This is a genomic window from Acinetobacter sp. CIP 64.2 (assembly GCF_000369645.1).
Lineage (GTDB): Bacteria > Pseudomonadota > Gammaproteobacteria > Pseudomonadales > Moraxellaceae > Acinetobacter.
In genome coordinates this window covers 95,331-441,347 of sequence record NZ_KB850120.1, presented here as the reverse complement: position 1 = coordinate 441,347, position 346,017 = coordinate 95,331, and the positions used below count along the sequence as shown (strand labels likewise).

Below are 346,017 nucleotides of genomic sequence, written 5' to 3'. Positions count from 1 at the left end.
ATATTATCGGTGGTATCACAGGTGGCATTAGTGGTGGTGCTGGCGGTCATTTAGGCTCAGTTACCGATATCATTGGCGGTATCACTGGCGGTATTACAGGTGGTGGTAGCAATCATCTTGGCTCAATTACAGATATTCTGGGTACGCTTAACCATGGTGTAAATAGCGCAGATGTGATTTCAGGTATTGCTCAACCGATCCAAACCGTCATTAGTAATGGTAATATCGCGATTGATGCGCTTCAAAATCATGTAGGCCACTTAGCCAGCGATGGATCACTAGATAGTCTTAATAATCTAATCAATATTAGTGTTGGACATGGCGATTACAATGCACATGGAAGCATAGATGGAATTTTAGATGCGTTGACAGGAACAGTGGCTTCAGGCATTGCTGTTGGCGAACCACATCCAAATGGTGGTTCTTTAACAGATCTTGTGTCACTTCAATCACCATTAAATTCACTTACAGATCATCTATTAAGTTCAGTGAATCATTTCTAAATCAATTCATAAAAAAAGCCGCTGATGACAGCGGCTTTTTTATATTTATGCGATTACTCACATGCGGTTCACAAATATCAGGCACAAAAAAACCGCAATTAAGCGGTTTCTTTTATTAAGTTGGTGCGCTCAGAGAGATTCGAACTCCCGACCCCTTAGTTCGTAGCCAAGTGCTCTATCCAGCTGAGCTATGAGCGCATTACTTATGTTGCCAATGAGGCATGTGTTACTTTAAATCTTTACTTGGTGCGCTCAGAGAGATTCGAACTCCCGACCCCTTAGTTCGTAGCCAAGTGCTCTATCCAGCTGAGCTATGAGCGCTTTAAGTAAAGTGGCGGTGAGAGAGGGATTCGAACCCTCGATACAGTTACCCGTATGCATCCTTAGCAGGGATGTGGTTTCAGCCACTCACCCATCTCACCGTAACACGAGCGCAATAATACAAACTAAAACCACATTACACAAGGGATGTTCCTGTTTTTTTCTTCTTTTTCAGTTCAATCAAATACTTTTTAATCAATTTTCGCATTTTTTCAGCATTTTTTAGCGCCGTGCTTGTTAATATAGGCTTATCTCCTTTATTTGGATCGGGGCAATAAACAGAATCTTGCAATCTTTGACGTGCAGTTAGAGTTTGAATGACTTATGCTAAACCGATCTGCCAGATGTGAAATGAAACGATATGACTAAAAATTGGGCCGATCCCGAAGCAAAAGCAGAAGCGCAACGTTACGATAATCCTATTCCTAGCCGAACTCTTATTTTAACTACATTAGAACAACTAAAAACTGCACAGTCTCATGCAGAGCTTGTCGACCACTTTAATATCCCCGATCAAAAAAGTATCGATGCCTTGAATCATCGTTTAAGTGCGATGGTCCGTGACGGACAATTGATGAAGGATGGATTTAAATACCAGCCTGCAACCGATTTACCAAGCCACGAAGCAACGGTCTATATTAATAGTAAAGGTTTGGGGACTGCCAACATTGCGGGACAGAATGATGTACTGCTGCCTGAACGTGAGTTACGTTTGGTCTTTAATGGCGATCGAGTTAAGGTCCGTCAGACCTCAGTTGACCGTAAAGGTAAAGCATGGGGCTTTATTACCGAAGTGGTGCAACGTCGCGTCAAACAAATTATTGGTAAAGTGTCTGAGCATGAAGGTGAATACTTTATTCAACCAAGTAATCCGAATCAGCATCAACCGATTACCCTTGAAAAAGAATTGATTCAACACGCCAATGCCAAAGTGGGTGATATGCTGCGTGTCGCGATTGATGACTACCCGACCCGTGAAGAGCTGGCGACAGGTCACATTGTTCAATCGATGTCAGATAAAGCCGATACCGAGATTATTATTCCGCAAACCATTCTAGAGTTTGGTCTACCTTATGAATTCCCGGAAGCGGTGATTAAAGAAGCAGAGAGTTTTAAAGAACCTTCGGCAAAAGATCTTAAAGGTCGTGTTGATTTACGAGATCTACCACTGGTCACCATTGATGGCGAAGATGCACGCGACTTTGACGATGCCGTTTTTGCAGAAAAACGTGCAGGTGGTGGTTACCGAGTTGTGGTTGCGATTGCAGATGTCAGTCACTATGTTCGTTTAGACTCACCTTTAAATGAAGAAGCTGAAGAACGTGGAACCTCTGTTTATTTCCCACATTTCGTGCTGCCGATGCTGCCAGAAGCATTATCCAATGGCCTCTGTTCTTTAAATCCACATGTTGACCGTTTATGTATGGTCTGCGATTTAAAACTGTCTCGTGCAGGTAAAGTCACAGGTTATGAGTTCTACCCTGCAGTAATGCATTCCAAAGCCCGTTTGACCTATACCCAAGTTGGTCAATATTTTGAAGGGGCAACAGATGCAATTCCTGAAGACAAGACCATTCATAAATCACTAAATACCTTATTCCAGCTCTATCAAACATTGAAAGAGTTACGGGCCAAACGTCATGCAATGGAATTTGAAACCGTTGAAACCTACATGACCTTTGATGAGTTAGGTGGAATCAAAGAAATCTTGCCACGTACCCGTAATGATGCGCATAAACTGATTGAAGAATGTATGTTGTTGGCCAACGTTGCTGCAGCTGAATACTCGTTAGAACATGATATTCCAATGTTATATCGTGTGCATGAGGCACCTGAATTCTCACGTATTCAAAAAGTACGTGATTTTGTCAAATTGCTCGGTTTGCCATTCCCAGAACAACCTACTCAAGCCGATTATCAAGCGGTGATTGAAGCGACCAAAGATCGTTTAGATGCGCCAAGTATCCATGCGGTGCTGTTACGTTCAATGATGCAAGCCTATTATGGTGCAAACAATGCCGGACATTACGGTCTTGCTTATGAAGCCTATACGCATTTCACTTCACCAATTCGTCGTTACCCAGATTTATTGTTACACCGTGCCATTAAAGCCTATCTCGCTAAGAAACCTTACCCATTGTCTGGTGCTGCTTTAGATGATGCGGGCGAGCATTTCTCACAAACTGAACGTCGTGCCGATGAAGCTTCACGCAGCGTGACGACTTGGTTGAAGTGCCATTATATGCAACAGCATTTAGGTGATGAGTTTGTTGGTATCATTAGTGCGGTGACAGAATTTGGTCTATTCGTAACGCTCAAAGATTTATATGTCGATGGCATGATTCATGTCAGCCAATTGGGTGAAGACTTCTTCCTGTATGATCAGGCCAGCCAAAGCTTAATCGGTCAGAATCGAGGTCAATCGTTTAGCCTCGGCGATGAAGTCAAGATTCAAGTGGCGGGTGTAAATCTGGAAGAACGTAAAATTGACTTCCAACTAGTCCAGCAGCTGACGCATTTAGGCCGTGTAATTCGTCAGAAAGCACCACGTACTGCGAATCCTTCTAGCTCAAATCGTGCTTCAACAACTGAACAAGTATTTGGCAAACCGGCATCTACGAAGTCTAAAGTCAGTGAAGATGGTGAGAAGCCTGTACGTAAGAAAAAGGATAAGAACAAACCAAGTTCTTATAGCAAAAAGCCAGCTAAAAAAGCGTCTGCTAAACCAGAAATCAAAGAAAAGGCCAAAAAGAAAGTGAAAAAGAAAAAGTCGAACGCGAAAACAAAGGCTGAATAATTTTGAAAAGACAAGGGAGCTTCGGCTCTCTTATTTTTTGTTATAGAATGAAGAGATAGACTATTTCTGAATATAAATAAAATCCTAATGCCTTCTTACCGCATCACCAAATATTATTATCATTATTACATTTATATACTCTTTTTCTTTTTCACAATCTCTGCCGCTATATCTATATTTTGGGGTAATTTTTCACCTCGTTCTACAGTAGAAATTGTCGCCTTGATCATTTCTTGTTTTCTCTATGCTTTACTCCTCATTTATTTTCTCTACTTGAAAAAGAAACAGGAATGGGTGATTCCTAGACAATGGGAGAAAGTACAAAAACAACCTAAACGCTATGCTTTATTTATTTTCCCTTTATTCATTATTCCCGTACTCTGGCTCAACTTAGCCGGTACGCTTCCAATGATCTGGACGTATATCACTGGAGATTTGCAAATAATAGAGGCGTCAGCGATTGTCGAAAAAAAGCACACCAGACAGGGAACTATCTATTTTTTTAAAACAGCTTATTCCAACATACCGATCTTTAGAATGACCTCGACTGAATATCAGGTGTATAAAAACCATCAACTCAAACTGGAGTTATCGACACGTCAAAGTTATTTTGGTACCTATGTGCTATCGATTGATAAAATTCAGGTCGCAACGCAAAACCCAACGAATAAATAATCAATCAACCTTGATTTCCTCCCCACTAAGCCCTACATCTATAACTATGTTTAAAGATGAATATGGCAAAATACAATGACACTCCAACAAGCAACGCTTCCCGTTCCTCAATTTAATCAAATTCAACTTGCCGATTTAAAACAACAGATTGAACAGACCATTCAAAACGGTCAAAACTTCTTAAACCAACTCAATGAAGTTCCGCAAAGCCCTGAAGCCCAACTGGCAACCTTGGCAGAAGTCGACCAACTTGAAAATAACATGAGTGAATCGTGGGGCATTTTGTCGCATCTGAATGCGGTCATGAACAATGCTGAAACCCGTGAAGTGTATCAAGCGCTGTTACCGAGTTTAAGTGAGTACTATACGCAGCTTGGACAACATACGGCGTTGTATCAAACCTATCAACAGATCCATGACAGCGCCGTATTTCAAACGCTGAGCGAAGCACAACAAAGCGCGATCAAACTCGCGTTACGTGACTTTAAACTGTCAGGTGTTGCACTCCAAGGTGAAGCCAAAAAGCGTTATGCTGAAATCTCGGCACGTTTATCCCAACTGTCTTCAGACTTTTCCAATCATGTCCTCGATGCAACCCAAGCCTACTTCAAGCCTTTGACCGAAGCACAACTCAAAGGTCTGCCGCAAAGCAGTGTTGAATTGTTAAAACAATACGGACAACAACGTGAGCTTGAACAAGCCGTTGCCACACTCGACTTCCCCGCTTATTTTGCGATTATGACCTATGCTGATGATCGTGAATTAAGAGAAGAGCTGTATAAGGCCTATGTTACCCGTGCCTCAGAACAATCTGATAAGACTGAATTTGATAATACCCCGGTGATGGAAGAAATCCTGAGCTTACGTCAAGAAATGGCGCAACTGCTTGGCTTTAACAACTTTGCTGAATATTCCCTTGCCAGCAAAATGGCACCTGATGTGGAAACGGTGAATCAATTCTTGGTGGATCTGGCAGAACATGCGCGTACCCCAGCGCTTGCCGAAATTGCAGAACTGAAAGCGATTGCACAACAAGATGGCATTGCAGAGTTAAAACCGTGGGATGCAACCTACTATTCTGAGAAGCTGAAACAACAACAGTTCAATCTTTCACAAGAAGCATTGAAACCCTATTTCCCTGCACCCAAAGTGGTACAAGGTTTATTCCAGATCGTACAACGCCTTTACGGCATCCAGATCGTTGAGCGCCAAGCCCCTGTCTGGCAAGATGATGTCCGTTATTTCGAAATTGAAGATCAAGGCCAAGTGGTCGGCGGTTTCTACTTCGATTTATATGCCCGTAACGGAAAACGTGGTGGTGCATGGATGAGCGGTTTCCGTTCTCGTGTACAAACCGCCAAGGGTCTACAAAAACCGATTTGCTACATGGTGTGTAACTTTACTCCACCGATTGGCGATCAACCTGCGCTCCTCACCCATGATGAAGTGATTACCTTATTTCATGAGTTTGGTCATGGCTTACATCACATGCTGACTGAAGTAGATAATATCTCGGTAGCCGGTACCCACGGCGTGGCGTGGGATGCAGTGGAATTACCAAGCCAGTTTATGGAATTCTGGGCATGGGACAATGAAAGTTTAGATGTACTCAGCGAACACACTGAAACCAAACAGACTTTACCGCAAGAATTGCTATCTGCCTTACTCAACGCACGTTTCTTCCAGTCTGGCATGCAAACCTTGCGTCAGATTGAATTTGCATTGTTTGATCTCAGCATTCACCGCCAAGCACCAGCCTTAAACAGTCAGCAAATCCAAACGACATTGGACGATATCCGTGATCAATTTGCCGTGGTTCCCGCGGTAGCTTATAACCGTTTCCAGCACAGCTTTAGTCATATTTTTGCAGGTGGTTATGCGGCAGGTTACTACTCTTATAAATGGGCAGAAGTTTTAGCCAGTGATGCCTTCGATCGTTTCGAAAGCGAAGGTATTTTTAATACCGAGACTGGAAAAGAGTTTAGAAAGTTTATTCTAGCAGTTGGCGGAAAAGATACAGCACTTGATGCGTTTCGCAATTTCCGAAAAAGAGAACCGAAAATAGATGCATTATTACGCCATCAAGGTTGGACGAACACCGATAAAACCGCTTAAACTACGTCATTATTGTTCACAGGGTGTAATTAACTGACATGAAAAGACAGTTCATCGCGGGCGCAATATGCCCAAAATGTGGAGCCTTAGATCGTGTGGTTAAGATCATCACTGTGGATGACGAGTGGATTGAATGTATCGAATGTGCTTATAGCGAAAAGCGCCCGACCCACGTGGAACCGGCGCAATCCGCTGAGCCAGATGAAATTGGGGTGATACAGTTCAAACCTCGTCATTTTGACTAGAAGGTTTAAAGTGATGTCCGCATACCAAACAGAAAATTCCAAATTATTATGGATAATAATTGGTGGAATGAGTGTTGTTGTGGTGCTGTTCCTTGCTGTCCAATGGTTTCTAGCACAAAAAGACCAGCAATCAACCGCGTCCACATCTGCACAGCCTGTTGCAGAAAAAACCGTTGCTCCTGCGCAAGCAGAAGCTGCCACGTCTGATGAGGTGAGCACCGCAACAGGTGATGTTGCTGCTCCAATCCAATTGGTTGAAGAATCGATTGTGAAAGACCCCTTGCCTGTAAATGATAGTTTGGCAAAAGAAGAAATTGCCAAACTGGATGATATTCATCAACAATTGCAAGACCAGCAGCATGAATTAAAGCAGCAACATAACGATGTTGATACTCTGCTGAAATTGAAAGAAGATCAAATCAAACTGCTAGAAGCCCAAATTGCGGCACAAAGTAAATCTTGATAAATAAAAGCATTAACAGCAGTTAATGCTTTTTCATATCATCTCCCTTTAATCTAAAATTTGCTTGGTACCCTGTTTAAACTGAATTGGCTTTTGAATCGTCTGTGCAATTAGAATGCCCAGCAAAGTTAAACCACCGCCAATGTAGTGGAACATCTGTAAATGTTCACCCAACAAGGCCACCGCAATCAACGCAGTAAATAAAGGCAATAGATTCATGAAAATACTGTTTCGATTTGGCCCTAAATGTCTTACTCCTTCGATCCATAAATACGACAACAATACTGACGAAAAAATACTGGCATAGACAATTAAGGGAATAGTCTTTTGGTTCAATTGCATCTGCGAAGCAGGCAAGAAGATAAAGAAAGGCAATACATAGATAATCGCAAAACAGGATTGTACAAAATTCGATTGCCATGCAGGAATTGGCATTTTCCAACGCTTTAATAGCACCCCATATAAGGCATAACCAGCCGCAGCAATCAGCATCAAACCATCACCCAAATGCACTCCTTGCTTCCAGATATCTGTAATTGAACCATGACTCAGCAAATACAAGATGCCATAAAAAGATAAGGCACCGCCAAACAACATGCCGTAACTCAGCCGATCTTTCAGCATCACACTACTTAAAATCATGGTCAGCAAAGGAATCAATGCCGTCACAATCGCCATATTGGTCGCCGTCGTGGTCGATGCCGCCTGATAAGACAAAAACTGGAAGAGAGACACGGACAGAAAGCCACCTAATGCCAATTGTTTCCAGTACTGCTGAATGGTTTTGCGATTTCTCCAGACTGGAATCAGCACAAAGGTACTCATCACGGCGAGTGCCAGCACCAGACGATAAAACGTAATCGCCACAGGCGAAATAGCATGGCTGGCCATTTTCGACACCACCACATTGCCCGCCCAAAACAAAATGGCCAATAAGGGATAAAAATACGCTTTCTGAAACATGATCTAGACACCTATACATTGCAGTACCAGTCATGCTAAAAAATAATCAATGCACTGTTCCTCGATAATAAGACGACTGCTATCGAAAAACAGACAATCTATTCAGGATATCTGCCAAGATGGGAAAAAATTTTCAACATGGATTTATGGATTATCCCGTTTATGCTTTTTCGGAAAACTATCCGCATGGGCATATCGAGGATTGGCATAGTCATGACCGAATTCAATTGATTCATACTCTTTCTGGCGTGATTCGGGTACAAACGCATGAGGGGATTTGGATTACCCCGCCTGGACGTGGGGTCTGGATTCCAGCGCATAAACCACATGCCCTACTCAGTAGCGGTGATGTCAAAGCCCGAGGGATTTTTATAGAAACCTCAGCACAAACGCATCTGAATTCAGAATGCCGTGTGGTTGCCATTCCTGCTTTACTACGAGAGCTAATGAGTAGCGCAATGCAGATCAAAACAGCCATCCAGCCGAATAGTCGTGATGAAAGACTGTTACAGTTAATCTTAGACGAAGTTCGGATATTGCCAGCCCTTGCCTTTAATTTGCCAGATCCTCAAAGCCCCAAGCTTTTGCAACTGTGCCAAAGAATTAAAGACAATTTGGCCTTGGACTGGGGGCTCGAAGAGACAGCACAGCAACTGCACATCAGCAGTAAAACTCTGGCACGGCATTTCCAGAATGAAACTGGTCTGCATTTTTCTCACTGGGTACGCCAGGCCAAACTGATGCAAGCCATGATTGATTTGTCTCTGAACAAACCCGTTTTAAATGTTGCCTTGGACTTGGGCTATGACAGTCCAAGTGCCTTTAGTGCCATGTTTAAGCGTGAAACCAGCATGACACCCAGTGATTATCTGAAACAATTTTCTGACACATTGAGTTAAGTGTCCTGAGCATAGATTGGGTGAAGAATCTCATTCCTTTCATCCTTACAGCAGCATAAAATAAGCGCAATCTTCCAATACCCGAATCGCTATGGATGCTCAACACACCAATCGCAACCTAATGATGGCGATTGGTTGCCTTACCCTTTCTGCGCTGCTTTTTTCTGTAATGGGCATTTGTATTCGTTATGCTTCACATAGCGTCGATAACTACACCATTGTATTTTTCCGCAATGTGGTTGGGTTGATCCTGTTTTTGCCTTTTATATTTAAACAAGGAACCAGTTTTGTAAAAACAGAAAAACTGTGGATGCATACTTGGCGTAGCATTGTCGGGCTTGCTGCCATGTATGGCTTTTTCTATGCGATTGCGCATTTAAAACTTTCCAATGCCATGGTGTTTACCTACTCATCTCCGATTTTTATTCCGCTGATTGCTTGGCTGTTTCTCAAAGAAAAAGTCACGACGGCGATGCTAGTTGCTGCAACACTCGGCTTTATCGGGGTGTTCTGTGTCGCCAAGCCTGATCAAGGCTTATTCAACTGGATTTCTGTTGTCGGGATCAGCTCCAGCCTGTTGGCCTCGATGGCCTTTGTCACAGTACGTGCCCTGACTCAAACCGAACCGCCTGAACGTATTGTGTTTTATTTCTGCTTGATTGGTTCTTTATTGTCTGTCATTCCGATGTTTTGGGTATGGCGCCCTTATCATTTACAAGAATTATTGTTTTTGATTGGTGCAGGTGTACTGGCCAATGTCAGCCAGATATTTATGTCACATGCCTACCGTCTGGCCCCTGCTGGGCAGATTGCACCCGTCAACTATATTGCAATTATCTTTGCAGGACTTTGGGGCTTTTTACTGTGGAATGAAGTGCCTGATTTATATAGCGTGATTGGTTTTGGCATTATTCTCTCAGCGATTTTGTTATGTAGCCCTTTAATACAAAAGTCAAAAAAGTCAGTATTGTAAGTTCATGACTTTGGATCAGGGTGTAAATCCAGTACATAGTGACCTAGAATTTCCCGTTTCGGCTTATCAACAACGACCACAAGATAGGTATTATCTAAGGGTACTGGGATATTAATATGCTGGAATTGCCCATCTTGAGTTTCATAAATATGTTTCACATACCATTCCCAAGCCGTACAGGAATGATACCACTGTTCAATCACAAGATCAGCATAGCCCCATAAATCTACAATTTCCTCGGCACTCTCCGTAACATCTAACATGGGAGGGAAAAGGGTTGCCTGATATTCTTTCTGGCTCAATGCTTTCATAGATTAACCTATTCAATAAAATAACAATAAAAAAGCACCCGAAGGTGCTTTTTAGGTTCAACGCTTAATGTTTATACCAACCAAACATCTGGAAGACATATGGTGCATAAGTCACCAATACCAAAGATGAGAACAAGACAATAATCGGCAATAACCAACGCTCATAACGGAAGTAGAAACTGGTGTATTTTTCTTTTGCCTCCCGATCGGCAGCCGAGACCTCTTCATCCCCGACGGAAAGTCGCGTCAGCAAGTGGTTCAAGGCAACAGGCGGTGTTACATAACCAAATTCGAATGCCACCAATACGATCATCCAGAAGTGAATCGGATGGATACCATTTTCGTAGGCTACCGGCGCAACCGTCGCAGCCACCAGAATCACCGCACCAAATGGATCGGTGGTCATCCCAATAATCGCAAGTAACAACGCAATGAAGGCAAGTGAAATATAGATATTGCCCAAGTGTGTCGGTAATAATTCAACCACTTCAGCCCGTTCGATTAAACCACCCACGCTCGCAGACAAAGCCATCAGCAAGATTAAAGCGCCGATATGCCCCACCGTTTCTGAAGTTGCAAAACGTAGTGCTCCACCAAAACCAAGGCTTTTGCTGCCATGTGGATCATGTGATTTCAGGAACTCAGATTTTTTCTCGTGTTCACGAACCAAGGCTTCATGCTGAACATCAACCACTGGAGCAGGTGCAAGTTTCGATGCAAATAACTTGTCAAACAAGATCATGGCAATCAACACCAATGGCAAAATCATTGGTGCGGTAAATTCATTGATTGAGGTATCTAAAGCTAGCTTGTAGAACATCACCACCGCAAAACCAATGACCACATAAGGAATCACGGGTACGCAGGCACGCAACATGCCAGGAACCGCAATTTTAGGCGAGTTCACACGGAATTTTTCTTCAGCAAGAATCAGAGAAACTCCGAGGAAGATGAATGCAGTTAACCAGAAGACATAGATACCATGATCAAATAATTCAGTCGATGTGACATGACGGCTATCCAGCATTGAAATCAGGATGACCAATAAACATGGACGAATCACCACCCCCAAAGAACCTGACATTGCGGAGACCGCTAAGGCATATTGACGACGTGCACCCGAGTTCCACACTTCTTTATAAATGATCGCACCCGCTGCAATAACGAAAATCCCTGAAGCCCCTGTATAGGCTGTCGGAATCGCGGCTGCAATCAAGATCAACCAAGTTAAGGTCTCTGGTGCCAAGTTCCAAGGACGCAAGATGTTTAAGAATAAATCCATGACACGGGTTTGGGTCAGCAACATACCAGCCCAGATGAACAATGCCAGATTTAAGAAAATACCCGAGAACTCAACCAGAATACCTAAGTAGATCCCTTGCCCCATTGGATAATCCATGAAGAAGGTAAATACAATCCCTGTTACCAGAGACATGAAGGCATACAGCGGAACACTCAATACTGCCAAACCAAAGTTTCCATTCGGTTGGGCAGACTTGGGAATAAAAATGAACTGGAAGATACTAATGATGGTGAGAGATACAAATAAGGTGATCCACAAGCAGTACAATACCGTCGTTTTGCCTGCAACCTCTACACCCGAGTTTAATACTGAATGATATTGACTCAATACTGAATAACTGAGCAATGCATTACCCGCAACCATCAACGCAGAATAGACACGGAAATCAATCTTGGTTTTAGGTGCACGTAAACTAATATGGTGATAACGTAAAGATGCCGTAATAGAAGCAAACAACACCATAATCAATAAAATAACTGTTTGATTTTCAGTACCGTATTTAAAGATACCGAAGAAAGTCGTTTCAACCTTACGATAAGTACGAATACTTGGATGCTCTTCCAAGTGCTTCATCGCTTTATCATAGAACTGATATTTTTCTTCACATTGTTGTTGTGCCGCTAATAGCGAGGCACGAACGTCAGATTCAGAGGCAGCCCCAAACATACTCGCAAACTCATCAGCAGCATTCGCTTTCATCTGCGCTTGAACTTGTGCATCAATGTTTGGATGCCGATCACAAGATGGTTTTTCAGGTTCCGCACGTAAAAACGAATATTGCATCCCCGTTGTTTGATCACCATAAAGACGCTCCCCCATACGAAGCATCTGACCGTGAATCATTTCGCCTGTACCAATAAGCAAAGTCATTAGCAACAAGGCAAGAATAATGAAGGTTGATATCCAATCATTCCAGATAGTGCCTAACCGGGCTAATCCAGACTTATTCTCTTGATCATTTTGCATGTCTATTCCAATTTATTGTTATCAACATCCATCCGAAGATGTTGAATCATGCGATGTCCATGGTTGATGGATAAATGCATTTACCCATCGAATCACCAGTCCTTTTTTAACAGCTTAAATTTGCAGCAAACTTCTAGAAAAAAGAATGACTGCAATCACTTTTTTATTGGTTGTTTTTATCAATTTATATGTACTCTCTCGACTACCCTCGCATTTCATCCTTATTTTGATTACAAATTTAACAGCCTAAATAAACTTTTACCGTTGTTCAAACGGTCAGAGCGTTTAACCCTAAAGCAAGCTATTCAATCTTTTCCGTCTATTTATAACATAACTGTATCGATCTTTAATCACATAATAATTGTCATAAGTTTCAACCTAGCTCTTATGACTCTCTGCTCCTTAATCACCCACTATACCGATCAACAAATCGCTTGTTTGATTTTTAGCAGCGATTCGATCAATCAGGTCAAGGTTTAGGAAACGAGATTGCAGGGACGCCAGATATTGAGAAACAAATCGACAATCCACATCTGTTTTAACAACATCCCCACCCAGATAAACAAGGTTAGATTCAGGAAAATACTTCAAATTTCAACCAACTGGCCCAGATCGGTTGCTTGCCTCATCGGATAAACCATAAAGAAAGTAAAAGCACCTCCTATAATAATCACCATATAGAAGCTCCCCCTTCCGTAATAACTGGCCATGGATCATCTCTCCAGTACCAATAATCCAGCGAATAAGCAATAAAAAAAGGAAAATAAAAGTTGATATCCACTCGGTCCAAATATTACTTAATAGACCTAACCCAGATTTTTTCTGTTCATCATCTTGCATATCTATTCCAGTTTATTGTGATCAACATCCCTCCGAAGATGCTGAGTTTTCAATGTACATGGTCAATAGAGAATAGATTTATTCTCTTTATAACCAATCCCTCTATACACCCACTGAAATATTATTAAGTTTATTTATCAAATGATTATTACATTCTCATTTTTATATTTTTTATCAATAAATAAGCCATACCACAGAGCAGACCACCAATTGCGCCAATCAAATGTGCTTCGGTCAGCACAGGACTCCCGATCAACTGTGCTGTCCCTGTTTGTCCAAAGGTATTTTCCCAAATGAGTTTGGCAGCAATTAATGCCAGCACCAAGATTGCAAATTTTCGTTCATTCTTATATTGCAAATACACTACACCGACTGCGGTATAGAGACCATGCAAGACTCCAGAAAGTCCAGCATAAGCATCAACATAAGGTAAATAAAAATAAAAAATCAGACTAATGAATGGTGGCAAAATCAACAATAATGCACCTAGATGCCAATTGCGCACATGCGGAAAAATAAAAGGCAAACAAGCAAAGGCCATCATATTGAGCAGAAAATGAATCCAACCGACATGTACCCAGTGTGCAGTCCAGATGCGCCAAAATTCGTCAAGCAAGGTGGGTCGCCAATAAATAAAATGATCAGAAAAAACTTGCAGACAAGCCGATATGGAAATACATATCGCGATCAAAATGATTTTGCTTATCCATATTTGATCTTTCATTTATCGCTCACCTTTTGAAAAAACCGACCTTCTATAAGTTTAGATGCTTCACCTATAAAAGGTCGTTTAATTCAGGTTACTCAGCTGGTGTTTCTTGTGCTGGTGCGGCTTGATCTTGTACTGGAGCGACTTGATCTTGCGCAGGAGCCCCCTCACCACCATCAAACAGCGAGTCTAATTCTGCCGAACTTTCTTGTTTATCATCCCAGAAAGTAGTTAAGCCTTCATCACCCGCTCTAACACCGGTATGCTCAGTCCAGTAACGATCTGCAATACCACGCACCATTAAACCCGCCATTCTATCAATTAAACGGAACTGTGGATTAGCAGGCTTATCATCACTTGTCGCCTTCGCATAAGAACGGAATGCATCGCGTAACTTAGCATCATCACCGCTCGCCTGGGCTGCAACAGCATATAAAGCATGTGCCAGACGTACCCCTTTTTTCTCGCCAATTTGCATCGATTGTTTCATGGTTGCATAAGGTTCAGGCTTACCATCACCCGCTCCTGGCAATAAAGTCCAGATCACTGCACGGGTCGCCATTGGCGCGCCCCAGAATTTTTCGTTGTCCAAGCAGGTCATACCACGTTCAACAATTCCGGCAATATCTTTAGGCACGTTAACTGCACCACCCGAGTTAATATCATTGGTCATAGCTTGTAAGCCACTCACCATTCCAAGTAAATACACGGTTTGATCAAGATCATTGCGCATGGTTGGACATGAGTCACCTAGTTTATATTTGTATTTAGTTTCCCAACGGTTGGCAAATAACTGATAACCCGCATATTGCCGCTCTGCCGCAATCGCAGCCCAACGTTTTTGTTCAATACGCGCATCTTGTGCCTCAGAAACCTGACCTGATTTGGATGCACGTAAATAGCGCAACTCTGCTTCCAGGGCCTGATTTTCCGCACAAACACCCGATGCCGTATAAAGTAAAACAGCCATACGGGTTGGATCAGCACCCATATCTTTGGTTGACATCACCGCTGGAGTTAAGGCATTACCTGAATTACACACCATTTCAGCATCATCCATTGCCAAAATCGGTGGAACAATATGTTTCTCACCAAAACCAAGTGCCACATTGGCGCCCGTTTTAATCACATATGAACATCCTGATAGCATTGATGTTGCCAAAACGGTAACCGCCACACCTTGTCCAATTTTATGGAGTTTAGACATACTTCCTGTCCCTCTAATAATTTGTTTTTTCCTTTTAGCTGTACATTATCAGATGCAAAACTTGAATTAAAGAGTAATTGCTCTAATTTTAACTTGGACATTTTGACACAATTCACAGACGAAAGAATTGACAATTGGGCACATCAACAGAAATTTCAGGCAAAAAAAAGTAGCATTGCGACGGTTCAGCACATGCTACTTATTAACTGGTAAAATCGTGAAACTCTTTATATTTTAGTTTTTTTGAAAATAATCCTTGAGTAATGTCCCAGCTCTTCCTACTACGATCGCCATAACGATTGCAATTACTAGAAACATCCACATTGAAATCTCCATAGAGACCTCCTACACTTGTGTATCTATTTTTGATAGATACTAGATTGGCGTTCATCATCGATATTCACGGGAGAGTGATATATTGACGACACTTTCAATCTCTTTCTCTTGATCACTGCAACATGTTGCGATTGACGTGATTCAAGATATTCCCTGAGTAAAGTTCCTGCTCTTCCTACTACAATCGCAAAAATAATTGCGATCACCAGAAACGACCATGTTGGAATTTCCATTTAGAACCTCCACCACCCTTTACGTTGGTATTTGTACTTTAACGAAAATAAATCGGGCTTGATGGTCAGATTGTCTGACAATCATTACTTTTATGATTTTTTAGAGTATTTAATCTAACAATTTAATCAAAATAGCAAAAAAAACAATTTAAGACTTTGAAATTTATATTATTTTAAATTATGCACAGTTGTATAATTGTCAAACAATCAGCTGAGTTTTGCTCGTATTTTTAACTTTTTCCATTGTGCGTATGACAATTGATCCCACCAAACGATGCAAGGTTTATGCTTTTTATGAGAAAAATAGAGCGCAATATAGAGTTGATGATCCAATATTTTAACAATCTGTCGACGCTGAATTTTCAATGTCGGATCCGAAAATTCGAATGAACAGTCCTGATGATCCAAGTATTCAAACCGTCTGATCTGAGGCTGTCTCAAAAAAACAAACCAAGAAATCGTCATTCCTAGAAGACTAAGTAGCCACCATCCAATGCTGACTAACGCATAGAGTAAACTCAGGAGAAAGATTAACAGCAAGAGTTGCAACACAAACGCAAACCTGCTGTATTGCAACTCAAAAACATGCTTAGCCATGTACATAATGTTTGAGTTTGAGAATAAAGTCTTTTAATTCTGTACGAGGTGGTTCCCCAACTTCCATAAACCAGTCCAATAAATCAGGGTCTTCTTGATCGACAAGCTCTGCAAATAAGGCTTTTTCAGCCGTATCGGCAGTTAAATAGTAGTTTTTAACATACGGGTCAAAATACACATCAATTTCTTTTAAACCACGACGTGCACGATACACGACCTTACGCTCTTCCAGTGTCATTTCATCAGACATGATGGGCTCCGCAATGTAACAATTTTTCCATAGTGTACCTGATCTCGCCAATGAAGTTCTTAGAGATTTTTCTCAAGTGACCAAATACATCAATCAAATTGAGCATTGATCACATTGTTCAGTATTTTCGATTTCTTGTATGGTGATCATGATGATTTAAATCCAACACACTAGGGAAAAATAACAAATGCAATCAGGTGCTATTCGTCCAGTTCCAAACATGCTTCCACGCAAACTGTTTACTTCAGATCATGAAGCCTTCCGCGAGACCGTGCGCAAATTCTATGAAAAAGAAGTAGTTCCAAATATTGAGAAATATGAGAAGCAACAACATGTGGACCGTGACTTATGGAATAAGGCAGGTGAACTTGGCTTGCTTTGTACGACCATGCCAGAACAATATGGTGGTTCAGGAGTCGACCGCCTTTACAGCATGATTCTGATTGAAGAACAAGCCTATGCCATGGATTCCAGTACTGGTTTCTCTTTGCATTCCGACATTGTTGCCAATTATATCAACAACTTTGGTAATGAAACACAGAAGCAATACTGGTTACCAAAGATGGCCACTGGTGAAGCAGTCACGGCCATTGCCATGACTGAGCCTGGAACAGGTTCAGACCTTCAAGCAGTACGGACGACTGCGGTACTGGATGGCGATGAATATGTCATCAATGGTTCAAAGATCTTTATTACCAATGGTTATCTCTGTGACATGGCAATCGTGGTCTGTAAGACTGGCAACAATGAAAAAGGTTCAGCTAATTTATCTTTGCTGATTGTGGAAGCAGATCGTGCGGGCTTTAGCAAAGGCAAACCTTTGAATAAAATCGGCATGAAAGGCCAAGATACCTGTGAATTGTTCTTTGATAATGTCCGTGTCCCGAAAGAAAACTTGTTGGGAATGGAAGGCATGGGCTTTATCATGTTAATGAAAGAATTGGCTTGGGAGCGCATGCTGGTCGCGATTATCTGCCAAGCAGGTGCAGAAGCAGCCTTTGCGCATACCGTGCAATACACTAAAGATCGTAAAGCCTTTGGCAAAGCGATTAGTACCTTCCAGAATACCCGCTTTAAGCTGGCAGAATTACGTACTGAAATTGATTTTTGCCGTACCTATCTGGATCGATGTATGGAACTCCAACTTGAAGAAAGCTTGGGGGTTGATGCCGCTGCCGCAGCCAAATACAAGATCTCAGATATGTTCTCAAAAGTCGTGGATGATTGTTTACAACTACATGGTGGTTATGGCTATATGCTGGAATATCCAATTGCTCGCGCTTATATCGATAATCGTGCCAATCGTATCTATGCAGGTACCAATGAAATCATGAAAGAACTGATTTCTCGTACACTTTAATCCATCAAATCAACTGGATACCCAATGGGATCATGCTGAATGCATGATCCCATTTTTATTTATTTTTCACAGTCTTTTCAGTGGCTTGTGCTGACTGTGGATTCATGCGTGCCGAGAGCTGCTTAATGGAAGGATTATCCATATATTGCTGCATGGTGGTATTTAATGCGGTACGGGCATTCTGAGTGGTGAAATGTGCAACTTCAGCACCGACATCACTGGCCTTTTTTGCCCAAGTCTTGCCTTCAGCAGACTGATAGAAATTCAAAGCCGCCTGTAATTCCTTTTCGCTAAAACTCTCGACATAACGCTGTACAATAAATTGCTTACGCTGTTCACTATTCAGGTTCTTGCTTAAATCCGTATAAAAGCTTTCAGGTAGATCCTTTGGCAAACGCATACGAATTTGCTCGACAATCATTTTATCGGTATTTTGCAAGCCCTGCTCTGTTCCATCTACAGATACCAACTTTTGTGCAATCACTTGCTTTTGTTTTAGATCATCTGCAAAGGCGAGTGTACTGAGTAATAATGTCCCCAAGATGAAGATGTGCTTCATTGAATTATCCTTAATCTAAATGTTTCAATCTGCTCAATATACGCGATATTACTTAGCTTTAAAGCCTCATTACAAATAAAAAAACCCTATGCAAGCGCATAGGGTTTTTTATGAACGAAATAAATGAGTTATGACACTAACTTTGGTTTACGCTCAACTTGCTCACCACGTTTATGGAAGTGTAAGACTTCATCACTGAATGATGCATCTTTCAATTCTTTACGGTCGGCTAGATAGTTATTGGTAATTTTCCACGGTGCCTTTTTCCCTTGCTTCGGCATCACATTGGCCGCACGTGCGATATAGCCCGAAGACATTTTGCCCATAATTGTATCGTGTTCACGTAATGCCGGATCAGCATGAGCAATCACTTCGTCATAGCCATTTTTATCCATGTGATTCAGCAAGCGACAGATATAATCCGCTGCAATATCAACTTTCAATGTCCAAGAAGCATTGATATAGCCAATAATCATTGCCATATTGGGTATATCACTGACCATCACACCTTGATAGAGCATGTGTTGAGAGGTGTCCATTGGCTTGCCATCAATCGTACCTTTTATCCCACCCAAAATCTGAATTTCCAAGCCTGTTGCAGAAATAATGATATCGGCCTCTAGGTGTTTCCCCGATTTTAACTGGATGCCATTGGTAGTGAATTTTTCAATTTGATCTGTTTCAACATCAGCATGGCCTTCACGTAATGCCTTGAATAAATCACCATCTGGTACGACACAAAGACGCTGATCCCATGGATTATAGCTCGGGGTAAAGTGTTTCATATCCACCTTACCTTTCAACTGCAATTCAATGCCTTTTAACAGTAAGCGACGAACAGTTTTCGGATATTTCTGTGCCAGGGCATAGATACCTCGTTGCATACCGATATTACGTGCACGGGTAAATTTATACGCGGTTTCTTCAGACATAAATTTACGGGTTTTTTCATAAATAAAGTCAATTGAAGGAATCGTGGCAATATACGAAGGCGAACGCTGTAACATGGTGACATGTCCTGCCCCACCTTTCACCATTGAAGGAACAAGGGTAATTGCAGTAGCACCACTCCCAATGATCACCACTTTCTTACCTGTGTAATCTAAATTCTCAGGCCAGTGTTGTGGATGAATCAATTGACCTTTGAAATCTTCTTGTTTCGGGAATTTCGGTGCATAGCCTTGATCATAGTTATAATAACCGGTACAGCCCATCACAAAATTTGCTGACCAGATTTGCTTTTTCTTATTGCTGTCTTCGATTTCAACCGACCATTTTTTCTTGCTTGAATCGTAGTTTGCAGACAATACACGATGGCCAAAATGAATTTTCTCTTTTAACTGATTTTCGCTGATCACATCGCTTAAATAACCCTTGATCTCCGCACCACTGGCCAAGACTTTGTCTTTTGCCCATGGTTTAAAATTAAAACCAAAGGTTGACATATCCGAGTCAGAGCGAATCCCAGGGTAACGGAATAAATCCCAAGTTCCACCAAAGCTATCACGACGTTCCAAGATTTCGAATTTACGTTGTGGGCAGTTCTTAGACAGATGCACAGCTAACCCGATCCCAGAGATACCTGCACCAATAATTAATACATCGACTTGCTTTTCCATTTTTTTTATACCCTGTATAAACCATGACTTTATTAAAGCACAAATTTGACAATACGCAATGTCAAGTTTGGTCATTCATCGGTTTTTTCATATCACTTCGGGACATTTTAAAGAAATTGATGGGTAAAAAATCCTGAGTTTTTTGATCGGATCTCTTTAAACAAAGAGATGAATGAAAGGGTGAAATTTGTAGCGATGGACAAGTTAGCAATTTGAAAGAATAGATCCAAAAACTCATCAGCTGCAAATAAATGCTAGCGCAAGAAAAGCTTCATTAACAGTTCATCTGTATATTCTGCCTTATTTTTCAATGCCTTTGATTCTACACCATAAACTTGAAAGCCTCGTTTCTGATAGAAATCAATGGCTGGCTGATTATCATCGGCAACACTCAGTAAAATTTGTTCGACATCGTCTTTGCTATATTCAATGACAGCATCCAGTAATTGACTGGCGATCCCTTGTCTTTGAAATTCTGGTTCAATAAATACGCTGGATAAATAGGCTTTATGACAAAGCTTTACCCCAAGCTCTCGTGTCAAAGCTGCTAAACCGATAATACTATTGTGGTGATAAACACCAAAGATAGTTGAATTTGATAAGCAGCTTTCAAAAAACGTCAATGGTTTCAGCACTTCTACGGCATAAGTAGAACCAAACATTTCTGGGGTGTTCACTAAAGCGGAGAGTCTAATCGCCCTAAAATCATTGAGCTCATTCACAGTTAGAATTTTAATTTCAACATCGAACATATTTATCTATATTTAATTTTTTATAGTGACACGGCTTAATTTAGCACATCGGCCTGATCTACGAACGACAATTGATCAGCAAATTATGATTTAAAAGTTTTCTATTTCAAATGCTGATGAAAACCAGACAATAAAAAAGACCGGTTATTACACCGGTCTTTTTTGGAACAACTGACTGTTCTACACGTAGAAGTATTATTTTACTTCACGGTCAACGAGTTCAACGTAAGCCATCGGTGCAGCATCACCTGCACGGAAGCCCGCTTTAAGAACACGAAGATAACCGCCGTTACGTTCTTTGTAACGAGGGCCAAGAACGGTAAATAATTTACCAACAGTTGCTGCAGAACGAGTACGAGCAAACGCTAAACGACGGTTTGCTACTGTATCGTTTTTAGCTAAAGTGATTAAAGGCTCAGCAACGCGGCGAAGTTCTTTCGCTTTAGGCAAAGTTGTTTTAATTAACTCGTGCTCTACTAAAGCATTTGTTAAATTTTGGAACAACGCCTTACGATGGCTGCTTGTACGGCCTAATTTCACACCACTATTACGATGACGCATGGTGATAGTCCTACTTAATTAACGGCTACGATAGGCAAAACGGTCATCCATACGGAGACTAGCGGGTGGCCAGTTCTCTAAACGCATGCCGAGTTGTAAACCTTTCGATGCCAAAACATCTTTGATCTCTGTTAACGATTTTTTACCTAGGTTAGGAGTTTTTAACAACTCAACTTCAGTACGTTGAACAAGATCACCAATGTAGTAAATATTTTCTGCCTTCAAACAGTTAGCAGAACGAACAGTAAGCTCGAGATCATCTACTGGACGAAGCAAGATCGGGTCAACTTCTTCGCGAGGTTCTTGAGCAACAGGCGTTTGATCTTTCTGAAGATCAACAAAAATTGCAATTTGTTGTTGCAAGATTGTTGCCGCTTTGCGGATTGCTTCTTCTGGATCAACAGTTCCGTTAGTCTCAAGATCGATCACTAACTTATCAAGATCGGTACGTTGTTCAACACGAGCATTTTCTACTGTGTATGAAACACGCTTGATTGGGCTATAAGAAGCATCTAACTGTAAACGACCTACTGGACGTGTTTCACCTTCAGGGAAACGTGAGTCAGATGTTTCATAACCACGACCTTGAGCAACTTTCAGGCGCATTTTTAATGAACCTGTAGAACTCAAAGTACCGATTAAATGATCAGGGTTAACCACTTCAACATTATGAGGTAAACGAAGGTCAGCTGCAGTTACATCACCTGCCCCTTGTTTCTCTAATGTTAAATATGCTTCATTTTGATCGAACAGCTTAATAGACAATCCTTTTAGGTTCAGCAAGAGCTCGACGATGTCCTGCTGCAAGCCTTCTAAAGTACTGTACTCGTGCTCGACACCTTCTATTTCCACTTCAACCACAGCAGCGCCAGGTAAAGAAGACAATAGAATGCGACGTAAAGCATTACCTAGAGTATGACCAAAGCCACGCTCTAAAGGTTCCAGAATCACTTTTGCCGAGGTCCCGCTCACCGCTTCGACCTTGATCGCTTGCGGAGTTAGAAACTCGTTTGCAGTACGCGTCATTTATTGCTACCTCAAGGATTATTTAGAATACAATTCTACAATCAAGCTTTCGTTGATTTCAGCAGGTAAATCAGAACGATCTGGCGCAGCTTTGAATGTACCTTCTAACTTAGAATGGTCAACTTCCATCCAAGCAGGGATACCACGTTGAGCAGCTAATTCAATTGCGTTTTTAATACGTAATTGTTGTTTAGCGCCTTCATGTACTGCAATTACATCACCAGCTTTAACTTGGATAGATGCAATGTTAACACGACGACCATTCAAAGTGATGCTACGGTGAGATACTAACTGACGAGCTTCTGCACGTGTAGAACCAAAACCCATGCGATAAACAACGTTATCAAGACGGCTTTCAAGCAATTTCAACAAGTTTTCACCTGTTGCGCCTTTCACACGAGCAGCTTCTTTGTAGTAGTTACTAAATTGACGCTCTAACACACCGTACATACGACGTACTTTTTGTTTTTCACGTAATTGTAGTGAGTACTCTGATTGTTTGCTACCACGAGCCCCGCCATGTTGGCCAGGAGCTTTAGCATGTTTTTTAGTCTTAACGTCAAACGGTTTAACGCCAGATTTTAATTGCAGGTCTGTCCCTTCGCGGCGAGAGAGTTTGCATTTTGGACCAATATAACGAGCCATGAATGTTTCTCCTTACACGCGACGTTTTTTAGGTGGACGGCAACCGTTGTGCGGAATTGGAGTCACATCGGTAATGCTGTTAATTTTATAACCCACTGCACCTAATGCACGAACCGCAGATTCACGACCAGGACCAGGACCTTTTACAAGGACGTCCAAGTTTTTCAAACCGTAATCTAAAGCAGCTTTACCAGCAACTTCAGCAGCTACCTGAGCAGCAAACGGAGTTGATTTACGTGATCCACGGAAGCCTTGTCCACCTGAGGTAGCCCAAGCCAATGCATTACCTTGACGATCGGTAATCGTAACAATGGTGTTATTAAAAGAAGCGTGAATGTGTGCGACACCTTCAGAGACGGTACGAGTGACCTTCTTGCGTGCGCGAGTATCTTTAGCCATCTTTTAGCTTCCAGAAATCTTATTTCTTAATAGGTTTGCGCGGACCTTTACGGGTACGTGCGTTAGTTTTGGTGCGTTGTCCGCGAACAGGCAAGCTGCGACGATGACGAAGACCGCGGTAGCAGCCTAAATCCATTAAACGTTTAATGTTCATGGAAATTTCGCGACGTAAATCACCTTCGGTCGGAACCTTAGCAACTTCTGCACGAATCGCATCAAGCTGAGCATCATCTAATTCACGGATCTTTGTAGTTTCAGTGATACCTACAGCAGCCAAGATGTTCTTAGCAGTGTGGCGACCTACACCAAAAATATACGTGAGAGAGATAACAGCATGCTTGTTATCCGGAATGTTTACACCGGCAATACGAGCCATTCAATTTTCTCCAAAAAGGCAGTCAAGATAATCAACCGCCCCACAAAAATCTTGAGGGGCGGATAATAACCTAATTAGCCTACTGAAATCAACAGGTCTTAATTAAATTAACCTTGACGCTGCTTATGACGAGGTTCTGCGCTACAAATTACGCGAATAACCCCATTACGACGGATAACTTTACAGCTACCACAAATTTTCTTTACAGAAGCTTGTACTTTCATGATGAAACCTTCTAAGTGCGCTTATCCCTTAGGATGAGCAGTCGTTTTTCTCATTAACGTTTGATTATCATATTGATGCGAAGTAAGGTGCGCTTGGAGTTGCGCCATAAAGTCCATTACCACTACCACTACAATCAGTAACGATGTCCCACCCAAATGGAATGGAATACCGAACGAGCTTTGTAGCACCATAGGCATTAAACACACTACGGTAATGTAGATTGCACCAATGAAGGTCAAACGGTTAAGAATATGATCTAAATAACGAGCCGTTTGCTCACCTGGGCGGATACCAGGCACATATGCCCCGCTACGCTTTAAATTCTCTGATACTTCTTTCGGGCTAAATACTAGCGCAGTATAGAAATAACAGAAGAAGATAATTAATGCGCCAAAGAGCATTAGATACAACGGCTGTCCAGGCGATAACACCAATGCCAGATCTTGTAGACTACGTTTTACAATCCCTGCATTTGGATCAGCACTTCCTAACCATTGCCCCAAGCTCGCTGGAAATAATAACAATGAGCTTGCAAAAATCGCTGGAATTACACCTGCCATATTAATTTTTAATGGCAAATGTGTCTGCTGTGCAGTAAATACACGACGACCTTGTTGCTTTTGTGCGTAATTCACTGGAATACGACGTTGTGCTTTTTCAATAAACACGATCGCAGCTAAAACGGCTAATGAGAGTAAGCCGAATACCACTAATCCAATTAAACTACCCTGACCATTTTGAACAGACGTAAACGACTGAATCACAAGATTCGGCAAACCTGCCACAATACCTGCGAAAATGATCATCGAGATACCATTACCAACACCACGTTCGGTAATTTGCTCGCCCAACCACATCAAGAACATTGTTCCCGCAACTAACGAAGTTACTGCTGGAACATAGAATGCCAAACCTGATGTTAAGGTAATACCTTGACTAATCAAGCCAGCACACATCCCTATACCTTGCACCAGTGCAAGAAATAAGGTGCCATAACGTGTGTATTGATTGATTTTACGTTTGCCTTGCTCGCCTTCTTTTTTCAAAGCTTCCAGCGAAGGGACTACCGTAGACATTAACTGCACGATAATAGATGCAGAAATATACGGCATGATTCCCAACGCTAGAATCGACATGCGTTCTAATGCACCGCCAGAGAACATATTAAATAAACCTAAGAAGGTACCTTCATTAGCTTTAAAGAAATGCGCTAGCGCTACATTATCAATCCCCGGCAACGGAATATGCGCTCCTAGTCGAAAGACCAACAACGCGCCAATCAAGAACATTAATCGACGAATAATTTCACGGTATTTCACATGAAATGGTTGGCCTTTCATCATGTTGACATGACCTGAAGAACTAGGAGTCATAGACACTCGAGATTACTCCTCGACTTTACCGCCAGCAGCTTCAACAGCAGCTTTAGCGCCTTTAGTCAACACAACACCTTGAACAGTGAATGCGCGAGTGATTTCACCAGAAAGAACGATGCGAGCACGAATTTGGTCACGACGAACAACATTCGCAGCTTTTAAAGTTTCAAGGCTAACAACATCACCTTCAACTTTATTCAGCTCAGACAAACGTACTTCAGCAGTTTTCAAAGCGATTTGGCTAGTGAAGCCGAATTTTGGTAAACGACGATATAACGCTGTTTGACCGCCTTCAAAGCCTGGACGAGTACCACCACTTTTACGTGAATTTTGACCTTTGACACCACGGCCACCAGTCTTACCAACGCCAGAACCAATACCACGGCCTAAACGACGGTTATCACGCTTAGCACCTTCTGCAGGTGCAAGTTCATTTAAACGCAGAGTCATGGCTTATTCCTCTACACTAACCATATAGTAAACTTTGTTGATCATACCACGGTTAGAAGGCGTATCTTGCACTTCTACAGTATGACCAATACGACGCAGACCTAAACCTTGAAGGCAAAGTTTATGATTTTTTAAACGATGCGAAGAAGATTTAGTCTGGGTAACTTTAATCGTTTTCATGATTGATTACCCTTGAATTTGTTCTACTGAAAGACCACGTTTCGCAGCGACTTTCTCAGGAGAAGTCATATCACGCAAACCTTTGAAAGTTGCGTTTACTACGTTAGCAGCATTTGTAGAACCATAACATTTAGCAAGTACGTTATGTACACCTGCAGCTTCAAGAACAGCACGCATAGCGCCACCAGCAATTACGCCAGTACCTTCTGAAGCAGGTTGCATGTATACACGGCTTGCGCCATGACGAGCATTCACAGGGTGTTGTAAAGTCGTACCCGCGAGGTCTACAGTAATCATGTTACGACGAGCAGCTTCAAGTGCTTTAGAAATAGCAGCTGGAACTTCACGTGCTTTACCACGACCAAAACCTACACGACCATTACCATCGCCCACAACAGTTAATGCTGTGAAAGAGAAGATACGACCACCTTTAACAACCTTGGCTACACGATCAACGGCAACCAGCTTTTCAACGAGACCTTCGTTTTGTTCAACTTTCGCCATGATTAGAACTCCAAGCCGCCTTCACGAGCAGCATCAGCCAAGGCTTTGATACGACCATGATATTTAAAACCAGAACGGTCAAATGCAACTTTGGTAACACCAGCTGCTTTAGCACGTTCTGCGATCAAAGCACCAACTTTTGTAGCTGCATCTACATTACCTGTAGAACCGCTACGCAAAGATGCATCTAAAGTTGAAGCTTGCGCTAAAACTTTTCCACCATCTGCTGAAATAACTTGCGCATAGATGTGACGCGGCGTGCGGTTTACACACAAACGAGTCGCACCCAATGCACGAATGTGCAAGCGTGTGCTTTTCGCACGACGCAAACGGGTTTGTTTCTTTTCGTTCATAAGAACCTCGCGCCTTATTTCTTCTTAGCTTCTTTACGAAGAATAACTTCATCCGAATAACGAACACCTTTACCTTTATATGGTTCAGGAGCACGATATGCACGGATTTCCGCTGCCACTTGACCTAACATCTGCTTGTTTGCTGATTTCAAAATGATTTCAGTCGCAGTTGGAGTTTCCGCTGTTACCCCTTCAGGTAAAGCGTAGTCAATCGGGTGTGAGTAACCAAGGTTAAGGTTTACAACAGTACCTTTAACCGCAGCTTTATAACCAACACCAACAAGCTGTAACTTACGTTCGAAGCCTTCGCTAACACCTTTTACAAGGTTGTTCAATACAGCGCGAGCAGTACCAGCTTGCATCCAAGCGTCTTTCGACTCTTTAGCCGGAGCAAGTTGAAGTTTACCTTCTTCCTGTTTTAGCTCGACCAGCGCATGCAGGTTGAAAGACAATGTACCTTTGCTGCCTTTCACTTCGACCTGCCGGCCGTTCTGAGTAACTGTTACACCATTAGGTACAGTTACTGGGGCTTTAGCCACACGAGACATGAGGAATCACCTATTAAGAAACAAAAGCAATAACTTCACCACCGATGCCCGCAGCACGTGCAGCGCGATCAGTCATGATGCCTTTGCTTGTAGAAACAATTGCAATACCTAAACCTTGCTTAACGCTAGGAATTTTATCTTTACCGCGGTATTGGCGAAGACCTGGACGGCTTACGCGCTTAACGGTTTCGATAACTGGTTTGCCTTCGAAATATTTTAAAGTAATTGTCAGCGTAGCTTTTGTCTCTTCTTGAGCAACTGCTACATCTGAAATATAACCTTCTTGTTGAAGTACGTTTGCAATTGCAACTTTCAACTTAGAAGAAGGCATAGAAACAGTTTGTTTCTTTGCCATTTGTGCGTTACGAACACGTGTTAGCATGTCGGCAACGGTATCTTGCATACTCATTTAGTCGCTCCTTACCAGCTTGCCTTAACAACGCCTGGTACATCACCCTGCATTACTGTGTCACGTAATTTGTTACGGCTTAAACCGAACTTACGGAAGTAACCATGAGGACGACCAGTTAAACCACAACGGTTACGAAGACGTACTGGAGATGCGTTACGCGGCAGTGCCTGTAACTTTAATGTCGCTTCGAAACGTTCTTCGTCACTTGCATTTACATTTGCAATCGTTGCTTTTAATTCAGCACGTTTTGCAGCGTATTTAGCAACTGTCTTTTCGCGTTTCAATTCGCGATTAATCATACCTTTCTTAGCCATATCGACCTCTTATTTGAACGGGAAGCCGAATGCACGCATAAGCGCACGGCCTTCGTCATCGCTACGAGCAGTTGTCGTAATAGTGATGTCTAAACCACGGATACGATCAATCTTGTCAAAATCGATTTCAGGGAAAACGATTTGCTCTTTTAAACCCATAGAGTAGTTACCACGACCATCAAATGATTTCGCAGAGAAACCACGGAAGTCACGGATACGAGGGATTGCGATCGAGATCAAACGATCCAAGAATTCGTACATTTGGTCGCCGCGTAAAGTAACTTTACAACCGATCGGCCAACCGTCACGGATTTTGAAACCAGCGATTGATTTACGCGCAAGCGTCACAACTGGTTTTTGACCAGCAATGAGTTGCATATCAGCAACAGCGCCATCTAATAATTTCTTATCAGTTGCAGCTGCGCCTACACCCATGTTAAGGGTGATTTTCGTGATGCGAGGAATATCCATCACGTTCTTAACGCTAAGTTCTTCTTGTAACTTCGCTTTAAGTTCGTCGTTGTAACGTGCTTTAAGTCTGGCCATTGCCTTTTCAACCTATTACTTCGCTACCGCCACTGATTCACCATTTGATTTATAAACACGAGTTTTCGCGCCATCAATCACTTGGTAACCAATACGGTCAGCCTTTTGGGTTGTAGCATTAAAAATTGCCACGTTTGAAATATGAAGCGTAGCCTCTTGAGTAACGATGCCGCCTTCAGCGCCAGTTACACGGTTTGGCTTTTGATGCTTCTTCACTAAGTTAAGACCTTCGACCTTAACTCGATCTTCAGAAACAGACAAAACAACACCTTGTTTGCCTTTTTCTTTACCTGCGATCACAATTACTTGATCGCCTTTTTTAATCTTAGCCATGATTGCCTCTTATAGAACTTCAGGAGCCAATGAAATGATTTTCATGAACTGTTCAGTACGAAGTTCACGAGTCACTGGTCCGAAGATACGAGTAGCAATCGGAGCTTTGTTGTTGTTCAAAATAACAGCTGCGTTATCGTCGAAACGAATAACTGAACCGTCTGGACGACGGATGCCGAATTTTGTACGAACAACTACAGCATTCATCACGTCACCTTTTTTAACACGTGCGCGTGGGATTGCTTCTTTTACAGTAACTTTAATAATATCGCCAACTGAAGCATAACGACGGTGTGAACCACCAAGTACTTTAATACATTGTACGCGGCGTGCACCACTGTTGTCTGCTACGTCGAGCATACTTTCGGTTTGAATCATTGCCCTACTCCAAAACCGAGCATCACCGGTCGCAATTTCGAAAGGCTCAAAGAGTACTCGAAATTGTCCGATGATGCAACAAGAACGTCTAATTACTCAGCAGCAGCTTCAACTACTTCCACTAAAGTCCAAGCTTTAGTTTTAGAAATTGGGCGGCTTTCTTTGATGGTTACCAAGTCGCCTAATTTAGCAACATTGTTCTCATCATGAGCGTGTAATTTAGTTGAACGGCGGATTGATTTGCCATACAACGGGTGTTGAACGCGGCGTTCAATAAGCACAACAATAGACTTGTCCATTTTGTCGCTTACGACTTTGCCGGTTAACGTGCGGACTGTTTTTTCACTCATTGTCCGTTCCCCTGTTTTTCGGTAAGGAGTGTCTTGATACGAGCAATTGTCTTACGAGCAATTTGCACTTCATGCGATTTGCCTAGTTGACCAGTTGCTTTCGCCATACGAAGACGGAATTGGTTAAGCTGTTGCTCATCAAGCAAAGCTTTCAACTCTTCTACCGACTTTTCACGTAGATCTTTAGTTTTCATTACATCACCGTCCGAGTCACGATAGTGGTTTTAAACGGGAGTTTAGCAGCAGCTAAAGCAAAAGCTTCACGCGCTAACTCATCGCTAACACCTTCAATTTCGTACAGGATCTTACCTGGCTGGATCTGACAAACCCAGTATTCCACGCTACCCTTACCTTTACCCATACGAACTTCTAATGGCTTTTCGGTAATTGGTTTGTCTGGGAATACGCGGATGAAGATTTTACCACCACGTTTGATACGACGGCTAATGGTACGACGTGCAGCTTCAATCTGACGCGCAGTCATACGACCACGTTCAGTTGCTTTAATTGCAATCGAACCAAATGATACTGTACTACCACGATGCGCTAGACCAGTGTTACGGCCTTTGTGCACTTTACGGAATTTGGTACGTTTAGGTTGCAACATGGATTATTCTCCCTTGTCAGCAGCACGGTCACCGCGACGACCACGACGCTCTTGACCTTCACCACGACCACGACCGCGTTTAGCTGGACGCTCTTCAGCAGGAGCAGGGTTCATGACTTGTTTCATGCCACCTAAGATCTCGCCACGGAAAATCCAAACTTTAACACCGATCGTACCGTATGTTGTTTCTGCACGCATAGTAGCATAGTCGATGTCAGCACGAAGTGTATGCAAAGGTACACGACCTTCACGATACCATTCAGTACGAGCAATCTCTGCACCACCTAAACGGCCAGAAACTTCAACTTTGATACCTTTAGCGCCAGCACGCATCGTATTTTGAACCGCACGCTTCATAGCACGACGGAACATAACACGCTTTTCTAATTGAGAAGCAATCGCTTCAGCAACTAAACGTGCGTCCAAGTCTGGGCGATCAATTTCATTGATGCTAACTTGAGCTGGAACACCCATAATGTTGGTGAGTTCGCGCTGTAATTTCTCAATATCTTCGCCTTTTTTACCGATAACGATACCAGGACGAGCAGTGCTAATTGTTACTTTAGCAGCGCCAGTAGGACGTTCGATAAGAATGTTGCTGATCATCGCGTTTTTAAGTTTTTTGATTAAAAACTCACGAACTTGAAGATCTTTAAGCAAGTATTCAGCGTATTGTTTCGGATTCGCATACCAGTTAGCGTTATGGCGTTTCACAACACCTAGGCGGATACCGATTGGATGAACCTTCTGACCCATATCAAACCCCTACCTTAACGGTGATGTGACAAGTACGCTTAGTAATACGATCTGCACGGCCTTTAGCGCGTGGCATGATACGTTTAAGGCTCATGCCTTCATCAACGTAAATCGTACTTACTTTAAGGTCATCAACATCTAAGCTGTTGTTGTGTTCAGCATTCGCGATTGCAGATTCAAGTGCTTTTTTAACGAGCACAGCTGCTTTCTTGTTGCTGAAGTTTAAAATGTCTAGCGCTCGCGCAACCGACTTACCACGGATCAAATCAGCAACTAAACGTGCTTTTTGTGCCGAGATAGCGGCACCGCGTAATTTAGCAGTAACTTCCATCATAGCACCTATTAACGTTTAGACTTCTTATCAACACCGTGACCACGATAGGTACGAGTTGGCGCGAATTCACCCAATTTATGACCAACCATGTGTTCAGTAACAATTACTGGAACGTGGTTACGGCCATTGTGAACAGAAATTGTTAAACCAACAAAGTCTGGAAGGATCATTGAACGACGTGACCAAGTTTTGATCGGCTTACGGTTGTTAGCAGCTACAGCAGCTTCAACCTTAGCGAACAAATGCGCGTCGACGAATGGACCTTTTTTTAATGAACGAGGCATTATTCAGATTCCCTTACTTGACGCGACGGTCGCGAATAATCATCTTAGTCGTACGCTTATTGGTACGTGTCTTGTACCCTTTAGCTTTTTGACCCCATGGGCTTACAGGTTGAATACCTTTGCTACGCCCTTCACCACCACCATGCGGGTGATCTACTGGGTTCATCGCCATACCACGAACGGTAGGACGAACACCGCGCCAGCGCGCAGCACCAGCTTTACCCAATGAACGAAGGTTGCTTTCTTGGTTAGAAACTTCACCAATAACAGCGCGACATTCAACATGGACTTTACGCATTTCACCAGAACGTAAACGAACGATAGCGTAAGAACCATCACGACCCAACAATTGAACTGAAGTACCAGCAGAACGTGCTAATTGAGCACCTTTACCGATTTTAAGTTCAAGGTTATGAAGGGTAGAACCGATTGGCATGTTGCGAAGTGGCAAGCAGTTACCTGGACGAATTGGAGCATCGTTACCAGATTGAACTTTATCACCAGCACGTAAGCCTTTAGGTGCAATGATGTAACGACGTTCACCGTCAGCATATTTCAACAAAGCAATATGAGCTGTACGGTTAGGATCGTATTCGATGCGCTCTACAGTCGCTGGAATACCATCTTTGTTACGTTTAAAGTCAACAATACGGTAGTTTTGCTTATGACCACCACCCACGTGACGTGTAGTGATGTGACCATTGTTATTACGACCACCAGTACGTTTTTTAGCTTCTACCAACGGTGCATAAGGCGCGCCTTTGTGAAGATGGTCATGAACCACTTTCTCTACAAAGCGACGTCCTGGAGACGTTGGCTTACATTTTTGAATTGGCATAATTCTCGTCCTTATTCCGCTGCGTTTTCAGCGGTATCGCCCAAGTCAGCCATTTCTACATCTTGGCCAGCTTTCAGGGTGACGTATGCTTTTTTCACATCAGAACGACGTCCTAATGTTTTACCAAAGCGTTTTGTTTTACCTTTAGTGATCGTTGTATTGATTTTTACAACTTCAACACCGAAGAGTTGCTCAACTGCTTTTTTGATTTCAAGTTTGTTTGCATTTAATGCAACTTTGAACACCTGAACACCAGCAGTATCACCTAAAACTTGTGCTTTTTCTGAGAATACTGGTCCTAATAGGACTTGATAGATACGTTCGTTGTTCATCCGAGTTCTACCTCAATTTTCTTAGCAGCAGCTACAGACATTACAACTTTATCAAATGCGATCAAGCTAACAGGATCAATAGCAGTAGCATCAACCACATCAACGTGTGGAAGGTTGCGAGCTGCGAGATACAAGTTCTCATCTACAGCATCTGTAATGATCAATGCGCGAGTTGCATTCAAGTCTGTAAGTTTTGCAAGCAAGTCTTTAGTTTTTGGAGCTGCAACAGCAAACTCTTCAACTAATACAAGACGATCTTGGCGAACAAGTTCAGCTAAGATACATTGCATTGCACCGCGATACATCTTACGGTTTACTTTTTGAGACCAATCTTGTGGGCGAGCAGCAAAAGTTTTACCACCACCTACCCAGATCGGGCTACGAATAGAACCCGCACGAGCGCGACCAGTACCTTTTTGACGGAATGGCTTTTTACCACCGCCAGAAACATCTGCACGTGATTTGTGAGCACGAGTACCTTGACGACCACCAGCTAAGTAAGCTGTAACAACTTGGTGTACAAGAGCTTCGTTAAATTCACGTCCGAAAGCAACTTCAGACAATTCAACAGCAGAGCCGGAAACAGTTTTTAAATTCACAGTATTTCCCCTCAGGCCTTGATGGTAGGACGTACGATAACGTCACCGCCAGTTGAACCAGGAATAGCACCCTTAACAACTAAAACAGAACGTTCAGCGTCAATAGATACGATTTCAAGACCTTGAACTGTTACGCGTTCGTCACCTAAGTGACCAGCCATTTTCTTGCCTTTGAACACGCGACCAGGTGTCTGGTTTTGACCTGTAGAACCTAATACACGGTGAGATACAGAGTTACCATGAGTAGCATCTTGCGTACGGAAATTCCAACGCTTAACACCACCTTGGAAACCTTTACCTTTTGATTGACCAGTTACGTCAACAATTTGACCAACTGTGAACAAATCAACACCGATAGAAGCACCCACTTCACGGCCTTCAAGCTCAGCTTCAGTAACACGGAACTCTTTAACTAAACGACCAGCAGCAACACCCGCTTTCGCGAAGTGACCTTTCTGAGCGTTAGTTACGCGCGATTCGCGACGTTCACCAGTAGTTACTTGAATTGCTTGATAACCATCAGTTTCAAGTGTTTTGATTTGCGTAATGCGGTTTGGATCGACTTCGATAACTGTAACAGGTACAGATACACCAGCATCTGTAAAGACGCGAGTCATACCACATTTGCGACCGACTAAACCAATAGCCATGTGCATAAACCTCTAATAAAGCGGCCTAATTAACTTAAAAGTTAATCAACCGAAAGCCTTAACCCAAAGCGATCTGAACATCTACACCAGCAGCAAGATCTAACTTCATCAATGCATCAACAGTTTTATCTGTTGGTTGAACGATGTCGATCAAACGTTTATAAGTGCGGATTTCATACTGGTCACGAGCGTCTTTGTTGACGTGTGGTGAAGTAAGAACGTTGAAGCGTTCGATGCGAGTAGGCATCGGGATTGGACCACACACTTGTGCGCCAGTACGCTTAGCGGTTTCTACGATCTCTTGAGCAGATTGATCAATCAGACGATGATCAAAAGACTTCAAACGGATACGAATTCTCTGGTTAGACATACCAGTAAACTCCAAGCCAAATATATAAAGAATCACCCATGACGCACCTCACCTTTTGGTAAGTGTCAAGGGCAGTGAAAATCACTATGGTCGTGATCGATGCCACGACTGTAATGCGTTGACTACTTTCTTCGTAGTGAACGCCCTCCATTTGAGGGTCGCCCATTATAACGATTGTTTAAGTCTTATGCAATTCCTCTTTTCATTTTTTAAGCATTTTCTCCGTTCAAGCACTCACGACATAATCAATTGCCTGATTCAACAAACGATTGCCTTGCTCAAATTTATTTTTCAAAGTTCTTTTTAATTCAGACATCGGCTGCACATATGCGCCATTAAAAACAGCCATCTCTTCTTCATTTTCAATTAACAAGGCCAATGCATGGGGCGTCATTTCCGGATGAAACTGAAATCCCAATACATTCCGTCCAATTTGATACATTTGATTGCGGCATACTTTATTCTCCGCCAGACGAATTCCACCTTTCGGGATTTCAAAGGTCTCACTATGCCATTGTAAAATATTCAACCGTTCCGGAATCTGAAAATAGTCGTCTGGTACGTGTGAAGCACGTCCAACATCCATCCAGCCCAATTCCTGATGAGGGTTACGACCCACTGCCGCTCCCAACGCATTTGCGATCAACTGCGCACCCAAACACAGGCCAATCGCAGGTTTGCCTGCTGCCAAATATCGGCGCAGCCATCTCTTTTCCAATCTCAACCAAGGATAATTTACCTCATCATTCACACTCATGGTTCCCCCCATAATAATCAGTAGATCAACCTCATCTACACGTGGCAGGGCTTCCAGTTCCAATGGCAAATCAACGGGTAAGGCAAAAAATTCAGTTGCGGTAATTTTTGCTTGATGTGCTTTCAAATAGTCATAACAACTGCCAAAACCTTCGCCAGCAATGTGCTGAAAATAATGTACTCTTAAATGCGACTTCATTCGCTAAAACCTATTATCGTTAGAATGATGATTAGTCTTAGCAAAAATAAAGCCAGTTTTTAACGATTGCTTTAATCTGTAACGATTCAGCACAAAAGCAGCAAAGTACTAGTCGCCTGTCCAATTTTCTCTTAACCTAACTCATTATCTTGACTTGATTCTGCCCTATGACAACACACAATAAAGTACAAACCCAGTTGATTCATGCACCTAGACAAGCTCCTCAATACATTGAAACCATTCAACCTCCCCTATTTCGTGCATCGACGATTATTTTTAAAAGCACAGCGCACCTTTTTGATCGTCATTGGACTGATGCTTATGACTATAGTTATGGTACCCATGGCACACCAACCACCTTTACTTTAGGGGACAATATTGCCCAAATTGAAGGCGGGCGTTATTGCCTGCTTGCACCGAGTGGTTTATCCGCGATTAATCTCGTGAATAGTGCAATTTTAAATTCGGGTGATGAGGTCTGGGTGGCAGACAACATCTATGGCCCCAATCTGGAACATTTAAACAACTTGCAAGACCGTTATGGCATCACGGTTAAAATATACAACCCTGTTGACGCTGACAGTTTTCAACCGACCGAAAAAGCCAAACTGATCTGGCTCGAAGCAGCAGGATCGGTCACACTCGAATTTCCCGATTTAAAAAACTTGGTAAAAAAAGCCCAACAAGCCAAGGTACTCACCGCACTGGACAATACCTGGGGCGCTGGGCTGGCATTTAATGCCTTTGATTTTTCAGATGAGCATCTGTCCGTAGACATCACCGTGCATGCACTGACCAAATACCCAAGTGGCGGGGGGGATATCCTGATGGGCTCAGTCGTGACCCGTGACCAAGCACTCCATCACAGACTGTTTCGCATGCATGCGATTCAAGGCATTGCAATTTCAGGGGATGATGCTGCACAGATTCAGCGCAGTCTGGCACATATGTCTTTACGTTATGAGCAACAAGCTCAGAATGCGCAGCTCCTGCTTGATTGGCTCAAGCAACAACCTCAGTTCAGTCAGGTTTTACATCCGAGCTCAGCAGATGCAGCAGGCCATTCATTCTGGAGCGAGATTTGTACCACAGGCAAAAGTGCAGGTTTGGTCAGTGTCATTTTCAAAGCTGAATATGATCTTGCTGCAATTCGAAAATTCTGTGACAACTTAAGACTATTTAAACTTGGGTTTAGTTGGGGCGGCCCCGTTAGTCTAGTCATGCTGTATGACCTCAAACAGATACGCACATTAGAGAATACACATTTACAACAAGGTTTATTGGTTCGCTTCTGTATAGGACTAGAACATCCAGAAGATTTAATTCAAGATATCCAAAACGCACTAAAACAGCTCGAATGAAATTAGAAACAGGTGAAGAATGAGTACACCAATCGTTATTGCTAAAAAAACCACAGATACGACACAAGATATTGTTTTGCATTCTAAATTTGCAAACCGACACGGCCTGATTGCGGGTGCCACAGGAACGGGTAAAACCGTCACACTCAAAGTCATGGCCGAAAGTTTTTCTCGTCTCGGTGTCCCTGTTTTTCTTGCTGACGCCAAAGGCGATGTCTCCAGCCTTGCCAAAGCAGGTAGCAGCAATCCCAAGTTTGATGAGCGCTTAAAAAGCCTGCAGATAGAATCCATTCCTTTTGCCGCTGCGCCTGTCATTTTTTGGGATTTATTTGGTCAGCAAGGTCATCCGATTCGCACCACCATTTCAGAAATCGGCCCTCTTCTTTTGGCACAAATGCTGAATCTGAATGACACCCAAGAAGGTGTGCTTTCAGCTGTATTTCGAATTGCCGATGATCAAGGTCTACTGCTGATTGACTTCAAAGACCTTAAATCCATGCTGAGCTACGTCAGTGAAAACGCCTCTGAGCTTAAAGCAGAATATGGCAACCTCTCTCCTGCCAGTTTGGGTGCAATCCAACGTAATTTACTGGCTTTAGGCGATCAAGGTGGTGAACAGTTCTTTGGCGAGCCAAGCCTGAATATCCTCGATTTCATTCAAACCGATAGCAATGGTCATGGCTATATCAACATTCTCGCTGCTGATAAGTTGATGAACACCCCGAAGCTGTATGCCACCTTCCTATTGTGGATGATGTCGGAACTGTTTGAGCAACTCCCTGAAGTCGGCGATATGGACAAACCGAAGTTAGTGTTCTTCTTTGATGAAGCCCACCTATTGTTTGATAATGCCAGCCCAGCCTTACAGCAAAAGATTGAACAAGTGGTCCGCCTGATCCGTTCTAAAGGTGTAGGGATTTATTTTATTACCCAGAACCCACTGGATCTGCCAGAAAGCGTTTTAGGACAATTGGGGAATCGCATACAACACGCCTTACGCGCCTTCACCCCCAAAGATCAAAAAGCAGTCAAAACTGCAGCCGATACTTTCCGCGCCAATCCTGAGTTTAAAGTCGATCAAGCGATTACCGAACTCGCAGTCGGTGAAGCCTTGATTAGCTGCCTTGATGAACAAGGAACACCACAAATCGTGGAACGCGGCTGGGTGATGCCCCCTTACTCTTCATTTACGCCAATTACTCCAGAAGAGCGCCAAGTGATTATTGGACAAAGTATTGTCGCAGGGGTCTATGATCAAGCAGTAGATCGAGACAGTGCCTATGAAATGCTGCAAAAGAAAGTACTGCAACAGTCTCAACAACAAGAGGCCGACGCATTAGCCAAACAGCAAAGTAAAGAACAGGATGCTTTGGCCAAGCAACAAGCCAAAGAACAAGAACGTTTTGCGCGCGAGCAACAAAAAGCTGCTGAAAAATCCCAACGTGATCGGGACAAGCTCACTCAAGATATCGTCGGAACTTTTGCCAAAAGCGCTGCACGCAGCCTAGGTGGCACTACAGGACAGAAAATTGTACGTGGTTTACTGGGTTCACTATTTGGTAAATAAAAACCTTATCTTTCTAAAAATTAAGGGATATTTTAATATCCCTTAATTTTTTTATGGCTTTTATTTAAATATGCATTGCAAATACACCTTATAAGATGTATTTTAAATACATCTTATAAGCAATCGCCAAGAGAGATCAAACATGACTCCGCAGCAAATTGACCTAGTAAAAGCCACTGTTCCTGTTCTGCGTGAAAATGGTGTTGCGCTGACTGGATACTTTTATAACCGTATGTTAGGCAATCATCCCGAATTAAAAGAAACCTTTAATATGGGTCATCAGCGTAGCGGTGCTCAAGCACAGGCATTGGCTGGCGCTGTGTTGGCTTATGCTGAAAATATCGAAGACCCTTCGGTACTATTGCCTGTGGTTGAAATGATTGCACATAAACATGTGAGCTTGAATATTCAAGCTCCTGATTACGGTATTGTCGGTGAAAACCTGCTGCATTCAATCAGTGAGGTACTCAGCATCTCGATGGAAGATCCATTGATCGCAGCTTGGGCTGCCGCTTATGGCCAATTGGCAGATTTATTTATCAGCACTGAAAAAGCGATTTATGATCAACACCAACAAGCGAAAGGCAGTTGGTTAGGCTGGCGTAATTTCAAGATTGCCAAAAAAGTCGTAGAAAGCAATGAAATCACCTCTTTCTATTTAGCACCTGTCGATGGCGGCGCATTACCGCACTACGAAGCAGGCCAATATATTTCAGTTCGCGTGTTTGTCCCTGAATTAAACTTAAGACAACCGCGTCAGTACACGCTATCAACCAGCCCACAAGCGGATTATTTACGTATCTCGGTGAAACGTGAAGATGAAAAAGGTGAGCTTGCAGGGGGCTGGGTATCTAGCACTTTACACAGTTTAGCTGAAGGTTCAGAGATTGAAGTATCGGCACCCACAGGTAACTTCTATCTGATTGACAGTACTAAACGCAATGTCTTTATCAGTGGCGGTGTGGGCCTTACTCCAATGATTGCCATGCTGAATCAGTTGGTGACTCTGGATCTACCACAACCCGTTAACTTCATTCACGCCTGTCGTAGCAGCCAAGTGCATGCCATGAAGAAACACATTGAAGAGGTTAAAGCCAAATACCCTCGTTTAAGTACCTTCACGGCCTATGAATTCCCACATGCAGAAGATGTATTGGGTCAAGATTATGATGCTGCTGGCCGGCTTGATTTAAGCACGATGGATGCAGCCTTATTACCAAGCAATGCCGACTATTATTTATGTGGCCCAATGCCATTTATGGCAGCACAACATCAGGCACTGGTTGCACGAGGTATTCCTGCGGCCAATATTCACAGTGAAGCCTTTGGTACCGGTGGTGTGAAGCTCAGCTAATTCACGCGACGTTTTGCAGAGGGCCCGTCTATGTTAGACTGGCCCTTTCTATTTTAAGCAATCAATTGAGTGAAATCCCATGCAACTCAATAAATTTACTGATTATGCACTCAGAATTCTGATGTATGTCGCTCGCCCGAGTGATGTACCGTACACGATTGCAGATATTGCTGAAGATTTGCATGTGTCGCAAAATCACTTGGTGAAAGTGGTGCACTTCATGGGGAAACAACACTGGATTGTCACCATCCGTGGTAAAGGCGGTGGTTTAAGGTTAAATCCAGAAGCCAAGAATTTGAAACTCGGTGAAATTGTCCGAACCTTACAAGGTAACCATCAAATTGTTGAGTGCAATACCCCTCCCTGTGTCCTTCGAGCCAACTGTGGACTGAAAGGTATTTTAGATCAGGCACTCGAATGTTTTTATCAGAGTCTGGATCAATATACGCTCGGCGAAGTGGTACAACACGGTATTCTACCCTCTTCAACCCGCTCAAATATCGACTTTTTAGAACTGATTCAAAAAGCTTAAACCGTCTATGCAGATGAGGGTTCGCACGAATGCCCCACATCCTTTATAATGGTCGTTGCTATTTCTATTCAAAAGTAAGCTTCTATGCGTCGCAGTGAAAAATCGAAAGACACCAAAGCCAAACTCGCACCTAAACAAAAAATCAGTTATGAAAAAAAGGCTGATCCTGCGTTAACTGAATATGCAGTTCAGTCTTTAACGTGGTTACGCCAAGCTGAATTTTTGATGAGTGCGCCGAAACTGGCTTTATGCGTAGAAGATACAGGTTATGAAATCGCCTTCGCTGGTCGTTCCAATGCAGGTAAATCAAGTGCGATCAATACTTTAACCAATCAAAAGCAATTGGCACGTGCCTCTAAAAAACCTGGTCGTACCCAAATGATCAACTTTTTTAGTTTAGGCAATCCTGATCAGCGCTTGGTCGACTTACCGGGTTATGGCTATGCCGCAGTTCCTGAGGCCATGAAAATTGTTTGGCAGAAAGAGCTGGAAAATTATTTAATTCATCGTAAGAGCTTACAAGGCTTGGTGTTATTAATGGATATCCGTCATCCATTACAGCACTTTGACTTGATGATGCTGGAATGGGCACATTCACGTCATTTATTTGTGCATATCCTGCTCACCAAAGCGGATAAGCTGAACCGTGGCCCAGCCAATAAAGTCTTGTTAGAAGTGAAACAGCAGTTGAAAAAGATGAAACTTGATTTCTCTATTCAACTGTTCTCTTCGCTCAATCGTATCGGGCTAGAAGAGTTGGCAAGTGTGATGGCTGGTCGCTTGAACTTCACTCTTGATCAACCGGCTGAATTTAACCTTGATCAGATTGCTGAAGCTTCAGAAACTGATCTAGAAGAGTAAAAAATGCATTTTATGCAACTTGATGCACAAAATAATTTTTAATTGTCCCGAATTGCTAAACACAAACACTAGGTAGTTTTCATATACTGCTTAGTGTTGGTTTATTGCACTATCGATTAGGACTAAATAACAATGAAATTACTATCATTTGTGAAGAACAAAGTTCTTGGTTCTTCGATTGACTATAAAATCCTCCCACGCAAAGTAAAATTTGACTGGGAAAACACACCAGTGGATTGGATTCCTCACCAGCCTTTTGCCAGCTATTTTATTAATGAAATTAACAATATCTTACCTGCTGGTGAATTTTGGTTTTGTCGTTTATATAACAAAGTCCTCCCTGAAATTACTGATGAAAAATTAAAGCAAGATGTCCAAGCCTTTATTCGTCAGGAAGCGATGCATGCAGTTGCACATACTTCAGCCAATAAAGAATATCTCAGTAAACGTAATATCGATATTCAGCGTAATCTCGACATCATGGATTTTCTGTTTACCAAAGTCTTAGCTGACAAGCCCTTTGATAAAGAGATTCCAAAAGCACTGGAGCATCAATGGGATTTATTCCGTCTGGGTGTGATTGCAACCGTTGAGCATATGACCTGTGTACTGGGTAAATATGCGCTGTACAACAAACGCTGGCAAGAACTGGGGGCTGACCCTGAAATGCTTGATCTAATCAAGTGGCATGGTTCTGAAGAGATCGAACACCGTACCGTTGCATTTGACCTTTACCGTCATTTAGGTGGTGGTTATATCGCCCGTTATTACCTGAGTGTTGCTGTGATTATTGGTGTACTTGGCCTCTGGGTCGATGGTGCAGCACATATCATGAGCCAAGATCCACGCTTTGCAGCGAAAAAACCAAGTGTGTTTAAGCCTTGGATCTGGATTGAGTGGTCAAAGATCGCTTTGCAAGACGCCAAGATTTTACCCGGCCCGGCATGGTTGGTGGCACAACAGTTAGACTACCTGATGCCATGGTATGACCCGGTCAAAGAAGGCAATACGCAGGATGCTGTGAATTATCTCAACAATTCACCTGCTGCAAAACGCGCTTTACAGCAAGCCGCTTAAGTCTTAAATATAAAAAAGCAGGAGTGATTTCCTGCTTTTTTTTATTGCATCCAATCAACTGGATTCTGCTTCAGCTTTCTTGGCATAACGATCAACCACAACACTAATCATCATATCGCCTTGTACATTGACCACGGTGCGTACCGTATCAAGCACACGATCAATCGGCAGTAAAATTGCAATCGCTTCCGCAGGTAGACCCACCGACTGTAGCACCATGATCATGGTGACCATTCCCGCACTTGGAATCCCCGGTGCGCCTAAGGATGCAATCATGGCGGTTAAACAGACAATCAGTTGTTGGGTCAGGCTTAAGTCCAAACCCATTAAATTGGCAATAAATAACGCTGCTGCTGCCTCATACAATGCTGTTCCATCCATATTTAGCTGCGTGCCTAAGGGAATGACAAAGCCCGCAGTTTGTGGACGCACGCCCAAATTTTCCTGCGCGCACTTCATACTCAACGGCATGGTGGCAGAACTGGAACTGGTGGCAAAAGCCGTGACCAAGGCGGCTCTCGCCCCTCTAAAAAAAGTAAGGGGATTCATGCGCCCAAAAATCCACAACAAGGCTGGCAACACCACGACGCCATGAAAAATGGTTGTACCTGTCACCACCGCAGCAAATTCAACCAAGCGGCTCAACACCGACAAATCTTCAGTGGCAATCAACTTTGCCAGTAAAGCAAAAATACCAATCGGCGCAAGTTTCATCACCCAGCCGACCAGCATCATCATGATGTCAAAGAATTGTTGGCTGATGTTACGTACCAGAACAAAACGCTCGCCGCCTTTGACCAAAGCTACACCCACAAACAAGGCAAATACTACCACCGCCAGCACATTGCCATCACTAAAGGCCTTAAACGGATTAATTAAGGTATTCTGGATAAAGGTGGTGAAGAAACTCGACGGTGTTAGCGTGTCAGGGGTTTGATGACTGTCCATCGCGGCTTGGAATAATTGAATATCCACACCCTTGCCCACTTCAAACAGATGCGCACAACTAATTCCCAGAATTAAAGCCAAGGTCGTGGTGGTAAAACAACTTAATGCGGTAATCTTCCAGACTCGGCCGAATTGCCCACCCGCCTGTAAGTTGGAAACGCCAACCACAATCGAGCTAAAAATCAGGGGAACCAGCAGCATTTTCAACAAGCCAATGAAAATGCTACTTAAAATACCCAAGCCATAGAGACTGTGATCAACAAATGCAGTCTGGGGATAGGCCAACAATAGAAAACCAAAGGCCACGCCAAGTATAGCTGCAATTAAAATTTGCGTATTTAAATTCATTTTATGCGATAAAGCGTTGTAACTTAGCCGTACTATGGCATGCTCATGTTGAAGAATCGAGCAATTTTTTGTCACATCCTTATGATAAAAAAAGCCATCAGAATGATGGCTTTAGTGTTGATTCATTTTTTCACTGGGTTTCAATTTCTCTAAGCCGAATCAAACCTTCTTGTACGGTACTACACACCAACTGCCCATTTTGCCACATCCGCCCAAAGTTCAAGCCACGGGAACTGGCACTGATGGTTGCCTCCATATCGTAAAGCATCCATTCATCGGCACGTAGTGGACGATGGAAATAAATGGTGTGATCAATGCTGGCACATTGTAAATTCGGTGAAATCCAAGATAGTCCATGTGGACGCAATGCCGTGGTCATCAAGGTAAAATCAGAGTAGAAAGCAACAATAGCTTGATGCAGAGAGATCTCATCCAGATCCTGCGGAATCGCGTCATGAGTCCGAATGTAATGCGCATAAAACGGTGCTTCAGGCTGTGGCTGAAACGGATTAATCAACTGCGTCGGCCTAATTTCTACATGACGTTCACGCATAAAACTGGCACGCACATTTTCAGGCACGAAATTGATCAGACTTTCTTTCAGCTCTTTTTCAGACTTCAATGCTTCAGGTGCAGGATATTCTGGCTCTTTATGCTGGTAGTTCAGCCCTTCTTCCTGATTGGCAAAAGATACCATTGCAGAAAAAATGGTTCGGCCATGTTGAATCGCACGAACTTGTCGACTGGCAAAACTCTTTCCATCACGAAGCGGATCAACTTCATAAATAATCGGTGCATTGACATCGCCGCCATACAAAAAATAGGCATGTAAAGAGTGTGCAGGACGATCTGTAGTATATGACGCTGCTCTCAAGGCCTGTCCAAGCACCTGTCCACCGAATACTCGCTTGCCTACCAAATTGCGGCTATTGCCTCGAAAAATATGCTCTTCCAGCTTTTCCAGAGTCAACAGTTCTACCAATTCTTGAGTTAACGCATTCATGTAATAGTCTTCCAACATCAATGAGGAGAGATCAACCAATTCCTTTCAGGGTTGATAATTTTGATTGTGCCACAAATTCAAAGCACAATGATCAGGATAAAATGATTGATGCGTCACGTTAATGATGCATTCACAATCCCAATCTTTATTTATAACCGCTAAAAATACGATTTTTAACGATAAAATCTACCAAATACGCTATATTTTGTCAGAAAATAACATACCGTTTCATGTAAGAATATCGCAGAATGTCGTGTTCATCATGACTTGCTGTCAGGATTATTATTTAGGAGTTTGTAATGTCCAAGACTGGATTTGGTCAAATGTATCGCCAACTTTCGAGTAAGTTACTTGACCTTGTGGTAACCCCACATGTTCTTGGTGAAGTTCCTGCAGAATCCACCTCAACAGAGCAAAACACAACCGATTCAAATAAACTCGTTTGCTATGTTTTACAAAATTATTCACGCAGTAATGCCTTGGTGGTGGATGGTGAAACCCGTCGGCTGCATTTAAAACCTGCGCTAGACCCCTTAAGTTTTGGCAGCTATCAGGAAAAAAACTCAGTTCTTTTTTTACATCATAACGAAAATAATTTTTTTAATACCCAAACCTTTCCTCCCCGTTTATTGCAACTGGTTGAAGCACTTGAGCAAAACCCTGAGATTGATATTGAACTGGTTCCCGTCACCGTACTGTGGGGACGCTCTCCAGATAAGGAAGATTCTTGGTTCAAATTACTTTTCTCCGATACTTGGGCAACACCAGGCACAGTCAAACAACTCATGAACATCGGCCTGCATGGTCGCCAGTCTTATTTAGAGTTTCATGAAGCACAATCTTTACGTGAGTTGGTAGATTATGCCAAGACCAATCATCCAAATGTTTCACCAGCAACCTACATTGCAAGCTCTTTAGACACCTATTTAGATCAACAACGTGAAGTCGTGCTTGGTCCGGACTTGTCAGACCGCCGTAACGTGATGCAATCGGTAGTGAAGTCACCTGAGGTACAAGATGCCATTCGCCGTGAAAGCATTCAGCATAAAATTAGCATGCTTGAAGCTGAACGCCGTGCCATTGGTTATGTCAATGAAATTGTATCGGACTACTCTGCGTCCGCTGTCCGTTTTGCCGATATGGCCTTAACCCGTTTATGGACGCAACTCTATGACGGCGTTGAAGTACATAACTTCAGTACCATTCGTGAATTAGCCAAAGACTACGAAATTGTCTACACCCCTTGCCATCGTAGCCATATCGACTATTTATTATTGTCCTATGTTATTTATAAACGCGGTTTGATGATTCCATACATTGCTGCGGGTGATAACCTGAATCTACCCTTTGTAGGTCAGTTATTGCGTGGTGGCGGTGCCTTCTTTATTCGCCGTTCTTTCCGTGGCAATGCACTTTATACTTCTGTATTCAAAGAATATTTATACAGCATTTTATCTCGCAACACCCCTATTGAGTACTTTATTGAAGGGGGACGTTCACGTACAGGTCGCTTATTGCCACCCAAAACAGGCATGTTGGCCATGACCATCCAAGGTCATTTACGTGGCCCAGCCAAACCAATCGTATTTGTTCCTACCTATATTGGTTACGAGCGTCTCATGGAAGGGTCGACTTATGTCGGTGAAATGCAAGGTAAACCGAAAGAAGCCGAATCGATTTTTGGTATCGTGAAAACCTTACGTAAAATTGAGCGTATCTTTGGTAAAGTCCATGTCAACTTTGGTGAGCCCGTCTTCCTGAATGACATCTTAAAGCAGAATAATGCTGAACATCTTGTCAATGAGACGCCAAGCACAACAGAAATTTCCAATGTTGTAGCAAATTCAGCCAACCTGATTTTAGAAAATATTAACCGTGCTGTGGTAATTAATCCGGTGTCATTGTTGTCTCTCATTTTATTGGCAACACCAAAACACACCCTTGATGAAGAGATTTGTGCCAAGCAACTGGATATCTATCGCGATTTAGCCACTCAACAACCCTACGATGAACGGACTCAAGTCACTTCATTATCGGGCAAAGAAATCGTGGCCTATGGTCTAAAACTCAAGCTGATTAAACGTGTTCAACATGTGCTCGGCGATATTATTGCGATTGAAGATAATCAGGCAGTTCTGCTCACCTATTTCCGTAATAATATTTTACATGCCTTTGTATTGCCGTCATTGGTGGCTTCTCTGGTTGAACATAACGGTAAAATCCACAAGAACGATTTAAGTAACGTGATTCGTACCTTATATCCGTTCTTAAAAGCTGAATTGTTCATGAAATGGCAAGCGAGCGAGTTACAGCAGCAAATTGATAGCTATATCGATGCGTTAGTTAAAATCGGTCTGATTTTCCAAGATCATGAAGACAATTTATTTAGCCCAACGCCAAATAGTGAAGAACATCAAAAACTCGTGACCTTGGCGATGCCAGTGAAGCAGAGTTTAGAGCGTTACTACATGACTTTGGCACTGATCACACAACGTGGTTCGGGCAATATTTCCACCAAGCAAGTGGAAGAGCTGAGTCATTTATTGGGTCAACGTCTATCTGTACTGTATGAGTTCAACTCACCTGAATTCTTCGATAAAGCCTTATTCCAAAGCTTTATTAAAGTCCTCACACAACAAAATTATATTCGCAACAATGAACAAGGCTTTATTGAGTACGAAGATAACTTCAGTGAGATGGCGGCTGGTGCTCAACTGGTGTTGGATGAAACCACCTTACAAATGCTGCAACACATCACTACTTTCAGCGATGAAGAACTGGCAGAAGCCTTAGAAGCCATGGCGTCACAACAAGCCAAACGTCGTTTAAAACGCAAAAAATCTTAAACATAAAAAAGGCAACTTCGGTTGCCTTTTTCTTTAATGACTATTTATTGCGGCATTCCAGATATTTGGGATCATCCAAACAACGTAATCGTCTAATCAGTTCAACAAAATAGGCATCGTAATAGCCCGAATCGACATAACGCTTGCTAATCTTGACCACCATGGCATCATAGCCCTGCTTTTCATAGCTTGAAATATCAGCCCAATAATAAGCAGGTAAATGGTTTTCCCATTGAATGGCTTGCGCAGCCAGTATACTGCTATTGCGTACAAACCAGGACCGTACCAGTCGACCAAAGCCCTTTGGGTAGGCTTGTGGTCGAATCACGATATTCATCGCAAAGTAAGCGACTGGGAAATTGACCACTTGAGTTGATTCACCGAATTCTTTTTTCAAGTTATACGGCAATATCCCATACGCAGGTGCAGCCAAAATATCAATTTTTTTCTGCTTAAAGGAATCTACCGCATTAGAAAAATCAACATAGACAGGTTTGGCGCCAACACTCTGTACCAGTGCCTGCTGTGGTGGATTATTCTCCAGAATCCCAATGGTTTTATTCTTTAGCTGAGACACTTTATTAATCTGTTGCGTATTCATGATCATATAGGCTGTACCAATCGGGATCATGCCAAGCACTTCATAGTTCGTGCCCACCATACGCTTTTCAACATTTTTATTATTTAATAACTGCAGGAATACACGAGCAACACGATTATTCGGAATCAGTCCAATCCCCCCGGTTGTCCCCATAAACTGATTATAGCGATAGGTATTAAAGTTCGACGCGACCAGACCTGAACATTTACCCTGATCAAAGGCCTGTATCGCCTCTTTTTCATCCTTAAAGGTTTGAAATTTCAGTTGAACTTGATTTTGGAGTGCATACAGACGAATATCTTGTAAGCGACGACTAATATCACCCTGTGTATTTAAAGGATCAAAGACACACCATGACTGCTCTGTCGCCCAACTACTGGTTGTGATCCATCCAAATAGGATCATGCAAATTATTTTTCTCATGTATTACCTCTACGCCTCGCCGCAAACCATGTGCTCAATTCAGGCAGTTCCTTTACGGAATGTGTTAGTATTTAATATTCAAAATACATCGCAACTCTTTAAATGTTCTTTACAGTCTAATCGAATTATTCTTCATTACTATGTGCCAATAACGCCGCTGCATAGTCATTAAAGCAAATCAAATGGTCAAATCGGAATCCTGTTTCAACTAATCGGGTTGCATAAATCCGTTTGCCTGTAGGTTGTTGTGACAAGAGTTTTAAAGCAGGTAAATTTAACTGTTGCTGAAACCATAACAGAATTTCATGCATGGCTAATGGCTGATTGTTACTGACAATATAGCTCTTTTCAACTTTAGACAAATTAATCAATAAAGCTAAGAACTTGGCCAAATCATCAATATGAATTCGATTACTAAAATGCACAGCTGGGTAGGTCTGGCTCTGTTCAGCCATTTTTTTTAATCGGACAATTGAACTGCCATAAATTCCAGTGGGGCGAACAATAATGCTTTGCTGTGGATAATGCGCTTGCCACAGTAACTCCATCTTACGAAGCACATGCCCTTGTGCATCCGCAGGTCGAATCTCGGATTCATCATCTATCCGCTCCCCCGCATTTTCGCCATAGACCCGAGTTGAGGAGACAATCACAATACGCTGTACAGGATGGGTTTTGAGCGCTTCAACCATCGGTACGATAGTCTCAACATAAGTCTGCTGATAAGCCTCAATCCCACTTTGTGCAGGTGCAAGCAGTACATAGACCACATCAATAGGCGGTAGCCTGGTTAAATCAAGTTGGTGAATATCCTGAAGATAATGCGTCGCGTAACAATCTGTTTTTTCACTGCGACTAATTGTGCTAATGTGGTGACCTTGCTCAAATAAGTGTTTAGCAACACGCTGAGATGTTTTACCATAACCAATAAATAAAATATGCATACACACCTTTGACCAGAGATGACATCAGTTCAGCAATTACAAGGCGTTGGTGCTGCCGCAGCGACCCTCTTAGAAAAGCTTCATATTTTTAGCACGGATGATCTATTGTTTCATCTGCCCCGTGACTATGAAGATCGTAGCACTATTATTCCAATGAATCAGCTGGTCGTTGGGCGCAGCTATTTGCTTGAAGGTGAAGTTCGCTCGGTCGATTTCCCGCCAGGGAAAAAGAAATCCCTCGCCGCATTGCTACAGGATGATTTTGGCAAGGTCACCTTACGCTTTTATCATATTTATAAAGGTCTCACTGATCGTATCCAGATGGGACAACGGTTACGAATTTTTGGTGAAGTCCGTGTTGGTGCACGGGGTCTAGAGTTATATCATCCTGAAATTCAGGTGATCCAGCAGCATAGCGCTTTACCGAAGACCCAACTGACCGCAATTTATCCTAGTACTGAAGGACTCACACAACCCAAACTGCGTGAATATGTGCGCCAAGCGCTCAAACATCATAGTGATCACCTGCCAGAATTATTGCCAAGTCAATACAGCAACGGCTATGAACTGAAACAGGCCTTACACTATATTCATGAACCACCGATTGATGCCAATATGCTGCAACTCAATCAGGGTTCACATCCGGCACAGCAGCGTCTGATTTTTGAAGAACTGGTTGCCCATCAAATCAGCCTACTGACACGGCGTGCCTATATTCGCCAGATTGCAGCGCCACGCTTTAGTAGCAGCAAAATACTCGCCAAGAAGTTATTGGAAGCACTCCCCTTTCAAATGACCAATGCGCAAAAGCGAGTGTCAAAGGAAATCTTGCAGGACCTAAAACAGGATCAACCAATGTTGCGTCTGGTCCAAGGCGATGTTGGTGCAGGTAAAACACTGGTCGCAGCTGTTGCAGCCTGTCATGCGCTCGAAGCCGATTGGCAAGTGGCTTTAATGGCACCCACCGAAATTTTAGCTGAACAACATTATTTAAACTTCAAGCGCTGGTTTGAACCTTTGGGTATTCAAGTCGCCTGGCTATCAGGCAAACAAAAAGGTAAAGCCCGCACCCTCGCTGAACAACAAATTAAAGAAGGTCACGCCCAACTGATTGTCGGAACCCATGCCTTGTTCCAAGATACGGTTGGATTCTCCAAACTTGGCTTGGTGATTATTGACGAACAACATCGTTTTGGTGTTGACCAACGGCTTGCTTTACGCAATAAAGGTGCTGACCAGTTTACACCACATCAACTGGTGATGACTGCAACTCCAATCCCTCGGACACTGGCCATGAGTGCCTATGGTGACCTCGACACCTCGATTATTGATGAACTGCCACCCGGCCGCACCCCGATCCAAACCCTAACCATTCCATTAGAACGTCGTGAACAGGTATTACAGCGCATCGCGACAAATTGTCGTGAAGGTAAACAGGCCTATTGGGTCTGTACCTTGGTCGAACAATCCGAAACGCTCGATGCTCAAGCCGCGGAAGCAACATACCAAGAGATTAAAGAACGTTTTCCTGACATCAATATTGGACTGGTACACGGCAAAATGAAAGCCGATGAAAAGCAAACGGTGATGCAAGCCTTTAAGGAAAACCAATTACGACTATTAATTGCCACCACAGTGATTGAAGTGGGTGTCGATGTGCCGAATGCTTCAATTATGGTGATTGAGAATGCAGAACGTTTAGGCCTTTCGCAACTGCATCAATTAAGAGGTCGAGTAGGACGTGGTGCCACGGCTAGCTTCTGCGCGCTGCTCTATAAAACCCCCTTATCTCAGAATGGTCAGGAACGGCTTTCAATATTACGTGAAAGTAATGATGGCTTTGTGATTGCAGAAAAAGATTTGGAGATTCGAGGTCCGGGGGAATTACTCGGTACCAAACAAACCGGAGATATGGGCTTTCGGGTCGCCCGCTTAGAACGGGACGACCACTTACTCACACAAGCACATTATGTGGCTGAACAGGTCCTGAAAGACTACCCACAACATGCCGATGGCCTGCTCAAACGCTGGCTGCCTGAAGCACCAAGATATGCTTATGTTTAAACGCCTCAGGACATCCACCCAACAGTTGTTGGATTATTTCACCCCATGCAGTTTGTGTGATATTGGAATAAAACGGCACTTTGGCGTTTGTCAAAGCTGTTGGCAACAGCTACCGTGGTTAAAACAATCAATTGAACGGCATCAGCAACAGGTCTTCGTTGCCTGTCATTATGGCTATCCAATTGACAGGATGATTCAACAATTCAAATACGAGCAGAAACTACAGCATCAACGCTTATTGAGCGGGTTATTGCTGCAACTGCAACTGCCCAAGATTCATGCCATTGTGCCGATGCCCATTTCAACCGATCGCTTAGCAGAGCGCGGCTTTAATCAAGCCCTTTTACTCGCCCAAGCCATAAGCAAACACTTGAATGTACCAATCTGGCAACCCGTACAACGCTTAGCCCAACACTCACAAAAAGGCTTGTCACGGTTAGAGCGACTGGAAAACATCGAACAGCAATTTCTTGCAGCAGCATCGAATCAGATTCGTTATCGTCGCGTCCTGATTGTCGATGACGTCGTCACGACAGGTAGTTCAATCAGTGCGTTATCTGATGTTTTAAAACAACTCGGCTGCCAACACATTTACAGTGCCTGCGTAGCAGCCGCCCAAATCAAACATACACATTCATTTGTTGCTGCAAACACCACGGAATCACAACTTCTTTAGTCAGTGGCGCCAACACGGTAGATCGGTCACTCAACTCAATCCATTTCATTTCTGCAATTTCAGCGGCAATTTTTGGTGTCTGTTTTAATTCAACCGCATATACATAACTCACCAATACATGATCAGGTTCATTAGCCGCAGCGGTTTCAAACTTTCCAATAAACTGCTGGATCTCAGATTCGCAACCAATTTCTTCCAGAATCTCACGTTGCAGCGTGATCTCCGGTGCTTCATCCGCTTCAAGCTTTCCGCCGACTTGCATAAAAGCATAGGTATTTCGTTTACGGACCAAGAGCAATTGATTTTGTTCATTCAAAATAACGGCTGCTGCCACAGTTATGATTTTCACAAATTGCTCCTTAGGCCTGAATTTCAGTCGTTGACATCCATTTGGGGGTCACAGGCTGGTAATTCGAAAATGCAGCAAGAATCGCTTCAATCTGCTCCGCCAAAATCAAGCTATCCACAAAACGGGCCTGACTAAAACCACGAGCTACAGAGCCTTGGATCATTTTGATCAAGTCGTCGTAAAAGCCATCAACATTTAAAAATGCACAAGGTTTTTGATGAATTCCCAACTGACTCCACGTCCATTGTTCAAAAATTTCTTCCAATGTTCCTGCGCCTCCAGGCAATGCGACAAAAGCATCAGACAATTCAGCCATTTTGGTTTTACGCTCATGCATATTATTGACGATATGCAACTCGGTTAAACCTTGGTGAGCTAGCTCACGGTCAACCAGTGCATCGGGAATTACACCAATGACGCGACCACCAGCCTGCAAAGCGCTATCGGCCACCACACCCATCAGACCAGAACGAGCACCACCATAAACCAAGGTTTTTCCTTGTGCTGCAATAGCCTGACCCGTTGCTTGCGCCATGTGTTGATAAATTGGATCATTACCAAGAGAAGAACCACAGAAAATACAGATTGAATTCATACCATTAAAACCGTTTTATATAACTGTCATGCTGATAAAGTAGGCTATGTAACAAAATTTTTGTGAAATTAACGTTTAGGCAAGTGTTTTTCATCTCATCCTTGTCTAAAATACATGCTTTCGGTAACAGACTGAAACTTTACCTGGACTGCGCAAGGAAAAAAGACATGCTTGAAGCCTTTTATGCCACAGAGCGCGGTAGTCTTGAGGACGCAACCATCAACGGAAGTTTCGACCTCCACCCTGATTTGGTTTGGATCGATCTTATTGCTCCATCACAAGAAGAACAACAATGGATCTTTGATGCTTATGAGCGGAACCTCCCCACATTAAAGTCACTAGAAGACATCTCCTCATCCGCACGATTTTACCGTGATGATGATGGAATTTTGCATATCAGCACATATTTTTTAACAAAGAATAAAAATTTACAATCTGACCGTGAACAGGATGATCTGGAGAATACTCTCGCAGCAACTGTGCACACCGTCGCTTTTTTACTCGACAAAAAACAACTCATCACCTTGCGTGGTGAAAAACTCGTGGCCTTTCGCGCCTTTCGAGCTAGAGCAAGGCGCAACGACTACAGTATCGATTATAAAGAACCAGTCTGGATTTTATTAGGCCTACTTGAGTCCAAACTCGATGAGCTTTCAGATATTCTGGAAGATACGCATAAATATCTAGAAGAATATTCTGCCGAAGTTCTAAACGATCATCATCGTGAACAAATTCTAGATTTAGACGATATGATTACACGACTGGCGCATCAAGAAGATATGTTAGGGAAAGCACAGCTCTGCCTTACCGATCTGCGCCGTGTCTTATCTTTCTTATCCCGGCCACGTGCTTTAGGCAGTCATATTTACGATGCTGATATCCGAGAAATGAGTGAGGATGTTCGTTCCCTGCTAGAGCACAACACCTTCTTGTTTCAAAAACTCAAATTCTTACTGGATATTACCACTGGTTTTGCCAATACCGAGATGAATGAAACTTTTAAACGTTTCTCGATCTTACCCAGTATGCTTGCACCGCCCATGCTGATCGCCAGTATCTATGGTATGAACACTGAAGTATTGCCTTTTGCCCATGGAGCTACCAGTTTTGGAATTGTTATTACTTTAGTACTGACTTTCCTAATTGGGCCCACCATTTATTTCCGTTGGAAAAAGTGGATTTAATAAAAAAAGCACCGAATGGTGCTTTTTTTAGATCTACAAAATTGTGATTAAATAAGCTTCAAATCATCTTGTAAATGGCAAGCCTGAATGATATTCAGCATTTTCTCAGACACATTTTTAAAATGCAGCCCTTTATTGTCTGGTGTTTGACGCAACCATTGCACCAATACCGCCAAAGATAAAGTATTACCCTGTTCTAACTGAGACAAATCAACCACTAAAGGAAAATTCTTATGTTGTTGAATATGCTTTAAGCCAGCCTGATAAATCTGTTCTGCATTGGCAAAATTAATCGTTTTCGAAACGATAAGTTGCTGATCAATATACTGAATCACCCGTCACCTCCTTACTTTTTGCTAACCGCAGCATCTGCATCTGGTTTAAATGTTGCAATCGCTTTATTGATATCACCGCCACTACGTTGCACTGTTGCAGCAAACTGGTTGCGGAATTGCAAACCTAAATCAATACCAGACACATTGATATTGCGTACTTTCCACTGACTACCGTTGTCGGTTAACTGGAACGATACAGGAATTTTCTCGCCGTTATGCAAGAAGTCTAAAGTTACCACAGGATTCTTACTGTTGGTCGATTTAAACGGACGCATGGTGTAGCTTTCATTGGTATATTTCGCAAAAGCACCGCCATAGTTTTCGATAATTACTTCACGGAAATTCTTCTCAAACTGTGCACGTTGTGCCGCAGTTGTATATTGGTTATTCGCATATGTACCCAATACAATACGTGTAAACGCTTGTGAATCTACATACGGATCAAGATTTTGACGGATAATCGATCTTACCAACGTCGGGTTGTTCTGTAATTTGGCATTATCTGCTTTTAGACGTGTAATCAAGCCATCAGCCACACGCTTCACGAAATCAGGTGGGGTCTCTGTTGGTGCTGCAAATGCTGCACTTGCAAGCATAGTAGATAATACGCTTGCTGTTAGCGTTTGTTTCAATAATGTTTTCACTTCAATCTCCTAACCTGAATTACTCAACGAAAGATGGTTCTGTACCAACAGCAGCTGGTTGTGAAGCTGAACCTTCGGGAGCTGTTGAGCTAGATGTGGCTTTACCAACGCCACCAGTAATAAATTTACTGATTAAATCTTCTAAATCCATTGTACCTTGGGTATTTGAAACCACATCACCACGTTTCAAGTAATGCACACCACCACCTGGGACAACTTTCAAATATTTTTCACCTAAAAGACCATTGGTTGCAATCATTATATAAGCATCTTCATCCAAACTGGTGATGGAGGTCATGTTGCTGATAAGTTGCTGTTCCATTTCTTTTTGTTTCGCCGCATCAGCTTGTTGATAATCAGAGCTGTAATGCAATTCTTCAAGTGCATTTTTCTGAACTTCTTTCAACTGTTCCGGGTTAAAGCTGGTCAACTTGCCATCCAGATCAAATTTCACTGTTGCCAAACGTGTTACAGGATCCAATGTAATCGATTCAACGCGACCAATGGTCACACCGCTCATCGTCACTTTTGCACGTGGTTTTAAACCATTTACGTTATCAAACTGTGCTGTCATGCTATAGCTATCACGTAAATTAGTACCCACTAAGCCACTGACTTTCATCGCAAGAAAAAAAAGAGCGATACCGAAGATAATGACAAAAATACCTACGGCCAGCTCACTAGTACGTGATTTCATTAAATCCCTCCGAACATGACCGCAGTCAACACGAAATCAAAACCTAATACACAAAGAGAAGAATAGACCACCGTTCTCGTCATCGCAGTCGCAATCCCTTCTGGCGTCGGGTCACAAGCATAACCTTGATAGACCGCTACCCATGTACAAATTAAAGCAAAGACAATGCTTTTGATGATGGTACCATTGAAAATGTCATGCCAGAATTGCACACTGTTTTGCATTCCACTCCAAAACGACCCTTCATCCGCACCTAAAAAATCAACACCCACCAGCTTGCCACCAACAATACCAATGGTTGCAAAAATCACGGTGAGCATCGGTAAACTGATGATCCCCGCCCATAATCGTGGTGATACGATTTGTCGAAGTGGATCAACCCCAATCATTTCCATACTGGCAAGTTGTTCACTCTGTTTCATGGAACCAATTTCAGCTGTTAAAGCAGAGCCTGCCCGACCCGCAAACAATAAGGCCGCAACAACCGAAGCCAATTCACGCAAAAGTGTTAATGAAATTGCAGTACCTAGCATTGCCTCACTACCAAATGTAACAAGAATGCTATACATCTGTAAGCCAAGAACAGCGCCGATAAATAAGCCTGAAACAGCAATAATCAGCAGCGACATGACCCCAACACGATACATCTGATAGATAAAACGCTGAAAACCACCTTTCGATGGCATAGAAAATAAAACTTGCAGGAGCATCAATGCCGCAGCACCAATCCCCTTTATCCGCTCAATAACGAGTCTACCTAACCAGGCAATCGCATTCATGGACGAACCTCGTTATCTAAATATGCTTGGTGAGTAAATTGATATTCAACAGGACCCTCAGCCGAACCTGTCAAAAATTGCCGAACAAAAGGTGAGGCATGATTTTTTAATTGTTCAGGCGAACCTTCTCCCTGAATTTTCCCTTCTGCAACCACATAAATATAATCGGCAATTGAAAGCGTCTCTGCGACATCATGTGAAACAATAATGGTCGTCAAATCCAGAGCTTCGCGTAAAGAACGAATTAAACGCGTTAAGACCCCCATTACAATCGGGTCTTGGCCCGCAAAAGGCTCATCATACATAATCAATTCAGGATCAAGTGCGATTGCACGCGCCAATGCGACACGACGATTCATACCGCCTGATAGCTCCGATGGCATCAATTGCTCAGCCCCTCGCAAGCCAACAGACTCCAGTTTTAAGCCAACCAGCTCAGCTATCAGATGTTCAGGCAATTGGGTATGTGCACGAATCGGAAAAGCGACATTTTCGTAAGCGGACATATCGGTAAATAATGCCCCACTCTGAAATAGCATCCCCATACGCGCACGGGCAGCAAATAACTCATGACGAGACATGGTGGCAATATTTTTACCATCAAGCAGAATTTCACCTTGGTCAGGACTGAGCTGCCCACCAATTAAACGTAATAAAGTTGTCTTGCCTGTACCTGATGGGCCCATAATGGCAGTAATTTGACCACGTCTAATTTTAAGGCTGATATCGTCATAAATGACGCGTTCTCCTCGATTAAAGCTCAAGTTTTTAACTTCAATTAAGGCTTCGCTATCGAGAGGAGATTTGTTATTCATAATGGCATTCTTTCCTGCACTTTTTATGCACGCATACTATACACTGAAACATTAAACGCTTGTTTTTATTTTGATAAACGATGTATCAAGATTATTTAATTTATGTAGTTATTCTTTGAATCAGTTTGCTTCATCGTATGTTGAGAACTCACCTTATACGTGTCTGAATGATTCCTATCAAAAAGCGCATAAGCGAAAAATAAACCATTACAGAGCATCAAGATCACAAATAGACATGGTAATCCTTCACTACACATGAAAGACCACAATTGACTCAAAAGACTGTTATTTTGCTCAATCTTATTCATTTCTTATATAAAGTTTGAATTAGTACACATTTTTTAGATTTTACATGACTAAGACAAAATAAAAAAGCCAGTTTTTCAACTGGCTTCTTGTTTTTATCGGTTTTTAACGATTAAAAATCGTTTTTGCGACGACGGTCGCCACCGAAAGTTTCTTCACGTGAACCACGTGCTGGGCGGTCATCGCTACCAAACTTACGTTTTGGACGATCATCACCACCGAAACTACGTTTTGGACGGTCATCACCAAAGCTACGCTTTGGACGATCGCCGAAGCCACCTTCACGTTGTGGACGATCACCAAAATCACGTTTTGGACGGTCACCGAAGCTACCTTCACGACGTGGTTTGTAGTCTACACGGTTGCCACGGTTGTCATCATTCGAATCAAAACGTGGTTTATCATTGAAGCCACCTTCACGACGTGGACGGTCAGAGTTGAACTCGCGACGTGGACGGTCTTCACCACCGAAGCTACGCTTTGGACGATCATCAAAACCACCTTCACGACGTGGGCGATCTGAATTGAACTCACGGCGTGGACGGTCTTCAAAACCACCTTCACGGCGTGGACGATCAGAGTTGAACTCGCGACGTGGACGGTCTTCGAAACCACCTTCACGGCGTGGACGATCTGAATTAAATTCGCGACGTGGACGATCTTCACCACCAAATGATGGACGTTCGCCACGAGGTTTGTCATCGAAGCTACGACGTGGACGATCATCACCGCCTTCACGACGTTTGAAGTTACCTTCACCTTCAAAACGACGACCACCGCCGAAACCGCCTCGACCACGACCGCCGCCATCACGACCACCGCGACCACGACCACCGCCATCACGGCCTGAACGTGCAGGAGGTGGAGATGGCTCTAAACCTTCGATTTCAGATACATTTAAACGTGCATCTAAGTAATCTTCTAAAGCACGGATTTTACCACGCTCACGATAGGTTGCTAAAGTCACAGCTTGACCTGTACGACCCGCACGACCTGTACGACCAATACGGTGTACATAGTCTTCGTTTTTCATCGGTAAACCGAAGTTAATGACGTGTGAAATTGTTGGTACGTCTAAACCACGTGCTGCTACGTCAGTTGCAACCAAGATTTTTGCACGACCTTCACGGATGCTGCGTAAACGACGGTTACGCACTGTTTGTGGCATCGCACCATGCAACGCAACAACAGAGTGACCTGCTTCAGCCAACTCTTCAGCCAGCATATCAGTATCTTCTTGGGTACTTGCAAACACAACAGCTTGGTCTACTGACTCATCAGACAACCAATGTGTTAATAATTTTTTCTTGTGTTCAAAACCATCCGTCCAATGTAATGTTTGCGTTACATCAGTGTTGGTGCTGTGACCCGTTTCAATCGCAATACGTTGTGGATCATTCATCATGCGTTCAGCAAGACGGATAATACGATCTGCAAAAGTTGCAGAGAACATCAACGTTTGGTTACGGTTAGCAGCTAATTCACCAATCGCTTCTAAATCTTCAGCAAAGCCAAGATCAAGCATACGGTCAGCTTCGTCAACGATTAAAGATTCAACTTTATCAAGCTTTAATTGACGACGGTTTACAAGGTCAAGTAAACGACCTGGAGTCGCAACAACTACTTGTGCACCTTTAAGCTGTTGGATTTGTTTACCAAAAGGCATACCCCCCATAATTGCAGCAATACGAACACCTTTCATGTGACGTACAAATGCAATCGCGTCTTGGCTAACTTGTTGAGCCAATTCACGTGTAGGAGAGATAACTAAAATTGTCGGCTGGGTGACAGCTTTCATGCGCTCTTTAAATGGCACGAAAGTTTCCTGACCCGCTAACGCGTTTAATGTAGGAAGTAAGAATGCTGCTGTTTTACCAGAACCAGTCTGGCTTGAAACCAATAAATCTTTTCCTTCTAACGCAGCTGGAATCGCTTGTTCTTGCACAGGAGTTGGCGTAGTAAAACCCAAACCTTCTAGGGCTTGTTGTAAAGTTTCGTGCAAAGAAAATTCGGCAAAAGTTTTGCTCATAGAGAGTTTCACCCTAAAGGGTGCTCCATTTTAATAAATACAAAAAATAGACATCGGCAACAAGCGGCAAAGCGACTCAAGCTGAAAATAGATGAAATTCAGCGGCGATCCGAATAACGACGATGTGGACTAAACGCACGCTTGATTACTGCCTCAACCTGAAGAATCGCTAAGCGATTTGGGCGCAAGATGTGGTCCTCTCTATGGACAGCGTGCGCTAATATGAATAGAACTGAATGTTCAGGTAATGAACTGGAATTTAAGTGCGTTGGCGGATTATAGCAGAATAATTTTAAAAGTCACGTTTTTTAGTTGGTTTTTCTATGCGGTAAGTTTTTTATTGGCCTTCCAACTTCGATCACACCAATAAATACACCCACATTCTTCAATAGGTTTTTAACTCTTTAATTCAAAATATCAGTAAGTTAAAACTCAAAGACCCATCCATTAGATCTTGTTTTCGTTCTCAAATAATTTTCAGAATTTTAACCACAATTCATGTCAATAAAGCTCACTCTGAATCTGCAAAAATTTCTCCAAAATAAAAAGCCCTCAAATATTGAGAGCTTTTTTGACATCTACAAATTATTTTGCAGCATCACCCCAAGCTGGGACAACGGCTTGCATCAATGGTTTTAACATTTTAAGCGAACATGCAAGCACTTGACCATTGTCAAATGATTCACTACCGCCACGCGCATCAACCACAACACCACCTGCTTCTTTCACAATTAACTCACCCGCAGCGATATCCCACGGTTTTAAGCCTAATTCAAAGAAACCATCAAAACGACCAGCAGCAACATAAGCCAAATCTAATGCAGCAGAACCACCGCGACGGATTTGTGCGCCTGCTTTAGTTACAGCCAATAATGAAGCGAAATGCTGTTCTGCATAAGAAACGATTTCACCATTGCGCTTTGCACGGTACGGATGACCGACAGCAAGGAAAGTATTTTCCAAGCTATCTTTTACATTGACACGAATACGGCGTTGATTCATGACTGCACCGCGACCACGGCTAGCAGAGAATAATTCATCACGGACTGGATCATAAATCACACCGTGTTGAGTCACACCTTTATGTTGTACAGCAATCGAAATACAGAAATGCGGAAAGCCGTTGATAAAGTTTTGCGTACCATCTAAAGGATCAATCACCCAGCACCAATCTGCATCGTGACCTTTACCTTCTTGCATACCAAACTCTTCACCAAGGAAGCTGTGGTTTTTATAACTTTTACGAAGCGTTTCAATTGTCAATTCTTCCAGGTAACGATCAACACGCGTTACTGGACCATCAATGCCTTTTTCTTCAACTTGTAAATCGAGTTTATGACGATTCTGATGTGCCTTTAAAAGCTCTTGACCAACTGTTTGAGCCGCACGCGCAGCCATAACCACCATAGGTTCCATTGAACACCCACTACAAATTTGAAGATTTTGACAAAGAATAATGCATAAAAGCGCGTATATTCTAGCAAATATAAGCGCTTTTAGGGGAAAAATGTTGCGAAAAATTATTTTCGCTTTTACATGAACTTATACATTAAAACCAAACTTGTTCAATTGAAGCCAGAATTCCTTGTCCATCTAAGCCACAATCATGCAACATTTGTTGATGCGTCGCTTGATGTAAGAAGCTATCTGGTAAACCCAGGTTCAAAATCGGCTTAAGAATACGTGCTTGTGCCAGAAATTCATTCACCGCACTGCCCGCACCAGCCATCACCGCATGCTCTTCAACCGTCACAAACAATTGGGTACTTTCAGCAAGATCACGAATAATTTGCTCGTCTAGTGGTTTCACAAAACGCATATTTACCACACGCACACCAATCGCATGTTTATGAGCAAACTGTTCAGCAGCATCAATAGACGCTGCAACACGGCTACCAAAGGCAAGGACACTAATCTGTTGTTCAGCATCTGGATTGAATTCAGCCACGATTTCAGCTTTACCAATGTCTAAAGCAGTCATCTGCTGTTGAATTTCAACACCTGTACCTGCACCACGCGGATAACGTACCGCCGTTGGACCTTTATACAGATACGCGGTATGTAGCATTTGACGACATTCATTTTCATCTTTCGGTGCCATAATGACCATGTTTGGTACAGTACGCATATACGCATAGTCATATGCCCCTGCATGGGTTGGACCATCTTCACCCACCAAACCTGCACGATCAATACCAAAAGTGACATCAAGATTCTGCAAGGCAACATCGTGAATCAACTGATCGTAACCACGTTGCAAGAAGGTTGAATAAATCGCAACAACCGGTTTTAACCCTTCACACGCCATACCCGCCGCTAAAGTCACTGCATGTTGTTCAGCAATCGCAACATCAAAGAAACGTTCAGGATATTGCTGTGCAAATTTAACCATGCCTGAGCCTTCGCACATCGCCGGTGTAATCGCAAGCAGACGTTCATCTTGAGCAGCCTCATCACATAGCCATTGCCCAAATACATCTGAGTATTTAGGTGGTGATTTTTTTACGGGTGCTGCTGAAGCGGGTGCAATTTTAGTAATGGCATGATAGGTAATCGGATCTGCTTCCGCAGGCGCAAAACCTTTACCTTTTTTGGTATAAATATGAACTAGGCGTGGACCTTTACGTTTTTTAAGTGCATGGAAAACCTGTGACAGTTGTTCCACATCATGTCCGTCAAATGGGCCGAAATAATCAAAACCGATTGCTTTAAATAAATTATCAGCGGCATCTGTCGCAGATTGATGCAAACGTGAATTATAGGTCCACTTTGGATGAGGTTGAACATAGGCTTCACCCTGTTCATTCACATTGACCAGTTGCCCTGTTTCCCAAATGGCTGCCAGATGTTTGGCAAAACCACCAGTACTACAAGAGATCGACATATCATTGTCATTCAGCACGACGATGAGATCGGCATTATGGGCAACTGCATCATTCATGGCTTCAAAGGCCATTCCCGCAGTCATTGCACCATCTCCCACAATCGCCACTACATCACATGGATCTTTTTGATAACGACGTGCCAATGCCATGCCCAGACCTGCTGAGATAGCAGTCGATGAGTGACCGACACCAAACGTATCAAACTCAGATTCATCACGTGCAGGGAATGCAGCCAAGCCATTCTTGCTGCGAATGGTGCTAATACGTTCACGGCGTCCTGTCAGTACTTTATGTGGATAAGCTTGATGGCCCACATCCCACACCAAACGATCATCAGGCGTGTTAAAACAATAATGCAAGGCAACCGTCAGTTCGATCACCCCTAAATTAGCACCAAAGTGTCCACCACTTTGTCCTGCTGCATACAAAATATATTGACGTAACTCATCCGCCACCTGTTCGAGCTGACTTTGTTCGAGCTGACGTAATTGTTGTGGATGATCAATTCCATCTAACAATGGCGTAACAGGACGTTGAGTTGGAATTTCGGTATACAACATAATGTGGCAAAGCCTTTTTAAGCCTGGCAAATCCGAAGCTGGGTTAAATGGGGGCAATCATACAATTAAATATGATCTACCTTCAATCAGCCACATGTGCAAATGACGCAGTGCTGAACATTTGCATGTCAATCTTAATGACTGGCTCGCAGATTATCCTGAATTATGTCACTGTTTATCAACCATTATTGTGTGCTTTATATGAAAAAGAAAAACTTATGTGAAAAATCAGAAATTCCAATTCACGCAATCTTCATACATTGAGCTATACTCAGACTGTTTTTATTATCATAGTGAGTTCTCTGTGCCGATTGAATTTATTGCAACATCAAAGCTACCAACCGCTTTTGGTGACTTCAATATTTCCGTGTTTCAAGACCCTGAAACGGGTGAAGAACATGTGGCGCTTTCTAAAGGTTTAGAAACTGCTCCAGATAAGCCCGTACTGGTGCGTATCCACTCTGAATGTTTGACGGGTGATGCCTTTGCTTCGCTTAAATGCGATTGCGGACCACAATTACAGGCGACTCAACGTTTGATTAATGACGCAGGTCAAGGCGTGATTTTATATTTACGTCAGGAAGGTCGAGGCATTGGCTTAACCAATAAAATCCGTGCCTATGCCTTGCAAGATCAAGGTCATGACACCGTTGATGCCAACCTGCTATTGAACTTGCCTGCTGATGCACGTCGCTATGATATGTGCAGCATTATGCTCGATCATCTGCAAGTAAAAGAAGTGAAATTAATCACCAATAATCCTTTGAAATTAAAGGCTCTGACTGATTTAGGCATCAATGTAGTTGATCGAGTTCCTTTAACCGTGGGCCGCAATCCATTCAATGAACAATATTTAAAGACCAAGCGTGAGCGTATGGATCATCTTTATAAAAAAGATGACTTCTAATTCACTTTATAGAACGTTTAAAAATAAGTCAGTTAAGGGATTTTTATTGTAAAAAACAAAAATCCCTTACTTTTTTTATGGGTTTTATGTTTTGATATAGCCTATTCCTAGATCACTTTACGAGGATCATCATGCAGCACCCAACTTCAGCTGATATTCAACGTGTTCGTGAGTTTTTACTCGATCTACAGGCACGGATTTGTGCAGGACTAGAGCAACAGGAACGTGCAGGCGGTGGCGCCGCTGAGTTTATCATTGATGATTGGCAACGAACCGAAGGTGGCGGTGGCCGCTCTCGTGTTTTGCAAAATGGTGAAGTGATTGAAAAAGGTGGGGTGATGTTTTCCCACATCAACATCAGTAAACTGCCCGCTTCTGCGACTGAACGTCATCCACAAATTGCGGGCGCAAAGGCACAAGCGTTGGGCGTATCGCTGGTGATTCACCCGAAAAATCCACATATCCCAACTTCGCATGCCAATGTTCGCTTATTTGTCGCTGAGCCTGAAGGTCAAGATCCAGTGTGGTGGTTTGGTGGTGGTTTTGATTTAACCCCTTTCTATCCTGACGAGCAAGATGTTCTTAACTGGCACCAAACTGCGTATGACCTGTGTCAGCCCTTTGGCGACACGGTTTATGCGGAACATAAGCAATGGTGTGATGACTATTTCTATCTAAAGCATCGTGATGAACAGCGTGGCGTGGGTGGTCTATTCTTTGATGATTTAAATCAATGGGATTTCGAAACCTGCTTTAAATACATTCAAGCCGTGGGTAATGGTTATTTAGCAGCGATCTTGCCAATTTTTGAAAAGCACCGTGAGCAGCCGTATACCGAAGCACAACGTGAGTTCCAGCTGTATCGTCGTGGTCGTTATGTCGAATATAATTTGGTTTATGACCGTGGTACCTTGTTTGGCTTACAAACAGGTGGGCGTATTGAATCAATTTTGGTCAGCTTACCTAATCTGGCAGGTTGGTCGTATCGCCCTGAGTGGGATGCGGACTCAGCAGAAAAACGTCTTACCGATTATTATCTAAAACCAAGAGATTGGTTGAGTTTGCAGAAGTAAAAAGCGGCAATCCCTAATATTTCTATTAGGGATTTTTTTGATTATTGAAATAGACATTTCCACCCTTAAAAATGTACAATAAAAATGTACAATAAAAAGGATTAAAAATGTCTAATATCTCATTTACACATGCCCGAGCGAATCTCGCTAAATTAATTCAGCAAAGCCAACAGGGTCAAAGAACCTTTATTGCCCAACATGGGCATACTTCGGCTGTTCTTATTTCTTATTCTGAATATAAAAAATTACAAGGTGAGCCAGAAAACTTCATGCAGGCTTGGGAAAACTGGCATCAACAAGCACTTCAAGAATTAAATACTGAGAATACTGACTTTCAAACTGAACGAGACACTAGCCAAGGACGTGAGTTTTCATGGTAAGCCAAATCAGTTATTTACTTGATACCAATATCATTTCTGAATTGGCTAAACCTCAACCGAACTCAGCCGTTTTACAACAATTTTATGTCGCGCAACATGAAATTTCGATTTCAAGTATCGTCTGGCATGAATTACGCTTTGGCTGGTTGAGAATGCCTGATGGACAACGCAAGCAGCTCATCACAAAATTTTTACATGATGTGGTGAGTCTGATTCCGATTTTGGATTATGATGCGCAAGCTGCAAAAATCCATGCAGAAATTAGAATACAAACTCAGAAAATGGGAATTAATATTCCTTTTGTTGATGGACAGATTGCAGCTATTGCGATGGCTCAGGGCTTAATTCTAGTCACTCGGAATACCAAAGATTTTCAAGCCATAGAAGGATTACGGCAAATCAATTGGTTTACCGACACTATAGATCGCTAAACAACTCAACATATTCCTTGATCATTCTCATGATATTGGTGAATCACTCATGACCAAACAATTTGCTGTTATTGGAAATCCGATTGAACAATCCCGCTCACCTGAGCTTCATCATGCGTTTGCAGCAAAAACTGGGATCGATCTACACTATAAAAAAATTCTTGCAGCCTTAGATGGTTTCGAAAGTGCTGTAAAAGATTTCTTTGCACACAACGGCATCGGCATGAATGTCACCGTACCTTTTAAAGAACAAGCCTTTTCCCTTTGCGACCAACTGACTGAACGTGCCAAGATTGCCAAAGCCGTCAATACCTTGTGGATGCAGGACGGCAAACTGTATGGTGATAATACTGATGGTCAAGGCTTGGTTGCAGCGATTCAGGCTTTAAGTTGGGAACTTAAAGAGAGTCGTATTTTAATTTTAGGTGCAGGTGGTGCAACCCGTGGTGTCATTTATCCGCTGGTGCAGGCAGGTGCAAAACAGATTGTGATTGCCAACCGTACCCTCGCCCGTGCTGAACAACTGGTTGACGATTTAAAAGATGCTGTTCCACAAACTCAGCTTAAAGCGATTGGCTTAGATCAGTTAACGGGCGAGTTTGATTTTGTCATTAATGCAACCTCTGCAAGTTTAACTGGTGATCCGCTTCAACTCCCTGAAAATTTAGTATTTCATCATGCTTATGAAATGGCTTATGGCAAACCCTCGAGCTTTCTAGATCAGGCCAAACAACGCCAAGTCCCCTCTACTGATGGTTTTGGGATGCTGGTGGGGCAAGCGATTGAAGCATTTTCGATCTGGAACGGAGTAAAACCAGAGTTAAATGACTTTTTATAATCATCAAAATACAAAAATAAAAAACCTGCACTTTGCAGGTTTTTTATTGGGGGGATAAAGAAATTATTTCACGGTCAGCATCTTCTGATATACCTGTTTAAAAATCTCATAATCAATAAATTCGTTATGTTCGATTTTTAAAGACTGTATTGATTTTTCAGACAGTTTATTCTTACGTGCATCCACGTACACTTGTCCCAAGATGTTAGCCGTTTGTCCAAGCAAGACTTTTTCCTCATTTGAAGCACCATTTTGCTGTTCGAACTGGATTTGATATTGCTTGGCAAATAACTGTTGCGGCTGTTTATATTGCGACTGAAGTTTTTTCCACGCCTGACGGTCTTTATCGCCATGCATCGCATCCACTACAATACGATTCACCGCTTGACCTAATTTGTCATCGAACTGGCCTTCATTTTCAAGATGATGCTTCTTCTGTAAAGCCTCTATATTTTGCAGGGCCTTACCTTCTGGATTATAGTCGTCTTCACTGGCATACCAATATGTGTACACGCTGGCAATTTCTTGCAGCTCTTGGCTTGAATAACGCTGTACAAGTTGTGGTGTGCTTTCCGTTAATTTCGCAATGAATACGGCTTTATAAGTTGCTTCATAGGCGTGCGTTGCATCATAACGTTGCTCAGCAATCACTTTGAGTTGATCTTCCAAAGACAGGCTATACGGCTCTGCTGAACGCTCTTGGACACCCGTCTGACCTAATTTCTCAGAGAAGCTATTTACAGCTTGTTCCAGCATTGATCCCTTGCTTGTTTCAGCCCAAGTCTTCGCACGTTTCAATTGCACCTGATCAATTGGTGTCGCTTTGCCATAATTTGAAATCAACATATCAGCTTTGACACTAAAACGTGACTTCAATTCAGATAAGCCATAGTTCAAATCATAGTCTAATTTAACCGCGCGGCCTTGAGCATCCAAGCCAACATCCATAATAAATGGATTTCGTTTTTCAACTGGTGGTAAGGCTTTGACAATATCCGCTTGATGCTTAACCCAAAGTGCCTTAAATGCCTGATCATCAATAAATTGATTTTGATCATATGCAGCAAACTGTTTTTCTACCGTTTGCAGTTTGGCAATATAATCCAAGAAACCTGATTCTGCTTTCTGCCCACCAAAAACATCAATGTCATACACACTTTGGCAATACTGTGCATCGCCATAGGTCGCTTTTGTTACGCTTTGCAATGCTGTACATTGCTCTTTGCTTAAACCCACTTCCTCATCATCTGCCATTGCAACTGAAGCCTCAGCATCAGTCACCTGAGCTGCTTGTGTTGCGTCTTCCGCCGCATCTGTACTCCCATCAACCGTATCCTCTTCGGTATCCTCCACACCAAAATGCTGATTCACCAGACGATACAGTTCCTGACTCACAACACTGGCATCATCCGCTGAATTTTTCTTATCCAACAATGAAGCTGTTTTTGCTGATTTAGATGGGCTCGCAGCATCCACCTCACTGGCAATCAACTTTTCCAGGTTCTGTTCTTTGATATTGAGAACACTTTGCATAAAGTATTTTTCATTGACTTTACTATACAAATTCGCTTGTAAAATCAGTTCTTCAATCGAACTTTTTAAGCGGATTTTCTCTACAACTCCTGCAGCCTGATCAGCAGAAGAAACCGATAAAGCCTGAATATTATGTGGATCTGCAAGGCGATAATACACGGCACTGGAAGCTTTCACGTATTCAGCAAATTTTTTGTAATCCACTTGCTTGAACAAATGCTGGTATTTAGAAAAATCCAAATAGGCAAGATTATTTTGATTTTCTTTATTGACCAAATATGGCATCAAAGCAAAGTAATTGATGTAAAACTTATAATTGTTCAAATCAAGCACCATCGGTACTTTCGCCTGAACTAACAGGGTTGGCTTCTCATAACGTGCGGTTAAATTAAATGATCCAACTTTCTGACGATAATGTACTGAACCATCATATTCAAACTGCATATCATTCAGCACATTGGCCATAATTTCGGTGAATTTATCAGCTTTAGATCGGCCATAACCTTTTTGCTCTTGTGCCAACGCCACATACAAAGCCTGTTTCTGCCGGTTGTTTAAATTGACCTTCTGATCTCTTAAGTATTGATCTATTTTTTGCTTCACTGCTGCATCTAAAGCTGAATTGTCTTCTTTTGCCTTACTTTTAGTCTGGTCAGACTCTATCTGGATTTTAAATTTTCCACGATAATCATAACTCGGATATTCATATATCGCATTGATGCTATTGATGGCCTTTTGTTCCAGACCTGCCGAAGCTGTATTGGTTTTAATGACATGTTGAGAACATGCTGAGAGACTCAGCCCCATTAAACATAAAGTTAAATATTTTAGACGCATAGCTTTACCAAACACCTTTATATCATTATATTTTCAATTCTAAAATTGAGTAATTTTCACATTTCATTTCAGTTTTCACCGCAACAGAAATGTGGTTTTTCTAAGAACTAGCCTTCAAGGAAATTCGCTTTTCTGACATTCTTTTCCCTAGTGATTATCAATGTATTTTTATCAGCATTGTGAATAATCAAAGTATCGAAACAGATAATCCAAAATGATTCAAATACAGGATTAAGATTATGCCAGCTTATAAAGCCCCGCTCCGTGATATTCGTTTCTTAATGAACGAAATGTTAGATTATCCAGCACATTACCAAACTTTGACAAGTGGTCAAAATGCGGATGCTGAAACAGTGGATATGATTCTTGAAGGTGCGGCAGATTATTGCGAAAACGTACTTTCTCCACTCAATCAATCAGGTGATGAAGAAGGCTGTACCTTTAACAATGGCGAAGTGACAACACCAAAAGGTTTTAAAGAAGCGTATGACCAATTCGTCATGGGTGGGTGGCAAGGTCTTTCTTATCCAGAAGAGTTTGGTGGTCAAGGCTTGCCGATGTCTTTAAACCTGATCAAATCTGAAATGATGGGAACGGCTAACTGGTCATTCACCATGTATCCAGGTTTGAGCACAGGCTGTATGAATACCATCATGCAGTTCGGTACAGACGAGCAAAAAAATACCTATATGCCTAAACTGGTTGAAGGGACTTGGTCAGGCACCATGTGCTTAACTGAACCGCAATGTGGTACAGACTTAGGCCAAGTAAAAACCAAAGCAGAACCTGCTGCTGATGGTACATACAAAATCTCTGGGACTAAAATCTTCATCTCTGCCGGTGAGCATGATTTAACTGAGAACATCATCCACATCGTATTAGCTCGTCTTCCAGATGCGCCAGCAGGTACACGTGGTATTTCTCTATTCATCGTACCTAAATTCATCCCGACTGCGGATGGCGGTGTAGGTGAACGCAATACCGTTTCTTGTGGATCAATCGAACACAAGATGGGGATCAAAGCATCTGCAACAGCCGTGCTGAACTTTGACAATGCTACAGGTTATCTGATCGGTGAAATCAACAAAGGTTTACACGCGATGTTTACCTTTATGAACACTGCACGTATCGGTACCGCAGTTCAAGGGATTGCGCACGCTGAACTTTCATTCCAAGGCGCTTTACCGTATGCGAAAGACCGTATGTCTATGCGTGCCCTTTCTGGCAAGAAAGAACCTGAGCGTGTAGGTGATGCAATCATTCACCATGCTGACGTTCGTCGTATGTTATTGACGCAAAAAGCGATTGCTGAAGGTGGTCGTTCAATGATCTATCATGCAGCAAAACTTGCAGACAAAATGACAGATGCTCTGGTGAGTGGTGATCAAGCAGCGTATGAAGCTTATGATGACAAACTCGGTTTCTACACCCCAATCTTAAAAGGTTTCCTGACTGAGCTTGGCTTAGAAGCAGCCAACCACGGTATGCAAGTATACGGCGGTCATGGCTATATCCGTGAATGGGGTATGGAACAAATCGCACGTGATGCACGTATCTCTACTTTGTATGAAGGGACGACGGGGATTCAGGCACTGGACTTGATTGGCCGTAAAGTGCTACTCAGCTCGAAAGGTAAAGTGGTTCGTGACTACACTGCTGAAATCTTGAAGTTCTGTGCAACGCACGCACGTAATAAGTACCTTCGCCGTTTTGCTTGGGACTTAACTAAGCTTTGCGCACAATGGAATACTTTAACCGTTCGTATCATGCTTGCTGCACGTAAAGACCGTGACATCGTTTCTTCAGCTTCGGTTGATTTCTTGATGTTCTCAGGCTATGTGATGATGGCTTACTTCTGGGCACAACAAGCAGTGGTTGCTTCTGAGAAATTAGAAGCAGGTAACGGCAGCGAAACCCCTGAATTCTATAAAGCAAAAATCAAAGTCGCCGATTTCTACTTTGACCGTTTATTGCCACGTGCACAAGGTCATGCAGAAGCAATGGTGACGACATCTCGTACTTTGACATCGCTTGCACCTGAACACTTCAGCTTCGATTACTAATTGCAGCTGCAATAAAAAAGAGCGCTTAATGCGCTCTTTTTTATTGGGGAAATATTATTCCGCTTTCTTAAAAACATAAGCCTGCTGTGGAAATGGGTAGTCTTTAAAGAACTTACGGTTACGCCCGTTGTCGCCATTCCAGATTTTATCCAGATCTAAAACCAGATCCTGATTCGGATTAATCTGATAATACAAATTAACATCCGCAGCATCACAACGAATCATAATTTCATTCAATTCTTTATGCACATGCCACTGTACCTGCTTACAGGTCTGCTCGATCTTGGCAGTGTTGCGTGACGGATCTGAACCTAGACGGCTAAAACTGGTATTGGTCCAGAATACAGAGCCATCATCCATTAAATTCAGAATATATTCTGCTTCTTTCTCATTATTCACACAACCCGCAAAAGCATCACTACATGGAATACGTGCATGATAACGCCCCGCATAAATGAGGTCTGCTTCAGAAGGTTGACTCAAGTTATGTTTACGATCGGCAGAATACGGTAATGTCGCTTGTCCTGCCACTTGAGTGAGTGACACGCCCTGCGCATCAGATTCACTTTGTCCCTGTTCATCTGCAAGCACTTCACTTGCATTACGACTTGGTTGCGTCTGGGCTTGTTGCTTTACTGGATCTGGATGACGACTATCACACGCAATCAAGCCAAAACTCAATAAAACTCCTACACTAACAAGCTGTAAGAATAACCTGAACTGCATATCCTAAATCTCTAACATCAACATCATTATCGCGTACATTTCACAAACATCTTCCAGACTGTGGAAAAATATAAGGATCATTCAAATATTCGTCTATTCCCCAAAAGGGGAATAACAAATTCGATAAGACTGAAATAGCAAATTGAAAAAGCAGTATGCTTTAATTCGGTGCATTTTAGGTGATGCTGTTGATTTTTCCATCACAGATTTACACAACTTAACTAATCTCCCATCTGTTTAAACTTTAAAAAAAACTGTTCGCCCTTATCTCTTAATTAACAGCAACTCATATTGAAACAATTTATTTTTTGCTGCTGTTTCATAAATTTAAGGAGAAGAACTCGATGGCCAATTCTGGTTTATATCGCTCAAACCAACAAAGCATGATCGCTGGTGTAATGGGCGGTATTGCGGAACGATTTGGTTGGAACGCAAATTTATTACGCCTGATCTTTGTTGTGATCTCACTCATGAGCGCAGCTTTTCCAGGTATTTTAGTCTATTTGATTTTATGGTTGGTGATTCCAAAACAGCAGCAAACGCGTGTGGATCATGTACAAGGCTATCAACAACCAGTGAAAACCATTTATGAAGACCAAAGCATAAAACGTTAATTCTCTGTTCCCTTTTTGGTCGCTACGGTTGAAATTACCCCTAATCCAGCCGTAGCTTTTTTTTATCTAAAATTCAGGCTTGACGACTAAGCTGCTGTTGTAAGGCTGCAATCATATCCGCTCGACTCACAATTCCAATCAGGCGTTGTTCGTCTACGACAGGAATGTAGTTAAACGACTTTTCTACAAAGTAAGGGACTAGAGCCTGAATCGGCTGCATAGGGCTTACCGTCACGACTTTATGGTTCATGATTTGTCGAACGTAATGCTGCCATGAATTTCGTGGATCTGTTGCACTTTTAAACCATTCCACCACTTGGTATAAAGCCAAAGTCCCAACCAAGTGATCTTCGGCATTGACCACAGGCAAACTCATTAAATTCACTGCCTTAAACTTGTCTAGCGCCTGATGAATATCATCCTGCTCATGCAGTTTAATCACATCACGACTCATGATGTCCTGACAGACGAATGAGTTAATCAAGCGCTCGTTGGCATGTGATTGTGCTTCTAAAATAATTTTTTCCAAATCGTACTGACTAATATCCAACAGTTCTGTATGACGCTCTAAGGCGTATTCAATATCTTTGGGTTGAATTGAGACTTTCTGGGTCGGTGTCGGATCTTTAGAACGTTCATTGACATGTGCCGTAATCGGATAATGGCGTCCAATCAAACGATTAAAAAACACCGCAAACAGTAATAATAAAATTGAGTTCAGCAATACTGGGTACAAGATGAAGTGAAAACCCAACCGATGGACAGCTTCTCCGCCAAGCACTGCGGTAATTGCGACAGCCCCACTTGGTGGATGCAGAGAATCAGTTGTCATCATCACAAAAATCGCCAAGCCCACAGCCACACTAAAGGCACTGGTGAGATCGGGTAAATATTGCGTACAGGCAACACCGATGAATCCAGCAAGGGTATTTCCGACGATCACATTCCAAGGCTGCGCCAAAGGACTGTTGGGTAGTGCAAATAACAACACAGAAGAAGCGCCCATCGGCGCGATATACCATGCATTCATGCCCCCTAGGACATACCAGCTAATCAGTGATGAAATTGCCAATCCACATAAAGCACCAACACCTGAGAGCACCCTCTCTTTTAAGGGCATAACCTTATAATTGGGTTTGAGAAAATTTAGCCAGTCTGATTGGATCAAGCTCACAATGCACCTTGCTGGAATCGTGTTGTTTTATTCGATGCAGCAGTATACGCCTACTCAAGCTTAAGGTGTATTTAAATTACAGTTTTAAGTCATGACTAAAACGATTAAATAATAAAGCTGATCAATTTAAATATTCTCTCAGTTGCTCCAATCGCTCAGCATATTTTTGCATCGGACAAAATTCATACATCGGCGAACCGATATAAGCACCCGCATTACGGCATTCCTGATCCACAAAATTTTTCCAAAGTTGCTGCGATTTCATAATGTCGTTATAACGTTCAGGCTGCTTGTATTCCTGACTCTGTTTCTTAATTTGATCCAATAACTGTACGATCTGTTTGGCATATAAGATTTTAGTTCTGGTACTGCAGATTTCCACCACTGCATTGTTGATGTTACCCAACTTTAATTCTTGAATGGTGTTATCAACACATTGGCTATAGGGATCTGTTACTTTATCCTGCGCTTTAGCCAATACATTACCACTCAAACAGGTCATGATCAGTAATGCGACTTTAAACATTAATTTTGTCATTGATTGGCTCTTTTGTTTTTTGTCATCTTTTCAAATCATAATCAAGAATTATGCCGATGCTGATTTTTTTATTCTTCCACATACGGCTGGTCATGGTTGTGAAGCAATCTATTTTGCAAGGATCCAACTAGGCTAAACATATTTTTCATTCAGATAACGCCAATAACGTTTCGGCAGATATTGCACATGCAATTTAATATTCTGCCGTTCTTTAATATTGATACTCTGAAAATAATCCTTCCAAAGCTGATCATATAAGATCTCTTGTTCATCCAACTCTAACTGAAAACTTTGGCTACCGCCTTTTTGCAGATTGCGATCAATCTGATCAGCATCCATAACGACCTCATGAATTTGCTTGAGATCGTAATAAAGACCATAGTTACGTTGTTCATCATAAATCAGCCAGCGCTGATCCTGATAGCGCCGTTTAAAATGTGGCTGAATCAAAGGCAACACATTAAAATCGGGACGGACTAAACTCAGAAACAACCCATCTGTGCTTTTCTTAAAACGGATAAAAGCCTCCATCCGATGCTTTTCGCGCCCGACTTTTTTGGTCCACTGTGAAATCGCTAGCACACTTGGATGTAAATAGTCTTTTTCAATCGAATAAGACTGCTGAAACACATAGATGCAATAATTAAAAAGATGCTGATAGGCCTCTAGTGACTCAGACAAGGAGGCAAAATAAATCTGCTTTAGCGCAGCTGGGGAAAGCTTTTGTTGTAAGGCAGACCACACCCGTTGAGCATGTTGCTCATGATTGGACACATCAATAACCTCGGAAAATAAGCCATGTTGTGTCTCACCCAGTAAACAAAGTTGCACATCAAACTCTTTGAACTGAAATGCGCGAAATACACAACTCAGCAACCCCAGCATTGAGCCATCAAAACAATAATTGAGTTTCTGAGTCAACATTACTAAAACCCCAAACTCAGCTGTGGAGACAGTGGCTTGATATATTTAGATGAACCTTGGGTCAAAATTTGCTGACGGATAAAACCAGAAGAAAGTTCCTTCTGGAAACGTGGACTGTCTTCACAACGAATAAAATATTGCGCACGGGAATAAGCTACACCTAATTGCTTTAACAAGTCGATATGGATTTTGCCAAAACGACGGGCATGCACAATTTTCTTAGCGGATTTCACCCCGATGCCGGGCACGCGCAAAATCATAAAGTAATCAGCACGATTTAAATCTACCGGAAACTGCTCAGGATGACGTAAGGCCCAACTCAGTTTCGGGTCAACATCTAAGTCCAGATGCGGGAAGCGCTCATTCACGATTTCATTGACCTGAAAACCATAAAAACGCATCAACCAATCACTCTGATACAGTCGATTTTCTCGTAGCAACGGCGGTGCAGAACCCACCGCAGGTAGATAATTATTCTCGGTATTAATCGGGATATAGCCTGAGAAATAGACCCGTTTTAACTTAAATTCTTTGTAGTGCCGATCTGCCATAAACAGTACATCCTGATCGGTTTCCTGATGTGCACCTACCACCATCTGCGTAGTTTGCCCTGCTGGGACATATTTCGGCACATGCTTGATAATTTGACGCTCATCTTTAAGCTGAATCAAGCGATCCCGAACCAGCCCCAAATCTTTTTGTACTTCTTGATGTGATTTTTCAGGTGCAAAGGCTTTTAAACCAACCTCGGTAGGCATTTCTAAATTAATACTCATCCGATCTGCATATAGACCTGCTTCATGAATCAATTCAGGGGAAGCACCTGGAATGGTTTTAAGATGAATATAGCCATTAAAGTTTTCTTCTAGGCGTAGTTTCTTCACCACTTGCAGCATCCGTTCCATGGTATGGTCGGCGGATTTGAAAATGCCTGAACTGAGAAATAATCCTTCAATATAATTTCGTCGATAGAAGTTAATGGTCAAGTCAACCACTTCCTGCACCGTAAAGGCCGCACGTTTCACATCATTGGAACGGCGTGACACACAATAGGCACAGTCAAAAATACAGACATTGCTGAACAGGATTTTTAGCAGAGAAACACAGCGTCCATCTTCAGTATAGCTGTGACAAATCCCTGCCCGACTGGCGTCACCCAGACCTTTATCTTTATTTTTACGGTCACTGCCACTGGATGAACAGGACACATCATATTTGGCAGCGTCCGCTAAAATTTGCAGCTTTTCACGAATGCGATCAGACATTTCAAACGACCTGAAGAAAACAGAGGATATCGTTTAAAAATTAACATTTCAAAGTTGTGAAATTAAGAGCATGTGAGATGCTACACGTCATGAGCTGACGTGAGGATTTTCCTCTTCAGTACAGATTGTTGATTTGAAGGGAATATAATCTATCTATAATAAAATGAAGAAAACTTTATTTCTTCCATCTCATGTACAATTTTTTATCTTTATTGCCGAGCTTATTTTTAACCTTCCTACTAGCCGCCTGTAGCTCTAAAAATGAGCCCGAATTCATCGAAGTAAAGACTTTTCAATCCACTCAAAGCCCATATTTTATAAAAGCATTTACTTTAATTAAATATGACAGAACATGTTTTTTACAGACATCAGCAATTCTTGAAGATGGAAATGAAATCAATAAAAACTGGGGGTTCATGGAGGGTAAGGCATTTTTAGTCGATGATAATACACCGAGAAATCCATCCATAACCCCCTCTCAAAGTTCAACTGCCGATCAACAGATAGAAGAATACATTCAACAAATGAAAATTAACCAAGAAATTACCTATATGAAAGGTTTGCTCTCTGCCAAAAGTAGAAATGAATGCGGAATAAAATAACTTTTTTTATTTCTGATCAGAACTTGCTGGCGAAGTGCTAGAAGCCTTTGCCACTCCTCTACAAAATCCTTATACTTAAGCACAATTTTTGTTTGATTCCAGTGGATGCACCATGAGTCGTGCTATATCGCATATTGATACCTTTCAGGGCTTAATTCTTGCCCTACAAAACTATTGGGCGGAGCAAGGCTGCGTCGTATTACAACCATATGATATGGAAATGGGCGCAGGTACTTTCCACACTGCAACCTTCTTACGTGCATTGGGGCCAGAAACCTGGAACGCGGCTTATGTTCAACCATCACGTCGTCCGAAAGACGGTCGTTATGGCGAGAACCCGAACCGTTTACAACACTACTATCAGTTCCAAGTGGTACTTAAGCCAAACCCAGACAATATCCAGCAGCTTTATCTTGATTCATTAAAAGCCATCGGAATTGATACCCTCACTCACGATATTCGTTTCGTTGAAGACAACTGGGAATCTCCAACCCTTGGCGCATGGGGCTTAGGTTGGGAAGTTTGGTTAAATGGTATGGAAGTGACACAGTTCACTTACTTCCAGCAAGTTGGTGGTATTGAATGTTACCCAGTTACGGGTGAAATCACTTACGGCCTAGAACGTCTGGCGATGTACCTGCAAGGTGTAGACTCAGTTTACGATCTGGTTTGGACCAAAGGTCAATTCGGTACCGTAACTTATGGTGATGTATTCCATCAAAACGAAGTTGAGCAATCAACCTATAACTTCGAATACGCGCCAGTCGATAAAATGTTTGAATTGTTTGACTTCTATGAAGCTGAAGCGTCTCGTTTAATCGAGGCTGAACTGCCGCTTCCTGCTTACGAGCAAGTGATCAAAGCATCGCATTGCTTTAACTTGTTGGATGCCCGTGGTGCGATTTCGGTAACTGAACGTCAACGTTATATTTTACGTGTCCGTACTTTGGCGCGTTCAATTGCTCAAAGTTATGTGGCGGCCCGCGCGAAACTTGGTTTCCCAATGGCAGAACCACATTTGCGCGATGAAGTATTGGCTCAACTTAAAGCACAAGTTGAAGCAGAAGCTTCATTAAAAGCAAAAGACTAAAGTTGTTTTTCTGATGCAAAATCCTCACTCTATTGTCCATTATGGTATTGACGATCAGCAGCAAAGTATTGCCAATGCCGTTAAAAATGGTCAATGGGTGAGTGCTGCCAACAATACCAAGTGGTCTGAGCTGATCACATTTATGCAAAATGACGACTGGAGTCCTAGTTATCGTTATTGCTGGATCAGTAATAAATTTATCAGCAATTGGGATGTTGAGTGGTTTGGTCATTTACCCTATCCATTCGCAGGGGTGTTATGGCTAGACTTAAGTACATTAGAGCATCAGATTGAAAAGCCTTGGGGACATAAAAAAATCATTGACCACTCGGCTCGATTTAAAAATTTATTGGTAAAGATTGGTTTAGAGTTTGAACAACGTGAAGATGTCATTCGGATTTGGGGATACCTACCCAAAGATGAAACGGATTTTCCACCCCAAACCAACTTTGTACAGCCACACCATATTTTTTCGGATACATGGAAATGACACATACCGTACTATTTGAATTGGGTTGTGAAGAACTTCCACCCAAAAGCTTAAAGACTTTGCGTGACGCACTTAAAGCAGAAACTGAAAAAGGCTTAAAAGAGGCAGGCTTAAACTTTGCCTCTATCGAAGCCTATGCTGCACCACGTCGTTTAGCATTGAAAATTGTTGATATCGATGCAGCTCAGGCAGATACACAAAAACGTTTTGATGGCCCTGCGGTACAAGCGGCTTATGATGCTGAAGGCAAACCGACCAAAGCACTTGAAGGCTTTATGCGCGGTCAAGGCATCACGGCTGACCAACTTTCGACGTTCCAAGCTGGTAAAGTTGAAAAAGTGTGCTTCTTGAAAGATGTCAAAGGTCAAAGCCTTGATGTTTTACTGCCACAAATTTTACAGACTGCATTGGATAACTTACCTATCGCAAAACGTATGCGTTCAGCAGCAAGCCGCACTGAATTCGTTCGTCCAGTAAAATGGGTGGTATTGCTCAAAGATGATCAAGTGGTTGAAGCAACCATTCAAGATCACAAAGCAGGTAATGTGACTTATGGTCATCGTTTCCATGCACCTGAAGCCGTGACTTTGGCACATGCAAATGACTACTTGGTGACTTTAGAACAAGCATATGTAGTTGCAAACTTTGAAAAGCGTCAAGCGACGATTCAAGCACAAGTCAAAACATTGGCAGATGAAGTCAATGCGACTGCTATTGTGCCAGCAGACTTGCTTGATGAAGTCACCAGTCTGGTTGAATGGCCTGTAGCTTTACGTGCAACTTTCGAAGAACGTTATTTAGCGGTTCCACAAGAAGCCTTGATTACCACCATGCAGGATAACCAAAAGTATTTCTGCTTAATCAACGCCGAAGGTAAATTACAGCCTTACTTCATTACCATTTCAAATATTGAGTCTAAAGATCCGACTCAAATCATTGAAGGCAATGAGAAAGTTGTACGCCCTCGTTTGTCTGATGCGGAATTCTTCTTCTTGCAAGATCAAAAGCAACCGCTTGCCTCTCGTAAAGAAAAATTAGCCAACATGGTCTTTCAGGCGCAATTGGGTACGCTGTGGGACAAATCACAACGTATTGCGAAATTGGCTGTGGCATTGTCTCCAATTACCGGCGCTAATGTGGCTGATGCTGAGAAAGCAGCATTACTGGCGAAATGTGACTTAACCTCTGAACTTGTCGGTGAATTCCCAGAACTTCAAGGGATTGCAGGCACCTACTATGCACGCCTTGAAGGTGAAAATGTTGAGGTCGCCGAAGCTTTAGGTGAGCAGTATTTACCGAAATTTGCGGGCGATGTATTGCCGCAAACCAAGACAGGTACCACCATTGCCCTTGCGGATCGTTTAGATACATTGGTCGGTATTTTCGGTATCGGTCAAGCACCAACAGGTTCGAAAGATCCATTTGCATTACGTCGTTCTGCAATCGGTATCTTGCGTTTAATCATCGAAAATGAACTCGATGTGACGATTGAAGAGTTAGTGAACTTTGCCTTGCAAGGTTATGGCGATGTGGTTAAAGATCATGATAAAACCCGTGCGGATGCCGTGGCATTCCTGGAAGGTCGTTACCGTGCCAAGTATGAAGATCAAGGCGTTGCGGTTGATGTGATTCAAGCGGTTCAAGCGCTTGCACCAAAATCTCCTCTTGATTTTGACAAGCGTGTCACTGCAGTCAACCATTTCCGTACTTTGCCAGAAGCGGCGGCATTGGCTGCGGCAAATAAGCGTGTTGCCAATATTCTTGCTAAAGAGGCAACTCCTGAAGGTGCTGTGGTTGAAGCCAATCTGGTTGAAGCTGCTGAAAAAGCACTTTATGCAGAATTGTCTGCCCTTACGTCTGTGGTTCAGCCTTTACTTGCTGCGCGTAACTACACTGAAGCGTTGTCTAAGCTGGCTGCGCTTCGTGCGCCAATCGATGCTTTCTTTGAAGGTGTAATGGTGATGGCAGATGATGCAGAATTAAAAGCCAACCGTTTACGTTTATTGGCTCAGTTGCGTCATTTATTCACGGCAATTGCAGATGTAAGTGTATTGCAGGGTTAAGCCTGTATTTATTTGAATGCTTAAAGAAACCTGCTAGTAATAGCAGGTTTTTTATGAACTTTGATTAATAAAAATGATTCAATCTAAAAATTACTATCGTATCGATCTCATTCTTACCGTTATACATGCCGCTTTACTCTTAATCAGTTGGGCAGCCTACCAACACTATCCATTCATTCGAACCAAACCCGATATGAGTGGCCTGTTTTTTATGATCATTTCGATTTTGGGTGGAATGATTGCACTGATTATTTTGGCAGTTGTCTTACCCCGTTTAGATCAATCTGTCAGTCAATTAGCGCTCAAGAAATTTTTATTTTCCTCGCTCTACTGGATCAGCAGCAGCATCATTTTTATTTTATTTGGCAATACAGTATTGCTCTTTAATCAGCCACTCCCTTGTATCCTGACTTTCTCATCTATCTTTTTAGGCTCAATCTACTTATCCGTTATACGATTTGCAAATATACGTAAACAAGATTACTTCATTTTTTTAGGCATTTTTGGCGTTTTATTTCTCTTCTTTTTCTGCATAAGTTTTAGTTAAAGGTTACGTACCGTATCAATTTCATATCATCCCCACTCTTTTCTTCGCTCCAACGATAAGATATAAAATCTCGATTGCGACCCTATCGCGGAAAGGACAGAAAAGATGATGAATAAAGTACAACTATTATGTTTAACCACTGCATTGGCGGCATCGTCTTCTCTATGGGCAGCAGACACAACCAACACCACAAGCACTGCTTCTAATGCTGTGCCTGAAAAAGCCATGCCCTATGGCGACAACCCAAGTCTAGGGCGCATCCTGCTCTATAAAACAGGTAAAGGCATGCAGAATTTGGGCGATTCAATCCAAGGTGCATCGGATAACACCTCGCAAAAGATGAGTGAAAAATGGAAAAGCACCAAAGAATACTCAACTGAACAAGCTGAAATCGTGCAAGAGCAAACCAAGAAAGCGACACAATACACGGCTAAGAAATGGCAAGACACCAAAGATGCTGTCGTGGGGACCAATGAGGGTAATGTCCCGATTGAACGTGCTGAACTTAGTCAGTCCTCAAAAAACTAAATGCCAAGGCCTCGATAACGTAGAGGCTTTTTTATTTCTTCAAATTTAATCCAACATCAACAAACTTGAGCCCTGCCGAATACCACTACATAAAAACGGCACAATATGGTTTTTAAAAATAAGCCTTAAATTTACAGTGCTTACTCAAAACATTCATTGAATTTCACCGACTTTGCCGACACACTCAAACGCATAAATTCATAGGATCGGAATTTTTGCATATGACCCAACACCCTATCAAAACCAGTCTACTTTGCTGCGTCAGTGCAATCAGTTTTACTGCTTGTTCGACACTTTCCACCCAGAGCAACATCACACAGCCCTTACAACAAGTGAAAAATATTGGTGCGACACCCTCAACGCAAGGTAATATTGCAAAATTAATCAAACATGATCATCACTGCCTGATTGAGTTTACTGGCTATTTCGAGGGTGGTCAGGCAGTTGAACGTTGGGTCTTTAATCAACATGGGTTAATTTCAGCAAACTCTACAACGCAATACTATAAAGATAAAATGCTTGGTCAACCGGCAATCGCAACCGCCTTTGATGTACAAGATGCGACTGCTCAAGCCAATTTTCAAAAACTACAAAGTAATTTTAGCGCCAGTAACCTAGCACAGTGCCATTAACTAAAAAAACGCGTTGCATCTATCTCTAGCTGCAACGCGTTATGGCTTTTAAACTATTTTAGATCAATCTTTTAATTACACAATCACCTTAATTTGAACTAAGCCCACTGGTTGCAGCAAGTAAATCAATACGTGGGAACACTAAACCTGTGCGTGTATCGGTAATGGGTTTACCCGTCACTCTTAAACGATTTACGGTTTGATCGATAGTCTCTGATGGTGTTACGCCATTGGCGCGTAATAAGGCAATTGCCCCTGCCACATGAGGTGCTGCCTGTGAAGTACCGCCTTGAGTTTCACCGCCTGCAGTAATCATCGCGCCTGGTGCCAATAAAGTCACTAATGAGCCGCCATTACTAAAGCAGGTAATTTTATCCGCGGCTGTGGTTGGATCAGAACACTTCAACGGATTGCCCCACGATACACCGCCAATATTGCTATCATAGACTGCACCTACGCGTACTGCACCTGCTACACAAGCAGGAGAAGAAATCCCATCAGCAAAGGCATCATTACCCGAAGCCACTACAGGCACGACCCCTACTGCACGTGCATTGGCAAATGCAGTGCCATAACTACTGTTACTGCATTCAGAGGTATATTTCACCCCGGGTGTCCCTAAACTTAAATTAATCGCTTTAATATTATAAGTTTGTGCATTATTCACAGCCCAATTGATCCCCGCCAGAATATCGCTGTCATAAGCCGTGCTCACTAATTGTCCCTGTGATCTCACCTTTCTAAAAGCATCAATTCCGATAATTTTGGTTTTAGTCGCAACTTTGGCAACAATAGCTGAAACGTTACTACCATGTCCATCATCATCTAAGGTGTTATCGTCAGGTGCACTATCAAAAGCATAGACCACGCGACAGCTTGAAGCTGGGGTATTGACTGCGGTACAGCCAAAGTCAGCATGTTTATAATTTACCCCTGTATCAATCACCACCACACTGGTGCCTTCTCCAGTAAAGCCATTACTCACCGCTTGTGGCTGATTGATTAAGGGCAAACTTTGCATGGTCGTTGGCACATTTTTACGATTTGGATAAACACCTTTGACATTCGGATCATTTAAAACCTGTGCCAGCGTTTCGCGATTCTGAATACGATATAAACCCAAAGGTAAGCCATTAAACTCTCTTAAGGTTTCAAAGCCGGCTGCTTTGCCAAATTTATTTTTAAACTGGTTTTTACCCTCTGCAATCAGGCTACGTTTTTCTCGCCCTAAAGTAGTGCGGGTTGCACTGTTCTCATATTCGATCAATAAATCATTTGAATCATTATCGAGCAAGGCAGCAAGATTAATTTTACCTTTCTCGACCTTGTTTAATGCTGCCGAGCTGAGACTTTGTTTGAGTTGCACCGCATTCAGTGTCACGGCGGAAGTGGTCGTGGTGATAAAAGTACATAAGCTTAAAAGTAATAAAGTTTTATTGTTCACTATTCATCTCCATCGTTCTTGGATAAAGAACTGTTTTATTACCTGTTTTTCTTGGGTAAAGAAATCCAGATCATTTAAAGTGTTTTAATTTCATTTGCTGGATCAGTTTCAGGATCAATCGGTTGTATCGAAGGATCGCTTTTGGTGTCATAAAATTGGTCATCTTTTTGAGTTTTATCCAATTTATTTAACATGGTTGAGGTAGTATGTTCTGTGGCTTTGTTCTCCTGTGGATGTAAAACGGTTGCACTTACCCCTGTTTGTTCAGGGTGAATTTGATAAATCGCAGCATCAGCTGCTGAACTGTTCGATTCTGCTGGTTCAAAATAAAAAACCACCACACCGAGCCCGATTAAGACAAGTAGGAATGCTGCAATCTGTTTCATTTATATTCTCCAGCGCTCTTTATTGGCCATGACTTGGTTTTCAGTTTTTTCTATGCACAATGCGAATAAATTTTAATATTCACTTTATATTTCACCTATATCTTCAAATAAAATACGATTTAAATCGTCGTGTTATCTAAAAATACCGCAAGCTTCTGCTTTAGTTTTATACGTTTAAAAGTACAATTAACACCCTAAAGATCGATCTTATGACAAAAAATATTAGCTAAAAAAGCCAAATCATGAGTTCACATCGATATACCAAGCAATAAAAATGCCATTTTTTTAATCAATTTGAAATGAGTTTAAATCAATTTAGATATTCTTAATTTTCATATTCATTTAGCTAAAAAATAAGAAAGAAAGTCAATAATAATTGTCTTAAAAACAATCTAAAATTTATTTTTTACAGCAACTTATATTTATTAAAAAACATTACTTTTCACGTGCTTAACAAAAAAACATATCTCCACAATTTCTCGCCAGATTGTTTTCAAGCTGTAATCTGGTTGTAACGTTTGATGAAAATCACACATTTCTGTTTTTTTGCTCGCTATGATGCAATGGCGTTGATGAAGTACCTCAATACGGTACATCGCTTAAGGAAATCGCAATGAAAAAAATGATCAAAACAGCTATCGTCACAACTAGTATCCTCACCTCTGTTTCTGTTTTTGCACAGAATGTTGATGCAAATGCCAGTGGCTCAGCTCAAGTCAATGTACAATCTGGTGGACTGCTTAAAGGCGTCACAGGTGCAGTCAAAGGTACAGCACAAGGCGTTGGTCAAGTCGCACAAGGCGTTGGCCAAACTGCACATAATGTGGGACATGCTGCGGTAAATACAGGTGTTTCAGCCACACAAAAAACTGTGAGCGCAGCAAGCAATGTTGGCTCAACCGTTGTCAATAAAACTGGTGAAGCAGTAAAAACCACGACAAACTATGCAGTAGATAAAGCTGTAGATGGCAAAGAGTTGGCCGCAGATACTACTGCAAATGTAAAACAACGTATTGCAGAGAAGAAGAATGCAACTCAATCTAAATCGCTCAATGTTGGCGCTCAAACCAACGCGCAAGCACAAGTCAATGGTAAAACCTCATCTGTAAATGCCCAAACAGGCTTGAATGCAGATAAGAAGAACCTACAAACCGGTGCGAATGTCGGTGTAAAAGTGCTTGGTGTTAATGCGAACGTCAATACCAATGCCAAAATTGGCAGAAACTAATTAAAATCTAATCTAAAAAGCCCTTTGCTGCGTCAAAGGGCTTTTTTATACACATGATTTCACTCAGCAAAGTTGCAGCTTGCTTTGCTCATCCGTGTTATTTTCAATAAAATGAGTTAGACCGTGTGCATCACAACATAGGCTCAGCTGTTTATAGCTCAGACTATAGAAATCTGCGTAGTGTTTAAACACCAACGGCGATTGATCCAGCGCAAAAGGTTCACCCTCTTTGACCAATTTATGAATACCTCGATCATTCATCGTGAGGAAATAATATTCATCATTCAATCTCAGTTTGACCAAGCTATTGGCCGTCAGGTTTAAAGGCAAGAGATAGGCTGGATTGGCTGCAATGATGTCAGCGCTGTAGCTCTCTAATTTCAAGCTTGCCAGATTAAACACCAGAAACTGATTCTGCGCATTGATCACATTGGCGGGTAATGTCTCGCTGTGTTGTACAAAATGCAGATGAACTCCTAGCTTATGCAGATTCTGTTCTGTCCCCTGTTTCAAATTAAACAGCTGTTGTACCAGTTTTTGTTTAAGGATCGCATCAAAATAACGCTCATCTAAAGCCATTTCATTCTGCTCTAGAATTTTTAATAAGGCATGATGATGGCGTGGCAATAAGGCATCGAGTACGTGACGATAATAGAACTTGCTCTGCTTCTTAACCTCCCGAACGCGTTGATAGAAATACGTGATTTCAAATGGTTTAACCACAAAATCATTCAACAGCTGGGAACTTGCCAACACGGAAAGTGCTTCATGACCTGTAAAAGGTAGATGAATCACATGCATTTTAGGCAATAAAGGCTGAATCTTTAAGAAATGCTCTTTATCTTCTGCAAAGTACGGATCATAGACGATGATGTATTCACGCGATGCATCCACTTCATCGGCCTGAATCTGCATATCTTGATGGATAGAAGTATCAAAGAACTCAGCATAACGGCGATCCTGTACCACATCAGGATCAATCGAAAATTGTGGTACAAAAGCCACGATCTTTTGCATATTCAATAAGTTTGAATACTTGATTGCAGCATAGCCACCCATTGAGCCGCCATAACCCACAATGTCCTTGAATTGATGCAAAATCGGCTGGATCTGTTGCTGCATCTGCAACATGCTCGTTTTCGGAAACCATGATTTTTGCTTCGGCATAATACCGATCACATTGTACTGATATTTGATTAAGGATTTTTCAGCATTAATTGACATGCCTTTCGCGCGACTAATCAAATCACCAAACGAAATCACTAAAGTGTCACTTGCACCTTTTAAAAAAATAACGCGAATATGCTCATCTTCAAATATTATTTGCTTATCCATGCTCACACTGAAAAATTGATCCTAGGCTTGTAGCAAAAAGTCACCAAATGATCGCTTTGCCAAACCATAATTGCGGAGTATCTTATTTTATAGAGTTAAGACAGATTAAAAAGCGCAAAAAATGACACAATCCTTACATCCTGCTGCTGAAAAAGGCTTTAGTTTAGGGGCCGAACTATACCAACAGGTGCGCCCTAGTTACCCGCAAGAAATAGTAGTTTGGCTGCAAGATCGGCTCCAAATAGGTAAAAGCTCCACGGTTGTTGACCTCGGTGCTGGGACTGGCAAATTCTTACCCTCCCTGATTCAGACGCAGGCCAAAGTGATTGCCGTCGAGCCTGTCACGGAAATGTTACAGCAGCTTCAACAGACCTATCCAACTGTCGACTGCCTGCAAGCATTCAGTAGCGAGCTACCATTCGTCAATGCGTCAATTGATGCCATTCTGTGTGCTCAATCGTTCCACTGGTTTGCCAATATTGAAACTTTAACTGAAATCCATCGGGTCCTCACCGCATCTGGACACTTGGGGCTGATCTGGAATCAGCGTGATATCCGTGTCGATTGGGTCAAAGCCTTGGCCGATGCAATTGCCCCCTTGGAAGGTAACACCCCTCGTTATCATAGTGAATTATGGAAACAGGTCTTTGAGAACCAAACGCTATTTAAATTAGATGGATTACAGACCTTCCAGCAGTCACATCAGGGGACTGTCGAACAAGTGGTCAGTAAACGCTTGCTATCCACCAGTTTTATCGCAGCAATGCCGACCGTTGAACAGCAACAACTCAAAGCAAAGTTTGAACAAATTGTATTTGATTTTACAGGTTTAACTGCACAAGATCAGATTAGTTTCCCCTATACCACCTTTGCCTACCATTTTCAGAAAATATCAAATTAATTATTGAACGAGTTGAACTATGTCTAAGCTTAAAACCACCTTTGCCATCACCTGCCTACTCAGTTCAGTGCTGCTGCTCAGCGCTTGTAATAAGGACAAAGAACCAGCGGCAAATAAGGAGCAGCAAAGCAGCTCGGCCAAAGATGCGATTGGTCAACTCAATCAAACCCCGATTAAACATTTCCCAGCCACAGCAGATGATGGGCATGATATTGCCATCTTGGATGACTATGACCGTCGCTTTACCGATATGAGTGATAGCATGGAAATGGAACTGGCCAAGATGAAAGAGGCCAATAGCTTAACCCCAGAATTCGAGCAGCAGCGCCAAAAAGATAACGTGAACTCCGCGTTGAAAATGCTCAAAGAACTGGAACTCAAAACTGAGCAAGGACGCTATATTCAAGGTTTACTCTATGATTATTGGGATCATCAGGCCAAGGTTCTAGAACAGGCAAATCGCAGTACTAGCCCTCAAAAGACAGATACCAGCCAACAGGTCAATCATCTCAATGAATATCTACATGCCCAAAGCCAGTTACACTACTGGAGAAATGCGCAACCAGCTGAAACTAAAATGCAAGCTGAGTAACTGAAATAAATAAAAAAGGGACTAATGCCCCTTTTTTTTATTGCAAATTCATTATTAAATATTCTGTTTCTCAATCCAGTGAATTGAGCTCACACGGAACAGTTCACACGCACCATCGCCGACACCACCTGGAGTTAATGACGATTTCCACACCAAGTCCTTATCTCGGATCTCGACCAGCTCGCCCTTTAACTGCACCAAGTCACCTCGTTTCACTTGTTTGATTTGTTTCGCAATCTCTGGATTGGCCGGAATAATATGCATATTAGACACCATTTTGATCGCTTGATCTGGTGGTACGGGTAATTTTGTCATTTTCCAGTTTAGATAACGGTCATACTGACGCACATCGATGGTTCTTGCAATTGCTGGATCAGCAAAAAGTCCCAGACTCACCGCATAGTCAATCGGAGAAAATTTGGCTTGCTCGTCATCCTGATAGACTTTTGAACCGAGAATACGGAAATTTCCATCAAAAGGTTTGAGGACTGAAATCGATTGATAGGCCACCGTAGGCGCTAAGCCATTGGCAATATTATATTCTGCCTGACCCGTTGATGCATGTGTCTGCCCAATTGCAGCAACCATGCATAAACTCATCCATAGACGTTTTTTCATGGCTCAATCATCCTCAAACTATAACCAAAAACTTAGAAAATCATTTCTCTTCATAGTATGCTTAGATGGTGAAAAAAAGTGCTTTTTTTGGTAACAATCAAACCCACTTTGGTCATGTTTTTGTGGTGTAAATTTTGTATTGCTCATTTGAATCAACACATGGATCACTATGATTTACCAATTTTATCAACGTCGCGTATTTCCGCATTTACTGAACCAAGTCATGCAAAGTGCCAGTTTGATGGATCGACGGCGCGAACTCCTGCTGCCGATTGAAGGCGACGTACTCGAGATCGGCTTTGGGACAGGTCTGAATATTGCTTTTTATGGTAATGTTGATACGCTTTATGCGGTGGAACCTAATCCTGATATTTATCATCTGGCACTTGAACGGGTTCAACATGCCCCATTCTTCGTCAAGCATGTGCAAGCCAGTGCCGAGAAGCTTCCTTTTGCCGATGCCTCGCTCGATCATGTCGTTTCAACATGGACACTGTGTAGTATTGAACAACTGGATCAAGCGTTGGCTGAAATTTATCGGGTATTAAAGCCGACTGGCAGTTTTCATTTGGTTGAGCATGTCAAACATCCAAACTCAGCCAAAATACAATCTTTACAAACACTCTTGACGCCAATTCAAAAACGTATTGCCGACGGCTGCCACCTGAATCGGGATATGGAGCGCCATCTCCTACAGGCCAAATTCAGATTTATCGAAAAAGAATATTTTGATGCTGCAGGAATTCCAGTGCTGGCCCAAAAAATGTTACTGGCCCGAGTACAAAAATTACAACTTGTAGCTTAATCTTCAAAATCAATTCGAAGCGTTTCAAATCGAATACGTCCTTCATTAACGGCTTGGGCAATGGCCTGCTGCCCTTTGCTTAAGCGCGCGCCACCACTTTTAATATCCAGTAAAATCACTTCTATGTCTTCTGCGCTACCATCGCCATCGCGGAAGTCGGTATAACCATCAAAAACAACATAGTCGACGGGATCTCCCAAGAATTTGGCATCACTGGGTAAATACTGGAATTGAGGCAGGATTGGTGCAAACTGCTCCGCCATTTTACCTTTTAATACTGCGCGACTGGTATTGACGCTGCGCTTCTGGGCATCAAGCAAGGCTTGTTTATGCTCAAGTTCAAGTTCGGCGATATATTTTTCATATTCAGCCTGAATCCGCCCATTACGGGTGCTGGATAAAATAATTGTGGTGATCACGACACCTATACAACCACCAATCAGCATCGCCAACCAAACCGACATATCGACCTTCCTGTTCTTCCGTGCTGCTATTTAACTGCAACATTAAACTTTTGTCATGTGTAACACACTTGTTCTAAAAAGATGCTAAGGTATAGATGAATACGAGAGCCTGCTAAATAAATCTAAGTACATGAAGACAATATTAATCGCAAATCAAAAAGGTGGCTGTGGCAAGACTATGACCGCTATTACACTCGCTACCGCTTTATCCCAAAAAGGATATAAAGTTGCGCTGGCAGATGCTGACAACCAAAAATCATCTTTGCAATGGTTAAAGCAACGTCCTGAAACAGTTACAGGTATTCAGAGCCTGGATTGGCGACATGAAAAATCCATTGGTGAAGCACCCAAAAATTTAGATTATTTAATTATCGATGCGCCAGGTGCACTCTCAGGTGAACATGCCGAGCAATTGGTCAGTGAAGCGCACGCCATTGTGACACCACTACAACCCTCGTTTTTCGATATCGACAGTACTCGCCGCTTCCTGAAGCATTTACAAGACATCAAACGTATTCGTAAAGGTAAAGTACAAATTCTGTTGATTGCCAATCGGGTCAAGCCGAATAGTGCCAGTTCCAAAGACATTCAAGACTTCTTTAGCAAAATTGATCAAGATCCTGTGGCGTGGATTTCCGAACGCAGTGCTTATGGCTCTTTAGCCATGCAAGGTCTCAGCATATTTGATAAAACCCAGAAAAACTTTGTCAGCATTCAGAGTCAATGGCAGCCCATTTTAAACCAGTTGGTTGATGATCCAAGCGAGTGGTTTTAGGCTTTGCAAAGAAACGTAATCTTTTGATCACAAATCTTAAAATCGGGAAATGAAAATTTCCCTCAATTGCTTTTTCAGTTAAGATGGTTTCATTCAATTTCCAGCACTAGAGACATACTATGGTGCAACAATACGCTCCCATATTACAACGCGTTTTGCTGTTTGGACTATTCTTTGTCCTGCTCTTTTTGGGATTTAGTATTCTCAAATATTTTATTGTTCCCGTCCTTTGGGCTGCTATTATTGCCTATATGACCTGGCCCGCTTACTTATGGGTACAACGTCGTTTTTTTGGAGAAAACCGTCCAACACTGAATGCCAGCATCATGATCAGTCTGGTGATTTTAGTGATTGGAATTCCTTTTGTTTGTGCCATTTTCATGCTGCAACTAGAAGGTCGTAACTTATATCTTAATTTACAAAGACAATTATTTTCAGGGCACATTCAAGTACCTGAGTTTATCAAAAACCTGCCGATTATTGGTCAAGACATCAGTCGTACAGTCAATGAACTGAGTAATGATCCTAATAGTATTACTAAAAATATCGGCGAATGGATACAAAGCCATTTGAGTTATGGCCGTTTTGTACTGAGTGAAATTAGCCGTAATCTGGTCAAACTCACTTTTGCCATCATGACGCTGTTCTTTTTTTATCGTGACGGGCAAATGATTTTATCGCAGGTCAGTCGAGCCATGGAAATGGTGATTGGTCCGCGTGTACATCATTATCTAGATACCATTTCTGAAACAACCCGTGCCGTCGTTTATGGTGTTGGCTTAACTGCGGTTGCCCAAGCAATTTTGGCGGGCCTCAGCTACTTTGTCGCGGGTGTTCCGAATCCGATGCTCTTGACCATCGTGACCTTTATCTTAGCGCTGATTCCATTTGGAACCCCGGTATCCTATTTAGGAGTGGGCTTATGGCTATTTGCTCAAGGCCAAACCGTAGAAGCCATTGGTGTTATTGTATGGGGCATCTGTATTGTGAGTACCTCGGATAATGTGATTCGCCCATTGGTAATTTCTGGCGCAACTCAAATCCCGTTCCTACTGATTATGTTTGGCGTACTGGGTGGGATTGCCAGTTTTGGCTTGGTCGGTTTATTCGTTGGCCCTGTCATTCTAGCCATTTTATTGGCTATCTGGCGGGAATGGCTGCATGAAAATGTCGAGGAAGCTGTTGCCGTCTTGGAAGCACCACCAGACAACAAGTAAGTTTATTTTGTTTAATCTTTTGTCATCAATTGATTAACTTGGCTTGTGGGATATCCTAGACTTTGTTTGAATCGTCAGATAAAGATAATTTATAAGGATATCTTCGCCATGACTTCAATGCTTCAAAAAATTTCTCTACTGGGCTGTCTCAGCTTAAGTGTCGCAGCCTGCTCGTCAGTTACTTTAGATGATAATGCAGCTAAAATTCAGACCAAAACGCATAGCGATCAGAAACAGTTAATCCAAGTCTATCAAGTCGATGCCAATGGTGTAGGTGCTTCAATTGGAACGGTTGCATTTCAACAAACACCGAAAGGTTTATTGATCACCCCTGCACTTTGGAAACTTTCACCAGGCGAACACGGTTTTCACATCCATGAAAATCCATCCTGTGAAGCCGCGTTAAAAGATGGCAAAATGGGAGCCGCCTTGGCAGCAGGCAGCCACTTAAATCCTGAAAAAGTGGCACATCATGGCACACCTGAAAATGGGCACTTAGGCGATTTACCTGTATTGGTCGTGAATGAAAAAGGCTTTGCAACCACACCTGTGATTGCACCCCGTTTAAAACTAGCGGATATTCAGAACCGTGCCATTATGATCCATGTCGGTGGAGATAATTATTCAGATACGCCCAAACCTTTAGGTGGCGGCGGTGACCGCATTGCCTGCGGTGTGATTAAGTAATTTCAATACTGTGGGTATCTTCCGAGTTATCCACAGTTGCTCTGTTTTTGGCCAGTTTTAGTTCTTTGCTCATCTCATAACAACAAAATATAACTGAGCATGAATTTTGCATCTTATCTCTTATGTGAAAGATCATCTCCATATTGATGCTAAAAAATAGTGCCTGTTGCGGGGGAACAATGCTTTCCTTTGGGAAATTTATTCGTATGATGAAACCAGAACATTTCAAAGAATAACAATCGTGAAAAATTTATCTGTCCTCTTCAATCGCTTTCGCTCCAACTCGATTCTGCTTTATTGCGTACAGATTTTTATAGTCCTGTCTGGTACAACACTCGGTTTACATCATTTCGGATTTGGGTCGTTAATTGTGCCTGTGACCTTAGGTGCAATTGCGGCCGCACTGACCGATTTTGATGATCGTCTCAGCATTCGTTTACGTAACCTGATCTATGTCTGCGTACTGTTTTTTACGGTCAGTACCATTTTAGAGTTTCTCGCCCCGTATAAATTCTGGTTTATTGTCTATCTCAGCCTCTCCAGTGCAGCCTTGATTTTGATGGGTGCACTAGGACAGCGCTATGCCACGATTTCCTTTGGCACAATTCTATTGTCGATCTATACCATGTTTGGCTTGGGGGAGTATCCACATTGGTATCAGCAACCGAGTTATTTTGTTTTGGGTGCTTTATGGTATGGATTCAGCTCCATTTTATTTTTTTTGATTCGTCCCACCTTGCCCCTGCAAGAGAAGATTGCAACGATTTTTCAGGAGCTTGCTGAATTACTACACACCAAAGCACGTTTATTCGACCCTGATAATCTTGATAATGTCGAAACGTTGCTGTTCGAGCTTTCGCAGAAAAATAGCCAAGTGGTCAGCAGCCTGAATCAAGCGAAAACCTCCTTACTGACCCGTTTAAAGGCCTCTCGGGTTAATAGCACCAGCATTTATTGGCTGAATTTATATTATTTTGCTCAAGACATGCATGAACAGGTCACCTCCAGCTATCTGCATTATGAAAAAATTCACCAGAACTTTAGCCGCAGTGATCTGATTTTTCGCATTCAAAAAAATATGCAGCTGCAAGCCTTGGCCTGCCACGATTTAAGCCAAGCAATTTTACAGCATCAGAGCTATCAGCCGCGTGAGTCTGCCAGTAAAGCATTAGGCAATTTAGAATTGTCGATGCGTGACTGGGTGCAACAACATCCCCACAATCTCGAAGTTAAAAATCTGGAACTGATCTTCAACAATTTAAACAGTGTGCATGAACAGTTTGCCCAGCTACAACTTAATCAAAATATGGAACAACGCTCTCCACAGCAACATCACGACCATCTCAATTTACTTGATGATGATATTCAGGGTGCGCAGGATCTGCTTTTAAAAATCAAACAGCAACTCAGTCCGCAATCCGCCCTGTTCCGCCATGCGGTCCGTTTAGCAGTGATCTTTGCAATTGGTTATGCCATTTCCTTATTACCTTTTGCCCAGAATGGCTACTGGATTTTACTCACCAGCTTATTTGTCTGCCAGATTACCTACTTTGCCACCAAAAGCCGTCTTAAACTGAGAACTATCGGTACCTTACTCGGAGTACTATTGGGGATTCCAATTCTTTATTTTGTACCGAGTATTGAAGGTCAGTTAGTCCTGACCGTGCTGTGTGGGGTCTCCTTTTTCTATTTAAGACAGAAGAAATATGCACTCGCCACCGTCATGGCCACCTTGATGGTGTTATTGATTTTTAATTTAAAAGGGGCTGGTTTTAGTATTATCCTGCCACGTATTATCGATACCTTGATTGGCTGCGCCATTGCATGGCTCTCCGTTAATTTTATCTGGCCAGACTGGAATTTCCGCAATATCTCTAGCAACATCAAGAAAAATAATCAAACCACACTCGATTATCTGCATGTGGTAGTACAACAATATCACCAAGGACGCCAACTCGATCTGGAATACCGAAGCACGCGGCGTGCCGCACATAATGCGCAAATCGAACTCTCCAATATGATCTCCAGTCTAAGTACCGAACCTCAGCCCAATCAAGAACTCATTCAACATGCATTTCGCTATTTGGTCTATAGCCATAGCCAACTCAGCTATGTTTCTGCCTTGGGACATCAACGGGAAAAAATCGAAGATCAGAAACTGCTCCAATTGCTAGATAAAATTGAGGAACTACTCAAGCAAAGCTTGATCGAACAAGCGCCCGTTCCACAGCATCAGGTGGAGCAATTGCTGAAAGAAATTGAAGTGTTGAATCTGCAAGAGCAGATCTCTAAACAGCACCCCTTGTTGTTAAAACAAATGAGCCTTTTACTCGAAACTTTGCCTGAATTCGTGCTATTAAAAAATAAACTGCTCAGCTTAGAAATTAAGTGAGCGTAATGAGTGCAAGTAAAACTAAAATCAGCTAAAAATATGATACTCGGAAGTGTCATCTGCAACCTGCGGAATATCTATAAAATACTGTTTTTGCAATACTATTCTTCAGATGAAAGAAGTGAATAGGTTTTGCAGATGAGCAGCGCTAAAGCTGCGCAAGATGGTTACCCTTGCGCAGCTACGCTCCTCATCCCGAAAGAAAAGTAGGTCGAACCTGAACGAGGTTGAAATATATTTCAGCTGAAGAGCAAGACGCAGTGGTTTATCCTAAACTAAGGTGAGAGCTCGGGACGACACCGTTAGGATTACTCTCATCGCAAATGTTGGAAATGAATTTCATTAAACTCAAGCTAAATAAGCCCTATAAACCTAAGCTTAATTCAACCCGTCTTGCTGACGTGCCAGCATATGCTGTTTCAAGGCATGGCGTGGCGAGCTAAACCAGAATACGATCAAAACCAGACTGGCTAAAGCAAACGCCCAGATATGGAAATGGGTATACAGTACCCGAACCAATTCAATCACCACAAAATAACTGACCATCATCAACATCGAGACTGCCGCTGCGACTGTTCCTTTGGACACTTCAGACGACATCAAGGCAAAGCGGTACATCACCGAGAAACTAATCCCCTCGCCCAAGCTCACTAAAGTCATGCCAATCAACAGACAAGGCACCAGATAAGCCTGCCAAATCACGCCCAACAGCAAGAAGACCGTACCCAATAACATAATCGGCAAACCAAGCAGAATGGTTTTACCAAGAGGGAAACGATCAATGATCTTGATCAGGATGATATTACCTGCAATCAGGCCAAAGAACACAGGGAACTGCGCCAAGCCATATTGCACGCTACTGAGCTTCAGCTCATCGACCAAAATGATCGGTGATAAGGCAATCCATAACATCAACGGCATTCCCACCAAAGGTAAGGCAATGCTTAAGCCCAAGAAACGGCTATTGCTAAATACCTTTTTAAAGTCATCAAAAATATGACTAAAAGGCTGTTTGGGTTGCTTTCGGCTTTCCTGCATTGATGGCATAAATTTCTTTAAACCAAACCAACTGATAAAGGATACGGCAGCAATGGCAACAAAGCCCCAATGCCATGACACATAATCAATCAGAAATGCACCCAATACAGGGCCAAGTAAAGGTGCCAACAAGGAAATATTTGCCATCAGTGCCATAACCTTAATGGCATCACGTTCTTCAAAGCTTTCTTGAATTGCGGCATAACCCACCGCAGAAATAACGCTCAGCCCCATCCCTTGCAAGAAACGCAGTGTCAGGAACTGTTCAATATTATGGGTCAGTAAAATCAGTAGGCAGCAAAGGGTAAAAAATGCCACACCGGCCAAGAGTACTTTTTTACGCCCAAGACGATCTGAAAGCGGTCCAAGTAGCCATGCCACGCTGGCACCACCTAATAAATAAAATGACATTGACGAGGGTGCCCAGGTTGCACTTACAGAAAATTGTTCTGTAATCGACAACATCGCAGGCTGAATCAAGTCATTACCGATATAAACTGAAAATTCGAATAGCACCAAAGCTAAAGGAAACATGAGCGTTATACGGTTTAACGTCATGTTCTGATTATTCGTCATCATGTTTTATTCACAAAAATAACCAACTCAGGTTCGTCCCATGTTTCAACAAGAAAAATAGGCCCATCACCACAAGATGTTATGGTTTAGATTTAAATTAAATTTTGATTCCATGCTGTGAGCCAGCATGTGATAAATGTGAAAACACCGTATTCACTGGGTGTATATAAGGAAAAACAATTTATTTACGTGAGATTGGTAAATATTTTACCGTTTGGCTAAATTGCCACGCGCAACTGTAGCACTTTTTCAAAATGACTGCAATTTAAACAACCCATCACGCCAATTCAGCAATGTGTATAACCGAAAAGTTATCCACAATTTTGCTGAACTTTTATCCACTGTTTAATCATGCACAAAATTATGGGCATAACTCAAATTGGAAAGTTTGAGTATTCTGCCCTCTGGCACATTGATAACTCTGCTTCTTATTTACCACTTTCCAGCTATCTTGATCGCGTTTTAGCTGATATTCAGTCCGTATTGCTCTAACAGAATCGTCGAGCTGTGTTTGCTCAATCATAATTTGTGCATTGGTTGGATTTTCTGCACGATTAAACTGTTGATCAATTTTTAAATTGCTGTCTTGATGAAACAGATTGGGCTGATCCAATAACACGGCATGCATGGCTGTACTTTTTTGTAGTTCCGCTTGTTGCTGGGACTGTACCGCAGGTTGATTACATGCAGCCAAAAATAAGCTGCAACCTAAAACCATGCAAACTTTATACATTTTGTACCCATCCAATCCATTTAGCTCATTTATGCTACTATGCAAAACAGACTTGCCACGCAACAAAATGTATATGGCGTGCATTAAATTTGTTGTCATTATCAAAGATAATGATCATAACAAATGATTAAAAAAACACAGTTTATAACATCAAAATCACCTTAGTTTGGACATGCCGATATGTCAGATTTAGCAAAGAAATTAACGATTATTTTAATCCTCGGGAGCACCGCCTTAGGTTGCTCGAAAAAACCTGAAGACCCTGCTAGTGAAGCCGCGATGGCAACTGAAACTGCCGCGGCAGACAGTCAAGCTGTTCACGACAATGCCGTTCAAAATCCAGAGCAACTGGCCAGTAACCAACAAAGTGCTCTGGAACAGAATCGTCAATTGGTCAAAAGCGCACAATTGCAATTTGAAGTGAAGGATGTGCTAAAAACCACATCGGCACTGGAACAGCAGTTATTGCAATACAATGGTTATATCGAAGAGAAGCAGATTAATTATCAAGTCAGTGACCGATCTGAACGTGATCGTATTGATGGCAGTGTCGACATCTATGAAAAGATCACCCCTACTGTGCAACTGACAGTCCGTATTCCCAATGCAGAAGTAACAGCATTCTTAAATAACTTATTGCCACTCATGCTGAACTTTAATACCCAAAGCTATGAAGCCAAGCGTTATGAATTAAAATTGCTCGAAGAAAAACTCAATACCGCCAATCAAAGTAATAGCGGATCCAATGCGGTAAACAATCAGCTACAGCAACTGACCAATTTAGAAGTCAAAGACCGTTTGGCTTATAGCACCATTCGACTGGAATTCTTCCAACAGTCACAAGTGCGTAAATCCCATGATCTGAATATCAATCGCATTGCCACCTTGGACAGTGATCCGTTATTCAGCCGAATTTGGGAAGCGATTAAAGTGGGTTTATATGGCTTCAGAGAAACCCTCATTTGGCTCGTGATGTTATGGCCATTGTATCTTGCGATTGCAATTTTATGGGGCATTCGTCGTTGGTATAAAGCTAAAAAATCCAAAACTGAATAATTCAATTATTGATTTTTGATCAAGAGTCTTTTGCTCATTTATGCATTTTTACTCATGAATAGATTTCCTAAAATGCGTTCCAGTTTTTAGAGATTTATTTTTGAGTAATCGCATGAGCAATATTTTAATTATTAATGGTGCCAAACAGTTTGCACATTCGAATGGTGAATTGAATGACACCCTGACCGAGTTTTCTCAGGCACATTTAACTGCCTTAGGTCATCAGGTACAAGTGACACGTACCGACAGTGACTATGACATCCAAGCCGAAATAGGCAAATACTTGTGGGCAGATGTGGTGATTTACCAAATGCCAGGTTGGTGGATGGGCGCACCGTGGACCATGAAAAAATACATCGATGATATCTTCACCATTGGTCATGGTTCACTGTATGCCAGCGATGGCCGTAGTCGTTCAGATGCATCGAAAAAGTATGGTTCAGGCGGCCTAATCCAAGGTAAAAAATATATGTTGTCTTTAACTTGGAATGCACCGATGGAAGCCTTTACCGATCCAGATCAGTTCTTCCACGGCGTTGGCGTAGATGGCGTTTATTTACCTTTCCATAAAGCCAATCAATTCTTGGGCATGGACTCACTGCCGACCTTTATCGTCAATGATGTGATCAAGGCGCCCAATGTGCCAAGTTATATCGAAGCGTACAAAGCACATTTAGATCAGTTGTTTGCCACAAGCCATTAAGTGAGAAAATATCATGCTAACCATTATTGCTGAAATTCATACCCATGCAGGTGTTGAACATCGCCAAGCAGTTTTAGATGCTTTTCAAAAAATTATTCCAACCGTGCTTGCAGAAGACGGCTGTCATGGCTATGAGCCATTGATTGATCATCTTCCTGCGATTGAGATGCAGACCACTGATGAGAATAAGATTATCATGTTAGAGAAATGGCAAAGCACCACTCATTTAGCCGCCCATATGCAAACTGCCCATATGCAGCAGCATTTTGAAGCAACCAAAGACCATGTAGCCGATGTAAAAATTCGTATTTTAGAAAGCGGGATTTAACAGATAAAATGATTAACCTGAGTTCGACAAGAAATATAATTTTCAGGAATGAGTCCATTGAATATTTAAGTCGACTCAGGTGTTAAGTAAGCGCATTGTTTTACTGATAGTAATGCTGTTTTAAATGACGGCTATAATCGGTTAAATAGGCTTCCAAACTGGCACGCCGATCTGCCTTCTGCATCGACTTGGTGGCCAACTGCTCAATCTTATTTTCCAATAAATTAAGAATCGCGGCTTGTTCTGCTTCAGGCAATTGCGCCTTCTCTTTCTGCTGCTTTTTAATTTCCAGATAATCTTCTGCCCAATGCCGTAATGGGTCATTTGCATCAACTTGTGCAAACAGATCAGTAATCAGTAATTCAGGCATCTGTTCTTGAGTTGCCAACTCAGCCGACATCAAACCACGAATCGAATAAAACACTTTCTTATAAGTAAAGTTATCTGCGCTTTGCATCACTTTCATCCCGCCTTTTGCCAATGATAAATAGTGGTGATACAAGGCGCTATAGTCGATTCGCTCCAGCAATCCATCACGAAAATTCTGCCATTCAGGAAAGGCATTAAAATACACAATATGTGCTCTGACCCACTCCAAAACGGTGGGGTTACTTTTTGCCAATAACCCAAACATTTTATCCAAGTCATAAGAAACAAAGTCAAAGTCCCCATCCATAATCTCAATCAGATCACGATATTTTTTATAATCAAAATATTGGTCTTTACTCGGGAGGTGAAAACCACGCACATCATAGTCACTATCTGGACTGGCCATGCCCCATAAACGGCTACCACTTTCGATATAAAATAATGGGATGTCTTGACGTTGTTGGAACAGTTTTTCGATTTCTTGATGTATATTCATATTTTTCTCTAAGATTCGCTCAAGATGAGGATTTCATTATCTGTACCCACATCCATTTGATTTTTAGCCTTAATTTATGCAACCAAAAAATAATTTTTAAGAGATTAAACCTATTATCCTATAAAAAACTACTAAAATAGATGAGGCCTATTCGTTCACTTTTTAAATTATAGAGCTCATAATTCTTGAATAAATTTAAGTCTCCATCATAACAAAGGAAGTTTACCTCACAATGAATAAGCTCACCCAATATCCAGGAGGAGAAGTCTGCAAATACTAAGGAACAGGAATAAAATAGATCCGAAATTTTTACTCTAAGCATAATACACATACACTTTATATTATGCTGATTATAATAATGATCAATATAGTCTCCATATACTTGATCACTCTCTAGATAGATATAAGCTTGAGTTTTCATATTAGTTTTATAAAAAAGCGCATCTTACGATACGCTTTTAGCAGAACTTCTTTTATTTAATCAAGTATTAAAGATCAAATAATTTACCTGGGTTCATAATCCCATTCGGGTCAAATGCCAACTTCAATGCTTTCATATATTCAATTTCTTCAGGCGAGCGAGAGTAGCCTAAATACGGTTTTTTGGTCATGCCCACACCGTGCTCGGCAGAGATCGAACCATCATATTTTTTCACGGTCTCAAACACATATTTATTCACCACCTGACACTTGGCAAAGAACTCATCTTTGGTCAGATTTTCAGGTTTGAGAATATTTAAGTGCAAGTTACCGTCACCAATATGACCAAACCAGCAGATTTCAAAGTCAGGATAGTTATCTTGAACAATCGCATCAATTTCACGAATAAATGCAGGCACATGGGTAATTAATACAGAAATATCGTTTTTGTATGGAATAAACGGCGCAATTGATTCAGAAATATCTTCGCGTAAACGCCATAAGCTTTCCACTTGATCAAGGCTCTGGCTCATGACACCATCAAGCACCCAACCTTGCTCCATACAATGCTCAAAAATCTGCATTGCCTTGTCGACAATCGGCTCATACGGTGCTTCAAACTCAAGCAATACATAGAATGGGCATTGCGTTTCGAATGGGCGTTGTACATGACCACGATCGAGTACTTTTTGCATTGCAAGCTCACCAAAGAACTCAAATGCAGTTAAATCGATATCTTTCTGGAACGCATGCAGTACAGGCATCACCGCATCAAAATCAGGCACACCTAGAACTAGAACCTGTAGGTTCTGCGGCTGACGCTCAAGCTTGATTTCAGCTTCAGTCACGAGACCCAATGTGCCTTCACCACCAATAAACAAGTGCTGAAGCGAATAACCAGTCGCATTCTTGATCATGCCTTTGTTTAAACGCAGTACGTCACCTTTGCCCGTCACCACGGTTAAACCAAGCACCCAGTTACGGGTCATACCGTACTTGATCACTTTAATCCCGCCCGCATTGGTACCAATATTGCCGCCAATCTGGCTAGAACCTGCTGAAGCAAAATCGACTGGATAGTACATGCCCTGTTGTTCGGCATAATTCTGTAATTGCTCAGTCACCACGCCTGCTTGCACACGTACCATACGATCTGCGGGGAAGAACTCAAGAATCTGGTTCATCTTGTCAAAGCTAATCACGATCTCGCCATTAGCAGCTACTGCACCCGCTGAAAGACCAGTACGACCGCCCGATGGGGTAATCGCGACATGAAATTGATTGGCAAGTTTAACAATGGCCTGCACTTGTTCAGTGCTTGAAGGGAAAACGATGACTGATGGGTTCGGATCAAAATGTTTAGTATGATCTCGTCCCCAATTTTCTAAACTGTCGGCATCGGTTTTAATTCGGTTTTCACCCACAATTGCCGTTAATTGGGTCAATAACTCAGGTGTTAAAGCGACTGAAGCATTCATCGTTTACAGGCCTAGCAAGAAGTAAAGATAGAGCATTTGAATAACAACATAATATTTTTCAATATCTTAAAATGCTGTATTCAACATATAGAAACTCGGCAGAACAGCGCAAACCTGATGTTTTCAGATTTGACTATCAGATCTCTGCATTTTACATAGAAGCAGGCATGGGATAAAGCTTAGGATAAAGATACTGTAATAACAAAATGTGTTTAACCAGTAAAATTCAGCACTCACTGAAAAATTCTCAGCAATTCTGCTGCGGGAATTTTAAACCAAATATTTATATCTCAAAGCTCTATGCTATAGTACTGCAACTAAATTTTGGCCTTTGTAGCGGAGCCGTAATGAGCCAACATCTATCACTACCTAAAGACAAAATCCGTTTCCTTCTGTTAGAAGGTGTGCATCAAAATGCCATCGATACTTTAAATGCAGCGGGTTATACCAACATCGACTACCACAAAACTGCGCTTGAAGGCGACGCTTTGAAAGAAGCGGTTAAAGACGCGCACTTCATCGGTATTCGTTCCCGTACTCAATTGACTGAAGAAATCTTTGCAGCTGCGAACAAATTGATCGCGGTTGGCTGTTTCTGTATTGGTACCAACCAAGTCGATTTAAAAGCGGCAATGTCTCGTGGTATCCCTGTTTTCAACGCACCGTATTCAAATACACGTTCGGTTGCAGAATTGGTTCTTGCTGAAACCATTTTGTTACTTCGTCGTGTGCCTGAAAAATCGAAAGATACTCATGCGGGCGGTTGGAATAAAGCTGCGGTGGGTTCGTTTGAAACTCGTGGTAAGACTTTAGGTATCGTCGGTTACGGCTCGATCGGTTCACAACTTTCTGTATTGGCAGAAAGTTTGGGTATGAAAGTCATCTATTTTGATGCTGTGACTAAATTGCCATTGGGTAATGCACGTCAAGTGGGCTCTTTAGATGAACTATTAGAAACTGCGGATGTGGTGACTCTACACGTTCCAGACGTACCATCTACGCGCAACTTCTTCAAGAAAGAACAATTCGCGAAAATGAAAAAAGGCTCAATCTTCTTGAACGCAGCACGTGGTACTTGTGTGGTGATCGAAGATTTAGCTGATGCGATCAAATCTGGTCACATCGCAGGTGCCGCAGTTGACGTATTCCCGAAAGAACCAAAAGCCAATGGTGAAGAATTCTTGTCTCCACTTCGTGGTTTAGACAACGTGATCTTAACCCCACACGTGGGTGGTTCGACCATGGAAGCGCAAGCGAACATCGGTTTGGAAGTGGCTGAAAAATTCGTTGCTTATTCAGACAAAGGGATGACCCTTTCTGCGGTGAACTTCCCAGAAATCGCATTACCACTTTCTGATGGTCAGCATCGTTTACTTCACATCCACAAAAACGTGCCAGGTGTATTATCGAAAATCAACACCTTGTTCGCTGAACAAGGCATCAATATCTCTGGTCAGTCGTTAATGACTAAAGGTGATATCGGTTACTTGGTAATGGATGTTGACGCATCTGCTTCTCAAGAAGCGCTAGATACCTTGAACCACGTTGAAGGCACGATCCGCGTTCGCGTATTGTTCTAAACAACATTTAGAACAATGCTAAAAAAGCCACAGCATTCGCTGTGGCTTTTTTATAGGCGTTTGACTTATTATGTGAATATTATACTGAATGTTAAAAAAATAAGATGTCTAGCCCTGTACTAAAAACACCACTCCATGCTTTATTGCTGTTGATGATTGCCATGTTGTGTGTGCAAGGCAGTGGTTCTTTGGCCAAAATTCTATTTCAAAGCTTTCCTGTATTAACCGTTTCCGCTATGCGCCTGTTTTTTGGTGCACTGATTCTGGCTGTGATTTTTAAAATCTGGACCATCAACTTCAAAGTGGTACGCTGGAAAGCCATTCTGACTTATGGGGTTGCCCTTGCAGGGATGAATGCTCTGTTCTATTTATCACTTGAGCGTTTACCACTAGGCCTTGCCGTTGCCTTTGAATTTATCGGCCCTTTAAGTGTCGCGCTATATCATGCTCGGCAGAAATACGACTTTATTTGGGTCGGCTGTGCCATTTTAGGCTTAATCCTGCTGTTTCCTTTGCAACAGGCACAACAAGGCCTAGATTTAGTCGGTGTAATGTTTGCGGTGAGTGCAGGTGCATGTTGGGCGCTGTATATTATTGCAGGGCAAAAACCTTCGGGTATCTCTGGCAATCATACCGTTTGCTTAGGTATGTCAATTGGTATGCTCTGCTTGCTGCCTTTCGCACTCTTTTCAGGGGCGATTGATCGGGTCTTTGAACTACCTAATTTATATTATTTTATCGGTCTTGCGATATTAGCCAGCGCCTTACCCTTTACTCTAGAAATGATTGCGCTACGGAGTTTAACCCCACTGAGTTTTGGTACCTTGATGAGTCTAGAACCCGCAGTGGCTGCTCTCTCAGGCTTTATCTTTCTGGGAGAAATGTTACTTTGGAATCAGTGGCTTGCCTTAGGTACGATTATCATTGCTTCGATTGGTTGTACCTTTACCACGCAACAAGCGCGACAGCAAAAAGAGGCTGGATAATCAGAGTATTCATTAAATGCATATGGAAGAATATTTAGAACTCACGTTGATGACCTTAAACACCTTGTCTGAGCAAGCAGGTAAACCCATCAACCGATCAGCTTATCTGGCCTCTTTAATGCAGGCCTCAACTCAAGGCTATCTATTCGAATATCGAAACCATCAGCAATTACTGGGTTACTTCACTGTTGAACACATGCAACAGCAGAGATGGTTTATTCCAATTTTAGTGGTTCACCCAAAGCACCGAACACGGAAGGTATTTGCTTCATTACTTGCGCAATTTATTCAATTTATTGAAGCTAAACAGGCTACAACGATCGTCAGCCACGCATTCAAAAGTAATACCTTATATATAAAATTCCATAAACGGTTAGGTTTTAAAGTCATTCGAGAAAATCAAATTGCTTTTGAATTTCAACTCGATATCACTGAAGCCATCAAAAAGACCTGGTGTTGTTTTTATTCACAAGGAATACATTCTCATGGCTAAACACCTTATCGTCATTCTATGTATGGAGTGGCTATACACATGAAAAATATTCAGTTGGTCGCAGTACTGTACATGGTTTTATCCATGCTGTCTTATCAAATCAGTGCGTCCTTTGCCAAGCAGTTAATTGCGACACTGGATCCGCTCACTGTAACGATTTTAAGACTGTGTTTTGCTACCCTTCTGGTCGCAATCATGTTCCGCTCATGGAAAATCATTTCCAAATTGAAGGAACTAAAATGGCGAGATTTACTTTGCTATAGTGCTGCACTGGGCTGTATGAACATCTTGTTTTACACCTCTTTAGGCAAGTTACCTCAAGGCATTGCGGTGGGTTTAGAGTTTATTGGCCCACTGGGTTTGGCTCTACTCTCAATTAAACAGCGCAGCGACTATATTTGGGTGGCCTTTGCGATTTTGGGCATTGCCTTAATGGTGCCGTGGCACGATGCTCAAGCACAGCATTTTTCCTATATCGGTGCAGCATGCGCATTAGGTGCAGGGTTCTTTTGGGCCTTATATATCTATTACGGGCATCGCGTAGTGCAACAGAATATTGGCATGCATGCACTGACCATTGCCATCGGTTTATCCGCACTAACCTTATTTCCTTTTGGTCTATGGAATAATGCGCCTGTACTGCTAGATACTCAATATTGGGGCAAAGCGCTGGTGATTGCCCTACTCGCAACTGCGATTCCTTATGCCTTGGATTTAATGGCACTGAAACGCTTAAGTAAATTGAGTTATGGAACGCTGTCCAGTCTTGCGCCGGCATTAGCGGCATTAGCAGGTTTGGTGCTGCTACATGAGCGCATTAGCTTGATTCAATGGGTGGCATTGGCCTGTATTATGGTGGCTTCAATTGGTGTTACTTTACGCGGTGGAAAAGCTTAGTCCATGTCTAAGCTTCTAACCAGTAATGATTTGATAAGCCAATCGACAAATCAAGATACTGACCAAAATCAGGAATAAAATACGGATAAAGCCACTGCCGTATTTTAAAGCCAAACGCACACCCAATAATGAGCCCGCAATATTGGCAACCGCCATCATCAAGCCCAGTGCAAATAGCACATGTCCTGTCGGAATAAAGAAACTCAATGCCGCCAGATTGGTCATGAAATTGCCAATTTTCGACAAGGCTGAAGCATGTAGAAAATCCACCTGTAAAAAGCGGATAAAAAAGAAAATAAAGAAACTGCCTGTCCCTGGGCCAAAAATACCATCATAGAAACCAATCGCTAAGCTACCCATCGCAGCCAGTAGCAGTAACTTAGGTGTGACCTGTTGATCGACATGGACTTGCCCGAATTGCTTTTTCATAAAGGTATAAATCGCAATCACAATCAGCATGATCAAGACAATCGGTCTTAAAATATGCGTCGGCACCAATGATACACAGGCCGCCCCAATAAAAGCGCTAATAAAGGCGAATAGTGCAATCACACCTAGTAATGACCATTGCAATTTGACCCGACGTACAAATGAAAATGCAGCCGAACCTGTGCCGCAAATGGAGGCTAACTTATTGGTACCAAATAAGGTCGCAGGTGCAGTTTGTGGTAAAGCTCCCATCAATGCAGGAATCTGAATCAACCCGCCACCACCGACGGCCGCATCAATGGTTCCCGCACAAAACGCAAAGAACACCAGTGTTAGAATCAGTTCCCATTCCATTGAAGATACTCTTATAAATTTAACAAGCGTTTTGGCACCAAACGTTTTTTATCAGTAATTTCAGCCAGTCCTAGACAACGTTCGCCGTCAAACACCAGCACTTCCGCCGCAGCTTCATGCTCGATATTACTTTCCTGACCATTGCCGAAATATTTTTCACGCCCTTCAGGCAATTGCACACGTGGAAAATGCTCAATAGGTGCATAGACTGGCAGCAATAACGCATCGCGTTCTTCCAGTGAAAGATCCTCTAAATATTCAATGGTATAGCTTGGATTAATTTCAAAGTGACCTGTTTGAGTACGATGCAATTGGGTTAGATGCCCACCACAGCCCAAAGCCTCACCAATGTCTTCACCTAAGACACGAATATAGGTCCCTTTTGAGCACGTCACATCCAGCGTTAAGCTATCTTCTGTAAAATCAACCAAGCTTAAATCATAGATGGTGACTGGACGTGCTTCGCGCTCAATCTCAATGCCTTTACGCGCCAATTCATAGAGTGGACGACCATCACGTTTTAACGCTGAATACATCGGCGGTACTTGCTGAATATCACCACGGAATTGCTCAAGTATTTGTTCAATCCGTTCTTGCGTCAATGCAGGCACTTCTCTCTGTTGCAGAATTTCACCTTCAACATCACCGGTTGCTGTGGTTTGTCCCAATTTCACCGTAGTTTGATAACGTTTGCTTGAATCCAGTAAATAATGTGAGAACTTGGTGGCTTCGCCCAAACAGATTGGCAATAACCCTGTTGCCAACGGATCCAAGGCACCCGTATGCCCTGCTTTTTGTGCATTAAACAGACGACGGACTTTTTGAAGTGCAGAATTAGAGCTCAAACCTAAAGGTTTATTTAATAGGAAAACACCGCTCAAATGGCGATAAGAACTTTTTTTCATAAAAGAAAAGTCAACGTATAAAGACCTATTTTAGCAAAATCAGGTCTGAGATGATTAAAAAAGAAAGTGCTTGTCGACGCAAACAGGCATAAAAAAATGCGCCAAAGGCGCATTTTTTCGCTTTAAAACAAAGTTAAAATTAACCTTGTTTACGAGCTGGTAACTTTTCACGAATACGTGCAGCTTTACCAGACAACTCGCGTAGGTAGTAAAGTTTAGCACGACGAACGTCACCACGACGTTTCACTTCGATCTTAGCAACGATTGGAGAGTGAGTTTGGAAAACACGCTCAACACCAACACCGCTAGAGATTTTACGAACTGTGAAAGCAGAGTTTAAACCACGGTTTTTCTTCGCGATTACAACACCTTCAAATGCTTGAAGACGCTCACGGTCACCCTCTTTTACTTTAACTTGAACGATAACTGTATCGCCCGGTGCAAAAGCAGGGATGTCTGATTTTAACTGTGCATTTTCAACAGCTTGAACTAAAGGATGTTTACCACTCATGTGGAATCTCCAATATGTGCGGGAGAGAAGAGGTCTCTGACACCGCTGGGAATAGAGGCTAAAGCGCATATCTCCCGTTTAACTTTCCCCTTAAGACAAAGATCTTAAAGAGCCTATTTTTAACTTAAACCAGGTTTAAGTAGAACTCGAAGCAAAGCTTCTCGTTGGATACAAAAGAAAAACTGATAGCAGTTTAACCTTTAGAATTTTTTAACCATTTAATTTGCTGTTTGGTCAACTCTACTTTTTCCACCAATTCTGGTCGACGCTCTAAAGTTCGTTGATAACGCTGCAAAAAACGCCATTTCTCAATATTGGCATGATGTCCTGATTTAAGTACCTCAGGCACATCCAGCCCTTCAAAATGATCTGGCTTGGTATATTGTGGACAGTCCAGTAAACCATCTACAAAAGAATCTTGTATCGCAGATTGCTCGTCAGACATGACATTTGGCAATCGACGAATAATACTATCCAGCAACACCATGGCAGGAAGTTCACCACCCGATAAGACGTAATCCCCGATTGACCATTCTTGATCAACATAATGCTGGATTAAACGCTCATCGACCCCTTCATAACGCCCACACAATACAATCAAACCATCATAATCAACGAATTGTTGTACTGCCTGCTCATTGAGGGTCTTGCCTTGCGGTGACATATACACCACTGGGGCATGAACACAACCGACTTGCATTGCAAGTTGTTTGGCATGGCTAATTGCTTGTGCCAAAGGCTCAGCCATCATCACCATACCTGGGCCACCACCGAAAGGACGTTCATCCACTCGTTTGTAATTGCCCTCAGCAAAATCTCGTGGGTTAATGCAAGTCACTTGCACGATGTCACGCTTTGCCGCACGTCCGCTAATCCCGTACGCTGTAATCGCTTCAAACATTTCAGGAAACAATGTGATGACTGCAAAAAACACCGCAGACTCCTCTATTTTCCTGCTGCGCTACTGTCCCCGAAAGGATTAGTAGTCTACGCCCCAATTGACGTAAATACGACCAGCTTCAAGATCAACACGCTGTACCACATCTTTATGCCAAGGAATCATTCGCTCTTCAGCATCAATACTGTCAGGCGTCGCTTTTACGACCATGACATCATTGGCACCTGTTTCAAACAGCTCGTAGATTTGACCAAGATTGACTTCCTGCTCATCCTCTCCAAGACCTAACACGGTCAAGCCTTTAAGATCAGACCAGTAATACTCGTCTACATCTGCTTTTGGAAGCTGTGATTTGGCAATCCAGATATTTGCGCCAACCAAGTTCTCTGCACCAGTGCGATCATTCACGCCTTTTAATGCAACAACCAAGCCTTTGCCATGTGGTTTCCAACGTTTCACATCAATTGTTTGCCAACCTGCCTTGGTCTCAATGTACCAAGGAAGGTAGTCAAACATATTGCTCATAGGTTCTGTATTAGAGTAAACCCAGAGCCACCCATTCAATCCATAAGCTGAACGTAACTGTCCAATCTGAATACGATCTTCTGGCACATTCTGTGTCGATGTCATGGGCTACCTACTACTATTACGCAGCAGTTGCAGCTTTCTTAGCTTGAGCAGCTAAAGAAGCAACACGTTCTGAAGGTTGAGCACCTTGAGCAACCCAGTGTGCAAAACGGTCAGCGTCTAAACGAACTTTTTCAGCTTTACCTTGTGCAGTTGGGTTAAAGAAACCAATACGCTCGATGAAACGACCGTCACGTGCGTTACGGCTATCAGTCACAACGATTTGATAGAATGGACGTTTTTTTGCACCACCGCGCGCTAAACGAATAACAACCATGAGAACAACCTTATAATTTTTACGGATTATCCCTGCGCCGACCATCGGCGACACTTCAAACCCCTTTCATAGAGGGCGATATTCTACGTTAAATTGACTTTGAAATAAAGATTATTTTTCGAGTTATCCACAGTTATGAATTTAATCTATAAAATCTGATAAGTTACCAGTCTTCAGCAGCATTGCCACAACTTGATGTTGTCATATTGGCTGCCGTTTTCGTCTTACATTTGAATCCTGTACTGGTCATCAGTAAGGAATAATTTCTCGGACTTTGACTGATTGCATTTAAAGACCATGCCTGAGCATTTGCTGTTAAGGTTAATGTAAATTTCTGATCACCTAGACTCGCACTCAAAGGTACAAGCAAGCTGGTGTTCGTTGCATTTGGAACAGTGTAATACGCACCCTGATTCGCGGCCGTGCCTTTAAGCACAAAACCATCATAGCTAAAATTGCGAGCCCGATGTTTTTCCAATAGCGCCGCAATTTTAAGCATTTCTTGCTGTGCTGTGGCTAAATCTGCACGGCGAATATAGACGTCATAACTGGGAATCGCGATCGCTGCAATAATTGCCACGATCGCCATCGTAATCATCAGCTCAATCAAGGTGAAACCTGAACTACGCACAATAAAACAAACATTCATTCTGAGCGTAAATTGCCGGCTCAACTTATTGTTATTCATTACGTTCATACCATGTCAGTGGAACTAATTGACGACGCATGGTATTTACCGACAGTTTGCTATTGCCAATTTTGTCTTTTGCATTTGGATTGAGCAGTTGACGCGTCAAACCATTTTTATCACCTAGACCAATGCCCGCACCGACCATCGAATCAACGATACCATGTCCAGCACCAAAGCTCATGGTCACATCCTTAACGTCTTGCTCACAGACACCAAATGGCAAACAGAACCGCTGAACAGTGGTTGCCCCATTGGCCTGAATTTTACATCCATTTCCAGCACTGGTATTTGGATTATAAACACTGGCGTAAAGACTCTTATTCATGACCACCATTTCGTTCAACACTTTGCTGCTGACCTGATTCGTCAAGCTAATTTCATTGCCTTGTGCATCCAGCTCTTTTCCAACCACTGTATTTGCCAGCACATACCAGCCGTTTGGCATCATCGCTTTGGCTTGGACCAAATTTTTCCCTTTTACATCGCCCGCAGTCAGCATGGCTTTAAGATCTGTCACCAATAGTTTTGGTGTGCTGCTATTGACATTGCCTGTGGTGACAAAATTAGGACTGACCACCTCCTGATCAAACAGGTTATAGATCGTACTGCTTGAATTTTTATCGCTATAAGGCAGGCTACGATTGCCTGAGGCAATGCTCAGCACAGCCAATGGTTGTTCATAGCCATAGACACTAAAATTAGGGGCTTCATAAAAACGGCTATTGCTGTCTTTAAATAGCATGCTATAACGACCACATCCTCCACCTTTTAAGCCAAGATCCTTACCTAAATCGATGCGCCAAACCTGCCCCCCTAAATCGCCAAAATATAGATGATCTGTGATGCCATCGCCATCACGGTCCACAGCATTGATGCGACTCACCACGCTATATAAGTCTTTCATTCTTAAGCCGAGATTACTATCTCCCTGATCACATGAAGTGCTTGCACTATCTCCGCCGGCGTACCAGAGCAAATCTCCATTATCCGCATCAAACATATAAATCATGCGGCCTCTGGTGGTATTGCTAATGCTTGGCGTGACTTTTTCATATTCCATATCATAGCCTCCCCCTACTAGCATCACGCGTTTCGCAGCACCTTTATACATTACCGTCGTAATGGTTGGCTTAGACCAACTCTGCCCCATGCTAGCTAAAACCGTATTGGTGGTGGTTTTATAGCTCCCATCTGCTTGTAGACTAATAATGCGATTATTATCCGGATCGATATGGAACTTCAATTTTGGACGAGTCAGATCACTCAGATCCAAGGCATAATAACTACGCCCCCCCATACGCAAACCACCGTAGGCAATTTGCTTTCCTTTGGCGAGGACCTGATCACCTTGTTTAATTTCGCCAACGGTTGCAACCACTGCACTACTGCTACTGCCGCTGCTCAGCGCCTTCATTCCATAGACGTATTCGCTATAGATTGTCCATGCGCCATCAATCCCGTAAGCCATATTTGCTTTAACGCCTGTCGCTTTATCCAAGAATGCCTTGCTCTGTTGAGTATTTTCCAACATTTCATTGGGTACAAAAGCAAAACTTTCTTCACCCGTTTTAGCATCAACGACATGCAATAAACCTTGCGTTGTACCAAACAGCATATAATCTTTGCGCTCTTTGATACTATTATCCGCATTAAAAGTTGCTTCTTGGGTAAGTTTGACTGGAATTGAATGCAAGTTCATGCCTACCTGCCAGTTGGTTCGATTCGTTTCAGTCAGATCTGCCGTGCTAGCCGCATTTCCGACGTTATAACCCAACAAATTCATTAACAAATAGCCTTTAGCATCTGTAACAGCAGAAGTCCCTGAACCACATTTCACATCCAGATATTTATTATTCACGGTTTTTAATGCGCCAACCTCCGTAAATTGATAAGTAGAGGTATTGGCAATTTGCTGGCAATCCCTATTCGTCAGAACCAGACGTTCTGTAATGACCGGTTTGTTCGGATCAGAATTATCCGTTTTATTTTTTAAATTTTTAAGCTTGGCTAGTACGCCACCTTTATTCCAATCTTGCACATCGTAGCTTGTTGACGTTGCATCCCAGGCATCTTTCAGTTTATTAATCGAATTATCGGTTTCGACATAGTATTTTTTAAAGTTACCAAACCAACTGGCTTTTTCTGTTGGTTCAAACATACTTTTATACACTTCGTTGCTCATACGATATGGTGTTAACGGGTCTTCAGGTAATGTTTGCAAACCAATAGGATCACCATCCGTCACCCCCAAATTATCGTGAAAATCCCGAATACTTTGTGCAATATTCTGGCTGTTGGCAGCGTTATACCAACCACCGCCACCAATGACCCCCCAACGTGCCATATTTTTGATGTCCTCTGGATTACGAGGTAATAATCGATCCAATAGACTGGTAATTCCTGTGGTTAAGCCACTCCCGATCAAGCTATTTGGCAACAGGCCATCCAGCAGTGAACCTGTTACGCCCAATAAGTCGCGAACAGCCTTCGGCACAATCCCAGTTAGCAATTGATCTTGCGCCACATTGGTACTTGAAATTTGAGTCAAGCCTTTAATATCGGAACTACTTTCTTGTCCTGCAATATAATTGGGAAGCTGTAAAAACGACCGATCCAGTCCAATGACAGCGGTTTTAATCGGGTTGGCTTTTAATGCCCGAATATCTCGGGCATAGGCACCGATACACTGCCAGGTTGCAAAATCAGTATTATCATTTGAGTTTTTATTATTTCCCAAAGTGGTCGCTTTTAAATCGGTAGAATTACATCTAAATCCCCAATTATCATTCAAGCGCCCATCTTTATATTGAATATTGAGGGTTTGACTGTTATCCAATGAGCGGGCCATTAAACGCTCCATGGCAACTTTGGTCGCATCGGATTGGCTGCCTTGCGGTTGCAATAACGAGTCCGTTAATGTCGGTGCTATCGTTGGCACCCCACCCGCAATCACCATTAAACCATTGGCATCACATTGTGGGGCTGTCGATGGTGCCTGATAGAAGCTGCCATTGCTTTTAATCAGCGGATTAATGGTACTGTTATTTTTCTGGCTATCAGTAAAACCACTATATTTTGCATCAACATCGGCACGGTATTCATAAAAGATTTCCTGTTTTCCGACCTGTAGAATACCCAGTAAATTTAACAGGTTGCCATCGACTTTTTTATATCCATTAGTGTTTACACCAAATAGCCCGGCATATTTCCAGTCATCGCAGGTCATGCCATCTGCTTTCCATGCCTTACATTCATAATCTGTCCATAACAGGGATATGCCACCAAGTCCCAATAACGCGTTCCGCTTGGCATATTGTCTGGCACCCGTTCCCTTGGTGGTGTTGCCTAACAAGTATGCACCTGTTTCCGCATAGGTACTGGCCATTGGGTTATTGCCGCCCAGACCTAACATGGTCAGCACATCATTCAGGGCATTATTGGTATTTTCCAGATTCAATAACTCACTCACGGCATCCAGCGGATTACTTAAAATTTTGCCCAGTGTTGCAACCACATCATTGAGTAATCCTCCCACCAGCTTAGGTACGATCATGAGTAAACTTTGCAGGCTAAACTCACCTTTGGAGTCCATATTGGCACTGGCAATATAGTCAATCATATGCTGACGATGGGTTTGAGTTTTACCGTTATAAAGATAGACATCACTGAGCAACTTAGGTTCAAAAACAATCGCACCAGCACGATCATTCAGCGTTTGGTTATAAGGTGAAATGGATAGCCCGACCATTGTACTATCTGGGATTTGATCAATATCCGGCAGCCCCCCGCTACCTTTTTTCCCTTTTAAAACATCGGTCAATGCCATACGAACGCGTGAATTTTTATCATAACAACGATAAATCCCGACCGTAGAAGAATTGGTAATGGACTTAAGCAGGCTAATATCAATTAATGGGTCACAGGTTTCACGGATATATTGTTCGGCAGATAATCCTGTTTTCACCCCCAACAACCCACTGAGCAAGTTATCCAATAAACGTACCGTTGCATCTGTAGTAACCACCGTACAGGATTGACGCGGAAATGGATAAGCCGCATTCGGCTGTTCTGTTTTAATTTCGGCAATCGAATCAAGTAGTCCCTGACCTTGGCCATTGCCGAGTAAGCCTTTTAAAATGGCTTTATTGATCAGATCAGAGGCTTCTTTGGTGACATTAATCAAATCGGTTTGACCCGCGATCTTGATTCCCAAATTCAAGCCATTTTTACCCAATACATCAGTAACCCCCTGATCAATACATAATGGATAATCTTTAACCAAATCTAAAAGACCGGCGCCCCCCATACTCCGAGATTGATCCACCATCAGCATCAGGCGTTTCTTATTCCCTGCCGCAGGTTGATAAATTTCAATATCGCTCGCAGATGCAACAGAAGAAAGTACAAGCAGGCTGGATAGGACGCTAGAGCCCAACCACAAACACTTCATTTTGTTTTTTTGTTGATTACACTGCGTCAATTTTTTTATCTTATTATTATTCATGACATTTCTCCCTTATGAACTCGAAGGTTCAAAGTCAGACAAGAAACGATATTCTGCGACTTGTATGTTATATAACGGTTTTTCTATATTTTGTTTTAAGCAAGTAGCAACATCATTGGCACCGTTATTGTCGATACTTTTAGTTAAACAACCTTTGTTAATATCACGATCTGCTTTAAATAAAGCATCCGAAGTTAATAAGCCTTGCATCACGGACACCACATAGACCCTTAAGCGAATATTGTTTTCCGTTTTTGCCCCAAATACCTCCGTTCCACGAGATAAATCTGCAAAGGGTGCTGTAGGGTTGATTTCTCTTTTAATATAAACCTGTGTCACCACTTGTTTACGACCACTGGATTGAGAGGCTGTGTCATTGGCTGCGTTACTCGAATCAACTTTACACATCCCAGCATTGCTTGCCATCGGTTCAAAGTTGGCACTATTTAAGCGATATGCAGCTTTGGTTAGGGCAAATGGATCCGTTCCTGAAAAGCAGAAGACCAGTTCGGCATTTTTATTATTTTCATTTTTAAAGAAACCAACCACACCATTGGCAGAAGCTAAGTTTTGCTGGGTATTGGGATCCTGAAAATACATCAGTGCAGTATCCGCATTTTGTGCCAGTAGCGTCTGTATCTGATGATTACTGACCAATTTAAGCGAACTGATACTTTGCCGAATTGCCAGTGTGCCGACAATGGTAATCATCAGCACAATCATTAAAACAATAATCAGTGTTGAACCACGTTGTGCGTTTATCATGTTCCAGCCCCCCCCATTTGTACAACTTGAGCTTTTACTGCTATCACAGCCCTCTGAAACCCAACCCATTGCATTTCTCAATGAGATCGTTTGATCCACCACTTGTCTTAAATAAGTATCTTGTGATGCAGGGGTGAGATTGACCTTGGTACCGAGGACTTGGAATGGTTCTTTATTTCTTTGCTTAATGACCGACTGGTCTCCGGTCTTATCATCCGAACGTACTAACACACCGATTTGAATGGCATGTACATAAGGACGAACGGTCTGTGTAATGCCATCAATATTTTTTTTAGCTGCAGTTAAAGCCATATAATTTTTAACATCTGTATAGGCGATCATGCTATTCGCACTATTGAGCTCACCATCCATATACCCTAACCGAATCTGAAAAAGATCGACATTGGGTAAAATGACCTGACTCTCCCCCCAAACCAGTTTGAGTCGGTCTGTTGTGGTCTTTGCATCAAGCATCGCTTGTGTATATTGGGCAGCTTGACAACGTAAAGATTGACGCAAGTCCGTAGAAGTAGAACCAACAAAGTAACGCTGGATCACAAAAGTCCCATTTGCTACATTTTGACCAGAACAATCCAGCCCCCCTTGTGGTGCCTGATAACGAATCATTAACTGATCATTGGTCAATCCAGCCACATTGGCATTGCCAAAACTGGCAATCTGGTTATTCGAGAAACAATCTGTACAATTCAGGTCAATTTTCCCTCCGACATTATTCGAACTCAGTAGAATTCCAGCATAGCTGGTCTGATCATTAATTGCCGGGACGGGCGAGCTGAGATTGGCTTTACGAATATCGTCCACAATAAAGTTCAAGCCGAGACTGGCATTGTCTTGAATATGTGCCATGGCTTTTTGCAACTTATAACTGGTGATTCCTGTAATAAATAACTGGATAGCGGCAGCAACGATCAGCAACCCTAAAGTCAGGGAAATCATCAGCTCAATCAGGGTAAACCCAGCTTGAGCTTGACCAGATTTTGAATAGAAGAGGCCTGTTTCCATTTCAGTATGCCTCCAAAAACAAACAGTGCGATCCTGAAACATAACTACCATCTTTGATACATGCGGCGATACCTTGGTCACCTGCTAAATTGGTTCCATCCCAAGCCACATAAATACATTGCCGGTTATTGCCTGCCGGACATTGGTCGACCGCCAGATTCATCCCGTTGTTTTGGGCCTCAAGCGCAGCCTTCTGTAAGTCTTGTAATGCAACCTTTTCAGGTTTATCCGCGATGGTCGGGACTTCTGCTTTAGGAGTCTCCACCGCTTGCACTCTATATTTCCCTGCACGTGTTGCTTGTGGATTAGCTCGCATCCGTTCTGCCAAATCACGCGCAATGGTAAGTGCCAGCACCTGTTTATTGGCTTCGAAACTGGAATCAATCGCTTTTATTTGCAAAGCAGCAAAGCCCAGCACACTAATTGCCAAAAGAACAAGGGCTACCAAAACCTCTACTAGCCCGACACCTTTTTGTTTTTGAATATTCACGTGCAAGCTCCTTCTTTGATTGTGGTATCTCCAATCACCCCTACCCGAATACAATAAGAAAGATTTTGGTGCTGTAAAATAAAGTCCTTTTGCGCTGCAAGACTGCCATTTTTTCTAAAGCTGAGATTGGTTGATGAAAGACTTGCACTGCTTACGCCATTGTCTAAACGGACGACAAAAATACGTTGTGCCTCTGTCTTCGGAATGGCAATTGCAGTCGCACAATCATCTTCAGACAAAGAAGACAGGCAGAGCCCTGTAGTTTGACGGAGTAAAACGGCTTGACTCCGTGCTTCCGAAACTTTCATGATCAGTTCACGTGCACAAGATTCTAATTTTTGGCGGCTATACATCGTTGCAAATGACGGCGCCGCCATCACAGTAATAATGGCTAAAACAGCGATCGTGACAATCAATTCAACCAAGGTAAATCCTGAGCGAAGATGCACTAAGCTCTGCTTTGTCTGAGTGCAAGACGGAGAGCTACGCTCGAAGTTGAACGGATGATGTTGGGCAACACTCGGCCCTATCGCAAGACCAGAAACTGCAGAGCGAGGCTGTAAGTCAGAATATGCTTGTTGCATACAGTCCTCCATATGCACAAATCTTTTTGTTTTAACGAGCATCTCAATTAATTTTTATTCAATTCACCTTACAAATTATTTCATCTTGACTTTATAAGTGAAAAAATTTTAAGGCTGTAAAATCAAATTGTTATATGAATGAAATGAACGTTATTTTTCGTGATTGTTTTCATGTTTCATATCAATTTCTATCGAAAATGCACTTAAATCCACCCTTAAGAGATAAAAGGTAGATAACAGCAGATAAATGATAAATAGATCACATTCATTAATTATTGTTATTAAAAATGTTAAATAATACACATAAAAAAGCAAACCAGATGTAGGTTTGCTTTTGTAAAACATTTAAATGTTGTGAAACGTTAACGACCGTCCCAGTTTGTTGTTGCAGATGGCGTACATGCCGTACCACTATTTTTATCACTGCCTTTCACCCAACAACGCTCTCCTCGATAATTTAAAACAATATGGCCATCACCTGTTTGTGCCCCCGTTGGAGTTGCTATTAATGTCCAAGTCCCTGCTGTTACATTCGATAAAGCCAGAGTATATAACGCAGCACCTCCTGATTGTGGCAATATACCATTATGACCAACATCCGCTATCGCGATCGGTGTACTGCCATCGGATTTTAAGAAGGTAAAATTAGCTATCTTATAGCGTTGCAATCGTCCAGCAAGCTCAATCATGTCAGCTTGTGCATCAGTACGTTTCGTTCTGCGAACGTATTCCTGATATGAAGGATAAGCAATGGCAGCCAGGATTCCAATGATCGCCACTACAATCATCAATTCAATTAACGTAAAACCTCGGTCTTGTTTTACCATGTTTGCTCGACTCCAGATCCTGAACAATCAAATGCAATCGTCGTATCCTGTCTTTTACAGCGCATACCATTACTATTCAGAACAAAACTCCAATTTTTTGCATTAGCAGCTTGTGCCGTTATCACCCAACTTTTCCCATTTACGCCATTAGCAAAGAGCGTTTTTGTTGGATCATCACCATCTCTAACCGTGATTGTATATTGTATTCCTGCACCTGTTGCTCCAGTAGGTAAAGTTACAACATCGCTTTTGGGTGATGCATTCGCTATGGTCGAAAAATCAACATAATTGAAATTGCGGCTCTTATGTTTTTCAAGTTCTGTTGCCAATCGCTGTATTTCTTGCTGAGCCTGTGAAGCCTGTGCACGACGGGCATAGACCTGATAGCTCGGTATCGCTATTGCCGCAAAAATAGCAATAATCACCACAACAATCAGCAGCTCAATCAAGGTGAATCCCTGCGAAGGAGTAAGTCTTCTGCTTAACATAACTTACTCCTACCTTGAACGCTCATACCAGCGTTGCGGTACCAAACAAATTTGACTACTACCTGCGGAAATAATGCCACCAATACTCGTCGCCCCACGATTCCCAGTAGACAGGCAATAATTTTTATTATTGGTTCCATCTCCAGATGAAGGTGGTGGGTTCGAGCTACCATTGCATTTTTGCGTTGCTGGATCACATTTTTGTTCATCATCTACAATAGCTGTATATTGAATTCCTGCTCCTAACGAACAACCATCTCCTGTACTACATGGGATCCCGGAACCCGTTGCAATGGTCTTATTACATTGGCCATATGGCATACAGAACTGATTTAAGAAGCTTTCTCCTTTTACACCAGCACCACAGTCACCAGATAAACCTGGTTTACTACTATCAAATGTTGATACAAATAAACGGTTATTTAATGCAATTGGTGTAGCAAAAACCTTCGCACTTTGTAACTTATTGGACTGGAAACGATAGAACCATCCCTTTTGACTATAAGGTGCAACCAAGGTGGTGTTGTCATTTCTATTGGTTGCATTCACCTCGCCAAGGTTTCCATTCGCCAAGTCAGCTGGTGTTACTGTTGTGTTAACATAATTATAGCCAGAGTTATAAAGATTTCGGGCAGCAACATCTTTATCATAAACATTATAGACTGCATCATAATCGTAGCCTGAAGTGCCCACGGTATAATCTTTTAAAGGCACACTACGATTACCGCTACCAATCGAAATTACGGCAAAAGTATTTCCAGCATAATCATAAATTGAAAACGCAGGCATTTCATAAAAACGTGGACTTGTTCCAATAGAGCCAGAAACCTTGTGTAAATTCATCAATAGACGAGGCGCTTTTGCAAATGTTGCTGTTGACGATGCATTGTTATCTAAATCGATACGGAATAATTGTCCCCCTAAGTCCCCGAAATATAAATGATCAGTTAAACCATCACCATCACGATCTTCAGCACGAATCTGGCTCACCACACTGTATTTAAGATCATCTGCTTGCAGACCGATTACGCCAGTAGTTGTATTTGTGGCGTTGGCACTTGCCCACCAAAGCAGATCGCCATTATCAGCATCAAACATATAAACCCCACCACCCTTTTTGTTGGTTTGCTCATATGTATCACTTTCATATCCACCATTATTTGCTTTACCGTCAGCCCCTCCTGCATCATAACCACCACCAACAAACATCACCCGTTTACGCGAACCATTCCATTTAACCCACGCAATCGTAGGTTTTGACCAACTCTCTCCCATATACTGCAACTGACTAAATGATTTGCTGCTGCCATTACTAAAGACACTTTGATCATCAGGAGAAATTTGAAATAACAGTTTCGGATTATCGATATTTTGAAGATCCAAGGCATAGTAGCTACGCCCCCCCATACGTAAACCACCATACGCAATTTGTTTGCCTTTCTGTGAATTACGTCCATTACCTACCGTTAAATTCCCAGAACTATCAGCCACATACTCTGTATATGTTGCCCATGCACCATCTATACCATAATAGAGGTTCGACATTCCCATTGTCGTCGTATCATACTTCTGGAAAGCTTTAGGCTGCCTATCGATCATCTCATTTGGTACAAATGCAAATTTTTCTTGCCCTGTTTTTGCATCCACGATATGCAATAAACCCTGAGTTGTACCAAATAAGACATAGTCCTCGCGATTGGATGAGCTTAAAGTGCCGTTACTATAATTTATTGTCCCTTTATTGGTAATTAATAAAGGTGACGAATGCATGACTGCACCAATTTGACGAAGCTCTGGTGATGCACTTAATGATGCTGTCGTAATCGCATTTGGATTAGCTGGATCAACCCCATAACCCAAAAGTAACATTAAATAGCCACGATTAGGATCATTCTGATACAGCGTATCACTTAAGTCTGCGCTAGTTACGCGGCGCAACGTTGAACTACTTCCAAAAACTGCAGAAGTTCCCGTTCCGCTGCCTAAGCGATTAGTCAATAATTTTCTATTCTCCGTTGTAGCGCCTGCATCCATTTTTAATTTAAGCTGTGACCAAGCTCCACCCTTTAAAGCAAATAGGTTACTTCCAAAAGTACTTTCATCTGCAGCTTTAATAGCAGCATCAGTACTCACAGCCGTTGACCATAGATCATAATTATTTACGATGCGCCCATTACTATCTAATATTTTATTTCCGCCTTTATCCTTAAGCACACCAGCAACAACATCATATTTCTTTAGATTACCAGCCCAAAGCTGATAAGATTTATCAGGAGTTGGCTGGAATTGAGGGAAATACGCCTCTTTCTGTAAAACAGATGGATTCAAACTGTCTTTGGGAACAGTAGGTGATCCTGTTGTCACGGCTGGAATCGTGGTTCCTAGATTACCCAAGAACGCATTTACACTATCAACAATATCCTGTGAACTATTGCCCCGATACCAGCCACCTTCACCAATAATTCCCCAATATGCTGCGTTTTTCTGGTCTGAATCAATCGCACCTAATGCATCAATATTCTGCTGTTGGGTTTTATTTTTATCATAAGACGGCATATCGGAAAAAAGATTACCAAAGCCAACCACAGCGGTTTTAAATTTCAAATTCGCTGGGTTCTTTGCTGGATCCAGAAGATTCTGAACGAACTGATGCATACAGCCCCAGCCTGAATCTGTATTGGTACAACTGAATGTTGAACTCTTTGACGCCAAGGATGCTTGCATCATCGCTTGAGCATTACTATTACTATTCGGCGCACCATCGGTTAATACATAAATCCCCTGACCACTACATTTTTTCACATCATCCGTCTGCTGTAATGAGCTAGGCATTTGATAGAGTGTTTTAGCCGAATTCTTAGTCTCATCATACGAGTATGCAAATCCACTCGCCGTTGAATTTGCCATATTATTTCTATAAAAATAGTAATAACCTGATGATGTCCTATATGAATCATATGCAGGCAGACCATTGGTATAACTTACTGAATAAGCATCACACCCTCCTGTCGCAGTGGGTGCAGTACAACTATAAAATCGATAGGGATTGGTATATCCCGTTGGCGCACGCCCGATGATACCTGGCTCTGTTCCCCCGGTGGTAGTTCCAAATAGATAAGCAGAAGCTTCAGCATAGGCATTTGCAGTCGGCGTACCGCCTCGTGCACCGAGTTTAGCGACTTCATTCAAAAGAATTTGCCGCTGGGTTACACCATTCACCAGAGTACTGAGTTTTCTAGCAGGAATGCGCACTTGACCAGTTAAGTTATCTGCACTTAAGGGCTGACCATTTGAATCAAAACTCGTTGGTCGTGAGAACGTACTCAGACCAATCACTTTGTCATCACTCAATCTGACAATACCTTTTGAGGTATTACCATACAAGAGGTCAAACATTCCATCTTTTAATCGTGTGATCCGGTCATAATAAGGACGTGTCATCCCGACATAATAATAGGTATAAGTTCCAGATCCATCTGTATAACTAGGTAGGTCACTTGGTACGGTTGTAGATGCTCCACCCCATGTACACGCAGAACTGCTCTCAGCCTCGTTCGTACATTTTTGATAATAAGTCCGTCTACTTTGTACATAGCTTCTATATTTATAGGTTTTGGTTTCAATGGCATTACAATAATATCTTTGATAGGTCGGCGACCCGTTTGTAGATGCAACTGAGCCAGAACTATCAATGGTGATATTAGATGGAACATCACATGCATCTCTGTCTCCCAAAGATTGTGGTGCTCCCATACTCCCTGAGATATCCAGCATAAACATTAGGGTAATTTCACCAGACTTTGCTTCTTGATAGATATCAATATCGCTGGCTTGGGCCACACTATTCGCGATTATTGCTGTACAAAAAGCAGTCACGCTTACAGTAAGCAACTGTTGACGATATGATGCAAAAGTATTTTTCATTTTCATTGCATTCACCCCAATTATGAAAAGTTCTGAGTAATCGTGTATTCACTAATTTGTGTAGTGAATGGAACATTGAGACTTGTTAAACATTCGGTGACTGTCTTGAGTGGATTATCTTTATCTAACGTTGTATTTGGTATATTGGGAACAGCTGTATCGCTTGGTATCGAGAGTTCACTCATGTGTTTCTGTAAGCAGTTATCCAGATCTTCTGTTTTGACATTTGTTAAAGTTGGCATAAGAGATACCGCAAAAATCCTGACCCTTTTTGCTTCTTCAATTTGTCCTTGTTTTGTGTCTGTACCGCGTTGGCGATCATAAAAAGGGTCTTGATTCTGATTTGTTGAAAACTTAACTGCAACCTGTGTCATAACCGCTTTACGCCCGCTGGTAAACCAGTTTCCAGAAGAAGCCGAAGTACTGCAATAACCATCTGTTCCTAATATATTATTCGTTGGCAGAGCCTTTCCTGACTCCCATTGCATTAGGCTAGCATTGCTGATATCAAAAAATTTAGCTTGATCCCCTCTAAAACAGAAAACCAGTTCCTTATTTTTGTCATTAGGACCACTAATATAGCCAAACATGCCACTCACACTAAGGCTTTGAATTAAATTATCGCGATCTTCAACATTAAAAAATACAGCATCAGAGTTTTGCATCACTAATTGCGAGACTTGGCTATTCGTTGCAATGTTTAATCCCACCAGACTTTGGCGAATTGCAACTGTGCCAATGACTGTAATCGCTACTAAAAAAATCAAGACCACAATTAAAGTGGCACCCGTTTGATTCTGCCTCATGCGCCACGCTCCCCAATCACATTACGTAAAGCAATCGTTTGTGATACCACTTGTCTGATATATTTTGGACTTCCAGCCTTAGGTGTCTTCACTGTCACTGATTGATCCAGCAAGGTAAAACTCTGGTCATCTTTAATGCTACTCTCAGCGCCAACAGACTGAGAAGAACGTGCCAACACACCAATTTGTACTGCGACAATTCTCGGTCGTGGTGCTGTCAAAGCCATATAGTCATCAATTGAAATATAACGGCGACTTGCAGCTGGAGGCTGAATCTTATCGTCTTGAATATTCAGCAACACTCTAAAATGATCGACTCGTTTCATGATAATCTCACCTGCATCACCATATCCTGTAATCGTCATTGCCGGTGGAGTCGTTGCTGGTGGTACTGCTTTTACAGGATCGACTGGATAGTGCCCAGCATCACAAGCCAAAGCTAGACTCTGATTTGGTTCCTGACCATTTTTATTATTATCTGCTCGTAAAAAATAGCGCTGCACAACCACTTGGCGACCAAATTCTCCACCTTTGGCAGGCTGTGTTACAGGAAAGTTTAAGGCATTACCCTCACAGTCATATCCACCATTCCAAGTCGTCCCCGTACTGTCCAATAAATATTGCGGCACAAATTGAATCACTAACTGATCGCTTGATACATCCGCCCCAGCAATCTGTACATTGGAAGGTCCCACATTACTGCGGGATAAAAAATTAACGGCAACGTTACTTCCCGTAACCTGTTGAAAAATATTGCTGAGTAAAGTACCAGATGCATCTTTAGCTGCATTTGCAGAGGAAGTTAGTACAATTCCACCATAAGTCGTTTGATCATTAATAATTGCGAGTGGATTATTTAGATTTGCCAACCGAATATCTTGTGTTATGTAATTTAAACCAAAATTAGCATTATCTTGTATATCTGATACGCCTTGCTGCATCGACAAACTCTTCTGTCCGGCAAAGAACAAAAGTATTGCCGCTGCCGAAATAATCAATCCCAGGGTAAGCGATAACATCAACTCGATTAATGTAAAACCCTTTTGTTTTATTATCATTTAATAGGCCTCCATAATCACACAGGTCGACGTCGGGTTATAGGCATTTCCATTAGTACAATCCCCTGTTCCTGTTCCATTTGTGGCACTCGATTCCCCCCATGCCACATAGATACATTGGCGATTATTGGTATTTTGGCAATTCATAATGTTCATGGTCATACCAAAACTGGCTGCTCTCGTTGTTACTTGAGCAACATCAAAATCGGCCAACTCTGCATCTGTACAAACAACTGATCCAATACATTTTTTTGTGGAGGTTTGTTGCTTTGAAGCAGTTGATAGCTCAGTTTGATAAGTATCAAAAGAGTTGCGATTAACCCTAATTCGTTCAGCCAAATCTCGGGCCAATGTAATCGCTTGTACACGAGAGGTACTCTCCGCACTTGCCTCCAAGGAGCGATATTGCAGCGCAACGAAACCCAATACACCAATTGCGAGCACCAACAGTGCAACCAAGATTTCAATAAGACCAACACCACGTTGACGATTCAGGGTATTCATTAACATGTTCCTTCAGTAGTCTGTTGAATCGTGCCCATTCTTGAAATACTCACAATTTTTGATTTTTTATTACTACTAGTAGCCGTATTACAGATTTCAATATTGGTATCATTATTAGCAGAGATACATTTTGGGGGAGTGCCTCCATCTAAAAAACAGACACCTCCCGTCAAATTAAAATAAATGGAAGTTGTTAAGTTTGTCTTTAATATCGACTGACCACTGGGTACCCAAACAAGCTGATTATCAGTATTTGTGCTTGGCGCTGGAGTCGAATTAGGCTGCAATATAACCTGTACCTGTCTACGTTCAAGTACAGCTTTTGATCTTGCCTGATTCAATGTAAGAATAAGTTCTTGTGTGCTTTTACTGAAGTTCTGAGCAACCATCATGTCTTTAAATAATGGCATTGCCATCATCGTAATAATTGCCAAAACTGCAATCGTCACCATCAGCTCAATTAAGGTGAACCCCCGAGTTTTCCCCATTTCCCCAGCACCCAATTTTTAAAATTCACTACTCTATATTAAATTTTATTTTTACAGAACCAATACAAAGCAGATAAGCACCAAAAAAAAACGGATAGAGTGTCATCCATCCGTTTCCAGTTCACATTTTTCTAATAAAATTAGGCTTGTATCACCTGGATACGCAACTCTTTTGGTAGACTAAAAGTAATATTTTCTTCTCGTCCTTGCAGTTCTTTGGGTGGGGTTGCTCCCCAATCTTGCAAGCGCTGAATCACCTGTTTAATCAAAATTTCAGGCGCAGAAGCACCTGCTGTCACACCAATTTTAGTGTCCGCTTTAAACCAGTCTTTTTCAAGCTGATCCGCATTGTCGACCAGATAGGCAGATTTCCCCATACGTTCAGCCAATTCTCGTAAACGATTGGAGTTCGACGAATTCGGTGAACCAACAACCAAGACCACATCGCACTGCTCGGCAAGATCACGCACTGCATCTTGACGATTTTGAGTGGCGTAGCAGATATCATCTTTACGCGGGCCTTGAATGAGAGGGAATTTCGTACGTAATGCATCAATCACCTTTGCCGTATCATCAATCGAAAGCGTAGTCTGGGTAACAAACGCGACTTTTTCAGGATGTTTAACCATGAGCGCCTCTACATCTTGCTCATCTTCAACCAGATAAATCTCACCACCTCGAGACTTATCATATTGCCCCATGGTGCCTTCAACTTCTGGATGGCCTTCATGCCCGATCAAAATTGCTTCTGTTCCTTCACGCGCGTATTTAGTCACTTCGATATGTACTTTGGTGACGAGAGGACAAGTTGCATCAAAGACTTTTAAACCCCGACGATCGGCTTCTTGCTGTACCGCTTTAGATACGCCATGCGCACTAAAGATCACAATCGAATCATCAGGCACCTGATCCAGCTCATCGACAAAAACAGCACCACGCTGACGTAAATCATCGACCACAAACTTGTTATGTACCACTTCATGGCGTACATAAATTGGTGGATTAAAACATTCCAGTGCCCGATTGACGATTGCTATAGCACGGTCAACACCAGCACAAAAGCCTCGTGGATTGGCCAACACGATTTCCATAACATCCTCTCTCATCATCTGAATTTTTACACCAAACTATTTCGTTTAATGGCACGCTACACTACAATAGCCAAGATATTTTATCATATTCAGGAAAAATATCATGTCGGGTCTCTTGTTTGTCGTTTCTGCAGCTTCAGGAACAGGCAAAACATCTTTGGTCAAAGCCCTACTCGATCGAGTCAGCAACCTGCACGTTTCTGTCTCACATACTACACGTGGTCAACGTCCTGGTGAACTCGATGGCGTTCACTATCATTTTACCAGCAAAGAAAGCTTTTTAGCACAAGTCAATGAAGGTGGCTTTATCGAATACGCAGAAGTATTTGGCAATTACTATGGCACCTCCCAAGCCAAAGTGAAAGAGCAATTGCAACAAGGTCATGATGTTTTGCTTGAAATCGATTGGCAAGGTGCAGAACAAGTTCGTCGACTCTTTCCTGAATCTAAACAAATTTTTATTCTGCCACCAACACAATATGATTTAAGACAGCGTCTCTCGAACCGTGGTACAGACTCAGTCGACGTAATTGAGCATCGTCTCAGCTGTGCGGTTGAAGATATGCGTCATTTTGCCAGTTTTGACTATGTCATTATCAATGATGATTTCAATAAAGCCGTGCATGATTTGGAAGCCATTATCAGCGCAAACCGCTTAGTGACCTCGCAACAAAGTGCACGTCATCAACAATTAATCGAAAACTTGATTACCCTTAATCGCGAATGACTTGAGTCTGGCAGAAAAGCCTTTTATACTACTCAGTCTTTCCAAATGTAATGTTCAAACGAGACAACTTATGGCACGTGTAACCGTTGAAGATTGTTTAGACCATGTAGATAACCGCTTCGAGTTGGTACTGGTAGCGAGTAAACGTGCACGTCAATTGGCACGTCAAGGCATGGAACCTACTGTAGAATGGGACAATGACAAACCAACAGTGGTTGCATTACGCGAAATTGCAGTCGGTCATGTCACCAAAGAAATTTTAAAACAACGCGATCAAGACTACCAGACATCAAACCTTGATATGGTACTGTCTACAAATTCATTAAACTTAGAAGGTTTCACTTTCTAAACCGAATTTGTTGTGCGAAAAGCCCATTGTGAATACTCTGGGCTTTTTTCTTTCTTGCAAAATTTGATACATATTGATAAAAGCAATATCCGTCATTGAAAAAATTTACGAGTTTTTCTAATGAACAAATTGACAAGTTTCACAATTTGCTTTTCATTAGAAGAAAGGCGTAATGTTTGCGAATACTTGCATCAAACGTACGTTTTCAATGGTATCCAATATGGTTGAGCACATGAAGACCGCACTAAGTCAAAAATTCATCCATGTAATACATCATTAAATTATCAACAGACAGATCATTACTGAATTCAAGTTATTAAAGGTGTTATATGCCAGGCGAAGAAGTCAGCCAAGCGAAGCAGCAGCTCAAAGCAATTATTGAAGCCTATCTCAAAGATAGTGATGTTCAACGTGTGCTTGCTGCCTGCGATTTTGCTGATTTAGCGCATAGCGGTATTACCCGTAAAAGTGGTGAGCCCTATGTACTGCACCCAATAGCAGTAAGTTGCATTTTGGCACATATGCGTCTTGATGCAGAAACCTTAATGGCAGCACTTTTACATGATGTAATTGAAGATACTGAATTTACCAAAGATGAAATTGGGCAGAAATATGGAGTCGTCGTCGCAGAACTGGTCGATGGCGTCACCAAACTCAGCCATTCCAGCGACAAAGAATATAACAAAGCCGCATCATTCCGAAAAATTCTACAGGCGACTTTACAAGATCCTCGTGTCATTATTATTAAACTGGCTGACCGCTATCACAACATGACCACCTTGGGTGCGCTGCGTCCGGATAAGCGTGCGCGTATCGCACAAGAGACCCTCGATATTTTTGTACCCATGTCACGTCTGGTGGGTATGAATGAGATGGCGGATAACCTTGAACATCTCTGCTATCAAAATCTTGATTTAGACATGTTTAATGATGTGCAAACGGCCTTACTGGAAACCAAACCAAAACGCTGTGAGTACCAAGCCGTTTGGGAACAAAAGCTTTCTGAACTGTTAAAAGCCTATGACCTCAAGGGTCGAATTAAAAAGAAAAACAACAATATCGAATTACTGCGTCATTTTATTAAAAATGAAATTGATTTGAATGAACTCAGCCACAGCCATGCCTTTGAAATTATTTTACAAAGTATTGCTGACTGCGACCGTCTAGTTGATGCGCTGAAAGATAATTTTCAGGTATTACAATACCGAGATCATATTCGCCGTCCTTTACCAGGCGGCAACCAATCGCTCATGATCCAGCTCAAAGGCGAAAAAACCACACTTTCATTGACCATTCAGACTGAACTGATGCGTAAAGCAGCTCGTTTTGGTGTGGTGCTGGGTGAAAATGCACCACAAGCCTGTCGTTCAGCGATTCAGGCTTCTATGCAAAACTTGAATACCCTGATTGACAGCGGCTGTGCGAAAACCACCTTTAGTGATTTACTCGACTATTTGCACCAAGAAAAAATCTGGGTCTACACCCCACATGGACAATTACATGAATTACCACAAGGTGCCACTGTGGTTGATTTCGCCTATTCAGCCAGTTTGTTCTTAGGCAACCACGCTGTAGGTGCCAAAGTCGATGGCGAAATTCGTCCATTGTCCACCCCGTTACACAGTGGGCAAGTGGTTGAGATTATTACGGATGTATTAGCAACTCCAAATCCAGACTGGCTCAGTTTCATCAATACCCAAAAAGCGCGTCGCGCATTACAGAATATTCTGAGAGAACAAGATATTGACGAACAACGCCTAGTCGGACAACAAGCCTTAAATCGTGCCTTAAAACTGTTCCAGCGTTCAATTAACGATCTCTCTCCAACCGACTGGATCAATGTACTTGAATGGCGACACTTAGGTAGTAAAGACACGCTATTTGAACAGATTGCGGTGGGTGATCTATTACCACAATTGGTCGCAAATCATCTATTTGCGCAAGACTATCATTCACAGTATCAAGATGCATCTGACCGCTTGATCGTCGGCACAGAAGGCGTCGATGTCAAATATGCGCATTGCTGTAACCCAGTATTAGGTGATCCAATTCAAGGACATTTATCTCGACGCGGTCTTATTGTACACCGTTCCCGTTGTCGGAACTTATTACACGAACAGCATTTGCATCCAGAAAACATCATGCCGCTACACTGGCAATCTGAAGAAATCGACGATGTTCGCTTCAGTGCTTATCTTTGTATTCACATGGCCATGAATGATGAACAAATTTCCGATCTGATTTATCAATGCCGTAAAGCCAAAACGGGCGTAGAAATGGTTCATTCACAAGACCAGAAAACTTATGTCAATATCGTGGTCAGCAACCGGAATCAAATTGCTCAGATTATTCGCGATCTCCGTATGCACTTTGGCTTTCCACGTATTGAACGCTTAAATATGCCAATTGTTCAGCCTGAAGTCACAAAAGCAACCAGTGTTCCTTCAGCTTAAAAAATATATTGCCCTAAAGTAGGCACATGCTGCAAAGATAAAAATCTGGATAATCAGTTGGTTCAAGGCGACTATTCAGTACTCTGCCCTTTCGTCAATCTGGTTTTGTGTTAAAGTCGCATGGTTTAAGATAGAAAAAACGACATAGGAGAGCTTAATGTCACGTCAAGTTATTCATACTGAACACGCCCCTGCTGCGATCGGAACATATTCTCAAGCAATCCTAGTTGGCAACACACTCTACCTTTCTGGTCAAATTGGTTTAGATCCGTACAGTATGGAACTTGTGGAAGGCATTGAAGCCCAGATTCGTCGCGTATTTGATAACTTAAAAGCGGTCTGTACTGCTGCAGGCGGTAGTCTGGCGGATATCGCGAAATTGAATATTTTTCTGACTGATCTCTCTCACTTCCAATTGGTGAATCAGATTATGGGCGAATACTTTGCTCAGCCTTACCCAGCTCGTGCAGCCCTAGGTGTTGCAAGCCTGCCAAAAGGTGCATTAGTCGAAATGGATGGAATCGTAATCATTCCATAATTTTTTAAATTTAGATTTATCAAAAAGATATAAATCATTAAAAAATATCGCCGATCAGGCGGTATTTTTTTATTCAAATTCCCAATAAGAATATACTCATTGTTAGAATGAAATTCATTGACAAACGATAATAATTATCAATAATATCAATTATCGCATTTATATTTGTGGCTTACTCCCATGTATGTTTGTTTATGTCGTGGAATTACGGATCAGGATATTAAAGAGGCTGTTGCAAACGGCGCTGAAAGCTATCGTGAAATCCGTGAGCTTCTCGATTTAGGCACATGTTGTGGTCGTTGTGCACCTGAAGCGCGTGCCATTATCAGTGACGAACTTGCAGAAATCGCCGCGCGTATTTCTATAGCTGCTTGATCTAGCTTCAAAACTATTCATCAGATTCAACTCGTGCTTTACGACTCCGCCGCTTCTTGCTGAACTTTAAATAGTACTCATATAAGCGGTTTTTTTATAAAAATCATAATCCTATCAGGATGTTTTTGATTGTGATTTTCATTTGCCGTTCTATAAATTACTCGCCAGAACATTATTTGTTGATTAAGATAAGATAAATTGCCTTAGCCACTAGGGCATCACTTGGTGTTTTGGAGTAAACGCAATGAAAGGCAATCGTGAAGTTATCAATCAGCTGAATCAGGTGCTTTACCACCATTTAACAGCAATTAATCAATATTTTTTACACTCTCGCATGTTTAATGACTGGGGAATTGAACAACTTGGTTCTGCCGAGTACAAAGAATCTATTCGCCAGATGAAACATGCAGATAAAGTCATCGAACGCATCTTATTTTTAGAAGGCTTACCCAACCTACAACATTTAGGCAAGCTCTATATTGGTCAGCATACGGAAGAAGTCCTGAACTGCGATATTCGCAAGGTTAAAGAGAATATTGCAGCACTCAAGCAAGCGGTTGAGCTTGCCGAGTCAGAACAGGACTATGTCACCCGAGATTTAGTCCAAGAAATTCTAGAGAAAGAAGAAGAATATTGGGACTGGCTAGATACGCAACTTGATTTGGTTGAAAATGTTGGTATTGAAAACTATATTCAAAGCCAAATTTAAGAAACTCAAACAACGCTTGAGTTTCATCCAAAAATAAAGCCCTGATCAAGGGCTTTATTTTTTTACATTGCTCGCTTATTCATTTCTACAACTTCAGGCAGGCTCAGCTGTTGCCCATACAACTGCTGTAAAATAAATAGCTGCTGTTCCGCTTGTTCAAGTTTTTGATTATAAGCAAGTAACTGCGCATACTTCTTCAAGTTATACGGCGTTGCTTTATTCTTAACCAGCTTTCCAAATTGCTCTAAATCAGCTTCAGCCATGATTGTTTGTGGTTTTAAACGAATCCAGTCCATACGTTGCTGAAATTGAGTCAATAACAGAATTTTCGAGCTGCCCAATATTTCAACTGTCGGTTGCTGCTTTTTAAAGATTAAACGGCTATTTTCTTGAAAAAGCTTATAATCACGCCAAATTAACAACATGACCACAATCGCGATCAACCAAATACAGCGAATCACATTCTTATATAAATAAATTCCTTTTAACTCAGGGGTTTGTGCTTGAATCAGGCCAAGAAGAAAACCCATCGGAAGCAAGAAATAAGCATAACGCTGTGGAAACTCCAACAAGGCATGAATCAGAATGGCAGAGACCATCAAAATCGCAATAATCGAGGTTGTATCTTTAGCATTTTTATCCAGCCAAAAAAACCACAACGCCATATACACAATAATGAACAGACCAAGTGGTAATCCATTCCAGACCAAAATATCCAGCAATACATTATGAGCACTCACAACCCACTCATGGTTTGGATGCAAATGAAAAACAGTTATTTGCGCAACACTGGTCTGGTTCCATCCATAGCCAAACCAAGGCTGCTCCTTCAATGCCAATAGCATTTGCGTCCAGATTTCAAAACGTAAATATCCTGAGCTGGCACGCTCAGCCACACTACTGGTTTGGACCACTGCTGAGTTTGAGAAAGTATCGATGAGATGAGTAAGCAATGGCAGTCCCCATACTGCAATCACAAAAAAGCCAATACTCCAGACCCAAAGCTGGGCAAAGTTAAAACGTGGTTGCTGCTTGTACTGCTTATACATCCAATAAAACAGAATGAATAAACATACCACCCATGATGTTCGGGATTGAGTTAAGGCAACTGTAAATAAAATAATCACGCTTGGAGGAACCAAGCACCATGATGGCAGTGCTCTTTTCTCATAAAGGTATAAGGCACCCATCAGCCCCATAATTAGAAAGGTGGCTAAATGATTAGGCTGCCCAAAATTAGCATAAGGTCGATCGCCTTTGAACTGCATGACACCATTGATCACGCCACCTAAACCACACCATTGCGCAATCGCGATTCCACTACAGACTATCGCAATACCGAACAGGAGTTTAGAGATCTCTTCCATTAAGGCATCACGCTTCTTGGCCTGCACAGAAAGGTTAAAGCCAAGTACAATCATCAACCAAAAGGCAAAGACATAGAGCGAACTTAACAGCGCTGTACTAAAGTCATATACCAGTCCAAAACTCCACTGAATGAGAGGGACCAGAATAATGGGTGCAATCAACAGTTGTGCTCGAGGCACAAGCATTTTTTTATTAAGGAACACCGCCAGTAGCGTCAGTCCGGCACCAAAACTCGCCAATTCACCTGAGAAGGTGACCCATGGATAAGTATGAAATGGGGAGAGCCAGGCAAAACTGATGAGAACACTGGCAAGAAAAAAGCATATAAATTGCATACTTTGTACATGTTAAAAAGGCTTAGCGGAATTATATCGCTAAGCTTTGATCTACCAATCAAATATAAGATAAAAACTACAATTTACTTCCAAGGACGTAGGTCTACAATTTTAACCACTTCACCTTTTTCTTTGTTTATGAGAACGGTCATATCAACAGCATTTGCTTCCCAAAGAACAAAAGCTATGACTTTAGGATAACACACTAGACGAAATACTAACCACGCTAAATCGCATGGAGAAACCATTCAAAACCTAAAGAATCATATTCAAATAAAAAAGAATTCCTTTTTGCATCCACACTAATAAATTTAGTAATAGTTAATAAATAAAATCATTCTTATAATTTTTATTTTTCCAGTAAGTCATTATATGAAACATCAATCCCATACAGAATATTTAAAATTTTTAATTGTCTATCTGCCTCATCCTTGTAGCCATTAAATGCTAGTAATTGTGCGTATTTATGAATATCATAGGGTTTGAGGTAAGTTTTTACCATCTTTTCTCCTAACATTAGTTTCTCTGGAGAAACTTTCATTTTAGGGTATAATGCTAGCCATTTAGCACGATCATCAAAAAAATCAAAAAAGTATAAATGATAGGGTAATTTAACCTCATCTCTTAAATCACCCATAGCATGTAAACGGCCTGAAAATAAATTATCTTCTATTTTTAAATATTCCCTAAAAATTACAGCCCCTAAAAAAAAACCACTAAAAAATATAAATACGATTAAAATTTGATTTAAAAATATAAATTTATTTTCACTTTTTAATAAAACACCAAAAATCAAACCAATTGGCATTAAAAAATATGAAAAATACAGAGGGAATTCTAAAAAACTATGGATCAACACTGATGACACAACCAAAAATAAAAAAATATCTCCAACACCTTCTATACTAGAATAAGCCCTAACATATAAATAGACAAAATAACTAGAAATTAAAAAACCTAATGGTATACCACACCAAACCAATATATCTAATATTAAGTTATGCGAGCTTGTCGCCCACTCTTTTCCAGGAAATTGATCAATAACTTCAAATTGTGCAGCTGTCGTCTGATTCCATCCATATCCAAACCAAGGTTTCTGTAAAATTGCATGAAAAATTTGATTCCAAATTTTAAACCGTTCATAACCACTGGATACTCTTTCCACTATTGAACCAGTATCTATTATATTAAAATATTGGGCCATAAATCCGTTTATTAAGGGAAAAATAAAAACACATAAAACAAAAAAGGCACCTCCTGCCAATAGATTTATTTTCGAAATTCTCATATTATATTTTTTGTTTATGAGAAACACAAAAAATGAAGAAAACAAAATAATTAACCATGCCGTTCTTGACTGTGTTAATGCAATTGAAAAATACAAAATAGAACATAGAACATAAAATAGACTCTTACCGATCTTCTTATTTTCAAAAAAATACCAACAAGAAAAAAGCCCCATGCATAAAAAAGTTGATAAGTGGTTAGGTTGAGCCATATTTGCATAGGGTCTAGAACCTACCAAGTTCAGAATAAATGCAGAATCCTTAGATAGTCCTAACCACTGTATAATTGCAAAAAAACTTGAAACGATGCTGACACTTAAGAAAAATATAGCTAAAAAAAATTTAATATCTACTACATTACTTTTTTTTAAATTATATCCTAGTAAAATCATTAATAAAAAGAATAATAAGTATACAAAAGAAAAAAAAGCATTAAAAAAGAAAAAAACATAACCCAAAGAAAATTGAATTAATGGAATAAGTAAAATTAAAAATAATGGAAGAATAATTCTAGGAACTTCTATTTTTATTTTAAATAAAAATGGAAGCAAAGTCAGGCAACCTATAAAACAAAAAAATTCTGAAAAAAAGCCCACCAAAGGTAAAGCATGTACAGGATTTAAGATCGACAAGGTAAAAAATAAGAATGAACTTGCAATCAATGGGCGATATGATATATACATTCTATTAAAATTCCATTTTTCAAAAACTAACATAAAAAAGTTATATTTAAATCTATGCTTATTATATCTAAAAATTTAAAATTAATTACGACAATTTGCAGGTACGTATCTAGCATTATTTGTAAGATCATCAACCGAACAAACCCAAGTTATTTGATTCTGTGCAACTGTTCCAGCTGATATAGGTATACTATTTTCTGCTCCATCATATGGTGTTAACTTTAGTTTTATATTTTTCACCTTTGCAGTATAAGTAATCACTATTTCTCCATTATTAATATTAGGTGTAATACTTGTAACATTTGTAGTTGCCGTAAAGAAACTAGGAATCCCTAATGTTAAATTAGATGCACCATTGCTCGCATTTTCTACAACTATTGTTTTATAAGGAAACGCTAAATTCAGCCCTTCTGTTACTTTAGCACGTATCATATAGTCCTGATATGCTGGAATTGCTATAATAGCCAAGATACCAATAATCGCAACTACTATAATTAATTCAATTAGTGTAAAACCTTTTGCAGCTTCCATTTGTTCATTCTCCCATTTATCATTACTTTAATAAACAAGAATCATGCCAAATTACAAATATATGTTTTTTATAATTTTTATATATTAAAAAATACTTCCAAGGCACAAAAAGACCTTTTTCGTCACTTTATGAACTTAATATTACTTATAAAAATGCCAGCTATAAAAGCTGGCATTTTCATTCTAAAAATAAATTAGATACGGCAATTTGCAGGAACGTATTTAGAATTAGCCGCACTATCTACTGCACAAACCCAAGTAATTTGATTTACAGGAACTTTGTTATTAGCAATTGCGTTACCATTTTCTGCACCATCTTTTGGTGTTAAAGTAATTACTACATCTTTTACCGTAGGTTGATAAGTAATTGTAATAACACCAGTTGTTGCCGCTGCCGCAATAGATTTTACATTTTTCGTTGCAACAAAGTTAGGAACACCAAGAGTTAAATCAGATGCAGCATTACCCGCATTTTCAGCAATCACTGTTTTGTAAGAAGATGCCAAGTTTAAACCTTCCGTTACTTTAGAACGAACGATGTAATCCTGATACGCAGGAATCGCAATTGCAGCCAAGATACCAATGATCGCGACAACGATCATCAATTCGATAAGAGTAAAACCCTTTTGCATTGATTTCATAACATTTCTCCAATGGATATTTTTTTATAAGCTTTTTTCAGCTACTTAGTATTTAGCATGTTTTATGCCAGTCCTTAGCTTAGCCAATTTTACCCTAAAAAAACAGGGACTTAAAAAAAAATCATATTGAATAAAATGAGAGCAAATTAGACATTTAACGAGAAAAAATGACAAATAACGTCAACTTTACTGCTTTATTATTCATTTTTTCAGCTATTGAATTTGACTACTTTCTAATTGTACTTAAATTGAGCGACCTATTTCACAGAAAATTTATTGTAATTTATTCAAATTTTTTTTACCGTTTATCGGAAGCTTATCTAAAAGCTTGCTATAAAGAAATTCAAGATATACAGAATCGTCTGCACATTAGTTTATTTTTCCTAAAATAACAAGTACTAATTTTGAGAAAAATTTAAAGGCTAGTTCAAAATAATCGGTTCGTTTGGCAATTCGTTTTGATCATTTGAATCCGATTTCACATAGTACTGGTCCAGTACCTGTCCAATTTCAGCAACACCATTACTTACTGCTTGTAAATATTGTTTTTGCGCCAATAACAGCACAATACTCTGGCAAATCGCATTCCATGTTTCAGTAGGTGTGGCATCTTTTAAACCACGGTCGATCACGATCTCAACTTTGCGCTCACACAGGTTTAAATACAGGAGTACACCACTATTAAGCTCGGTATCCCAAACCCCAAGTTCAGCAAACAATTGTTGCGCACGTAAACGGGTATTTTGATGGTAAGCTTGTGAACAGGGAATATGTCCCTCAATCACCACCTGAATTTCCCCGATATGACCTTTCTCTGCCCGTTGTACTGCTTCAGCGATCTCTAGCCGATCTTGTTTATTAAAATAACGATGTGCAGAAGACACGTAAAGAAAATGCTTAAACCAACGTTTTAGACTCGGCTGCACGTGCTCATTCAATTTCGGTTGCGTAATAATCTGCGTTGTATCCGTTTTTGTTACCATGAGCCTGATGCTCCTCCCCCGCCAAAACTACCACCGCCACCGCTATAACCACCGCCGCTGCCGCCGCCAAAACCACCGCCTCCGCCACCACGACCTCCACCAGAAAGGAAAGCCTGAAAAATCAGCTGTGCCAGTGAGGTAATCAATAAAAAGAAAATCCCAAAACCGAGTAACAGGCTCATCACTAAACCTGCACCATTCAGTAATCCTGCCGCAGCAGCGGTGACCCCCGCTGTGGCAGCACTTAAACGATTACCAACAATGAATGATCCCACTACACCGGCAATCAGGATAAATAATGCCATAGTCAAGGTATTGTCTTTGGCCTGTTGTGCTTGAATCGCTTGTTCATGCCGATCTTTCAGCTCTTGCGCGGCTTGCTGCGCAATTTCAGGGTCCAGATTGACAATGCGGCTAATTTCATCCAAGCCAGCGGAAATACCTTGTGCGTATTGGCCCTGTTTAAAATACGGGGTAATTTGATTGCGGATAATCCGACTTAGCACGACATCGGGCAGAACACCCTCTAGACCATAACCGGTCAAGATCTGGATATTACGGTCATTCACCGCAATCGCCATCAACAAACCATTGTCACGTTTGGCTGAACCCAATTGCCATTTTTCGCCCGTACGCAAAGCAAAATCAAAAATAGCTTCCTGCCCTGTAGTCGGTACGATAATGACTCCAATTTGGGCTTTACCTTGTTGATACAGGTTAAGAATTTTCTGATTAAGCTGCTGCATCTCAGCAACACTCAAGATTTTGGCCTGATCAATCACTGGTTGATTTAAGGTCGGTAAACCACGGATGGATTCACCTTCGGCCATATCATTGGTCACTTGCGGCAAGGCAGGCGTTTCAGTATTTTGAGTGGTTGATGTAGTCGTCTTATTCTTTTGCTGTTCTTGAATAATCTTAGCTGCAACCACAACATCACTTTGATCTGTTGCAGTCGCCACTTCAGCCCAAACCGTATGCTGGAAAAATAGTGCGGCAAAGACGAGGGTTAAAACAGCAAATATTTTCTGTTTCAAGTTTTGCTTAAGCACGCTCAACATACGGTTGCTCCTTACAGTTCAGAATCATTTCAACAATTAATTAAATGAAACTGTAGGTGCTTGCTGTGCAGACTGTTCCGCCTTAAAGTTTTCTTTGGTTTTCATGCCAATCACTTTTGCGGTCAGGGCTTGCGGGAACTGACGTACATAGCCATTGTAGTCCTGAACCGTGGTGATATAGCGGTTACGCGCAACTGCGATACGGTTTTCAGTACCTTCAAGCTGTGCCTGTAAATCACGGAACTGCTCATTGGCTTTTAAATCTGGATAATTTTCTGAAACCGCGATCAAGCGAGATAGCGCACCCGTCAATTGGCTTTGTGCCTGTTGGTATTTCTCGAAAAGTGCCGGATCTTCGAGCACTTCTTTATCAACTTTCAAGCCTGCGACATTCGAACGTGCCTGAGTGACCTCGACCAAGACTTGTTCTTCATGTTTGGCGTAGCCTTTCACCACATTCACCAAGTTTGGAACAAGGTCTGCACGGCGTTGGTATTGGTTCTGCACCTCAGACCAAGAAGCATTTACCGCTTCGTCTTTGACCTGCAAGGTATTATAGCCACAACCAGTAAATAGCAAGCTGCTGGCCAATACGGTTGCGAGTGCAGTCTGTTTGATAATTTTCATAAAAATTTATCCTCAAGTTTTTCTTTATATTTTTGCGATAATTTATTGTAATGAGATTTTTTGTCAGCTGTGTAACATTTATTAAAGTTGCTTTATGGGTATTTAAATAAAAAAGGCATCACTCAAGCAAGCTTGAAGTAATGCCGCGCTAAGCACAAACTTTATGATTTGAATTGAAATTAACTATAAATTTTAGATGCAGTTTCCTCTTGAAAACTCGCCATGCCATATTCATCGGCCATACGTGCTTTCCAGTAATTCACCAATGCACTGTAGTCATGTTTGGCAGGATGAAAATCGGCCTGATAATAAGATAAATATTCAGGAATCAATTGCAGCAACATTTTACTGAGTAAATACATGCCAAATAGATTACCGCCCAATTTCGGTAGGCTCTTCCATTTATCCTGCCAGATCAGTCGTGTGGTGGCATACAACGTCAGGCTAGCAAAACCCGTCGTCACACTGCGCATCAGTAAACGGCGAATACGGTCATCACCATACACCGCCTGATAGACATCAAAGGCCACCGAACGATGCTCAATTTCCTCAATCGCATGCCAGACCCATAGTTTCATGGCATCCTCATCCAAGGTACTGAGAATTTCAGGATGCTTAAGAATATAAGCACCGAGCATTGCAGTAAAATGCTCAAACGCACAGGTCAAAGCCAACTGCAGTTTCGGATGAATATTTCGCAGCACATCATCACGTTTTGCCAGCCACGCCTGAAAACGATCAAGATTATAATCATCGCGTCGCCAAGCATCATTAAACTCAGTATGCGCTTTGGAGTGCATCGCCTCCTGCCCAATAAATGCTGCAATCTGTGCTTGTAATTGTGGGTCTTGCACTTTGTCTCGGACATTGCGCACACTATTGACAAAATACTGCTCTCCAATCGGGAAAGTTGACGACAGTGCCGTGAGTAAGTGTGACATCACCGGAGAATTGGCAAAATAATGACGTTTGATTTTGTTTGGGTTAAATTGCAAACGTCGTACCGTAATCCCCAAAGCTCTGGGGCGATTTAAATAAGTTTTTTCCACATTCGCATTTGCAAGAGCCATCTCGATTGCCTGCATCATTTTCTAGACTGTGTTCGAGTATCACGCTGTAAAAAATGCATGCACAGGGCAAAAAAGCTTACAAAATTTGCCAAAACTACCAAAATGATGACTGGTCTAGGTCGATGAGATCGGTGCGACACACTCTTGTTGTTTAATTTTTCTTAAGCTCCACATCGCTACAAGGAATAGTCCGCCCATGATCGCCACCACCACATGAAATGCCAATAGCTGTGCCTGTACCATCGGATAATGCAAGCTTGTCACCGCCCATTTGATCATAAACGCAGTCAGCGTGCCAAATACCGCAATGCCAAAAGTCAGCCCAAGCTGTCTCAGCATATTCAAGATTGCTGCGGCAAAACTCGCATCAGCCTGCGATACCGTATGTAAGCTCAAAGTACTGGAACTCGGTACAATCAATCCAATGCCTGCACCCATCATGCCGCTTAAACCAATAAACAGCAGATAGGAAGAATTGCTCTGGAAACTGATCATTGCGATCAATGCAGTCCCCGAAATGAGCAAACCGATTCGAAGTAATGACAAAGCACCATAACTTTGCTGTAAGCGACCAAACCCGATGGAAACCAATGCCTGCATCAGGAATTGTGGGGCGATCAACCAACCTGCTTGGGCCGCACTTAAATGAACCTGTTCCTGATAAAACAAGGCAAACACAAATAAGGAGCTATAGCCTGCAAATCCCAGTAGAAATGAAATCAGATTAAAGCGCACAAAAATGCGGTTATGGAATAAATGCCGTGGGATCAATGGATGCAAAGCATGTTTTTGATGTCGAATAAAAATCAGAGCAAAAACTATTGAAATCAAGAAACTAAAAGCAATCAAATAACCCAAATGCGCTTGCTGAACCATGATAATGCTATAGGTTAAGGTGGCAATCGCAATCACGCTATAAATCAGCCCTAAATAATCGAAACTGATTTTTTGCTGATTCGCATCTTCAGCAATACCTTTCCAGCCCAAAAATAAGGCCAATAATCCAACCGGCAGATTCAGCCAGAAAATACTCTGCCAGCCCAAATAATGCACCATCAATCCCCCCATCAAGGGCCCAATAATTAAGGCAAAGGCACTGAATGAGCTCCAGTTACCAATTTCCCGTGCTTTGCGATTGGCTTGGGTAAAATGATGTACGATGATGGCCAAAGTCAGTGGAATCAGCATCGCTCCCGCAATGCCCTGAATCACCCGCCCAATAATCAATATGCCAAAATCAGGTGCAGCAGCACAAATCACCGAGCCCAGAATAAAGATGATGACACCGACTAACCACAAGCGTTTACGCCCCAACCATTGGCTTAAAGCACCCACTGCTAACATCAAACTCGACATACTCAACGCATAACTATCAATCACCCATTGTAAATCGGCAAGATGGCTATTGAATTGGGCTTGAATTGCCGTTAAAGCCAGATTAACACTGCTCAAATCCACCAAGCAGAGAAAGGTGCTGGTATACAGTGCCGCAATTAACAGCCGATCATTGAGTTTTGATGTCATTATTTTATCCACTCAGTAAAAATTAAAATGAGAATTATTATCATTAATAGCATAACAAGTTATTGAACACTTGTTAAAGTTTTTATTTACTTTGGCCACAACAGATAGATTGCAGATCATCAACCCTATAAAAAAAGCCCAAGCACGAGGCTTGGGCTTTTTAACAACTTAAATATGCACAATAGGTTTATACGCCAAGATAATCCAAGATACCTTCAGCAGCTTGACGACCTTCCCAGATCGCGGTGACCACCAAGTCAGAACCACGAACCATATCTCCACCTGCGAAGATTTTTGGATTCGAAGTCTGGAATTTAAATTCTTGCTGTTCAGCCGCGACCACACGACCTGAACCATCTAAACTCACATTCGCACCACCGAACCAGTCTGCTGGACTTGGACGGAAACCAAAGGCCAATAATACGGCATCCGCGGGTAGAATTTCTTCAGAACCCGGAATTGGTTCAGGGCTGCGACGACCACGGCTGTCTGCTTCACCCATTTGTGTGGTTACAACCTTAACACCCGTTACTTTACCATTTTCACCGACAATCTCGATTGGCTGGCGGTTGAACAGGAATTTAACCCCTTCTTCATAGGCATTCTTCACTTCACGTGCAGAACCCGGCATGTTGCTTTCATCACGGCGATAAGCACAAGTTACATCATGCGCACCTTGACGTAATGAAGTACGGTTACAGTCCATCGCCGTATCACCACCACCTAGAACGATCACCTTTTTACCATCGACACTGATGTATTCGCTTGGATCTTTTTCCCAACCTTGACAACGGTTCACGTTGGCAATTAAGAAATCCAAGGCATCATAAACACCGTCAAGATCTTCACCAGGGAAACCACCTTTCATATAGGTATATGTTCCCATGCCCATGAACACGGCATCGTACTCAGCAAGTAATTGCTCAATGGTGACATCAACACCAATTTCAGTATTTAAACGGAATTCGATGCCCATCCCCGTGAAGATTTCACGGCGGCGTTTCATCACATCTTTTTCCATTTTAAATTCTGGAATACCGAAGGTTAATAGACCACCAATTTCAGGACGTTTATCAAATACAACAGGTTTAACCCCACCACGTGCCAAAATATCTGCACAACCTAGACCCGCAGGACCTGCACCAATTATGGCAACTTTTTTATTGGTCCATTTAACGCCAGACATATCTGGACGCCAGCCTAAAGCGAACGCAGTGTCATTGATGTATTTTTCTGCATTACCGATGGTGACAGCACCGAAACCATCATTCAGGGTACACGCCCCTTCGCACAGGCGGTCTTGTGGGCATACGCGACCACAAACTTCTGGCAAGGTATTGGTTTGGTGGCAAAGTTCAGCGGCTTGAAAAATTTGACCTTCCGCAATCAACTTTAACCAGTTTGGAATGTAATTATGTACTGGACATTTCCACTCACAATACGGGTTACCACAGCCTAAACAACGGTGGGTCTGATTCGCCGCCACTTCCGCAGTAAAAGGTTTATAAATTTCCACAAACTCTGCCTTGCGGACAGTAATATCTTTTTTCTCTGGATCTTGGCGTGCTACATCCAGAAATTGAAAGTCATTATTAAGGCGCTCTGCCATGTCTCTCTCCGTGGGTAGGCACAGTGATGTCCTTCACCGCTGCACCTGCCTATGTCTTTGCAGTCGTGGAATTATTGTGGATCAGCTTGAGTGGTTTTCAAAAGCGATTGTAAGTTAGCAGCTTTCGGTTTTACCAGCCAGAATTTACGACTATAGAAGTCGAACTCATTACGGATTTTGTAGGCCCAAGCGCTACCTGTTTCCTTGATGTGCTCATCGAGAATACGTAGTAAGTTCTCTTTATGATCTTCCATCGCTTCTGTAGAAATACGATTCAAATCAATCAACTCATGGTTGTAGTAATCGACAAAGTCATTATCAAGGTCAAGCACATAGGCGAAACCACCGGTCATGCCTGCCCCAAAGTTATGACCCACTTTACCCAATACTGTCACGACACCACCTGTCATATATTCACAACAGTGGTCGCCCGCACCTTCAATCACCGCAAATGCACCTGAGTTACGCACTGCGAAACGCTCGCCCGCAGTCCCTGCAGCAAAGACTTTACCGCCCGTTGCACCGTATAAACAGGTATTCCCAATGATCGCTGTGTTTTGGGTCTGGAACGGTGAACCTTTTGGTGGGAAAATCGACACACGACCGCCCGCCATCCCTTTACCGACATAGTCGTTGGCATCACCTTCCAGTTTGATATGCAAACCACCCGCATTCCAGACACCAAGTGATTGGCCTGCAGTACCAACAAGGTTCATCACCACTGGGCTGCCTTCCATCCCCAAGTTGCCATAGCGACGCGCAATCTCACCCGAGATACGTGCACCAATCGAACGATCACAGTTCCCTACGGTGAAGTTAAATGAGCCGCCTGAACCTGCTTCAATTGCTGGTAACATCTCTGCCACCATTTTCTCCGCCAAGATACCTTTATCAAATGGTGCATTGCCTTGAACTTGGCAATATTGTGCCTTACCTTCAGCAGCAGGATGCGACGTCAATAACGCACTGAGATCAAGATGCGCGTGTTTTTCTGTTTCACCTGGTAAAACTTCAAGTAAATCGACACGACCGATCAAATCTTTCAGCGATGCAACACCCAATGCAGCTAACCATTCACGTGTTTCTTCTGCAATAAACTTGAAGAAGTTGATCAGCATTTGTGGCTCGCCAATATAATGTTCTTGGCGCAAGTGATCCTGTTGTGTTGCCACACCCGTTGCACAGTTGTTTAAGTGACAGATCCGCAGGTATTTACAACCGAGCGCAATCATTGGGGTTGAACCGAAACCAAAGCTTTCAGCACCTAAAATCGCGGCTTTGATCACGTCTAGACCGGTTTTCAAACCACCATCGGTTTGTACTCGTACCTTGCCACGCAAGTCATTCACACGTAACGCTTGATGCGCTTCGCTGAGACCCAACTCCCATGGCGAACCCGCATGATGAATCGATGACAGTGGTGATGCAGCTGTACCACCGTCATAACCAGAAATGGTAATGAAATCGGCATAGGCTTTTGCCACACCCGCCGCAATGGTACCAACGCCCGGCTCAGATACCAGTTTTACTGAGACCATCGCTTGAGGATTAACTTGTTTCAAGTCAAAAATCAATTGCGATAAATCTTCAATCGAGTAAATATCGTGGTGCGGTGGTGGGGAAATCAAGGTCACACCCGGCACTGAGTAACGTAAACGTGCAATTAAGCCATTCACTTTACCACCTGGTAACTGACCACCTTCCCCTGGTTTTGCACCTTGCGCCACTTTAATCTGCAATACTTCAGCAGAGGTTAAATACGCAGGAGTAACACCGAAACGGCCTGATGCAATCTGTTTGATCTTCGAGTTACGGATGGTGCCATAACGCGCAGGATCTTCACCACCCTCACCCGAGTTCGAACGACCACCAATGGTGTTCATGGCAATGGCAATGGCTTCATGTGCTTCTGGTGACAATGCACCTAAAGACATGCCTGCTGAGTCAAAGCGTGGCAGAATTTCTTCAATCGTTTCAACCTGATCAATTGCAATTGAATTCGTGGTTTTTAACTTAAATAAATCACGAATAGTGGCAACTGGACGGTTATTCACTAATTCTGCATATTCTTTAAAGTCCTGGTATTGACCTGAACGTACCGCTTTATGCAATGAGTTAATCACGTCTGGATTGAACGCGTGATACTCTTTACCAAATACGAATTTAAGCAAGCCACCTTGATCAATCGGTTTACGATTTTGCCAAGCCGTGCTTGCCAATTTCTTCTGATCACTTTCCAGATCAGCAAAAGTCGCACCTTGGATACGACTTGGTACACCAAGGAAGCATTTATCCACTACTTCTGAAGATAATCCCACCGCTTCAAACAATTGACCACCGCGATAAGAAGCAACTGTCGAAATCCCCATCTTAGAGAGAACTTTGAGTAAGCCTTTCTCAATCCCTTTACGGAAGTTAGCCTGTGCATGGATTGGGTCACCCAAAAGTTCGCCTTTTGCAACCAAGTCATTGATTACGTCATAAGCCAAGTATGGATAAACCGCGGTTGCACCAAAACCAAGTAACACAGCAAATTGATGTGGGTCACGTGCAAAACCTGTTTCGACTAAAATATTTGCATCGGTACGCAAACCGGTTTTAATTAAATGATGGTGCACAGCACCGGTTGCCAATGCAGAGTTCGCAGGTAAATAACCTTCACGCAGGTTCTTATCCGTGAGCACAATTAACGTTTTACCGTCACGAACCGCTTGAGCTGACTCTTCACAAATCCGTGCAATTGCCGCTTGCAAGCCTTCAGCTTCTGCATAGTTCAAATTGATATCAACAACGCCATAGCCTTCACGTTCTTTTTCAACATCACGAAGCTGCTGCATTTTCGAATTCGATAAGACAGGGCTTGAAATGATGATCCGATCCGCATGTTCCGGGCCTTGCTCAAACACGTTCTGTTCACGGCCTAAGCAAGTTTCCAACGACATCACGATTGATTCACGTAATGGGTCAATTGGTGGGTTAGTCACTTGCGCAAACTGCTGGCGGAAGTAGTCAGACACGTGGCGTACTTGACGAGACAATACTGCCATTGGCGTATCGTCACCCATCGAACCCACTGCTTCCTGACCACTTTCTGCGATTGGACGCAATAACTGGTCGCGCTCTTCAAATGTCACCATAAACATTTTTTGCGCTACTTTTAAGGCATCACCCGTTAAACCTTGATCAAGTAACTGCTCTTCAAGCTGAGGGTTGGCTTGTAATCGGATCGCATGGTCACGTAACCATTCACGATAAGGACGCATATTTTTAAGATGGTTGCTGACATCTTTGGTATCCAGCACTTTGCCCGTCAAGGTATCAACCACCAGAATTTGCCCTGGACCAACACGGCCTTTAGATACCACATCTTCAGGCTCATAGCCCCATACACCAATTTCTGATGCCAGTGTAATGTAATCATTCTTGGTGATCACCCAACGCGCTGGACGCAAGCCATTACGGTCCAGCATACAGATGGCATGACGGCCATCTTGAATCACCAGACCTGCTGGGCCGTCCCATGCTTCCATATGCTTCGAGTTAAACTCATAAAAAGCACGTAGGTCTGCATCTAGAGTTTCCACGTTTTGCCATGCAGGTGGAACCAGCATTCGTAGCGCACGGAACAGGTCCATACCACCGCCCACCAAGATTTCAAGCATGTTGTCCAAGCTTGAAGAATCCGAGCCAGTACGGTTCACAATTGGATTTAACTCAGTTAAACCTGGAAGTAATGGATTTTCAAATTTTGGTGTACGTGCCAATGCCCAATTACGGTTTGCAGTAATAGTGTTGATTTCACCATTGTGCGCCAAATAACGGAACGGCTGTGCCAACGGCCAACGTGGTAAGGTATTGGTCGAAAAACGTTGGTGGAATACCACAATATGTGAGGTTAAACGTGCATCAGCCAAGTCAGTATAGAAGTCAGCAATCGCAGCTGGCATCATCAAACCTTTATAGCTGATCACTGTTGTGGCTAATGTGGTCACATAGAAAAGTGGGTCATTTTGTAATTGTTGTTCTGCACGACGGCGCGCCAAGAAGAGTTTACGGTTAAACTCAACCTCAGTTAAGCCCATTGGACAGTTCACTAGAATTTGTTCAAATGCAGGCAATGATTGTAATGCAATCTCACCCAAGGCGTCATTATTTGTCGGTACAACACGCCATGCTGCAACAGTTAAGCCTTCGGCAGCAATTTCTTTATTCAAAATGTTTTTGGCATTTTGCGCTAAAGCAGGATCGATGTTTAGGAATACAGTTCCTGCAGCAAAAATCTCTGTCAGGTTACTCCCGAGTTTCTGCGCTTCTTCACGGAAAAACTGTTTCGGCATCGCCAATAACAATCCGCAACCATCTCCTGTCTTACCATCCGCGGCAATACCTCCACGGTGCGTCATGCAACTTAAACTGTGAATCGCAGTTTCGACCAGATGATGGCTTGATTCACCCTTCATATGGGCAATCAGACCAAAACCACAGTTATCCTTAAACTCGTCAGGCTGATATAAACCTTGAGCGGGAGCTACAGTATTAGGCGATGGCATGTGCATAGCGTACCCTTCTTTAACATGGCTCTTTCGAGCAACAAACAATCAATTCATTTTCTGCGATATTGCCGAGCAACTCATATAAAGTTCAATGCTTCGCGAAAACATTTTTCATGGCGGATTTGCAATATACGCCTTTCTTGTCCCAGACGCAGCGCAATTCGCCATATAAAGTGTTTTCAGTTATTACACCCTCACAAATGTTTGTAAAGCACAAAAACTTTCCATTTCACTAAACTAATGAATCATTTAGTACCAAAAGGAGTAATGAGCAGACAAATTAGCACCACAAAAAAGCAAAAAACATGCCATATAGGCATGTTTTTACTAAATCATTAAAAAAGTTAAAATAACATCAGAGTATTTAGCACTAAGGGCTCATTTTTGCGCACAAAAATGCACCAAAAGATCTCATGATGCTATAAAAGGAAACATCTTTGAACCATAATGGTGCAATTTTTAATTAAATGGATCACTCACTTCTCTTTTTGGAGCATCTGAATTTTCTTTTATTTTCTCAGTAGTTGCAGGGGGTTTAGGCGCCGATTGGCTTTGCTTGACATTCACCACATTGCCCTGTGCATCACGCTGAGTCACTGTCGTTTTTACTGTGGAGGATGTGTCTGTTGTCCGCGGCGTACTTGTAGATTGTGAACCATTGCCGATCAGCAGACTTTCATCTACACGTGGCAATGCTGCAGGTCTTAACTGTACCGCATATAGCTGATTGGTCGCCGACTTCATTTCATCAGAACCCAAGTCATTTACCAAAGCTGCATAGCTTGATAATTGATGTGCTGTAGGGTGAATTGATTCAGGTAGTGCTAAATTCAACTGCGACAATTGACGGTTAGCGTCTTCCGCACTGGCAAATACTCCATAAGCTAAAACGTATTGTTCAGCCTGATCTTCGCCACTTAAACGGAAATATACAAATTTTCTGCGGTCTTCACGATTGAGCAAAAAGTTTTTCACAATCGCCTCATCCGAACTACGGAAAATTTCCATCGTCCATTGGCGTTGATTTTCTTTGATAAACTTAGTTCCACGAAATTCAGGTGCATGCTCACTAGACACCACAACACGCGTGGTTAAGTCCAATGGTTTTACTTCATCGGAAAGTGCACCAAGATGCGTGGTTGCCGCTACTTTTTCTGGCTGAATTTGAATTTGTGCATCCGTTTCAACTGGCTGCGCCTCTTTGACCAGCGCATTACTATCTGTAACACCCCAGAATATCAATGCAGCAATTAAACACGCTAGCGCAAAAACGAGCCAGCTATACTGTTGAATATTTTGCCAAATTGATCGTGATACAGCCATGCTTTTCCCAAATGATTAATTATGCAGTTTGATTTGCAAGAATAGATTGTTTCATCAGCTCAATATCAAAGTCTTTGGTAATCGTCGCTTGCCCCAACTCCTTCAACAGAACCAGACGTAATTGACCATTTAAAACTTTTTTATCGTGCGACATATAAGCCAAGAATTCATCTAATGGAATTTGCGGACATGATATCGGTAAATGAGCGCGTTGAATGATATTTTTTGTACGTTGTAATGCTTCAACTGAAATCCAGCCCAAACGCTGTGACAAATCTGCAGCCATCACCATTCCTGTGGCAACAGCCTCTCCATGTAACCATGTCCCATAACCGAGGTAAGATTCAATCGCATGCCCAAAAGTATGTCCAAGATTAAGCAACGCGCGCTCACCTTGTTCTTTCTCGTCATTCGCAACAATACGTGCTTTGTGCGCACATGAACGATAAACCGCTTCCGCCAACAAATCTGGATTACGAGCAATTAAAGCATCCATGTTTTGCTCTAACCATTCAAGAAAATCAATATCTCCAAGTAAGGCATATTTAATCACTTCAGCCAAACCTGCGGAAAGCTCACGATCTGGCAAAGTATCCAGTTGAGCCATATCCGCAAGCACCACTTGCGGTTGCTGAAAAGCACCCAGCATATTTTTACCCAAGGGGTGATTAATGCCCGTCTTCCCCCCGACACTCGAATCTACTTGCGATAATAAAGTCGTCGGCACTTGTACAAAATATACACCTCGCTGGAAACAGGCAGAGGCAAAGCCTGCCATATCACCAATAACACCGCCTCCCAATGCGAGTACGGTACAATCGCGATTAAACCCAGCTTCCAGTAACGCATCAAAAATGAGATTCAGATGCTGAATGTCTTTATATTTTTCGCCATCTGGCAAAATGCACTGTGCAACTTGTTTATCCAACTGAGCCAAAGCATCGGCATAATGCTGTAGGTATAAAGGCGCTACCGTTGTATTCGAAACCAGCATCACCTGACGTCCATGCAGATAGGGTTCAAGTAATGTTTTTGGATCTAAATGACTACCAATAAAAATCGGATAACGACGATCACCTAACTCAACATGTAACGTTTGCATAAACTTAGACCAACCAAAGACTATTTAACTTGTTTCGATAAAATAACGTGCAAAATACGTTGTGCCAGATCTCGCGCTGCCCCTTGATTTGTTTCAATGACATGATGCGCAACTTCACGATACAAAGGATCGCGTATGGCCAGTAAATCACGTAATTTTTGCTCTGGATTTTCGACTTGTAATAATGGGCGATTCTTATCGCGATAGGTCCGCTGTAATTGCAGTTCTACAGGTGTATAGAGATAAACAACGATACCACGCTGTTTTAAGAATTCACGATTTTTGGATTGTGTAATCGCACCACCACCTGTCGCCAATACCAACAAAGAACGGGAGGTGAGATCATTTAATACATTGGTTTCACGTAAACGAAATCCAACTTCCCCTTCTTTTTCAAAAATCCATGGAATGGTCGCACCGGTTTTGCGCTCAATTTCGTGATCACTATCGATAAAATCACGACCTAACAATTCTGCTAAATGCCGACCTACTGTTGTTTTTCCTGCCCCCATTGGCCCTACCAAATAGATATTTGGCAGGGTTTCAAACGCTTTGCTTGGCAACGCGCCACCTATATTCATTGCGATTATTGAAAATATATTAATGATTTCTGGTCAAAGTGTCATTAACAATTCTCGGTGTCACAAAAATAAGTAACTCTCGTTTATTATCCGTTTTAAGGTCACGACGGAATAAGCGCCCCACGTATGGCAGATCACCCAGGAAAGGCACTTTCACCTGTGAACTGACATTTTCCTGTTCAAAAATACCACCTAGAACTACTGTTTCTCCATTATCCACCAGAACATTGGTATCAATCTGGTTTTTATTAATTGTCAACTGGCCCGTTGGTGTTGGTGTACTTTGTGAATCTTTGGTAATGTTCAGCTTCATCATTACCTTACCATCTGGGGTAATACTTGGTGTGACATCAAGGCTGAGTGTTGCATCAATAAATTCGGTTTTAGGTACAGCATTGGCACCGCCGCCCGTAGAAGAGGTATAAGGAATTTTCTTACCTGATTCAATTTTTGCTGGTTGCTTATCCGCAGTCATCACTTTTGGCGTCGAAATCACTTCCCCATAACCATCTGCTTGCACAGCAGACAACTCAAGGTCCAACATAAAATCAGACAAGCTAATTAAACCGAAAGCAATACGGCTTGCACCAGGAGTTACCGCACCCAAATCGACATTCAGGTTATCCGGACGTTCAATTTCATATTTCCAGCCCCCCGTATCGCTATCTTTCTCAGGCTTTCTTAAGTTCCATAAAGTTGTATCACTACCACCCACCAACAGGTCATTATTTTTGGTAATCCCTTGAGACAGAATCCCCCACTTCACTCCCATTTCTTTGGTGAAATCTGTACTGGCGCTGACAATGCGTGCCTCAATCATCACCTGTTTAACCGACACATCGAGCAAATCAACCATTTTGCGGATTTGATCAATTTTTTGAGAAGTATCGTTCACAATAAGCGTATTGGTTCGAGGATCAACGGAAATGGTTCCTCGTGGACTCAGCAATCCACCTGTCAAAGTATCGTTACTGACAGAGCCTGAAGAAGGACTACTACTGTTATTATTTACATTTTTTCCTTGTGTAATCAGTTTTTCAAGATCCGTCGCTTTGGCATAATTTAATTTAATATATTCGGTTTGTAACGGTGCCAATTTTACACTCTGTGCAACGGCTTTGGCTTCTTCCTCTTCTGCTTTAATCAGTTCAGAAACAGGCGCAATCCAGATCACATTACCATTACGGCGCTTATCCAGATTTTTGGTCTTTAATACAATATCAAGTGCCTGATCCCAAGGTACATCTTTGAGGCGTAAGGTAATATTACCCTGTACCGTATCGGCTGCCACCATATTGATGCCGGTAAAGTCGGCCAATAACTGCAATACTCGACGCACTTCAATATCTTGGAAATCCAGAGAAATCTTATTCCCCGTATAGGTTTGTGCCTTGGCTTTGGTTGGAGAGTTGTCTACAGGACGTTTCAAACTAATAGTCAATTTATTCTCTGCCTGATAAGCCATATATTCATAGCTCCCTGCAGATTGAATGGTAATCACACCATTGCCCTTGTCGTTATAAGCATCCACACTCGCGACCGGAGTGGCAAAATCATTGGTATTTAAACGACGAGCCAAATGGGTTGGGATCTTATTCCCCATGGTTCGGACGACAATTTTACTCCCTTGCTGCTGTACATCGACAGGCGTATTATTTCCCAACAAATCAATGACGACCAAACCTTCACCTTGGCTTCCTCGCTGGAAACCAATATTTGAAACCCCCTGTTGTAGCTGACGTGTAACAACCGATGCTGCATTCACAGTAGGCTTTGCAGAATTAATTTTGAGAACAAAGGTATTTCCCTCAACACGGGTCGTAAATGCACCTGCATCTTTTAAATTCACAATCACACGAGAACGTTGGTCATCTGATGCAACTTCCACTGAACTGGCTTCAGCTGTTGATACGGGAATTGAATTTTGTTTTAAACTCTGTTGCGCTTTATCAAAATCCAGAATCAAACGAGCAGGCTGCTCGAGTTGATAAGCTTGCGGCTGTGGAGGTAGACCATCAAACATCACACGAATTTCTGTGCCTTGATCGGCCAAGCTCATTGGTACGATATTGGTCATGCTGACTTGTGCTGATGCCACTTGCATCACCGCAATCGCAACAGCAGCCATAGAAAATTGACGGAATGCATGATTCATGGTCTTCGCTTCCCCAAATAAAGAATCTTTAAACTGTTTTTTCATTGTTATTCCCTTAATCTTACGGCGCTGGCCCAATTAGAACGAGTGTGCGAGGTCTTTCGACATAACCTTCTCGTCCATCAGGTACAATTTCCACCAAATCAATTTGGGTTGGACTAATTTTAATAATACGTCCTTGATTCATCCCCAAATAACTGCCGACTTGTACACGTTCAATCTGACCATCTGGTGTTTGGATCAGCGCAATGGTGTCATTGCTTTTACCACGCATACTGCCTTTCATATTCAGCGACTCCAGTGCATAAGCTTCGAGTGGCTGTGGCTGGCGGTTAAAGTTCGGATAAACACGTTTACCGGCCATAATCTTTAATTCAGCAGCCAGCGAGCTCGGCATAAATGGGCTTTTCAACTGATGGGCTGAATAATTAAATAAAGGCACAGGCGTAAATACCGGTGCAGGCTCAATCGGCAGCGGCGGCTGATTACGAATTTCTGCCATCTTTTGATTGACTGCATCAATACGAGAATCACAACCGACAAGGCTTACCCCAATTAAAAAGCCAAGTAATAATTTATAGTTATTCACTACTATTTTCCTCCTTGTGCAGGTGGAGTAGTTGCTGTTTGAGCGGCTGGTGTCCCCGCAGCATTATTAGCTTGATCATCCGTGCCAACATAACGATAGGTTTTTGCCTTAACCGTATAATTCACCACAGGAATATCAGATTTTTTCTGTGTATCTTCTTTTGCTTCAACAGTAAAGTCATGCAAAGTTACAATACGCGGTAAAGCGGCAATACCCGTTACAAATGAGCCAAAAGCATGATAATCCCCTGTCGCATCAATACTGATTGGCTGCTCAATAAAGAACTCTTGCTTGACCTCATTCTCTAAACGGATATTTTTAAATTTCAGTCCAGAGTTCACCCCTGTCAAGTTAATATCTTCAACCAGACTTGGAATTTCCGTTTCTTTTGGCAGCTGTTCTAACTGTTGATTAAAATTGGCTTCCATTTCCTGAAGCTGTACTTGGTATTGCTGCAAGTTACGTAGCTTTGAGTCTTTTTCTTTAAACTCATTTAATAAACTTTGCTCTTTGGCTTGTTCATTATCAATCGACTCCAACTGAGACTTAATCACCAAAAAATAACCCAGCGCAGCAACAGCCAAGAAAATAAAAATCCAGCAAGTAATTTTGACGGATAATGGCCAACTACCATAATTATTCATATCCAGCGTATTGAATTTCTGGAAAAATTGATCTACCGTCATTTTCTTTTTCTTGGTAACAACGGTATCTTGATTCAGATCCTCTGATTTATCTAGGCTCATTTTGCTACCCCGACTACCCCTGATGCCGCTGGTTCTGAGGTTGGTGCAGCCTCAGCCGTTGTACCAAGCTCACCCAAATCTACAGTGACGACAAAACTGCCATAATTCTCCTCAACCCGAGGCACCAAAGAACTGGCTGTTTTATCTTTATTCTTGTTTTCATCCACAGCGAGGAATGAGTTCATGAAGGCATTTCGGTACCACGGAGAAGCTTCCAGATTACGCAACAGTTCCGCCACGGTATTTGGACTTTCCGCTTTTCCTTCAATGCTAAACTTATCACCAGTACGGCTAAACTTGGTCAAATACATGGTGGGTGGCGTGACACGTACCAACTCATCCACCAAACGCACCGTAACTGGACGTTGACCTTGTAAGCCTTGAATCAACTTCATCCTTTCAATAATGGCATTACGGCGTTCCTGCAAGCCATCCAATGCTTTCAATTGCGTATCCAAATTCTGATTGGTACTCACAATCAACTGATTGGCTTGCTCTTGATCACTCAATTTATGATCAAAATACACCCATCCTGAAAAAACCGATGCGACCCCCAATGCAGCAACCCCAACACAAAAGACAATAAACTGTTTCTTTTTTTGTTCTCTTAGCTCGTCACGCCAAGGGAGTAAGTTAATCTTTGCCATTAATCAAAACTCCTCAATGCCAAACCACATGCGACCATCAAAGAAGACGCATCGTTTTCAATTTTTTTAATATCAATTTGGGGAGAGAAACCCATTTGTAGAAATGGATTGGCAATCGTGACGCGGTAACCGAGTTTTTGCTGTAATAGCTTGGCTAGACCTGGAATATTGGCATTTCCACCCGCCAACAGGATATGATCAATTTCATTAAATTGAGACGATGAAAAGAAGAATTGCAGTGAACGTGCTGCTTGTTGAACCACAGCATCCAAGAACGGTTCAAGCACTTCGGTATCATAATCATCAGGCAAAGTGCGCTCTTTCTTGGCACGACCTGCCTCTTCAAAAGAAAGGCCATAACGGGTCTGAACATCCTGTGTCAGCTGACGACCACCAAACACTTGCTCACGGGTATAGATAATCTTGCCTTTTTGCATCACAGACAACGTGGTCATGGTATGGCCAATATCTAAAATACCGACAGTATTCGCCCCCATTGGCAACGTATCTGCAAATACACTAAACGCTCGCTCCATCGCGTAGCTTTCAACTTCAGCAATTTTGGCAGTTAAACCGGCAAGTTCAAGTACTTCTACGCGTGTATCCACATTCTCGGTACGAGTCGCGACCAAGAGTACATTGACCCGATTCTGATTCGCCAGACGATCAGATAAAACCTCAAAATCAAGACTGACTTCATCTAATGGAAACGGGATATATTGCTCAGCATCCATCCGAATCTGAACTTCTCGTTCTTCATCAGACATATCCGCATCCATTTCAATGATCTTGTTGATCACCATAGATGTCGGGACGGCTATAGCGACATTGGTGGTGTGAGGATTTGCAAGGTTAACTACTCTCTCAAGCGCATCCCCTACCGCCTCTGGATTCAATATGCTTTTTTCCACGACACTGCTTTCAGGCAATGGCATCACTGCATAGCTTTCAACCCAATATCTACCGTTCTTTACAGAGAGCTCCAATAACTTAACAGTTGTCGAACTAATATCGACACCCACTAACCCCTTATTTGGTTTACGATATAACCTGAGCACAGTACTTTCCTATTATTTTTTTATCCCCAAAAAATACAACATACTAATTTAGTTTTGGTCTTTAATTGATACGGATACAATAACTCATCTAACAATCCGCATGTCTAAAGGATATACTGACCACAATTAGTTTGCCATTCGCTCTTATTAAAACTTACTTATTATGAAAAAGCTATCCAGTTCTGGTATTGTTCGCCCATTTTTTTTGATCGTTATTATTATCTTAGTCTCACTTCCAATGGGATTTTATGGCATGTATCTCTATCTTGCACCTTCGCTGCCAGATATGAGTTCACTCAAAAAGGCGCCGTTATTAAAACCATTGCAAGTCTATACGACGGATAACCAGCTGATTGCAGAATATGGTGGGAAATTATCCATTCCTGTTAAGTATGAACAGATCCCGCCAACCTTTATTCATGGTTTTCTCGCAGCCGAGGATTCTTCTTTTTTTGAACATAATGGGATTAGTTTTAAAGGGCTTGGGCGAGCACTTACTGAATCTGTTACTGGGTCTGATGTCCAAACTGGGGGCTCGACCATTACCATGCAGGTGGCGAAAAACTATTATTTAAGTCCAGACCGAACCCTTCGACGCAAACTAACCGAAGTGTTTCTAGCACGTAAAATCGAGCAAAACTTAACAAAACAGGAAATTCTGACCGCTTACGTCAATAAAATTTTCTTAGGTAAAAATGCCTATGGAATTGCGGCAGCTGCACGGGTCTATTACAACAAAAACCTGAATGAACTGACCACCGCACAAATGGCCATGATCGCGGGCCTTCCTAAAGCACCTTCAAAATATAATCCTGTGGTTAATCCAGAGCGAGCGCTAGAACGCCGAAACTGGATTTTAGGTCGCATGCTACAGCTGGGCTATATCAACCAAAACCAATACCAGCAAGCAGTCGCAGAACCGATCAATTTAAATATGGTTGATCGTTCCGTCAGTAATGTCTTCCCCTATGTCGGTGAAATGGTCCGTTCAGAACTGGTCGAACATTTTGGCGAACAAGCCGTCGATTCAGGTTACAAGGTTTACACTACCATTGACAGCAAACGCCAGCGTTATGCTGAGCAAGCAATTCAAGATGGTTTGGAAGCCTACGATCGTCGTCATGGCTGGCGTGGTCCTGAGGCTCATGATAAACCGTTGAAGCAATTTATTGCTTATGCCAATACCTATCCTGCACAAGTGATCAAGGTCAATAACAATTCTTTTGATGCCTTAATGCAAGATGGCTCAACCGTGACGGTGAACTGGTCAGGGATGTCATGGGTGCGCCCTTACCGCAATGCAAATAGTGTCGGCGGTGCGCCATCGAATGCCTCTCAGATTGTTAAAGTCAAAGATATCATTCGCCTACGTCCAAATGAAGGCAAAACCGTTTGGTCACTGGTTCAGGTTCCTAAAGTCCAGGGGCAGCTCATTGCCATCAACCCAAATGATGGCGCGATTGAAGCAGTGGTCGGTGGATATAACTTTTATCAATCTAAATTCAACCGCGCAATACAGGGCTGGAGACAGCCTGGTTCAACCATTAAACCCTTTGTTTATGCATTGGCACTAGAGCGTGGCATGACCCCGTATAGTATGGTCAATGACAGCCCGATTACCATTGGTAAATGGTCTCCAAGAAACTCGGATGGCCGCTACCTTGGCATGATTCCTCTGCGTCGTGCGCTTTATTTATCTCGAAATACGGTGTCTGTGCGTTTATTACAAAATGTCGGCATCGAACGTACGCGTCAATTGTTTATGGATTTTGGTTTACAAGAAGACCAAATCCCGCGTAACTATACCATTGCTTTGGGAACACCTCAGGTACTCCCTGTACAAATGGCAACAGGCTATGCCACTTTTGCGAATGGTGGTTATCGTATTCAGCCACACTTTATTAAACGTATTGAAGATGCTTCAGGCAAAGTGATTTATGAAGCGAAGCCTGAATATGCATGTATTCCATGTATTAGCAATCCAAATACCAATACAGAACAGCAAACTGCAGAAACAGACAAAGATAAAAATAAATCCAAAGATCAGGTCACAGACATCACCAATCAAAGCCTAGATCAAGACAGTGCTGCTTCTGAGGCACAACTGGTGGCAGCGGATACAACACAGGCAACCAAAACCAATAGCGATTACCGTCAAGCACAACGCATTTTAAAATCAAGCTCAGCCTATGACATGGCCAACATCTTGCGTGATGTAATCCAGCATGGTACGGGTCGGGCAGCATTGAAAATTGGCCGTGATGACTTAGGCGGTAAGACAGGAACCACCAATGATGCCAAAGATGCATGGTTCGCAGGCTTTAATGGTAACTTAGTTGCGATTGCTTGGGTCGGTTTTGATCAACCACGTACCTTGGGCCGTCGTGAATATGGTGGCGTTGCTGCACTTCCAATCTGGACCAACTTTATGGGTCAGTCTTTAAAAGACACACCATCCGCATGGGTTCGTCTGGATAAAGATGCCAAAGATCCAATCTCTCGTGATAAGTTGCAAATCCAGCAAAGCGAAGATAAAAAGGAATATCGCGCCTCTCCGCCATTGGCTCGTCCACTTTATCGCCCTGCACCACCAGCACCAACACGTTCTGTACAAAATGACTTTTCAGACTTACCTGGAACACCAGCAACGCCTGACGAACAACCAATTGAGCCTGCTAAAAAACAACCACCAGCAATGGGGTCAAACTCAAAAACTCAGACCCCACCGCCACCTAAAGAAAAGGACGGTATTGAGCATTTGATTAATCAGATCCAGTAAATAAAAAACAAGCCATCAAATTGATGGCTTGTTTTTTTTCTGAAACAGATAAATTTGAAAAGCAGCAGTCACCTCAAAGGTCTGTGCTTGCTCCAGTGCTTTACGTCGCTCAGGATTCGCTTTATATGCATAAGGGGTCATCGCGATTAAGTTCTTTAAAGCCTGTTGTTCCAATTGCATTGGCGCTTCAACAATTTGAGCCTGTTTTAATTCAAACTGAGCCTCCAACTGCTGCACAAACTTCTGCGGCTCATGTAAATTGACTTGTTCAAACAGGGCTTCACGTAAATCGAAAAGATGCCTTGGTGCAGGTGTGACTACGATTAGGTGGCCATCATCAGCTAAGACTCTAACGATTTCATCTTGTGGAATGGGACTAAATAAGCTGGTACAGAGATCCATCGAGTGATCCTGAACGGGCAATGTTGCCCCTGTTCCCACAACCCAAGTCACTTTTGTATTTAATTTCGCAGCGCGTTGTACCGCAGTTTTGGCAATATCCACACCTATACACTGCTGAGTATGTGCTTGCATGGCACTGGTATAATATCCCTCACCACAACCAATATCTAAAACAGCGCGTGGTTGGAGCTGCTGCAATAATGCAACAACGGCTTGTTGTAACGGCTGATAAAAGCCAGCTTGCAGGAACTCACGGCGTGCCAATACCGACTCAGCTGTATCTCCTGGGTTCTTGCTATGCTTGTGTTGCACCACATGCAAATTGACATAGCCTTGTTTGGCAACATCATAATGATGCCCTGTTTCGCATTGCCAAGAATTCGCGACCAAATTCAAGGCTTGGCGACAAACAGGACACATCAATAAACTCATCTATTTTCTCCAAACATAAAAAAAGCTGGTCATCACCAGCTTCTTTCTTGAATCATGGTTTAACGTAATTTTAGCGTCATTAGACCCAATACAACGAGGAAAATGGTAATAATCCAGAAACGGATAACCACTTGCGTCTCTTTCCAGCCTTGCTTTTCATAGTGGTGGTGTAAAGGTGCCATCAAGAATACGCGCTTATTGCGCATCCGTAATGAACCGATTTGCAAGAAGACCGAAATTGCTTCCATCACAAAAACACCGCCCATAATGGCAAATACGATTTCCTGGCGAACCATTACCGCAATCGTGCCAAGCATGGCTCCAAGCGCCAATGCACCCACATCCCCCATAAATACTTGGGCTGGATGTGCATTGTACCAGAGGAAGGCTAAACCAGCACCGACCATAGCAGAGCAGATTACCACCAGTTCCGAGGTATATTTTACATAAGGAATATGCAGATATTCAGCAAAACGAATGTCGCCTGATAAATAAGCAAATACCCCTAAACCGGCTGCCACCATCACAATCGGCATAATCGCCAAACCATCCAGACCATCGGTCAAGTTGACCGCATTGGAGGCACCATTAATAACAAGATAAGTGAAGCCAATAAAAGCTAAACCGAATGGCACAGCCGAAAGCGGAATGGACAGATTCTTAAAGAACGGGATCAGTAGATCCAGCATATCTGCCGTATGCTGAAGACTATCTTGTTGTTTCGCAATTAGATATAAGGCAATGCCAGCACCCAAAGATGCCACTGAAGTCCAGAAAAATTTCTTACGCGCTGGCAAACCTGCATTGTCTTTATAACGGACTTTAATCCAGTCATCCGCCCAACCCACTGCACCAAATACCACCATCACACCGAGCACAATCCAGACATAAGGATTGGATAGATCAGCCCACAACAAGGTACTGATCCCAATCGAAAGCAGGATTAAAATCCCGCCCATGGTTGGTGTCCCCATTTTCTTGGCATGGTTTTCAGGTGCAAACGAGCTCACCGCCTGACCATATTTTAATGCTTGTAATTTACGAATCATCACTGGCCCTAAAACCAGCCCGATCGTCAAGGCAGTCAGTAAACTCAACAAAGAGCGCAATGTTAAATAACGAACAACCTGAAACGAACTGTTATAGCCCGCCAATTGCTCAAATAACCATAACAACATTTAAATTTTCTCCATCAAGTCAGTCATCAACGTTTCCATATGGGTATAACGAGACCCCTTGAACAGGAAACTCATTGACTGGGGTTGATGTGTTTGGACTAAATTAATTAAAAACGGCAATGCATCTGCTTGAGAAGCAAAAGCATGTAACTTTTCCGCATGGCTGGAACCCTGTTCAGCAGCTGCAGCAAACTCACCGACGACAATCAATTGATCTAAAGGCAAAGCGGTTAAGTCTTTCCCCAGATCATGGTGTTCTTGCCAACTACTTTCACCTAACTCCCCGATATCTCCCATCACCATGACTTTTAAGCCTTGCTGTTGCAGCAAAACCTGTGCCGCTGCACGCATAGACGTTGGATTGGCATTATAAGTATCATCAATAAATAGATGATTTTGGTGTTGAATAAAGTTCAAACGACCTTTTGCCCCTTGTGCCTGTTCCAAACCTTGCACAATATCATCCAGTGCAATGCCGATTGCCAAGGCAAATGCGGTCGCTGCTGCTGCATTCTGTACATTATGGGCACCTGCAAAAGGTAAATTCACCACGCGTACGCCTTGTGGCGTATGCAGTTTAAATTGGGCGGATTGAGGATGAAGTTGAACATCGCTCGCAAAGATATCTCCGCCTTCGCCAAAACTGAGGATTGGATGTGCTTGCGCACTGTCACGAATCGTTGCGGTGAAATCATCATCGGCAGGAACAATCGCAGTCCCTTCAGGTAAGATATGCGTATAAATCTCGGACTTGGCACGACAAATGCCATCACGACCACCAAACTCACCGAGATGTGCTGTGCCAATATTTAAAATGCCTGCCACATGCGGTTGAACCAGATCCGAAGTATAATCAATTTCGCCTTGATGACTGGCACCCAGTTCCATTACCGCATATTGATGCTCTGGACGTAACTCAAGTAGCATCATCGGTACACCCAAATCATTATTGAGGTTGCCGCGGGTAATTAAGGTCGGGGCCAGACGGGATAATATGCTACCAAGCATTTCCTTGGTGGTGGTTTTACCACTACTGCCTGTCAGAGCAATCACTTTCAGTTGCGGATTCTGTTGACGGCGATAAGCACCAAGCTGCCCCAAAGCCAAGCGGGTATCTTTTACGATTAACTGTGCAATATTTGCATCGATCGGGCGCTCTACGATCGCAATTTGACACCCTTGCGTTGCCACTTGCGCCACAAAATTATGCGCATCAAAACGCTCACCTTTTAAGGCAAGAAAAGCATCACCAGCTTCTGCATGACGTGAGTCGGTTAAAATACGCTTAATTTCACCCTGAGGCAGATTTTGCTTGTACCACTCACCTTGAGTCGCCTGCTGTAATTGTTCTGCTGTCCAAGGTTGTAATGGAACGGTACTGGTGGTTGAAGTATGCATACGCTTTTTTACCTTTTAAACCTATTGCGCAGAATAAGCTGAATCGACAGCATGAAGCTGTGTTGCAATGGCAGACTGCACCTCCACCACATCATCAAACCAATGACGGACCCCATCAATTTCTTGATAGTTCTCATGCCCTTTACCTGCAATCACGACAATATCTCCCGCTTGCGCCTGAGCCACCACAAATTTAATCGCTTCACGACGATCATGAATTTCATGCATCACATGTTGTACAAAGTTGATGCCTTGTTTCATATCTGCAAAAATCTGTTCAGGATTTTCAGTTCGTGGATTGTCTGATGTGAGAATCACAGGATTGGCATGATCAAGCGCAGCCTGCGTCATCAAAGGACGTTTACCCCGATCACGATCACCACCACAACCAAAGACAGCCCAAAGCTGACCCGTAACGTGGCGCTTTAGCGTGGTCAGCACTTGGATCAAGGCATCTGGGGTGTGTGCATAATCCACTACAAACAAACGCGATGTATATTGGATCACCTGCATGCGGCCTGGAGCACCTTTAAGCTGAGGCACAAACTGAATCAGATCAGCCAAGGCAAAACCTGCATACTCAGCCGCAATCAAACTTGCCAGTAAGTTCTCAACATTAAACTGTCCAAGTAATGGACTTTGTACTACATACGAACCGCTTGGGCTGATCAGGCTAAAACTTGCTCCACTCAGACGATACTGTAAGTCCGCAATATGATAATCCGCTGTCGCTTGCGTTAAGGAATACGTCAAAATTTTAGGTTGTGCTGGATTGGCTCTCGCCGCCGCCAACATCAGAGCCCCATGTTCATCATCCAGATTAATGACCACAGCTTTTAAAGTCGTAAACTTGAATAACAAAGCTTTGGCTTCAGCATAGGCGTCTAAAGTGCCATGATAATCCAGATGGTCGCGACTTAAATTGCTATATACTGCAATTTCGAGTTCACAGCCATTCAGGCGGCCTTGCTCCAAACCATGTGAGCTGGCTTCCAATGCAACAAAACTCGCCCCTTGTTTGGCATAGTCATGTAGTGCCTGTTGCAATTGCAATGCATCTAAGGTGGTATGCGTTGATGGGGTTAAATCTGGCAAAATACCATTGCCCGTTGTTCCCATTACAGCGCAACCTTGCCCTTGTGAGCTGACCAATTCCGCAATTAAACGAGAAATGGTGGTTTTACCATTGGTTCCTGTCACTGCAATGCCTCGCAATGGCACGACAGGATCAAGCGCTTGCAAATATTGCTTTTGCCATTCACCCATTCGATAACGAACATCTGAACAGACCCATTCCCTATCTAGCCCCAATTCAACTTCACTAATAATCGCCAATGCACCTGCATTTAAGGCATTTTGTGCAAACTGACGAGTTTTTTCAGGTTGGCTATAACTACTTAGGGCAATAAAAATTTGCCCTGTGCTGACTTTGCGACTATCCAGACAAAACCCTGTAAAAGGTTGCGTATACCAAGCCGCATCGATATTGATCGGATGTATCTGTTGAAAACTAATCGACATAATCTACCTACGGATTGGATTTTATAGAAGTATCAAGTGGCTTATCTAAAGGCACATTCAGCAGACGCAATGATTCTTGCATGATTCTTGCAAAGACTGGAGCAGCAACAAGACCACCGTAATAACGTCCTTGCGGATTTTCCACCACTACAATCATGGCCAGACGCGGATCACTGATCGGGGCAACCCCAGCAAACAAAGCACGATATTCATTGTTTGAATACCCTTTACGGTCTGCACGCAATTTATGTGCAGTTCCTGTTTTACCCCCGACACGATAACCTGGAATCACTGCTTGCTTTGCGGTTCCGCCTGGCATAGTCACTTGCTCAAGCATCGTTAAGACTTGATCCGCTATTTTAGGTGCAAGAACCTGCTTGCCCTCAGGGGCTTTATCTAATTTACGCAGACTCAATGGCATTTGCACACCATGATTGGCCAGCATGGCATAGCCTTGTGCAACCTGCAAAATAGTCGCATTCAAACCATAGCCATAGGCCATCGTACCCAATTGAGAAGGATTCAGCTTGTCACCCGAGTACAATAAACCTGCACTTTCACCCGGGAATTTGACCGCCGAACGTTGACCAAAGCCTGCACGTCTAAAGAAGGACGGCACCGTGTCTTTGGGCAGAGATAGCGCAATTTTAGCCGAGCCTACGTTCGAAGATTTAATGATTACCCCTGAAACCGTTAATGCACCATAGTTATGTGTATCACGGATAGTATGCCAGCCTAAACGCATTGAGCCGGGTGAAGTATTAACAATAGTGTTCGGCGTATATTTACCACTTTCCAACGCTGCTGCAACTGTAAATGGCTTCATGGTCGAACCTGGTTCAAACATGTCAATCGCACCACGGTTACGCATGGCGTCTTTATTATTGAGACCATTTTTGTCGTTCGGGTTGTACGATGGCCAGCTGGTCATTGCCAAAATCTCACCCGTTTTCACATCAACCGCAATCGCAGTCGCCGAACGTGCATTATTGGCGACACCTGCTGCAGTCAATTCACGATACATGATATATTGCAGACGTGAATCGATGCTCAGGGTGACATTTTCGCCTGATTCTACTTCTTTAATTACTTCTGAGACTTTAAGGCGGTTGCCTTTTTTATCACGAATGATTTTCTGCTCGCCATCCACTCCAGACAACTGTTTATTCAGTTGCATTTCCAAGCCTTCGATCCCCACCCCTTCACTATTGGTCAAACCAATAATCTGTGCATTTGGTTGCGGTTGCGGGTAATAGCGCTTGTAACTTTTCTCGGCATATACCCCTTGGAAATTACGCTTGGTAATTAAATCTGCTTGCTGCGGTGGAATTTCTTTTTGTAGCACCAAATAACGTGAGCGTGGACGTGCCTGCATTTGTTTTTTCAAATCCGCACGGTCTACACCAACAGCATCTGCCAACTCATCTAGATTTAAATTTTTATCGGGCAATTGACGTTTTAATTTACGGTTATGTGGATCTTTTTTTAGCTCAGCAGTAATTTCATCAAATTGCTGCTTAGTTTCCCAATAGTCTCTTGGATCAATCACAATTTTCATGATTGGCGTGCTAATCGCCAAAGGAACACCATGACGGTCACTGATCACACCACGCATCGCTTCTAAGCGTTCGGTACGTAAAATATTGGCATTGGCTTTATTTTGCAGAAAGTCTTTATTCACCACTTGCACATAGAATGCACGCGCAACCAGTACCACAAAGCACAGCAGCACTGCGCCCCAAAGCAAGTAAAATCGCCACATATCCAAAGCAAGGGTCGGTCTTTCAGAAATGGACTGCTGTTTTTTTCGTATTGGTTTACTTCGCTTATCTGCCATACAGCATGCCTTATTTATCTTGCTTTGAAGTCATAGGTAAAGAAATCACGACCGTCTGCGTCGCTGGTGGTGAAAACATAAGGAGTTGCGTCACTGCGCGTGAACCGATCTGGGCAGTTGCCCCGAAGGTCTGTTGCTCAATCAGCAAACGCCCCCATTCAGCGTTTAAATCATCTCTTTCACGCATATAGGCACTCAAGTCACGATAATCATGCCGATATTCAAACACTTGAAACACCACCATCATCGCACTGATAAATACCAATGCAACGAGTACAGCATAAACAGCAACCTTTTTCAGTCCCTTTCTGCTGCTTGATCTAAGGTCTTCGTCATTGTTGTTGTTCATTCTCAGCCTTTTTGCTCTAAGCGCTCTGCAACACGTAGCCATGCACTACGCGAACGAGGATTTGCTTTTACTTCTGCTTCACTCGCACGAATACGAGAAACTTTCTTTAAACGTCGAGTATCCACCTGTGCTTGAGGCATGCCCCAACCCGAATCTTCAGGTAAGCTCGATTCTTTTTGAATAAACTGCTTGATTAAACGATCTTCCAAAGAGTGAAAGCTAATCACTGCCAACTGCCCTGTTGCTTTTAACAAGCTTACAGCTTGCGGCAAAAAGCTCTCGATATCATCAAGTTCTTTGTTAATTGCAATACGAATCGCCTGGAAAGTCCGCGTTGCAGGGTGTTTATGCTTTTCCCACTTTGGATGTGCTGTTTTAACCACTTCTGCCAGTTGTGCGGTAGTGCTCATTTCACCAGCCAGTTTAATCGCTTTGGCGATACGGCGGCTATAACGTTCTTCACCATATTGGTAAATAATGTTTGCGAGTTTTTCTTCTTCAATTTCAAGTAACCATTCTGCTGCGGTTGGACCCTGTGAATTGTCCATACGCATATCCAGTGGGCCATTTTGCATAAAGCTAAAACCACGTTCTGCTTGATCCAGCTGTGGCGATGAAACCCCAAGGTCCGCCATAATCCCGTCAACTTCGGTAATCCCGATATGAGCGAGCTGCGCTTGAATATCAGCAAAACTGGCATGAATAATTTTAAAGCGCGGATCTTCTTGTTCTAATTGTGCTGCAACCTCAAGGGCTTGTGGATCTTTATCAAAAGCATAGACGCGTGCATTGGCATCTAGTTTTGACAGTAATAGCTTGGTATGCCCCCCCCGTCCAAAGGTTGCATCAACGAAAATACCAGTATCGCGGCCTGCCAATACGCCATCAACGGTTTCATGAAGTAAGACAGAAATATGCGACATAAGAAATGAATCAACAGCTAAAAATGTAACTGCACATTATCACCTTGTTTTATGCCAGTACCAAACGACTTTTTGTAGAGAATTCTTAACTTTTCATAGATAAAACCGTTTTCTTATCATTTTTCAGTCAATAAAAAAGCAAATACTGCCTGTATTTGCTTTTTTAAATTAAGACACACACAAAATAGCAGCCTGGCCTATGGTTTTTCTGCATAAATTTGATCGAAGATTGCTCCGTTCACAAAATGGGTTTTCTGCGCTTTTGCCCACCCGCCAAATACGTCATTAATTTTGAAAAGTTTAATTTTAGGGAATTGTTGTGCATATTTGGCAGCCACTTGAGGATTACGTGGACGGAAATAATATTTTGCAGCCAGATCTTGCCCCAAAGGTGAATAAAGGAAGTTCAAATAACCTCGTGCTAATTGACGGTTACCATTTTTATCGACGGTTTTATCCACGATTGCCACTGAAGGCTCTGCCAGAATGGAAATGGATGGATATACAATTTCAAATTTATCCTTGCCCAAACCTTGGGTCGCCAATAATGCTTCATTTTCCCAAGACAGTAGCACATCGCCAATACCGCGCTCAGCAAACGTGGTTAAGGAGCCGCGTGCACCCGAGTCGAGAACTTTGACATTCTGATAGAGTTTTTTTACCAGTTCACGCGCTTTGGCATCATTTCCGCCTGGCTGCTTCAGTGCATATCCCCAAGCTGCCAGATAAATCCAGCGAGGCGCCCCCCCTGTTTTCGGATTCGGGGTAATGATTTCCACTCCGGACTTGGTCAAATCGTTCCAATCACGGATATTTTTGGGATTGCCTTTGCGTACCAAAAATACAACCGTTGAAGTGTAAGGAGCTGAATTGTCTTTAAATTGTTTTTGCCAGTCTTTACGGATTAGACCTGCATTGGCAATTTCATCAATATCATTGGCTAGCGCCAAGGTCACCACATCCGCTTGCAGACCATCAATTACTGAACGTGCCTGCTTGCCAGACCCACCATGGGACTGTTTAAAATCCACATCCTGCCCGGTTCTTTTCTTCCAATATTGGCCAAATGCCTGATTATATTCTTGATAAAATTCACGCGTTGGATCATAAGATACATTTAAAAAAGTGGTTGCTGCTTGCGCAACACCATTCAGACCCAACGCCAATAACGCTGCTGCAATAACTGTTTTCATTTTATTCTTCGCTCCTATCACCCCGTTTGTGTTCACTATATTTATTTAAAAATATTTTACAATCATGTAGTTATATCAATAAATCAATTACTATTCTGTTTTTTAGATATGTCTGTTGATTGTGATCTTATGTATTTTTAATTAAAATGAGAAAAATTATCATTCTCCACTTTTTCTACACATTTGCTTGCTAAATTCAACTTGTATAGAAAGTAGACAATTTGCTATAAATACCTATCAGAATGTGTCAATTTTTTATATTTTTTGTAAAAAGTGTGACTTAGTTCTACTTTTTTATTAAGATTTATGTTTGAATCGTATTATTAAAGCAATACTATAGTAGTTTGGTTAGTCTTGTAGACTCAAAGTCATAAAGGGGTGTGAGCAATGCGAGCATTAGAATTGAAAAAAACACTATGCTTCAGCTTGTTTTTAGCATGTTCTGTTCAACTGGGGCATGCGGCAGCAATTAAAGAAAGCAGTAACATAAGAACGATTGATAAATCGTCTTCTAGCCTGATTGTTAAAGCGCTTGATCAGCAAAAACGCAATACCAGTATGTTACCGTCATCAGATGACGAGTTAAAAATGCTGAATACGATTCGCACAACGCCAACACAAACATTCTTTGCTAGTCAGCATGAACGTTTTTCCCGTTTCGTTCAGACCATATTCCAACCCCATACTTCTTAATCGTTAAATATGTGCCCCTTCACATATTTAAATCAAGCCTAGTCATGCCGTGACTAGGCTTTTTCGTTATAATCATTTTAATTTAAATTTTAGCTCCGATCATTTATGAAAGTTCGTACCCGTATTGCGCCTTCTCCTACTGGTTTTCCACATGTAGGCACAGCTTATATTGCGTTATTTAATCTATGTTTTGCCAAACAGCACGGCGGTGAGTTTATTTTACGTATTGAAGATACGGATCAACTTCGCTCAACACCTGAATCTGAAAAGATGATTTTAGATTCTTTACGTTGGTTGGGATTAAATTGGTCAGAAGGTCCAGATGTGGGGGGCCCACATGCGCCTTATCGCCAATCGGAACGTATGGGCATTTATAAGCAATACGCTTTGGAACTAGTTGAAAAAGGCCATGCTTTTTATTGCTTCGCAACCGCAGAAGAACTTGATCAAATGCGTGCAGAACAACAGGCACGTGGCGAAACACCAAAATATGATGGTCGTGGTTTAAAACTCTCACAAGAAGAAGTACAACGTCGCCTCTCTGCGGGTGAACCGCATGTGATTCGCATGAAAGTACCTGAAGAAGGGATTTGTAAAATTAACGACCTGCTGCGTGGCGAAGTGGAAATTCCATGGGCACAAGTAGATATGCAAGTATTGTTAAAAACAGATGGCTTGCCTACCTACCACCTTGCCAATGTGGTCGATGACCATTTAATGGAAATCACCCATGTATTACGTGGCGAAGAATGGTTACCCTCTGCACCAAAACACCAGTTGCTGTATCAATACTTCGGTTGGGACATGCCAACCTTATGTCACATGCCACTCTTACGTAACCCGGACAAGTCAAAACTGTCTAAACGTAAAAATCCGACCTCAATCAACTACTATCGTGATATCGGCGTCCTGCCTGAAGCCTTGTTGAATTACCTCGGTCGTATGGGTTGGTCAATGCCGGATGAACGTGAAGTGTTTACCTTAAATGACATGATTGAACACTTTGACGTACAACGTGTTTCACTCGGCGGACCGATCTTTGATGTTGAGAAACTCAACTGGCTCAATGGTCAGTGGATCAAAGGGTTGACACCAGGTCAATTGCTGGATCGTTTATTGGCATGGAAAAGTGACCGCCAAACGCTTGAAGATATTGCTGCTGCGATTCAGCCACGTATCAACTTACTCTCTGAAGCCGTGAATTGGGCAGGTTTCTACTTCAACCATATGCCGCAAATCAGCAAAGAACAGTTTGAAAGCAAGAAGTTGACGGAAGAACAAGTGCGTCAAAGCTTACAGTTTGCAATCTGGCGTTTAGAAAGCCAGTTCACGTGGAACAATGAAACTGTCAGTCAAACCTTGATGGATCTGTCCAACCAGATGGAAATCAAATTACGTGATTTCATGCCTGCTTTCTTTATTGCGATTGCTGGATCAACCAGCTCCACCCCAGTAATGCAATCCATGGTAACGCTGGGTCCAGATTTGACCTTTGCACGTCTCCGTCATGCCTTAGAACTGGTGGGTGCACCAAGCAAGAAAGAACTGAAAGTTTGGGAAAAGCTCAATGAATCACTAAAACTGCCGAAAAATGATGCAAATAGTGAGACTTAATTCAGTTTAATGATTGACGTGTGAGCGCATTCCCCCTAATATTGCGCTCACACATTCTGGGGTCATAGCTCAGTTGGTAGAGCGCTACAATGGCATTGTAGAGGTCAGCAGTTCGATCCTGCTTGGCTCCACCAGAATCTCGAAATCGTAATACGTTATCGAGATAAACGCTATATTTCGCTCATTCGTGTGTTGCCTCATCTGTCCCTATCGTCTAGAGGCCTAGGACATCGCCCTTTCACGGCGGTAACCGGGGTTCGAATCCCCGTAGGGACGCCATATTCTTTACGCTAATAATTATATTTTTATCACAATCTTCTTCAATCAGATTGCACATTTCCGAATTTTCCATAAAATAGCCGCTTCTCTATGCTTGGACAAATTGTCGTATGCAATCTTCCAACTCGAATACGCATTCAGAATCAAAAACTTTAAAACGTGCAATGAGCACTCGCCATTTAGTGATGCTTTCTTTAGGCGGTGCAATTGGTACAGGTTTATTTTTAGGTTCTGGTGAAGTTATCGCTCAAACTGGCCCTGTGGGTGCAATTATTGCCTATATCCTAGGTGGTTTAATTGCTTACATGGTCATGCTCTGTTTAGGTGAACTTGCAGTACATATGCCTGTTGCTGGATCTTTTGGTGCATACGCTCAAAAATATATTGGTCCAGGCACAGGTTATATGATTTCCTGGGTCTACTGGCTCACGTGGACCGCGACCTTAGGCACCGAATTTACTGCTGCAGCCCTGTTGATGCAGGAATGGTTCCCTGATATTTCAATGTGGGTTTGGACCATCATCTTTGCCGTGACCATCTTAGGCTTAAATCTGACCTCGACCCGAATGTTTGCTGAGTCGGAATTCTGGCTAGCCTTAGTTAAAGTCGTCACCGTCATAGCCTTCATTATTTTAGGCTTATTGGCGATTTTTGGTTTGATCTCATTTAATGGTTACGAGTCAGCCCCGCTGTTCCACAATCTGACCGCGCACGGTTGGTTCCCGCAAGGCCTGATCCCCATCTTTACCACCATGCTGATTGTCAACTTTGCTTTCTCGGGCACAGAATTGATTGGGGTTGCTGCAGGTGAAACCAAAGACCCTGCTGAAAACGTGCCTAAAGCCATCAATGCAGCGATCTGGCGTCTATTAATTTTCTTTGTCGGTACCATCATTGTGATCAGTGCCCTACTGCCGTTCCAAGTTGCAGGCTTAGGTGGTGAAGGCGTGAGTAGCAGTCCTTTTGTGACGGTATTTAACTACATTGGTATTCCTTATGCCGATGACATTATCCGTTTCGTGATTATTACCGCACTTCTTTCGGCTGCAAACTCAGGACTGTATGCGGCATCACGTATGATGTGGTCTTTGTCCGATCAACGCCAGCTACCAAGTGTATTCTCCCGTTTATCAAAACGTGGTACGCCTGTGATTGCACTGGTCGTCACGATGTTTGGTGCGATTCCCGGCCTGTTATCCGAACACTTTGCGCCTGAAACAATTTTCAAAAATCTATTAGGTGTTGCAGCCTTCACAATGGTCATTGTGTGGATGAGTATCTGCTGGAGTCAGTTTAACTTTAGACGTCAGTGGTATAAGGCCGGTCATTCAGCAAAAGATTTAAAATTTGCTGCACCGCTTTACCCGATTGTGCCAATTTTAGGCTTTGTCTTCTGTTTCATTACCGGTTTGAGTATGGCTGCAGACCCTGAAATGCAGGCGGGCTTTATTGGCTGCTTGCTGTTTATCGCAGCCTGCTATTTAAGCCATTATGTTTTTTATCGTGATCGTAAATAAACAACCCTCAAAAAATGCAGCTTTAGCTGCATTTTTTTTTTACCTTTTAAACACATTATTTTCTCAACATTTTTACTTAACTGCTTATTTTTGATTATTTATTCCACAAGATGTTTTATTTTTAAACACTTATCCACTTTTTTTAGATTTTCTTGAGAAAAGTGTTTGACACCCCACCCGATTCACCCTAATATACGCCCACCTCTGAAACGTCCCTATCGTCTAGAGGCCTAGGACATCGCCCTTTCACGGCGGTAACCGGGGTTCGAATCCCCGTAGGGACGCCACTAAATTCGAGGAAAAGCAAAGAATTAAATCTTTGCCAAGAATTTAGGCCTAGCGATCAGTATGTATTACATATACCGCTCAGGTAAACTTCCTCAGATATGTCCCTATCGTCTAGAGGCCTAGGACATCGCCCTTTCACGGCGGTAACCGGGGTTCGAATCCCCGTAGGGACGCCAAATTCTGAAAAAGCCACTGCATTGACAGTGGCTTTTTTATTGCCTATTCAGTTCCAATCCCGACCTGAACTTCCAATCGTCCAGACTGTACACGCAGCCCACGGATCTCGAATTGATCCACCAGTTGCTGGACCAGCTCACGGCTTTCTTGCAAGATATTTAAGCCCGGTAAAATACTAAAATCAGTCAGGTTTAATAACTTATCCACCATCCATGAGCGGTTATTAATGAAATCAATAAAGCCTGCTTCTTCCAGATCAATATACCATAAGCGATGCCCTTCTTTTTGAATGCCAGGCACATCACGGATCAGATGATTAATCAAAAACGGAATTGGTAAGGAGTTAATTAATTCAAAACTGACATTGCCAACACGACGTGCTGCCCAATTGGTCAGGGTTCCGCCATGACGGATTTGCAAATCAAGATGCTCATCAACCTGTCGTAAACGTAAATATTTTTCTTGTCCGATACGACATTCCAAGACATTAAATTCAAGTGAAAGACGATATAGAAAACGGCGATAATGCCCATCCAATTCAATATGGAAACGGTCATTCCCACATTCAATTTTAATGTCATCAATTTCGCTACGATCCATTCGCTTGCGAATTTGATTATTGAGCAACATTTCGGGTAGATACAAGGTCAGACTACTTTTGCCCAAAGAGGCTCTTGCCATGGCCAAAGCCACCTGACGTGCTGCTTCACTGGTCTCCGATACCATATCTCGTACGGTATTGCGCACTCCTTCGACACCACGCTTGGTATGATGTGTGACATGATCCAGGGCATCGAGTGCTGCATCTGCCACACCCGCAATATTGCGCGACGTATCACTGGCAAATTCCACCGCATCCTGTGCATGCTGCAATGTTTTATTAATCAGTCGACGTGATAATGATGGTTTCTCGGCAGAAACTTCCGCATCAGCCGGCATTATATCGAACATCGCCTTTTTATCATCTTGTCGATTCAAGATGCTCTCCCTCTTCCCTTTCTTACAGACTCATTTCTTATGAGCATCAATCTGCTTTCTGAACTTATTAGATATTTTTCTGTAGATTAGCATGCTCTGCGCTGTGATTTGCGTATTTTTGTTGCATCGCTTCAAATTATTTGCCACATCAGACCAACAGCAGTTTTAGATAAAATTCTATGGTTCATCAACCTGAATAGATGCTTGTCTATCGTCAGAGCCAAGCATCTGAATTTGCTCTAAACGCAGCACTTTATACTGTTCTAAAATCGATCCCAACTGCCGTACTTGCTCTTGCCCAACACCGAAATTCGATAATTCACGTAAAGCCACCCATGCGGCTTGCATTTGCTCAAACTGACTACCTTTAACCAGTTTTAGCATCATCCAGTCAGCGAGATCGTGCACACGTTTATGCATTTCAAACTGCAATGCAAATAAATGACTGATTAAAGCAGATGCATCCAATTGTCTCAACAATCCTTGAACCTGGCGAAGCTGTTGAGTCTGTTGTTGCAGATGAGGACTTAAAACCTCCTGATTAAACCAGAATGCCAAAGCAATCATATCTTGAACAACCACATCTCGTTGCATATAAAGTGCATTCCGTTCAGGATGCCGTTTATTCAAACGAATATCACCTAAATAGCTCATCAAACCTTGTTCCAAGATGATCTGAATATGACCTAAATCAAAATCTCGCTTTGGTTCCGAATCAGTCTGGCTCAGTTGATCAAGCAATACCGCATATTGAACAGGGTGCTGTAATAAGCACAAAATCTCTGCATTCTGTTGGATGGCTTGCCATAAACAAGTTAGCGGTAGATCGGCTTGCCCTGTACTGCTCATACCTTGCGCCAGCAGATGCTGCCATGCGGCTTGCATCGTATTTTGCTGATGCAAGCTCGTAAACACACTCTGCCCGGTTAAAAGCTGTGGTGCAGTTGCAATCACCTCCTGACTAAAAGGAAGATGCACTTGCTTAACACCCAAAATGCTATTTAAGGATTTTCCCAGTGAATTTAGACCACGCCCCAAATCGGCCAGCAGAGGGGGATTTGATGTCCGTGTTTGCAGAATGGACTTGGGTAATAATAAGCTGACTGCACGTTGTAATCGTTGGTTCTGATTTTTTTGGTCAATCGGCTTCAGATGATGCAACAACAAATACAGCGCATATTCAACATCACTCAGTTGGGGCTGGTATTCAGGCTGATTGCGACTTAATAAACAATCAATATAAGCATAAAAAGCGCTTTCATTGCGTTGTTGCGATTGTTGTGCTGCCCATTCATAGTATTCAATCGCTTGCGTGTATTGCGTCGCCCCGGCATAAGCTTTGGCCAGTGCAATCGCATGTTGTGCACTCGGATAATGTTGTTGGAAATAATGCAAGAGATCAATTTTCGGTTGTTGATCCAGACAGCGATCCAACTGACGCAGATAGCCATTGATGTGTTGCTGATTCGGCTGTTTCACAATGAAATTCAGTCTATAGACCAAACACTGCTCATACCATGCATATTTACGCGCATGCGACTCATAAGCACTCATTAACTCATCTTCAATCAGCTGAATCAATTGGTCAGCATAGAGCATGTCTTCCGCATTCTCATGCCTGAATTGCCATTGTTTGGGTAAAACCACTTTAAATAAACGTAACAGAAAATGCGCACTGAGGTCAGGACTTTGCATCGTCACCAGCATGAGCTTCTCTTGAGCTGACAGATGTTCTTTTCCCTTCTGAATACGCGCTAAACGCAATTTGAGAATCTTGGTGGGTAACATGCGCTTCCTTTCGCATTCTTCAGCCTGCTCAAGTTGCAACTTAGCAGACTGCCCCTGCTTTTGCGAATGGCTTTAGACGAGCTGTCGCAGCGCTTGTAAAGCCAATACGATGCTTGACGCTGGAGTACGATAAACAATAAAAATAAGTAAATTTATGTATTTGAAAGGCTCAGGATTTTTGCTTTCACATAATTTTCGTTAAAATGAACAAAACCGAATAGGAATTCTCTATGCAATATCGTTGCCCCAAATGTCAAAGCGCAAAAATCATGCCTGTCAGTCAAGGGATGAACAGCCCCCGTCCGAATGTACCTAAAAGTTTGGTGCTTTTAGTTCCAGCAATTTTTATTTTATTGCTCTTGGTGCTGATCAGCGTTGGCATGTGGATTTTTGGCAATGGTGCGGGACAAGGCCTGCAAATTGCGACGGTTGTCGTCTTTGCAATCTGTGTCATTGCAGGTGTTCTGTTCTGGCGTGATCTACCTGATTTTAAAATTTCAATGCAAGCATTTATGCAGGCACAGAAATATTGGAAATGCCGTGACTGCAATCATGAATGGCAGAACTAATAAATATTTAGATAGAGATTCACATCAGCTTAATGCTGATGTGAAAGATCTTGTTCAGCTTTTTCAGCATGTTGATGGGTATGCTGACAGTTGATTTCTGCATCATCTTCAATCTGTAAAGTCACCTCAGCAATGCCATGCTCATGCGATAACATTTCGGTTGCAGCACGATGTAACTGATTACGATCAGCATTTGGTGCGAACAGATGAACAGTCAAATGAATATTCTTTGAGGTAATTGCCCAGACCTTCAACTGATGGATACTTTCAACACCCTCTAACGCCAGTAAATCATTTCTGAGCTTTTCAATATCCACTTCTTCAGGCACGCCTTCCAATAAAATATTGATGCTTTGCTTGAGCAGAATCCATGTTCTCGGTAAGACCCAAAAACCAATCGCGACCGCAAGAATGGTATCAACCCAGTACCAGTTGGTGTAATAGATAATCACCGCACCCACGATGACAGCGACTGAACCCAGTGCATCACTCAACACTTCCAGATATGCACCTTTCATATTCAGGCTTTCTGCCGCGCTGGACATTAACAGCTTCATGGAAATGAGATTAATAATCAGACCCAAGCTCGCCACAATCAACATACCAACACTTTGAATTTCAGGCGGTTGCGTAAAGCGCTGATACGCTTCGTACAGGATATACATGGCCACAAAGAACAACATCGACGCATTAAACAATGCTGCCAGAATCTCAAAACGCTGATAGCCAAATGTGCGCTTGTTATCCGCTGGACGTTTGGCAATTTTAATCGCCACCAACGCAATTGCCAACGCAGCGGCATCGGTAAACATATGCGCTGCATCGGACAGTAAGGCTAAACTTTGCGTTATTAAACCTGCGACCACTTCAACCACCAAGAAGGTTGAAGTCAGTATCAGCGCAATGGTGAGTTTTTTGATATTACCTTCTGTGACTGCTGCATGACTATGGTCATGCCCTTGATGTCCACTCATGTAGGACTCCTTTTATCATTATCAAAGCAAGACCTGTTGCAGTCTTACCGTCAGCCAAAGCGAAAATCGCTTTGGCTGGTTCAGATTCTTCTTAATCAAGTGCTTCATTAAGAAGATAACATAAACGGATTAAATTGCACTTTCCTGATGTTTGCTCTGTTTCGCTTCATTCATCCAACGATATACCACGGGCAGGATCAGTAAGGTCAGCAAGGTGGATGAAATAATCCCACCAATCACCACGGTTGCCAGTGGACGCTGTACTTCTGCACCCGTACCTGTAGCGATCGCCATCGGAATAAAACCAAGCGATGCAACAAAAGCAGTCATCAGAACGGGACGTAAACGCAATATCGCGCCATGCCAGGTAGCATAATGAACATCATATTGTGCCCGCAGCTCTTTAATAAAGCTGAGCATCACCAAACCATTTAATACTGCAACACCCGAAAGGGCAATAAACCCCACCCCTGCGGACATGGACAATGGGATATCACGTAGCCACAGCGCCACCAATCCACCCGACAGCGCAAACGGTACACCACTAAACACCAACAAACTTTCTTTAAAATTGTTAAACACAGCCATCAACAGAATAAAGATCATCAACAAGGCCAATGGCACCACAATCTGCATTCTGGCTTTAGCCGAGGCAAGATTTTCAAATTGCCCACCATAACCCAGCCAATAACCGCTTGGTAATTTTTGCTGTGATAACTTCTGTTGCATCTCACCCACAAACGAGCCTAAATCGCGATCTCGAACGTTGGTGGTCACCACGACACGGCGTTTCCCATTCTCACGACTGACCTGAGCCAAGCCTAAAATGTTTTCCACTTTTGCAACGTCTTGCAATTTGATTAATCCGCCATTCGGGAGTTGGATCGGTAACATGGCCAATTGTTGTGGCGTACGCATCACATCATCTAAACGTACGACAAAATCGAAACGGCGGTCGCCCTGTAAAATCTGCCCGACACTTTGACCACCAATACTTGCAGCAACCAAATCTTGGATCGATTTCACCGACAAGCCATATTGCGCCGCCAGTGCATGGTCAATATCGACATTCAGTAACGGTAAACCGTCCGTCTGCTCGACTTTAACTTCGCTCGAACCCGTGATGGTTCTCAGGGTTTGAGCAACTTTTTCAGCCTCTTGATTCAAGACCTGCATATCATCACCAAACACCTTCACCCCAATATCACTGCGCACACCTGAAATTAATTCATTAAAACGTAGTTCAATCGGTTGTGAAAACTCACTGTTATTGCCCGGGATTTTCTCCACATAAGCCAACATTCGAGTCCGAAGGTCATCGATGGTTTCCGACTTGTCTGGCCACTGATCACGCGGCTTTAACAGCACCACAGCATCGGAAATGTTTGGTGGCATCACATCCGTTGCCACCTCTGCGGTCCCTGTCCGTGCAAAAATCGCTTTGATTTCAGGAAATTCTGCGAGTAATTGCTTCTCAACGCTTTCCTGAATTTTGAGTGACTCTTCAATCCCGGTACTCGGCGCACGCATCAACTGCAAGGCAAAGTCACCCTCACTCAGTTGTGGTGCAAACTCGCTGCCGACGCGCGAGCCGATTGCAGCAGTTAAGACTAAAATCGTGACTGCTCCTGCTATCACGACATAACGGAAAGCATAGGCTTTATCCAATAAGGCCTCATAATTGCGCTTTAATGCCGCCATCCAGCGACTTTCTTTCTCTTTCACTTCACCAGTAACAAATAAAGCCACTGCCGCAGGGACAAAGGTCACTGATAAAATAATGGCACCGATCAAGGCCAACACCACCGTCATTGCCATAGGATGGAACATTTTTGCTTCCACACCAGCCAACGCAAAGATCGGTAAATACACCACCATAATAATGATTTGTCCAAAAATCAGTGGACGTCGCGCTTGTTTCGCTGCCAAGAAAACTTCGGTGAAACGTTCAGAACGGGTCAGCAATCGCCCCTTATGATGTTGTGCTTCGGCTAGCCGTCGAATACAGTTTTCAACAATCACCACCGCACCATCGACGATAATCCCGAAATCCAGTGCCCCGAGACTCATCAGGTTGGCACTGATTTTCTGTTCCGCCATCCCCGTCAGGGTAAACAACATCGACAAAGGAATAATACAGGCGGTAATTAATGCGGCACGGAAGTTCCCCAAGAACACAAACAGAATCACAATCACCAGGATTGCACCTTCAATCAGGTTTTTGGCTACCGTTTTAATGGCCTTATCCACTAAATTACTACGGTTGTAAACAGTTTCAATCACCACCCCTTCAGGCAATGAGCGTTTGATTTCCTGCACTTTGCTGTCGAGTGCCTGAGCGATCGATTTACTGTTCTCGCCCATCATCATCATGGCAATGCCCAGTACCGTTTCTTCACCGTTATAGGTCGCACCGCCAGTTCTCAAATCATGGCCAATCGAAACGGTTGCGACATCAGCAACACGGATCGGCAAACCATTTTTGGTACTAACCGTCACGTTTTCAATATCTTGTACGGTTTTCAGCATACCTGGAATACGCACGGTGAGCTGTTGACCATTTTCTTCAATAAAACCCGCACCGCGGTTTTCATTATTTTCGGTCAGCACCGTTTGCAAATCGGATAACGGAATTTGCAGTTGTTGCAAACGTTTTAAATCAGGAGAAACCACATAGGTCTTGTTATATCCCCCGATGGTATTAATTTCTGCAACACCTGGCACTCGCTGTAATTGAGGACGAATAATCCAGTCCTGAATTTCACGCAAATCCATGGCTTGATACGGCGTCCCATCTGCTTTTTTCGCATTCGGTTCCGCCTTGACTACCCATTGATAAATCTCCCCCAGACCGGTTGAAATCGGTGACATTTGCGGGTCAATATCATCTGGCAAAGCACTCTTGGCTTCCTGCAAGCGCTGATTAATCAGCTGACGCGCCCAATAAATATCGGTCCCATCTTTAAAAATCACCGTGACTTGCGATAAGCCATAGCGTGAGATTGAGCGGGTCTGTTCCAGATTTGGAATACCAGACATGGCATTTTCAATCGGATAGGTAATCCGTTGCTCAACTTCAGGCGCAGTAAAGCCACCAGCCTGACTATTAATTTGTACCTGAACATTGGTAATGTCAGGGACGGCATCAATCGAAAGCTTCTGATAGCTATAAATCCCAACCCCGATCCATGCCACCACAAACAGCATGACCCAGATCGCATTGCGGATTGAAAACTGAATAATCCGATCAAATAGGCCTTCCGCAGGCGGAAGCCCCAAATTATCCTTAGTGTCCATGCTCGGCCTCTCCTTTCTCGATCTCAGATTTCAAAAGGAAACTGCCTTGACTAACATACTGTTGCTTTTCAGTCAGGCCAGATTGAATTTCCACCCATTGCCCATCACTTGAATAACTGCCGAGCTGAACAGGTGTTGGCGTGAAATGCATTTGGTCTTTTTCTTGCTTGGCCACAAAAACCGTGGCTTTGCCGTCGATCTGCTGAATCGCGGCTTTGGCAACCCGCAACACAGGTTTTTTATCGGTGCCATCTAGCAGCACATTCACCATTAAGTTTGGTCGTAATTCTTTGGCAGGCGTTAACACTTTGGCACGTACCTGCAAACGACCCGTTTGCGTATCTGCTGCTGTGGTTAAGGTCTGAATTTGTGCTTTAAAGCTATTATTGGTTTGCAGTGATTTAAACTCGATCTGCTGATCGGGTTGGACATTGATGTTATTCACGCTCGGTAAAATAAATTCAATCCAGAGTTGATCCAGCTGATCAATCACAAAGAGCTGCTTATCTGCAGTAATTTGCTCACCAACCACAATATCTTTCAGGCTCACCACCCCACTTAACGGTGCGGTCAAGACATAGCGCCCCTGACTGCCACTGGATGCACCCAAGGCAGATAGACGGCTTCGTGCAGCCTGTACCTGAATCTGCGCCTGACGATAGGCATTGTAGGCACGTTGATAATCCTGACGTGCCGAAACACCTTGTTCCCAGAGTTGTTTTTCACGCTGATAGTCTTGTTGGGCAAGCGTTAACGCTTGCTGCGCAATACTTAAATTGGCTTGTTGATCGACTAAATCCGGAATGAATAAGGTGGCTAACACCTGCCCTTTCTTGACCTGTTGACCCAACACTGCATTGACGCTTTCTACACGTCCAGCAAAGGTTGCTGAAACATGCGCTTGTTGATCGGTATTGGTTACCAATTTCGCAGGATAGGCAAATTGCTGACCCACCTCGCCAACACCCACCTGAGCCAGTTTAACGCCATATTCAGTCATCTGTTTAGGGCTTAGATTTAAACTGCCTTCCTCACTTGTCTTGCCATTGCCTGCCTCACCTTCTGCATGCCCTTCCTCACCCTCTGCATGACTATCGCCCGCACTAGCGGCATCACCACCAGCTTTGTTCTTGCCAGTAAAAAATAGTAATGCGCTGAGGACTAAGCCAACAATGACAACCAGAATGACCCAAAACCACTGTTTTTTAGCTTTATTTGTCGACATTATTCTGCTCCTACTACAGTGGGAAGGTTATTGGTATCTTTCCAAAGGGTTTGATTAATCTGGTTTAAAGCATCTGTTGAGCTCACAACACTTGGCTCAATACCGAGTGCTAAACTCTCCGCTTCAATTTGTTTTTGCCATGCACTTTTCAGCAATTGCACTTTATTTAAACGCTGATCTTGCAATTGCATGGTGGCTTGCTGCACATCGGTAATGGCATATTTACCCACTTTAAAACCCAGCAACATTTTTTCTTGTACGCTTTCAGACAGTGGAATTTGCCGTTGGTTGACCAAATCAAACTGTTGTTTCAAACCCATCAATTCAGCGGTAAGTGTCTGAATGGCATTTAAGTTTTGCTGTTTGTAAAACTGCTGCTGTTTGACCAGCAAATCTTGTTTGGCGTTGGCAATCCGCAGAGAATATTGCTGACGGTTAAAAATATTCAAAGGAATCTCGACACCCACTCTGAACTTGTTATCCGTGGAGTTTGTATCTGCACTTTTACTTTGCACCATGCCCAGATTGATCGTTGGATTCGGGCGGTTGGATGCTTTTAAATAATCAATATTGGCTTTTTGTCGCACAATATCGAGCTGAATTGCACGCTCAAATAAATTGTCCTGCAAATAGCTTTGCAAATCTTGTTGCTGCGGCCAAGCATTGGCCATTTCAGCGGAGTAGCGATTGTCGGTACTGCCCCACAAATTTGCCAACTGACGCTTTGCTGTGGCTAAAGCCAGTTCGGTTTGCTGAAATAAACGCTGATTCTCAATATGTGCCATTAACGTACGGTCTAAATCGACCTGTGCGATACTGCCTGCTTTCAGTCTTAAACGTGTCGCATCTAAAGTCGCCTGACTGGTTTTTAACTGTGCCTGTACCACATCATGCTCAAGCTCTAAAATCACCACTTGTGACCAAAGATATTTGACAGCGAGCTCTAGCTGCGCGTCGTAAAGCGCCTGATTAAGCCCCACTTGGGTCGCTTGCACATCGGCGAGTTTGACCGCAGCACGGCGTTGGCCAAAAACATCCAGTTTTTGCGACACACCAAATTCAAGCTCTTTATCCTTACCAGACCTGAAATCCGTTTGCTGGATAGAGACACTTGGGTTTGCCCATAAAGCGGCTTGTTTGACATTGGCCTCGGCAATCCCCTGCTGGGTTTGCCATACCCCCATGCTTGCCTGATGTTGTTTAACATCTTGCAACACTTGCTCAAAGCTCAGGTTACGTTGTACCACCTTGCTTGGTGGTTGATTGGCATCAAGCAACGTCTCTGCTGCAATGGATGGACTCAAAACGGCAGTGCTTAAGGCAATCGCGATGACTGACCACTGCAATGACAATTGAATACGATTTTTCTGCGTATGCTGCTCAATCGCATGGATACGCTGATTTAAACGAAAAGACATATAAAGCCCCGCAAAATAATAAGATTACGGTGGGCTATTTTTCGGCTACCCCACCTATAGCGGGGTCAATACAGGGGGCGGATTTAATCCGATTAAATGTGGGGACTGATATGAATTAGACCAGTAATATTTTTGTTCTGCTTTATGCATCCGCAACATGGGTTCATTCAGTTGCTGTTGAACTTCAGCCACCACCACATGGAAGCAGGAAGGTAAATGATCATGGTGATCTTGCAGACTGAGCGGCATCGGTAAGTCAGAGACATCCTGATCTACCACGACTTGCTTTTTCTCTGGTACATGATGCCCGAAATGGTTTAGGCTGCTGTACTCACTTGAGGTTTCATGCGCGCAAAACGCTGCCGCCACATTCCAGAAACTTTGGAACATGAACAGACTCAGCAAGACGGTCACGAAAACAGTTGAGCGTTGCAACAGCACACCCTTACAGTAAATTGCACAAAGGCACTATAGCAGGCTATCGCGATGTAATAAAATTACAAAACAATTTTTAGTCAATTTCTCACTGATTTAAAAAGTTTTTTCGTCGACTTTGATCACTATAATTTTTCTTTGACAGGTATTTTATGTCTAAAATCTTTCCTATTTTGCTGTTGGCTATGGGGCTCAGCCTCAGCGGATGTGCCACCACCCTTCTTTCAACAGCACTTCCCAATGAGACCAGCCGCATTCAAACCGATACTATAAAAACCGACCAGATTATTGCACTGGGGCAAGCCATTCAAAACCAGCAAAGCCAAGGACTGGTGTTTATTGGTCAGGATTTTAATTATTTAATGACGGATGGGAGTGCTGAGCTACTTAAGCTTCTGCATGCAATTCCAGCGCAACAGCGATCTTTCAGCGGCGCATCTCCTTTGCTTCTCACGATGGAAGATCCAAATCATTTTCGTGGCGTCTTACAAATTCAATATAATACCCGCATGGTTGATCTCAATCAGAAGCAAAAGGATTTATTAAAGTCTTTAGGCTTTAGACAAAATTTTGACTTGATTCAAAATCAGCAAACCGCTCCTTATCCTTATATTAATGTTTTTTTCAAAGGCCAGTTGTATCAGCGCTTGGATAGCCAAAAAATTCAGCAAAAATTAGCAGTACCATATCCTGTTCAGCTACAGCAAGAAACAACCATTACCACCAAACATCCAGTGAAACGAGCAACTCGTACGGTGTTATATCCTTTAGCCATGGTTTTTGATGTTGTAACCATTACGCCGCTATTAATCTGGTCAGATCTGCGTGGCGATTTTAATAAATAGCTGGAGGTTAATGCTAACGCTCACTTTTGAATGGTTAGCATTATCAGCTCATTCTTTAAAATACAATCATGAGCTTTATTTATTATAACTAAAAAGTCTCATTGATTTAAATCAATAAAGACCTTCTATATGAAGAAAAAGTGGATCATACTCCCTGTTCATTCTTTTTTAATATAACGGCTTAAATAAACGTGACCGTGTTTACATTTTAATCTCATTATATACATAAATAAATTAACACAAACTAATAAAAAAGATTTATATTCAAATCACAATAATGAAAAAGCTTGAACTAAAGGAGACTGCCATGAATCTAAATATCGTAAAACAACAATTGCGCTCATGTTTCCTTAGCTTTAAGGAGAATGATGCTGTTCCTGAATCAGAGCGAGAAATTAATAAAGCACAATTCTTCGAAAGTTTAGCAATCAGTGATCACTATAAAGAAGATCACTATACCATTTCCTCTAATGATCGAAATGCAATGTGGTACTTTTTACGTGCCGCACTAAGAGGTAATTCGAATGCCGCATTTAAATTAGGTGAAAGTTACTTACACGGTGAACTCGGTTTAGATAAGGACTATAAAAAAGCCCAATATTGGCTAGAAAGAGCAATGAACCAAGGCCATCCTCAGGCAAAAGATTACCTTTATACTGCATTTAGTGAACTGGCTTTTTCATAAGCTAAAAAAAACCAGCTTAAAAGCTGGTTTTTTGTTTCAGGTCTTAGCCTGTGATTTTTTTGTACTTGGTCCGTTTTTGAGCGGCATCATCACCTAAACGAGATTGGCGGTAAGCCTCATATTCTGCATAGTTACCTGTGTAGAATTCTGGCTGTTCATTCTCAAATGACAAGATATGCGTTGCAATACGGTCAAGGAACCAACGGTCATGCGATACCACCATCACAGTGCCTGGGAAGACCAGAATTGCATCCTCAAGCGCACGTAAGGTTTCGATATCCAAGTCGTTCGATGGCTCATCCAGCAAGATCACGTTTGCGCCCATCTGCAAGATCTTTGCCAGTTGTAAACGGTTACGTTCACCACCAGACAATTCACCTACACGTTTTTGCTGATCTTGACCTTTAAAGTTAAAGCGACCGATATAAGCACGTGATGCGATTTCATAATCACCAATTTTCAGGATATCTAAACCGCCAGAAACTTCTTCCCAAACCGTTTTGTTGTTATCCAAGGTGTCACGAATCTGACCGACATAAGCCACTTTAACTGACTCACCTAAAGTCACAGTCCCCGTATCCGGTTGCTGTTCGCCAGTCATCATACGGAATAAAGTGGTTTTACCCGCACCATTTGGACCAACGATACCCACAATCGCTGTAGGAGGGACAGTGAAAGTCAGGTTTTCATAAAGTAAGCGACCATCGAATGATTTACTGATCCCTTCCACTTCCACAACTTTGTTACCCAAACGTGGGCCAGGTGGAATGTAGATTTCAGATGTTTCATTACGTTGTTGGAATTCTTTAGAGTTAAGCTCTTCAAAACGTTCCATACGCGCTTTGTTTTTCTTTTGCTGACCTTTGGCATTTGAACGAACCCATTCAAGTTCTTTTTTCAATGCTTTAGCAAAAGATTCTTCTTGTTTCTGTTCCTGCTCTAAACGGGCATTTTTCTGTTCCAACCAAGAAGAATAGTTACCTTGGTAAGGAATACCATGTCCACGGTCAAGTTCAAGAATCCACTCAGCCACGTTATCCAGGAAATAACGGTCATGCGTAATCGCCACGATCGTACCTGGGAAGTCTTTCAAGAAACGCTCTAACCAAGACACGGATTCAGCATCTAAATGGTTGGTCGGTTCGTCAAGAAGTAACATGTCTGGCTTAGACAACAATAAACGGCACAATGCAACACGACGACGTTCACCACCTGAAAGCAAGGATACATCAGCGTCCCAAGCGGGTAGGTTCAATGCATCCGCAGCAATTTCAAGCTGATTGTTCAGGTTGTGGGCATCCCATGCATGGATGATCGATTCCAATTTTTCTTGCTCTTTCGCAAGTGCATCGAAATCTGCATCTGGTTCAGCATATTCAGCAAAAACCTGGTCAAGACGCGCCAAAGCATCCAGTGCTTCACGTACGCCATCTTCAACGTTACCACGAACGTCTTTGCTTGGATCAAGTGGCGGTTCTTGTTCTAAGTAGCCGATTTTGATTCCTGGTTGTGCACGTGCTTCACCTGAGAAATCTTTATCTACGCCAGCCATAATACGGAGTAAGGTTGATTTACCTGCACCGTTCAAACCAAGCACACCAATTTTTGCGCCCGGGAAAAATGATAAAGAGATGTCTTTTAAGATTTCGCGCTTCGGCGGAACCATTTTCGACACTCGGTTCATCGTATAAATATATTGGGCCACGCAGGACTCCTCAATTGAAAAACCAATACATCGCAAATAAAGCGAATAAATAATCGGGCGTATTATACGCTGAAAACCCAATCGACTTGAAGTTAAGTTAGGATTTGTTTATCTCGAACGGCAGATTTTATTTTTCAAGACATTACAGGATCGAATGATTTCACTTTTATCAAAAGATTTTCCATGAGCAGAGCACTGGCTATATCAGGAAAAACGCTATACAGCGCAAAATTTATGCACCATTTTGGATAAAATATGCGCTAGACTCGGTCAGTATTTAACTCACGTAGATGATGTAATCATGACCTATAAAGATGAAACTTTAGCCATTCATGCGGGATATTCACCAGAAGCGACCACCAAAGCCGTGGCCGTGCCGATTTATCAAACGACCTCTTATGCCTTTGATAATACGCAACATGGTGCAGATTTATTTGATCTCAAAGTACAGGGCAATATCTATACCCGAATCATGAATCCGACCACAGCCGTGCTGGAACAGCGTATTGCAGCACTGGAAGGCGGGATTGGTGCCTTGGCTTTAGCCTCTGGCATGGCTGCGATTACATATGCGATTCAAACCATTGCCGAAGCGGGTGACAATATTGCATCGGTATCGACCTTATATGGTGGTACTTATAACCTGTTTGCTCACACCTTGCCAAAGCAAGGCATTGAAGTCCGTTTCTTCGACTATCAAAACCCAGAGGCATTGCGTCAGATTATTGATGATAAAACCAAACTGGTCTTCGTTGAGTCGATCGGTAACCCACTCGGCAATATCATCGACTTAGACGTGATTGCCAAAATTGCACATGAATACGGCGTACCTGTGATTGTAGATAATACGGTGGCCACACCTGCGTTGCTCAAACCTTTTGAATTTGGTGCAGATATTGTGATTCATTCACTGACCAAATATATCGGTGGTCATGGCAACAGTATTGGTGGCGTGATTGTCGATAGTGGGAAATTCCCTTGGGGCAAATATCCTGAACGCTTTAAAGCCCTGAATACGCCAGACCCAAGCTATCACGGTGTGAATTATGTCGAAGTATTGGGTGAAGCGGCTTATATTGCACGTGCGCGCGTGGTGCCATTGCGCAATACAGGCGCCGCGATTAGCCCTCTCAGCGTATTTTTGATTCTACAAGGCCTGGAAACTTTGAACTTACGCATGGAGCGCCATACTGAAAATGCCATCAAGGTTGCTGAATATTTAAAACAGCACCCGAAAGTAAAATGGGTGAATTATGCAGGCCTCTCAGATCACCCACAGCATCATTTGGCCCAAAAATATGTGAAAGGTAAACCTTCCGCCATCCTGTCTTTCGGCGTCCAAGATGGATTGGCTGGGGGGACACGTTTTATTGATGCATTACAGCTATTTACCCGCTTAGTAAACATTGGCGATGCCAAAAGTCTGGCTTGCCATCCTGCGACGACCACCCATCGTCAACTCAATGCCGAAGAGCTAAAGTCAGCTGGGGTCAGTGAAGACCTCGTCCGCTTGTCTATTGGGATTGAGCATGTAGATGACCTGATTGCGGATCTTGAACAGGCCCTTGCACACGTTTAATTTGAATGAAATCGATTAGCCCCGGATACGGGGCTTATTTTTTATACAAATACTCAAAAATATTATTTCTTTTTCAACTATTACAACATCTTACTTTAGAGCTTTTACTCTAAAAAAACTATTATTTTTCAGATATTTACACTAGACAAACAAAAAATATCGACTATTATTAGACCAAAATAAATTGCAATGTTAATCGCAATAAGAAAGCATTGCATACAACAGCGTGATTAATGTAGGACACTTACATGAATGCAAAACTCAAAAAACTTTTTCAGCAAAAAGTCGACGGTAAAACAATCATTGTCACTGGTGCATCAAGTGGCATTGGTTTAACGGTTTCAAAATATCTTGCTCAGGCAGGTGCCCATGTCTTATTGCTCGCTCGTACGAAAGAGAAGTTAGATGAGGTCAAAGCAGAAATCGAAGCTGAAGGAGGTAAAGCCTCTGTTTTTCCATGTGATCTAAATGAAATGGAATCGATTGATGCCGTTTCAAAAGAAATTTTGGCGGCGGTAGATCATATCGATATTCTGGTCAACAACGCAGGTCGATCAATTCGTCGTGCCGTACACGAGTCAGTGGACCGCTTCCATGACTTCGAACGAACCATGCAGCTCAATTATTTCGGTGCAGTTCGTCTAGTGCTGAATATCTTACCGCATATGATGCAACGTAAAGATGGTCAGATCATTAACATCAGCTCGATTGGTGTATTGGCCAATGCAACCCGTTTCTCGGCGTATGTGGCTTCTAAAGCAGCGCTGGATGCATTTAGCCGTTGTTTGTCTGCAGAAGTTCATTCACACAAAATTGCGATCACCTCTATTTATATGCCGTTGGTCCGTACGCCAATGATCGCACCGACCAAGATTTATAAATATGTCCCGACGCTTTCTCCAGAAGAAGCAGCAGACTTGATTGCTTATGCCATCGTGAAACGTCCAAAGAAAATTGCCACCAACCTCGGCCGCCTTGCGTCAATTACATACGCCATCGCGCCTGACATCAACAATATTTTAATGTCCATTGGTTATAACTTGTTCCCAAGCTCTACCGCCTCTGTGGGTAAACAAGAGAAATTAAACCTGATCCAACGCGCCTATGCACGTTTATTTCCAGGTGAGCATTGGTAGTCTTTTGTCACCAGATTCAATAAAAAACAGCCAATCTTTTGATTGGCTGTTTTTTATTTGCAAAAGACTTTAGCTTACTTGGTTGATCCAGTCCGTAGTTTTACGGATCGCCACCTCTACATTACCGGTTGAGATCTGCCAACGCTGTTTGAACTGCTGTAAATCGGCTTGTTCTAAAGGCTCAGTTCTTAGGAAATCTAACATTTCCGTAGACATTTCTAGTTTCTTCGCCAACCATTGCCACTTTAAAATTAGTTTCAATAAACCGATCGGAACCTGCCGTGTGGGAGCCTTGACTTGCAACTGAGCAGCAATCATGCCTGTCAATTGAGGCAGGCTGAGCTGATGCTCGCTGACCACCAACATCGATTGATTCACTAAATCCTGATCCATCGATGCCTTCACCATGATCTGACACAAATCATCGACACGGATCAGAGGTAGATAATGTTGGGCTGTTGCAGGGATGGCGCTCATTTTTCCCCGCTTTAACAAATCAATCATTTGAGCGATCGGCTGATTTGTGGGTATTTCACCGGACTCCTCATCGCCAACAACTGTTGCTGGATGGATGATGGTCCAGTCAACAGATAATTGTTGCGCCTGCTGTATCCATGCAAAATGAGCTTCTACTTTCGATGCCTCATAGGCACCTAAATGCTGGTAAACTGCGAGCCAATTGGTCTTGTCAGGCCGATCAAGGCAAACTCCCGCTTGTTCTAAATGATTTTGAATCGTCAACATATAACCCGAAACATGGACAGCGCGTTTTAAATCACAATGCTGATGCACACAATCTAATAAATTCAATGCACCTTTAACATTGACAGTCCTTGCCTGCTGCATACTGAGATTCCATGCAAATAATCCACTGCTATTATATAAAGTGTTGACGGACTTTAATTTGTCCCAATCCTCGCGGCTGATGGCCAAATCCACCTGCGTTATATCACCTTGAATAAAAATCAGTTGATCCAAGGAAATACCCTTTTGACTAAGCCAATGCATAAGTATTGTTTGCTGTTTCGCCTGATTCCGAACCAAGGCAAAGACCGAGTGGCCCTGTTTCAAGAGTTCCAAAATTAAGTAACGACCAATAAATCCTGTTGCACCTGCAACCAAAGCGACTGGTTTATCTTGCTGTATTCTGAAGTTGTTATGATCCATCTCTCACGCTCTTTTGATTGAATATAGGCATAGGCTAAAGGATGGAGTACACTCAATGGTCAAGGGATTTATGCAATTACTTTTTAAAATAACAAAGGATATTCATTATGTTGATTGGACAGTTGGCAAAACAGGCCGATCTTAGTCGAGATACCATTCGCTTTTATGAAAAAATGCAGTTGATCCAGTCGATGACCTGCAATAATGGCTATAAAGATTACCCTGAACAAACCCTACAACAACTCCAATTGATTCGTACTGCTAAAAATCTAGGCTTTGCGCTGAGTGAAATTAAACAGATCTTGGCAATGACGGTACAAGATGAAATTCCTGCCGCACAGCTCCAAACAATCCTTCAGGAAAAGCTCAGCCGGATCGATGAAAAAATTGCCCAACTTGATCAAATCAAAGCAATGCTGCATAAACTGACACAAGGAGAACCATGTCCATTAAGAGCAGACTGTGCTGTTCCAGGACTCAATTAATGACCATAAAAACATGCTTGCATCTCAATAATAGCGATGTGTATAAATCAAAACTTATCCACAGCTTTGCTGCATTAAGCAGCAACTCCCCCTACTGCTTTATCCATAAGCCTATTTTCTAAATCATTCGTTTGCAGTCTGATCATCAAATCCAGCTACACTCATCCTCATGCACGGGCTTAAAGCGGAATCATAAAATTAAACTCATCTACATGCTTTCATGACAATCGACGTACATGACACCATATGCTTTACTGAAAAGAATCCCCCTCCCATAACTCAATTAATTGCTTTTTAAAAACATTAAATTCTCAATATTGACTATTTTGACATTCTTCCCCTGTTAAAGAGTCAGTAAAAAATCGTGCCTATTCTCCACATATAAAAATGTTTTCATAAAAAACATACAAAATAGTGCCATTTTCATGCTTTTTTAGCGGTATATAACATTCTGTAAAGATTCAGTTACAGAATCTTGCTTGGTTGAAAAGGAACGTATATGAGTCAGACATATAGCAAGGAAGAAAGAACAAGCCGTATCAAGGGTATTGTCGGTGCGGCATCAGGGAATCTAGTTGAATGGTTTGATTTCTATATTTATGCAGTTTTTGCGGCTTATTTTACCCATGCCTTAACTGCACCAGATATGGAACCAACCACCAAAGCCATTTATGTTTGGGGGGTGTTTGGTGCCAGCTTCTTTATGCGACCAATTGGGAGCTGGTTGTTCGGACGGATTGCTGACCGTCAGGGCCGTAAGCAGTCGATGGTCATTTCGATTTGCTTGATGGCACTCAGCTCATTCCTCTTTGCCGCTTTACCGACCTATGATCAAGTCGGAATGTGGGCACCGTTTTTACTGCTTATGGTGCGTTTATTACAGGGTCTCTCTGTCGGTGGAGAGTACGGTGCTGTGGCGACCTATATGAGTGAACTGGGTTTAAAAGGACAACGCGGCTTCTTTGCTTCCTTCCAGTATGTCACCTTGTCAGGGGGGCAATTACTGGCCAGCTTGCTGGGAGTAATCTTGCTTGGTTTCATGACTGAGCAGCAATTGAATGATGGTGGCTGGCGTATTCCATTTGTTATTGGTGGTATGGCGGCATTGCTTTCGTTAGTTGCACGAAGCCGCTTAGAAGAAACTTTATCGCATGAAGATGCTGAGCGTGAAGAATCGGGCAGCTTAATCGCTTTGCTGAAGCAGCACTGGAAAACCTTCTTATTAGTGGTGGGCTATACTTCTGCAGGTTCACTGACCTTCTATGTGGTCACCGTGTACTCAAAAACCTATCTCACCAATATCGGCATGGATGGCAAAACCGTTGGTTTCATCATGACCACTGCCTTGTTTGTGTTTATGTTGGCTCAACCGCTATTTGGTATGCTTTCTGACCGTATTGGCCGTCGTGCATCCATGCTGGCCTTCAGCTTACTCAGCGCCATCTTTATCTATCCAGTGATGGTGACGGGCATGCGTAGCTTTGCCGATTCGCCAGTCATGATCACCTTATTGTTGATTTTCCTGATGATGTTACTGAGCTTCTATACCTCGATCAGTGGTCTGGTCAAAGCTGAAATGTTTCCACCACATGTTCGTGCTTTGGGCGTTGGTTTTTCTTATGCGGTCGGTAATGCCTTGTTTGGCGGTTCTGCTCCCTCGGTGGCCTTATTGTTCAAAGATGCAGGCATAGAAAATACCTTCTTCGTCTACGTGATTATTATGCTGTTGATCTGTTTCTTCTGTAGTTGGGCAATACCGAAAAAACCTGAATATCTGGAACATGATCATTAACTCAAGCTCCAACCACTTTTGCTGTAGCAAAGGTGGTTTTTTTATATGCGGTATTCATCATGCATAAGGGTTTAACTTCACCAAGTGTTTTAAACCACTATTTACCAACATTGCGGTCCGAGATTTTGGACGTCTTTGTCCTTCCTGCTGGGTAAATTCAATCATGTTTTGACTGAAATCCAGGCGCGGATACTGCTGCTGTAATTGTTGTCTGAACAGGCTGGAAAATTCAAAACCGCGACTGCCAATCACATCACAACTGGCAGCCTGTTGCAGTAAATGTGCCTCGACCCCTTCATCCAATGCGACATAAGGATTCATATGCAGGCTGATTGCGTCAAACAATTGATCTGCGCGTAAGTCTTGCCAGCCTCGTTGAATTGACCAGTCTTTTGCAGCATATGCCCCTTGCCCGGCAAAACAGCGACAGTTTGCATGATACTGATCATATTGCTTCGTCATACCCAAATCATGCAATAAACACGAAACTGCCAATAATTCATCATCGCGTTTTAATTGTTGCATCTTGGCAAATGCAACGGCATAACACCATGTGCGCAGACAATGATTTTGCAAAGCCTCTGCGCTGCAAGATTGCATTAACTCCAATGCCTGTTGTACCTCTAAGCTATCAGGTAACTTTAGATCGTCCAGATTCAATTGAAACTGTGATGCAGGCCTTATACGGTGCGACAAGCTATACATGTTTATGCTCTGTTTGAGCACAGGCAGCAGACTATGGCGTAGTAGCGCCATGCGATCTTTTAAGGATAAATCACCCGAACTTTGCACCATCCAGGCTTGTCGGCCAATCCGCATGTTCATCTCACTGGATAAATTAGAGTATTTACTCTAATTTATCCAGTCCTCAAAAGTCAAAGTTTTAATCGCTTTTATCCTGAGCACATGTATGAGGTCGTTCATCTTGATGAAGACTATTCTTTAGCTGCCCTATTGCCTTAGGGTGATTTTATGCAAGAGTCCAAAATAGAATTAATATTTCTTTATTTATCAAGTATTTTTAAATTTCACCTACCACTATTATTTATTAAAATTTAAATGATCTGGCGATTTATTCGCCTTTTCGTTTAATTTTCCTGCTTAAATTTAAGTTTAAATTAAGTTTTTATGCATAATGGACGGCGCTTCATTTTTTTATTTTTGGTGTATTTTTAACACTTTTTTATGGCAAGAGGTTACAACTTAAGGGAGTAAATAATGCTTACGCTGATAGGTATTCTAATTATTGTGACGATTGTCGTGCTGCTCATGTCTGGTAAAACCAGTCCTATTGTAGCCATGTCGATTGTTCCACTGATTGGCGCTTTAATTGCAGGCTTTTCGATTAGCGATATTTCCGGCTTCTTTGAAGCAGGGCTATTAAAAGTCAGCAAAGTGGCCACCATGTTTTTATTTGCCATTTTGTTTTTTAGTATTTTAAAAGAGTTACATGTCTTTGATCCAATGATTCGAAGCATGGTGCGTATGACACGCGGTAATGTGGTGATTGTTGCCGTCATGACCACTTTAATTGCGGCTGTTGTGCATCTGGATGGTTCAGGTGCAGCCACTTTTCTCATCATTATTCCCGCATTACTTCCACTTTACCGCAAATTAGGGATGAGTCCTTACCTGATGCTATTGCTAATGGCAGGCAGCATGGGGGTGATGAACATGGTTCCGTGGGGTGGTCCTTTAGGACGTGCCTCAGCCGTTACAGGAATTGAAGCAGCAGAACTCTGGCGTAGCCTGATCCCGGTTCAGGTGGTTGGGGTACTCGGTATGATGGGCTTTGCTGTTCTGATGGGGCTTCGTGAAAAAAAACGGATCTTGGCCGCCCAAGCTTTCGGCACCACGCCATTTGAACAAGATTGTATGGCCGCAGATCTTGCAGAAGATACACAAGAACAAGTAAAGCCTAAAAAGTTCTGGTTTAACATTGCCTTGGTTATTCTTGCCGTGATCTGTCTTGCATTTGGTCTGTTCTCAGCCCCTTATGTCTTTATGATTGCCTTATCGCTGGTTTTACTGGTGAATTTCCCCAAACCTAGAGAGCAAATGGCTGTTATTAGCCGCCACGCGCCACAAGCACTTAGCATGGTTGCCATTATTTTTGCTGCTGGTGCCTTTTTAGGGATTCTCTCCGAATCTGGTATGTTGCAATCGATTGCACTGGATCTGATCAAGATTTTGCCAAGTACATGGGTAGGTAGTCTACATATTCTGGTGGGTATGCTCGGCGTTCCAATGGACTTATTTACCAGTACCGATGCCTACTATTTTGCTTTGCTCCCGATCGTACATGAAGTCACCTCAACAGCTGGAGTTTCTGCTCACTCGGTGGTTTATGCCATGGCTATTGGCAATAATGCGGGAACCTTCGTCAGCCCATTCTCACCCGCCACTTGGCTGGCTATGGGGCTGGCAGGAACGGATATGGGACGTCACTTACGCTATTCCTTTGGCTGGATCTGGTTATTTAGCTTTTTCACCTTGGGTGTGGGCTTCTTGCTTGGCCTGTACTAATCGTTGTAACCGTCAAAAAGCATACTCAGGTATGCTTTTTTTATGTCCGACTAAAGTTGGGCTTTTAATAATCCATCGAGCCAATCAATAAAATCTTGAAGATATTTGGGACGATATTGGCGATCCGTCAGTAAAATATTGACGGGCAACTGCAAGCTTGGAATATCCATAAATAAGCGCTGTAATTGACCTTGCTGAACATAGGCAGCTGCATCAAATTCAGGAATTTGAATGATGCCAATACCGGCTAAACCCGCTTGAATATAAGCTTCAGTATTTTCAATCAACAAGCGATACGGCAGCTTGATCCGCTGGTCCTGAAAGACCAGTTCACTGAATTCACGATAATGCTTGGCAACATGATAATCCACAGCGAAATGCTGCTGAAGCTCATCCACATGCTTTGGTTCACTAAACTCTGCCAGATATTGCGGCGAAGCCACCGTCCAGATCTGAGTGTGGGTAATGGGCCGAATCAATAAATACTCATCCTGCACCTGCCCCACACGTACCACACAATCAAGCTGTTGCTCGATCAAATTGGAGAAATCATCACTACCGTTGATCAGCACTTTGACCTTGGGATAACGCTGATAAAAAGAAAATAAATGAGGAAGGAGAATCTGGGTAACCATTCGTTTTGGCATCCCGATACTGATCGTGCCCTCTTGGCTACGTGCCTGACGTTTAAAACGATTCAACTCTTTTAACTGCGTGACCAGACGTAATGCCTCGTCATAAAATAAACTTCCTTCATGCGTTAATGCCACCTTACGGGTGGTTCGATAAAACAATAGCACTTCATATTCTTTTTCCAATGCCTGTATGGCATAGGTTACGTTCGAACGCGGCAATCCGAGTTGTACTGCAGCTTGTGCAAAAGACTGTTTCTCTGCAACCAGACAGAAAATTTTTAAACGATCAATCTTGTCCATTTTATTATTCAACTTTCTTGCACAATCAGTTCCATACTAACAACTATTTCAAACAAATAAATTTGATTAGGATGATTTTCATGCCAAAACAACATGAGAACAATCCTATGTCACAACATCAATTAAATGGAAAAACCGTCTTGATCACCGGTGGTGCTAAAAACCTTGGTGGACTAATCTCACGTAAATTTGCCGAACAAGGCGCAAATTTATTGATTCATTACAATAGTGCTGCCACGCAAGCCGACGCGGAACAAACCTTAAAAGACGTACAAGCATTTGGGGCAAAAGCGATTTTGGTCCAAGCCGATTTAGCTGACATTCAAAATATCGAACAACTCTTTATTACCGCCAAAGCCGAATTTGGTGGCATCGATATTGCTATTAATACTGTAGGGCGGGTGCTGAAAAAACCATATCTGGACACTACCGAACAAGAATTTGATGGCATGAATGACATCAACAACAAAATTGCCTATTTCTTTATTCAATCGGCTGGCCGTCATCTCAATGCGAACGGCAAAATCTGTAGTATCGTGACCAGTCTGCTTGCCGCCTATACAGGTCTTTATTCAACCTATGAAGGTCTAAAAGCACCCGTCGAGCACTATACCCGTGCTGCATCGAAAGAGTTTGGCGCGCGTGGTATCTCGGTAACCGCCGTTGCACCTGGGCCTATGGATACGCCGTTTTTCTATGGTCAGGAAGCACCTGAAGCCGTGGCTTACCATAAATCGGCGTCCGCCTTGGGTGGACTGACCAAAATCGAAGATATTGAACCTTTAGTTCGCTTTCTAGTCACAGATGGCTGGTGGATTACAGGCCAAACCATTTTCGCCAATGGCGGTTATACCACACGCTAATTTTGAGGCTCACTTCTGCTTGGGCATGGATTGCCACTGCCCAAGTCGACTAAGGCAGCCAAAAGACCAAGGCATAAAAACAGGCCAGACTGAGGAAAATTGTCAGCAAGGTATGCTTGACCTTATAAGCAATCGCAATGGTTAGAATCGTAGCCAGAAAATACGGGTTCAATAAAGTCTCACGAAAGCTACCTTGCTCATCCATAAACACAATCGGGGTCGCAATCGCGGTCAACAAACACGGTGCAGAATATTGCAACGATTGCTGAAACCATTTCGGTAGCCGTAAAGGGATATTCGGTTCCAGCAGCATATAGCGATTCATAAACACCACGATTGCCAGAACAATCAGAAGAGACCAACTCATGCTGTACGCTCCCGAAAATTCTGTAAACAGGTGGCCGTCAACATTCCAATCACGCCCGCCAAGATCGCAGCACTTTTGATGCCCAAGCTCAGGAAAACCAAGGTTAAACCCACAGAGACCAACACACCCACCAAGGTATTCAGGTTTTTAATAAAAGGAATCACAATCGCAATAAAGGTGGCAACAATAGAAAAATCCAGATGGTATTGATGCAGATTGGGCACAGAGGCCGCCAACAGGATCCCGCAAACACTAAACAGTACCCAACACAGATAGAAGCAACTGCCTGCTCCCAATAAATAGTAAATATAATGCGGCTGCTTTTTAATACTGACCGCGAACAGCTCATCCGTCAGTAAAAAGCCCAACAGTAAACGATGCTTTAATGGCTGTTTGGCAATGTCTTCACGTAAATACAGCGCATATAAATAATGCTGGGTGGTGATCAGAAATACGGAAATGATAATCGTGAGCGCGGGCGTTCCGGCCATGACCAAACCTAGCGTCATTAATTGCGCTGCACCTGCAAAAACCAAAGCGGACATGCCAATCGCTTGTGCCGTGGTGAGTTCCGCCTGTATCGCCATGGAACCCGCAAGCAAACCCCAAGGTAGAACTGCAAAGCATAGAGGCAGTATTTTAATCACACCGTTTAAAAATGCCCGAGAGGCGGTCATTGGCGTGTTATCTGTTATGGTCTCACTTAACATCAACATCACAATTTTTCATACAAGATCAGCAAACTATGCCAAAATTCGATCAATCAAAATTGTATAAAATTGCTGTTTTATTTGAGATACGCGATATATCCCCCGGGGGTAATGCCAAAAGTTTGACGAAAATGTCGGCTAAAATGACTTTGATCCGAAAAACCACATTGCTGCGACACTTCGGACAAATTCAGCCCTTGCCTTAATAGTCTTTGTGATTTCTGCAAACGTGCCTGTATCAGCCATGCATGTGGAGATAAACCCACATGTTTTTTAAATTGACGTAGAAAATGCCACTGGCTGAGATTGGCCATCGCCGCAAGTTCAGCCAAGGAAAATTCTTGTTCAGGCATACTCGCCATCAACTCTTTGATATTAAGAATGCGCTGCTTGGCGTTACTCAAATCCACGATTTGCGGTTTGACTTGGCTATACTTCGACACCAGCCATGCAATCGTAGACAAGAATAAGGTCTGCTTTAATAAGGTATTATTCTGTTGTTCCAGTAAATCAAACAGTAAACGAAATTGTTGCGCTAAACCTTCATCATGCAATACCGCTTCTCTAAACCAAGGTGCTGTGCCGTGCACGGTAGTTAAATCACGTGTCAGCTCATAAAAGACTTCAGGGGTTGGATAGATTGCGCGATAACGCCAGCCTGTTTCTACCGCCGAAGATCCGGTATGCACTTCATCGGCATTGACCAGAATAATATCGCCCTGTGGTGCCACATGATTGCCCCCTGTGCGGTAGAAGCGTTGTGCACCCTCTTCAATTACACCGATGCAAAATCCTTCATGAACATGCCGTGAAAATTCCTGCTGATAGTAGCTAGCTTTCAGCATTTCCAGACCACCCAGTTCCTCTAGGTGTAAATAATCGACTTGTTCACGAGGTCTACGCGACATCACGACCTCCTTTAAATTTTTGCATCAAATCAGGTTAACCCAATTGAATCAGATTTATAGAATAAAATTGCTGTTTGTATCTTGAGTTATATAAAACAATTTAGTAGTAATTTATGTTCAAAAAAATTTAAGTGATAAGAGGTAAAAAAATATTTTTCAGCTTTTGTTCACGTTAGATTACTAGGTACAATATGATCAATCTAATTTATATAACTTGTCTTAAGATTGTGAACACTGCAGAGAGAGAAATTGCCAAACTTTTTACAAGCAACAGTTTAAAAGCCATTGCTTCTGGTAACCTTTCATCTCTTGAAAAAGTAATAAATAACAGTACATTAAGCTCAAATATAAATATAAACAGTATCTATGATATCTATTCATCAGCATTTGACTTCTTGAGTCAGAATTATCGAAATGAATATGTCTATAAAAATTTTATTGCTCGCAAAATTTTAAGAGGCAAACACTCACTCCAGACATCCGTTTTACTTTCAGAATTCAGAGTAGGACAGAACAAAGCTGATTTAGTCTTACTAAATGGCTGCTCAACCTGTTATGAAATCAAAACAGAATATGATTCATTGCTCAGATTAGAAGACCAGCTACAGTCATATATCCAATTATTTGAAAAAGTTTACGTCGTTTGCCCTAAATCCCTACAAACAGATGTAGAAGCGATCATACCTCATAATATTGGCATCATTATTTTGAATGATAACAATACTTTACGCACTATAAAAGAAGCTATATCTAATAATATCTTTGATATTAGCCTTATGATGAAATCATTAAGAAAAGAAGAATACTTAGATATTGCTGAAAGTATATATGGTTTAAAAATTGATGTTCCTAACACTCAAGTTTTTGACCTATGCTTTAAAATTTTAAATAAATCTGATAAAGATTTTGTAAACAAGTTATTTTTAAAAACTTTAAAAAAACACAGAAAGAATAATATTGAAGCAATAAATATTCTTCCAACCCCTTTGACTAATGCTTTGATTAGCTTTAAATTCAATAAAAATGATATTAAAACCTTAATTAGCTTTTTCTCGGAGAAAGACCTCAATGTATTATCCAATTTTAAGAGGGAAACTTAATGAACTTTTAGCTATTCGGGAGCTTTCTGAACTAGGACTTAAGAACTTTGTCCCTGTTATAGAACCCGTAAAAAAAGATATCAAAGCCTTGTGTAAAACAATTGAAGTTCTAAATAAAAATGGAATCATTCCCTTTATAATTATTAATCCTATAATAGGAGACTTCAAAAAAACTCAAACAGAGTTCAATGAGCTCATAACTAAAATAGAGAATATAGAATATATACCACTCTACTCAATCAACGAAAAAACTAACTCATACAGTGATTTTTTAGGATTAAACTCTTTTGGCTTATTTATCCAAAAAGGCATTGATCAAGAACTTATAAATTTTACAAACTTATCTAAAATCAACTTTATACAGAATGATAACGGTCCACAAGTTAAAAGGCTCATACACAACAAAGTTGTATATGAAGATTTTTTTAAAAGACAATTAAGAAATGCAGACTATCCCCAAGAATCCTCATTCTCAGCCTTACATAGCTATTATAAAGACGAAAAAAATATAGGTTTTGGTGACTATACCATTACAGGCAATGATTTTGTTGAAGGTGGTGGCCCAGCTTACGTTGTAACAGTCCACGCATCTTATATTGATTCTCAAAGATTCGATGAGCTATTTATTCGCCACTATTCATCAGAAGATGATGGAACACCAACTAATCCTGGTGCTAAATTTAAGCAAGCATTAACCAAACTTATTTCTGATTTTGAGTCAAAAAGAATACTCTTCGAAGAGACCAAAGGACTACAAGAGTTTATTTTCTTACATAAAATAGGACATTTCCCAGGATTAGGCCAAGTTAAAAAAACATCAATAATGCATCATATTGAAACAATAAATATATATTTAGAATCGAAGGATTGAAGCTAGTGGTTCGAAAGTGTTGTAGTAACTGTTTTTTTGATAAAGCATTAAAATTGCAAATAAATTCAATCGGTAGAATTTCAAGGTGTCATTATTGTGGAACAAATGATGCTAGTACCATAAATATAGATCAATTATATATCCTAATTTCACCTCTTCTTGAAGTTATTGATAATTTATTCGAAGAAGATAACGATGGTTATAGTCTATTCCAGATATTATCAAATGAGTTCAAACTATTTAACATTAATACTCATGAGGAAATAATTGAGCATGCTCTACAACATAGACAAGATTTAACCCATAAAAAATATAAAAGCTTCCCAACTGATACACAGAATCAATGGGAAGCTTTTAAATATGAACTAAAACACAACAATCGTTTCTTCCCACAAATAGAAATATATAGAGATGCTTTTCTTGAAAGTGGAAATTTATTTGAGAAATTTACTGAAGTAATTGAACAGCTAAATTATGATATTACTACTTCCGACACGCTTTTTCGGGCCAGAATATCAGATAACGCACTTCATCATCCAGATATGAAGAAACCACCACTGGATAAGGTGACTATTGGACGTGCAAACCCTGATGGTATTTCTTATCTCTATACAGCAGAAAAACTTGAAACGGCTCTTACAGAAGTCCGCCCCAGTAACGGACAAACTGTTTATATTGCGTGTTTAAAAGTAAAACAAGATATCAATGTTATTAATTTATGTGATCCTAAAAAAGATATTTCGTTCATCTCTTTAAGCTCAACTGACGATTTCCATAAGATATTGAAATTAGTTAACTTATTAGATGCTTTTGCTAAAGAACTATCCTTACCAGTTTTACCTAATCGATCACATCTTGACTATATACCAACTCAATTTATTACTGAATTTTTTAAAAATTTAGGTGGAATTGATGGATTGATGTTTAATAGCTCTTTTGGTAATGGTTACAATTTAGTGATATTTGATCAAGATAAAATAGATATTCCACATGATGTGCCTATAAAGCAATTGAAAATTATGGGTATGCAACCTAATTTCACTGAATTATAAAAATGCTATGACTTAAAATAAATAAAAGCCTCCGAAGAGGCTTTTATTTATTGGATCAATTACTTAGAACCTTTAATCCCTGCTTGTAATAACAAGGCACCTAAACCACCAATTTTTTGCTCTTGTGGTTTTTCAGCTTTTGGCTTGTGCTGTTGCGGACGTTTATCCCCATCTTTACGTGGCGGACGTTGACCTTGTGGCTTACGCTCTGAACGTTCAGTACGATCTTGCGGTGGACGCTGCGAGCGAGCCGCCTTGGCTGGTGCAGCACCTTCGGCACGCATACTCAAATTCACGCGGTTACGTTCCACATCGACCTGCATGACACGGACTTGTACGATTTGACCTGGTTTGACCACTTTATGTGGATCAGCTACAAATTCATTTGCCAATTCAGAAATATGCACCAAACCATCTTGATGTACGCCCACATCGACGAATGCACCGAAGTTGGTGACATTGGTCACTACACCTTCAAGCTGTAGGCCTTCAGTCAACTGCGCAACTTCGGTAATGTCTTCACGGAATTTTGCAGTACGGAATTCTGGACGTGGATCACGACCCGGCTTTTCCAATTCAGCTAGAACATCTTGAATGGTTGGTAAACCAAATTTGTCATCGACAAATTCATCGGCTTTGACTTGGCGAATGATCTCAGTATTACCAATAATGTCTTTCACCGTTGTCGCTTTTGCTGCAACAATTTTTTCGACCAAACCATAACTTTCAGGATGAACGGCTGAAGCATCTAATGGCTCTGAACCATTTTGAACACGCAAGAAGCCCGCAGATTGTTCAAAAGTACGCTCACCTAAACGGGGTACTTTTTTCAATGCCTGACGGTTATCAAAACGACCATTTTCTTTACGGTATTCAACAATTTGCTGAGCAATCGACTTATTCAGACCCGCAATATAGGCCAAGATCGCAGGTGAGGCAGTATTCACGTCCACCCCCACGGCATTCACACAGTCTTCAACCACCGCATCCAATGTTTTTGCGAGACCAGTTTGGTTGACGTCATGTTGATATTGACCCACACCAATTGATTTTGGATCGATTTTTACCAGTTCTGCCAACGGATCTTGTAAACGGCGTGCAATTGACACTGCACCACGAATCGATACATCCAGTTCAGGAAGCTCTTGTGAGGCCAGTTCACTTGCCGAATAAACCGATGCACCCGCTTCACTTACGGTAATACGCGTCAATTTGAGATCAGGATTGGCTGCCATCATTTCTGCAACCAATGCTTCGGTTTCACGACTTGCCGTTCCGTTACCAATCGCAATAAGTTCCACGTGGAACTCTCTGCATAAACGTGCAAGTTCCGCAAGTGAACCTTCTTTATCTTCTTTTGGTGCAAATGGATAGATGGTGCTATGTGCCAAGACATCGCCAGCATCGCTCACCACAGCAAGCTTTACACCTGTACGAATACCAGGGTCCACACCTAAGGTAGTACGGCTACCCGCAGGTGCGGAAAGTAATAAATGACGTAGGTTTTCAGCAAACACATCCATGGCTTCAGCTTCAGCAGCCAAACGTTTGTCGGTTAATAATGAATGTTCGATTTGTGGACGAATCTTACCCAACCAGAATAGTTTTGCGGTCTGTTTTAAATAATCCTGACGGCTTTGGGGTTGAGTTTGTTCAAGATTATATTCAGTCTCAATGCGAGCTAAAGGCGCTTCATCTTCGCCATCCACTTTCAAGCCCAAGACATTTTCTTGACGACCACGCAACATCGCCAACAAACGATGTGATGGCACTTTGTTCAGGTTTTCTGAAAACTCGAAATAATCACGGAACTTTTTGCCGACTTCTTTTTTCTCATCAGAAGCCACTGTACTTTTCAATACCGCAGTTTTAGCAAAAGTTTGTTTTAATTCAGTAGTTAAAGCAATATTTTGTGCCCAGTCATCAATCAGGATATGCTGAATTGCATCAAGCTGGCTTTCAACATCTGGATACTCTTCGTGGCTAAAGCCAGCCAAAGCTTCAGTTGGATCAACTTGCTCGCTAATAATTTTCTCAGCAATCGCACCCAGCCCTGCTTCTTTCGCTTTAAATGATTTACTGGTGCGTTTTGGACGGTATGGCGCATAAATTTCTTCTAATGCATTTTTGGTTTCTGCTGCATTCACACGCGCTAATAAATCATCGTTTAATTTATCTTGTTCTTGTAAAGATTGGATTACCTTCTCACGACGCTCATATAAATCACGTAAATAAGTTAAACGTGTATCGAGTTGACGTAATTGCGTATCGTCTAAGCCTTGCGTGACTTCTTTACGGTAACGTGCAATAAAAGGAACGCTGGCACCTTCATCAATTAAACGAATAGCAGCTTCTACTTGGTTTGGACGTACGGCAAGTTCATTTGCCAACTGCTGAACTAAGTCAGTCATCGTGATTGATTCCACAAGGGTTAAGTCTAAAAGCACTGATTATAAAGTTCATGGCTATAAAATCCACCATTGTTTTTTTGAATATTGTGTTTTAATCCTGTTTAACTTTTATTCAGCCCAGCAGAATTGTCGATTCAGTACCCAGCGCACGCAAAAATCTCAGTCCTCAATCTTTTATGCAAATCTTTGAATGTTTCTAAAATACCAAGTTTTTTTCGCCTAAATATTGATAAATAGGTTGATTGTCATCATTTTGCCTGTATATATTTGGTATCTATCTCTTGATTTTATTGGCAATATTTGTTGCTTTATAACATAGCCAAAACTGTGCAATGAATCGTATACTTCTTTGCATTGCTGAAAGACGATGACAATAAACGATAAAGGAGCACATCATGAGTTTAGTTGTACCTGCTGAATCGACGGAAACCGTACACCATGAGACAGACCGAGTCGAACGCATTTTAGTGGTCGATGACGATGTGCGCTTGCGTACGCTTTTACAACGCTTCCTCGAAGATAAAGGTTTCGTAGTAAAAACTGCTCATGATGCAACACAAATGGACCGTTTACTGCAACGTGAACTGTTCTCGCTTATTGTGCTTGATTTCATGCTTCCCGTCGAAGATGGTTTAAGCATTTGCCGCCGTCTACGCCAATCCAATATCGATACACCAATCATTATGCTCACCGCTCGCGGTAGCGACTCTGACCGTATTGCAGGTTTAGAGGCAGGTGCTGACGATTACTTACCAAAACCGTTTAATCCGAACGAATTGCTGGCTCGTATCCGTGCAGTATTACGTCGTCAAGTTCGTGAAGTTCCAGGTGCACCAAGCCAACAAGTTGAAGTGGTCAGCTTTGGCCCCTGGTCTTTAGATCTATCCACGCGTACATTGACCCGTGAAGGTCAGGTGGTTACGCTAACAACAGGCGAGTTTGCCGTTCTGAAAGCTCTGGTTCAACATCCACGTGAACCGTTAACACGTGACAAACTGATGAATTTGGCACGTGGCCGTGAATGGGGTGCAATGGAGCGTTCAATTGACGTCCAAGTCTCTCGTTTACGTCGTTTAATTGAAGATAACCCTGCTCGTGCGCGCTATATCCAGACCGTTTGGGGTGTAGGCTACGTTTTTGTTCCAGATGGCGCAGAATAAGCTTAGGAAATTAAACGTTGAAACTTGAACCCATTGATCCACAAGAATTTACTGACTTCGCGGCTTATTCAGAAAGGCCTCGAACCCAATGGGAACGTTTTTTAGATAAAATCAAACCACGTTCCGCAGCCATGCGTACCACCATTTTGGTACTGTTCATGGTGTTCTTTAGTCTTTTTATGTCCTTGTGGTTCTTTTGGCGAACCCTCTATCTTCCAGAACTGCAGCAACATGCCCGTTATCTGGCGATTGAATTAGAACTGGTCAATAATCCAGACATCCGTATCCTGCATCGTGATAATGAAGTGGATGTCGACACGTGGCTCAAAAATCGGATTGGTATTGAATATATTACCGATCCAGCCGAATTCCCAAAAGTTGAAGACAAATTCCTCGCAGAACTGTTTACCAATCAGATTGAACAGAAGCTAGCTAACGAACTTGGTGTCAAAGACGTTACTGTTTATTTTAAATTTAAACCGATTCCTCGAATCTGGATTCAAACCCCGGAAATGAATGGTAACTGGGTACGAGAACCATTAAAAACCTATACCAACTATAGTGTTGAGCTGATCGCAGGTTGGCTCTTTGGTGTCCCAATTGTCTCTTCCATTATTATTTTAATTTTGGTTCGTCAAATGAACCGACCTTTGCGTCGCTTACAAAATACGGCCAATAATTACAGTAAGACAGGTAAAGCGCCTTATTTAGATACCAATCATGGTCCACTCGAAATCCGTCAGGTGAACCAAGCCTTTAACCACATGGTCTATACGCTAGAGCAAACCGAACGTGATCGTCAGATTATGCTGGCAGGGATCTCGCATGACTTACGCACGCCACTTACGCGGATTCGTTTAACTGCTGAAATGCTCCCCGATGAGTTTTTCCGTGAAGGGCTGATTTACGATGTGGATGATATGGATGCAATTCTGAATCAGTTCATTTCCTATATGCGTGATGGTTCAGATGAAGAACTCACAGAGACCAATCTGAATACCCTATTGCAAGAACTGGTGGTGCAATTCAAACCACTGGATATTCGTTTTGAAGCACAAGAGTTACCGATCATTCCTGCACGTAGCTTGTCTTTAAAACGCCTGATTGCCAATCTGGTCAATAATGCCAAACGTTATGGTGCAGAACCGATTGAATTATCGGCCAGTCATGTCGACGACCATATTCTGATTACGGTAGCCGATCATGGCGAAGGGATTCCACCCGATCAGGTAGAAGAGTTAATGCAACCTTTTGTTCGTGGCAACTCAGCACGAACAATTCAAGGCAGTGGCCTGGGCCTAGCCATCGTGAAACGTATTGTAGATATTCATCAGGGGCAGATCAGCATCCGTAACCGTGATCAAGGTGGCCTAGAGGTGGTAATTTCTCTACCGATTCATGCTGCGACGCCTAGCGATGAACCACAAAATAATGCGATTGATAAGATCAAGCAAACCCTAACGGGGCATTTTTAAAGTTAGCTGATCAGCCGCGTCTGTCATGCCTGTTCGACTAAAGTCTGCAATCCAATGAATGCCGGATTGATAGCTTTGATTCGGTTTGCTGCTGATTCAAATCAAACAAACGCCCTGCCCTAAAGTGTCTTTCCTGTATAAATTCAAGCAAATATCACACAGAAAATAAGCAACTGAAAAGCAGGTGAATAAAGCGTATGCAGCTGTATTAGACCTTAGCCTTATTTCAATTCACTTTTCATGTTTTAGCGCTAAAATCCATAGCCAATGAAAAGCAATATTGAGAATGGATGATGTCTTTAAGTCGTATTCGTCTTGCAGCACTGCATGACAAAGTGATGAGTGCAGAGCAGGCAGCTCAGTTTATTAAAAATGATATGACGGTCGGTATGAGCGGTTTTACCCGTGCGGGCGAAGCCAAAGCAGTCCCACAAGCCTTGGTTGAACAAGCTAAAAAAAATCCGTTAAAAATCACATTAATTACCGGTGCAAGCCTCGGCAACGACTTAGACAAACAATTGACGGAAGCAGGTGTGCTTGCGCGTCGTATGCCATTCCAAGTCGACAATACCTTACGTCGTGCCATTAACAACGGCGAAGTAATGTTTATTGACCAGCATTTGTCCGAGACCGTTGAACAAATGCGTAATCAACAATTGAAACGCCCAGATGTGGCCGTGATTGAAGCAGTTGCGATTACTGAAGACGGTCACATCGTCCCAACTACCTCTGTTGGTAACTCAGCGAGTTTTGCCATTTTTGCCGAAAAAGTCATTGTTGAAATCAATACCTCACTCAGCGAAAACTTTGAAGGCTTACACGATATTTACATCCCCACTTATCGCCCAACCCGTACCCCGTTGCCTTTAACGCAAGTAGATGATCGTATTGGCTCAACAGCGATTCCAATTGATCCAGCAAAAATCGTGGGTATCGTCTTTAACGATACAGCTGATTCACCTTCAACCGTAACGGCACCTGATGCCGAGACTCAGGGTATTGCCAACCACCTGATCAAGTTCTTTGAACAGGAAGTCGCTGCAGGTCGTTTAGCGAAAAACCTTGGCCCATTACAAGCAGGAATTGGCTCAATTGCCAATGCAGTGCTTACTGGCCTGAAAGATTCAAATTTTGAAGATCTGGTCATGTATTCAGAAGTTCTTCAAGACTGTACCTTTGAATTGATTGACGCAGGTAAGATGAAATTCGCTTCTGGTAGCTCTATTACTTTATCGGCTCAATGTGGCGAACGTGTTTTTGGCAATCTTGAAAATTACAAAGACAAATTGGTGTTACGCCCGCAAGAAATTTCAAACCATCCTGAAATTGTGCGTCGTCTAGGCATTATCGGCATTAATACTGCACTTGAGTTTGACATCTATGGCAACGTGAACTCAACCCACGTTTGCGGTAACAAAATGATGAATGGTATCGGGGGGTCAGGTGACTTTGCCCGTAATGCACATCTTGCGATCTTCGTGACCAAATCCATTGCCAAAGGTGGTGATATCTCATCAATCGTGCCAATGGTGAGCCATGTTGACCACAATGAGCATGATGTTGACATTTTAGTGACTGAAGTCGGGCTTGCTGACTTACGTGGCCTAGCACCACGTGAACGCGCACGCGTGATTATCGATAACTGTGTGCATCCACTGTATCAAGGCGCACTCAACGATTACTTTGACCGTGCGTGTGAACGTGGCGGGCATACCCCACACATTCTACGTGAAGCACTGTCTTGGCATGCCAACTTTGAAGAAACAGGTCATATGTTAGCACGTGTGGATATTGCTAAATCGGCATAATCCCCTCTCTTCATAAAAAGCATGCTTCGGCATGCTTTTTTATTTTCCTATCCTGAAGTAGTTAGGCGCCCGACTCTGAGCAAAATTGGAAAGGTGACTCCAATGGGTTGCTGTTGCTGTAACAGCCCCTGTAAGCTCAGCAATGGGCTCTCATGCTGTTGATCTTGGTAATGCTTTACCGCAGACCAGGTATTTAAATAATCCCACAACTGCTGTCCTGTCCAGCGTAATTCAATCTGAAACGCCGGCATTGAAACTTCCTCAAAAGGAAATGGAATCGATTGATAATGCTCATCAATATAGCGCCGCTCTGTATCCCAGAAGCCGTTTAAGGTCTGATAATAAAGTTGTCGTATCCGATCATTCAAAAGCGCGTCATCAAGCGCTAATAAGCCATAACCAATCACTGCAATCACGCCTTCTGGTTTGAGCGTTCGTTTCACTTGTGCGTAGAATTTTTCAAAGTCAAACCAGTGAATCGCCTGCGCAACGGTAATCAAGTCAAAATAATGGTCTGGAAAAGTGCACTGCTCCGCCGCTTGCTGTAAATAGCTAACATTACTTAAGGCAGGCGCTTGATCGAGCTGGTTCTGGCTCAGGTCAGTTGCAATCACCTGTTGAAAATAGGGTGCGATCAGTTGGGTTAACTGGCCCGAGCCTGCACCGCAATCCCACGCTCGTGCCCGTGTTTTCACCTGCAGTAGCACCGCCTCAATCATCGATTGCGGATAACTTGGTCGTGCCTGTTGATAAAGTTCACTCTGCTCAGAAAATAAGTCTTTCATGATGATTTATTCTTAAGTGTTGACTTTAATTCACTATAGCAAATTTTTTTTGACATAAAAAAAGCCCCAAACTTTCGTTTGAGGCTTTTTGAATATGGTGGCGAGACCCAGGATCGAACTGGGGACACACGGATTTTCAATCCGTTGCTCTACCTACTGAGCTATCACGCCAATGGGGTGTATTAAGCCGTATCTCAGGGCAATAGTCAATAATTATCATGAGCTTTTGATTTGAATGCACATTTTTCACGCAATCAATTTTAAGGCAAAAAAAATCCCTGATGGGATCAGGGATTGAAAATACAAATTTATGGTGGCGAGACCCAGGATCGAACTGGGGACACACGGATTTTCAATCCGTTGCTCTACCTACTGAGCTATCACGCCAAAGTGGGCGTATTAAACAATGTTTGCCTAAGCCCGTCAAGCAAATTTGTGGATTTTTCTCTTAAGCGCTTATTTTTACTCCAAAGAGCAGGCTAAACAGCGTTTAGATTTTCCCAATATGCGATAAACAGCGATGGATGGCCCCACACCCTGGTTCAAACTGTTTAACCCCTTGCTCTTCTTCCATACGGCATACTTCTTCAACCAAGCGTTCTGCCACCCCACGCCCGCGATTGGCAGGATGTACCACAATATATTCCAAAACACGGCTTTCACCTTGTCCTGTTGCCCAAATTGCACCTATAATTTTGGTGTTAAATTCAGCGGTATAAACTGTGGTATATTGCTGTAGATTTTGTTCAAGTTGTTCCATTGCATCTTGCCCATCGCCAAACTCTGGGCTGGTATCGTAAAGTCGCTCGAGCTGAGTACGAATCCCTGAATCTTCCAGAGAACTGTAAGCATGTACGGTAATAGGCATTGATTAACCCTCCTGAGCAAACTATGATGCTGTCACTTTTTCGTCACAGCGAAACTATCGGTTTTTAATTCAATCATTTTTGACGTTTTTTGAGGAACGTGTCCATGACGCAACGTATCAGTGAAGTGGTAAGAAATACCAACGAAACAAAAATTCGAGTTCGTCTCAATCTCGATGGTACTGGTCAAGGCACACTCAACACTGGAGTTCCATTTTTAGACCATATGATTGATCAAATCAAGCGCCATGGTCTATTTGATATTGATATTCATTGTGATGGCGATCTGGAAATCGATGACCATCACACCGTTGAAGATTGCGGAATTACCTTGGGACAAGCCTTTGCACAAGCTTTGGGCGATAAAAAAGGCTTACGTCGCTATGGTCATTTCTATGCACCGCTAGATGAAGCATTGTCTCGTGTGGTGGTGGATCTGTCTGGTCGTCCAGGCTTATTCATGGATATTCCATTTACCCGTGCCCGGATCGGTACGTTTGATGTCGATTTATTTTCAGAGTTCTTCCAAGGTTTTGTCAATCACGCACTGATGACATTGCATATTGATAACCTAAAAGGCAAAAACAGTCACCACCAGATTGAAAGTGTATTTAAAGCCTTGGCACGTGCATTGCGTATGGCCTGTGAAATTGATCCACGAGCAGAAAACACCATTGCTTCAACCAAAGGTAGTTTGTAATGACCCGGATTGCTTTACTTGATTATGGCATGGGTAACCTGCACTCTGCGGCAAAAGCGCTAGAGCATGTCGGGGCGACAGTAGACGTGACCAATGATCCTAAACTCATTGCCAAAGCTGATAAGATTGTGTTTCCAGGTGTAGGCGCAATGCGTGACTGCATGCAAGGTATGCGTGAAGCAGGTATTGATGAGGTGGTGCGTCAGGCAGCCTTCAACAAGCCTGTTCTGGCAATTTGTGTAGGTATGCAAGCCCTCCTGCAAAGCTCGGAAGAAAATGGCGGTGTTGATGCGCTTGGTATTTTCGATGGTGTGGTTAAACATTTCCCTGAAATTCCGAATTTAAAAGTGCCACACATGGGCTGGAACCAAGTGCATCAACTTGATCCAAGTCATCCGATGTGGAATAACATTGAGCAAGATGCGCGTTTCTATTTTGTGCACAGCTATTATGTCGAACCAAAAGATACAGCCGTCACTGCAGCAACCTGTGATTATGGCCTGAACTTCTGTACGGCGATTCATAAAGACAATTTGTTCGCAACACAATTCCACCCAGAGAAAAGTCATACCGCTGGCTTACAGTTGTTAAAGAACTTTGTGGAATGGAAAATTTAACTTTCTACTAGAACCCAAAACCACCGATCCAAAATCAAGCCAATCAATATTGGCTTGATTTTTTTAATTGTTCTTTTCTATTTATTTTCAATACTATTTTGCTTATCATGCAAGCGATTTGAATAAAAACCAAACAGCGTATCCTTAAAAAATTAATCAATATAGGAACTTAAAATGACCGCTAATTTTCAAGCCAATGATTCAGGTTTTAGCGCAAATGGGCGTTTTGGCAGACTCTCTTATTTAGGCTGGAATATGCTCCTTGGACTTTCCATGTTGGTCCTTGGTATTATTGCTGCGATCTTCATACCAGCGTTTAGTAATTCTTCTACAGGTATTTTGGTCTACCTCTTAGGTGGCGTTTTTATCATTATTTATATCGCTGTCCTCTACTACAGTTTTATTTTCTCTATCCGTCGCCTACATGATCGAAATCAAACAGGATGGTTATCACTTTTAATGCTGATTCCACTGGTGAATTTCTTGTTTTTTATTTATTTAAGTTGCGCAAAAGGAGATGAGAATACAAATAATTATGGCGCTCCCCGTATTACACAGGGCTGGGAAAAAGTTTTAGCCTGGATCTACATCATCCTGATCCCAATTAGTATGTTAATTCTCGCGGCGACTGCCATTCCTGCATACCAAAGTTACATCCAGAAAAGTCAGCAACTGCAATTTGAACAACAACATCCTTATGCCGAATAAATATTTCGCAGGACAACAAGCCAAGTGAAAAACTTGGCTTTTGCATTTCCATAAAACCGTTTAAGCTCAGATAAATGACTTGGTTTTTAATGCAGATGGATACCCCCAAACACCTCCCCGTAACCAAAGAATACATCCGTAGTTTGCCTGTATTTGCAAACCTCGCCACTGAAAACATTCTGGTCATCCAAACCCTTGAGCAATGTCTAGCACTGCAAGCTGAACTCGATGCCATCCGGATCTTTGGTTTCGACACCGAGTCTAAACCCACCTTTAAAGTCGGTGAACAATCGACAGGCCCTCACCTGATCCAGCTTGCCACAACGCAGAAAGCTTATCTCTTCCAAGTCAGCGCTGAAATTTTGGATTTTCTTCGTCCCATTCTCGAAAATGAACAACAACTCAAAGTCGGTTTTGGGTTAAAAAATGATGCCCATATCTTTCGTCGTAAAGGCATTCATCCCAATGCCATGATTGATCTGTCCAAAAGCTTTGGCAGTTTTGGTTATCGTAGCCAAGTCGGAATTCAAACAGCGATCGCTCTGCTTTTCCAGCGCTATTTCGCCAAGAGTAAAAAAATCAGTACATCTAACTGGTCGGTTAAACATCTGAGCCCGCAACAAATCCATTATGCCGCCGCAGATGCCTATGCTGCGCGGCTGTGCTTTGAGCAACTGTATCAGCAACAATTGCTGACGCCTCAATTACAACAACAAATCATGCAAATACTGGCAGGTTCAGCAGACAAGGCTTAGCGATTGATCAATACTTTGCTAATATGTAGCCAATTTAAACTCTATGATGATGCAAGGAGCGAAAGCATGCTAATCATCCCAGCAATTGACCTGAAAGATGGTAAATGTGTCCGTTTGAAGCAAGGACGTATGGAGGACGATACTGTTTTCTCTGAAGACCCTGTAGCAACTGCACAGCATTGGGTGGATGAAGGCGCACGTCGTTTACATTTAGTCGATTTAAATGGTGCTTTCGCAGGTACGCCAATTCACAAACCCGTGGTCGAAGCAATTGCACGTGCACAACCTGAACTTCCAATTCAGATTGGGGGTGGTATCCGTTCGCTTGAAACCATCGAACACTATTTGGAAGCGGGCGTTTCTTTCGTGATTATCGGCACCAAAGCGGTGAAAGAGCCTGAGTTTGTTGAAGAAGCATGTAAACGCTTCGCAGGCCATATCATTGTTGGTATTGATGCCATCAATGGCATGGTGGCAACCGATGGTTGGGCCAATGTTACTGATGTAAAAGCCACTGACCTTGCCAAACGTTTTGCAGATGCAGGTGTCTCCAGCATCGTGTATACCGATATTGCACGTGACGGCATGATGCAAGGTGTGAACGTGGAACAAACCGTGAACCTGGCCAACTATTCAGGTCTGCCTGTGATTGCTTCTGGCGGCGTCACCAATCTAGATGATGTACGTCATTTAAAAGGCAAAAAAGGTATTTTAGGTGCCATTACTGGTCGTGCTATCTATGAAGGCACATTGAACCTACGTGAAGCACAATTATTGCTAGATGAAGACCGCCTCTAAGCAGTTTGGTCTATGAAGTTACCTACACGGGTAACTTCTTTGCCTTAATACAGTACATTGCGAATAAATTTTAAAGGCTGTTTCGAACGGTTGGCATAACAATACTGAATAGAGCTCTCAAATAAAGTCGACTCGCCGGCCTGAAGCACACGAATTTCATGTTCAAACGAAATCGTCAACTCTCCCTCCACCACATAAATCAACTCTTGCCAGCCTATTTGATCTGGCTCAGCCTGATAGACCTCACCCACAGCCAAAGACCATGTCCATAATTCGACTTGTGTTTGGGTCGGTACTGCAGCCAACAGCGTGGCATGGCTTTCAGCCTGTTGACCTTGCCACGCCAAGGTATTGACGATGGCAGATTCACTCAGCTCAGATGGGCTGACCAGCTTTTTAAAATCGACGGCTAATGCAATCGCAATTGCATCAAGCTTAGCCAGACTAATATTGACTTGACCGGTTTCCAGAGCGGCTATGGTACGGCGACTCACACCCGCTCGATCTGCTAAATCTTGCTGGCTGAGCTGACGTTCCGTACGAAAAAGACGAATATTCTGCCCAACATATTGCAATACGGTCTCTGAATGACTCATTCATTCCCACAAAGAAAATAAAAAACATGAGCAATATATTGCACAAAACCAATAAGCAATGCAATATGTGCAGTATATTGCACTTTACTCACAAGGATGGCTACATTGACCGCTTTATCTCAATCTCCTAAAGCCGCACAACTCGCACTTATTTTGATTACCATGATTTGGGGGGGTACCTTTTTAGCGGTGCAATATGCGCTGAATTTTAGTAGCCCAATGTTTTTTGTCGGCTGTCGTTTTGCAGTCGCGGCCTTAGCCATTTTCTTGATTTCAATCAAATCCATGCGTGGCCTAACCCTAAAAGAGAGCTTGGCAGGTACAGCCATCGGGATTGTAATTGCGATTGGCTATGGCACTCAAACCATTGGCTTACAAAGCATTCTGAGTAGTGAGTCGGCTTTTTTAACTGCGCTGTACGTGCCCCTTGTCCCCATTCTGATGTGGGTGATCTTCCAAAAGATGCCGTCTATGATGACTTGGGTCGGCACGGCACTGGCCTTTACCGGTTTAATCTTGTTAACAGGTAATGGCTTTTCCAGTATTAACTTTAGTTATGGTCAAGTACTGACACTGATTTGTGCTTTTGTGATTGCACTCGAAATTATCCTGATTGGTTATTTCGCGGGGAAAGTCAATCTAAGACGGGTCACGGTGATTCAGTTGGCCGTGGCCTCATTGCTTTCATTTGCCAGTATGCCTTTGGTCGGTGAACACCGTATCCCTGATTTTTCATGGGAATTGCTGATTATTGCCGTGGCATTAGGCTTAGCCAGTGCGTTAATTCAGTTTGTGATGAACTGGGCACAGCGTATGGTCGATCCAACCCGTGCTGCGATTATTTATGCGGGTGAACCGGTTTGGGCAGGTGTCATCGGGCGTATTGCGGGGGAACGTTTACCCTTATTGGCCTTATTTGGAGGATTGTTGGTGGTACTGGGCGTATTCGTCAGCGAATTAAAATTTAAATTCTTTGCGAAGCAACAACTGCCAGAAAATAAATAAATATCGGAAAACGCACAATAGTTTTCATTCAATACCACTACTGTGCGCTGATCACTAAACCGGGACTTGTTTTTGATTCGCCGCAACAGGACTATTGCCAATCTGCCAGACATAAGGCAAAGGTGCCTGATTCACTTCCCAGTCTCCAATCACTTTCTGTTTATACACCAATGGATTGTGTGAAGCGATCACACGCGCATTGCGCCAAAAACGGTCTAATTGCTTGTCGGTGCTACTGGCCGATGCCCCCAAGGCATTAAACAGCTCAGTGCTCAAATTGAGTACCAATTCCGCAATCACCACCTGACCTTGCGCCGATACTAATTCAGCATGCTCATTGGCCGCTAACTCCAGCTGTTGATCATTCTGAAAATGCTGTAAATACGCTGCATCTAAGGCTTCCGCAGTGTTAAGTGCAATAGTTTGCGCCGCATAAGCCTGTGCAGAAGCTTTACCAATCACTTGCAGGATTTGTGCATCGTCACGGACCAGACTGGCATTGCCATGACTATAGATTCGGGTTCGTTGACGCACTTCCTGCTTAAAGTTCTGTACTGCACTTTGCGCAATACCCGCCAGAGTGGCTAGATGAACCACTTGATAAAAGGCAGTTTGGTATTTAAAGCGGTTTTCAAACACCAGAATATGATCTCGAGCAATCTCTACATTGTTTAAGCTCAGTGTACCGCTGCCCGTAGTTTTTTGCCCAAAGCCATCCCAATCATCCACAACATCAATGCCTTCAGCTTGAGTAGATACCGCCGCAATCACATGCTGATGAGTGGTTTCATCCAAAGCGAACAGGTCAATCCAGTCCGCGAATATCGTACCTGTAGAATAATACTTCTGACCATTGATACGGAGTTTTCCATCCTGTGCTGCTGTCACTCGGGTCACGACATCGCCGATTTCGACTTGACCAATTTCGGTCCACGCATTCCCCACAATCTCACCACGGACAAAGCGCTCAAACCATTGCGTCTGTACTTCAGTTTTTTGTGCATTTAAACGGTCTTCGACAAAGGCAAAGTGCCCCCTTAAGGCCTGAACCACGTTGGAATCTGCCTGAGCAAGTTCAATCAATAACTGAAATAACTGCTTTTGCGAAACCCCATCACCACCAAAAGCCACAGGCACCCGTACCGCGCCAAAGCCCGCCTGTTTTAACCATTGAATTGCTTCATAGGGCAGGATTCGATTTTTTTCCCGTGCTAAAGCGCCTGCTGCAATGCGCTGAAAAATCGGACGGAACTTCGCCGCCACCTGCTCATAATGTGCACCCAAGGCAAGATTTTGATTACTTTGACTGGTCATAATACTGCCCTCTTAGCTCCAGGCATGACGTGGCAGTGCCACACCATTCAGATAATAATTACCCACCAGATTAAACTTCCAACGTACGGGGTCATGTAAGGTATGGGTTCGTGCATTACGCCAATGCCGATCCAGATTCAACTCCGATAAGGTTGAGCGCGTACCCGATAACTCAAATAATTTATTGGCCGCCAACAATGCAATTTCAGTGGTCAGCACTTTCGATTCAGCCGTCAGTAAGGTCGCTTCGGCTACGGTGTCTTCGGTCGGATCTGCTAAAGCACGATCAATGGCTTCGCCTGCCAAGGCTAAAACCGCCTCGGCTGCACGCAGTTTAATTTTCAGTTCACCGATATTGCTAATGGTATAAGGGTCTTGGCTGGCATGTTCCACACCTGAGTCAATCCAAGGGCGGGCATGCTCGCGCACATAGCGAATGGTTTCTTCAATGGCCCCGCGTGCAATCCCCGCATCCACAGCAGATTGAATAATTTGCGAAATGGCACCTGCTGCGGTGGGGCGTTCAAACGCCTGATGAATTGGAACAACGTATTTCAAATCGACTCGCACCTGATCCAGCTGCACGCTGCCACTGGCGGTGGTGCGCTGCCCGAAACTGCTCCAGTCATTCACGATGGTCAATCCAGACGTATGTTGCGGCACCAGTGCAGCAAATACTTTGCCATCATCACTGACCGCAACCACAGGAACCCAATGGGCCAACAAAGCCCCCGTGGCAAAGAATTTCTGACCATTAATCACCGCATAATCATCATGAAATTCAATTTTGGTGGTCAGATCTGCCACGGTTTTCGAGTTTTTCTCAGAAAATGCATTGCCTAAGCGCTTACCTTGCAGCACTTGTGTAAAGAAGAATTGCTGCTGTTCCAGTGAGGCATCCAAACGGATATGTTCTAAGAAGGCCCAATGATTTTGGGCAATTTGCCCTAAAGATGAATCTGCACTGGAAATAATGGTCACCACCTCAGCAAGAGTTTTATAACTCACCCCTGCACCCCCGAACTGTTTCGGAATATTGATGCCCCACAGACCAGAGGCTGAATATTGCTGGATTTCTTGCAAGGGCAGCTTGCGTTCATGATCACGCTGGGCGGCGCCTTTGGCAAAAGCAGCCGCTACGCGATGCGCCACAGCAATGGCTTCTTGATCTGAAGCAATCACATGTGCTGAAGTATTATTCAGATAAAAATCGGGTGGAATACTCTGTGCATCTTCCAGTTTTATTTCTATTTTTGAGGTCATTATAAATACTCATTTTTCAGTTATAAAAATAAACTAGCACTATTTTTATTGCCTATTTATAAGTTAAATTTAGAAACAAATCTTTTTATTTTAAATAACCTTCAGCTGCCACTTATTTTTTAAAAATATTCATTTAAAATCAATGGATAAATAAATTTTATAGAATCCCCCTCCACCAGAGCACCCTCACTTTTATACAAAAACAACCTTTTGAATTTAATTGGAAATAACCACAAAAATAAAAGATCGGCATGCAATCCAAAATATTCATGATAAACATTGATTTTTTTATGATTAATCAATTCGATCTTTTTTAATTAACATCAATAAAAAGATTTAATTTAGTAAAGACCAATGACCAAGAAAATTAGATTTAATGCCTTTGAAATGAACTGTATTGCGCATCAATCACCTGGATTGTGGCGTCACCCTTTGGATCGCTCAACTGAATATAAAGATCTTGCGTATTGGACCGATTTGGCCAAAATCTTAGAGCGTGGCAAGTTTGATGGTGTGTTTATAGCCGATGTTTTAGGCATTTATGATGTTTACCATCAATCCGCTGAACATGCGCTCACAGGTGCTGTGCAAGTTCCGGTCAATGATCCTTTGCAAATCGTGCCTGCTATGGCAGCCGTGACCCAACATTTGGGCTTCGGCCTCACCACCTCGATTTCTTTTGAACACCCATATCCTTTTGCACGGCGCATGAGTACCTTGGATCATCTGACCAAAGGTCGTATCGGCTGGAATATTGTCACTTCCTACCTTGAAAGTGGTTCAAAAAACTTAGGTCTTAAAACCCAAGTCAGCCATGATCAACGTTATGACATCGCCGATGAATATTTAGAGGTTCTCTATAAGCTTTGGGAAGGCTCTTGGGAACAAGATGCGGTGTTGCGTGATAAAGAGCGCGGTATTTTTGCAGACCATCGTAAAGTCCATCCGATCAATCATCAAGGTCAGTATTTTAGCGTTCCCGGCATTCATATTTGCGAACCGTCACCGCAACGCACCCCTGTACTCTATCAAGCAGGTGCCTCTAGTCGCGGCCAGTTATTTGCCAGTCAAAATGCCGAATGTGTGTTTATTTCTGCCCCCACTAAAGCTGCCGTGAAAAAACTGGTACAAGGCATTCGGTCCAACCTAGTTGAACAAGGCAAAGATCCCCATTCGGTTTTAATCTACACCATGCTGTCGATTGTGGTGGATGAAAGCGATGCCAAGGCCCAAGCAAAATTTAAAGACTATCAGAGCTATGCCAGTTATCACGGTGGACTCACTTTAGCCTCGGGCTGGTCGGGTGTCGATTTTTCGCAATTCCATGCCGAAGACAAAGTTGAATATATTCATACCGATGCGATTCAATCGATGCTCGATTCTTATGTCAAAGCCGACCCCAATCGAGTTTGGACCATTGAAGAGATCGCCAAATTTATTAGTATCGGTGGCAATGGTCCGATACTGGTCGGCTCGGCTGCAACTGTGGCCGATCAACTGCAAGCATGGGCGGAAGAAACCGATATTGATGGCTTTAACTTGGCCTATATTTTGGCGCATCAAAGCTTTGAAGATGTGGTGGAATATTTGGTGCCTGAGTTGCAACAACGCGGTGTCTATGCAACTGAGTATGCTGCAGGAACACTACGTGAGAAACTGTTTGGTCAAGGTCCGCTACTGACAGAACCACACCGTGGGGCAGGCTATCACTCTCTTTCAACAACGAAAGCCGTCAATCATCCAGAACTCGCTTAGTGCTTTACTGCCCCAAGCGAGTGCTGATCGATGTTAGTCTTGATACATCGGTTTATTGTCATTTAAGGCAATCAAGCCACGGATGGCACGATACACAATCCATACCCATGCCCCAAAAATCACGGCAAAGGCGAAAGTGGTTGCAGAAATCGCCACACCAGCAAAGGCAGTCTCATTGTCCCCTGTCAAGAACAGGAACGAGAACGGAATAAAGGCAATGATATTCCAAGCCAAATACCACCAGAAGGTGCGGATTTGCCAAGTAAAGTGACTTTCAAAAATTGAACCTTGTACGTCACTGCGTTTGACATAGTTGATGATCAAGGCAATGATCGCCAATAGACCACCGGTAAAAATCGCAATGATATAAAGCACATACAACACTAACGTTAACGTACGGTTTGGATCTTGATCAACGGAATAATTCATTTTTATTTATCTCCAAACTCCGTCAATAGAACACATTGAGCGGAGAAATTAGCCAACATATCAACAATATATGGAAGACTATGGTACAGAAATAAATCTTACCAAACGGTTGTTTTTGTGTTTTATGTCTCAGTTTTTGCTGCGCAAGCCAACCCCCACACCATCCTCCCAAAGAATCCACGATATGCAAAGTTTGCTCAGGAATACGCCGATTGCCCAATTGTGCCGCCTCTTTGTCTTGGGCATACAGCCAATAGCTCAACACATTCATCAAGCTGACAAACAATAAGGTATACGGCGGCAGTAATTTGCTAAAGCTGGCAATCACCATAAAGACGATATAAATCACAATCGCAATCTGCATCGCTGACCAAGGTTTAGAAGCCGTAGGCTTTACAGCTTTGGCTTTATGTTCGAACACTTGCGATGCTTTAAGATAAGTCGCCTGCTGAGCACGATAACGACCACGCTCGTCCAGAATAACCACATACTCCACAGCACAGCCCACAAGCGGTCGTGGCCCCGTACGAGCAAAGTCTTTAATATGAATAAAAACACGGTCTTTATGCGCATCATTCGGTTGAATAAAACCATAACCTTTGTCATCAAACCATTCAACTAAGCGACCTTGATCTCGCATCTCTGTTTCCTAAACTGTGATTCGTTGTAAACGGTCTTGCAACATCATACGCATTTGCAGCGGATCTTTTTGCAAAATGTCATCGCCAGTACGGCCCTGCTCGGCATTTTTCTGTGCCACTTGTAAACGCATGCTCCAGAAACGGCACGCCGCCATCGCCAAGAAAATGTTTAAACAGGCCAGCTCATCAGCGGTGAGCTGACGAATGCGTTGATAAGCCGAGAGAAAAGCATCTGCCTTGGCTTGATCTAAATGGGCTTGCGGATAAGCCGTACAGAAGTCATTGATACTGATCGCAATATCAAACAACCATTCATCCTGATTTAATTCATAAAAATCAAGAATACCTTGCAATTGATCGCCTTCAAACAGCGTGTTATCCCGAAATAGATCCGAATGAATAAAACCCGTCGGACGATCAGGATGCTGTTGCGTGATCTGTGCAAACTGCTGGAACACCTGTGCCAATAGCGCCTGATCTTGCGCATTCATTTGCGGCTTGAGCTGTGTTGCAACCTCTGACCAGTACTGGTGATTACGATTAAAATCACGTTCTAAAGGAAAGTCCTGCAAAGCCAAATGCAATTTTGCCTGCGCCTGTGCAATCGCCTGAATTTGAACAAGGCTGGCATCTTCAGGATGCTCACCCATCAAGCGTGGTGCAATTTGCGCAGGCTTATCGGCAATAGTATGAATGGCCTGAGCACTATGCTTTAACGGCACCGCCACAGGCACACCTGCCTGACCCAAACAATCCAGTACAGGTACCAGTTCACCCGCACCTTCAGCATCTAATTCTTCAAAAACCGTTAAAACATAGTGTTTCTGTGATTGATCCACCAAAAAATAATTGGTGTTTTGAATACCGCCTTGGATTGGAATCAGGTCAATCACCGCTAAACCATACGGCTCAGCAAAGGCTTGAACTTCTTCTAAACTCAACGGGGTATAAACCGACATGGAAAACCTGCAAAAAATAGCTGTGAAGTTTGATAGAATACCTGTTCCCTCCATGAAGGTGTAGCACCCCTTTCTTTATTGGCGATTTTTTGGAAAATTTTATGCTCGCAAAACGTATTATCCCTTGCTTAGATGTTGATAATGGTCGAGTCGTCAAAGGCGTTCAATTCCTTGATATTCGTGACGCAGGCGACCCTGTCGAAGTGGCGCGTCGATATAACGAACAAGGTGCCGATGAAATTACCTTTTTAGATATTACTGCTACCCATCATGGACGCGACACCACATATCGCACAGTAGAACGTATGGCAGAAAGCGTTTTCGTGCCATTAACCGTCGGTGGTGGTGTCCGTAAAGTTGAAGATATCCGTTTGTTACTCAATGCTGGTGCCGATAAAGTCAGTATCAACTCGGCAGCGGTGTTTACCCCAGAGTTTGTGCAGGAAGCTTCACAACGTTTTGGTGCACAATGTATCGTCGTGGCGATTGATGCCAAAAAAACGGGCGAAGACAAGTGGGAAATTTTTACCCACGGCGGTCGTAAGCCAACAGGCATCGATGCGATTGAATGGGCAGTAAAAATGGCCGACTTCGGTGCAGGTGAGTTGCTGATTACCAGTATGGATGCCGATGGTACCAAAGCGGGCTATGACCTTGCCTTAATGCGTCAGATCAACGATCGCGTCAATATTCCAACTATTGCCTCAGGCGGTGTCGGAAATTTACAGCATTTGGCGGACGGCATCTTAAAAGGTGGCGCAGATGCGGTATTGGCAGCATCTATTTTCCACTTTGGTCAACATACCATTCCAGAAGCAAAACAATATCTGGCTGCACAAGGCATTGAAATGCGTCTTTAATAAAATGAACCATCAAAAGCCTCTCACTGGAGAGGTTTTTTTATTCGAACATCGCTTTATGCAGACAAAAAAATACCTTGCTAAGCAAGGTATGGAAACTGCGTTATACAACGCTAGAGGGTAAACATCACACGGTCAATTTGAACAAATTCTGAGCATTTAAAATGCTTGAGCTAAATTAGCGAGAAAATGCACAAAGATATTGACATCAAAAACCAATTTTATTGACAATTTACGACATGAGCTTTTTTTTGCCACGAGGATGCGTCAATAAAAACAAGGCTTCCCTCGATTATTGCTCTTTAAATTCAGGCGACTGATTCTTGTGCTTCCTTCGGCGGTGTTGCCACGCTCGGCGCCTCGACCAATTTTGGCTTTTGTTCTACCCATTTTACCGGAAAAACGGCTTCCACCGCTTGGGCCAGTGCTTTAGACAACACTGCTGGCAGTGGGATACCCAGTGGATTGGCCTCTTTGAGATCTGCAGAAGATACCACACGCGTCCCCATCACATAATCAAACCATGGACGGGTTACACACCAGTTGGCATCCTGATTGGAGTTCATATGATGGTCATAATGCCAAGGAATCATGCGTTTGGCCCAATCAGGTTCTAAATGCGCACGACGATGTACATAATAATAATTGCCTGCACTATACAGCGCCGCCAAGGACATGCCTTTTGAGATTGGATAAAACGCGACACTAGCAATCCCTGCCACCACCGCCAAGGACATGATTTCATTACGGGTCCGCCAATGCTCGACCCCTTCCACATAGCAATCATCCGAAAACTGCTGTTTACGTACTTCCCGATGATGCGCCCAATGCGACTCCATGCTCTTTGGCACAGGGCTATAACGCGGCTGCCCAGAGCGATGTACCCCGTGCAAAATATATTTATGTGCAAACCATTCAAATGCATTGGCAACTGCCAAACCTGCAATAAAACCCTTGATCATGGTTTTCTCCCAATGTTTCCTTATTTTTATTCAAGATATAAATTTTTGTAGGCGAAGTATTGACGATACGATATATTTATATTGACAAAACACGACAATATCAGGAGTGGACAGGATGTCTCAACTCAAGAACTATACTGGCTCTGTTTTTGGGGGTTTGGGGCATTTATTAAAAGCCTATTGCGAGGCAAAAAACATTGCGATTCCTGAACAATTACAACAGGTTCAGAATCAGGAACGCTTTGATTACGTGATCTGGCGTGACCTGCTCGAAAACCTGAACCAGCACCATCCAAAAGTTGGTTTAGGCCTAGAAATCGCAGAATATGTACAACCCAAACATTTGGGGATCATTGCCTATCTGGCCCTGTCCTGTGAAAATCTAGGCGAAGCTTTGGCGCGTTATCATGATTTTCATCGCCTGATTTATGATGGCAGCCCGCTGGTGGTCGAGTTTAATCCACCCTATGGCTCTATCCGCTGGGAAGCACCTGAACCACATCCGACCCAATTGACCGATGAAATTGCAATTGCACTAATGGTGCAGTTTCTTAAACTGTTTATGTCAGGTGACCGAATTCATCTACATGAAGTCCATTTTGTGAATGCCGCGCCTAAAAACATGAGCGTCTATGAACAATATTTCCACTGTAAAGTCCGTTTTGAACAGCCGAAAACCCAATTATTGATCCCCATCAGTGAGGCGTTTAAACCCTTACGTACAGGCGATCATACCTTACAACAACTGCTCTTACAGCAAGCCCAGGCCTTACTAGACAAGCTGCCGAATTCCACCCAACTAGATCAACGCCTGCAACATGCGATTTTGACTGGACTACAAAAAAACCAATATCAACTCGATTTTATCGCTGAAAAACTCGGCCTGTCCGTGCGCCAGTTACAGCGTCATTTACAGCAACAACACAGCACCTTTCAGGAACGGGTACAGCAAGTACGTTTTATGCTGGCAACTGAATATTTGAAAGATCCTCATCTGAGTTTACAAGAAATTGCACTACTGCTCTGCTATTCTGAACAGAGTGCTTTTCAACGTGCTTTTAAGATTTGGACGGGACAAACCCCGCAACAGTGGCGAAACAACAACACAACTTACAATTCTTAATAAAACAACTTAAGAACTAACGGTTTCGCAACTGATCGATTTGATTGCACGTTTTATATAAGAGCCTATATACCTATGTGAATTAGTTCACAATTTTTTCACAAGGGTTAAACATATCCATAATAAATTTTGGATGCTTGCTTTTTTATTTTTTAGAACTTGTGTGGTGATAACAATGAACAAATATTTAGCAGAATTTCTCGGAACCTTTTGGCTTGTTTTCGGTGGTTGTGGTAGTGCTGTGCTTGCAGCTGCATTTCCAGAACTTGGGATTGGTTTCTTAGGTGTTGCATTTGCGTTTGGTTTAACTGTTTTAACCGGTGCTTATGCATTCGGTCATATTTCTGGAGCACATTTTAACCCAGCCGTCAGTGTCGGTTTATGGGTCGGTGGGCGTTTAGATGCCAAAGACTTGGTTCCATATATTATTTCTCAAGTCATTGGTGCAACTTTTGCAGCATTCGTGCTGTACATTATTGTACAAGGTCAGGCTGGCTTCGCAGGCACAGGAGGTTTTGCAACCAACGGTTATGGCGAACTCTCTCCAAACCATTTCTCTATTGCATCTGCGTTCCTGATTGAAGTGGTACTGACCGCGGTATTCTTAATCATTATCTTATTATCTACGCATAAAAATGCACCTGCTGGCTTTGCCCCAATCGCGATTGGTTTGACGCTCACGGTGATCCATTTGATCAGTATTCCAGTGACCAATACTTCGGTCAACCCAGCGCGTAGTACAGGTGTGGCTTTCTTTGCTGAAACCGCTGCTCTCGGTCAACTTTGGTTGTTCTGGGTTGCGCCAATTATCGGTGCCATCATTGGTGCAGTGATCTATAAAGTGGTAAGTAGCGAGAAAGACTAAGCTCGAAACCTCCCATAAAAAAACAGCCTGCAACGGCTGTTTTTTTATTTATAGAAAAGGATTTTCAATATCCTGTTCAGGCTGACGTTCAATCTGTTCAGGTAAATCTTGCTGCTCTAATGCAGCGACCACATCATTGATAAAATTTTGCAGTGCCTTCGCAGTTTTTAGACCGGCCTGATCTTTGGTAATCTGCAAATTACCATAGAGACTGACACAATCGACCTGATTTTCTAAGGTCAGATCATAGATCGCAGACGACTCATCGCCCTGTTCAAACGGTTTAAACATGTTTTTCTCTCATTGTTCTTGTCTATCCCACAACATGAGCCAAGCACGCGGACATTGCAAGATGTTCTACATTATCTCAACATTTGTAAAAAATACTGCACCAAGGCATTCACCAGCTGGTTGATCAAGGCTTGTTTGGTCTCTTCATCAATTTGCGGGAATTTACTGTCAGGTGCCTCGGTTGGCTGTGAGCTAAATTCACGCTGCTGCGCTTGAATGGCATCGGTCTTGGCTTCTTCCGCACATTGACTTCGCCCATCCCAATGCAAATAGCTAATGTCTTTGTTCGGCTTCACTTGCTGCGCAGATACTGGCAGCTGGTACACATTACGCTTTTGCTGCTCAGTCAGTTGTGGAAATAGGTTGATGCCCAGTTTTTCTTCGAGATAGCAAACACTGACCACTTCGACCTTTAAAGAATTATTGTTTGGCGCGTAATAGGCACCAATAATGCCCTGCTTGGGTAAATATACCGCTTTATAGACCGCTGTCGGGACAATCACCCCTTGACCAATGGTTTTCAGGCGTTTGCCTTCAAATACAGGACCTGTCAGGACGTAAGCATCTTTATGCTGTTTGGTCACCATCGAACGCACCGCTTCTTCTAATTTGCGCCAGACTTCCTGATTGTTTTTCGGTGCTTGTGGCACCATATTGGCTAAAGAAAAGCTGTCATATTGTGATGCGGTATTACTCATATCGCCATTCGGTGCCATATGACCACGGTCGTAGCCCGAACCACGATAATCCGATAATAAAGCACGGTGTTGCAGCTTCACCCGGGTTTCTTCATGGAAATTGTCTTCACGTTTAATTTTGACACTAAGACGTTCAGGGGTCAGATACTCTGCTGACCATAATGGTGTTTTGGAAAGACCAGAATACATCACACTAAAATCATTAAAACACAGTGCATAGCTGTCTTTTTTCAGGCTGTCTCTGCTCAATAACGGTGGAACGTCACGATAAAACTGTTTTAAACATGCGCTATTACTAGATTGAAATGGCATCAACTTCGAAATTTTTTCACTGCCAAATGCGATCGCAAAACTGCCTGTTGCGACCAATGCCAACATCATCTTTCCAACATGTTGGCTCAAAAATGCAAATGGGCTTTTACTCTTTCGGGTTGGTTTCTTTGCCATAACTACATCAAAATCAATATGAACGCGCAGCTTAACAACTCAAAAGCCCTGTGTACATTGAGTTTCAGCCCAGAGCGACATTTTATGTCGCAAATCTGTACACTCAGGCAACAGACAATAAAAAAGGCACCCGAAAGTGCCTTTTGATCTGTTTTTATTTAAATTTCAATCTGGCTACCCAGTTCCACCACACGGTTGGTCGGAATCTGATAAAAGTCACTGACTGGGCTGGTATTACGCTGCATCGAGATAAACAGTTTTTCACGCCACGGCGACATGCCATCCCCCACGGTATGCACGATACGGTCACGCGAAATAAAGAAACTCATTTGCATCATGTCAAACTCAAAATCCATTGCTTGATAGGCTTGCGCCAAAGCAACTGGAATATTCGGCTGATCTTTAAAACCATAATACACATAGATGCGATAAAAATGCTCGTCCAGTTTTTCAACTTTCAGGCGATCTTCATCAGTCACATACGGAATATCTTGAGTATAGACCGTCACCATCACATTACGCTCATGCAGCACCTTATTATGTTTGATGTTATGCAACATCGCATGCGGCACAATGTTTGGCGTACCCGTCAGGAAAATCGCCTCACCCGGTACAAAATGGGTTTCTTTGCTCATCCCAATACTCTGAATAAATAATTCAATCGGTAAGGCATTGGTTTCCATGCGGTTGTAGACAATTTCACGACCACGTTTCCATGTCATCAAGATGGTAAACACGGCCACACCGATCAAGATTGGCACCCAACCGCCTGACAGGATTTTTAATGAGGTTGAAGCAACGAAAACTAAATCGATTGCAAGGAACGGCACCGCAAATAATGCCACTTTCCATACTGGCCAACGCCAAACCCCATAAGCCAAAGTCGAGATCAAAATCGTACCGCAGAGCATGGTCATGGTCACGGCTACACCATAAGCACTGGCCAATTCCGCACTGCTTTCAAACAGTAAAATCAGGATCACAACCGAGATGAAGAGCACCCAGTTGATGAAAGGCAAATAGATCTGACCTTGTTCCACATCTGAAGTGTGGTGTACGGTTAGGCGCGGTAAATAACGTAACTGAATAGCTTGGTTTGCCATCGAGAATACGCCCGTAATCACCGCTTGAGATGCAATCACGGCTGCGGCTGTTGCCAAGCCAATCATTGGGAATAAAGCCCAATCAGGAACCAGTAAATAGAACGGGTTTTCAATGGCTTTGGCATCACGTAACAGTAATGCCCCTTGCCCTGCATAATTCAGTAATAAGCAAGGAAGAACCACACAGAACCAGGCCAGTTTAATCGGCACGCGCCCAAAATGGCCCATATCGGCATACAGTGCCTCACCACCAGTCATGGTCAGAATCACCGCCCCCATGGTAATAAAGGCAACTGTTGGTTGATCAAAGACAAAATGGAATGCCCAATAAGGGTTAATCATCATCAACACATATGGGGTTTGAATGATGCTCCATAGTCCAATCAGACCAATGGACGCAAACCATAACAAGGTAATTGGCCCAAAGAATTTGCCCATGGTGGCGGTACCATGCCGTTGTACCATAAATAGTGCAGTCAGGATGCCCAAGGCTATCGGCACCAGCCAACGATCTAAAGCAGGCGTCACCAGACTCAAGCCTTCAATCGCAGACAGTACGGAAATGGCAGGCGTAATGATCCCGTCACCGAAGAATAGGGATGCCCCGATAAAACCCAACGCAATCAGGAAGATTTTATTTTTGTTGCTAAAAACGGTCGAGCGCAGGTTCAGTGCAAGCAAGGACATGATCCCGCCTTCACCGTTGTTGTCTGCGCGCATGATCATCGACACATATTTAAAACTGATGGTCAGGTTCATACACCAGAAGATCAGGGAAAGAATACCTAAGATCGATCCTTCGCTGATATCAACATGTCCTGTGACAAAGCATTGCCGTATCGCATAGAGGGGACTGGTTCCAATGTCTCCAAATACCACCCCTAATGCTGCCAGCGTCATCGCGGGCAAAGCGGCTTTTTTTGCAGTACTTTGCATATTATGTCGTCTTCAAAATAGAACGTTATATGCCGCAATATTATCACTAGCCAAAAAGTTTTTCTGCAAATCTGTTCGACTACAACTTGGCAGCGTTCATTTTTTTCGTTACTATCGCACACCTTGGTGAGGTGTCCGAGTGGCTGAAGGAGCACGCCTGGAAAGTGTGTATACGTTTGCGCGTATCGAGGGTTCGAATCCCTCTCTCACCGCCAAGTTTACTTTCTATGATATCTCATAGAGTCTTAAAAGCTTAAATCTAAAGGATTTAGGCTTTTTTTATTGCCTTATGTTTTCCAATTTACCCTATTGAATCCTGATATAGTTGGGGGTATAACTGGGGGTATAATAAATTACCCCCATTTTTATACCCCCAAATTTCTACGGGAAACGTTGCAATGCTTACAGATGCTCAGGTCAGAAAGATCAAACCTACTGAAAAGAAAACCAAATATTCTGATGAAAAAGGCATGTATCTGGAAGTCACACCGTCAGGTGGTATGCATTGGCGTATGAAATTTCGCTTTCAGGGCAAAGAAAATATTTTTAGTATTGGTACATATCCAGACACCACTCTTGCCCAAGCAAGAAGAATCCGTGATGAAGCGCGCTTAAACTTAAAAGATGGAATTAATCCAAACGAAGCGAAGAAACAAAAAAAATTGCTGGTCGATGAAAGTACTCTTTTCAGAGCACTTGCAATGGAATGGATGCAAGATCGTAAAGTAGTTATTAAAGAATCCACTTACTTACGTGATTTGTCAGTATTTGAAAAAGACCTATTCCCCGCTCTAGGTGATATGCCAATTGATCAAATTAAGGGGAAAGACGTATTAGCTTGTGCCAAAAAAATTGAAGAACGTGGCGCATTAGAGATGGCTAAACGCTCAATCCCTTTAACTGGGCGTATTTTCCGTTTTGCGATTCGTAAAGGCATTATTGAGAATGACCCTACCCCACACTTAGGCGAAGCTCTTAAACCACGCAAAGTCAAGAATATGGCACGTTTAGATATTTCTGAATTTCCTGCCTTTCTTGAGCGTATGGATCGCTACCATGGCAACCTTATTATTCGATCCGCCTTACAGCTCATGACTCTGACTTTTGTTAGAACGGCAGAGCTGAGAATGATGGAATGGAATGAGATTGATTATGAGAATTGTTTATGGCGTATTCCAGCACACAAAATGAAAATGTCTATGCCTCATCTTGTGCCTTTATCAAAACAAGCTTTAGATATACTAGAAAGGATTCAACCAATCACAGGCATAAAACAGTACGTTTTCTATAATTACAGTACAGCTAAGCCAATCAGTAGCAATGCACTTCTGTGTGCAATCCGTACAATGGGCTATAACGGTAAAATGACTGGTCATGGATTCCGTGGGCTTGCATCTACGACCTTACATGAGCAAGGTTATATGCACGATGCCATTGAAATTCAACTTGCACATAGAGTTGGTAATGCTGTGTCTCAGGCTTATAACCATGCACAACATTTAGACTATCGGGTTAAGATGATGCAGGAATGGTCTGATTTTATTGATGGATTGAGATGCTTCACTATTAACTAAGACTACGTAGAAAAGAGCTTAGCATCTACCATTATTAGTTTTTACATAAATTATTTAATCCTTTCAAGATTAAATAAATAATTTCATCAATAAACTGACTATTAATAAGCCTATAGTATTCATCTACATTTAAACCACTTTTATTAGCTAAACTCTCAATTGTTACACTTTGGATAATCTGATGTAACTCATCATAATTAAAGTTATATGATTTCCCATAAAGATAAGCCATAAAATCCTTATAATCAGAATCATTTTCTTCTTGCCATTCTTGAGTTAAAACTTCAGATACTCTATTTAAAACAATTGAATTACAAATTTCTTTTACCACCCCGCCAAAGCCACCAATCAAAAAAATAGGCTTACTGAGCTTGGCTGCGATATAGAACTCCTCTAAAACACCTGGCATGAATCCTTTATAGTTTTGTATTTTCCCCCCTGCAAAGATTCTAATATCAGAGCCCTTGATAGATTCCATTCTCATAGCTCTTAAACACTTAGAGAAAATATATCTGTCTTGAGAGGTTTTCACTTCTAACCAAGAGCTTGAATCAACTTCTTCACTAAATTCATCAGGCAAAGCATAGTTTATTTGATTTAGTACTTCATGATAATCCGCCTGATAATCCAACGACTCTGGTAGGAGGTGTAAAGGCCATGCTAAATGATTTTCAACACTGAATGATTTTTTTGGAAGCCTGTTCTTTAGGATACTAGCTTCCTCTAAAATAAACTCTGTAAAACCATTTGCTCTCAAGTCTCCGCCATAAATAAGAATATTTTTATTTACTAATAAGTGCCTTGCAAGTTCTTGAGACAGCCTTTTAAGTTCATCTGGATGAATATGTAATTGATTAAAATCAATTTCTCCATAATCAGAAATAGAAATACCTACTCTAAAATTTTGTTCCTGCTTTTGTGTATTAGACCACAATGGAGTAAATACATTGACGTTCAGATAGTTAACCCAATCCATTTCCTCTGCATAAATAGGAGGTTCAGGATAACAAATAGTCAATTCATCAACTTGCATTTTTTCTTTTAAATATACTATTTGTTGGATTTCAGGTGGTCTTGATAATACTATCGCAGACTTATCTATCCAATCCTGATCTTTATAATATTCTAACAATACTTGTGAGTGGCTTTGTTGCACAAAGATTTGAAAGGCAAAGCGCCCCTAATTGAGCCAAATTTAAGGCGTAACTTGGGTAAGTGGTCGACCTAATTCCGTAAATCTGTTGAGGACTGCTACACGTGCATGAACCTCATTGACTTGGCTATCAAAGCTCCTTGCACTGAGTTTATCTCTTAATAATTTGATGCAGTGCATTTTAGTCTCAACCAAACTTCGGCGATGATAGCCTGACCATTTTTTCCATAGTGTCCTACCTAAACGTTTAATTGTTCGAAGTAATTCATTTCGCTCTAGCGAGCTACTCTTTGTATCTTTCCATGGTTTCGCATTTTTTCTAGGTGGAATCACCGCATGTGCTTGCCGATCTGCAATGACCTGACGGCATTGCTTGGTGTCATAAGCTCCATCGGTATAAACAGAGTCAATCTGCTCATCTTGTGGAATCTGATTAAGTAAATCACCAAGCACCTGTGAATCACAGACATTATTGGTTGTGAGCTGAATAGCGCGTATTTGTAGGGTTTTGGCATCTATACCAATATGTAGTTTACGCCATTGGCGACGATATTCAGCTCCATGTTTCTTGCGTTTCCATTCGCCCTCACCTAGAAACTTCATCCCTGTAGAGTCTACGAGTAGATGCAGCCCATCGCTACTTTTTTGGTAGCTGATTGCAATATCAATATGCTTTTGTCTTCTACAAAGCGTACTGTAATCTGGTGCGGTCCAATTTAATCCGCAAAGTTTAATCAGACTTTGCACAAAGCCAGTGACCATACGTAAAGATAGACGGAATAAGGATTTAATCATTAAGCAGCATTGGATGGCTGCGTCGGAGTAGGTTTGATTTCGCCCTTGTTTGCCTTTTGATGGAGCATACCATTGCGTAGCAGGATCAAACCAAAGGGCAATATTTCCGCGATTAATGAGTGCTCGGTTATATGCGGGCCAATTGGTTGTGCGGTAGATTTTGTGTGTAGGCTTCTTCATTTGAAAATTATATCGCTGAAAAAGCCTTTACAGATAGGTTTGTGCAACAAAGCCGTTTTCAATTACTAGACCAGTTCTTGAGTCTAAGAATGAAATCTTAATATTTTTTACACATTCAATATCAACACTCGATAAAATAGGAAGAATATTTTTTCCCGCTTCAAAATAATTTAATTTATCAAATGGAATAGGCTCTCCATAGCTATCTATTGCCGATGATATAAATTTCTTTAGATCAATTTGTGAAGAAGGAATCTGATATCGTCTCTCAAGATTATTTTTAAGATTAATCTTGGCAGCAGAGAGAATATCTTCTTCTTTATGGTCAACAATGTCCTCGGTATCACTTCTAGCCTTTCCAGTTATTACAATAGCATCTTCACTTTTTCCTTGTGCCTTCAAACTAGAAGCAATCTCCTGTATTTTCCGATTCAAATTCATTAAATCATTTTTTATTTTTCTAGTTAATTCATTCTCGACAAAATTAGTTCGATCAGAGTTAAAATCTAAATCCTTATTAGAACTATAGACTCTTACGTAACCTATCATTTGAGGCATAGATTCTGCCGAACGTTTAGCCCTATTTATATTAGAATCAAAAATGGTAAAATTATTAAATAAATTATCATTTATAAACAATAGCGGCGACAATGCTTCATCAGGTTCTCTATAAAACAGTTCTGAAATTTTCTTCTTTCCACCTGAGTTAAAATGATAGATATTAAGATCCAAATCAACACTATAATTCCTTGAAGATATCTTAAAATCACACGTCTTTACTAGACTTCCAAGTCTGTATATAAGGATCTTTGAAGAGCTAGAAGAGTATCTAACCGCACAAAACTGAAGATCCTCTGCTTCATCTAAATGTTCATTAAAATCGGTTGTTTTATAACAACCTGAATTTGTTTCTAAACTTATTTCTAATGTCTTATCGTAAAATGCATTTACTGTTTTTGCTGTATTTTTTTTCTCTTGAAAATAACTATTTAAAGCCTCCAGATCATTTTCATTCATGTCAATACTAATGGTTGTACCAATCCCTGGCTCATCCGTAACTTCTGGTAAAAATTTAAAACCTACTTACATTATTTTTTGATATTACATCTTGTTTATCAACAGAGAATTGTATCTTTTTCCCTTTGTTATAGGTTTTCCATGTTACGTTATCACCAAATTTAAAAACTGATAAAAAGCCTAAACCCTTTGCACCCTGTACATATCTTTCCATTCCGTTAAAGCTGACTTTACTCCCATACTTCTTCTTACTAAAAGCAATATGAAAAAGTTTATTAATATCCTCTTCATTCATTCCTACACCATCATCAGAAATAATAAGTCTAGAGTTATTAATATCTATAGTTATCGACACATTCTTTGCAAAGGCATCATAAGAATTCTTAGTTAACTCATTCAATGCAAAAATGTTAGATGGAATCTTAGTGGATAACTCTTCAATTACTTGACCATCAAATTTTAAACTAATAGGTTTCATTATTTACCCCCTAAGGTTTCTTTCTCTTCGTCATGGAGCAGCTAAAAAAATTAAAAATTAATTCTCCCAAAATAAAAAGAAAATTACTCCTTACTTTTAGGAATATCTTCTAAAGAATAATCTTATATTTTTTTCATTAAACTGTACATATACCATTGAGAACATCTAAGACATCATTACACCAGCGAAAAATCACCCAAAAATTGCGAAATAAAAATTTTAGAATGTATTAATATTTTTATACAAACTCCGCAATTAATGTCACCTCTATATTAATAGTTGTGCCCAGAGAGTTTCTATTAGGCATTCTTTTACCTGGTAACTGACGACTAACTGAAGCAATATGCTTGCCTCCTAAATAAAGTACCATATCAAGTAATATTTGATCGAATGGTACAGGAATACCAGCAACAGTGCGATTACCAGTTGTGAAAACCCAATGTGCGGTTTTTGATGAAGCTCTTAAGTGCACCAAACTCTCATATAAATCATACATAAAGGCCGATACTTTGCGTACTTTCTTTAACTTGTCTTGTCTCTCCGCTTCTGCCAGATACTGACATAAAGTAGGAGAAATCTTTTTTATCTGTTCTTGCTTTTCAGAAATATTATTTAGATTTCCCCCTAAACTTTCTGTATCTAGCTTATGGCTATTCTGTAGTAAATATTCTTTTGAGCCTTCAGGTAATTCTGAAAATGGTATCCACTTAAGTGATAAATATGAGAACTGACCATATGGTATTGTTGTTTGATTATCTCCATATGGAGGGGATGTTACTAAAATTTGATGACGATCATCCTCAGGGAGTTTCACACTACGTATATCCCCTAATAGTAGATTAATGGTAGAGGAGGAAAATCTTTTTTGTTGGGATTTGGCTTTTAAGTATTCTTCTATCTTTAACAAAGTATCATCTAAATGATTCTTAAATATCTTAAAAATATTCTCAAAGGGCACATAGTTTTCTGGCTTCCTAATATGCAATTTATATGTACTTGTTCTGCTGTTCGATGTTTGTCGAAGAGTTTCAGCAAAGACAACCCATAAGAGTTTTCGAGTATTAATATCATCAATAGACAAAATTGATCGTCTCAATTTTGAGATAACAATACTACTTTCATTGCTAAACCACTTTTCTCTTCTTGGAAATTCTACATCTATTTCCGAACTACAATCATTTTCATAGTTAGATATTACATTCGTAACAAATTTATTAAATGGATAATCTTCATCGATTAATCTTTTTACTTCACAAACCAAAATAGCTAAGGGATTTATATCTGTTCCTAAGAAATCTAAACCTCTTAATGATGCTTCTGTTAAAATTGTCCCAGAACCTACAAAAGGGTCAAAAATATAACAATCATTAGTCGAATATTGTAAAAGATGATCTAATATCTGTCCTTGCATACGAGGAACCATCATAGCAGGGTAACGCAAAAGGCTATGAATATTAGGTCTGGATCCTGCACCAATTTTATTCCAATGGGCAGATTGATTTTTAGAAAGCTCTAAAAGCTGCTCACCAAGTAAAGTAGTCGATTCATTTTTTCTTATTTCTTTAAATTGCATTTATTTTTCACACCTAAAATCTGTCCCATTTTATTCATGTAATATACTATATATTTGTATTTTCATAAATAAAATCCTGGCTAAATTTATTTTTTAGGTTTTTATAAAATAACTTATTCTCATAAAGAAATTCTGGCTCACATATCTACCAAAAAAATAAGGGAGCAAAAGCTCCCATTACTCTCGCTCTTCCATCTTAGACTCAATCCACTGGTGGATTTCCCAAGCAGACCAACCGATACGCATCTCTGTTAACCTTATAGGCTGAGGAAATGTAGGATCGTAATATTTAGAATCCTTATTAATCATCTCATAGATTTTCGATCGGCTAAGAGCAGTAAACTCAACAACATGCTTGATATTAATAATTTGGTTCATCTGAAAAGTTTGACCTGTGATCGACGCATTCATGATGTTTTCTCCTAATCATTGATGCGAGCGCGTATTCGCTCAGATGATAGGTCAGTCCAGTAAAATTTTACGCAGTCCAATGTTGTCCAAGCTCACCTAATTCAAAGCCTGAACTGACTGTTGCAATCCCTTCTGAATATCCTGAACATGAGTGAGATCATGAAATTGCTGATGCTGCTCTGGCTTCAGTTCATTCACGTAGAACTCCTCAACAATATCCAGTCCCTCTTCCCCTCCCACCTCAAAGCTAGCATTGCCATAGCCCTGCCGTGCCACATGATCTAAAGTCTCCTGATAAAACCCTGCTGCCTTACTCTGTTCATCTATATGTTTGGCTGAAGTAATTGCTTCCTGCAAATTCACACCATCACGTAAAGTTAAGTCCACATAGTAGATTGGGGTACGGTAGCTTTGGGTGGTGCTTTTGCCGCGTAAAGTGAGTTGCAATGGCAGACAGGACAGCAAGTCACCTGATGCAGCATGATAGTAACGAAGCCGTGCTGCCAAAGTGCGGATGCTATTAAAACCTGTAGTTCTAAAAATGAAGGTTCCAAATTCATCTGATTCATCTAGGTTTGCATAGAGTCGTCCATAAGGTTTACATAAGCCTCCTTGTGCCAAGGGACATAAATCAGGTGATGGACATGGATGTTGCTCAACTCCGTTTTGACCAATTCGCTGACAAGTTTCGCCATTGCCTGTACAGATAGGTCGTCCTGTTTGACGGTCAAATAAAGTGTATTCCGCTCTTAAATTAATATCTGGCTCATTAAAGAGCATTCGGACTGGAATGGCTCTAAGTTTCTGGTTTTGGTTAGGGGCTTTGGCACGAAGTTGTTCATCCAGTGGATGTTTAACCCAGCCATCCTTATTTTGGATTTGGCTAGTAATGGTAAATTGGTCATCCTTTTCAGGGAGTCGTTTGCCATTCTTTTCTACAATCTTGCCGATACTGATACGTCCCAGTACGGGCGGTGTGATTGCTAGGCCTTTAATCATGGAGAATTACCTCTATTTTGCTATTTGATAATTTTAAAGCTATAAAAAAATCTCGTAGCGTTTTCTGCTGCGAGATTAAAAAAAAGAATATGTTAAATTTTGTACAAAAGTTTATCTCTTCTTAAGTACTCCTTTATGTTAATTTCAAACTACCCTTTTGATCAGCTAGAAAGGAAATAGCATGAAAATTGACTTCAACCTAATTGAAAAACTAAGAGAAATAATTACACCTTCGTATAACCAAGCACTTAATGCCAAACGTTCTGACCGCCTGAATAAATTCTTTACGGAACGTAGAAGAATTCAAAATCTAGATGAACCAGATAACATTAAACTCATACTTTTAAACAGTGCAGCAGCAGAACTCAGTGGAGTTAAAAATGCTAAGTTTGAAGAACTAGAATACTTTCTGGAGACATCAAATGCAGATGACTTTGAAATGAAGTATTGGACATTTGCGTGGAACAGAGCAGGATTCATTGTTTCCCGCGATGAATCAGGCAAGATTATTGATATCAGCTCAACATTGAGTAAGAGAATAAAAATAAGGATACTTAATATATTTCTCATACTAGCAATGAGTATTTGGCCATTTCTCTTCCTAATGAAAAAGGATCCATTTATTAATCTAGGCTTTAACGAGAGTGCTTGGCATTTATTTATCTTTGGTGTAAGTACATTCTGTTTGGTGACTGTTGTGAAAATACTCTATGATTGGTCACATTGGCAGAGCCTCAATATGACTCTTGCTGGACTAAAACAACCACTAAAATAATCTCCATTCTGCATGCAAGTGAAATGACACTTGCATGCATGAGATTTAATTCATGACATATAAAGGGAGCTTTCGCTCCCATTACCGACACTCGCCTCACACTGATGAATTTCCCAAGCTCGACTAACCATAGGCTGAGCAAATCTCGGATCATAAGACTTTAATTTCTTATTAATCATTACGAATCAGTTAAATAAATTTAAGACCATGAAAGGTAAAACCTAAAACTCAGCACAACTGTTCCATAATTTTTGCGATGGAAAAAATTGTACTTCGGTGCACATTCTTATCATCATAACTTGCAGCATGATCGAGCCCGCGCATGACAAAAACCTGTTTTAAACCTCTTTTTTCAACGTCGGCTCCAGATTCACTACAAACCGTTCCATCGCCCGCGGAAGTCGGCAGAATTCGAATATTAAAAGTAACTATATTGCCTTCGGTATCTTCAATGGTTCTAAAACTATCCTGATCAAATAACCGTTTAAAACCGTCATGCTTTTGTGCGGTAACAACAATAGGTTCCAAAGTGACCGTTCTTGCGATTTCTTCTTCTGTAAGAGGGGGTGATTTATCAGCAGTTTCTTCTGGCGTTTCTGCTTGTTCCGCGCCATGCTTAGCATATCCACGGTATTCGATTAAATCGTCTTCAGTATCAATAGGCAAAACTTGCTCCGTACTCCAGAGCACTTCATTATAAGCCAAATGCTTTTCGTCCCGCCCATAATGAGCATAAGTATTCGGATGATAACTATCGGCTATTTTTGAGTGAAAATCTTGTACTTTTTTAACATTTCTTAAGTAAAAATCAACAATACCTAGCCCACTCTCTTGATCTAATTGAGCCTCCAAAATACCTGCTGGATCAATAAAACCTTCATTGATCATGCTCCACCAAGTATCAGTACGTGTATAAATATCAGAATAAGGGTCATCTTTAGGCAATCTTGCCGTAACGATCTCGCCACTTCTATTCCTTGCTCGCAACGTTAACCAGGTTTTCGTCTGACTACCATCCTGAGCTTTATGCTGTAAAAAATTGCCAAATGGTAATAATTGCAATGCTCCGGGTGAATTCGCCAAAACAGGCATCAGCCGTTCGGAGGTCGCTCCAAAAACCTGAGCACTCTTATTCGCTTTTATTTTGGCTATCCAGCCATCAACAACTTCTCCACCTTCCCAGCCGCGACAAATACGTTGATAAACGGTTGGAGCACCACTCGCAGGCATGACACCATGCATTACACCTAAAATATCATCTTTAACAGAACTTTCTTGTATTAAGGCTCTTGTCACTAACCCACCCATGGAATGGGTTACAATAATAAACTTCTTAAACTCTTGTTTTGGAAATTCCTTTTTAATTTGAGCTTTGACATAATTTTGCATCATGTGAGCAACATATTTAGCAGAATCATCATTTGATTGTAGCCAGTTATAACCTATGGCAAAAACAGGAAAGCTATAATTGGCGAGCTTCCCGTGTAACTCTTTGGTCAATAATTCAATTTCTTGATTTATCGGCCCCCAGTCTTCTTTTATATCTTCTAATTTAGATTCATCACTTGAACCCATCCCAAGAAAAGATTTAGAACCAGTTGCTACGATTTTCTTCCATTCTTTCGTACCCGCAAAATGATCTGGATCATTTAGATCTTTTGTGGTTGTCTTTTGCTTTACCAACTCATGGTTTAAGTATCGTTCTAGATAAATAAGGATCTTAGAATATCCTTCCCACCACACAGATCCCCAACCTCTACGGATTGCTTTTGCGCGATCAAAATGATCAATGTCCTCAATCGCATCTTCATCAATATAACCATCCTGCCCAACGATCGTGGTTTCAGGGTTTAATTCCATTTGTCTGGTTCTAGCATCCCGTTGTTCACCTGCACTGGCGGCTGCCAACCCCTCCCTAGTCCCATTAGGCGGATACCAAACATGTCGACCATCGCCTTTATTTTTCAAATTAGACCCCATAATCCCGGGAATAAAAATAATCGGCACGACATATTTAGCAGGTAAGGTTACCTTACATAAGGTTTCAGTTTTCGTGGGTGTTGTCTGAGAAACAAATTTGGCATTATCTTCAGTATTATAAGGTTGATGTTCAAAGCCCATTTTTATTATCCTAGAATTTCTTTAATGAATTTAAGATAGCTTCATATATCTGAAGTCCATGATTATTGGAAATGCTTGAGGTTCTGACATAATTTTCAGTTCTGGCGGTGTCGACCGTCATGGAAACGAATGGATCTAGAGCTGAATTCACGGTCCCTGCATGCTCCCATGTGGCGATGATCCCTGTCCCCCCTTCCATTGGGACTTGTGTGACTAACTCAAGCCCGCTCAAAGGTGAGCTCTGGTTCACTGTTTTTTCACCCTTTCTTAAATCTTTGGTCTGATTTTTAGTTGTTATATAGTTGGGACTTTTTTGAAGATTTTTTTCCGTCCTCACCAATAAATTATCTTCTGCTTTATAAATCGCTTCTGTTTCAGCTGTAATCACAACTGAAGGGGCATTTGCAAAATTAAACCCTACTCGTTGTTTTGTAAATTTATAGTCTTTTCCATTGTCTTTAATAAATCCATTTTTAAGACAAACTCCCTGCTCTGTAGGAATTTTATTATTATCTCGAGCTCTTAAATTTTTAACGAGATATTTAATTCCATTAATGCTTTTATCCTCATTTTTTTTTGAATAAGAACCTGTAATTTTAAAAAGAGTTCTTAACGATTGATCATATACAAATGCATAAACCTCAACAGGTAATCTACCATTTGCAAATGTTGAATGTCCCCAAATAATTTTAGTTACTATGTTACCTTGCGTTTCTATAGAAGTCTTATCCTTTATAAAATCTTCTTTTGTATTGTATTTTTTCTCCACCTCAATAATAGAATTATTAAAGTCCTCTCTCGTGGCTTTGGTTTTACTCTCTATTTTAAAAGTATCATAATTTATGGTTTCATCAATTATTTTTGCCTCTTTCGGCAATTTAAAGGTATAACGGCCAATACACCAGTCTTGCATATTATTTAAATTAATCATCGTTTTCCCTGCTTCTGAGTCTTTATTATTTGCGGCATACCCACATCCTGACATACTTAGGAATATCGAACTTATCAATACAACAGCGAATCGTTTTTTCATCATTGCTTCCTATTTCTTTAATGAATTTAAGATGGTTTCATACATCTGAAGTCCATGATTATTGGAGATGCTTGAGCTACTCACATAATTTTCAGTTCTGGCGGTATCGACCGTCATAGAAACGAATGGATCTAGAGCTGAATTCACAGTCCCAGCATGCTCCCATGTGGCGATGATCCCTGTCCCCCCTTCCATTGGGACTTGTGTGACTAACTCAAGCCCGCTCAAAGGTGAGCTCTGGTTCACTGTTTTTTCACCCTTTCTTAAATCTTTGCTCTGATTTTTGGTTATTATGTAGTTTGGACTTTTTTGCAGGTTTTTCTCAGTCCTCACCAATAAATTATCTTCTGCTTTATAGATCGCCTCTGTTTCAGCGGTAATCACAACAGAAGGGGCATTTGCAAAATTAAACCCTACTCGTTGTTTTGTAAATTTATAGTCTTTTGCATTGTCTTTAATAAATCCATTTTTAAGACAAATTCCCTGCTCTGTAGGAATTTTATTATTATTCCGCGCATATAAGTTTTCTACGAGATATTGAACTCCATCTCTACTTTTTTGCTTATACTTTTCTGAATAATTCCCTTTAATCAGAAACAGTGTCCCACGATCTAGAACAAATGCAAAAACTTGAGTCGTGCCCAGATCGGGTCTTTTTTTACTTAACTTACCCCAAAATATTTTTATAATTTTATTATCTATAGTTTTAACTGGAGTTTGGTCTGTAACAATACTATAACCATCATTATATTCAGCAAGTTTAGCAGATATTTCTTGATCAAAATCTACCCTACTAGCTTTCGTTCTACTCTCTATTTTAAAAGTATCATAATTTATGATTTCATCAATTATTTTTGCCTCTTTAGGCAATTGAAAGCGATAACGACCAACACACCAGTCTTGCATACTATTTAAATGAATCATCGTTTGTCTTTCCTCTGCCTTTTGGTTATTCGCTGTACATCCAGAACTAGTTGATATACAAACAACCAATAAAACGATGAATAACAATCTGCTAGTCATCATGACTTCCCAGTATGGTAAGTTCTGCTTTAACCATAGCAAGCGATGACACTTTTTCAGTTTTACCTTCAGCATCAGTTATGCCAGTAATTGTTTTGCCATCTTCCGTCACAATTTTATATTTCACATTTGGCTGAATCATTCCAGCTCGATTTCTGACAATAAACTGTTCGTCGTATGATGCTTGGGCTTGTGGCATCTGTGCTAAGTCGCTACTCAGACGACTTCCTGACATTGTACAAATCTGACCTGCTTTAAGGTTAATTTTGCCAGGGCAGACAATATCGATATTGCCGCCTTCAATTTTGATATATCCACCACCAGACGCAATTAAGATGCCCTTGCCACTTTCAATTTTTACTAAATCATTTAAGGCATATACATGCATCAATTTTTGAGAGGAAAATGTCATTTCACCGCTTTGCGCTTGTATATTCACGTTTCCATGCCCAGCTTTGACATCGATATCTTGTTGTTGAGCAAATAAGCTAATACTACCTAAGGCATTGGTTAATACATTATTTCCAGTATAGGTTTGGACATTTCGATTCGTTGAAATCTCAATATGATCAGATGACTGAATCAAAGTTCCTTTTAAACTATTTACAATGAAATGATCATTTGAATGAAGCACTATAAATGGAGTTTCGTCACGACTATCCCATTTAGGCATATCCTGATTAATTTTTTTCTGTATTTCTAAATCAGGTACTTGAGCCTTATGCGACTTCGCTAATTCTTGAATATTTTCATTATTGCTTTGTGCAGCCAATAATGCGTTTTCTAACTCGGTTCGAATCATTTGATGATTATCTGCGTCATCATCCCCTTCCGTTGTAATCAAAATCCCTTTAGGGGCGCGTATTCCTCCCCACGAATCCGTCCGTAACTCAAAACCTTCGCCACGACCTTCACTTTCGGCTTTCTCTTTTGGATGGCTTAAATTGCCTAGATTCAGTTGAGTTGCACCATGACTACTATGTAACTGGGCACTGATTTGTCCTGTGGTATCGTCAAACCTCAATTGGTTATAGCCTTCGCCACCAACTTCTTTGGAACGAATGCCACTGAGTTTTTTGGTATCGGGAAGTTGGCCTTTAAGATCAAATTTGGTTGGTGAACGTTGTGCTTCATGAATACGGCCAGTCACAAAGGGACGATCAATATTGCCATCAAAGAAGTCAATCACCACAATTTCATCCTTACGTGGTAAGAAGCGCGCACCATAGCCTTCACCCGCCCACGGTGTCAGCACATCGACCCATGCCGAATCCGTATCACTATCATTTGAACCTGCACCACCATCATGCGCATGATCTTCTGTACGGGTAAATAGAAAACGAACCTTGATTCGGCCCCATTCATCGACATGGATTTCTTCACCATCACTCACCACTTTGGCACGTTGTACATGTGCAGTAGGACGGTGAGTCAATGGATCATATTCAGGCACAATGGCAATCGTTCGACGTACCAACATCAATTCATTGGCTTGGCGTTCTTGTTCACTGTCTTTACTCATTGTCCAATGACTGAGACTTAATAGTTTTTCAACTTGCTCTTTAATCTCTTTGGGAAGGTTATTCTGGTTATAAAAATGCTTGCTTAGAATTAAGAATGCTTTATCTTCTGGGTGATTTTTTTCAAGTTCAGGATGCTCATTTAACTGAAACCAATAACCGACCTGTGTATCCCGCACACTACTATGTGCAGTAAAGTATTTTGCTTGTAAAGCCTGATATTGGTTCAGCTGTTTATTGAGTTTATCTAATTGGTTATTTCCTGATGCCGTGGCCTGATCGTCGCCTTTGAGATCAGCAATCCAAGCGGGTGAAAGACTCCACGCTTGTTCCAGACTCAAACTTTCATTATCACGCTGAGCACTGTGCTGATGTGAACTGATCACTGAACCACTAGCATCTTCTTGGCTCAAACTATCCGCCTGCCAGCGCTGTACATGAATCGCGGTGGGTTGTAATTGGCGTTGTGCAATAAAGCTGGTAATACTATCCGCTTGCTCTGTGGCATGAGAACGATGATAGCGAATGCTTCGACGCTCAAGCGCCTTAAATTGTGCATTATCATCAATTAAGCGTAATTTTTGTGGCTCGATACTCTGGCTATTACTAGAGACAATATAGCTGGATTCATCAATTAAAAAGTTAATCGACTCTTCACGTAACAACCGCGTTAAATAGGCATAATCACTTTCATTCGACTGCATCGAGAAAGGACGGATATCATAGTCCTTGCTTAAACCACTGCTATCTAATTTTAAGCTTGAAGCAAATAACGGCGATTTAGACTGCCATTCTTTAAAGATCACTTCAAAAATTTCAGGAACACTCTTATTCATAAATACACGGCTATTGCGTCGCTTATGCCATAAGCTAGTGGCGTCCTGCAGTGTCAATCGATAGAGGCTCAATGCACCATCACTTTGCCCTTGGCTTGCCCCTGTGATAATGCCTGTGGTTCTAAACAGTTGGCCTGAATCTGTCACTTGATCTACAGCAACTTGGCATCCAATAAACTGTTTGAGTTCGATATAAGGATTGGTTGATAAGCAAATTAACTCTACAGATAGCCCATCATTAATGCCATGATAGCCCTCTAGGCGTTGCAGCATGATTTGAGTATTAAGCGCTGCATTTGAAAACTGAATACTCATTGCACGTTTTTGAGTACCAACGCCTAATTTATCCAAGACGCTAAAGATATTATTCAACATTATTATTGCCTTATTCTTGATCAAAAAAAATTACCAGAATGATTTATCTGATTCAATTATGAACAGGTTTCGTTTTGTGTCATTGTAACTAAAAGTCTTCGATAACCTTGCACTACATAGCGACCCAACTGATATTTTTCTTGTATTTTTGAAATACTGAGTTGCTCCAAATCCTGTTGGTGTTGTTTTACCCAAGCCCTCTTTTGATCCTCAATGGTAATATTTAAAAATTTTCTTAAGACCATACGATTTTTAATAATATATTTTTCACTTCGTTTTAATCTTTTCGCAACTTCAGTCACGCTTAAATGCAAGTCCAATAGAATCTCCTGATTTTCTAAACGCCATGCTTGAACTCGATCCTTATGCTTTGCCAGACCTAAACGTTGTCTTAATTCATCTTTCTTCCGAAAAATCTGTTCAAGGCTCAAACCAAGCTTTTTGACTAAATCTTCATTACTTAACTCAGGATTAAGGAGATCTTCTTGATGTAGCGCAAACCAAGCCTCTTTTTGTACTTTCATTTTAGGGATATCTAGGATTTCTCTTAATTTTGCTTTTGCTCTTAAAATTTCTCCTGGCATTTTTTGGAATTGATCAGCTAAGACGGCAACCGTTTTTCCTGAGTTTAATAATTCCTCCTGATGATCCAATAACCATTGCCGCTTTTCTTGCTTATCATTTTGAAATTTTTCAGAAAAACTGAATTCATCTAGCTCTTGTTGAATACGGTTATAAAATTTTTTAGCGATGAATACACTGACATCAAATTTTTCTACGATTTCCTGAACAGTTAAGCCATTCAGCTGCTGTTTATTGGCTTGAAACCACTGTTCTTGAATCACCTCAGATTGCTTTTTTCTAAGTTTCTTCCGCACAGGAATATCGACAAGTTCAGCCAACCAGATTTTATGTTGATAAACTTGAGGTCGCGTTAATCCATACTTAGCTTTTAATGTCTCTAAACTGTCGTACAACAATTCATCTTGATGTGCCAGAATCCATGGATCATTTCGATAGATAAAATTTCTTTGAATACCCAATAACCGTCTGAATTTACCAACCATACTTAAAGAGAGTTCAAGTTGTTTCGCAACTTCAAAGACTTTGTATTCTTTTACCAGATCAGCCATTTCTGACGTTAAAATCACTGAAAAACTTGGACTAACGCCCTCATCTTTAGCGGTAAACCCGTAAGGCCAGCCACGATAGACCCTAATCCCAGTATGTGTTTTTCGCTCTTCGTAAGCATCCCAATACTCGCCCTCCCAATCCTTGATGGTTTTAATTTTAAAATGTTTATATTTTCCCATTATTTTAGTTCACTACTCACCATAAAATAGAAAGTCATATCCATTAGACTTTTTACTGAGCTTAATACTAGCGAATACTCATTTCAGAGATCAAGAATCGACCTAACATGGATATTAAACTGACCTATTTTATGCCTATGCTTTAAATCACAACATTCTGCGTATTATGATTAAAATAGAAGATAAAAAATTAAACATCTACATTCATATCAAAAGACAACAGTTCACCTAAAAAAGCAGAATTCTTTTTATTCTCACAGATATTCGCGCTTACCCTTTTTTGCTACGCTATTCCTTTCACTTCCCTACCTTTCACTATGCTCAATTTATTTGTTTACGGGACTCTAGGGCCCAACCGCCCCAATGCCCATATCATGGAAAATATTGGTGGTACATGGGCAGACGCACATGTATTTGGCACACTCAAACAACAAGGCTGGGGCGCTGAACTGGGCTTTCCAGGCATCGTGCTCGATCAAACAGATCAAAAGGTCTCTGGCTTTGTGTTTTTCTCAGATAACCTAGAACAACACTGGCAAGCACTGGATGAATTCGAAGGTGCAGGCTATCAACGTGTGCCTGTGAAAGCACACTTAAGCACGGGTGAAGTGATTGATTCCTTTGTTTATGCGCTCAACATATAAATCAGAATTGGCGAAAATTTGCTGATTCAATTAAATTTATCTGTTTGCTTATTTTTTCGCTTGTTTTTTTAATTAGATTCTGTAGAATTCTCGCCACGTTGCCGGCATAGCTCAGTTGGTAGAGCAACTGACTTGTAATCAGTAGGTCCACAGTTCGAATCCGTGTGCCGGCACCATTTCTCGCTTTACTCTCGTTTTTTCCCGATCATTTTTTCAAAATGCGAAATATTCGGATTTAATAAATCCCATTCATTTGCATGACTCACAAAACATTCTGCTTGCGGTTGATACAGATTTGGATCATCCAGTGTTCCTGCACGGATTGAAATCATTTCGGGCACTAGTTCGGGTAGGCCAAACATTTGCGATCCACAATTAGGGCAAAATGCACGGCGTATCGGCTTACCAGATAACCCCAAAGACTCAAAATACTTGAGTTCACCATTAATTTTTAGTTCAGAGTGATGAAAGAAAGCAATCGGCGCATAAGCACTACCCGTGGCTTTTTGGCAATCACGACAATGACAATTAAAACGATAACGTGGCGCAACCTGCGCCTGATAGCTCACTGCCCCACATAGACATGAACCTTTATATTCACTTGGCATCTTGTTCTCACTTTTTTACTGCACTGATTTGAATATAACGTACGAATCCATCTTGGTAGAGTTTTCGGCACAACTTGGCAGTCATGTTTATTTTGAGTTGGGCCAAATCAAAGGCGGTTTTTTTAGATTTTCGTGTTTCGATATATTCCGCAAAACCATTCAATACAGGTTCGGAAAAATCCTGAATTTGAATTTCACCAAAACCATGTTGCGCTAAAGTCTGCGCAAGCTGCTGCCGATCCATCAGATACTGCCAATTCACATCCGCACTTTTTAATAGATAGCGATATTTTTGTTTTTGTAGAGCAGAACAGTGTAGCCAATTATCTGACCACATCAGGGTGTGAAACGCGATCCGACCTTTTGAATTCAAAACTACGGATGTCGAATCAAGAAATGAATTCAAATCACTGTGATAAGCCGCATCTATACACAGCACCAGATCAAATGAATTCAAAAGTCCGAGTGTTTTTAAATTCAAAAAAGATCCACAATGAATTTGCACTTGCGGTAATTGTTTTTGAATTCGTTTTACGCATTCGGGCTGTAACTCAACAGCACTGAGTTGTTGAATGTGATAATGCTGAAGCCAGTGCAACAGACTGGCGCCTTGTCCACAGCCGAGATCTAAAACACGATCTGTGGATTTCAGTTGAATCGATTGCGCAATTTGATCGGCCAGACTTCGACAGGCCTGTGGGTAACTCTCATGTTGGCCTTGCCAAAAGCCTAAATTACTCCAAGCAAGCAGCGCATCATCACCAAGCCGTTTGGCATCAATCGCATATTTGTGCCCAATGACTTTTTCGATCAGCGCTTGCTTGAAGGAACTCATACTTAATAACCGAGTTCAGGCGCTACTTTGACTTTTGGTTTTAATCCAACAAAAGGTATGGCTGCACCTAGGATTTCAGAAATATGCATGGCCGAGGTCACAGCAGATTCTAAAATTGGCAAGCCATCGCATGACCATGAACCGCAATAAAATACTTTACGGTTTAAATCCAGATGACGCTGCTGAATTTGTTTATTCAAGGCCACGGTTTCCGAATCGACCACTGCACGGGTGAGTTTAACTTTGGAAATCACTTTCTTTGGATCGATATCAATCACCGGACACCAGGTTTGGAACACGGCATTTTTACCGACCAAACTCGGCTCAATCGCATTAATCCACACGGTAAATTGCTGGCGAGTAAATTTACGATCCATCATATAGCTCAATACCGCCCAATCTTTGCGGCGTTGCGGCATCACAATCGGATCGGTATGAATAACTAAATCGCCTTGTTCGAAACGGAACTTTTTCAATAAGGCAATATCTTCAGCAAATTGTGGTTGTTTCAGAAAATCTTCAATCACTGGGGTTGGCGTGGCAATCACTACACGGTCAAATAACTGGCTTTCGCCTTGTGCATTTTCCACCAACACTTTTTCACCCCGTTCTTCGACTTTTTGAACAGCTGAACCACTATGAATGTCGATACCTTCAATCAAGCGATTGACCAACGCAGGCGTTCCACCTTTCATCCGTAATAAGGCTTCACCTTCTGTCAACTGTCGGATAAATTCCAGTAAAGGTTTCGCAGGCCATTCACCAATGGTTTTGGGATGGCAAGTACAAATGGTATACAGCACTGGCATCACGGTACCATGCCAGAACACTTCCTCAATATGATACTGATTCATGAACTCGGCCAAGGTAATGTCTTGATTGTCTGATTTAAAAAATTGATGTACCGCGGTTTTCAGTTGCAGCATACCTTTGACCAGACGCCAGCCATATTGCTGAATCCCTTTACGGTTATTGATAATCGGGAAATTGCCGATACGACTGCGTGAGGTGGTCAGCCATGTATCGGTTTTATCATCAAATAACCAACTGCAAGCCATAAAGGTACGGACAGGAAAAGTTTCGATGCCTAAATAGCTGGCTAAACTTAGGGTATTCTGCCAAAGTTTTGGATTCATGACCCTTAACGGTGCATCAATAATGCCACCATCAAAATCAATACTATGACTATCCATGCCTCGGCCTGCGAGTGCTTCGAATATGGTTACTTTATGCCCGGCATCATGTAGGATTCTGGCTGAGGCAAGTCCTGCCATTCCACTGCCAATAATTGCAATATCCAAAATTATGTCCCATCAGTTGATGATTTTTCTTGATTATGACTGATACTTCCGCGAAATACGGTATTAAAAAATACCAGATTCAAGCCTTCTGCCAGACTTTTGTCGTAATATCGTTGTTACTTTCTTGTTACATTTTATCACAATTTGAATTTTAAACGTAACATAATGAAAAAAATGGACTTATTACATTTTAGGCCAAAAAAACATACAGAACATTCTATATTTTACCATTTTCTGTACTTTATTCGCTTTGCAAGGTGCTAAATCAGTGCTATGTTTATTGCATAACAACGAGAACAAAGTCACATAACAAGCTGAATAATTATAAGTGACATAATATTAAAAAAATCAATAGAGGACCCTTACAGCTAAAGCCTATCACTCCAAAGGAGTGATAGGCTTTCTTATATAGACTGCTGATTTAATTCGATACTTAAGCATGCATCGAACCAAATTTACCGCTATTGAAATCACGAACTGCCTCGACGATTTCAGCTTTGCTGTTCATGACAAACGGCCCATAACCTTCAATCGGCTCATTCAACGGTTGACCCGTCAAAATCAGGAATTTGCTGTCTTGCTCAGCCTGAATACTAAAGTCAATTTCCTCTCGGCTAAGGACCACCAAACTTGGTGCTTCTATGCTTTGGTGATCATTTAAGATGACCTGACCAGAGAGTAATACCAACAACGTGGTCTGCCCTTCAGGTACATAAAACGTATGCGCTTGACCTTGAACAATTTTGCCATCCCAGACATTGACTGGACTAAAGGTGGTTGCTGCACCTGCAGTGTCTTGGTATTGACCTGCAATGACCCGCATTTCGCTACCGGCATCATCCAGTGCAATATGCTGAATTTGATTCGCTTCAATGGCTTGGTATTTTGCTGGCGTCATTTTTGAATGCGCGGGCAAATTAACCCAAAGCTGTACCATTTCAAACAAACCACCGTGATGGGCAAATTCAGGAGAATGGAATTCCTGATGCAGGATTCCACCACCTGCAGTCATCCATTGCACATCACCCGCTTTAATGGTTCCACCACCGCCACTCGAGTCTTTATGGGTGACTTCACCCTGATAGGCAATGGTCACTGTTTCAAAACCACGATGCGGATGTGAACCCACGCCATGCTGTGCTGTGGTTGGGTCAAAACGGTATGGTGCCGCATAGTCCAACAATAAAAAAGGACTAATGCTTTGGCCTAAACGGTCATAGGAAAACAAGTTATAGACTGGGAACCCATCACCTACCCAGTGCATGTGCTTGTTTTGATACACACCAAGAATTTTTTTCATTTGGTTTCTCCCTGAGGGTAGAAGTTCTGTTCTTGATGCTTATTTTACCCCTCCGTTCTCAATGCTTATAGCACCAGTTTGGCAACACATTATTCTACAGATAGGACAATCTCATCTTAAAAATAAAATTAATAGCAAGATATCAACAATCATCCTATTTTTGACATTGTTTATCTCATTTTTCAGACTTCATCCCACACTAAAATTTAATTAGCATCCTTTCAGGCAAGAGGAAAAATCTCGATCTTTTAAACTTCTTTCACAAAAACATGAGGATAAAATTATGGCTAACAACTACGCTCGCCTAGACAAAGACAATGCTGCGGTGCTTTTAGTCGACCATCAAACAGGTCTACTTTCCTTGGTTCGGGATATTGATCCAGACAAATTTAAAAATAATGTTTTGGCGTTGGCAAATGCCGCAAAGTATTTCAATTTACCCACGATTCTGACCACCAGTTTTGAAAATGGCCCGAATGGCCCACTGGTACCTGAACTGAAAGAGATGTTTCCCGATGCTCCTTATATTGCCCGTCCCGGTCAAATCAATGCTTGGGACAATGAAGACTTTGTCAAAGCCATCAAAGCCACAGGCAAAAAGCAATTGATTATTGCGGGTGTGGTTACAGAAGTCTGTGTGGCTTTTCCTGCCTTATCTGCCTTGGCAGAGGACTTCGAGGTGTTTGTGATTACGGATGCTTCTGGAACGTTTAATGCCTTAACCCGTGATGCAGCATGGGATCGGATGTCACAAGCCGGCGCACAACTAATGACCTGGTTTGGGATGGCTTGTGAATTGCATCGTGACTGGCGTAATGACATTGAAGGTTTAGGTACTTTATTCTCGAATCACATTCCTGATTATCGCAACCTGATGAACAGTTACGCACAAAATACCACGCAAAAATAAATGCGCATATTAAGATTAGGATTGTTAATGCTATCCTAATCTTTTCATCTTTATCGGATTCGATTGGCCTTGATCAACTCATTTGATGACTTTCATTATTTTTACTTGGTGGTGAAACATGGCGGATTCAGTGCCGCCAGCGAAGCTGAAAATATCAGTAAATCCAAACTCAGCCGCCGTATCATTGAGCTAGAACATAAATTCAATGTCAGCCTGATCCAGCGTACCACCCGTCATTTTAAAGTCACGGATTTGGGCCAAGAATTTTATGAAGAGTGCTGTAAAGTGATTGCACAGGTCGAATGTGCCGAAAATATCTTGCTCAAACAAAAAAATGAACCACAAGGTGTGGTTAAAATCAGTTGCCCGCCCTTGATGATGCATTTCCAGATTCGGAAATTACTCAATCAATTTTTAAAAGCCTACCCCAAAGTTGAAATTTCCTTAGAGCTCACCAGTCGACGGGTCGATGTACTGCATGATGATATTGATATCGCCATCCGCACCAGTTTTGAACCCAATCAGGATTCCAGCTTAATTGTGCGCGATGTGATTCGCACCGAGCACTGTCTAGTCGCTGCGCCCGAATTATTAGAAGGCAGAAGCATTCGCCATTATTCAGAGCTACAGCACTACCCAAGCGTCGCCTTGGGTATTCAGAAACATCAATATTATTGGCATTTATGTCATATCCACAGTGATGAAACTGTCGATGTGCCTTATCAACCGCGGGTCAAAAGCAATGATTTGGCTGGAGTCTATTATGCGGTCCATGATGGACTTGGCATTGCCGATCTCCCCTATCTGACAGTACAAAGTGATATTGAAAAAGGCAAACTGATTCACCTCTTACCTGAATGGAAATCCAATCGGGGTACCGTGCAATTGGTCTATGCCTCACGCAAAGGCCAACGCTTGGTGGTGGAGAAACTGATAGAGACCCTCATGGCGGGCCTGAGGGAATTGGCAAAAACTGACAGTGGCTATTCCTTATAGCCCCGTTTTTTTAATAGAGTACCGAATTCTGTTGCTTCAGCTCAGCAAATTTCTTGACCAAAAAATCGATCAATAATTTCATCGACGCTAATAAGCCTCGTCTAGAAGTGTAGACCAAGTGGATCAGTTATAGATCAAAGCGATAGTTAAGTCCAAAAAATAGTGACTCACCACGAGGCGTTGAGCTCAATTCGATAACAAACGAGTCCGACAAAAAAGGCATAAAACTGAGTTTTATGCCTTTTTTCATGCTGGGCGCAAAAGTTTAGAACGGTAAGTCGTCATCTAAATCCGCAGGTGCCGCTGCAGCCGGTTGCGGTGCTGCTTTTGGTGAATTAAAACCATTGCCCGCTTGTGGACTGCCTGCATAATTACCTTGCTGGTTGCCGCCATTAAAGCCACCAGTTTGACCATAACCACCTTGATTGTTGTTATTGTTATAGCCCGTATTTTGGTAACCACCACCTTGGTTATTATTGTTGTTAAAACGAGGTTGATTAAAGTCACCACCGCTCTGCTCACCTTGTTGACGGCTATCGAGCATTTGCATTTGATCACCACGGATTTCCGTGCTGTAACGCTCTTGACCATTTTGGTCTGTCCATTGACGGGTACGCAATGAACCTTCGATATACACTTTCGAACCTTTACGCAGATACTGCTGTGCAATTTCACCTAAACGGTTGTGCAACACGATACGGTGCCATTCTGTTTGCTCTTTACGCTCACCCGTACTTTTATCCATCCACGATTCACTGGTTGCAATCGAGAATTGAGTCAATGATCCACCATTTGGAAAGGTTTTCGTTTCTGGATCCTTACCTAAAGTACCGACTAAAATAACTTTATTCACACCACGCATTAGCTGTCTTCATCCTATATATTTCTATGTTTTACTTTATAAGAGTTATGATTAAATGGCTACCTCTTTGCCAATCAAGTGCGTTAAATCTTGTCGCCCAGTATCATCAATGCTCTGTTTATCGACTTTAATATACGCAACTTGCTGTTCAGGCATCACCACGACTTCTTCAATACCACGAATTGCCAACAGTTTTGAAGTCCATTCATCTGTTTGTATTGCCTGAGGTAAAGGCAACACGATGGAAGATAAATATCTTGGCTGAGCCAGACCAAAACTAATCAGCAGCCATATTATAGCAATCCCCGTCAGTACACTCCACCCAAGCGCAGTATTCTGTAACATCAAAAGCTGTCCACCTAAAGTACCACCAAAGAAAGCCCCTAAAAACTGGCTACTGGCATTGACGCCCATTGCCGTGGCTTTAGATTGAATCGGTGCGGCTTTAGACAGCCATGAAGGCAATAATGCCTCCATCACATTAAAAGCAATAAAGAATAAACCCAGGCCTGCCAGCAATACATATTTAGACTCATAGCCAAAAATCAGAATCAGCAACCCGCCAATAATCCCCGCAATTGCAGTGAGAAAAATGCCGCGCATTTTACGATATTTTTCCGCAATGATAATGCTGGGAAAAGCAAAAAACAGACTGATCACCAACAGCGGTAAATAGACTAAACCATGCTTGGCCAATGGAATTTGCGCATACTCAATCAACTGCGAGGGTACATAGATAAACATTGCCGTGAGGAGTAAATGCAAAGCAAATACCGACACATGCAGTCGGTTCAACTCACCCATCTGAATCACTTGTTTGAGTTGGGTCAAATAACCTTGCTGATAATTGCGGTGATGTCGCGTGACTTTTGGCACCAGAAGCAACATCAAAATCGCAGCCAAGCCCATAATGGTGGTGACAAAGAATAAGCCAGAAATACCGACCAGACTGGTGAGCCAAGGTCCCAAACTAAAAGCGACAACGAAGGATAAACCGATACTCATGCCCATCGCCGCCATGGCTTTGGTACGCTGTTCTTCACGAGTGACATCGGCCAGTAATGCCATCACCACAGCAGAGACCGCGCCTGCACCGGCAATGGCACGCCCAATAATCACGCCATAAATGGTATCGGATAAGCCTGCGATTGCACCGCCGATTGCAAACAATAATAACCCCAGGACGACCAAAGGCTTACGGCTAAAACGATCGGCCAACAAACTAAAGGGGATCTGTAAAATCGCCTGAGTTAAACCATAGACTCCAACCGCGAGACCAATCAAGGCGGGTGTAGCATATTGGTAAGATTGTCCTGCAACTGAAAACACAGGAATAATCATGAACAGGCCCAACATGCGTAAGGCAAAAATGCTACTTAAGGCAAAGGTTGAACGACGTTCTAAAGCATTCATTGTTGATAAGACACTATAACTGGCTCAGCGAATTATAAGCCATTCGCCTACAAAGGTTGTAAGAGATTATGAAAAACACAATCTTTCTGCAGAGAAAAAATAAAGGAGCGACTATCGCTCCTGTATTTAAAATAGCTAACCAAGCTGAAAGCAAGCTTAAGAGGCTTGCTGTTCCCGCTTGCTATATTGAATCGAGGCAATTACCGCCCAGACAATAAAGGCCACACCGATTAAGCCGGTCACCACTTCAGGTACATGCAGCCCCGTACCGCTGGCGATCATAATAAATGCCAAGGCACCAATTGCATAATGTGCACCATGCTCTAGGAAAATATAGGCATCCAGCGTACCTTTCTCTACCAGATAAATGGTCATTGAACGGACAAAAATCGCACCAATCGCCAAGCCAAGCATGATGATCACCACATCGCTGGTAATCGCAAAGGCACCAATCACCCCATCAAAACTGAACGATGCATCTAATACTTCAAGGTAAAGGAAGCCGCCAAAACCTGCTTTTACGACGCCAGAAGCGGCACCATTTGAGTCATGCGTCACCGCATTGCCATCTTCATCAATCTCAGGCTCTCCTCCCAGTAAATGACTCAAAACCTGCACCCCGATATACACCACAATGCCCCAAATCCCCGCCATGGTCACCGCTAGGCGAGCAGATTCATCTACATTAGCCGCCATGATAAGCATTGCAATCAAGGCGAGGAAAACCGACATCGCGGGCACACTGGCCAAATGTGCCAGTTTTGCTTCTAGCCATCTAAACCAGTGGGTTTCTTTACCATCATCAAAGAAGAAATTCAGGAATACCAGCAACAGGAAGGTTCCACCAAATGCTGCAATTTCAGCATGATGTGCCATTAAGCGTTCAGAATAGGTCTTCGGATCATTGAGAGCCAATTTTGCTACTTCAATCATGCCCATGTCAGCGGTCACCGCAACAATCACCACAGGGAAGATTAAGCGCATCCCAAATACAGCAACCAGAATCCCAACGGTTAAGAAAATCATTTTCCAGAAATGATCCCAACCACGAAGTACAGATGCATTGACCACGGCATTATCAAAAGATAAAGAAACTTCCATCACTGCCAGAATTGCTGTAATGGTCAATGCTTTCAGCATTGTCGTAACCCCTGCTTCAGGGCCATGCGTATAGCCCCAGTAAGCAGACAATGCCAAACACACTACCGTAAAGAAAATTGAAAAACGAAAATGCTTCATGAGCAGCCTTTTATTCAAATCGTTGAGTTATAAAAATATGTCTATTGTAGGCGAGTTTTCAGTAAAAGTTAGAAAAGATTGTTGCTCTTGTTTTGAAGAAAAAAATATCCGAATCAGACTCTGTTATAGTTCAGCAAGATTTATTTTTTCGTATTTTAACAGGTTCAAATCGATGACGTTTTCTCAAGATGTTTGGCAACGCAATCAAGACTTATACCAAAAAATACTAGCGCTGCCGTTTAATCAGGAACTGGCCGCAGGTACATTAGATCGCGATGTCTTTTGTCATTATGTGATTCAGGATGCCCATTATTTATTGGCGTACGGTCGTGCGCTTGCGGTTGCTGCAGCAAAAGCCTATGCAGCAGATGACGTGATCCAATTTTCTGAAGCGGCTAAAATTGCCATTATTGTAGAACGCAGTTTACACAATGACTTCATGCAGGAATTTGATGTCAGCAAAATCGAGTTTGAAAACACTCCACTGACGCTGGCGTGTCATCATTACACCTCTTTCCTGACGGCAACCGCATGGTCAGAAAGCTATCCGGTGATTTTAGCAGCCTTATTGCCCTGCTTCTGGATTTATGCAGAAGTGGGGAAAGATATCGTCAGCCAGTCGGTTGCCAACAACCCTTATCAGGCATGGATCGATACCTACGCAGGTGAAGAATTTAATAGGGCAGTGCGTAATGTAATTGCAACCGTGGATAAAGTCGCGGCCCGTTGTGATGAAGACACCTTAGCCAAAATGCATGCGGCCTATACCATGGGGGCAAAACTGGAATGGTTGTTCTGGGACAGCGCTTATCAGCAACGTCAATGGTTAGGTTTGGATTAGTTTAATGCGACGACCTCGAATAGAAGGAAGGTTGGGGCTTCCTTCTATGTCAAGCAATACCATCTAATTTCTGCGCCATTTTCCCCAGTTCAGAAAAATGGTAGCAGCCAGAATGGTCAGAAAAATCAGAAATTTAGTTTCAAACTGAGCAAAGCGAAATTCATGACTACGGCTGGTGTTGCGAAAAGATTGCTCAACCTGTTCCACGTCTGCTTTTTGATGAATATCCAACGCTAATAATTGTGGTGTTTTATCAGCCTCACCAACAACCAAATAAGCCGCTTTAATATCAAAGTCTTGACTATTGATCACCCCAAAACTAAGTTTTGCAGGCTTCTGCAAATTATATTCTGGAATCCAATCGATAATCTGTCCATACACACGAACATTTTCTGTTGTGCTTATCGTAGGATCTAGTACCTTTTGACCTGTTTGATCTTCAATTTCTTCAACTAAATCATCAAATGCTTTAAGAGAATAATTTTGCCGTATCGGTAAATGATTGGCAACCAAGCTAATAACATCCGTTGAATTGCTTGGATGTGCCTTATTGATGATGCCCTCGCCTTTAACCGCAAAATCAGCTTGAGTGGTCATTGCACCAGACTTAGGTACTCCGATCAAATAAAAAGCCGTCCATAGTTGTGAACTTGGTGCTAGATTTTTCAGCTCGACTTGATAAAACTCATCATGATTTAAATTAAATACTTGATCAAATCCAATAATTTTTGTTTCCTGTGCCAGTACCCCAAAGCTTAAGCACACGCCCCATCCAAATAATATGATTTTTCTTAGCATTATTATTGCTCAATGTCTGCATGCGATTTATTTTAATCCAGAAAAAATTAAAATATAAATAAATATTTGATTTTATTGTATTTGAATGACAAAAAACGGCAGCTTTTTGCATTTCTGTATCACTAGTTCCCAATAATTCCCGATCAAAATACGCCTCTTGCTATACAGGAAATAGTGTGTGTTTTCACAGGTATAAAAAAGCCCCAATAAAGGGGCTTAGTCGTATATCGTATCGTCCGATATACTGCATGAGGCTCATCTCAAACTAGGCGCATTAAAGCATAAATCAGATCAAATGCCTACTTTTATTGCTGGGTTAAAAAACATTCACCACAATTAAAGCCACCAAGGCAGGGATTGCCTGAATATAAATAATCTTTTTGCTTGCTGTCAGTCCGCCGTATATACCCGCGATCAGCACACAGCCTAAAAAGAAATTGGCAATTGCCGTGGCATAGTTTGCAGGCGCCAGTAATGCCCAGAATAGTCCAGCAGCCAGAAAGCCATTATACAACCCCTGATTTTGTGCCAGAACCTTGGTGAGCTGTGCTTTTTCCAGACTATTGCCAAAGGCTTTTAAACCATAGGGCTTATCCCACAACAACATTTCCAGCACCAAAATATAAACGTGTAAAACCCCAAGCAATGCAATCAGTATCTTTCCTAACATTTTTTTATTTTCCCTATCTGTTCGCTTGTGCGTTATTTCAATCTATCACCAATCTATTGCAATTGCTGCATAGGCAATTGGATTTGTGTGACTTTCCAGCTCAACCCCTGTCTTTGCATGATTACATTCATCTTCGAGCGCTGTTCAGCCTGTTGAATTTCCACCACAAACTGATTCAAGGACTGATAGTGACTCCGATAGTTAACCTGTTCTTGTGGTGACTGTTTCTGGGTTTCAGCCTGCACAGGTTGCGGTTCAGAGTATGCCGAGTAAGGCAAACCTTCTTTTAACTTTTTGCCTTGCAACAACATCGAAACCCCTTGTGGGCTCACCATCATATCGACCATTTTATCCACCATGGATGAAGCCAACAACGTACCTAGTGCAGCAAACCCCCCTTCACGGCCTTGCTCATCTTCTGGGAATTTTTTTAATAAGGCTGCATTGAATTGATCTTTAAGACCCTGGCGTACACTTGGAAAGTCTACATAATGGGCTAAAGCGGTCGTGTCCTCATTTTTCAACGCTTGACGGATTTGAAAAATCGTCAAATAAGGCGATGCATAAACATAAGCCACAACCAGCAAAAGCAGCGCAACTATGGAGATTTTCAGTTTTTTTGACATGTAGCCCTCAATTTTAGCCCTTTATTTTTTAATCAATGCTTGGAACAGTTCACAGATAAACTGTGATTTCACATGAAAATTTATGTTAAAAACAGTGTTGAAATCATTAATCCGACACAATCTGACGTTTAAAATCGTTTTGTTACAGCTTGAACAATTTTAAATCGTTATTATATAGAAGGTCTGGAGAAACTTCTCGGCAACACGCTGGATAGAAGCATCAACAGACCTTAATTTTTCATATTCAGCTTATTGAGATGTATTTATGAGTCAAAGTCATATCCGTATTCGAGGCGCACGTACCCATAATTTAAAAAATGTGTCACTCGATATTCCACGTGACAAGTTTGTGGTGATTACGGGACTTTCTGGCTCAGGTAAATCCTCCTTGGCCTTTGATACCTTATATGCCGAAGGTCAACGCCGTTATGTTGAATCGCTTTCGGCTTATGCGCGTCAATTCCTGTCACAAATGGAAAAACCGGAAGTCGATTCGATTGAAGGTTTATCTCCTGCAATTGCGATTGAACAAAAATCAACCAGCCACAACCCTCGCTCGACCGTGGGTACCATTACCGAAATTTATGACTATTTGCGTTTGCTCTATGCACGCGTGGGTACGCCATACTGCCCAGAACATGACCTCCCTATGGTGGCGCAAACCATTTCGGAAATGGTCGATGCAGTAAAAAGTCTTGAAGAAGGTACTGCACTGATGTTGCTCGCCCCTGTGGTACGTGAGCGTAAAGGTGAATACACCCAACTGTTTGAACAGCTCCAAGGTCAGGGCTTTGTGCGTGCCCGTGTCGATGGTGAAATCATTGATATCGATACCCCACCAGAACTGGATAAAAAGAAAAAACATACCATTGAAGTGGTGGTCGATCGTTTTAAAGTGCGTGATGATCTGGGGAACCGTATTGCAGAATCCTTTGAAACCGCATTACGTCTAGGCGGCGATATTGCAGTGTTATCGTGGATGAATGGTGAACATCCTGAACGTGTGTTTTCAGCTAAACACTCTTGCCCAGAATGTGATCGCGCCGTAGCTGAACTCGAACCACGCCTGTTCTCCTTCAACAACCCATTTGGAGCCTGCCCTGTCTGTGATGGTTTGGGAACCCGTAGTCATTTCAGTGCGGACAAACTCATTCCAAATCCAGAGGTTTCGATCAGCCAAGGGGCAATTCGGGGGTGGGACAGACAACGTCCGTATTACTATACCATGCTGCAAAAAGTGGCTGATCATTTCAGCATTGACCTCGATCAACCATGGAATCAGCTGGATAAAGACACGCAAAAGAAATTCTTACAAGGTACAGGCAAAGAGAAAATCGACCTCAGTTATATTGATGAACGTGGTCGTAAACACAGTCGGGTACAGGCATTTGAAGGAATTTTGCCGCATCTGGAACGTCGCTATCGTGAAACCGAATCGAATTATGTACGTGATGATTTGGCACAATATCTGTCGAATGCAGCCTGCGATGCCTGTGGTGGTTCACGTCTGAATGAAATTTCACGTCATGTTCGGGTCAAAGACAAGACCATTGCCCAAATTACCAAGATGTCGATAGGCGATGCTGAAAACTATTATCAAGACCTGAACCTAGAAGGGGCTAAAGGTGAAATTGCCGATAAAATCTTTAAAGAGATTCGTGAACGCTTACACTTTCTGGTCAGCGTTGGCCTAAATTATCTTAGCTTGGCACGTTCAGCGGAAACTCTTTCGGGGGGGGAAGCACAACGTATTCGTCTGGCATCACAGATCGGTGCAGGTCTCATGGGTGTGATGTATGTGTTGGATGAGCCGTCGATAGGTCTGCATCAACGTGATAATGACCGCTTGCTACAAACCCTGATTCGTTTACGTGATTTGGGTAATACCGTGCTGGTGGTTGAGCATGATGAAGATGCGATTCGTGCCGCTGACCATATTATTGATATCGGCCCCGGTGCAGGAATTCATGGTGGTGCGGTGATTGCTGAAGGTACCTACGATGAGTTGGCCAATCATGCCGACTCACTGACAGGTCAATATCTGTCAGGTAAGCTGAAAATTGAAGTACCGAAACAACGCACCCTGTCCCCTCGTCCAGATGAAGTGATCAAACTGTCTGGCGCCAGCGGGCATAACTTGCAGAATGTGGATTTGACCATCCCATTGGGCATCATGACCTGTGTCACAGGGGTTTCAGGTTCAGGTAAATCAACGCTGATTAACCGTACTTTATTACCTTTGGCTGCGACTCAACTGAATGGTGCGACGACCCTGACTGCGGAAAAGTTTGATTCAATTGATGGCTTACAGCATTTGGATAAAGTGGTTGATATTGACCAAAGCCCAATTGGACGTACCCCTCGTTCCAACCCTGCAACCTATACGGGTTTATTCACCCCGATTCGTGAGTTATTCGCGCAAACCCCAGAAGCCAAAGCGCGTGGATATAGTGCGGGCCGTTTCTCGTTTAACGTGAAAGGTGGCCGCTGTGAAGCCTGTGAAGGCGATGGCATGATTAAAGTGGCAATGCACTTCCTGCCAGATATGTATGTGCCTTGTGATGCCTGTCATGGCAAGCGTTATAACCGTGAAACCTTGGAAGTCGGCTATAAAGGCAAAAACATTTCTGATGTATTAGAAATGACCGTGGAAGATGCAGCGGAGTTCTTTAATGCGATTCCGGTGATTCATCGTCGTTTAGATACCTTGACCCAAGTGGGTCTGGGTTATATCCGTTTGGGTCAAGCGGCAACCACCCTTTCTGGTGGTGAAGCGCAACGGGTCAAACTGGCACGCGAGTTGGCCAAACGCGATACAGGCCGCACCTTATATATCTTGGATGAACCGACCACAGGTCTGCATTTCCATGACATTGCCAAGTTACTCGACATCCTGTATGAGCTACGCAATAAGGGCAATACCATTGTAGTGATTGAGCATAATCTGGATGTGATCAAGACTGCTGATTGGGTGATTGATCTAGGTCCTGAAGGCGGTTCTGGTGGTGGTCAAATCATTGCCGAAGGGACACCAGAGCAAATTGCTGAGGTTGCAATTTCACATACTGGTCGATTCTTGAAACCGATGTTGAAAGCAGTTTAATACTATGCCAATACGAGGGTAAATTTAAGCTGGCTTCATCTCTCTAGCTTGGATTTACCCCGTCTTTGAAGACAGGCACTTTTCACTGTTCTAATCTATTTAACAGTGAAAATGTCGATAAAAGTTCCACATACAGTTTCTCTATTTTACAATCTATAAAACTTAAAATAATTATAGGCAATTTAATCCTGCATAGAAAAATACGGTCTCTTTCTCAGCTATACCATGTTTACAACTTAAAGGAATATCGATCAACGATGGAACTACTAAACGGATAAATTAAACAGAAATAAAGAAGAACTTGAAGTGAACGTAAATAACCAAAGGGCGAACATCAAAACTGTACAATATTCTTCCCTTTTGCCTTCGCTTTAAGCAACGACTGATCCGCTTTTTCTAATAACTCTAACCAGCTATTTGCCCCAATTGCGACACCGATACTGACCGAAACATGAATCGATGCCGCTACATTCGGTACGACAATCGTTTCTTTTAAAATAGCTGCGCGGATACTTTCTGCGACCACTTTAGCAGCGCCCATTTGAATATGTTCAATCACCACCAAAAACTCATCGCCACCATAACGCACAATTAAATCCGACGCGCGAACATTATGTTTCAGCTGATCAGCAATCATGCTAATCACCTGATCTCCCACAATATGTCCATATTGATCATTCACAAACTTAAAATTATCAATATCAATGGCAATCACACAGGTCTGTGACAATGACTCAGGCCGGGATTCAAGCATTTGAATATACTCATCCAGAGCCAAACGGTTAGCAACGCCTGTTAATACATCGGTATTGGCAATTTTCTTCAGTTGCAACTCCATCGTATCACGCTGCTTTAACATGCCTTTTAATTTATCAATCGCTTCAAATAGCGAGAAAAACTCTTCCTTATTCTTGTTATGTGCAGGAAGCACATCCGAAGTCCCCGAGAGGCCTAAAATCATATTACGGGCATGAATCAAAGGACTAAATACTCTTCTCTTGGCATAGATCATAGTGAAAATTGCAATCAGCAAAGATAAGCTTGAAATGCACAAGGTAAAAATAAACTGTCGTTTGGCTAACTTATTCTGCTCATCGGCCACCGCAATACTGTAATCCAGAATATAATTTTGCAGCTCCATGACTGGGGTGAACTTCCCCACCATCCGTTCAGTCAGTTCAGTCCCCGAGAGAAAGTAAGCTCTGTTGTTTTTACTTTCATCAAGTAAGCGCGCAATAATAGGCAATCCCAGATCTAAAAACTCCGTTTTCACATGTCGATATAAACTTACATATTCTGGCGTTTTCGACTGTTCTGGCTGAATGGTATCAATTAACTCCCAAAGATAAACAGCTTGATGTTGTGTTTGTAATGCTCTTGCTCGGTTTTCATCTGGAATTTTCTCATCAAACGTCACAGGTGCCATAATATTCGAGGCAATCCGTCCTGCCTGATCGCGCATATCGGTCAGTATCAAGATTGAGGTAAAGTAATTCGACATGCTGCTGTTCTTGCTATTTGAACGCACCAATAACCAAGTTAAAAACTCACGACTTTCATCCCAAACACGAAACATCGATAAAATCGCATGATCATATTGTTTTGAAGTACGCTTATTCTGAGGTGTAGTGGCATAAGCATCGACAATACGACGCGCTGTAGCTAACTTAACTTTTAAGTCAGTTTCCAACTCATGAGCAATCAACTTAAAACCATTTTGTTGTAACACATCAATGGTGTCATCAATTTGCGCATCAACACTTTTTCGATATTCTTCTAATTCCTTTTGATTTTTCAATAAGACATCTGCTTGGCTTGACATCACTTTATTTGAAGGTGCCCGCTCTCTGGAAAGCTTATTCGCTGTTTTGACCAATGCCCGAAGGCTGGTAATTTCTGTCAGGGTTTGTTCCGATTTTATATATTCTTGATAGCTATTGATAATTAAAGGAATGGAGAGATAAAAAATTGAAAAGATAATGGCAATCATACAAAAAAAGAGACGACGGCTAATCTGCTCAGAACGTAATTTTGAGCTTTTTAATTTACGCCCCATTCATACACCTTGCACTTTTCAAAAACGATCTCAATGGATTTTTAAACAGAACTCAATTTTACCTGAATTCTAAATCACACTGGCTTTGTTGCACAAATAGACGAAAGGTAGAGTTGTTCTAATCTTCAGATATTTATGCAACAGCCACCGTTTTAGCTGTACCAAGTTGAGTAAATTTATTCAAAATATCGACTCTTATTTGCAAGTCAACCACCTGACGATTAAAGCATCGACTAGATACACCATGTCCAAGTCGTTTCAAGGCAAACATTTTAGCCTCTATTCTGGATCGTCGATGATAACCAATATCTCGTTTCCACTGCTTTTGACCCTTGTCCCAACAGCCTTGTACTGCATGATTCCTTGCTTTACCAATTTCATTTTCTACCCATAAAGCAGCATTGGAACGAGGAGGGATAATTACATTTGCTTGCCGTTTCAAAATCGCATCATAACAATTCACTGTGTCATAAGCACCATCAGTCGTGACAGATGCAATGGGTTCATCAATTTGATCTAAAAGAGGTGGGAGCATTTCAGCATCACCATATTGGCAGGTCGTGACTTCAACCGCTTGTATTTCTCCACTGTTTGCATCTGTCGCAAGATGTAATTTCAGCCATTGACGATGTTGGTTTACGCCATGTTTTTTACGCACCCATTCCCCATCGCCTGTAACTTTGATCCCTGTGCTATCAACTAAAATATGCAAGTCTTCCTGTGGATTTTTTGCTGATTTATGTAGAAGTGGCTGGAGCTTATCTGCTCGCCGACTCAATGTTGAGAAGTCTGGAACATTCCAGTCGAGGTGAGCCATTTGAAAAAGGCTTTGAATGAAACCTTGTGTTTGGCGTAAAGCCAGTTGGAACAGGTTTCGTATCGTCAGGGCAAATTGAATTGCTATATCAGTGTAGGTAGGTTGACGTCCTTTTTTTCCACTAGGTGTTGCAGACCATTGCATTTGGGGATCAAACCAAATGGTGAAAGCACCCCGTTGACGTAAAGCCTGATTGTACTCAGACCAGTTCGTTGTTTTATATCGGCTTTTTGATTCTGTATTCATCTAACATGTATGGGGATGAAATTTATTTATGCAACAAAGCCAATCACACTACCACGCTTAAACCGAGGTTTTTGGTTACAGGCGTCCAAACTGATTATATTTAATCGCTGTTTCAAGTTCTAAATTATTACTCAAGATTATTTTTGAGAATGGTTTTCATTTAAATAAATTCACCTAAGCAACTAATCTTATTGTAATAAATAGTTTTAAATTTGGATAAGGCGTTTAATTCAAGATAAAAATAAGAGTGCTTTTTTTTGAATAACTTGATCTAGAATGATCTTAGCATTAATACTCATAATGCCGTTCATCTTATTCAATTTATTAATAATGAATTGTGAAAATGCATTCAAGTCCTTAGCGGTAACATGAATCCATAACCTTCGACTCATGTGTAATCACATTTGCAAGAAATTTAGAATTTTTAGATCAACTACATCAATATTCATTTTCGAATATTATTCTAAATTTTTATTTCATCTATTAATTTTATTGGATAAAAAACAAAAATGCTGAGATAAAATTTAACAGTGCTCTTCAATAATGGTAAAGATGAGATTCAATATGCTTCCCCATGAATAATGTCTTGACTAGGATCAACCGAAAGAGTCCAGAACATGAGTTCATATTACCTAACAAGGGAATGAGTCTCGATCGGAATGCTTTAACTGCAAGTCCACAACTCATTAATTAATCCCTTACTTATCACTCAACAGAAATGGAAGGAAGATCTCATGAACAGTTGTAATATGGCAGATGAGTAGGGTTCGCCAATTCATTACTGATATCGGCTAGCTTATCGAAGTGAACACATCATTGTCGAACTACAATCCAATATAGATCGAAACTAGCAATCAAAAGTCCAATGCTATTTTCTGACATGCCAAAAAGCATGATGAATGAATAGATCTGACAAAGCCTGTCTTATTTTCATCCAAGGCAAAATAGACCACAGCCACATCTTTTTGCCAGCAACCCAAAAAGACTTGCCCATACAGTTTTTTAGATAAAATTCACACAAACCATTGAATTAAAGTATAAAAATATTAAGCTCGGTATAGGTTGATTTTAACCCAATCTTTTTATCGCCCAACATCTTTGAATCGAAAAATTCTATTTAAAAAATAAAAATTATCAATTTTACAAATTATCTTTCAAGGCAGATAATTTAAACATAGACAGATTTCAGAATTTAAAACCCTAACCCTCTAGGATGTTTTTCTCCCCAAGCTAAACATCCTTTCTCAACCCAGCTTTCCCCAAAAGCTGGGTCTTTTTTTTGAATATTTAATTCGCTAACAATCCCAATTCTTGCAATGCTTGATAAACAATCACTTTACGCGCATTTGCATGCTCAGGCTGACTCATTTGCATATTCAGTGAAAATGCAATGGTTTTGCCATTTGGCTGTTCAATCCAGCCGGTCCACCATCCAACCTGTGGGCTAACGTCCATGCCCCAACCGCTCTTGGCATAAATCTTGGTCCCCTGACGCTCATCTGCCAATAACATACCTTTCACTTGTTGTTGAGTTGACTGGTCAAATGGTAGTTTTTGCTTTGCTAATGCATAAACGAATCGAACTTCTTCTACAGGTGTAATTTGCAAAGGCCCGACCAACCAAAAATTATCGACTTGGGTGCCAATATTTTTATTGCCATAGCCCACACGCTTCACCTCACGGGTCATAAGTTCTAGACCAATCCGTCGTGCTAGCTCCTGATAGACAGGTACAGCCGATGCCTGCATGGCTTCAGCTAGGCTTAAATCTTTTTCCCAGCTGCTGAAAGTCCGCTTTTTACCATCCCATTTAAACACTTCATTTGGTGTGGTCTTATGATACTGTATGCCAATCAAGGCGTTTAAGATTTTAAAGGTCGAAGCAGGAATATAACGTTGCTCTGCACGATTAAGATCATTGCCATAACTTTGAATTTTCTTGCCATCATAAATCACCAAAACTCCCTTGGTTTGGGCACTTTGAAATAAGCTTGAAATCTGTTGCTGTTCATTTGTTTGTGTCGAAAGCTGTTGCTTTTGCTGGCTAACACTTTGACAAGCAGTCAATTGAAGAATCAATATGCAGGGTGTAAGAAGCGCTAGACATTTTAATTTTTTCGACATCATCATAAAACAGGAAAAGTGCAATAAAATTGTCACTATAAAGCTTTTAACTGACTTATTCTGTAGTGTTATCTGATCGATAGTTTAAAAAAGAAGATAAAAAAAAGCTCAGCCTTGGGGAAAGCCGAGCTAGTAAAACTGTGATGTACAAACATCAAAATACTTAAAAGAAAATGTTATGAGATATTTAAATGCAAATTAGATATCCCTTGCTTTGTATTATGTGAATCAGCTCTCAAAAAGTAAAGTTGATTAAATAGATCGGATTTGTTATTACAATCGTTTTTGTTAATTGATCATTAAAAATCCGATTTTCTCGTGATTTTTAGTTTATATTAATTGAGAATAAGTATCATAAAATTGTAAATCTTGTCGCAAAAAAAGCGAGAATAGATTTTGCTCTCACATTTTCTACTGCAGACTTATGACATTAAGAAGAATTAATTGAATGAAAAAAACGATTAATATTATCGTTTAAACCAATTAAAAATAGCGAGATATGACATTATTATTTCATCCATTATCTTGTAAAAAAATAAACTTATCTATTTGTTAGATATATATTTTATAATCGGTTGACAACACTACTTCCAATTGATTAATTTTCAACCACAGCCCGTTTCGGATTTGTTCATTGGTCGCAAACCCAAATTTATTACATTGACTTCATACTTTGTTACAATACAATGGCTCCAACTTTACCCTTTAATTGTTTTAAAGCTGGAAATCATTATGAAAAAACTCGGTTTAGCCACTGCTCTAGTTTTAGCCATGACCGGCGCTCATGCATATCAATACGAAGTTCAAGGTCAATCTGAATTCATCGAAGCGAAAGCTTTAAATGATCAAGACTACACTGGTGCTGCTAAAGGTACTTACTACTTCAAAAATGTAGATGCTTCTAAAGGTCCTTTAGCTGAAGCTGCATTCTTAAACCAAGCTTCTAATGTTTCTGCTGCTTATAGCTATGCAAAATTAAGCGGTGATGAAGTACAAACGATTAAGAACAACTCATTTGGCGTGAAAGGTGAAGCTTACCTTCCAACTCCATATGTACCAGCTTATGTAAGCGCTGCATACAACCACTCTCAAACTAAGTTTGAAGGCGAAAAAGACAATGGCGACCGCTACTCTGTAGAACTTGGTGCGATGGTTGTACCTAACTTCTTGGTTGCTGTAGGTTATGCTCGCGTTGCTGACCAAATTGCTTTAGATTCTAACAAAGTTCTTGAAAATGGCGTATTCAGCGCTGTTGCTGATGCAGCGACTATTGGTGACAAACAAGACGTTGTTACTGCACGTACTAAATACGTTGGTAACATCGACGGTACAAACATGGCTGTAGGTTTTGAAACTGGCCTTGTATACGGCGAAAACCAAGCTTACGGTTTAAAAACTGATCTTTATGTAACACCACAGTTAAGCGTTGGTGCTTCTTATGCCGAAGCTAACTTCAGCAAGAACCCAGCTAACGATAACTTCTCTCCAATCAAATCTGCTTGGGGTGCAAACGTAAACTACTTCATTACTCCAGCAGTAGCAGTTGGTGCTAGCTATGTAAATGCGAATGCAGTACATGCAAACGTAGATACGCAAACTGTTGGCTTAAACGCGAAGTTCCGTTTCTAATATTGGATTAAAGTTCTCACTTGAGAAGATTTAATTCATAATAAAAAACCAGTTCATTAGAACTGGTTTTTTATTATCTGAAGATTCATAACATATGAGATTTAAAAGTATTACATCTTCTTCTCTTCGATATTCAATGCACTGATCGCCAAAACCGCCTGAGTACGGTTCTGTACGCCCAATTTACGGAAGATTGCAGTTACATGTGCTTTAATGGTTGCCTCAGATACCTCTAGTTCATAGGCTATTTGCTTATTCAGCAGGCCTTCCGCCACCATCATCAATACACGGAACTGCTGTGGAGTCAGCGATTGTAAACGTTCGGCCAAAGCGGTTTCATCTGCTGCACGAGGATCAAAGCTGGCGTGGCTTGGTAAATTCGGCGGTAACCAAATCTCCCCCTCCAAGACATGTTTAATTGCCTCACCTATATGACTTGGATGTGACGATTTGGGAATATAGCCCATAGCCCCATGTGCTATGGCACGTTGAATTATCGAAACTTCCTCATGAGCTGAAACAATAATAATCGGAATCGCAGGGTATTGCGCGCGTACATAGACCAAAGCAGAAAAACCTGATGCACCAGGAAGGTTCAAATCCAGCAAGACCAGATCAGGCTCTGCACCATGTTCTAAGCGCGCATAGAACTCATCAACATCGGCTGTTTCCTGGATCTGCGCTTGTGGCAAACTATAACGAACCGCTTGAATCAAAGCATGTCTAAAGAGTGGATGGTCGTCTACAATTAAAATATTCATAAGCGCTTAAGCTGTCTGCAAGTACGTCACTGTACGATGTTTATTTAAATTCAATCCGTCTAAGCCTATTTTTAATTACAGCTGAGGTCAAGCACAAGCACTGATTTATTTCCTTTTCGCGCAAAATAAATCAAATATTCATATAAACCACACCAATATCATTACAAATAAAAAACATCGATAAATACCCAGTAGAAACAGTGAATTAAATCTTCACGCTTATAAATCTACAGCGAATTATAGATATATCTATAAAAAAGATAAGCTTGCAGCATTTCCTTATTTTACAGCCAAGGCCGAGCTATAGATAAATAAATAGCAATTCAAAATGATCTTTTAGGCCGTTATTATGTCGAATTACAATACTCCCTCAACCCCACTCAATATTGTTGCTGTATCTGGCGGTTTAAACAGTCCATCAAAAACAGAAAGTCTGGTTCAGGCGATTCTGGATGAGCTTTCAGAAGCAATTAATATCAAAGTACATTTTGTTAAACTCAGCGAAATTGGGCCTTTGCTCGGTGGCGCAATTTACCGCAATCAATTACCGCAACGGGTACAAGATGATCTTGCCGCGGTTGAAGCAGCAGATGCCCTAATTGTTGGCACCCCTGTTTATCGCGCATCTTTTACAGGTTTATTTAAACATTTCTTTGATTTTGTTGAACAGACAGCGTTGGTCGATGTCCCTGTATTACTGGCAGCCTCGGGTGGAAGTGACCGTCATGCACTCGTGTTAGAGCATCAATTACGCCCACTCTTTAGCTTCTTTCAAGCACAGACATTGCCAATTGGGGTCTATGCAACAGATCGTGATTTCACCCCTGAATACACCGTGAAAAGCGAGCAGTTATCCGATCGTGTCACCCTGGCAGTGGCACGTGCCTTACCGATACTGGAATGGGCGCCAGCCAAAGGACAGCGTGCCGCAGCCATTAAAGCCAAAACTGAACAGGCCAATCAGAATCTCGGGATTAATAAACAGATTGAGCAGGCAGAAGTACTCCCCTCTGCGGCAGTGCCTGATCTGGATGCAGCTGAGTCTCGTCTACATCCCAAGTCAGCCAAGAATTTAACCCACGTCGCATAAACCTTATAAAGTGGAGGATACAACGATGACGACAACAGCATCCGCAATTAAATTTGCCTACTGGGTTCCCAATGTGAGTGGTGGTCTCGTTGTAAGCAACATTGAACAACGTACAGACTGGAGCTATGACTATAATGTGCGTCTCGCACAGGCGGCAGAACGAAGCGGTTTTGAATATGCTCTGACCCAGATCCGCTTTACCGCTGGATATGGTGCAGAAAACCAGCATGAATCGGTGAGTTTTAGTCATGCGTTACTGGCAAAAACGGAAAAACTGCGTGTGATTGCTGCCATCCTGCCTGGCCCCTGGAAGCCCGCATTGGCTGCCAAACAGCTGGCGACCATTGACTATCTTAGCCAAGGGCGTATTGCCATTAACGTGGTCAGTGGCTGGTTTCGTGGCGAATTTGATGCCATTGGTGAGCCTTGGCCTGAACATGATGAACGTTATGTACGTTCAGAGGAATTTATCCGCACCTTGAAAGGGGTCTGGAGCACTGATCATTACAGCTTTGATGGTAAGTATTACCAGTTTCAGAATTACACCCTCAAGCCGAAACCACTGCAACAACCTTCGATCGAAGTGTTTCAGGGCGGTAGTTCCCGTGCTGCACGAGATATGGCTGCACGGGTATCCGATTGGTATTTTACCAATGGCAACAGTGTTGAAGAAATTAAAAAACAGGTTGATGATGTACGCAGCAAAGCCAAACAGGCCAATCGACAAGTCAAGATTGGGGTCAATGCTTTTATCATTGCCCGTGATACGGAAGAGGAAGCCAGAGCAGTTCTGAATGAAATCATTGCACAAGCCAATGTTGAAGCAGTGAATGCCTTTGGTGATGCCACCCGTGAAGCTGGCGCAGCAGCACCCGAACGTGAAGGCAACTGGGCAAAATCAACCTTTGATGATTTGGTGCAATATAACGATGGCTTTAAAACCAACCTGATTGGCACACCGCAGCAAATTGCAGAGCGGATTGTGGCCTTAAAAAATGTGGGGGTGGATCTTGTTCTTTCTGGCTTTCTACATTTCATCGAGGAAGTGGAATATTTTGGAGAAAAAGTTCTACCGCTGGTCCGTCAACTCGAACAACAACAGGAGCATCATCTCGCAGCGAAATCAGCTTAGTTTTCAGCGTTAAATAAGAAGAAAAACAAAAGAAATACACATCCTCCCCAAGGCTCGGCTTGGGGCTTTTTTATTTTAAGTCGTGTCAATTTCTCGCATGACTGTTTCAACTGAATAACGACACCATCTCGACAGCTGTTCAATAAATTCATTTAATTGCGATGGATTAAAATGGCTGACAATCATATAACAGGCATTACCAAGAATTTTAAAACACTCATCCACCTCTTGGTATTGTTTGACCAGACGTTCAACCTCGATAAAAGCTTGCTGATCATTCATAAACAGTTGAATGAATTGTTTATGCTCGTATTTTATCGCGATGGTGTAATTTTTAATCACACCCACATCCATCAATTGAGCAATTCGCGCCCCAACAGCCTGCCCTGTACGATGTACGCGCCGTCCAATTTCTTTATGGCTCAGGCGAGAATCCTGTTTTAAAAGTTCAATAATTTTTAAGTCGATCGGATCAAGTTCAATATTCATTTTTCAGTACGAAAGAAAACCAGTAACAATGCTTTCACCTGAATATAGCCGATTTCTCTGTTTCACCCTATGCTTGTTTTATCTTAGTCTTGGACGTAACCCTAATGAAACAGGCCTTACTGATTATTGATGTGCAAAACGATTATTTTAAAAATGGCAAAATGGAACTGGTCAATCCAGAACGTGCCTTGCAATATACCAACCAGTTAGAAAATCATTTTATCCGAAACAATTTACCGATTATTTATATCCAGCATATTAATCCTGCCTCAGCCAGTTTCTTTCAGGAAAATACCATCGGTGTTGAATTGCATCCTCAGCTTAAAGCTACTGACAGTTCAATCATTATCGAAAAGCATTTTCCAAATAGTTTCTTAGACACCGATCTTGAAAAAGTACTGGAACAACATCAGGTAGAACAACTGGTGATTACCGGCATGATGACCCATGTCTGTATTGATTCGGGGACACGTGCCGCCAAAGAACTCGGTTATCAGCCGATTGTGATCGCCGATGCCACCGCAACCCGTGACCTTGAGTATAATGGCAACACGGTTAAAGCTGCTGATGTGCAAACTGCTTTTCTATCGGCATTAGGCTTCTTTGCGACAGTACAAAATACCGAAGATTTTTTAGCCACACATAAATGATCCATATAAAATAGAAAGAGCGCTTCATCGAGCGCTCTTGTTCATTTGAATTGATTTATCGGTTTGGATAGACCGTGGCAATTAAAGCCTCTACGACAGCAGGCTCAGCCAGCGTTGAAGTATCCCCCAAACTATCCAGTTCATTGGCCGCAATCTTTCTTAAGATACGACGCATAATTTTACCTGAGCGGGTTTTAGGTAAAGCCGGTGCCCAATGCAATGCATCTGGGGTTGCCACAGGACCAAGCACTTTACGTACCCAATTCACCAACTCCTTACGTAGCTCTTCAGATTCCGCCACATCGGCCTGTAAAGTCACAAAGGTGCAAATGCCCTGACCCTTAATTTCATGTGGCATCCCGACCACTGCAGCCTCAGCTACCGCCTCATGTGCCACCAAAGCACTCTCGATCTCGGCAGTACCCAAACGATGCCCTGAAACGTTGAGGACATCATCGACACGTCCCGTGATCCAGAAATAACCATCCTCATCCCGACGGGCACCATCGCCAGTGAAATAATAGCCTTTAAAAGTCGAGAAATACGCTTCAATAAAGCGTTCTGGGTCGCCCCAAATGGTTCGCATCTGTCCTGGCCAAGAATCTTTAATCACCAGATTGCCTTCAGTTGCGCCTTGCAGCTCATTGCCCTCACCATCCACCAGTGCGGGTTGCACACCAAAAAATGGACGGGTTGCCGAACCAGGTTTGAGTGCGGTTGCACCTGGCAGTGGTGAAATTAAAATCCCGCCTGTTTCGGTTTGCCACCAGGTATCGACAATTGGACAACGCCCTTCACCGACCACTTCGTGATACCAGTTCCATGCTTCTGGGTTGATTGGCTCACCAACTGAACCTAGCAAACGTAGGCTACTCCGATTACTTTCACGGACATAGGCATCGCCCTCACGCATCATGGCACGAATCGCAGTCGGTGCCGTGTACAGAATCGTAATGTTATGCTTATCAATCACATGACCGATACGTGCCCATGTCGGATACTGTGGAATCCCTTCAAACATCACCGTGGTAGTGGCATTACTCAATGGACCATAAAGCAAATAACTATGCCCTGTAATCCAGCCCACATCTGCGGTACACCAATATACATCATCTTCTTTCAGGTCAAAGACTTCTCTAAAGGTCGTATTCACATACACCAGATAACCGCCTGTAGTATGTAATACTCCCTTCGGTTTTCCTGTTGAGCCTGAGGTATATAGAATAAATAGCGGATCCTCTGCTTTCATCGGCTCAGGTGGGCAATGCTCATCCACCTCCATAATCGCAAGGTGATACCAGATATCACGGTTCGAATTGAACTGAATCGGATTACCTGTTCGATGTACCACAATCACATTTTGGACACTGTCCGTTCCAGCAATCGCTAAAGCTGCATCCACATTTTCTTTGAGTGGCAGCAACTTACCACCCCGCATCCCTGCATCGGCGGTAATGACCAATTTCGCCTGACTGTCTTCAATACGGCTTGCCAATGAATCTGGCGAGAAGCCACCAAAAACCACACAATGCACTGCACCAATCCGTGCACAAGCCAGCATGGCAATGGCAGCTTCGGGCACCATTGGCATATACAGCACCACACGATCGCCCTTGCCAATGCCTTGTTTTTTAAGCACATTAGCAAAACGACAGACTTCATCATGCAATTCAACAAAAGAAATAATTTTATGGCGCGATGGATGATCACCTTCCCAAATAATGGCAGGTTTTAATGGATTATCTTTTAAATGACGATCTAAACAATTTGCAGAGACATTCAACTCGCCATCTGCAAACCATTCGATTTTAAAGTTATCTTGCTGAAAACTGGTATTTTTCACCTGCGTAAAAGGCTTGATCCAGTCAATTTGTTTTGCTTGTTCCGCCCAAAAAACTTCAGGCTGTTCAATGGATTCCTGATAACGTTTGAAATAGTCTGCTTCCGAGATTCTTGCCGTTTCTTTGAATTTATCAGGCACTGGGTAGATGTCTTTCATAGCTTACTTCCTTGGTCTTTATCTCATATCCTAGATGTTCTCACCTATTCTTTTGGATATGTTTTGTTCTCTCTTGCAGTATGGGCACCATTCACAAAGGCAAACAATGCGGCTTTGGTCGTAGAAGTTTTATACTGTCCCGACGGACTTATTTTCAAAAATTTACTCAAAATAATTTAAATTTGAACTGCTTGTCTATGCTTTTTGTTTTTAAAATAAGTGATTATTTTGATCATTGCCTAGATCTTAAAAGATTTAATAATCAGAAAAACAGGAATCGCTCATGTTTAATCCCGAATCACCAGCCCCGACCCTGATCTCTACAGATCAGCCACTTTCACCAAATGGGCGTTTCAACCGCCTCAGTTATATCGGTTGGTATGGTTTACTCAGCCTAATTTGTATGGCGGCTTTTCTCGGTATCTTTGCCTTTGCGGGGATCTTTACGACCAGCAACATCGATGAGGCTGTATTTTCGGCCTTCTCCGGCATCACCTTCTTTGCCTTTATTGCCCTTTGGCTCATCACACTTTATTTTCAAATTGTATTCTTAATTCGCCGTTTGCACGATCTAAATAAAACGGGCTGGTTGAGCTTACTGTTATTGGTTCCAGTCCTCCAGTTCTTATTTACTTTATATGTCTTATTCGCACCAGGAACACCTCATCGCAACGACTATGGCGATGTACGTCCATCGCGTGCCTGGGAAAAATTACTGGCATGGATCATGATTCTGGTCAGCTTGTTGATGATGTTCGGTATCTTCACCTTTGCTTATTATTTTGCCAGCCCAGATCTGTGGGATGCCCCAACACAAATCCTTCAAAATACGACCGGATATTTCTAACCCGCGCTATTCTGTCTGATGATGAGTGGAAGTCAAAACTTAATTTTGCATGCGTATCAGCCATAAATTCTTTATGATGGCTTCCCTCATTTACTCCCTCCTTTGCGAAATAGAGATCTTGCTGTGGCAAACCAACAAACAACCTTGACTGAAGTGGCAAAAGATACTGGTGAACTGATCCAGCAAGCTGGTGCCAAGACGACTCAAACGGTGCTCGCACATACTGAAAAGTATCATGATGCCTATACCACGATTGATAAAATCATCGATAATTTCTGGGAACGCATCCCCTATATCGGTATCGCGATTACGGTTTTCATTATTTTTTGGTTACTCACTAAATTATTTAAATTTTTTATTCGCAAGACTTTAGAAAATCGTAGCTATACCCGTCAGAATCTGGTGTTGGTGCTTAATCGCGTCGGTAGTACCTTTATTATCTTCTTTGGTTTCTTGATCGCACTGGTGATTGCTATTCCGGGCTTTACCCCTAGTCAGTTGATTGGCGCTTTAGGAATTGGTTCGGTTGCAATTGGTTTTGCCTTTAAAGACATCTTCCAGAACTTACTATCCGGGATTTTGATTCTGATCAGTGAACCCTTCCGTATTGGCGATGATATTGTGGTGAATGGTTTAGAAGGCAATGTTGAAGATATTCAAATTCGTGCCACTTTCTTACGTTCACCTGATGGCCGACGTATCGTGATTCCAAATGCCACCGTCTATACCAGCGCGGTCACTGTGAATAATGCCTATCAGCGTCGTCGCTGTGAATTTGTAGTCGGTATTGGCTATGAAGATGATATGCAGAAAGCCAAGAAAATTATTCTGGATATTCTGGATCGTAACCTGAATGTACTGAGTCAACCAGGCTTCTCGGTCAATGTCACCGCGCTAGCAGATTTCTCAATTAATTTAACGGTACGCTGGTGGGTCAATACCACAGAAACCAGCACCTCAGCCTCTATCAGTGAAATCCAGGAATTGGTGGTGACTGCTTTTGATGAAAAAGGAATTTCGATTCCTTATCCAGTACAGGAAGTGAAAGTCTATCGTGGCGATCAAATTGAATCGGGCGACAACTCAGACAAATAAACGTCCTATAATATTCGATACCGCAGTTTCTGTTCGCAAAATCCGGTTGCCTAAGCACATGGCTTGGCAACCATTTTTTTGCAACAAATCAACTTCATAAGGAATAAATCCGCCTTCTGGGCCAATGATCAGACTACACGCATGTGGAATCGCATATGGCATTTTCTGCTCGGCATAGGGATGCGCCACATAGGCAGGCTGTTCTGCACGAATCAACGTTGGTAAAACATCTTCAACAAAAGGTTTAAAGCGTTTATACATCTGAATGTCTGGTGCAATGGTATCACCAGCCTGTTCTAGCCCCAGAGTCACATAATCATTCAGCTGCTGTAAAAACGGCGTTTGCCAATAACTCTTATCCACTCGATAACTATGAATCAGGCTAATCCGTTCCACCCCTAAAGTCACTGCATCCATGATGATACGGCGCAATACTTTGGGGCGGGGTAAAGCAAGAATCAAATGTACGGGTAGCTTTGCAGGAACTGCTTCTGTTTGAATTGGACGAACCGTAATAGCTTGTTCGCTGATACAGACAACCTCGGTAAGGTAGCGCTGCCCCGCTCGAATGCCAACTTTCAGGGTATCACCAACATTGAGCTGTAAGTGCTGACGTAAATGCTGTAATTGTCTGGACTGGTTAATCTGCCATGCGTCCATCGAGCTGCATTGTTCGGCTTCAAGTAACACAATATTCATGATGCAGCTGTGTGTTGTAAGTAATGATCAAGACACTGGATATGCTGTTGTAAAGAACCTTTATTCGCCTGCAAAACCTGCCCTGCCTGTTGAACCAATTGCTGAGCCTGAACAGTATCTTCAAGGCAAGCCAATAATTGCTGTGCCACCTGCTCCGCATCCACTCCAATCAAAATACCCTGTTGCGCCACAAACTCATCCACAATAGTTTGAAAATTAAAATAACGAGGACCAATCACTGTAGGTACATTCAACACCATCGGTTCCAAAATATTATGCCCACCGCCCGGCTCATTCAATGAACCACCGACAAAACAGGCTTGGCTGAGGGCATACCAGAGCCACATTTCACCCATACTATCAGCAAGATACACCTGTGTATCCACGTGAATAGGCTGTTGCAAACTTCGGCGTTGGGTTTTTAAATTTAAACTTTGGCACGCCTTAAATACTTCATTAAAACGTTCTGGATGTCGTGGCACCACAATACAGAGTAAATTTGGATTTGAATTTAAATGTGGCTGTAACTGTTTAAGTAAACTTTCTTCTTCAGGGGCATGGGTACTCGCCAAGGTGATGATTTGACGATCGGCCAGTTGCCAATCCTGCTTGAGTTGCTGGGCTTGCGCGACACAATGTTCTGGTGCAGTGATATCAAATTTAATATTGCCAACTACCTGACTTTTGGCTGGATTGAGGCCTAAATCGACATAACGCTGTTGCGTTGCGACATCTTGTGCCAATAGCCAAGTGAGTTGTTGTAGCATCGGTTGAGTTAAACGACGAACCTTGCCATAACCTTTGGCCGATTTCTCTGACAGACGTGCATTCAGTAAAATACAGGGAATCTGTTGCTGTTGTGCTGTGGCAATTAAATTTGGCCAGATCTCTGTTTCAACCAATGCCAATAGTTTGGGCTGATACAGATTAAAAAATTGTTTTAATAATACTTTTTGATCGACAGGCAAATACACCGCCTGAAATAAATCCAGATAAGGCGCTTTTAAAAACAGGGATTTTGCCCGTGCTTGTCCAGTCTTGGTGGTATTGGTCACCAAAACGGGATGGCCTAATTTTAAATAATGTTCAATAAGAGGCTGTGCAGCGTTGGTTTCACCGACTGAGACCGCATGAAACCAGATGCTTGCTAAGTTTTTTGGTGGTTGGAATGGACCAAAACGCTCGATGCATTCTTGTTGAAACAGCGCATCACTTTCTGCCCGTTGTTTGATTTTCCAACGGTATAAGGGCTTGAGACAAGCCAATAGAACGTTATACCAAAACGGTGTTTGCTGTGCTGCTGTGTTCTGCGCCATCCGGGACCATAATAGACAATGTGATTCCCGTTCATTATGCGGAACTTTATAATATTTTGACAATTTTTAATTGTGATTGCAAAAAATTTCTTGTTCTTAAAGCTAAAGCATTTTAACCAGTACCAATCGATGTTCAACCAAATAAAATGACGCTAAACATTGATTATCAGACCAAGACCGCAGCTCATTTTACCGCTGAATAATAGATATCACATGCGACCGAATGCTCTTCTAAAACCTTACAAGAAAAACGCTAATTAAAAACTTAATAGGCCAAAATATTATAATTATTTCAAAAACTTAAAATGATTTGCTATTGTTGTCTGGATTCATCTGGATGAATTAATATTACAAATTAAAACTGCTGTTTTTTTAGGCAAATTACCGAAAAAAGCCCCCCAATCTTTTGGTTTTTACAGCATCATTTACATCCTCACTGGAACATTGAAACAATGCAAAAAATATATATCAAGAACACATTATCCTCAATCGTAATAGCGCTAATGCTTTCTGCTTGTGGAGGCGGTGGTAATGACTCGCCTGTCACTGAAAATAAGCCAACATCTCCTACAACCACGAATAGCATAAGCTTTCCTGCAAGCCAGTTTACACTTGATGTAGATGAAGATAAGCAGTTTTTTATCGTTGAAACGCAATTGTCGAACCGCAATAATAGTCTTACAACTCAATCAAACGTTATTTTTCAGCAACAAAGTAGCCACCCCCAAATAGACCGTGGGGATTATCAATATATTCTTACCAAAGATAAGCTCTACTATAATCAAGATGGAAATCACGCCATTAATTTAGTGGAAAATAAAAACAATTCGATAACAATAGGTTATGAAAATAATGGACAAGGTTTAACAACAACCATCAATTATAAAATCATTCCTTTGGCCAACCAAGCTGTAACAAGTGCGGCGGTTACTCATCAGTTATTCGATCAATCTGATGCTATAGACAGCAATTACCTCAACCTCAAAACAGCATTCCAAAAATCGTCGACAACTTTCAACAAAAATGCTGAATGTTATCAATATCTCAATTCCAAGAATAATCAGGAAACCATTTCTTTTGATGACAATTTTACCGTCAACCAAACACTAGAACAGTGGATTGCAGATAAACAAAGTAATAATTTCACCGTAAAACAAGAAACATGGGCTGGCTATCGCGTTGCTTTCGTAATGGAACAAGATGATCCTAAAAATGCTCATGACCATCTTGTTGTAGAAATAAATCATCAATTATATTTTGCTTACTACGATGGTACTCAAGTAAATGACCACTCAATCTCAGATAGTGACCCACAAATCTTCAAAGATGGTATCTGTGATCTCTATAATGCATCGGCAACGGATCTATTAAAAACGGTGATTCAAGGACTGCCACGTCTTTAAGCAATATCATATCATTATAAAAAAAATGCTCGTCCTGTGAGGATGAGCATTTTTTTATTTTTAAGCTTCTAACTGTTCAAAGACAGGATAATCGGTATATCCCTCAGCACCATCACCATACAAGGTTTGAGGTTGAAGTGGATTTAAAGGCAAATCATGCTGTAAACGGTCCAATAAATCCGGATTGGCAATGTATTGTTTACCAAATGCAACCGCATCTGCTTGGCCTGTCGCCAAAATACGTTTCGCAGAATCCGCCGTTAAACCTTCATTGGCAATCCACACCCCTTTAAATTTAGGACGTAATTTAGGTAATAAGCTATCTGCAGCTTCATATTCACGCGTGAAAATAAAACCCACTTTACGCTGATCTAATTGCTCGACCACATAGCCAAACGTTGCCAACGGATTCTCATCACCCATATCGTGTGAATCACCGCGTGGTGCAAGATGTACGCCCACTCGGCCAGCGCCCCACACCTCGATGAAAGTATCTACCACTTGCAGTAATAAACGCGCACGGTTTTCAATTGAACCACCGTACTCATCATCACGCTGGTTGGTGCTACTTTGTAGAAATTGATCGATCAGATAGCCGTTCGCAGCATGCAGTTCCACACCATCAAACCCAGCGGCTTTGGCCTGTTCAGCTGCATTTCTATACTGCGCAACGATTTCTTGAATTTCCTCATGCGATAAGGCACGTGGTGTCACAAAAGGACGCTTTGGACGAAGTAAACTTACTTCACCCGCAGGTTGAATCGCACTAGGTGCCACAGGTGTATCACCATCCAATAGGTCTGGATGTGAAATACGACCGACATGCCAGAGCTGAACCACAATTTTTGAACCTTGTGCGTGTACGGCTTCAACAATTTTATGCCATGCCTGCGCTTGTTCTTGCGACCACAAACCTGGTGTATTGGCATACCCTGCTGCTTTTGGGCTAATCACCGTTGCTTCGGTAATGATCAGGCCAGCATTGGCACGTTGTTGGTAATATTCCACCATCAAATCGTTTGGAATACGCTGTGCACCGCTACGCGCTCTGGTTAAAGGAGCTAAAACCAGACGGTTTTTAATCGTGAAATCACCTACTTGCAAAGTAGAATTTAGTTCAGCCATGATCGCCTCAACTTACACTTCTTCGATTTAAAGTGCTTGTTTTAAATGTTCGATATATTGCTGAATCAAAGCTTCATTACGTGTGAAATAAGACCACTGTCCATATTTCTCGACCTTGATCAAACCTGCCTGTTGCAATACAGACAAATGATTCGACATGGTCGATTGCGCAACTTTACCTAAACGTTCGATGTGCCCTGCACATACGCCCCGTTCAAAACTACCACCACATTGCTCAACGGGTAGAAATTGCTCAGGCTCTTTCAACCATTGCAAGATCTGTCGACGTAATGGATTGGCTAAGGCTTTGCTTATAACATCAATATCCATAGACTCACCACGTTTCTCAAGCGGCAACGCTTTGTTCAGCACCTGAATCTAGTATATCGAACTTTTTAAATATTAATATCCATTTTTTTCGATATTAATATCATATTTTTTCGATTAACCAGCCGATGCTGAACGAGATTGCCGTTTTAATTGGATTAAAACTTATAAACCTTGCTTCAAACTTGCTTCAATGAACTTATCCAAGTCACCATCTAACACGGCTTTAGTATTGGAATTTTCCACCCCGGTACGCAAGTCCTTAATACGTGAGTCATCTAATACATACGAACGAATCTGACTGCCCCAACCGATATCTGACTTCGAGTCTTCCAAGGCTTGAGCAGCTTCATTACGCTTGCTCATTTCGAGCTCATAAAGTTTGGCACGTAATTGCTTCCACGCGTGGTCACGGTTGGCATGCTGTGAACGCTGATTCTGACAAGCCACTACGATACCTGTCGGTGCGTGCGTTAAACGAACGGCAGAATCGGTTTTGTTAATGTGCTGACCACCTGCCCCCGAAGCACGGTAAGTATCGGTACGAACATCGGATGGATTGATATCAATCTCGATATTGTCATCAATCTCAGGGGAAATAAAGACAGCCGAGAATGAGGTATGACGGTTGTTGTTACTGTCAAATGGTGACTTACGAACTAAACGGTGCACACCACTTTCGGTGCGCAACCAACCATAGGCAAACTCACCATCAACACGGATGGTGGCTGATTTAATTCCCGCTACATCACCGTCAGAGACTTCCATCAACTCAGCTTTAAAGCCATGACGTTCGATCCAACGCAAATACATCCGCAATAACATCGACGCCCAGTCTTGCGCCTCAGTCCCCCCCGAACCAGATTGGATCTCAAGGAAGCATGGATTTGGATCCATTGGATTGCTAAACATACGGCGGAATTCAAGATTGCCCAGAGCTTCTTCAGCACTGTCCAACTCAGCCTGAACATCCAATAATAAACTTTCATCATCTGCTTCAACTGCAAGGTCAAGCATAGCCTTAGCATCATCTAACTGTTCAGCAAGACGATCAAACACACCAATGGTATTTTCTAAACTGCCCTTTTCTTTGGCGATGGTTTGAGCACGGTTTTGATCATTCCAAATCGCAGGGTCTTCTAATTCTCTTAAAACTTCTTCTAAACGCTCAACCTTTAGATCGTAGTCAAAGATACCCCCGTAGTGTTTGGCTACGATCAGCTAAATCTTTCAATTGAATTAAATACGGATTAATTTCCACGCGTGTTTTCTCACAATTTTTTCACTTAATTCGCTATTTTAACATAACTGTTTTAGCCGACACAGCCATGTGTTTTTGAATAATGTGCTTTCTTAAAATCAGCTTTATAAATGAATTTATTTTTGTTTGAAATATTTTCCAACCTCAATTTAGACTGGCTCAATGTATAAAAATCAGACTAAATTCACGAAAACACACAATATCTCCTAAGTTTTAATAAATCAAAACAAACCATATTTATTAATAAATATCAATTAGATAAAATGTCAAAATTACAAGTTAATTACATTTGTACAGTTCGATTACCTTATCAAGATTGACGATCATGAAAATTACTCTAGACTCGAGTTGTAACAAAACATGTACCCGTATTTAACACTTGGTTTAAATCTTAACGAGGAAACAACCATGAAAAAATTAGCAATTGCATCAGCACTTTTATCTGCAATCGCAGTAACTGGCACTGCTCATGCTTATCAAGCTGAGGTCGGTGGTTCTTATACCTATAAAGACCAAGATCGTTTTGGTGACAGTGATCGTTTCAGCGTAGATGGTAAGTATTATTTCAATCCAGTGCAAACACGTAATGCACCACTTGCAGAAGCAGCGTTCCTTGACCGTGCAAGCAATGTAAGTGCACAGTACGCTTATGAAAAAGATGATGCCATTAAAAACAACCAGTATGGCGCAGGAATTGAATACTTCGTTCCAAACTCTGATTTCTACTTAAGCGGTACTATTGGTCGTGAAGAAATCAAACCAAATAGCAACTACCTTGATGGCAAAGTAAAAATTAACCACTATGCGGGTGAAGTGGGTTATTTACCAGCACCTGGTTTATTAATTGCTGCGGGTGCAAAAACTGTTGACGTTAAAGATGGTGATCGTGAAACCAGTCCAACACTTCGTGCCAAGTATGTGACTAAAGTGGGTCAGAATGACGTCAATCTAGAAGCTTATAGTGCTTTTGGTGACAACAAAGAAGTGAAATTAAAAGGTGATTACTTCATCGACAAAACATTAAGTGTTGGTGTAGATTATCAAAAACTTAAATATGATGACACTATCGTTAATTCGAATGAATGGGGTATTTCTGCGAAGAAATTCTTCAATCAACAAGTAAGCCTAGAAGGCCGTGTAGGTTTCGGTAACGACAAGTCATATATTGACAACGATTACACCTCTTTCGGTCTTCGTGCTGCATATCGTTTCTAATTTTGAAATCGAAATTGCAAACATAAAAAACGCCCTGAGTCATTCAGGGCGTTTTTTTTTCAACCAGCCTTTCATCCATTCTCCCCCTTATTCCTGTGCTGTCTTTTAATATTTTATGCGTTAAAGAATTGACGGCTATATATTTTTGACTACACTAGCGCCTGTAACAAAATATGTATTATTTTTAAACGGGGAAAATAACAAATGAAAAATTTAAATCTTCTTGCAGTACTTGTGAGTGCTTGCTTTGCAATCAATGCCCATGCTTATCAAACTGAAGCCAACGGTGCATATGAACATATCAATATGGATGATGGCAAAGGCAATAGTGCCGTGATCAGCGCTAAATATTATTTTAATCCGGTACACACCCGAAATGTGCCTTGGGCAGAAGCGGCGTTCTTAGATAAAGCTTCAAATCTTGGCGGTGGCTATGCTTATAGCAAACTTAAAGATGACCAAGATTTCGGTGATTTACAGTTTAATATGCTAGGACTACAAGGTGAGTTCTACGTTCCAAATACACAGTTCTATCTTTCTGGTGCCCTACATCGTACCAATGTTAAAGCGACAATCAATGGGATCGGCTCAGATTCTAAAAAGAGTGATGGCTATAACTTAGAAGCAGGTTTCCTGCCAATCTCTGGATTACTCCTTGCTGTCGGCGTTGCAGATTTATCGGATAGCTTAAATCCAGTACAGGTTGCTCAATATGGCTTTAGCAGTACTCTCTCAAATACAGCAATCGTGTCGGGGGAAAATGACGATACTGCTGTTTCTTTACGTGCTAAATATGTCGCACAAATTGGTGGCTACTATACCAACTTTGAAGCACTCAGTTATATTGGTGATGAAACAACCTACCGTTTAGGCGCAGATCTTTATCTTGATCCAACGCTTAATGTTGGTGTCTCATTTGCTGACTCTACCGCAAAAGACTCAGACAGTATTTTTAATATTCATGCTCAGAAATTCTTCACACCACAATTTGCTTTAGGTGTGGGTTATACCACTACAGATGGTATGGATGCTTTTGCACTCAACGGAACGGTGCGTTTCTGATACAGACCGAAGTACAAATGGCAAAAAATCCGCTCGTATGAGCGGATTTTTTATTGTTTTAAATAAGCAACTTGCAATTGCAGGCTGGTGTTGCCATTAAAGACATTACGTTCCAAGGTATAAACCAAGTCCACATAACCCAGCATCGGGTTGAATTCAAACCGATCCATGGCATTAAATGCAATCGCATCAACCGAATGTGAGCCTACTGCAAGTTTTAGTTTGAGATGCTGATCTTTGAGCCAGCGATAATCAATTACCTTAAAGTGCCCCTCAAATTGAGGAAGGGGAAATTTTTGCCCCCAAGGTCCAAGCTGTTCAATCCAGTCTAAGGTTCCAAGATGCAAAGCTGAATCGCCCAATTCTCCATCGGTCCATAAGGTCGCTTGAAACAACTCCTCATCCATTGCAGCAATAGACTGAATAAATACCGCTTTGAATTCATCAAAGTGCTCTTTTTTTAGCGTCAAACCTGCCGCCGCCGCGTGGCCACCAAAATGGCTGACCAGATGCGGATATTGCTCTGCAACCTGCTCAATGGTATCCCGAATATGAATCCCATCAATCGAACGTGCTGAACCTTTAATATGGATACCATCTTCATCAGGCGCAAACACCAGACTTGGCCGGTGGAACTGTTCTTTTAAACGTCCCGCCACAATCCCAATCACGCCTTGATGCCATTGTTGATCAAACATCACCAAGGCGGCAGGTAAATGCGCTGTCTCAAGTTGTACATGTTGCAGTGCTTGCAACGCTTGCTGCTTCATTTCTGATTCAACTTGACGGCGCTCCATATTCAGTTGATTCAATTGCTGTGCAATCGGATAGGCTGTTTGCATATCGGCAGCCAGTAAACACTCAATTCCGATGCGCATACTTTCCATCCGACCCGCCGCATTAATACGCGGGCCCAGTACGAAACCTAAATCCTGCGCACGTAAACTAGCGGCGTCACGCCCCGCAATATCCAATAAAGCTAAAATGCCTGCACGACACTGATGTTGCTGAATACGTTTTAGCCCTGCATCAATCAAGATACGATTGTTGTAATCCAGTGTCGCCACATCAGCATAGGTACCCAAAGCCACCAGATCAAGGTATTGCGTTACTTTGCTGCTACTTTTACCCTGCTGACTACGCGTACTGGCCAGTCGTGCCAACACATAAAACGCAACCCCCACCCCAGCCAGGGCTTTGCTGGAAAAGTCACAACCCAGCTGATTCGGATTAACCACCGCTTCGGCACTCGGTGTCGGCTTGGTGGTTAAGTGGTGGTCGGTGATAATCACCTGCATCCCTAATGCCTGTGCCGTTTGCACCCCAGCATGGCTAGAAATGCCATTATCCACGGTAATCAACAAATCGGGATGGTAGCTGTGCTTGGCCAGCTCTGCAATTGCCGGCGTGAGCCCATAACCATATTTAAAACGGTCAGGTACCAAATACTCCACTCTGGCGCCCATGTCTTGCAACACGAGAACCATCAAAGCGGTACTGGTTGCACCATCTGCATCATAATCCCCGACAATCACGATCTGCTTTTGTTGATCAATAGCTTGATCAATCAAGGCAACCGCCTGCTCCAAACCTTTTAAATCGGGCGGAAGTAGATACTTCAGTTTCAACTCTAGTTCTTGTTCTGACTGAACACCGCGTCTTGCTAAAATTTCAGCGATAAAAGCAGGCACGCCCTGAAACTGTTCAGGGCGTGTCAGCAAGGGTCTTTTTTGAATTTGAATCTGGGTCATTTATGGCATCAAACGTCGTATAGTCCAAACACCGTTCTGTTTTTCATAACTTAAACGGTCATGTAGGCGATTTGGTCGGCCCTGCCAAAACTCATAATAATCCGCTTCTAAGCGATAACCGCCCCAGAATTCAGGTTTATCCAGTTCATGTTGAGCTTGGCTTTGCAGCGCTTGAAAGCGCTGTTGCAATAATTCACGGCTTTCAATCACGCCACTTTGCGGGGTACTGATATGCGCCGCAATCTGACTGTCACGCGGACGTTTATGGTAATAATCCGTTGACTCCTGTTCAGAAATCTTGATGACTTTGCCCCCGATACGCACCTGACGCTCTAGACTTGGCCAGTAAAACAGCAATTCAGCATAGGGATTTTCAGCTAAATCTAAACCTTTTTGGCTATCATAATTGGTATAGAAGTCATAACCTGCTTCTGTCGCGCCACGCAACAACACCGTACGCACATGCGCACGACCTTGTCGATTGGCGGTTGCCAAAGACATCGCATAAGGCTCATGTAAATGAGCAGTCAGCGCATGATTAAACCAATTGAGAAACTGCAAATGAGGTTGGCCACTCACCTGGTCTTCGTGTAACTCACCTTGCTCGTAGCTCAAACGCAACTCGCTCAAGTCTTTAATGACATCACTCATAAATGCACCCCTTTAAGCAGCCTGAGCGTGAGCACGTACCGCATCAGCCAGATGATGAGCCAAAGCTTCAACTTCTTGTTGCTGGTCACCTTCAACCATGACACGAATCATAGGCTCGGTACCTGACTTACGAATCAACAATCGGCCACGACCTTTCAGTTGCTGTTCAGCCTTTTCAAACTCGGCAACCAACGCTGGGATGGAATAGGGATCAATCATGTGTTGCAGACGAACATTGACCAACACCTGAGGGAAGAGTACAAAACCTTCAACCAATTCATGTAACGCTTTACCCTGCTCAACCATCACCGTGAGCACTTGTAAAGCCGCAATAATTGCATCACCGGTGGTGCTCTTATCTAGGGTCAAGATATGTCCTGAAGGCTCAGCACCCGTTACCCAAGCATTTTCTTCCAGTGCTTGTAACACATAGCGGTCACCCACTTTGGCGCGGACAAAACCCACCTCTGCTTTTTGCAAAGCCAGTTCCAATGCCATATTGCTCATCACCGTCCCCACAACACCTTCTGGCTTATTTTGTGCCTGCGTTGCAAGGATATACAGGATATGGTCACCATCAATCAACTGACCATTTTTGGCCACCATCACCACGCGATCCGCATCACCATCAAAGGCAATACCGAGATCTGCCTCATGTTCAAACACAGCCTTTCTTAACTGCTCTGGATGGGTTGAACCACAATTTTCATTAATATTTAAACCATCTGGTTCATTAAATAATGGAATAACTTTGGCACCTAACTCACGGAATACCGATGGCCCTACGCTATAAGCTGCACCATTGGCACAATCCACCACGATTTTTAAATTACGTAAGTCAAAATGATAAGGAAAGGTCGATTTACAAAACTCAATATAACGGCCATTGGCATCTTTAACACGAACACTCTTACCTAGATGGGCCGTATCATCAATCACGATCTCTCGCTCAAGTTCTTGATTAATTTCATCTTGTAAAGCATTTGGTAATTTTTTGCCTTCACTAGAGAAAAATTTAATCCCATTATCAAAATAAGGATTATGGGATGCTGAAATGACGATTCCAGCATGTGCATGCAGTGCACGAGTTAAATGCGCAATTGCAGGGGTTGGCAATGGACCCAATAAATGCACATACACACCTGCTGCATTCAGTCCTGCCTGTAAAGCCGCTTCCAAAATATAGCCAGATAAACGCGTGTCTTTTCCCAGCACCACAATCGGTTTATTTTTAGGGCTATTTCTTTTTAATACTGTTCCTGCAGCAAAGCCTAGTTTTAATGCGAATTCTGGCGTAATTGGCATTTGCCCAAATTTACCGCGAATTCCATCAGTACCAAAATAACTCATCTTTTACTCACTTTCTTATCTTTTATATGGTGTCTAACCATAATCTTTCCTCATCTTGTTCACTTTACACCAAAACGAAAAAACCGTCAGCGAACTGACGGTTTATCTGTCAACAAAATTACTAAAAGTTAACCGACACGGTAATTTGGTGCTTCTTTGGTAATCGTAACGTCATGGACATGTGATTCTGACATTCCGGCTGAAGTAATTTTCACAAATTTTGCATTTTGACGAAGATCTTCAATCACAGATGAACCGGTATAACCCATTGATGAACGTAAGCCACCCATCATTTGATGGACGATATTGCCCATTGGTCCTTTGTATGGCACTCGGCCTTCGATGCCTTCTGGTACTAACTTTTCCGCACCCGCTTTAGCGTCTTGGAAATAACGGTCAGCAGAACCCGATGCACCTGCCATTGCACCCAATGAACCCATACCACGATAAGCTTTATAGTAACGGCCTTGGAAGAACTCAACTTCACCTGGTGCTTCTTCAGTTCCTGCAAGCAGTGAACCGACCATAATCGTGCTCGCACCTGCACCAATCGCTTTCGCCATATCACCAGAAAAACGAATGCCGCCATCTGCAATCAACGGGATTTGATCTTTCAGTGCATTGGCGACGCTATCAATCGCAGAGATCTGCGGCATACCGATACCTGCCACAATACGCGTGGTACAGATCGAACCAGGGCCAATACCCACTTTAACCGCATCTGCACCTGCATCAAGTAATGCCAAAGCTGCATCGCCTGTTGCAATGTTTCCGCCAATCACTTGTACTTGCGGGAAGTTTTGTTTCACCCAGCGGACACGTTCGATCACACCAGCAGAGTGACCATGTGCAGTATCGACCACAATCGCATCAACACCTGCTTCCACTAAAGCTTCTACGCGGCTTGGTGTTTCAGCACCAGTACCCACTGCAGCACCCACACGTAAACGGCCCAAATCATCTTTGCAGCTGTTTGGGTAACTTTCAGCTTTACGGAAGTCAGTGACCGTAATCAAGCCTTTCAGCTCATGGTTTTCACCAACCACCAATACTTTTTCAATACGGTGTTTTTGCAATAATGCTTGGATATTTTCTTTCGACTCGCCTTCACGCACAGTCACGAGGCGATCCTGACCTGTCATGATATTACTTACAGGCTGCTCAAGATTCGTTTCAAAGCGTGTATCACGACCTGTCACGATTCCGACCACTTTGCCATCTTTTACAACTGGTACACCGCTAATATTATTCGCTTGGGTAATCGCAATTAGCTCACGAACTGTGGTTTCAGGGGTGACCGTAATTGGATCTTTCACCATACCCGCTTCGAATTTTTTCACACGACGGACTTCAGCGGCTTGTGCTGCGATATCCATGTTTTTGTGCAAAATACCAATACCACCATTTTGTGCCATTGCAATTGCCATGCGTGACTCAGTCACGGTATCCATTGCAGCAGAGACGAGAGGGATATTAAGTTGAATTCCGCGAGTTAAACGTGTCTTTAGGGAGACATCTTTTGGGAGAACAGTTGAGTAGGCAGGAAGTAATAAGACATCATCGAAGGTTAACGCTTCTTGAACGATGGTCAGCATAACAATCTCACTGGTAATTTCCGTGAGCTATTATAAACAAATTTCGATGTGATTTTCATTTTCTATGATGAAAATAATTTTAACTGCATGTTGATCTAGGGTCTACACCCTCACTTTTCGCTTCAAATCCTAAAAATCAACCTGCCTTTTTGCTCATCATTATTTTTTATTTTCAGTAGCCTATTACTAAATATCGAAAACATTGAGTGGAGCAGCGACTTGGCTGCTTCACGCCCCAACAAAACGTTATATTTCACTCATCATCACTTAACTCATCGCAGTGGGCAAACTAAAAACATATTCATTCATCAAGTCCACACCACATTCCAATGTTTCAATCCAATCTAAAAATTGATTGATCATGTCCTTCCCGACAAAAGCCGTACCATGCTGCGGTACAATCATCTCCACATCCATTTGTCGCACCATATTGACCCATAAACGAATCACCTTATTGGAACACATATAGCGCTGGTGGAAGCCTTTCATCTTTTGAATATGTGCTTCAAAATCAGTCATCGGCACACTGGCATCTTCGACGATCGAAGCCCCCATATCCCCCGAAAACAGAATTTTTGCGGTCGGATCATAAAACTGAAAGTTTCCTACCGAATGCAGGAAATGTGCAGGGACAGCCACAATACTGGATTCGCCCAAAGCAATAATCTGTCCTGTATCTGATAATTCAATCAAGCGCTCTTCCCAATCGCCCTTCATACGGTCACTCATAAAAGCTGAATTCAAATGAGGAAGAAAACGCGCCCACAACTTGGATGCCACCACTTTGGCATCGGTATACACCAACCAGCGCGGCATTGAGGTAATGATGTCAGGATCTTGATGCGAGGCCATCACATAATCCAGATTTTTTAGTTTGGTGTAGCGATTGAGTTCCATAGTTAAAGGCACATAGGTGAGATCACCACCTGGATCCAGAACAGCAGCACGCTCATGATCAATAATTAAAAATTGATTGGCCTGGATACCTTCCCCTTTCACCAAACTGGTAAAACTAATGCATTTATGTGTCCCATTATCAAATAATATTTGCGATGTTGTCCGCTCAAAACTCATAATTACCCCAGAAAAATTCTTTAAATATGAAATATTTTTAATTCCATAATAAAATAATGGGATTTAGTTGATGTTTCAATCAGAGATTTGACTTTTATCCTAAATTGATAAGAAAAAAACCCATCTCTTCTGGATGGGTCTTGATGGCTTTAAAATTCAATCCGTTTAAAGGAAATAGTGTTGTACCAAAGCTGAAACACCAACGATCAAGAAAATTGCAGCCCCAATTTTATGAATCAATGAAATCGGTAATTTATCAGCTAATTTATCACCAATAAACACGGCAGGGGCATTGGCAAGCATCATACCGAAGGTAGTGCCCAACATCACCCAAAACACACTGTCGAAACGTGCTGCTAAAGCGACGGTCGCAATCTGGGTTTTATCACCAATTTCAGCCAGAAAAAACAGAATAAAGGTGGCGCCAAAGACCCCAAATTTCTGCCATTTATTGATGTTTTCCGTTTCATCACCCAACTCATCTGGAATCAGCATCCAGATCGCCATCCCAATGAAACCAAGTGCCAAAATCCATAACAAAACTTCAGGACTGAGTACTGTGGTAATCCATTGCCCTAAAACAGCAGAAATACCATGGTTGATCGTGGTGGCCAGTAAGATGGCAATTAAAATCGGAATCGGTTTACGGAAACGTGCTGCAAGCAAGAGTGCAAGTAATTGCGTTTTATCGCCCATTTCAGCGAGGGCAACAATTGAAGTCGAGATGAGAAATTCATACATGATTGAATGCTCTGGCTAGCAAAATATACCGATGACCTACCCCTCCTGCTAGCCAAAATCAAATAGATTGATGCAGAGTGGTAAATCAAAGGTCTTGCCAACAAAAGCACAGCTGAAAAGCTGTTCTTGGTTCTTTGCTATGATGACCATGTTCAGTTGAACAATTATGTTGATCATCACCTCTTTACTTTGCGTAAAGAGCGGCTACTCCCCAATGAAGTGAGTTCATTCTATCAAACAATAAAATCGTTTTGAATCTTTATGAGCAAAATTTTTGGTAACTCCAGAGCAACACGCGGGCAAGCCCCAAAAAGAAAGCCAAATAGGCACTTAAACCTAAAAAACCAAAACTGCCCCAGCCACTGGCACCTCCAATATGTTGCGCCTGATATTCCATCATCATCACGATGGTCGCCACAAAGACTTCTAAGCCCATAACAACATACATGACCCACTCCCAAGGGAAATGCAGAAAGCTCACCCATGCACCCATCAAGACAAAAACAATGAGCAATAGCGGCAACATCACCCGATAAATCACCAACATCCGTGCTCCTGCAATCAATGAAAATCTATTTTCCATCCAACATAACATAAATAAAGTCGTATATTTTCAGCCTAAAAATAGAAAACCCCGCGTATGCGAGGTTTTCTAGATTCAAATACGATTAGAGCAATAAGCTACGAATATCTTTTAATAACTTGGTTAGCTTATTGGTAAAACGCGCAGCATCCGCACCATTAATCACACGATGGTCATAAGACAAGGATAATGGCAACATCAGGCGTGGATCAAAGTCTTTGCCATTCCAAACCGGTTGCATGGTTGCAGGTGAAATACCTAAAATCGCGACTTGCGGCCAATTCACCAATGGCGTAAATGCGGTACCACCAATACTGCCCAAGCTGGTAATGGTAAAGTTAGCACCCTGTAGATCTTTCGGTGACAATTTACGATCACGCGCTTTCTGGCTGAGTTCCGCCAATTCAGCTGCAATTTGCTTAATTGATTTCTGGTCAGGATTACGCAGTACTGGAACCGTTAAACCATCTGGCGTTGCAACCGCAATCCCCATATGAATTTCGTTACGCAACAATACTGACTTCTGATCATCAGCCAAATGGCCAGCGAAATACGGTTCTTCTTTCAACAAGTGCGCGACTGCTTTAGCGATAAAGGCCAAAATGGTTAAGCTAAGACCCTGCTTTTTAAAGCCATCTTTCAGTTCGCCACGCCATGCTTCGAGTTCGGTAATATCTGCTAAATCAAACTGTGTCACTTGTGGAATGAAATTGTTCAACGACAATTGCGGTACAGACACTTGCTGTAAACGCGTCATCGCTTTCACTTCACCGCCACCAAATGCATTAAAGTCTGGCAACTTCGGTAAGCCCGAAGCCACTGGCGCAGCTTGAGAGGTCGATGCAGGCTGTGGTGCAGTCAAACGCGTTTTCACATAGGCAAAAACATCGTCCTTCATCACACGACCATGTTCACCCGAGGCTTTGACCTGTCCAAGAACCACACCTAACTCGCGTGCCAGTTTACGTACCGCTGGGCCAGCATAGACTTTGGCATTGTCGGCTTCTTGCTCTTTGGTCAGCTTCTCAGCTTGCGCTGGGGCACTCGGTGCTGCTGTCGGTACTACCTGTGGTTTTGCTGGTGCAGCTTGAGTAGCAGGCGTCGCGGCTGGTTGAGCTTTTGGCACTGCTGCTGGTGCAGCAGCCTGACCACCACTCACCTCAATTGTTGCCAAAGCCATGCCTTGACGAACTTCTTGATTGGCAGAGACATGAATTGCTTTCACAATTCCTGCTACTGAGCTTGGCACTTCAACCGAAGCCTTATCTGACTCAACCACGCATAAGCTTTGTTGGGCTTCAACGCGATCACCAACATTGACCAGAATTTCTGAAACAAGTGCTTTTTCTACACCCAGGTCAGGTACTTCAATTTCAACATTACCTGTTGAGGTATTCGTTGCAGCTGGTACTTCTGTTGTTGCGACTGGCGCTTCTGTTTGAGCAGGTGCCGCTTGTGGTTCCGGTGCAGCAGCCGAACTCGCAGTCTTGACCTGAATCAACACCACGCCTTCTTTAATGCTATCACCTTCTTTGATTTGAATGGCTTCCACAATTCCCGCAACCGAGCTTGGTACTTCTACAGTTGCCTTGTCAGATTCAACCACAACAATACTTTGTTCAGGTTCAATCTGATCACCCACTTTGACCAACACTTCTGCAACCAACGCTTTTTCTACGCCAATATCTGGAACTTTTACATCCACAATCTGGCTTGAAGTCGCTGCTGAAGCAGCAACTGGTTGCGCTTTTGTTTCAGCTGCCACAGGTTTTGCTTCGGCTTTTGGCGCTTCCGCTTTCGGTGCTTCGTTCACAGGTGATTCAGCAGCAGACTCAGACTCTAATTCAATCAATGCGACGCCTTCAGTGACTTCATCGCCCTGTTGAACCAGAATACTTTTCACGATACCGGCTGCCGTGCTTGGCACCTCTACCGTTGCCTTATCGGATTCTAAAACCAAAAGGCTATCATCAACCGCAACATGGTCGCCGACTTTGACCAAGATTTCTGCAACCAGTGCTTTCTCAACGCCAATATCAGGTGCTTGGATTTGCATGATTATTTCCCCTCACCTGTTTGCGTTTCATTGTATTCAGCAACGGCCTGAACTTCTGGATGCGCTTGTGGTGCCCACGCCACTGGACGGTCCGTATCTAACTCAAAGTTAGAAATTGCATCTTTGACTAAACGTGCGTCTACTTCGCCTTCATCCGCTAGTTTTTTCAATGTCGCAACCACGATATGCGCAGCATCAACACCAAAGAAACTACGTAAGTTAGCACGCGTATCTGAACGACCGTAACCATCTGTACCTAATGCAACAAATGGACGACCATCTGGAAGATATGCACGGATCTGTTCACTGTAGGCACGCATATGGTCAGTCGCAGAAACGACAATACCTTCCGTACCACGTAATTGCTTAGATACCCAGGATTCTTTCACTTCTTCAGCAAGTGGGTGTAAGCGGTTATATTCTTCACATGCCATACCATCACGTGACAACTCATTGAAGCTGGTTACACTCCAAACGTTTGAATGGATTTGGTATTCATCACGCAAGATTTTCGCAGCCTTGATCACTTCACGAAGAATGACACCTGAGCCCAGTAATTGAACCGTTGCTTTTTCATCTTTTTCGAACAAGTACATACCACGTTTAATGCCTTCCTCAGCGCCTTCTGGCATTGCAGGATGCTCGTAGTTTTCATTCATTACGGTTAAGTAATAGAACACTCGCTCTTGGTTCACATACATCCGTTGTAAACCGTCATGTACGATCACCGCCAACTCATAACCAAAACATGGATCATAAGATACACAGTTTGGAATAGTATTTGCCAAGATATGTGAATGGCCATCTTGGTGCTGTAAACCTTCACCGTTCAATGTGGTACGGCCAGCCGTTGCACCGAGCAAGAAACCTTGTGCCTGTGCATCACCCGCAGCCCATGCAATGTCACCAATCCGTTGGAAACCGAACATAGAGTAGTACATGTACATTGGAATCATCGGCAAGTTATTGGTTGAATAACTGGTTGCCAACGCAGCCCATGCACTCATTGCACCCGCTTCGTTAATGCCTTCTTGCAGCATGTGGCCATCACTTGCTTCACGATAATGCATTAACTGTTCTTGGTCTTCTGGGGTATATTTTTGACCGTGAGCGGCATAAATACCGAGTTGACGGAACATCCCTTCTAAACCAAAGGTACGTGCTTCGTCTGGAACGATCGGTACGACACGGTCTTTAATGGCTTTTTCTTTCAGTAAAGCAGCAATTAAACGCACCATCAGCATCGTGGTCGATTGTTCTTTACCACCAGAACCATTTAAGACAGCATCAAAGACTGATAATTCAGGAATCGCTAAAGTTTCACTCTCACGACGGCGTGCAGGTAGGTAACCCCCTAATGCTTCACGACGCGCCTTCATATACTTCATTTCTGGAGAGTTTTCACTTGGGCGGTAGAATGGGAGCTCTTCTAACTTATCATCTGTAAATGGCAGGTTAAAACGGTCACGTACATATTTCAAAGAGTCGATCTGCATTTTTTTGATTTGGTGAGTCTTGTTCACCGCCTCAATTTCTTCAGACAAACCATAACCTTTAACCGTTTTTGCAAGAATAACGGTAGGTTGACCTTTGGCTTTCATTGCTTCTGCATAGGCAGCAAAAACTTTGTACGGGTCATGACCACCGCGGTTAAGATTATCGATGTCTTCATCGCTTAAATCTTTGACCAGTTCCGCAGCTTCTGGGTATTTGCCAAAGAATTTCTCACGGGTATAGGCACCACCTTTTACCTGATAGCGCTGATACTCACCATCAACCGTTTCTTCCATGACTGCTTTTAAAGCACCAGAAGTATCTTGCGCAAGCAGTGGATCCCAATGACGGCCCCACACCACTTTAATGACACGCCAGCCCGCACCACGGAATAACGATTCTAATTCTTGAATAATTTTACCGTTACCACGTACAGGGCCATCGAGGCGCTGTAAGTTACAGTTCACCACCCAAATCAGGTTATCCAGCTTTTCACGGCCAGCCAGTGAAATTGCACCTGTACTTTCTGGCTCATCCATCTCACCATCGCCCAGATAAGCCCAGACTTTACGATCTTCTTCTTTGATCAAGCCACGATTCATCAAATATTTTTGAATGTGTGCCTGATAAATCGACATGATTGGACCCAGACCCATGGATACGGTTGGGAATTGCCAATAGTCCGGCATTAAATAGGGATGTGGGTAGCTTGGTAAACCATTACCGCCCACTTCACGGCGGAAATTACTTAACTGTTCTTCATTTAAACGTCCTTCAAGGAAAGAACGTGCATAGATACCTGGTGCACAGTGACCTTGGTAATAAATCATGTCGCCGCCGAAATTATTTGAGGCAGCACGGAAGAAATGGTTAAAGCCTACATCGTACAAAGTTGCAGACGAGGCAAAACTTGCAAGATGCCCCCCAAGATCGTCCCCGGTCTTGTTCGCACGTAATACCATCGCCAGAGCGTTCCAGCGAATCAAGGCACGAATACGGCGTTCCATATCCTGATCACCAGGCATCGCGGGTTGTTCTGCAACTGAAATGGTATTGAGGTAAGGTGTATTTAAGCGCTGGATTGGCACATGTTTCGCAATTGCCCGTTGATAGAGTTTTTCTAGTAAGAAAGCAGCGCGTTCCGTGCCCATGTGTTGTAATACAGAATCAAATGCTTCTTGCCATTCTTGGGTTTCTTGCGCGTCAGAGTCGCCATAAAACGCCATACAATTCACCTTTTCCCTTAAGTTATTTGTCGACCCTATTTTTATCATGTTTTGCTTTACGAGGGGTATTGCCCTAGCTGAATGCAAAACGCCTTATTATTTTCTGAAAAAATAGTCATTGACCGAAATAACACAAAACACATAAAAAATCGCCAATAAAGGCGATTCTTTCTTCACATTAATATACAACTGTTAATAAATTACATTAAGGCAACATTGCTAAGTACGTTGATGGATTTTTACGTTGACCATCTTTCACGACTTCAAAATGTAAATGTGGACCCGTACAACGACCCGTACAGCCAACATTTGCAATATGCTCACCGGCACTGACACGATCACCCGCGTTCACGATCAAACGGGAGGCATGCGCATAACGGGTGATATAACCATTGCCATGATCAATTTCAACATATTGACCATAACCTGTCCCCCAACCTGATTTAGTGACTACACCAGGGCCTGTTGCATAAATTGGCGTACCTGATGGCGCAGCGAGATCAACACCTGAATGATGACGCGTTGAACCAAGTAGTGTGCGGTTCCCCCAAGAAGAACTCACACGCCCTTCTTGTAATGGATGACTCACCAACCAAGAATAACCTGTATTGGCAGAGAATGAAGCTGCATTATCTGGAGAAGAAATCGCTGAACGACCATATTTCTTTTCGATCGAGGCGTTATTCAATTCAATGGTTTTTTCACGTAATTTAACTGACACATTCGATACAGCTGGCAAATCCATATCAGCAGAATGAGTATAAGAACCTTGAGCTAAGGTTTTAGAGAGTTGCTCTAAGCGATCATCGCCTGTAGCTTGACCGATGTTCTGGTAATCTGCGAAAGCAACCGAAGCAGCTGAAGCAGCCAACGAAAATGCGAGTAAAATACGACGCGTATGATGCATAAAAAACCTCTTGAAACCGTCCTTCAAACGTTCCTTTATCATCTCTTCCTTGATAACAGCTGAACCAAACGCTTAAGATGGACACATCACCTCCGAGGAAGTTCCATGTCTGAACCTAACAACGTTTTCCAACAGAAAGGACAACACATAAAAACTGGAAACTTAACGTTTCTGACGACGCAAGTCACACAATGGAAACAACTTACGAAAATTATTCAACCCTTGCTGCCCCAACCAGAGCAATGGCAGGTTGTTTGTTATCAACATGGTGTTTTGATCATCACTGGTGAAAATCAGGCCATGATTAGTCAACTCAGCTATTTACAAAGACACTATGTTGCGCAGTTAGCTCAGCTCGAAGGACTCAAGGAATTACGAAAAATCCAAGTTCGTTTAAGAAACAAAACAACTGCCTCTCGTGAACCCTCTCCCCCAACAAAAGCACTTACATCAGAGACCCAAGAGCTATTGCGCAGCGCCGCTGAATATGTGAGCGACCCTAAGCTTAGCCAAGCTTTGCTACGTTTGGCAAGCAATAAAAAGTAAACTACATATATTAAGTACTGGAATAAACACTCTTTTTATGTGACGAAAATCTCACATTCAATTGTTATAATATAACATAGGCAATAAAAGACAATGACTTATGTCACACTTACATAAGGAATTGGACAATCACTCTCGTTATTAAATGTTACAATTTCATAGCTGCTTGGATCATTTTGAACATTGCGCAACAACTGATTGTTCAATGCATGACCAGACTTATAGCCATCAAACTTGGCAATAATTTGATGCCCAAGTAAATATAAGTCACCGACTGCATCTAAAATTTTGTGACGAACAAACTCATCGGCAAAGCGCAAACCTTCCTCATTCACCACGCCAGTATCATCAACACCAATGGCGTTTTCCAAGCTTGCCCCTAGCGCCAAATTATTGGCCTTGAGATAATCCAAATCTTTCATAAAACCAAAAGTTCTCGCCTCACTCACTTCATAAACAAAGGTTTCGGTCGAAAAATCAATTGTGGCTGACTGATATTCTTTGGCAAAGGCAGGATGGTCGAAGTCGATGGTGAAATTCAGTTGAAAACCTAAATGCGGAGAAAAAATAGCTTTTTTATCATCAATTAAAGCCTCAACTGGCTTTAAAATGCGAATGAACTTCTTTGGCGCATCTTGCTCCGCCAACTCACCCTGCATCAGCAAATAAATAAAAGGCCCTGCACTGCCATCCATAATCGGAACTTCAGAAGCAGAAACCTCTACAATCAGATTATCAATCCCCAGTCCTGCAATAGCACTCATCACATGTTCAATGGTACCGACTTTGATATCTTCACGAACCAGATTCGAACACATGAAGGCTTCTTGAATGAGTAAAGCATTCGCAGGAATCTCTACAGAGGGATTTAAGTCGATACGGCGAAAGACAATACCTCCATCAATATGGTGTGGAACAAAATTAATCAGCACCTTTTGACCACTATGCAGACCAATCCCGCTCGCTTTCACCACACGCTTGAGAGTACGTTGTTTCAACATGCCATACCAACTTCATTTGCAAAAACCGATATAACTTAGCATATTTTGCCATTTTAAAAAAATAAAAAAGGGGGTAATTACTTACCCCCTTTCTCTAAATACATGATTTTATTATTTACGCTGTTGATTTTTCAGATAGTCTTGAATGCTCATTGGCGATGAACGTGGCGTAGAACTTGCTGTCGCAGTTGCTGGTACATCTGTATTTGCACGTTTACTGATCGCTGGCACATCATCTTCATCAACCGACTGATGTGCGGCGTGAGCAGAAGGTGCATGGGAAACCGTAGCACGTCTTTTCTGATCAACTTCACTGGCATTACGGGTTAAACCTGTTGCAATCACAGTAACACGCAACTCATCACGCGCGTCTGGATCAAATACCGTACCGTAGAAGATTTCACCCTCATCCAAATCAACGATCTGGTTGACGACATCAGTAATAATTTCTGTTTCACGCAGGGTAATATCATCACCGCCCGTGATATTAATCAATACGCCTTTTGCATTGATAATATTCACATTATCAAGCAATGGGCTACGGATTGCCTGCTCAGCAGCTTGGCGAGCACGATCTTCACCACGGCCCAAACCAGCCCCCATCATGGCATAACCACGGGTACTCATGGCGGTTTTCAAGTCAGCAAAGTCAAGGTTAATATGACCACGATTAACCACCAGGTCAAAGATACTGCGAACAGCATTCAGCAATACATCATCTGCCTTTTTATAGGCATCTTTCATTGAAATATCACCATAAACGCTGAGTAAACGCTGGTTTGGAATGATAATCAATGAATCCACATGTGCTTCTAAAGCATCAATGCCTTTTTCAGCAGACTTCTGGCGACGACGACCTTCAAAGTTGAATGGTGTAGTGACTACACCCACCGTCAAGATGCCCATTTCTTTGGCAACTTCAGCAACCACGGGTGCTGCACCGGTACCTGTACCGCCGCCCATACCTGCGGTTACGAAGACCATGTCAGTCCCTTCAAGGTGCTGACGAATCACTTCACGGCTTTCTTCCGCTGCGATTTGACCCACCTCTGGATTTGCACCCGCACCTAAACCACGCGTACTTTGTTCACCCAATTGAATTTTGAATGGGGCATTCATGCTATCCAGTGCTTGTTTATCTGTATTTGCACAAACAAACTTTACACCTTGAATATCTGATTGCGCCATGTGTTGCACGGCATTACCACCGCCACCACCAACACCAAATACTGTGAAACGGGCTTGACCGTTGCCATTGTCTAGTTCATCTTCTATAAATTCAAATGAGGCCATGACCTTTAGATTTCCTAATATTAATGGCAGTTACTTCAGCCCGTTACTGCCCTGATTTTTAAACAACTGATGTTTAGGATGCTGTTCAATAATCGCTAGCTTGTCAAGTACAGTGGCAGATTTCGAACAACTTCCTAACAAATTTTCCCAAAAATAACTACAACTTAAAAGATGGCCTTTAACTTGCTATTTAATGCATTCCAACCATTGGCAACACGATCAACAAAACTACGATCGCTTGTCTCTTCTGGTTCTTCTACCGTATCTTGCAAATCACTCTGACTAAACATCAACAAACCCGCTGCAGTTGCATACATCGAGCGACGCAAAGCCGGTAAATGTTGATCATCTGCATAGACTTGTAGCGGTGGATTACCCAAGTGTGCAGACACCCCCAACATACGACGTGCCAGATTCACCATGCCTTCAATTTGACAGGCATCTCCAGTGAGTACCACGCCATGATAGAGACCATGAATTGCACCGCTATGCTCCAACTCTTCACGAATCAGGCTAAAGATTTCTTCATAACGTGCAATGATGATTTCTGCAAGTTCAATACGACTGATGGTTTGTGTGCCATCAATCCCTTGCACTTGAATCATATGATCAGGCTTAACTACGCTCATATCCACGCAGCCATGTAAAATCTTGATGCGTTCAGCTTCTTCCGTGGTAGTCTGCAAAACAGCGGCAATATCACGGGTGACATTCTCACCACCACGCGGAAGGGTACGAGCCAAAGCCAAACGCCCATCCAGATACACAGCAATATTGGTAATACCCGCACCAATATCCACCAAGCAAACACCATATTCTTTTTCGTCTTTCAGCAGGCTGGCTTCTGCCGTTGCCAAGCAAGACACCACCATTTTCTCTACCCCGATATTGGCCCCTTTCATGGCACGATCAAGGTTTTGCATGGTGCTGATTGGCATCATCATTAGCTGATAATGCCCCGTCATGCTATGCGCAGACATATTGACTGGGTTTTGCACCCATTCAGCCGAATCACCCAACTCAAATCCTAGCGGTACGGCACTGGCCAAATAATAATCTGGCGAGACATGGCTGGCTTTAGCCAATTCTAAAGCTCTGACCACTTCATTGGTGCTAATAATATGATCGTGGTTGGCAACTGGCGTACGGCCTGAAGCATAAAAACTTTGCAATTCAGTACTTGGAATCGACACCCAAGCGCTATGAATACGGCATTCAGCCATATCCTCCGCTTCGGATACCGCATTTTTAATGGCCGCAATCACTTTGTCCAAGCTAACAATCTTGCCCTTAACCATACCTCGGTTGCGAGCAGTTGCCATGCCAATGACTTGAATCTTATCCGGTGCATGGACCTTACCAATCAAAACTGTGACTTTATGAGTCCCAATATCAATCGCAACAACTGAGGGAACAGTTTCACTCATTACTTCAATACCATATCTTTAGTGTTGTTTAGGACCACTGCCCTTTATTTTAAGCCACGTATTATGGCTTTGCCTGAATTGCCCCTGCAAGGCTTGTGTCATCAATCGTTACAACTAACTGACCGTTGACAATCTTTGGCGGAGCTGCGTTTTTCCACTGAATGGCAAGACCATTCCGGTAACGCAGATCAATTGCCGTGATTTTTGACCATACAGGTTTTAAATCCGTTTGTGCCAAATGGCTCAAGCGCTGCAGCTTGTTCATGGTTTGATCCTGATCCACAATAATCCGCAGGCCTGAATCAAACTGCATAAACCAGGTCATACGCTCGGTTAAATACAATTCTTTTAATCTCAAATTCGCTGGATGAAACAATTGATTAATTTCATTATAGCGACGCATCATCATTTTGGATTGGCTGGCTGGCCCATGTAAAAGTGGCAGATTTGGATGTGCTGTTGGCACCGCCTCACTAAATACATCACCATTGTCACTGAGCAAGCGCCCTGTTCCCCAACGTGCAATCGCATGGCGCGGCATCACCCGCACCCGAATTGCATTTGGCCATGCTCGTGACACCACCACACGATCAACCCATGACACTTTTAAGGCTTGATCACGAATTTGTTCTAAATCTGAAGTGAAGTAGTTATCTTTAATAATTGGATTCAGATACTGAACCAGCTGCTGATTCTCGACATCAGAATTGGTCCCAACCACTTGCAACTGTGCTGCGCGAGCATCAGTCATAACTTTATATAAGCCAAACAGCCCCAGTGCCAGTACTGCAAAAGCAATGACCAGTAGCACCCAACCACCCGCATTCACCATCTTTTGTCGAGGCGAAGGCGGCTTCTCGTGAATCGAGCTAATGGCTGGCCGTGTTTTACGGCGCATCGAGGCAGGTAGTTGAGCCATAATATAGTTAAGCCGACTTTGCTAAGGTTTGCTCTAAAATCGCAACACAGAGCTGATCAAAGTTATAGCCCACTGCTTGTGCCGCTTTTGGCACCAACGAGTGACTGGTCATACCTGGAACTGTATTTACCTCTAATAACCAGAAGTTACCTTGCTCATCCTGCATTGCATCAATACGACCCCAGCCTTCTGCACCGACCGCTTGGAAAGCGCGTAAGCAAAGTGCCTGTAAGCTTTTTTCTTCTGCTTCGCTCAGACCACAAGGAATGCCATATTCCACATCATTGCGTTGATATTTGGCTTCATAGTCATAGAACGCAACATCAGCAGGTGGCTGTAAACGAATCACGGGCAAAGGCTGACCATTCAGGAATGAAATGGTGAATTCACGACCAGTGATCCATTTTTCTGCCATCACCACGGCATCGTGCTGAGTGGCTTTTTCAATCGCAGCAGCAAAATCTTCAGCTTTTTCAACTTTACTCATGCCAACGCTTGAACCTTCATGCACCGGCTTGATAATCACAGGCAAGCCCAATTCTGCAATCACAGGTTCAAGGTCCGTGTCTTTGGTAATGATACGGTAGGGTGCAGTTGGTAGATCACTGCCCTGCCAGATTTGCTTGGTTTTGACTTTGTCCATGCCAATCGCAGAACCTTGTACACCCGTACCGGTATATGGCAGGTTTAACCATTCCAATACGCCTTGGATCTGGCCATCTTCACCGCCACGACCATGCAATACGATAAAAGCACGATCATAGCCCACCAGTTCAGTCACACTACGATCTTGTGGGTCAAATGCTTCTGCCTGTACGCCCGAACGCAATAACGCCTCTAAAACGGCTTGACCACTGTCCAACGACACAGCACGCTCAGCCGACTTCCCACCAAACAACACAGCAACTTTGCCGAATTTTGCAGCATTTGACACGTTTATATCCTTAAAAAAACTTCATATATTCTATTAAATCCCTCCCCGCTTCCCTTTTCAAAGGGAGGCGTTCCCCCTTTAACAAAGGGGGTTAGGGGGATTTGGCATACAAGCGATGCTGAGCCAATTCTACCGAAATTGCACCGACGTTACCCGCGCCTTGTGTTAATAACAGGTCATTTGCTTGTAACACTTTTTGTAAAACGTTCGGTAAATTGCCTTCGACTGGATCGAGCAGAATCGGCTCAACCTCACCACGTAGACGAATACTGCGTGCTAATGCACGACTGTCAGCGCCTACGATCGGCTTTTCGCCTGCTGGATAAACCTCAAGCAATAATAATTGATCCACTTGCGATAGCACATCGACAAAGTCATCAAAACAGTCACGGGTACGGCTAAAACGGTGCGGTTGGAATAACATCACCAAACGGCGGTCTGGATGGCTGGCACGTGCCGCTTTAATAGTGGCTTCAACTTCTTTTGGATGATGGCCGTAGTCATCCACCAACTTCACCAAGCCTTCGCCCACTTCAAATTCACCCTGAACCTGAAAGCGACGCCCCACACCACTAAAGCCTTCTAAGGCACGGCAAATCGCACCATCAGAAACGCCTTCATCGGTTGCTACACCAATCGCAGCCAATGCATTCAGGACATTATGCAAGCCCGGTTGATTGATGGTGACACGCAATGGTTCACGGTCTTTACGCAATACAGTAAAATGTGATCGCATGCCTTCTTGCTCAACATCGACCGCACGAATATCGTTGTCTTCATCAAAACCATAGGTCAAGACTGGACGACCGACACGTGGCAGAATCTCACGGATATTGGCATCATCACCACAGACCACAGCCAAACCATAGAATGGCAGGTTATGTAAGAATTGAATAAAGGTATCTTTTAACTTATCGAAGCTGCCTTCATAGGTGTCCATATGATCTGCATCGATATTGGTCACGATCGCAGCCATTGGTTGCAAATACAAGAAAGAGGCATCTGACTCATCGGCTTCCGCCACGATGAAACGGCTTTCACCGAGTGCAGCATTCACACCCGTACTATTCAGCAAACCGCCAATCACATAGGTCGGATCAAGGTTTTCTTCTGCCAGCATGGTGGTCAACAAACTGGTGGTGGTGGTTTTGCCATGTGTGCCTGCAACCGCAATCCCGTGGCGATAACGCATCAATTCACCCAGCATTTCCGCACGACGGACAATCGGAGTCCGCTGTTCAATCGCTGCTTTAATCTCTGGATTTTCTGGATCAATTGCTGTCGACACTACCAATACATTAGCATTTTTAATGTTGTCAGCCGAGTGACCAATAAATACTTTTATCCCATTGGCTTCGAGTTGAGCTGTGGTTTTCGACGCTTTAATGTCTGAGCCTGAAATTTTATAACCTTGGTTACTCAATACTTCGGCAATACCGCACATCCCCGCACCACCAATACCAACAAAGTGGATATTTTTAATACGGCGCATTTCTGGCACTTTAATCAGCTTTTTGGCTTGGTTTGGACTTGTAGGAGACATAAATAAACTCGAATTACAATTTTTTAATCAGATCAACCACATGCTGTGTTGCATTCGGTTGTGCTTGTTGACGTGCTTTTACAGCCATTTCAGAGAGTAGCTGACGATTTAATAAGGTTGCTAATAACTCGTCTAAAACAGCAGGTGTCATGTCTGCTTGCTGGCAAATCTTGGCTGCGCCAGCATTAGCCAAGAATTTCGCATTTGCGGTTTGGTGATCATCCACCGCAATCGGTAAAGGCACAAAAATCGCGGCCAAACCTGCGGTTGCCACTTCGGTCACCGTTAAAGCACCGGCGCGGCAAATAATCAAGTCTGCTTCACTATAGGCTTTTGCCATATCGTGAATAAAAGGCTCCACTTGAATATCTAAACTGGCAGGTGCACCTTGATACAGTGCCCGCGTGGCATCTTGCTTGTTTTGACCACACTGATGGAATACTTTGAGCGGAACATTGACCTTTTTCAAAGCTTCAGGCAAACGCTCATTCAGCGCCTGTGCACCAAGCGACCCCCCCACAATCAAAATATTCAGTGGCAGTTGTTCTTGTTCACGGGTTTGATAGCGCCAAGAAGGATTTAAAATCGCAGTGATTTCGGCACGCACCGGATTGCCGGTGGTCACGACTTTATCACTGTTTGCAAAGGTATTTGGAAATGCCTGACATACGGTCTTGGCAATCCGCGCCAATTGGGTATTGGTAAACCCTGCAATGGCGTTTTGCTCATGAATCACGACAGGAATACCGAGTAAACGTGCAGCCAAACCACCCGGGCCTGCCACATAACCACCGAAACCAGCCACAGCATCAATCTTGAGCTGTTTCATATAGCGCATAGCGCTTAAAGTCGCTTTTAAAATTTTAAACGGTGCACTGATTTTACGTAACAGGCCATTACCGCGCACACCTTGAATATCAATCTGATAAATCGGAATATTTTGATCTTTGAGTAACCGATTTTCCATTCCTGTCGGAGTTGCCAGCCAAGAGACCTGACAGCCCTCTTGTTGCAGTTGTTTGGCAACAGCAAGTGCAGGAAAAACATGTCCACCTGTACCAGCGGCCATCATCATGACATGTTTAGGTTTGTTGTGTGGGGAATTGGTCACAGTCTAATTCTTCAACTCAAAAAAAGAAGGTTATCGTCTATTGTTTTCGGAAGTTATTTTAATCCTAAAGCTTCATTCACGAAAAGCGAATTTCACCTGTTTACAACAGAAAGCTCGGCTTTTTTCGATTCTTTGTTAAAAACAAGGTTCTGTCGATAGAGAAAAGCCCATTTACCTTCCAATTTCAGTGAAATGCAAATGGGCAATTTGGTCAAAAATACAACTTTTTTAGTTTTTACGACCTGCTTCGAGCACCGTGAAAAGATCATCGGCAATTGACGTCCCGAATTGTGCATCAATCTCACGGATACAGGTTGGACTGGTTACGTTAATTTCAGTCACATAATTGCCAATCACATCCAAACCCACAAAGACCAGCCCTTTTTCACGCAGGAATGGACCGACTTTTGCGGCAATCAATTTATCATTTTCAGTCAGTGGACGGGCCTGACCTAAGCCACCTGCCGCCAAGTTCCCCCGCACTTCACCATTTTGCGGAATACGTGCCAAGCAATATGGAATCGGCTCACCATTGACCATCAAGATGCGCTTATCACCTTCCACAATTTCAGGGATATAACGTTGCGCCATGATTGGACGTGTGCCCATTTCTGTCAGCATTTCCAAAGTCGAACCAATGTTCACCCCATCTTGGTATAGGCGGAAAATCCCCATGCCGCCCATGCCATCCAAAGGCTTTACAATCACATCGCCATGTTCTTTGATAAATTCACGAATCAGACTTTGTTGTGAGGTCACCAAAGTAGGTACTTGTAATTCAGGGAACTGCGTGGCAAATAATTTTTCATTACAGTCACGTAGCGATTGTGGTTTGTTGATGATCCACACGCCTTCACGCTCGGCCTGTTCCAAAATATAGGTGGTATAGACAAAGTTCATGTCGAAGGGTGGGTCTTTACGCATCAACACCACATCGTAATCGGCCAACGATTCTTTGCGCTGCTCGCCCAACTCATAATAATGGTTATAGTCTTCAAATACTTTTAAAGGTGAGATCAGGCCAAAGGCTTTGCCTTGGTCGATATATAAATCGTGTTGTAATGCATAACCCAATTCATGTCCGCGACGGCTGGCCGCCCATAACATTGCCATGGTTGAATCTTTTTTGAGATTCACAGTTTCAATCGGGTCCATCACCACCAGTACACGCATATTCTGACGCTCGTATTTTTAATCTTGGCAAAAAGTATAGCGAAGTTTGCGGTCAATCGTGAAACAACTTGTATAAATCTTAAAGATTAAAAAATCTATTTTGTTCAATTAATTACAACATATTAAAAATATTCAGCTTTATGATTTAATTTGTTTCGGAAGAGGAAATCACCAGTGGATGCATCGTAGACCAGTCATTTCCATTTTCCTCATTTTCCAGGCTATTTATCGCAAAAGCTTTTGAATATCTTTGGCAATTTTTTCAGGTTTGGTGATTGGGGCATAGCGTTTGACCACTTCACCGTTTTGATTGATCAGAAATTTGGTGAAGTTCCATTTAATGCTGCTGCCTAACAGACCTTTGGCTTCAGAAGTGAGATATTGATATAAGGGATGTGCGGTTGGGCCATTCACATCGACCTTGGCAAACATCGGGAAAGATACGCCATAGTTACGTTGACAGAAACTGCCAATTTCTTCATTGCTGGATGGATCTTGATTGGCAAATTGGTTACATGGAAAACCCAGAATCACCAGCCCTTGTTGTTGATAGCCCTGATATAGCTTTTCCAAGCCTTCAAATTGTGGCGTTAGACCGCACTGGCTTGCTGTATTCACCACCAATAAAACTTTGCCTTGGTAATCTGCAAGGTTCTTTTGTTCGCCTTCTAACAGTTCAGCCTGAAAATCATAAATCTTGCTCATAGGTGCTCTCTCTTCTATCTATCCAATGGTGGATGTACTCAAAATCGTTTACTGAATAATTCAGCTTGTTTACTTAATATTGCACACAATTATCTTGTGCACAAGTTTATTATGCACAATGTACTTTTTGAGCAATCCAATTTATACTGAATGTTCAACAACCGAGTCGAGGACAGATCATCATGGCTGACGTTTCATTTTTGGATAACCAAGTGTGTTTTGCCATGTATTCCGCGACCAATGCGATGATTCGCCAGTATCGCCCTTTGCTGCAGGAATATGATCTGACCTATCCGCAATTTATTGTATTGCTGGCTTTGTATGAGCAAGACAATGTGATGTTGTCTGAGATTGGACAAAAGACTTTTTTTGATTCTGGAACGCTGACACCAATTATTAAAAAACTCGAAGAAAAGCAGTTTTTAAAGCGTGTTGCGGTCAAAGAAGATGAGCGGATGAAAAAAGTGATCTTGCTGGAAAAAGCGCTGGCGTCAAAAGATGACATTACCCTGATCCCGTTTAAACTCGCCTGCTCATTGGATATGGACCCGAATGATCTGCTGGCGATTCTTAACTTATGCCATCGTTTTTTAAAGGGTTTGGAACAATCTAAACTCGAGTCTCTTGAAAATTAAATGCAGCAAGCCATTGTCGGTTTTCATCTCGATGAGGAAGGACATTGGGTTGCTGATCTCGCCTGTGGGCATGGGCAACATGTGCGTCATAGCCCGCCTTGGCAGAATCGCCCTTGGGTGTTAACCGAGCAAGGGCGGAATGAGAAATTAGGGGTGATGTTGGAATGTAAGAAGTGTGAGGAAGCTTTCAACACCCCAAATTAATTACAATAAATAAAACAATAACATAGTTAAAAATATCAAAGAATGATGGATAGGTGCAGGGCTCGAACCTGCGTCCATTCGGATAAGAGAGCCGAACGTTCTACCACTGAACTAACCTACCCTTTACCTGAAAAAAATTTATTTCTTTTTAATATACTAGCTAAAAATGGACTACTAATTTCTACACCATGGACCAATTCAGGTGTTGTCTTAAACTGTACAGTAGAATGTGATTTAGGTGCAATCCAACCAGATTTTTCTGGATCTAAATTAACTTTTAAGCACTGAACTATAATATCATCTTTTGTACAAACAACACGTCCCTGCAAAACCTCCCATGGTAAAGGAAGTTCATTCCAAACATAGGTATCAGGGTCCAGAGTCCCTTTTGACTCTAAATGCCATGCCGCTATATCTCCAGCCATTAACCGTAATACCTTACCTATACATATATTTTCTAATATTATTTCCAAACCTAAAGCATATATAAGATGCATCCATTGATCACGAGCTTTATTCCAAGCCCCAGCTGCATGGTTCCATGTTGAAGAATCATTTCCTTTTTTCACAATCATAGTTTGCCTATTAATATTATTTTTCAACCATAGATCATGTAAAAAATTAGAAATTTCCTCAAGGATACATGTCCAACGCCCTAGAAGTAACCCTTTCTGCTCTTCAGTTAGATGACTTGTAACAAAGTCAGAAATATAAACATGAGAAATGGCCCACCAATTGGTAGTAATTGGACAATTTAAACGACACCTAGTTAAAAGCATTTCACAAATTTCATCAAATGGATGTTCCTGGGACGTATTAGTGAATACACTACGTAAATTACAACGTGCTGTATAATAAGCAATAAAACATGCGCTATCAGCATCCTGAGCAAACTCACTATAAGAAAGGTGATGGGCTAATCCATGCTTTGCAATTTTTTCAAACTCCAGTTTATGTAATTCTTTCTGAAGTTTTTTTTGCTTCTCTTCGATACGTTTTAACAATCTCCATCGTTTATTATATTGCCGCTTTGAAAGCTGTATATTCGATTTCTTCCTTTCATTTTTATTTAATCTATCGCGAATAAAATTATTACTCCCAATTTCTTTTTTTACCAGCATCTCTATTTCTTCTAGAGCAGATTGGATCTCTCCAACATCACAATAATCAAAATTTGTATATAACGACACATCAAAAAGCTCACTAGCTTTTAAAAGCTGTTTTTCTGCTCCCACTATTTTTCTAAAATCTTCCGGCATTGATGTATAGGGAATATGTCTACGTACTAAAGCATGCTGTGCGGCTTTTTCTAAAATTATACGTTCTCGAACGCTATAGTGATCTGACATATAGTTTTTGATCACTTCTGCAATATCTTCTGGACGCTTTCTCTCACTTAAAGATTGATATAAATTTTTAATATAATCCATACTTTTATTGTCCATCAAACAGCTTCTTTCAAAACATTAAGAAGTGAAAGTAATTTAGGTTAAATCTAAAAATTTAAAATCTTCCAGAATCTAACATACTACAACCCAACTGTTTAAACACCTTTGAGTCACGCCATACAAATAACTCTATTGACCTCAAGCCAACTTGAGCTTTTATAGTTACTTTTTTAATCCAAAAAGTACGGATAGATGGATGGATAACTCAAATAAAACGTTTCTCATATACGGCGTCAGTAAAGGTCTAGGCAAAGCCATTGTTCAAGCTGTACCAAAGCCAACAGATACCATCTATGGCGTATCTCGCACCCAACCACAAGAAATTCCGAACGTAAACTGGATTCGTGCTGATCTGTCCAAACCAGAGCAGGCTGTAAGCGATGTAAAAACAACAATTGGACAGCAAAAAATTGATGTACTGATTTATAACGTTGGTATTTGGGAACAACAGGCTTTTAGCAACAACTATAATTTTGAAAATGTTTCTGCTGCTGAAATCAACCAAATCATTCATACCAATATCAGCACCTGTATCCTGTCGATTCAATCTCTTATTGAAAATCTAAAACTCTCCGATAATGCCAAAATTATTCTGATCGGTTCCACTTGGGGTGTTGATAATCATAACGGTAAAGAACTTGTTTTCTCCGCTACCAAATTTGCTCTAAGGGGCATTGCACAATCACTACGAGAAATCTTACGTGAACACCTGATTGGGGTCAGTGTACTGAACTTGGGCTATCTGGCCAGTGAATATGAGATTGATAAACCTACTCAAGATGTTTTAGAAGAAACTAAATTCTCTCTTATTCCATTATCCGATGTGATTCAGGCGATTCATTTTATTCTTTCAACCACGAAGGCAAGCTGTGTTAAAGAAATCTTGATGCCTGCGATGTTGGATCAGAATGTTTAAGTTTAAATTTCACATTATTAATCACAAAAAATCAGCAAAAACTTTGACACTCCATACAAAAACATATTAATCAATTATTCTCAACAAAAAATGCCAAAATAAATAAATATTAATTTTTTTATTTTTTAACAAAAAGAAAATATAATATATTGTTATTCATGAAAAATAAAAATTAAATTTTTCAAAAAAAGACCCAAAATGACAACAAAAAAAGATTTATGTGTAAAAAAACAAATAGAAAAACCAACCACTTGATAAAATAAATTTTACATATCCATTAAAATATATAATATTGAAACGAATTAACAACCAGCCAAAAAAGCAAGAAAAATAATGCTATCAATTGAATCAACAGAAAAAGAGAAAGTTATTAATGAAATAAAAGAATTTGGCTTTTCTAATGTAACAGGAAAATCATTTTCACTTTCAGGAGGTTTTTTTGAGTTCATTGAATTTAGTCAAAGTTGGGAAAATATGCCAGAGGATATCTATTTTGGGCAAAAAGATTCAGGACGACGATTCAGAAGATATAGTGACTTTGACTATAACCCTGTCACAAAACAAATTAGCCAACTTGAGCATAGGCCATACCATCAATCTACAGAATTAAATAAATATGTAGGGGGAAAAGATAGACATTTTGGAGATTTCGAGACCGAAATAATACAACATCCTATTTTAAAGCAACTAATTGATATTAATTTTGAAATTTTCTCTGGCTTATTAGATGAAAACCTAAAGAAAGAAATTTGGCAATGCCAAATCCATCAAATAAGAATTGAAATATATAAAAACAAAACTTTAGAAATCACACCAGAAGGTATCCATTCAGATGGCTATCCCTACAGTGGTGTACATTTCTGGGGAAGAGAAAACGTTAATGGTGCGGAAAGTCAACTGTTTGACAAGGATAAAAATCAATTAGCAGCAACCACTTATAGTCAAATATTAGATACGAATTTTTTCCTAGATAAAGAAATGCTTCACTACGTAACACCAACAACTGCTACACAGGAAAATGCATATCGCCAAATTATTGCTGTTTCATTTTCTCGACCGGGGACCGATTATGCCACCAAAATCTAAGGAAGATAATTTTAAATATCATTTAGGAAAAACAATGCCTCCCCAAGATATTGTAAATTTTTTTAGTCATCATTCAGAAGTATCGTTTGTATCCCAAAGTTCTATAGATGAATTTAAAAAAATTATACAAGAGCCTAATACTATTATTGTTACAGCAAGTAATGAGTTTAATCAAATAGTAGCTATCCTAATCGGTGGAACTTTGGGAACCCGAGCTAGAATAAATCATGTCGCTATCAATAATGCTTATCGAAGATATGGTATAGGAACAGTATTAGTCAATAAATTTGAGATAGAGCTTCGAAATAGAGGTATAGCACGTTACTTTCTGTTTGTAGAAAAGAATAATGCTATTGCAAATAAGTTTTGGGAAAAAATGAACTTTTACACAACTTCTAACGCAGAAGTAACTTACGAAAAAAATTTGTTCTAGATGAATATTAAAAGCTTTATCGAAGATTTTTCAGTTTCCGCGTTTGCAGCTGGTTTCACTACAGTCCTTGTGGGTGTGACCAGCTCGATTATTATCGTCTTTCAAGCAGCTACTGCTTTAGGAGCGAATTCAGCAGAAATTGCATCATGGATTTGGGCACTTGGTTTAACACTCGGATTATCAAGTATAGTTCTATCCCTTTATTATAAGATTCCACTCATTGCCGCTTGGTCTACACCTGGTGCAGCATATTTAGCAATTAATGGCCATCAGGTCACCCTAAATGAAGCTGTCGGAGCATTTATAATAAGTGGCCTACTAATTACAATAGCTGGATTTTCATCATTATTTAAAAAAATAATTAGCCACATCCCTACTACAATTACATCAGCTATGCTAGCTGGAATATTACTTCCTTTCTGTTTAAAAATAATTGAAATGTATTCAAAAAATACCAGTTTAATCATAGCAATGACTATTTCATACTTTTTAAGCAAAGTATTCGTTCCAAGATATAGCATATTAACAACATTAACTATAGGCGTTTTTTTTACCCTTTACCAAGGAGGTCTAAACAATATACCAATATCATTTGAATTAGCACAGCCTATATTTATTAATCCAATTTTCAACCTTCATTCTATTTGGAATATCGCTATTCCACTTTTCATTATCACAATGGTTTCTCAAAATCTAGTTGGAGTCTCCATAATCAAATCATTTGGTTATCCTTGCCCTACAAATCAAGCCGTTGGAATAACTGGTTTTTTCAATACCATTTTTGCACCGTTTGGGGCATTTTCAACAAATTTAGCTGCTATAAGTGCTGCATTATGCTTAAGCCCTGATGTACATGAAGATAAAAGTAAACGCTACATCGCTTCTGTTATTGCAGGCTTTTTTTACGTCTTGGTTGGTATTTTAGGTGCTACCATAACATCATTGTTATTTTTATTTCCTAAAGAGTTCGTGATCACATTAGCTGGTTTAGCGTTATTATCAACACTTATAAATAGTTTCTTAGATGCTTTTAGTGTAAAAGGCGAACAAGAACCAGCAATACTCACTTTTCTAATTACAATAGACTTCCGTCATAAATCAAAAAACGTACAATTTATTTGATCTTAAATTAATCAGCAAAATTATTTAATTCAAGAGATAATCCTTGGATGAAATTCAAAGATATTCAAAAATTATCAAACGTTAAGTTTCGTAGGCTTACCGGTGTTAGTTGGGCTACATTTAACCTCATGTTGGCCGAGCTAAATAAGCATTTACCTCGTCATATTGGTAAAGGACGACCGCATAAATTACCGTTGGAAGATCGTTTGCTCTTATGTATAGAATATTGGAGAGAATATCGAACATTTTTCCATCTTGGTATGAGTTACGGTGTATCTGAAACGAGTGCAATTCGTATCACACGTGTTATTGAAGATACCTTAATCCGTTCTGGAAAATTCAACTTGCCAAAACAACTTCCTAATCGAGATGAAGTGGATTGGGAAGTTGTTGTGATTGATGCCACTGAAATATTAGTTCAACGTCCAAAAAAAACAGAAGAAATGGTATAGCGGTAAAAAAAAGCGACATACCTTTAAATTTCAGCTATCTATGCACTATATAACAGGTGAAATACTGAGTGTATGTGGAAGTCATGGAAGCATGCATGATTTTAAAATATTTAAAAAAAGCATGAGGAAATTAAAATTTAAGCCCTTTTTTATCGTTGATAAGGGTTATTTAGGGATAAAGAAATTGGGTTTTGGATGCCTCATGCCATCTAAAGCAAAGAAAACTGAAAAACTAGATTCTGAATTAAAAAAGTTAAATAAAGAGATTGGTCGTAGACGAATTCAAGTAGAGCATGTATTTGGAAGGATGAAATGTTTTAAGATTTTATCTTGTGTATATAGAAATCGTCGTAAAAGATTAAACCTGCGGTTTAATTTACTTGCTGGCATATACAATTTAGATTGGGTGAAAGATAAACAATTAAATTGATTGAAAAATGATTTATGAAGGAAGTCTAATATCTGATATAAAAATTTTTGGAATAAATTCAATTATATTAGGGCTGCTTTTTGGAATGGTCTTATATTTTATTTTAAGAAAAAAAGCAGCAATTTATAAAAAAATTAAACTTAGGCCCTTATAATAAAAAAGGAAGCCTCAGCTTCCTTTTCGTTCACATCTAAAACTTAGATGCCATATTTTTCACGATACGCCTGCATATTGGCTAAAACATCTTTTTCGCCTTTCGCATCCAGATAATCCATCAAATCTTTCATGGTAATCAATGCATGCACAGGAATTTCGAGTTCTTTTTGTACTTCCTGAATCGCAGAAAGCTGACCTTGACCGCGTTCCTGACGATCTAGCGCAACCAATACCCCAGCAATTTCAGCACCTGCATTTTTTAAGATGGTCACGACTTCACGAATTGCCGTTCCCGCAGTGATCACATCATCAATGATCCAGACCTTTTGACCTGCAACCGATGCACCCACCAACACACCGCCTTCACCATGATCTTTGGCTTCTTTACGGTTAAAGCCCCACGGTACGCTTTTGCCATGCACTTGAGACAACGCCACAGCCGTTGCTGCAACAAAAGGAATCCCTTTATAGGCTGGGCCAAAAATCACACCGACATTGTCACACTGCACCAGTTTGTCGGCATAGCCTTGCGCTAACAAAGACAGTGCTTCACCATCGTTTAACAAACCTGCGTTAAAGAAATAAGGACTGACACGGCCTGATTTTAAGGTAAACTCACCAAATTTAAGCACTCCACGTGATAATGCGAGTTCGATAAAAGCTTGCGGATGAAATGACACAGGCGTTGTCATATAAAGTGCTCCAAATTCTTCAATTGAGGTTAAACAGACGTATGATACCAAAGGATAGCTATCCAAGTGATGTAAAAATTCTTCGAGTCGTTTCAATTAACGTAAATGGCTTGCGCTCATCAGTCACCAAAGGCCTGCTCGAATGGTTAGAACAGTCAGATGCCGATGTGGTGTGTATGCAGGAAAGCCGCATCACCCATGAGCAATGGACCGATAAATTTAAACCTGAAGGCTGGTATACCCACCTGTTCCCTGCTGAACGTGCAGGCTACGCAGGTACGGCGATTTATAGCCGTCTGCCATTCGTATCGGTAAAAGATGGTTTAGGCTTCGAACTCGCTGACTCTCAGGGCCGTTTTATCACCGCTGAATTTGATTTAGGCTTGTCACAAACTGTTCATATTGCCTCGTTATACTTGCCATCAGGATCAAGCGGTGACGAAGCGCAAGCACGCAAAGACGTGTTTTTACAAGAATACGCCAAAATACTCAAACAGTGGCGAGATGAAAATAAATCAATCATTGTCTGCGGGGACTACAATATCGTGCATAAACGCATCGATATTAAAAACTGGTCAGGTAACCAGAAATCATCTGGCGTATTGCCACATGAACGTGCTTGGCTCGATCATATCTATGATGAGTTGGGTTATGTGGATACCTTCCGCGAAGTTCGCCCTGAAGCAGAATTGTATTCATGGTGGTCAAATCGCGGTCAAGCGCGTGCAAAAAATGTTGGGTGGCGTATCGACTACCAAGCCTGCTCTCCAGACTGGAAAGCACGCACAACAAATGCGTGGGTGTATAAAGAACAATGGTTTAGCGACCATGCACCGGTGATTATTGACTATAAAATACTCGAATAAGTGAACAATCGTTCACTTAGGTCGCTTCTTTAGCTTACATAACTTGTCGCTTTTGTATATTTTTATTTCACAGCTAGAACGGCATTATAGCTTCACGGCACAAGGAAGCGGTCAGGATGACCAAAAAGGGATAGGAAGCCGTAGGAAGATAAAATAAACTTAGATTAAGTTTATTTGCATGGATGAGACAATGGACGTTGAAATGAGACCCGCATAATCAGGAAGATTATATGCGGGTTTTCTCTTTTCTAGAACTTCGTTTTCTTTGTTTGAGCTGTCTGAAGCATGTGTAATCAAAGCATATTATCATTTCTATTTCATAATCAGGGCCGATCAACCTAATCAAAAATTTCAACTGGTACACTCCCCTACTTTTACGTTAGGCTTTGAGCCATCTCTTTTATTGTTTTCTATGGTTTTTCACATGTTTAAAATTTATGGCATTAAAAATTGTAATTCGATGAAGAAAGCCTTTGATGCATTACAAGCCAAAGGTATCAATTACGAATTTCATGATTACAAAAAACAAGGTATTGATGCAGAAACTTTGGCGATTTGGCTGAAAGAGATCGGTGCAGACAAAGTACTGAATAAAAAAGGCACTACTTGGCGCAAATTAAGCGCAGATCAGCAAACACATGCGACCAGTAATGAGCAGAACCTGATTGAAAACCTGATCGCGCAGCCTAGCCTGATTAAGCGCCCAGTGCTGCAAACACCACAAGGTTTTGTGATTGGCTTTGATGAAGTCGTCTATCAGGATTTATCTGCCTAAACACCATCACACCATCTTACAGCGATAAAAAAACCGAGTCTCACGACTCGGTTTTTTATTATTCAATCTTGCTTAGTTGGTGCGAATCCAGGTTTGGTTACGCCCTAAAGCAGCAACACCAATATAGCCACGTAATTTCAGCTTCTTGCCACCTTCTAAGATTTCAGCCTTTAATCGATAGGTTTTACCGTTTTTAGGATCAATAATCGAACCATTGTCATAGCTTGTCCCGCCGACATTTTTAAGACCATGTACAATGGTTAAACCTTTCAATGGCTTATTGTGATAGGTTCCTTCACATTTAGAGCAGGCATTTTCCTGATCTGCAACTAAATATTTTTGAATAGATGCAGTCAGTGTTCCATCCTTTTGTTCCGTAAATTTCACGATTGCCTTTGGCTGCTTTGTTTCATCATCAATCGTCTGCCAAACACTGCCGTTCAGCGCATCTGCCGCATTGGCAAAAGTTGTTAAACCAAGCAATCCAAATGCTAAAGCAATTTTCTTCATTTTTGTAATATCCTTAAGGGGTCTTTCAAACTCAGAGTATTGAGAACTTCGATCAATATTGCAATTCTTGATTATGACTATTTGGTATAACCTGAGTAAGGGTGACGTAGCGCACAATTTTTTCAGTTTTTATCGTAACGCTTAGGCATCGCTTATCTTCAAGAATATTCTTATTCCGATACTGATCTAACAATATGGAAAAATTATGAAATTTGCTACTGTTTGGAAATATTATTTTACTGAATCTCTACTTAAAGCGGCAATCCGGACACCAAGTCAATTTAACTTGGCTCCCAATGCTTTACGTCCTCTTCTGGATCAACTGTGTCGCGTATTTCCACACGATCCGACGGTACAAATCCGTTCAATACGTCTGGCAGGTGTACGCGGTGAGGAAATTAAGGCGCAAGCTACGGCAACTCAGCTGATTTTCCATATCCATGGCGGCGCGTTCTTCTTAGGGAGTTTAAATACCCATCGTGCCTTGATGACCGATATCGCCGCACGTACCCAGATGCAAGTCATTCATGTTGATTATCCTCTTGCGCCCGAGCATCCCTTTCCTGAAGCCATTGATGCGATTTTTGATGTTTATCAAGCCTTGCTGGTACAAGGCATTAAACCAAAAGATATTATTATTTCAGGTGATTCTTGTGGTGCCAATCTGGCTTTGGCCTTATGTTTACGTCTCAAACAGCAGCCAGGGTTGATGCCAAGTGGCCTGATTCTAATGTCACCTTATCTTGATCTGACCTTGACCAGCGAATCGCTACGTTTTAACCAGAAACATGATGCACTGCTGTCAATCGAAGCCTTGCAAGCCGGCATCAATCATTATCTGACGGATAGTATCCAAGCCGATGATCCACGTGTTTCACCACTATTTGATGATTTAACAGGACTGCCGCCCACTTTGGTGCAAGTCGGCTCTAAAGAAATCCTATTAGATGATTCAAAACGCTTTAGAGAAAAAGCCGTGCAAGCCGATGTCGATGTCAGCTTCAAACTGTATACGGGCATGTGGCATAACTTCCAGATGTTTAATGCATGGTTCCCTGAAGCAAAACAGGCTCTGGCTGATATTGCTGAATTTGCTCATGCACTCGATCGGGATTGATTAAAATAAAATCGTGTGAAAAATGGTCAGCTATGTCTGACCATTGTCACTGTTAATTCAATTTTGTCATTAGAAAATAAAAATGATTGGATATTTAGATCATAGCCTATTTTTCGAGGCATTTTTCCCGTCCTGATTTGCACTAAAACCTGACCACCCGACTTTTTTCTCATTCTAAAGATGCTATTGTTATTTCAATAATCATTGTTCGATATTTTGAGGACAAATCTACAGTTGCTGGGAATCTCATTGCATAAAAGGATGCATGCCAATGGTCAAGATTCGTTTTAATCGGTCAACTGACACAAAAAGATGGGGCTTTCGGCTTTCTTGGGAACATCATATTGTCGTCAATTGGACCATACTCAAAAAAAGTATTTTATTACTAATACTTGCCGCATTTATGAATCTGTTCTGGATCAGCTGGGACATTTTTGTCTTGCTCAATCCACAGTATTCAGAATGGGTACATTTGAATCTGGTGCGTTCGCAATTATGGACCAGTTTGATCATGCTGGGTATTCTGTTGTTGCTGATCATCCCTTGCCATATTTTTAGAGAACAACTTTGGGCGCAAAGCTTTTTACCGATTCTCAGCGTACAGATTTTTACTGCGATGCTCTGCCATAACAGCTATTTAGTCGGAAGCTTTAGTCCGGCAACAATGGTGGGTTATGTCAGTGTTGTGGGTGTGGGCTTAGTACTGTTTGACCGTAGAATGGTGTATTGTGCGCTCATTCCAGCAACACTGGCGCTACTGTTCTGTAATTATTTAAGCATGATTGGGGTTCTAAGCTACGCACCGCTGTTTAACATGCAACATCTTAATCAAGTTCCCATGCACCCGTTTTGGGTCGGTAGCATGATGTTTTTCTTATTGCCGATCATGTTGGCCTGTTTGTTTCTGTTTGAAATTTTGCTGACACAATGGCGAAAACGGGAAATGACCATTCAGATCCTCAGCCGTCTGGATCCGTTAACCAATGTGTTCAATCGACGCAGTATCGACAGCTATTTAGAGAAATTACATCAGCAGCCTGATCCCTTATATTCAATTATCCTGCTCGATCTGGATCATTTTAAAAGTATTAATGATCACTTCGGCCACAGCATGGGGGATCAAGTCTTGGTGCAAGTGGCCAGATGTCTCACCCATAATCTGCGTGATCAAGATGTAATTGGTCGTTTTGGCGGAGAAGAATTCATTCTGATACTGCCCAACACCACCACGGCACAAGCACACAATGTGGCAGAACGTTGTCGTCTTGCAATAACACAGCTAGATTTTATCACCGAGCAAAAACAGCAATTTGTCATCAGCGCCAGTTTTGGCATCAGCAGTTCACTCAGTGCCGATGCACCTCACCTGATTATCAGCCAAGCCGATCAGGCGCTGTATGCGGTCAAAGCCGCTGGCCGCAATCAGGTGAGAATTTTTACGGATCTGATCAGCAGTTAACAGCATGAAGGCTTTGCTACGCCTTTATGGTCCAAGCGCTATTCACCTTTCAAAAATTCTTCACGGTGTTGACGATAGGGCTCATCAAAAGGCACGAACATCTGTTCTTGTTTGGCTTCTGCAATCCATTGCTGTACTGATGCCAAAGACAAGATTTTTTGCGCATAGGCTTGGCTAGATGCGGAAAGTGGCAGTTGATAACATTCAAAACGCATCACCACAGGTGCATAAAAGGCATCTGCGATACTAAATGCATCACCACATAAAAAACCGTCTGCATTCGGACGTTGTGACCAGAGCTGGTCAATTCGCGCCACATCGGCGCGCAACTGCGCATGTTCTGCCCAAAGCTGTTTGCCGATATGCGTCAGATCAGCTTCTACATTCATCGGACACAAATTGCGTAAGCTTTGAAAGCTACTATGCATTTCTGCACTGATACAACGCGCCCGTGCACGTAAGGCTTTTTCTTGTGGCCACAGGTCAAGTTCAGGATGCTGCTCGGCAATATATTCACAAATCGCCAGACTGTCCCACACCATAAGCTCACCATTCAGCAATGCAGGAACTTTGCCTGTCGGGTTCAGCTTTAAAATCTCTGTTTTAAATTGACTATCTGCTTCAAAGCTATCGAACTGAATCACATGCTCCTGAAAGGAAATCCCCGCTTGTGTGAATAAAATCCACGGACGCATCGACCAGGTTGAATAGTTTTTATTACTAATAAAGAGCTGATACATTGTTATTGTTTCCCTTTAAAGAAAGCCAGTTGCTGTAATAGCTCAGCTTTCTGGAATGCACCAGTTAAGCGTAGCGAGCGAATTTCTTGTTGTTGCTGATCTAAAAATAAATAAGTGGGTGGTCCTAAAATATCCCACTGTGCCAACAAGGCTTGATGTGATGCATCGTAGTGGCTTAAATCCAGTTTAACCAGATAATAGCCCGATAACGCTTGTTGTACCTCTGCATCTTTTAAAATGCGGTGCTCAATCGGCTGACATGCCACACACCAGTCCGCATAGACATCGATCACAATGCCACGATCTTTAGGCGCATGAGCAAGGATTTGCTGAAATTCAGTTGCCGTCTGTGCTACATGCCAATCCGCCAATTTATCTGCCTGAACCGAGCTGAGATTTTGAATATGTTGGTATTGGTTAAACGCCAATGCTGGAATCGCTAAAATCAGCAACAGTGCATACAGCCATTGCAATTTAGATTTCTGTCCAAATAGACGATACGCCGCATAAACAATAAAGGCCAAACCGAGCAACAGGCTCAGAACCTGAATCGCCAGTTCGGGCAATAAGGGACGAATAAAATAAATGCTCAATGCCAACATCAAAAAGGCAAAAATCACCTTGATTTGATTCATCCAGTCGCCAGCTTTGGGTAAGGCTTTTGCCCCCAATACACTGGCGAGCAGCAATGGAATTCCCATACCAAAACCCAGTGTAAACAGCAACAGCGCGCCTTGCCATTGGTTCTGCGTTTGCGAGATAAACAGTAACACTCCTGCCAAAGGTGCAGTCATACAGGGCCCCACCAACAGGGCTGAAATCATGCCCATGACACTGGCACCCACCAAGGTGCCACCTTTTTGGTTGGATTGCATCTGATCGAGTCGATTGACCCAGTTCTGTGGCAGTTTTAACTCAAACAAGCCAAATAAATTAAGCGCAAATACCACGAACAATAAGCTAAACGCAATCAAGGTGGCAGGTTGTTGTAACCAACGCTGAAAATTTAGTCCTGCTGCCGATGCAATCAAGCCCAATACGGCGTAGACCAAAGCCATACTCACCACAAAAGTGAGTGCAATCGACCATGCTTTCACCCCTTTATTGTCTCGTACAATCAAGGAGGTCAAAATGGGTAACATTGGTAAGGAACATGGGGTAAAAGCCAATAAAATCCCTAAGCCCAAGAACAGTAAAAGACTATAGGCCAAGGAGTGCTGTTCAAGTGCACTGGACCATTTTTGGTCTTGTGCCATACCAGCCGAATGATTTGAATTTGAGCTTTGTGCAGTTGGCTCGGCTTGCATGTCATCATTGCTTGCTGCTTGAACAGTTAAGGCGCTCGATGAGCGAGCCGCATCTAAAAAGCTTTTTTTAGTATTTGCACTGACATTCTGAACACTAACCAGGCCATCGGCATCGGTCTGGAATTCAATATTTTGCGGAGGATAACAAATCCGGTCTTTGGCACAGCCTTGCCAAGTCACCCGATAATGCTGTGATGCCTGAGTCGGAATGCTAAATTCAGCTTGTTGATAATAGACTTGGCTATGACCATAGTTCTCATCATACTGTTCGACCGCTTTAGGCAATGTTAATACAAGTGGCTGATTGCCTTGTTGTACTTCAAATTTATGCTGATACAGATAATAGTTGGGCTGAATAGACCAATGTAAACGGGCCTGATTCGACTGCGTCGATTCAACTGTAAATGCAAATGCCTGTTCAGGGCTCAGCAAAGCTGTTGATGAATTCGCTTGCGCGTAAGTCAAAGCCCCGCATAACAGCAAAATGGTTCCTATGAACCAACGTATCAGTGGGAAACGATGCCCACCTTGAACAGACATTTTCATGATGATCTCACTGTTATTCTCCTGAGTCTCCCTGCCACTTATGCAGAAGTGAATTTAAGAGAATTCAGGAGTATTATGGTTAGAATAAAACCGATACGCCGAAGCCACCGTTATAGCCTTTTCGATCTCCATTGAGATCCACTCCAACACTGGCATCCAATTGCATACGGTTATTCAAGGCATAAATCAGGCCTGTACCTAGACCATATTCATAGTCTTGGCTCTCTGCTTTGTGGTAAACGAACTCAGAATAGCCCGATAATTTCCCGGCAATTTTATAGCCAATGGTTGGAATTGCAGTCACCGCCCAATTACTGTTCTGCGCTTCATAACGCATAGTAATCGAGGTATCAATTAAATCACTGAACTTATATGACACAGCTGAAGTCAAGCTATAGATATCATCATGGGCTGTGAATTCATCATTGCCCGTTGCAATAATCGCCTTAGCCAATAATGCCATCGATAAACGATCATCTTTTAAATCAATCGCTTTTTTCAAACCAATGCTGACGTCGCCTAAACCATTGCTTTCTTTAGTCGTCCCTGCACGTTTGTATTGCTGCCAAACAGGCCCTTGCCAACCGAGTTGCAATTCCAGGCCATCTGCTAAACCAGTACGCAATAACATGTCACCATTCAAGGTTAAGGTCTTGTCTTTGACCCCATTGGTACTCCCCTCATGATAGCTGACGGTTGGCAAACCCTGCTCCCAAGCTAACTGCCCTACAGGGGTAATCCCCGTACTGATCCCCGAACCAGTACGATCAAAAGAAAAGTCAGCCGCAAAAGCCGTACTTGCCAGCATCGATGCTGTAACCAAGCTCAATGTTTGAAATGTTTTCATCATATTCCTCTTTGTATTTTGCTGGCTTAGCTTATGCGCTGAGCTCTTTTGACATTTTTGCACCATGTTGACGTAGCAACTCCAATGTTGCACGCTCTTCCTGCAATGATTCAGACCAATCAATTTCATCAAATTCGCAATCAAAAAATAATTGACTGATCGATGATAAAACGGTGAGACCTTCTTCATCACGGGTATTCGGATCTACTTTTTCATCAAGTAAACGTTGGACCACAGGTACGCAGGCAGAACTGGCTGCATCCCAAAGCGGACCATAAAATTCTTCTGCGTCCCATAAATGTAAATTGGCTTTGGCTTGAATGAGCGCGTCTAAAATGTCTAAATAAACTTGTAGCTGTTGTTGCTTTTCTTTTTCGCTCAATGGTTTTCCAGCTTCATAGGCCTCACAGATTTGTTCCCACCACACAAATAGACCATCACAAATGATGGAAACCGGAGGGCCTTGTTCGGGGTCAATAAAGTTCGGATCAAGTCCTTCAGCAAGTAAAGCTCGCACTTGGTCTAAATCGAGTTGTTGTATGGCTTGCACCAAGGCCTGCTGCTGCTTATTTAACATGACCATTTCTCACAATATTTTTTAATGGGTCTATTATGCCGAATATCCTGACAGGATTTTATAAAAGCATCTAAAAAATCATGTATAAATTTGATACACGCATAAAAAAAGCCCCACACAGGGCTTTTTTTATGCGTTGCCTCTTAGGCCTCATCATCTACTTTTATATCATCATCGACATCAACATATTCGGGTAAACCACCACGGTGATGCTCTTTTTTCTCATAGAGATGCTCCAAACTACGTTTCAGTTTATCAATCGCACCATGAATCGAATTATCAATATTTGCTGCTTTATGTGTCACTGCAACAGGTTTCATTCCTGCTGGACGGGCCTCAATCATACAACGCTTGTCATGATCGCCCGTTTTCTCCCCGTTCTCATCACTAATATGAACCGAAAAATGTGTAATACGCTCGCTATAGCGCTGAAATTCTTGTGTAAGTTCTGCACGAACATAACTGATTAAGCGTTCACTACCTTGAATGTTTTTATCTGTACGGATTTCAATATTCATAAATATCTTCCTCTCTTATCTGTGAGACGGTGCTACAAAACTTTCTTATTTGGCACGCTTTGAGCATGCGATCATTCAGTGCAGTTGTATATTTTGATTATGTAAATACCTGTTGTCTCCTCGCTTGCATCTGTTGCTTTTCAGTATGTAAGAAGATCTTCTATAACTTCAATATCTGTCTTTCCTCACAAATATGCAAGCTGATTTTTGACATTTTGATGAAATCTTCAGCAAAAAGAGCGTTATTTTTACCACCTGAATTACCCGCTTTTGCCATATACAATTCTTTTGTTCATTTGGTCAAATTTGACTTTATTTTTGCTTAATACCTTGTATGCTTTACACGCCTTTTTGGGGGGAGATTTTTTAAATGCAATTGAAGCAACTTACAGCGGTATGTTTATTAGGATCAACAGCAACTTTTGCGCAGGCAAAGCCGATTTGGCAAGACTTTAGCTTGACTGGACTATATGGTGAAAACTATGAAGTTGTTGATAAAAAACAAACAACGTTGACCATTGAGTATGCGGCAAAAGTCAAATATGCCGATGTATTTTTCTTTATGGATCGTATGCGCGGCAGCGATGATCATAAAAGCACGTATTTCGAGCTTTCTCCTCGTTTAAGCCTAGGTGAAATTTCAGGTCAGAAACTTGCGTTTGGCCCAATTAAAGATGTATTGATCTCTACCACCTGGGAAAGCAATAACGATGATTTCTCTAGTTTTGATAACTTCTTGTATGGTGTCGGCTTCGATCTTGCAGTGCCATATTTTCAATATATGAATGTCAACTTCTATCGCGCCAACAATGAAAAAACTGCTGATGACTATCAAATGACCATCGCTTATGCTTTGCCATTTAAAGTATCAAATGAAGATTTTCTGGTTGATGGCTTCCTCGACTGGTCGACTGGCGAAAAAGATCACGCCAGCGAATTGAACTGGACCACGCAATACAAATGGAATCTGGGTAAACATATTTCACCAGATACACGTCTCTACTTAGGTGTAGAGCACTCGGTCTGGAATAACAAATTCGGTATGAAAAACCGTGACGAAAACAACGTCAGCGCTTTAATTAAATACCACTTCTAAACGCTTTAAAATGTTAAAAAACAGCAAGGAATTCCTTGCTGTTTTTATGTGTATCACCGAATATTAAGCATCGTTGATTTTGGTTCTATCAACGCTGTATCTATTGATTGATGTGATGACCTTTACCTATGTCCATAAATGCCACGCTTGCCCCATCATGTGTAGCTGCACCCTTCAAGATTCGTTTTGCCACCGTTGATGACCTTGAGACAATCCTTGCCATCTATAATGCAGAGATTCTCAATGGCACGGCGAACTGGAATGATCAAGCTGTTTCACTTGCGGATTATCAACAACGCTTCCAGAACATGCAGCAACAGCATTTCCCCATGATTGTGGTAGAAGACCTGAATAGGCATCAAGTGGCAGCTTATGCCTATTACACTGCCTTTCGGACCATCAGTGGTTATCGCCAAAGCATTGAACATTCTGTTTTTGTTGACCCCAGCTATGCACGCCAAGGTCTGGGCAAGGCCCTGATGCAACAACTGATTCATCTGGCAAAACAGCAAAACATGCATATCATGGTGGCTGCCATTGATAGTGAAAATAAGGGCTCGATTGTGCTACATCAACAGCTTGGTTTTGTCCAAACAGGTTATATGCCGCAGGTAGGACAAAAGTTTGGGACATGGCGGGATTTGGTCTGGATGCAACTGCAACTCACAGAATCTCCATAAAAACCTTACTTTTACCGTACTGTCAGGCAACTCAATTATGGCTTAAAATGAAAACAAGACTTCATTTCAAAAATAGCCAAAATGATTAAAACATCCCAACTCGGTCTGTGCCTCGTCATGGCAATCAGTTCAAGCGTCAGCTTTGCCGAATTTTCTTTTGAGCAGGAATTACAGCAAGGTTGTGCCAAAGTAAAACAATATGCACAAGCAGGTAAAAAGTTTTACGATCAAAAGCAATATCTCAAAGCCGCCAAACAATTTGAAGACCAAGCCGCATGGGCACATTTCTGTCAGGCCAATGCAGATGAAAGCGGTATTCAGGTCAGTGACCGAGATATTGAAATCGCCAACAATAATGTCGGCTTGAGTTATGCCAAATTAGGCAAACCGCAATGGGCAAGCGTTTGGTTTCTCAGAGATAAAGACTCGAAAACCAGTCAATACAACTTAAAACAATTGCCTAAACCTAAAATATCCTCTGATCTACAAGGGACTTATGTCCGTGCCAATGGTTTTGGACAATGGGATTATCTCAAGGTCAGCAAAAAACAGAATCAATATCAGATCGCCTTCGATGGCTACTACTTCGGGCTGCGCGGTTTGATCTATGGTCCGAATATGGGGCAATTCGAAACGACCATGCCACTCAAGTCAAAGCAAGCCAGCTATCGCTATGAAGACTGTCAGATCAAACTTCAATTTGCCAATGATGCAAAGCTTGGACAAAAAATTGAAGTTGAACAAAACAGTGGTGAGTCCTCATGTGGCTTTGGACACAATGTCTATGCTGGCGGCACGTTTTATAAAGTGGAAAACAAATGAATGATCTTTACACCCAAACTCAACAAAAAATTTAAGAAAAAGTATGAGACTCGGAAACGTCATTCACAACCTGCGTGATCTTTGAAAGATATTGTTTCTGCGAAACAATAGAAAAAATCCAAGAATTGAACAGGTTTTGTGAATGACAATGCCTTTGGTTACTTTGGGCAAAACCAAAGTAACTCCAGCCGAAGGCTTATTTAGAAATTAGAAAACGACTTGGTATAACTCCGTAAAGATAATCATTTTTTTAATATCTACTTTTCTAAATAGTAATATGTAGAGATTGATACTAAATCGCCACCAGTTCCCGAATCCCCTTCTCAGGCATCTCCTCCCCCCGCCCTTGCGCAATCACCTGCCCACGCGCCATCACGGTATACGCATCTGCCAACTCCTCGGCAAAGTCATAAAACTGCTCTACCAGAATAATCGCCATTTCGCCCTGATCGGCCAGCTTACGAATCACCCGGCCAATATCTTTAATAATCGAGGGCTGAATCCCTTCGGTCGGTTCATCCAAAATCAAAACACTCGGCTCAGAAGCCAAAGCACGGGCTATGGCAAGCTGTTGTTGTTGCCCACCGGATAAATCACCACCACGGCGATGTTTCATTTCATCCAGCACAGGGAAAATCTCATATAAATGGCTTGGCACTTTACGGGTCTTAGCTCCTGAAAATTTCGCCATGCCAATTAAAATATTTTCTTCTACCGTTAAAGTTGAAAAGATATCGCGACCTTGCGGCACATAGGCCAAACCTGCTCGCACCCGTTGCTCAGGCGACATTTTGGCGATGTCTTTGCCATCTAGCAAAATTTGCCCTGACTTAATCGGCAGAATTCCCATGAGGCACTTCAGCAAGGTGGTTTTGCCCACGCCATTGCGCCCCAAGACCACACTGCACTCCCCCACAGGCGCGTTAAAAGACACATCACGCAGAATATGACTGCCACCATAGAATTGATTGATTTGTTTCACTTCTAGCATGTGTCTCTCCTAGCGTCCTAAATATTTTTCAATCACATCTTCATTGGCCTGAACCTCTGCCAATGTACCCTCGGCCAAGATTGTCCCTTGCGCCAACACCGTGACTTTCTCACTGATGGTGTCAATAAAGCTCATGTCATGCTCGACTACCACAAGGGTATGATTTTTCTTCAGCTCCAGACACAGTTCAGCGGTGCGCTCAGTTTCAGCATCGGTCATACCAGCAACAGGCTCATCCAGTAAAATTAACTGCGGTCGTTGCATCAGCAACATGCCAATTTCCAGCCACTGTTTTTGTCCATGTGAAAGTAACCCTGCTGGCTTTTGCACAAATTCCTGTAAGCGGATCTGTTCCAGACTTTCATCCAAAGCCAATTGCGCTTCTGGATCTAAACGGGAAAATAAACTTTTTTTCACCCGTTTATCTCGTGGTGCAGCCAATAGCAGGTTTTCCATGACGGTAAAATTTTCAAATACGGTTGGTTTTTGGAATTTTCGACCAATGCCCGCTTCGGCAATTTGCTCGGTACTCATTTTGGCAAGATCATAGTTTTGCCCAAAAAATGCCGTGCCTGTGGTCGGACGGGTTTTACCAGTAATCACATCCATCAAGGTGGTTTTACCCGCCCCATTTGGCCCGATAATACAGCGTAATTCGCCCTCAGCAATGTACAGCGACAGATCATTCAAGGCTCGGAATGAGTCAAACCAGACACTGACTTTTTCCAGATACAAGGCAATGCCGTGGCTAAAATCCGCACCTTGTGGCTTGGCACGACCATAGCCCTCACCCAGTTGACCGCCATGTTGAGCTGAGTCTATTAATACATCACTCATTTAGTCACGCTCCTTTTTAAAACGGTCAAATAAACCAATCACACCTTTAGGTAAGAATAAGGTCACCACAATGAACAGCGCACCCAAGATCAATAACCATGCTTCTGGTGCAGCCACCGTGAAGTAGGTTTTTACTGCATTGATTAAACCAGCCCCTAAAATTGGGCCAATCAAGGTTCCGCGTCCACCCGCAGCCACCCACACCGCCATTTCGATTGAATTGACTGGGTTCATTTCACTGGGATTGATGATGCCCGCCTGCGGCACATATAACGCTCCAGCGATACCGGCAATCACCGCCGACAACACCCAAGCCGACAGCTTGTACCACAGCGTGCGATAACCAAGATATTGCAAGCGATTTTCACTGTCACGAATTGCGCCCAAGACCCGTCCATAAGGACGATTCATCAGTTGGCGCAGACCAAGGAAGCACAACATCAACATCAATGCAGTCACAAAGCATAGCGTGGCACGCATCGGTGCAGAGGTAATATCAAAACCAAGAATGGTCTTAAAACCCGTAAAACCATTATTGCCGCCAAAGCCTGTTTCATTACGGAAGAACAATAACGCTGCGGCAAAGGTCATGGCTTGAGTAATAATCGAAAAATACACACCTTTGATTTTGGAGCGAAAGGCAAAGAAACCAAAAATAAATGCGATCAGACCAGGGACAAGAATGACTAGAGCCAAGGCCCAGGCAATATGCTCGGTACCGACCCAATACCATGGCAACTCCGTCCAACTGAGAAAGCGCATAAAATCAGGCAGCCCATCGCCTGCGGATTGACGCATCAGGTACATGCCAAAGGCATAACCGCCCAAAGCAAAATACAAACCATGCCCCAAGCTCAAAATGCCAGCATAGCCCCAGACCAAATCCAGTGCCAAAGCCACCAAGGCCAAACACATGATTTTACCAATCAAGGTGATCCAATAAGCGGATAGATAAAAGGCCGAATCAGGCGACAATAGATGCAACCACGGCAACAATAAGAGCACACCGAAACAAACTGCAATCGCCACGGCGCTATACGGTTTGTCGGCAAATAAAGAAGTGATTTTCATGGGCTTACTCCACAAAACGGCCTTTGATGGCGAACAAACCTTGTGGACGCTTTTGGATAAACAAAATCACAAGAACCAAGAGAATAATTTTTGCCAGCACTGCACCTAAACCAATTTCCAGCACCGTGCCACTAATGCCCAATCCGAGGGCTGCCAATACCGCGCCCCAGACTTGACCAACACCACCGACCACCACCACAAGGAAGGCATCAATAATGTAATTTTGACCGAGATCTGGGCCAACATTACCCACCTGCGCCAAAGCACAGCCTGCCAAACCTGCCAAGCCTGAGCCCAGTCCAAAGGCCATCATGTCAATCCGTGCAGAACGGATACCCACAGCACGCGCCATTTGACGGTTTTGGGTCACGGCTCGAACGAATAAACCAAAACGGGTTTTATTGAGTAAAAACAGCAACAGCAATAACACCGCAACAGTAAAGCCAATAATCGCGATACGGTTATAGGGCAACATCAGACTCGGTGTGAGCGCAATTCCACCACTGAGCCATGCCACATTGGAGACTTCGACATTTTGTGCACCAAATACCATCCGCACCAATTGCATCAAGATCAGACTCACCCCAAAGGTGGCGAGCAAGGTTTCCAATTGTCGACCATAGAGCGGACGAATCACGGTGCGTTCAATCAACATACCGATCAAGGCACTGACCAGAAAAGCCGCAGGAATTGCCGCCAACAAATACCAATCCACCAACCCCGCAAAATGGGTTTTAAAAAAACTCTGGATTACATAAGTGGTATAGGCACCAATCATGATCAGCTCACCATGGGCCATGTTAATCACACCCAGCAGACCATAGGTAATGGCCAAACCAAGCGCTGCAAGCAATAAAATACTGGCTGTACTGAGGCCAGAAAAGATATGGCCTGACCACTCACTGATTTGTAGTCGGGTTTTAATTTTATTGTGTGCATCCAACAACGCTGCCTTCAATGCAGGATTGCTTTGTGGTTGTTCTAAAGTTTGAGTGATTAAGGCAAACACATCAGGACGATTGGAATCGGCCAAGACCTTTACGGCTTCAAGCTGGGTAAACGCATCAGCACTGTTAAAATCCAAACGGGCTTTGAGCTGTGCTAAACGTGCTTTGACCTGATCATTTTTTTCATTCAGATACAGCTGCTTCACCATCGTCACGTCAAGTTCAGCCAAATTATTTTCTAAGATATCCACCGCAGCCAAACGCTGCGAAGCATCGGTTGAATTGAGTTTGGCCTTGGCCTGACCAAAATTCAGCGCCTTGCGTAAAGTATTGACCAAAGTGACTTGGGTGAGATCGGCAGGCCAATTTTCAATGGCTTGCTGTGCGGGGTAACTGAACAGTTTGTCATCATTTTTTAACAGATAGGTATTACCTGCACTGTCGGTATACAGCTCATTTTGATCTATATAGGCCACCAATTGATCCAGTTGTTCAATACTGGCAGGCCATTGATTGAGCATGGCACGACGCGTCGCAAAATCGGACTTCACAAAGGTCTGAATGGCATCTTGAGAAGCTGTAGACGTCACGGTTGTTGCGGATGTGGCTTCTGCCCATGCAGGACTAAACATTATCTGTGCCATGATGCAGAGCAGTGCCAAAACATAGTGTTTCGCCATAGAACTCCCCTTATTATTACGGTTTTAAATAGATCAAAAAAAATCAGAATAAAAATGCCTGCTGCCAATACATCACAGCAGGCGAAAAAACTTTATTTCGGGATATACGGACTCCAAGGCTCGGCCTTGATGGTTTGCGGTGTTTTATAGACCACATCGAATTGACCATCAGCACGGATCTGCCCAATCATCACTGGCTTATGTAGATGGTGATTGCTTTCATCCATTTTCAGGGTATAACCCGATGGCGCAGCAAAAGTCTGACCCGCCATCGCATCACGGACTTTGTCGACCTCAGTCGTGCCTGCTTTTTCAACGGCTTGCTTCCACATATTGATTCCGACATAGGTCGCTTCCATCGGATCGTTGGTCACGACTTTGTCGGCATTTGGCAATTTGTATTGCACTGCATATTGTTTGAATTTATTCACAAACTCGGTGTTCTTCGGATTTTTCACCGACATGAAATAATTCCATGCTGCTAAATGACCGACCAATGGTTTGGTATCGATCCCACGTAATTCCTCCTCACCTACAGAGAAGGCCATGACTGGAATATCGGATGCTTTAATGCCTTGGTTACCCAATTCACGATAGAACGGCACATTGGAGTCGCCATTAATAGTCGAGATCACCGCAGTCTTTTTACCCGCAGAGAACTTCTTAATATTGGAAACAATGGTTTGATAATTGCTGTGACCAAATGGGGTGTATTCTTCCATGATGTCGGCATCAGCCACGCCTTTCGACTTCAAGAAGGCACGTAAGATTTTATTGGTGGTGCGTGGATAGACATAATCGGTGCCGAGCAACACAAAACGTTCTGCTTTACCGCCTTCATCCCCCATCAAATATTCAACCGCAGGAATCGCTTGTTGATTCGGTGCTGCACCGGTATAGAAGATATTTTTAGATTGTTCTTGGCCTTCATATTGCACTGGGTAGAACAACAAGCCATTCAACTCTTCGACCACAGGCAGCACCGATTTACGCGAAACCGATGTCCAGCAGCCAAAAATGACTGCGACCTTATCCTGGGTAATCAACTGACGGGCTTTTTCTGCAAATAATGGCCAATCCGACGCAGGGTCAACAATCACTGGTTCTAATTTTTTACCGAGTACTCCACCATTGGCATTGATTTCATTGATGGTCATCAAGGCGGTGTCTTTCAGCGAAGTCTCTGAGATCGCCATGGTGCCTGAAAGTGAATGCAGGATTCCAACTTTAATGGTGTCGCCGCTTGTTGCGGGTGCTGTCTTGGTTTCTGTTTTGGTTTGTTCTGTTTTTTCTGCTGGTTTTGAACAGCCGACCAGACCGATTCCCATCATGGCAGCCATCAGTACGGACATCGACAATTTATTTTGCATCTTCCTCTCCACCCATCAATATTGTGATTTTTACTGGGTGGAGTTATTCAATTTTTATGCCAACACAATAACCAATTGTTTTTTATTATATTTAATCAAGGCCTCTGATTATTTCATCGATCTTGTATACAACATTGCATACAAAAAATACGCGATGAACTAAAATGATGCAAATGTGTTCAGCTCGAATCAGAATCAAGCAGCCAAAGAAAAAGCCAAGCATCAGCTTGGCTTTAATCGGTGCATGGCTCAAGCCATTTAGACAGTAATATCAGCGAGATTACCCTTTTGCTCTAACCAGTGTTTGCGGTCAGCTGAACGCTTTTTCGCCAGCAATTTATCCAATAAACCTGCGGTTAAATGCGCATCATCCAAATCCAACTGCACTAAACGACGGGTGTTCGGGTCCATGGTGGTTTCACGCAACTGACTGGCATTCATCTCACCCAACCCTTTGAATCGGGTGATCTGCGGATTTTTATTGCCCTTGACCTTCTTCAAAATGCTTTCAAGCTCATCATCGTCCAAGGCGTAGTACACCTCTTTACCAATATCGATACGATAGAGCGGCGGCATCGCCACAAACAAATGACCTTCTTCAACCAAAGTCGGGAAATGTTTGACAAATAAAGCACATAATAAGGTGGCGATATGTAGACCATCCGAGTCCGCATCGGCAAGGATACAGATTTTGCCATAGCGTAATTCAGACAGATCATCACTGCCCGGATCAACGCCAATGGCAATGGCAATATCATGCACTTCTTGAGAAGCCAGCACTTCGTCCGAAGAGACTTCCCAAGTATTCAGGATTTTTCCGCGGATCGGCATAATCGCTTGGAAATTCTTGTCGCGTGCCTGTTTGGCACTACCGCCTGCAGAATCTCCCTCGACAATAAACAGCTCACTGTCTTCACGAGTTAAGCCGACACAGTCTGCCAACTTTCCAGGTAAAGCCGGGCCGGCAACAATCTTTTTACGTTCAACTTTTTTAGCGGCTTTTAAACGACGTCCAGCTTTGGCAATCGCCATTTCAGCCAATTGCGTCGCAATCTCCGCATGTTGATTCAGCCATAAAGCAAACGCATCTTTGGCGATGTTCAGTACAATATTAGAGGCTTCACGACTGGATAACCGTTCTTTGGTTTGGCCTGAAAATTGTGGCTCTTGGAATTTCAGCGATAGAATAAAATTCACCCCATCCCAAACATCTTCCGCAGACAGCTTCATATTACGTGGCAATAAATTACGTAATTCACAGAACTCACGTAAGGCTTCAGTTACACCCGAACGTAAACCATTCACATGAGTCCCGCCTTGCGCGGTGGGAATCAAGTTGACATAACTTTCCTGAATCTGCTCGCCACCTTCGACATTCCAGCAAATCGCAAACTCACAGGCCGCGCGGTCTGCTTGGCCACTGCTGACAAAAGCAGGATCAGGCAAGATGTCCCGATCTTGCAGTTCATCCATCAAATAGTCGACCAGACCATTTTCAAACTGCCATTCAATCTTTTCTTTATTGATTTTATCGTCATAAATAATCTTTAAGCCCGCGGCTAAAACAGCTTTGGCTTTTAAATTATGTTTCAGCGCTTTCAGTGCAAATTTAGGGCTATCAAAATACTTGCCTTCAGGCCAGAAACGCACCGTTGTGCCCGTTGCACGCTTGGCCACCTTACCTTCAAGCACCGATAAAGGCGCAACAGGCTCACCTTGTTCAAAGGCCATTTGATACAGGTTCCCCTGACGCTGTACCGCAACTTCAACGCGAGTCGATAGCGCATTCACCACCGAAATCCCAACCCCGTGCAATCCCCCCGAAAACTGGTAGTTATCGGTGCTGAATTTGCCACCGGCATGCAATTTGGTCAAAATGATTTCGATACCACTTTGTCCATATTCAGGATGGATATCGACAGGCATACCTCGTCCATTATCTTCAACCGACAATGACCCATCTTCATAAACCGTGACACAAATTTGATTGGCGTGCCCTGCAAGCGCTTCATCGACTGCATTATCAATTACCTCTTGCGCCAAATGGTTTGGACGTGAGGTATCGGTATACATGCCTGGTCGACGACGAACTGGATCTAAACCAGAAAGAACTTCAAGGGATTGTGCCGTGTATTGTGTCACTGGGTCTGACTTCCTTATTGGAGGGCTGCCGATAAAAATTCGAGAACTAAAGGTAATTTTTCTTCAAAATCATCCATTGCATGATTACCATCTGCGTCGGTTAAAATCAATGATGATGGATGAACAGCACTATAATAACGTTGAGCTTCACGATAATCCAAGACTTCATCGCCTTGTTGCAACAGCACCAGAATTTTACCAGCATGATTGAGTTTCGTGTCAGCAATCGATTGTAATTGCTGCAATTGATCGGCATCAAGCGTCCATGATGCAGTGACTTTGAGCGGGATTTGCTCAATCCCGAATAAATCTTCGAATAATTGCCATGGTTGCATAGCAGGATTGATCAGTACAGCAGGACAGGCATATTTGGCGACAAGATATGTCGCGTAAAAGCCTCCAAGGCTGCTTCCAACTAAAACCACTTTATCAGATGGTAAATTTTCGATAAGCTGCGAAAGTTGTGTCAGTACCTGCTCGGGCGTTTGATTTAAATCGGGTAAATGCACCTGTATAGTGTCATGTTGTGCACAAAATTGTTGCAGCTGTTGCCCTTTTACTGACATCGGACTGCTGCGAAAACCATGTAGATAGATAATTTGCATACGGACCCAAATAGGCAATAGCTTGACATAAAGTGAAATAAATCACATTATTTTGATTGATTGTTAATCAAACAACAATATAAATTACATTTAAGCTCGATATTGTCTGACACAAAAAACGATACTGTACTCCGTTCATCAGTATTCTAAAAAAATTACGCATGAAAGACATAAGATGTAAGCGTTTGTTGTAGTTTATCTAAACAATATTCAGAAAAATCACTTCAAACCTTCGGTATATATCAAGGATGGGGAAATTAATATGCCAAGTTTAACACCTCTGCATGAAACTTATTGTAAGTGGGATCGCACGCCCCCAAGTCAGGCAGATGTTTTGGAGGGTTTGGCACAGCTGGTCAGTACCAGCCTCAGTGGCGTACACGAACTGATACAAGTGGTGCAGACTGAGGTATTAAGGACAACGCTCGGTTTAAGTGCACAAAAAGCCAAACAATTACAAAAGCACCCACAACTGCAAAAGTTTTATCAGTTCTCTTATGTAGCGCTGCAAAAATATGGCAGTCATTTTCTTGCGCCCAATTTACGTCGCATTATTGAAAAATTTCCAGTCTTACATGACAAACCTCTGACTCCAACACTGCATTTTTTAGTGGGCGCACTGAATGGAATTTTTGGTGATTTCTTTTTAAAGCAACACAATCCAATGGCCTTGCCAATGGTGCTTTATGATCACTATGGTTCTTTACAGCAAGGCGAGTTAACCGGACGTGTGGTAATTCTTGCCCATGGTTTATGTATGAACCATTTGACCTGGTCAAATCATCGTTATGGCGGGATTGGTGAACGCTTACTTGCACAACGTGATAACAACACCATGTTGTATCTCAACTACAACACCGGACGCCGAATTTCTGCCAATGGCCGTAGTTTTGCCAATACCTTAGAAGATTTGGTGCAACGCAACCCACGTATTACCAGTATCGACCTGATTGGACACAGTATGGGCGGCTTGGTTTCGCGTAGTGCCCTGTTTTATGGCAAACAGAATCTGTATCAATGGGTGCATATGGTCGAGAATCTGGTCTGCATCGGTTCGCCTCATCATGGTGCAGTGCTTGAACGCTTTGGTTTTGTCTTGCAGGACAAACTCGGTGGCTTCCCCTTTATCAACTTGCTTGGTCAGTTGGTGAATGTGCGTAGTAACGGCATACTCGATCTGCGTTATGGCAGTGTTCGTGATGATGACTGGGAGCACAATGACGCCCGCATTGGTTTTGCCGACGACAATCGTAAACCCGCTCCGCTACCGTCCCATATCAATACCTTCTTAATTGCAGGGACTTTAGAATTTGAGAAGTTACGCAATAAAGCGCTGTCTGTGATTGGGGATTATCTGGTCAGTGTGAAGAGTGCTTTGGGTGAACACCAGAATCCACGTTTTCAGTTGAAATTACCTGATACGCATAAAGCAGTTTTTTATGGACTGAATCACTTTGAAATTCAATATCACTCCAGTGTCGCTGAGCAAATTACGCGCTGGTTATACCCAGATGCCAGAGAAAAAGTTGAGGCCGGTGTACAAACCCATATGATCAATGTCCCGCATAACTATACCTTTGATGATTTAGAAGGCATTGTTGAGACCTAAACCATAAAAGCTCAGTTAGATTTTAGCTGAGCTTTTTTCGGTCAAAGCTGTAACAGGCTCAATCAGCTTAGGAATAGCTTTACTTCACAAATTCACCTTGGTCATTTAATTTCAGTTTTAGATCTTTTCCATCTTCTTTATATAAAATTTCATACTTCTGATTAATCACAATATTTTGAGATGCATCTAAGGTAATGCTTTTAGCCAAGCCAAACTTGTTTACTGTTGTCAGATTTATTTCTGGATTTCCTGCTTCACTTGAAGAAGAAGATGCAATTAATAAAATGCCTGTACTTGTTTCTGGGAAAACGACTGAATCACCATAACGTGGGTTGATAAAGTTATAAACTTTAATCAGACGGCTGCTATCAATCAAATTGATTGAGCCGCAGTTGATTCTTTGTGCCGATAAAATACAGTTAAGATGTGCATTTGAGTTATAAGGAAGTGAAGTGATCCGTAAGCCATCATCTTTTTTTAACTTTGTAGAAATTGACGGGCCTTTTTTTATTTGGTTTTGATAGGAAGTTTCATGTTTCTTTTCTGGAGCATTGCTACAGGAAGAAGCTAAGAGACTTAGGCTGACCAAACCTAGAATATAGGTATATTTTTTATAGAGTGAAGTCATAATAAATTCCTTTAATATAAAATACCTAACCAAAATCTAAATTAAATTACTTAGCTTGTTTTTCAGCAGACAGAATTCCTGTTGTTTCACAACCTAAGGTCGATGAAATACATTTTAAGCTACCATTCAAAACAGCCTTGAATTGGGAAATTTTTCCATCTTTATAAGTTTTAACATTTGCAAGGTACGTATACTGTCCTTTCTTAGTGTCATATGTTACCTGATCACCCATGAGTTGGTCTGTTTGTTCACTCTTATCTTCACTATCAGAATGTATAACGGGTATTTCGGTAAAATTATTATTATTTATATTATATATAAAAACAGTAACTTTATTACTTTTAAATGGAGCTTTAACATAGTTAATAGTACTTAACTCTCTTATTCTAAAAGCTAGAATAGCTTTATCGTGATATAGTAAAGCTAAGTCAACATTAGACTCCACAGGCACTGCTGTCCTTAAAACATCATATACATCTTGACCATTTAATATTTGGACACCATATTTTTTTAAAGTGTAGTTAATATTTTTCTTTGTTTTATCAATATTGCCAAAATCCGTTAACTTTATTTTTAAATTAGGATTGATAACTGAATACTTATTATATACATCTAGATATTCCACAGGTGATTTCACTTGGGTAGAATCTTGAAGATAATCATTCCATGAAGAATTTTCTTTTGCATAGCAAAAATTAAAAGAAATACTACAAGCAACCATCACTCTTAAAAAAAACAATTTATTCATAACATTAATTTCAAAAAACGACATTTAAGAAAGAAGTTCTCATGAGCATCCCTCTTGATATTTCAATTTATCAAGTGTCCCATATGTAACCTCAGCCACCTTATTCTCAACAATATAAAATTTAACACCATTATTATTATCAAATTGGTGTTGCAAGTAATATGTGTTGTCATCATATGCACTTTTTACTAAACTTAAGTCTTTAACCTTAGATTTTAAACCTGCAACAGAAATGCCCATAAATTCAGATTTTTTATATGAAGCAGTTGAAATCTTATTATCAAAGACTAAATAATCAATATTTTCATTTTTAGTTTCCGCATATAAACAATTATCAATAATTTCCGTATTATCTACTTGCTTTACAAGACCTTCTTTTTCCAACTTAGTGTAATCTTGACCTATATTCATATTTTTAAATTCAGACAATAAATTATTTAATGAATAATTATTATCTACAATCTTAGTTTCCTCTTTGGCATCACACGCAGCTAAAATCAAGCATAGCAGGAAAATTATTTTCTTATTCATTATTTATCTCAAAAACCACTAACAATTTAAAAAACTCAATCAATATCTTTCTTTAAAAAAGAAGAGTACATTCCACCTCTATCATCATTTGAAATAACATTATTACTACCTTTTTTCTTTTCAGAAAAGTTTTTTATCAAAAATGGTTTTTTTTGATCAGGAATTAGTATGAATGAATACTCAATTGGAGCCTTTTCATAGACAACCTTCCCAGTGGAGCTAAAATCTTCTGAAGCATTATTAATTTCATACAAAATATTATATTTTTTTTCATTCTTATCATATTTAGCAGAAATAAATTTACTAAACTCCATAGAAGCATCATTCAAATTTTTTAATTTTTTATTTAAAGATAAAAAAGAAGGTGCATATAAGCCTGAATTTTTCTTATTCAGGACATAAACATCACTTTTAAATTTTTTTGAATTATTATTTGAAACTGGATTTGCATAACTTTCTACTGAAAAGACAACTATATTATCATCATTAAAAAGTATACTTGCACCAACAGCAGCTACATCAGAAATAATAAAGGGAAGCTTGTATTTAACACCACCAAATTGCACAAAACATTCGTAGTTTAAAAAATAATAATCCATGCCTTTTATTTTATTATCATTTTTCAATAGCGGCTGAAATACAATTAAAACATCTTCATATGGAATATTAACTGTATTCCTCTTTAAGTTAACATTCTTGTCACTATCAGGATAAATAAAGCTTGAATTCAGAACATTCCTATACCCTAATTTTATATAGGTAGGCTGATTCTTATTATTTTCTATATTAAATTCAGCATTAGCCCCTGTTGAAAAAGCCAATAAACTGATCAAGCACCATGTATATTTCATCATAAATTACCTATTTAACTTAACACCGTTTTCAACTGTCATGCAATTGTCTAACCAAGGGAATGGGTCTAGTCTATATGACATTCCTGATTTTCCCATTGATTTGGAAATCTCAGTTCTGACCTCGAAATGTAAGTGCGAACCACCTTCAATTTTTGTCATGCTCCCTGCATTACCAGTATTTCCAGTTTTCCCAAGAACAGTATCTAGGGCAGTTATACTAACTCCTTCTGCTACATCTATAGAGTTTAAATGTGCATAAATAAAGTAAATTGTGTCTATATTCTTTGCTAAAGCCCTTTTTGAAGCAGGTAAATCATTCACATCACATTCTAAAATAATAGTTTTTCCATAACCAGGATAGGATGGTATCACCTTAGCAATAGTACCAACACAAACAGGATAGACATTAACACCATTATCAGCTTCCAGATCAATACCTTGGTGCATTCCGCTAGACCTATAACTTGTTCGATTAAACCTTGAAGCAACCTGTGTTGCTTGCTGTAAATTACTTGTATTATAAGTAGCAGCATTCGCCTTTAATGGTAATGAGTTATAACCAAACCGCCGAACTTGACAAATACCAGCAAGTGGATTTCTCCAACCATTAAAATTAAGTTTTTTCTCATTATTGACAGTCACTTCTTGTGTTTTATTCTGTATATTATTCCCCTTAGCAGATGGAAAATTAATTCTAAATTCTTCTTTATCTTTTATCGAAGTAATTGAGGTCAAAACCTGATTTTCAAAAATAATTTCGAGCTTATCACCTTTTTTAATTTGAATAACTTCATGACCATCTGCATTTGTCGAATGTGGTTTTAAACCATATTTAGACTTTACTGAATACTGAATATTTGGTTCAACCTTATTATTTACAATAGATGTAATAATAATACTAATATTTTCTATTGTTTGAGCATCATTAGTTCCTTTCTTTTTCTCAAAGTCTTTACTAGGGTGAACTAAAGCTTTACCTCCTAGAAATATAATGATTTCTTCCATCGTTCTTGCATTCTTAAACTTTTTCCCATCAGCAGGGCTAAGAGTAAATCGATTTACATTAATTTTTGCATCTGTATATTCCGTACATAACCACCAACGATATGCATCTCGCCCATTATTAAATCTCTCCTTGTAATTTAAAAAAGTCTTACAATTGGGGTTATCTCTTGGACACACCTGTCCTTGTAGTTTTGACCATGAAGAATCATTTGTTGCCTCAACTATTTTACCAAAACCTGTCGGTCCGTCATGGTGAGCTACATACCCAATTTTTGCGAGATCACTTGGCTCTAAACTATCTATTTTACTATATGTTTTTTTAACAGTATCAATATTTGCTCTTGCATATGCTGCTGCGGAATCCACCGAAAAAGTAGGATCGGTTCCCAAAGCTTTTAATTTTGCTTTATCTGCATTTGAAATTAAATCGACATCCATATTCTCTTTAAAATTAGAGATTAACTTTTTTTTAACAACATGCTGTTGCAGTAAAGTATCGCTAAAAGTTGAACGTGTACATATCTCATACCACGTTCCACTTAAAAACTGAGTTAGCCCAACTGCAGATGAAGTTGATGCGCGGGCATCCGCATTCCATTCTTGACTTCCTCTTTTTGTTCCTGCTTCTGCATTAATTTTTGCAGCTAGTGCCTGTGGAGCTAAATTATATTTTTTTGCTGCATTAATTATTATTTTCCGATATTTTTCATTATCTGGATGCAAGTATAGATTCTCTTCAGAATACACTACTGCAACAGTAGCTGCTGGTAATCCGCTTTCTATTCTTGTTTCTAATGCTCCAGATACTCCAGATGCTCCAGATGCTCCAGATGCTCCAGATGCTCCAGATGCTCCAGATGCTCCAGATGCTCCAGATGCTCCAGATGCTCCAGATGCTCCA

The 346,017-nt window shown here is 42.0% G+C and carries 326 protein-coding genes, 12 tRNA genes, 8 pseudogenes and 1 riboswitch; of the genes and pseudogenes, 122 read left to right on the top strand and 224 right to left on the bottom strand.

Features of this window, described 5'->3' with window-relative positions:
• Positions 1–503: pseudogene (locus F895_RS16555) on the top strand (hypothetical protein); the annotation flags it as partial.
• Between the two features lie 121 nt (positions 504–624).
• Here F895_RS16555 and F895_RS16560 read toward each other — a convergent pair.
• From F895_RS16560 to F895_RS16570, 3 genes are all read right to left on the bottom strand, one after another.
• Positions 625–701: transfer RNA gene (locus F895_RS16560), tRNA-Arg, on the bottom strand.
• A 46-nt stretch (positions 702–747) separates the two neighbouring features.
• A tRNA-Arg gene (locus F895_RS16565) sits at positions 748–824 on the bottom strand.
• Positions 825–835: 11 nt separating this feature from the next.
• Positions 836–925 (bottom strand) — tRNA-Ser (locus tag F895_RS16570).
• Between the two features lie 260 nt (positions 926–1,185).
• Here F895_RS16570 and rnr point away from each other — a divergent pair.
• The 5 genes from rnr (at position 1,186) to F895_RS16595 (ending at position 7,119) form a co-directional block, all read left to right on the top strand.
• Positions 1,186–3,621 (top strand): ribonuclease R, encoded by a 2,436-nt coding sequence (rnr, locus tag F895_RS16575; protein ID WP_005238603.1) that lies wholly within the window; start codon positions 1,186–1,188, stop codon positions 3,619–3,621.
• An 87-nt stretch (positions 3,622–3,708) separates the two neighbouring features.
• On the top strand, positions 3,709–4,296 hold the full coding sequence (locus F895_RS16580) for a hypothetical protein (protein WP_005238601.1): 588 nt from the start codon (positions 3,709–3,711) through the stop codon (positions 4,294–4,296).
• 60 nt (positions 4,297–4,356) lie between these two features.
• Entirely contained in the window at positions 4,357–6,411 is a 2,055-nt protein-coding gene (locus F895_RS16585) for a M3 family metallopeptidase (protein ID WP_026040115.1), read from the top strand.
• Positions 6,412–6,449: 38 nt separating this feature from the next.
• Positions 6,450–6,656: a YheV family putative metal-binding protein gene (locus F895_RS16590; RefSeq protein WP_005238597.1), complete on the top strand. Its 207-nt coding sequence runs from the start codon at positions 6,450–6,452 to the stop codon at positions 6,654–6,656.
• A gap of 13 nt (positions 6,657–6,669) precedes the next feature.
• On the top strand, positions 6,670–7,119 hold the full coding sequence (locus tag F895_RS16595; RefSeq protein WP_005238595.1) for a hypothetical protein: 450 nt from the start codon (positions 6,670–6,672) through the stop codon (positions 7,117–7,119).
• Positions 7,120–7,167: 48 nt separating this feature from the next.
• On the opposite strand, the gene F895_RS16600 is transcribed toward F895_RS16595, so the two are convergent.
• On the bottom strand, positions 7,168–8,082 hold the full coding sequence (locus F895_RS16600; protein WP_005238593.1) for a DMT family transporter: 915 nt from the start codon (positions 8,080–8,082) through the stop codon (positions 7,168–7,170).
• Between the two features lie 119 nt (positions 8,083–8,201).
• On the opposite strand from F895_RS16600, the gene F895_RS16605 reads away from it, so the two are divergent.
• Positions 8,202–8,981, top strand: a complete 780-nt coding sequence (locus tag F895_RS16605) for an AraC family transcriptional regulator (protein WP_005238591.1) — start codon at positions 8,202–8,204, stop codon at positions 8,979–8,981.
• A 91-nt stretch (positions 8,982–9,072) separates the two neighbouring features.
• Entirely contained in the window at positions 9,073–9,954 is an 882-nt protein-coding gene (locus tag F895_RS16610) for a DMT family transporter (RefSeq protein ID WP_005238589.1), read from the top strand.
• A 2-nt stretch (positions 9,955–9,956) separates the two neighbouring features.
• Here the strand turns inward: F895_RS16610 and F895_RS16615 are convergent, their stop codons facing one another.
• From F895_RS16615 to F895_RS16650, 9 genes and pseudogenes are all read right to left on the bottom strand, one after another.
• Positions 9,957–10,265 carry a hypothetical protein gene (locus F895_RS16615; protein ID WP_005238587.1) on the bottom strand — a complete coding sequence of 103 codons (309 nt, stop codon included), beginning with the start codon at positions 10,263–10,265 and terminating at the stop codon, positions 9,957–9,959.
• Between the two features lie 64 nt (positions 10,266–10,329).
• Entirely contained in the window at positions 10,330–12,534 is a 2,205-nt protein-coding gene (locus F895_RS16620) for a TRAP transporter large permease subunit (protein ID WP_005238586.1), read from the bottom strand.
• A gap of 485 nt (positions 12,535–13,019) precedes the next feature.
• Positions 13,020–13,214, bottom strand: a pseudogene (locus F895_RS20460) (hypothetical protein); the annotation flags it as partial.
• A pseudogene (locus F895_RS20455) lies at positions 13,204–13,374 on the bottom strand (hypothetical protein); the annotation flags it as partial. The pseudogenes F895_RS20460 and F895_RS20455, both read right to left, overlap by 11 nt.
• Positions 13,375–13,522: 148 nt before the next feature.
• Positions 13,523–14,098, bottom strand: coding sequence for a rhombosortase (gene rrtA / locus F895_RS16630; RefSeq protein ID WP_005238581.1), 576 nt, complete (start codon positions 14,096–14,098; stop codon positions 13,523–13,525).
• 76 nt (positions 14,099–14,174) lie between these two features.
• Entirely contained in the window at positions 14,175–15,290 is a 1,116-nt protein-coding gene (locus F895_RS16635) for a hypothetical protein (RefSeq protein ID WP_005238578.1), read from the bottom strand.
• Positions 15,291–15,649: 359 nt separating this feature from the next.
• Entirely contained in the window at positions 15,650–15,859 is a 210-nt protein-coding gene (locus tag F895_RS16640) for a hypothetical protein (protein WP_005238575.1), read from the bottom strand.
• Between the two features lie 207 nt (positions 15,860–16,066).
• Entirely contained in the window at positions 16,067–16,456 is a 390-nt protein-coding gene (locus F895_RS20195; protein ID WP_005238574.1) for a hypothetical protein, read from the bottom strand.
• Positions 16,449–16,706, bottom strand: a complete 258-nt coding sequence (locus F895_RS16650) for an FAD assembly factor SdhE (protein WP_005238573.1) — start codon at positions 16,704–16,706, stop codon at positions 16,449–16,451. Before F895_RS16650 ends, F895_RS20195 begins: the two co-directional genes overlap by 8 nt.
• 187 nt (positions 16,707–16,893) lie before the next feature.
• On the opposite strand from F895_RS16650, the gene F895_RS16655 reads away from it, so the two are divergent.
• Positions 16,894–18,066, top strand: coding sequence for an acyl-CoA dehydrogenase family protein (locus F895_RS16655; RefSeq protein WP_005238572.1), 1,173 nt, complete (start codon positions 16,894–16,896; stop codon positions 18,064–18,066).
• 55 nt (positions 18,067–18,121) lie between these two features.
• Here the strand turns inward: F895_RS16655 and F895_RS16660 are convergent, their stop codons facing one another.
• The 32 genes and pseudogenes from F895_RS16660 to F895_RS16810 form a co-directional block, all read right to left on the bottom strand.
• Positions 18,122–18,625, bottom strand: coding sequence for a DUF2059 domain-containing protein (locus F895_RS16660; RefSeq protein WP_005238571.1), 504 nt, complete (start codon positions 18,623–18,625; stop codon positions 18,122–18,124).
• Between the two features lie 128 nt (positions 18,626–18,753).
• Complete coding sequence (locus F895_RS16665) at positions 18,754–20,244, bottom strand: flavin-containing monooxygenase (protein ID WP_005238570.1); 1,491 nt, start codon at positions 20,242–20,244, stop codon at positions 18,754–18,756.
• 254 nt (positions 20,245–20,498) lie between these two features.
• On the bottom strand, positions 20,499–20,996 hold the full coding sequence (locus F895_RS16670; protein WP_005238568.1) for a GNAT family N-acetyltransferase: 498 nt from the start codon (positions 20,994–20,996) through the stop codon (positions 20,499–20,501).
• Between the two features lie 195 nt (positions 20,997–21,191).
• Entirely contained in the window at positions 21,192–21,557 is a 366-nt protein-coding gene (gene rplQ / locus F895_RS16675; RefSeq protein WP_004641032.1) for a 50S ribosomal protein L17, read from the bottom strand.
• A gap of 18 nt (positions 21,558–21,575) precedes the next feature.
• On the bottom strand, positions 21,576–22,583 hold the full coding sequence (locus F895_RS16680) for a DNA-directed RNA polymerase subunit alpha (protein ID WP_004657700.1): 1,008 nt from the start codon (positions 22,581–22,583) through the stop codon (positions 21,576–21,578).
• Between the two features lie 18 nt (positions 22,584–22,601).
• Positions 22,602–23,228: a 30S ribosomal protein S4 gene (gene rpsD / locus F895_RS16685; RefSeq protein WP_005238565.1), complete on the bottom strand. Its 627-nt coding sequence runs from the start codon at positions 23,226–23,228 to the stop codon at positions 22,602–22,604.
• A gap of 12 nt (positions 23,229–23,240) precedes the next feature.
• The gene (rpsK, locus tag F895_RS16690; RefSeq protein WP_004281491.1) at positions 23,241–23,627 is read right to left on the bottom strand and encodes a 30S ribosomal protein S11; all 387 of its coding nucleotides are present in this window, start codon (positions 23,625–23,627) and stop codon (positions 23,241–23,243) included.
• 19 nt (positions 23,628–23,646) lie between these two features.
• Complete coding sequence (gene rpsM / locus F895_RS16695; RefSeq protein WP_004657696.1) at positions 23,647–24,003, bottom strand: 30S ribosomal protein S13; 357 nt, start codon at positions 24,001–24,003, stop codon at positions 23,647–23,649.
• Positions 24,004–24,110: 107 nt separating this feature from the next.
• On the bottom strand, positions 24,111–24,227 hold the full coding sequence (rpmJ, locus tag F895_RS19280) for a 50S ribosomal protein L36 (protein ID WP_000867907.1): 117 nt from the start codon (positions 24,225–24,227) through the stop codon (positions 24,111–24,113).
• 21 nt (positions 24,228–24,248) lie between these two features.
• Complete coding sequence (gene secY / locus F895_RS16700) at positions 24,249–25,568, bottom strand: preprotein translocase subunit SecY (protein ID WP_171057813.1); 1,320 nt, start codon at positions 25,566–25,568, stop codon at positions 24,249–24,251.
• A 45-nt stretch (positions 25,569–25,613) separates the two neighbouring features.
• Positions 25,614–26,054: a 50S ribosomal protein L15 gene (gene rplO, locus F895_RS16705; RefSeq protein WP_005238561.1), complete on the bottom strand. Its 441-nt coding sequence runs from the start codon at positions 26,052–26,054 to the stop codon at positions 25,614–25,616.
• A gap of 3 nt (positions 26,055–26,057) precedes the next feature.
• A complete protein-coding gene (gene rpmD, locus F895_RS16710; protein ID WP_000849088.1) occupies positions 26,058–26,234 on the bottom strand; it encodes a 50S ribosomal protein L30 in 177 nt (58 codons plus the stop codon).
• Between the two features lie 6 nt (positions 26,235–26,240).
• A complete protein-coding gene (gene rpsE, locus F895_RS16715) occupies positions 26,241–26,738 on the bottom strand; it encodes a 30S ribosomal protein S5 (protein ID WP_004657688.1) in 498 nt (165 codons plus the stop codon).
• A gap of 2 nt (positions 26,739–26,740) precedes the next feature.
• Positions 26,741–27,091: a 50S ribosomal protein L18 gene (rplR, locus tag F895_RS16720; RefSeq protein ID WP_005147119.1), complete on the bottom strand. Its 351-nt coding sequence runs from the start codon at positions 27,089–27,091 to the stop codon at positions 26,741–26,743.
• 14 nt (positions 27,092–27,105) lie between these two features.
• Entirely contained in the window at positions 27,106–27,639 is a 534-nt protein-coding gene (gene rplF, locus F895_RS16725) for a 50S ribosomal protein L6 (RefSeq protein ID WP_005238560.1), read from the bottom strand.
• 13 nt (positions 27,640–27,652) lie between these two features.
• Positions 27,653–28,048 carry a 30S ribosomal protein S8 gene (gene rpsH, locus F895_RS16730; RefSeq protein ID WP_004775883.1) on the bottom strand — a complete coding sequence of 132 codons (396 nt, stop codon included), beginning with the start codon at positions 28,046–28,048 and terminating at the stop codon, positions 27,653–27,655.
• 11 nt (positions 28,049–28,059) lie between these two features.
• Complete coding sequence (gene rpsN, locus F895_RS16735; RefSeq protein ID WP_004641050.1) at positions 28,060–28,365, bottom strand: 30S ribosomal protein S14; 306 nt, start codon at positions 28,363–28,365, stop codon at positions 28,060–28,062.
• Positions 28,366–28,374: 9 nt separating this feature from the next.
• On the bottom strand, positions 28,375–28,911 hold the full coding sequence (gene rplE / locus F895_RS16740; RefSeq protein ID WP_004657683.1) for a 50S ribosomal protein L5: 537 nt from the start codon (positions 28,909–28,911) through the stop codon (positions 28,375–28,377).
• Between the two features lie 15 nt (positions 28,912–28,926).
• Positions 28,927–29,244: a 50S ribosomal protein L24 gene (gene rplX / locus F895_RS16745; protein ID WP_004641054.1), complete on the bottom strand. Its 318-nt coding sequence runs from the start codon at positions 29,242–29,244 to the stop codon at positions 28,927–28,929.
• Positions 29,245–29,253: 9 nt separating this feature from the next.
• Positions 29,254–29,622, bottom strand: a complete 369-nt coding sequence (rplN, locus tag F895_RS16750) for a 50S ribosomal protein L14 (protein ID WP_004657680.1) — start codon at positions 29,620–29,622, stop codon at positions 29,254–29,256.
• A gap of 92 nt (positions 29,623–29,714) precedes the next feature.
• Positions 29,715–29,972 carry a 30S ribosomal protein S17 gene (rpsQ, locus tag F895_RS16755; protein ID WP_004657679.1) on the bottom strand — a complete coding sequence of 86 codons (258 nt, stop codon included), beginning with the start codon at positions 29,970–29,972 and terminating at the stop codon, positions 29,715–29,717.
• Complete coding sequence (gene rpmC, locus F895_RS16760) at positions 29,969–30,166, bottom strand: 50S ribosomal protein L29 (protein WP_000849927.1); 198 nt, start codon at positions 30,164–30,166, stop codon at positions 29,969–29,971. The genes rpsQ and rpmC overlap by 4 nt, the downstream gene beginning before the upstream one ends.
• The gene (rplP, locus tag F895_RS16765; protein ID WP_004657678.1) at positions 30,166–30,579 is read right to left on the bottom strand and encodes a 50S ribosomal protein L16; all 414 of its coding nucleotides are present in this window, start codon (positions 30,577–30,579) and stop codon (positions 30,166–30,168) included. The genes rpmC and rplP overlap by 1 nt, the downstream gene beginning before the upstream one ends.
• Positions 30,519–31,335: pseudogene (rpsC, locus tag F895_RS16770) on the bottom strand (30S ribosomal protein S3). Before rpsC ends, rplP begins: the two are co-directional and overlap by 61 nt.
• 1 nt (position 31,336) lies before the next feature.
• Positions 31,337–31,666 (bottom strand): 50S ribosomal protein L22, encoded by a 330-nt coding sequence (rplV, locus tag F895_RS16775; RefSeq protein ID WP_005238559.1) that lies wholly within the window; start codon positions 31,664–31,666, stop codon positions 31,337–31,339.
• An 11-nt stretch (positions 31,667–31,677) separates the two neighbouring features.
• The gene (rpsS, locus tag F895_RS16780) at positions 31,678–31,953 is read right to left on the bottom strand and encodes a 30S ribosomal protein S19 (RefSeq protein WP_004775885.1); all 276 of its coding nucleotides are present in this window, start codon (positions 31,951–31,953) and stop codon (positions 31,678–31,680) included.
• A gap of 13 nt (positions 31,954–31,966) precedes the next feature.
• Positions 31,967–32,791 carry a 50S ribosomal protein L2 gene (gene rplB, locus F895_RS16785; RefSeq protein WP_004657675.1) on the bottom strand — a complete coding sequence of 275 codons (825 nt, stop codon included), beginning with the start codon at positions 32,789–32,791 and terminating at the stop codon, positions 31,967–31,969.
• Between the two features lie 11 nt (positions 32,792–32,802).
• Positions 32,803–33,123, bottom strand: a complete 321-nt coding sequence (gene rplW / locus F895_RS16790) for a 50S ribosomal protein L23 (protein WP_004641070.1) — start codon at positions 33,121–33,123, stop codon at positions 32,803–32,805.
• Positions 33,120–33,722 carry a 50S ribosomal protein L4 gene (gene rplD / locus F895_RS16795; protein WP_004804113.1) on the bottom strand — a complete coding sequence of 201 codons (603 nt, stop codon included), beginning with the start codon at positions 33,720–33,722 and terminating at the stop codon, positions 33,120–33,122. Before rplD ends, rplW begins: the two co-directional genes overlap by 4 nt.
• Before the next feature lie 11 nt (positions 33,723–33,733).
• Positions 33,734–34,372 carry a 50S ribosomal protein L3 gene (gene rplC / locus F895_RS16800; protein WP_004657674.1) on the bottom strand — a complete coding sequence of 213 codons (639 nt, stop codon included), beginning with the start codon at positions 34,370–34,372 and terminating at the stop codon, positions 33,734–33,736.
• 58 nt (positions 34,373–34,430) lie between these two features.
• Positions 34,431–34,742, bottom strand: a complete 312-nt coding sequence (gene rpsJ / locus F895_RS16805) for a 30S ribosomal protein S10 (protein ID WP_000070912.1) — start codon at positions 34,740–34,742, stop codon at positions 34,431–34,433.
• A gap of 226 nt (positions 34,743–34,968) precedes the next feature.
• Positions 34,969–35,697, bottom strand: a complete 729-nt coding sequence (locus F895_RS16810; RefSeq protein WP_005238558.1) for a type 1 glutamine amidotransferase — start codon at positions 35,695–35,697, stop codon at positions 34,969–34,971.
• Positions 35,698–35,864: 167 nt separating this feature from the next.
• Here F895_RS16810 and F895_RS16815 point away from each other — a divergent pair, with 167 nt between their 5' ends.
• The 6 genes from F895_RS16815 (at position 35,865) to F895_RS16840 (ending at position 42,449) form a co-directional block, all read left to right on the top strand.
• Entirely contained in the window at positions 35,865–37,058 is a 1,194-nt protein-coding gene (locus tag F895_RS16815) for a PLP-dependent transferase (RefSeq protein WP_005238557.1), read from the top strand.
• Positions 37,059–37,077: 19 nt separating this feature from the next.
• Positions 37,078–38,625, top strand: coding sequence for a helicase HerA-like domain-containing protein (locus tag F895_RS16820; protein WP_005238556.1), 1,548 nt, complete (start codon positions 37,078–37,080; stop codon positions 38,623–38,625).
• 142 nt (positions 38,626–38,767) lie between these two features.
• Positions 38,768–39,979 carry an NO-inducible flavohemoprotein gene (gene hmpA, locus F895_RS16825; protein WP_005238555.1) on the top strand — a complete coding sequence of 404 codons (1,212 nt, stop codon included), beginning with the start codon at positions 38,768–38,770 and terminating at the stop codon, positions 39,977–39,979.
• A gap of 79 nt (positions 39,980–40,058) precedes the next feature.
• On the top strand, positions 40,059–40,511 hold the full coding sequence (locus F895_RS16830) for an RrF2 family transcriptional regulator (RefSeq protein WP_005238554.1): 453 nt from the start codon (positions 40,059–40,061) through the stop codon (positions 40,509–40,511).
• An 84-nt stretch (positions 40,512–40,595) separates the two neighbouring features.
• Positions 40,596–41,372 (top strand): ribosome biogenesis GTP-binding protein YihA/YsxC, encoded by a 777-nt coding sequence (gene yihA, locus F895_RS16835; RefSeq protein ID WP_005238553.1) that lies wholly within the window; start codon positions 40,596–40,598, stop codon positions 41,370–41,372.
• 132 nt (positions 41,373–41,504) lie between these two features.
• On the top strand, positions 41,505–42,449 hold the full coding sequence (locus F895_RS16840; protein WP_005238552.1) for a metal-dependent hydrolase: 945 nt from the start codon (positions 41,505–41,507) through the stop codon (positions 42,447–42,449).
• Positions 42,450–42,503: 54 nt separating this feature from the next.
• Here F895_RS16840 and F895_RS16845 read toward each other — a convergent pair whose 3' ends face one another.
• Positions 42,504–43,745, bottom strand: coding sequence for a dicarboxylate/amino acid:cation symporter (locus F895_RS16845; RefSeq protein ID WP_005238550.1), 1,242 nt, complete (start codon positions 43,743–43,745; stop codon positions 42,504–42,506).
• A 130-nt stretch (positions 43,746–43,875) separates the two neighbouring features.
• Positions 43,876–44,748, bottom strand: coding sequence for an acyl-CoA thioesterase (locus F895_RS16850; RefSeq protein ID WP_005238548.1), 873 nt, complete (start codon positions 44,746–44,748; stop codon positions 43,876–43,878).
• Between the two features lie 299 nt (positions 44,749–45,047).
• Here F895_RS16850 and plsB point away from each other — a divergent pair, with 299 nt between their 5' ends.
• Positions 45,048–47,594: a glycerol-3-phosphate 1-O-acyltransferase PlsB gene (plsB, locus tag F895_RS16855; protein ID WP_005238546.1), complete on the top strand. Its 2,547-nt coding sequence runs from the start codon at positions 45,048–45,050 to the stop codon at positions 47,592–47,594.
• Positions 47,595–47,634: 40 nt separating this feature from the next.
• On the opposite strand, the gene F895_RS16860 is transcribed toward plsB, so the two are convergent.
• Positions 47,635–48,618: a putative solute-binding protein gene (locus F895_RS16860; RefSeq protein WP_005238544.1), complete on the bottom strand. Its 984-nt coding sequence runs from the start codon at positions 48,616–48,618 to the stop codon at positions 47,635–47,637.
• Between the two features lie 125 nt (positions 48,619–48,743).
• The gene (locus F895_RS16865) at positions 48,744–49,562 is read right to left on the bottom strand and encodes an NAD-dependent epimerase/dehydratase family protein (protein WP_005238542.1); all 819 of its coding nucleotides are present in this window, start codon (positions 49,560–49,562) and stop codon (positions 48,744–48,746) included.
• An 18-nt stretch (positions 49,563–49,580) separates the two neighbouring features.
• Between F895_RS16865 and recG the strand changes: the two genes are divergently transcribed.
• Complete coding sequence (gene recG / locus F895_RS16870; protein WP_005238540.1) at positions 49,581–51,626, top strand: ATP-dependent DNA helicase RecG; 2,046 nt, start codon at positions 49,581–49,583, stop codon at positions 51,624–51,626.
• Complete coding sequence (locus F895_RS16875; protein WP_005238539.1) at positions 51,619–52,302, top strand: ComF family protein; 684 nt, start codon at positions 51,619–51,621, stop codon at positions 52,300–52,302. The genes recG and F895_RS16875 overlap by 8 nt, the downstream gene beginning before the upstream one ends.
• Here the strand turns inward: F895_RS16875 and F895_RS16880 are convergent.
• Both F895_RS16880 and F895_RS16885 read right to left on the bottom strand, forming a co-directional pair.
• Positions 52,247–52,651, bottom strand: a complete 405-nt coding sequence (locus tag F895_RS16880; RefSeq protein WP_005238538.1) for an NUDIX hydrolase — start codon at positions 52,649–52,651, stop codon at positions 52,247–52,249. The two genes, F895_RS16875 and F895_RS16880, sit on opposite strands and share 56 nt — an antisense overlap.
• Before the next feature lie 10 nt (positions 52,652–52,661).
• Positions 52,662–53,246: an LOG family protein gene (locus F895_RS16885; protein ID WP_005238534.1), complete on the bottom strand. Its 585-nt coding sequence runs from the start codon at positions 53,244–53,246 to the stop codon at positions 52,662–52,664.
• A gap of 167 nt (positions 53,247–53,413) precedes the next feature.
• Here F895_RS16885 and F895_RS16890 point away from each other — a divergent pair, with 167 nt between their 5' ends.
• A complete protein-coding gene (locus F895_RS16890) occupies positions 53,414–54,430 on the top strand; it encodes a CorA family divalent cation transporter (protein ID WP_005238533.1) in 1,017 nt (338 codons plus the stop codon).
• A gap of 47 nt (positions 54,431–54,477) precedes the next feature.
• Here F895_RS16890 and F895_RS16895 read toward each other — a convergent pair whose 3' ends face one another.
• The 8 genes from F895_RS16895 to dxs form a co-directional block, all read right to left on the bottom strand.
• Positions 54,478–54,765 carry an STAS domain-containing protein gene (locus tag F895_RS16895; RefSeq protein WP_005238532.1) on the bottom strand — a complete coding sequence of 96 codons (288 nt, stop codon included), beginning with the start codon at positions 54,763–54,765 and terminating at the stop codon, positions 54,478–54,480.
• 11 nt (positions 54,766–54,776) lie between these two features.
• A complete protein-coding gene (locus F895_RS16900) occupies positions 54,777–55,409 on the bottom strand; it encodes an MlaC/ttg2D family ABC transporter substrate-binding protein (protein WP_005238531.1) in 633 nt (210 codons plus the stop codon).
• A gap of 19 nt (positions 55,410–55,428) precedes the next feature.
• Positions 55,429–56,106 carry an outer membrane lipid asymmetry maintenance protein MlaD gene (locus tag F895_RS16905; protein WP_005238530.1) on the bottom strand — a complete coding sequence of 226 codons (678 nt, stop codon included), beginning with the start codon at positions 56,104–56,106 and terminating at the stop codon, positions 55,429–55,431.
• A complete protein-coding gene (gene mlaE / locus F895_RS16910) occupies positions 56,106–56,885 on the bottom strand; it encodes a lipid asymmetry maintenance ABC transporter permease subunit MlaE (protein WP_005238529.1) in 780 nt (259 codons plus the stop codon). The genes F895_RS16905 and mlaE overlap by 1 nt, the downstream gene beginning before the upstream one ends.
• A complete protein-coding gene (locus tag F895_RS16915) occupies positions 56,882–57,700 on the bottom strand; it encodes an ABC transporter ATP-binding protein (protein WP_005238527.1) in 819 nt (272 codons plus the stop codon). Before F895_RS16915 ends, mlaE begins: the two co-directional genes overlap by 4 nt.
• A gap of 418 nt (positions 57,701–58,118) precedes the next feature.
• Positions 58,119–60,035, bottom strand: a complete 1,917-nt coding sequence (locus F895_RS16920; protein WP_005238525.1) for a DEAD/DEAH box helicase — start codon at positions 60,033–60,035, stop codon at positions 58,119–58,121.
• Between the two features lie 585 nt (positions 60,036–60,620).
• Positions 60,621–61,451, bottom strand: coding sequence for an inositol monophosphatase family protein (locus F895_RS16925; RefSeq protein ID WP_005238523.1), 831 nt, complete (start codon positions 61,449–61,451; stop codon positions 60,621–60,623).
• A gap of 133 nt (positions 61,452–61,584) precedes the next feature.
• A complete protein-coding gene (dxs, locus tag F895_RS16930) occupies positions 61,585–63,480 on the bottom strand; it encodes a 1-deoxy-D-xylulose-5-phosphate synthase (protein ID WP_005238522.1) in 1,896 nt (631 codons plus the stop codon).
• A 304-nt stretch (positions 63,481–63,784) separates the two neighbouring features.
• Between dxs and ribA the strand changes: the two genes are divergently transcribed.
• The 5 genes from ribA to aroE all read left to right on the top strand — a co-directional run bounded on the left by ribA (position 63,785) and on the right by aroE (position 67,109).
• A complete protein-coding gene (ribA, locus tag F895_RS16935; RefSeq protein ID WP_005238521.1) occupies positions 63,785–64,387 on the top strand; it encodes a GTP cyclohydrolase II in 603 nt (200 codons plus the stop codon).
• Between the two features lie 131 nt (positions 64,388–64,518).
• Positions 64,519–65,460, top strand: a complete 942-nt coding sequence (gene hemF, locus F895_RS16940) for an oxygen-dependent coproporphyrinogen oxidase (RefSeq protein WP_005238520.1) — start codon at positions 64,519–64,521, stop codon at positions 65,458–65,460.
• Positions 65,461–65,567: 107 nt separating this feature from the next.
• Positions 65,568–65,840 carry a type II toxin-antitoxin system Phd/YefM family antitoxin gene (locus F895_RS16945; RefSeq protein ID WP_005238519.1) on the top strand — a complete coding sequence of 91 codons (273 nt, stop codon included), beginning with the start codon at positions 65,568–65,570 and terminating at the stop codon, positions 65,838–65,840.
• Complete coding sequence (locus F895_RS16950; protein WP_005238518.1) at positions 65,834–66,271, top strand: type II toxin-antitoxin system VapC family toxin; 438 nt, start codon at positions 65,834–65,836, stop codon at positions 66,269–66,271. The genes F895_RS16945 and F895_RS16950 overlap by 7 nt, the downstream gene beginning before the upstream one ends.
• Positions 66,272–66,320: 49 nt before the next feature.
• Entirely contained in the window at positions 66,321–67,109 is a 789-nt protein-coding gene (gene aroE, locus F895_RS16955; protein ID WP_005238517.1) for a shikimate dehydrogenase, read from the top strand.
• 63 nt (positions 67,110–67,172) lie between these two features.
• Here the strand turns inward: aroE and F895_RS16960 are convergent, their stop codons facing one another.
• The gene (locus F895_RS16960; RefSeq protein ID WP_005238516.1) at positions 67,173–69,479 is read right to left on the bottom strand and encodes a hypothetical protein; all 2,307 of its coding nucleotides are present in this window, start codon (positions 69,477–69,479) and stop codon (positions 67,173–67,175) included.
• 239 nt (positions 69,480–69,718) lie between these two features.
• Between F895_RS16960 and F895_RS16965 the strand changes: the two genes are divergently transcribed.
• On the top strand, positions 69,719–71,542 hold the full coding sequence (locus F895_RS16965) for an acyl-CoA dehydrogenase C-terminal domain-containing protein (RefSeq protein WP_005238515.1): 1,824 nt from the start codon (positions 69,719–69,721) through the stop codon (positions 71,540–71,542).
• A 54-nt stretch (positions 71,543–71,596) separates the two neighbouring features.
• Here the strand turns inward: F895_RS16965 and F895_RS16970 are convergent, their stop codons facing one another.
• On the bottom strand, positions 71,597–72,268 hold the full coding sequence (locus F895_RS16970) for a hypothetical protein (protein WP_005238514.1): 672 nt from the start codon (positions 72,266–72,268) through the stop codon (positions 71,597–71,599).
• Between the two features lie 344 nt (positions 72,269–72,612).
• Between F895_RS16970 and F895_RS16975 the strand changes: the two genes are divergently transcribed.
• Complete coding sequence (locus F895_RS16975; RefSeq protein ID WP_005238504.1) at positions 72,613–72,882, top strand: PspC domain-containing protein; 270 nt, start codon at positions 72,613–72,615, stop codon at positions 72,880–72,882.
• 73 nt (positions 72,883–72,955) lie between these two features.
• Here the strand turns inward: F895_RS16975 and F895_RS16980 are convergent, their stop codons facing one another.
• The 4 genes from F895_RS16980 to F895_RS16995 form a co-directional block, all read right to left on the bottom strand.
• Positions 72,956–74,056 carry an HPP family protein gene (locus tag F895_RS16980; RefSeq protein WP_010589697.1) on the bottom strand — a complete coding sequence of 367 codons (1,101 nt, stop codon included), beginning with the start codon at positions 74,054–74,056 and terminating at the stop codon, positions 72,956–72,958.
• Positions 74,057–74,177: 121 nt separating this feature from the next.
• Positions 74,178–74,594, bottom strand: a complete 417-nt coding sequence (locus F895_RS16985; RefSeq protein ID WP_005238502.1) for a lysozyme inhibitor LprI family protein — start codon at positions 74,592–74,594, stop codon at positions 74,178–74,180.
• A gap of 132 nt (positions 74,595–74,726) precedes the next feature.
• Positions 74,727–75,518, bottom strand: a complete 792-nt coding sequence (locus F895_RS16990) for a TIGR03915 family putative DNA repair protein (RefSeq protein WP_005238501.1) — start codon at positions 75,516–75,518, stop codon at positions 74,727–74,729.
• A 2-nt stretch (positions 75,519–75,520) separates the two neighbouring features.
• On the bottom strand, positions 75,521–76,783 hold the full coding sequence (locus F895_RS16995) for a putative DNA modification/repair radical SAM protein (protein WP_005238500.1): 1,263 nt from the start codon (positions 76,781–76,783) through the stop codon (positions 75,521–75,523).
• 191 nt (positions 76,784–76,974) lie between these two features.
• Between F895_RS16995 and F895_RS17000 the strand changes: the two genes are divergently transcribed.
• From F895_RS17000 to F895_RS17030, 7 genes are all read left to right on the top strand, one after another.
• Positions 76,975–77,385 (top strand): hypothetical protein, encoded by a 411-nt coding sequence (locus F895_RS17000; protein ID WP_005238499.1) that lies wholly within the window; start codon positions 76,975–76,977, stop codon positions 77,383–77,385.
• A gap of 112 nt (positions 77,386–77,497) precedes the next feature.
• Positions 77,498–78,475 carry a glycine--tRNA ligase subunit alpha gene (glyQ, locus tag F895_RS17005; RefSeq protein WP_004657598.1) on the top strand — a complete coding sequence of 326 codons (978 nt, stop codon included), beginning with the start codon at positions 77,498–77,500 and terminating at the stop codon, positions 78,473–78,475.
• A 13-nt stretch (positions 78,476–78,488) separates the two neighbouring features.
• Complete coding sequence (locus F895_RS17010) at positions 78,489–78,965, top strand: DUF6678 family protein (protein ID WP_005238496.1); 477 nt, start codon at positions 78,489–78,491, stop codon at positions 78,963–78,965.
• The gene (gene glyS, locus F895_RS17015; protein ID WP_005238494.1) at positions 78,962–81,028 is read left to right on the top strand and encodes a glycine--tRNA ligase subunit beta; all 2,067 of its coding nucleotides are present in this window, start codon (positions 78,962–78,964) and stop codon (positions 81,026–81,028) included. The genes F895_RS17010 and glyS overlap by 4 nt, the downstream gene beginning before the upstream one ends.
• Before the next feature lie 73 nt (positions 81,029–81,101).
• Positions 81,102–81,575 carry a hypothetical protein gene (locus F895_RS17020; protein ID WP_005238492.1) on the top strand — a complete coding sequence of 158 codons (474 nt, stop codon included), beginning with the start codon at positions 81,102–81,104 and terminating at the stop codon, positions 81,573–81,575.
• A 105-nt stretch (positions 81,576–81,680) separates the two neighbouring features.
• Positions 81,681–82,103 (top strand): hypothetical protein, encoded by a 423-nt coding sequence (locus F895_RS17025; RefSeq protein ID WP_005238489.1) that lies wholly within the window; start codon positions 81,681–81,683, stop codon positions 82,101–82,103.
• Positions 82,104–82,324: 221 nt separating this feature from the next.
• The gene (locus F895_RS17030) at positions 82,325–82,735 is read left to right on the top strand and encodes a hypothetical protein (RefSeq protein ID WP_005238487.1); all 411 of its coding nucleotides are present in this window, start codon (positions 82,325–82,327) and stop codon (positions 82,733–82,735) included.
• 88 nt (positions 82,736–82,823) lie between these two features.
• On the opposite strand, the gene F895_RS17035 is transcribed toward F895_RS17030, so the two are convergent.
• Entirely contained in the window at positions 82,824–84,179 is a 1,356-nt protein-coding gene (locus F895_RS17035; protein ID WP_005238485.1) for a S8 family serine peptidase, read from the bottom strand.
• Between the two features lie 74 nt (positions 84,180–84,253).
• Positions 84,254–84,565: a hypothetical protein gene (locus F895_RS17040; RefSeq protein ID WP_005238483.1), complete on the bottom strand. Its 312-nt coding sequence runs from the start codon at positions 84,563–84,565 to the stop codon at positions 84,254–84,256.
• Between the two features lie 613 nt (positions 84,566–85,178).
• Here F895_RS17040 and F895_RS17045 point away from each other — a divergent pair.
• Positions 85,179–85,793 (top strand): hypothetical protein, encoded by a 615-nt coding sequence (locus F895_RS17045; RefSeq protein WP_005238481.1) that lies wholly within the window; start codon positions 85,179–85,181, stop codon positions 85,791–85,793.
• A 63-nt stretch (positions 85,794–85,856) separates the two neighbouring features.
• Here the strand turns inward: F895_RS17045 and F895_RS17050 are convergent, their stop codons facing one another.
• Positions 85,857–87,128, bottom strand: coding sequence for a hypothetical protein (locus F895_RS17050; protein WP_005238479.1), 1,272 nt, complete (start codon positions 87,126–87,128; stop codon positions 85,857–85,859).
• Positions 87,129–87,249: 121 nt separating this feature from the next.
• Here F895_RS17050 and F895_RS17055 point away from each other — a divergent pair, with 121 nt between their 5' ends.
• Positions 87,250–88,029 (top strand): class I SAM-dependent methyltransferase, encoded by a 780-nt coding sequence (locus F895_RS17055; protein WP_005238477.1) that lies wholly within the window; start codon positions 87,250–87,252, stop codon positions 88,027–88,029.
• A gap of 19 nt (positions 88,030–88,048) precedes the next feature.
• Entirely contained in the window at positions 88,049–88,621 is a 573-nt protein-coding gene (locus F895_RS17060; RefSeq protein WP_005238475.1) for a hypothetical protein, read from the top strand.
• Between the two features lie 54 nt (positions 88,622–88,675).
• On the opposite strand, the gene F895_RS17065 is transcribed toward F895_RS17060, so the two are convergent.
• Positions 88,676–89,239, bottom strand: coding sequence for a hypothetical protein (locus F895_RS17065; protein ID WP_005238473.1), 564 nt, complete (start codon positions 89,237–89,239; stop codon positions 88,676–88,678).
• 169 nt (positions 89,240–89,408) lie between these two features.
• Here F895_RS17065 and F895_RS17070 point away from each other — a divergent pair, with 169 nt between their 5' ends.
• Positions 89,409–90,044 carry a class I SAM-dependent methyltransferase gene (locus tag F895_RS17070; RefSeq protein ID WP_005238471.1) on the top strand — a complete coding sequence of 212 codons (636 nt, stop codon included), beginning with the start codon at positions 89,409–89,411 and terminating at the stop codon, positions 90,042–90,044.
• On the opposite strand, the gene F895_RS17075 is transcribed toward F895_RS17070, so the two are convergent.
• Positions 90,041–90,508, bottom strand: a complete 468-nt coding sequence (locus F895_RS17075; RefSeq protein ID WP_005238469.1) for a Holliday junction resolvase-like protein — start codon at positions 90,506–90,508, stop codon at positions 90,041–90,043. The two genes, F895_RS17070 and F895_RS17075, sit on opposite strands and share 4 nt — an antisense overlap.
• Positions 90,509–90,638: 130 nt before the next feature.
• On the opposite strand from F895_RS17075, the gene F895_RS17080 reads away from it, so the two are divergent.
• From F895_RS17080 to yccS, 4 genes are all read left to right on the top strand, one after another.
• Positions 90,639–91,283: a ParA family protein gene (locus F895_RS17080; RefSeq protein ID WP_010589698.1), complete on the top strand. Its 645-nt coding sequence runs from the start codon at positions 90,639–90,641 to the stop codon at positions 91,281–91,283.
• A 122-nt stretch (positions 91,284–91,405) separates the two neighbouring features.
• Positions 91,406–92,500, top strand: coding sequence for an AI-2E family transporter (locus tag F895_RS17085; protein ID WP_026040117.1), 1,095 nt, complete (start codon positions 91,406–91,408; stop codon positions 92,498–92,500).
• Positions 92,501–92,608: 108 nt separating this feature from the next.
• A complete protein-coding gene (gene sodC, locus F895_RS17090) occupies positions 92,609–93,187 on the top strand; it encodes a superoxide dismutase family protein (protein ID WP_005238461.1) in 579 nt (192 codons plus the stop codon).
• 241 nt (positions 93,188–93,428) lie between these two features.
• Entirely contained in the window at positions 93,429–95,579 is a 2,151-nt protein-coding gene (gene yccS, locus F895_RS17095; RefSeq protein ID WP_005238460.1) for a YccS family putative transporter, read from the top strand.
• Between the two features lie 378 nt (positions 95,580–95,957).
• On the opposite strand, the gene F895_RS17100 is transcribed toward yccS, so the two are convergent.
• Together F895_RS17100 and F895_RS17105 are read right to left on the bottom strand one after the other, a co-directional pair.
• Entirely contained in the window at positions 95,958–97,193 is a 1,236-nt protein-coding gene (locus tag F895_RS17100) for a chloramphenicol efflux MFS transporter CraA (protein ID WP_010589699.1), read from the bottom strand.
• 361 nt (positions 97,194–97,554) lie between these two features.
• Complete coding sequence (locus tag F895_RS17105; protein ID WP_005238457.1) at positions 97,555–97,926, bottom strand: hypothetical protein; 372 nt, start codon at positions 97,924–97,926, stop codon at positions 97,555–97,557.
• Between the two features lie 180 nt (positions 97,927–98,106).
• On the opposite strand from F895_RS17105, the gene F895_RS17110 reads away from it, so the two are divergent.
• The 3 genes from F895_RS17110 to F895_RS17120 all read left to right on the top strand — a co-directional run bounded on the left by F895_RS17110 (position 98,107) and on the right by F895_RS17120 (position 100,013).
• Positions 98,107–98,982, top strand: a complete 876-nt coding sequence (locus F895_RS17110) for a DUF4349 domain-containing protein (RefSeq protein WP_005238455.1) — start codon at positions 98,107–98,109, stop codon at positions 98,980–98,982.
• A gap of 112 nt (positions 98,983–99,094) precedes the next feature.
• Entirely contained in the window at positions 99,095–99,685 is a 591-nt protein-coding gene (locus F895_RS17115) for an NAD(P)H-dependent oxidoreductase (protein WP_005238453.1), read from the top strand.
• A 13-nt stretch (positions 99,686–99,698) separates the two neighbouring features.
• Entirely contained in the window at positions 99,699–100,013 is a 315-nt protein-coding gene (locus F895_RS17120; RefSeq protein ID WP_005238451.1) for a putative quinol monooxygenase, read from the top strand.
• Positions 100,014–100,113: 100 nt separating this feature from the next.
• Here F895_RS17120 and F895_RS17125 read toward each other — a convergent pair whose 3' ends face one another.
• Both F895_RS17125 and F895_RS17130 read right to left on the bottom strand, forming a co-directional pair.
• Entirely contained in the window at positions 100,114–100,878 is a 765-nt protein-coding gene (locus F895_RS17125) for a nucleotidyltransferase domain-containing protein (RefSeq protein WP_005238449.1), read from the bottom strand.
• Between the two features lie 488 nt (positions 100,879–101,366).
• Positions 101,367–102,776, bottom strand: coding sequence for an FAD-binding oxidoreductase (locus F895_RS17130; protein ID WP_005238444.1), 1,410 nt, complete (start codon positions 102,774–102,776; stop codon positions 101,367–101,369).
• Positions 102,777–103,123: 347 nt separating this feature from the next.
• On the opposite strand from F895_RS17130, the gene serA reads away from it, so the two are divergent.
• The 4 genes from serA (at position 103,124) to F895_RS17150 (ending at position 106,732) form a co-directional block, all read left to right on the top strand.
• Entirely contained in the window at positions 103,124–104,356 is a 1,233-nt protein-coding gene (gene serA, locus F895_RS17135; protein ID WP_005185444.1) for a phosphoglycerate dehydrogenase, read from the top strand.
• 104 nt (positions 104,357–104,460) lie between these two features.
• Positions 104,461–105,342, top strand: coding sequence for an EamA family transporter (locus tag F895_RS17140; protein WP_005238443.1), 882 nt, complete (start codon positions 104,461–104,463; stop codon positions 105,340–105,342).
• 16 nt (positions 105,343–105,358) lie between these two features.
• Positions 105,359–105,835, top strand: coding sequence for a GNAT family N-acetyltransferase (locus F895_RS17145; RefSeq protein ID WP_005238440.1), 477 nt, complete (start codon positions 105,359–105,361; stop codon positions 105,833–105,835).
• Positions 105,836–105,874: 39 nt separating this feature from the next.
• Positions 105,875–106,732, top strand: coding sequence for an EamA family transporter (locus tag F895_RS17150; RefSeq protein ID WP_005238438.1), 858 nt, complete (start codon positions 105,875–105,877; stop codon positions 106,730–106,732).
• Positions 106,733–106,747: 15 nt separating this feature from the next.
• Here the strand turns inward: F895_RS17150 and F895_RS17155 are convergent, their stop codons facing one another.
• The 20 genes and pseudogenes from F895_RS17155 to ispH all read right to left on the bottom strand — a co-directional run bounded on the left by F895_RS17155 (position 106,748) and on the right by ispH (position 127,976).
• On the bottom strand, positions 106,748–107,515 hold the full coding sequence (locus F895_RS17155) for a sulfite exporter TauE/SafE family protein (protein WP_005238436.1): 768 nt from the start codon (positions 107,513–107,515) through the stop codon (positions 106,748–106,750).
• Positions 107,516–107,526: 11 nt separating this feature from the next.
• On the bottom strand, positions 107,527–108,420 hold the full coding sequence (gene truB, locus F895_RS17160) for a tRNA pseudouridine(55) synthase TruB (protein ID WP_005238433.1): 894 nt from the start codon (positions 108,418–108,420) through the stop codon (positions 107,527–107,529).
• Between the two features lie 139 nt (positions 108,421–108,559).
• On the bottom strand, positions 108,560–108,931 hold the full coding sequence (gene rplS / locus F895_RS17165) for a 50S ribosomal protein L19 (protein WP_004657502.1): 372 nt from the start codon (positions 108,929–108,931) through the stop codon (positions 108,560–108,562).
• 193 nt (positions 108,932–109,124) lie between these two features.
• Positions 109,125–109,865 (bottom strand): tRNA (guanosine(37)-N1)-methyltransferase TrmD, encoded by a 741-nt coding sequence (trmD, locus tag F895_RS17170; RefSeq protein WP_005238432.1) that lies wholly within the window; start codon positions 109,863–109,865, stop codon positions 109,125–109,127.
• A gap of 45 nt (positions 109,866–109,910) precedes the next feature.
• Positions 109,911–110,459, bottom strand: coding sequence for a ribosome maturation factor RimM (rimM, locus tag F895_RS17175; protein ID WP_005238430.1), 549 nt, complete (start codon positions 110,457–110,459; stop codon positions 109,911–109,913).
• Positions 110,460–110,475: 16 nt separating this feature from the next.
• Positions 110,476–110,733, bottom strand: a complete 258-nt coding sequence (gene rpsP / locus F895_RS17180) for a 30S ribosomal protein S16 (protein ID WP_004776006.1) — start codon at positions 110,731–110,733, stop codon at positions 110,476–110,478.
• A gap of 163 nt (positions 110,734–110,896) precedes the next feature.
• A complete protein-coding gene (locus F895_RS17185) occupies positions 110,897–111,421 on the bottom strand; it encodes a type IV pilin protein (protein WP_010589700.1) in 525 nt (174 codons plus the stop codon).
• A complete protein-coding gene (locus F895_RS17190; RefSeq protein ID WP_005238427.1) occupies positions 111,414–115,928 on the bottom strand; it encodes a pilus assembly protein in 4,515 nt (1,504 codons plus the stop codon). The genes F895_RS17185 and F895_RS17190 overlap by 8 nt, the downstream gene beginning before the upstream one ends.
• A gap of 12 nt (positions 115,929–115,940) precedes the next feature.
• Positions 115,941–116,693: a pilus assembly PilX family protein gene (locus tag F895_RS19860; RefSeq protein ID WP_042876170.1), complete on the bottom strand. Its 753-nt coding sequence runs from the start codon at positions 116,691–116,693 to the stop codon at positions 115,941–115,943.
• A gap of 9 nt (positions 116,694–116,702) precedes the next feature.
• A pseudogene (locus tag F895_RS19855) lies at positions 116,703–117,716 on the bottom strand (PilW family protein); the annotation flags it as partial.
• Position 117,717: 1 nt separating this feature from the next.
• Positions 117,718–118,206 (bottom strand): type IV pilus modification protein PilV, encoded by a 489-nt coding sequence (pilV, locus tag F895_RS17195; RefSeq protein WP_005238423.1) that lies wholly within the window; start codon positions 118,204–118,206, stop codon positions 117,718–117,720.
• Positions 118,203–118,790, bottom strand: coding sequence for a GspH/FimT family pseudopilin (locus F895_RS17200; RefSeq protein ID WP_005238420.1), 588 nt, complete (start codon positions 118,788–118,790; stop codon positions 118,203–118,205). Before F895_RS17200 ends, pilV (F895_RS17195) begins: the two co-directional genes overlap by 4 nt.
• Before the next feature lie 362 nt (positions 118,791–119,152).
• A complete protein-coding gene (locus F895_RS17205) occupies positions 119,153–119,617 on the bottom strand; it encodes a type IV pilin protein (RefSeq protein ID WP_005238417.1) in 465 nt (154 codons plus the stop codon).
• Complete coding sequence (locus F895_RS17210; protein WP_005238416.1) at positions 119,611–120,105, bottom strand: type IV pilin protein; 495 nt, start codon at positions 120,103–120,105, stop codon at positions 119,611–119,613. The genes F895_RS17205 and F895_RS17210 overlap by 7 nt, the downstream gene beginning before the upstream one ends.
• Positions 120,106–120,114: 9 nt before the next feature.
• A complete protein-coding gene (locus tag F895_RS17215) occupies positions 120,115–124,035 on the bottom strand; it encodes a pilus assembly protein (protein WP_005238415.1) in 3,921 nt (1,306 codons plus the stop codon).
• Between the two features lie 14 nt (positions 124,036–124,049).
• Complete coding sequence (locus tag F895_RS17220; protein WP_005238413.1) at positions 124,050–124,835, bottom strand: pilus assembly PilX family protein; 786 nt, start codon at positions 124,833–124,835, stop codon at positions 124,050–124,052.
• On the bottom strand, positions 124,832–125,893 hold the full coding sequence (locus F895_RS17225; RefSeq protein WP_005238411.1) for a PilW family protein: 1,062 nt from the start codon (positions 125,891–125,893) through the stop codon (positions 124,832–124,834). The genes F895_RS17220 and F895_RS17225 overlap by 4 nt, the downstream gene beginning before the upstream one ends.
• Positions 125,894–126,397 (bottom strand): type IV pilus modification protein PilV, encoded by a 504-nt coding sequence (pilV, locus tag F895_RS17230; RefSeq protein WP_005238408.1) that lies wholly within the window; start codon positions 126,395–126,397, stop codon positions 125,894–125,896.
• Positions 126,397–126,885 carry a GspH/FimT family pseudopilin gene (locus F895_RS17235; protein WP_005238406.1) on the bottom strand — a complete coding sequence of 163 codons (489 nt, stop codon included), beginning with the start codon at positions 126,883–126,885 and terminating at the stop codon, positions 126,397–126,399. Before F895_RS17235 ends, pilV (F895_RS17230) begins: the two co-directional genes overlap by 1 nt.
• Positions 126,886–127,025: 140 nt before the next feature.
• Positions 127,026–127,976 (bottom strand): 4-hydroxy-3-methylbut-2-enyl diphosphate reductase, encoded by a 951-nt coding sequence (gene ispH / locus F895_RS17240; protein WP_005238404.1) that lies wholly within the window; start codon positions 127,974–127,976, stop codon positions 127,026–127,028.
• Positions 127,977–128,079: 103 nt separating this feature from the next.
• Between ispH and gmk the strand changes: the two genes are divergently transcribed.
• The 6 genes from gmk to bfr all read left to right on the top strand — a co-directional run bounded on the left by gmk (position 128,080) and on the right by bfr (position 133,127).
• Positions 128,080–128,703, top strand: a complete 624-nt coding sequence (gene gmk / locus F895_RS17245) for a guanylate kinase (protein ID WP_005238402.1) — start codon at positions 128,080–128,082, stop codon at positions 128,701–128,703.
• Between the two features lie 70 nt (positions 128,704–128,773).
• On the top strand, positions 128,774–129,052 hold the full coding sequence (gene rpoZ, locus F895_RS17250; protein WP_004657467.1) for a DNA-directed RNA polymerase subunit omega: 279 nt from the start codon (positions 128,774–128,776) through the stop codon (positions 129,050–129,052).
• Positions 129,053–129,381: 329 nt separating this feature from the next.
• Positions 129,382–131,505 (top strand): RelA/SpoT family protein, encoded by a 2,124-nt coding sequence (locus tag F895_RS17255; RefSeq protein ID WP_005238399.1) that lies wholly within the window; start codon positions 129,382–129,384, stop codon positions 131,503–131,505.
• A gap of 157 nt (positions 131,506–131,662) precedes the next feature.
• Complete coding sequence (locus tag F895_RS17260; protein WP_004657462.1) at positions 131,663–132,043, top strand: RidA family protein; 381 nt, start codon at positions 131,663–131,665, stop codon at positions 132,041–132,043.
• Between the two features lie 180 nt (positions 132,044–132,223).
• On the top strand, positions 132,224–132,418 hold the full coding sequence (locus F895_RS17265; RefSeq protein WP_005238396.1) for a bacterioferritin-associated ferredoxin: 195 nt from the start codon (positions 132,224–132,226) through the stop codon (positions 132,416–132,418).
• Positions 132,419–132,662: 244 nt separating this feature from the next.
• Positions 132,663–133,127 carry a heteropolymeric bacterioferritin subunit Bfr gene (gene bfr, locus F895_RS17270; protein WP_005238394.1) on the top strand — a complete coding sequence of 155 codons (465 nt, stop codon included), beginning with the start codon at positions 132,663–132,665 and terminating at the stop codon, positions 133,125–133,127.
• A gap of 62 nt (positions 133,128–133,189) precedes the next feature.
• On the opposite strand, the gene F895_RS17275 is transcribed toward bfr, so the two are convergent.
• The 19 genes from F895_RS17275 to F895_RS17370 all read right to left on the bottom strand — a co-directional run bounded on the left by F895_RS17275 (position 133,190) and on the right by F895_RS17370 (position 157,599).
• Positions 133,190–134,830, bottom strand: coding sequence for a PglL family O-oligosaccharyltransferase (locus F895_RS17275; protein ID WP_005238392.1), 1,641 nt, complete (start codon positions 134,828–134,830; stop codon positions 133,190–133,192).
• 349 nt (positions 134,831–135,179) lie between these two features.
• On the bottom strand, positions 135,180–136,832 hold the full coding sequence (locus tag F895_RS17280) for a PglL family O-oligosaccharyltransferase (protein ID WP_081402011.1): 1,653 nt from the start codon (positions 136,830–136,832) through the stop codon (positions 135,180–135,182).
• A 48-nt stretch (positions 136,833–136,880) separates the two neighbouring features.
• Positions 136,881–137,330 (bottom strand): pilin, encoded by a 450-nt coding sequence (locus F895_RS17285; RefSeq protein ID WP_005238387.1) that lies wholly within the window; start codon positions 137,328–137,330, stop codon positions 136,881–136,883.
• A gap of 194 nt (positions 137,331–137,524) precedes the next feature.
• The gene (locus F895_RS17290; RefSeq protein WP_416202036.1) at positions 137,525–137,962 is read right to left on the bottom strand and encodes a pilin; all 438 of its coding nucleotides are present in this window, start codon (positions 137,960–137,962) and stop codon (positions 137,525–137,527) included.
• Between the two features lie 431 nt (positions 137,963–138,393).
• Positions 138,394–138,954 (bottom strand): TPM domain-containing protein, encoded by a 561-nt coding sequence (locus tag F895_RS17300; protein WP_005238384.1) that lies wholly within the window; start codon positions 138,952–138,954, stop codon positions 138,394–138,396.
• Entirely contained in the window at positions 138,948–140,015 is a 1,068-nt protein-coding gene (locus F895_RS17305) for a TPM domain-containing protein (protein WP_005238383.1), read from the bottom strand. The genes F895_RS17300 and F895_RS17305 overlap by 7 nt, the downstream gene beginning before the upstream one ends.
• 36 nt (positions 140,016–140,051) lie before the next feature.
• Entirely contained in the window at positions 140,052–140,642 is a 591-nt protein-coding gene (locus F895_RS17310) for a LemA family protein (protein WP_005147322.1), read from the bottom strand.
• 179 nt (positions 140,643–140,821) lie between these two features.
• Complete coding sequence (locus tag F895_RS17315; RefSeq protein ID WP_005238381.1) at positions 140,822–141,712, bottom strand: metal-dependent hydrolase; 891 nt, start codon at positions 141,710–141,712, stop codon at positions 140,822–140,824.
• Between the two features lie 114 nt (positions 141,713–141,826).
• Positions 141,827–143,236, bottom strand: coding sequence for an MFS transporter (locus tag F895_RS17320; protein ID WP_005238380.1), 1,410 nt, complete (start codon positions 143,234–143,236; stop codon positions 141,827–141,829).
• Between the two features lie 187 nt (positions 143,237–143,423).
• Complete coding sequence (locus F895_RS17325) at positions 143,424–144,845, bottom strand: FAD-dependent oxidoreductase (RefSeq protein ID WP_005238378.1); 1,422 nt, start codon at positions 144,843–144,845, stop codon at positions 143,424–143,426.
• Between the two features lie 71 nt (positions 144,846–144,916).
• Complete coding sequence (gene gltB, locus F895_RS17330) at positions 144,917–149,395, bottom strand: glutamate synthase large subunit (RefSeq protein WP_171057811.1); 4,479 nt, start codon at positions 149,393–149,395, stop codon at positions 144,917–144,919.
• Positions 149,396–149,857: 462 nt separating this feature from the next.
• Positions 149,858–150,721 carry a hypothetical protein gene (locus tag F895_RS17335; RefSeq protein WP_005238374.1) on the bottom strand — a complete coding sequence of 288 codons (864 nt, stop codon included), beginning with the start codon at positions 150,719–150,721 and terminating at the stop codon, positions 149,858–149,860.
• A gap of 19 nt (positions 150,722–150,740) precedes the next feature.
• Positions 150,741–151,823, bottom strand: a complete 1,083-nt coding sequence (gene aroB, locus F895_RS17340; RefSeq protein WP_005238372.1) for a 3-dehydroquinate synthase — start codon at positions 151,821–151,823, stop codon at positions 150,741–150,743.
• Positions 151,824–151,843: 20 nt separating this feature from the next.
• A complete protein-coding gene (gene aroK, locus F895_RS17345; protein ID WP_005238370.1) occupies positions 151,844–152,404 on the bottom strand; it encodes a shikimate kinase AroK in 561 nt (186 codons plus the stop codon).
• 19 nt (positions 152,405–152,423) lie between these two features.
• Positions 152,424–154,559: a type IV pilus secretin PilQ gene (gene pilQ, locus F895_RS17350; RefSeq protein WP_010589707.1), complete on the bottom strand. Its 2,136-nt coding sequence runs from the start codon at positions 154,557–154,559 to the stop codon at positions 152,424–152,426.
• 61 nt (positions 154,560–154,620) lie between these two features.
• Entirely contained in the window at positions 154,621–155,148 is a 528-nt protein-coding gene (locus tag F895_RS17355; protein ID WP_005238366.1) for a pilus assembly protein PilP, read from the bottom strand.
• A gap of 2 nt (positions 155,149–155,150) precedes the next feature.
• Positions 155,151–155,894, bottom strand: a complete 744-nt coding sequence (locus F895_RS17360) for a type IV pilus inner membrane component PilO (RefSeq protein WP_005238364.1) — start codon at positions 155,892–155,894, stop codon at positions 155,151–155,153.
• Positions 155,891–156,541, bottom strand: coding sequence for a PilN domain-containing protein (locus tag F895_RS17365; RefSeq protein ID WP_005238362.1), 651 nt, complete (start codon positions 156,539–156,541; stop codon positions 155,891–155,893). The genes F895_RS17360 and F895_RS17365 overlap by 4 nt, the downstream gene beginning before the upstream one ends.
• Positions 156,541–157,599: a pilus assembly protein PilM gene (locus F895_RS17370; RefSeq protein WP_005238361.1), complete on the bottom strand. Its 1,059-nt coding sequence runs from the start codon at positions 157,597–157,599 to the stop codon at positions 156,541–156,543. The genes F895_RS17365 and F895_RS17370 overlap by 1 nt, the downstream gene beginning before the upstream one ends.
• Positions 157,600–157,762: 163 nt before the next feature.
• Here F895_RS17370 and ponA point away from each other — a divergent pair, with 163 nt between their 5' ends.
• A complete protein-coding gene (gene ponA, locus F895_RS17375) occupies positions 157,763–160,378 on the top strand; it encodes a penicillin-binding protein PBP1a (protein ID WP_005238356.1) in 2,616 nt (871 codons plus the stop codon).
• 15 nt (positions 160,379–160,393) lie between these two features.
• On the opposite strand, the gene F895_RS17380 is transcribed toward ponA, so the two are convergent.
• The 8 genes and pseudogenes from F895_RS17380 to F895_RS17415 form a co-directional block, all read right to left on the bottom strand.
• Positions 160,394–161,212: a putative RNA methyltransferase gene (locus F895_RS17380; protein ID WP_005238355.1), complete on the bottom strand. Its 819-nt coding sequence runs from the start codon at positions 161,210–161,212 to the stop codon at positions 160,394–160,396.
• A 59-nt stretch (positions 161,213–161,271) separates the two neighbouring features.
• Positions 161,272–162,390 (bottom strand): phospho-N-acetylmuramoyl-pentapeptide-transferase, encoded by a 1,119-nt coding sequence (gene mraY, locus F895_RS17385; RefSeq protein WP_005238354.1) that lies wholly within the window; start codon positions 162,388–162,390, stop codon positions 161,272–161,274.
• Positions 162,391–163,788, bottom strand: coding sequence for a UDP-N-acetylmuramoyl-tripeptide--D-alanyl-D-alanine ligase (locus F895_RS17390; protein ID WP_005238353.1), 1,398 nt, complete (start codon positions 163,786–163,788; stop codon positions 162,391–162,393).
• A gap of 21 nt (positions 163,789–163,809) precedes the next feature.
• Entirely contained in the window at positions 163,810–165,309 is a 1,500-nt protein-coding gene (locus tag F895_RS17395; RefSeq protein ID WP_005238352.1) for a UDP-N-acetylmuramoyl-L-alanyl-D-glutamate--2,6-diaminopimelate ligase, read from the bottom strand.
• A 3-nt stretch (positions 165,310–165,312) separates the two neighbouring features.
• Positions 165,313–167,146 (bottom strand): annotated as a pseudogene (gene ftsI / locus F895_RS17400) (penicillin-binding protein PBP3).
• Between the two features lie 10 nt (positions 167,147–167,156).
• Positions 167,157–167,495 carry a cell division protein FtsL gene (locus F895_RS17405; protein WP_005238350.1) on the bottom strand — a complete coding sequence of 113 codons (339 nt, stop codon included), beginning with the start codon at positions 167,493–167,495 and terminating at the stop codon, positions 167,157–167,159.
• A gap of 2 nt (positions 167,496–167,497) precedes the next feature.
• A complete protein-coding gene (rsmH, locus tag F895_RS17410) occupies positions 167,498–168,418 on the bottom strand; it encodes a 16S rRNA (cytosine(1402)-N(4))-methyltransferase RsmH (protein ID WP_005238349.1) in 921 nt (306 codons plus the stop codon).
• Between the two features lie 197 nt (positions 168,419–168,615).
• On the bottom strand, positions 168,616–169,611 hold the full coding sequence (locus tag F895_RS17415) for a sulfate ABC transporter substrate-binding protein (protein ID WP_005238347.1): 996 nt from the start codon (positions 169,609–169,611) through the stop codon (positions 168,616–168,618).
• A gap of 387 nt (positions 169,612–169,998) precedes the next feature.
• On the opposite strand from F895_RS17415, the gene F895_RS17420 reads away from it, so the two are divergent.
• From F895_RS17420 to F895_RS17450, 7 genes are all read left to right on the top strand, one after another.
• Positions 169,999–170,304 (top strand): hypothetical protein, encoded by a 306-nt coding sequence (locus tag F895_RS17420; protein WP_005238346.1) that lies wholly within the window; start codon positions 169,999–170,001, stop codon positions 170,302–170,304.
• 105 nt (positions 170,305–170,409) lie between these two features.
• The gene (gltX, locus tag F895_RS17425) at positions 170,410–171,918 is read left to right on the top strand and encodes a glutamate--tRNA ligase (protein WP_005238345.1); all 1,509 of its coding nucleotides are present in this window, start codon (positions 170,410–170,412) and stop codon (positions 171,916–171,918) included.
• A gap of 58 nt (positions 171,919–171,976) precedes the next feature.
• Positions 171,977–172,052 (top strand) — tRNA-Ala (locus F895_RS17430).
• Positions 172,053–172,121: 69 nt separating this feature from the next.
• A tRNA-Glu gene (locus tag F895_RS17435) sits at positions 172,122–172,197 on the top strand.
• A gap of 110 nt (positions 172,198–172,307) precedes the next feature.
• The gene (locus F895_RS17440) at positions 172,308–173,714 is read left to right on the top strand and encodes an amino acid permease (protein WP_005238344.1); all 1,407 of its coding nucleotides are present in this window, start codon (positions 172,308–172,310) and stop codon (positions 173,712–173,714) included.
• Positions 173,715–173,925: 211 nt separating this feature from the next.
• Positions 173,926–174,001: transfer RNA gene (locus F895_RS17445), tRNA-Glu, on the top strand.
• Positions 174,002–174,102: 101 nt separating this feature from the next.
• A tRNA-Glu gene (locus F895_RS17450) sits at positions 174,103–174,178 on the top strand.
• 43 nt (positions 174,179–174,221) lie between these two features.
• Here the strand turns inward: F895_RS17450 and F895_RS17455 are convergent.
• Both F895_RS17455 and F895_RS17460 read right to left on the bottom strand, forming a co-directional pair.
• Positions 174,222–175,157 carry a hypothetical protein gene (locus F895_RS17455; RefSeq protein WP_004657391.1) on the bottom strand — a complete coding sequence of 312 codons (936 nt, stop codon included), beginning with the start codon at positions 175,155–175,157 and terminating at the stop codon, positions 174,222–174,224.
• A gap of 177 nt (positions 175,158–175,334) precedes the next feature.
• The gene (locus F895_RS17460; protein WP_005238342.1) at positions 175,335–176,945 is read right to left on the bottom strand and encodes a hypothetical protein; all 1,611 of its coding nucleotides are present in this window, start codon (positions 176,943–176,945) and stop codon (positions 175,335–175,337) included.
• Positions 176,946–177,175: 230 nt separating this feature from the next.
• Here F895_RS17460 and F895_RS17465 point away from each other — a divergent pair, with 230 nt between their 5' ends.
• On the top strand, positions 177,176–177,514 hold the full coding sequence (locus tag F895_RS17465; protein ID WP_005238340.1) for a zinc-ribbon domain-containing protein: 339 nt from the start codon (positions 177,176–177,178) through the stop codon (positions 177,512–177,514).
• Between the two features lie 29 nt (positions 177,515–177,543).
• On the opposite strand, the gene F895_RS17470 is transcribed toward F895_RS17465, so the two are convergent.
• The 5 genes from F895_RS17470 to F895_RS17490 all read right to left on the bottom strand — a co-directional run bounded on the left by F895_RS17470 (position 177,544) and on the right by F895_RS17490 (position 184,863).
• Positions 177,544–178,488: a cation diffusion facilitator family transporter gene (locus tag F895_RS17470; RefSeq protein WP_005238338.1), complete on the bottom strand. Its 945-nt coding sequence runs from the start codon at positions 178,486–178,488 to the stop codon at positions 177,544–177,546.
• A 129-nt stretch (positions 178,489–178,617) separates the two neighbouring features.
• Positions 178,618–181,785: an efflux RND transporter permease subunit gene (locus F895_RS17475; RefSeq protein WP_005238336.1), complete on the bottom strand. Its 3,168-nt coding sequence runs from the start codon at positions 181,783–181,785 to the stop codon at positions 178,618–178,620.
• Positions 181,775–183,010 carry an efflux RND transporter periplasmic adaptor subunit gene (locus F895_RS17480; protein ID WP_005238335.1) on the bottom strand — a complete coding sequence of 412 codons (1,236 nt, stop codon included), beginning with the start codon at positions 183,008–183,010 and terminating at the stop codon, positions 181,775–181,777. The genes F895_RS17475 and F895_RS17480 overlap by 11 nt, the downstream gene beginning before the upstream one ends.
• Complete coding sequence (locus F895_RS17485) at positions 183,010–184,428, bottom strand: TolC family protein (RefSeq protein WP_005238334.1); 1,419 nt, start codon at positions 184,426–184,428, stop codon at positions 183,010–183,012. Before F895_RS17485 ends, F895_RS17480 begins: the two co-directional genes overlap by 1 nt.
• Before the next feature lie 54 nt (positions 184,429–184,482).
• Positions 184,483–184,863 carry a cation efflux protein, CzcI-like gene (locus tag F895_RS17490; protein WP_202948693.1) on the bottom strand — a complete coding sequence of 127 codons (381 nt, stop codon included), beginning with the start codon at positions 184,861–184,863 and terminating at the stop codon, positions 184,483–184,485.
• Positions 184,864–185,015: 152 nt separating this feature from the next.
• Between F895_RS17490 and F895_RS17495 the strand changes: the two genes are divergently transcribed.
• The gene (locus tag F895_RS17495) at positions 185,016–185,708 is read left to right on the top strand and encodes a YidX family protein (protein WP_005238330.1); all 693 of its coding nucleotides are present in this window, start codon (positions 185,016–185,018) and stop codon (positions 185,706–185,708) included.
• A 307-nt stretch (positions 185,709–186,015) separates the two neighbouring features.
• On the top strand, positions 186,016–186,393 hold the full coding sequence (locus F895_RS17500; RefSeq protein WP_005238327.1) for a tetratricopeptide repeat protein: 378 nt from the start codon (positions 186,016–186,018) through the stop codon (positions 186,391–186,393).
• Between the two features lie 43 nt (positions 186,394–186,436).
• On the opposite strand, the gene ettA is transcribed toward F895_RS17500, so the two are convergent.
• Positions 186,437–188,098, bottom strand: a complete 1,662-nt coding sequence (ettA, locus tag F895_RS17505; RefSeq protein WP_005238316.1) for an energy-dependent translational throttle protein EttA — start codon at positions 188,096–188,098, stop codon at positions 186,437–186,439.
• A gap of 301 nt (positions 188,099–188,399) precedes the next feature.
• On the opposite strand from ettA, the gene F895_RS17510 reads away from it, so the two are divergent.
• Together F895_RS17510 and F895_RS17515 are read left to right on the top strand one after the other, a co-directional pair.
• Positions 188,400–189,677 carry an O-acetylhomoserine aminocarboxypropyltransferase/cysteine synthase family protein gene (locus F895_RS17510; RefSeq protein WP_005238315.1) on the top strand — a complete coding sequence of 426 codons (1,278 nt, stop codon included), beginning with the start codon at positions 188,400–188,402 and terminating at the stop codon, positions 189,675–189,677.
• 248 nt (positions 189,678–189,925) lie between these two features.
• Entirely contained in the window at positions 189,926–190,813 is an 888-nt protein-coding gene (locus tag F895_RS17515) for an SDR family NAD(P)-dependent oxidoreductase (RefSeq protein WP_005238314.1), read from the top strand.
• Positions 190,814–190,882: 69 nt separating this feature from the next.
• Here the strand turns inward: F895_RS17515 and F895_RS17520 are convergent, their stop codons facing one another.
• On the bottom strand, positions 190,883–191,980 hold the full coding sequence (locus F895_RS17520) for an SDR family NAD(P)-dependent oxidoreductase (RefSeq protein WP_005238313.1): 1,098 nt from the start codon (positions 191,978–191,980) through the stop codon (positions 190,883–190,885).
• Positions 191,981–192,087: 107 nt separating this feature from the next.
• Here F895_RS17520 and F895_RS17525 point away from each other — a divergent pair, with 107 nt between their 5' ends.
• Together F895_RS17525 and F895_RS17530 are read left to right on the top strand one after the other, a co-directional pair.
• Entirely contained in the window at positions 192,088–192,465 is a 378-nt protein-coding gene (locus F895_RS17525) for a MerR family DNA-binding protein (RefSeq protein WP_005238312.1), read from the top strand.
• A gap of 499 nt (positions 192,466–192,964) precedes the next feature.
• Positions 192,965–194,257, top strand: a complete 1,293-nt coding sequence (locus F895_RS17530) for an MFS transporter (RefSeq protein WP_005238311.1) — start codon at positions 192,965–192,967, stop codon at positions 194,255–194,257.
• A gap of 57 nt (positions 194,258–194,314) precedes the next feature.
• On the opposite strand, the gene F895_RS17535 is transcribed toward F895_RS17530, so the two are convergent.
• Positions 194,315–195,076 (bottom strand): HD domain-containing protein, encoded by a 762-nt coding sequence (locus F895_RS17535; RefSeq protein ID WP_005238310.1) that lies wholly within the window; start codon positions 195,074–195,076, stop codon positions 194,315–194,317.
• Between the two features lie 399 nt (positions 195,077–195,475).
• Here F895_RS17535 and F895_RS17540 point away from each other — a divergent pair, with 399 nt between their 5' ends.
• A complete protein-coding gene (locus tag F895_RS17540; protein WP_005238309.1) occupies positions 195,476–196,783 on the top strand; it encodes a CitMHS family transporter in 1,308 nt (435 codons plus the stop codon).
• 50 nt (positions 196,784–196,833) lie between these two features.
• On the opposite strand, the gene F895_RS17545 is transcribed toward F895_RS17540, so the two are convergent.
• Positions 196,834–197,718 (bottom strand): LysR family transcriptional regulator, encoded by an 885-nt coding sequence (locus F895_RS17545; RefSeq protein WP_005238308.1) that lies wholly within the window; start codon positions 197,716–197,718, stop codon positions 196,834–196,836.
• 107 nt (positions 197,719–197,825) lie between these two features.
• Here F895_RS17545 and F895_RS17550 point away from each other — a divergent pair, with 107 nt between their 5' ends.
• Positions 197,826–198,581, top strand: coding sequence for an SDR family oxidoreductase (locus tag F895_RS17550; protein ID WP_010589711.1), 756 nt, complete (start codon positions 197,826–197,828; stop codon positions 198,579–198,581).
• A 49-nt stretch (positions 198,582–198,630) separates the two neighbouring features.
• Here the strand turns inward: F895_RS17550 and F895_RS17555 are convergent, their stop codons facing one another.
• The 3 genes from F895_RS17555 to F895_RS17565 all read right to left on the bottom strand — a co-directional run bounded on the left by F895_RS17555 (position 198,631) and on the right by F895_RS17565 (position 200,566).
• Positions 198,631–198,948 carry an AzlD domain-containing protein gene (locus F895_RS17555; protein ID WP_005238305.1) on the bottom strand — a complete coding sequence of 106 codons (318 nt, stop codon included), beginning with the start codon at positions 198,946–198,948 and terminating at the stop codon, positions 198,631–198,633.
• The gene (locus tag F895_RS17560; protein WP_005238304.1) at positions 198,945–199,658 is read right to left on the bottom strand and encodes an AzlC family ABC transporter permease; all 714 of its coding nucleotides are present in this window, start codon (positions 199,656–199,658) and stop codon (positions 198,945–198,947) included. The genes F895_RS17555 and F895_RS17560 overlap by 4 nt, the downstream gene beginning before the upstream one ends.
• A gap of 77 nt (positions 199,659–199,735) precedes the next feature.
• A complete protein-coding gene (locus tag F895_RS17565) occupies positions 199,736–200,566 on the bottom strand; it encodes an AraC family transcriptional regulator (protein ID WP_005238302.1) in 831 nt (276 codons plus the stop codon).
• A 227-nt stretch (positions 200,567–200,793) separates the two neighbouring features.
• Here F895_RS17565 and F895_RS17570 point away from each other — a divergent pair, with 227 nt between their 5' ends.
• Genes F895_RS17570 through F895_RS17580 form a run of 3 tightly spaced genes read left to right on the top strand, consistent with a single transcriptional unit; the run spans position 200,794 to position 203,589 of the window.
• On the top strand, positions 200,794–201,666 hold the full coding sequence (locus F895_RS17570) for a sce7726 family protein (protein ID WP_026040121.1): 873 nt from the start codon (positions 200,794–200,796) through the stop codon (positions 201,664–201,666).
• The gene (locus F895_RS17575; RefSeq protein ID WP_005238297.1) at positions 201,635–202,537 is read left to right on the top strand and encodes a sce7725 family protein; all 903 of its coding nucleotides are present in this window, start codon (positions 201,635–201,637) and stop codon (positions 202,535–202,537) included. Before F895_RS17570 ends, F895_RS17575 begins: the two co-directional genes overlap by 32 nt.
• 5 nt (positions 202,538–202,542) lie before the next feature.
• Complete coding sequence (locus F895_RS17580; RefSeq protein WP_005238295.1) at positions 202,543–203,589, top strand: RES family NAD+ phosphorylase; 1,047 nt, start codon at positions 202,543–202,545, stop codon at positions 203,587–203,589.
• A 59-nt stretch (positions 203,590–203,648) separates the two neighbouring features.
• On the opposite strand, the gene F895_RS17585 is transcribed toward F895_RS17580, so the two are convergent.
• Positions 203,649–206,000: a Tex family protein gene (locus tag F895_RS17585; protein ID WP_005238293.1), complete on the bottom strand. Its 2,352-nt coding sequence runs from the start codon at positions 205,998–206,000 to the stop codon at positions 203,649–203,651.
• A 395-nt stretch (positions 206,001–206,395) separates the two neighbouring features.
• Here F895_RS17585 and ompR point away from each other — a divergent pair, with 395 nt between their 5' ends.
• The 3 genes from ompR to F895_RS17600 all read left to right on the top strand — a co-directional run bounded on the left by ompR (position 206,396) and on the right by F895_RS17600 (position 210,443).
• The gene (gene ompR / locus F895_RS17590) at positions 206,396–207,160 is read left to right on the top strand and encodes an osmolarity response regulator transcription factor OmpR (RefSeq protein WP_004657337.1); all 765 of its coding nucleotides are present in this window, start codon (positions 206,396–206,398) and stop codon (positions 207,158–207,160) included.
• A gap of 17 nt (positions 207,161–207,177) precedes the next feature.
• Positions 207,178–208,635, top strand: coding sequence for an ATP-binding protein (locus F895_RS17595; RefSeq protein WP_005238291.1), 1,458 nt, complete (start codon positions 207,178–207,180; stop codon positions 208,633–208,635).
• A 293-nt stretch (positions 208,636–208,928) separates the two neighbouring features.
• Positions 208,929–210,443: an acetyl-CoA hydrolase/transferase family protein gene (locus F895_RS17600; RefSeq protein ID WP_005238289.1), complete on the top strand. Its 1,515-nt coding sequence runs from the start codon at positions 208,929–208,931 to the stop codon at positions 210,441–210,443.
• Positions 210,444–210,490: 47 nt separating this feature from the next.
• Here the strand turns inward: F895_RS17600 and F895_RS17605 are convergent, their stop codons facing one another.
• From F895_RS17605 to F895_RS17620, 4 genes are all read right to left on the bottom strand, one after another.
• Positions 210,491–211,228 (bottom strand): class I SAM-dependent methyltransferase, encoded by a 738-nt coding sequence (locus tag F895_RS17605; RefSeq protein ID WP_005238287.1) that lies wholly within the window; start codon positions 211,226–211,228, stop codon positions 210,491–210,493.
• Positions 211,229–211,323: 95 nt separating this feature from the next.
• Positions 211,324–211,399 (bottom strand) — tRNA-Phe (locus tag F895_RS17610).
• Positions 211,400–211,539: 140 nt separating this feature from the next.
• A tRNA-Phe gene (locus tag F895_RS17615) sits at positions 211,540–211,615 on the bottom strand.
• 103 nt (positions 211,616–211,718) lie between these two features.
• Positions 211,719–212,096 carry a GNAT family N-acetyltransferase gene (locus tag F895_RS17620; protein WP_005238285.1) on the bottom strand — a complete coding sequence of 126 codons (378 nt, stop codon included), beginning with the start codon at positions 212,094–212,096 and terminating at the stop codon, positions 211,719–211,721.
• Between the two features lie 104 nt (positions 212,097–212,200).
• On the opposite strand from F895_RS17620, the gene hisB reads away from it, so the two are divergent.
• The 5 genes from hisB to hisA all read left to right on the top strand — a co-directional run bounded on the left by hisB (position 212,201) and on the right by hisA (position 215,672).
• Positions 212,201–212,794, top strand: coding sequence for an imidazoleglycerol-phosphate dehydratase HisB (gene hisB / locus F895_RS17625; RefSeq protein ID WP_000194096.1), 594 nt, complete (start codon positions 212,201–212,203; stop codon positions 212,792–212,794).
• A complete protein-coding gene (gene hisH / locus F895_RS17630; protein WP_005238283.1) occupies positions 212,794–213,411 on the top strand; it encodes an imidazole glycerol phosphate synthase subunit HisH in 618 nt (205 codons plus the stop codon). The genes hisB and hisH overlap by 1 nt, the downstream gene beginning before the upstream one ends.
• A gap of 174 nt (positions 213,412–213,585) precedes the next feature.
• A complete protein-coding gene (locus tag F895_RS17635; protein ID WP_005238280.1) occupies positions 213,586–214,119 on the top strand; it encodes a DUF805 domain-containing protein in 534 nt (177 codons plus the stop codon).
• Positions 214,120–214,208: 89 nt separating this feature from the next.
• Positions 214,209–214,874: a 3'-5' exonuclease gene (locus F895_RS17640; protein WP_026040122.1), complete on the top strand. Its 666-nt coding sequence runs from the start codon at positions 214,209–214,211 to the stop codon at positions 214,872–214,874.
• 66 nt (positions 214,875–214,940) lie between these two features.
• On the top strand, positions 214,941–215,672 hold the full coding sequence (gene hisA / locus F895_RS17645; protein WP_005238277.1) for a 1-(5-phosphoribosyl)-5-[(5-phosphoribosylamino)methylideneamino]imidazole-4-carboxamide isomerase: 732 nt from the start codon (positions 214,941–214,943) through the stop codon (positions 215,670–215,672).
• A gap of 44 nt (positions 215,673–215,716) precedes the next feature.
• Here the strand turns inward: hisA and F895_RS17650 are convergent, their stop codons facing one another.
• Positions 215,717–216,268 (bottom strand): helix-turn-helix domain-containing protein, encoded by a 552-nt coding sequence (locus F895_RS17650; RefSeq protein WP_005238275.1) that lies wholly within the window; start codon positions 216,266–216,268, stop codon positions 215,717–215,719.
• 96 nt (positions 216,269–216,364) lie between these two features.
• Between F895_RS17650 and F895_RS17655 the strand changes: the two genes are divergently transcribed.
• On the top strand, positions 216,365–217,273 hold the full coding sequence (locus F895_RS17655; protein ID WP_005238272.1) for a DMT family transporter: 909 nt from the start codon (positions 216,365–216,367) through the stop codon (positions 217,271–217,273).
• 54 nt (positions 217,274–217,327) lie between these two features.
• Here F895_RS17655 and F895_RS17660 read toward each other — a convergent pair whose 3' ends face one another.
• Together F895_RS17660 and F895_RS17665 are read right to left on the bottom strand one after the other, a co-directional pair.
• The gene (locus tag F895_RS17660; protein ID WP_005238270.1) at positions 217,328–218,587 is read right to left on the bottom strand and encodes an acyl-CoA dehydrogenase family protein; all 1,260 of its coding nucleotides are present in this window, start codon (positions 218,585–218,587) and stop codon (positions 217,328–217,330) included.
• Positions 218,588–218,599: 12 nt separating this feature from the next.
• Positions 218,600–219,850, bottom strand: coding sequence for an SfnB family sulfur acquisition oxidoreductase (locus F895_RS17665; RefSeq protein WP_005238268.1), 1,251 nt, complete (start codon positions 219,848–219,850; stop codon positions 218,600–218,602).
• A 354-nt stretch (positions 219,851–220,204) separates the two neighbouring features.
• Between F895_RS17665 and F895_RS17670 the strand changes: the two genes are divergently transcribed.
• Complete coding sequence (locus F895_RS17670; protein WP_005238266.1) at positions 220,205–221,605, top strand: LLM class flavin-dependent oxidoreductase; 1,401 nt, start codon at positions 220,205–220,207, stop codon at positions 221,603–221,605.
• Positions 221,606–221,638: 33 nt separating this feature from the next.
• Here the strand turns inward: F895_RS17670 and F895_RS17675 are convergent, their stop codons facing one another.
• From F895_RS17675 to F895_RS17685, 3 genes are read right to left on the bottom strand one after another with little or no spacing between them, the layout of a single operon-like run.
• Positions 221,639–222,034 carry a DUF4870 family protein gene (locus F895_RS17675; RefSeq protein ID WP_005238265.1) on the bottom strand — a complete coding sequence of 132 codons (396 nt, stop codon included), beginning with the start codon at positions 222,032–222,034 and terminating at the stop codon, positions 221,639–221,641.
• 22 nt (positions 222,035–222,056) lie between these two features.
• A complete protein-coding gene (locus tag F895_RS17680) occupies positions 222,057–222,674 on the bottom strand; it encodes a DUF1294 domain-containing protein (RefSeq protein ID WP_005238263.1) in 618 nt (205 codons plus the stop codon).
• Between the two features lie 9 nt (positions 222,675–222,683).
• Positions 222,684–223,634: a homoserine kinase gene (locus F895_RS17685; protein WP_005238261.1), complete on the bottom strand. Its 951-nt coding sequence runs from the start codon at positions 223,632–223,634 to the stop codon at positions 222,684–222,686.
• Between the two features lie 101 nt (positions 223,635–223,735).
• On the opposite strand from F895_RS17685, the gene hisF reads away from it, so the two are divergent.
• A complete protein-coding gene (hisF, locus tag F895_RS17690) occupies positions 223,736–224,494 on the top strand; it encodes an imidazole glycerol phosphate synthase subunit HisF (protein WP_005238260.1) in 759 nt (252 codons plus the stop codon).
• A gap of 308 nt (positions 224,495–224,802) precedes the next feature.
• On the opposite strand, the gene F895_RS17695 is transcribed toward hisF, so the two are convergent.
• Positions 224,803–225,456: a sterol desaturase family protein gene (locus F895_RS17695; protein WP_005238258.1), complete on the bottom strand. Its 654-nt coding sequence runs from the start codon at positions 225,454–225,456 to the stop codon at positions 224,803–224,805.
• Positions 225,457–225,571: 115 nt separating this feature from the next.
• On the opposite strand from F895_RS17695, the gene F895_RS17700 reads away from it, so the two are divergent.
• Entirely contained in the window at positions 225,572–226,579 is a 1,008-nt protein-coding gene (locus F895_RS17700; RefSeq protein ID WP_005238250.1) for an AraC family transcriptional regulator, read from the top strand.
• 175 nt (positions 226,580–226,754) lie between these two features.
• Positions 226,755–227,444, top strand: a complete 690-nt coding sequence (gene aqpZ, locus F895_RS17705; protein ID WP_005238248.1) for an aquaporin Z — start codon at positions 226,755–226,757, stop codon at positions 227,442–227,444.
• Positions 227,445–227,492: 48 nt separating this feature from the next.
• Here the strand turns inward: aqpZ and F895_RS17710 are convergent, their stop codons facing one another.
• The 3 genes from F895_RS17710 to F895_RS17720 all read right to left on the bottom strand — a co-directional run bounded on the left by F895_RS17710 (position 227,493) and on the right by F895_RS17720 (position 230,919).
• Positions 227,493–227,735, bottom strand: a complete 243-nt coding sequence (locus F895_RS17710) for a hypothetical protein (protein WP_005238245.1) — start codon at positions 227,733–227,735, stop codon at positions 227,493–227,495.
• Positions 227,736–227,806: 71 nt separating this feature from the next.
• Positions 227,807–228,880, bottom strand: coding sequence for a DNA/RNA non-specific endonuclease (locus F895_RS17715; protein WP_010589714.1), 1,074 nt, complete (start codon positions 228,878–228,880; stop codon positions 227,807–227,809).
• Between the two features lie 158 nt (positions 228,881–229,038).
• A complete protein-coding gene (locus F895_RS17720; RefSeq protein WP_005238242.1) occupies positions 229,039–230,919 on the bottom strand; it encodes a potassium transporter Kup in 1,881 nt (626 codons plus the stop codon).
• Between the two features lie 125 nt (positions 230,920–231,044).
• On the opposite strand from F895_RS17720, the gene F895_RS17725 reads away from it, so the two are divergent.
• Positions 231,045–231,134 (top strand) — tRNA-Ser (locus tag F895_RS17725).
• Positions 231,135–231,317: 183 nt separating this feature from the next.
• Positions 231,318–232,493, top strand: coding sequence for a tyrosine-type recombinase/integrase (locus F895_RS17730; RefSeq protein ID WP_005238241.1), 1,176 nt, complete (start codon positions 231,318–231,320; stop codon positions 232,491–232,493).
• 34 nt (positions 232,494–232,527) lie between these two features.
• Here the strand turns inward: F895_RS17730 and F895_RS17735 are convergent, their stop codons facing one another.
• From F895_RS17735 to F895_RS17765, 7 genes are all read right to left on the bottom strand, one after another.
• Entirely contained in the window at positions 232,528–233,649 is a 1,122-nt protein-coding gene (locus F895_RS17735; protein WP_005238240.1) for a hypothetical protein, read from the bottom strand.
• Positions 233,650–233,688: 39 nt separating this feature from the next.
• Positions 233,689–234,621: an IS5 family transposase gene (locus tag F895_RS17740; protein ID WP_000743262.1), complete on the bottom strand. Its 933-nt coding sequence runs from the start codon at positions 234,619–234,621 to the stop codon at positions 233,689–233,691.
• A 27-nt stretch (positions 234,622–234,648) separates the two neighbouring features.
• Positions 234,649–235,638, bottom strand: coding sequence for a hypothetical protein (locus F895_RS17745; protein ID WP_005238239.1), 990 nt, complete (start codon positions 235,636–235,638; stop codon positions 234,649–234,651).
• Positions 235,639–235,693: 55 nt separating this feature from the next.
• On the bottom strand, positions 235,694–236,116 hold the full coding sequence (locus F895_RS17750; RefSeq protein WP_005238238.1) for an ATP-binding protein: 423 nt from the start codon (positions 236,114–236,116) through the stop codon (positions 235,694–235,696).
• A 238-nt stretch (positions 236,117–236,354) separates the two neighbouring features.
• Complete coding sequence (locus F895_RS17755; RefSeq protein ID WP_005238236.1) at positions 236,355–237,689, bottom strand: hypothetical protein; 1,335 nt, start codon at positions 237,687–237,689, stop codon at positions 236,355–236,357.
• Between the two features lie 177 nt (positions 237,690–237,866).
• Positions 237,867–238,100, bottom strand: coding sequence for a helix-turn-helix transcriptional regulator (locus F895_RS17760; protein WP_005238235.1), 234 nt, complete (start codon positions 238,098–238,100; stop codon positions 237,867–237,869).
• A gap of 96 nt (positions 238,101–238,196) precedes the next feature.
• Positions 238,197–239,099: a recombination directionality factor gene (locus tag F895_RS17765; RefSeq protein ID WP_005238232.1), complete on the bottom strand. Its 903-nt coding sequence runs from the start codon at positions 239,097–239,099 to the stop codon at positions 238,197–238,199.
• A 181-nt stretch (positions 239,100–239,280) separates the two neighbouring features.
• Here F895_RS17765 and F895_RS17770 point away from each other — a divergent pair, with 181 nt between their 5' ends.
• Positions 239,281–239,874: a hypothetical protein gene (locus F895_RS17770; RefSeq protein ID WP_005238229.1), complete on the top strand. Its 594-nt coding sequence runs from the start codon at positions 239,281–239,283 to the stop codon at positions 239,872–239,874.
• 228 nt (positions 239,875–240,102) lie between these two features.
• Here the strand turns inward: F895_RS17770 and F895_RS17775 are convergent, their stop codons facing one another.
• Genes F895_RS17775 through F895_RS17795 form a run of 5 tightly spaced genes read right to left on the bottom strand, consistent with a single transcriptional unit; the run spans position 240,103 to position 248,095 of the window.
• A complete protein-coding gene (locus F895_RS17775; protein WP_005238228.1) occupies positions 240,103–241,995 on the bottom strand; it encodes an esterase/lipase family protein in 1,893 nt (630 codons plus the stop codon).
• Positions 241,996–242,005: 10 nt separating this feature from the next.
• Positions 242,006–243,028 carry a T6SS immunity protein Tli4 family protein gene (locus F895_RS17780; protein ID WP_005238226.1) on the bottom strand — a complete coding sequence of 341 codons (1,023 nt, stop codon included), beginning with the start codon at positions 243,026–243,028 and terminating at the stop codon, positions 242,006–242,008.
• 9 nt (positions 243,029–243,037) lie between these two features.
• A complete protein-coding gene (locus F895_RS17785) occupies positions 243,038–244,051 on the bottom strand; it encodes a T6SS immunity protein Tli4 family protein (RefSeq protein WP_010590128.1) in 1,014 nt (337 codons plus the stop codon).
• On the bottom strand, positions 244,044–246,782 hold the full coding sequence (locus tag F895_RS17790) for a type VI secretion system Vgr family protein (RefSeq protein WP_005238222.1): 2,739 nt from the start codon (positions 246,780–246,782) through the stop codon (positions 244,044–244,046). Before F895_RS17790 ends, F895_RS17785 begins: the two co-directional genes overlap by 8 nt.
• Positions 246,783–246,838: 56 nt before the next feature.
• Complete coding sequence (locus F895_RS17795) at positions 246,839–248,095, bottom strand: hypothetical protein (RefSeq protein WP_005238221.1); 1,257 nt, start codon at positions 248,093–248,095, stop codon at positions 246,839–246,841.
• 317 nt (positions 248,096–248,412) lie between these two features.
• Here F895_RS17795 and F895_RS17800 point away from each other — a divergent pair, with 317 nt between their 5' ends.
• A complete protein-coding gene (locus F895_RS17800; protein WP_005238218.1) occupies positions 248,413–248,739 on the top strand; it encodes a gamma-glutamylcyclotransferase family protein in 327 nt (108 codons plus the stop codon).
• Positions 248,740–248,839: 100 nt separating this feature from the next.
• A tRNA-Thr gene (locus F895_RS17805) sits at positions 248,840–248,915 on the top strand.
• A 9-nt stretch (positions 248,916–248,924) separates the two neighbouring features.
• Here the strand turns inward: F895_RS17805 and F895_RS17810 are convergent.
• The 4 genes from F895_RS17810 to F895_RS17825 all read right to left on the bottom strand — a co-directional run bounded on the left by F895_RS17810 (position 248,925) and on the right by F895_RS17825 (position 252,783).
• On the bottom strand, positions 248,925–249,347 hold the full coding sequence (locus F895_RS17810; protein ID WP_005238216.1) for a GFA family protein: 423 nt from the start codon (positions 249,345–249,347) through the stop codon (positions 248,925–248,927).
• A 7-nt stretch (positions 249,348–249,354) separates the two neighbouring features.
• Positions 249,355–250,182 (bottom strand): SAM-dependent methyltransferase, encoded by an 828-nt coding sequence (locus F895_RS17815; protein WP_005238214.1) that lies wholly within the window; start codon positions 250,180–250,182, stop codon positions 249,355–249,357.
• A 2-nt stretch (positions 250,183–250,184) separates the two neighbouring features.
• Complete coding sequence (locus F895_RS17820) at positions 250,185–251,483, bottom strand: FAD-dependent oxidoreductase (protein ID WP_005238213.1); 1,299 nt, start codon at positions 251,481–251,483, stop codon at positions 250,185–250,187.
• 433 nt (positions 251,484–251,916) lie between these two features.
• Complete coding sequence (locus tag F895_RS17825) at positions 251,917–252,783, bottom strand: pirin family protein (protein WP_005238211.1); 867 nt, start codon at positions 252,781–252,783, stop codon at positions 251,917–251,919.
• 283 nt (positions 252,784–253,066) lie between these two features.
• Between F895_RS17825 and ycaC the strand changes: the two genes are divergently transcribed.
• Together ycaC and F895_RS17835 are read left to right on the top strand one after the other, a co-directional pair.
• Complete coding sequence (ycaC, locus tag F895_RS17830) at positions 253,067–253,693, top strand: isochorismate family cysteine hydrolase YcaC (protein ID WP_005238209.1); 627 nt, start codon at positions 253,067–253,069, stop codon at positions 253,691–253,693.
• Positions 253,694–253,762: 69 nt separating this feature from the next.
• Complete coding sequence (locus tag F895_RS17835; protein ID WP_026040211.1) at positions 253,763–254,689, top strand: LysR substrate-binding domain-containing protein; 927 nt, start codon at positions 253,763–253,765, stop codon at positions 254,687–254,689.
• 10 nt (positions 254,690–254,699) lie between these two features.
• Here the strand turns inward: F895_RS17835 and F895_RS20190 are convergent.
• From F895_RS20190 to F895_RS17850, 4 genes and pseudogenes are all read right to left on the bottom strand, one after another.
• Positions 254,700–254,816 (bottom strand): annotated as a pseudogene (locus F895_RS20190) (LysR family transcriptional regulator); the annotation flags it as partial.
• A gap of 138 nt (positions 254,817–254,954) precedes the next feature.
• Entirely contained in the window at positions 254,955–255,551 is a 597-nt protein-coding gene (gene ssb, locus F895_RS17840; RefSeq protein ID WP_005238205.1) for a single-stranded DNA-binding protein, read from the bottom strand.
• Between the two features lie 51 nt (positions 255,552–255,602).
• Positions 255,603–256,964, bottom strand: a complete 1,362-nt coding sequence (locus F895_RS17845) for an MFS transporter (RefSeq protein ID WP_005238204.1) — start codon at positions 256,962–256,964, stop codon at positions 255,603–255,605.
• A 156-nt stretch (positions 256,965–257,120) separates the two neighbouring features.
• Positions 257,121–258,203, bottom strand: coding sequence for a DUF475 domain-containing protein (locus tag F895_RS17850; protein ID WP_005238203.1), 1,083 nt, complete (start codon positions 258,201–258,203; stop codon positions 257,121–257,123).
• Between the two features lie 172 nt (positions 258,204–258,375).
• Between F895_RS17850 and tenA the strand changes: the two genes are divergently transcribed.
• Positions 258,376–259,044: a thiaminase II gene (gene tenA, locus F895_RS17855; protein ID WP_005238202.1), complete on the top strand. Its 669-nt coding sequence runs from the start codon at positions 258,376–258,378 to the stop codon at positions 259,042–259,044.
• Positions 259,045–259,107: 63 nt separating this feature from the next.
• On the opposite strand, the gene F895_RS17860 is transcribed toward tenA, so the two are convergent.
• The 3 genes from F895_RS17860 to F895_RS17870 all read right to left on the bottom strand — a co-directional run bounded on the left by F895_RS17860 (position 259,108) and on the right by F895_RS17870 (position 261,138).
• Positions 259,108–259,842 carry a hypothetical protein gene (locus F895_RS17860; RefSeq protein ID WP_005238201.1) on the bottom strand — a complete coding sequence of 245 codons (735 nt, stop codon included), beginning with the start codon at positions 259,840–259,842 and terminating at the stop codon, positions 259,108–259,110.
• A 316-nt stretch (positions 259,843–260,158) separates the two neighbouring features.
• Positions 260,159–260,512: a DUF1304 domain-containing protein gene (locus F895_RS17865; protein WP_005238199.1), complete on the bottom strand. Its 354-nt coding sequence runs from the start codon at positions 260,510–260,512 to the stop codon at positions 260,159–260,161.
• Positions 260,513–260,565: 53 nt separating this feature from the next.
• The gene (locus F895_RS17870; protein ID WP_005238197.1) at positions 260,566–261,138 is read right to left on the bottom strand and encodes a DUF2939 domain-containing protein; all 573 of its coding nucleotides are present in this window, start codon (positions 261,136–261,138) and stop codon (positions 260,566–260,568) included.
• Positions 261,139–261,403: 265 nt separating this feature from the next.
• On the opposite strand from F895_RS17870, the gene uvrA reads away from it, so the two are divergent.
• On the top strand, positions 261,404–264,241 hold the full coding sequence (gene uvrA, locus F895_RS17875) for an excinuclease ABC subunit UvrA (protein ID WP_005238196.1): 2,838 nt from the start codon (positions 261,404–261,406) through the stop codon (positions 264,239–264,241).
• Positions 264,242–264,575: 334 nt separating this feature from the next.
• Here uvrA and F895_RS17880 read toward each other — a convergent pair whose 3' ends face one another.
• The 3 genes from F895_RS17880 to blaOXA form a co-directional block, all read right to left on the bottom strand.
• Positions 264,576–266,297, bottom strand: coding sequence for a GGDEF domain-containing protein (locus F895_RS17880; protein WP_005238194.1), 1,722 nt, complete (start codon positions 266,295–266,297; stop codon positions 264,576–264,578).
• A gap of 133 nt (positions 266,298–266,430) precedes the next feature.
• Positions 266,431–267,360, bottom strand: a complete 930-nt coding sequence (locus F895_RS17885; RefSeq protein WP_005238191.1) for an IS5 family transposase — start codon at positions 267,358–267,360, stop codon at positions 266,431–266,433.
• Between the two features lie 1,287 nt (positions 267,361–268,647).
• Entirely contained in the window at positions 268,648–269,484 is an 837-nt protein-coding gene (gene blaOXA / locus F895_RS17890; protein ID WP_026040241.1) for an OXA-286 family carbapenem-hydrolyzing class D beta-lactamase, read from the bottom strand.
• A gap of 732 nt (positions 269,485–270,216) precedes the next feature.
• Here blaOXA and omp33-36 point away from each other — a divergent pair.
• Complete coding sequence (gene omp33-36 / locus F895_RS17895; protein ID WP_005238187.1) at positions 270,217–271,113, top strand: porin Omp33-36; 897 nt, start codon at positions 270,217–270,219, stop codon at positions 271,111–271,113.
• A 110-nt stretch (positions 271,114–271,223) separates the two neighbouring features.
• On the opposite strand, the gene F895_RS17900 is transcribed toward omp33-36, so the two are convergent.
• Entirely contained in the window at positions 271,224–271,874 is a 651-nt protein-coding gene (locus F895_RS17900; protein ID WP_005238186.1) for a response regulator transcription factor, read from the bottom strand.
• 349 nt (positions 271,875–272,223) lie between these two features.
• Between F895_RS17900 and msuE the strand changes: the two genes are divergently transcribed.
• Together msuE and sfnG are read left to right on the top strand one after the other, a co-directional pair.
• Positions 272,224–272,964: an FMN reductase gene (gene msuE, locus F895_RS17905; protein ID WP_005238185.1), complete on the top strand. Its 741-nt coding sequence runs from the start codon at positions 272,224–272,226 to the stop codon at positions 272,962–272,964.
• A gap of 25 nt (positions 272,965–272,989) precedes the next feature.
• On the top strand, positions 272,990–274,096 hold the full coding sequence (gene sfnG / locus F895_RS17910) for a dimethylsulfone monooxygenase SfnG (protein ID WP_005238184.1): 1,107 nt from the start codon (positions 272,990–272,992) through the stop codon (positions 274,094–274,096).
• Positions 274,097–274,171: 75 nt separating this feature from the next.
• Here the strand turns inward: sfnG and F895_RS17915 are convergent, their stop codons facing one another.
• The gene (locus F895_RS17915) at positions 274,172–274,585 is read right to left on the bottom strand and encodes an AsnC family transcriptional regulator (RefSeq protein ID WP_005238183.1); all 414 of its coding nucleotides are present in this window, start codon (positions 274,583–274,585) and stop codon (positions 274,172–274,174) included.
• Between the two features lie 104 nt (positions 274,586–274,689).
• Between F895_RS17915 and F895_RS17920 the strand changes: the two genes are divergently transcribed.
• Positions 274,690–275,235: a cysteine hydrolase family protein gene (locus F895_RS17920; protein ID WP_005238182.1), complete on the top strand. Its 546-nt coding sequence runs from the start codon at positions 274,690–274,692 to the stop codon at positions 275,233–275,235.
• A 55-nt stretch (positions 275,236–275,290) separates the two neighbouring features.
• Here F895_RS17920 and acs read toward each other — a convergent pair whose 3' ends face one another.
• Positions 275,291–277,234 (bottom strand): acetate--CoA ligase, encoded by a 1,944-nt coding sequence (acs, locus tag F895_RS17925; RefSeq protein ID WP_005238181.1) that lies wholly within the window; start codon positions 277,232–277,234, stop codon positions 275,291–275,293.
• 283 nt (positions 277,235–277,517) lie between these two features.
• Here acs and F895_RS17930 point away from each other — a divergent pair, with 283 nt between their 5' ends.
• Positions 277,518–278,081, top strand: a complete 564-nt coding sequence (locus tag F895_RS17930) for a DUF805 domain-containing protein (RefSeq protein ID WP_005238180.1) — start codon at positions 277,518–277,520, stop codon at positions 278,079–278,081.
• Between the two features lie 123 nt (positions 278,082–278,204).
• Positions 278,205–279,176 carry a mechanosensitive ion channel family protein gene (locus F895_RS17935; RefSeq protein ID WP_005238179.1) on the top strand — a complete coding sequence of 324 codons (972 nt, stop codon included), beginning with the start codon at positions 278,205–278,207 and terminating at the stop codon, positions 279,174–279,176.
• Here F895_RS17935 and F895_RS17940 read toward each other — a convergent pair.
• Entirely contained in the window at positions 279,165–279,875 is a 711-nt protein-coding gene (locus tag F895_RS17940) for a 16S rRNA (uracil(1498)-N(3))-methyltransferase (RefSeq protein ID WP_005238178.1), read from the bottom strand. The genes F895_RS17935 and F895_RS17940 overlap by 12 nt on opposite strands.
• A complete protein-coding gene (locus F895_RS17945) occupies positions 279,872–281,191 on the bottom strand; it encodes a 3-deoxy-D-manno-octulosonic acid transferase (RefSeq protein WP_005238177.1) in 1,320 nt (439 codons plus the stop codon). The genes F895_RS17940 and F895_RS17945 overlap by 4 nt, the downstream gene beginning before the upstream one ends.
• A 452-nt stretch (positions 281,192–281,643) precedes the next feature.
• Between F895_RS17945 and F895_RS17950 the strand changes: the two genes are divergently transcribed.
• On the top strand, positions 281,644–282,594 hold the full coding sequence (locus tag F895_RS17950) for a hypothetical protein (protein WP_005238175.1): 951 nt from the start codon (positions 281,644–281,646) through the stop codon (positions 282,592–282,594).
• Between the two features lie 60 nt (positions 282,595–282,654).
• Here F895_RS17950 and F895_RS17955 read toward each other — a convergent pair whose 3' ends face one another.
• From F895_RS17955 to prfB, 3 genes are all read right to left on the bottom strand, one after another.
• Positions 282,655–283,719, bottom strand: a complete 1,065-nt coding sequence (locus F895_RS17955) for an alkene reductase (RefSeq protein WP_005238173.1) — start codon at positions 283,717–283,719, stop codon at positions 282,655–282,657.
• 27 nt (positions 283,720–283,746) lie between these two features.
• Positions 283,747–284,049, bottom strand: a complete 303-nt coding sequence (locus F895_RS17960) for an ArsR/SmtB family transcription factor (protein WP_010590065.1) — start codon at positions 284,047–284,049, stop codon at positions 283,747–283,749.
• A gap of 162 nt (positions 284,050–284,211) precedes the next feature.
• Positions 284,212–285,307, bottom strand: a protein-coding gene (prfB, locus tag F895_RS17965) for a peptide chain release factor 2 (RefSeq protein WP_111841898.1) whose coding sequence is annotated in 2 segments (ribosomal slippage) — positions 284,212–285,234 and positions 285,236–285,307 — 1,095 coding nt in all. Because the reading frame shifts where the segments join, the coding sequence is not laid out codon by codon here.
• Positions 285,308–285,715: 408 nt separating this feature from the next.
• On the opposite strand from prfB, the gene F895_RS17970 reads away from it, so the two are divergent.
• Both F895_RS17970 and F895_RS17975 read left to right on the top strand, forming a co-directional pair.
• Positions 285,716–286,522: a putative porin gene (locus F895_RS17970; protein WP_005238170.1), complete on the top strand. Its 807-nt coding sequence runs from the start codon at positions 285,716–285,718 to the stop codon at positions 286,520–286,522.
• A gap of 204 nt (positions 286,523–286,726) precedes the next feature.
• On the top strand, positions 286,727–287,584 hold the full coding sequence (locus tag F895_RS17975) for a putative porin (RefSeq protein WP_005238167.1): 858 nt from the start codon (positions 286,727–286,729) through the stop codon (positions 287,582–287,584).
• Positions 287,585–287,634: 50 nt separating this feature from the next.
• Here the strand turns inward: F895_RS17975 and recJ are convergent, their stop codons facing one another.
• The 10 genes from recJ to F895_RS18025 form a co-directional block, all read right to left on the bottom strand.
• On the bottom strand, positions 287,635–289,335 hold the full coding sequence (gene recJ, locus F895_RS17980) for a single-stranded-DNA-specific exonuclease RecJ (RefSeq protein WP_005238165.1): 1,701 nt from the start codon (positions 289,333–289,335) through the stop codon (positions 287,635–287,637).
• On the bottom strand, positions 289,336–289,986 hold the full coding sequence (gene pdxH, locus F895_RS17985) for a pyridoxamine 5'-phosphate oxidase (protein WP_005238163.1): 651 nt from the start codon (positions 289,984–289,986) through the stop codon (positions 289,336–289,338).
• A gap of 12 nt (positions 289,987–289,998) precedes the next feature.
• Positions 289,999–291,336 (bottom strand): phosphoglucosamine mutase, encoded by a 1,338-nt coding sequence (gene glmM / locus F895_RS17990; RefSeq protein ID WP_005238161.1) that lies wholly within the window; start codon positions 291,334–291,336, stop codon positions 289,999–290,001.
• Positions 291,337–291,464: 128 nt separating this feature from the next.
• Positions 291,465–292,931: an IMP dehydrogenase gene (gene guaB / locus F895_RS17995; RefSeq protein WP_005238160.1), complete on the bottom strand. Its 1,467-nt coding sequence runs from the start codon at positions 292,929–292,931 to the stop codon at positions 291,465–291,467.
• A gap of 267 nt (positions 292,932–293,198) precedes the next feature.
• Positions 293,199–294,005 carry an oxygen-binding di-iron domain-containing protein gene (locus F895_RS18000; RefSeq protein WP_005238158.1) on the bottom strand — a complete coding sequence of 269 codons (807 nt, stop codon included), beginning with the start codon at positions 294,003–294,005 and terminating at the stop codon, positions 293,199–293,201.
• Between the two features lie 165 nt (positions 294,006–294,170).
• Entirely contained in the window at positions 294,171–294,746 is a 576-nt protein-coding gene (locus F895_RS18005; RefSeq protein ID WP_005238156.1) for a TMEM165/GDT1 family protein, read from the bottom strand.
• 84 nt (positions 294,747–294,830) lie between these two features.
• Positions 294,831–294,971, bottom strand: a riboswitch (yybP-ykoY riboswitch).
• A gap of 34 nt (positions 294,972–295,005) precedes the next feature.
• Positions 295,006–295,293, bottom strand: a complete 288-nt coding sequence (locus F895_RS18010) for a hypothetical protein (protein WP_005238154.1) — start codon at positions 295,291–295,293, stop codon at positions 295,006–295,008.
• 121 nt (positions 295,294–295,414) lie between these two features.
• Complete coding sequence (locus F895_RS18015; protein ID WP_005238152.1) at positions 295,415–297,385, bottom strand: 2-oxo acid dehydrogenase subunit E2; 1,971 nt, start codon at positions 297,383–297,385, stop codon at positions 295,415–295,417.
• A 2-nt stretch (positions 297,386–297,387) separates the two neighbouring features.
• Complete coding sequence (gene aceE / locus F895_RS18020) at positions 297,388–300,105, bottom strand: pyruvate dehydrogenase (acetyl-transferring), homodimeric type (protein ID WP_005238151.1); 2,718 nt, start codon at positions 300,103–300,105, stop codon at positions 297,388–297,390.
• A gap of 205 nt (positions 300,106–300,310) precedes the next feature.
• Positions 300,311–301,012 carry a M23 family metallopeptidase gene (locus tag F895_RS18025; protein WP_005238149.1) on the bottom strand — a complete coding sequence of 234 codons (702 nt, stop codon included), beginning with the start codon at positions 301,010–301,012 and terminating at the stop codon, positions 300,311–300,313.
• A 105-nt stretch (positions 301,013–301,117) separates the two neighbouring features.
• On the opposite strand from F895_RS18025, the gene F895_RS18030 reads away from it, so the two are divergent.
• Positions 301,118–301,558 carry a DciA family protein gene (locus tag F895_RS18030; RefSeq protein ID WP_005238147.1) on the top strand — a complete coding sequence of 147 codons (441 nt, stop codon included), beginning with the start codon at positions 301,118–301,120 and terminating at the stop codon, positions 301,556–301,558.
• A gap of 98 nt (positions 301,559–301,656) precedes the next feature.
• Here the strand turns inward: F895_RS18030 and lpxC are convergent, their stop codons facing one another.
• From lpxC to F895_RS18075, 9 genes are all read right to left on the bottom strand, one after another.
• Entirely contained in the window at positions 301,657–302,559 is a 903-nt protein-coding gene (gene lpxC / locus F895_RS18035) for a UDP-3-O-acyl-N-acetylglucosamine deacetylase (RefSeq protein ID WP_005238144.1), read from the bottom strand.
• Between the two features lie 111 nt (positions 302,560–302,670).
• Positions 302,671–303,852 carry a cell division protein FtsZ gene (gene ftsZ, locus F895_RS18040; RefSeq protein WP_005238142.1) on the bottom strand — a complete coding sequence of 394 codons (1,182 nt, stop codon included), beginning with the start codon at positions 303,850–303,852 and terminating at the stop codon, positions 302,671–302,673.
• 164 nt (positions 303,853–304,016) lie between these two features.
• Positions 304,017–305,279, bottom strand: a complete 1,263-nt coding sequence (ftsA, locus tag F895_RS18045; RefSeq protein WP_005238132.1) for a cell division protein FtsA — start codon at positions 305,277–305,279, stop codon at positions 304,017–304,019.
• A 61-nt stretch (positions 305,280–305,340) separates the two neighbouring features.
• Positions 305,341–306,198 carry a cell division protein FtsQ/DivIB gene (locus F895_RS18050; protein WP_005238130.1) on the bottom strand — a complete coding sequence of 286 codons (858 nt, stop codon included), beginning with the start codon at positions 306,196–306,198 and terminating at the stop codon, positions 305,341–305,343.
• Positions 306,199–306,205: 7 nt separating this feature from the next.
• Complete coding sequence (locus F895_RS18055) at positions 306,206–307,132, bottom strand: D-alanine--D-alanine ligase (protein WP_004657145.1); 927 nt, start codon at positions 307,130–307,132, stop codon at positions 306,206–306,208.
• 91 nt (positions 307,133–307,223) lie between these two features.
• Positions 307,224–308,675: a UDP-N-acetylmuramate--L-alanine ligase gene (gene murC / locus F895_RS18060; RefSeq protein ID WP_005238129.1), complete on the bottom strand. Its 1,452-nt coding sequence runs from the start codon at positions 308,673–308,675 to the stop codon at positions 307,224–307,226.
• 13 nt (positions 308,676–308,688) lie between these two features.
• On the bottom strand, positions 308,689–309,786 hold the full coding sequence (murG, locus tag F895_RS18065) for an undecaprenyldiphospho-muramoylpentapeptide beta-N-acetylglucosaminyltransferase (protein WP_081402010.1): 1,098 nt from the start codon (positions 309,784–309,786) through the stop codon (positions 308,689–308,691).
• A 228-nt stretch (positions 309,787–310,014) separates the two neighbouring features.
• Positions 310,015–310,959, bottom strand: a complete 945-nt coding sequence (gene gshB / locus F895_RS18070) for a glutathione synthase (RefSeq protein WP_005238127.1) — start codon at positions 310,957–310,959, stop codon at positions 310,015–310,017.
• A gap of 225 nt (positions 310,960–311,184) precedes the next feature.
• Complete coding sequence (locus tag F895_RS18075; protein WP_005238126.1) at positions 311,185–311,664, bottom strand: glutathione peroxidase; 480 nt, start codon at positions 311,662–311,664, stop codon at positions 311,185–311,187.
• 182 nt (positions 311,665–311,846) lie between these two features.
• Between F895_RS18075 and F895_RS18080 the strand changes: the two genes are divergently transcribed.
• Both F895_RS18080 and F895_RS18085 read left to right on the top strand, forming a co-directional pair.
• Positions 311,847–312,299, top strand: coding sequence for a MarR family winged helix-turn-helix transcriptional regulator (locus F895_RS18080; protein ID WP_005238124.1), 453 nt, complete (start codon positions 311,847–311,849; stop codon positions 312,297–312,299).
• Entirely contained in the window at positions 312,300–312,503 is a 204-nt protein-coding gene (locus F895_RS18085) for a DUF3565 domain-containing protein (RefSeq protein WP_005238123.1), read from the top strand.
• A gap of 46 nt (positions 312,504–312,549) precedes the next feature.
• Here the strand turns inward: F895_RS18085 and F895_RS0118765 are convergent.
• Positions 312,550–312,625: transfer RNA gene (locus F895_RS0118765), tRNA-OTHER, on the bottom strand.
• Complete coding sequence (locus F895_RS18090; protein ID WP_005238122.1) at positions 312,620–313,933, bottom strand: hypothetical protein; 1,314 nt, start codon at positions 313,931–313,933, stop codon at positions 312,620–312,622. The genes F895_RS0118765 and F895_RS18090 overlap by 6 nt, the downstream gene beginning before the upstream one ends.
• 214 nt (positions 313,934–314,147) lie before the next feature.
• Between F895_RS18090 and F895_RS18095 the strand changes: the two genes are divergently transcribed.
• From F895_RS18095 to F895_RS19250, 6 genes and pseudogenes are all read left to right on the top strand, one after another.
• On the top strand, positions 314,148–314,867 hold the full coding sequence (locus F895_RS18095; protein WP_005238121.1) for an SDR family oxidoreductase: 720 nt from the start codon (positions 314,148–314,150) through the stop codon (positions 314,865–314,867).
• 333 nt (positions 314,868–315,200) lie between these two features.
• Positions 315,201–315,953, top strand: coding sequence for a 2OG-Fe dioxygenase family protein (locus tag F895_RS18100; RefSeq protein ID WP_005238120.1), 753 nt, complete (start codon positions 315,201–315,203; stop codon positions 315,951–315,953).
• Entirely contained in the window at positions 315,937–316,386 is a 450-nt protein-coding gene (locus tag F895_RS18105; RefSeq protein WP_010590313.1) for a GNAT family N-acetyltransferase, read from the top strand. Before F895_RS18100 ends, F895_RS18105 begins: the two co-directional genes overlap by 17 nt.
• Complete coding sequence (locus F895_RS18110; RefSeq protein WP_005238118.1) at positions 316,387–317,508, top strand: benzoate/H(+) symporter BenE family transporter; 1,122 nt, start codon at positions 316,387–316,389, stop codon at positions 317,506–317,508. It abuts the gene before it with no gap.
• Positions 317,509–317,555: 47 nt separating this feature from the next.
• Positions 317,556–317,960 (top strand): transposase family protein, encoded by a 405-nt coding sequence (locus tag F895_RS18115; RefSeq protein WP_000669095.1) that lies wholly within the window; start codon positions 317,556–317,558, stop codon positions 317,958–317,960.
• A 37-nt stretch (positions 317,961–317,997) separates the two neighbouring features.
• Positions 317,998–318,390: pseudogene (locus tag F895_RS19250) on the top strand (transposase family protein); the annotation flags it as partial.
• Positions 318,391–318,587: 197 nt separating this feature from the next.
• Here F895_RS19250 and pyrE read toward each other — a convergent pair.
• A complete protein-coding gene (pyrE, locus tag F895_RS18125) occupies positions 318,588–319,238 on the bottom strand; it encodes an orotate phosphoribosyltransferase (protein ID WP_005238116.1) in 651 nt (216 codons plus the stop codon).
• Between the two features lie 41 nt (positions 319,239–319,279).
• On the opposite strand from pyrE, the gene F895_RS18130 reads away from it, so the two are divergent.
• Positions 319,280–320,104 carry an exodeoxyribonuclease III gene (locus tag F895_RS18130; protein ID WP_005238115.1) on the top strand — a complete coding sequence of 275 codons (825 nt, stop codon included), beginning with the start codon at positions 319,280–319,282 and terminating at the stop codon, positions 320,102–320,104.
• 424 nt (positions 320,105–320,528) lie between these two features.
• Positions 320,529–320,879 (top strand): arsenate reductase, encoded by a 351-nt coding sequence (locus F895_RS18135; RefSeq protein WP_005238114.1) that lies wholly within the window; start codon positions 320,529–320,531, stop codon positions 320,877–320,879.
• A 72-nt stretch (positions 320,880–320,951) separates the two neighbouring features.
• Here the strand turns inward: F895_RS18135 and F895_RS18140 are convergent, their stop codons facing one another.
• The gene (locus F895_RS18140; protein WP_005238113.1) at positions 320,952–321,389 is read right to left on the bottom strand and encodes a DUF2147 domain-containing protein; all 438 of its coding nucleotides are present in this window, start codon (positions 321,387–321,389) and stop codon (positions 320,952–320,954) included.
• Positions 321,390–321,594: 205 nt separating this feature from the next.
• On the opposite strand from F895_RS18140, the gene F895_RS18145 reads away from it, so the two are divergent.
• Positions 321,595–322,506 (top strand): alpha/beta hydrolase, encoded by a 912-nt coding sequence (locus tag F895_RS18145; protein WP_005238112.1) that lies wholly within the window; start codon positions 321,595–321,597, stop codon positions 322,504–322,506.
• A 271-nt stretch (positions 322,507–322,777) separates the two neighbouring features.
• Positions 322,778–323,965: a GGDEF domain-containing protein gene (locus F895_RS18150; protein WP_005238111.1), complete on the top strand. Its 1,188-nt coding sequence runs from the start codon at positions 322,778–322,780 to the stop codon at positions 323,963–323,965.
• A 38-nt stretch (positions 323,966–324,003) separates the two neighbouring features.
• Here F895_RS18150 and F895_RS18155 read toward each other — a convergent pair whose 3' ends face one another.
• From F895_RS18155 to F895_RS18175, 5 genes are all read right to left on the bottom strand, one after another.
• Positions 324,004–324,705, bottom strand: coding sequence for a glutathione S-transferase family protein (locus tag F895_RS18155; protein ID WP_005238110.1), 702 nt, complete (start codon positions 324,703–324,705; stop codon positions 324,004–324,006).
• Positions 324,706–324,707: 2 nt separating this feature from the next.
• Complete coding sequence (gene dsbD / locus F895_RS18160) at positions 324,708–326,558, bottom strand: protein-disulfide reductase DsbD (protein ID WP_005238109.1); 1,851 nt, start codon at positions 326,556–326,558, stop codon at positions 324,708–324,710.
• A 79-nt stretch (positions 326,559–326,637) separates the two neighbouring features.
• Positions 326,638–327,405, bottom strand: coding sequence for a transporter (locus F895_RS18165; protein WP_005238104.1), 768 nt, complete (start codon positions 327,403–327,405; stop codon positions 326,638–326,640).
• Between the two features lie 31 nt (positions 327,406–327,436).
• Positions 327,437–327,982, bottom strand: coding sequence for an ankyrin repeat domain-containing protein (locus F895_RS18170; protein ID WP_005238094.1), 546 nt, complete (start codon positions 327,980–327,982; stop codon positions 327,437–327,439).
• A gap of 143 nt (positions 327,983–328,125) precedes the next feature.
• Complete coding sequence (locus F895_RS18175) at positions 328,126–328,500, bottom strand: HPF/RaiA family ribosome-associated protein (protein WP_005238092.1); 375 nt, start codon at positions 328,498–328,500, stop codon at positions 328,126–328,128.
• A gap of 370 nt (positions 328,501–328,870) precedes the next feature.
• Here F895_RS18175 and F895_RS18180 point away from each other — a divergent pair, with 370 nt between their 5' ends.
• The 3 genes from F895_RS18180 (at position 328,871) to F895_RS18190 (ending at position 331,098) form a co-directional block, all read left to right on the top strand.
• On the top strand, positions 328,871–329,596 hold the full coding sequence (locus F895_RS18180; protein WP_005238090.1) for an outer membrane protein OmpK: 726 nt from the start codon (positions 328,871–328,873) through the stop codon (positions 329,594–329,596).
• Between the two features lie 128 nt (positions 329,597–329,724).
• On the top strand, positions 329,725–330,276 hold the full coding sequence (locus F895_RS18185; RefSeq protein ID WP_005238088.1) for a GNAT family N-acetyltransferase: 552 nt from the start codon (positions 329,725–329,727) through the stop codon (positions 330,274–330,276).
• 81 nt (positions 330,277–330,357) lie between these two features.
• A complete protein-coding gene (locus F895_RS18190; protein WP_005238085.1) occupies positions 330,358–331,098 on the top strand; it encodes a hypothetical protein in 741 nt (246 codons plus the stop codon).
• A 292-nt stretch (positions 331,099–331,390) separates the two neighbouring features.
• On the opposite strand, the gene urtE is transcribed toward F895_RS18190, so the two are convergent.
• From urtE to F895_RS18225, 7 genes are all read right to left on the bottom strand, one after another.
• Entirely contained in the window at positions 331,391–332,089 is a 699-nt protein-coding gene (urtE, locus tag F895_RS18195) for an urea ABC transporter ATP-binding subunit UrtE (RefSeq protein WP_004776300.1), read from the bottom strand.
• A gap of 9 nt (positions 332,090–332,098) precedes the next feature.
• Positions 332,099–332,926, bottom strand: a complete 828-nt coding sequence (gene urtD, locus F895_RS18200; protein WP_005238083.1) for an urea ABC transporter ATP-binding protein UrtD — start codon at positions 332,924–332,926, stop codon at positions 332,099–332,101.
• Complete coding sequence (gene urtC, locus F895_RS18205; protein ID WP_005238081.1) at positions 332,927–333,997, bottom strand: urea ABC transporter permease subunit UrtC; 1,071 nt, start codon at positions 333,995–333,997, stop codon at positions 332,927–332,929.
• A 4-nt stretch (positions 333,998–334,001) separates the two neighbouring features.
• Positions 334,002–335,624 carry an urea ABC transporter permease subunit UrtB gene (gene urtB / locus F895_RS18210; RefSeq protein WP_005238079.1) on the bottom strand — a complete coding sequence of 541 codons (1,623 nt, stop codon included), beginning with the start codon at positions 335,622–335,624 and terminating at the stop codon, positions 334,002–334,004.
• A gap of 92 nt (positions 335,625–335,716) precedes the next feature.
• The gene (gene urtA, locus F895_RS18215; RefSeq protein WP_005238077.1) at positions 335,717–336,994 is read right to left on the bottom strand and encodes an urea ABC transporter substrate-binding protein; all 1,278 of its coding nucleotides are present in this window, start codon (positions 336,992–336,994) and stop codon (positions 335,717–335,719) included.
• A gap of 258 nt (positions 336,995–337,252) precedes the next feature.
• On the bottom strand, positions 337,253–339,136 hold the full coding sequence (gene parE / locus F895_RS18220) for a DNA topoisomerase IV subunit B (RefSeq protein WP_005238075.1): 1,884 nt from the start codon (positions 339,134–339,136) through the stop codon (positions 337,253–337,255).
• Between the two features lie 14 nt (positions 339,137–339,150).
• The gene (locus tag F895_RS18225; protein WP_005238073.1) at positions 339,151–339,741 is read right to left on the bottom strand and encodes a YqiA/YcfP family alpha/beta fold hydrolase; all 591 of its coding nucleotides are present in this window, start codon (positions 339,739–339,741) and stop codon (positions 339,151–339,153) included.
• A 262-nt stretch (positions 339,742–340,003) separates the two neighbouring features.
• Between F895_RS18225 and F895_RS18230 the strand changes: the two genes are divergently transcribed.
• Positions 340,004–341,350, top strand: coding sequence for a PGAP1-like alpha/beta domain-containing protein (locus F895_RS18230; protein ID WP_005238071.1), 1,347 nt, complete (start codon positions 340,004–340,006; stop codon positions 341,348–341,350).
• Positions 341,351–341,429: 79 nt separating this feature from the next.
• Here F895_RS18230 and F895_RS18235 read toward each other — a convergent pair whose 3' ends face one another.
• The 5 genes from F895_RS18235 to F895_RS18255 all read right to left on the bottom strand — a co-directional run.
• Positions 341,430–341,978: a hypothetical protein gene (locus F895_RS18235; RefSeq protein WP_005238070.1), complete on the bottom strand. Its 549-nt coding sequence runs from the start codon at positions 341,976–341,978 to the stop codon at positions 341,430–341,432.
• Between the two features lie 46 nt (positions 341,979–342,024).
• Entirely contained in the window at positions 342,025–342,726 is a 702-nt protein-coding gene (locus tag F895_RS18240) for a hypothetical protein (protein ID WP_026040155.1), read from the bottom strand.
• Between the two features lie 39 nt (positions 342,727–342,765).
• Positions 342,766–343,257, bottom strand: coding sequence for a hypothetical protein (locus F895_RS18245; protein ID WP_005238068.1), 492 nt, complete (start codon positions 343,255–343,257; stop codon positions 342,766–342,768).
• 35 nt (positions 343,258–343,292) lie between these two features.
• Positions 343,293–344,111 (bottom strand): hypothetical protein, encoded by an 819-nt coding sequence (locus F895_RS18250; protein ID WP_005238067.1) that lies wholly within the window; start codon positions 344,109–344,111, stop codon positions 343,293–343,295.
• A gap of 3 nt (positions 344,112–344,114) precedes the next feature.
• Positions 344,115–346,017: M23 family metallopeptidase (locus F895_RS18255; protein WP_005238066.1), on the bottom strand; the 1,903-nt coding region annotated here is incomplete at its 5' end.

Coding starts and splice junctions, on each gene's coding strand:
- rnr (WP_005238603.1), top strand. CDS start 1,186: ATGACTAAAAATTGGGCCGATCCCGAAGCAAAAGCAGAAGCGCAACGT.
- F895_RS16580 (WP_005238601.1), top strand. CDS start 3,709: ATGCCTTCTTACCGCATCACCAAATATTATTATCATTATTACATTTAT.
- F895_RS16590 (WP_005238597.1), top strand. CDS start 6,450: ATGAAAAGACAGTTCATCGCGGGCGCAATATGCCCAAAATGTGGAGCC.
- F895_RS16595 (WP_005238595.1), top strand. CDS start 6,670: ATGTCCGCATACCAAACAGAAAATTCCAAATTATTATGGATAATAATT.
- F895_RS16600 (WP_005238593.1), bottom strand. CDS start 8,082: ATGTTTCAGAAAGCGTATTTTTATCCCTTATTGGCCATTTTGTTTTGG.
- F895_RS16605 (WP_005238591.1), top strand. CDS start 8,202: ATGGGAAAAAATTTTCAACATGGATTTATGGATTATCCCGTTTATGCT.
- F895_RS16610 (WP_005238589.1), top strand. CDS start 9,073: ATGGATGCTCAACACACCAATCGCAACCTAATGATGGCGATTGGTTGC.
- F895_RS16615 (WP_005238587.1), bottom strand. CDS start 10,265: ATGAAAGCATTGAGCCAGAAAGAATATCAGGCAACCCTTTTCCCTCCC.
- F895_RS16620 (WP_005238586.1), bottom strand. CDS start 12,534: ATGCAAAATGATCAAGAGAATAAGTCTGGATTAGCCCGGTTAGGCACT.
- rrtA (WP_005238581.1), bottom strand. CDS start 14,098: ATGAAAGATCAAATATGGATAAGCAAAATCATTTTGATCGCGATATGT.
- F895_RS16635 (WP_005238578.1), bottom strand. CDS start 15,290: ATGTCTAAACTCCATAAAATTGGACAAGGTGTGGCGGTTACCGTTTTG.
- F895_RS16640 (WP_005238575.1), bottom strand. CDS start 15,859: ATGGAAATTCCAACATGGTCGTTTCTGGTGATCGCAATTATTTTTGCG.
- F895_RS20195 (WP_005238574.1), bottom strand. CDS start 16,456: ATGGCTAAGCATGTTTTTGAGTTGCAATACAGCAGGTTTGCGTTTGTG.
- F895_RS16650 (WP_005238573.1), bottom strand. CDS start 16,706: ATGTCTGATGAAATGACACTGGAAGAGCGTAAGGTCGTGTATCGTGCA.
- F895_RS16655 (WP_005238572.1), top strand. CDS start 16,894: ATGCAATCAGGTGCTATTCGTCCAGTTCCAAACATGCTTCCACGCAAA.
- F895_RS16660 (WP_005238571.1), bottom strand. CDS start 18,625: ATGAAGCACATCTTCATCTTGGGGACATTATTACTCAGTACACTCGCC.
- F895_RS16665 (WP_005238570.1), bottom strand. CDS start 20,244: ATGGAAAAGCAAGTCGATGTATTAATTATTGGTGCAGGTATCTCTGGG.
- F895_RS16670 (WP_005238568.1), bottom strand. CDS start 20,996: ATGTTCGATGTTGAAATTAAAATTCTAACTGTGAATGAGCTCAATGAT.
- rplQ (WP_004641032.1), bottom strand. CDS start 21,557: ATGCGTCATCGTAATAGTGGTGTGAAATTAGGCCGTACAAGCAGCCAT.
- F895_RS16680 (WP_004657700.1), bottom strand. CDS start 22,583: ATGACGCGTACTGCAAACGAGTTTCTAACTCCGCAAGCGATCAAGGTC.
- rpsD (WP_005238565.1), bottom strand. CDS start 23,228: ATGGCTCGTTATATTGGTCCAAAATGCAAACTCTCTCGCCGCGAAGGG.
- rpsK (WP_004281491.1), bottom strand. CDS start 23,627: ATGGCTAAAGATACTCGCGCACGCAAGAAGGTCACTCGTACCGTCTCT.
- rpsM (WP_004657696.1), bottom strand. CDS start 24,003: ATGGCTCGTATTGCCGGTGTAAACATTCCGGATAACAAGCATGCTGTT.
- rpmJ (WP_000867907.1), bottom strand. CDS start 24,227: ATGAAAGTACAAGCTTCTGTAAAGAAAATTTGTGGTAGCTGTAAAGTT.
- secY (WP_171057813.1), bottom strand. CDS start 25,568: ATGAAAGGCCAACCATTTCATGTGAAATACCGTGAAATTATTCGTCGA.
- rplO (WP_005238561.1), bottom strand. CDS start 26,054: ATGACTCTGCGTTTAAATGAACTTGCACCTGCAGAAGGTGCTAAGCGT.
- rpmD (WP_000849088.1), bottom strand. CDS start 26,234: ATGAAAACGATTAAAGTTACCCAGACTAAATCTTCTTCGCATCGTTTA.
- rpsE (WP_004657688.1), bottom strand. CDS start 26,738: ATGGCGAAAGTTGAACAAAACGAAGGTCTCGTTGAAAAGCTGGTTGCC.
- rplR (WP_005147119.1), bottom strand. CDS start 27,091: ATGAACGAAAAGAAACAAACCCGTTTGCGTCGTGCGAAAAGCACACGC.
- rplF (WP_005238560.1), bottom strand. CDS start 27,639: ATGTCTCGTGTGGCTAAAGCCCCAGTAACTGTACCTAATGGTGTAACA.
- rpsH (WP_004775883.1), bottom strand. CDS start 28,048: ATGAGTATGCAAGATACCGTTGCCGACATGCTAACACGTGTTCGTAAC.
- rpsN (WP_004641050.1), bottom strand. CDS start 28,365: ATGGCTAAGAAAGGTATGATTAATCGCGAATTGAAACGCGAAAAGACA.
- rplE (WP_004657683.1), bottom strand. CDS start 28,911: ATGGCCAGACTTAAAGCACGTTACAACGACGAACTTAAAGCGAAGTTA.
- rplX (WP_004641054.1), bottom strand. CDS start 29,244: ATGGCTAAGATTAAAAAAGGCGATCAAGTAATTGTGATCGCAGGTAAA.
- rplN (WP_004657680.1), bottom strand. CDS start 29,622: ATGATTCAAACCGAAAGTATGCTCGACGTAGCAGACAACAGTGGTGCA.
- rpsQ (WP_004657679.1), bottom strand. CDS start 29,972: ATGAGTGAAAAAACAGTCCGCACGTTAACCGGCAAAGTCGTAAGCGAC.
- rpmC (WP_000849927.1), bottom strand. CDS start 30,166: ATGAAAACTAAAGATCTACGTGAAAAGTCGGTAGAAGAGTTGAAAGCT.
- rplP (WP_004657678.1), bottom strand. CDS start 30,579: ATGTTGCAACCTAAACGTACCAAATTCCGTAAAGTGCACAAAGGCCGT.
- rplV (WP_005238559.1), bottom strand. CDS start 31,666: ATGGAAGTTACTGCTAAATTACGCGGTGCCGCTATCTCGGCACAAAAA.
- rpsS (WP_004775885.1), bottom strand. CDS start 31,953: ATGCCTCGTTCATTAAAAAAAGGTCCATTCGTCGACGCGCATTTGTTC.
- rplB (WP_004657675.1), bottom strand. CDS start 32,791: ATGCCAATTCAAAAATGTAAGCCAACGTCTCCAGGACGTCGCTTTGTA.
- rplW (WP_004641070.1), bottom strand. CDS start 33,123: ATGAACAACGAACGTATCTATCAAGTCCTATTAGGACCAGTATTCTCA.
- rplC (WP_004657674.1), bottom strand. CDS start 34,372: ATGGCTATTGGTTTAGTCGGTCGCAAATGTGGTATGACTCGCGTCTTT.
- rpsJ (WP_000070912.1), bottom strand. CDS start 34,742: ATGTCTAACCAGAGAATTCGTATCCGTTTGAAGTCTTTTGATCATCGT.
- F895_RS16810 (WP_005238558.1), bottom strand. CDS start 35,697: ATGAAGTCGCATTTAAGAGTACATTATTTTCAGCACATTGCTGGCGAA.
- F895_RS16815 (WP_005238557.1), top strand. CDS start 35,865: ATGACAACACACAATAAAGTACAAACCCAGTTGATTCATGCACCTAGA.
- F895_RS16820 (WP_005238556.1), top strand. CDS start 37,078: ATGAGTACACCAATCGTTATTGCTAAAAAAACCACAGATACGACACAA.
- hmpA (WP_005238555.1), top strand. CDS start 38,768: ATGACTCCGCAGCAAATTGACCTAGTAAAAGCCACTGTTCCTGTTCTG.
- F895_RS16830 (WP_005238554.1), top strand. CDS start 40,059: ATGCAACTCAATAAATTTACTGATTATGCACTCAGAATTCTGATGTAT.
- yihA (WP_005238553.1), top strand. CDS start 40,596: ATGCGTCGCAGTGAAAAATCGAAAGACACCAAAGCCAAACTCGCACCT.
- F895_RS16840 (WP_005238552.1), top strand. CDS start 41,505: ATGAAATTACTATCATTTGTGAAGAACAAAGTTCTTGGTTCTTCGATT.
- F895_RS16845 (WP_005238550.1), bottom strand. CDS start 43,745: ATGAATTTAAATACGCAAATTTTAATTGCAGCTATACTTGGCGTGGCC.
- F895_RS16850 (WP_005238548.1), bottom strand. CDS start 44,748: ATGAATGCGTTAACTCAAGAATTGGTAGAACTGTTGACTCTGGAAAAG.
- plsB (WP_005238546.1), top strand. CDS start 45,048: ATGTCCAAGACTGGATTTGGTCAAATGTATCGCCAACTTTCGAGTAAG.
- F895_RS16860 (WP_005238544.1), bottom strand. CDS start 48,618: ATGAGAAAAATAATTTGCATGATCCTATTTGGATGGATCACAACCAGT.
- F895_RS16865 (WP_005238542.1), bottom strand. CDS start 49,562: ATGCATATTTTATTTATTGGTTATGGTAAAACATCTCAGCGTGTTGCT.
- recG (WP_005238540.1), top strand. CDS start 49,581: ATGACATCAGTTCAGCAATTACAAGGCGTTGGTGCTGCCGCAGCGACC.
- F895_RS16875 (WP_005238539.1), top strand. CDS start 51,619: ATGTTTAAACGCCTCAGGACATCCACCCAACAGTTGTTGGATTATTTC.
- F895_RS16885 (WP_005238534.1), bottom strand. CDS start 53,246: ATGAATTCAATCTGTATTTTCTGTGGTTCTTCTCTTGGTAATGATCCA.
- F895_RS16890 (WP_005238533.1), top strand. CDS start 53,414: ATGCTTGAAGCCTTTTATGCCACAGAGCGCGGTAGTCTTGAGGACGCA.
- F895_RS16905 (WP_005238530.1), bottom strand. CDS start 56,106: ATGAAATCACGTACTAGTGAGCTGGCCGTAGGTATTTTTGTCATTATC.
- mlaE (WP_005238529.1), bottom strand. CDS start 56,885: ATGAATGCGATTGCCTGGTTAGGTAGACTCGTTATTGAGCGGATAAAG.
- F895_RS16915 (WP_005238527.1), bottom strand. CDS start 57,700: ATGAATAACAAATCTCCTCTCGATAGCGAAGCCTTAATTGAAGTTAAA.
- F895_RS16920 (WP_005238525.1), bottom strand. CDS start 60,035: ATGAGCAAAACTTTTGCCGAATTTTCTTTGCACGAAACTTTACAACAA.
- F895_RS16925 (WP_005238523.1), bottom strand. CDS start 61,451: ATGGAACCTATGGTGGTTATGGCTGCGCGTGCGGCTCAAACAGTTGGT.
- dxs (WP_005238522.1), bottom strand. CDS start 63,480: ATGTTGTATACCGAAATTCCAACTCAACGTCCTGTTACGCCATTGTTA.
- hemF (WP_005238520.1), top strand. CDS start 64,519: ATGCAGCACCCAACTTCAGCTGATATTCAACGTGTTCGTGAGTTTTTA.
- F895_RS16945 (WP_005238519.1), top strand. CDS start 65,568: ATGTCTAATATCTCATTTACACATGCCCGAGCGAATCTCGCTAAATTA.
- F895_RS16950 (WP_005238518.1), top strand. CDS start 65,834: ATGGTAAGCCAAATCAGTTATTTACTTGATACCAATATCATTTCTGAA.
- aroE (WP_005238517.1), top strand. CDS start 66,321: ATGACCAAACAATTTGCTGTTATTGGAAATCCGATTGAACAATCCCGC.
- F895_RS16960 (WP_005238516.1), bottom strand. CDS start 69,479: ATGCGTCTAAAATATTTAACTTTATGTTTAATGGGGCTGAGTCTCTCA.
- F895_RS16965 (WP_005238515.1), top strand. CDS start 69,719: ATGCCAGCTTATAAAGCCCCGCTCCGTGATATTCGTTTCTTAATGAAC.
- F895_RS16970 (WP_005238514.1), bottom strand. CDS start 72,268: ATGCAGTTCAGGTTATTCTTACAGCTTGTTAGTGTAGGAGTTTTATTG.
- F895_RS16975 (WP_005238504.1), top strand. CDS start 72,613: ATGGCCAATTCTGGTTTATATCGCTCAAACCAACAAAGCATGATCGCT.
- F895_RS16985 (WP_005238502.1), bottom strand. CDS start 74,594: ATGACAAAATTAATGTTTAAAGTCGCATTACTGATCATGACCTGTTTG.
- F895_RS16990 (WP_005238501.1), bottom strand. CDS start 75,518: ATGTTGACTCAGAAACTCAATTATTGTTTTGATGGCTCAATGCTGGGG.
- F895_RS16995 (WP_005238500.1), bottom strand. CDS start 76,783: ATGTCTGATCGCATTCGTGAAAAGCTGCAAATTTTAGCGGACGCTGCC.
- F895_RS17000 (WP_005238499.1), top strand. CDS start 76,975: ATGTACAATTTTTTATCTTTATTGCCGAGCTTATTTTTAACCTTCCTA.
- glyQ (WP_004657598.1), top strand. CDS start 77,498: ATGAGTCGTGCTATATCGCATATTGATACCTTTCAGGGCTTAATTCTT.
- F895_RS17010 (WP_005238496.1), top strand. CDS start 78,489: ATGCAAAATCCTCACTCTATTGTCCATTATGGTATTGACGATCAGCAG.
- glyS (WP_005238494.1), top strand. CDS start 78,962: ATGACACATACCGTACTATTTGAATTGGGTTGTGAAGAACTTCCACCC.
- F895_RS17020 (WP_005238492.1), top strand. CDS start 81,102: ATGATTCAATCTAAAAATTACTATCGTATCGATCTCATTCTTACCGTT.
- F895_RS17025 (WP_005238489.1), top strand. CDS start 81,681: ATGATGAATAAAGTACAACTATTATGTTTAACCACTGCATTGGCGGCA.
- F895_RS17030 (WP_005238487.1), top strand. CDS start 82,325: ATGACCCAACACCCTATCAAAACCAGTCTACTTTGCTGCGTCAGTGCA.
- F895_RS17040 (WP_005238483.1), bottom strand. CDS start 84,565: ATGAAACAGATTGCAGCATTCCTACTTGTCTTAATCGGGCTCGGTGTG.
- F895_RS17045 (WP_005238481.1), top strand. CDS start 85,179: ATGAAAAAAATGATCAAAACAGCTATCGTCACAACTAGTATCCTCACC.
- F895_RS17050 (WP_005238479.1), bottom strand. CDS start 87,128: ATGGATAAGCAAATAATATTTGAAGATGAGCATATTCGCGTTATTTTT.
- F895_RS17055 (WP_005238477.1), top strand. CDS start 87,250: ATGACACAATCCTTACATCCTGCTGCTGAAAAAGGCTTTAGTTTAGGG.
- F895_RS17060 (WP_005238475.1), top strand. CDS start 88,049: ATGTCTAAGCTTAAAACCACCTTTGCCATCACCTGCCTACTCAGTTCA.
- F895_RS17065 (WP_005238473.1), bottom strand. CDS start 89,239: ATGAAAAAACGTCTATGGATGAGTTTATGCATGGTTGCTGCAATTGGG.
- F895_RS17070 (WP_005238471.1), top strand. CDS start 89,409: ATGATTTACCAATTTTATCAACGTCGCGTATTTCCGCATTTACTGAAC.
- F895_RS17075 (WP_005238469.1), bottom strand. CDS start 90,508: ATGTCGGTTTGGTTGGCGATGCTGATTGGTGGTTGTATAGGTGTCGTG.
- F895_RS17080 (WP_010589698.1), top strand. CDS start 90,639: ATGAAGACAATATTAATCGCAAATCAAAAAGGTGGCTGTGGCAAGACT.
- sodC (WP_005238461.1), top strand. CDS start 92,609: ATGACTTCAATGCTTCAAAAAATTTCTCTACTGGGCTGTCTCAGCTTA.
- F895_RS17100 (WP_010589699.1), bottom strand. CDS start 97,193: ATGACGAATAATCAGAACATGACGTTAAACCGTATAACGCTCATGTTT.
- F895_RS17105 (WP_005238457.1), bottom strand. CDS start 97,926: ATGTATAAAGTTTGCATGGTTTTAGGTTGCAGCTTATTTTTGGCTGCA.
- F895_RS17110 (WP_005238455.1), top strand. CDS start 98,107: ATGTCAGATTTAGCAAAGAAATTAACGATTATTTTAATCCTCGGGAGC.
- F895_RS17115 (WP_005238453.1), top strand. CDS start 99,095: ATGAGCAATATTTTAATTATTAATGGTGCCAAACAGTTTGCACATTCG.
- F895_RS17120 (WP_005238451.1), top strand. CDS start 99,699: ATGCTAACCATTATTGCTGAAATTCATACCCATGCAGGTGTTGAACAT.
- F895_RS17125 (WP_005238449.1), bottom strand. CDS start 100,878: ATGAATATACATCAAGAAATCGAAAAACTGTTCCAACAACGTCAAGAC.
- F895_RS17130 (WP_005238444.1), bottom strand. CDS start 102,776: ATGAATGCTTCAGTCGCTTTAACACCTGAGTTATTGACCCAATTAACG.
- serA (WP_005185444.1), top strand. CDS start 103,124: ATGAGCCAACATCTATCACTACCTAAAGACAAAATCCGTTTCCTTCTG.
- F895_RS17140 (WP_005238443.1), top strand. CDS start 104,461: ATGTCTAGCCCTGTACTAAAAACACCACTCCATGCTTTATTGCTGTTG.
- F895_RS17145 (WP_005238440.1), top strand. CDS start 105,359: ATGCATATGGAAGAATATTTAGAACTCACGTTGATGACCTTAAACACC.
- F895_RS17150 (WP_005238438.1), top strand. CDS start 105,875: ATGAAAAATATTCAGTTGGTCGCAGTACTGTACATGGTTTTATCCATG.
- F895_RS17155 (WP_005238436.1), bottom strand. CDS start 107,515: ATGGAATGGGAACTGATTCTAACACTGGTGTTCTTTGCGTTTTGTGCG.
- truB (WP_005238433.1), bottom strand. CDS start 108,420: ATGAAAAAAAGTTCTTATCGCCATTTGAGCGGTGTTTTCCTATTAAAT.
- rplS (WP_004657502.1), bottom strand. CDS start 108,931: ATGAGTGGTAAACATCCTTTAGTTCAAGCTGTTGAAAATGCACAGTTA.
- rimM (WP_005238430.1), bottom strand. CDS start 110,459: ATGACATCGACACAGAATGTGCCAGAAGATCGTATTCAGATTGGACAG.
- rpsP (WP_004776006.1), bottom strand. CDS start 110,733: ATGGTTGTTATTCGTTTAGCGCGCGGTGGTGCAAAAAAACGTCCATTC.
- F895_RS17185 (WP_010589700.1), bottom strand. CDS start 111,421: ATGAATAACAATAAGTTGAGCCGGCAATTTACGCTCAGAATGAATGTT.
- F895_RS17190 (WP_005238427.1), bottom strand. CDS start 115,928: ATGAATAATAATAAGATAAAAAAATTGACGCAGTGTAATCAACAAAAA.
- F895_RS19860 (WP_042876170.1), bottom strand. CDS start 116,693: ATGATAAACGCACAACGTGGTTCAACACTGATTATTGTTTTAATGATT.
- F895_RS17200 (WP_005238420.1), bottom strand. CDS start 118,790: ATGCAACAAGCATATTCTGACTTACAGCCTCGCTCTGCAGTTTCTGGT.
- F895_RS17205 (WP_005238417.1), bottom strand. CDS start 119,617: ATGGTAAAACAAGACCGAGGTTTTACGTTAATTGAATTGATGATTGTA.
- F895_RS17210 (WP_005238416.1), bottom strand. CDS start 120,105: ATGTTAAGCAGAAGACTTACTCCTTCGCAGGGATTCACCTTGATTGAG.
- F895_RS17215 (WP_005238415.1), bottom strand. CDS start 124,035: ATGAAAATGAAAAATACTTTTGCATCATATCGTCAACAGTTGCTTACT.
- F895_RS17220 (WP_005238413.1), bottom strand. CDS start 124,835: ATGAGGCAGAATCAAACGGGTGCCACTTTAATTGTGGTCTTGATTTTT.
- F895_RS17225 (WP_005238411.1), bottom strand. CDS start 125,893: ATGATAATAAAACAAAAGGGTTTTACATTAATCGAGTTGATGTTATCG.
- pilV (WP_005238408.1), bottom strand. CDS start 126,397: ATGAATACCCTGAATCGTCAACGTGGTGTTGGTCTTATTGAAATCTTG.
- F895_RS17235 (WP_005238406.1), bottom strand. CDS start 126,885: ATGGGGAAAACTCGGGGGTTCACCTTAATTGAGCTGATGGTGACGATT.
- ispH (WP_005238404.1), bottom strand. CDS start 127,976: ATGGAAATCGTGTTGGCCAATCCACGAGGCTTTTGTGCTGGTGTTGAC.
- gmk (WP_005238402.1), top strand. CDS start 128,080: ATGTCGGGTCTCTTGTTTGTCGTTTCTGCAGCTTCAGGAACAGGCAAA.
- rpoZ (WP_004657467.1), top strand. CDS start 128,774: ATGGCACGTGTAACCGTTGAAGATTGTTTAGACCATGTAGATAACCGC.
- F895_RS17255 (WP_005238399.1), top strand. CDS start 129,382: ATGCCAGGCGAAGAAGTCAGCCAAGCGAAGCAGCAGCTCAAAGCAATT.
- F895_RS17260 (WP_004657462.1), top strand. CDS start 131,663: ATGTCACGTCAAGTTATTCATACTGAACACGCCCCTGCTGCGATCGGA.
- F895_RS17265 (WP_005238396.1), top strand. CDS start 132,224: ATGTATGTTTGTTTATGTCGTGGAATTACGGATCAGGATATTAAAGAG.
- bfr (WP_005238394.1), top strand. CDS start 132,663: ATGAAAGGCAATCGTGAAGTTATCAATCAGCTGAATCAGGTGCTTTAC.
- F895_RS17275 (WP_005238392.1), bottom strand. CDS start 134,830: ATGCAATTTATATGCTTTTTTCTTGCCAGTGTTCTCATCAGTTTTGCC.
- F895_RS17280 (WP_081402011.1), bottom strand. CDS start 136,832: ATGTTAGTTTTTGAAAAATGGAATTTTAATAGAATGTATATATCATAT.
- F895_RS17285 (WP_005238387.1), bottom strand. CDS start 137,330: ATGGAAGCTGCAAAAGGTTTTACACTAATTGAATTAATTATAGTAGTT.
- F895_RS17290 (WP_416202036.1), bottom strand. CDS start 137,962: ATGCAAAAGGGTTTTACTCTTATCGAATTGATGATCGTTGTCGCGATC.
- F895_RS17300 (WP_005238384.1), bottom strand. CDS start 138,954: ATGGTAACAAAAACGGATACAACGCAGATTATTACGCAACCGAAATTG.
- F895_RS17305 (WP_005238383.1), bottom strand. CDS start 140,015: ATGTTGAGCGTGCTTAAGCAAAACTTGAAACAGAAAATATTTGCTGTT.
- F895_RS17310 (WP_005147322.1), bottom strand. CDS start 140,642: ATGAAAATTATCAAACAGACTGCACTCGCAACCGTATTGGCCAGCAGC.
- F895_RS17315 (WP_005238381.1), bottom strand. CDS start 141,712: ATGGCTCTTGCAAATGCGAATGTGGAAAAAACTTATTTAAATCGCCCC.
- F895_RS17320 (WP_005238380.1), bottom strand. CDS start 143,236: ATGACATCAAAACTCAATGATCGGCTGTTAATTGCGGCACTGTATACC.
- F895_RS17325 (WP_005238378.1), bottom strand. CDS start 144,845: ATGGCAGAGCGCCTTAATAATGACTTTCAATTTCTGGATGTAGCACGC.
- gltB (WP_171057811.1), bottom strand. CDS start 149,395: ATGCCATCGCCTAATACTGTAGCTCCCGCTCAAGGTTTATATCAGCCT.
- F895_RS17335 (WP_005238374.1), bottom strand. CDS start 150,721: ATGGCTGTATCACGATCAATTTGGCAAAATATTCAACAGTATAGCTGG.
- aroB (WP_005238372.1), bottom strand. CDS start 151,823: ATGCAAACGTTACATGTTGAGTTAGGTGATCGTCGTTATCCGATTTTT.
- aroK (WP_005238370.1), bottom strand. CDS start 152,404: ATGAATATAGGTGGCGCGTTGCCAAGCAAAGCGTTTGAAACCCTGCCA.
- pilQ (WP_010589707.1), bottom strand. CDS start 154,559: ATGAATCATGCATTCCGTCAATTTTCTATGGCTGCTGTTGCGATTGCG.
- F895_RS17360 (WP_005238364.1), bottom strand. CDS start 155,894: ATGAGCCTAGATAAATCAGAGGATCTGAATCAAGATACCGTTGTTACC.
- F895_RS17365 (WP_005238362.1), bottom strand. CDS start 156,541: ATGGCAAAGATTAACTTACTCCCTTGGCGTGACGAGCTAAGAGAACAA.
- ponA (WP_005238356.1), top strand. CDS start 157,763: ATGAAAAAGCTATCCAGTTCTGGTATTGTTCGCCCATTTTTTTTGATC.
- F895_RS17380 (WP_005238355.1), bottom strand. CDS start 161,212: ATGAGTTTATTGATGTGTCCTGTTTGTCGCCAAGCCTTGAATTTGGTC.
- mraY (WP_005238354.1), bottom strand. CDS start 162,390: ATGTTGTTATGGTTATTTGAGCAATTGGCGGGCTATAACAGTTCGTTT.
- F895_RS17390 (WP_005238353.1), bottom strand. CDS start 163,788: ATGCATACTTCAACCACCAGTACCGTTCCATTACAACCTTGGACAGCA.
- F895_RS17395 (WP_005238352.1), bottom strand. CDS start 165,309: ATGTCGATTAGTTTTCAACAGATACATCCGATCAATATCGATGCGGCT.
- F895_RS17405 (WP_005238350.1), bottom strand. CDS start 167,495: ATGAACAACAACAATGACGAAGACCTTAGATCAAGCAGCAGAAAGGGA.
- rsmH (WP_005238349.1), bottom strand. CDS start 168,418: ATGTCGCATATTTCTGTCTTACTTCATGAAACCGTTGATGGCGTATTG.
- F895_RS17415 (WP_005238347.1), bottom strand. CDS start 169,611: ATGAAAACAGTTATTGCAGCAGCGTTATTGGCGTTGGGTCTGAATGGT.
- F895_RS17420 (WP_005238346.1), top strand. CDS start 169,999: ATGCGAGCATTAGAATTGAAAAAAACACTATGCTTCAGCTTGTTTTTA.
- gltX (WP_005238345.1), top strand. CDS start 170,410: ATGAAAGTTCGTACCCGTATTGCGCCTTCTCCTACTGGTTTTCCACAT.
- F895_RS17440 (WP_005238344.1), top strand. CDS start 172,308: ATGCAATCTTCCAACTCGAATACGCATTCAGAATCAAAAACTTTAAAA.
- F895_RS17460 (WP_005238342.1), bottom strand. CDS start 176,945: ATGTTACCCACCAAGATTCTCAAATTGCGTTTAGCGCGTATTCAGAAG.
- F895_RS17465 (WP_005238340.1), top strand. CDS start 177,176: ATGCAATATCGTTGCCCCAAATGTCAAAGCGCAAAAATCATGCCTGTC.
- F895_RS17470 (WP_005238338.1), bottom strand. CDS start 178,488: ATGAGTGGACATCAAGGGCATGACCATAGTCATGCAGCAGTCACAGAA.
- F895_RS17475 (WP_005238336.1), bottom strand. CDS start 181,785: ATGGACACTAAGGATAATTTGGGGCTTCCGCCTGCGGAAGGCCTATTT.
- F895_RS17480 (WP_005238335.1), bottom strand. CDS start 183,010: ATGTCGACAAATAAAGCTAAAAAACAGTGGTTTTGGGTCATTCTGGTT.
- F895_RS17485 (WP_005238334.1), bottom strand. CDS start 184,428: ATGTCTTTTCGTTTAAATCAGCGTATCCATGCGATTGAGCAGCATACG.
- F895_RS17495 (WP_005238330.1), top strand. CDS start 185,016: ATGTCTAAAATCTTTCCTATTTTGCTGTTGGCTATGGGGCTCAGCCTC.
- F895_RS17500 (WP_005238327.1), top strand. CDS start 186,016: ATGAATCTAAATATCGTAAAACAACAATTGCGCTCATGTTTCCTTAGC.
- F895_RS17510 (WP_005238315.1), top strand. CDS start 188,400: ATGACCTATAAAGATGAAACTTTAGCCATTCATGCGGGATATTCACCA.
- F895_RS17515 (WP_005238314.1), top strand. CDS start 189,926: ATGAATGCAAAACTCAAAAAACTTTTTCAGCAAAAAGTCGACGGTAAA.
- F895_RS17520 (WP_005238313.1), bottom strand. CDS start 191,980: ATGGATCATAACAACTTCAGAATACAGCAAGATAAACCAGTCGCTTTG.
- F895_RS17525 (WP_005238312.1), top strand. CDS start 192,088: ATGTTGATTGGACAGTTGGCAAAACAGGCCGATCTTAGTCGAGATACC.
- F895_RS17530 (WP_005238311.1), top strand. CDS start 192,965: ATGAGTCAGACATATAGCAAGGAAGAAAGAACAAGCCGTATCAAGGGT.
- F895_RS17535 (WP_005238310.1), bottom strand. CDS start 195,076: ATGCGGATTGGCCGACAAGCCTGGATGGTGCAAAGTTCGGGTGATTTA.
- F895_RS17540 (WP_005238309.1), top strand. CDS start 195,476: ATGCTTACGCTGATAGGTATTCTAATTATTGTGACGATTGTCGTGCTG.
- F895_RS17545 (WP_005238308.1), bottom strand. CDS start 197,718: ATGGACAAGATTGATCGTTTAAAAATTTTCTGTCTGGTTGCAGAGAAA.
- F895_RS17550 (WP_010589711.1), top strand. CDS start 197,826: ATGTCACAACATCAATTAAATGGAAAAACCGTCTTGATCACCGGTGGT.
- F895_RS17555 (WP_005238305.1), bottom strand. CDS start 198,948: ATGAGTTGGTCTCTTCTGATTGTTCTGGCAATCGTGGTGTTTATGAAT.
- F895_RS17560 (WP_005238304.1), bottom strand. CDS start 199,658: ATGTTAAGTGAGACCATAACAGATAACACGCCAATGACCGCCTCTCGG.
- F895_RS17565 (WP_005238302.1), bottom strand. CDS start 200,566: ATGTCGCGTAGACCTCGTGAACAAGTCGATTATTTACACCTAGAGGAA.
- F895_RS17575 (WP_005238297.1), top strand. CDS start 201,635: ATGTATTATCCAATTTTAAGAGGGAAACTTAATGAACTTTTAGCTATT.
- F895_RS17585 (WP_005238293.1), bottom strand. CDS start 206,000: ATGACTGACTTAGTTCAGCAGTTGGCAAATGAACTTGCCGTACGTCCA.
- ompR (WP_004657337.1), top strand. CDS start 206,396: ATGAGTTTAGTTGTACCTGCTGAATCGACGGAAACCGTACACCATGAG.
- F895_RS17600 (WP_005238289.1), top strand. CDS start 208,929: ATGTCTTTAAGTCGTATTCGTCTTGCAGCACTGCATGACAAAGTGATG.
- F895_RS17605 (WP_005238287.1), bottom strand. CDS start 211,228: ATGAAAGACTTATTTTCTGAGCAGAGTGAACTTTATCAACAGGCACGA.
- F895_RS17620 (WP_005238285.1), bottom strand. CDS start 212,096: ATGCCTATTACCGTACATGCTTACAGTTCTCTGGAAGATTCAGGGATT.
- hisB (WP_000194096.1), top strand. CDS start 212,201: ATGACGCAACGTATCAGTGAAGTGGTAAGAAATACCAACGAAACAAAA.
- hisH (WP_005238283.1), top strand. CDS start 212,794: ATGACCCGGATTGCTTTACTTGATTATGGCATGGGTAACCTGCACTCT.
- F895_RS17635 (WP_005238280.1), top strand. CDS start 213,586: ATGACCGCTAATTTTCAAGCCAATGATTCAGGTTTTAGCGCAAATGGG.
- F895_RS17640 (WP_026040122.1), top strand. CDS start 214,209: ATGCAGATGGATACCCCCAAACACCTCCCCGTAACCAAAGAATACATC.
- hisA (WP_005238277.1), top strand. CDS start 214,941: ATGCTAATCATCCCAGCAATTGACCTGAAAGATGGTAAATGTGTCCGT.
- F895_RS17650 (WP_005238275.1), bottom strand. CDS start 216,268: ATGAGTCATTCAGAGACCGTATTGCAATATGTTGGGCAGAATATTCGT.
- F895_RS17655 (WP_005238272.1), top strand. CDS start 216,365: ATGGCTACATTGACCGCTTTATCTCAATCTCCTAAAGCCGCACAACTC.
- F895_RS17660 (WP_005238270.1), bottom strand. CDS start 218,587: ATGACCAGTCAAAGTAATCAAAATCTTGCCTTGGGTGCACATTATGAG.
- F895_RS17665 (WP_005238268.1), bottom strand. CDS start 219,850: ATGACCTCAAAAATAGAAATAAAACTGGAAGATGCACAGAGTATTCCA.
- F895_RS17670 (WP_005238266.1), top strand. CDS start 220,205: ATGACCAAGAAAATTAGATTTAATGCCTTTGAAATGAACTGTATTGCG.
- F895_RS17675 (WP_005238265.1), bottom strand. CDS start 222,034: ATGAATTATTCCGTTGATCAAGATCCAAACCGTACGTTAACGTTAGTG.
- F895_RS17680 (WP_005238263.1), bottom strand. CDS start 222,674: ATGCGAGATCAAGGTCGCTTAGTTGAATGGTTTGATGACAAAGGTTAT.
- F895_RS17685 (WP_005238261.1), bottom strand. CDS start 223,634: ATGTCGGTTTATACCCCGTTGAGTTTAGAAGAAGTTCAAGCCTTTGCT.
- hisF (WP_005238260.1), top strand. CDS start 223,736: ATGCTCGCAAAACGTATTATCCCTTGCTTAGATGTTGATAATGGTCGA.
- F895_RS17695 (WP_005238258.1), bottom strand. CDS start 225,456: ATGATCAAGGGTTTTATTGCAGGTTTGGCAGTTGCCAATGCATTTGAA.
- F895_RS17700 (WP_005238250.1), top strand. CDS start 225,572: ATGTCTCAACTCAAGAACTATACTGGCTCTGTTTTTGGGGGTTTGGGG.
- aqpZ (WP_005238248.1), top strand. CDS start 226,755: ATGAACAAATATTTAGCAGAATTTCTCGGAACCTTTTGGCTTGTTTTC.
- F895_RS17710 (WP_005238245.1), bottom strand. CDS start 227,735: ATGTTTAAACCGTTTGAACAGGGCGATGAGTCGTCTGCGATCTATGAT.
- F895_RS17715 (WP_010589714.1), bottom strand. CDS start 228,880: ATGGCAAAGAAACCAACCCGAAAGAGTAAAAGCCCATTTGCATTTTTG.
- F895_RS17720 (WP_005238242.1), bottom strand. CDS start 230,919: ATGCAAAGTACTGCAAAAAAAGCCGCTTTGCCCGCGATGACGCTGGCA.
- F895_RS17730 (WP_005238241.1), top strand. CDS start 231,318: ATGCTTACAGATGCTCAGGTCAGAAAGATCAAACCTACTGAAAAGAAA.
- F895_RS17740 (WP_000743262.1), bottom strand. CDS start 234,621: ATGAAGAAGCCTACACACAAAATCTACCGCACAACCAATTGGCCCGCA.
- F895_RS17745 (WP_005238239.1), bottom strand. CDS start 235,638: ATGAATGAAAATGATCTGGAGGCTTTAAATAGTTATTTTCAAGAGAAA.
- F895_RS17750 (WP_005238238.1), bottom strand. CDS start 236,116: ATGAAACCTATTAGTTTAAAATTTGATGGTCAAGTAATTGAAGAGTTA.
- F895_RS17755 (WP_005238236.1), bottom strand. CDS start 237,689: ATGCAATTTAAAGAAATAAGAAAAAATGAATCGACTACTTTACTTGGT.
- F895_RS17760 (WP_005238235.1), bottom strand. CDS start 238,100: ATGAATGCGTCGATCACAGGTCAAACTTTTCAGATGAACCAAATTATT.
- F895_RS17765 (WP_005238232.1), bottom strand. CDS start 239,099: ATGATTAAAGGCCTAGCAATCACACCGCCCGTACTGGGACGTATCAGT.
- F895_RS17770 (WP_005238229.1), top strand. CDS start 239,281: ATGAAAATTGACTTCAACCTAATTGAAAAACTAAGAGAAATAATTACA.
- F895_RS17775 (WP_005238228.1), bottom strand. CDS start 241,995: ATGGGCTTTGAACATCAACCTTATAATACTGAAGATAATGCCAAATTT.
- F895_RS17780 (WP_005238226.1), bottom strand. CDS start 243,028: ATGAAAAAACGATTCGCTGTTGTATTGATAAGTTCGATATTCCTAAGT.
- F895_RS17785 (WP_010590128.1), bottom strand. CDS start 244,051: ATGACTAGCAGATTGTTATTCATCGTTTTATTGGTTGTTTGTATATCA.
- F895_RS17790 (WP_005238222.1), bottom strand. CDS start 246,782: ATGTTGAATAATATCTTTAGCGTCTTGGATAAATTAGGCGTTGGTACT.
- F895_RS17795 (WP_005238221.1), bottom strand. CDS start 248,095: ATGGGAAAATATAAACATTTTAAAATTAAAACCATCAAGGATTGGGAG.
- F895_RS17800 (WP_005238218.1), top strand. CDS start 248,413: ATGCTCAATTTATTTGTTTACGGGACTCTAGGGCCCAACCGCCCCAAT.
- F895_RS17810 (WP_005238216.1), bottom strand. CDS start 249,347: ATGCCAAGTGAATATAAAGGTTCATGTCTATGTGGGGCAGTGAGCTAT.
- F895_RS17815 (WP_005238214.1), bottom strand. CDS start 250,182: ATGAGTTCCTTCAAGCAAGCGCTGATCGAAAAAGTCATTGGGCACAAA.
- F895_RS17825 (WP_005238211.1), bottom strand. CDS start 252,783: ATGAAAAAAATTCTTGGTGTGTATCAAAACAAGCACATGCACTGGGTA.
- ycaC (WP_005238209.1), top strand. CDS start 253,067: ATGGCTAACAACTACGCTCGCCTAGACAAAGACAATGCTGCGGTGCTT.
- ssb (WP_005238205.1), bottom strand. CDS start 255,551: ATGCGTGGTGTGAATAAAGTTATTTTAGTCGGTACTTTAGGTAAGGAT.
- F895_RS17845 (WP_005238204.1), bottom strand. CDS start 256,964: ATGAATGCTTTAGAACGTCGTTCAACCTTTGCCTTAAGTAGCATTTTT.
- F895_RS17850 (WP_005238203.1), bottom strand. CDS start 258,203: ATGAAGCATTTTCGTTTTTCAATTTTCTTTACGGTAGTGTGTTTGGCA.
- tenA (WP_005238202.1), top strand. CDS start 258,376: ATGACGTTTTCTCAAGATGTTTGGCAACGCAATCAAGACTTATACCAA.
- F895_RS17860 (WP_005238201.1), bottom strand. CDS start 259,842: ATGCTAAGAAAAATCATATTATTTGGATGGGGCGTGTGCTTAAGCTTT.
- F895_RS17865 (WP_005238199.1), bottom strand. CDS start 260,512: ATGTTAGGAAAGATACTGATTGCATTGCTTGGGGTTTTACACGTTTAT.
- F895_RS17870 (WP_005238197.1), bottom strand. CDS start 261,138: ATGTCAAAAAAACTGAAAATCTCCATAGTTGCGCTGCTTTTGCTGGTT.
- uvrA (WP_005238196.1), top strand. CDS start 261,404: ATGAGTCAAAGTCATATCCGTATTCGAGGCGCACGTACCCATAATTTA.
- F895_RS17880 (WP_005238194.1), bottom strand. CDS start 266,297: ATGGGGCGTAAATTAAAAAGCTCAAAATTACGTTCTGAGCAGATTAGC.
- F895_RS17885 (WP_005238191.1), bottom strand. CDS start 267,360: ATGAATACAGAATCAAAAAGCCGATATAAAACAACGAACTGGTCTGAG.
- blaOXA (WP_026040241.1), bottom strand. CDS start 269,484: ATGTCGAAAAAATTAAAATGTCTAGCGCTTCTTACACCCTGCATATTG.
- omp33-36 (WP_005238187.1), top strand. CDS start 270,217: ATGAAAAAACTCGGTTTAGCCACTGCTCTAGTTTTAGCCATGACCGGC.
- F895_RS17900 (WP_005238186.1), bottom strand. CDS start 271,874: ATGAATATTTTAATTGTAGACGACCATCCACTCTTTAGACATGCTTTG.
- msuE (WP_005238185.1), top strand. CDS start 272,224: ATGTCGAATTACAATACTCCCTCAACCCCACTCAATATTGTTGCTGTA.
- sfnG (WP_005238184.1), top strand. CDS start 272,990: ATGACGACAACAGCATCCGCAATTAAATTTGCCTACTGGGTTCCCAAT.
- F895_RS17915 (WP_005238183.1), bottom strand. CDS start 274,585: ATGAATATTGAACTTGATCCGATCGACTTAAAAATTATTGAACTTTTA.
- F895_RS17920 (WP_005238182.1), top strand. CDS start 274,690: ATGAAACAGGCCTTACTGATTATTGATGTGCAAAACGATTATTTTAAA.
- acs (WP_005238181.1), bottom strand. CDS start 277,234: ATGAAAGACATCTACCCAGTGCCTGATAAATTCAAAGAAACGGCAAGA.
- F895_RS17930 (WP_005238180.1), top strand. CDS start 277,518: ATGTTTAATCCCGAATCACCAGCCCCGACCCTGATCTCTACAGATCAG.
- F895_RS17940 (WP_005238178.1), bottom strand. CDS start 279,875: ATGAATATTGTGTTACTTGAAGCCGAACAATGCAGCTCGATGGACGCA.
- F895_RS17945 (WP_005238177.1), bottom strand. CDS start 281,191: ATGGCGCAGAACACAGCAGCACAGCAAACACCGTTTTGGTATAACGTT.
- F895_RS17950 (WP_005238175.1), top strand. CDS start 281,644: ATGCAAAAAATATATATCAAGAACACATTATCCTCAATCGTAATAGCG.
- F895_RS17955 (WP_005238173.1), bottom strand. CDS start 283,719: ATGGCTGAACTAAATTCTACTTTGCAAGTAGGTGATTTCACGATTAAA.
- F895_RS17960 (WP_010590065.1), bottom strand. CDS start 284,049: ATGGATATTGATGTTATAAGCAAAGCCTTAGCCAATCCATTACGTCGA.
- F895_RS17970 (WP_005238170.1), top strand. CDS start 285,716: ATGAAAAAATTAGCAATTGCATCAGCACTTTTATCTGCAATCGCAGTA.
- F895_RS17975 (WP_005238167.1), top strand. CDS start 286,727: ATGAAAAATTTAAATCTTCTTGCAGTACTTGTGAGTGCTTGCTTTGCA.
- recJ (WP_005238165.1), bottom strand. CDS start 289,335: ATGACCCAGATTCAAATTCAAAAAAGACCCTTGCTGACACGCCCTGAA.
- pdxH (WP_005238163.1), bottom strand. CDS start 289,986: ATGAGTGATGTCATTAAAGACTTGAGCGAGTTGCGTTTGAGCTACGAG.
- glmM (WP_005238161.1), bottom strand. CDS start 291,336: ATGAGTTATTTTGGTACTGATGGAATTCGCGGTAAATTTGGGCAAATG.
- guaB (WP_005238160.1), bottom strand. CDS start 292,931: ATGCTGACCATCGTTCAAGAAGCGTTAACCTTCGATGATGTCTTATTA.
- F895_RS18000 (WP_005238158.1), bottom strand. CDS start 294,005: ATGAGTTTTGAGCGGACAACATCGCAAATATTATTTGATAATGGGACA.
- F895_RS18005 (WP_005238156.1), bottom strand. CDS start 294,746: ATGTATGAATTTCTCATCTCGACTTCAATTGTTGCCCTCGCTGAAATG.
- F895_RS18010 (WP_005238154.1), bottom strand. CDS start 295,293: ATGTTGGTGATTTATCGGGTGATGTTGCCGCTATTGCTCATTGTTTTT.
- F895_RS18015 (WP_005238152.1), bottom strand. CDS start 297,385: ATGCAAATCCAAGCACCTGATATTGGCGTTGAGAAAGCACTGGTTGCA.
- aceE (WP_005238151.1), bottom strand. CDS start 300,105: ATGGCGTTTTATGGCGACTCTGACGCGCAAGAAACCCAAGAATGGCAA.
- F895_RS18025 (WP_005238149.1), bottom strand. CDS start 301,012: ATGCATCATACGCGTCGTATTTTACTCGCATTTTCGTTGGCTGCTTCA.
- F895_RS18030 (WP_005238147.1), top strand. CDS start 301,118: ATGTCTGAACCTAACAACGTTTTCCAACAGAAAGGACAACACATAAAA.
- lpxC (WP_005238144.1), bottom strand. CDS start 302,559: ATGTTGAAACAACGTACTCTCAAGCGTGTGGTGAAAGCGAGCGGGATT.
- ftsZ (WP_005238142.1), bottom strand. CDS start 303,852: ATGGCCTCATTTGAATTTATAGAAGATGAACTAGACAATGGCAACGGT.
- ftsA (WP_005238132.1), bottom strand. CDS start 305,279: ATGAGTGAAACTGTTCCCTCAGTTGTTGCGATTGATATTGGGACTCAT.
- F895_RS18050 (WP_005238130.1), bottom strand. CDS start 306,198: ATGGCTCAACTACCTGCCTCGATGCGCCGTAAAACACGGCCAGCCATT.
- murC (WP_005238129.1), bottom strand. CDS start 308,675: ATGTCTCCTACAAGTCCAAACCAAGCCAAAAAGCTGATTAAAGTGCCA.
- gshB (WP_005238127.1), bottom strand. CDS start 310,959: ATGCGTGTACTGGTGGTGATGGACCCGATTGAAACTGTGAATCTCAAA.
- F895_RS18075 (WP_005238126.1), bottom strand. CDS start 311,664: ATGAGCAAGATTTATGATTTTCAGGCTGAACTGTTAGAAGGCGAACAA.
- F895_RS18080 (WP_005238124.1), top strand. CDS start 311,847: ATGGCTGACGTTTCATTTTTGGATAACCAAGTGTGTTTTGCCATGTAT.
- F895_RS18085 (WP_005238123.1), top strand. CDS start 312,300: ATGCAGCAAGCCATTGTCGGTTTTCATCTCGATGAGGAAGGACATTGG.
- F895_RS18090 (WP_005238122.1), bottom strand. CDS start 313,933: ATGGATTATATTAAAAATTTATATCAATCTTTAAGTGAGAGAAAGCGT.
- F895_RS18095 (WP_005238121.1), top strand. CDS start 314,148: ATGGATAACTCAAATAAAACGTTTCTCATATACGGCGTCAGTAAAGGT.
- F895_RS18100 (WP_005238120.1), top strand. CDS start 315,201: ATGCTATCAATTGAATCAACAGAAAAAGAGAAAGTTATTAATGAAATA.
- F895_RS18105 (WP_010590313.1), top strand. CDS start 315,937: ATGCCACCAAAATCTAAGGAAGATAATTTTAAATATCATTTAGGAAAA.
- F895_RS18110 (WP_005238118.1), top strand. CDS start 316,387: ATGAATATTAAAAGCTTTATCGAAGATTTTTCAGTTTCCGCGTTTGCA.
- F895_RS18115 (WP_000669095.1), top strand. CDS start 317,556: ATGAAATTCAAAGATATTCAAAAATTATCAAACGTTAAGTTTCGTAGG.
- pyrE (WP_005238116.1), bottom strand. CDS start 319,238: ATGACAACGCCTGTGTCATTTCATCCGCAAGCTTTTATCGAACTCGCA.
- F895_RS18130 (WP_005238115.1), top strand. CDS start 319,280: ATGATACCAAAGGATAGCTATCCAAGTGATGTAAAAATTCTTCGAGTC.
- F895_RS18135 (WP_005238114.1), top strand. CDS start 320,529: ATGTTTAAAATTTATGGCATTAAAAATTGTAATTCGATGAAGAAAGCC.
- F895_RS18140 (WP_005238113.1), bottom strand. CDS start 321,389: ATGAAGAAAATTGCTTTAGCATTTGGATTGCTTGGTTTAACAACTTTT.
- F895_RS18145 (WP_005238112.1), top strand. CDS start 321,595: ATGAAATTTGCTACTGTTTGGAAATATTATTTTACTGAATCTCTACTT.
- F895_RS18150 (WP_005238111.1), top strand. CDS start 322,778: ATGGTCAAGATTCGTTTTAATCGGTCAACTGACACAAAAAGATGGGGC.
- F895_RS18155 (WP_005238110.1), bottom strand. CDS start 324,705: ATGTATCAGCTCTTTATTAGTAATAAAAACTATTCAACCTGGTCGATG.
- dsbD (WP_005238109.1), bottom strand. CDS start 326,558: ATGAAAATGTCTGTTCAAGGTGGGCATCGTTTCCCACTGATACGTTGG.
- F895_RS18165 (WP_005238104.1), bottom strand. CDS start 327,405: ATGAAAACATTTCAAACATTGAGCTTGGTTACAGCATCGATGCTGGCA.
- F895_RS18170 (WP_005238094.1), bottom strand. CDS start 327,982: ATGTTAAATAAGCAGCAGCAGGCCTTGGTGCAAGCCATACAACAACTC.
- F895_RS18175 (WP_005238092.1), bottom strand. CDS start 328,500: ATGAATATTGAAATCCGTACAGATAAAAACATTCAAGGTAGTGAACGC.
- F895_RS18180 (WP_005238090.1), top strand. CDS start 328,871: ATGCAATTGAAGCAACTTACAGCGGTATGTTTATTAGGATCAACAGCA.
- F895_RS18185 (WP_005238088.1), top strand. CDS start 329,725: ATGTCCATAAATGCCACGCTTGCCCCATCATGTGTAGCTGCACCCTTC.
- F895_RS18190 (WP_005238085.1), top strand. CDS start 330,358: ATGATTAAAACATCCCAACTCGGTCTGTGCCTCGTCATGGCAATCAGT.
- urtE (WP_004776300.1), bottom strand. CDS start 332,089: ATGCTAGAAGTGAAACAAATCAATCAATTCTATGGTGGCAGTCATATT.
- urtD (WP_005238083.1), bottom strand. CDS start 332,926: ATGAGTGATGTATTAATAGACTCAGCTCAACATGGCGGTCAACTGGGT.
- urtC (WP_005238081.1), bottom strand. CDS start 333,997: ATGAAAATCACTTCTTTATTTGCCGACAAACCGTATAGCGCCGTGGCG.
- urtB (WP_005238079.1), bottom strand. CDS start 335,624: ATGGCGAAACACTATGTTTTGGCACTGCTCTGCATCATGGCACAGATA.
- urtA (WP_005238077.1), bottom strand. CDS start 336,994: ATGCAAAATAAATTGTCGATGTCCGTACTGATGGCTGCCATGATGGGA.
- F895_RS18225 (WP_005238073.1), bottom strand. CDS start 339,741: ATGCAAATTATCTATCTACATGGTTTTCGCAGCAGTCCGATGTCAGTA.
- F895_RS18230 (WP_005238071.1), top strand. CDS start 340,004: ATGCCAAGTTTAACACCTCTGCATGAAACTTATTGTAAGTGGGATCGC.
- F895_RS18235 (WP_005238070.1), bottom strand. CDS start 341,978: ATGACTTCACTCTATAAAAAATATACCTATATTCTAGGTTTGGTCAGC.
- F895_RS18240 (WP_026040155.1), bottom strand. CDS start 342,726: ATGAATAAATTGTTTTTTTTAAGAGTGATGGTTGCTTGTAGTATTTCT.
- F895_RS18245 (WP_005238068.1), bottom strand. CDS start 343,257: ATGAATAAGAAAATAATTTTCCTGCTATGCTTGATTTTAGCTGCGTGT.
- F895_RS18250 (WP_005238067.1), bottom strand. CDS start 344,111: ATGATGAAATATACATGGTGCTTGATCAGTTTATTGGCTTTTTCAACA.